The sequence below is a fragment of the Allobosea sp. OK403 genome (assembly GCF_900113835.1).
Lineage (GTDB): Bacteria > Pseudomonadota > Alphaproteobacteria > Rhizobiales > Beijerinckiaceae > Allobosea.
Map to the genome: position 1 here is coordinate 56,755 of NZ_FOQV01000001.1, position 461,373 is coordinate 518,127.

Annotated in this window: 380 protein-coding genes, 2 tRNA genes, 5 pseudogenes and 1 riboswitch (2 of these 388 cut by a window edge); of the genes and pseudogenes, 194 read left to right on the forward strand and 193 right to left on the reverse strand. The window is 65.8% G+C overall.

The annotated features are described in order from the left end of the window. The 3 genes from tssI to BMZ97_RS00270 form a co-directional block, all read left to right on the forward strand. Positions 1-1,278 carry the 3' portion of a type VI secretion system Vgr family protein gene (gene tssI / locus BMZ97_RS00260; RefSeq protein WP_092164287.1) on the forward strand. It extends 606 nt beyond the left edge of the window, so 1,278 of the gene's 1,884 nt are visible here — the last part of the coding sequence; its start codon lies off the left edge, out of view; the stop codon is at positions 1,276-1,278. Positions 1,279-1,282: 4 nt separating this feature from the next. Continuing rightward, positions 1,283-1,846 carry a DUF6931 family protein gene (locus BMZ97_RS00265; protein ID WP_092164288.1) on the forward strand — a complete coding sequence of 188 codons (564 nt, stop codon included), beginning with the start codon at positions 1,283-1,285 and terminating at the stop codon, positions 1,844-1,846. Between the two features lie 176 nt (positions 1,847-2,022). Continuing rightward, the gene (locus BMZ97_RS00270) at positions 2,023-2,364 is read left to right on the forward strand and encodes a hypothetical protein (protein ID WP_092164289.1); all 342 of its coding nucleotides are present in this window, start codon (positions 2,023-2,025) and stop codon (positions 2,362-2,364) included. A gap of 583 nt (positions 2,365-2,947) precedes the next feature. On the opposite strand, the gene BMZ97_RS00275 is transcribed toward BMZ97_RS00270, so the two are convergent. Further along, on the reverse strand, positions 2,948-4,507 hold the full coding sequence (locus BMZ97_RS00275; protein ID WP_092164290.1) for a winged helix-turn-helix domain-containing tetratricopeptide repeat protein: 1,560 nt from the start codon (positions 4,505-4,507) through the stop codon (positions 2,948-2,950). A gap of 137 nt (positions 4,508-4,644) precedes the next feature. On the opposite strand from BMZ97_RS00275, the gene BMZ97_RS00280 reads away from it, so the two are divergent. After that, positions 4,645-5,091: a cupin domain-containing protein gene (locus BMZ97_RS00280; protein WP_244546174.1), complete on the forward strand. Its 447-nt coding sequence runs from the start codon at positions 4,645-4,647 to the stop codon at positions 5,089-5,091. 520 nt (positions 5,092-5,611) lie between these two features. Here the strand turns inward: BMZ97_RS00280 and BMZ97_RS00285 are convergent. From BMZ97_RS00285 to BMZ97_RS00295, 3 genes are all read right to left on the reverse strand, one after another. Continuing rightward, entirely contained in the window at positions 5,612-6,421 is an 810-nt protein-coding gene (locus tag BMZ97_RS00285; RefSeq protein ID WP_092166426.1) for a class I SAM-dependent methyltransferase, read from the reverse strand. Between the two features lie 68 nt (positions 6,422-6,489). Next, positions 6,490-7,302 carry an ADYC domain-containing protein gene (locus tag BMZ97_RS00290; protein ID WP_092164291.1) on the reverse strand — a complete coding sequence of 271 codons (813 nt, stop codon included), beginning with the start codon at positions 7,300-7,302 and terminating at the stop codon, positions 6,490-6,492. An 80-nt stretch (positions 7,303-7,382) separates the two neighbouring features. Then, complete coding sequence (locus BMZ97_RS00295; RefSeq protein ID WP_092164292.1) at positions 7,383-7,724, reverse strand: hypothetical protein; 342 nt, start codon at positions 7,722-7,724, stop codon at positions 7,383-7,385. Positions 7,725-7,883: 159 nt separating this feature from the next. On the opposite strand from BMZ97_RS00295, the gene BMZ97_RS00300 reads away from it, so the two are divergent. Further along, positions 7,884-9,449 carry a winged helix-turn-helix domain-containing tetratricopeptide repeat protein gene (locus BMZ97_RS00300; RefSeq protein WP_092164293.1) on the forward strand — a complete coding sequence of 522 codons (1,566 nt, stop codon included), beginning with the start codon at positions 7,884-7,886 and terminating at the stop codon, positions 9,447-9,449. A gap of 254 nt (positions 9,450-9,703) precedes the next feature. On the opposite strand, the gene BMZ97_RS31800 is transcribed toward BMZ97_RS00300, so the two are convergent. From BMZ97_RS31800 to BMZ97_RS00335, 7 genes are all read right to left on the reverse strand, one after another. Then, positions 9,704-12,898 (reverse strand): serine/threonine protein kinase, encoded by a 3,195-nt coding sequence (locus BMZ97_RS31800; RefSeq protein ID WP_092164294.1) that lies wholly within the window; start codon positions 12,896-12,898, stop codon positions 9,704-9,706. Positions 12,899-13,000: 102 nt separating this feature from the next. Then, positions 13,001-13,864, reverse strand: coding sequence for a PP2C family protein-serine/threonine phosphatase (locus tag BMZ97_RS00310; RefSeq protein ID WP_244546175.1), 864 nt, complete (start codon positions 13,862-13,864; stop codon positions 13,001-13,003). Further along, positions 13,864-14,610, reverse strand: coding sequence for a type VI secretion system-associated protein TagF (tagF, locus tag BMZ97_RS00315; RefSeq protein WP_092164295.1), 747 nt, complete (start codon positions 14,608-14,610; stop codon positions 13,864-13,866). Before tagF ends, BMZ97_RS00310 begins: the two co-directional genes overlap by 1 nt. A 6-nt stretch (positions 14,611-14,616) precedes the next feature. Further along, positions 14,617-18,240 carry a type VI secretion system membrane subunit TssM gene (tssM, locus tag BMZ97_RS00320; protein ID WP_092164296.1) on the reverse strand — a complete coding sequence of 1,208 codons (3,624 nt, stop codon included), beginning with the start codon at positions 18,238-18,240 and terminating at the stop codon, positions 14,617-14,619. A gap of 18 nt (positions 18,241-18,258) precedes the next feature. Further along, positions 18,259-19,842: a type VI secretion system protein TssL, long form gene (gene tssL / locus BMZ97_RS00325; RefSeq protein WP_092164297.1), complete on the reverse strand. Its 1,584-nt coding sequence runs from the start codon at positions 19,840-19,842 to the stop codon at positions 18,259-18,261. Then, positions 19,839-21,176 carry a type VI secretion system baseplate subunit TssK gene (gene tssK / locus BMZ97_RS00330; RefSeq protein ID WP_092164298.1) on the reverse strand — a complete coding sequence of 446 codons (1,338 nt, stop codon included), beginning with the start codon at positions 21,174-21,176 and terminating at the stop codon, positions 19,839-19,841. The genes tssL and tssK overlap by 4 nt, the downstream gene beginning before the upstream one ends. A gap of 182 nt (positions 21,177-21,358) precedes the next feature. Beyond that, entirely contained in the window at positions 21,359-21,703 is a 345-nt protein-coding gene (locus BMZ97_RS00335; protein ID WP_092164299.1) for a hypothetical protein, read from the reverse strand. A 536-nt stretch (positions 21,704-22,239) separates the two neighbouring features. Between BMZ97_RS00335 and BMZ97_RS00340 the strand changes: the two genes are divergently transcribed. Next, entirely contained in the window at positions 22,240-23,631 is a 1,392-nt protein-coding gene (locus tag BMZ97_RS00340; protein WP_139221122.1) for a M23 family metallopeptidase, read from the forward strand. A gap of 116 nt (positions 23,632-23,747) precedes the next feature. On the opposite strand, the gene BMZ97_RS00345 is transcribed toward BMZ97_RS00340, so the two are convergent. Beyond that, positions 23,748-24,227 carry a hypothetical protein gene (locus BMZ97_RS00345; protein ID WP_092164301.1) on the reverse strand — a complete coding sequence of 160 codons (480 nt, stop codon included), beginning with the start codon at positions 24,225-24,227 and terminating at the stop codon, positions 23,748-23,750. 178 nt (positions 24,228-24,405) lie between these two features. Here BMZ97_RS00345 and BMZ97_RS00350 point away from each other — a divergent pair, with 178 nt between their 5' ends. After that, entirely contained in the window at positions 24,406-25,791 is a 1,386-nt protein-coding gene (locus BMZ97_RS00350) for an amidase (protein ID WP_092164302.1), read from the forward strand. A 153-nt stretch (positions 25,792-25,944) separates the two neighbouring features. Here BMZ97_RS00350 and BMZ97_RS00355 read toward each other — a convergent pair whose 3' ends face one another. The 7 genes and pseudogenes from BMZ97_RS00355 to BMZ97_RS00385 form a co-directional block, all read right to left on the reverse strand. Then, entirely contained in the window at positions 25,945-27,441 is a 1,497-nt protein-coding gene (locus tag BMZ97_RS00355; protein ID WP_092164303.1) for a carboxypeptidase M32, read from the reverse strand. 203 nt (positions 27,442-27,644) lie between these two features. Next, positions 27,645-28,736 carry an NADH:flavin oxidoreductase/NADH oxidase gene (locus BMZ97_RS00360; RefSeq protein ID WP_092164304.1) on the reverse strand — a complete coding sequence of 364 codons (1,092 nt, stop codon included), beginning with the start codon at positions 28,734-28,736 and terminating at the stop codon, positions 27,645-27,647. Between the two features lie 183 nt (positions 28,737-28,919). Next, positions 28,920-32,192, reverse strand: coding sequence for a hybrid sensor histidine kinase/response regulator (locus BMZ97_RS00365; protein WP_092164305.1), 3,273 nt, complete (start codon positions 32,190-32,192; stop codon positions 28,920-28,922). A gap of 247 nt (positions 32,193-32,439) precedes the next feature. Then, complete coding sequence (locus BMZ97_RS00370; RefSeq protein ID WP_092164306.1) at positions 32,440-33,708, reverse strand: beta-propeller fold lactonase family protein; 1,269 nt, start codon at positions 33,706-33,708, stop codon at positions 32,440-32,442. A 107-nt stretch (positions 33,709-33,815) separates the two neighbouring features. Next, positions 33,816-36,752, reverse strand: coding sequence for an FAD-binding and (Fe-S)-binding domain-containing protein (locus tag BMZ97_RS00375; RefSeq protein ID WP_092164307.1), 2,937 nt, complete (start codon positions 36,750-36,752; stop codon positions 33,816-33,818). A 7-nt stretch (positions 36,753-36,759) separates the two neighbouring features. Then, positions 36,760-36,972: pseudogene (locus BMZ97_RS00380) on the reverse strand (tripartite tricarboxylate transporter permease); the annotation flags it as partial. Positions 36,973-37,174: 202 nt separating this feature from the next. After that, a complete protein-coding gene (locus BMZ97_RS00385) occupies positions 37,175-37,888 on the reverse strand; it encodes a GntR family transcriptional regulator (RefSeq protein ID WP_244546176.1) in 714 nt (237 codons plus the stop codon). A gap of 191 nt (positions 37,889-38,079) precedes the next feature. Here BMZ97_RS00385 and BMZ97_RS00390 point away from each other — a divergent pair, with 191 nt between their 5' ends. The 6 genes from BMZ97_RS00390 (at position 38,080) to BMZ97_RS00415 (ending at position 45,765) form a co-directional block, all read left to right on the forward strand. After that, the gene (locus BMZ97_RS00390) at positions 38,080-39,282 is read left to right on the forward strand and encodes a pyridoxal-phosphate-dependent aminotransferase family protein (protein WP_092164308.1); all 1,203 of its coding nucleotides are present in this window, start codon (positions 38,080-38,082) and stop codon (positions 39,280-39,282) included. Between the two features lie 85 nt (positions 39,283-39,367). Next, positions 39,368-40,045, forward strand: coding sequence for a transglutaminase-like domain-containing protein (locus BMZ97_RS00395; protein WP_092164310.1), 678 nt, complete (start codon positions 39,368-39,370; stop codon positions 40,043-40,045). Between the two features lie 133 nt (positions 40,046-40,178). Next, the gene (locus BMZ97_RS00400; RefSeq protein WP_092164312.1) at positions 40,179-40,661 is read left to right on the forward strand and encodes a MarR family winged helix-turn-helix transcriptional regulator; all 483 of its coding nucleotides are present in this window, start codon (positions 40,179-40,181) and stop codon (positions 40,659-40,661) included. A 20-nt stretch (positions 40,662-40,681) separates the two neighbouring features. Next, entirely contained in the window at positions 40,682-41,899 is a 1,218-nt protein-coding gene (locus BMZ97_RS00405; protein ID WP_092164315.1) for an efflux RND transporter periplasmic adaptor subunit, read from the forward strand. Further along, the gene (locus BMZ97_RS00410) at positions 41,896-45,033 is read left to right on the forward strand and encodes an efflux RND transporter permease subunit (RefSeq protein ID WP_092164317.1); all 3,138 of its coding nucleotides are present in this window, start codon (positions 41,896-41,898) and stop codon (positions 45,031-45,033) included. The genes BMZ97_RS00405 and BMZ97_RS00410 overlap by 4 nt, the downstream gene beginning before the upstream one ends. A 261-nt stretch (positions 45,034-45,294) precedes the next feature. Next, positions 45,295-45,765 carry a tetratricopeptide repeat protein gene (locus BMZ97_RS00415; protein ID WP_092164318.1) on the forward strand — a complete coding sequence of 157 codons (471 nt, stop codon included), beginning with the start codon at positions 45,295-45,297 and terminating at the stop codon, positions 45,763-45,765. 118 nt (positions 45,766-45,883) lie between these two features. On the opposite strand, the gene BMZ97_RS00420 is transcribed toward BMZ97_RS00415, so the two are convergent. The 9 genes from BMZ97_RS00420 to BMZ97_RS00460 all read right to left on the reverse strand — a co-directional run bounded on the left by BMZ97_RS00420 (position 45,884) and on the right by BMZ97_RS00460 (position 56,245). Beyond that, positions 45,884-46,789 (reverse strand): amino acid ABC transporter substrate-binding protein, encoded by a 906-nt coding sequence (locus BMZ97_RS00420; RefSeq protein WP_092164319.1) that lies wholly within the window; start codon positions 46,787-46,789, stop codon positions 45,884-45,886. A 56-nt stretch (positions 46,790-46,845) separates the two neighbouring features. Next, positions 46,846-48,141 (reverse strand): dicarboxylate/amino acid:cation symporter, encoded by a 1,296-nt coding sequence (locus BMZ97_RS00425; RefSeq protein ID WP_092164320.1) that lies wholly within the window; start codon positions 48,139-48,141, stop codon positions 46,846-46,848. Positions 48,142-48,256: 115 nt separating this feature from the next. After that, a complete protein-coding gene (locus BMZ97_RS00430) occupies positions 48,257-49,975 on the reverse strand; it encodes an SDR family oxidoreductase (protein WP_092164321.1) in 1,719 nt (572 codons plus the stop codon). Continuing rightward, positions 49,972-50,400, reverse strand: coding sequence for a thiol-disulfide oxidoreductase DCC family protein (locus tag BMZ97_RS00435; RefSeq protein WP_092164322.1), 429 nt, complete (start codon positions 50,398-50,400; stop codon positions 49,972-49,974). The genes BMZ97_RS00430 and BMZ97_RS00435 overlap by 4 nt, the downstream gene beginning before the upstream one ends. Beyond that, the gene (locus BMZ97_RS00440) at positions 50,400-51,041 is read right to left on the reverse strand and encodes a DUF4166 domain-containing protein (protein ID WP_092164323.1); all 642 of its coding nucleotides are present in this window, start codon (positions 51,039-51,041) and stop codon (positions 50,400-50,402) included. The genes BMZ97_RS00435 and BMZ97_RS00440 overlap by 1 nt, the downstream gene beginning before the upstream one ends. 113 nt (positions 51,042-51,154) lie before the next feature. Beyond that, positions 51,155-51,712 carry a GbsR/MarR family transcriptional regulator gene (locus BMZ97_RS00445; RefSeq protein ID WP_092164324.1) on the reverse strand — a complete coding sequence of 186 codons (558 nt, stop codon included), beginning with the start codon at positions 51,710-51,712 and terminating at the stop codon, positions 51,155-51,157. Between the two features lie 216 nt (positions 51,713-51,928). After that, the gene (locus tag BMZ97_RS00450; RefSeq protein WP_092164325.1) at positions 51,929-53,203 is read right to left on the reverse strand and encodes an acyl-CoA dehydrogenase family protein; all 1,275 of its coding nucleotides are present in this window, start codon (positions 53,201-53,203) and stop codon (positions 51,929-51,931) included. A gap of 329 nt (positions 53,204-53,532) precedes the next feature. After that, complete coding sequence (locus BMZ97_RS00455) at positions 53,533-54,618, reverse strand: phosphotransferase family protein (RefSeq protein ID WP_175525379.1); 1,086 nt, start codon at positions 54,616-54,618, stop codon at positions 53,533-53,535. 61 nt (positions 54,619-54,679) lie between these two features. Further along, entirely contained in the window at positions 54,680-56,245 is a 1,566-nt protein-coding gene (locus BMZ97_RS00460) for a GMC family oxidoreductase (protein ID WP_092164327.1), read from the reverse strand. Between the two features lie 126 nt (positions 56,246-56,371). On the opposite strand from BMZ97_RS00460, the gene BMZ97_RS00465 reads away from it, so the two are divergent. Next, positions 56,372-56,791: a YkvA family protein gene (locus tag BMZ97_RS00465; protein ID WP_092164329.1), complete on the forward strand. Its 420-nt coding sequence runs from the start codon at positions 56,372-56,374 to the stop codon at positions 56,789-56,791. 20 nt (positions 56,792-56,811) lie between these two features. Here the strand turns inward: BMZ97_RS00465 and BMZ97_RS00470 are convergent, their stop codons facing one another. Together BMZ97_RS00470 and BMZ97_RS00475 are read right to left on the reverse strand one after the other, a co-directional pair. Next, positions 56,812-58,194 carry a methyl-accepting chemotaxis protein gene (locus BMZ97_RS00470; RefSeq protein ID WP_139221123.1) on the reverse strand — a complete coding sequence of 461 codons (1,383 nt, stop codon included), beginning with the start codon at positions 58,192-58,194 and terminating at the stop codon, positions 56,812-56,814. A gap of 132 nt (positions 58,195-58,326) precedes the next feature. Beyond that, entirely contained in the window at positions 58,327-59,253 is a 927-nt protein-coding gene (locus BMZ97_RS00475) for a LysR family transcriptional regulator (RefSeq protein ID WP_092164330.1), read from the reverse strand. 95 nt (positions 59,254-59,348) lie between these two features. Between BMZ97_RS00475 and BMZ97_RS00480 the strand changes: the two genes are divergently transcribed. Then, entirely contained in the window at positions 59,349-60,146 is a 798-nt protein-coding gene (locus BMZ97_RS00480; RefSeq protein WP_092164331.1) for an NAD(P)H-dependent oxidoreductase, read from the forward strand. A 37-nt stretch (positions 60,147-60,183) separates the two neighbouring features. Here BMZ97_RS00480 and BMZ97_RS00485 read toward each other — a convergent pair whose 3' ends face one another. Continuing rightward, the gene (locus BMZ97_RS00485) at positions 60,184-61,422 is read right to left on the reverse strand and encodes an aspartate kinase (protein WP_092164335.1); all 1,239 of its coding nucleotides are present in this window, start codon (positions 61,420-61,422) and stop codon (positions 60,184-60,186) included. 150 nt (positions 61,423-61,572) lie between these two features. Between BMZ97_RS00485 and ubiG the strand changes: the two genes are divergently transcribed. Next, the gene (ubiG, locus tag BMZ97_RS00490) at positions 61,573-62,328 is read left to right on the forward strand and encodes a bifunctional 2-polyprenyl-6-hydroxyphenol methylase/3-demethylubiquinol 3-O-methyltransferase UbiG (RefSeq protein ID WP_092164336.1); all 756 of its coding nucleotides are present in this window, start codon (positions 61,573-61,575) and stop codon (positions 62,326-62,328) included. Between the two features lie 18 nt (positions 62,329-62,346). On the opposite strand, the gene BMZ97_RS00495 is transcribed toward ubiG, so the two are convergent. Continuing rightward, entirely contained in the window at positions 62,347-62,655 is a 309-nt protein-coding gene (locus BMZ97_RS00495) for a hypothetical protein (protein WP_092164338.1), read from the reverse strand. Positions 62,656-62,943: 288 nt separating this feature from the next. Here BMZ97_RS00495 and ccrA point away from each other — a divergent pair, with 288 nt between their 5' ends. Next, positions 62,944-64,206, forward strand: a complete 1,263-nt coding sequence (gene ccrA / locus BMZ97_RS00500) for a crotonyl-CoA carboxylase/reductase (protein WP_092164345.1) — start codon at positions 62,944-62,946, stop codon at positions 64,204-64,206. A 2-nt stretch (positions 64,207-64,208) separates the two neighbouring features. Here the strand turns inward: ccrA and BMZ97_RS00505 are convergent, their stop codons facing one another. Both BMZ97_RS00505 and BMZ97_RS00510 read right to left on the reverse strand, forming a co-directional pair. Further along, positions 64,209-64,619 (reverse strand): GtrA family protein, encoded by a 411-nt coding sequence (locus BMZ97_RS00505; protein WP_092164347.1) that lies wholly within the window; start codon positions 64,617-64,619, stop codon positions 64,209-64,211. Between the two features lie 4 nt (positions 64,620-64,623). Continuing rightward, complete coding sequence (locus BMZ97_RS00510) at positions 64,624-65,589, reverse strand: glycosyltransferase family 2 protein (protein ID WP_092164349.1); 966 nt, start codon at positions 65,587-65,589, stop codon at positions 64,624-64,626. 378 nt (positions 65,590-65,967) lie between these two features. Here BMZ97_RS00510 and BMZ97_RS00515 point away from each other — a divergent pair, with 378 nt between their 5' ends. Then, entirely contained in the window at positions 65,968-67,473 is a 1,506-nt protein-coding gene (locus BMZ97_RS00515; protein WP_092164351.1) for a hypothetical protein, read from the forward strand. Between the two features lie 79 nt (positions 67,474-67,552). Here the strand turns inward: BMZ97_RS00515 and BMZ97_RS00520 are convergent, their stop codons facing one another. Continuing rightward, on the reverse strand, positions 67,553-68,842 hold the full coding sequence (locus BMZ97_RS00520) for an MFS transporter (protein WP_092164361.1): 1,290 nt from the start codon (positions 68,840-68,842) through the stop codon (positions 67,553-67,555). Between the two features lie 231 nt (positions 68,843-69,073). Between BMZ97_RS00520 and BMZ97_RS00525 the strand changes: the two genes are divergently transcribed. Both BMZ97_RS00525 and BMZ97_RS00530 read left to right on the forward strand, forming a co-directional pair. Beyond that, positions 69,074-69,958: a DMT family transporter gene (locus BMZ97_RS00525; protein ID WP_092164362.1), complete on the forward strand. Its 885-nt coding sequence runs from the start codon at positions 69,074-69,076 to the stop codon at positions 69,956-69,958. Between the two features lie 89 nt (positions 69,959-70,047). Then, complete coding sequence (locus tag BMZ97_RS00530; protein ID WP_092164363.1) at positions 70,048-71,736, forward strand: acyl-CoA dehydrogenase family protein; 1,689 nt, start codon at positions 70,048-70,050, stop codon at positions 71,734-71,736. 57 nt (positions 71,737-71,793) lie between these two features. Here the strand turns inward: BMZ97_RS00530 and BMZ97_RS00535 are convergent, their stop codons facing one another. After that, on the reverse strand, positions 71,794-72,804 hold the full coding sequence (locus tag BMZ97_RS00535; RefSeq protein ID WP_092164364.1) for a bile acid:sodium symporter family protein: 1,011 nt from the start codon (positions 72,802-72,804) through the stop codon (positions 71,794-71,796). A 107-nt stretch (positions 72,805-72,911) separates the two neighbouring features. On the opposite strand from BMZ97_RS00535, the gene BMZ97_RS00540 reads away from it, so the two are divergent. Next, positions 72,912-73,811: a LysR family transcriptional regulator gene (locus BMZ97_RS00540; protein ID WP_092166435.1), complete on the forward strand. Its 900-nt coding sequence runs from the start codon at positions 72,912-72,914 to the stop codon at positions 73,809-73,811. A gap of 39 nt (positions 73,812-73,850) precedes the next feature. On the opposite strand, the gene BMZ97_RS00545 is transcribed toward BMZ97_RS00540, so the two are convergent. From BMZ97_RS00545 to BMZ97_RS00560, 4 genes are all read right to left on the reverse strand, one after another. Further along, entirely contained in the window at positions 73,851-74,396 is a 546-nt protein-coding gene (locus tag BMZ97_RS00545) for a cytochrome b (protein ID WP_092164366.1), read from the reverse strand. A 114-nt stretch (positions 74,397-74,510) separates the two neighbouring features. Further along, positions 74,511-75,848: a GDSL-type esterase/lipase family protein gene (locus BMZ97_RS00550; RefSeq protein ID WP_092164369.1), complete on the reverse strand. Its 1,338-nt coding sequence runs from the start codon at positions 75,846-75,848 to the stop codon at positions 74,511-74,513. A gap of 120 nt (positions 75,849-75,968) precedes the next feature. After that, entirely contained in the window at positions 75,969-76,580 is a 612-nt protein-coding gene (locus BMZ97_RS00555) for a hypothetical protein (RefSeq protein ID WP_092164371.1), read from the reverse strand. 2 nt (positions 76,581-76,582) lie between these two features. Beyond that, positions 76,583-78,550, reverse strand: coding sequence for a bifunctional 2',3'-cyclic-nucleotide 2'-phosphodiesterase/3'-nucleotidase (locus BMZ97_RS00560; RefSeq protein ID WP_092164373.1), 1,968 nt, complete (start codon positions 78,548-78,550; stop codon positions 76,583-76,585). A 112-nt stretch (positions 78,551-78,662) separates the two neighbouring features. Here BMZ97_RS00560 and BMZ97_RS00565 point away from each other — a divergent pair, with 112 nt between their 5' ends. Continuing rightward, the gene (locus BMZ97_RS00565) at positions 78,663-79,289 is read left to right on the forward strand and encodes a glutathione S-transferase family protein (RefSeq protein ID WP_092166438.1); all 627 of its coding nucleotides are present in this window, start codon (positions 78,663-78,665) and stop codon (positions 79,287-79,289) included. Positions 79,290-79,527: 238 nt separating this feature from the next. On the opposite strand, the gene BMZ97_RS00570 is transcribed toward BMZ97_RS00565, so the two are convergent. From BMZ97_RS00570 to BMZ97_RS00580, 3 genes are all read right to left on the reverse strand, one after another. Continuing rightward, complete coding sequence (locus tag BMZ97_RS00570; protein WP_092164375.1) at positions 79,528-80,373, reverse strand: HTD2 family dehydratase; 846 nt, start codon at positions 80,371-80,373, stop codon at positions 79,528-79,530. Positions 80,374-80,567: 194 nt separating this feature from the next. Beyond that, positions 80,568-81,722 (reverse strand): acyl-CoA dehydrogenase family protein, encoded by a 1,155-nt coding sequence (locus BMZ97_RS00575; protein ID WP_092164377.1) that lies wholly within the window; start codon positions 81,720-81,722, stop codon positions 80,568-80,570. Positions 81,723-81,753: 31 nt separating this feature from the next. Further along, the gene (locus tag BMZ97_RS00580; protein ID WP_092166439.1) at positions 81,754-82,899 is read right to left on the reverse strand and encodes a CaiB/BaiF CoA transferase family protein; all 1,146 of its coding nucleotides are present in this window, start codon (positions 82,897-82,899) and stop codon (positions 81,754-81,756) included. Positions 82,900-83,219: 320 nt separating this feature from the next. Between BMZ97_RS00580 and BMZ97_RS00585 the strand changes: the two genes are divergently transcribed. Both BMZ97_RS00585 and BMZ97_RS00590 read left to right on the forward strand, forming a co-directional pair. Continuing rightward, positions 83,220-84,653, forward strand: a complete 1,434-nt coding sequence (locus BMZ97_RS00585; RefSeq protein ID WP_092164380.1) for an aldehyde dehydrogenase family protein — start codon at positions 83,220-83,222, stop codon at positions 84,651-84,653. Positions 84,654-85,048: 395 nt separating this feature from the next. After that, entirely contained in the window at positions 85,049-85,774 is a 726-nt protein-coding gene (locus BMZ97_RS00590; RefSeq protein ID WP_092164382.1) for a class I SAM-dependent methyltransferase, read from the forward strand. Here the strand turns inward: BMZ97_RS00590 and BMZ97_RS00595 are convergent. From BMZ97_RS00595 to BMZ97_RS00665, 15 genes are all read right to left on the reverse strand, one after another. Then, positions 85,761-86,885, reverse strand: coding sequence for a zinc-dependent alcohol dehydrogenase family protein (locus BMZ97_RS00595; RefSeq protein WP_175525380.1), 1,125 nt, complete (start codon positions 86,883-86,885; stop codon positions 85,761-85,763). The two genes, BMZ97_RS00590 and BMZ97_RS00595, sit on opposite strands and share 14 nt — an antisense overlap. A gap of 198 nt (positions 86,886-87,083) precedes the next feature. Continuing rightward, positions 87,084-88,046, reverse strand: coding sequence for a LysR family transcriptional regulator (locus BMZ97_RS00600; RefSeq protein WP_092164396.1), 963 nt, complete (start codon positions 88,044-88,046; stop codon positions 87,084-87,086). 275 nt (positions 88,047-88,321) lie between these two features. Beyond that, positions 88,322-90,199: a bifunctional sugar phosphate isomerase/epimerase/4-hydroxyphenylpyruvate dioxygenase family protein gene (locus BMZ97_RS00605; RefSeq protein ID WP_092164398.1), complete on the reverse strand. Its 1,878-nt coding sequence runs from the start codon at positions 90,197-90,199 to the stop codon at positions 88,322-88,324. Next, positions 90,196-91,257, reverse strand: coding sequence for a Gfo/Idh/MocA family protein (locus tag BMZ97_RS00610; RefSeq protein WP_092164401.1), 1,062 nt, complete (start codon positions 91,255-91,257; stop codon positions 90,196-90,198). The genes BMZ97_RS00605 and BMZ97_RS00610 overlap by 4 nt, the downstream gene beginning before the upstream one ends. A gap of 136 nt (positions 91,258-91,393) precedes the next feature. Continuing rightward, a complete protein-coding gene (locus BMZ97_RS00615) occupies positions 91,394-92,131 on the reverse strand; it encodes an ABC transporter ATP-binding protein (protein WP_092164403.1) in 738 nt (245 codons plus the stop codon). Positions 92,132-92,141: 10 nt separating this feature from the next. Next, on the reverse strand, positions 92,142-92,921 hold the full coding sequence (locus BMZ97_RS00620; protein WP_092164405.1) for an ABC transporter ATP-binding protein: 780 nt from the start codon (positions 92,919-92,921) through the stop codon (positions 92,142-92,144). Next, complete coding sequence (locus BMZ97_RS00625) at positions 92,921-93,931, reverse strand: branched-chain amino acid ABC transporter permease (RefSeq protein WP_210188192.1); 1,011 nt, start codon at positions 93,929-93,931, stop codon at positions 92,921-92,923. The genes BMZ97_RS00620 and BMZ97_RS00625 overlap by 1 nt, the downstream gene beginning before the upstream one ends. Continuing rightward, positions 93,928-94,806, reverse strand: coding sequence for a branched-chain amino acid ABC transporter permease (locus tag BMZ97_RS00630; RefSeq protein ID WP_092164407.1), 879 nt, complete (start codon positions 94,804-94,806; stop codon positions 93,928-93,930). Before BMZ97_RS00630 ends, BMZ97_RS00625 begins: the two co-directional genes overlap by 4 nt. 185 nt (positions 94,807-94,991) lie before the next feature. Beyond that, positions 94,992-96,128, reverse strand: coding sequence for an ABC transporter substrate-binding protein (locus tag BMZ97_RS00635; RefSeq protein WP_092164409.1), 1,137 nt, complete (start codon positions 96,126-96,128; stop codon positions 94,992-94,994). A 76-nt stretch (positions 96,129-96,204) separates the two neighbouring features. Beyond that, complete coding sequence (locus BMZ97_RS00640) at positions 96,205-97,089, reverse strand: shikimate dehydrogenase (RefSeq protein WP_092164411.1); 885 nt, start codon at positions 97,087-97,089, stop codon at positions 96,205-96,207. Between the two features lie 100 nt (positions 97,090-97,189). Then, positions 97,190-98,134, reverse strand: coding sequence for a LysR family transcriptional regulator (locus BMZ97_RS00645; RefSeq protein WP_092164413.1), 945 nt, complete (start codon positions 98,132-98,134; stop codon positions 97,190-97,192). A gap of 257 nt (positions 98,135-98,391) precedes the next feature. Further along, positions 98,392-99,369: a Csu type fimbrial protein gene (locus BMZ97_RS00650; RefSeq protein ID WP_092164415.1), complete on the reverse strand. Its 978-nt coding sequence runs from the start codon at positions 99,367-99,369 to the stop codon at positions 98,392-98,394. Continuing rightward, complete coding sequence (locus BMZ97_RS00655) at positions 99,360-101,789, reverse strand: fimbria/pilus outer membrane usher protein (RefSeq protein ID WP_244546248.1); 2,430 nt, start codon at positions 101,787-101,789, stop codon at positions 99,360-99,362. Before BMZ97_RS00655 ends, BMZ97_RS00650 begins: the two co-directional genes overlap by 10 nt. A gap of 10 nt (positions 101,790-101,799) precedes the next feature. Next, a complete protein-coding gene (locus BMZ97_RS00660; RefSeq protein WP_092164420.1) occupies positions 101,800-102,519 on the reverse strand; it encodes a fimbrial biogenesis chaperone in 720 nt (239 codons plus the stop codon). A gap of 132 nt (positions 102,520-102,651) precedes the next feature. Beyond that, positions 102,652-103,137 carry a Csu type fimbrial protein gene (locus BMZ97_RS00665; protein WP_092164423.1) on the reverse strand — a complete coding sequence of 162 codons (486 nt, stop codon included), beginning with the start codon at positions 103,135-103,137 and terminating at the stop codon, positions 102,652-102,654. A 635-nt stretch (positions 103,138-103,772) separates the two neighbouring features. Here BMZ97_RS00665 and BMZ97_RS00670 point away from each other — a divergent pair. The 14 genes from BMZ97_RS00670 (at position 103,773) to BMZ97_RS00735 (ending at position 116,574) form a co-directional block, all read left to right on the forward strand. After that, a complete protein-coding gene (locus BMZ97_RS00670; protein ID WP_244546177.1) occupies positions 103,773-104,927 on the forward strand; it encodes a hypothetical protein in 1,155 nt (384 codons plus the stop codon). Between the two features lie 591 nt (positions 104,928-105,518). Further along, a complete protein-coding gene (locus BMZ97_RS00675) occupies positions 105,519-106,847 on the forward strand; it encodes an ABC transporter substrate-binding protein (protein ID WP_092166441.1) in 1,329 nt (442 codons plus the stop codon). 132 nt (positions 106,848-106,979) lie between these two features. After that, positions 106,980-107,900: a carbohydrate ABC transporter permease gene (locus BMZ97_RS00680; RefSeq protein WP_092166442.1), complete on the forward strand. Its 921-nt coding sequence runs from the start codon at positions 106,980-106,982 to the stop codon at positions 107,898-107,900. Further along, the gene (locus BMZ97_RS00685) at positions 107,897-108,865 is read left to right on the forward strand and encodes a carbohydrate ABC transporter permease (RefSeq protein WP_092164425.1); all 969 of its coding nucleotides are present in this window, start codon (positions 107,897-107,899) and stop codon (positions 108,863-108,865) included. The genes BMZ97_RS00680 and BMZ97_RS00685 overlap by 4 nt, the downstream gene beginning before the upstream one ends. Further along, a complete protein-coding gene (locus BMZ97_RS00690) occupies positions 108,862-109,086 on the forward strand; it encodes a hypothetical protein (RefSeq protein WP_092164432.1) in 225 nt (74 codons plus the stop codon). Before BMZ97_RS00685 ends, BMZ97_RS00690 begins: the two co-directional genes overlap by 4 nt. Before the next feature lie 3 nt (positions 109,087-109,089). After that, the gene (locus BMZ97_RS00695; RefSeq protein ID WP_092164434.1) at positions 109,090-110,211 is read left to right on the forward strand and encodes an ABC transporter ATP-binding protein; all 1,122 of its coding nucleotides are present in this window, start codon (positions 109,090-109,092) and stop codon (positions 110,209-110,211) included. Continuing rightward, entirely contained in the window at positions 110,204-111,217 is a 1,014-nt protein-coding gene (locus BMZ97_RS00700) for an ABC transporter ATP-binding protein (RefSeq protein ID WP_092164436.1), read from the forward strand. The genes BMZ97_RS00695 and BMZ97_RS00700 overlap by 8 nt, the downstream gene beginning before the upstream one ends. Before the next feature lie 3 nt (positions 111,218-111,220). Beyond that, positions 111,221-111,823, forward strand: a complete 603-nt coding sequence (dhaL, locus tag BMZ97_RS00705) for a dihydroxyacetone kinase subunit DhaL (protein ID WP_092164438.1) — start codon at positions 111,221-111,223, stop codon at positions 111,821-111,823. A 4-nt stretch (positions 111,824-111,827) separates the two neighbouring features. Beyond that, complete coding sequence (dhaM, locus tag BMZ97_RS00710; protein ID WP_092164440.1) at positions 111,828-112,226, forward strand: dihydroxyacetone kinase phosphoryl donor subunit DhaM; 399 nt, start codon at positions 111,828-111,830, stop codon at positions 112,224-112,226. 37 nt (positions 112,227-112,263) lie between these two features. Continuing rightward, entirely contained in the window at positions 112,264-112,542 is a 279-nt protein-coding gene (locus BMZ97_RS00715) for an HPr family phosphocarrier protein (RefSeq protein WP_092164442.1), read from the forward strand. A 6-nt stretch (positions 112,543-112,548) separates the two neighbouring features. Continuing rightward, on the forward strand, positions 112,549-114,153 hold the full coding sequence (ptsP, locus tag BMZ97_RS00720; RefSeq protein WP_092164444.1) for a phosphoenolpyruvate--protein phosphotransferase: 1,605 nt from the start codon (positions 112,549-112,551) through the stop codon (positions 114,151-114,153). Next, positions 114,150-114,605: a hypothetical protein gene (locus BMZ97_RS00725; RefSeq protein WP_092164446.1), complete on the forward strand. Its 456-nt coding sequence runs from the start codon at positions 114,150-114,152 to the stop codon at positions 114,603-114,605. Before ptsP ends, BMZ97_RS00725 begins: the two co-directional genes overlap by 4 nt. After that, positions 114,602-115,588 (forward strand): dihydroxyacetone kinase subunit DhaK, encoded by a 987-nt coding sequence (gene dhaK / locus BMZ97_RS00730; RefSeq protein ID WP_092164448.1) that lies wholly within the window; start codon positions 114,602-114,604, stop codon positions 115,586-115,588. Before BMZ97_RS00725 ends, dhaK begins: the two co-directional genes overlap by 4 nt. Positions 115,589-115,716: 128 nt before the next feature. Next, positions 115,717-116,574 carry an amidohydrolase family protein gene (locus tag BMZ97_RS00735; protein ID WP_348272088.1) on the forward strand — a complete coding sequence of 286 codons (858 nt, stop codon included), beginning with the start codon at positions 115,717-115,719 and terminating at the stop codon, positions 116,572-116,574. A 131-nt stretch (positions 116,575-116,705) separates the two neighbouring features. Here the strand turns inward: BMZ97_RS00735 and BMZ97_RS00740 are convergent, their stop codons facing one another. From BMZ97_RS00740 to BMZ97_RS00760, 5 genes are all read right to left on the reverse strand, one after another. Next, a complete protein-coding gene (locus tag BMZ97_RS00740; RefSeq protein WP_348272089.1) occupies positions 116,706-117,782 on the reverse strand; it encodes a shikimate dehydrogenase in 1,077 nt (358 codons plus the stop codon). Positions 117,783-117,910: 128 nt separating this feature from the next. Further along, positions 117,911-119,392, reverse strand: a complete 1,482-nt coding sequence (locus BMZ97_RS00745) for a bifunctional serine/threonine-protein kinase/universal stress protein (RefSeq protein WP_244546178.1) — start codon at positions 119,390-119,392, stop codon at positions 117,911-117,913. Positions 119,393-119,406: 14 nt separating this feature from the next. Beyond that, complete coding sequence (locus BMZ97_RS00750; RefSeq protein ID WP_092164454.1) at positions 119,407-120,147, reverse strand: metallophosphoesterase family protein; 741 nt, start codon at positions 120,145-120,147, stop codon at positions 119,407-119,409. 119 nt (positions 120,148-120,266) lie between these two features. Next, a complete protein-coding gene (locus BMZ97_RS00755) occupies positions 120,267-120,932 on the reverse strand; it encodes a GntR family transcriptional regulator (RefSeq protein ID WP_092164456.1) in 666 nt (221 codons plus the stop codon). Further along, complete coding sequence (locus BMZ97_RS00760; RefSeq protein ID WP_244546179.1) at positions 120,929-122,413, reverse strand: flagellar biosynthesis protein FlgA; 1,485 nt, start codon at positions 122,411-122,413, stop codon at positions 120,929-120,931. Before BMZ97_RS00760 ends, BMZ97_RS00755 begins: the two co-directional genes overlap by 4 nt. A 323-nt stretch (positions 122,414-122,736) precedes the next feature. Between BMZ97_RS00760 and BMZ97_RS00765 the strand changes: the two genes are divergently transcribed. From BMZ97_RS00765 to BMZ97_RS00785, 5 genes are all read left to right on the forward strand, one after another. Continuing rightward, the gene (locus BMZ97_RS00765; protein ID WP_092164457.1) at positions 122,737-123,774 is read left to right on the forward strand and encodes a 4-hydroxythreonine-4-phosphate dehydrogenase PdxA; all 1,038 of its coding nucleotides are present in this window, start codon (positions 122,737-122,739) and stop codon (positions 123,772-123,774) included. 121 nt (positions 123,775-123,895) lie between these two features. Continuing rightward, entirely contained in the window at positions 123,896-124,891 is a 996-nt protein-coding gene (locus BMZ97_RS00770; RefSeq protein ID WP_092164458.1) for a Bug family tripartite tricarboxylate transporter substrate binding protein, read from the forward strand. 183 nt (positions 124,892-125,074) lie between these two features. Continuing rightward, positions 125,075-125,563 carry a tripartite tricarboxylate transporter TctB family protein gene (locus BMZ97_RS00775; RefSeq protein WP_092164459.1) on the forward strand — a complete coding sequence of 163 codons (489 nt, stop codon included), beginning with the start codon at positions 125,075-125,077 and terminating at the stop codon, positions 125,561-125,563. 32 nt (positions 125,564-125,595) lie between these two features. Continuing rightward, a complete protein-coding gene (locus tag BMZ97_RS00780; protein WP_092164460.1) occupies positions 125,596-127,107 on the forward strand; it encodes a tripartite tricarboxylate transporter permease in 1,512 nt (503 codons plus the stop codon). A 37-nt stretch (positions 127,108-127,144) separates the two neighbouring features. Next, positions 127,145-127,696, forward strand: coding sequence for an O-acetyl-ADP-ribose deacetylase (locus BMZ97_RS00785; protein WP_092166451.1), 552 nt, complete (start codon positions 127,145-127,147; stop codon positions 127,694-127,696). A 200-nt stretch (positions 127,697-127,896) separates the two neighbouring features. Here the strand turns inward: BMZ97_RS00785 and BMZ97_RS31695 are convergent, their stop codons facing one another. Both BMZ97_RS31695 and BMZ97_RS00790 read right to left on the reverse strand, forming a co-directional pair. Further along, positions 127,897-128,031, reverse strand: a complete 135-nt coding sequence (locus tag BMZ97_RS31695; RefSeq protein WP_280141698.1) for a hypothetical protein — start codon at positions 128,029-128,031, stop codon at positions 127,897-127,899. A 103-nt stretch (positions 128,032-128,134) separates the two neighbouring features. After that, a complete protein-coding gene (locus BMZ97_RS00790; protein ID WP_092164461.1) occupies positions 128,135-128,488 on the reverse strand; it encodes a VOC family protein in 354 nt (117 codons plus the stop codon). 193 nt (positions 128,489-128,681) lie between these two features. Between BMZ97_RS00790 and BMZ97_RS00795 the strand changes: the two genes are divergently transcribed. The 6 genes from BMZ97_RS00795 (at position 128,682) to BMZ97_RS31805 (ending at position 141,909) form a co-directional block, all read left to right on the forward strand. After that, positions 128,682-129,434 (forward strand): hypothetical protein, encoded by a 753-nt coding sequence (locus tag BMZ97_RS00795; protein WP_092164462.1) that lies wholly within the window; start codon positions 128,682-128,684, stop codon positions 129,432-129,434. Between the two features lie 152 nt (positions 129,435-129,586). Next, a complete protein-coding gene (locus BMZ97_RS00800) occupies positions 129,587-131,578 on the forward strand; it encodes an autotransporter assembly complex protein TamA (RefSeq protein WP_244546180.1) in 1,992 nt (663 codons plus the stop codon). Then, a complete protein-coding gene (locus BMZ97_RS00805; RefSeq protein ID WP_092164469.1) occupies positions 131,578-135,894 on the forward strand; it encodes a translocation/assembly module TamB domain-containing protein in 4,317 nt (1,438 codons plus the stop codon). The genes BMZ97_RS00800 and BMZ97_RS00805 overlap by 1 nt, the downstream gene beginning before the upstream one ends. A 693-nt stretch (positions 135,895-136,587) precedes the next feature. Next, a complete protein-coding gene (locus BMZ97_RS00810; RefSeq protein ID WP_092164471.1) occupies positions 136,588-137,964 on the forward strand; it encodes a porin in 1,377 nt (458 codons plus the stop codon). A gap of 293 nt (positions 137,965-138,257) precedes the next feature. Further along, positions 138,258-140,603: an OmpA family protein gene (locus tag BMZ97_RS00815; RefSeq protein ID WP_092164480.1), complete on the forward strand. Its 2,346-nt coding sequence runs from the start codon at positions 138,258-138,260 to the stop codon at positions 140,601-140,603. Between the two features lie 133 nt (positions 140,604-140,736). Further along, complete coding sequence (locus BMZ97_RS31805) at positions 140,737-141,909, forward strand: hypothetical protein (protein ID WP_092164482.1); 1,173 nt, start codon at positions 140,737-140,739, stop codon at positions 141,907-141,909. Between the two features lie 335 nt (positions 141,910-142,244). On the opposite strand, the gene BMZ97_RS00825 is transcribed toward BMZ97_RS31805, so the two are convergent. Continuing rightward, the gene (locus BMZ97_RS00825) at positions 142,245-143,138 is read right to left on the reverse strand and encodes an alpha/beta fold hydrolase (protein ID WP_092164484.1); all 894 of its coding nucleotides are present in this window, start codon (positions 143,136-143,138) and stop codon (positions 142,245-142,247) included. A gap of 360 nt (positions 143,139-143,498) precedes the next feature. Here BMZ97_RS00825 and BMZ97_RS00830 point away from each other — a divergent pair, with 360 nt between their 5' ends. Next, positions 143,499-144,215 carry a class I SAM-dependent methyltransferase gene (locus tag BMZ97_RS00830; RefSeq protein WP_092164486.1) on the forward strand — a complete coding sequence of 239 codons (717 nt, stop codon included), beginning with the start codon at positions 143,499-143,501 and terminating at the stop codon, positions 144,213-144,215. 9 nt (positions 144,216-144,224) lie between these two features. Here BMZ97_RS00830 and BMZ97_RS00835 read toward each other — a convergent pair whose 3' ends face one another. After that, a complete protein-coding gene (locus tag BMZ97_RS00835; protein ID WP_175525384.1) occupies positions 144,225-146,102 on the reverse strand; it encodes a lytic transglycosylase domain-containing protein in 1,878 nt (625 codons plus the stop codon). A gap of 503 nt (positions 146,103-146,605) precedes the next feature. Here BMZ97_RS00835 and dapA (BMZ97_RS00840) point away from each other — a divergent pair. Both dapA (BMZ97_RS00840) and smpB read left to right on the forward strand, forming a co-directional pair. After that, complete coding sequence (gene dapA / locus BMZ97_RS00840; protein ID WP_092164488.1) at positions 146,606-147,499, forward strand: 4-hydroxy-tetrahydrodipicolinate synthase; 894 nt, start codon at positions 146,606-146,608, stop codon at positions 147,497-147,499. Between the two features lie 153 nt (positions 147,500-147,652). Then, positions 147,653-148,126, forward strand: coding sequence for an SsrA-binding protein SmpB (smpB, locus tag BMZ97_RS00845; protein ID WP_092164489.1), 474 nt, complete (start codon positions 147,653-147,655; stop codon positions 148,124-148,126). A gap of 217 nt (positions 148,127-148,343) precedes the next feature. Here smpB and BMZ97_RS00850 read toward each other — a convergent pair whose 3' ends face one another. The 3 genes from BMZ97_RS00850 to BMZ97_RS00860 form a co-directional block, all read right to left on the reverse strand. Next, positions 148,344-148,970, reverse strand: a complete 627-nt coding sequence (locus BMZ97_RS00850) for a LabA-like NYN domain-containing protein (RefSeq protein WP_092164490.1) — start codon at positions 148,968-148,970, stop codon at positions 148,344-148,346. 141 nt (positions 148,971-149,111) lie between these two features. After that, a complete protein-coding gene (gene pyrE, locus BMZ97_RS00855; RefSeq protein ID WP_092166453.1) occupies positions 149,112-149,696 on the reverse strand; it encodes an orotate phosphoribosyltransferase in 585 nt (194 codons plus the stop codon). 195 nt (positions 149,697-149,891) lie between these two features. Continuing rightward, on the reverse strand, positions 149,892-150,272 hold the full coding sequence (locus BMZ97_RS00860) for a tautomerase family protein (protein ID WP_092164507.1): 381 nt from the start codon (positions 150,270-150,272) through the stop codon (positions 149,892-149,894). A gap of 113 nt (positions 150,273-150,385) precedes the next feature. Here BMZ97_RS00860 and BMZ97_RS00865 point away from each other — a divergent pair, with 113 nt between their 5' ends. Beyond that, on the forward strand, positions 150,386-151,231 hold the full coding sequence (locus BMZ97_RS00865) for a LysR family transcriptional regulator (protein ID WP_092164515.1): 846 nt from the start codon (positions 150,386-150,388) through the stop codon (positions 151,229-151,231). A 112-nt stretch (positions 151,232-151,343) separates the two neighbouring features. On the opposite strand, the gene era is transcribed toward BMZ97_RS00865, so the two are convergent. From era to BMZ97_RS00885, 4 genes are all read right to left on the reverse strand, one after another. Then, complete coding sequence (gene era / locus BMZ97_RS00870; protein ID WP_092164517.1) at positions 151,344-152,288, reverse strand: GTPase Era; 945 nt, start codon at positions 152,286-152,288, stop codon at positions 151,344-151,346. After that, on the reverse strand, positions 152,281-153,012 hold the full coding sequence (gene rnc, locus BMZ97_RS00875; RefSeq protein ID WP_244546181.1) for a ribonuclease III: 732 nt from the start codon (positions 153,010-153,012) through the stop codon (positions 152,281-152,283). The genes era and rnc overlap by 8 nt, the downstream gene beginning before the upstream one ends. Next, complete coding sequence (gene lepB, locus BMZ97_RS00880; RefSeq protein WP_244546249.1) at positions 153,009-153,773, reverse strand: signal peptidase I; 765 nt, start codon at positions 153,771-153,773, stop codon at positions 153,009-153,011. Before lepB ends, rnc begins: the two co-directional genes overlap by 4 nt. A 133-nt stretch (positions 153,774-153,906) precedes the next feature. Then, complete coding sequence (locus tag BMZ97_RS00885; protein ID WP_244546182.1) at positions 153,907-155,043, reverse strand: mechanosensitive ion channel family protein; 1,137 nt, start codon at positions 155,041-155,043, stop codon at positions 153,907-153,909. Between the two features lie 186 nt (positions 155,044-155,229). Between BMZ97_RS00885 and aqpZ the strand changes: the two genes are divergently transcribed. After that, positions 155,230-155,922 carry an aquaporin Z gene (gene aqpZ / locus BMZ97_RS00890; protein WP_092164523.1) on the forward strand — a complete coding sequence of 231 codons (693 nt, stop codon included), beginning with the start codon at positions 155,230-155,232 and terminating at the stop codon, positions 155,920-155,922. A 131-nt stretch (positions 155,923-156,053) separates the two neighbouring features. On the opposite strand, the pseudogene BMZ97_RS00895 reads toward aqpZ, so the two are convergent. The 6 genes and pseudogenes from BMZ97_RS00895 to BMZ97_RS00920 all read right to left on the reverse strand — a co-directional run. Then, a pseudogene (locus tag BMZ97_RS00895) lies at positions 156,054-156,323 on the reverse strand (DUF2332 family protein); the annotation flags it as partial. 246 nt (positions 156,324-156,569) lie between these two features. Next, positions 156,570-157,181, reverse strand: coding sequence for a DUF2332 family protein (locus tag BMZ97_RS00900; protein ID WP_092164527.1), 612 nt, complete (start codon positions 157,179-157,181; stop codon positions 156,570-156,572). 146 nt (positions 157,182-157,327) lie between these two features. Further along, a pseudogene (locus BMZ97_RS31500) lies at positions 157,328-157,447 on the reverse strand (DUF2332 domain-containing protein); the annotation flags it as partial. A gap of 79 nt (positions 157,448-157,526) precedes the next feature. Then, positions 157,527-157,940 (reverse strand): holo-ACP synthase, encoded by a 414-nt coding sequence (gene acpS / locus BMZ97_RS00910; RefSeq protein ID WP_092164531.1) that lies wholly within the window; start codon positions 157,938-157,940, stop codon positions 157,527-157,529. 113 nt (positions 157,941-158,053) lie between these two features. After that, entirely contained in the window at positions 158,054-159,325 is a 1,272-nt protein-coding gene (locus tag BMZ97_RS00915; protein WP_092164533.1) for a 3-phosphoshikimate 1-carboxyvinyltransferase, read from the reverse strand. 62 nt (positions 159,326-159,387) lie between these two features. Beyond that, complete coding sequence (locus BMZ97_RS00920) at positions 159,388-160,140, reverse strand: pyridoxine 5'-phosphate synthase (RefSeq protein ID WP_092164543.1); 753 nt, start codon at positions 160,138-160,140, stop codon at positions 159,388-159,390. A 235-nt stretch (positions 160,141-160,375) separates the two neighbouring features. On the opposite strand from BMZ97_RS00920, the gene BMZ97_RS00925 reads away from it, so the two are divergent. From BMZ97_RS00925 to BMZ97_RS00935, 3 genes are all read left to right on the forward strand, one after another. Beyond that, the gene (locus tag BMZ97_RS00925) at positions 160,376-162,085 is read left to right on the forward strand and encodes an ATP-binding protein (protein WP_244546184.1); all 1,710 of its coding nucleotides are present in this window, start codon (positions 160,376-160,378) and stop codon (positions 162,083-162,085) included. Between the two features lie 172 nt (positions 162,086-162,257). Continuing rightward, positions 162,258-162,650 (forward strand): DNA-directed RNA polymerase subunit omega, encoded by a 393-nt coding sequence (gene rpoZ, locus BMZ97_RS00930; RefSeq protein WP_092164545.1) that lies wholly within the window; start codon positions 162,258-162,260, stop codon positions 162,648-162,650. A 172-nt stretch (positions 162,651-162,822) separates the two neighbouring features. Continuing rightward, positions 162,823-165,048 (forward strand): RelA/SpoT family protein, encoded by a 2,226-nt coding sequence (locus BMZ97_RS00935; RefSeq protein ID WP_092164554.1) that lies wholly within the window; start codon positions 162,823-162,825, stop codon positions 165,046-165,048. A gap of 226 nt (positions 165,049-165,274) precedes the next feature. Here the strand turns inward: BMZ97_RS00935 and BMZ97_RS00940 are convergent, their stop codons facing one another. Further along, a complete protein-coding gene (locus tag BMZ97_RS00940) occupies positions 165,275-166,033 on the reverse strand; it encodes an SDR family NAD(P)-dependent oxidoreductase (RefSeq protein ID WP_092164557.1) in 759 nt (252 codons plus the stop codon). A 325-nt stretch (positions 166,034-166,358) separates the two neighbouring features. On the opposite strand from BMZ97_RS00940, the gene recO reads away from it, so the two are divergent. Together recO and parC are read left to right on the forward strand one after the other, a co-directional pair. Continuing rightward, entirely contained in the window at positions 166,359-167,087 is a 729-nt protein-coding gene (gene recO / locus BMZ97_RS00945) for a DNA repair protein RecO (protein ID WP_092164559.1), read from the forward strand. A 237-nt stretch (positions 167,088-167,324) separates the two neighbouring features. Next, entirely contained in the window at positions 167,325-169,571 is a 2,247-nt protein-coding gene (gene parC, locus BMZ97_RS00950; protein ID WP_092164561.1) for a DNA topoisomerase IV subunit A, read from the forward strand. A 322-nt stretch (positions 169,572-169,893) separates the two neighbouring features. On the opposite strand, the gene BMZ97_RS00955 is transcribed toward parC, so the two are convergent. The 11 genes from BMZ97_RS00955 to BMZ97_RS01005 form a co-directional block, all read right to left on the reverse strand. Continuing rightward, positions 169,894-170,499, reverse strand: a complete 606-nt coding sequence (locus BMZ97_RS00955; protein WP_139221124.1) for an outer membrane protein — start codon at positions 170,497-170,499, stop codon at positions 169,894-169,896. 92 nt (positions 170,500-170,591) lie between these two features. Beyond that, positions 170,592-171,617, reverse strand: coding sequence for a DUF2336 domain-containing protein (locus BMZ97_RS00960; protein WP_092164565.1), 1,026 nt, complete (start codon positions 171,615-171,617; stop codon positions 170,592-170,594). Between the two features lie 166 nt (positions 171,618-171,783). Then, complete coding sequence (locus BMZ97_RS00965) at positions 171,784-173,136, reverse strand: PepSY-associated TM helix domain-containing protein (protein WP_092164577.1); 1,353 nt, start codon at positions 173,134-173,136, stop codon at positions 171,784-171,786. A 35-nt stretch (positions 173,137-173,171) separates the two neighbouring features. Next, positions 173,172-173,555 carry a hypothetical protein gene (locus BMZ97_RS00970; RefSeq protein WP_092164579.1) on the reverse strand — a complete coding sequence of 128 codons (384 nt, stop codon included), beginning with the start codon at positions 173,553-173,555 and terminating at the stop codon, positions 173,172-173,174. Between the two features lie 236 nt (positions 173,556-173,791). After that, a complete protein-coding gene (locus tag BMZ97_RS00975; RefSeq protein WP_092164581.1) occupies positions 173,792-174,871 on the reverse strand; it encodes a DUF2336 domain-containing protein in 1,080 nt (359 codons plus the stop codon). A 245-nt stretch (positions 174,872-175,116) separates the two neighbouring features. Next, positions 175,117-176,316: a UxaA family hydrolase gene (locus BMZ97_RS00980; RefSeq protein ID WP_092164583.1), complete on the reverse strand. Its 1,200-nt coding sequence runs from the start codon at positions 176,314-176,316 to the stop codon at positions 175,117-175,119. Beyond that, positions 176,313-176,663, reverse strand: a complete 351-nt coding sequence (locus BMZ97_RS00985; RefSeq protein ID WP_092164585.1) for a UxaA family hydrolase — start codon at positions 176,661-176,663, stop codon at positions 176,313-176,315. Before BMZ97_RS00985 ends, BMZ97_RS00980 begins: the two co-directional genes overlap by 4 nt. Then, positions 176,663-177,310 (reverse strand): RraA family protein, encoded by a 648-nt coding sequence (locus BMZ97_RS00990; protein WP_092164593.1) that lies wholly within the window; start codon positions 177,308-177,310, stop codon positions 176,663-176,665. Before BMZ97_RS00990 ends, BMZ97_RS00985 begins: the two co-directional genes overlap by 1 nt. Before the next feature lie 136 nt (positions 177,311-177,446). Beyond that, positions 177,447-178,193, reverse strand: coding sequence for an arginyltransferase (locus BMZ97_RS00995; RefSeq protein ID WP_092164594.1), 747 nt, complete (start codon positions 178,191-178,193; stop codon positions 177,447-177,449). Between the two features lie 134 nt (positions 178,194-178,327). Further along, positions 178,328-179,782: a TRAP transporter large permease subunit gene (locus tag BMZ97_RS01000; protein ID WP_092164595.1), complete on the reverse strand. Its 1,455-nt coding sequence runs from the start codon at positions 179,780-179,782 to the stop codon at positions 178,328-178,330. Then, on the reverse strand, positions 179,779-180,279 hold the full coding sequence (locus tag BMZ97_RS01005; protein WP_092164596.1) for a TRAP transporter small permease subunit: 501 nt from the start codon (positions 180,277-180,279) through the stop codon (positions 179,779-179,781). The genes BMZ97_RS01000 and BMZ97_RS01005 overlap by 4 nt, the downstream gene beginning before the upstream one ends. Positions 180,280-180,493: 214 nt before the next feature. On the opposite strand from BMZ97_RS01005, the gene BMZ97_RS01010 reads away from it, so the two are divergent. Next, entirely contained in the window at positions 180,494-181,324 is an 831-nt protein-coding gene (locus tag BMZ97_RS01010; RefSeq protein ID WP_092166458.1) for a class I SAM-dependent methyltransferase, read from the forward strand. A gap of 124 nt (positions 181,325-181,448) precedes the next feature. Here BMZ97_RS01010 and BMZ97_RS01015 read toward each other — a convergent pair whose 3' ends face one another. The 4 genes from BMZ97_RS01015 to hemB all read right to left on the reverse strand — a co-directional run bounded on the left by BMZ97_RS01015 (position 181,449) and on the right by hemB (position 185,826). Next, positions 181,449-181,922, reverse strand: coding sequence for an RDD family protein (locus BMZ97_RS01015; RefSeq protein ID WP_092164597.1), 474 nt, complete (start codon positions 181,920-181,922; stop codon positions 181,449-181,451). A 70-nt stretch (positions 181,923-181,992) separates the two neighbouring features. Further along, positions 181,993-183,255: a threonine ammonia-lyase gene (locus BMZ97_RS01020; RefSeq protein WP_092164598.1), complete on the reverse strand. Its 1,263-nt coding sequence runs from the start codon at positions 183,253-183,255 to the stop codon at positions 181,993-181,995. 13 nt (positions 183,256-183,268) lie between these two features. Beyond that, a complete protein-coding gene (locus tag BMZ97_RS01025; RefSeq protein WP_092164599.1) occupies positions 183,269-184,618 on the reverse strand; it encodes a branched-chain amino acid ABC transporter permease in 1,350 nt (449 codons plus the stop codon). Between the two features lie 239 nt (positions 184,619-184,857). After that, entirely contained in the window at positions 184,858-185,826 is a 969-nt protein-coding gene (gene hemB / locus BMZ97_RS01030) for a porphobilinogen synthase (protein ID WP_244546250.1), read from the reverse strand. Between the two features lie 278 nt (positions 185,827-186,104). Between hemB and BMZ97_RS01035 the strand changes: the two genes are divergently transcribed. The 4 genes from BMZ97_RS01035 to BMZ97_RS01050 all read left to right on the forward strand — a co-directional run bounded on the left by BMZ97_RS01035 (position 186,105) and on the right by BMZ97_RS01050 (position 189,962). Further along, complete coding sequence (locus BMZ97_RS01035; RefSeq protein WP_092164601.1) at positions 186,105-187,160, forward strand: enoyl-CoA hydratase/isomerase family protein; 1,056 nt, start codon at positions 186,105-186,107, stop codon at positions 187,158-187,160. A gap of 2 nt (positions 187,161-187,162) precedes the next feature. Further along, positions 187,163-187,606 (forward strand): DUF6163 family protein, encoded by a 444-nt coding sequence (locus BMZ97_RS01040; protein ID WP_092164603.1) that lies wholly within the window; start codon positions 187,163-187,165, stop codon positions 187,604-187,606. A gap of 265 nt (positions 187,607-187,871) precedes the next feature. Continuing rightward, positions 187,872-188,384 (forward strand): transcriptional regulator LdtR, encoded by a 513-nt coding sequence (locus BMZ97_RS01045; RefSeq protein ID WP_092164605.1) that lies wholly within the window; start codon positions 187,872-187,874, stop codon positions 188,382-188,384. 336 nt (positions 188,385-188,720) lie between these two features. Continuing rightward, the gene (locus BMZ97_RS01050) at positions 188,721-189,962 is read left to right on the forward strand and encodes a L,D-transpeptidase family protein (RefSeq protein WP_092164607.1); all 1,242 of its coding nucleotides are present in this window, start codon (positions 188,721-188,723) and stop codon (positions 189,960-189,962) included. A 284-nt stretch (positions 189,963-190,246) separates the two neighbouring features. Here the strand turns inward: BMZ97_RS01050 and nhaA are convergent, their stop codons facing one another. Both nhaA and BMZ97_RS01060 read right to left on the reverse strand, forming a co-directional pair. After that, positions 190,247-191,446 (reverse strand): Na+/H+ antiporter NhaA, encoded by a 1,200-nt coding sequence (gene nhaA / locus BMZ97_RS01055; RefSeq protein ID WP_244546185.1) that lies wholly within the window; start codon positions 191,444-191,446, stop codon positions 190,247-190,249. Positions 191,447-191,643: 197 nt separating this feature from the next. Beyond that, the gene (locus tag BMZ97_RS01060) at positions 191,644-192,903 is read right to left on the reverse strand and encodes an MFS transporter (RefSeq protein ID WP_092164609.1); all 1,260 of its coding nucleotides are present in this window, start codon (positions 192,901-192,903) and stop codon (positions 191,644-191,646) included. 69 nt (positions 192,904-192,972) lie between these two features. Between BMZ97_RS01060 and BMZ97_RS01065 the strand changes: the two genes are divergently transcribed. From BMZ97_RS01065 to allE, 10 genes are all read left to right on the forward strand, one after another. After that, positions 192,973-193,428: a helix-turn-helix domain-containing protein gene (locus BMZ97_RS01065; RefSeq protein ID WP_092164611.1), complete on the forward strand. Its 456-nt coding sequence runs from the start codon at positions 192,973-192,975 to the stop codon at positions 193,426-193,428. Positions 193,429-193,561: 133 nt separating this feature from the next. Then, positions 193,562-194,860, forward strand: a complete 1,299-nt coding sequence (glyA, locus tag BMZ97_RS01070; protein WP_092164613.1) for a serine hydroxymethyltransferase — start codon at positions 193,562-193,564, stop codon at positions 194,858-194,860. 146 nt (positions 194,861-195,006) lie between these two features. After that, complete coding sequence (nrdR, locus tag BMZ97_RS01075; RefSeq protein WP_069691116.1) at positions 195,007-195,504, forward strand: transcriptional regulator NrdR; 498 nt, start codon at positions 195,007-195,009, stop codon at positions 195,502-195,504. After that, on the forward strand, positions 195,497-196,630 hold the full coding sequence (gene ribD, locus BMZ97_RS01080; protein ID WP_092166462.1) for a bifunctional diaminohydroxyphosphoribosylaminopyrimidine deaminase/5-amino-6-(5-phosphoribosylamino)uracil reductase RibD: 1,134 nt from the start codon (positions 195,497-195,499) through the stop codon (positions 196,628-196,630). The genes nrdR and ribD overlap by 8 nt, the downstream gene beginning before the upstream one ends. Continuing rightward, complete coding sequence (locus BMZ97_RS01085) at positions 196,630-197,277, forward strand: riboflavin synthase (protein WP_092164615.1); 648 nt, start codon at positions 196,630-196,632, stop codon at positions 197,275-197,277. The genes ribD and BMZ97_RS01085 overlap by 1 nt, the downstream gene beginning before the upstream one ends. 185 nt (positions 197,278-197,462) lie before the next feature. Continuing rightward, complete coding sequence (gene ribH, locus BMZ97_RS01090; protein WP_092164617.1) at positions 197,463-197,972, forward strand: 6,7-dimethyl-8-ribityllumazine synthase; 510 nt, start codon at positions 197,463-197,465, stop codon at positions 197,970-197,972. Continuing rightward, positions 197,969-198,436, forward strand: coding sequence for a transcription antitermination factor NusB (gene nusB, locus BMZ97_RS01095; protein ID WP_092164625.1), 468 nt, complete (start codon positions 197,969-197,971; stop codon positions 198,434-198,436). The genes ribH and nusB overlap by 4 nt, the downstream gene beginning before the upstream one ends. A 7-nt stretch (positions 198,437-198,443) precedes the next feature. Next, complete coding sequence (gene thiL, locus BMZ97_RS01100; protein WP_092164627.1) at positions 198,444-199,469, forward strand: thiamine-phosphate kinase; 1,026 nt, start codon at positions 198,444-198,446, stop codon at positions 199,467-199,469. A gap of 44 nt (positions 199,470-199,513) precedes the next feature. Beyond that, positions 199,514-200,719, forward strand: a complete 1,206-nt coding sequence (locus BMZ97_RS01105; RefSeq protein WP_092164629.1) for an MFS transporter — start codon at positions 199,514-199,516, stop codon at positions 200,717-200,719. A 71-nt stretch (positions 200,720-200,790) separates the two neighbouring features. Then, on the forward strand, positions 200,791-201,588 hold the full coding sequence (allE, locus tag BMZ97_RS01110) for a (S)-ureidoglycine aminohydrolase (protein ID WP_092166465.1): 798 nt from the start codon (positions 200,791-200,793) through the stop codon (positions 201,586-201,588). Positions 201,589-201,602: 14 nt separating this feature from the next. Here the strand turns inward: allE and BMZ97_RS01115 are convergent, their stop codons facing one another. Together BMZ97_RS01115 and BMZ97_RS01120 are read right to left on the reverse strand one after the other, a co-directional pair. Further along, positions 201,603-201,905 (reverse strand): type II toxin-antitoxin system RelE/ParE family toxin, encoded by a 303-nt coding sequence (locus BMZ97_RS01115; protein WP_092164631.1) that lies wholly within the window; start codon positions 201,903-201,905, stop codon positions 201,603-201,605. Beyond that, the gene (locus BMZ97_RS01120; protein WP_092164633.1) at positions 201,902-202,159 is read right to left on the reverse strand and encodes a CopG family ribbon-helix-helix protein; all 258 of its coding nucleotides are present in this window, start codon (positions 202,157-202,159) and stop codon (positions 201,902-201,904) included. The genes BMZ97_RS01115 and BMZ97_RS01120 overlap by 4 nt, the downstream gene beginning before the upstream one ends. Before the next feature lie 274 nt (positions 202,160-202,433). Here BMZ97_RS01120 and BMZ97_RS01125 point away from each other — a divergent pair, with 274 nt between their 5' ends. Next, positions 202,434-204,590 (forward strand): sodium-translocating pyrophosphatase, encoded by a 2,157-nt coding sequence (locus BMZ97_RS01125; RefSeq protein ID WP_092164635.1) that lies wholly within the window; start codon positions 202,434-202,436, stop codon positions 204,588-204,590. A gap of 202 nt (positions 204,591-204,792) precedes the next feature. Continuing rightward, positions 204,793-205,719, forward strand: coding sequence for a DMT family transporter (locus tag BMZ97_RS01130; protein ID WP_092164637.1), 927 nt, complete (start codon positions 204,793-204,795; stop codon positions 205,717-205,719). Positions 205,720-205,796: 77 nt separating this feature from the next. Here the strand turns inward: BMZ97_RS01130 and BMZ97_RS01135 are convergent, their stop codons facing one another. Beyond that, the gene (locus tag BMZ97_RS01135) at positions 205,797-206,291 is read right to left on the reverse strand and encodes an outer membrane protein assembly factor BamE (RefSeq protein ID WP_092164639.1); all 495 of its coding nucleotides are present in this window, start codon (positions 206,289-206,291) and stop codon (positions 205,797-205,799) included. 141 nt (positions 206,292-206,432) lie between these two features. Between BMZ97_RS01135 and BMZ97_RS01140 the strand changes: the two genes are divergently transcribed. The 6 genes from BMZ97_RS01140 to BMZ97_RS01165 all read left to right on the forward strand — a co-directional run bounded on the left by BMZ97_RS01140 (position 206,433) and on the right by BMZ97_RS01165 (position 210,779). Further along, the gene (locus BMZ97_RS01140; protein ID WP_092164641.1) at positions 206,433-206,975 is read left to right on the forward strand and encodes a ubiquinol-cytochrome C chaperone family protein; all 543 of its coding nucleotides are present in this window, start codon (positions 206,433-206,435) and stop codon (positions 206,973-206,975) included. Beyond that, positions 206,965-207,525 carry a YceD family protein gene (locus BMZ97_RS01145; RefSeq protein WP_092164643.1) on the forward strand — a complete coding sequence of 187 codons (561 nt, stop codon included), beginning with the start codon at positions 206,965-206,967 and terminating at the stop codon, positions 207,523-207,525. The genes BMZ97_RS01140 and BMZ97_RS01145 overlap by 11 nt, the downstream gene beginning before the upstream one ends. A 115-nt stretch (positions 207,526-207,640) precedes the next feature. After that, positions 207,641-208,699: a phosphate acyltransferase PlsX gene (gene plsX, locus BMZ97_RS01150; protein ID WP_092164645.1), complete on the forward strand. Its 1,059-nt coding sequence runs from the start codon at positions 207,641-207,643 to the stop codon at positions 208,697-208,699. A gap of 12 nt (positions 208,700-208,711) precedes the next feature. After that, positions 208,712-209,689, forward strand: coding sequence for a beta-ketoacyl-ACP synthase III (locus BMZ97_RS01155; protein ID WP_092164647.1), 978 nt, complete (start codon positions 208,712-208,714; stop codon positions 209,687-209,689). A 191-nt stretch (positions 209,690-209,880) separates the two neighbouring features. Next, positions 209,881-210,195 (forward strand): integration host factor subunit alpha, encoded by a 315-nt coding sequence (locus BMZ97_RS01160; RefSeq protein ID WP_069691132.1) that lies wholly within the window; start codon positions 209,881-209,883, stop codon positions 210,193-210,195. A gap of 32 nt (positions 210,196-210,227) precedes the next feature. Continuing rightward, positions 210,228-210,779 (forward strand): MerR family transcriptional regulator, encoded by a 552-nt coding sequence (locus BMZ97_RS01165; RefSeq protein ID WP_092166466.1) that lies wholly within the window; start codon positions 210,228-210,230, stop codon positions 210,777-210,779. Positions 210,780-210,908: 129 nt separating this feature from the next. Here BMZ97_RS01165 and BMZ97_RS01170 read toward each other — a convergent pair whose 3' ends face one another. After that, positions 210,909-211,394: a translation initiation factor 2 gene (locus BMZ97_RS01170; RefSeq protein WP_244546186.1), complete on the reverse strand. Its 486-nt coding sequence runs from the start codon at positions 211,392-211,394 to the stop codon at positions 210,909-210,911. Between the two features lie 225 nt (positions 211,395-211,619). On the opposite strand from BMZ97_RS01170, the gene sugE reads away from it, so the two are divergent. After that, a complete protein-coding gene (gene sugE / locus BMZ97_RS01175) occupies positions 211,620-211,934 on the forward strand; it encodes a quaternary ammonium compound efflux SMR transporter SugE (protein WP_092164649.1) in 315 nt (104 codons plus the stop codon). 64 nt (positions 211,935-211,998) lie between these two features. Here the strand turns inward: sugE and BMZ97_RS31100 are convergent, their stop codons facing one another. The 3 genes from BMZ97_RS31100 to BMZ97_RS01185 all read right to left on the reverse strand — a co-directional run bounded on the left by BMZ97_RS31100 (position 211,999) and on the right by BMZ97_RS01185 (position 213,817). Continuing rightward, entirely contained in the window at positions 211,999-212,169 is a 171-nt protein-coding gene (locus tag BMZ97_RS31100; protein WP_175525386.1) for a hypothetical protein, read from the reverse strand. 168 nt (positions 212,170-212,337) lie between these two features. Continuing rightward, positions 212,338-213,300 (reverse strand): LysR family transcriptional regulator, encoded by a 963-nt coding sequence (locus tag BMZ97_RS01180; protein WP_092164651.1) that lies wholly within the window; start codon positions 213,298-213,300, stop codon positions 212,338-212,340. A 91-nt stretch (positions 213,301-213,391) separates the two neighbouring features. Beyond that, positions 213,392-213,817 carry a DoxX family protein gene (locus BMZ97_RS01185; RefSeq protein WP_092164653.1) on the reverse strand — a complete coding sequence of 142 codons (426 nt, stop codon included), beginning with the start codon at positions 213,815-213,817 and terminating at the stop codon, positions 213,392-213,394. Between the two features lie 198 nt (positions 213,818-214,015). Between BMZ97_RS01185 and BMZ97_RS01190 the strand changes: the two genes are divergently transcribed. Together BMZ97_RS01190 and BMZ97_RS01195 are read left to right on the forward strand one after the other, a co-directional pair. Beyond that, positions 214,016-214,948, forward strand: coding sequence for a ring-cleaving dioxygenase (locus tag BMZ97_RS01190; RefSeq protein WP_092164655.1), 933 nt, complete (start codon positions 214,016-214,018; stop codon positions 214,946-214,948). A gap of 169 nt (positions 214,949-215,117) precedes the next feature. Further along, on the forward strand, positions 215,118-215,738 hold the full coding sequence (locus BMZ97_RS01195; protein ID WP_092164657.1) for an alpha/beta hydrolase: 621 nt from the start codon (positions 215,118-215,120) through the stop codon (positions 215,736-215,738). 291 nt (positions 215,739-216,029) lie between these two features. Here the strand turns inward: BMZ97_RS01195 and BMZ97_RS01200 are convergent, their stop codons facing one another. After that, complete coding sequence (locus BMZ97_RS01200; protein ID WP_092164659.1) at positions 216,030-216,260, reverse strand: hypothetical protein; 231 nt, start codon at positions 216,258-216,260, stop codon at positions 216,030-216,032. Positions 216,261-216,959: 699 nt separating this feature from the next. Between BMZ97_RS01200 and BMZ97_RS01205 the strand changes: the two genes are divergently transcribed. Further along, complete coding sequence (locus tag BMZ97_RS01205) at positions 216,960-217,457, forward strand: hypothetical protein (protein WP_139221126.1); 498 nt, start codon at positions 216,960-216,962, stop codon at positions 217,455-217,457. A 271-nt stretch (positions 217,458-217,728) separates the two neighbouring features. On the opposite strand, the gene BMZ97_RS01210 is transcribed toward BMZ97_RS01205, so the two are convergent. After that, a tRNA-Pro gene (locus BMZ97_RS01210) sits at positions 217,729-217,806 on the reverse strand. A 206-nt stretch (positions 217,807-218,012) separates the two neighbouring features. On the opposite strand from BMZ97_RS01210, the gene BMZ97_RS01215 reads away from it, so the two are divergent. Continuing rightward, positions 218,013-218,831, forward strand: coding sequence for a class I SAM-dependent methyltransferase (locus tag BMZ97_RS01215; protein ID WP_175525387.1), 819 nt, complete (start codon positions 218,013-218,015; stop codon positions 218,829-218,831). Here the strand turns inward: BMZ97_RS01215 and BMZ97_RS01220 are convergent. Beyond that, positions 218,801-220,078 (reverse strand): O-antigen ligase family protein, encoded by a 1,278-nt coding sequence (locus BMZ97_RS01220; protein WP_092164665.1) that lies wholly within the window; start codon positions 220,076-220,078, stop codon positions 218,801-218,803. The two genes, BMZ97_RS01215 and BMZ97_RS01220, sit on opposite strands and share 31 nt — an antisense overlap. Then, positions 220,075-221,628 carry an undecaprenyl-phosphate glucose phosphotransferase gene (locus BMZ97_RS01225; protein ID WP_092164673.1) on the reverse strand — a complete coding sequence of 518 codons (1,554 nt, stop codon included), beginning with the start codon at positions 221,626-221,628 and terminating at the stop codon, positions 220,075-220,077. Before BMZ97_RS01225 ends, BMZ97_RS01220 begins: the two co-directional genes overlap by 4 nt. Before the next feature lie 518 nt (positions 221,629-222,146). Between BMZ97_RS01225 and BMZ97_RS01230 the strand changes: the two genes are divergently transcribed. Together BMZ97_RS01230 and mdtI are read left to right on the forward strand one after the other, a co-directional pair. Then, positions 222,147-222,500: a DMT family transporter gene (locus tag BMZ97_RS01230; RefSeq protein WP_175525388.1), complete on the forward strand. Its 354-nt coding sequence runs from the start codon at positions 222,147-222,149 to the stop codon at positions 222,498-222,500. Beyond that, positions 222,497-222,835, forward strand: coding sequence for a multidrug/spermidine efflux SMR transporter subunit MdtI (mdtI, locus tag BMZ97_RS01235; protein ID WP_092164677.1), 339 nt, complete (start codon positions 222,497-222,499; stop codon positions 222,833-222,835). Before BMZ97_RS01230 ends, mdtI begins: the two co-directional genes overlap by 4 nt. On the opposite strand, the gene BMZ97_RS01240 is transcribed toward mdtI, so the two are convergent. Beyond that, positions 222,822-223,991, reverse strand: coding sequence for a glycosyltransferase (locus BMZ97_RS01240; protein WP_092164679.1), 1,170 nt, complete (start codon positions 223,989-223,991; stop codon positions 222,822-222,824). The genes mdtI and BMZ97_RS01240 overlap by 14 nt on opposite strands. A gap of 19 nt (positions 223,992-224,010) precedes the next feature. Continuing rightward, positions 224,011-224,532, reverse strand: coding sequence for a polysaccharide biosynthesis/export family protein (locus BMZ97_RS01245; RefSeq protein WP_244546187.1), 522 nt, complete (start codon positions 224,530-224,532; stop codon positions 224,011-224,013). 219 nt (positions 224,533-224,751) lie between these two features. Here BMZ97_RS01245 and BMZ97_RS01250 point away from each other — a divergent pair, with 219 nt between their 5' ends. Then, on the forward strand, positions 224,752-226,938 hold the full coding sequence (locus BMZ97_RS01250) for a GumC family protein (RefSeq protein WP_175525389.1): 2,187 nt from the start codon (positions 224,752-224,754) through the stop codon (positions 226,936-226,938). A 3-nt stretch (positions 226,939-226,941) separates the two neighbouring features. On the opposite strand, the gene BMZ97_RS01255 is transcribed toward BMZ97_RS01250, so the two are convergent. Further along, positions 226,942-228,171, reverse strand: a complete 1,230-nt coding sequence (locus tag BMZ97_RS01255; RefSeq protein ID WP_092164682.1) for a GNAT family N-acetyltransferase — start codon at positions 228,169-228,171, stop codon at positions 226,942-226,944. 357 nt (positions 228,172-228,528) lie between these two features. Between BMZ97_RS01255 and BMZ97_RS01260 the strand changes: the two genes are divergently transcribed. After that, positions 228,529-229,581 (forward strand): polysaccharide deacetylase family protein, encoded by a 1,053-nt coding sequence (locus BMZ97_RS01260; protein ID WP_092164683.1) that lies wholly within the window; start codon positions 228,529-228,531, stop codon positions 229,579-229,581. Between the two features lie 370 nt (positions 229,582-229,951). Continuing rightward, positions 229,952-230,065: pseudogene (locus BMZ97_RS31505) on the forward strand (polysaccharide deacetylase); the annotation flags it as partial. 243 nt (positions 230,066-230,308) lie between these two features. On the opposite strand, the gene BMZ97_RS01270 reads toward BMZ97_RS31505, so the two are convergent. Continuing rightward, entirely contained in the window at positions 230,309-230,518 is a 210-nt protein-coding gene (locus BMZ97_RS01270) for a DUF2842 domain-containing protein (protein ID WP_092164685.1), read from the reverse strand. 130 nt (positions 230,519-230,648) lie between these two features. Here BMZ97_RS01270 and BMZ97_RS01275 point away from each other — a divergent pair, with 130 nt between their 5' ends. Continuing rightward, on the forward strand, positions 230,649-231,734 hold the full coding sequence (locus tag BMZ97_RS01275; RefSeq protein ID WP_280141701.1) for a COX15/CtaA family protein: 1,086 nt from the start codon (positions 230,649-230,651) through the stop codon (positions 231,732-231,734). A gap of 73 nt (positions 231,735-231,807) precedes the next feature. On the opposite strand, the gene BMZ97_RS01280 is transcribed toward BMZ97_RS01275, so the two are convergent. The 3 genes from BMZ97_RS01280 to BMZ97_RS01290 form a co-directional block, all read right to left on the reverse strand. Beyond that, a complete protein-coding gene (locus BMZ97_RS01280) occupies positions 231,808-233,085 on the reverse strand; it encodes an O-acetylhomoserine aminocarboxypropyltransferase (protein ID WP_092164686.1) in 1,278 nt (425 codons plus the stop codon). 87 nt (positions 233,086-233,172) lie between these two features. Further along, the gene (locus BMZ97_RS01285; protein ID WP_092164687.1) at positions 233,173-234,405 is read right to left on the reverse strand and encodes an FAD-dependent oxidoreductase; all 1,233 of its coding nucleotides are present in this window, start codon (positions 234,403-234,405) and stop codon (positions 233,173-233,175) included. 187 nt (positions 234,406-234,592) lie between these two features. Then, positions 234,593-235,123 (reverse strand): CoA-binding protein, encoded by a 531-nt coding sequence (locus BMZ97_RS01290; RefSeq protein ID WP_092164688.1) that lies wholly within the window; start codon positions 235,121-235,123, stop codon positions 234,593-234,595. 194 nt (positions 235,124-235,317) lie between these two features. On the opposite strand from BMZ97_RS01290, the gene BMZ97_RS01295 reads away from it, so the two are divergent. The 4 genes from BMZ97_RS01295 to BMZ97_RS01310 all read left to right on the forward strand — a co-directional run bounded on the left by BMZ97_RS01295 (position 235,318) and on the right by BMZ97_RS01310 (position 239,114). Next, positions 235,318-235,599 carry a hypothetical protein gene (locus BMZ97_RS01295; RefSeq protein ID WP_092164689.1) on the forward strand — a complete coding sequence of 94 codons (282 nt, stop codon included), beginning with the start codon at positions 235,318-235,320 and terminating at the stop codon, positions 235,597-235,599. A 20-nt stretch (positions 235,600-235,619) separates the two neighbouring features. After that, entirely contained in the window at positions 235,620-236,576 is a 957-nt protein-coding gene (speB, locus tag BMZ97_RS01300; RefSeq protein ID WP_092164690.1) for an agmatinase, read from the forward strand. 380 nt (positions 236,577-236,956) lie between these two features. Then, positions 236,957-237,892, forward strand: coding sequence for an N-acetyl-gamma-glutamyl-phosphate reductase (gene argC, locus BMZ97_RS01305; protein ID WP_092164691.1), 936 nt, complete (start codon positions 236,957-236,959; stop codon positions 237,890-237,892). Between the two features lie 118 nt (positions 237,893-238,010). Continuing rightward, positions 238,011-239,114 (forward strand): helix-turn-helix transcriptional regulator, encoded by a 1,104-nt coding sequence (locus tag BMZ97_RS01310; RefSeq protein WP_244546188.1) that lies wholly within the window; start codon positions 238,011-238,013, stop codon positions 239,112-239,114. A gap of 228 nt (positions 239,115-239,342) precedes the next feature. On the opposite strand, the gene BMZ97_RS01315 is transcribed toward BMZ97_RS01310, so the two are convergent. Next, the gene (locus BMZ97_RS01315) at positions 239,343-240,194 is read right to left on the reverse strand and encodes a fumarylacetoacetate hydrolase family protein (RefSeq protein WP_092164693.1); all 852 of its coding nucleotides are present in this window, start codon (positions 240,192-240,194) and stop codon (positions 239,343-239,345) included. 431 nt (positions 240,195-240,625) lie between these two features. Between BMZ97_RS01315 and BMZ97_RS01320 the strand changes: the two genes are divergently transcribed. Further along, positions 240,626-241,945 (forward strand): OmpP1/FadL family transporter, encoded by a 1,320-nt coding sequence (locus BMZ97_RS01320; RefSeq protein WP_092164694.1) that lies wholly within the window; start codon positions 240,626-240,628, stop codon positions 241,943-241,945. Positions 241,946-242,114: 169 nt separating this feature from the next. Here BMZ97_RS01320 and BMZ97_RS01325 read toward each other — a convergent pair whose 3' ends face one another. Beyond that, positions 242,115-242,918, reverse strand: coding sequence for a transporter substrate-binding domain-containing protein (locus tag BMZ97_RS01325; protein ID WP_092164695.1), 804 nt, complete (start codon positions 242,916-242,918; stop codon positions 242,115-242,117). A 216-nt stretch (positions 242,919-243,134) separates the two neighbouring features. Continuing rightward, complete coding sequence (locus BMZ97_RS01330; protein ID WP_092166468.1) at positions 243,135-243,512, reverse strand: MerR family transcriptional regulator; 378 nt, start codon at positions 243,510-243,512, stop codon at positions 243,135-243,137. A gap of 71 nt (positions 243,513-243,583) precedes the next feature. Here BMZ97_RS01330 and BMZ97_RS01335 point away from each other — a divergent pair, with 71 nt between their 5' ends. Continuing rightward, the gene (locus BMZ97_RS01335) at positions 243,584-244,453 is read left to right on the forward strand and encodes an aldo/keto reductase (RefSeq protein ID WP_092164696.1); all 870 of its coding nucleotides are present in this window, start codon (positions 243,584-243,586) and stop codon (positions 244,451-244,453) included. A 6-nt stretch (positions 244,454-244,459) separates the two neighbouring features. Here the strand turns inward: BMZ97_RS01335 and phaC are convergent, their stop codons facing one another. Further along, positions 244,460-246,196 (reverse strand): PHA/PHB synthase family protein, encoded by a 1,737-nt coding sequence (gene phaC, locus BMZ97_RS01340; protein ID WP_244546251.1) that lies wholly within the window; start codon positions 246,194-246,196, stop codon positions 244,460-244,462. A gap of 219 nt (positions 246,197-246,415) precedes the next feature. Here phaC and BMZ97_RS01345 point away from each other — a divergent pair, with 219 nt between their 5' ends. The 8 genes from BMZ97_RS01345 (at position 246,416) to BMZ97_RS01385 (ending at position 254,277) form a co-directional block, all read left to right on the forward strand. After that, complete coding sequence (locus BMZ97_RS01345) at positions 246,416-246,877, forward strand: hypothetical protein (protein ID WP_092164698.1); 462 nt, start codon at positions 246,416-246,418, stop codon at positions 246,875-246,877. Positions 246,878-247,143: 266 nt separating this feature from the next. After that, on the forward strand, positions 247,144-248,364 hold the full coding sequence (locus BMZ97_RS01350; protein WP_092164699.1) for an LL-diaminopimelate aminotransferase: 1,221 nt from the start codon (positions 247,144-247,146) through the stop codon (positions 248,362-248,364). A gap of 327 nt (positions 248,365-248,691) precedes the next feature. Next, positions 248,692-249,123 (forward strand): hypothetical protein, encoded by a 432-nt coding sequence (locus BMZ97_RS31105; RefSeq protein ID WP_092164701.1) that lies wholly within the window; start codon positions 248,692-248,694, stop codon positions 249,121-249,123. Positions 249,124-249,147: 24 nt separating this feature from the next. Beyond that, positions 249,148-249,609 (forward strand): GNAT family N-acetyltransferase, encoded by a 462-nt coding sequence (locus BMZ97_RS01365; protein ID WP_092164702.1) that lies wholly within the window; start codon positions 249,148-249,150, stop codon positions 249,607-249,609. A 62-nt stretch (positions 249,610-249,671) separates the two neighbouring features. Further along, positions 249,672-251,018: a homoserine dehydrogenase gene (locus BMZ97_RS01370; protein ID WP_092164703.1), complete on the forward strand. Its 1,347-nt coding sequence runs from the start codon at positions 249,672-249,674 to the stop codon at positions 251,016-251,018. A gap of 72 nt (positions 251,019-251,090) precedes the next feature. Further along, positions 251,091-252,089 carry a class II fructose-bisphosphatase gene (gene glpX / locus BMZ97_RS01375; RefSeq protein WP_092164704.1) on the forward strand — a complete coding sequence of 333 codons (999 nt, stop codon included), beginning with the start codon at positions 251,091-251,093 and terminating at the stop codon, positions 252,087-252,089. A 140-nt stretch (positions 252,090-252,229) separates the two neighbouring features. Continuing rightward, positions 252,230-253,423 carry a CaiB/BaiF CoA transferase family protein gene (locus BMZ97_RS01380; RefSeq protein ID WP_092164705.1) on the forward strand — a complete coding sequence of 398 codons (1,194 nt, stop codon included), beginning with the start codon at positions 252,230-252,232 and terminating at the stop codon, positions 253,421-253,423. Positions 253,424-253,497: 74 nt separating this feature from the next. After that, positions 253,498-254,277 carry an enoyl-CoA hydratase/isomerase family protein gene (locus BMZ97_RS01385; protein ID WP_092164713.1) on the forward strand — a complete coding sequence of 260 codons (780 nt, stop codon included), beginning with the start codon at positions 253,498-253,500 and terminating at the stop codon, positions 254,275-254,277. 461 nt (positions 254,278-254,738) lie between these two features. Here the strand turns inward: BMZ97_RS01385 and BMZ97_RS01390 are convergent, their stop codons facing one another. Continuing rightward, positions 254,739-256,394 (reverse strand): FAD-binding dehydrogenase, encoded by a 1,656-nt coding sequence (locus BMZ97_RS01390; protein WP_092164715.1) that lies wholly within the window; start codon positions 256,392-256,394, stop codon positions 254,739-254,741. 109 nt (positions 256,395-256,503) lie between these two features. Here BMZ97_RS01390 and recJ point away from each other — a divergent pair, with 109 nt between their 5' ends. Then, positions 256,504-258,309, forward strand: coding sequence for a single-stranded-DNA-specific exonuclease RecJ (recJ, locus tag BMZ97_RS01395; RefSeq protein WP_092164717.1), 1,806 nt, complete (start codon positions 256,504-256,506; stop codon positions 258,307-258,309). A gap of 241 nt (positions 258,310-258,550) precedes the next feature. Then, positions 258,551-258,625, forward strand: a tRNA-Glu gene (locus tag BMZ97_RS01400). A 225-nt stretch (positions 258,626-258,850) separates the two neighbouring features. Here BMZ97_RS01400 and BMZ97_RS31110 read toward each other — a convergent pair. The 4 genes from BMZ97_RS31110 to BMZ97_RS01415 form a co-directional block, all read right to left on the reverse strand. Beyond that, positions 258,851-259,012 (reverse strand): hypothetical protein, encoded by a 162-nt coding sequence (locus BMZ97_RS31110; RefSeq protein WP_175525390.1) that lies wholly within the window; start codon positions 259,010-259,012, stop codon positions 258,851-258,853. Positions 259,013-259,263: 251 nt separating this feature from the next. After that, entirely contained in the window at positions 259,264-259,563 is a 300-nt protein-coding gene (locus BMZ97_RS01405; RefSeq protein WP_092166469.1) for a hypothetical protein, read from the reverse strand. Positions 259,564-259,977: 414 nt separating this feature from the next. Next, positions 259,978-260,661, reverse strand: coding sequence for a hypothetical protein (locus tag BMZ97_RS01410; RefSeq protein ID WP_092164719.1), 684 nt, complete (start codon positions 260,659-260,661; stop codon positions 259,978-259,980). Positions 260,662-260,834: 173 nt separating this feature from the next. Further along, a complete protein-coding gene (locus BMZ97_RS01415) occupies positions 260,835-262,712 on the reverse strand; it encodes an ABC transporter ATP-binding protein (RefSeq protein ID WP_092164721.1) in 1,878 nt (625 codons plus the stop codon). A gap of 269 nt (positions 262,713-262,981) precedes the next feature. On the opposite strand from BMZ97_RS01415, the gene BMZ97_RS01420 reads away from it, so the two are divergent. Together BMZ97_RS01420 and BMZ97_RS01425 are read left to right on the forward strand one after the other, a co-directional pair. Beyond that, a complete protein-coding gene (locus BMZ97_RS01420) occupies positions 262,982-263,989 on the forward strand; it encodes an ABC transporter permease (protein ID WP_092164723.1) in 1,008 nt (335 codons plus the stop codon). 13 nt (positions 263,990-264,002) lie between these two features. Further along, positions 264,003-264,911, forward strand: a complete 909-nt coding sequence (locus BMZ97_RS01425) for an ABC transporter permease (protein WP_210188194.1) — start codon at positions 264,003-264,005, stop codon at positions 264,909-264,911. 342 nt (positions 264,912-265,253) lie between these two features. Here the strand turns inward: BMZ97_RS01425 and BMZ97_RS01430 are convergent, their stop codons facing one another. The 3 genes from BMZ97_RS01430 to BMZ97_RS01440 are packed head-to-tail and all read right to left on the reverse strand — an operon-like array spanning position 265,254 to position 268,186. Then, complete coding sequence (locus BMZ97_RS01430; RefSeq protein ID WP_210188195.1) at positions 265,254-266,522, reverse strand: NAD(P)/FAD-dependent oxidoreductase; 1,269 nt, start codon at positions 266,520-266,522, stop codon at positions 265,254-265,256. Continuing rightward, positions 266,519-267,265, reverse strand: coding sequence for an N-formylglutamate amidohydrolase (locus tag BMZ97_RS01435; RefSeq protein WP_092164731.1), 747 nt, complete (start codon positions 267,263-267,265; stop codon positions 266,519-266,521). Before BMZ97_RS01435 ends, BMZ97_RS01430 begins: the two co-directional genes overlap by 4 nt. Positions 267,266-267,322: 57 nt before the next feature. After that, positions 267,323-268,186 carry a MurR/RpiR family transcriptional regulator gene (locus BMZ97_RS01440; RefSeq protein ID WP_092164732.1) on the reverse strand — a complete coding sequence of 288 codons (864 nt, stop codon included), beginning with the start codon at positions 268,184-268,186 and terminating at the stop codon, positions 267,323-267,325. Between the two features lie 133 nt (positions 268,187-268,319). Here BMZ97_RS01440 and BMZ97_RS01445 point away from each other — a divergent pair, with 133 nt between their 5' ends. Together BMZ97_RS01445 and BMZ97_RS01450 are read left to right on the forward strand one after the other, a co-directional pair. Beyond that, complete coding sequence (locus BMZ97_RS01445; RefSeq protein ID WP_244546189.1) at positions 268,320-270,035, forward strand: peptide ABC transporter substrate-binding protein; 1,716 nt, start codon at positions 268,320-268,322, stop codon at positions 270,033-270,035. Positions 270,036-270,448: 413 nt separating this feature from the next. Further along, the gene (locus BMZ97_RS01450; protein ID WP_092164733.1) at positions 270,449-270,664 is read left to right on the forward strand and encodes a DUF1059 domain-containing protein; all 216 of its coding nucleotides are present in this window, start codon (positions 270,449-270,451) and stop codon (positions 270,662-270,664) included. Between the two features lie 196 nt (positions 270,665-270,860). On the opposite strand, the gene BMZ97_RS01455 is transcribed toward BMZ97_RS01450, so the two are convergent. After that, positions 270,861-271,796 (reverse strand): LysR substrate-binding domain-containing protein, encoded by a 936-nt coding sequence (locus BMZ97_RS01455; protein WP_092164734.1) that lies wholly within the window; start codon positions 271,794-271,796, stop codon positions 270,861-270,863. A gap of 90 nt (positions 271,797-271,886) precedes the next feature. Beyond that, on the reverse strand, positions 271,887-272,579 hold the full coding sequence (locus BMZ97_RS01460) for an SDR family NAD(P)-dependent oxidoreductase (protein ID WP_092164735.1): 693 nt from the start codon (positions 272,577-272,579) through the stop codon (positions 271,887-271,889). Between the two features lie 220 nt (positions 272,580-272,799). Here BMZ97_RS01460 and nac point away from each other — a divergent pair, with 220 nt between their 5' ends. From nac to BMZ97_RS01485, 5 genes are all read left to right on the forward strand, one after another. Continuing rightward, positions 272,800-273,744, forward strand: a complete 945-nt coding sequence (gene nac, locus BMZ97_RS01465) for a nitrogen assimilation transcriptional regulator NAC (protein ID WP_092164736.1) — start codon at positions 272,800-272,802, stop codon at positions 273,742-273,744. Positions 273,745-273,882: 138 nt separating this feature from the next. Continuing rightward, positions 273,883-274,638, forward strand: coding sequence for an SDR family oxidoreductase (locus tag BMZ97_RS01470; protein WP_092164737.1), 756 nt, complete (start codon positions 273,883-273,885; stop codon positions 274,636-274,638). Positions 274,639-274,680: 42 nt separating this feature from the next. After that, entirely contained in the window at positions 274,681-275,133 is a 453-nt protein-coding gene (gene accB, locus BMZ97_RS01475) for an acetyl-CoA carboxylase biotin carboxyl carrier protein (protein ID WP_092164738.1), read from the forward strand. 51 nt (positions 275,134-275,184) lie between these two features. Then, on the forward strand, positions 275,185-276,546 hold the full coding sequence (gene accC / locus BMZ97_RS01480) for an acetyl-CoA carboxylase biotin carboxylase subunit (protein ID WP_092164739.1): 1,362 nt from the start codon (positions 275,185-275,187) through the stop codon (positions 276,544-276,546). After that, positions 276,543-276,965 carry an acetyl-CoA carboxylase biotin carboxyl carrier protein gene (locus BMZ97_RS01485; RefSeq protein ID WP_092164741.1) on the forward strand — a complete coding sequence of 141 codons (423 nt, stop codon included), beginning with the start codon at positions 276,543-276,545 and terminating at the stop codon, positions 276,963-276,965. Before accC ends, BMZ97_RS01485 begins: the two co-directional genes overlap by 4 nt. Positions 276,966-277,020: 55 nt before the next feature. Here the strand turns inward: BMZ97_RS01485 and BMZ97_RS01490 are convergent, their stop codons facing one another. Continuing rightward, positions 277,021-278,223, reverse strand: a complete 1,203-nt coding sequence (locus BMZ97_RS01490) for a pyridoxal phosphate-dependent aminotransferase (RefSeq protein WP_092164743.1) — start codon at positions 278,221-278,223, stop codon at positions 277,021-277,023. A gap of 566 nt (positions 278,224-278,789) precedes the next feature. Here BMZ97_RS01490 and BMZ97_RS01495 point away from each other — a divergent pair. The 7 genes from BMZ97_RS01495 to BMZ97_RS01525 all read left to right on the forward strand — a co-directional run bounded on the left by BMZ97_RS01495 (position 278,790) and on the right by BMZ97_RS01525 (position 285,449). Further along, complete coding sequence (locus tag BMZ97_RS01495; protein ID WP_092164745.1) at positions 278,790-279,713, forward strand: ABC transporter permease; 924 nt, start codon at positions 278,790-278,792, stop codon at positions 279,711-279,713. Then, positions 279,710-280,513 carry an ABC transporter permease gene (locus tag BMZ97_RS01500; RefSeq protein WP_092164747.1) on the forward strand — a complete coding sequence of 268 codons (804 nt, stop codon included), beginning with the start codon at positions 279,710-279,712 and terminating at the stop codon, positions 280,511-280,513. Before BMZ97_RS01495 ends, BMZ97_RS01500 begins: the two co-directional genes overlap by 4 nt. Positions 280,514-280,580: 67 nt before the next feature. After that, positions 280,581-281,645: an extracellular solute-binding protein gene (locus BMZ97_RS01505; RefSeq protein ID WP_092164749.1), complete on the forward strand. Its 1,065-nt coding sequence runs from the start codon at positions 280,581-280,583 to the stop codon at positions 281,643-281,645. A gap of 10 nt (positions 281,646-281,655) precedes the next feature. Next, positions 281,656-282,753, forward strand: a complete 1,098-nt coding sequence (locus tag BMZ97_RS01510) for a polyamine ABC transporter ATP-binding protein (protein WP_092166472.1) — start codon at positions 281,656-281,658, stop codon at positions 282,751-282,753. A 180-nt stretch (positions 282,754-282,933) separates the two neighbouring features. Beyond that, positions 282,934-283,638 carry a 5-oxoprolinase subunit PxpB gene (gene pxpB / locus BMZ97_RS01515; protein WP_244546252.1) on the forward strand — a complete coding sequence of 235 codons (705 nt, stop codon included), beginning with the start codon at positions 282,934-282,936 and terminating at the stop codon, positions 283,636-283,638. Then, positions 283,635-284,636 (forward strand): 5-oxoprolinase subunit C family protein, encoded by a 1,002-nt coding sequence (locus BMZ97_RS01520; protein ID WP_092164753.1) that lies wholly within the window; start codon positions 283,635-283,637, stop codon positions 284,634-284,636. Before pxpB (BMZ97_RS01515) ends, BMZ97_RS01520 begins: the two co-directional genes overlap by 4 nt. Positions 284,637-284,681: 45 nt before the next feature. Further along, on the forward strand, positions 284,682-285,449 hold the full coding sequence (locus tag BMZ97_RS01525) for a LamB/YcsF family protein (RefSeq protein WP_092164755.1): 768 nt from the start codon (positions 284,682-284,684) through the stop codon (positions 285,447-285,449). Between the two features lie 146 nt (positions 285,450-285,595). Here BMZ97_RS01525 and BMZ97_RS01530 read toward each other — a convergent pair whose 3' ends face one another. The 8 genes from BMZ97_RS01530 to BMZ97_RS01565 form a co-directional block, all read right to left on the reverse strand. Continuing rightward, positions 285,596-286,009, reverse strand: a complete 414-nt coding sequence (locus BMZ97_RS01530; RefSeq protein WP_092164757.1) for a RidA family protein — start codon at positions 286,007-286,009, stop codon at positions 285,596-285,598. Between the two features lie 284 nt (positions 286,010-286,293). Continuing rightward, positions 286,294-287,181 carry a YghX family hydrolase gene (gene yghX / locus BMZ97_RS01535; protein WP_092164759.1) on the reverse strand — a complete coding sequence of 296 codons (888 nt, stop codon included), beginning with the start codon at positions 287,179-287,181 and terminating at the stop codon, positions 286,294-286,296. Between the two features lie 126 nt (positions 287,182-287,307). Continuing rightward, entirely contained in the window at positions 287,308-288,009 is a 702-nt protein-coding gene (locus BMZ97_RS01540) for an amino acid ABC transporter ATP-binding protein (protein WP_244546253.1), read from the reverse strand. Between the two features lie 47 nt (positions 288,010-288,056). Next, positions 288,057-288,767, reverse strand: a complete 711-nt coding sequence (locus tag BMZ97_RS01545) for an amino acid ABC transporter permease (protein ID WP_092164763.1) — start codon at positions 288,765-288,767, stop codon at positions 288,057-288,059. Beyond that, positions 288,767-289,465 carry an amino acid ABC transporter permease gene (locus BMZ97_RS01550; RefSeq protein WP_092164765.1) on the reverse strand — a complete coding sequence of 233 codons (699 nt, stop codon included), beginning with the start codon at positions 289,463-289,465 and terminating at the stop codon, positions 288,767-288,769. The genes BMZ97_RS01545 and BMZ97_RS01550 overlap by 1 nt, the downstream gene beginning before the upstream one ends. Positions 289,466-289,593: 128 nt before the next feature. Next, positions 289,594-290,430 (reverse strand): ABC transporter substrate-binding protein, encoded by an 837-nt coding sequence (locus tag BMZ97_RS01555; RefSeq protein WP_092164784.1) that lies wholly within the window; start codon positions 290,428-290,430, stop codon positions 289,594-289,596. A 17-nt stretch (positions 290,431-290,447) separates the two neighbouring features. Beyond that, positions 290,448-291,668, reverse strand: coding sequence for an aspartate transaminase (locus BMZ97_RS01560; RefSeq protein ID WP_092164785.1), 1,221 nt, complete (start codon positions 291,666-291,668; stop codon positions 290,448-290,450). Continuing rightward, positions 291,665-292,327, reverse strand: coding sequence for an RraA family protein (locus BMZ97_RS01565; protein ID WP_092164786.1), 663 nt, complete (start codon positions 292,325-292,327; stop codon positions 291,665-291,667). Before BMZ97_RS01565 ends, BMZ97_RS01560 begins: the two co-directional genes overlap by 4 nt. A gap of 163 nt (positions 292,328-292,490) precedes the next feature. Between BMZ97_RS01565 and BMZ97_RS01570 the strand changes: the two genes are divergently transcribed. After that, positions 292,491-293,417 carry a LysR family transcriptional regulator gene (locus tag BMZ97_RS01570; protein ID WP_092164787.1) on the forward strand — a complete coding sequence of 309 codons (927 nt, stop codon included), beginning with the start codon at positions 292,491-292,493 and terminating at the stop codon, positions 293,415-293,417. A 37-nt stretch (positions 293,418-293,454) separates the two neighbouring features. Here BMZ97_RS01570 and BMZ97_RS01575 read toward each other — a convergent pair whose 3' ends face one another. The 3 genes from BMZ97_RS01575 to BMZ97_RS01585 form a co-directional block, all read right to left on the reverse strand. Continuing rightward, positions 293,455-295,464 carry a hydantoinase B/oxoprolinase family protein gene (locus BMZ97_RS01575; protein WP_092164788.1) on the reverse strand — a complete coding sequence of 670 codons (2,010 nt, stop codon included), beginning with the start codon at positions 295,462-295,464 and terminating at the stop codon, positions 293,455-293,457. Beyond that, positions 295,461-297,509 carry a hydantoinase/oxoprolinase family protein gene (locus BMZ97_RS01580; RefSeq protein ID WP_092164789.1) on the reverse strand — a complete coding sequence of 683 codons (2,049 nt, stop codon included), beginning with the start codon at positions 297,507-297,509 and terminating at the stop codon, positions 295,461-295,463. Before BMZ97_RS01580 ends, BMZ97_RS01575 begins: the two co-directional genes overlap by 4 nt. Before the next feature lie 174 nt (positions 297,510-297,683). Continuing rightward, positions 297,684-298,343, reverse strand: a complete 660-nt coding sequence (locus BMZ97_RS01585) for a helix-turn-helix domain-containing protein (protein ID WP_069691201.1) — start codon at positions 298,341-298,343, stop codon at positions 297,684-297,686. A gap of 257 nt (positions 298,344-298,600) precedes the next feature. On the opposite strand from BMZ97_RS01585, the gene dapA (BMZ97_RS01590) reads away from it, so the two are divergent. The 9 genes from dapA (BMZ97_RS01590) (at position 298,601) to BMZ97_RS01630 (ending at position 307,990) form a co-directional block, all read left to right on the forward strand. Then, the gene (gene dapA, locus BMZ97_RS01590; protein ID WP_092164790.1) at positions 298,601-299,500 is read left to right on the forward strand and encodes a 4-hydroxy-tetrahydrodipicolinate synthase; all 900 of its coding nucleotides are present in this window, start codon (positions 298,601-298,603) and stop codon (positions 299,498-299,500) included. Between the two features lie 17 nt (positions 299,501-299,517). Further along, positions 299,518-300,945 (forward strand): FAD-binding oxidoreductase, encoded by a 1,428-nt coding sequence (locus BMZ97_RS01595; RefSeq protein ID WP_092164791.1) that lies wholly within the window; start codon positions 299,518-299,520, stop codon positions 300,943-300,945. 124 nt (positions 300,946-301,069) lie between these two features. Beyond that, positions 301,070-301,918 (forward strand): transporter substrate-binding domain-containing protein, encoded by an 849-nt coding sequence (locus BMZ97_RS01600; protein ID WP_092164792.1) that lies wholly within the window; start codon positions 301,070-301,072, stop codon positions 301,916-301,918. Between the two features lie 103 nt (positions 301,919-302,021). After that, positions 302,022-302,684: an amino acid ABC transporter permease gene (locus BMZ97_RS01605; protein ID WP_092164793.1), complete on the forward strand. Its 663-nt coding sequence runs from the start codon at positions 302,022-302,024 to the stop codon at positions 302,682-302,684. Positions 302,685-302,694: 10 nt separating this feature from the next. Beyond that, positions 302,695-303,456: an amino acid ABC transporter ATP-binding protein gene (locus BMZ97_RS01610; protein WP_092164806.1), complete on the forward strand. Its 762-nt coding sequence runs from the start codon at positions 302,695-302,697 to the stop codon at positions 303,454-303,456. Positions 303,457-303,469: 13 nt separating this feature from the next. Continuing rightward, positions 303,470-304,744, forward strand: coding sequence for an NAD(P)/FAD-dependent oxidoreductase (locus BMZ97_RS01615; protein ID WP_092164808.1), 1,275 nt, complete (start codon positions 303,470-303,472; stop codon positions 304,742-304,744). Beyond that, a complete protein-coding gene (locus BMZ97_RS01620) occupies positions 304,744-305,712 on the forward strand; it encodes a hypothetical protein (RefSeq protein ID WP_092164810.1) in 969 nt (322 codons plus the stop codon). The genes BMZ97_RS01615 and BMZ97_RS01620 overlap by 1 nt, the downstream gene beginning before the upstream one ends. Beyond that, positions 305,709-306,857 (forward strand): alpha-hydroxy acid oxidase, encoded by a 1,149-nt coding sequence (locus BMZ97_RS01625; protein ID WP_092164813.1) that lies wholly within the window; start codon positions 305,709-305,711, stop codon positions 306,855-306,857. Before BMZ97_RS01620 ends, BMZ97_RS01625 begins: the two co-directional genes overlap by 4 nt. A 206-nt stretch (positions 306,858-307,063) precedes the next feature. Further along, a complete protein-coding gene (locus tag BMZ97_RS01630) occupies positions 307,064-307,990 on the forward strand; it encodes a 2-hydroxyacid dehydrogenase (protein WP_092164815.1) in 927 nt (308 codons plus the stop codon). A 432-nt stretch (positions 307,991-308,422) separates the two neighbouring features. On the opposite strand, the gene BMZ97_RS01635 is transcribed toward BMZ97_RS01630, so the two are convergent. Next, positions 308,423-308,980, reverse strand: a complete 558-nt coding sequence (locus BMZ97_RS01635) for a methylated-DNA--[protein]-cysteine S-methyltransferase (RefSeq protein ID WP_092164817.1) — start codon at positions 308,978-308,980, stop codon at positions 308,423-308,425. 199 nt (positions 308,981-309,179) lie between these two features. Here BMZ97_RS01635 and BMZ97_RS01645 point away from each other — a divergent pair, with 199 nt between their 5' ends. The 4 genes from BMZ97_RS01645 to BMZ97_RS01660 all read left to right on the forward strand — a co-directional run bounded on the left by BMZ97_RS01645 (position 309,180) and on the right by BMZ97_RS01660 (position 312,492). After that, positions 309,180-309,677, forward strand: a complete 498-nt coding sequence (locus BMZ97_RS01645; RefSeq protein WP_092166473.1) for a GAF domain-containing protein — start codon at positions 309,180-309,182, stop codon at positions 309,675-309,677. A 305-nt stretch (positions 309,678-309,982) separates the two neighbouring features. Further along, positions 309,983-311,413 (forward strand): aldehyde dehydrogenase family protein, encoded by a 1,431-nt coding sequence (locus tag BMZ97_RS01650; protein ID WP_092164821.1) that lies wholly within the window; start codon positions 309,983-309,985, stop codon positions 311,411-311,413. Positions 311,414-311,576: 163 nt separating this feature from the next. Further along, positions 311,577-312,002, forward strand: coding sequence for a hypothetical protein (locus tag BMZ97_RS01655; RefSeq protein WP_092164823.1), 426 nt, complete (start codon positions 311,577-311,579; stop codon positions 312,000-312,002). Positions 312,003-312,084: 82 nt separating this feature from the next. After that, positions 312,085-312,492 carry a GFA family protein gene (locus BMZ97_RS01660; RefSeq protein ID WP_092164824.1) on the forward strand — a complete coding sequence of 136 codons (408 nt, stop codon included), beginning with the start codon at positions 312,085-312,087 and terminating at the stop codon, positions 312,490-312,492. A 193-nt stretch (positions 312,493-312,685) separates the two neighbouring features. Here BMZ97_RS01660 and BMZ97_RS01665 read toward each other — a convergent pair whose 3' ends face one another. Continuing rightward, positions 312,686-313,840 (reverse strand): Gfo/Idh/MocA family protein, encoded by a 1,155-nt coding sequence (locus BMZ97_RS01665; RefSeq protein ID WP_244546191.1) that lies wholly within the window; start codon positions 313,838-313,840, stop codon positions 312,686-312,688. A gap of 113 nt (positions 313,841-313,953) precedes the next feature. Between BMZ97_RS01665 and BMZ97_RS01670 the strand changes: the two genes are divergently transcribed. Next, the gene (locus BMZ97_RS01670; protein ID WP_092164826.1) at positions 313,954-314,820 is read left to right on the forward strand and encodes a LysR family transcriptional regulator; all 867 of its coding nucleotides are present in this window, start codon (positions 313,954-313,956) and stop codon (positions 314,818-314,820) included. 78 nt (positions 314,821-314,898) lie between these two features. Here the strand turns inward: BMZ97_RS01670 and BMZ97_RS01675 are convergent, their stop codons facing one another. The 3 genes from BMZ97_RS01675 to BMZ97_RS01685 form a co-directional block, all read right to left on the reverse strand. Then, on the reverse strand, positions 314,899-316,458 hold the full coding sequence (locus tag BMZ97_RS01675) for an oleate hydratase (protein ID WP_092164827.1): 1,560 nt from the start codon (positions 316,456-316,458) through the stop codon (positions 314,899-314,901). A 291-nt stretch (positions 316,459-316,749) separates the two neighbouring features. Beyond that, entirely contained in the window at positions 316,750-317,526 is a 777-nt protein-coding gene (locus tag BMZ97_RS01680; RefSeq protein ID WP_092166480.1) for a C40 family peptidase, read from the reverse strand. 68 nt (positions 317,527-317,594) lie between these two features. After that, positions 317,595-318,212, reverse strand: coding sequence for a ParB-like protein (locus BMZ97_RS01685; protein WP_092164828.1), 618 nt, complete (start codon positions 318,210-318,212; stop codon positions 317,595-317,597). A gap of 368 nt (positions 318,213-318,580) precedes the next feature. Here BMZ97_RS01685 and BMZ97_RS01690 point away from each other — a divergent pair, with 368 nt between their 5' ends. The 5 genes from BMZ97_RS01690 (at position 318,581) to BMZ97_RS01710 (ending at position 328,400) form a co-directional block, all read left to right on the forward strand. Then, positions 318,581-319,852: an MdtA/MuxA family multidrug efflux RND transporter periplasmic adaptor subunit gene (locus BMZ97_RS01690; protein ID WP_092164829.1), complete on the forward strand. Its 1,272-nt coding sequence runs from the start codon at positions 318,581-318,583 to the stop codon at positions 319,850-319,852. Beyond that, positions 319,849-322,956: an MdtB/MuxB family multidrug efflux RND transporter permease subunit gene (locus tag BMZ97_RS01695; RefSeq protein WP_092164843.1), complete on the forward strand. Its 3,108-nt coding sequence runs from the start codon at positions 319,849-319,851 to the stop codon at positions 322,954-322,956. Before BMZ97_RS01690 ends, BMZ97_RS01695 begins: the two co-directional genes overlap by 4 nt. 3 nt (positions 322,957-322,959) lie before the next feature. Beyond that, complete coding sequence (locus BMZ97_RS01700) at positions 322,960-326,235, forward strand: efflux RND transporter permease subunit (RefSeq protein ID WP_092164848.1); 3,276 nt, start codon at positions 322,960-322,962, stop codon at positions 326,233-326,235. 228 nt (positions 326,236-326,463) lie between these two features. After that, a complete protein-coding gene (locus BMZ97_RS01705) occupies positions 326,464-327,891 on the forward strand; it encodes an efflux transporter outer membrane subunit (RefSeq protein WP_092166482.1) in 1,428 nt (475 codons plus the stop codon). A 245-nt stretch (positions 327,892-328,136) separates the two neighbouring features. Then, positions 328,137-328,400, forward strand: coding sequence for a hypothetical protein (locus BMZ97_RS01710; protein WP_092164854.1), 264 nt, complete (start codon positions 328,137-328,139; stop codon positions 328,398-328,400). A gap of 86 nt (positions 328,401-328,486) precedes the next feature. On the opposite strand, the gene BMZ97_RS01715 is transcribed toward BMZ97_RS01710, so the two are convergent. From BMZ97_RS01715 to hmgA, 3 genes are all read right to left on the reverse strand, one after another. Next, a complete protein-coding gene (locus tag BMZ97_RS01715) occupies positions 328,487-330,016 on the reverse strand; it encodes a Do family serine endopeptidase (RefSeq protein ID WP_092164856.1) in 1,530 nt (509 codons plus the stop codon). Positions 330,017-330,197: 181 nt separating this feature from the next. Then, entirely contained in the window at positions 330,198-330,917 is a 720-nt protein-coding gene (locus BMZ97_RS01720; protein ID WP_092166484.1) for a glycine-rich domain-containing protein, read from the reverse strand. Between the two features lie 91 nt (positions 330,918-331,008). Beyond that, positions 331,009-332,328, reverse strand: coding sequence for a homogentisate 1,2-dioxygenase (gene hmgA / locus BMZ97_RS01725; protein ID WP_092164858.1), 1,320 nt, complete (start codon positions 332,326-332,328; stop codon positions 331,009-331,011). A 233-nt stretch (positions 332,329-332,561) separates the two neighbouring features. Between hmgA and BMZ97_RS01730 the strand changes: the two genes are divergently transcribed. After that, positions 332,562-333,626: an LLM class flavin-dependent oxidoreductase gene (locus tag BMZ97_RS01730; protein ID WP_092164860.1), complete on the forward strand. Its 1,065-nt coding sequence runs from the start codon at positions 332,562-332,564 to the stop codon at positions 333,624-333,626. 229 nt (positions 333,627-333,855) lie between these two features. Here BMZ97_RS01730 and BMZ97_RS01735 read toward each other — a convergent pair whose 3' ends face one another. The 6 genes from BMZ97_RS01735 to BMZ97_RS01760 all read right to left on the reverse strand — a co-directional run bounded on the left by BMZ97_RS01735 (position 333,856) and on the right by BMZ97_RS01760 (position 339,971). Then, on the reverse strand, positions 333,856-335,094 hold the full coding sequence (locus BMZ97_RS01735; RefSeq protein WP_092164862.1) for a c-type cytochrome: 1,239 nt from the start codon (positions 335,092-335,094) through the stop codon (positions 333,856-333,858). A gap of 2 nt (positions 335,095-335,096) precedes the next feature. Further along, entirely contained in the window at positions 335,097-336,863 is a 1,767-nt protein-coding gene (locus tag BMZ97_RS01740) for a GMC family oxidoreductase (RefSeq protein ID WP_092164864.1), read from the reverse strand. Between the two features lie 3 nt (positions 336,864-336,866). Then, complete coding sequence (locus tag BMZ97_RS01745; protein ID WP_092164867.1) at positions 336,867-337,616, reverse strand: gluconate 2-dehydrogenase subunit 3 family protein; 750 nt, start codon at positions 337,614-337,616, stop codon at positions 336,867-336,869. A gap of 355 nt (positions 337,617-337,971) precedes the next feature. Then, the gene (locus BMZ97_RS01750) at positions 337,972-338,679 is read right to left on the reverse strand and encodes a LamG domain-containing protein (protein ID WP_210188197.1); all 708 of its coding nucleotides are present in this window, start codon (positions 338,677-338,679) and stop codon (positions 337,972-337,974) included. A 3-nt stretch (positions 338,680-338,682) separates the two neighbouring features. After that, positions 338,683-339,657: an alpha/beta fold hydrolase gene (locus tag BMZ97_RS01755; protein ID WP_244546192.1), complete on the reverse strand. Its 975-nt coding sequence runs from the start codon at positions 339,655-339,657 to the stop codon at positions 338,683-338,685. Positions 339,658-339,761: 104 nt separating this feature from the next. Next, positions 339,762-339,971 (reverse strand): tautomerase family protein, encoded by a 210-nt coding sequence (locus BMZ97_RS01760; protein WP_092164871.1) that lies wholly within the window; start codon positions 339,969-339,971, stop codon positions 339,762-339,764. Positions 339,972-340,100: 129 nt separating this feature from the next. On the opposite strand from BMZ97_RS01760, the gene BMZ97_RS01765 reads away from it, so the two are divergent. Further along, positions 340,101-341,009: a LysR family transcriptional regulator gene (locus BMZ97_RS01765; protein WP_092164873.1), complete on the forward strand. Its 909-nt coding sequence runs from the start codon at positions 340,101-340,103 to the stop codon at positions 341,007-341,009. Positions 341,010-341,201: 192 nt separating this feature from the next. On the opposite strand, the gene BMZ97_RS01770 is transcribed toward BMZ97_RS01765, so the two are convergent. Genes BMZ97_RS01770 through BMZ97_RS01795 form a run of 6 tightly spaced genes read right to left on the reverse strand, consistent with a single transcriptional unit; the run spans position 341,202 to position 348,606 of the window. Next, on the reverse strand, positions 341,202-342,401 hold the full coding sequence (locus tag BMZ97_RS01770; RefSeq protein ID WP_175525391.1) for a M24 family metallopeptidase: 1,200 nt from the start codon (positions 342,399-342,401) through the stop codon (positions 341,202-341,204). Positions 342,402-342,430: 29 nt separating this feature from the next. Continuing rightward, the gene (locus tag BMZ97_RS01775) at positions 342,431-344,080 is read right to left on the reverse strand and encodes a dipeptide ABC transporter ATP-binding protein (protein ID WP_092164877.1); all 1,650 of its coding nucleotides are present in this window, start codon (positions 344,078-344,080) and stop codon (positions 342,431-342,433) included. Between the two features lie 10 nt (positions 344,081-344,090). After that, on the reverse strand, positions 344,091-344,909 hold the full coding sequence (locus BMZ97_RS01780; RefSeq protein WP_092164879.1) for an ABC transporter permease: 819 nt from the start codon (positions 344,907-344,909) through the stop codon (positions 344,091-344,093). Next, complete coding sequence (locus BMZ97_RS01785) at positions 344,902-345,852, reverse strand: ABC transporter permease (protein ID WP_092164881.1); 951 nt, start codon at positions 345,850-345,852, stop codon at positions 344,902-344,904. The genes BMZ97_RS01780 and BMZ97_RS01785 overlap by 8 nt, the downstream gene beginning before the upstream one ends. A gap of 7 nt (positions 345,853-345,859) precedes the next feature. Then, positions 345,860-347,416 carry an ABC transporter substrate-binding protein gene (locus BMZ97_RS01790; RefSeq protein ID WP_092164883.1) on the reverse strand — a complete coding sequence of 519 codons (1,557 nt, stop codon included), beginning with the start codon at positions 347,414-347,416 and terminating at the stop codon, positions 345,860-345,862. A gap of 11 nt (positions 347,417-347,427) precedes the next feature. Beyond that, positions 347,428-348,606, reverse strand: coding sequence for a M24 family metallopeptidase (locus tag BMZ97_RS01795; protein ID WP_092164885.1), 1,179 nt, complete (start codon positions 348,604-348,606; stop codon positions 347,428-347,430). 116 nt (positions 348,607-348,722) lie between these two features. Here BMZ97_RS01795 and BMZ97_RS01800 point away from each other — a divergent pair, with 116 nt between their 5' ends. The 4 genes from BMZ97_RS01800 (at position 348,723) to BMZ97_RS01815 (ending at position 352,663) form a co-directional block, all read left to right on the forward strand. Further along, the gene (locus tag BMZ97_RS01800) at positions 348,723-349,457 is read left to right on the forward strand and encodes a GntR family transcriptional regulator (protein ID WP_092164887.1); all 735 of its coding nucleotides are present in this window, start codon (positions 348,723-348,725) and stop codon (positions 349,455-349,457) included. Continuing rightward, positions 349,454-350,752 (forward strand): hydantoinase/carbamoylase family amidase, encoded by a 1,299-nt coding sequence (locus BMZ97_RS01805; protein WP_092164889.1) that lies wholly within the window; start codon positions 349,454-349,456, stop codon positions 350,750-350,752. The genes BMZ97_RS01800 and BMZ97_RS01805 overlap by 4 nt, the downstream gene beginning before the upstream one ends. Positions 350,753-350,921: 169 nt before the next feature. Further along, on the forward strand, positions 350,922-351,656 hold the full coding sequence (gene pxpB, locus BMZ97_RS01810) for a 5-oxoprolinase subunit PxpB (RefSeq protein ID WP_092164891.1): 735 nt from the start codon (positions 350,922-350,924) through the stop codon (positions 351,654-351,656). Further along, positions 351,653-352,663 carry a 5-oxoprolinase subunit C family protein gene (locus BMZ97_RS01815; protein WP_175525392.1) on the forward strand — a complete coding sequence of 337 codons (1,011 nt, stop codon included), beginning with the start codon at positions 351,653-351,655 and terminating at the stop codon, positions 352,661-352,663. Before pxpB (BMZ97_RS01810) ends, BMZ97_RS01815 begins: the two co-directional genes overlap by 4 nt. Positions 352,664-352,666: 3 nt before the next feature. Here the strand turns inward: BMZ97_RS01815 and BMZ97_RS01820 are convergent, their stop codons facing one another. Beyond that, positions 352,667-353,431, reverse strand: coding sequence for a LamB/YcsF family protein (locus BMZ97_RS01820; RefSeq protein WP_092164895.1), 765 nt, complete (start codon positions 353,429-353,431; stop codon positions 352,667-352,669). Between the two features lie 509 nt (positions 353,432-353,940). Here BMZ97_RS01820 and BMZ97_RS01825 point away from each other — a divergent pair. The 9 genes from BMZ97_RS01825 to BMZ97_RS01865 all read left to right on the forward strand — a co-directional run bounded on the left by BMZ97_RS01825 (position 353,941) and on the right by BMZ97_RS01865 (position 363,937). Next, entirely contained in the window at positions 353,941-355,857 is a 1,917-nt protein-coding gene (locus tag BMZ97_RS01825; protein WP_175525393.1) for a putative bifunctional diguanylate cyclase/phosphodiesterase, read from the forward strand. A 38-nt stretch (positions 355,858-355,895) separates the two neighbouring features. Then, positions 355,896-356,903 (forward strand): aspartate/ornithine carbamoyltransferase family protein, encoded by a 1,008-nt coding sequence (locus tag BMZ97_RS01830; RefSeq protein WP_092164899.1) that lies wholly within the window; start codon positions 355,896-355,898, stop codon positions 356,901-356,903. Continuing rightward, positions 356,891-357,808: a DMT family transporter gene (locus tag BMZ97_RS01835; RefSeq protein ID WP_092164901.1), complete on the forward strand. Its 918-nt coding sequence runs from the start codon at positions 356,891-356,893 to the stop codon at positions 357,806-357,808. Before BMZ97_RS01830 ends, BMZ97_RS01835 begins: the two co-directional genes overlap by 13 nt. A 71-nt stretch (positions 357,809-357,879) precedes the next feature. After that, a riboswitch (TPP riboswitch) is annotated at positions 357,880-358,006 on the forward strand. A 96-nt stretch (positions 358,007-358,102) separates the two neighbouring features. After that, a complete protein-coding gene (locus tag BMZ97_RS01840; RefSeq protein WP_092164903.1) occupies positions 358,103-359,206 on the forward strand; it encodes a LuxE/PaaK family acyltransferase in 1,104 nt (367 codons plus the stop codon). Positions 359,207-359,210: 4 nt separating this feature from the next. Continuing rightward, entirely contained in the window at positions 359,211-360,659 is a 1,449-nt protein-coding gene (locus tag BMZ97_RS01845; RefSeq protein WP_092166489.1) for an acyl-CoA reductase, read from the forward strand. Then, the gene (locus BMZ97_RS01850; RefSeq protein WP_092166488.1) at positions 360,649-361,413 is read left to right on the forward strand and encodes an ABC transporter ATP-binding protein; all 765 of its coding nucleotides are present in this window, start codon (positions 360,649-360,651) and stop codon (positions 361,411-361,413) included. The genes BMZ97_RS01845 and BMZ97_RS01850 overlap by 11 nt, the downstream gene beginning before the upstream one ends. After that, positions 361,410-362,171 carry an ABC transporter permease gene (locus tag BMZ97_RS01855; protein WP_092164905.1) on the forward strand — a complete coding sequence of 254 codons (762 nt, stop codon included), beginning with the start codon at positions 361,410-361,412 and terminating at the stop codon, positions 362,169-362,171. The genes BMZ97_RS01850 and BMZ97_RS01855 overlap by 4 nt, the downstream gene beginning before the upstream one ends. Positions 362,172-362,174: 3 nt before the next feature. Continuing rightward, entirely contained in the window at positions 362,175-363,158 is a 984-nt protein-coding gene (locus BMZ97_RS01860; protein WP_092164907.1) for an ABC transporter substrate-binding protein, read from the forward strand. Between the two features lie 11 nt (positions 363,159-363,169). Continuing rightward, positions 363,170-363,937, forward strand: a complete 768-nt coding sequence (locus BMZ97_RS01865) for an SDR family oxidoreductase (RefSeq protein ID WP_092164909.1) — start codon at positions 363,170-363,172, stop codon at positions 363,935-363,937. Positions 363,938-364,137: 200 nt separating this feature from the next. On the opposite strand, the gene BMZ97_RS01870 is transcribed toward BMZ97_RS01865, so the two are convergent. The 5 genes from BMZ97_RS01870 to modA form a co-directional block, all read right to left on the reverse strand. After that, positions 364,138-366,492, reverse strand: coding sequence for a xanthine dehydrogenase family protein molybdopterin-binding subunit (locus BMZ97_RS01870; RefSeq protein WP_210188198.1), 2,355 nt, complete (start codon positions 366,490-366,492; stop codon positions 364,138-364,140). Positions 366,493-366,596: 104 nt separating this feature from the next. Then, positions 366,597-366,971 (reverse strand): winged helix-turn-helix domain-containing protein, encoded by a 375-nt coding sequence (locus BMZ97_RS01875; protein WP_092164910.1) that lies wholly within the window; start codon positions 366,969-366,971, stop codon positions 366,597-366,599. A 268-nt stretch (positions 366,972-367,239) separates the two neighbouring features. Continuing rightward, positions 367,240-368,328 carry a molybdenum ABC transporter ATP-binding protein gene (gene modC / locus BMZ97_RS01880; protein WP_092164911.1) on the reverse strand — a complete coding sequence of 363 codons (1,089 nt, stop codon included), beginning with the start codon at positions 368,326-368,328 and terminating at the stop codon, positions 367,240-367,242. Next, complete coding sequence (gene modB / locus BMZ97_RS01885; RefSeq protein ID WP_092164912.1) at positions 368,325-369,023, reverse strand: molybdate ABC transporter permease subunit; 699 nt, start codon at positions 369,021-369,023, stop codon at positions 368,325-368,327. Before modB ends, modC begins: the two co-directional genes overlap by 4 nt. Further along, a complete protein-coding gene (gene modA / locus BMZ97_RS01890; RefSeq protein WP_092164913.1) occupies positions 369,020-369,826 on the reverse strand; it encodes a molybdate ABC transporter substrate-binding protein in 807 nt (268 codons plus the stop codon). Before modA ends, modB begins: the two co-directional genes overlap by 4 nt. A 145-nt stretch (positions 369,827-369,971) precedes the next feature. Between modA and BMZ97_RS01895 the strand changes: the two genes are divergently transcribed. Beyond that, positions 369,972-370,178: a TOBE domain-containing protein gene (locus BMZ97_RS01895; protein ID WP_092164914.1), complete on the forward strand. Its 207-nt coding sequence runs from the start codon at positions 369,972-369,974 to the stop codon at positions 370,176-370,178. Positions 370,179-370,209: 31 nt separating this feature from the next. On the opposite strand, the gene BMZ97_RS01900 is transcribed toward BMZ97_RS01895, so the two are convergent. The 5 genes from BMZ97_RS01900 to BMZ97_RS01920 form a co-directional block, all read right to left on the reverse strand. Further along, a complete protein-coding gene (locus tag BMZ97_RS01900) occupies positions 370,210-371,514 on the reverse strand; it encodes a TRAP transporter large permease (protein WP_092164915.1) in 1,305 nt (434 codons plus the stop codon). A gap of 64 nt (positions 371,515-371,578) precedes the next feature. Continuing rightward, entirely contained in the window at positions 371,579-372,118 is a 540-nt protein-coding gene (locus BMZ97_RS01905; protein WP_244546254.1) for a TRAP transporter small permease subunit, read from the reverse strand. 101 nt (positions 372,119-372,219) lie between these two features. Then, positions 372,220-373,182: a TRAP transporter substrate-binding protein gene (locus tag BMZ97_RS01910; RefSeq protein WP_348272096.1), complete on the reverse strand. Its 963-nt coding sequence runs from the start codon at positions 373,180-373,182 to the stop codon at positions 372,220-372,222. Between the two features lie 125 nt (positions 373,183-373,307). Further along, positions 373,308-374,936 carry a hydantoinase B/oxoprolinase family protein gene (locus tag BMZ97_RS01915; protein WP_092164920.1) on the reverse strand — a complete coding sequence of 543 codons (1,629 nt, stop codon included), beginning with the start codon at positions 374,934-374,936 and terminating at the stop codon, positions 373,308-373,310. Between the two features lie 11 nt (positions 374,937-374,947). Continuing rightward, the gene (locus BMZ97_RS01920) at positions 374,948-377,062 is read right to left on the reverse strand and encodes a hydantoinase/oxoprolinase family protein (RefSeq protein ID WP_092164930.1); all 2,115 of its coding nucleotides are present in this window, start codon (positions 377,060-377,062) and stop codon (positions 374,948-374,950) included. A gap of 204 nt (positions 377,063-377,266) precedes the next feature. Here BMZ97_RS01920 and BMZ97_RS01925 point away from each other — a divergent pair, with 204 nt between their 5' ends. The 3 genes from BMZ97_RS01925 to BMZ97_RS01935 all read left to right on the forward strand — a co-directional run bounded on the left by BMZ97_RS01925 (position 377,267) and on the right by BMZ97_RS01935 (position 382,497). Then, complete coding sequence (locus BMZ97_RS01925; protein WP_092164932.1) at positions 377,267-378,760, forward strand: amidase; 1,494 nt, start codon at positions 377,267-377,269, stop codon at positions 378,758-378,760. Between the two features lie 100 nt (positions 378,761-378,860). Further along, entirely contained in the window at positions 378,861-380,441 is a 1,581-nt protein-coding gene (locus tag BMZ97_RS01930) for an ABC transporter substrate-binding protein (protein WP_092164934.1), read from the forward strand. Positions 380,442-380,910: 469 nt separating this feature from the next. Beyond that, a complete protein-coding gene (locus BMZ97_RS01935) occupies positions 380,911-382,497 on the forward strand; it encodes an ABC transporter substrate-binding protein (RefSeq protein WP_092164936.1) in 1,587 nt (528 codons plus the stop codon). 90 nt (positions 382,498-382,587) lie between these two features. On the opposite strand, the gene BMZ97_RS01940 is transcribed toward BMZ97_RS01935, so the two are convergent. Beyond that, positions 382,588-384,195: a gamma-glutamyltransferase gene (locus BMZ97_RS01940; RefSeq protein WP_092164938.1), complete on the reverse strand. Its 1,608-nt coding sequence runs from the start codon at positions 384,193-384,195 to the stop codon at positions 382,588-382,590. Positions 384,196-384,333: 138 nt separating this feature from the next. On the opposite strand from BMZ97_RS01940, the gene BMZ97_RS01945 reads away from it, so the two are divergent. After that, on the forward strand, positions 384,334-385,836 hold the full coding sequence (locus tag BMZ97_RS01945; RefSeq protein WP_092164939.1) for an aminotransferase-like domain-containing protein: 1,503 nt from the start codon (positions 384,334-384,336) through the stop codon (positions 385,834-385,836). Positions 385,837-385,861: 25 nt separating this feature from the next. Here BMZ97_RS01945 and BMZ97_RS01950 read toward each other — a convergent pair whose 3' ends face one another. Beyond that, on the reverse strand, positions 385,862-387,187 hold the full coding sequence (locus BMZ97_RS01950) for an omega-aminotransferase AptA (RefSeq protein ID WP_092164940.1): 1,326 nt from the start codon (positions 387,185-387,187) through the stop codon (positions 385,862-385,864). A 183-nt stretch (positions 387,188-387,370) separates the two neighbouring features. On the opposite strand from BMZ97_RS01950, the gene BMZ97_RS01955 reads away from it, so the two are divergent. The 8 genes from BMZ97_RS01955 (at position 387,371) to BMZ97_RS01990 (ending at position 396,363) form a co-directional block, all read left to right on the forward strand. Next, entirely contained in the window at positions 387,371-388,120 is a 750-nt protein-coding gene (locus tag BMZ97_RS01955; RefSeq protein WP_092166491.1) for an SDR family NAD(P)-dependent oxidoreductase, read from the forward strand. Beyond that, positions 388,120-389,253, forward strand: a complete 1,134-nt coding sequence (locus tag BMZ97_RS01960) for a TIGR03364 family FAD-dependent oxidoreductase (RefSeq protein ID WP_175525394.1) — start codon at positions 388,120-388,122, stop codon at positions 389,251-389,253. The genes BMZ97_RS01955 and BMZ97_RS01960 overlap by 1 nt, the downstream gene beginning before the upstream one ends. A gap of 7 nt (positions 389,254-389,260) precedes the next feature. Continuing rightward, positions 389,261-390,046, forward strand: coding sequence for a phosphonoacetaldehyde hydrolase (gene phnX / locus BMZ97_RS01965; protein ID WP_092164942.1), 786 nt, complete (start codon positions 389,261-389,263; stop codon positions 390,044-390,046). A 14-nt stretch (positions 390,047-390,060) separates the two neighbouring features. Further along, positions 390,061-391,581, forward strand: coding sequence for an alkaline phosphatase family protein (locus BMZ97_RS01970; RefSeq protein WP_092164943.1), 1,521 nt, complete (start codon positions 390,061-390,063; stop codon positions 391,579-391,581). 193 nt (positions 391,582-391,774) lie between these two features. Then, a complete protein-coding gene (locus BMZ97_RS01975; RefSeq protein ID WP_092164945.1) occupies positions 391,775-392,905 on the forward strand; it encodes an extracellular solute-binding protein in 1,131 nt (376 codons plus the stop codon). A 215-nt stretch (positions 392,906-393,120) separates the two neighbouring features. After that, entirely contained in the window at positions 393,121-394,218 is a 1,098-nt protein-coding gene (locus BMZ97_RS01980; protein ID WP_092164947.1) for an ABC transporter ATP-binding protein, read from the forward strand. Between the two features lie 4 nt (positions 394,219-394,222). After that, positions 394,223-395,143, forward strand: a complete 921-nt coding sequence (locus tag BMZ97_RS01985; RefSeq protein WP_092164949.1) for an ABC transporter permease — start codon at positions 394,223-394,225, stop codon at positions 395,141-395,143. Further along, positions 395,140-396,363, forward strand: a complete 1,224-nt coding sequence (locus BMZ97_RS01990; protein ID WP_092164951.1) for an ABC transporter permease — start codon at positions 395,140-395,142, stop codon at positions 396,361-396,363. Before BMZ97_RS01985 ends, BMZ97_RS01990 begins: the two co-directional genes overlap by 4 nt. Positions 396,364-396,433: 70 nt before the next feature. On the opposite strand, the gene BMZ97_RS01995 is transcribed toward BMZ97_RS01990, so the two are convergent. Next, positions 396,434-397,669, reverse strand: coding sequence for an amidohydrolase family protein (locus tag BMZ97_RS01995; protein WP_092166492.1), 1,236 nt, complete (start codon positions 397,667-397,669; stop codon positions 396,434-396,436). A 264-nt stretch (positions 397,670-397,933) separates the two neighbouring features. Between BMZ97_RS01995 and BMZ97_RS31440 the strand changes: the two genes are divergently transcribed. The 8 genes from BMZ97_RS31440 to BMZ97_RS02035 all read left to right on the forward strand — a co-directional run bounded on the left by BMZ97_RS31440 (position 397,934) and on the right by BMZ97_RS02035 (position 409,587). Further along, on the forward strand, positions 397,934-398,821 hold the full coding sequence (locus tag BMZ97_RS31440; RefSeq protein WP_139221128.1) for an ImuA family protein: 888 nt from the start codon (positions 397,934-397,936) through the stop codon (positions 398,819-398,821). After that, positions 398,727-400,271, forward strand: a complete 1,545-nt coding sequence (locus tag BMZ97_RS02005) for a Y-family DNA polymerase (RefSeq protein ID WP_092164955.1) — start codon at positions 398,727-398,729, stop codon at positions 400,269-400,271. Before BMZ97_RS31440 ends, BMZ97_RS02005 begins: the two co-directional genes overlap by 95 nt. Then, positions 400,268-403,708, forward strand: coding sequence for an error-prone DNA polymerase (locus BMZ97_RS02010; RefSeq protein ID WP_092164957.1), 3,441 nt, complete (start codon positions 400,268-400,270; stop codon positions 403,706-403,708). Before BMZ97_RS02005 ends, BMZ97_RS02010 begins: the two co-directional genes overlap by 4 nt. A gap of 173 nt (positions 403,709-403,881) precedes the next feature. After that, entirely contained in the window at positions 403,882-405,480 is a 1,599-nt protein-coding gene (locus BMZ97_RS02015; RefSeq protein ID WP_092164959.1) for an ABC transporter substrate-binding protein, read from the forward strand. A 229-nt stretch (positions 405,481-405,709) separates the two neighbouring features. Then, complete coding sequence (locus BMZ97_RS02020; protein WP_092164961.1) at positions 405,710-406,663, forward strand: ABC transporter permease; 954 nt, start codon at positions 405,710-405,712, stop codon at positions 406,661-406,663. A gap of 1 nt (position 406,664) precedes the next feature. After that, positions 406,665-407,555: an ABC transporter permease gene (locus BMZ97_RS02025; protein ID WP_092164963.1), complete on the forward strand. Its 891-nt coding sequence runs from the start codon at positions 406,665-406,667 to the stop codon at positions 407,553-407,555. Between the two features lie 2 nt (positions 407,556-407,557). Continuing rightward, positions 407,558-408,595, forward strand: coding sequence for an ABC transporter ATP-binding protein (locus BMZ97_RS02030; protein ID WP_210188199.1), 1,038 nt, complete (start codon positions 407,558-407,560; stop codon positions 408,593-408,595). Continuing rightward, the gene (locus BMZ97_RS02035) at positions 408,592-409,587 is read left to right on the forward strand and encodes an ABC transporter ATP-binding protein (protein WP_092164965.1); all 996 of its coding nucleotides are present in this window, start codon (positions 408,592-408,594) and stop codon (positions 409,585-409,587) included. The genes BMZ97_RS02030 and BMZ97_RS02035 overlap by 4 nt, the downstream gene beginning before the upstream one ends. A gap of 12 nt (positions 409,588-409,599) precedes the next feature. Here BMZ97_RS02035 and BMZ97_RS02040 read toward each other — a convergent pair whose 3' ends face one another. The 9 genes from BMZ97_RS02040 to BMZ97_RS02080 form a co-directional block, all read right to left on the reverse strand. Beyond that, a complete protein-coding gene (locus BMZ97_RS02040; protein WP_092164967.1) occupies positions 409,600-410,349 on the reverse strand; it encodes a SapC family protein in 750 nt (249 codons plus the stop codon). 126 nt (positions 410,350-410,475) lie between these two features. Next, the gene (locus tag BMZ97_RS02045) at positions 410,476-412,137 is read right to left on the reverse strand and encodes a ShlB/FhaC/HecB family hemolysin secretion/activation protein (protein WP_092164969.1); all 1,662 of its coding nucleotides are present in this window, start codon (positions 412,135-412,137) and stop codon (positions 410,476-410,478) included. Continuing rightward, a complete protein-coding gene (locus BMZ97_RS02050) occupies positions 412,134-431,291 on the reverse strand; it encodes a leukotoxin LktA family filamentous adhesin (RefSeq protein WP_175525396.1) in 19,158 nt (6,385 codons plus the stop codon). The genes BMZ97_RS02045 and BMZ97_RS02050 overlap by 4 nt, the downstream gene beginning before the upstream one ends. A gap of 374 nt (positions 431,292-431,665) precedes the next feature. Beyond that, a complete protein-coding gene (locus BMZ97_RS02055; RefSeq protein ID WP_092164973.1) occupies positions 431,666-432,775 on the reverse strand; it encodes a 5-methyltetrahydropteroyltriglutamate--homocysteine S-methyltransferase in 1,110 nt (369 codons plus the stop codon). Positions 432,776-432,829: 54 nt separating this feature from the next. After that, positions 432,830-433,573, reverse strand: a complete 744-nt coding sequence (locus tag BMZ97_RS02060; RefSeq protein WP_092166510.1) for an ABC transporter ATP-binding protein — start codon at positions 433,571-433,573, stop codon at positions 432,830-432,832. 55 nt (positions 433,574-433,628) lie between these two features. Next, complete coding sequence (locus tag BMZ97_RS02065; protein ID WP_092164975.1) at positions 433,629-434,396, reverse strand: ABC transporter ATP-binding protein; 768 nt, start codon at positions 434,394-434,396, stop codon at positions 433,629-433,631. After that, positions 434,393-435,424, reverse strand: a complete 1,032-nt coding sequence (locus BMZ97_RS02070; protein ID WP_092166512.1) for a branched-chain amino acid ABC transporter permease — start codon at positions 435,422-435,424, stop codon at positions 434,393-434,395. The genes BMZ97_RS02065 and BMZ97_RS02070 overlap by 4 nt, the downstream gene beginning before the upstream one ends. 1 nt (position 435,425) lies before the next feature. Beyond that, positions 435,426-436,280 carry a branched-chain amino acid ABC transporter permease gene (locus BMZ97_RS02075; RefSeq protein WP_092164977.1) on the reverse strand — a complete coding sequence of 285 codons (855 nt, stop codon included), beginning with the start codon at positions 436,278-436,280 and terminating at the stop codon, positions 435,426-435,428. Positions 436,281-436,480: 200 nt separating this feature from the next. Beyond that, a complete protein-coding gene (locus BMZ97_RS02080) occupies positions 436,481-437,614 on the reverse strand; it encodes an ABC transporter substrate-binding protein (protein WP_244546255.1) in 1,134 nt (377 codons plus the stop codon). A gap of 330 nt (positions 437,615-437,944) precedes the next feature. Between BMZ97_RS02080 and BMZ97_RS02085 the strand changes: the two genes are divergently transcribed. From BMZ97_RS02085 to cysN, 4 genes are all read left to right on the forward strand, one after another. Then, positions 437,945-438,730, forward strand: coding sequence for an SDR family oxidoreductase (locus BMZ97_RS02085; protein ID WP_092164981.1), 786 nt, complete (start codon positions 437,945-437,947; stop codon positions 438,728-438,730). 190 nt (positions 438,731-438,920) lie between these two features. Further along, positions 438,921-439,751 carry a phosphoadenylyl-sulfate reductase gene (locus tag BMZ97_RS02090; RefSeq protein ID WP_092164983.1) on the forward strand — a complete coding sequence of 277 codons (831 nt, stop codon included), beginning with the start codon at positions 438,921-438,923 and terminating at the stop codon, positions 439,749-439,751. Then, positions 439,748-440,650, forward strand: coding sequence for a sulfate adenylyltransferase subunit CysD (gene cysD, locus BMZ97_RS02095; RefSeq protein WP_092164985.1), 903 nt, complete (start codon positions 439,748-439,750; stop codon positions 440,648-440,650). Before BMZ97_RS02090 ends, cysD begins: the two co-directional genes overlap by 4 nt. Continuing rightward, positions 440,650-442,284, forward strand: a complete 1,635-nt coding sequence (gene cysN / locus BMZ97_RS02100; RefSeq protein ID WP_092164987.1) for a sulfate adenylyltransferase subunit CysN — start codon at positions 440,650-440,652, stop codon at positions 442,282-442,284. The genes cysD and cysN overlap by 1 nt, the downstream gene beginning before the upstream one ends. A 63-nt stretch (positions 442,285-442,347) precedes the next feature. On the opposite strand, the gene BMZ97_RS02105 is transcribed toward cysN, so the two are convergent. From BMZ97_RS02105 to BMZ97_RS02135, 7 genes are all read right to left on the reverse strand, one after another. Continuing rightward, positions 442,348-443,220, reverse strand: a complete 873-nt coding sequence (locus tag BMZ97_RS02105) for an EF-hand domain-containing protein (RefSeq protein WP_092164989.1) — start codon at positions 443,218-443,220, stop codon at positions 442,348-442,350. 187 nt (positions 443,221-443,407) lie between these two features. Continuing rightward, positions 443,408-443,815 carry a RidA family protein gene (locus BMZ97_RS02110; RefSeq protein ID WP_092164991.1) on the reverse strand — a complete coding sequence of 136 codons (408 nt, stop codon included), beginning with the start codon at positions 443,813-443,815 and terminating at the stop codon, positions 443,408-443,410. 46 nt (positions 443,816-443,861) lie between these two features. After that, on the reverse strand, positions 443,862-445,505 hold the full coding sequence (locus tag BMZ97_RS02115) for a benzoate-CoA ligase family protein (protein ID WP_244546193.1): 1,644 nt from the start codon (positions 445,503-445,505) through the stop codon (positions 443,862-443,864). Continuing rightward, positions 445,471-446,691 carry an acyl-CoA dehydrogenase family protein gene (locus tag BMZ97_RS02120; protein WP_092166513.1) on the reverse strand — a complete coding sequence of 407 codons (1,221 nt, stop codon included), beginning with the start codon at positions 446,689-446,691 and terminating at the stop codon, positions 445,471-445,473. Before BMZ97_RS02120 ends, BMZ97_RS02115 begins: the two co-directional genes overlap by 35 nt. Before the next feature lie 55 nt (positions 446,692-446,746). Then, positions 446,747-447,580, reverse strand: coding sequence for an enoyl-CoA hydratase family protein (locus BMZ97_RS02125; protein WP_092164993.1), 834 nt, complete (start codon positions 447,578-447,580; stop codon positions 446,747-446,749). After that, a complete protein-coding gene (locus BMZ97_RS02130) occupies positions 447,577-448,104 on the reverse strand; it encodes a MarR family winged helix-turn-helix transcriptional regulator (RefSeq protein WP_092164994.1) in 528 nt (175 codons plus the stop codon). The genes BMZ97_RS02125 and BMZ97_RS02130 overlap by 4 nt, the downstream gene beginning before the upstream one ends. Before the next feature lie 3 nt (positions 448,105-448,107). Next, on the reverse strand, positions 448,108-448,863 hold the full coding sequence (locus BMZ97_RS02135) for an SDR family NAD(P)-dependent oxidoreductase (protein ID WP_092164995.1): 756 nt from the start codon (positions 448,861-448,863) through the stop codon (positions 448,108-448,110). Positions 448,864-449,093: 230 nt separating this feature from the next. Between BMZ97_RS02135 and BMZ97_RS02140 the strand changes: the two genes are divergently transcribed. The 4 genes and pseudogenes from BMZ97_RS02140 to BMZ97_RS31810 form a co-directional block, all read left to right on the forward strand. Next, positions 449,094-451,418: a bifunctional salicylyl-CoA 5-hydroxylase/oxidoreductase gene (locus BMZ97_RS02140; RefSeq protein WP_092166514.1), complete on the forward strand. Its 2,325-nt coding sequence runs from the start codon at positions 449,094-449,096 to the stop codon at positions 451,416-451,418. A gap of 109 nt (positions 451,419-451,527) precedes the next feature. Continuing rightward, positions 451,528-451,863: a hypothetical protein gene (locus BMZ97_RS02145; RefSeq protein WP_092164996.1), complete on the forward strand. Its 336-nt coding sequence runs from the start codon at positions 451,528-451,530 to the stop codon at positions 451,861-451,863. A 172-nt stretch (positions 451,864-452,035) separates the two neighbouring features. After that, on the forward strand, positions 452,036-452,983 hold the full coding sequence (locus BMZ97_RS02150) for a ring-cleaving dioxygenase (protein WP_092164998.1): 948 nt from the start codon (positions 452,036-452,038) through the stop codon (positions 452,981-452,983). A 986-nt stretch (positions 452,984-453,969) separates the two neighbouring features. Next, positions 453,970-454,524: pseudogene (locus BMZ97_RS31810) on the forward strand (DUF2778 domain-containing protein); the annotation flags it as partial. A 183-nt stretch (positions 454,525-454,707) separates the two neighbouring features. Here the strand turns inward: BMZ97_RS31810 and topA are convergent. Further along, positions 454,708-457,389 carry a type I DNA topoisomerase gene (topA, locus tag BMZ97_RS02160; protein WP_092165000.1) on the reverse strand — a complete coding sequence of 894 codons (2,682 nt, stop codon included), beginning with the start codon at positions 457,387-457,389 and terminating at the stop codon, positions 454,708-454,710. A 230-nt stretch (positions 457,390-457,619) separates the two neighbouring features. Here topA and panB point away from each other — a divergent pair, with 230 nt between their 5' ends. From panB to plsY, 5 genes are all read left to right on the forward strand, one after another. Then, positions 457,620-458,441 carry a 3-methyl-2-oxobutanoate hydroxymethyltransferase gene (panB, locus tag BMZ97_RS02165; protein ID WP_092165002.1) on the forward strand — a complete coding sequence of 274 codons (822 nt, stop codon included), beginning with the start codon at positions 457,620-457,622 and terminating at the stop codon, positions 458,439-458,441. 81 nt (positions 458,442-458,522) lie between these two features. Continuing rightward, positions 458,523-459,467 (forward strand): aspartate carbamoyltransferase catalytic subunit, encoded by a 945-nt coding sequence (locus BMZ97_RS02170; RefSeq protein WP_092165004.1) that lies wholly within the window; start codon positions 458,523-458,525, stop codon positions 459,465-459,467. 5 nt (positions 459,468-459,472) lie between these two features. Further along, positions 459,473-459,715, forward strand: a complete 243-nt coding sequence (locus BMZ97_RS02175) for a hypothetical protein (RefSeq protein ID WP_092165006.1) — start codon at positions 459,473-459,475, stop codon at positions 459,713-459,715. Continuing rightward, positions 459,708-461,012, forward strand: coding sequence for a dihydroorotase (pyrC, locus tag BMZ97_RS02180; protein ID WP_092165008.1), 1,305 nt, complete (start codon positions 459,708-459,710; stop codon positions 461,010-461,012). Before BMZ97_RS02175 ends, pyrC begins: the two co-directional genes overlap by 8 nt. A gap of 33 nt (positions 461,013-461,045) precedes the next feature. Next, positions 461,046-461,373 carry the 5' portion of a glycerol-3-phosphate 1-O-acyltransferase PlsY gene (plsY, locus tag BMZ97_RS02185; protein ID WP_092165010.1) on the forward strand. It continues 296 nt past the right edge of the window, so only the first 328 of its 624 coding nucleotides appear in the window; its start codon is at positions 461,046-461,048; its stop codon lies beyond the right edge, outside the window.

Consider the following 461,373-nt stretch of genomic DNA (forward strand, 5'->3'; position numbering starts at 1 on the left):
GGCACCGAAACCATTCCCTTCCTGCCGCTGGACACCAACAACCGGCGCGAGGTCGAGCATCTCGAGCATTGGATGGTCGAGCGCCGTTTCCGCACCGGCAAGATCACTTTCCGCGACTATAATTACGAAAAGCCCGACGCGGACATGCAGGCGGAGGAGCAGACCTCGGAGGCCTACCAGCATTCCACGCTGGAGGTTTACGACTATCCCGGCCGCTACCTGGAGAATGGCGACGGCAAGACGCTTGCCAAGGTCAGGCTCGAATCGGAGCAGGCTTCGGACCGGCGCCGGATCGCCTCGGGCGACGCCGCGACGCTCTATCCCGGCGGCTTGACCACGCTGCAGCGCCACAGCGCCGACAGCGAGAACAAGCAGTTCCTCGTCGTCAGGGCGACGCATTCCTTCGTCTCGCTGCAGTCCTATCGCTCCGGCTCGGATGGCGGCGGACACGAGTATTCCGGGCAATACGAGTTCCAGCTCGCCGACCGGCCGTTCAAGCCGCCGCAGCTCACGGACAAACCGACGATCTTCGGCCCGCAGACGGCGCGCGTCGTCGGCGAGAAGGGCGAGGAGATCGACGTCGACGATCAGGGCCGCATCCTCGTCAAGTTCCATTGGGATCGCGACGACGAGCATCTCTACCGGGTCCGCGTCGCGCAGCTCTGGGCCGGGGATTCCTGGGGCGGTTCCTTCATCCCGCGCATCGACCAGGAGGTGATCGTCGAATTCCTGGAGGGCGACATCGACCGCCCGCTGGTCGTCGGCACCGTCTATAACGGCAAGCACAAGATGCCGTTCGGCACCAAGGCCAGCAAGAACATCAACGGCATCAAATCGGACACGACGACAGGCAGCAATGGCTATAACCAGCTGACCTTCGACGACACCAAGAAGGCCGAAAAGGTCGAGTTCCGCGCCGAGAAATTTCTCGACACGCTGATCCGGGACACCGAGACCCGTAATATCGGCGAGGATTTTTCAAGCGAGAAAGGCGACGCCTCGCGCAACATCACCCTGAAGAAGGGCGACGACAATCTCAAGGTCGAGACCGGCAACCAGGTCGTCGACGTCAGCCAGGAAATCCTGATCAAGGCGGGCCAGAAGATCACGCTCAAGGTGGGCGATTCGACGATCGTCATGGACGGCTCGAGCATCACGTTGACGTCGCTCAACATCAAGGTCGAGGCCAAGGCGGATCTCGACATGTCGGGCACGACGACGCAGCTCAAGGGCCATGCGAGCCTGACGATCACGGGCGGCCTGGTGAAGATCAACTGACGCCATGCGCCAAGACCGCTTTCTCACTGCGCGCGATGTCTTCGAGGCCTTTCCGACTGCCGGAGAGGATATCGAGGCTGCTCCCAGCGACGCCACCCCGCGCGATTTCCTCGTCGGGCTGATCGACAGCAAGACGCCGGAGGACGCGATCAGCTTCTGCGCCTATCTCCTGCCCAGGCGGGAGGCGGTCTGGTGGGGTTGCTCCTGCGTGCGCGGGCTCGCCGATGAACGCGAGCGCCAGCAGATCGAGCAGAACCGGGCTTTCCAGGCGGCTGAACTCTGGGTCAAGGATCCGCAGCAGTCGCGCCGGATCGAGGCGTTGCGCATCGGCTTTGCCAGCCTGCGCGCCGACGCCAGCACCTGGCTTGCGCTGGGAGCGGCCTGGTCCGGCGGCGATATGGCCGACAATCCCCACGCTCCAGTGATGGCCCCGCCGCATCTGACGGCCAAGGCGATCCGCGCGGCAGTCCTGATCGCCCTGGCCCGGAACGCGACTCAAGAGCGCCGCGCCAGGCTGACGACCTGCATCGACCATGGCTTGAAGCTGCTGCAGCGCCGCCCGGGCTGAGGCGGGACGCGGAGACGGCGGGGGCGGGGAGAACGCCAGAAATGACCTGAAACGGGCTTAGATCCGGTTGTTCCGATAGCATTCGGACATTCTTCACCCCTTTCGTGGAACCTTCCGGATGTTGGCGCATTGGCACAATCATGATATGGTGCCTTGATGCAGAATGGAGCTAGGTGATGACCTTCGGCCTTTCGACTGCGCGATCCATGGCTTTCGGAACGGCGCTCGCACTCAGCGGGCTGACGCCTGCATTGGCGCAGGACGTCATCGTTCCCGGCGCTTTTCTGGTCGCGGAAGTGCAAGAAGAGCCGCATCTGGTAGTAGCGCCGCTGCCGCCTGTGCGTAACGCGGCGACGCGTCCCCAGAGCGTGCGCGCGGCCTCGGCCAAACCGGCCCGCACCGCTCCGGTGCTCCAGCGCGTGGCTTATGCCGAGCCGGCCCGCCCGCCGCGTCGTGCCGAGGGCTATACTTCATTCTCCGCGCGGCCCAGCCTCATCTGGCTCGGCACGGTCTACTGAACGGCCCACGACGGACGCCATCGGCAAGCGAATGATGCGAGCGGCGCAAGACTTGCGTCGCTCGATTGCGTTTGAGCGCCCCATGTCATTCCGGGCTCAGACCCCGTTTGGAAATTCCGCGAGTCCTCATCCAGAGGAGCGCCGTAAGGCGCGTCTCGAAGGATGCTCCAGGAGGCTCCCTCGCAAGCCGGAGCAGAGCCCGCGTGACTGCCTTTCGTGGGCCAAGATCGAGCGTTCGAATCGTTCCGAGCGCGCCAATTTTCCATTTTCACCGCGCCAACACCGAAATTTGTCGCCGATGGGGGCCGGGACTACGCCCGAGAAAAATCGGAGAATTAGCGAGAAGGGGAAAAGCGCAGTAGCGGCGGCGCTAGGCGGCAAAAAGTTCGAATCGCTCAGGGTGGCATGGTGGGGTTTGGCCCGCCCCGGCGTCTACGATTTCCGCTGGTAGAGAGAGAGGAGTGGCGCCCAACACTCTCTCGGAGAACATCTCATCCAAGCGTTTTCTCACCGGTTCGCCTCCGAGCCATCGTGCTCCTTCACGACAAAGACGAGCCGGCCGGGGGCATGCACCCGCTGCAATCTATCCCTCCAGGCCAGCGTCTCGCAGATAAGCGAGCCTTTGTTCTTGCCAATGCGGATTGCTCGTCAACAGCGGCGCCAGCGCATCTCCTGCTGGCTTGTCAAGCTTACTCATTTCGGTGGCTGTTCTCCGGGCTTCCTCTCTGCGGCCGAGCGCAACATAGCAGACCGCAAGCGTCTCGAAAATCGGCCGCCATGCCGGGCTGACCTTCTGTGCTCTGAGCGCTGAATCGAGTGCCCGATTAGGATAACCCGAAAACAGGTGTGCGAACGCAAGGACATTGAGCCAGACGAAATTTTGCGGATCATACGGATTGAGCCTGAGACCGCGCTCAAGGGGCGGCACCGCCTCAGATGCACCGCCACTGAAGAGGCGCGCCATGCCGAGCACAAGATGCCCCAGCGCGAAGCTCGGAGTGAGCTCGATCGCGCGCTCGGCCGCGGCGATCGCACGATCGAGTGCATTCCCATAGACGCTCACGATCGCGAGAGCGTAGTGGGAATAGGGGTTTTTCTCGTCAAGCCGAATGGCGGCGAGCGCCGCCGCTGCTCCTTCGTCGATATCGTCGGTCGGTGCGTGGCTCCAGCCGTAGGCCACGATGCCTGCGTTGACGCGGCCGATCCAAAGATGCGCTTCCGGCAATTCGGGATCGAGGGTGCATGCTTGCCGAAACAGCTCTCGGGCCTTGAAGTGATTTTCGCACGTCACGTGATGAAAGTGCCAGGTTCCGCGGCGCACAAGATCCCACGCGGTCATATTGCCGGTGTGGCGCGCCGCAGCAAGGACAGACTCCGTCTTGAGCAGTTCGGGCTCGAGGGCGCCGGCGATGCGCTCCGCAATCTCGTCTTGAATGGCGAACAGCTCGGTCAGTTCGAGATCATATCGTTCAGCCCAGACATGAGACGCTGAGCCGACTTCGATAAGCTGGGCGGCAATGCGGGCTCGCTGATCGGACTTGCGCACGCTTCCTTCGACCACGTAGCGGATGCCAAGCTCCTCGCTCAGATTGGTCCGGAGCGTCGCAGGATCAACAGGCCTGCCCTTGAAGGCGAAGCTGGAATTGCGTGCGAGGACCGAGAACCACCGGAATCGCGTCAGCGCGACGATGATGTCCTCGGTGATCCCGTCAACGAGATAATCCTGCGTATGATCGCCACCGATGTTCTTGAATGGCAGGACGAGGATGGTCGGCTTGCGAGCGAACCCCTCCTGGCGTTCACCGGGCTTTTGCGCAACTTGATCGGCGTTGCTGAGCGGCCCTGTAAATCGATAGCCGACGCGCGGAACCGTCGCGATCCACTCCCCACCATCCGGCGCAGGACCCAGGAGCTTCCGCAGCGCGGCGATCTGAACGGAAAGGTTGCTCTCCTCGACAGCCATTTCAGGCCAAGCCGCATCCATCAACTCGGGCTTGGTGACGGTCTGGCCCGGCTTGCGCAGCAGCGCCGTCAGCAGCAGCAATCCCTTGTGTCCGACCGCGACCGGGCTCCCCTCGCGCAGCAGCGTTCCGCGGTTCAAGTCGAAGACGCAAGGTCCGAAGGCAATGCTTTTCCCATGCATGCGGTTGAATTTAGCAGATTTGGAAGATTTCGGGACTTTTCGGCGCCCCCTTCGGGACTTTGGTTACGCCCCTAATGATCCTGCGCGCCGAGCATGCCGAGATCAAGCGGTCATGCAGCAATCCGAGGGAGTTGCCCATGACTACGATGACCAAAGTCGATCCGTCGAAGAGCACGGCGAGCCGCCTGACCAAGGGCTGCGTTGTTAAGACCGGCAGCGGCTACCGCGCCGAACAGGGTTCTGATTATTTCCCCGCGGTGAGCGCCGAAACGATCGGCTCCCAGATGATCTGGTTCGGCAAAGTGACGCTTCCTCCAGAGGGGCGTACGAAGGCGCATGTCCACGAGTTCCATGAATCTGCGTTCCTGCTGCTCAGCGGCGATAATGTGGAGCTGTGGACCGGCGACAAACTCCAGCATTGCGATGTCGCGCACGCCGGCGATTACCTGTTCATTCCTGCGAATGTACCGCATGTCGCTGTGAACCGGGGCAGTGAACCCGCCGTTTTTATCGGCTGCCGGAACGAACCGACCGCGCAGGAAAGTGTGGTGATGTATCCCACGCTCGACGCCAGGGTGCCTTGAGCATCGACCGCAGCAAACCATCCCGCGCAGCGACCGATGCCAGGCGGGGGGCCCTCCACTGGACGACCGAGGGTGTACGACGTTCCACAATCTGATGCGAAGACTTGGAGATTGGCTTTCCTCCCAACCTCAAAATACGATTGGAAAGTTGAAAAGTCAGAAATTCTACTTGGGTCAAATATTTACGATAATCGTTCGAGTGTCGTTTTTAGAGGGCTATAGCGTAGACATATTTCTCATCATCACCTGAGAATCTTTGCGAAGCGTTTTGCAGCAATTTGCGGAGACGATGGCCGTGCGAGGCGAGAAAGGCGGATGCATTGGCCGCTCTGCCAAGTCCGTCGGTCGGATGGAAGGTAGTTCAGTGGGGATACCAGCGTGATTGTGTAAGGTTATGGGCTGGAGCTCTACGTCCTCGGCGCTGGTCCCCAGCCTTTACCGTTCAATGGGATTTATCGACTGCACCTAAAGTGCTGCCCGCTTTCGGCGGATCGAGCCCGTCCGAGGCGCAAATAGCGCCTTATTTCCGGACTCCCACCGTTACCCAATATTCGCGCGGCACGCAGATGCCGAGTTCAGTCGGGAAACTGTCGTGGAACGCTATGAAGTCCCGGCGCAGTTCCGCGCGGCGGCCCTCGTCCAGGCTGGCGGCTAGCGACTTGGTCGGGCCGTAGCCGGTCACGAAGGTGTTCCAGGCCGCTTCGCCGCTGGGCTCGCGATAATAGGAGACGCCCTTTTCGAATTTGAGGTCGAAGTCACGGCCGAGCAACTCGGATATCCGCTCGGTGCGGCCCCAGGCGAAGGGCGATGGCGGGGCCGGATCGGGCGGCGGCGGCATATAGGCCTTCATCACCTGGAACATCTTGAACAGATTGCTGTCGGCGAGCCAGGTCGTCAGGGCGATGCGGCCGCCCTTGCGGCAGACCCGCGCAAGTTCGGCGGCGGCGGCCTCCTGCCTGCTGGCGAACATCACCCCGCAGGTCGAGATTACCGCGTCGAAGGCGCCGTCGGCGAAAGGCAGGTGTTCGGCGTCGCCGAGTTGATAGTCGATATCAAGTTTCTCCGCCGCGGCTCGCGCCCTGGCCGCGGCCAGAAGGTCGGCGGCAATATCGGCGCCGGTGACGCGGGCCCCGCGCCGGGTCACGGCGCGGGAGGTCCAGCCCGTGCCGGTCGCCAGGTCGAGGATGTGCTCGCCCGGCTTCGGGTCGAGGCGCAGCACGCAATGCTCGATCGAATCCGCGATGCCGCGGCTGATCGCGTCGTAATCGACGCCGCCCGCGCTCCAGACCATGGCCGGCTTGTGGTTATGCGCTTGGATCGGCTGTTCCATCACGTCCTCCTCGATTTTCCGCAGCATAGGCGATGCGGGCGCAGAATGATGCTGTCACGATGCTCGAACTAGCGGCTTGCAGCAGAGCGGTTGAACAGCACCGCGCCGAGCGCGCGCGCCTTCTCCTCCGTGCAGGCCTCGGGACCGAGATGGCCGGCGAGGTGCGGATTGGCGCTGGCGATATCGGCGAGCGAACCATTCTCCGGCACGCGTGGGTGAGCGAGGCAGACCGCGCCCTGTTCCGACCAGCCCGCCTCGAACGGCATCGCTTCGCCGGCGTCCAGCTTCTGGACGTCGAGATCGTCATAGATGTCGATCGTCATGCCGTTGCGGGTATAGGGATGATCGTTGCCGCCGTAATCGGCGCGCACCATGCGCATGCAGGCGTTGTAGAGCGGCAGCATGGGGCTGCCATCGCGCGCGTTTTCCCAGGGGTGATAGCCGAAGCGCACGCATTTGCCGCGCGCGCCGCTGGTGCAGACCAGCTCCAGCTCGGTCGATGGCGCGGCGGCGACCGAGCCGTCGGCTCGCGCTCGTCCAGCCAGCGGAAAGCCCTGCTGGCGCTTATCGGGGCCGGGCATGCAGAGCGGTTGCCAGGCGCCGTCCTTGTCCTGCGCGCTGAAACTGTGCAGCCAGACCTTGCCGGTTTTGTCGTCCGGATCGGCTTCGAGCGCGTCGAGCCGCGCCCGCACCGCGCCGCCATCGGCGGTGGCGATCAGCAATGTCGCGCCGATCAGTTCCGGCGAATGCAGCACGCGGCCATCCGCCAGGGTGACGCGCAACTGTGTGCCCTCGGCCTCGACCAGCGGGGCGGGCTGCGCTGCGCTGGCGGAAGTGATGCCGAAGAGGAAGATGGCGGCGATCAGGGTTTTGACGGGCATGGCGAACTCCTCGGATCGGAAGAATGATAGCGGGGTCGGCGAACGTCCTCGCCGCCCCGCCCAACTGGCGTCCGTCCGGCTTAGCGCTGCGAGATCGTCGCCGGCAGTTCGATGCCGAGCACGCGGCCTTCGGAAGGCGCGCTGGCGGCAATGCCGTTGACCACGAAGCCGTTGAGGCGGACACCCTGGATGCTCCGGCCGTTGAGGGCGAGGGTGTTCGGCCAGATGCCGTTGGCGGCGAGGCTATTGGTGTAGAGGCCGTTCAGAACGAAGCCATTGAGGACGAAGCCGTTGCTGGCGAGGCTGTTCAGCTTGATGCCATTGGTGGCGAGGCTGTTCATCTTCACGCCAGCCTGTGCGGGGGCGGCAGCGGCGACCAGGGCGGTGAGGGCGGCGGCGGTGACGAGGGCTTTGGTGAACATGGTGGTCTCCTTGGGGTCTGGACCGGCGTGATTGCCGCGTCCGATGAAAGGACCATGCCGGAGAGGCTGGCGCCTCGCTTGAAGAGCCGCTTGCTTTTCCCTTAAGAATCCCTTGTTTGTTTCTTAAGACAGATCGGTCTGGCGGGCCGGGGAGCACCAATGCGGTTTGTCTTCGGCGAGCATGTCCTCGACGCCGGTCGGCGCGAGTTGAGCCGGGCCGGATCGCCGGTCGCGATCGAGCCGCAGGTTTTCGATCTCCTGCTCTATCTCCTGCGCAATCGGGACCGCATGGTGAGCAAGGACGAGGTGCTCGATAGCGTCTGGCATGGCCGCATCGTCGCGGAATCGTCCCTGACCACCCGCATGAATGCCGCCCGCAAGGCGGTCGGCGACAGCGGCGAGGCGCAAAGCGTCATCCGCACCGTGCCGCGCAAGGGCTTTCGTTTCGTGGCGGAGGTCCAGGAACATGCGCCGCCTGTCGCGCACGATGTCTTGCCCGCTTCTGCGGCGTCCGAGCCTGCCGTGAAGCCGGCCTTGGCCCTGCCCGAGAAGCCGTCCATCGCCCTGCTGCCCTTCGACAATATGGGCGGCGACCCCGAACAGGATTATTTCGCCGACGGGCTGGTCGAGGATATCACCACGGCGCTCTCACGCCTGCGCTGGCTCTTCGTCATCGCGCGCAATTCGAGCTTTGCCTATAAGGGCCGGGCCGTGGATATCCGCGATGTCGGCCGGGAGCTTGGCGTTCGCTACGTGCTGGAGGGCAGCGTCCGCACGTCGGGAACCCGGATGCGCCTCAATGTTCAGCTCATCGAGGCCGAGAGCGGCCGCCATATCTGGGCCGACCGCTACGACCGCCCGATGGACGATATTTTTGCGCTTCAGGATGAGATCACCGAGCGCGTCGTGGCGGCCATCGAGCCCAGCATTTATGCCGAGGAGGGCTACCGGGCTCAGATGCGCCACGACCGGCCCGAGGCCTGGGGCCTGGCGATGCGGGCCTGGACCCTGATCAACCGCTTGCGGCGAGCCGATGCCTACGAGGCCATGGAACTCCTGCGCCAGGCGCTGGAGATCGAGCCGGATTACGCGCGGGCCCACGCGTTCATCTCCTGGGCCATGATGATCGGCGTGCAATGCGGCTGGTATCGTGACGCCGATGTTGGGGCTGCCATCATCGAGCACGCCTTTACGGCGAAACGCCTCGATCCGGACGAGCCCTGGTCCTGCATGACTTATGCCTTCGTGCTTGGCGCCGAGGGGCGCCATGGCGAGGCCATCGCCGAAGCGCGGCGCACCATGGAAGTTGTGCCGAATTTTGCGCTCGGCCGCGCCATGTTCGCCTGGATGCTGATACGTGCCGGTCATTTCGACGAGGCGGTCAGCGAGGCCGAGCGCGCTCGCAGGCTTAACCCGGTTGGCACGTTTTCAGGCTTCTATAGCTTGATTTTCGGCTTCGCCCTGCTGGCCGCGCGGCGCTTCGAGGAGGCGCTTCAGCCGCTCTTGCAAGCCCTGACGGAATTCCCCGAATGGTCGAGCACCTATAACTGCGTGGCCAGCGTCTACGGCCATCTCGGCCGGATCGAACTCGCGCAGCCGGTGCTGGAACGCCAGCGCCAGGTTGCGCCGCATATGTGCCTCGGGCTGCTGCGCCAGCGTCTCGCCAAATTCGCGCATACGCCGACCTTGCTTGAAGGCCTCGCCAAGGCTGGAATGCGGGAGTGATAGCCCTTCTCCTGCTAGAGCATTTTCGAGCGAAGTGGACACCGGTTCGCGTGAAGAAAACGCGATAAAACAAGGAGCTAGAGCATTTCCGCGATTCGGAGAAACGCGGAAATGCTCTAGGAGCGAAGGAGGCATACGCAGAGGTTTCATCATATCGAATGGTCTAACCGCTGCGCGAGGTCGAGCGGTGGCACGGTGCCGAGAGTGGCTGGCGATTCCAAACAGATGGGGCCCTAGTCCAAACAGATGGGGCCCTAGAAGCCCAATCCGAGACCTGGCGTGACGCGCCTGGGTGCTGCTGCCGCGGGCGCCGCTGCGGCGGCCGGCGCGGCCCGAGCCGGCTTGCTTTCGGCGGCGCGCTCGCGCTGGGGTTGCTGGGCGCGCTGCACCGGCTCAGTGCGCTGCGGGCGACGCACGAGGGCAGGGGCCTGCTTGCCCGGCGCAGGGGCGACATTCGTCGGGGGGCAGGTCGGGGCAGGCCGCTCGCGCAGATCGAGCAGTTGCTCGGGCGTGATCGCAGCCGGTTCGGGGGCCGCGCCGATGCGCTGGCGGTAGATGCGCAGCGCTTCCCGCGTCGCAACATTGAGATTGCCGCTGATCCGGCCGGCATAGCAGCCGATCCGCGTCAATTCCTCCTGCGTTTCGCGCGTCAGCGCTGCAGGGTCGGTCGGGACCGGGCGCGGTGGCCGCGCATCGGCCAATGGCTTGGGGGCGAGCTGGCTGGGGTCTGCCAGGGCAACCTGCATGCCCTGGTCCTGGGCGGCGGCGTTGCGCTGCTCGACCTCTTCGATGGATTGGCGCGGCGCGGTCACCCCGGCGCGGCGCATGGCCTCGGCCTCCTCAGTCAGCCAGCGCGCCTGCGCCTGTTCAAGCGCGATGCGCTGGCGCTCGGTGATCTGCGCATCCTCCGCGGTGGCCCGCGTTTCCGCGGTGGCGCTGTCGATCTTGCGCTTTGCCTCCTCGTCGGCGCGTAAGGCGGCGACACGGTTGGCCTCCGCGTCGGCAGCCGCCCTGGCGCTTTGCTCCTCGGCGACGCGGTGCGCCTCTGCAGCCTGAAGCTCGGTCTGTTTGCGCGCTTCCTCCGAGGCCTTGGCCTCCGCGATTTTGCGCGCGTCTTCAGCCGTCTTGGCCTCTGCGGCGAGGCGCTTATCCTCGATCGCCTTCGCCTGGGCCTGCTTGCGGGCCTCTTCGGCGGCCTTGGCCTCGGCGATTTTGCGGGCTTCCTCGGCCGCCTTGGCTTCAGCCGCCTGCCGGCGCTCCTCGGCGAGCTTGGCGGCCTGGGCCTGCTTGCGCGCGTCTTCCTCTGCCTTGGCCTCGGCGAGCTTGCGGGCGTTCTCCGCCGCCTTCGCTTCCGCGGCGAGGCGGCGTTCCTCGGCAGCCTTGGCGAGAGCCTGCTTGCGGGTCTCCTCCTCAGCCTTGGCCTCGGCGAGCTTGCGGGCGTCTTCAGCCGCTTTCGCTTCAGCCGCGAGGCGCTTGTCTTCGGCCGCCTTGACGAGAGCCTGCTTGCGGGCCTCCTCCGCGGCCTTGCTCTCGGCGAGCTTGCGGGCATCCTCTGCCGCTTTCGCTTCCGCTGCGAGGCGCTTGTCCTCGGCTGCCTTGGCGAGGACCTGCTTGCGCGCCTCCTCTGCGGCCATGGCCTCGGCGAGCTTGCGGGCGTCCTCGGCCGCTTTCGCTTCCGCTGCGATACGACGGTCCTCGGCGGCCTTGGCGTCGGCCGCGCGGCGCGCTTCCTCGGTGGCCTTGGCTTCCGCGACCTTTGCCTCGGCTGCGAGCCTGCGATCCTCGGCGACCTTCGCCTCGGTCAGGCGGCGCACGTCGTCGGCGGTCTTGGCTTCAGCGAGCTTGCGTGCATCCTCAGCCGCTCTCACCTCGGCGGCGACCCGGCGTTCCTCCGCAGCTTTGGCCTCCGCCAGCTTGCGGGCTTCCTCGGCGGCTTTCGCCTCTGCGACGCGGCGCTCTTCTGCGGCCTTCGCTTCTGCCGCACGGCGCGCGTCCTCGACCGCCTTCGCCTCTGCGACTTTGCGTGCATCGTCTGCGGCCTTGGCCTCCGCCGCACGGCGCGCATCTTCTGCGGCCTTCGCCTCTGCGAGCTTGCGCGCATCCTCTGCGGCCTTGGCTTCGGCTGCGCGGCGGGCATCCTCAGTGGCTTTCGCCTCCGCGACACGGCGCTCTTCGGCGGCTTTGGCCTCAGCGACCCGGCGTGCCTCCTCGGCCGCCCTGGCTTCCGCCAGTCTGCGGGCGTCGTCGGCAGCCTTTGCCTCTGCCTGGCGACGCGTCTCTTCGAGCTCGCGCTCGCGCGCCAGCTTCTCGCTCGCGGCCTTCTCCTGCAGGGCGCGCTCCTGCTCGGCGCGCTCCTGGGTCTGCCGGGCTCGTGCATCTTCGGCGGTGCGGCGCGCAGCCTGGGCGGCAAGCGCCTCCTCATCGGCCAGGCGCGCCGGGCCGGTACTGGCGATCTGGGCAGGGCTACTGCCGCCCTTCAGCAGGTCGGTGCCGAAATAAAGCCCGCCGCCGAGCAGAGCGACGGCACTGAGCCCGGCTGCGATCGCCATGCCCGTCTTGCTGCTGCCGCCGCCCGTCGTCGCTTTGGCCGGCTTGCCCACGGCAGGCTGCCAGGCCGCGACCTCCGCCATCGTCGCCGGGCGGTTCTCCGGCAGGGGCTGCAGCATCTTTTCGAGCAGCGGCCGGAAGCGCGGATCGATCTTCGACAGGTCGGGCACGACACGGCGTTTGTCGATGACCTCGACCTGCGAGCCGTTCATGTCGATGGGGCGGCCCTGAAGGCACTCCGCCAGGACCAGGCCGAAGCTGTAGATGTCCGATTTCGGGGTGACGTCGCCGCCGAACAGGCCGAGCTGCTCCGGCGAGACATAGTTGTACTTGCCGGCGAAGCCGCTGCCGATGATCGTCTGCTCGCCGGCCCGCGTCGAGCGCGCGATGCCGAAATCGAGGATCTTGGCCAAGGCCACGTCGGCGCCGGGCAGGATGACGTTGTCGGGGGCGACGTCGCGATGGATGATGCCGAGCTTGTGCGCCGAATGCAGCCCCGAGGCGATCCGTTGCTGCAGGATGCAGGTATCCTCGAAGGACAATGGTCCGCGGACGAGATGGTCCTTCAGCGAGGTCCCGTCGACGAACTCCATCGCGAGATAGGCGCGGCCGAGCTGCGGGTCGATCGAGAACAGGTAATAGCGCACGATCGCCTCGTGCTGCAGGTTGTGCAGCGAGGAGGCTTCCTTGCGGAACAGGGCGAGGGCGCTCTCGTTCTCGGCGAGATCGGAGCGGATCATCTTGATCGCCACCGCATCGCCGGTCTGGATGGCGTAGCCCTTATAGATCTCGCCCATGCCGCCGGCGGCGATGGGGTGGTCGATCCGATAGATCCCGTTCAGCGTCGTACCGACGGCGACGCGGGCGCGGGGGATGATGACGGTGGCGCCGTTGTCGCTCATGGCGCACGGCCTTCGCCGGAGCTGGCGGCCGACAGGGCGCGGACAAGGCGGCGGCAACGCCGCCGTATCTCCGTCATCCCTGTTTCATTCCGCCGCATCGCTTCAGGCCTCGCGCCCGTCGGCGTCGCTTCTGGCCGGCGAGGGGGGGACTGGCGCTTCCGCGTCCTTCGGCTCGCAGGCCACGACGATCACCGTGACGTTGTCGCTCGCGCCGCGCGCAAGAGTGAGCTCGACCAGATGGTCGCAGGCCGCCTGCGGCGCGCGCCCGGCCACGCCGGCCAGGATCTCGGTATCCGAGACATGACCGGTCAGGCCGTCGCTGCATAGCACGAAAACGTCCCCCTCTTCCACCACGCCTTGAATGAGGTCGAGATCGGGAAGGTCGTTCACGCCGATGGCGCGCGTGATGATGTTGCGCCCCGGCCAGCGCTTGGCCTCCTCCGGGGTCAATTGCCCCTGGTCGACGAGATCCTGCACCTCAGTATGGTCGCGCGAGATCTGCGACAGCCGGCCTTGCCTGACGCAGTAGGTCCGGCTGTCGCCGGCCCAGCAGCAGGCGAAGAAGCGCTCATAGATCAGGAGCGCGACGACGGTGGTGCCGAAGGTGGCAAGACCACGTTCCTCGCCCGCCTTGCGCAGGCCGATATTGGCCTGCAGCACCCGGTCCTGGAACCGCGCGAGAAGATCCGCCGCGGAGGCCGCCTGGCCGATCGTGCGCAGCGCCTCGACGACGGTGGAGGAGGCGAGCTTGCCGGCCTCATAGCCGCCCATGCCGTCGGCGACGCACCAGAGGCCGGCGTCAGTGTGAACGATGTAGCTGTCCTCGTTCTCGCTGCGCACCTTGCCGACATGGGTGGTCGCTCCGGTTTCGAAGCGGAAGCTGGCCTGCTGGTTGAGCGCGCCGGCAAGCATGGCGAGCGGATCGTTGCTCGCGCGCATGGACGGGGGCGGAAGGGTGCTGTCCATCAGGGCTCGACTCCGATCCTGGCCGGTTGTGCGCTCTCGCCGCTCTCGTCATTGCCGCCGCTTTCCGGACTGGCGGCCGGGCCCGTCAGCAGCAGCGTGAAATGCTGTGCCTCCGGCAGCCGCTCGGCACAAAGCGCAAGCGCCGGAAACCTATCGCCTCCGATGCTCCACCACCAGGAGCCGGCCGCCTGGCGGGCGGCCTTGTCCGATCGTTCGAGCCGCGCCAGCAAGGCCGGGATCTCGGTCGCGGCGTCGTCGCTCACGCCGAGCAGCCCCCGATTGGCGGCGACGATCGCAGGCTGCGTGTCGCGCGCGACGCTCTCGGGCAAGGGCAGGCTTTCGAGCGCGGCCAGCGTCGCCTCATAGGCAGCGTCTGGCTCCAGCGTATCGAGCAGGAAGGCTTCCGCGCTCTCGAACCAGGCAGCCTGCGCGTTCTCGGTCGGCGCTGCGAAGGCCTGGCCTTCGGGCGCCATCGCCAGGACAGCGAGCGGGAAATAGCGGCCGACGCCGTCGAGCGAGGGCATGAAGGCGCCGAGCACCTCGCTGCCGAGATGCGAGCGGCCGAGCCAGAAGCGCCAGATCGGCGCGCTGAGATAGGCCTCCTTCCAGCCTGGCCCGAGGGCCTGGATGCTGGCCGCCATGCCGCCCTGCAGCCAGATCTCCCAGAAGCGCAGGAGTTCGCGCGGCATGTTCACCGCGATGAAATCGCGCTTGGCCGGTAGCTTGCCGAAAAGGGCGCAGTGCATCCTGCCTCAGCCTCCCGGACATTTGAATTCCCGCAGAGCCGGCAATGTCAGCGGGTTCTTCAGGGACGATACATTGATCTGGTAGGAAATCGACTGGCCGCCGACGGAGTAGCTGGCGACCAAGGCCTCGCCGCGCTTCGTCACCGAGCCGAGATCGAGGAAGCGGAAGAAGGCCCAGGGGCCGCGCTTCTCCGGTCCGAAGACGGGTGGGCTGCTGGTCACGCCGCCAAACAGCCCCGTGCTCGTGGTCTGGCTCGAAATCACCGTGCGGTCGAGCCCGGCGGGCCCCGGCCAGACCACCGGCGTCGGTCCGCCGCCAGCCTGCGCCACCACGGCGACGCCGCTGATGTCGAGCTTGATCGTCGGCGCGGAGCCTGAGCTCGCCGCCGGCTGCGGCGTGATCGCCATGGTGAAGGAGGGCATGTTGCCGCCGGTGCCGAAGAACGCGTCCTTGATGTCGGCGGCGCGCTGGAACTCCTTGAGCGCGGCGGGCGGCAGTGAGCGCGCCACGCTGATGTTCTGCTTGAAGGCCCATTCGGGCTTGGACGTGTCGACCAGCGGCGCGAGATTGGTGGTGTAGAATTTGTCCATGATGCCGCCCGTGCCGAAGAGCCGGCCGAAATCGGCCAGCGGCACGTCGCGGTCGCTGCCGCGCGCAAAGGGGTAGCGGTTGGTGACGATCAGGTTGCAGGTCGCGGTGACCTGCGAGCGCAGGTCCTGCAGGAGCTGCGAGACCGAACTGCCGGTCAGTTCATTCTCGAAGCTCGTGGCGGCGGTCTGGATCAGGCCGGAAAAGGGCTGCGGGATCAGGTTGGCGCTGTTGCGCAAGGTCTGGATCTGCCCGGGCAAGGTAGCGTTGACCTGCGGCGCCAGCGCCGGGTTGGTCGCGAGCAGACGCAGATTCTGGTTCACCTCGGAGAAGGCGAGCAGCACCTGGTCGATCGGCCGGCGGCCCTGCTCGCCTTCGAATAATTGGTGGAACGGCCTGAAGGCCGCCTCGATGGTCGCGCCCGGAGCCTGTTCGCCGCTGGCGGTGTTGGGCTTTTCCATCGCCTTGAGCGCGATATCCATGCGCGAGAGCGTTGTCGAGGCGCTGCCCGTATTGACGCCGAGCCGCTGCGCCAGGTTCTGCGCCTGCTGGGCCTGGCTCAAAGAGCCGCCTGCCGATTGCGTCGCGGTCTGCCCGGCCGGCGCCGGGCGCTCGCGGGTGAGCTTGGTCTCGTCGCGGATCGATTCCAGCACCTGCTTCAGCGGCGAGGTGACGGCCGACGCCGCGCTCAGCGCCGGATATTGCGGCTTGTTGGCGAGCAGTGGCCGGAAGCGCAGTGCTGCCATGGTGCTCTGCCAGGAGGCGATGAAATCCTTGGCGTAGAGCTCCAGCAAGGCGCGCGGCAGCGCCTCGTACTGATCCGAGACGGCGGTCTGGTCGCCGGCCGTGCCCAGCACCCAGCGCTCCTCCTCGATCTGCTTGGCGACGTCGCGCAGGCGGCCGATGAAGCCCTCATGGAAGCCGGCATAGGTATAGAAGAACGGGACGCGGACATTCTCGAGCTCGCCGCCGCGGGGCCCTTCGAAGACGAGCTTGGCGTCGGCGCCGCCCTTGGCGGCGGCCGTCCAGTCGGGCTTGCCCGGTGAGGCGCGCGCCTGGACGCGCAGCAATTGATAGGCGCGCTCGGCCAGGCTCAACCGCGCCAGCGTCTTCTGCGCCTCCTCGATCAATGGCTCGTTGAGCGTCAACGTGCCGGCACCGCCGGAATCGGGCAGGCGCAGCATCGCCGTCAGGTGTTGGCTGAGCTCCTCGCGCAGGCGCGCATTGGCGGCACCCTGATAGAGATTGTCGACCCAGTCGCGCCGCATCCACAGCAGGATCAGATCCTCGTCCATCTTCTGGCGGCCGCCGAGGATGAGATAGACCTTGAGCGCCTCGTAGATGAAATCGGGCCGCGAGCGATTGGCCTCGATCAGCTCTTCCATGCGGAAGATCAGGCGCGAGCGCAGCAGGCGCTCCAGCCCGGTCTTGTAGACAGCCTCCGAGGACGAGCCGATCCGGTCCCACTGGCTCAGGCCGAAAGTCGCCTGCACCGGCGGCGAGACGCCCTCCTGCGCATAGCCGGCGGGCAGGGCGCGCAGCGCATCGAGCAGCGGCACGATCTTCTCCAGATCGCGATCGGCGACGGTCGGCTCCTGGATGATCGGGGCCGCGGTCGCCACGAAGGTCTTGGTTTGGTCGTTGGTCTCGGCAATCAGATTGACGTTGCGATTGTAGCTCGTCCACCACGCCGCCGCCCCGCCCAGCGTCACCAAAGCGAGTAGGCTATAGGCGGCCGCCTTCAAGGCGAAGGCGCGGCGCACCGCCCTGCGGTCGGTCGAGACCCAGGCGGATTCGCCGATCACCACCTTGGTGATCAGATCGGTGAGGAAGAAGCTCTTGCCAGAGCCCGACATTGCGGCGGCGGCGACCTGGTTCGCGCCGAAATTGCGCGCCATCGCACCGATCAGCTGGTCGATCGGTGTGCCCTGCTGTGTGCCCGAGGTGAAATAGAAGCCGCGCAGGGTCGCGCGCGAATGATAGCGCGTCGGCTCGAAGATGCGGTTGAGGAACTCGATGATCGGGGTCTTCACCGCCGCCATCTGGGTCGGGAAGCCGAAGATCTGCACGCGCGCATTGGGCGTTGGCTCCTCCTGGAGCCGGTCAGGCAATTCGGAATTGAGGCGCTCCACCAGCGCGTCGAACTCGTCGGGCACCTCGCTGATCATGTTCAGCGTCTTGTCGTCGGTCTGGAAGGTATGACCCCAGACCACGCGCCGCGAGGCCTCGTTCAGATGCTGGAAATACTCCATGAACCCGGAGACGAGGTCCATCTTGGTGAACAGCGCATAGACCGGGAAATCGACCTTGAGATTGTCGTGCAACTCGGTCAATCGCGCCCGGATCGCATCGGAATGGGCGTTGAGTTCGGCGGGCGACGCGGTCAGCACATCCTCGATGCTGATCGCCAGCATGACGCCGTTGATCGGCTGGTTCGGCCGGTTTTTCTTGAGCAGGTCGAGGAACGAGAGCCAGCTCTTGCGGTCGGCCGAGGCGTCGGAATCCTGCGTGGTGTAGCGGCCGGCCGTGTCGATCAGCACGGCGTCGTCGGTGAACCACCAGTCGCAATAGCGCGTGCCGCCGACGCCGGCGACGGCAGAGGGCGCGCCGCCCTTGGCGAGCGGGAATTTCAGCCCCGAATTGACCAGAGCCGTGGTCTTGCCGGAGCCCGGCGGGCCGATCAGCACATACCAGGGCAGCTCGTAGAGATAGTTGGCGCTCGAGCCGGCGGATTTCTTCAGCGTCAGCAGCGCGTCCGCCATGCGCTCGCCGAGCACGTCGCCATCGCCTTCGTCGACGGCGGCATCGGCCAGGCCCTGCTCCAGCGCCGCCGCCTCGCGCCTGCGCCGGATGATACCCCAGACCAGCAGGCCGAGCACGATGAGCGACACCACCGCGATGATGGCGAAGCGCACCCATTCGGAATCGAACGGATAGATCCCGGCAATCGAGATCAACGGGCTGGCGAACCAGACCAGCGCGCCGAAGGCGGCAAGCCCGATCAGGCTGATGATGATGCGCAACCAGATGGCCAGGGTCATGAGCGCCTCCGCCTCAGCTCAGCGTTCATGCGGGATCTGCACGTCGACGCGCCGGTTGCGCGCGCGACCTTCGATCGTATCGTTCGAGGCGATGGGGGCGGTGTCGCCCTTGCCGTCGGCGAGGATGCGCTTCTTGTCGCTGAGATCCTCCGTGAGGAGGGCTCCGACGGCCTTGGCACGCTCGACCGACAATTCGTAGTTGTTGGCGAAGCGCACGGTCTTGATCGGCGTGTTGTCGGAATGGCCGGTGACCTTGATCTGGCCGGGCTCCTTCTCCAGCGTCTGCGCGATGCGCTTGGCGAGCGGCCGGAAGGCGTCGATCACCGTCGCCTTGCCGGGCTCGAAGGAGGCGAAGCTGTTGACGCGCACGATGATGCCGGTCGAGACGGAATCCACCGCCAGCTTCTGCTCGCCGATCTCGGTCGCCAGCGCCGCGCGGATGCGTTCGAGCTGCGTCGTCTTGATCGGCGGCGGAGGCGTGGGCTTCACCGGCTGCACGACGCGCCGCTCGATCGAGACGTCGGTCGTCGGGAAGATGCGCCCGACATCGTCGATCACCGCGTCGCTGCCGGAGCTCAGGAGCGAGCGCAGGGTCAGGTACATGGCAAGCAGCAGGACGCCCGCAAGCGACGCCATCGCCCAGAACGGGATGCGCACGGTCGTGCCGCGTGCCGCCATGTCCTGGCCCTGCCAGCGCGGCGAAAGCTCCTGATTGACGCGCTGCTTCACGCGCCGCAGCGTCTCGTAGAGATTGCGCTGGATCGTCTGCAAGGTCGCCTGGCCGCCGGCCGAGGTCCGGTGCACACCCTGGAAGCCCAGCGCCAGGCAGGCATGCTGCAGCTCCAGCACGTTGTAGTTCAGGATCGGGTCCTGCTTGGCCCGGTCTAGCTCCTCGAAGAAGCGGATGCCGCCGGTGCGCTCGCCGAAGAAGCGGCTCAGCATGCTGTACTGCGTCCAGAGCTGGCGATCCTGCGCGGGGATGTTCTGGACGATGTCGTCGGCGGTGGCGCAGAGCGTGTACTTCGCCTGCTTGGCCTGGTCCTGGCCGATGCCGGCGCCGGTGACGTCGGCCTCGAAGCGCTGGATCGCGCCCGCGACCTGGTCCATCAACTGGCTGAACGAGGCATAGGCCAGGGCCACGCGCAGGCGCCCGAGGATCGAGAGGATCGGCGCGGCCGCGCTCATGATCGGATTTGCATTGGGCGCCACCGGCATCTCGCGCGGCGCGACCTGTGGCACGGAGCCTGGTGGTTGCGGCTGCGGCGCGGATTGGGGCGGGGGAGCGTAGCTCTGCGCCGGCGGCGGCTGGTAGGGCGGCGGGGCTGGCTGCGGATAGCTCTGGCCCGGCGCATCGGCCCAGGCGTCCTGCGCGGCGGCGTTGGGGTCTGCCTGCGGGTAGCTCGGCGGCGGCTGGTAGCCCGAGGCCGGGTGGTAGGAGGCGGGCGGGGGCGGGTAGGCCGAAGGCGTGAACGGGCCCGGCTGCTCGGGCTGCGAGCTGGGCGGGCTCGGGGCGACCGGGCGCCTGCCACCGGGATTGGGCCGCACGACCGTGCGCTCATTGGGGTTGTAGGCAGGTTCGAACGGGTCTTTGGGCTCGGTCATCGCCTGTCTCCGAGGATCGCCCAGAGATCGAGCTGCAGTTCCGGCCAGTCGCCCGAGAAATGCAGGCCGATCGCGTTTGCCGTGCTGAATTCAGGCCAGAGTGGCGAGTTCTTGTCCAGCAGGAAGTAGACATGGTCGGCGACCGCGCGGATCTGCGGTGGCGGGGTCGGAATGTGATTGAGGCCGACGCCCGGCAGATGAGCGTTAACGATGTCGTTCATCTTCGTGTTCGGGCCGATCTTGAAGAGCTGCGGGAATTGCAGCTGGATCTCGATCAGGGGGCGGCGCGCCGCGACTTCCAGCACGAAATTGGCGTTGCGGAACAGGCTGCGGTCGCGGATCGTCGAGACGAAGGCGTTGGGCGCGCGCTCGATCAGTTCGAGCCGGATGGCGCGGCGGCCGAGCCTGGCGCTGAGGAAATCCTGCAGGTCGCGCAGGATCGGCTCGAAGACGAGTTCGAGATTGTCGTGGTCGTAGCGTGGATAGGTCCGCGCCCGGCGCTCCGGCGTGGCGAAGGTCGCGAGTTCGCCGACCATCCGCACGAACTCCTCATAGAGCCGCTCGGGATGGATATAGCGCGAATGCCGGAAATGCTGCAGCACCGGCAGGTGCCGGTTGAGCAATTGCAGCACGAAGAAATCGGCGCTCTGCAGGCCGCCGCCGGCGGTCGGATCCGCCGCATAGCGCGCCAACTCCTCTAGCTTGGCCTCGATCCAGCCGATGGCGCGGTCGATCCAGCCGTCGATCGCAGGATAGGCCGAAGCGATCAGCACCGGCGGGATGAATTTGTCGTCGAAGACGATGGTCTTGTCGCGCACCTCGACGATGCGGGCGACGGGCATGCTGACATAGCCGGGTTTGGCGGTCTTGCGCAGATCGAAGCCGAGCCGGGGATAGGCGACGTCGATCTCCTCCTCGACGCGCATGGCGGCAGTCGAGTCGATCAGTGTCTCACTGGCGGTGACATAGCGGCTGGCGGTGGCGCTCGTCGGCTCGTCGACCTCGCGCGTATTGGCCGCCGCGACCGGCATGGTCAGCCAGAGCAGCTGCTTGGCGGCGGCGTCCGGCACATCGATGGGAGCGGGCAGGGGGCTGTGGGCGGGAATATCGAAGGGCGTGCCGTCGGGCAGGATGCCGGCCGCGCGGCGCAGGCCGAAGCGGCTCTGCTGGGCGAGGTCGCGGTCGATCTCGAGAGTCGAGAAGCCCCAGGGATAAGGCGTGATGAAGCGCGTGCGCGCATCGACGAGGTTTTCGAGATAGCGATCCGCCTGCTGCAGATGATGCGGCCGCAGAAAAAGTCCTTCGCCCCAGACGACCTTACTGTTCCAAGACATCGCCGAGCCTTCGAGCCATCGTCATGATTCCAGATCAAGGCGTGAGCGGCGCATCCCGCTTCGTCACGCCGCCGGCAAACTGTGTTTCGGCCACGCTCACGCATCGTAACGTGGCGCAATGGGGCGGAACAAGCACGAAAGCACCGCGTGCCTAATCTTGACCACGGCCGGTCCCAGTGCGCTCATCCGGCCGGCGCCGTGGGGGGCGGCAGCGGTGCGGTGATCTTGACGCGCCAGGTGCCGGCCTCGTCGGCGAAGGCGGCATAGGTCAGGCGCTCCCAGCTGCGCTTTTCGCGGGCGAAGAAGGCCGCAAGCTTGGCGATGCAGACGCGGATCGCCTCTGTCGCCGGGATTTCCGCCCCGGCGATGTCCGGGTTGACGATGGTGACGATCTGCCCATCGCCGTCGAGTTTGCGCGGCTCGACCGAAAGCAGGAAAGCGTCCCACTCGTCTGGCACGATCTCGAACAATTCGTCGAGAATCTCGCGGTCGAGGGCGGATTGTTCGGGAGGCAGGGTCGCGGTCATGGCAGGGCTCCTTGCGGCGGAAGGCGATGAGAGGCCAAGGCTGTTCAGAGAATCAAGTCCATTCAGGGGGCATCTCCTGTAACGCTCTGAATTCATTCGTATATCTGACGCGCCTCTCGGTTTTGCGCGTGGCCCGGTCCTTATGCCTGGTGTCGGAGCGCCTGATCTCGCCGCTCCGGGATGCCTCGCATGCTGGGAAACACGGTGATGTCGCAAGGTGATGACACGGGCGGACCTAGAGAAACATTGCTGGCTTGGAGTGTTTCAACGGGACGCGTGTCATGTCAATTACGCAATCGATTGACAATTCGTGCTCCGAATCGACAATCGTCGGTATCTTGGCGAGGCTATTGCGGCAAAATGCCTTTGCGTTGTGTAAAGTCAAAGATTCTCCCGCGTAAGGAAATGGACTCCACCTCCCTTTCGGCAGGTGGTGGGGCTGCCGATCTGAAGTGTCGTTGCGGCGTTGACTTTCGTCAGGCTCGGCAGAGAATCGCGCGCGCCGTTTTCCAGGACATGCTTGGAGGAGCCCGGCCTTGAGTTCCGCCCCAGCCAAACCGCAGACAGCGGCCGAGCGCGTTGCTGCCCGGATGAAGGCGGCAAAGGCCGCGGAGGCAAGGGCTGCCGCCGAGGCAAAGGTTGCTGCCGCCGAGGCGAAGGCCCAGGCGCAGCTGCGCAAGGCCGAACCCGCGACCGAGGGCGACGGCAAATCGGACAAGGCCGGCAAGCGCGACAAGGCGGTAAAGCTTTCGCGGCCGGGCCGCCCGCGCTGGACCATGACAGTCGGGCCGGCGACGATCGCGCTTGTGCTCGTCGCCTTTGCGCTGCTGGCCGGCTGGGCCGCGATCGCGACCAGCGCCCTGATCTTCGGCGACAAGCTTTCGGCGCGCCTCGTCGCGCAGCAGAGCGACATGCAATTCGCCTATGAGCAGAAGCTCGTGGTCTTCCGTACCCAGCTCGACCGGTTCGCCCGGCAGACCCGATTGGAGCGTGACGGCGTCGAGGGGCGTATCGCCGATCTGATGCTGCGCCAGGCGGCGCTTGAGGCGCGCCAGGCGATGCTGACCGCGCTGGCCGACCAGACCCGCCTGCCCGACGGCGCGAGTCCGGTGAAGTTCGGCGAGGCTGGCGGGGCGCCGATCAAGGCGGCTTCGGTGCAGCGCGCGGCGCCTCAATCGACCTTCACCATCCTCGATCCGAGCTATCCCGCGCCCGAGCGCGTGACCTATCTCGAACATGCGATCGACCGTTTCGAGAAGGTGCAGCTGGGTTCGCTCAACGGCCTGACGCAGCGCTCGCAATCGACCCTGCTGCAATTGCGTTCGGCTTTCTCCGAGGTCGGGCTCGACGCCGAGAAATTCGTGCCCACCGCTGCGCTCGTGCGTGGCCAGGTCGCCGATCTGCTGCCGGAGACCAAGGATTTCGGCGGCGGCCCGTTCGAGAGCAATGTCGCGCAGATCAGGCGCACGCTTTCGGTCCTGGGCCGGCTCAGGACGGCGGCGAACGCCGTGCCGTTCTTCCGGCCGATCCCGGGCAGCGCCGGGTTGATGACGAGTTCCTACGGCACGCGCTCCGATCCGTTCACCGGCGAGGCACGCTTCCATGCCGGCACGGATTTCCGCTCGCCGATCGGCGTTCCCGTCCATGCCGGAGGATCAGGCGTGGTGCAGACGGCAGGTGTCGGCGGCGGCTACGGCAATCTCGTCATCATCGATCATGGCAACGGCATCACCACGCGCTACGGCCATTTGTCGGCGATCAACGTCACGGTGGGCCAGCCCGTCGCGCTCGGCACGGTGGTCGGGCTGGTCGGCAGCACCGGGCGCTCGACGGGCCCGCATCTGCATTACGAGACGCGCATCAATGGCGAGCCCAACGACCCCACCCATTTCATCCGGGTGGGCGAGCGGATCTACGCGACCCAATAGCCGCGTTTTTGCGTGTAGGCAGGTAGATTCCTGAGCGCGGGGCTCTCCGCGTGCCGCCGTAAAGCTTCAGCCCCGGATATGATCCGGGGCTGCGATGTTTCGTGCAGTGACTGAACTCAGCTCTTGAGCTTGGTGTTGCACTGGCTCCAGTAGCCGCCGCCCTTCTCGATCCATTTCAGCTCGCCATTGGCATTGGCGACCTTGTTGGCGTTGTACTGGTCGACGCAGGTCTTGAGCCGGGCCTTGCCGGGCGATTCCTCGGAGTATTTCGGCGCGACGACCTTGGGGAAGACCGCAGCCTTGGCGCGTGCGGGCGCTGCCGCCGGCTTTTGCCCGGGTGCCGTCGCGGCGGGCGTAGCCGCTGGCGCCGGTGCGGGGTCAGTGACTGCTGCTGCGGCATCGTTGTCGGAGGCGTCGTCGTCGCCGCATTGAGCCTTGCGGAAATCGTTCCACTTCTGGCCCTTCAGCGTATTGGCCTTCTTGGCATCCTGATACTTCGCGCTGCATTCCTTCATCGTCAGCGCCGAGGCCGGCGTGGCGAAGACGGATGCGACAGCGATGGCGGAAGCGGATGCGACGATCAAAGTCCTCAGCATTGCGTTCTCCCTGACATTGCCCTTAGCGGGTGCTTGATTAAAATCCTAATTGCTCTTCGTTTCAAGCCCGTTGTCGGATGAGCAGCCATGGCTTAGCGGTTGGAATATCGGCGTTTCCCAGCCGGGCACCATGCGGGCATGATGCAAGCGGACATGATAATTGCGGAGCGCGTTTCCAATGAGCGACCAGCCACTCTGGGCCCTGAGCGCCGGGCAACTCGCGCAGGCTTTCGCAGCGGATAGCGCCACGCCGGTCCAGGCGCTGGAAGCGGTTCTGGCGCGCCATGACGCCGTCAATCCGCGTCTCAACGCCGTCGTCACGCTCGACCGGGCGGGCGCGCAGGCGGCGGCGCGGGCCAGCGCCGGCCGCTGGGCCCGTGGCGAAGCGCTCGGGCTCCTCGACGGCGTCCCGCTGACGATCAAGGACAACATCCTGACCGCTGGCCTGCGCAGCACCTGGGGTAGCGCTTGCTACGCCGATTTCGTGCCGGAGCGCGACGAGACGCCGGTCGCCCGTCTGCGCGCGGCAGGGGCCGTCATCCTCGGCAAGACCAATGTGCCGGAATTCACCGTGCAGGGCGTCACCGACAACGCGCTCTTCGGCCCGACGCGCAATCCGTGGAACCCGGGCCTCACGCCTGGCGGGTCGAGCGGCGGGGCGGTTGCGGCCGTGGCATCGGGTATCGGGCCGCTAGCGCTGTGCACCGATGGCGGCGGCTCGATCCGCCGGCCGGCGGCGCATGCGGGGCTGGTCGGCCTCAAGCCCTCGCGCGGGCTGGTGCCGCGCCGGCATGGCTTTCCCGCGATCCTCGACGCTTTCGAGGTGGTAGGGCCGGTCGGGCGCTGTGTCGGCGACGTCCGCGCGATGCTGCGCATCATCGCCGGCACAGGGGAGGTGTCCACGCCACCCGTTGCTCAGCGGATCGCCTTCATCCCTCGCTTTGGCGAGGCACCGGTCGATCCGGCGATCGCTGCCAGCGTCGCCGGGGCGGCCGAGCGCTTCGCCGGGCTCGGCCATGCCGTCGAGCGCCTGGGTGATTTCACCCTGGCCGAGCCGGTCAACGCGATCTGGTCGATCGTCAGCGAAGCCGGTGTGGCCTGGCTGCTCGACGCGCATCTCAAGCTCGGGCGGGACGCACCCGTACAGCCCGGGATCGCCGCCATGGCCGAACGCGGCCGCAACCACTCGGCCAGCGACTATCTCGGCATGCTGCGGACGCTCGAGGCAGCCGGTGAGGCGTTCGAGGCGCTCTTCTCCCGCTTCGACCTGCTGCTGATGCCGGCGACGGCGGCGCAGCCCTGGCCGGTCGGGCAGACGCACCCCGATGTGATCGACGGCCAATCGGTCGGCCCGCGCGGCCACGCGGTCTTCACCGCCTTCGCCAATGCGCTGGGATTGCCGGGGCTGACCTTGCCGGCGAGGCCGGACCGGGACGGTATGCCGATCGGCTTCCAGCTGATCGGGCCGCAAGGCGCCGATGATCGCCTGCTGGCGCTGGGGGCGGCCTATGAGCAGGCGTTCGGCGGGTTTCCGATGCCGGTGCTTGCCGGAGATCTGGGCTGACTTAGCCTGTCTGTTCTCGGAACTACCGCGTCATCCTGGACAAGCGGCGAAGCCGCGCAGCTCCGGGATTCATCGGAGGGCTCCGGAGTCCTCCGATGGATCCCGGGACGAGCTTTGCTCGCCCAGGATGACGGGGCGTTGCTTGAGCGCGAGCTACGCAGCCGCCGTGCCATAGCGCCGGCGCAGATGCGCCTTGAACACGCCGGCGTCGAGCGGGCGGCCGGTGGCGCGCGTCAGCAGTTCGTCGGTCTCGTAGAGGCTGCCCTGGCTATGGATATGGCTGCGCAGCCAGCCGACCAGAGGCGAGAAGTCGCCGCGCCCGATCGAAGGCAGGATCTCGGGCTCGGCCTTGCAGGCGGCCTCGAAAATCTGCGCCGCCGTCATCGCGCCCAGCGTATAGGTCGGGAAATAGCCCCAGCCGCCGCTCGGCCAATGCACGTCCTGCAGGCAGCCACGGCGGTCGTCGGGCGGGGTTACGCCAAGCAGCGCCTTCATGCCGGCGTTCCAGGCGAAGGGCAGTTCCGAGAGCGGCATCTCGTCGGCGATCAGCGCCTTCTCCAGCCGGTAGCGCAGGATGACATGGGCCGGATAGGTCACCTCGTCGGCGTCGACGCGGATGAAGCCGGCCTCGACCTTGGTGTAGCGCGCCAGCAGGGCCTCCTGCTCCCAGGCCGGGCCCGAGCCGCCAAAAGCCTCGCGCATCAAGGGCGCGGCGAAGCGGATGAACGGGGCGGAGCGGCAGGCCTGCATCTCGACCAGGAGTGACTGGCTTTCATGCAGGCTCATGCCGCGCGCCTGACCGACAGGCTGGCTCATATAGGCTTGCGGCCGGCCCTGCTCGTAAAGCGCATGGCCGGTCTCGTGCAGCACGCCCATCAAGGCCTTGGCGAAATCGCTCTCGTCATAGCGCGTGGTGATGCGGACATCATTGTCGGCCCCGCCGCAGAACGGGTGCGTCGACACGTCAAGCCGGCCGCGCTCGAAATCATAGCCCAGCGCCGCCATCATCTTGAGGCCGAGCGCCCGCTGCTTCTCGATCGCGAACGGGCCCTGCGGCTCCGGCGTTTTGGGCCGGCGTGCCTGGAGCGCCAGGACCTCCTGCGTGAAGCCAGGCAGGAAGCTGGCGAGATCGTCGAACAAGGCGTCGATCTTCTCCGAGCGCCCGCCGGGCTCGTAGTCGTTCAAGAGCGCGTCATAGGGGGAAAGGCCGAGCTTTTCGCCCTTCGCCTGGCCGATCTGGCGCTGCAGGTTCAAGACCTCGCTCAGGAACGGCAGGAGCCCGGCGAAATCAGAGTCCGTGCGTGCCTGCCGCCAGCGCATCTCGCAGACCGAGATCGCCTTGCTCGACGCCTCCACCAGATCGGCCGGCAGCGCAGTCTGAACCGTCCAGAGCCGCCTGATCTCGCGCAGATTGGCGCGCTCCCAGGGACCGAGCCCGTCATCGGCCTCGGCCGCGCCCAGCCAGTCGCCGATGCGCGGCTCGACCACCATGCCATGGCGCAGCACGTCGAGCAGGGCCATGCTCTCGGCCCGCGTAGCGGCGGCGCCGGTCGGCATCATCGCGGCATTGTCCCAGCTCAGGATGCCGATGGCGTTGGACAGCGCGGCGATGCGGCCGAAATGATTGGCAAGCTCGGAATAGGCGGTCATGTGTGTCCGTTGTCTTTGAGCTGGGAGCGATCGGATGCTCTTGGGAACTGAATAACGATACGCCGTCATCCCGGACAAGCCGCGTAAGCGGCGCAGATCCGGGATCCATTCCTGAGCCTTCTTTGAGTAGGTTCAGGAATGGATCCCGGGTCTCCCTGCGGTCGCCCGGGATGACGGCGTGTTTGGTTTCAGGTCGTCGTGACTTACCCGAACAGGCTTTTGTATTGGCGCGGCTGGGAGCGCAGATATTGCGAGGGCGGCTTCACGGTTGCGCCGAGCTGGGCGGCGGCGTGCCAGGGCCAGCGTGGGTCATAGAGCATGCCACGCGCCAGCGCGACGAAGTCGGCGTCGCCCGTGCCGATGATCGCCTCGGCCTGGTCGGCTTCCGTGATCAGCCCGACCGCGATGGTCGGCAGGCCTGTCGCCTGCTTCACGGCACGCGCCAACGGAACCTGGTAGCTCGGGCCGAGCGGGATTTTCTGCGCGGCTGAAAGGCCGCCGCCCGAGACGTCGATGAAGCTGCAGCCGCGCGCCTGCAAGGCGGTGGCGAAGGTGATCGTCTGCTCGATATTCCAGCCGCCCTCGACCCAATCCGTGCCGGAGACGCGGATGCCGACGGGAAGGGAAGACGGCACCGCCGCCTTGACCGCCTCGAACACCGCGAGCGGGAAGCGCATGCGGTTCTCCAGCGAGCCGCCATAGGCGTCCTCGCGCCGGTTGGAGAGCGGCGAGAGGAACTGGTGCAGCAGATAGCCATGGGCCCCGTGGAGCTCGATCGCATCGAGGCCGAGCCTGACCGAGCGCTTGGCGGCAAGCGCGAAGCTCTCGACGAGCCGGGCGATCTCATCGGCCGTCAGGGCGTGGGGAGCCCGGGCGTGGCCTTCGAAGGCGACAGTCGACGGGGCGACCGTCTGCCAGCCGCCCTGGTCGAGGCCGAGTTGGCCGCCGCCCGCCCAGGGCTGTGCCACCGAGGCCTTGCGGCCGGCATGGCCGAGCTGGATGCCGATCGGCATCTGCGAATGCGCACGCACGGCGGCGAGCACCTTGGCCAGCGCGGCTTCGGTCTCATCCGACCAGAGGCCGAGATCGAACGGGCTGATCCGGCCTTCCGGCTCGACTGCCGTCGCTTCCAGAAAGAGCAGCCCGGCTCCCGACAAGGCGAGATGACCGAGATGGATGATGTGCCAGTCGGTCGCGCGGCCGTCCTCGGCCGAATACTGGCACATCGGGGCAATGACGATGCGATTGGCGAGGGTGAGTTCGCCGAGCGTGTAGGGGCTGAAGAGCTGGCTCATCGTGGTCGGTTCGCCTTGAATGGGCAGGGTTTGGAATGGGCAGGGTTTGGAATGGGCAAGTTCGTCTGTGTCTCCGCCAAGTCTAGCCGCAGCGCAGCATGCCTGGCCATGCGCAAGCCTGCACGCGGCGGGCGCTGCAAACGCAAGTGACAGCCCGGTCCGGAAGGCGGCGGGAGGCGCTTCTCAATCCAGGATCGAGCCGAGGATCTTCTCCAGCGCGTGCAGCCGATAGGGCTTTCTCAGCAGCGCGGTGCGGGCCGCGCCTTCGAAACCCTCGACCTGGTCGCGGCCCGTGGCGAAGATGATGGCGAGCTCGGGCTTCAATGCGCGTAAGCGGTGCGCCAGTTCGCTGCCCGAAATATCGGGCAGGCCGATATCCGTCAGCAGGATGTCGACATTGCGACCCGTCGCGATCTCGAGCGCTTTCAGCCCGTTCTCCGCCTCGAGGGCGACATGGCCGAGATCCTGGACCATGTCGGCGGTGTCCATGCGGATGATGGCGTCGTCCTCGCAGACGAGCACGGTCAGGTTGCTCCGGCGCGCCGGCTCCGGCACCGGGGCGGCCGCAGCCTGCAACGCCGCCTTCTGCGCTGCGCTTTTCGGCTGGGGCCGGACGGTCTCATAGGACGGCGTCTTGCCGTCCTGCACCAGAACCTGGCGGATCTTCCGCGCCAACGCCTCGCGCCCATAGGGCTTCGAGAGCAGGTTGACGCCCTCGTCGAGTCGCCCGCCATGGACGATCGAGTTCTCGGTATAGCCGGAGGTGAACAGCACGCTGAGCTGGGGCAGCCGCTCCTTGGCCTTGCGCGCCAGATCCGGGCTCTTCAGCGGGCCCGGCATGACGACATCGGTGAAGAGCAGGTCGATCGCGACCCCGCTCTCGACGACCGCGAGCGCGCTCTGGGCGTCGGGCGCCTTCAGCACGCGATAGCCGAGCTCGCCCAATAGCGCGATCACGGTCTCGCGCACCGCCTCGTCATCCTCGACGACGAGGATGGTCTCGCTGCCGCCGGTGACCGGGCCTGCGTCCTTCTCGACCAGCATGTCCTCAGTCTGGAGCGAGCGCGGCAGATAGAGCTTGATCGTCGTGCCCCGCCCGGGCTCGCTATAGACCTTCACATGGCCGCCGGACTGCTTGACGAAGCCATAGACCATGGACAAGCCGAGACCGGTGCCCTTGCCCTGCGGCTTGGTCGAGAAGAACGGCTCGAAGATCTGGTCCATCACCTCGCGGCTCATGCCCGAGCCGGTGTCGGTGACCGAGATCTGGACATATTGCCCCGCAGCGACGTCGCGATGGGCGCCGCTATAGGCGTCGTCGAGGAAGGCGTTGCCGGCCTCGATCGTCAATCGGCCCTGGCCATCCATGGCGTCGCGCGAGTTGATCGCGAGGTTGAGGATGGCATTCTCGACATTGGCCGGGTCGACCAGCGTGTGCCACAGCCCGCCGACGATGATGCTCTCGATCTCGATCGCGTCGCCCAAAGTGCGCCGCAGCAGGTCGTCCATATCGCGGATCAGGCGGCCGACATTGACGACCTTGGGCTCCAGCGGCTGGCGGCGGCCGAAGGCGAGCAGTTGGGCTGCGAGCTTGGAGCCGCGCGCGACGCCCGCCATGGCGTTGTCGACGCGCTTTTCGGCTTTCTCGTCGCCAGCGATTTCCCGCGACAGCAATTGCAGGTTGCCGCTGATCACCTGCAGCAGATTGTTGAAGTCATGGGCGATGCCGCCGGTCAGATTGCCGATGGCTTCCATCTTCTGGCTGTGGCGCAGCGCCTCCTCGGCCTTGGCGAGTTCGGCGGTGCGGGCGGCGACGCGCTCCTCCAGCGTATCGGCGAGGTCCGCGAGCGCGGCTTCCGCCGTCTTCTGCGCGTCGATGTCGGTGTTGGTGCCGACCCAGCGCGTGATCGCGCCGCGCTCGTCATGGGCGGGCACCGCACGGGCGATGTGCCAGCGAAACGTGCCGTCCTGGCGGCGAAGCCTGAATTCGGTCTCGTAGGGTATCCCGTCGCGCCGGGCATTCTCCCAGGAGGCGGCAGCGCTCGCCACATCCTCGGGATGGACCATCGCCATCCAGGCCTCGCCGTCGAGCGTGCCAGGGGCTGCTCCGGTGAAGGCGTAGATGCGCTCGTTGAACCAGTCGAGCTGGCCGTCGGGCCTGGCGGTCCAGACATGGTTCGGCATGGATTGCGAAAGCGTGCGGAAGCGCGCCTCGCTTTCCCTGAGCGCGGCTTCCGCCCGCTTGCGGCCGGTGATGTCGAGGAACAGCACCGAGAAGCGGTCCGGCCCGATGCGCCTTGCCCGCGCCTCGAACCAGCGATGCTTCATCGATGGGACATTGATCTCGTAGCGCGCCGGCTTGCCGGTCTCGAGCACGATGGCATAGGTCGTGATCAGCTCCGGCGGCAGGTTCGGGATGATCTCACTGACATTGCGGCCGATCGCATCGGCCATCCTGACATCGGTGCGCGCCTCAAAGGCGGGGTTCATCTCGACGAAGCGGAAATCGACCATCGTCCCGGCGGCGTCGCGCACCGCCTCGGCGATGAAGAACCCCTCCTGCATCTGCTCGAACAGATTGCGCCAGCGCGCCTCGCTGGCGCGCAGCGCGTCCTCGGCCGCCTTGCGCGGCGTGATGTCGAAGCAGACGCCGACGAAACGGCGCTGCCCGCTCTCGGGCGTCGAGACCGCCTCGCCCTGTCGCGCGATCCAGCGGATCTCTCCAGTGGCGGGGTCGAAGCGGCGATATTCCACATAGGCGAGGGGATTGGCCCCGGTCAGGCGCGGCGACCCCGAGAGGGCGCGGTCATCGGGATGCAGCAGGCTGACGAGCAGATCATCGGTGACCTGCACGTCCGGCGGCATGCCCCAAATGCGACGATATTCGTCGGAGACGTCGAGCAGGCCGCTTTCGGGATACCATTCGAAGACGCCGACGCCGCTGGCCTCCTGCGCGATCTTGAGCCGCTGTTCGGTGCGGACACGCTCGGTGGTCTCGATGACCAGGGCGAAGACGCCGGCCGGGCGACCGTCCTCGCCGAGGATCGGCATATAGTCGAGGTCGAGCCAGCAATCCTCCGGCACGCCGCGGCGGTTCAAAGCGAGGCGCTGTTCGCGCAGCGAGAGCGTGTTGCCGGCGAGCACGGTGTCGAGGACCCGGGCGTTGAGTTCGGCCGCTTCCGGCCAGCCCTCCAGCACCTTGGCGCCGAGCAGGGCAGGGTGGCGCTTGCCGGCAAAGGCGGCATAGCCGTCATTGTAGATCAGCGTGCCGTCGCGCCCCCACAGCAGCATCACCGGCAGCGGCGAGCTGAGCGCCAGCGCCGTCGTGGTGCGCAGGCTCTGCGGCCAGGTTTCGATCGGCCCCAATGGCGTCCGCGACCAGTCGAATTGCGCGATGAGCGCGCCGATTTCGCCGCCATTCTCCAGGAAACCATATGGGTCGTGCGGGGCCAGCATGAGGCGCTCTGGTGGAATTCTAGAGCCGGATGATTACAGCTGGGATCACAGAGTGATCCAGCTGTAATCTGAATCCGTCTCTCATCAAAAAGTGAGAGCAGGATGCGAAAAACCGGTTTCCACTTTTTCGCATCCTGCTCTTGGAAGCCTCTGACATGTGGCCGGGATCGCAGAATACGGCAAGCGCAAAGGCGCGATCGGCCGTGCGCCGCCTGTCCGGACGTCGAAAAGGACTACGGAGCCAGGATTACGGCGCCTGGAACGCGCCGATCATGTAGCTTTCATTGCCGATTTCGGTGACACGGCCCTTCACCTCATAGCTGGCGAGATCGACGATCCAGACGATGCTGGAGTTCGGCTTGCCCTTGGGTGCGCCGGTGATGGCGGCGTATTTGCCGTCGGGCGTGATCGCGATGCCGCGCGGGCGCGAGGGCTCGCCGCCCGGCGTCTTCAATTCGACCCGCCGGATCGTCGCGGGCCCACCCGCGATCGCCTTGGCGACATCGATGATGTCGATGTTGTTGGCGCGGAAATGCGTGGACAGGATGCGCTTGCAGTCCGGCAGGAAGGCGGCCACGAAAGGCCGGGTCGGCGTGGCCTTGTCGTCGGTGCCGACCAGGACGCGCGCGACCTCGGCCTTGGCGGGATCGGCCAAGGCCTTCTCGACATCGATGATCGAGACCGTGTTGCCGGGGATGTCGGTCTGTGCGCTTTCGCGGGAGGCATGCGCCACCAGCTTGCCGTCGGGGCTCACCGAGATGCCGAAGCCGCCGGCTTGCACCGGGATGCGCGCGAGCTCCGCGCCGGCCTCGCCGGCGATCGCCTTCTGCAGGCTCATCACCGTGATGTCGTCGGTGCCGCCATTGGCCCCGAAGATCGTGCCGCCGCCGAGCGGGCTGATCGTCACGCCATTGGTGTCGGGGAAGCAGCCGAATTTCGGGTCCGGCGCGCGATGCGGCACCGGATCGGGCGGGCAGGGGAAGCCCGGCTTGCCATAGGCCAGTTCGACCCTACGGATCACTCTGTTGGTGGCGAGATCGACGATGCTGAGATGCCGGCCGCCATCCTCGTCGCCTTCGCGCTCGGCATGGGCGAGCACCGCATGCTTGCCGTCCGCCGCTATGGCAAAGCCGGTCGGCCCAAAGCCTTCCGTCTCGATATAGCCCGCGACGGCGGCGAGCGTGTCGTTGCTTGCGGGATCGAGCGCCTTCACCAGGTCGATGACCGTGACGGTGCCGGCGTGGCCGTGCTGGAAGGCGGCCGCCAGCTCCGGCTTCGTCCGGCCGGAATGGTTGACGACATAGGCGCGCTTGTTGTCGGGAGCGATCGCGATACTGATCGGCTGACCGCTCGAAATTACCGTCTTGCCGTCGACCACGATATCGGGCGTGACGCGCAGGCGGTTCACCACCGCCTTCGGCGTGCCGTCATTGGCAGGGTCGAGCGCAGTGTCGAGATCGATCACCAGCACGACATTGTCCCAGCGGCCGCTCGCTAAAAAATAATCCTTCGCCATGCCCCTATCCGCATTTGCCGTGAAACCGCGCGCCATCGCGCTGCCCAGAAATATCGTCCCAGCATGGTCGTTCCTCCCGTTGGATCGCCCGTTTGCCGGGTCGTTGATCAGCCGGTCTTGTCGGCTTTGTCCTCCAGCGCCTCGGCCAGCACGCGCACGACATGCATCGCTTCGCGGCGCGCGCCATCATGAATCTGGTGGCGGCAGCTCGTGCCGTCGGCGACGATGAGATCGCCCGCGCCGGCCTTGCGCACGGCCGGCAGCAAGGCGAGCTCGCCCATGGCGAAGGAGACGTCGATCGTCGCCGCGCCATAGCCGAAGGCGCCCGACATGCCGCAGCAGCTCGATTCGATCGGGCGGACATCGAGGCCGGGAATGGCGCGCAAGGTCGCCTCGACCGCACCCATTGCCGCGAAAGCCTTCTGATGGCAGTGGCCGTGCAGATGCGCGATGCGGCCGGCCTGGTCCTTGAGGGGCAGGGTGGTTGTCCCCGCCTTGAGGTCGGCGGCGAGCAGCTCTTCGAGCAGGAAGGCGGCGCTCGCCACCGGCTCGACTTCGGCCCTGGGCAGAATTGCGCCGAATTCGTCGCGGAAAGTCAGCAGGCAGGAGGGTTCAAGCCCGACGATGCGCGCGCCCTTGGCGACGAAAGGCGCGAGCGCTTCGAGGGTGCGTTTCGCCTCGATGCGCGCCTCGTCGACGAGCCCGGCCGATAGGAAAGTGCGCCCGCAGCAGAGCGGCCTGCCGCCATCCCTGGGCTCGACCTTGTGCAGGCGATAGCCGCCGGCCGCCAGCACGCGCTCGGCGGCTTCGAGATTCTCGCGCTCGAAATAGCGGTTGAAGCTGTCGCCGAAGAGCACGATGTCGCGGCCGTCGCCTTTCACGTCGCCCGGCGTCGCAATTCGGCCGGTTTGCGCCCAGGGCCTGCGCCAGACCGGCAGCGAGCGCCGCGCGCTGAAGCCGAGCCAGCGCTCGCTCAGCCGCGCCAGCAGCGGAATGCGGTCGCGCAGGTTCATCAGCGGGGCGAGCTTTGCCGCATAGGGCGCATAGCGCGGCAGAAAGGCGATCAGGCGCTCCTTCAGCGGCAGGCCATGGTGCTGGTGATAATGGTGCAGGAACTCGATCTTCATCCGCGCCATGTCGACGCCTGTCGGGCAGTCGCGCTTGCAGCCCTTGCAGGAGACGCAGAGATCGAGCGTCTCCTTCATCTCCGGCGAGGTGAAGGCGTCCGGCCCGAGCTGGCCGGAGATGGCGAGCCTTAAGCTGTTCGCCCGCCCGCGCGTCAGATGCGTCTCGTCCTGCGTGGCGCGCCAGGAGGGGCACATCGTGCCACCCGTCATCTTCCGGCAGGTGCCGTTATTGTTGCACATCTCGACGGCGCCGCCGAGCCCGCCCCAGTCGGACCAGTCGAGCGCTGTCTCGGCCGGAATCGGCGTGGCGTAGCCGGGCGCGAAGCGCATCAGGCTGCGGTTGTCCATCCTGAGCGGGCGTACGATCTTGCCGGGGTTCAAGCGGTTATCGGGATCGAAGCCGTCCTTGACCTGCTCGAAGGCGCGGGTGAGGGGGCCGCCGAACATCGGCTCGACGAATTCCGAGCGCGAGATGCCGTCGCCATGTTCGCCGGAATAGGAGCCCTTGAACCGGCGCACCAATTCGCAGGCCTCCTCGGCGATGCCGCGCATCGCCTTGACCCCGGCCTCGTCCTTCATGTTCAGGATCGGGCGGACATGCAGGCAGCCGACCGAGGCATGGGCATACCAGGTGCCGCGCGTGCCGTGGCGCTCGAACAGCGCGGTGATGGCGTCGGTATAATCGGCGAGATGTTCGAGCGGGACGGCGCAATCCTCGATGAAGGAGACCGGCTTTCCGTCGCCCTTCATCGACATCATGATGTTGAGGCAGGCCTCGCGCACCTCCCAGACCGGCTTCTGTCTGGCGGGCTCGACCACCTCCACCACCGCATCGGGGAAGCCGAAATCGGCCATGCACTGGTCGAGCCGCTTCAGGTCGTGCTTTAGCGCGGCGAGATCGTCGCCGGCGAATTCGACCAGCAGCAGGCAGTTGGGCTGGCCCCTGGTGATGTCGGCGAGCGTGCGCACGAAAAGCGGAATGTCGGCGCCCAGCACGAGCACATTATTGTCGACGAGCTCGACCGCGACCGGGCCGAGCGCCACGATATGGCGCGTCGTCTCCATCGCCGAGCGGAAGCTCGGGAAATGGCAGACGCCCATGACGCGATGGGCTGGCAGCGGAGAGAGCTTCAGCGTCGCCTCGGTGGTGATGGCGAGCGTGCCCTCCGAGCCGACCAGCAGATGCGAGAGGTTCGGCCGGGCAGGCAGAAGCTCGTCGAGATTATAGCCACCGACCCGGCGCTGCACCTTGGGGAAGATCGCCTCGATCTCAGCCCGGTGCCCGTCGGCCAGCGCCAGCATCCGCGTCATCAGATCGCGCGCCCTGATCGACTGGTTGTCTCCGGCAAAACCGTCGCCCAGTGCGAAGGGTTCCCCGTCATGGAACAGCGCCTTCATGGCGATGACATTGTCGACCGTCTTGCCATAGCGCAGCGAGCGCGCACCCGAGGAGTTGTTGCCGGTCATCCCGCCGATGGTGCAGCGGCTGGCGGTCGAGGGCTCCACGGGGAAGAACAGCCCGTCCTTCCTGACATGCGCGTTGAGCGCCTCCAGCACGAGGCCGGGCGCGACCGAGATCGTGCGGGCGGCCGGATCATAATCGCGGATGGCGTTGAAATGCCGGCTCATGTCGAGGATCAGCGCATCGCCGATCGGCTGGCCGTTCTGCGAGGTGCCGCCACCACGCGCGATCACCGGCACGCCGTGCTCGGCGGCGATCGTCAGCGCTGCCGCGATATCGGCTTCCGATTTCGGGAAGACCACGCCCTGCGGAATGATCTGGTAGATCGAGGCGTCGGTGGCATAGCGGCCGCGCGTGAAGGCGTCGAAGCGCACCTCGCCTTCCAGCGTCTGCGTGAGACGGCGCTCGAGGCCGAGATTGCGGGAATGGGCTGCGGTCGTGGCGGTCTGGTTCATGGTCGCGTCATTCCGCCGCCTCGGCGGGTTTGGCTGGCTGGCCGCGTCGCCGCAGGGCGCCGATCCCGTCCATGACCGGCCCCCAGAGCAGCAGGAGCAGCGCCAGCCCGACCAGCGTCGTCACGAGCCCGTTGGCGGCGAAGACCTTGAGGCTGCCGCCCGAGCCGAGCAGCGCCTGGCGAAACGAGTCCTCGGCCCTGTCGCCGAGCACCAGCGCCAGCTGCTTCATGATCCTCAACCTCCCTTAGTCGCGCTCTGACGGCGTCGTAAGGGGAGCCTAGAACCAAAAAAATCTGCATTCAATATTAAATCGATATTGGAAGGTATGCGCGCGATACTGGGCGCCGTGGCCTTCGTTGTCATCCCGGACAAGCTGCAGGGCGGCGCCGCTTTGCGGTGTCCAGAACGCCGATGCGGTTGGCTCAGGCGTCCGCCGGATCGGGGGCGGTTTGCGATTGCGCCGCCTTGCGCTTGTTGCGCAGGTGCTGGAACAGGATGTCGCTGAGTTCGCCGCCGGCGCGCCGGCGCAGTGCGTCCAGAATCGCTTCATGCTCCCGCATCGCCTCGCCCCAGCGATCGCGCTCCTTGGCGAGATTGGCTGAATAGCGCACGCGGCGGATGCGTCCGGCGAAGCTGGCATAGGTCGCGCTCAGCGTCGCATTGCCGGCCGCCTCGACGATCATGCGATGGATCGCCTGGTTGCACTGGAAGTAGCCATGCATCTCGCGGCGCAGGTAGAAACGGTACATTTCATGGTGTGTTTGCTCGATTTCAGCCACGTCCGCATCCGAAATCCGCTCGCAGGCCAGGCGTCCGGCCAGTGCCTCCAGCCCGCCCATCACGTCGAAGAGCTCGCGCAGATCCTCAGCACTCAACGCGCGCACGCGCGCGCCACGGTTCGGCAGCAGGTCGATCAGCCCTTCGGCGGCGAGCACTTTCAGCGCCTCGCGCAAGGGCGTGCGCGAGATGCCGAAACGGTCGCAGAGCAGGCGCTCGGGAATGCGCGCGCCATCGGCGAGATTGCCCTCGACGATGTAGTCGCGCAGCGCCGCCACCAGCCCGTCATGCAGCGAGACCGCCGCCCGGGGTGCCTCGATGGCGGGCGTGTCGCGCAGCTTGGTTGCCGGAATCTCCATGATTTTCAGGTCCGGAATTGTACTCGCCATGGCCATTGGGTACGCCAAGCGTGGCTGGCTGTCGAGGTGATGAGCGTCTAGTTTGAGTTCCGATTGACGATTGCATTCTCAAAAAATGAATGCAAAAAATCGGCTACGGAGAACGCGCAGTCGAAATGCGCACCAAGAACACGCGCTAAGGAGGACACGCCATGGCAACGCAGCAGGGTCGACATTTCCTGCATATTCCGGGGCCGAGCCCGATCCCCGATCGCGTCTTGCGCGCCATGGACATGCCGATCATCGACCATCGCAGCGCCGAATTCGCCAGGCTCGGCAAGACGGTGCTGGAGGGCTGCAAGGCCGTCTTCAAGACTGGGCAGCCGGTGGTGATCTATCCATCCTCGGGCACCGGCGCCTGGGAGGCGGCGATCGTCAACACGCTTTCATCAGGCGATACGGTGCTGATGGCGGAGACCGGCCATTTCGCCACGCTTTGGCGCCAGATCGCGGCGCGCTTCGGCGTCAATGTCGATTTCATCCCGGGCGATTGGCGGCGCGGGGCCGATCCGGCGGCGATCGAGGCCAGGCTCGTCGCGGACAAGGCGCACACCATCAAGGCCGTGATGGTGGTCCATAACGAGACTTCGACCGGCTCGACGAGCCGCATTGCCGAGATACGCAAGGCGATCGACACTGCCGGCCATCCGGCCCTGTTCATGGTCGACACCATCTCCTCGCTCGCCTCGGTCGATTACCGCCATGACGAATGGCAGGTCGACGTCACCGTCTCCGGCTCGCAGAAGGGGCTGATGCTGCCGCCGGGCTTGAGCTTCAACGCGGTCTCCGAGAAGGCGATGGCGGCCTCGAAAACCAACACGCTGCCGCGCTCCTATTGGGACTGGCAGGAGATGGTGAAGATCAACGCCAACGGCTTCTTCCCCTACACCCCGGCGACGAACCTGCTCTATGGCCTGCGCGAGGCGCTCGCGATGCTGCAGGAGGAGGGGCTGGACACTGTCTTCGCCCGGCATCAGCGCCTCGCCGCCGCGACGCGCGCCGCCGTCAAGGCCTGGGGGCTGGAGGTGCTCTGCGAAAACCCGGCCGAGCAGTCGCCGGTGCTGACCGCCGTGATGATGCCGCCGAGCCACAGCGCCGACCGCTACCGCAAGATCACGCTGGAGAAATACAACATCTCGCTCGGCTCCGGGCTCGGCAAGGTCGCGGACAAGGTCTTCCGCATCGGCCATCTCGGCGAATGCAACGAGCTCATGCTGCTGGGCGCGCTGTCGGGCGTCGAGATGGGGTTGGCGGCGGCCGGCGTGCCGCATCGCAGCGGCGGCGTCATGGCGGCGATGGCCGCGCTCGAGGCGCGCGACGACGGCAATCAAGCGCCGGCCGCGGCGGTGGCCTGAAGGCTGTGTAGAGGTTCGCACCACGCTGCCGTCGCGGGGCGGCCACTGTAGTGCTAGGCTTCGCGCGTCACCTCGAGCGCGGGGCATGAAAGCGATGCAGGACAGCCACCGCGTGCTCTTCACGAGCCCGGCCGAATTCATCGACAGCGATCACCCAGATGTGATCGCGCAGGCGCAGCGGCTGACAGTGAGCGTTGCCGAGCCGGCAGCCCAGGCGCGGCTGCTCTATGCTGCGGTGCGGGACGAAATCCGCTACGATCCCTATCGCGACTATCTCGACCCCGACAGCTATCGTGCGAGCGCCGTGCTCGCGGCCGGCACGGGCTATTGCGTCGGCAAGGCGGCGCTCTACGCCGCGCTTTGCCGCGCGCTCGGCATCCCGGCGCGAATCGGCCTCGCCGACGTCATGAACCATCTCGCGACGCCGCGCCTGCTGGAGGCCGTCGGCACCAATATCTTCGCCTATCACGGCTATACCGAGGTTTTTCTCGGCGGCCGCTGGCTGAAAGTCTCGCCGACCTTCAATGCGAGCCTGTGTGCGAAGCTCGGCGTCGCGCCGCTGTTTTTCGACGGCCGACATGACGCGCTCCTCCAGAGTTTCGACGGGCAGGGCCGCGAATTCATGGCTTATATCGCCGATCACGGCGCCTTCTTCGACGTGCCGGTGAAATTCCTGATCATCGAAATGACCCGGCTCTACCCAAAACTCTGCGTTCCCGGCGGCCTGCGCGGCGCCTCGATGGAGCAGGAAGCGAAGGTCTGAGCGCGCAAAAGCGCGGTCCGGCGGCCAACGCCAGATTGCGCTCAGGAAATTGTGCAACTGCGAAGGCGATCCAGAAATTGCCGCAATCGCCGCCCATATCATAAGCAGGCTTATGATATCCGAGGCACGGCAGATGAAGCGCCCCCTGAAGCGTGAATTGACGTTCCAACTGGTCGAGACCGCGCGGCTGCTGCGGGCCTATGTCGATCAGCGCGCGCGTCTGCACGGCACGACCCGCGCGCAATGGGGCGTACTCGGGCGCCTGCGCCGGCAGGAAGGCCTCAACCAGGCCGCTTTGGCCGAGCAGCTCGACGTCCAGCCGATCTCGGTGGGGCGGCTGCTCGACCGGCTGGAGCAACAGAAATTGGTCGAACGCCGGCCAGATCCGAACGATCGACGCGCCTACCTCCTGCATCTGACGCCCGATGGACGCGCGCTGGTCGATGATCTCGACACGGTGCGCGGCGAAATCGCTGGCGAAGTGCTGGATGGCGTCGATGAGGCGGCGATCATGACGACGCTGGAGACGCTTGCCGCAGTGAGCGAACGCATCCGCCTGCAGAAACAAGAACGCCTGACACAGCTTGCGGCGGACCTCGCCGACAACGCCGCTTGATCCCCCGGAGCCACTCACCGATGCAGCGTAAGACCCTTCTCTCGATTGCTTTCCTGGCCGCGGTCGCGGTTTCGACCGGCGCCTGGTTCACGACGTCTCGCGGCGCCGTCGATCCTGGTGAGGGCGCGCGTGCGGCCCGTGCCGGGCGCAGCGGCGAGGGCGCTCCTGTCGCCGTGGTGACGGCGCAGGCCGAGCGGGCCAACATGCCCGTGCGCAAGCGCGCCATCGGCTTCGTCGAGACACCGGCCAGCGTCGTGGTGAAGTCGCGGCTCGACAGCCAGCTCATGGAACAGCACGTCGTCGACGGCCAGTTCGTCAAGGCCGGCGACCTGCTCTTCACCCTCGACGACCGCGACCTCAAAGCGCAGATCGAGAAGGACGAGGCGGCGATCGCCCGCGATCAGGCGGTCCACAAGCGCACCGAGGCCGATCTCGCACGCTATCAGCAACTGCTCCTCAAGAATGCCGGCACGCAGCAATCGGTCGATCAGGCGACGGCCGACGAGCGCTCAGCCGCCGCGACCATCCTCTCCGACAAGGCGACGCTCGACGCCGACAAGCTCAAGCTCGGCTACACCCGCATCCTGGCGCCGATCGACGGCCGCGCCGGCGCGGTCCAGGTCACCCCGGGTAATCTCGTCGGCGCCAACAGCACCGGTCTCGGCCTCGTCACCTTGACCCAGATGAAGCCGCTGCGGGTCACCTTCACCTTGCCCGAGCGCGACCTGTCGGTGCTGCAGCGGGCTCTCGGTTCCGGCCGCGCCATTCCCGTGACGGCCAGCGTGCCCGATTCCGGCAAGCCGCCGGCCCAGGGAATCCTGAACTTCGTCGATTCCACTGTCGACATGACTTCGGGCACGATCACGGCCAAGGCCTCCTTCAGCAATGACGACCTCGCGCTCTGGCCCGGCCAGTATGTCGATGTCGAGATCGCCGCCGACACCCTGATAGGTACGACGGTCGTTCCCACCGTCGCCGTCCAGACTGGCCAGAAGGGCGCCTATGTCTATGTCGCCAAGGCCGACCAGACGGCCGAGTTGCGCCAGATCAAGGTCGCACTGAGCGATGGCGACCGAACGGCGCTGAGCGAGGGCCTCGAGCCCGGCGAGCGCGTCGTCACAGACGGCCAGATGCGGCTCAAGACCGGTGTGCGCATTCGTGAGCGCGCCGCCAAGGACGGCGCGCCGGCCGATCCGGCTTCGCAGGGCACGCCGATCGCGCAGGGAGCCAAGTCGTGAACATCTCCGGCTTCTGCATCCGCCACCCGGTGGCGACGATCCTGATGTCGGTCTCGCTCGTGCTGGCGGGGCTGTTCGCCTATCGCTTCCTGCCGGTGGCGGCCCTGCCCCGGGCGGAATTCCCGGTCGTGAACGTCTCGGCGCAATTGCCCGGCGCCTCGCCCGACACCATGGCGACCTCGGTTGCGACACCACTCGTCAAGCAGTTCGCCACCATCGCCGGCATCGATTCGATTGCCACGACGAACGCCCAGGGGTCGACCTCGATCGCGATCCAGTTCGTGCTGAACCGCAATATCGACGCGGCCGCCGCCGACGTGCAGGCCGCCATCACGCGCGCCCAGAAGCAGCTCCCGCTCGAGATGACGACGCCGCCGAGCTATCGCAAGGTGAACCCGGCTGACGCGCCGATCATCCTGCTGGCGCTGAAGAGCGATGTCGTGCCGCTCTCGCAGCTCGACGCCTTTGCCCAGCAGGTCATCTCGCCGGCGCTCTCGACGGTCGACGGCGTCGCGCAGGTTCTGATCTTCGGCAGCCAGAAATACGCAGTCCGCATCCAGATCGACCCGATCGCGCTGGCTGCGCGCGGCATCGGCGTCGACGATCTGCAGGCGGCGATCACCGCGACCAACGCCAACACGCCGGTCGGTACGCTGCAGAACAGCAGCCAGCAGCTCACCATCCAGGCTCGCACGCAGCTCGCCGACGCTGCGCAGTTCGCCAACGTCATCATCGCCACGCGCAACGGCAAGCCGGTGCGCCTGGGCGATGTCGCCAAGGTCATCGACTCCGTCGAGAATTCGCTGACAGCGAGTGCCTATGACGGCGTGCCCGCGGTGGTTCTCGCCGTGCAGCGCCAGCCTGACGCCAACACCGTCGAGGTCGTCGACAAGGTCAAGGCGATGCTACCGGCCTTTTCGGAGCAACTGCCGGCTGCGGCTTCGCTGTCCCTGCTGAACGACCGCTCCGTCTCGATCCGCATGGCGGTGGACGATGTCCAGTTCACCTTGCTGCTGACGATCGGCCTCGTGGTGATGGTGATCTTCGCCTTCCTGCGCCGCGTCGCCGCGACCTTCATCCCCGCCGTGGCGGTGCCGATCTCGATCATCGCGACGCTTGCGGCGATGTATGCCTTCGGCTTCTCGATCGACAACATCTCGCTGCTCGGCCTGACGCTCTCCGTCGGCCTCGTCGTCGACGACGCTATCGTGATGCTGGAGAACATCGTCCGCCATATGGAGGAGGACGGGATCCCGGCCTATGAGGCGGCGCTCAAGGGTGCGGGCGAGATCGGCTTCACCATCATCTCGATCTCGCTCTCGCTGGTCGCGGTCTTCATCCCCGTGCTGCTGATGGGCGGCGTCATCGGGCGCATCTTCAACGAATTCGCCGTGGTCGTGACGGTCTCGATCCTGGCCTCGGCCTTCGTCTCGCTGACGCTGACGCCGATGCTGTGCTCGCGCCTGCTGAGCGGCTATTCGGAACACCATAAGGAGAATGCTTTCGGGCGTGTGCTCGAGGCCGGGTTCGACGGCATCCTGCGCGGCTACGACCGGGCGCTGACGGTGTGCCTGCGTTTCCAGCCGGTGATGCTGCTCGCCTTCTTCGGCACGCTTGCTCTCAGTGTCTGGCTGCTCCAGACCGCGCCCAAGGGCTTCTTCCCGCAGGAGGATATCGGCCAGCTCCAGGTCGCGACCGAGGCGCGCCAGGACGTCTCCTTCCCGGCCATGAGGGAGTTGCAGGCGCAGGTGGCGGATGTGTTCAGCCGCTCGCCTTTCGTCGCCCATGTCGCTTCTACGGTCGGCGGCAGCAACGGCAGCGCCGGCGCCCTCAATGCCGGCCGTCTCTTCGTCGAGCTCAAGCCGCAAAATGAGCGGCCTCCGCTGCAGACGGTGCTTGCCGGCCTGCGCCGCGATCTCGCGCCGATTGCCGGCATCACCGCCTATATGACGCCGGTCCAGAACCTCAACATCGGCGCGCGCGCCTCAAAGAGCCAGTACCAGCTCGTCGTGCAGGGGCTCGACCAGGGCCTGATGAACGAGTGGTCGGTGAAGCTCGCCGATGCGATGGGGCGTGATCCTTCGACTTTCATCGACGTCACCACCGATCTGCAGAACAGTGCCGCGGAAGCGACGCTGGTGATCGACCGCGACAAGGCCAACCAGCTCAAGATCGGCTCCGACATCCTGCGCTCAACGCTCTATTCAGGCTTCGGCGTGCGTCAGGTTTCGACCATCTACACCACCGGCGACAGCTATCAGGTCATCGTCGAGTTCGATCCCAAGGGCGGCTGGTCGGCCGACAAGCTCGACCAGATCCGCATCCGCGCCAGCAATGGCAATCTGGTGCCGCTCAGCGCCTTCGCGCGCGTCGAGCGCACGACGGGCCTGCTCACCGTCAACCAACTCGGCCAGCTTCCGGCCGTGACGATCTCCTACAACCTGCCGGCAGGCGTCGCGCTCGGCGACAGCGTCACCAAGATCGAGGCGCTGAAGACCGAGATCAACCTGCCGAAATCGCTCTCGACGACATTGGCCGGCACGGCCAAGACCTTCCAGGATTCGCTCGCCAATCAGGGCCTGCTGATCGCGGGCGCGATCCTGACGATCTATATCGTGCTCGGCATCCTCTATGAGAGCTTCATCCACCCGCTGACGATCCTGACCGGGCTACCCTCGGCCGCGATCGGCGCGCTGGGCGCGCTCCGGCTCTTCGGGCTCGATCTCTCGGTCATCGCCATCATCGGCCTTCTGATGCTGATCGGCATCGTCAAGAAGAACGCGATCATGATGATCGACGTCGCGCTCGTGCTGAAGCGCGAGGGCAAGACGCCGCAGGAATCGATCCACCAGGCCTGCGTGATGCGGTTCCGGCCGATCCTGATGACGACGCTCGCGGCACTGATGGGCACGCTGCCGATCGCGCTCGGCGCCGGCGCCAGCGCCGAATTGCGCCAGCCGCTCGGCATCGCCGTGGTCGGCGGGTTGATGATCTCGCAGGTGCTGACGCTGTTCATCACCCCGGTGCTGTTTCTCTACATGGAGCGGCTCTCGAACGGGCTCGACTGGCTGTTCTCGCGGAAGAAGAAGCTGGGAGAGGCCGCAGCGCACGCCCATCCGGCTCCGGCGGAGTGAGATCCGACGGGGAGGGGCGTAAGCCGGACGCTGGCCGAGGATCCGATGGGCCGGGATCCTGGCTGGCGGAATAAGGTGGTTTCGATATTGCCGTCGGCGAGAGCAGGATGCGGAAAAGTGGGTACCGGTTTTTCGCAATCGATCCTGCTCTCACTTTGAGATGAGAGACGGATTCAGATTTCAGCTGGGCTCATTTCGTGAGCCCAGCTGAAATCATCCGGCTCTTGTATCGAGACCGCCTGGAATGGCGCGGGAGCGGAGATGCGGCTGCCTGGTGTTGGTTTGGCGATTGGGCTGCTCATCTGCTCGGCGGCTGTGTCTCATGCCGATGACGCCTGGGATGCCTATCAGCGCGACGACTATGCGACCGCGCTGAGATTATGGCGCGCCCAGTCCGACAAGGGCGACAATGCCGCCCCGGCCCATATCGGCGATCTCTATCTGCAAGGATCTGGGGTTACGCCAAACCGAGCCGAGGCGTTCAAATGGTATCGCCTGTCCGCGGAGCGCGGATATGCCCGGGCCCAATCCTATATTGGCGATATGTATCGAAGCGGAAACGGTACCCGCCAGGACAAGGCCCAGGCGCTTCTCTGGTACCGCAAGGCGGCGGAGCAGGGCTTCCCGACCGCAATGAACGCGCTCGGCGACATGTACAATGTCGGAGAGGGCGTCGCCAAGGATGAGGCCGAGGCGCAGCGTTGGTACCAGAAGTTCAACGACGCGAATTGACGATGAGGTCACGGCCTTAGCCCGTGGAAACTGCAGCCCCATCCTGAACTCCTGGAGCATCCTTCGAGACGCCGCTTCGCGGATCCTCAGGATGCGCACGCGTCTTCGACGCGATCGATCACTCCGGCTTGAGCGCGAGAGACCGGAAAATCGTATTCAGCTGCGGGCTCATCGGTAGATCGATGCTGTCACCGCCTGGAAGCCGTTGCAGGAACCAACGTTTGTAGAGGCGGTCGAGATCGCCATCCTCCGCCAACTGGTGAAAGGCTTCGGCAACGACTTTGGCCAGCGGCGCATCGCCCTTGCGGAACATGATGCCATAAGGGTCGTAAGACAGGAAGTCGCCCAGCACAGTGAAAGCGTTCTTCGCCTTGTTCTGGGCAATCAGGCCATAAAGCAGCACATCATCGAGGGCGAACGCCTCTGCCTTGCCGCCGACGATCTCGGCGAATGATTGGCCGTGCTCCGGCGCGACGAGCAGTTTTATGTCGAGTTTGAACTTTTCGGACAGGTCGTGCATCGCCTTTTCGTTGGTGGTTCCAGCCGTCACCACCACGGTCTTGTCCTTCAGATCGCGGAACGAGCGCACCGGCGAATTGACCTTCACCATCAGCTTGGTGCCGGAGACGAACATGGTGGGCGAGAAGCTCACCACCTTTTGCCGCTCGATATTGCTTGTCGTCGATCCGCATTCGAGGTCGATTTTGCCTGTGACGACAGCCTCGATCCGGGTCTCGGACGTCACGGGCACAAATTTCAGGCTGAGATCGCGATCGACCTCACGACCGATCGCTTCCACCAGCGCCCGGCATATCTCGATGGAGTAGCCCACCGGCTCCTTGCCAGCCGACAGATAGGAAAACGGAATCGAGCTCTCGCGGTAGCCGATCGTCACAAAACCTGAATCGCGCGCCGATTTGAGAACACCCGTCAGGGCCGTCGCCGGATCACTCTGGGCCAGGACCTGGCCCGGTGCGAGCGCAAGCCAAACCAATGCGAGAGCCGCGAGAGATCTCGTGATCATGGCAATCGCAGCGGCCCAAATCTCGGCAGCCCATGCGGAAACGTGATCACGGGGTCTCACGCGGGCACCGCAGCGGGTAGCGCCGCGTCGAGCGAGTGGGCAAATGCCTCGGCCTCGTTCTCCGGCAGCAACTCTCCTTCCCATTTGGCGACGACCGCGGTCGCGATCGAATTTCCGACCGCGTTGGTCGCTGAACGACCCATATCGAGGAAGGTATCGACGCCAAGGATCAGCAACAATCCGGCTTCGGGGATGTTGAACTGATTGAGCGTCGCTGCGATCACCACGAGTGATGCGCGCGGCACCCCGGCCATGCCCTTCGAGGTCATCATCAAGATCAGCAACATCGTGATCTGCGTGCCCAATGTCAGCGGGATATTGTAGGCCTGCGCGATGAACAGGGTAGCAAAGGTGCAGTACATCATCGAGCCGTCGAGATTGAACGAGTATCCCATCGGCATGACAAAGCTCGAGATCTTCCGTTTCACGCCGAAACGGTCGAGGGCGTCGAGGATCTTGGGATAGGCAGCCTCGGAGCTGGCTGTCGCAAAGGACAGCATGAAGGCTTCCTTGATCAATACCAGCAGCTTGAGCACTCTTGGGCCAAGGAACATGTAACCAGCCAGGACCAATAGACCCCACAGGATAAACAGTCCCAGATAGAAATCACCCATGAACACCGCAAACTTCAGCAGGATCTCGAGGCCGTTGACGGCAACCGTCGCGGCCATGGCAGCGAATACAGCAAGCGGTGCCAGCTTCATCACGTAGCCCGTGATCTTGAGCATGACATGCGCAAGCTGGTCGATGCCCTCGACGATCAGCTTGCCCTTCTCACCCAGAGCGGCAAGCGCGACGCCAAAGAACATCGAGAACACAACGATTTGCAGGATCTCGTTGTTCGCCATCGCCTCCGCGAACGACTTCGGCACGAGGTGCGCCACGAAATCCTTCAAGGTAAACTTCGAAGTGGCGAGATTGGCCGATGCGCCAATGTCCGGCAGCGGCAGACCCAGGTTATGTCCGGGCTGCAGCAGATTGGCCAGAATAAGGCCCAGCACCAGGGAAACCAGCGATGCCGTGACGAACCAGCCCAGCGCCTTGCCGAACACCCGTCCGACAGATGCCGCGTCGCCCATATGCGCGATGCCGACGACCAAGGTCGAAAACACCAGTGGTGCGATCAGCATCTTGATCAGTCGCAGGAATATGTCCGACATGATCGAGATATAGCCAGCGATATCCGATGCGCTCTTCCTGTCGGGGAAATTAGAGAAGATCATATACCCAACAATAATGCCCAGCACCATCGCGATAATGATGTAAGCCGCAGGGGGTAATTTCTTTGTCATGTCGCGGCTCCTCGGCGGGAAGCTGAAGGTTTTAACAATTGGCGCGGGTGATTACTCTTAGAAACAAATCTTAATATCTGACGCTGGCTAAGCATGCGGGCTGTGTCCAGCTTCGTCAAGCGCCATCAAGACGCTCAATCCGTCCCTCGTCAGAGTCTAAATGGCCTCTGGCGGGCAGCAGCCAGCCCTTGTAGTGCGTCAGCAGGCCGATGAAGGGCAGCGTCAGCTTCACGTCGAAGTGGAAGCGCCCCTCAGCGTCGGCATATTCCCGCGCTTCCGATTTCGGCTGCAGGAATGAGGGCAGGGGCAGGCCCAGGCAACGCATCGTCGCGACCGGAAGCTCGATCCCGCCGCCGCGCGCGGCAAGGCCTAGCCTGAAGGAGAGAGGCCCGAACGTTTCCCAAAGTTCGCCCTTGGCATCCGTCGAGAGCCGCGATGAGAACCGCGCCCCGCCGAAGTTTCGCGTCCAGATCTCGGCAGGGCCGGAGGGGGAGGCGATGCGCTCGATGGAGAAGGTAAGCGGGATGTCGCGGCCGGCCGGTGGCTGGCCGACGACCTTGCGCAGCAGCCGGGCGATGAAGCCGCTGCCGGTCTCGATCTCGGAACGGCCACGCCAGACCGCCGGGCCGTTCCGGCCATGTAAGGCCTGGAGCGGCGCGGCCAGCGCCGCAAAGGTGGCCTTGCCGAGAGCGGCTTCGAAGACCGCCTCGTCATGGCTTGTCGTCTCGCTATGCGTGCTGATCGCGTAGGGCGTCATTTCGGCCTCGATGGCGGCGAGCGTCAATGCACCGGCTGCCGGCCGCGCTCCGGGCGCGATCTGCCCTGCGAGCAAGGCGCGCAATGCGGCTGCAGTCGGCAGCGTCGGGACTTGCGGCCCTTGGCCTTGTTCGGCCAGCAGGGACCAGCGCGCCGTCCGCAATTGGCCGTTCGCATCGAGCCCCGTCGCCTCGACCAGCATGCCGCCACGATCGGAGGTCGGTAGCCGCGTCAGCTTGCGCCCGGCCAGCAAGGCGGGGATCAATGGCTTCAGTTCTCCGAGCCAGCCGACCCGGCGCAATCGTGCCAGCATGCCGATGCCGAACTGCTCGATCGGCGATTCGAGGCCGGCCTGGAAGGCGATGCGCGAGCGCACATCGAGCCTCAGGCCCAGCCATTGCGCATCGACCGTCTCGACGGCTGCGACCCGGCGCGAACCGAGCCTAGGCATCGTCACCCGCCGCCCGTCGACCCAGCCATACGTCTCCTGAAGTTCGCCTTCGCGCCAGATCGGGATCGACCTGCCGGCATAGCTCAGGATCGCGGCGATGACCGCCTCGCCGACCTCGCTGCGCCCGCCGGGCGTGATCGTGATGTCGAGCGTGTCGATGCGCCGCCAGCCTTCGGTCAGCGCCGTCACGGCAGCGCAGGACAAGGCCGGCGTCGAGCTCGCGCCGGCGAGCGCGACGAGCCCGCGCTCGTGGGCGAGGCTGTCCAGCGCCGGGCCGAAACCGAGGATGTAGTCGCGCGCATCGGCGAGATCGACGACATGGGCGCCGGCGGTTAGCGCAGCGCGCGGAACATCATAACTCGCTCCCTGGAACGGCCCGGAAGCATCGATGACGAGCCAGGGCGAGAGTTTAGCCAAAGCGGCGTCGAGATCGCGCCGATGGTCGAGGCCGATGCCTTGGACCGTCGTTGTCGCGACAGTCGCGATGCTGTCGGCGAGCACACGCGCCTTGGCCTCGTTGCGCGAGGTGATGGTGAGGTCGAGCCCATCCATGCCGGCGAGATGCCGGGCGAGCCTTTGCCCGAAGACGCCGGTTCCGCCGATCAGGAGCACGCGCTTGGTCGTCATGATGCCTCGGGCAGGCTGAAGCGGTGGCGTTGGGCCGGATCGGGCATCTCACAGGAGGCTTTCCGGCCGAACAGGCGGTAGCGGTTGCGCGCGACGCGGTCATAAAGCCAGTCGCGCAGGGCGCGTGGCAGAATCCGCCCAGCAAGGAGCAGCCGCGCCGGCCCGTCGAGATGCCTGATCAAAGCGAGCACGCCGTCGGATTTCGGCAAGGCGATGCCGTTCTCGACGAACAGGAAGCTTTCGGGATCGTCCGCGTCGATGCCATGCGCGCGCGCCAGTTCACGCCCTTCCCGCGACTGGATCGCGACGAAGCGCATCGCGTCGTTGCGCTCGTGCTTCAGCGTATAGCGCACGCCGCCCGAGCAGAGCACGCAGACGCCGTCATAGAGCCAGATCGGCGGGGTGTTTCCGGGAGGCCTGCTCATCAATGCTGGTCCCGGTAATGGCCGGTCTGATCAAGCAATTCGCCAAAGAGCGGGTGGGCAAGATGCAGCGTGAAGGCGAAGGCGCCGGGGCCGGTCTCGGCATGGCTGACGGTCAGCGCGCCGGGCGAGAGCCAGGCAGGCAAGGGCAGTCGGAAGCGGCCAAGCTGGAGGTTGTAGCCGGCGCTGCGGAACAGCAGCGTCCCGCCTTCGACATGGAGAGTCAGCGCCATCGCGATGCCGAAGCCGATATACTCCTCCAGCCCGGTCGGGCCGGAGAAGCGCTTGGCGGAATGGATGACCTGCGGAAAGCCGGCCTGCTTGGCGTAGAGCCGGGTCCAGACCTGGCCGCCGGTCCTGGCATCCTCGGTTACGGTGACAACGCTGGCGACGTCCGTATCCAAGCAGATCGGCAAGGGCGCGCCGATCAGGCGCAGCACTTGGGACAGGATGCGCCCGGCCCGGTTCATGCGCAGCTCGGTGATGCGCCCGACATAGGTCGCAGCCGCATTGCCGCTCAAGCGCTTGGAGAAGCGGTGCTGGACGTCGGCTGGAAGTTCGCTCCATGACCGGGTGCCCAGCAGGGCGCGGAAGCGCAGATCGGTGAGGGCGGGCGTCGTGGCAGGCCCGGCGGGCTCTTCCATCTGCCTATGTGCTTGAGCCGACATCGTGGCTTGCTCCAGCTCCTTGTTGCAACGCGTTGTCTTCACGCGAACCGGTGACCGCTTCGCTCGAAAACGCTCCAGGGCTGCTCGTTTCAGCTCTTTCCCCCGGGGAGGAAGGAGGCGATCTTCGATCCCAGCCGGATCAGCATGTCGCGCTTGCCCTGCGGGATCGACAGCATCTGGCCGTACCAGCGGTCGAGCGCAGCGGTGAACTCCAGCATGTCGTGCAGGCGCTGGCGCGCGACCGGAGTGACCTTCGGGTCGTGTTCCGCCTTCTCGACGCAATTGCGTAGCGCCGTCAGCGCCGGGTCGATCTCGCGCTGCTTGCGGCCAGCCGCGATGCGCGCCGCGATCTCCCAGACATTGGTCTCGGCCTCGAAATGGTCGCGCCGGTCCTGCCGCATCGGCACGCGCCGGATCAGGTTCCAGCCGAGTAATTCCTTGATCGAGTTGGAGACGTTGGAACGGGCCATGTCGAGGCTCTCGGCGATGTCCTCGGCGGTGAGCGGCCGCTCGGCCAGATAGAGGAAGGCATGGATCTGGCTGATCGAGCGGTTGACGCCCCATTGTCCGCCGAGATCGCCCCATTGCAGGATGAAGGCCTCGAGCGGTTCAGGGAGTTCTTCTCTCGTGTCTGTAATTTCTGTCATAACAGAAATATAAAGCAAGGTGCTGGCCGGCGCAAGCCTCGTTCTAAGTGCTGTTTATTCTCGGAAACGCCGCGTCATCCCGGATCGGCGCCGCTACGCGGCTTGTCCGGGATGACGGCGTGGTTCAACGCCAAGACAGCATGCTTAGCTCTCTGTTCTGACGTATTTTCTTGATGCGAAGATCGGTGCCCACTTTTCCGCGCAGGGCTCCAGCGCCTATTCGGCGGCAGGCTTCTGATAGGGCGCCTTGACGCCCTGCTCGGCGAAGGTCGAGCGGTTGGCGCCCTGGCGCTTCCTAATCTCGGCGCGGGCGATGGTGCGCAGATGCACCTCGTCGGGGCCGTCGATGAAGCGCAGCGCCCGGCCCCAAGAATAGATGAAGGCGAGCGGCGTGTCGTTGGAGAGCCCGCCGGCGCCGAAGACCTGCATGGCGCGGTCGGCGATCCGAGTCTGGAGCCGGGTCGCGGCGACCTTGATGGCCGAAACCTCGACACGCGCGGCCTTGTTGCCATGGCTGTCCATCATCCAGGCTGCACGCAGGCAGAGCAGCCGGGCCTGGTCGATCTCCATGCGCCCTTCCGCGATCCAGTCCTGCACATTGGCATAGTCGGCGAGCTGGCGGCTGAAGGCTTTTCGCTGCAGCGCGCGCTCGATCATCAGCTCGAGCGCGACCTCGCACTGGCCGATCGAGCGCATGCAATGGTGGATGCGCCCCGGGCCTAGCCGCGCCTGCGCCAGCGCGAAGCCCGCGCCTTCCTCGCCCAGGATATTGGCGGCGGGCACGCGGACTTGGGTAAAATCGGTCTCGGTATGTCCTTCCGGAGAGAAATGGTTCAGCAGCGGCAGGTTGCGCATCACGGTGAGGCCGGGCGCATCCATCGGCACGATCACCATCGAGTGGCGCTTATGTGGATCGGCCTCGGGGCGCGTATCCGAGAGCCCCATCACGATGCAGAATTTGACGTTGGGATGCAGCGCCCCGGTCGTCCACCATTTCCGGCCGGTGATGACATAGTCGTCGCCGTCGCGGATGATCGTGGTCTGCAAATTGGTCGGGTCCGATGAGGCGACGCCGGGCTCGGTGATGCCGACGCAGGAGCGGATCTCGCCATTCATCAGTGGCACGAGCCAGCGCTGTCGCTGCTCCGCCGTTGCGAACATGTGCAGGATTTCCATGTTCCCGGTGTCGGGTGCGTTGCAGTTGAACACCTCCGAGGACCAGTAGATCCGCCCCATGATCTCGGCGAGCGGCGCATATTCGAGATTGCTCAGCCTTGTGCCGGGCTCATCCGGCTTTAAGGCGGGCAGGAACAGGTTCCACAGGCCGGCGGCCTTCGCCTTGGCCTTCAAGCCGTCGATCAGCGCGATGGGATAGCGCCCGGCCTCAACCTCATGCTTCCAGGCGGCATCGGCCGGCTGGACATGGGCATCCATGAAATCCTGGAGCTTTGCCCGCAGGGCCTCGACCTTGTCGGAATAGGCGAAATCCATGGTGCTTCCTCGTTTGCCTGTACTTGCTCGACCGAAAGAAGGCGAGGCGCGGGGACCCTCTTCAACCCAAGTCGGATGTTTCCGACTTGGGCCACTCTAGCTGCCAATTTCGGGCAAGCCCGAGATTGGTGGGAGAGGGCAGGGTGAGGCGTCGGCCATTGGACGCTTAGGCCGTGCCCTGACGGCTGCTCCCTCGTCATTGCGAGCGTAGCGAAGCAATCCAGAGGACGTAGAGCGAGCCCTCCTGGATTGCTTCGCTACGCTCGCAATGACGGCAAGGTCGTCATGCAACTGGTCGAACGGCCTACACCTCACCCCTGCCCCTCTCCTTACAGGAGAGGGGTTCCCCGCGCTTTCTCCTGTACTGTCTCACTGTTCTTGTCGTTGATCACGGCGTCGGCCCGCAGTGCGAAACTCTCCGCCATCGCGCCGACTGCGACCGCATTCTCCGCCGCCGCATTGCCCGATTTCGCGCGCGCCGCGATGCCGTCGAGAATGACGGCGAAACGGAACAGCGAGAAGGCGAGGTGGAAGCGCCCGGGCCCGCTGGCGCGCCCTGCGGCGGCGCAATAGCGCTCAAGATATTCGGCCTGCGTCGGGATGCCGAGCGCCGCGCGATCGAGCCCGACGATGCCGGCATACATCGCCGGCGTCGAATGCCAGGGCAGGCAAGAGAAAGCGACGTCCGAGAGCGGGTGCCCGAGCGTCGCGAGTTCCCAGTCCAGCACGGCGACGATGCTCGGCCGGTCGGGCGCGAACATCAGATTGCCGAGCCGGAAATCGCCATGGACGATCGTCGTCTCCGCACTCTCGTCGAGATGCTCGCTCAGCCATTCGATGGCGCGGTCGATCGCCGGGATGCTGCGCGTCTTGGTCTCGCGCCATTGTCCGCCCCAGCGCCTGAGCTGGCGGGCATAATAGTTCCCGGGCTTGCCGAAATCGGTGAGCCCGGCCGCCTGCCAATCGAAAGCATGCAGTGCGGCCAGCGTCTCGGCCATGGCGAAATACATGGCGCGGCGATCATCGGTGGAAACGCCGGGCAGCGCGGTGTCGTGGAAGACGCGGCCCTCCAGCCGCTCCATCAGATAGAAGGGCGTGCCGACGACATCATCCTGCTCATGCAGCAGCAGCACCGGCGGCACGGGCACGGCTGAGCCCGCCAGCGCCTTGAGGATGCGGTATTCGCGGTCGACCGCATGCGCCGAAGGCAGCAATGGCCCCGGCGGCTTCTTGCGCAGCACCAGCCGCGTGCCGGCCTCCGGATAGGACAGGAAGAATGTCGGGTTCGATTGGCCGCCGCTGATCCGCTCCAGGTTCATCTGCCCGCCGACGCGGCCGGGCAGGGCGGAGCGCAGGAAGGCGTCAAGCCGGGCGGGGTCGAATTCCAGGGTGGCGGAGGTTGGGCCGGTCGTCATGGCCGGCATCATCGTGAGGCCGGAGGGGGAGGTCAACGCGACGATCGGCGCAAGCCGGATTTCAGCGTCCGGCGCCGCCGATCTCTGCCGCCATCTTCTCGGCGATCATCACCGTGCTCAGATGCGTATTGGCGCGCACCACCTCCGGCATGATCGAGGCGTCGATCACCCGCAGGCCCGTGCAGCCGATCACGCGGCAATGCGGGTCGACGACACTGCGGGAATCGCCTGCCGCGCCCATCCGGCAGGTGCCGCTGGCGTGCTGCGCGTCCGAGCATTCCTCGAACAGCCAGGCGTCGAGCTCTGCCGCATCGAACGGCTCATCGATCGAGCGTCCAGACAGCCCGTATTCGACGCGTGAGGCGATGGCCTTCACCGCCTCCGTCGCGGCCAGCGCTTCGGCTCGGCGCATGCCGTCGCGCATGCGGATCAGGTCGCGTTCGTCGGACAGCATGCGCTCATCCACTTGCGGGTCGATGCCCGGATCCGCCGTGGTGATGCGGACGCGGCCCTGGCTGAAGGCCTGGTAGACGGAGACGGCGAGCCGCCCGAGCGTGAGGTCGCCGCCGCCGAAGGAGGCGAGGTTGCCGGCGATCACGATCATGTCGTTGTCGCCCGCGCCGCCGAGGCCAGAGCCGTAGCGCAGGCAGCAATTGGTGTGGCGGTGCATCGGCGTGTCGACCATCGCGGTCTCCCTGAGGCGCAGGAACAGCGGCATGATCGGGTGGTCGAGCAGGTTCTCGCCGACAGGCAGATCGGCGATGACGGGGATGCCGAGCGAAGCCGATAGCGTGGCCGGGCCGATGCCTGAGCGCTGCAGGATGGCGGGCGAATGGATCGCCCCCGCACAGAGAATGACCTCGCGGGTGGCGCGCGGCGAGAGGCTCTCGCCGTTGATGCGCACCTCGACACCGCCGATATGCGGCCGGTTGCCCTCGACCTTGAGCCGGGAGACCAGGGCATTGCCGATGATGGTCAGGTTGGCGCGCCCGCGCGCCGGCTCCAGATAGCCGTCATTGGTCGAGACGCGGATGCCATTGCTGCTGTTGATCGCGTAGGGCGAGGCGCCCGTGCCTTCCGGCGCGTTGTGGTCCTCGCACCAGCCATAGCCGAGAGCCAGCGAAGCGTCCTTCAGCGCGCGGTCGACCCGCCCCCATTGCGCCTCGGGCGCGCGATAGACCGGGATTGGCCCGCTATCGCCATGCCAGGGCGCAGCGCCGAAATTCACATCGGTTTCGAGCCGGTTGAAAGAGGGCAGGACATCGGCCCAGCCCCAACCGGTGCAGCCTTGCGCCGCCCAGCGCTCGAAATCATCCGGCACGCCGCGAATGGCGATCTGCCCGTTGATGGTCGATGAGCCGCCGACAGCCCGCCCGCGCCAGAGCAGCTTGGGCTCCTGCCGCTCGGTCCGCCGTGCCATCAGCTGTGGCCAGCGATAATCGTCGTCGGCGATTGCACGCATCGGATTGGGGATGCGGATATGCTGCGGCGTCTCCGCCGTGCGGAAATCGCGCCCCGCTTCGAGCAGCAGCACGCGGACCGCCGGATTCTCGCTCAACCGCGCGGCCAGCACCGCGCCGGCCGAGCCCGCACCGATGATGATGTAGTCGTAGTCGCTCTCGATCATGGGGGGCTTGAAACCTATGCTCAGGACGTCTTCGCCGTGCAGGGCGAGAATCGCCCTGGTCGATCCGACAGAGACCGCCCGCGATGCCAATGAAGCCTGGAGAGAACAGCACGTAAAGGTCTGGAGATGACGTCGGGATCCAATGAGAATGAGACATTGCTGGGCGGAGCCAAGCGCTGGGCGAGAAGCATCAAGCGGGACGTTGTCGCGCTCTGGATCGCGGCACGCGACCCTCGCGTCCCCTGGTATGCGAAGGCGCTCTGCGCAACCGTCGCCGCCTACGCGCTATCGCCCATCGACCTCGTCCCCGACTTCATTCCGGTTATCGGTTATCTGGACGATCTGATTCTGGTGCCACTCGGCATCCTGCTTGCCGTGCGCCTGGTTCCGGCCGACCTCATGGCCGAGTTTAGAGCTGCGGCGGACGCGCGTGCCGAGCGGCCCGCCAGTCGCATGGCGGCCGCTGTCATCGTCGCGCTTTGGGTAGGGTGTGCCGCCTTGGCGCTGTGGGCATTGTGGCCGGCCGGCCGAGCCGGAGCGTTTTAGTACAGCTTGGGAGGATAGCCTCAGGCTGCACGCAGGTTCGACAGGAAATGCGTGACGAGGTCGCTGATCATCCCGGCCGAGGCCTCGACCTGGACGGCGGCGCTGTCGAGCTCGATCGACATCTTGGTGACGTCGCCGATCGACATCCGCGCGGCCTGGGCCGAGAGCAGGCCTTCCTGCGTCCGGGTGGCGGCTTCCTGCGTGTTGACGGCCATCTCGTTCGTGGCGGCCGATTGCTGCTGGACCGTCTGGGCGATCGAGGCAGACGATTCCTCCAGCCGAGCGATGGTCAGGCTGATCGAGTTCACATGGGTGACGCAGGATTCGGTCGCCGACTGCACCTGCGCGATCTGCGTCGAAATCTCGGCGGTGGCGCTGGCGGTTTGGTGCGCCAGCGATTTGACCTCGCCGGCGACGACCGCGAAACCCTTGCCGGCCTCGCCGGCGCGCGCCGCCTCGATGGTGGCGTTCAAGGCAAGCAGATTGGTCTTGGTCGCGATCTGCTGGATCAGGGTCACGATCGAGCCGATGCGGCTGGCAGCCTCCGCCAGTACGGCGATCGACGAGGTGACCTCGCGCGTATCGGCGACGGCCTGGCCGGTGATCGAGAAGCTTTGCTGCGCCTCGCTGCTGACATGGTCGAGCGCCTGCACCAGATCATTCGTCGCCGTCACCGTGCTGGTGATGCGCTGGGTGCAGTCGCGCGCGGCATCCTCCGCAAGCGTGGCTTCCCGGTCCGCCTGGCCGCTGCGGTAATGGCTGGTCGCGGCGTAGTTTCTCAAGGTGGTCGCGGCCGTCTTCAGGCTCTCCGAGAGCTGGACGATGTTGTTCTGGAAGGACGAGGCGGCCAGATGGAGTTGGTTCTCGCGCTGCGTCAGGTTGATGCGGCTCGCCCGCTGATGGCAGGAGGTCGCGGCGATGGCGTCACAGAGGATCAGCCGGGTCAGGGCTGCGCATTCCTCGATCGCCTTGCGGCTGCCGAAGCGCCGGCGGCGGCCGATTTCCTTGAAAAGCGGATCGATCAGGCGCAGCGTCGTGCCGAGCCGCGTGCGGATGCCCAGGGCGTCGCCGAACTCGGTCAGGGCCGCCTTGTTCAGGGACGCGACGTAGTCCTCGCCGAACTCGCCGCCGAACAAGGTCTGGAGATGCTGTTCCTCGGCCTGGACGACCGCCTGCCGGTGCTGGGCGACATGGGGCTTCATGTCGGCGACAGAGCGTTCGAGATGGTCGCAATAGGCGTGGCAGGCAGCGCCGGCCTTGGCGGTGAGCGCCGGCAGCAGGGAGCGGGCGATGGCGCGGGCCTGGTCGTCGACGCCGGATGCAAGCAGGAGACGCTCGACAGCAGTGCCGGTGATGGCGACAGGCTTCACTCCCGATGAATCGGTCTTCGGATTGCGGTCCAAGGAATGCTGCAGCCTGAACGTTTGCCCCCTTAAGACAATCCCATCAAAATCTTAATGAATCTCGGAGCTTGCCTGCACGTATTTTAAGCTGCGTCGTGCCTATGAATGAACCTGGAGCCCCCAGCGGAAATCCTAGGGCCGCGGCGCTTCGATCCCCGGAATGCCGCTGATCTGCTGGGCGAGGAAATCGACCAGTAGCCGGACCCGGGCAATGCCTGAGCGCTCGGGCACGATCAGCAGGCTCAGCGGCACGAAAGGCAGCGCGTAGTCGGGCAGGATCGCCTCGAGCCGTCCGTCCGCCAGGAGATCGCCGACCAGCCATTGATGGGTCGGGCCGATGCCGCGCCCGGCTGCCAGAGCCTCGCGCGCGGCAAGCCCATGGTCGACCCGGAAGCGCCCATTGAGGGGCACGACATGGCGCGCGCCGTCCGGCCCTTGCAGGGTCAGCGTGTCGCTGCCCGCCACATTCGACATCCGGATGCCTTCATGGCCGGAGAGATCCTGCGGGATCGTCGGCCTCCCGCGCGCGGCCAAATAATCCGGCGCCGCCACCAGCAGGCGGCGGCACTGGCCGAGAGCCCTGAGCTTCATGGAGCTGTCGCTGAGCGGACCCAGGCGCAGCGCGATGTCGACGCCTTCCCGGACAAGGTCGACGCGTTCGTCGGTGAGGCTGAGATCGACCCCGATCTCGGGATAACGATCCTGAAAGGCGAAGATCAACCGGCTGGTGTGCAAGACCCCGAAAGCGGCGGTGCAGGAGATCCGGATCGTGCCGGCTGGTGCGCCGCGCGTGCCGCGTGCCTCGTCGCCGGCCTGCTCGACCAGGCGCAGGATCTGGACGCAGTCGGCATAGTAGCGGCCGCCTTCGTCGGTCATCGTGACGCGCCGGGTGGTCCTGCTGAGAAGCGGCACGCCGACGGCGTCCTCGAGCTCGCGCAGATGCCGGGTGATCGTCGACTGCCCGACCCCGAGCTCGCGCGCGACCGCCGACAGGCTGCCGCGCTCGGCGACGCGGACGAAGCTGCGCATGCGTTCGAGCGTGACGTCAGATCTATCCATTATATGGCACAATCTTATGCATTGCCGACATCTAACGGATCGTATGGGCTCTGGCTACTTGAATACCAATCAACCCATCACCGGATCGTCGACCCATGAAAATCCTGCTTGTCTCCGCTCATCCCGAGCCACGTTCGCTCAACGGCGTGCTGCGCGACGTCGCCATCAAGGAGCTCGAGGCCCAGGGCCATGAGGTGCGGGTGTCGGATCTCTATGCCGATGGCTGGAAATCCGAGATCGACCGCGCCGATTTCCCCGCCCTGGCGCCCGACGCGCGGCTCAAGCCGGCGGCCGCCTCCGGAGAGGCTTTCGCCGACGATTCTCTCACCGCCGACGTCAAGGCCGAGCAGGAGAAGCTGCTCTGGGCCGACACGCTGATCCTGCAGTTCCCGCTCTGGTGGTTCACCATGCCGGCGATCCTGAAGGGCTGGGTCGACCGGGTCTATGCCTATGGCTTCGCCTATGGCGTCGGCGAGCACAGCGACACGCGCTGGGGCGACCGCTATGGCGAGGGCACCCTCGCGGGAAAGCGCGCCATGCTGCTGGTGACCGCCGGCGGCTGGGAGGAGCATTATTCGGATCGCGGCATCAACGGCCCGATCGACGACCTGCTGTTCCCGATCAATCACGGCATCCTGTACTACCCGGGCTATGACGTGCTGCCGCCCTTCGTGGCCTACAGGGTCGATCGTCTCGACGAGGCTGGGGTCGCGGCAGTGGCCGAGCGCCTGCGCGAGCGGATGCGCACGCTTGGCTCCATCCCGCCGATCCCGTTTCGGCGGCAGAACGGCGGCGATTACCTGATCCCGAGCATGCGGCTGCGCCCTGAGCTGGGTGAGCCGGATGCAAACGGCTTCGCGCTGCATCAGAACGACGCAGACGCAGCCGGTTAGAACCAGCTCGCCCCGGCGCCGTAAAGGCCCTAGCGCCTTACGCGGCGTCGAGCCCGTAGAGCGAGTGCAGCGTGCGCACCGCAAGCTCGGTATAGGCGGCGTCGATCAGCACCGAGAACTTGATCTCGGATGTCGTGATCGCGCGGATGTTGATGCCCTTCTCGGCCAGCGCCCGGAAGGCGCGCGCGGCGACGCCGGCATGGCTGCGCATGCCCACGCCGATCGCCGAGATCTTCACCACATCGGTCGCGCCCTGCAGCGACTGATAGGCGATCTGGTCGTGCCGGCTCTCCAGCAGCGTGCGCGCCCGCTCGAAATCGGCGGTCGGCACGGTGAAGGTGATGTCGGTCGTCGCCTGGTCGTCGGAGACGACCTGGATGATCATGTCGACATTGATGTTGGCATCGGCGAGCGGGCCGAAGATCGCCGCCGCCACGCCGGGCTTGTCGGCGACGCGCCGGAGCGTGATCTGGGCTTCGTCGCGCGAAAACGCGATGCCGGTGACGATCTGCTGTTCCACGATGTCGTCCTCGTCGCAGATAAGAGTACCAGATTTCGGATTGTCGGGGTCGTCGAAGGAGGAGCGCACATAGGTCGGCACGCGCTGGACCATGGCGATCTCGACCGAGCGGACCTGCAGCACCTTGGAGCCGAGCGAGGCCATCTCCAGCATCTCCTCGAAGGAGACCTTGTCCATGCGCCGGGCCTTGGGCACGACGCGCGGGTCGGTAGTGTAGACGCCGTCGACATCGGTGTAGATGTCGCAGCGATCGGCCTTCAACCCGGCTGCGAGCGCGACCGCGCTGGTGTCCGAGCCGCCGCGCCCGAGCGTGACGATACGGTTGCTCTGGGCGTGCACGCCCTGGAAGCCGGAGCAGACGGCGATCTCGCGATTGCGGTCGAAGCCAGCGACGATGCCGGCGGGCTCGACTGCCTCGATGCGCGAGGAGCCATGCGCATCCGAGCCGTAGATCGGGATCTGCCAGCCCTGCCAGGAGCGCGCGGGCAGGCCGAGCTGCTGCAGCACGATCGCCATCAGGCCCGAGGTCACCTGCTCGCCCGAGGCGACGACGACATCGTATTCGGCCTGGTCATGGAGCGCCGAGGCTTCTTTGCACCAGCCGACCAATTCATTGGTCTTGCCGGACATCGCCGAGACCACGACCGCGACCTCATGGCCGGCGTCGAACTCGCGTTTCACATGGCGTGCGGCGTTCTTGATGCGCTCGACAGTGGCGACGGAGGTTCCGCCGAATTTCATCACCAGACGGGCCATGGCGGTCCAGAGGCTCTCAGATCAACAGTCCCGAACGAGCCGGGACGAAAGGTCACCCTCGCGCCCTACGCGAGGCCGGTGTAGATGACGGGCGGCGGCCGGACTGTCAATGCGATGCGGACCAGCTTTTGATCAGGAAGGAATAAGGCCATGGCGGCGACGGCTCAGCGCGACGGCTCGACGATCGATCCTGCCGAGGTCGCGCGTTTCGAGGCCATCGCCAAGACCTGGTGGGACCCGAAGGGGCCCATGGCGGTGCTGCACAAGTTCAATCCGGTGCGATTGGGCTTCGTTCGCGACCTGGCCTGTGCGCGGTTCTCGCGCGATTCCAGGACGCTGACGGCGCTGGACGGCCTGACCCTGGTCGACATAGGCTGCGGCGGCGGCGTGCTTTCCGAGCCCCTGGCGCGGCTGGGCGCGAAGGTGACCGGGCTCGATCCGGCGCCGACCAATGTCACCGTCGCCCGCGCCCATGCCGGGAAGAGCGGGCTTGCGATCGATTATCGCCAGGAGACGATCGAGGCGCTGGTAGCGGAGGGTAGGACCTTCGACATCGTGCTGGCGATGGAGGTCGTCGAGCATGTCGCCGATGTCGAGGCCTTCGTCACCGCTTGCTGCCAGGCGGTGAAGCCCGGTGGTCTTCTGGTGATGGCGACGCTGAACCGCACATTGAAATCCTATGCGCTCGCCATCGTCGGTGCGGAATATGTGCTGCGCTGGCTGCCGCGCGGCACGCATGACTGGAACAAATTCGTGACGCCCGACGAGCTTGGCGCGGCGATCGAGGCCGGCGGGCTCGATCTCGGCGAGAGCACCGGCGTGGTCTACAACCCGCTTGCCGACCGCTGGTCGGCCGCGCGCGACACCAATGTCAACTATATGCTGGCGGCTTACAAGCCGGCCTGAGCGGCGCGGGGCAGGATCTCAGATCCAGCGTCGCAGCACACCGCCTATCAGCAGCAACACCATGCCCGCGCCGGCGGAGACGATGGCGGCCGTCGCCTGCGGGCTGGTGCCGATCGCATAGCCCAGCCGCTTCCAGATCAGCGCGCCGATGGTCGCGCCGATGAGCAGGATCACGGCGTTGAAGAAAACGCCGAAACAACCATCGCCGAGAATGGCGTCAGCGATCCAGGCCAGCGCGAAGGCCGCGGCGACGATGACGGCGATCAGGACGGCCATTTGCGGCGTCGCCATATCGGGCAGGCCGAGCATCAGAAAATAAGCGCGCATCGCGGCGAATCCTGTTGGCGGACGGCCGATGCTAGAGCATCGGCCCGAAAAGTGGGAACCGGTTTTCGGGACAAGCCGATGCCAAATCAAAGATCTGCAGCATCGGTCCGATGCCAGCATGCGGCAAGCGGCGGACGCCGGTGAATATGCGGGCTGTTTTTGCGCTGCGGTATAATTCCTTAGGGGGATGGCGCAGCGCAGCATGACGCGGCATCATCGCCTGCCTAGCCAAGGGAGCAGTCGAGCGCGCGCGATAAGCCGCCGGCGAACAAGAACAGGGAGACGACGATGTCCAAGCCGCAGGCCGCGCTCAAGGATCTCTACGAACTGAACGAACTGCCGCCGCTCGGCCATGTGCCGGCCAGCATGTACGCCTGGACGATCCGGCGCGAGCGCCACGGCCCGCCGATCGAGAGTTTCCAGATCGAGGTGATCCCGACCTGGACGATCGGCGAGGAGGAGGTGCTGCTGCTCGTGATGGCCGGCGGCGTCAACTATAACGGCATCTGGGCCGGGCTAGGCCAGCCGATCTCCCCTTTCGACGTCCACAAGGGCTCGCTGCATGTCGCGGGTTCGGACTGCTCCGGCATCGTCTGGGCTGTCGGCACCAAGGTGAAGCGCTGGAAGGTCGGCGACGAGGTCATCGTCCATTGCAACCAGGATGACGGCGACGACGAGGAGTGCAATGGCGGCGACCCGATGTTCTCCTCATCCCAGCGCATCTGGGGTTACGAGACGCCGGACGGCTCCTTCGCCCAGTTCTGCCGGGTGCAGTCGCGCCAACTGATGCAGAAGCCGAAGCATTTGGCCTGGGAGGAGGCCGCCTGCTACACGCTGACGCTGGCGACGGCCTATCGCATGCTCTTCGGCCATGCGCCCCACACCATCAAGCCCGGCGACAATGTGCTGATCTGGGGCGCGTCGGGCGGCCTTGGCGTCTTCGGCGTTCAGCTTTGTGCGGCGTCCGGCGCCAACCCGATCGGCGTGATCTCCGACGAGAGCAAGCGCGACTACGTGCTTGGCCTTGGCGCCAAGGGCGTGATCAACCGCAAGGATTTCAATTGCTGGGGCCAGATGCCCAAGGTCAACAGCCCCGAATACAACGACTGGACCAAGGAGGCGCGCAAGTTCGGCAAGGCGATCTGGGACATCACGGGCAAGAAGGATGTCGACATCGTCTTCGAGCATCCCGGCGAGGCGACTTTCCCGGTCTCCTGTCTCGTCGCCAAGCGCGGCGGCATGATCGTGTTCTGCGCCGGCACCTCGGGCTTCAACATAACCTTCGACGCCCGCTATGTCTGGATGCGGCAGAAGCGCGTGCAGGGCTCGCATTTCGCCCATCTCAAACAGGCGAGCGCGGCGAACCAGTTCGTGCTCGACCGCCGCGTCGACCCTTGCATGTCCGAGGTCTTCCCCTGGGACAAGATTCCGCTCGCCCATCAGAAGATGTGGAAGAACGAGCATGCGCCGGGCAATATGGCGGTGCTGGTGACAGCGCCGCGCACGGGCCTGCGGACCTATGAGGATGTGGCCGAGGCGCTGGCGGGGTGAGGCTATCTCTCCGCGTTCTTGCGAAAGACGACGCGGTCATAGAGCACGAAATTGATCATCAGGCCGGCGCCAACGCCGGCTGCGAGCGCGAGATAGGGAATTGGCCTGGCTGAGCCGAGAGTCAGGACGATGGCCGTGTAGGCCGTCAGATTGACGGCGCCGGCTGCGAGGCTCGAGAGCGTGTAGCGGCCAAGCTCGGCGGCGGGCCGGCTGGAGGCGCGGTCGGCGAAGGTGAACCGGCGGTTCAGCGCCCAGGTGAACGCCGCGGCGGCTAGAAACGACAGAACCCGCGCCGTGACCGGGCCGAGCATCAGCCTCTCGATGGCGATGGCGAAGACCCCGCCATCGACGAGGAAGCCGAGGGCTCCGACGCCGAGGAAGCGCGGGAAGCGTCCGGGCAGCTTGGACGGCATCGCCTCAGCCGCCGGCTGCCGGATGGCCGAGATAGGCGATGAGCTTTTTCTCGCGCCGTCCCCGCGCGACGCTGTCGAGAATCAATCCGGTCACGAAGGCGAGCAGGCCCGCGATCATCAATCCGACGGAGAGAACGGCGGTCGGCAGGCGCATGACCCAGCCCGTCTCGATGAAGGCGAGGATCACGGGAACGCCGAGCCCGATCGAGGATAGTACGAAGAGCGTGCCGATGAGAGTGAAGAACTGGAGCGGCAGCAGATCGCGCACCAGATGCAGGATCAAGCCGAAGATCCGGAAACCGTCCTTGAAGGTCGAGAGCTTGCTCTCCGAGCCGGCGGGCCGTTCCTTGTAGAGCGTTTCGATCTCGGACATCGGCACGTCGAGATCGAGCGCATGGACCAGCAATTCGGTCTCGATTTCGAAGCCGTTGCTGGTGGCGGGGAAGGATTTCACGAAGCGGCGCGAGAGCACCTTGTAGCCTGACAGCATGTCGCGGCTATGGGCGCCGAATATCCGCGAGACGAGGCCGGTCAAAACCCTGTTGCCGAGCACATGGCCGCGGCGATAGGCGTCGTGCCGGTGATGGACCCGCGCGCCGTTGACCTTGTCGTAGGGGCCGGCGAGGAGTTCCGCCACGAGCCTTGGCGCGGCTTCCGCCTCATAGGTCGCATCGCCATCGACCAGCAGATAGATATCGGCCTCGACGTCGCTGAACATGCGCCGCACGACATAACCCTTGCCCTGCCGGCGTTCGCCGCGGACGATTGCTCCCGCTTGTCGCGCGGCTTCGGCCGTACCGTCGCTGGAATTGTTGTCGTAGACATAGATCGCGGCCCCCGGCAGGCTCTCCCGGAAGCTCCGCACCACGGCAGCGATCGTCAGCGCCTCGTTGTGGCAAGGGATCAGTACTGCGATCGCAAGCGACGCCGGACATCTCTGGATGGCATGGCCGGTCGCCGGCAGAAACATTTCGATTCCATTTTGGACGTCACGCGCAGGGCTGGCGTGTTGTATCGGGCTGCCATCGCTGCGAAGGGTCGGGGGAGTTGCAGTCCTGGTGAGCATGATGAGCGCTGGTTGGTGGGGGCGAGAGTTCGCCGACAGCATCGAGGCCGACGGACCAACTCCTCGTTTCCGCACGGGGCATGTTCCTGCGCCGGGTCACGAGAACCATGATGAGCTGATCGCGTTTTGCCCTTGCACATGGCGCTGAATGGCGTCGAAACGGCGCATTTTCGGGGCTGTCATGTTGCGTGTTGTTATCTGGTTTCAGGGTCCGGAAGCAGAACGGTCGGGAGTTGAGCGGCCGGGAGTTGAACGACATTGAGTGGCGACCTTGGAACCGGCTTGTCCGGGCGGCTTCCTGCCGTCTCGGCACAGGGGCGTAATGGCGCGCGATCGGAGCCGGGCAGGGCGATCGATCCGAAGCGAGCGCCTGCGCTGGCATTGGCCTTGCGCATCCTGCTCGTCGTCATCGCGACCCTGCTGACATTCTACGCAGCGAGCCTTGCAAGCGCGTTGGTTGATCAGCCGCATTATCGCGGCCGTGTCGCAGAGGCGGTCGCCTCCGGTGCATTGGCGCGCGACGTCGCCTTGCCATTCGCGCGGGCCAAGCCTGTCTCCATCCATAATTTCAACGATTGCCTGATCCTGTCGATGCTCGTGCTGCCGCAGGAGGGAGGCCTCTTTCGCCGGGCGCTGTCGCCGCGCGTGCCGAGCCTGGATGCACCCTGGTCCGGAGAAGCACCGCCGGGCTATCCGCCTTATGTGCAGTGCCGCGATCTCGCTTTGGCGATGGAGCCGGCCGCTGATGTGCCAATGGGCTATTATCATCGCTATCTGCATGGCGACTGGGTTCTGGCCAAGCTCCTCCTGGCGGTTCTGCCCTTCGCCGATGCGACGAATCTGCTGCTGATCCTGCTCGTGGCGGGCCTCGTCGCGCTGGTGCTTCTGGCGCTGCGCAATGCCATGCGCCGGCCGGGAGCGGCTGGACGGGACCGCGCCTATGCCGCCCTGGCGCTGACATTGCTGCTATTGTATGCGCTGCCGGTTTTCGGCTGGTCGCTCTCCTTCGCGCCCGCTGACATCGTCATGGTCGGCTTCCTGCTGTTCTTCTATCTGCGCCCGCCATCGGCATTGGCGGAACCCGGCTTCGCGACCGCTGCCGCCCTGTTCGGTGCATTGACCGCGATGTTTGAGTTCCTGACCGGCGGAAGTCCCAGCGGCCTCATCTTGATCTTTGCGGTAGTGATCTTCGACGATGCCGCCGATCTGCGCGTGATGTGGCGCAGGCTGTGTGTCGGAGCCGTCTCCTTCACGGCGGCGATCATCCTCTGCTTCGTCGTCAAGATGGCGGTCGTGGCGGCGATCTGGGGGCTGCCGGAGTTGGACCTCTTCAGCCGCCAGATCGGCGCCCATATGAGCAGCGGAGGCTGGGCGGTGGCGCCCGATAATGCCGCGAGGCTGGCTCGTTTCGGGATCGGCCCGGAGGCGATCAGGTCGAGCTTTCTGTTCAGCTACCTTTATGCCCTGTCGAAGGTCTTCTATTTCTCGCAGTTTCTGGCCTTTGGCTCGCTCGAGCTGGGGCTTCTGCTGGTGGCGATCATCCCCTTGCTGCTCGCCCTGCGTCAGGGGCTGCTGCTCCGGCGCTGTTCAGAAGCGGTGGAGCGCATGAGGGCAGGGGCGCTGCTGGCCGCCTGCGCGATCATGCCGGGCTGGTATCTGGCCTTCGTGCACCACACCATCGTCCACGCCCATTTCATGTTCCGCCCGATGGTCTGGCCGCTGGCTCTGCTGCTGGCGATGGAGGCCTGGAGACGAACCGGCCAAAAGCAGAGCGCGAAGACAGGCTGAGGCCAGGTTCTGCTTCTCCAAGCCCTGCAGCTGCGCTGTATGGGACGGTCCGGTGTGTGTCTCGGGCCGCCCCGCGGTCTTACCGCACGCCCAGGCGCCGGCAGCCCCAAAGGCTCACCAGGCTGATGAAGATGATCGCGGTCAGGTAGAGGCCGGCATCGGTCGGATTGCCGGTGCGGCCGACGATGAAGCCGACGACGAGCGGCGTGACCCCACCGAACAGGAGCTGGCCGAGCACATAGCTGATCGAGATGCCGGTGACGCGGCGACGGGTCTGGTAGAGTTCCGAGAGCAGCGCCGGAGCAGTGGCGTAGTAGCCGCAATAGAGCACCAGCGCGAGCATGGCCTGGATGGCGATGAGCGTGCCGACGCTGGGGCTGGCGACGAGCCACTGGAACATCGGATAGGTCATCACCAGGCCAAGCACGGCAAACGTACCCATCAGCGGGATGCGGCCGACGCGGTCCGAGAGATGGCCAAAGAAGAACGGCATGGTCGAGTTGATCAGGCCGGCGAAGATCGTGCCGATCAGCGCGACGGACGGATCGAGGCCGAGCTTGGTCGTGGCGAAGGTCGGCATATAGGTGTTCATGAAGCTGCCCGCCGCGCCGGCCGCGACGATGCCCGCGCCCGCCAGGACGCGCAGCTTGTCATGCGTCATGACTTCGGCCAGCGGCACGGGGCTTTGTTCGGCCTTCTCGAACTCGGCCGATTCATCGACGCGTTGGCGGATGTACCAGGCGACGGGGCCGATCAGCAGGCCAAACAGGAAGGGCACGCGCCAGCCCCAGGACATGACCTGCTCGGGCGTGAGGGAGGCGTTGATGAGGTAGGCGAACATCGAGGCGATGAACACGGCAAAGCCCGAGCTCGCCCATTGCGTCGCGCCATAGAAACCACGGCGGCTCGGGTCCTGCTCGATCAGCATGGCGGTGGCGCTGCCGAATTCCCCGCCGGCCGAGAAGCCCTGGATCATGCGGGCGAGCAGCAGCAGGATGGGGGCCGCAAGCCCGATCGTCGCGTAGCCGGGCAATATGGCCGTGATCAGGGTACCGAGCATCATCAGCCCGGCTGAGAGGATGAGCGCCGGCTTGCGTCCCGCGCGGTCGGCATAGGCGCCGATGACGATCGCGCCGAGTGGCCGCACCAGCCAGGCGCTGGCAAAGGTGCCCAGACTGAGCAGCACGCTGACGGCGGGGTCGCCGGTCGGGAAGAACAGCTTCGACAGCGTCACCACGAACATCGCGTAGAGCACGAGGTCGTACCACTCGAACACCGCGCCGATATTGGTGGCGATGATGGTGCGCAGAAGCGAGGAGCGGCGGGCGGGGACAGGCACGATGAGGGGCGCGGCTAGAGACTCTGTCATCGGGTCGTTTATCCCTCGCGCCTGGAGCAATCCACACTGTTCGGCTGGATTTTGGCGGAGTCAATCAAGTTAATGAATTGCAAAGGATTTGCCCCCGGTTGAGACCGTGCCGGCTTCATCGTCGGGTCCGATAGCGAGGTGCATCAGCCCGCACATGGCTTATGCGCGTCCGCATGGGGCGACAGGCCGGGCGGTCCGCTTTATCAGGCTGGCATCCGAAAGCCGGTTCCGATGCTCTCTTCCCCCCTGTTCCTGCGGTTTACGCCCGTCATCTTCACCTTCCTCTGGTCGTCAGGCTGGATCGTCGCCGGCTATTCGGCGCTCTATGCGGATCCGCTGACTTTCCTGGCCGTGCGCTTTGCCTGTGCCGGCGTGCTGCTTGCGGGGCTTTCCCTCCTGCTGCGCGCGCCCTGGCCCAAGGGGCGGCGCGCCATCATCGACTGCGTCGTCACCGGCGTCCTGCTGCATGCGGCCTATCTCGGCGGCGTCTGGTGGGCGGTTCGCCATGGCTTGCCGGCCGGCATTTCGGGCCTGATCGCGGGCCTCCAGCCGATCCTGACCGCGCTGTTTGCGCCCATGCTGGTCGGCGAGCGTATCTCGCCTGTGCGCTGGGCCGGCATCCTGTGCGGCTTTGTTGGCATCGCGCTGGTGCTGGAGCCCAAGATCGTCGGCGTCGATCCGGCCGTGCTCTGGGCCGTGCTGCTGCCGGTCGCGATCAATGTCCTGGGCATGTTCGCGGTGACCTTCGGCTCCTTCTATCAGAAGGCCCGCATCGTCTCCGGCGATCTGCGCACGGTCACGGCCGTGCAATATGCCACCGCCTTCGTCGTGACGCTGCCCTTCGCCTATGCGCTGGAGCCGATGCGCATCGCGTGGAACCTCACCATGATCCTGGTGCTGGCCTGGTCGGTGCTGGCGCTCTCGCTTGGCGGCATCGGGCTCTATCTGCTGATGATCCGGCGCGGCGCGGTCTCGCGCACCGCTACTTTCCTCTATCTCGTGCCGCCGACGGTTGCGGTCGAGGCTTGGATTCTCTTCGGCGAGTCGCTGTCGCCGGTGCAGATCGCCGGCATGGTGGTGACGGTCGCGGGCGTCGTGCTGGCGAGCCGCAAATAGCCGGGGCGGGCGCGGCCTTTCGCCCAAAGAGGCATTTCTGATTTTCGAAAACTCGCCCTATGCTGCGTCGCAACAAAGGGAGAGAAATCATGAGCGCGAACGCCGCCGCTGCATCCGAGGCGCGAGACAGCGCGATCAGCCTGATCGCCGCGGCCCTGCCTGGCTTCGAGACGCTGCTGGAGCAGGCGATCGCGGCCGTGCGCCAGAAGGTCACGAGCGACGGCAAGATTTCCTCAGCGAAGCTCGAAGCCGAACAGCACGCCGCTCACGGTCTCTCCTGGCTTGCGACCTATGTCATGGCGCTGCGCGAGATGAAGGCCTATGGCGAGCGCCTGGAGGCCGAGGGGCGCTACGGCGCGACCGAGGACTACGCCATCCGCATCGGCGCCGGCGAATATGCCGCCCAGATCTTCGGTGGCATCCCGATGAGCCAGGGTGAGATCGTGCGGCTCGGCGCGCTCGGGCTCCCGGCCAAGGCGATTACGGCTGCCCGCTCGGATGCCGCCGAGACGCTGATCGCGGCAGGCAATACGCCTGAGAACCGCGCCCGCCTCGTTTCGCTGTTCAGCCAGGATCATGGCCTGATCAGTGTCGGCGATCCCGGCCTCGACGAGACGCTGGAAGCGATCCGCAGCGAGATGCGCCGCTTCTGCGCCGCCGAGGTGACGCCCCATGCCCATGAATGGCACCTTGAGAACGACTACATCCCGATGCCGGTAGTCGAGAAAATGGCCGAGCTCGGCGTCTTCGGCCTGACCATCCCCGAGGAATTCGGCGGCATGGGCCTCTCCAAGGTCTCGATGTGCGTCGTCTCGGAGGAGTTGTCTCGCGGCTATATCGGCGTCGGTTCGCTCGGTACGCGTTCCGAGATCGCGGCCGAGCTCATCCTCTGCGGCGGCACGGACGCACAGAAGCAGAAATGGCTGCCCAAGCTCGCCGCCGGCGAGGTGCTGCCGACTGCTGTCTTCACCGAACCCAACACCGGCTCGGACCTTGCCAGCCTGCGCACCAAGGCTGTGAAGCATGGTGAGGGCGATGCGGCTGTCTGGAAGGTCTTCGGCAACAAGACCTGGATCACCCATCCCGTCCGCGCCGACATCATGACGCTGCTGGTGCGCACCGATCCGGATGCGGCCGGCTATCGCGGGCTTTCCATGCTGATTGCCGAGAAGCCGCGCGGGACCGACGAAGACCCGTTCCCGGTTGCAGGCCTGACCGGCGGCGAGATCGAGGTGCTCGGCTATCGCGGCATGAAGGAATACGAACTCGCCTTCGACGGTTTCGAGGTCAAGGCGGAAAACCTGCTCGGCGGCGTCGAAGGGCAGGGCTTCAAGCAGCTCATGCAGACTTTCGAGGCCGCCCGCATCCAGACGGCGGCGCGGGCCGTCGGCGTCGCCCAATCGGCCTTCGATCTCGGCCTGAAATACGCCCAGGATCGCATCCAGTTCGGCAAGCCCTTGATCGCCTTCCCGCGCGTCGCCGACAAGCTCGCCATGATGGCGGTCGAGATCCTGATCGCTCGCCAGCTGACCTATTTCGCCGCCCGCGAGAAGGACGCCGAGCGCCGCTGCGATCTCGAGGCCGGCATGGCCAAGCTGTTGGGCGCCCGCGTCGCCTGGGCCGCGGCCGACAACGCGCTGCAGATCCATGGCGGCAACGGTTTCGCGCTGGAATACCCGATCAGCCGCGTGCTCTGCGATGCGCGCATCCTCAACATCTTCGAGGGCGCGGCGGAAATCCAGGCGCAGGTCATCGCGCGCAGGCTGGTGGAGGGGTGAGGCGGCTGGAGCCGGTTTCTTTTCCGGCGCAGCCTCCGAAAGAGGCTCCTTGACGCCTCAGCTTCGCGCCGCCGCCTCGCTGCCTGTCAGGGCAGACGTCGGCGAGTTCGCCTTCGCATAGCGCTTCGCCAGCACGGCGCAGGCGATCAGCTGGATCTGGTGGAACAGCATCAGCGGTAGCACGATCAAGCCGACCGATTGGCCGGCGAAGAGGATGCTCGCCATCGGCAGGCCGCTCGCCAGGCTCTTCTTCGAGCCGCAGAAGACGATGGTGATCTCGTCGGGCCGGGAGAAGCCGAGCGCGCGTGAGAGCAGGCGGGTGCCGGTGAGCACGATCGCCAGCAGCAGCACATTGACCAGGACGAGCGCGCCGAGCTGCTCCAGATCGAGCTGATACCAGATGCCCTGGGTCACGCCCTCGCTGAAGGCGGTGTAGACGACGAGCAGGATCGAGCCGCGATCGACGAAGCCGAGCATGCGCTTATGGCTGGCGATCCAGCCGCCGATCCAGGGCCGCAGCAGCTGGCCGGCGGCGAAGGGCAGCAGCAGCTGGACCAGGATGTCGCCGACGGCGCCGGCCTGGAAACCGTGCCCCTGCGTGGTCAGGAGCAGCGCTGCCAGCAGCGGCGTGATCACGATGCCGATGAGGTTGGAGGCCGAGGCCGCGCACAGCGCCGCCGGCACATTGCCGCCGGCGATCGAAGTGAAGGCGATCGAGGACTGCACGGTGGACGGCAGTACCGAGAGGAAGATCAATCCCGTCCACAGGCCGGGCGTCAGCAGGGACGGCATCAGCAGGCGCAGGAGCAGGGCGATCGCCGGGAAGGCGAGGAAGGTCGCCGCCAGCACGACGCTGTGCAGCCGCCAATGGCGCAAACCCTCCAGCGCCGCGCTGGGCGCGAGCCGCGTTCCATAGAGGAAGAACAGCAGGCCGATGGCGAGATTGGTGACGAGGCCGACGACATGGGCGCCCTCGCCATGGGCCGGCAGGATGGAGGCGAAGGCGACCGTGCCGAGCAGCGCCATGATGTAGGGGTCTGGCGCGAAGCGGGCGAGCAGGGATCGCATCGGGAGCACTCCTTGATTGGGAGCCGCTATATCGCGCATTCCCGCCTATGACGGAACGCCGCGCTATATGCTAATTGTCATTGCGTTTCGCAATGAAGGCGATGGCCATGCCGCACCCTTTCGACCCTGTCCTGCTGCGCAGCTTCATCGCGGTGGTGGAGGAGGGCGGGTTCACCCGGGCCGCCACGCGCCTCAATCTCGGCCAGCCGACCGTCAGCCACCATGTCCGGCGCTTGGAGGCGGCGGCCGGCCACAGGCTCCTGAACCGCGACACGCATTCGCTGGAAACCACCGTGGACGGCGATGCGATGCTGGGCTTCGCCCGCCGCATCCTCGATGCCGATGCGCAGGCCAGGGGCTACTTCACCGGCGCCAAGACGCGCGAGAGGCTGCGTTTCGGCGCCTCGGAGGATTTCGTGCTCTCGGGCCTGCCCGATTTGCTGCGCGATTTCGTGCGTGGCCATCCCCTCGTCGATCTCGAACTGACCGTGGGGTTGAGCGAGACGCTCTATGAGACGCTGGATCACGGTGCGCTCGACCTGATCTTCTGCAAGCGCCGCGAGGGTGATGGCCGTGGCCGCTCGGTGCTGCGTGACGATCTCGCCTGGGTCGGGGCAGGGCAGGGGCTCGATCCGGAGCAGCCTGTGCCGCTCGTGCTTTATCCGCCGCCCAGCGTCACCCGCGAGATCGCCATCGCGACGCTTGATCGGGCCGGCCGTTCCTGGCGCATCGCCTGCACCTCGGGCAGCCTGAGCGGGCTCGGTGCCGCTGTCTTCGCCGGTCTTGGCGTGATGCCGCATTCGCGCCGGCTGATGCCGCAGGGCCTCACCGACATATCGGCCGCCAGCGGTCTGCCGGCGCTCGGCCAGGTCGAGTTCGTGGTGGTCGGCTCGGCGCGCGTCCTGCGCGGCCCGGCGGCCGCCCTCGCCGATGCCCTGGTCGAGAGCCGGGGCAGGCTGACCCGGATGCGCCTGATGGCTGCGGCCAATGTCGCGGGCGGTGTTTGACGCCCCCGTCGTCTCCGGGCGGGGACGTCTCGCCTTCGCTTACGGCAGCATCCGGCGCAGCACGCCATCCTTGCGGACGAGATGGTGCCAGAGCGCCGCCAGCGCATGCACGGCGGCTAATCCGATCAACGCATAGGCCGCCCATTCGTGGATTTCGCGGACGGGGCGGGATAGCGCGCGGTCGACGGGCAGTGCGAAAGGCGGGATTGCGAAGAGGCCGAAATTCAGCCCTTGTCCGCGCATGATCGCATAGCCTAGGCCGATCGCCGGCACAGCGAGCATCAGCGCGTAGAGGCCGAAATGGCCAAGCTCGGAGGCGCGTTCGACCAGCGGCGAAAGCTCGTTCGAGGGCGCTGGGCGATGGCCTTGCCGCCAAAAGATCCGCACCAGGACCAGGGCCAGGATGGCGATGCCGATCACCTTGTGGGTCTCGACGATGCCGCTCTCCCAGCTCTTGGGAAAGGCGTCGACGACAAGGCCGAGAATGAAGGTGACGACGATCAGCAGCGCCATCGACCAGTGCAGCCCGCGCGCGACGCGGTCATAGGCCGGTGATGTCTCGATCTTGGGTGAAGCTAACGTCATGAAGCAGGCCGCCTTGATAATTTGGAATTGTTCCAAACTAAGTTGGGCGGCCATGCTTTGAAAGTTAAACTTTGCTCATGTTGCCGCGCCCAGCCGCGGCCTTGACTGAGGGGGCTATGGCTGCCGCTTCAACCCCGGCACGACCACTGCGGGATCGATGGCGAAGCCCATAGCCTGGTAGCCCGTGCGATTGGGGTGGAGCTTGTCGCCCGGCCCGCCCGTCGTCGCTTCCGGCACGAAGGCGGGTTTGAGGCCGCCGCTCGCGGGATCGAGCGTCGCCGCGTCGAAATCGACCACGGCGTCGAAGCTGCCGGGGCTGCGGATGAAGGCGTTCAGGGCCTTGCGCTTCTCGTCCTGCTCGGGGTGGCCATGGGCCGCGCTCGTACTGCCGAGGGCGGATATGACCGTCGCTCCCACCATGCGGATGCCGCGTGCCCGCAGCCTGGCGATGCCGTCGCGCATGGCGTTCTGAACGGGTTCAGTCGCTGTGTTGCCGTTCTTGCTGAAATCATTGATGCCTTCCAGCCAGATCAGGCTGGTGACGCCCGAGAGCGAGAGCACGTCGCGCTCCAGCCGCTGGACGGCGGCCGGGCCGCCCGGAAAGGGCTTGGCCGGCGAATACTCGGCCGGTCCCGCGATCTGGTTGCCGCCGATGCCGGCATTCACCACGGCGACGCGGTTTACGCCGAAATGTCGGGAGAGGCTGCGCGCCAGCACGTCGGGCCAGCGATCGTCGCCGTTCATGGTCGAGGCCGTGCCGTCCGTGATCGAATCGCCGAAGGCGACCACCACCGGCGTGTCGGCCGGCGCCTGCATGTCGAGCGCATCGACGAAGAACCAGGAGGCGGTGGGATGGATGAAGGCGTCCTCGCCTTCGTCTGCGCCTTTGGCCCCAGTGCGCGGCGCGGTGACATAGGACGTCTGCAGCGCCTTGGCATGCCAGGTCATCGGGCCGCTTTCGCCCGCGACATGCACGGAGACCGCGAGCTTGCGGCCCTGCAGCAGCGGCGAGGCCGGATCGCTCGCGAAGGGCAGCTCGACCGGGTCGCTCCAGGCAAACGCGCCCGGCTCCAGCGTCAAGGAGGCTTTGCCGGCGAAGGTCGCGGGCCGGTTGCTGCCGGGAACAAGCGCGGCCGAGCCGAGCTGGAGCCCGATATGGACATCATCGAAGGTCACAGGCCGCGTGCCGAAGGCATTCGTCAGGCGGATCCTGGCCTGGCGCCCCCACAGGCTCGGGCGCAGGATCAGGCGAAAGCTCTGATCGTTCGCGCCGGCAGCCGGATCGGGAAAGGCGAAGCGCTGGTCGGGCTGGGCCGAAGGGTTCCCGATGGGGTAGGGGCCCTGCGCCGAGGCGACCCAGCTCGTCTTCCAGGCAAGAGCGCCCGATTGCGCCATGGCGTCGCCCGCCAGTCCCGATAGAAGCGTCATGATGGCCAAGATTATCCGCAGCATGTGGTCCTCCCGATTTTTTCGAGAGCATGCTGGCTCGCAGGAGATGCGGCAAGTGGTTGGGTGCAGAAGTCCTTGGGCGCAGAAGTCCTTGGGCTTACAAGTCCTTGACCTAACCCAGTCTCACGGCCAGTTCAGCCGGACCTCGACGACGACCGGCTTCACCGCCCGCATCCTTGCGTCGGCCGAACTGAACGGCCTGTCGCCCGAAATCGCCTCCATGGCCAGGAATCCGGGCTCGGGATCGAACCGGAGCGACAATTCGCAGCCGCCGTCGGGCTTGGCGAGGCGGCCGCCTTTCCAGTCGCCGGCATGGCCGCCCCGGTCCCAGCCGAAGCCCAGAATCTCGAAGGGGCGGCCATTCGCGGCTTCCACCTCGGCAAGCGTCATGCCCTGGCGGATCGGAGGCTGGGCGCCGGGCACATCGATGCGCCAGATGGCGCCCCGCGGGATATCGATCGAGGCAGGCCGGCTGCGCGCCTTGCTGTCGTGCCAGAGCACCTGGAGACGCCGTTTCGGGTCGCGCGGATAGACGATCGTTCCCGCTTCGGTCATGCCCTCGCCGACATCGATCTCGGCGCGCGCGACATTCTGCTGTCCGAACGCCTTGATCAGCGCCGCCTCGTTGGCGGTGCGGCCGAAAGGGCCAATGCAACCGAGCACCTCGGGCTGCTGGGCCGCACAGGTCGCTGCGAGAGGCAGGCAGAACGAAAGCGCGGCGGCAAAAGCCCGCACGCTCAGCCCCTCAACCGCCACTTCGCAAAGCCCTCGCTGCCATCGCCAACGGCCTCCGCCTTCAGCCCTGCCGGCAGCTTTCCGCCGGCCGCCGGCGAGGTGACGAAGGTGGCGTTGACGCTGGCCGGCAAGGGCGCGATCGCCCAGTTGCCATCGGCCTTGGGATCGATCGTCTTCTTCTCCAGGATGTAGCGCACGACCACGTCGCGGTTGAGGTCGGGCGCTTCCAGCACCACGGTCGTCTTGGTGCCGGGGAAATTGCCGCCGCCCGAGGCGCGGTAATTATTGGTGACGACGAGGAACTCGGCCGCTTCGTCGATCGGCTTGCCCTGGAAGGCGAGGTCGACGATGCGGTGGGCGTCGGGCGCTATGAGCTTGCCGTCGCCGTCATAGCGCGAGGCCTTGGTGACGTCGATGTGATAGGTCACGCCGTCGATCACGTCGAAATTGAAGGCCGGGAAGCCCTGGTTGATCAGCGGCTGCTCCTCGGTCCGGGTGGGATCGATGCGGTTGAAGATGCCGGCCGAGCGCTCCAGCCACTCGCGCACCTGCGCGCCGGTGATTTTCACGATCTGCACGGTGTTTGGGTAGAGATAGATGTCGGCGATGTTCTTCAGCGCCAACGGCCCGGCGGGAATGTCGGTGAAGAAGGCCGGCCCCGCCCGCCCGCCGGATTTGAACGGCGCGGCCGCCGAGAGGATCGGCAGCGCCTTCATCGGCGTCTGCGCCATCAGCCCCTTGGCATAGGCCGCCTGGGCGTCGGTGACGATCTGGATCGAGGGATCGTCGGTGACCAGCGCGAAGAAGCTGTTGATCGGGCTCAAGGTCGCGCCCACCGGCTCACGCATATAGCTCAGCGTCGCCTCGTGGTCGGTCTTGACGGCGGCGAGAATAGCGGCCTCGGCAGTGGCCTTGGGCACGATCTTGCGGACGGGCGTGCGCTCGTAGATCGGCCGCGGCTCGACCTTGAAATCGGCGATCTGCCAGCGCTCGCCGCGCTTTTCGAGATCGAGGTCGATGATGCCCAGATGCGAGCCCCAGAAGCCGGGTTGGCAGGCCGGCTTGCCATGTAGCGAGCCCTTGACGTTGTCGACGCCGGCAATGCCGTCGAAGGCCTTGCCGCCAGGGAAGACCAGATGCTGGTGGCCGGTCATGACGACGTCGATGCCGTCGAGCTTGGCCAGGTGCAGCGCCGCGTTCTCCTCCATGCCCTTGCGCTCGCCACCGGCGATGCCGGAATGGCAAAGCGCCACGACGATGTCGGGCGTGGCCTTCAGCAGCTCCGGCAGATGCTTCGTGGCTGCATTGACGATGTCGCCCGCGACCAGCTTGCCGTCGAGATTGGCCTTGTCCCATTGCATGATCTGCGGCGGCACGAAGCCGATCACGCCGATCTTGAGGACGTGCTGGTTGCCGGTTTCGTCTTCGAAGCTTTGCTCGAACAATCGCCAGGGGTCGACCAGCGGATAGCCGCTGGTCATCTCGATATTGGCGCAGACCAGCGGGAACTCGGCCTTGGCGATGCCGTTGTCGAGGAATTCGAGCCCGTAATTGAACTCGTGATTGCCGAAGGTGCCGCAAGTATAGGGCAGGGCGTTCATGGCGGCGAGCATGGGGTGGGTGTCGCCGGCCTTCAGCCCCTTCTTGTAGGCGATGTAGTCGCCGAGCGATGAACCCTGCAGGAAGTCGCCATTGTCGAACAGCATGCTGTTCTTGACCTCGCCCTGGGCCGCCTTGATCAGGTTCGCGGTCTTGGCGAGCCCGACCGTGTCGTCGGCAGCATCGCGGAAATAGTCGTAAGGCACGACATTGACGTGCAGATCGGTCGTCTCGAGCAGGCGCAGTTTCAGCCGCGCCGGGGCTTGGGCAGGGACTTGGGCCTGGGCGGTGGCGGGCAAGGCGGCGCTCGCGGCTATCGCCGCTCCGGCCTTCAGCGTGTCACGGCGGGTGAACTGGGTTTCGCGTGACATGGCTGGCTCCTGATCGCGTTGGGCGGACGAAAGGCTAGCATTGCGGCGCATGCGTGACACGTGGAAGATGACGCTGTTCCCATCGGAAGGCGGCAATTCGGCAAGGCGCGCGATGATCCTGATTGGCCAGTATGATTCCCCCTTCGTGAGGCGTGTCGCCATCGCGTTGAAGCTCTACGATCTGCCCTTCGAGCATCGGCCCTGGTCGGTCTTCGCAGACGCCGACAAGATCCGCAGCTATAACCCTCTGATGCGCGTGCCGACGCTGGTGCTGGATGATGGCGAGGTACTGGTCGACAGCCCGAGCGCGATCGATTTTCTCGACAGTCTCGTGCCGGCTGAGCAGGCGCTGTTTCCGCGGCAGGAGCCGGCCCGGCATCGCGCTGTGAGGGTCGCGGCGCTCGCCATGGGGCTCGCCGACAAGGCCGTCAGCCTGTTCTACGAGCAGCGGCTGCACCGGGAGATCTCGGATCTCTGGGCTGATAGATGTCGTGGCCAGATCCTCGCCGTTCTCGATGCCCTCGAAGCCGATCGCCAGGGCAGGCCGGGCGACTATTGGCTCAGTGGCGGGATCGGCCATGCCGATATCGCCGTTGCGGTCGCGCTGCGCTTTCTGGGTGAGGCGCATCCGGGACTGGTCTCCTGGGCGCAATATCCGGCGCTTGCCGCTCATGGCGCCCGGCACGAGGCTCTGCCGGTGTTCCAGGAGATCTCCCAGCCCTTCATTCCGCCATCCTGAGAGGCTGGCCTGACATGAATCGAGCGATATCAAGGGCCTCCGATCGCTTGCCATCACCCGCGCCGTCATTCCGGACAAGCCGCGTCAGCGGCGCAGCTCCGGAATCCATCGGAGGCCACTGAGCTCTACGATGGATTCCGGATCTCCGCTTCGCTGCGTCCGGAATGACGGCGGGGAGGTAATTAAGGCTGAGCCATTGAAATCAGTGGCCTCATTTCAGGGCAGATTCCGAAGCGCTTCAGCCCGCCCGGCTGACGCCTTCCATGCGCAGGCGCCCATCCGCGCCCTCCGTCCAGGCCTTGATCGCGCCATCGGGCAGCCGCCGGGCCTTCACCTTGAAGGGCTCGCCCGCGATCAATGGGCTGACGCCGCGATAATCGAGCATGATCGGTTCGCCGCCCGAGAGCGTCGCGATGATGTTGAGCATCAGCGTCGCCTGGATCGGACCATGCACGACGAGGCCGGCATAGCCTTCCTCCTTCGTCACATAGGGCAGGTCGTAATGGATGCGGTGGCCGTTGAAGGTGATCGCGGAGTAGCGGAACAGGAAGACCGGGCTCGACGCGACCTCCCAGACGAGATCGGCGGCTTCCGGCTCGACTGCGGCAGGCGCAGGCGCTGCCGGATCGCCCGCTCTGGCCGCCTCGCGATAGACGATGTTGTGGCGCTCGCGCAGCGCCACGCCGCGCTCCGTGACGATCTCATGATCGACCGCGACGAAGCAGAGCGGCCCGGTGCGGCCTTCCTTGAAGCTGATATCGCCGATCGTCGAGCGGCGCGTCACCCAATCGCCTTCGCGCAGGGGAGACAGCGTCTCGATCGTCCCGCCGGCCCACATCCGGCGAGGCAGCGGCACGGGCGGCAGGAATTCACCCTTGGCGGCATGGCCATCGTTGCCGATCGCGCTCATCGGCGAGATCGGCGGCGCGAGGCACCAATGCAGGGCGAGCGGCGCATTTCCCTGCGCATGGGGAGCCAGGTGAGGCGCGAAGGTTGCAGCAAAACTCTGCACGAGGCGCGGCGTGACGAGGTCGGTCGCCTCCTCCGACTTGCCGATCCAGGATTTGAGATGGGTGATGTTCATAGCGCGTCCTTAGATGTACGGGCGCGGGGAACCCTCTCCCGTAGGGAGAGGGCAGGGTGAGGGGTCGGCCCTTTGACCAGCCAAGCGACGGTCTCACCGCGGACGGTTCAAGCCAACGATATCTGGCCTACACCTCACCCCTGCCCCTCTCCTTACAGGAGAGGGGTTCCCCGCGCCTTTTCCTCAAATGGGTTTCAGTATGACCTGGGCATGCCCAGCACATGCTCGGAAAGATAGGACAGGATCAGATTGGTCGAGATTGGCGCGACCTGGTAGAGGCGGGTCTCGCGGAACTTGCGTTCGATGTCGTATTCCTCGGCGAAGCCGAAGCCGCCATGGGTCTGGATGCAGGCATTGGCCGCCTCAAAAGACGCGTCCGCCGCCAGCATCTTGGCCATATTGGCTTCCGCCCCGCAGTTTTCGCCGGCCTCATAGAGCCTGACCGCCTCGCGCACCATCAGCTCGGCGGCACGCATATTGGCGTAAGCCCTGGCGATCGGGAATTGGACGCCCTGGTTCTGGCCGATCGGCCGGCCGAAGACCTGGCGCTCCCTGGCGTAGCCGGAGGCCTTCTCGATGAACCATTTCGCATCGCCGACGCATTCGGCGGCGATCAGGATACGCTCGGCGTTCATACCCGACAGGATGTAGCGGAAACCCTTGCCCTCCTCGCCGATCAGATTTTCCGTGGGCACGCGGACATTGTCGAAGAACACCTCGGTGGTGGCATGGTTCATCATCGTACGGATCGGCGCGATGGTCAGGCCGGCCTTCAAGGCCTCGCGCATGTCGAGCACGAAGACGGAGAGACCTTCGGTGCGCTTGGTGACCTGCTCGCGCGGCGTGGTGCGGGCGAGCAGCAGCATCAGGTCCGATTGCGCCGCCCGGCTCGTCCAGATCTTCTGTCCGTTGACGATGTAATGGTCACCCTCGCGCCGCGCTGTCGTGCGCAGCGAGGTCGTGTCGGTGCCGCTCGTCGGTTCGGTGACGCCGAAGGCCTGCAAGCGCAATTCACCCGAGGCGATCCTGGGCAGGTAGCTCTGCTTCTGTTCAGATGAGCCGTGCCTGAGCAGCGTGCCCATGATGTACATCTGCGCATGGCAGGCCGCACCATTGCAGCCCTGGCGCTGGATCTCCTCCATGATCACGGTGGCGGCCGAGAGCGAGAGGCCCGCGCCACCATACTCCTCCGGGATCAGCGCCGAGAGGAAACCGCTTTGCGTCAGCGCAGCGACGAACTCCGTCGGATAGGCCATCTCGCGATCGAGCTTGCGCCAGTATTCGCCGGGAAAGCCGGCGCAGAGTTTCGCGACGGCGTCGCGGATATCGGTGTGATCTGCGTCTTGCATCGAAGCGCTTCTTGTTTCGTCGAGGGAGGGGTCAGGCCGGGGAAGCGATGGCTTTGGGAGTGAACTCGGCCCGCAACGCCTCGTCATGCTCGCCGAGCGCCGGCACGCGCCGCATCGCGATGCGCTCGCCATCGACGATCACCGGCGGCGCCAACACCTCGATGGGGCCGGCCGGCGTCTCCACCGTGAGCGTCGTCGCCGCGACATGCGTGATCAGGTCACCGACGCTGGAGACCGTGCCATAGGCGATGGCGTGGCGGTCGAGCGCGGCGGCGACCTCGGCGAAGGGCCGCGCGCTCAGGATCGCCCCGATCGCCGCATCGAGCGCCTTGCGCTCGCGCACGCGCAGCACATTGCTGGCGTAACGCGGCTCCGTCGCCAGCGCCTCGCTGCCCAGCACCTCGCGAGCCAGGATCTGCCATTCGCGTTCGCTCTGGATCGAGATCAGGATGTTGCCGTCGGCAGTAGTGAAGACGCCATAGGGAGCGATCGAGGGATGAGCAAGACCGACGCGCGGCGGCTCGATGCCGCCATAGCGGCGCGTCAGATAAGGCACGTTCATCAGGTCGCCGAGCGTGTCGAACAGCGAGAGCTGGATCGCCGAGCCCTGGCCGGTCCGCGCCCGCCGCAGCAGCGCTTCCAGGATCGCCGCATAGGCGGCTTGTCCCGTTGCAATGTCGGCGATCGAGACGCCGATGCGGGAGGGGCCGGAATCCTCGGTCCCGGTGATGGCCGAAAGACCCGATTCCGCCTGTATCAGGAGGTCATAGGCCTTGCGGCTGTGATGCGGCGTGCCGGGCGCGTAGCCGGAGACGTCGCAGGTGATCAGCCTGGGATAGCGCTGGCGCAATTCGGCGGCGCCCAGGCCCAGACGCGTCGTCGCGCCCGGCGCGAGATTCTGGATGAAGACGTCGGCTTCAGCCAGCATGGCCTCGACCATGGCGCGGTCGTCCTGCTGCTTCAGGTCGACCCGGCAGGATTCCTTGCCGCGATTGATCCAGACGAAATAGGAGGAGAGGCCCAAGGCGTAGTCGTCATAGCCGCGCGCGAAATCGCCCTCGGCGCGCTCCAGCTTGATGACACGCGCGCCCGCATCGGCGAGCTTGCAGGTCGCGGTCGGCACGGCGACCGCCTGCTCCAGCGCCACCACCAGAATTCCCTCGAGAGCGTCTGCCATCATCACGCCGTTCATCCTCGTCGTCGGGCGGAAACAGGCATCTCCGGCGTGCCGAGGTCAAATCGTGTTTTCCGATGGGGGGCATAGCGAAAACCAGACGCCTGTCGCTTCATCCATTATCGGCATGGCCCCGCCGCTTTATCGCTCTTGCAGGCCGCGTGTCGCTGGTGCACCGCTGCATTCACGATCGCACGCGGCCGGTCAGGCCTGCTTCAACACAAGGGACGGGGAAGGGATCGGATGGTCGCGACGAATTTGGCCGCGACATCCGGCGCTGCCCTGTCGGCCGCCGGGCGACCTCGATTCTCTGGAGGAACCGCATGAATCAGCACTTCATCAACGGCCGCTATGTCGCTGGCCAGACGGGTGAAACCATCGCCAAGCTGGCGCCGGCGACGGGCGAGGAATTCGCCCGCATCGCTTGCGGCAACGCGGCCGACATCGACGCCGCGGTCAAGGCTGCCCACGCCGCCTTCGAGGGCGCTTGGGGTAAATTGACGGCAGCCGAGCGCGGTCGATTGATCTCGAAGCTCGGGCTCAGGCTGCAGGACCATTTCGAGGAGCTGGCCAGGCTCGAGGCGCGCGACACCGGCAAGCCGATGGCGCAGGCTAGGGCCGATATCGACGCGACCGCGCGCTATTTCGAGTTCTATGGCGGCGCCGCCGACAAGGTGCATGGCCACGTCATTCCATTCCTGAACGGCTACAGCGTCAGCGTGGTGCATGAGCCGCATGGCGTCACCGGCCATATCCTGCCCTGGAACTATCCGGCGCAGATGTTCGGCCGCTCGCTCACCGCCTCGCTCGCCATGGGCAATGCGGTCGTGCTGAAGCCGGCCGAGGATGCCTGCGCCACGGCCTTCCGCCTTGCCGAACTCGCGAGCGAGGTCGGCTTTCCCGACGGCGCGATCAACATCGTCGCGGGGCGCGGCCATGAGGCCGGCGCGGCGCTCTCCTCGCATCCGGGCATCGCCTTCATGTCCTTCACCGGCTCGCCCGAAGTCGGCAAGATGGTGCAGCACGCCTGCGCCGACCACCTGATCCCCTGCACGCTCGAACTCGGCGGCAAATCGCCCCAGATCGTCTTTGACGACGCCGATTTCGATGCCGCGGTGCCGATCGTCTGCAAGGCCATCGTCCAGAACACCGGGCAGACCTGCTCGGCCGGCAGCCGCGTGCTGGTGCAGAAGAGCGTCTATGACGCGTTCGTCGGCGCGGTCGCCCAGCAGTTTTCGAAGCTGCGCGCCGGCACGCCGGAGATGGATCTCGATTGCGGCCCGGTGATCAACGCCAAGCAGCGCGGCCGCGTACAGAGCTTCATCGACCAGGCGCGCGAGCAGGGCATCCCGGTGCTGGCCGAGGGGCAGATCGCCCAGGGCGTGCCCAATGGCGGCTTCTTCGTCACGCCGACCCTGTTCGGCCAGGTGCCGCGCGGCAACCGGCTGGAGCAGGAGGAGGTCTTCGGGCCGGTGCTGTCCGCCTTCTCCTTCGAAGATGAAGAGGATGCCATCAAGCTGGCCAATTCAACCGATTACGGCCTCGTCGCCGCGGTCTGGACCAAGGATGGTGGCCGCCAGCAGCGTGTCTCGCGGCGCGTCCGGGCCGGCCAGGTCTTCATCAACGGCTATGGCGCCGGCGGTGGCATCGAACTGCCCTTCGGCGGCACCGGCAAGAGCGGCCATGGCCGCGAGAAGGGCTTCATCGCGCTGGAGGAGTTCGCGGTCACCAAGACGATCGTGCACAAGCACGGCTAGAGCATCGGCCCGAAAGGTGGAATCCGGTTTTCGGAAGAAGCCGATGCCGTAGAGCGTTTTCGAGCGAAGTGGAGATCGCTTCGCGCGAGGAAGACGCGTTAAAGCGATGATCTGGATCAATTGAGCGATCCAACTGGATCGGAAATTGCTCTAGAGCCGGATGATTTCAAACGGAGTCACAAAGTGACTCCGTTTGAAATCTGAATCCGTCTCTCATCTAAAAGTGAGAGCAGGACCAATGCGAAAAACCGGTTCCCACTTTTTCGCATCCTGCTCTAAGCCGGCGGAGAGGCTTGCGGATCGAAGGCGAGGACTACTAAACGGCGAGAGCGGCGGCGCAGGGTCGGAAAACGCGACCTTGCGCCGGCTCGCCGTCAGCGCAACCATCGCAGAACATGAATCGACCCGTAGGCGATACCCTCGATATCCTCGAAAGCCTCTTCGCACCGTTGCAGGGGCGGCGCATGCTCGACATCGGCTGCGGTGGCGGCCATCTCATGCAGGGCCTCGCCGAACGCGGCGCGCGTGTCGCCGGGGTCGACATCGATGAGACGGCGGTCGAGGCGGCACGCCGTGCGGTGCCAACAGCCTATGTGCAGAAGGCCGGCGCCGAGCACCTGCCCTTCAACGATGCGACCGTCCATGTCGCGATCTTCCTCAACAGCCTGCACCATCTGCCGGTGCCCAACATGCTGCTAGCTCTGGAAGAGGCGGCCCGCGTTGTCGGCAAGGGCGGCAGCGTCGTCGTCATCGAGCCCTTGTCCGAGGGCACGTTCTTCGATGCGCTGCGGCTGATCGAGGACGAGACGACGGTGCGCCAGGCCGCACAGGACGCGATCATCCGCGCTGGGCGGCGCGGCATCCTGGGTGAGTGCCGGCGCATGGAGTACGACCGCGTCGAGGCGTTTTCCGACGCCTCGGCCTTCATCGAGCGCGCCGTCGGGGTCGATGCGACGCGCCGGGGGCGCGCCAGGGAGGCGCTGGAGAAGATGCTGGCCCGGTTCGAGACGCTCTCGGAGCGGGGCGCGCACGGCTATCTGCTGCGCCAGCCCCTGCGCCTGCACCATCTTAAGGTGCCGGTCGGCCCGCCACCGGTCGTCAACCCGCTCACATACGGATGACGTGCCGGATGGTGCGCCCCTCGTTCAGCGCGTCAAAGCCTTCATTGATGCCATCGAGCCCGCTGGTGCTGGTCAAGAGCTTGTCGACCGGCAGCTTGCCGCGCAGGTAAAGCTCGATGAAGCGCGGGATGTCGCGCACGGGGATGCAGGAGCCCACATAAGAACCCTTCAGCGTGCGCTCCTCGCCGACGAGCCTGACCGGCGCGAGCGAGAGCGTATGCGCCGGGTTGGCGAGTCCGGCGGTGGTGGTCGTGCCGCCGCGCCTGGTGATCTGATAGGCAAGGTCGAGCGCCTTGACCGAGCCCGCCATCTCCAGCCCATGATCGACGCCGCCCTTGGTCGCTGCCCGGATTGCCTCGACCACGCCGGGATCGCCGGCATTGAACGTGTCCGTCGCGCCCAATTCGCGCGCGATTGCAAGCTTGTCCTCGGCAAGATCGACGGCGATGACGCGCGAGGCGCCGCAGGCTGCCGCCCCCATCAGCGCGCTCAGGCCCACCCCGCCGAGGCCGACGACGGCGACCGTCTCGCCGGCGCGGATCTTTGCTGTGTTCACCGCTGCGCCGACGCCGGTCAGCACGGCACAGCCGAATAAGGCCGCGATCTCATGGGGGATGTCGGCCTCGATCTTCACCAGCGAATGGCGCGAGATCACGGCATACTCGGCAAAGGCGGAGACGCCGACATGGTGATGTACAGGCCGGCCGTTGGCGGAGAGCCTTCGCCCGCCGCCAATCAGTTCACCGATGCCGTTGGCGGCGTTGCCGGGCTCGCACAGGGCAGGGCGGCCCTCGCTGCAAGGCGAGCAATGCCCGCAGGATGGCACGAAGACCATGATGACGCGGTCGCCCTGCTTGAGGTCCTGCACGCCCGGACCGGTCTCGACCACCTCGCCCGCCGCTTCATGGCCGAGCACCATGGGGACGGGGCGAGGGCGGTTGCCGTCGATCACCGAGAGGTCGGAGTGGCATAAGCCCGCCGCGCGCACCCTGACCAGCACCTCGCCGGTGCCGGGCGGCGCGAGCTCGACCTCCTCGATCGACATCGGCTTGCTCAGCGCATAGGGCGCCGCGACGGGGCTGGCATTCAGGACGGCGGCACGGATTTTCAAGGCGCGTTTCCTCGGATTTTGCAGTGTCTGGCCTGCGGTTCGACCCGCCGTCATTGCGAGGAGCGAAGCGACGAAGCAATCCAGGAGGACGTAATGTACTGCCGCTCCTGGATTGCTTCGCTGCGCTCGCAATGACGGCTTGGCTCTCGATTGCGAAATTCGGGCGGCCGCCGGCGCCTGTCAAAGACGAAAACGCGATCAGCCATATAAGGCGGGTGGATCGTCATCTTCGCCCAGCGTCGCCGTCCAGCTCTCGTCGCTGACGAGCCCGCGCAGGATCTCCCAGGACAATTGGCCGATGGCGCGCGCAGCCGCCGGTATCGGCCGTTCGGTCGAATAGGCGAGATAGACCTTGCGGTAGAGCGAGGGCTGCGCGATGCGCCAGGTCTGGAAGAGACCAGCCTTCTCCTGCGCGCGGACCGCCATGCGCGGCAGGATGCTGTAGCCCAGGCCGCGCTCGGCCAGCCGCTTGATCTGCGTATAGGATTCGATCTCGATCGCGGGCTGGATCGCGGCGCCGACGCTTAGCGCCGCCTCGTCGATCTGGTCGCGCAGGCCGTGGCCGATCCCGGGCAGGATGAGGTCGACAGCCGCTGCCTCGGAGAGCGTCACCGTGCCGCCGGGCGGCGTCTTCACCGCATCGAGCGTGGGCGGGCCGAACAGGCACAACTCCTCGGTCAGGATATGATGGATGCCGAGCCCCTTGGGGTCCGAGATCGTATAGATCACGGCGAGATCGACCTCGCCCCGGCGCAGCCAGTCGAGCACGAAGCCGCTCATCGCCTCGGCGATGCGGATGCGCACGGCAGGATAGCGCTCGCGCGCCGCCTGGATCAGGGGCACGCTGAACTGTTCGCTGACCGTGCCGGGCAGGCCGATGCGGACCTCGCCGCCGGGTGCGGCGGTCTCGCCGCGGACGCTGTCGCGCAATTCGGCGAACTCCGCCAGGATCGCCCGGGCGCGCAGCAGGAGCCGCTCGCCGGCCTCCGTCGGCAGCACGCCGCGGGTGCCGCGATGCAGCAGCGCGACGCCGAGCTCGTCTTCCATATGGCGCAGATGCTGGCTCAGCGCCGGCTGCGCCACGCGCAGCTTGGTGGCGGCCTTCGAGAACGAGCCCTGTTCGACGATCGCGGTGAAATAGCGAAGCTGGCGCAAATCCATCGCTGGGTTTCTCGGTTCCTGGCCGGTCGCTGAGGCCTTGCCGACGTTGGTAGCGCCGCCCACAAACGATGGCCAGCGCAGGCCTGGCGCAGCGGCATGCACCGGCCGGGGCGATTCCTGAAATTGGAACGATCACAGGCGCTTGGCGCGATCGCTTGAATCAGTTTGCACGCCCTGGGGGACGTCTCCTGCCCCAGCTTTCGCTTATGCCGGATAGAGCGAAGGGGTCTTGGGCACGCCCTTGGGCACTAGGTGCCGCACGTGCCGGACGACGCTCAGCCCTCCCTCAAGGGCCGCGGCACCGTCACAGGCCGCGCCTCTCTTGCCTGCGAGGCGAGGCGGACGGCTGCGTTCACCGCGCCGAAGCCGGCATAGCCCCCGCGCCGCTCGACGATCTCGAAGAAGAAGCGCTGCGCGAAGACATGGGTGTAGACCTGCAGGAACTCGGCCTCGCCGTCGCGGTCATAGAGGATGTGGTGCTCGCGCAAGGCGTCGATGAAGTCCGGATCGAGCCCGTGCCGGGCCTCCAGGTCCTCGTAGTAGTTCTCGGGGATGTCGAGGAAGGAGAGGCCCGCGGCCCGCATCGCCGTCACCGCCGCGAAGATGTCGGGCGCGCTGAAGGCGATATGCTGCACGCCTGAGCCGAAATGCTCGGAGACGAAGCGTGAGGACAGGGTCCGCGTCGCCTGCGAGCCGTTGAGCACGAAGCGCAATGAGCCGTCGGCGCTGACGATCGGCCGGCTCTCGACGAGGCCGGCGGGATCGGCGATCGCGGTTTGTGGGATACGCTCGAGATGGAAGAGCGAGGTGTAGAACAGCAGCCAGGACAGCATCTCCTCATAGTCCATCGACTGGGAGATGTGATCGACGCTTTGCAGGAGGGCGGGCGCAGGCGCGGCGGCATCGGGCCTGGCGACAAAATCCTTCTCCCAGATATGGGCGAGTTCGCCGGTGGCTTGAGTAAAATAGATCAATGAGCCGCCGACGCCGCGAATGGCTGGGATATGCATCTCGCCGGGGCCGACGGGCTGCTCGAAGGCCGTGATCTTCAGATCCCGCGCCCGGGCCATGGTCTGCTCGACATCGTCGACGCGCAGGCAGATCGCGCAGACGCCGGGGCCATGCATGATCGCATGCGACTGAGCGAAGCCGTCCTTCTCGGTGTTGAGCACGAGGTTGATGCCGCCCTGGCTCCAGCGCGTCACCATCTTGCTGCGATGCGTGCCGGTTTGCTGGAAGCCCAGAGCCTTGAATAAAGCTGCGAGATCGGCAGCCGTATCCTCGTCCAGCGCGAATTCGAGGAACTCTACGCCCTCGACATGCGCGCGCGGCGGCAGATGCGGCGCCGTCTGGTCGGCGAGCGCGATCAGCGAGCGCATGCCGTCGGTTGCGAGCCGGCGGGCCGAGCCGGCCCGGAACTGGTCGTTGAAGATCTCGTGCGAGAGCGGCCCGGAATAGCCCGTCGCTTCGACCGCTTTGACGAAGTCGGCGACGGCAAGGTCGCCCTGGCCGGGAAAGCAGCGGAAATGCCGGCTCCAGCTCAGCACGTCCATGTCGAGCCTCGGCGCATCGGCGAGCTGGACGAGGAAGATGCGATCGCCGGGGATCGAGGCGATCGGCTCCAGCGGCGATTTGCGCGCCAGCGTGTGAAAGGAATCGAGGATCAGCCCGATGCGCTCGTGATCGGCGCGGCGCACGATCTCCCAGGCGTCGCGATAGTCGTTGACATGGCGACCCCAGGCCAGGGCCTCGAAGCCGACGCGCACGCCGAATTTCGCCGCGAGCTCGCCGAGTTCGCGCAGATCGGTGGCCGCCCGGTCGATGCCGCCGAGCGATTGCGGCGAGACGTTCGAGCAGATCAGCATCAGCTCGGCTCCGAGCTCGTTCATGATCGCGAATTTGCGCTCGGCCCGGGCGAAGGTTCGCGCCCGCAGCGGCTCGGGCATGCCCTCGAAGTCGCGGAAGGGCTGGAAGGCAGAGATCGTCAGGCCGAGATCGGCGATCATCTTGCCGACATCGCGCGGGCTGCCGTCAAAGGTCAGGAAATCGTTCTCGAAGACCTCGACCGCGTCGAACCCGGCCGCGGCGATGGCCTGTAGCTTCTCCGTGAGATCGCCGCTGAGCGAGACGGTCGCGATTGAGGTCGGGTTCATGCCGCTTGCGCCCTTGCCTGGTGGTCGATGGTGACGAGACATCCACGCCGCGCAGCCTCACTGATGGCCTCGACGACCGCAAGCGTGCGGGCGGCATCAGCGGCGCTGGTGATGGGCTGCTCCGTGCCGCGGATCACGGCGCAGAAATGCCGGAGCTGCTCGGCCAGGGGCTCGACGGGAGCGACAGCGCGGCTTTCCCGCAGCAAAGGCTCCCACCAGCCCTGCTTGCCCTCATAGCGCCAGAGCTCGAGCTTCGGCAGCGATAGCGAGCCCTCGCTGCCGGCGATCAGGTAGCAATGCCCGTCGCGCTGGGGATAGGCTTTGTTCTCGCCCGATGAGAGCTCCCAGCTCCAGGGCGCGGGCGTGGCGTCGGAGACGGTCGCCGTGCCGAGCGCGCCATTGGTGAAGCGGAAGGTGAGGGCGGCGGTGTCCTCCACGGCAAAGCCGCGCGTGGCGTTCGAATGCATGGCCTGCACCGCGTCGATCTCGCCGCAGATGAAGCGCAGATTGTCGATGTCGTGGATCAGGTTGATCAGCACCGGGCCGCCCCCGGCTTCGCGCCGCCAGGCGACGTCGAAATAATCGTCGGGCTTGCGGATCAGGAACAGCGAGTTGATCGCCACCAGTCGGCCGATGCCGCCGTCCTGCACGATCTTGCGCGCCGCCTTGACGATCGGGTTATGGCGGCGGTGATGGCCGGCGAGGACCGGTATGCCGGTGCGCGCCTGTGCCTCGACCAGCTTCTGCGCTGAAGCCACGCTCTCGGCCAGCGGCTTCTCGACCAGCACCGGGACGCCGGCTTCCAGGCAGGCGAGCGCGCCCGGCACATGCAAGACGTTGGGCGTGGCGATGATCGCGCCATCGGGCGTCATCGCCGCCAGCATCGCCTCGGGCGAGGCAAACCAGGGCGTGCCGCGTTCCGCCGCGAGCGCCCTGGCTGCGTCCGTCGGATCGCAGATCGCAGCGCAGGCGCAGTCGGGGGACGCGTCGAGGCGCTGCAGATGGGCGCGCCCGATGAGGCCCGCGCCGATGAGGGCGATGTTCAGCTTGGCGCTCATGCGAGATATCTCGATCGGAGCGTTCTTCCCGTCATGCTCGGCCTTGTGCCGAGCATCCACGTCTTGGACACTGCCTTCGACGAGGGAAGACGTGGATGGCCGGGACAAGCCCGACCATGACGGAGAGGGCTCGCCATCATGCCGCCTCCGTCATGGCGCCGCCCAGGAACAACTGGCCGACGCGCGGATCGGCGAGGATCTCGGCCGCCGGTCCCTGCATCCGGGTCTGGCCGAGTTCGAGCACCAGCCCTTCATCGGAAATCTCCAGCGCCGAGCGGGCGTTCTGCTCGACCATCAGGATCGTCACGCCTTTCGACCGAAGCTCCATGAGAATCGCAAAAGTCTCCTGCACCATCATCGGGGAGAGGCCGATCGAGGGTTCGTCGATCAGCACCAGCTTGGGATCGAGCAGGAGGCCGCGCACGATCTCGAGCTGCTTCTGCTCGCCGCCCGAGAGTGTCGAGGCCTGGTTGTCCGCTTTGCGGCGCAAGGCCGGAAAGCGGTCGAGTGCGGCCTCCAGGCGCTTGGGCATGTCGGTGATATGGGAGCCGGCGGCGACGGCGCCCAGCTCGATATTGTGGCGCACCGAGAGCTCGGGGAAGATGTTGCGTCCCTGCGGCACATAGCAGATGCCGGCTTCCAGCAGCTTGCGCTGGTTCCAGTTGGTGATGTCGGCTCCCTCCAGCCGGATCTGGCCTTCGCGCACCTTGAGCAGGCCGAAGATCGCCTTGAACACGGTCGATTTGCCGGCGCCGTTGGGGCCGATCACGGTGGTGATCGCGGCGCGCGGGATCTTGAAGGTCGTGCCGTTCAGGATGGTCATGGCGCCGTAGCCGCCGACCACGCCGTCGAGTTCGAGGATGGGTGTGCTCATGACGCTCTCCTCAATGCCCCAGATAGGCTTCGATGACCGCCGGGTTGGCCCTGACCTCAGCCGGCGTGCCCTCGGCCAGCACCTTGCCTTCGGCCAGCACGATCACTCGCGAGCACAGCGACATGACGAAATCCATGTTGTGCTCGATCACCACGAAGGTTGCACCCTGTTCGGCGTTGATGGCGCGCAGTCGCTCCTTCAGGTCGCCCAGCATGGTCAGGTTGACGCCGCCAGCCGGCTCGTCGAGCAGCACGAGGCGCGGGCCGGCCATGAAGGCCATCGCTGCGTCGAGCAGCTTCTGCTGGCCGTAGGAGAGCCCGCCCGCCTTCTCGTCGATGAGATGGCCGAGCTTGAAGAAGCTGATCATCTGGTCGGCCTTCTTGGACAGCCCAGCGTCGCGCGCCCCGAAGAAGCGCGACAGCATCGAGCCCTCATGCTCCTGGCCGGCGAGGATCAGGTTCTCGCGCACCGAGAGCTCGGGGAAGACCTGCAGCAGCTGGAAGGTGCGGCTGACGCCGCGCCGGTTGAGCTCGGAGGGACGCAGATTGGTGACGTCCCGGCCGTCGAGCTTGACCGAGCCTTCGGTCGGCTCAAGCTGGCCGAGGATGCAGTTGAACAGGGTCGACTTGCCGCAGCCATTGGGGCCGATGATGCCGAGGATCTCGCCCTCATTCACCGAGAAGGAGACCCCGTTGACGGCCTTGATGCCGCCGAACGCCTTGTGCAGGTTGGTGACTTCCAGAACCTTGTTGGCTTCAATGACCTTGTTGGCTTCGAGAACCTGGGCCATCAGCGCGCTCCCGTCTTGCCGCTAACCTTCGCCCAGCCGCGCTCCAGCAGCCCGCTCACCCCTTGCGGGCAGGCGATCAGCAGCAGCATGACGATGGTGGCGAAGATGATGAGATAGAGCGAACCGGCAAAGCGCAGCCATTCCGGCAGAACGACGCCGAGCAGCGCGCCGATGAAGGGGCCAAGCAGATAGCCCGAGCCGCCCGCGACCACCATCAGCAGCAGGAAGAAGCTCTGCGACAGCGAGAAGGGCGAGGGGTCGATGAACTCGACCAGCGGGGCGTAGAGCGCACCGGCAAAGCCCGCATAGGCCGAGCCGATGGCGAAGGCGAGCAGGGTATAGGTGCGGGTATCGACGCCCAGGCTCGCGGCACGGATCGGATTTTCGCGCAAGGCGGTGAAGGCGCGACCCCAGGGGCTGCGGATCATCCACCACAGCACGACCGCGAGGATGAAGGTCACGACGACGACGAAGCGGTGGAATTCGAGCGCGCCGAACAGCTTGATGCCGAAGAACTCCGGCCGGTTGATGTTGGCGATGCCGAAGACGCCACCGGTGAGCCATTGCTCATTGCGCATGATCAGCCAGATCAGCGTCGAGAAGGCGAGCGTGACGAAGGCGAGGTAATGCGCCTTGACCCTCAGCGCCGGGAAGCCGAGCACGAGGCCGACCGCGAAGGTCAGCAGGCCCGACAGAGCGAAGGCGGCATACCAGGAGACGCCGTATTTCGTGGTCAGGATCGCCGTCGTGTAGGCCCCCAACCCCATGAAGGCGGCTTGGGCGAGCGACTTCAACCCGGCATAGCCCAGCGTCAGGTTCAGGCCCATCACCGCCACGCTCATCACCAGCCAGAGCGAGAGCACATAGGTGCCGTAGCGGCCCATGCCGACCGGGGCAAACCAGAGGATGACGGCGCCCGCCATCAGCGTGAGCAGCGAACCATCGACGAAAGCGGGCAGGGAGAGGCGGCTGCGCTGCGGCAGGCTCTCATGCGTTGCGGGCGCGGTCATACGCGGCGCTCCTCTTTGCGGCCCATCAGGCCTTCCGGCTTGAGCAGGATGACGACGACGAGCAGGACGAGCGGCACGGCAAGCCGGTACTGCGTCGAGATGTAGGCGGCGGCCATGCTGTCGACGATGCCGACGATCAGCCCGCCGACGAGCGCGCCGCGGACCTGGTTGAAGCCGCCGACGATCGCCGCGATGAAGGCGAACAGGCCGATGACCTCGCCATTGGAGAACTTCGCCAGATAGATCGGCGAGATCAGCACGGAGGCGACGACGGCGAGCGCGGCGTTGATGACGAAGGTCAGCAGCACCATGCGCTCGACCGGGATGCCGAGGATGCGCGCGACCGTCGGGTTCTGTGCGGTCGCCTGCATCTGGCGGCCGAGGCGGGTTCCGCCGACGAACCATTGCAGCGCGCCGATGACCGCGAAGGCCACCGCGATGATCGCCAGATGCTGCAGCGAGATCGAGGCGCCGAAGACCTGGATGGTTTGCGAGGGCACGAAGGAGGGGAAGTTCTGCGCCTCGGCCGAAAAGCCGTCCTTGGCGCCTTCCTTCATGATGATCGACAGCGCCATGGTCGCGATGGCCAGCGGCAGCACGCCATGCTTGATCATCGGATCGACCACGGTGAGCTTGAAGCCGACGCCGAAGATTAGGATGAAGGCGGCGATGCCGATCAGCGCGCCCAACCAGATCGGCGCGCCGAACAGCTTGATAGCGAGCAGGACGAGCACGGCCGGCAGCATGACGAACTCGCCCTGGGCGAAGTTGATCGTCTGCGAGGTCTGCCAGACCAGCGTGAAGCCGATGGCGGCGAGCGCATAGATCGCGCCCGTTGCGATGCCGGCGATGAGATAGGCGATGAATTCGGCCATGGCTTGGTGCCCTGCGATGGAGCGTCATGGTCGGGCCTGACCCGACCATCTCTGGATGAAGGCAGGCTCGTCGCCCTCACCGTCATTGCGAGGAGCGAAGCGACGAAGCAATCCAGGGGGAGGCGGAGCGCTGCCGCTCCTGGATTGCTTCGCTGCGCTCGCAATGACGGGAGCGCGCTCGCGCCTTACGGCTTGAGCTTCGGCAAGGTGGAGGTGATCACCTGCTTGCCGTTGATCACCTCGGCGAGGAAGCTTTCGCGGTCGAGGTCGCCGTTCTGCTCGATCGTGGTCTCCATCAGGATCCCGGGCTCCTCGGAGGGCTTGATCGTCGCGCCGCGCAGCGTGTCGGCGACGCCCTTCTTGTCGAACTTCTTCTGCTTCTCGGTCGCCCATTTGACCATGTAGACGGCCATATAACCCTTCAGGCCGTTATGGTCGGGGGTGTAGTTGAATTTGGCGATGAACTTCTTGCCGAACTCCTGGAAGGCCGGGATCGGCGCCTCGATCGAGAGCCCGACATGGCCCTTGACGCCGTTGGCGGCTTCGCCCGCGAGCTCGATCACCTTGGCGCCGAGCAGGGTGGTCTCGCCGATCATCGGCTTGGCGATGCCCTGCTGCTTGGCAGCGCGCAGGAAGCGGGCGCTCTCCTCCTCGTTCAAATAGACGAAGACGGCGTCGGCATTGGCGTTCTTGATCTTGATCGCGTCGGCGGCGAAATCGGCCTGGCCCTGTTCGGTGGCGACATCGACGGCGACCTTGATGCCGGCCTTTTCAAGCTCGGGAATGATGGCGTCGCGCCCGCCCTTGCCGAAATCGTTATTGACCCAGACGACGGCGACGGAACCTGCCTTCACGGTGTTCTTCAGGTAATTGGCGATCTTGGGCATCGCTGCAGTCTGGCTGAGCGAGGTCCGGAACAGATACTGATTGCCCTGCTTGGTCAGGCCGGCCGCCTCGCCACCGACGATCTGGGCAATTTCGGCGCGCTGGGCGATCTGCATGGAGGCGCCGATCGGGCCGGAGAAGACCGGGCCGAGCACCGCATAGGTGCCCTCATCAATGGCGCGCTGCACGGCGGCCCGGGTGTTCCCGGGATTGCTCTGGGTATCGTAATGCACGATCTCGATCTGCTTGCCGAGAATGCCGCCCTTGGCGTTGATCTCGGCGACGGCAAGATCGACGCCGCTCTTCCAGTTGGTGCCCGAGGTCGCGCCCGGGCCCGAGAGCTCGATCACGTCGACGAGCTTGACCTTGTCCTGTGCCAGCGCCGGCAGGCCAAGGCCCGCCGTCAGCACCGCTGCGATGATCCAATGCCTCTTCATGGTGTCGTCTCCTCCGATCGGTTTGGTCTTGTGTCTCGCCCGGTTCTTCGGGTCGTCTTCAGGATGCGGGTCGTCGTCAGGCTGCGCGGTGCGTGGCCTCCTGCGCCGCCAGGGTTTCGTCGAAGGCCTGGGCGATCGCGCTATGCGATGGCGCCTGGCCCGTAAACAGCGCGAAGGCGTCGATGGCCTGGTTGATGCTGAGCTCGCGCCCCGTCATCACCGTTGCGCCGGCGCTTTGAGCGGCTTTCAGCAGCGGTGTCCAGAGCGGATGATAGACCGCGTCCGCAACCCACTGGGATCTGTCGATGAGCCCGGCGGGGACGGGCGTGTCGCGGTTCGGCAGCATGCCGATCGGCGTGCCGTTGACGATGCCCGCCGCACCGCTGACGGCGGCCTCCACGCTCGCCGCTATCTCTACGGTTGCGTGCTGGCCAAGCTGCGCCGCCAGAGCCGCGGATTTGGCCGGGTCGAGATCGAACAGGCGCAGTGTCTTGACGCCGCAGGAGGCGAGCGCGAAGCCGATGGCCTTGCCGACACCGCCGGTTCCGATGATCGCGACGGGCGCGTCGCCATCCCTGCGCTTCAGCGCGCGATAGGCCGTGGCGAAGCCGCTGGCATCGGTGTTGTAGCCCGTGAGCAGGCCGTCCCGCACGACCACGGTGTTGACCGCGCCCATGGCTGCGGCCTCGGGCGCAAGCGCGTCGAGCAGCGGGATGACCGCTTCCTTGTAGGGGAAGGTGATGTTGAGGCCGGAAAAGCCGAGCCGGCGTACGCCGTCCAGGATCACCGCGAGATCGGCCTCTTTGGCGCCTGCGATGTCGATGAGGTGGTAATGCAGCTCGAAGCCGGCGGCACCAGCCGCAGCCTCGTGCATCGCGGGCGCGGCGGAATGCGAGATCGGCGAGCCGATCAGCCCGAGCAGCACGCGCTTCGTGCGGTTGGCTATGGGAAAAGCCGGCATATCCGTCCCTCGCGGCTCGCTCGTCATCTCAGCGAGCGTTGCCGAGCGTCACATAGCCCGATTTGACGGGATAACGCGATAACCAATCCATCGCCATTACCTAACCTGATGTTATTTTCGGCAGCGAGGATTGGGCGGCCAATTGTGCGCGCGGCGTCACCACCGCGTTCATCTCCTCGCGCAGCAGCGCCACAAAGGTTTCGGCATAGAGCGAGGGCGCCTTGTCGTTCTTCACGGCGACATAGGTCTGGAACCGCGTCGGCTCGGCGATCGGGATCGTGGTGATGCCTTGCATCGAGCCATGCGCCACGGTGAACTGGTCGATCACGGCGATGCCGAGCCCGGCACGCACCAGCGAGCACACCGTCGTGCCGAAGCGCGCCTTGATGACCATGTCATAGGCGAGGCCCTGCTGCTTGAAGATCTCGGCCATGACCCGGCCATAAGGGTCGTTGGGGTCGATGCCGATCAGGGGGTGCTGCACGATCTCAGCGGCGGAGATCGATTGACGCCCGGCGAGTTCGTGGCCGTCTGGTACGATGCAGAGCAATTCGCCCTGGCTCAATGGCACGAAATCGATGCCGGGATGGTCGAGCTTGTAGCTCATCGCCGCGATCTCGCCCTTGCCGAGCAGGAGATAGTCGAGCGCCTCCTCGATCTTCAGAATGTTGATGTCGAGCCTGAGGTCGGGATGCTTGCGCCGCAGCCGCTCGATTGCGCGCGGCACCATGACATGGCAGATGCTCGGCACCGAGCCGATCCGGAGCTCGATGCCGCCGCCGCGCTCGATGCGGGCGAGCGTGTAATGCAGGTCGTCGACCTTCTTATAGACGCCGTTGATCTGCTCGAAGATGTCGTTGGCCTCAGGGGTAGGCACATAGCGCCCATGCCGACGCTCGAACAGCTTGAGCCTGAGCGTGCGCTCGGTGTGCTTCATCAGGCGGCTGATGCCGGGCGCCGAGACGTTGAGGAGTTTTGCCGCGCCCGAGATCGTGCCGGTGATCATGATGGCGCGGATCACCTCGATCTGGCGCAAGGTCAGCATGAATGGCGTTTCCCTCGAAGGTTCTTGGCTTTTGCGCAAGCGGAGGGGAGGGCGAGGGTGGAGTCAAGCAGGACGATGTTCGAGTCTGAGCTTCTCGCCCCGACCTTAGCCGAGGTTGCTGATGGGGCGTCTGCCCCCCGGAATTGGCCCGTTGCCGACATCGGGAACGTCTGCTTCCGGGCCGGCGGTCGGAGATGTCGATGGCGCTTTTATCTTGGTGGATTTCGAAGTTTCGGCGCCATGAGGCGTCTTCGAGTTCAATAGGTCACCGACACGACAATCGTGTCGCTGTAGAGCCCGGGCGACGGGGTCGCTTGTACAGGCACGCGCCCATAGACCGTTGCAGTCTGGGCCACCCCGTTTCCTGTTGCCGAAAGCGTATCGCTACCCAGCGTCTGGCCAAAGGCCTGTGTTCGGGCCGCGTTCCGATAGAGACCGTATGTTACGATCTCGGCTCCCTTGGTCATGCGCCGCAAGGTCGGGTTGGTCGCCCCCGAGAGGCCGCCATCGAGGCCGATCTGGTACGACGTCCCATTGGTGCAAGTCGGAGCCAGCGTCGTGCTCGCATCATGCTGGGCGCTGAGGACGCCAAATGAGCCGAAGCTCAGATTGTTGGTGGTGACGCGGCAGGTCGCGGGCACATTGGCCGTGACCGCGAAGCTCGTCGTCTGCGAGTTCGTCAGCAGGTTGCACCCGAGCAGGAAGGATAGAAGCCCATAGCGGATCCGCGCATCGGTTCCGGTGAAGCTGCTGGAATAGGAGAGCGGGGCGACGGTCGCCTGGCCGCTGTAGACGCGGCCAAAGATCGTCTGGCTGCGGCTGCCGCTGCCGCCTGCCGACAGGACGATATTGAAGCCCACCGGCGAGGCGCTTCCCCCCGGCCAGGCACCGGAGCCCCATGGCGATCCGGCGGAAGCATCGCTGAAGAGCCCATAGCGAAGCTGGTCGGCACCATTCAGCATGAAGCGATTGGCGGCGCTGGTGCCGCCACCCGAACCCGGCCCGAGGTCGAGACAGACCCCGACCGTCGAGAACGCGAGCCCAGTACACGATACCGTCGCCGTCGCGCTGGCATCCACCTGCGCATTGGCGGTCACGTCGATATCGCCGAAGGCCAGCGGCGTGATGCTCAGCGAGCAGGACTGCGCCGCAGCCGGAGCCTCGATCGACAGCAGGGCCAGCACGGCGATTGCCGGCAGGGCCAGACAACGCCGGAAGAAGCGTCTTACCGACATGACACGGGCCCTAGCGTGACCTGCGTGGCTTGACGCGGTTCAAAGGAAAAATGGGCCCGGCATTCGCCCTTATCGAGCTGGACCACGATGTCGTTGCCGGGCCCTAGATTCTCGACGAAGGCGCGCCCGTCATAGCCAACGACGAATTCGGGTGCCGCCGCCGTCCCGCGCAGCCCGGGCTGAAGCGCGCCGCTCAGACCTGCCCGGAGCGGCTTGCCGTCGGCGCCATGCAGGATGACGATCGCCGCGTTCGAGGCTGATCTGACGCCGAAATCGACCACGACCCCGGCGCGATCTGTCGGGGCCAGGACCTCCAGCGTCGTCTCGGCGAGCGAGGTCACGGGGAGCCCGCGAGGGTCGATCGAAACCTTGTTGGACTGGTAGGATCGCAAGGTCGGAATCAGCGCGTTGCCGCTGGCGTTGGTGCGCGCGACGACGCGGTTCTCGTAAAGGACATCAACGTCGGGAGCTCCCGCCTTGGCAACCGCGAAGGCATCGTCGATGCGATTGCCCAGAAACAGATCGCTGCCGGCCAGCGCGATGGAACCGTCGAGCTGGGCCGTTCCCGAGAGCCGATCGCCGGCCTGCGTCACGCCGGCTTCGATCTGGCCATAATTGCCGCGATAGGCGAGCGATGCCGAGCGTCGCTGCTGGCCGCCCTGGCCCTCGACATCGCGCACGCGCCAGCCGACACTGCCAACCTCCTGCCGGAGCGGCTTGCTGACATCGGCGGCGAGCGCCCAATTTGCGCCGGAGCGGCTCGTGCCTGTCGACGCGGTGATGTCGGCGCCGAAGGGGAAGGACAAGCCGGCGAAAATGCCGGCCGAGCGGCGATCATCCAGATCGGTGAAAACCGTCGCGTAGAACGACCCGCTGCCCGGCAGCGCACGGGTATAGCTTGCATTGACGACGCGGTTCGAGCGTCCGACAGCCGGCTTCACATGCGCGAAGCCGAAGCTGATGCCGCCGCCCAGCATGGGCGCGGGAAAGCCGACCGAGAGCCGGTCGAGCGCGCGCGGCGGCAGCAGGAGGCGCCCCCATGTGACAGCGTCCGCTGCCAAGGTTCCAGCCATCGCGACATAGCCCGCCACGCCGTTCGCGCCGGAAAGGTCGGCGACCGGCGGCACCGTGACCGAGGCGAGGTCGCGATATGCGCCGAGGCTCCGCTGCGATGAGGCCAGGAATGAGACACCCCAGAGCTGCGTCTCAAAGGAAAGATACGCCTGGCCGCCCGTCGCGCCACCCTGCCAACTGCCCGCTCCGGCCGCGCTGATAAGGCCGAACTGGCCGAGACCGAGCACGCCCCCGAGGCTCGCCGTGCCCAGCCCGTGCGTCGCCTCGGCATGCGCCAGCACCGTGACATTGTCGCTGAGCCCGTAGCGGGCGCTACCGGAGCCGGCGATGTCGCCGCCATAAATGCTCGACCGCAGCCCGTATTGCAGCCGGGGCGCGCCGATCTCGGCGGAGAAGTCGAACAGGCCTGGGCGCAGCAGCTTGCTCGAGACGATGAAGGGCAGGTTCGCCTCGGTCTGCTGGCCCGACGCATCCCGCACGACGACATTCGCATTGCCGTTTCCCGACAGGATCGGGATGTTGGTGATGCGGAACGGACCGCTGCCGACATCCTGGGAGATCGTCTTGGTGCCGTTGACGAAGACATCGACGGTCGAGGGAACGGCTGCGCTGCCGGTGACGCTGGGCAGGGGCAAGGTGATCAGGTCCGGCCGCAACCCGAAATTGCGCTGGACCTGCAGTCCGCCCATGCGGATCGGCCGGGTCCAGGCCAGGCCGCCCGAGATCATGTCGCCGGCACGGTAAGTCAGCATGGTGCCCGGATCGGAATAGCTCCAGCTCGTTTCCAGCCGCAGCACCTCTGTGCGCCCGCCGCCCGGCGACTGGTCGCTGACGATGCCCGTCTGTGACAGCACGCCGAACGGGCTAAAGACACGCGCATCGAGGCTCGCCGAAAGACTGGGATAGCGCCAGAAACTGCTGAATTGCTTACCCTCGGAACTGCCGAACAGTGTGTAGTTCAGCACGGCGCCGGTCCCGGCAGAACCGGCCGTCGGCGAAGGGACGTCCCTGGCTGCCGCGTCATAGGTCTTGGGCAGCCGACCCGCCTGCGGCAGTTGGATATCGATCCTCTGGGCCGCCTCATCATAGCGATAGGTCAAAGCGGGGATCGCGGAGAGGGGCACATCCTCATCCCGCTTGAATGCCTGGGGCACCCTGATGCCAAGTTCCTCGAGTTCCTTGCGGCGGGCCGAGACCTCGCCGTTCCCGCCCTGGTGAAAGGCTCCGATCAGCCCGATCGCCTGCCCGTCGAGGAGGACGTCGAGATGCAAGTCGCGTTCGGGGCGGCCATCGCCGGCTCGCCCTTCCGCAGCCCAGCAGGCATGACCGAGCATCAGCAGAAGCACCGCCAACGCCCTACCGTGCCGTTTGCACGGGGAATGTTGCATTGAACGGACCAGTTTCGGTCATGCCGGAGATGGTGACGCTTGCACCGGATTTCGTCGGGCGCGCCGGCGCGGCGATATCCCACCGCATCGAAGACCTGCCGAGGGAATACCCGAGCAGCCCTTTGCTCGCCGACAGCACCTGTCCCGACGCATCGCGCAGGGTTACGGCGGCCAGGCGAACGCGGGTGTCGCCGCTGTTGACGGCAGCCAGCGTGATGCCCCGGCCGTGCTGACCGGCGCTCCAGCTTATGGCGGGAGGCGAGGCCGACTTTCCCGTGAAGAAGACGGGGACGAGATGGCGCGTGACCAGCGCAACGGTCCCCGAGGCGCGCTTGGGTTTGGGCAACTCGTCGATGACGAGCCGGTAGGCCTCCTCCTTGTCCGGCGGCCGGCTGGCAACACGGATCACGCGCACCGTGTAGTCCTGGCGTGAACGCAGATCGACCAAGGGCGGGCTGGCGACGACATCGTTGGTCGGTTCGAGCCGCTCTACACCATTATCCTGTATCCAACGGAAGATTCGGAGCTGCGCGGTGATCGGCTCGACATCGGTGTTTCGCAGCGTGATCGTGGCGGTGGTCGCTGGCGCGGGCAGATCGAGCAGCACCGGCGCGACCTGCAGCGAGGCGGCGCTCGCCTGCCCCGCGAGGCTGGCCGCCAGGACGACGAGGGCAGACATGGTCTTCATCGCGTGTTTCCTTTCGAACTGGGCGCAAGAATCTGCCGGGCGACCCGCTCGGCGGCCTCCATCATTGCGAAGCGATCGGTTGCGTTGAGTTCTGCTGCGATGCCGCGGCTCACGCGGCGGCGGGGTTGCCCTTCAATAGGTGACCGTCACCGTGATCGTGTCGGAATAGAGTGCGGGGCCCGGCGTGGTCTGGACAGGCACCCGGCCATAGACCGTGAAGCTCTGTCCGGAGCCGTTTCCGGTTCCCGCGACCGTATCAGTTCCGATCGTCGTGCCCCAGTTCAGTGTCCGGCTGGCGTCGCGAAACAACGAGTAGTTCACCAGTCCCCCGGTGCCGCTCATCTGACGTGTCGTGACGCTCGCGCCGTTCACGCCTTGGTTGAGGCCGATCGTATAGGGCGTCGTGTTCGTGCACTGGACGGAGATTGTGCTCGTCGTGTCGATATTGGCAGCGAGGACGCCGACATTGCCGAAATTAAGGTCCGTCGCGCTCGCAACGACGCATGCGGTCTGTATATTAATCTGTACTTGAAAGTTCCCGACTGCCGTTGCAGCCCTAGAAGGAGACGAACACACCGCGCAAAAAAACGCAGCGATGGCGATTTTTGGCAAGATCATGGTGAAATCTCTTTCGATACTTACGATAATAGATTCCTACCGATGAAGGTTAGAACGGGATGGTTAATGCATCGTAAAAATTCAATCGAAAGTTGATTATTACAACCTGTGGGGGGGGGTATAAATTGACTTTGCGCAGGTCGATGGCTTCGCATTAGAACCTCACCTGAAAGACCGGGTCGCCAAATCGCGGCACAGCCACTGGCGACGGCCGGGCGAGAAGTGGCAGGCCTCCCATATGGACTTGCCAAGTTGCGACCAGGCTTGACGAAGCGCCGGAATCAAGCCGGGTTCGGTCTCACCTCGTTCAGGATGAACGCATGGCCGAAACAGAGGGCTCGGGCATGGCGGATGTTCATGCCGGCTGGTAGGGCTGGTGCACGAGGTCGCAGGCGTCCTAAGCAGAGATTCTTCGCGCCCTTGGCCGGCAGGATCTCGACGAGCCCTCGAAGCGCTGGGTAAGCCGATAGCAGACGCTTCGAGCACAGGTCGGCCGACGATCGCGTTGCGCTTCAATTGTAGGCGTCGTGGTAACGAGGCGTCGTTGCTATCGATGACACCTGTCATTACGATGCGGCAGGCTGCTCGGGATGAGGCTATCCTATTGGTCAGCTCGCTCTGCGAAGGAGGCTTTCATGCCACTTCGAGGTCGCGTCGGACGGCATGTCAGCACTGGCGCCAACTGCCAGAACTGGAAGAGCGACCAGGAGGTCGTGATCGCCCTGCTGAACCATATCCCGATCGCCGATGGTGGAACCGGGGGAGCCTTGGGCGGACGTATCATCGGCGGGTTTGCTAGCGACGCGCTGTACCAAGCTATCCTGAGCTTCGAGAAACGATATCCCCAGCTCAGGCAGAGGGGCTTTGTCGAACCGAACGGGCCGGTGTTGACGCAATTGGAGGGGTTGGCATTGCGTCCGCCACCCGCACCGCCCAAAAAACCGGGGCAATGGGACGCGATCACGACCAGGACCGTGTCGAAATCGTTGAATGCCGGTTTGGACGGCGACATGACGCTCAGCCATTCCGATGTCGTCAACATCATTCGCCGCACGCTCAGCGACGGCGTTATCACGCCCGACGAGATCAACGACCTGGCGACGATCCTGGCCGTCGCGAAGAGCCTGCAGCAGCGTTCCAAGAGCATGCTGACGACGCTCGTCAATGCGATCCGCAAGACGGCGGCCGGCAAGGGACCCTACAGGCTGGAGACGGATCGGCAACTCTTTGCGGCCGGCATAGTCTGCGATTTTCTCGAACGCCCGGGATCGAGCCGCTTTCCCTCTCTGGATCGAAACGAGGTCGGCGTTGGGCTGCTGATGCGGATCGCCAATCCGGGCTTGATCAAGCAGGACCAGGCGAGCCTGTGCGGGCCGGCCGCGCTGCTGTTCAGCGAAGCGGCCGACAACCCCGCCGCTTATGCCCGTTTCGCCATCGACCTCTACGAGAAGGGGCGGGCGAAGCTGAACCGGCTGGAGATCGCACCGGACCAGGACGTGCGGACCTATCGACCGCCGCCGACGATGGATCATGTCGACTGGATGACCATGGCCAGCATCCGCGATTCCGAGAACTGGTTCTTGGACTATGACAACGCCGACAAGGAATTCGCCGGCATCACCTTGCCTGGCGAACTGGCGGACTGGTTCCGGCGCGCCGGCTATTCCAAAGTCGAGCAGGACGGCAACATCATCGCCAGCATGGGCCTCAGCGAAATCGACGATGCCAATCGGCTCTATGCGGACGGCTACCGCATTTGCCTCTTCATCGGCGCGAACATCCTGAGCTAGAAGGACTAGTCGAAAAGCTCGACCACCGCCGAGCATTGGGCCGTTCAGCGGTCGCTGATCGATCGGTCGAACGGCACGGTCAAGCTCAAGGTCTTCACCTGGGGCGATGGCGAGTATCAGATCCCGCACGGCGGCAAGACACTGCCGGTCGGCGATTTCCTTGGCAATTTCTACGGTTACGTCGCGGGAAAACCGTAGCGCGACATCTTCCGTTCGCTGTTTGCGAGCATCCGCCCCTCAAAACACCTCGGCGACGCGCAGCCTAGTCGATTCCCTATGCCGGCCGATGACGATCTCGGCTTGGTCACGCGGCTCTGGCCTGATCATATTCAAGCAGTCGCTAAACTTGTGCGATGCGGCATAAGTTGCTGCATTGCAGTGTTTTATCCGCAATCCGCGGCGCTTGACATGTTTAGTGAATTGATATTCGCTAAACAAATCGCTGAACTTGGACGGCTCGTTCCGAGGCGGCGTGAGGAAACGTCCCGCGTCGGCCGTGCCCCTTCATTTGGCTGTGCCCTTCGCGGTCGCGCAGGTTCACCCGTCACCCCAATGACGGCTGGTGACGGCATGCCAAGGGAGGCCAAGAACATGAACATGATCAGAACATGGATGCTTGCCGCGACCATAGCCGGGAGCACGGCGTTGGCTGCGACTGCAGCTCAGGCGCAAGGCAAATCATTGACGTTGTGCTGGGCGGCCTGGGATCCGGCGAATGCGCTGGTGGAACTCTCCAAGGACTTCACCGCCAAAACCAATATCGCCATGAAGTTCGAGTTCGTGCCCTGGCCGAACTTCGCCGACCGCATGCTCAACGAGCTCAACTCCAAGGGCAAGCTCTGCGACCTGATCATCGGCGACTCGCAATGGATCGGCGGCTCGGCCGAGAACAAGCATTATGTGAAGCTGAACGATTTCTTCGCCAAGGAAGGCATCAAGATCGATGACTTCATGCCGGCGACTGTCACCGGCTATGCCGAATGGCCGAAGAACACCCCGAATTACTGGGCGCTCCCGGCAATGGGCGACGCGCTCGGCTGGACCTACCGCAAGGACTGGTTCGCCAAGCCGGCGCTGCAGGCCGAGTTCAAGGCCAAGTATAACCGCGATCTTGCTGTGCCAAAGACCCAGACCGAGCTGAAGCAGGTCGCCGAGTTCTTCCAGGGTCGCGACGTCGACGGCAAGAAGGTCTATGGCGCCGCGATCTTCACCGAGCGCGGCTCGGAAGGCATCACCATGGGCGTCGCCAACGCGCTCTATCCCTTCGGTTTCAAATATGAGGATCCGAAGAAGCCTTACGCCATGGCCGGCTTCGTCAATTCCGAGGGCGCCGTGAAGGGGCTCGAATTCTATAAATCGCTGTTCAAGTGCTGCACGCCGCCGGGCTACTCGAACGCCTATATGCAGGAGGGCCTCGACGCCTTCAAATCCGGCCAGGTCGCGATGCAGATGAACTGGTTCGCCTTTTTCCCCGGCCTGTTCAAGGATCCCAATGTCGGCGGCGACAAGATCGGCTTTTTTGTCAATCCGGGCGAGGTCGTCAAAGGCTCGCAGCTCGGCGGACAGGGGCTCTCGGTGGTGTCGTACTCGGCCAACCAGGCCGAAGCGCTTGCCTATATCAAATGGTTCGCCTCGCTCGAGGTGCAGAAGAAGTGGTGGGAGCTCGGCGGCTACACCTGCCATAAGGGTGTGCTGAACGATGCGGCCTTCCCCAAATCGGCGCCATTTGCCGCCGATTTCCTCGTCGCCATGGGGGAAGTCGTCGATTTCTGGGCCGAGCCGTCCTACGCCCAGCTCCTCCAAGCGATGCAGGCGCGCATCCACGACTATGTCGTGGCGGATAAGGGCACGGCCAAGCAGGCGCTCGATCTGCTGATCCAGGATTGGACCAAGGTCTTCAAGGAAGACGGCAAGCTCTGAGCTGCCGGCTGCCTGTTCGCCCGAGCCAAAGGCTGCGCCTCGCATGAGCAGGCGCAGCCAGTCCCCGACTTTGCCTTGAAACGGTGCCGAGTCATGAATGCGAGCGACATCACCGGCCTCAGGAGCGCGAGGATGCACGCACCCGATGCCCCGATCGCCCACCGCGTCAGGGGCCTCTCCGACACGACGATCGCCTGGCTCTTCATCGCGCCGACGATGGTCCTGCTGCTCGCGATCAACCTCTTCCCGTTGATCTGGACGATCCAGCTCTCCTTCACGAATTACCGCGCCAACCGCCCCAATGCGCCGCTGCGCAATGTCGGGCTCGAGCACTACCAGGCCATCCTGTCGGACCCGGAGATCTGGCAGCGTATGCAGGCCACCGCGCATTTCGTCTTCTGGACGATCCTGCTGCAGACCGTGATCGGCTTTTCTCTGGCCTATCTGATTGACCGTAAGTTCCGTGGCCATGGCTTCTGGACCACGCTGATCCTGATCCCGATGATGCTGTCGCCTGCCGTCGTCGGCAATTTCTGGACCTTCCTCTACCAGCCGCAGATCGGCCTGTTCAATTACGTCGTCTCGTTCTTCTCCGGGCTTGCGCCGTCCTCCTTCCAGATGCTGGGCGACGTCACCCTGAGCCCCTGGGCGATCATCATCGTCGATACCTGGATGTGGACGCCTTATGTGATGCTGATCTGCCTGGCAGGGCTCCGCTCGATCCCGAACTACATCTACGAGGCAGCCGAGGTCGACCGCGCCAGCAACTGGCGCCAATTCATCTCGATCACGCTGCCGATGTGCCTGCCCTTCATCATGCTGGCGGTGCTGTTCCGCGGCATCGAGAACTTCAAGATGTTCGACATGGTCAACCTGCTGACCTCGGGCGGGCCGGGCTCGACCACCGAACTCGCCTCGATCACGCTCAAGCGCGCCGCCTTCGAGGCCTGGCGCACCGGCTATTCCTCCGCCTTCGCGATCATCCTGTTCGTCGCCGTGTTCGGGCTGGCGAACATCTATGTGAAGGCCTTGAACAAGGTGAAGGCACGATGAGCGGCGCGACCTCCACCGCCCATTCCGTCGTCGCGCCAAGCGGCCGGGTCAAGCTGCTCGCCGGCGCGATCGTGGTGCTCTACGCGCTGGTGGCCCTCGTGCCGCTGGTCTGGATCGGCCTGACCAGCATCAAGACGCCGCCGGACTCGATCTCTTACCCGCCCAAGGTCGTGCCGTTCGTGCATTTCGAGCCCTCGATCGAAGGCTATTGCAATCTCTTCAACACGCGCTCGCGCCAGACCGCGGATTATCTCGCCTCGCTCCCGCCGGCGAACTCGGCCTGCGAAGAGATCACACGCTCGCGCAGCATGGTCGTCGTCGGCCCGTCCAATTATGTGCCCCGCTTCCTCAACTCGCTGATCATCGCCTTCGGCTCGACCCTGCTCTCGGTGGGCCTGGGCACCTGCGCTGCCTATGCCTTCTCGCGCTTCAAGGTGCCTTTGAAGGACGATCTGCTCTTCTTCATCCTGTCGACGCGGATGATGCCGCCGATCGCCGTCGCGATCCCGATCTTCCTGATGTACCGCGAGCTTGGTCTCTCCGACACGCGGCTCGGCATGATCCTGCTCTACACCTCGGTCAATGTTTCGCTCGCCGTCTGGCTGCTCAAGGGCTTCATCGACGAGATCCCGCGCGAATACGAGGAAGCCGCCATGATCGACGGCTATACGCGGCTGCAGGCCTTCCGGAAGGTCGTGCTGCCGCAGGCCACGACCGGCATCGTCGCGACCGCGATCTTCTGCCTGATCTTCGCTTGGAACGAATATGCCTTCGCCGTGCTCCTGACCTCCGGCACTGCCCAGACTGCCCCGCCCTTCATCCCGATCATCATCGGCGAGGGCGGACAGGACTGGCCGGCGGTGGCGGCCGGGACGACGCTGTTCCTGATTCCGATCCTGGTTTTCACGGTGCTGCTGCGCAAACACCTGCTGCGCGGCATCACCTTTGGGGCGGTGCGCAAATGAATCTGCATGCCAGCCATTCCCGCCAATCGGACGGAGCGTCTCGATCGCGCTGGCCGAAGCTGCTTCGGCGCGGGCCGATGGAGACCTTGGCCACGGTGCTGATCGCGGCCGGCGTGCTGATGTTGCTGCAGCCCTTCTCGCTGACGCTCTACGGCTATTCCTTCGTCACCACGCTCATCGGCGTCGTCATGTTCACTTTCGTCACCAAGTTTCCGGAGTGAACCATGGCAGAGATCCGGGTCGACAATCTGGTGAAACGGTTCGGATCCTTCACCGCGGTGCGGGATACGAGCTTCACGGTCGAGGACGGTGATTTCTTCTGCCTGCTCGGTCCCTCGGGCTGCGGCAAGACCACGACCTTGCGGATGGTGGCAGGGCTCGAACTCCCCTCCGCGGGGTCGATCCGGCTCGACGGCGAGGACGTCACCTTCAAGCGCGCCCGCGAGCGCGACATCGCCATGGTGTTCCAGCTCTTCGCGCTCTACCCGCATATGAACGTGCGCAAGAACATCTCCTTTCCCCTGGTCTCGATGGGTGTGCCGAAGGCCGAAACCAGGCGGCGGGTCGAGGACGCTGCGAAGACCTTGCGGATCGAGCATCTCCTCGACAAACCGGTCTCGGGCCTCTCGGGCGGCGACCGGCAGCGGGTCGCGCTCGGGCGCGCCATCGTGCGCGAGCCCAAGGCCTTCATGATGGACGAGCCGCTGGGCGCGCTCGACGCCGAGTTCCGCCATCTGATGTGCGGCGAGCTGCGCGCGCTGCACGACCGGCTGAAGGCGACGACGGTCTATGTCACCCATGACCAGCTCGAGGCCATGTCGATGGCCGACAAGATCGCGGTGATGAATGAGGGCGTGATCGAGCAGCTTGGCCCGCCCCAGGACATCTATGACCACCCGACCTCAATGTTCGTCGGCGATTTCATCGGCTCGCCCGCGATGAACTTCATCCATTTCGAGGGAACGGCAACGGCAGGCTCGACTGCGGTCACCATCGATGCCGCCGTCATTCCGCTGCCCGAACTGCGCGAGACCCGCGCGCTTGGGCCGCTGGCGCTGGGGGTTCGACCGGAGCAGGTCGTCATCGGCGATCCCGGGCGGCAGGGCGGCGCCTTGCCCGGCGAGATCTTCGGCGCCGAATATCTCGGCACCAACCAGATCGTGACCGTCACCACCCCGCGCGGCATGCTCAAGGTCCGGCTGCCAGCCCATCTGAGGGCGGCGGCTGGCGACCGGGTCAGCCTCTCCTTCAAGCCGGAGCGGCTCTCGCTGTTCGATGCGGCGACCGGCAAGGTCATCCGCTCCGCGCTGCATGAGGCCAGCACTGCGAGGCGAGCCCATGGCTGAGATCGCGCTGACGCAGGTTTCGAAGCGCTTTGGCGCGGTGAAGGCGGTGGACGATGTCTCGCTCACCATCACTGACGGCGAATTCGTCGTGCTGCTGGGGCCGACCGGAGCGGGCAAGACGACGACCTTGCGCCTCGTCGCCGGGCTGGAGACGCCAGATGACGGCCGGGTCTTCATCGGCGGCGTCGATGTCACCGGCCTGCCGCCGGCGGCCCGCGACGTGACCTTCGTCTTCCAGCAATATTCGCTCTATCCGCATTTGAGCGTCTTCGACAATCTCGCCTTCCCGTTGCGCTCGCCGACGCGGCGCACGCCCGAGGACGAGATCAAGCGCACTGTGCGCGAGGTGGCGCGGCTGCTGCGGATCGAGGACAAGCTGGGCAACCGCGCGACGCAGCTTTCCGGCGGGCAGATGCAGCGCGTCGCAATCGGCCGTGCCCTGGTGCGCCGCCCGGCGATCTATCTGATGGACGAGCCGCTCTCCTCGCTCGACGCCAAGCTGCGCTCGGAACTGCGCATCGAACTGAAGCGTATCCAGCAGGATCTGGGCGCGACCATGCTCTACGTCACCCATGACCAGACCGAGGCGATGACGCTGGCCTCGCGCATCGGCGTGATCCATCAGGGCCGGCTCGTGCAGATCGGCTCGCCGCGCAGCATCTATGAAGATCCCGCCGACATCTATGTTGCGACCCGCCTTGGCAGTCCGGGCATCAATCTGGTGCCGCGGGCGCTCTTCCCCGAGATCGACGCGCCGGCGGCTGCGGCCACCATCGGCATGCGCACCGAACATCTCGCCATCGCCAGGGCCAGCAATGGCTCGGTGACGGGCAGGGTCAACTGGATCGAGCGGCTCGGCGACCAGAACCACCTGCATATCGATGTGAATCAGCAGCAGATCGTCAGCCTCGTGGATCCCGACGAGGGCCTGAGCGTCGGCGACGACGTGTCTGTGAGCCTGCATCGACCACTCTTCTTCGATGCGCACGGCCAGCGGGTGAGGTGAAGCATGGACCACGCGCTGAAGAAGCATCTGATCACGGCGATGGCCGACGCGATCCTGGCGCATGCCGAGGAGCTGACCGTGCTCGATCAGGCGATCGGCGACGGCGATCACGGCCTGAACATGAAGCGCGGTTTCGAGGCCGTGCTGGCGGAAGCCGACGCGATCGCAGCCAAGCCATTGCCCGACGCCCTGAAGACGATCGGCACGACGCTGGTCATGAAGGTCGGCGGCGCATCGGGGCCGCTCTACGGCACGCTGTTCATGGCGCTCGGCAAGGAGTTGCCGCCGGAGCCGACGATCGCGGATCTGGCGCGGGCGCTGGCTGCCGCAATCGAGGCGGTGAAGACGCGGGGCAAGTCCGAACTCGGCCAGAAGACGATGCTCGATGTGCTCGGCCCCCTGCAGGCCGCGCTTGCCGAGGGCGGGGCCGATCTCGCCTCGCGCCTGCCGGCGGTCGCAACCGGAGCGGCCGAGGCGACGGCGCCGCTCAAGGCGGTTCGCGGACGCGCCTCGTTCCTGGGCGATCGCTCGATCGGCCATATGGACCCCGGCGCGCGCTCGTCGGCGCTTCTCGCTACGGCAATCTGCAACGCCATCGGAGGCTGAAAGCATGCCAGCCAGCAAAAATGTCGGCATCGTCATCGTGTCGCACTCGGCCAAGGTGGCAGAAGGCGCGGCCGATATGGTTCGCCAGATGGTCGGCGACAATGTTCTGCTCGCCTCGGTGGGAGGCAATGCCGAGGGTGGGCTTGGCACGGATGTCGCCGCCATCATGGCGGCTATCGACAAGGCCTGGTCGGAAGCCGGCGTCGCCATCCTGGTCGATCTCGGCGGAGCCGAGACCAATAGCGAGATGGCGGTGGAAATGATGCCGGAAGAGCGGCGCGAACGCATCGTCATCTGTAATGCACCGATCGTCGAAGGTGCGGTGATGGCTGCCACTGAAGCCTCGGGCGGCTCGCCGCTGGCGGTGGTGCAGGCGACTGCCGAGGAGCTCATGTCGGCATGAACGCTGCGTCGGCCAAAGCAACGAAGGGAATGTCGGCATGCAGGAGGTGACGGCCAGTGTCCTGCTCACCAACAAGGTCGGGCTCCATGCCCGGCCCTCGGTGAAGCTGACCCAGACCGCCAAGCGCTTCGGCTCGCGCATCGAGGTGGCCACCAGTGCGGCTGGTCCATGGACCGACGCCAAGAGCCCGGTGAAAATCATGCGGGTCAAGGCGTCACAGGGCGAGATGCTGCATTTCAAGGCCAGCGGCGAAGACGCACCGGCCGCGCTGGCCGCGCTGGTCGAGATCGTCGCCCGCAAGTTCGACGAGGAGTGAGCGGTGATGGAACGGCGTCTACCTGGCCTTGCCGCCTCCAGCGGGCTCGCCTTCGGGCCGGCCGTGACGTTTCGGGCGGTCGGTGAGCTCAGGCGCGTGAAGGGGACCGTCGCGAGTGAAAAACAGGCGCTGGCGGACGCGGTCGCCGCCTCCCTGCAGGCTGTCACGGCTCTGGCCGGGAGCCTCAAAGGCGAGGCCGCCGACATCGTCGGCTTTCAGGTGGCGCTGCTCGAGGATGATGCCCTGACCGAGAGCGCCTATGCCGCGATCGACCGTGGCATGCCCGCGGATATGGCGTGGCGACAGGCCATGGCGGAGGAGATCGCCGGATATGAAATCTCCGACGATTTGTATTTCCGAGCCCGTTCGGCCGATCTCGCCGATATCTGCGACCGCGTGCTGCGCCATCTCTTCGGCTTGCCGGAATTGACGCAGGCGCCGGGCGGCGCCGTCATCGTGGGAGAGGACCTGCCGCCATCGGCCTTCCTCGGTATCGACTGGTCGCAGGGCGGCGGGATCGTGCTCGGCGCGGGGAGCCCGTCCAGCCATGTCGCCATGCTGGCGCGCGGGCGCGGCGTGCCGATGGTGGTCGGCATCGGCTCGGAATGGCAGGCCGTCTCCGGCACCGTGATCGTCGACGGGCTGGAAGGGCTCGTGCTGACCGGCCCGTCCAACGAGAGCATCGAGCGGGCAAGACGGCAGGCGGACGAGCTTGGACGCTCGCGGAGCGAGGCGGAAGCCCGCAGGGACGAGCCTGCGCTGACCCGCGACGGAACCCGCATCGCTGTGATGATCAATGTCGCCGGCCTGGCCGATCTCGCCGATTTGCCTGCCGAGGCCTGCGATGGCATCGGCCTGACGCGCACCGAATTCCTCGTCGAACACGCCCTGCGTGACGAGGCGCGTCAGTTCGAGAGTTATGCCGGGCTGCTGCGCTGGGCCGCCGGCCGACCGGTCACGATCCGCACCCTCGATGCCGGCGGCGACAAGCCGATTTCCGGCTACACTATTGCTGGCGAGACCAATCCCTTCCTGGGCCTGCGCGGCATCAGGTTGTCGCTGCGCCATCCCGAGATCTTCCGCGTGCAGCTGCGGGCGCTGGCTCGCGCGGCGGCTCTGGGGCCGCTCAAGATCATGCTGCCCATGGTGACGATGGCGCAGGAGCTGGAGCAGGCGCGGGCGCTGCTCGACGCCGTTCTGGCTGAACTCGCGGCCGAAGGCGTGGCTCATAGCCCCCCTGCGCTCGGCATCATGGTCGAGGTGCCAGCCGCGGCCATGGCGATTGCAGGCTTCGACGCCGCCTTCTTCTCGATCGGCTCCAACGACCTGACGCAATACGCCACAGCGGCCGCTCGCGATGGCTCGGAGGTCGCGACCTACGCCGATGTCCTGCATCCCGGCGTGCTCGCCATGATCGGCCATGTCGCCAGACATGGTACCGAAGTCGGTCGCGAGGTCAGTCTCTGCGGCGATGCCGGGGGCGATCCGCGCGCCATCGCATCGCTGCTGCGGGCAGGCGTCCGGGCCGTGTCGGTCTCTCCCGGTTTGCTGGCGCAGACAAAGGCAGCGATCCGCGACGTCGACCTATCCGAGCGGAAGCCGAGTGCATGACCAGCCCCGAAACGATCCCGACCGACACATCGCCGCTGGCCACCTACAAGGCGATCCTGCGCGCGGTCATCGAAAACCGCCCCTCCGGCACCAGACAGCGCCTCGCCGAAGCCATCGGCAAGAACCGCAGCTTCATTTCGCAGATCATCAACCCCGCCTATGCCACGCCCGTGCCGGTCCAGCATCTGGAGACGATCTTCCACGTCTGCCATTTTGCGCCGCCGGAACGGCAGGCCTTCCTGAACGCCTATCAGGCCGCGCATCCGGGGCGCCTGGAGGTGGTCGATACCGAACGTCCCATGCGCCGGCTGGTGATTGAATTGCCGGATTTCGGTAGCCCCGACCTGAATGCGCGCGCCGACCACATCGTGCTGGGGGTCGCGCGCGGCCTGGTGTCGCTCATTGCAACCAATGACGATGAAGAAGCCGAAACACCGAGGGGAAGCCCATGAAGAAGCTGATCAACGCGGTCGACAGCATCCTGTCGGAGAGCCTTCAGGGACTGGAAGTCATCCATGGTGATATCCTCGTCCTCGCTGAAGACGAGAAATTCGTCCGACGCAAGACACTGACGGACGGCAAGGTGGCGCTGATCTCGGGTGGCGGTTCCGGCCATGAGCCACTTCACGCCGGCTTTGTCGGCCTCGGCATGCTCGATGCGGCCTGCCCGGGGCAGGTCTTCACCTCGCCGACGCCTGACCAGATGCTGGCCGCGTTGACTGCCGTCGAGACCGGCGCCGGCTCGCTCTTCATCGTCAAGAACTACGAAGGCGATGTCATGAATTTCGAGATGGCGGCCGAGATGGCCGAGGGGAAAATCGCGACGGTCGTCACCGATGACGACGTGGCCGTCCCAAAATCGACCTGGTCAACCGGCCGACGTGGCGTCGCCGGCACGATGATCGTCGAGAAGATGGTGGGCGCGGCAGCCGAGCAGCGCCGCGACCTGAATGCGTTGAAGGCACTCGGCGACGAGGTCAATCGGCGCACCCGCTCAATGGGCGTGGCGCTGAGCTCCTGTACAGTGCCTGCGGCTGGCAAGCCGACCTTCACGCTGGGCGACGACGAGATGGAGATCGGCGTCGGTATCCATGGCGAGCCGGGCCGGCGGCGCGTGAAGCTCGCCTCCGCCGACGCCATAGCCGACGAGATGATGGGCGCGATCCTCGACGACCTGGCGCCGGCGCGTGGCACGCCCTGCCTGCTCCTGGTCAATGGCTTCGGTGGTACGCCGAGCATGGAGCTCTACCTGATGGCCAATGCCGCAAGGCGCATCATGACGGGGCGTGGTTTGCCCATCGCCCGCGGGCTGGTCGGCTCCTATGTCACCTCTCTGGACATGGCCGGCTGTTCCCTGACCGTGACTGCGCTGGACGACAGCCTGATCCAGCTCTGGGACGCGCCGGTCCACACGGCTGCGCTGCGCTGGGGGTAGAGCAGGATGCGAAAAAGTGGGAACCGGTTTTTCGCATTGATCCGGCTCTAGTGCATTTTCGAGCGAAGTGGACACCGGTTCGCGTGAAGACGATGCGATACTGGTTATGGGATGGCTTTTGCCGATAAGTGTTCCGCAAAACGGGTGTGATCGGCATGAGTGCATTTGCAGAACGCAAGATCGACTGCCACGTCCACGTCCTGGACCCTGCGCGGTTCCCTTACGCGCCGGATGTAAAATACCAGCCATCGGGTCAGGAGATCGGCACCGCAGAGCAATTGGCGGCTGTCCGCAATTTCTACGGCGTCGAACATTGCCTCATCGTCGGCCCGAACTCCGGCTACGGAAACGACAATCGCTGCCTGCTGGACGCGATCAGACGCGGCAATGGCAGCTATAAAGGCATCGCGGTCGTGCCAAACACGTGCGATCGAGAAACGCTCATGGCCCTGCAGGCGATGGGGATAGTCGGGATCGCCATCAACGCGACCTATCACAGCGTCGAATACTATGCCGACATCGGTCCGCTGATCGGCCATCTCGAAGCGCTCGGCATGTATCTGCAGATTCAGACGGAAGGCGATCAGTTTCTCGGCTTGCTGCCGCATATCGAGGATCGCGCCGTGAGAATCCTCATCGACCATTGCGGGAGGCCGATCATTGCCGATGGGCTGAAACAGCCGGGGTTTGCCGCGCTATGCCGCCTTGGCGCCGGCGGACGATGCTTCGTCAAACTCTCCGGCTTCGCCAAGTTCTCGCAGGAGCGCTTTCCGCACCGCGATGTCTGGCCTTTCATAGAGGCGCTGGTCGAAGCGTACAGCCTCGATGGCTGCATGTGGGCCTCCGACTGGCCACATCTTCGCGCGCCGGAGCGGCTGGATTACGGGCCGTTGCTGCAGATGGTCGATCTGCTGTTTCCGCGTGCCGCAGACCGAGCCAAGCTGCTGTGGGATACGCCGATGCGCCTGTTCCAATTCGGCGCGTGACAAGAGCCGGATGATTTCAGCTGGGATCACCAAGTGATCCCATCTGAAATCTGAATCCGTCTCTCAACTAAGAGTTAGAGCAGGATCAATGCGAAAAACCGGTTCCCACTTTTTCGCATCCTGCTCTTGCCTCAGAGCGTCGCCTCGATGGCGGCGCGCAGGCCCGGCGTGATCTCGGGCATGACGCCGAACCAATTCTTGAACGCCGGCCGCGCCTGATTGAGCAACATCCCAAGACCATTCACAGTGCGGTTGCCCCGCGCGCGCGCCGCGGCGAGCAGCGGCGTTTCCCGGGGCACGTAGATCAGGTCCGAGACGACGGTCGATGAAGGCAGCTTGGCGAGGTCAAGATCGAGCGCCTGCTCCTTGCCCATGCCCTGATTGGTCGTGTTGACGAGGAGGGCGGCCTCCGCGATGGCATCGTGCCGCCGATCCCAGGACAGAACCTTCACACCGAATTCCGCCGCAAGCTGCTCGGCCCGCGCCGAGGAGCGATTGCAGACGCGAATATCCGTGGCGCCACGATCAGCAAGGCCGGCGATGACAGCCCGTGCGCCGCCGCCTGCGCCGATGACGATCACCGGCCCCGCATCCGCCGTCCAGCCCGGCACTTCCTGTGCAAGCGACTCAGCGTATCCGAACGCTTCAAAATTGTGTCCTTCGAGACTTCCGTCCGGGGCGACGATGACGCAATTCATGGCGCCGATCTGGCGCGCGATGGGAGAGACACGATCGACGATGGACAGCGCCAGCTCCTTGAGGGGCATCGTCAGGTTGCAGCCGGAAAAGCCGAGGGCGGGTAGCGCCCGCAACGCCGCCGCCAGCCCCTCCGGTTTCACCGCAAGCGGGACATAAACGCCACTCAGGCCATGCTCCCGCAGCCAATAATTATGCAGCACGGGCGAGCGCGAATGCATGATGGGGTAGCCCATCACGCCGGCCATCAAATAGCGATCAGGCTGCTGCATGCTCGTCTCCCGAAGCAGTGGCGCGCTCACGCCTTCACTCTCGCTTCGATGCCAGGGACGTCGGATGGCGTCACCGGCATGACGATGATCAACGACACGAAAGCGTGCACATCCTTGTCGGTGCCGCTGCAAAACCGCAAGATTGGATTTGCCCGGCGCATCGAAACCAGGGCTGCATAGTTCCGGGCCGACGCTCTCGGCCACGCCGACCAGCAAGCCGCCGAGAATGGGGCCGGGCAAACGGCTGATTCAACGACGTCGGCGCCGGCCCATTTCTGTGGGCCTTCATTGCCGATGAAGCGCAACGCTTGATTCGGGCCCGCAGCGTCTCGCGCGTGTGCATCAGCGCTGGGGTGCCCGAGGCCGATTCAGGCGCGCTGGGTCGGCCGGGTCTCGTCTTGCTCGCCGGCCGCGCCCTTGATCCGCACGACCGAGACCGAGCAATGCGCCTCCGCGACGACCTTGGTCGAAACACTGCCGAGATGGCGGCGCAGCGCCGAAGAGGAGCGGGCGCCGATGACAATGTGGTCGATCTGGTTGTGCTCGGCATAGCGCAGCACCGCATCGGCGGCGCTCACCGCCTCGATGACGTGATAGCTGACACGCTCCTCGCTCAGATGCAGTGGCCGCGCCCAGTCTTTCAGCGCGACCAGCCGCTTCACGTAGATCGAGTTGCCCTTGGAGTCGGCGTATTGGGTTTCCTTGACCAGATCCGTCTTGATCACGGTCAGGCAGGCGAGCCAGGAATCCGGCCGCGCCGCGAGAAGCCGCTGCGTCTCGGCCAATATCGCCGCCGCCAACGGGGTGGCTCCATCCGACAAATCGACGGCGGTGAGCACGATCGAAGGTCCGGCCCGGCGGCTGCCTTCCGCCGCCGTTCCAACCAGTGCCGCCTCGCTGGGGCGGTCGAACAGCTGCTTCAGCCAGCCGAGAATTCCGCCTGGTCTGGCGCGGTTTGAGCGTGGCAGCACGACCTGGTCGGGGTTGCGCAGATCGAAGATGAGCTTGGCGGCGTCGGCGTAACGCCGGCTACGATCGACCTCGAGGCAGCGCGCCACGATCGCTTCGAGCCAGGCCGGAATGTCGGGCCTGATCGCGCGCATGGGGCGTGGCGCATGATAGAGGCGCCGCTTCATGCCGGCGGTGGTCGAGGGCCTTCCAAAGGGCTCCTCGCCCGTCGCAAGCTGATAAAGCATGCAGCCGAGCGCGAAGAGATCGCTGGCGGGGTCGGTCCGGTCGCCCAGCACCTGTTCGGGGGCGATATAGGCGGGCGTGCCCATCGGCACCGCGCTTTCCTCGCCGAGCAGGTCCGGCAGATCAGCGTGTCGCGCCAGGCCGAAATCCAGCAGCACCGCGCCGCGTTCTGCCAGGATCACGTTCTGCGGCTTGAGGTCGAGATGGACGACGCTCTGGCGATGGAGGTCCGTGAGCGCCGTGCCGATCGCGATGCCGATCCGCACCACCTCTTCGACGGGAAGCGGTGCGGCCTCAGTGCGTTTCGCCAGGCTCACGCCCGCGACGAATTCCATGGCGAGATAGGGCAGCTCGGCGAGATCGCCGGAGGCGATGAAGCGCGGCACATGCGAGCCGGAGAGCCGCTTCAGGATCATCTCCTCGACCTCGTAGCCGATGATCACCGAAACGTCCTGCCCGGGATCGAGGAACGGGATCTTGAGGATGAGGGGAAAATCGAAATCCGCGTGCCGCGCCCGCCACAGCGACGCCATGCCGCCGGAGGGGAGCTGCTCGATCAGTTCGAAGCCGTCGATCTCGGAGCCGGTCTTGATCTTGGAGCCGGTCTTGATTTCGGAGACAGTCTTGATTTCGGAGACAGTCTTGGGTCGTTCCACGGTGTCCTCCCTCCTCATCGGCCGATCAGCAGGCGCAGACCCAGCCAGCTGGAGAGGCCGAGCGTCTTGATCTTGGCCGCTGTCGCCTCGCTGTCATAGGGCACGCGCCGCATCGTCACGCTGGCCTCTTCCAGATCCAGCAGCGCAAAGCACGCCGCTGGGTTGCCGTCGCGCGGTTGGCCGACGGCCCCTGTGACGATGACATGCCGGTGCCGCGCCAACAGCGGCGCGGCGATTTCGTCGCGTGGGACGAACATCGTCGGTCGCCGGTTCGGATGGCTGTAGAACACGGTCGGTCGGTGCGTGTGCCCGCAGCAGATCAGGGGCTCCGTGCTCGCCGCCAGGCAGCGCATCGCCGCTTCGGGATCGGAGATATAGTCCCAGCTCTCGGGCCGGTAGGCGCTGGCATGGACCCATTGGCAGCCGAAGCGCGTGATCGACAGCGGCAGCGCCGCAAGGAAGGCGCGGTGGTCGTCGTTCAGCCGCGTGCGGGTCCAGCGTATCGCTTCGCGCGCATTCGGCGTCAGCCTGTCCCTGTCGGAGCGCGCGGCCTCGTCATGGTTGCCGAGCACGCAGAGCGCGCCGTCGGAGACGAGCCGCGCCACTGTCTCGATCGCAAATTCGGGATCGGGCCCGTAACCGACCAGATCGCCAAGGACGACGATCTGGTCCGGCGCCAGCTCCTCGACAACATCGAGCACCGCTTCCAGAGCTTCGCGATTGGCATGGATGTCGGAGAGCACCGCGATGCGCATGGTGGGTTGGTGTTAGCATCGATGCGGGCGGGGCGTCGAATGGGCTTAAGTCGGACTTGCTTCGGACGCGAAGACGGTCCGCGCTCCGCCACTGCCGGGGGAAGCTGGCTACTGCCCGATCAGAACACGTCGGCGACGCGCAGCCTGGTCGATTCCATATGCCGGCCGATGACGTCGAGCAGCGCGTCTGCATCGCGCTTCAGCAGCGCCGCCATCATCTCCTCATGCTCGGCGACGGCGCCGGCCCATTTCTGTGGCCCTTCATTGCCGATGAAGCGCAAGCGCTTGATCCGGGCCTGCAGCGTCTCATGCATCTCCATCAGCACGGGGTTTCCCGAGGCCGCAACGATGGCGCTGTGGATCGCCTGGTTGAGCTTGAAATATTCGAGCCGGTTGTTGGATTTGTAGAGCGCCAGCATCCGCTCGTGCAGCACGTTGATCGCTTGAATCGTCGCATCGCTGGCCAGCTCGCAGGCCATGCGGCCGCCGAGCTGTTCCAGCGTCTTCAGCACCTGCAGGATCTGCGCGAGATCCTTGGCGGTGAATTTGCGCACGATCGCGCCCTTGGCGGGCAGGATCTCGACGAGCCCTTCGCTGGCGAGCGTCTTGATCGCCTCGCGCAACGGCGTGCGCGAAACCCCGAGCTGCGCGCCGACCTGGCCCTCATTGATGCGCTGGCCGGGTTCGAGCCGGCCTTCGATGATCATGTCGCGAAGGCGCTCCAGCACCTCCTCATGCAAGGTGCGGCGCGTGATCCTCGGATACTCGGCCACCGCTTCGCTCATCGTGCTGCCATTGCTCCTGTGCTCGCGCCGTTTACGGCATGGCCTCCCTGCGCTGTCAAACCGGCATCTCCTGCCTTGTCCGCGAAATCTGCCTTGTCCGCGAACAGGGCATCCTGCCGCCGGCGCATCGCGAGCAAGCCTGAATCCGCGGCGATGTCGACGTCGCCCAGCGCGATCGCCTGGCCGGCCTTGACGGGGGCCACGAGCTTGCGGTCGGCGGCCAGATAGAACGGGGCAGGGCGGTCCGCGGCGAGGGCAGCGGCAGGACGGACCTCTGCGCCGACGCCCTCGATGCTGTGATGGTGCCCGCCCATGGTCAGCACCGTGCCGGCCGCGAGATCGCGCTGCGCCACGGCGACGAGGTCCTGTCGTGGGCGGTAATCGTCGCCATAGCCGGAGCGGCCGAGGCCGGCTGCGTCGAGGATGGAAGTGGCGACCTCCACCCCCAGCAGATGGCGCGGTAGATACAGCATCGCGGTCTTAGCCTTGCGGCTGACGACATGCCCCTTGCCGGCGAGCATCTCCCAGGTCTCGGCATTCTCGCAGGCGACGACGACGAAGACGCCACCGGCGAAGCTCGCCTCCTCGGCCAGGCGCAGATGATGGAAGACGTCGATTCGCCGCGTCCCCGAAAGCAGGCCGCCCTGTGTCTCCTGCGAAAACAGATCGGCTATCTCCGGGATACGCGCCGGCGGGGCATGGAAAGCGGCGGTGTCGGCGGCAAGATCGGTCGCGTTGGCGACGAGCGTCATCTCGCAGAGATCCGGCACGGCCCGGAGCGGAAAGGCCTGGCCGAGGATGCGCGCGCGTTCAGCAGAAGTGGCGACGATCGAGCGCTCGCCCGGCAGCCAGTGCTCGCGCAGTTCCGGCAGCAGCCTGGTCACGCCATTGCAGGCGACGGACCCGGTCGCCGCGTCGAAGACGAAGTCATATTCGCTCGATTTGCCCGCCGCGATCAGCTCCAGCCCCAGAATCTCGGCCCAGCTCACCAGCGCGATCAGCAGGCTGGGCTGGTCGCCGTCGACGGGGGTGACGACCACGCCCTTGTCGCGGGCGAGGCGGGCAAGACCGGGCCCGACGACGCTGTCGGCCTCCTTGGAGACGAGCGCGACATGTTTGCCGGCCTCGATCGCCATCAGGCTGTGGCGGGTCGCAGCCTCGGGGCCGCCCGTCGCCTCGACCAGCATGGCGAAGGGCAGGTCGATCACTGTCTCCAGCCGTCCCGCTGCGACATGGCGGCCCGCCGCCCAGGCCGCGCGCGCTTCAGCCGCCGTCTCGCAGAGCGCGATCTCGCTGGCCGCGATTCCGGCCGCAGCAAAGGCGCGCCCGGCCGCTTCCGCCGTCATGTCGACGGCGATGCGCGCATTGACCAAGCGGATGCGGCGCGCCTGGGCAAGGTAGCTGCGGCCAAAGCCGCCGCTACCAATCAGGCAGGTCTCGATCGGCTGCGTGATGGCGGCGTAATGCGCGTGGAAATTCATCGTCGTCTCTTCTCCCCGGAGCATTGCGCGAAAAAGTGGGTACCGGTTTTTCGCAGGAGCAACGCTCTCAACTTCCAGAACCGGCGCCGTCATCCGGCCGGGCCGGTTCGCGCCTTTCGATGTCTGTCTACAGCAAGGAGAATATGCTGCATACAGCATACTTGCTGCGAAAGAGGGAGCGTGCTAGAGCGTTTTCGAGCGAAGTGGATACCGGTTCGCGTCAAGAAAACACGTCTAAACAAAGGGCTAGAGCAATTTCCGACCCAATTGGATCGAAAATCGCTCTACCCCCGGCCCAACAAGACGAAGCTGGAGACTATCTCATGGAAAGCCGTGCGAATGGCGCGCTGCCGGTGATCGCGGTCGCGATGGGTGACCCCTCCGGCATCAGCCCTGAACTCACCGCCCGTATCCTGGTCGAGCCTGATCTGCGTCACGCCGCCCGCTATGTCGTGTTCGGCGACAAGCGCCTGCTCGATCTCGGGGCGCAGGATGGCAAGGTCGATCCGGCTGTCCAGTTGATCCGCGACGGCGACGCCATTCCCGTGGGCTCGGACGCTCCCATCTTCATCGATCTCGCCAATCACGATCCGGCCGATCTGGAGCGCGGCAAGGCGACGCTTGCCGGCGGCAAGGCCGCGACCGGGAATTTCCGCCGCGCGCTGCAATTCGCGGCCTCGGGGCAGGCCGATGCGGTCTTCTTCACGCCCTTCAACAAGGCCGCGATGCGCTTCGCCTATCCCGGCTATGACGACGAGATCCGCTTCGTGCGCGATGCGATCGGCTTCGAGGGCGCGGCGAGCGAGTTCAACATCCTGGATAAGCTCTGGAACGCCCGCGTCACCTCGCATATTCCATTGTCCGAGGTCGCGCAGAACATCACCCAGGAGCGCATCCTGCGGGCCTTGACGCTGGCCGATGCCAATCTGCGCGCCGCCGGCTTCAACCCGCCGCGCATCGCGGTCGCGGGCATCAATCCCCATGCCGGGGATGGCGGCAATTTCGGTCGCGACGAGATCGAGACGATCGAGCCGGCGGTCAAGGCGGCCAAGGCGCAAGGCTTCACCGTCGAAGGGCCGTTCCCCTCCGACACCGTGTTCCTGCGCGCGAAGAACGGCGATTTCGACGCTGTTTTGACGATGTATCACGACCAGGGTCAGATCGCGATGAAGCTGATCGGCTTCGACCGTGGCGTCACCCTGATCGGTGGCTTTCCCTTCCCGATCTGCACGCCCGCCCATGGCACGGCCTATGAGATCGCGGGCAAGGGCATCGCCAATCTCGGCGCCACCCGCGCCGCGCTCTCGCTCGCCATCAAGATGGCGCAGGACGGAAAGGCGAGGGCCAAAGCCGCAGCCTGACGAGACCGCAGCCTGAAGGAACCGCAGCCTGACGAGGCCACGGCTTTTAGACAACAGCATTCCATCGAGGGCGGCCGCCTCAAGAGCCGCCCCGAAAGAACCAGACATCAGGGAGAAGCATATGAAATCGTTCAGCATCACGGCCGCGCTCGCGGGCGCCCTCGCACTTGGCGGGATCAGCGCGGCGCAGGCATGGCAGCCGACCAAGCCCATCGAGTTCGTCGTGACCTCGGGCGCTGGCGGCGGCACCGATAATTTTGCCCGCGTCATCCAGTCTATCGTCACCAAGCACAAGCTGATCGACCAGCCGATTGTCGTGGTGAACAAGGGCGGCGGCTCCGGCGCTGAAGGCTATGTCTACGGCAAGGGCGGCAAGGGCGATCCCAACCGCGTCATCTTCGGCACCAACAACGCCTATCTTTTGCCTTACGTCGCCAAGCTCGGCTACAAATTCAGCGACCTGACGCCGGTTGCGGCGCTGGCGCTCGACGAGTTCCTGCTCTGGGTCAATGGCAGCGCGCCCTATGCCGACGCCAAGAGCTATCTCGATGCGGTCAAGGCCAAGCCCCTGGGCTTCAAGATGGGCGGCAGCCAGTCCAAGGACACCGACCAGACGCTGACCTCGATGATCCAGGAAGCGGCGGGCGTGAAATGGATTTATGTGCCGTTCCAGGGCGGCAGCGCCGCAGCGGTGCAGCTTGCCGGCGGCCATATCGATTCCAACGTCAACAATCCCAATGAGAATATCGGCCAGTGGAAGGCCGGCCAGGTGAAGCCGCTTTGCGTCTTCTCGCCGGTGCGGCTCGCCAAGAGCGACCCCGTCTTCGAGGGCAAGGGCTGGGGCGACATCCCGACCTGCAAGGAAGCCGGCCTGCCGCTGGAGACCTTCCAGATGCCGCGCACCGTCTGGCTGCCGGCCGAGGTTCCCGCTGACGCGGTCGCCTTCTATGCCGACCTCCTGGAAAAGGTCAGCAAGACGCCGGAATGGCAGGAATTCGTCACCCGCACGGCGCAGACCAGCCGCTTCATGAAGGGCAAGGAGCTCGCCGATTTCGTCGCCAAGGACGACACCGCCAGTCGCAAGGTCTTCGAGAGCGAAGGCTGGGTGGTGAAGTAGGGCGGCAGCGCCCGGCCGTCATTGAAACGTTACGCCGTCATCCCGGGCGACCGCAGGGAGACCCGGGATCCATGCCCGAGCCTCACCGAACAGCGCGCCGGAATGGATCCCGGGTCTTCGCTTCGCTGCGCCCGGGATGACGACAGTGGTTCCAGGGCCATACACAACAAGGAGCCCGCGCCAATGATCACCCGCTTCTGGGCCGAGACCGTCACCGCTGTGGCGACCATGGCGTTCGGTCTCGTCATCGTCAAAGGCGCACTCGAATTCGGCATCGGCTGGGATTCCTCGGGTCCGCAGCCGGGCGCGTTTCCCTTCTATGTCGGCGCGCTCGTCGCGCTGGCGAGCCTCGGCACGCTGGGGCTGACGGTCGGCAAGCAATTTGCCGGCGACCTGGCCTTGCGCAAGAGCGTCCTCGACCATGAGCAGGCCAGGCGCGTCGGTTCGTTCCTGCTGCCGATGGCGGGCTTCGTCATCCTCAGCGTCACGCTCGGCATGTATGCGGCGACAATCCTCTATCTCGTCTTCACCATGCGTTTCCAGGGCCGCTATGGCTGGCCTGCGACGCTGGTGACGGCGCTGGGAACCGCTGCCTTCTTCTATCTCGCGCTCGAGAAATTCTTCCAGATCGGGCTGCTCAAAGGCCCGCTCGAGCCCCTCATCGGCCTGTGATCGGCTCGCAACGGAAAACGGTGCCGTAAGCCATGGAAAACATCGCCAACCTGATGCACGGCTTTTCGGTCGCGCTCACGACCCACCACATCCTGCTGATGTTCGCCGGCGTGCTGCTGGGCGTGCTCGTCGGCGTCCTGCCGGGGCTGGGCGCGCCCAATGGCGTGTCGCTGCTCCTGCCGCTGACGTTCTCGATGGACCCGGTCTCGGCCATCATCCTTCTGACCTCGCTCTATTGGGGCGCGCTGTTTGGCGGCTCGACCACCTCGATCCTGTTCAACATTCCAGGCGAGCCGTCCTCCGTCGCGACGACCTTTGACGGCCACCCCATGGCCAAGCAGGGCAAGGCGACCGAGGCGCTTGCCTTCGCCTTCCTCTCGGCCGGCTTCGGGGCGCTTGCCGGCGTCATCCTGATCACGCTGCTTTCGGGCTGGGTCGCGAAATTCGCGTTGCGCTTCTCGTCGCCCGAATATTTCGCGGTCTATTTCATGACCTTCGCCAGCTTCATCGGGCTCGGCGGCGCCTCGCCGCTGAAGACCATCGTCTCGATGGGTATCGGCTTCACGCTTGCGGCCGTCGGCATGGACTCAGTCTCCGGCAATGTCCGGCTGACCTATGATTTCGACGTCCTGCTTGCTGGCGTCAGCTTCCTGATCGCGGTGATCGGCCTGTTCGGCATCGGCGAATTGCTGCTGACGATGGAGGAGGGCCTGAAATTCGATGGCGTTGCCGCCAAGGTGCGCATCGGCGATGTGCTGACGACCGCCGCCAAGCTGCCGCGCTACTGGGTGGCGCTGCTGCGTTCGAGCCTGATCGGCATCTGGATGGGCATCACGCCGGGTGGACCCACAGCCGCCTCCTTCATGAGCTATGCCATGGCCAAGCGCTCCTCGCGCCATCCCGAGACCTTCGGCAAGGGCGATCCCGAGGGCGTGATCGCGCCCGAAACGGCCGACCATGCGGCAGGCTCGGCGGCGATGCTGCCGATGCTGGCGCTCGGCATTCCAGGCTCCGCGACGGCCGCCGTGATGATGGGCGGCTTGATGATCTGGGGGCTCAACCCCGGCCCGACGCTGTTCACCGACCGGCCGGATTTCGTCTGGGGCCTGATCGCCTCGATGTATCTTGGCAATGTCGTCGCGGTCATCGTGGTGCTGGCGACCGTGCCGCTCTTCGCCTCGATCCTGCGCATCCCGTTCTCGATCATCGGGCCGGTGATCGTGGTGATCTGCTTCATCGGCGCCTACACCGCCGCGAGCAAGGAGTTCGACATCTGGCTGGCGCTGGTCTTCGGCCTTGTCGGTTATGTCTTCAAGAAGCTCGACTATCCGATCGCGCCGCTCGTGCTCGCCATGGTCATCGGCGACAAGGCCGAGGACGCCTTCCGGCAGTCGATGATCTTCAGCCAGGGCTCGCTCAGGATCTTCTGGTCGAACCCGCTGGTCGCGACGCTGATGACGATCGGTCTTGCGCTGTTGTTCATGCCGCTGATCGGCGGTCTCGTCCGCCGCTTGCGTGGCAGAGGTGCTCCGCGCACCGTATGAAGGGGGAGCTATCGTCGTCGGAGGGGCAATGGCCGTCATGCCTGAATCGGAAAGCTCCGAAAGTCCTGTCGTGCTCCGCGCCGTTCGCGCAGACATAACCACACTCGACGTCGACGCGATCGTGAATGCAGCCAACTCATCATTGCTTGGCGGTGGCGGCGTGGACGGAGCCATTCACAGGGCTGCCGGCCCCGACCTTGTCCACGAATGCCGGTTGCTCGGCGGCTGCAAGACCGGGGATGCCAAGCTGACCAGAGGCTACCGCCTGCCGGCAAAATTCATCATTCATACCGTTGGGCCCGTCTGGCGTGGCGGCGAGCATGGCGAACCGGATCTACTCGCGTCCTGCTATCGTCGTTCGCTTGCGATCGCGGCAATGAACGATATTCGGACGATCGCGTTCCCGAGTATCAGCACAGGCATCTACGGTTATCCGATCGAACTCGCCGCGCAGCTGGCAATCGAGGTCGTCGCCTCAGAGCTTCGCGGGAAAACCCAGCTACGGGAGGCCACCTTCTGCTGCTTCTCGCAGGAGGATTTGCAAGTCTACGAACGTCTTTTGGCCGCGCTGCGACCGCGCATCCAGTGACAACGCCGCCGCTCGTCCCGCAAGGGCCTGACCGAACTGGCGCGCGAGTTGAACCCGCTGGCGCTGCGCTGGGGGAAATGAGGCGGGCCACTCTTCCCGTCATTGCGAGCGTAGCGAAGCAATCCAGGAGCGGCCGAGCAAGACCTTCTGGATTGCTTCGCTACGCTCGCAATGACGACAAGGGCCTCGCCGAGGCTAATTCAAAACGCCCCGATACCGCCGGAGGGCGGGGGCAGGTTGCCTCGCCGGTCTTTCGTGATGAGATCCGGCGTCACCAGAAGCTCCTTGCTGAGCCAGGCGACATAGGCTGAAAGCAACTGCACGATAATGCGCATCGACCGCCTCCCAAATTCACGGGGGTGATACTATCAGAAGCAAGGGGCTATGCCCTTGAAATTTCGACAGGTCTGCATTGCCTGACGCAGGGGAACTGCAGCCTCAGGCCTTCGACCAGACCGCCAGCTCATACCCGTCGGGATCGACGAAATGGAAGCGCCGGCCGCCGGGGAAATCGAAGACCGGCTTGACGATGCGCCCGCCCGCCGCCTCGATGCCGGCCTGCGTCGCGGCAAGGTCGTCGGCATAGAGGATGACCAGCGGCCCGCCCGGATTCGGCGTCGCTTGCGTGGTGAAGCCGCCTTCGAGCTGGCCGTCAGTGAAGGCGCAGTATTCCGGCCCGTAATCGGTCATCCTCCAGCCGAAAGCCTTCTCGTAGAGGGCGCGCGCCCGCGCGAGGTCGGCGACGTTGAATTCGACATAGTCGATGCGTCGGTCGTTCCCAGAAGCTGTCATGGTCGTTTCCTCCCTTTTGGCAGAGCGGAGATCAGCACCGCCATGGCGGTCCGTCAGCACATGGCAGGAGGGTGATGCCGCCATGCGGGTTGTCCAGGGGGCTCCTGCTGCTGTAGCAGCTTGGCAAGCGCGCTGCCGCCCGTGCACCATGGGCGAGACATGATCGTCAAGACGCCGACAGGGAAGAGACGCAATGCCGACCACGACCGAAACCTTGCGCGATGCGCTGGTCGCCGCCCGCCGTGGCAAGAGCCTGATCGAGATGGCGAGCCAGCCCGTGCCGGCCTCGTTCAGCGAAGGGTTGGGCGTGCAGGCCGAGATCGCCAAGCTGCTGAAGCAGCCGGAAGCCGGCTGGAAGGTTGCCATCGCCGAGGACGGCCTGCCGGTCGCGGGCATTATGCCTGGCCCTTATCTCAAGCCCGGCGACGTCTATGAGGGCGCGATCGGCGCCGAATTGCGCGTCGAGATCGAGATCGCCCTGCGGCTCACCAGCGACGTGCCGTTCCGCCCGAACCAGCCCTATTCGCGCGCCGAACTGCTCGGCCATTGCGACAAGGCCTATCTCGGCATCGAGATCGTCGAGAGCCGCCTCGCCAACTGGACGGGTGTTCCCTTCGCACTCTGGCTGGCCGATGCGCTCGGCCATGGCGGTTATCTGATCGGCCCCGAGCTCGACATCAAGACGCTCGACGACCCGACCGCGCTCGGCTGCTTCATCTCGCTCAACGGCGTCACGATCTATGACAAGCCGGCGGTGCATGCGAATGGCGATCCGATGGCGCCCTTCCTCGCCTGGGCCAACCGCAAGCAGGATGTCCTGGGCGGTTTGCGCACCGGCCAGATCGTCACCACCGGTAGCCTCTGCGGCGGCGTGCTCTCGCCCGGAAAAGGCGAGATCGTGACGAAGTTGAGCCCGCTGGCGGCAGTATCTCTGACGCTGCGTTAGGATCTCTGAGCTGCGTTAGGCTTTAAACTCAGGACATTGCCGATGAGCACCAGATCATCGGCAATGTTTCCATCATGTTCGGAACACAGTTCGACCTTATTCGTTGCGTGTTGGTGGCGTCGTTCGGAGGGCGGATGCGGTTGTGGCGGAGAATGTCCCGCAATGTCGCGGGTGGAGGCGTCTGTGCTTTCGCCGCGATGCTTGGTGGACAGCCGACGCCGGCTGAAGCTTTCGATGTCTCGTCGCTGGACGTCTTCGGCCTGTTCGGTTCCAAGGAGCAGCCTCCAGCGGTCAGCACGAGCACGCTGCCCTATCAGCTCAGCTTCGATCTTGGGGATGCCGCTGACGCCAAGGCACTGACGCGCACCCTGCAGGACGCCTCGCTGCTTTATCGCTTGCGCCAGGACGCGCCGCCTGATGGTGAGACTTTGGCGCGGCGCATGGCCGCCGATCTCAACCCACTGGTCGATGCGCTCTGGTCGCAGGGCTATTTCAACGCCGAGCTCACGATCGCCGTCGACGGCGTCGCGCTGAAGCCGGGCGTGGAGCCCGGCGCGGCCCTGGTGCGCGCCGCCGAGGCGCATCGCAATCGCGAACCGGTCCCGATCTCGGTCCGTGTCCAGCCCGGCCCGGTCTTCGGCCTGCGCAATATCGCCGTCGTCGAGCGCGGGGAGGGCACGCCGGTCATCGCCGACCCGACCAAGGTCTCCAAGCTCAAGCCCGGCGATGCCGCGACCTCGGGCGCGCTGCGCGCGGCGCAGGCCGCGCTCGTCGACCATCTGCGCAACCAGTCGCGCCCGCTCGCCAAGGTGGTCGAGATGCGGCCCGTGGTCGACCATGCCGCGCGTATCATGGATGTGACCTATGTCGTCGAGCCCGGCCCGCTTGCTGGCTTCGGTGCCGTCACGATCGGCGAGACGGGGGATATCCCGCCCGCCGTGGTGCGCTCCTTCATCTATCTCGAACCCGGCGACCCCTATTCGCCCAAGGCGCTGGCGGATACGCGCAAATCAGTCGCGACAATTCCCGCCATCGGCTCGGTGCGCATCCGCGAGGCGGACAAGCTCGATGCCACCGGCAATCTGCCTGTTTTCGTCGATGTCACCGAGCGGCCCAAACGCTTGATCGGCTTCTCCGCTCGCTATTCCACCATCGATGGCCCGGCGGTGAAGACCTATTGGGAGCATCGCAACCTGTTCGGCGGGGCGGAGCGGCTGCGCCTCGAAGGCGATATCTTTCTGGCGCCGCGCATCGACGGCACCAAGATCAGCAGCTTCGGCGATTTCGAGCGCTCCGATCTCGGTGGGCGTTTCGCGGTCAGCTTCATGAAGCCGGCGCTGTGGGGCACGCGCTATGACTGGCTCGTCGACGGCACCGGCGCTCGCGAGCGCGTCGGCACCAACCGCTATGGCGGCTATACCGCCCGCTACGCCAATGTGACGACGGCGATCCGCCAGCGCTTCAGCGACACCTTCTCGGTCCAGGCCGGGCTGGAGGTCGAGCGCGGCCAGACCAGCGATGTGCTGGGGCAGGTCGACTACACGCTGGTCGGCCTTCCGCTCTCGGTGAAATACGATTCGACCGACAGCCTGCTCGATGCGACGCGCGGCATCCGCGCCACCGCCTCGGTCACGCCCTATCCGAGCTTCCTCGGCTCCACCGTCAATGTCGTGCAGTCGAAGGCGGCGGTCTCCGGCTATTACGCGCTCGACGAGGATGCACGCTATGTGCTCGCCGGCCGCGTCGGCCTGGGCTCGATCGCCGGCGAGAAGCTCGACGAGATTCCCGCGACGCGGCGCTTCTATGCCGGCGGCGGCGGCTCGGTGCGCGGCTATGCCTATCGCTCGCTCTCGCCGCTCGGGCCGCTCGGGCAATTGACCGGCGGGCGCAGCCTTTTCGAGGCCTCGGTCGAGGCCCGCATCAAGGTCACCGACACGATCGGCCTGGTACCCTTCTTCGACGCTGGCATGGCCTTCGAATCCAGCCTCCCGAACTTCAAGCAGGAGCTGCAATATTCGGCTGGCCTCGGCCTGCGTTATTACACGCCGATCGGCCCGATCAGGCTCGACGTCGCAGCCCCCCTCAACCCGCGCAAGGGCGACAAGCCGGTCGCGGTCTATATCAGCATCGGGCAGGCCTTCTGATGGCGCGCCTCCTGACCCTTCCGCGCCTGGCGCTCTCGGCCCTCGTCCTTGGCGTGGTCCTGCTCGCCTCGGCCCATTTCGCCGGCTTCGCCCAGAACGCCCAGAGCGATCGCGGCGTCGTCGCCGACCTGATCTCGCGAGCGCTGTCGAGCGACACCAGCCAGGTCTCGATCGGTGCGGTCGACGGCGCGCTGTCTTCCGACGTCACGATCCGCGACATCGTGCTGTCCGATCGTGACGGCCCCTGGCTCCGGCTCGACCGTGCCCGCTTGATCTGGACCCGCACGGCGCTGCTTCTGAGGCGGCTAGAGGTGAACCGGCTCGAGATCGGCAAGCTCGAGATCCTGCGCAAGCCCGTGCCGCAGCCGGGAGCGGCGCCCGCCAACGATCAGCCGATTCTGCCGGAACTGCCGCTCAAGGTGATCATTACCGCTTTTCAACTCGGCGAACTTTCGCTTGGCGAGCCGGTCCTCGGCACGGCGGCGCGCCTGGGCGCGACCGGCTCGGCGACGCTGGGCGCGCCGGCGGAGGGGCTCGATCTCAGGCTCGAGGCGCGCCGGCTCGACCGGGCTGGCGAGTTCACCGTGCGGCTCGGCTTCATCCCGCAATCGACCCGCCTCCAGCTCGCGGCGAAGATCGACGAGCCGGAGGGCGGGCTGATCGCCCATGTCGCGGGGCTGCCGGGCCAGCCGCCGGTCAAGCTCGACCTCAATGGCGATGGCCCGCTCGACGCCTTCCGCTCCAACCTAGTCTTCACCGCCGGCGAGACCATCGGTGCGCAAGGCTCGGCCAATCTTGCCCGCGTCGGCGCGGAGCGTGACCTCACCCTGGCGCTCGATGCGCGCATCGAGGGGCTGATGCCGGCTCCAGCCGCGCCGGTCTTCGCCGGCTCGACGCGGCTCGATGGTGCGGTCGGCTTCAGCGACGATGGCGGCGTCGATATCCGCAATCTGGCGCTGGTCTCGGCGCTCGCCCGGCTCGATGTGCTCGGGCGCTATGCTCCCGACCGGACGGTCGATCTGCGCCTCACCGCCACTGCCCGCCCCAATGCCGGTAGCCGCACGGTGTCCTCGGGCGCCGAGATCGGCAAGCTCGCTTTCGAGGCGACGGTTAACGGCCCGGTCGCGGGCCCGCGCATCGTCGCGACATTGGATGCGCAGGACGCCAAGCTCCCGACGGGGACGCTCGGCAAGCTCGCCGCCCGCTTCACCGCGACACCGACCGGCACGATCGGCGAGGCGGGAACGAGGATAGCGCTGGTCTCCGATGGCGAGGCGACGGGCGTCGCGCTGGCCGACCCCAAGCTTGCGCGCATCGTCGGCGAGCGCGTCGTTTTCAGCTTGCGCGGCGCCAGTAATGACGATGCGACCGCCGATTTCGAGACATTGCGCTTGGCCATGTCGGGCGTCGAGGTCGATTACAAGGGCAAGCTCGGCCAGGCCCGCATGCTCGGCCAAGCAAAGCTGCTCCTGCCCGATTTGTCGCGGCTGAGCGGCTTTGCCGGGCGGGCATTGGCGGGCCGCGCCGATGTCACGGCCGATCTCGACGCGACGCCGCGCACAAACGCCTATGGCGTGGTGCTGAACGGGCGTGCCGCTGAGCTCGCCACGGGCGAGGCCGTGCTCGACCGCCTGCTGGCCGGCAATCTGGCGTTGGCCGGCCAGATCAGGGCGCTCGCCTCCGATGTCACGGTTACGGGCCTGCGCGTCACCGGGCAGCATGCAGCCCTGACCGCCGATGGCGGGGTCGGGCGCGAGCGCTCGGATCTGCGCGTTGCCCTGGCGCTGCCCGATCTGAAGCGCGCCGATCCGCGTCTGTCCGGTCGCGGCGAGGCGACAGCGCAACTGACCGGCTCGCTCGACAAGCTCGACGCCACGGCCCGCATCGCCGTCACCAACGCCAGCGCGCTCGCCCGGCCGATCCCGCGCCTGGTGATCGACGCCACGATCCGCGATCTGCAAGGCGCGCTCGACACGACGCTCGCGCTCGATGGCGAAGTCGACGCCAAGCCCGCCACCGGCCGCGTCCGGCTGGCGCGTACGCCCGGCGATGGCTGGAACCTCTCGAGCCTCGATCTCGGCATCGGCTCGGTCAGGCTGAACGGCGCGCTGACGCTCGATCCCGCCAGCCGCGCCGCCGGCCGGTTGACGCTCGCTGCGCGCAATCTCGACGATCTCTCGGCGCTGGCCCTGACCAAGCTCGGCGGCCAGCTCGACGCCGATATCGCGCTGGCGGTGGTCGAGGGTCGGCAGAATCTCGATCTGACCGCGCGGGCAGCGAAGCTCGCCGGCCCTTCGCTCCTGATCGACAAGCTCGATGCGACGGCTGCGGCCCGTGACGTGTTCGGCAAACCGCAGCTCGATGCCGCGCTTGCGATCGACAGGGCTGTCCTGGCCGGCGAGCCGGTGAGCTCGATCCGCTTCGATTCGAAGGGCGCGCCCGAGGCCAGTGCCTTCACCTTGAGCGCCGCTGCACGCGGCTTTTCTCTGAACGGGGCGGGCCGGCTCGTCCCAGTCGAGCCGCTGCGATTGGAACTGGCCTCTTTTGAGGCGCGCCGCGACGGGCGGCGCATCGCGCTCAGCCAGCCGGCCACGCTCAGCTTCCCGGCCGGCGGCGTCGAGATCGCCGGCCTGGCGCTGGCGATCGATCGCGGCCGCCTGACGCTGGATGGGCGCGCCGGCGAGACGCTCGACCTGCGCCTCACCGCCCGCGACGTGCCGCTTTCGGCCGCCCGCATCGCTGCTCCCAATCTGGATCTGGCGGGAACGCTCAATGCGCAGGCACAGGTGAAGGGCCGGCCGGGTGCGCTGGCAGGCCCCTGGCAGCTGCGCATCGCGGGATTGGCGACGCCGGAAACCCGCAGTGCCGGCCTGCCGCCGATCGCGATCGACGGCAATGGCCAGCTCGATGGCAATCACACCAGCGTCAATGCGGCGCTGAACGCCGGAAAGCTCGCGAATCTGAGCCTGCGCGGCTCCGCGCCGCTAGGTAGCACTGGTGCGCTCGATCTCGCGGCGCAGGGCACGGTCGATGCCGCGCTCGCCAATCCGATGATTGCAGCGCAGGGCCAGAGGCTGACGGGGGCGATGATGCTCGACATGCGCGCCGCCGGGACGGCCGCGGCCCCGCGCCTCAGCGGCACGGCGACCTTTGCCAAGGGCAGCTTCACCGACGCCTTGCAGGGCATGCGCCTGACCGGGATCGAAGCGCGCATCGTGGCGGCCGGCGAGAACCTGACGATCGAGCGCGCCGTCGCCGGTACCGCCAATGGCGGCACGCTCTCGGCCAGCGGGCAGGTCAGGCTCGATCCGGCGGCCGGCTTTCCCGGCCAATTGCGCATCCAGGGCCAGCGCGCCCAGCTCGTCGCCAATGGTATCGTGACAGTCGTCGCCGATCTCGGTCTCGATATCGCGGGGCCGCTGGCGCAGCGCCCGCGCATCGGTGGGCGGGTCGATGTCGTCTCGCTCGATGTCGCGGTGCCGGATCGGTTGCCGGCCTCGCTGCGGCCGGTGGACGGCATCAAGCACATCAAGGCGACGGGCACGGCGGCCGCGCGCCTAACAGCTGCCCGCAAGGCACGGCCCTCCGCGAAGGGCAGGGGCCGGCCGGCGCCCGCTTTTGACGCTGCGCTGGCGCTCGTCGTCTCTGCGCCGAATCGCGTCTTCATCCGGGGGCGCGGCATCGACGCCGAACTCGGCGGAGAGATTCGCGTCGGTGGCTCGCTGGCCGCTCCCGCGCTCGATGGCGGCTTCGATCTCAGGCGCGGCCGCTTGAGCGTGCTGAGCCAGCGCCTTGATTTCAGCCGTGGCCGCTTGAGCTTCACCGGCGGCACGATTCCCGATCTCGATTTCGTCGCCGAGACGCGCGCATCGGACGTCACGGCCAAGATCCTGATCACGGGCCCGGCCGACCAGCCGGCCTTCGCCTTCACCTCGCAGCCCGAGCTGCCGCAGGACGAGGTTTTGTCGCGCATCCTGTTCGCCCGCGCCTCGGGCTCGCTCTCTGCCTTCCAGGCGCTGCAGCTTGCGCAGACGGCCGCCCAGTTCGCCGGAGGCGGCGGCGACGATTCCTTCGAGCGGCTGCGCAAATCGCTCGGCGTCGACAATCTCGACATCCAGGTCGGGGCAGGCGGGCCGACGGTGGGCGCCTCCCGCTATATCGGCAACAACGTCTCGATCGGCGTGAAGGCCGGCGCCAAGCCCGAGGATAGCGGCGTCTCGATCGGAATCGACGTCACCCGCCGCCTGAAGGTCCAGGCCGAGACCGGGGCGGACGGCTCTGCCTCGGTCGGTGTTGGGGCGGAATGGGAATATTGAGCGGCGGGCGGGTTTCGAGCTTCCTCTGAACGAGGCTGAGAGGGCGCGGGGAACCCCTCTCCTGTAAGGAGAGGGGCAGGGGTGAGGTGTAGGCCCCTGGACCAGTTGCCTGACGACATTGCCGTCATCAACTCACGGCAAGTGAGTTGATGACGATAGAGCAGCGGTGAGGCCTCAGCCGAAGCTTCAAACGGCCGACCCCTCACCCTGCCCTCTCCCTCCGGGAGAGGGTTCCCCGCGCCTGTCTCGGCCAACGAGACTCCAGCGGAGAAGGGAAGAGGGCGCTGGCCCTCACGACCGGGAATCACCGCCAGCCCTCCCCGAATGGCCTCGCCGCCACCGGGAATGCGATTCTGCCCGCGAAGACCCGCTGAAAGGCCGATCCGGGCGAGCGCGGTTAAGAGCTGGTAAATTTCGGCCCTCAAAGCGTGGCGCTCCTGCAACACCGGGTTCCAAAGCACCCCCCCGGACCTCTCGGCGGCGTGATCGAGGTTGATCGGCAATCCGGCATTCGTATGGTGAACCTGCGTCGGGACATTCCCGGTCGCTGTTTTTCGTCTTCGCCTCTGAATGGTTCAGGGACGCGGGCGAAAGGCCGGGAATAGGTAAGCTGGCGGTTGGGTCTCCTGGGGCCTGCTGCCGAAAAGGCGAACCGAAGCCCGAGGGTCTCGAAACTCATTTTGGAGGTTACCAATGAAGCTCGTTAAGAGCCTCCTCCTCGGTTCTGCCGCCGGTATCGCCGCGGTTGCCGGGGCTCAGGCCGCCGATCTTCCCTCGCGGAAGGCCGCTCCGGTCGAATACGTTCGTGTCTGCTCCACCTACGGCGCGGGCTTCTTCTACATCCCGGGCACGGAAACCTGCCTGCGCGTCGGTGGTCGTGTTCGCGCTGAATACGGCGTTGCCGAGCGTTGGACGCGTGCTCAGGACGGCTACGGCTTCCGCGCTCGCGGTCGTGTCAACATCGACGCCCGCACCGCGACTGCCTATGGCACGCTGCGCACCTTCGTCCGCTTCGAGATGACCAACTCGAACGGCGTCTACGGCCAGTCCTTCAACGGCAACGGCGTGTCCGCCGGTGCTGCTCGTGGCGGCGCTTCTGGTGTGCCCGGTACCGGCAACGGCCAGTTCACCTGGAACCTCGACAAGGCCTTTGTCCAGTTCGGCCCGATCACCGCTGGTCGCGCTCAGTCGTTCTTCGACTTCTACGCTGACGACCTGAACTTCGGCGTCATCCGCGGTTCGGACCAGGCTCTGAACCTGATCGCCTACACCGCGACCTTCGGTTCGGGCATCTCGGCGACGGTGTCGTTGGAAGATCGCTCGGAGCGTGAGCAGGTCGGTGGCATCACCACCAACATTGCCGGCGTTTCGACCGCGACCCTCGGCGGCCAGACCATCCCGGACGTTGTTGGTAACATCAACATCACCCAGGGCTGGGGCTCCGCTCAGCTGTCGGGCGCTCTTCTTCAGCGCGGCACGACTGGCCCGATCGGCACCACCGGCTTCGGTTCCGGCACCAACCTGTCGAACGACGACCAGTACGGCTTCGCCGTTCAGGGCGGCGTCAAGATCAACCTGCCGATGCTCGCCGCTGGCGACTATCTCTGGTTGCAGGCTGCTTACGCTGAAGGTGGCCTGTCCTACCTCGGCTACGGCGGCGTGGGCACCGGTTCGACCTGGGGCTCGACCAGCCGCGCTGGCCGCATCTCGATCTCCAACTCTGACGTCGCGCTCGACGCGATCGGCAAGGCTCACCTGACCAAGGGCTACGCCCTGACCGCAGGTCTGCTGCACTACTGGACCCCCACGATCCGCCAGGGTGTCTATGGTTCGTACTCCAAGCTGGACTACAGCGCGGCTGTTTCGGGTCTCGATCCGCGCGAAATCCGCGTCGGCACCAACCTGATCTGGTCGCCGGTTGCCGGCCTCGACATCGGTGTGGAAGTTCTCTACGCCCGTATCGATGCGAAGCAGCGCGTCACCGCCTACACTGCGGACCAGGCTCTGGCTCGCACGATCAAGTCCGACGACACCTTCCAGGGTCGTCTGCGCATCCAGCGCGACTTCTGATCGGCTCTCCGATCTTAGTCGAGAAGCCCCGGGGAAACCCGGGGCTTTTTTTGTTTGCCAGAGCTGGATCGAAAAAGTGGGCACCGGTTTTTCGCGTTGATCCTGCTCTCAACTCCAGGAGCGATCATGATCTTTCGCATTCAGACGGAAGCGTCCGAATGCGAAAGATCATGATCTACCGTGGGTTACGGCAAGATGCTTGACAGAACCCCGTGATCCAGCCTGACTTCACGGCAAGGTGACCGTGCGCAACTGAGGCGTGCTGGTCCAAGCTGGCTGCGGGGATTTCGAGGATGGGGCAACCGCTGCGTTGGCTTTGGGGTTTGGCGCCGCTCGCCTTGCTCTGGGGCATGGGCAACCTCGCTCTCGACGATGCCATTCAGCACGATGTCGGCAACCGCGCGATGCTGGCCGCAACTTCGGCGGCGGGGCAGGCGCCCGGCGCGCGGCCGATCGTGGCCCAGGTCGTCGGCCGCGACGTCTCGATCGGCGGCGAGGCGCTCTCCGCCGATGGCGCAGCCAAGGCCATGGCCCAGCTTCGTTCGGAATTCGGCGTGCGCCGAGCGCTCGGCGGCTTGTCGCAGGCTGTGGCGCAGCGACCTTATAGCTGGTCGGCGACGCGCCAGGGCGGCTTGGTCACGCTTAGCGGCTCCGTGCCCGATGAAGCTACGGCCACGGCCAATGTCGCGGCGGCCAGCGCTGCTCTGCCCGGCCTGCGGATCGAGGATCGCCAGAGCCTCGCCTTCGGCGCCCCGGTCGGCTTTGCCGACATGACCAGGACCATGCTTGCGGAATTGCCGAAGCTGTCTTCCGGCAAGGTCGCGCTGGATGATGGCCGCTTCTGCATCGAGGGCAGTGCCGATACGCCTGACGCCTTCCTGGCGCTGAAGAACGCCATACCAAATCTGGCGAAGGGTGGTTTCCAGCCCGTCGATTGCGCGCTCGAGCCGCCGGTGATCACGCCCTATCGCTGGAGCGCGGAACACGCGGCCGATGGTTCCGTGACGGTCACCGGTTCTTATCCGTCCGAGGATATCCGGCGTCAGCTCCAGGCGCTGCTGCGCCGCAACTTTCCCGAGCCGACGCCGCTCAACGATCTGACCTCGCCGGCGCTCGGCGCGCCTGCCGCGTTTCTCGCCAAGGCGACGCGCGCGATCGGCGATCTCGCCCGCCTGCGTAACGGAAAGGCCGAACTCATTGGAGATGCGTATGAATTGATCGGCGCGGGCCCCGACAATTTCGAGGCCTGCCAGGCCTTGCGATTACTCATCGCCCAGCTCGATGGGCCCGATTCCGTCGCCAGGGCGACGATCGCGTGCCCGCCTGCGCCACTTCCGGTCCCGGCGCTTCCCGCTCCGGCCGAGCCCACACTGGCGCCCGGGGCGACAAGCTCGCCGCCGGCAAACGCGCCGGCAGGCTCGGCCGCCGACGCCAACCAAAGGACGGCACAAGGGGCGGGACAAGGATCGAGCCAGCCTGCGACCGCTGCGCCTGCCGTGGTGGCTTCGGCTCCCGTCATATTGCGCTGGCAGGCTGAGAAGACCGAGCAAGGCCTGGTCGTCACCGGCCTGGTGCGCGATGAGGCCGCCCGCGCGGCCTTGCGCACGGCGTCCGGTCTGGCGAATGCGGGCTCGCTCGATGATCGCACGACAGTGGAGCCCAACCTCGTGGCGACGCCGGACTACGCGTCCGCGACGCGCTTCGCCTTCGAGCTTCTGGGCAATATGACGCGCGGCACGGTTTCGCTCGACCGTTCGGAACTCGCTTTGTCCGGCGAGGTCGCGGATGAGGCGGGCTTGCGCGCGCTGGAGGCGGCGCTGGCCCGGCAGTCGATGCCGGCCGGCCTCAGCCTCAAGGCAGGGACCGCTGCGGGCGCCTTTGCGGTCCGGCCCTATGGTTTGCGGCTCACCGTCGATAGGTCCGGCGTCTCAATCGCGGGATATCTGCCTGATGCGCACGCCCGCGAGGATCTGCTGGCGCTGGTCGAGGCGTCGTCGCTGCGCGGCAAGGTCAGCGATTCGGCGACGCTCCTGCCGGGCGCCCCCGCGGGCTTCAGCGCTGCGGCGCATGTCGCGCTGGTCAACCTGCTGCGGCTCGATCTCGGCTCGGCCAGCCTCAGCGAAGACGGCGCCGTGATCCAGGGTCTGACCTGCCGCGACCTGATAAAGAGCGAGGTTGAAACCAGCGCGGCCACAGCGGAGGGGCCTCTCAAGGTTTCCGCCTCCGTCGGCTTGCGCCAGACGGGCTGCGTCATCGACCCGCCCAACACCTGCCAGAACGATCTGGACGCCTTGACCAAGCGCAACACCGTGCTGTTCGCCCAGGGCACGGCGGTGGTCCTGCTCGATCCCACGACCGAGCGGGTCATCGCAGAGGCCTTCGCCATCCTGAAGCAGTGCCCGGCCTCGCGCGTCGTTATCGAGGGGCACGCCAATAGGGACGGCGAATGGCGAGGCTTCAACAATCTCGACCTGTCCGAGCGCCGAGCCTTGCGCGTGCGCGACGAACTTGTCCGGCGCGGCATCGACCCGGCTCAATTGACTGTTGCCGGCTTCGGCACGGAAAGACCGCTGGTGCCGCACGGCTCCGCGGATGCGCGGGTGATGAACCGGCGTGTTCAGTTCACGGTCGCGAAGTAGAGGCTGATAGAGCATTGCGCGAAAGAGTGGGTACCGGTTTTTCGCAAGAGCAATGCTCTAAACTCCAGGAATCGATCACGTTTTTCGCCTTCGGACGATTCCGTCCGAAGGCGACGTGATCTAGGGCACCGACATGCTGTATCTCGCCTCGCAATTCGTCTGGTTCCTGCTCGCGGCCTTCGCGCTCGGCCTCGTCATGGGCTGGATCAGCTATGACGGTGGCAAGCTCTGGAACCGCAAGCTGAGCTATCTCCTGGGTGTCTGGCTCGTGGTCGCCGCCTTGACCTGGTCGCAGACGCTGAACGGCGTGCTGGCGCTGTGGCTCGAAAGCGCGCTGCTCTTCATCGCGATCTATGTCGCGGGCTGCGTGCTTGCCAGTGTCCTGCGCTCGGCGCGGGAGCCGCGGGCTACCGTGGCGGCAACCCCGCGCGATCTTGGCGAGATGCCCAAGGTCGATATGCCCAAGCTCGGCGGTGCGAATGTCGCGCCCGTGCCGACGCCGGACGACGCGACGCTTGTCTTGCCCACGAAATCGGTTGTCGATGATGGCAAGACGGACGATGGCAAGACTGACGATGGCAAGACGGTCCTGACGGGCATCAAATCGACCCGCGAGGCCAATAAGGGTGTGCCGAAGGTCGAGGGCGAGGACGCCATTCCCGGAGAGCGCCCCGCCGGCATCGCCGCCGCGCGCAACGAAAGCCCCGACGACCTCAAACTGATCAAGGGCATCGGCCGGCAGAATGAGGGGCGGTTGCACGGCCTCGGCATCTGGCATTTCGACCAGATCGCCGCCTGGAGCGCGCGAAACATCGAATGGGTCGGCAGCTATCTCGCCTTTCCCGGCCGGATAGAGCGCGAGGATTGGGTCGCGCAGGCCAAGGCGTTGGCGCAGGGCGCCGAGACCGCGTTCGCCAAGCGGGTGAAGGCAGGCGAGGTCTCCTCCTCCCGCGACGACGGTTCGCATGGTCAGGGCAATGTCGCGCCGCTATCCGATGACAGCTTCGAGGGCGAGCGGCCGAAGAACCTCCTGACGCAAGCCCGCGACGGCAAGGCCGATGATCTCACGCTGATCAAGGGGATCGGCTCCGCCATTGCGGCTGATCTCAACCGTCTCGGCATCTGGCATTTCGACCAGATCGCGGCGCTGCGCGATCCGGAGATGCGCTATATCTCGGCCTTCGCCGGTGTCCCGGGCAAGGGGCTCGCGGAGAACTGGCGCGAGGATGCCGATATCCTCAGCCATGGCGGCGAGACCGCGCATTCGCGGGCGGTGAAGGCTGGGCGGACGCCGCCGGGAAGCTGACGCACTCAGGGGCTTCTCTGAAATCCATCGAGCGATATCAACGGCTTCCGTTCGCTCGCCGCCACCCGCATCCGCGAGGCTCCGTCGCCATTCAAAATGGGCGCGGGGAACCCTTCTCCTGCATCGAAGTCGGGTCTACCCGACTTCGACACTCTGAGTGCTGAACTCGGGCAAGCCCGAGTTCAGTGAGAAGGGCAGGGATGAGGTGTCGGCCCCTCGACCAGTAAAGCGCAAAGCCAATCGCGCGCGGCGGTGAGGGCTCGTCCCCTCCGGATAACGGCCGACACCTCACCCTGCCCTCTCCTTACAGGAGAGGGTTCTGCCGCGAGGTTCGCTCAAGCCGCCAGCCGCTCGGCCCGGTTGATCAGTTTCCCGATCCGCCGAACCATGTCCCTGGGGCCGAGCAGCGGGGCATGGCCCTGTCCCGGCGCGACGAATATCTCGCAGTCGGGATGGCGTTCGCCCATCTCCTTGAGGGTCTTCTCGGCCAGAAGATCCGAGTTTTCGCCGCGGATCGCCAGCAGTGGCACGCCGTTCAGCCCGGCGAAATAATTCCACAGCACCGGCAGCGGCGCTTCGAGATCGAGCTCCTCCAGGACCTTCATCAGATTGGGGTCGTAGTCGGGCACGAGCCGGCCATCACGCTCGGTCCAGGTTCGACGCGCCATCATCTCCCACTCCGCCTCGCCGAAGAGCGGAAACTGCTGGTCCGAGAGGCGCTTGAGGATTTCGGCTCCTTCGCTGAAGCTGCGCGGCAGCGGCAGCTTTCCGACATAGCCCCGGATCCTGAGCAGGCCGCGCGCGTCGATCACCGGGCCGACATCGTTGAGCACGGCGCCCTTGATCACAGTCGGCCGCGCCGCCGCCAGCGCCATGGTCAGGAGCCCGCCGCGCGAGGTCCCGACGAAGACGGCGTTCTCGATGCCGGCGGCCGTCAGCACCTGCATCAGATCGTCAAGCTCGACCCGGATGTCGTAGTTCTTCCAGTTCTTGTCGTAAGCCGACAGGCCACGCCCGCGATAATCGAGTGCCAGCACCCGTCGCGGCTTCTCCGCATCCTGCGAAAGAGCGAGCGCAAGCTCGTGGAAATCGGCGGCGGTGCGGGCAAAACCCGGCAGGCAGACCACAGGCAAAGCTCGCGAGGCGAGGGGGCCATAATCGCGCGCATGCAGCTTGAGCCCGTCGCGGGCGCTGATGAAGAGGGGGGTGAAGTCGGTGTCGGTGGGCATGCGGAGTCCACGATAGCTTACTGTCGACCAAAACCCGCGCGTCATCCCGGACGCAGCGAAGCGGAGATCCGGGATCCATGCCGGAACGCTGGTTCGGAGAGGTTCAGGCATGGATCCCGGGTCTCCCTGCGGTCGCCCGGGATGACCCGCACTGATGGTGGAAGCGAAAGCAGCGAACGACTTAATCCCGCCTGCCGCCGCGCTTCAAGTCATAGTCGATCAGTTAGGCGGGCCCGGTCATCGCCAGCTAATCACGGATTCCCTTTCGCTCAAACGCTCGGGAGACATGCGCCGGCCGGCCTTGCGCCGGTTCGGCAAGCGCGCGATGCCGGGTGCCGCTCCAACCCGCCGGACGAAACGATGACGACGCCACCGCCCGAATCGACGCAAAAATTCGATCCCAGCCGGGCCGCTGAATATCAGGTCCAGAGCCGCATCGCGCTGGCCGGCTACGACGCCTGCCATGAACTCTCCGCCTGCATGCTCGCGGCGACGCTGGGACCGGGCAGGGCGGCGCAAGTGCTGGTCGTGGGCGCAGGCGGCGGGGCGCAGGAGATCGTTTCCGCCGGCGTGCTGGAGCCGCAATGGCGCTTCACCGCCGTCGATCCGTCGCAGCCCATGCTGGACCTGGCGTTTGCGAGGCTGCGCGAGCACGACCTTCTGGAGCGAACCGAGATGCGTCTCGGCTATGTCGAGGATCTGCCTCTGGAGCCGCGCTTCGACGCCGCCACGCTGATCGGCGTGCTGCACCATTTGCCTGGCGATGCCAACAAGCGCGATATCCTCGATGCTGTCGCCGCGCGGCTGAAGCCGGGCGCGCCCTTGATCCTCGCGGGAAATCGCTATGCCTATGCGAGCGAGCCGCTCCTGCTGGCAGCCTGGGGCGAGCGCTGGCGCATGTTTGGCGCAGCCCCCCAAGAGATCCAGGCGAAGCTCGGCAAGATCCTGCAGGGCGCTGACCCGCCGCGCTCGGAGGCCGAAGTCGCTGGTCTGCTCGACGAGGCGGGGTTCGATGCGCCGAACTGGTTCTTCTCCAGCCTGTTCTGGGGCGCCTGCATCGCACGCAAGCGGGTATAGGCGGAGCTGCTACTCGTTTCGCCTGCCGCCGCGCTTCAGGTCGTAATCGATCAGATAGGCGGTGCGCTGGTCGAGCCGCTGGCGGTAGACCTGCAGGTTCTCCATCACCCGCTGCACATAGTTGCGCGTCTCCTGGAACGGGATGCGCTCGACCCAGTCGACGGCGTCGACCTCCGGATCGCGCGGATCACCATAGGCGGCGATCCATTTCTTCACATTGCCCGATCCGGCATTATAGGCCGCGAAGGTCAGGATATAGGAGCCGCGCCAGTCCTTGAGCAGGTCATTGAGATGGGCCGCGCCCATCTGGGCCGAATAGAGCGCGTCGCGCCCCAGGCGCGGCCAGTCGAAGGGCAGGTTGGCCCGCCTTGCCGTTTCGCGCGCGGTCGCGGGCATCATCTGCATCAATCCACGCGCGCCGGCCTGCGATTCCGCCGCGGGGTCGAAGGCGCTCTCCTGGCGGGCGATGGCGTGGACGATGGCGCGCTCCATCGGATCGCCCAGCACCGGAAAATCCGGCACGCCGAAGGTCGGAAACGCGGCTGCGTCGAGCGGAAAGCCGCGCTGCAGGGCCTGCTTGCCGATCGCGAGCAGCGACCGCGCATCGCCCTCGCGCCTGGCGAGCGCCGCCACGGCCTCCAGTGCGGGCGTGGTGTAGAGCCGTTGCGCGAGGTCGCCGAGCATGATCGTGGCGAGGTCGCGCGCGCCGATCCGATAGAGCAATTCTACGCCCTGATGCCCCGGCAGGAGGCCAAGCGCCGCTGAAGCCGAGCGACGCAATGGCAGATCGGGTAAGCCGAGTCGGGCGCGGGCGAGCTGGCCGTAATAGGCAATGGGGTGTTCGGCGGCGCGCTCATAGGCAATGCGCGATAGCTCCTCCTTGCCCAGCGTCTCGGCGGCGCGGCCCTCCCAATAGGCGGCGCGCGCAACCGAGATCGGCGTCTCCGCCAGCTTGCCAGCCTCGACGAAATGCTTCAGCGCAGTCGCGGCATCGTTGCGGAAGCGCAGGGCGATGAAGCCGGCATGCCATTCGGCGTCGATGCGCGCGACGGTGCTTTCCGCACCATGCCCGGCTACGACCTCGTAAGCCTTTGCGGCATCACCGGCGTCGAGCAGCTTGCGCGCGATCAGGCGGCGCTCCGTCCACCATTCATCGCCATCGCCGAGCAGATTGGGGTCGCGCGGAACATGGCTGAGCGCCTTGGCGGCCTCGACCGGCTTGTCCGCTCGTCTCGCCTGCTGCGCCTGCAGGAAGGCAAACGAGATGTCGCCCTTCAGCGAGGCAGGCACGGAGGCGATCAGGGATGCCGAAAGCGGGCGCCTTTCGCGGGCGCTGGCAAGCCTGACCCGGGCAAGCGTGACGTAGTCAGCCGATACGCGGGCGGCATTGCGCAGCGCCGCCATGGTGTTCTCGCGGAAGAGATAGCGCTCGGTGCGCAGCCTGTGGTCGTCGCGGGTGAGGATGTCGCCGAATTCGGCGAGCACCAGGGTCTCCAGCGGCTGGCCGAGATGGTCCTGCCGCCAGGCCTGGCGGATCAGTGCGGTCGCGTCATCCATCCGCCCTTCCGTCTTGAGCGCCAGCGCCAGCGCCACGCGCCCGGCCGGCCCGACCGGCCGCTGCGCATAGAAGAAGGCGCGGATCGTGGCCGCGTCCTTCTTCTCCGCGATCAGCGCCTCCTCGGCACGGCGACGGAACTGCGTCGTGGCGGGATAGTTGGGGTAGGCCCGCAGAAAGGCGTTGAGGCGCGAGAACGGGATCGCGTTGGCGCCTGAGCGGATCGCGACCCATTCGAGCAGGGCCCTTGCCGTGCTGTCGTCGATTGCGGCTGAGATCGCGTCGCCCTCGGCCAGTGCGCCGCGCCGATAGGCGGCGACAGCCGCCTTCACGGCATCCAGGCCGGCGCCGGCCTCTAGAGCATTGCACGAAAAAGGGGGTACCGGTTTTTCGTGGGAGCAATGTTCTAAACTAATAGAATCGATCACGTTTTTCGCATTCGGACGGAGACGTCCGAATGCGACGTGATCGAACCGCAATTGCGCATCTGGGTAGGGCGGTAGCGCGGCCGTGGTCTCGACATCGATTGCAAGCAGGCGCGGCTGTTGCGCGCGCTGCTCGCCATCGTCGCCGGCCAGCACCACCGTCGCGGGGAACAGGGCCGGAAGGATCAGCCAGGCCAGACGCTTGCGGACAGAGCGCTGGCAGGCGAGAGGCGAGGCCATCGCAGGCTCCTTGAAGGGGCGCTTGACCTGCGATGGTGGGCGCTGGTGGTTTATGAAGCCTTAACCATGAGGACCACGCTTTTTGATGGGTTGCCGGCTTTGCCTGCGGCGGCTGAGGGTTTATGTCTGGCGGCCCTTCGATTGGACTTCCGCGTCAGGACGCCGCGCTCATGACCAAGCACACTGCCTTCACCGGTTCGCTGCCCGCGCTGGTGACGCCGTTCAAAGCCGGCAAGATCGACGAGGAGGCGCTGCGCGCGCTGGTCGAATGGCAAATCGAGAGCGGCAGCTCGGGCCTCGTGCCCGTTGGCACCACCGGCGAGAGCCCGACGCTGTCCCATGACGAGCATAAGCGCGTCGTCGAGATCGTGGTCGCGCAAGCGAAGCGCCGTGTTCCGGTGATCGCGGGCGCGGGATCCAACAACACGCATGAGGCGATCGACCTCGCCATCCATGCCGAGAAGGCCGGCGCCGATGCCGTGCTGGTGGTGACGCCCTATTACAACAAGCCGACCCAGGAGGGCATGTATCAGCACTTCAAGGCGGTGAACGATGCGGTCGGCATCCCGATCATCATCTACAACATCCCGCCGCGCTCGGTGGTCGACATGTCGGTCGAGACCATGACGCGGCTCTACGAGCTGAAGAACATCGCCGGGGTCAAGGACGCTACCGCCAATCTCGCCCGCGTCTCGCAGCAGCGCCACGCCATGGGGGCCGACTTTATCCAGCTCTCGGGCGAGGACATGACGGCGCTGGCCTATATGGCGGCCGGCGGCCATGGCTGCATCTCGGTCGTCGCCAATGTCGCGCCCAAGCTTTGCGCCGATCTGATGGTGGCGGCGCTCAAGGGCGATTATGCCGGTGCGCTGAAGCTCCAGGACCGGCTCGTGCCGCTGCACGACGCCGTCTTCAAGGAACCGGGTCTGGCCGGCGCCAAGCACGGGCTGAAGCTGCTCGGCCGCATCGAGGAAGAGCTGCGCCTGCCGCTGCTGCCGGTGACGGCCCCGACGGGCAAGGTCATTCGCGACGCCATGGTGTTCGCCGGGCTCCTGAATGCTTAAGTAGGGCAGTCGGCAGTGGGCAATAGGCAGTCGTGGGCCTTCGCGAACCCTACTGCCGACTGCCGGAGTTTCCCAGATAGGGGCAATCGGCAGTAGGCAGTCGAGGGGCGCGGCCCTACTGCCCACTGCCGACTGCCCACTGCCGGAGTTCCCATGAACAAGCCCGATCCTGATCGCTACAAGCTCGCCGCCGACAACCGCAAGGCGCGCTATAATTACGAGATCATCGAGACGCTCGAGGCCGGCATCGCCCTGCAGGGCACCGAGATCAAATCGCTGCGCGGCGGCAGGGCGACGATCGGTGAGAGCTATGCCGGGCCGATGGGCACGGAGCTCTTCCTGTTCAACGCCCATATCCCGGAATATCTCGAAGCCAATCGCTTCAACCATAATGTCCGCCGGCCGCGGAAGCTCCTGCTGCACCGTCGCCAGATCAACAAGCTGATGGGCGCCATCCAGCGCGACGGCTACACGGTGATTCCGCTGAAGGTCTATTTCAACGAGAAGGGCCGGGCGAAGGTCGAGCTCGGCCTGGGGCGCGGCAAGAAGCTGCACGACAAGCGCGAGACCGAAAAGAACCGCGACTGGAACCGCGACAAGGCCCGGATCATGAAGACGGGCGGGTGAAGGCGCAGCCGAATTCTTGCTCGATCAAAACTGCCATCCGCGCCGTCATTCCGGGCGCAGCGAAGCGGAGACCCGGAATCCATCGTAGAGCACTGTCGAGCCCTATGATGGATCCCGGATCAGCGCCGCTTCGCGGCTTGTCCGGGATGACGGTGAGTTTCCCAGCGAGACCGGCAGGCGAGGGGAAGCCCACCGTCTGCCATCAGGCGGAAACAGCTCACCCCTCGACGGCCTCGTCGCCCTGGCGGATGCCGTAGCGCCGCTCCAGGCCCGGGTTTCCCGGTGTGCCAGGCGCGCTTGGCCCGCGCGCGGAGCGCTCCGACGGGTCGCGCCCAATCTTCTGCATCAATTGAGCGAGATCGAGGAAATCGTCGCATTGCCGGCGCAGTTCGTCGGAGACCATCGGTGGGTTGGTCGCGATCGTGGAGACGACGGAGACCTTTACGCCCTTGCGCTGCACCGCCTCGACCAGGGGGCGGAAATCGCCATCGCCCGAGAAGAGGTAGATCTGGTCGAGATGCGGCGCGAGCTCGAGCATCTCGATCGCCAGCTCGATGTCCATATTGCCCTTCACCCGGCGGCGGCCAGTGGCGTCGGTGAATTCCTTGGCCGCCTTGGTGATGACGCGGTAGCCATTGTAGTCGAGCCAGTCGACCAGCGGGCGGATCGAGGAATACTCTTCGCTCTCCACAAGCGTGGTGAAATAGAAGGCGCGGATCAGGTTGCCGCGCCCCTGGAACTCCTTGAGCAGGCGGCGATAATCCATGTCGAAGCCGAGCTGCTTGGAGGTCGCGTAGAGATTGGCGCCGTCGATGAAAAGCGCGATACGCGGGTCGGCTGCCATGGCAATCACTCCTGCCTGAAATGTCTTTGAATGCTCAGAATCGAAATAAATCGCGGTCTAACAATGTCGAATAAGGGCTAATTTGCCGGCAATTTATAATCTGTCATGTGGCGTCTCGCCGCAGTCCGGCGAGGCGCAATATCAGGCGCTCAAGCCGCGGCTTCCCGGCTTCACCGCGGGAATGGCGGCAAGCTCCGGCGGCAGCGCATCGGGCGCGTAGTCGGGAACATCGAGCTTCATCAGGCTGACCAGTTGGACGCCGAGATCGGCGCGGCCGGCCGAGCGATCGACCAGACAGGCCGCGCCCAGGATCGTGCCGGGTTCATTGGCGATCGAGGCCAGGCATTCGCGCGAGGAGAGGCCGGTCGTGACGATGTCCTCGACCATGACGACGCGCGCGCCCTTCGGGATCGAGAAGCTGCGCCGCAGCTTGAACTGGCCGTCCTCGCGCTCGACGAAGATCGCCTTGGCCTTCAGATGACGCGCTGTCTCGTAACCCGGCACGATGCCACCCACCGCCGGCGAGACGACGTAGTCGACCGTCCCGAAAGCGGCTTCGATCTTGGCGGCGAGCGCCTTGCACAGCCGCTCCGTCCGCACCGGATCCTGGAAGATGAACATCTTCTGCAGGTAGACCGCGCTACGCCGGCCCGAGGACAGGATGAAATGCCCGTCGAGCAGCGCACCGGCATCACGGAATTCGGCCAGAACGTCGTCGTCGGTCATCGCTCGCGCCTCGCTGAAAAAACCCCGCGCGTCTTTGCGTCGGATCGGGCGCGGTTGCAAGGCGCGTCCGCGCATAAGATCACGGCGCATTCGGACGGTTCCGTCCGAATGCGAAAAAACGTGATCGATTCCTGGAGTTTAGAGCATTGCTCATGCGAAAAACCGGTGCCCACTTTTTCGCGCAATGCTCTAGCTTCACACATATTGCGCGATGCCGGCTCCGAAAGACCAGTTCTCGCGCGCCGTTTCGACCAGGTTGATGAAGATGTCGTCGGGGCGCAGCCCCGGCTCGCGGCGCAGGTTTTCGGCTATCTTGGCGAACAGCGCTTTCTTCTGCGTGACGCCGCGCGAGTTGTTGACGGTGATCTGGATGATCACCAGCGCATCCGAGCGCGCAAAGCCGAAATAATTCGCATTATAGACGAATTCGTCGCCCTCATGCTGATTGATCAGGGCGAAGAGGTCGTTCTCGGGGACCTCGAAGGTCTCGCGCAGGGCACGGTAGACGCCATCGACAATGGCGGAGGGCTCGGAGGCCGGGCGGCCGCGTCTCATGGAAATACGGATCAGGGGCATGGCTCTGGTTCCTGTGCAGGCGACGCAGTTGCGCCGTGACAGGAAGCTAGGCTTGCCGTTAAATTCTGAAAACCGTATTGATATGTATATCAAAGATACGGATTCATGATGATATGAGTTCCACCCTCGATATCGACGCCGTCGCCGCCTTCCTCGGCGCCGCCGAATTCCGCAGCTTCACTCGTGCGGCGCAGGCGTTAGGCACGACGCAATCCCTCGTCAGCGTCCGGGTGAAGCGCCTGGAGGAGACGCTCGGTCGCCTTTTGCTGCAGCGGCATCCGCGCCTGGTGCGATTGACCGCCGAGGGTGAGCGCTTCCTGCCCGCCGCGCGCGATCTGATGGCGGCGCATGAGCGGGCGCGCGAGGCTTTTTCGGATGCGCGCGAGCGCATCGCAATCGGCATCAGTGAGCAGGCGGTCGGCCCCGATGTGCCGGTCCTGCTCGCCCGGCTTGCGGGCCATGATCCGCGCTGGCTGATCAGCCTGCGCATCGCGGCCTCGGCCGTAATGGAGGACGCTTTCGAGCGCGGCGAGCTCGATGTCGTGGTGCTGCGCCGCTTTGGCCCGGGCCGGACGGGGGAGGTGCTGCGGCGCGATACCTTTGGCTGGTTCGCTGCGCCCACATTGCTGCGCCAGCCGGGCGAGCCCTTACCAGTCGTCTCGCTGATGGCGGAATGCGGCTTGCGGCGGCACGGAACTGAGGTGCTCGACCGTGCCGGCATCGCCTGGCGCGAGGCTTTCATCGGCGGTGGGATGGCGGCGGTGTTCGCCGCCGTCATGGGCGGGCTCGGCGTATCGCCCCTGGCCGCGCGGATCGCGCCGCAAGGCGCGGTCGATGTCGGGCCGCAGTGGGGGCTGCCCGAACTCGGCAGTTCCGAGGTGATCCTGCGCAGCAACGTCGCGACGCCGAAGGGGCATGCCTTCGTCAGGGAGCTGGCGGCGGCCTTCCGCGGGCGGTGAGGCCTGGAGCGTTTTCGAGCGAAGTGGACACCGGTTCGCGTGAAGAAAACGCGTTAAAACAAAGAGCTAGAGCCGTTTCCGATCCAATTGGATCTGAACGGCTCTAGGAGCCTCAGCCCTTGGGGAACTCCAGCCCCATCTCGCGATAGCGCTCCGGGTCGTCGCTCCAGTTCTCCCGTACCTTCACGAACAGGAAGAGATGCACCTTGGCCTCGGCGGCTTCGGAAATCTCGACGCGCGCCTTCTGGCCAATCGCCTTGATGGTCTGGCCACCTTCGCCGAGCACGATCTTGCGCTGGCCCTCGCGCTCGACATAGATCGTCTGCTCGATGCGTACGGAGCCGTCGGGCCTCTGCTGCCAGCTCTCGGTCTCGACCGTGGAGCGATAGGGCAGCTCGTCATGCAGTCGCTCGAAGATCTTTTCGCGCGTGATCTCGGCGGCGAGGAAGCGCAAAGGCGCATCCGAGATCTGGTCTTCCGGGTAGAGCCAGGGGCCGAGCGGCAGCCGTGTTTCCAGCCAGGTCAGGACATCCTTGACGCCGTAGCCGGTCAGCGCCGCGATCATGAAGGTGGCCTCGAACCGGCCCAGCTCGTTCACCTGGGTGGTGATCTGGAGCAGCTTTTCCTTCGCCACCAGGTCGATCTTGTTGAGGATCAGGAACTTCGGCTGTTTCAGCTCGGCGAGCTTCTCCAGCAGGCGGGTGTTCTCCTCATTGTCGAAGCGCTCGACATCGATCAGCACGCCGATCAGGTCGGCATCGGTCGCGCCGCCCCAGGCGCTCGTCACCATGGCGCGGTCGAGCCGGCGCTTGGGCGCGAAGATACCGGGCGTGTCGACGAAGATCACCTGCGCCACGCCCGACAGCGCGATGCCGCGCACCTGCGTGCGCGTCGTCTGCACCTTGCGCGAGACGATCGAGACCTTTGCGCCGACGAGCTGGTTGAGCAGCGTCGACTTGCCGGCATTAGGCGCGCCGATCAGCGCCACAAACCCGCAGCGTGTGGGCCGGGTCTCTTGGAGAGATTTCTCCTGGGGGGATGGTCCCGCCTCAGCCATTGTCGCTCTCCATGGTTTCGCTCCAGAGGCCGTCGCGCCTCAGGAAGGCCTCCGCCGCCGCCTGCTCGGCCAGCCGCTTGGACGGGCCCTGTGCTTCGGCGTCGTCCAGGCCGGTGATGCGTACGGCGACGCGGAAGACCGGGGCGTGGTCCGGTCCCGTACGGCCGCGTTCGCTATAGGTCGGCGTCGGGTAGCCCTGGCCCTGCGCCCATTCCTGCAGCGCCGTCTTGGCGTCGCGCAAGGGGCGGACCGGCTTCAGCAGGCGCTCGCCGAAGGCGCGCTCGACGAGACCGCGCGCCGCCTCGTAGCCGCCATCGATGAACACCGCCCCGATGATCGCCTCGCAGGCATCGGCGAGGATCGCCTTGTTCTTGCGCGCCCCGCCGAGGATCTCGCCCTCGCCGAGCCGCATGAATTGGCCCAGATCCCAGGCCAGCGCCACCTCGGCGCAGGTCTCCTTGCGCACGAGATCGGCCAGCCGGCGCGACATGTCGCCTTCCTCGGCGAGAGGGTAACGCCGAAACAGCATGTCGGCGACGCTCAGGCCCAGGACGCGGTCGCCGAGGAACTCCAGGCGCTGATAGCTGCCCAGGCGCGGCCCGTCGGCGCTCATATGGGTCAGCGCCGTGGCCAGCAGGGCGCGATCGGCGAAGACATGGCCGAGCGCTGTCTCCAGCTTCGCCAGGTCCGGCGCCTTGCGCCCGCCTTCTCCCGGCTTGCTCACTTGATCGCGCTGAACAGGCGGTTCCAGCGAACCGTCCAGGGCCATTCCCAGACGCGCCAGGCCGAGGCGCCGTCCTCGATCGAGAAGAAGATGATCTCGGCGCGGCCGACGAAGTTCTCGAAAGGCACGAAGCCGACGCTGCGGTCGCGCGAGTCGAGCGAATTGTCGCGGTTGTCACCCATCATGAAGAAATGCCCCGGCGGCACCAGGAAGACGGGGGTGTTGTCGAAGGTGCCGGTGTCGCCCTCGCGCTCGATGATCTCGTGGCTGACACCGTTGGGCAAGGTCTCGCGATACTGAATGACCGGCGTGCTGCGGCCCCAGTTATCGGTGGTGACGTAGTCGGCGATGCGCTCGCGCTTCACCGGCACATTATTGATGTGCAGGATGCCGTCGATCATCTGGATGCGGTCGCCCGGCAGGCCGATCACGCGCTTGATGTAGTCGGTGGAATTGTCGCTCGGCAGCTTGAACACGGCGATGTCGCCGCGCTTGGGCTCGGCTGCCCAGACGCGTCCGTCGAACAGCGGCGGGCTGAACGGAACCGAATGCTTGGAGTAGCCATAGGTATATTTCGAGACGAACAGGTAGTCGCCGATCAGCAAGGTCGGGATCAACGAGCCCGACGGAATGTTGAAGGGCTGGAACAGCAGCGTGCGGATGACGAGCGCGATCAGCAGCGCCTGGACGACGACCTTGATCGTCTCGAGAACGCCGCCTTCCTCCTTGGCGCCCTTGTCTCGGGCCGCTTTGCTCTTGATGTCGGCGTCGTTGGCCACGCGGGCGCTCCTGGTTCGGCTTGCAATGCGCGGTCTAGCGGAATGTTGCGCTACGGACAACGGCGGCCACCGAGGCCCTGCAAGTCTGCCAGCGCGCATTGAGAGCCAATAACGGCTATTCGGCGGCGTGCCTCGCGATTACTGCATTGGCGGGAGCAGGAGGCTCGATCGATCTGGCCTCGGCGCGCAGCCGTGGCAGCGAGCGGGGATGCTCGCGCTGCAAGAAGGCGATCAGCTTCTCGCGCACCTCGCAGCGCAGATCGAAGGCGCGTGGCGAGGTGCCGGCGCTGACCAGGATGCGGACCTCCATCGTCGATTGCCGGAAGTCCGTCACCTGCACATTGACCACGCGCCGGTCCCACAGCTTCGAGCCGTTGGCGATCTCCTCGACCTTGGCGCGCAGCACGTCGATCGGCGTCTCGTAGTCGAGATAGAGCATCACCGTGCCGATCAGCGCGGCATTGTCGCGCGTCCAGTTCTGGAACGGCTTCTCGATGAAATAGCTCAGCGGCAGGATCATCCGGCGCCAGTCCCAGAGCCGCATGACGACATAGGTCGAGGTGATCTCCTCGACATTGCCCCATTCGCCCTCGACCAGCAGCGCATCGTCGATGCGGATCGGTTGCGTCACGGCGAGCTGGATGCCGGCGAAGATGTTCTTCAAGACGGGTTGGAGCGCCAGGCCGACGACGATGCCGGCAGCGCCCGCCGAAGCGAGCAGGCTGACCCCGTATTGCCTGACGCCGTCGAAGGTCATCAGCGCGGCCGAGAGCGCGACGATCACGATTGTGATGTCGCCGACACGCTGGAGGATGCGGGTCTGCGTCACATGCTTGCGCGCCAGGAGATTGTCGTCGGCATCGAGCTTGAAGCGGCGTAGATAGACCGTCGTCCAGACATGCAGCGCGGTCTTGGCGATCCAGCCCACCAGCGCCACGAAGCAGACCAGCAGGACCTGGCGGATCAGGACTGCCTGCCCCTCGCTCAGCGGGGAGACGCTCGCGGCAAAGCCGAGCGCGACCGTGATCACGGCGAAACGTGTCGGCCCGTGCGTGCGCGAGACGAGGGAGCGCCAGAACAGGTCCATCCCGCTGACGAGCCGCGTCAGGACGGCGAAGGCAGTCCTATGCGCCAGCAGGGCAAGCGCCACCGCAAGGGTGAAGGCCCCAAGGCTGATCAGCCAGGGCGGCAGAAGCGAAAGCGGCATGCTGAGCCAAGTCGCGGCCTGGCTCCACGTCGCGGCTTGGTTCATTGTCGCGGCTAGGTCCATTCACACCCCTGTGAAGCGACAAATTACGGGTCGGCTCCTGCTGCAACGCAGCACGGCTCGGGAAGTTCAAACTCCGCTTTTGACGCAGGGCTGGGGCGTAACTGCGTCGATTGACCGCACCAACCCTAGGATGCAGCATGCTGGGCATTGATTCTTGGGGGAAATGCTATGAACACGAAGAAGTATGTCGCTGAGGCGATAGGCACTTTCTGGCTGACATTTGCGGGCTGCGGCAGCGCCGTCATCGCCGCCGGATTTCCGCAGGTCGGAATCGGGCTGCTCGGTGTCTCGCTGGCCTTCGGCCTCACTGTCGTCACCATGGCCTATGCGGTCGGCCATATCTCCGGCGGCCATTTCAACCCCGCCGTCACGGTCGGGCTCGCGGCCGGTGGGCGTTTCCCGGCAAGCCAGATCCCGCCCTATGTCGTGGCCCAGGTGATCGGCGCGATCGCGGCGGCTGCACTTCTCTACGTGATCGCCAGCGGCGCGCCGGGCTTCGATGTCTCGAAGGGCTTCGCCTCCAACGGCTATGCCGACCACTCGCCCGGCAAGTACAGCCTGGTCGCGGCTCTGGTGGCGGAATTCGTCCTGACGGCGGTCTTTCTTTTCGTGATCTTTGGCGCGACCAGCAAGCAGGCTCCCGCCGGCTTCGCACCGCTCGCGATCGGCCTGGCCCTGACGCTGATCCATCTGGTCAGCATCCCGGTGACCAACACTTCGGTGAACCCGGCGCGCAGCACGGGCCCGGCCTTGTTCGTCGGCGGATGGGCTTTGTCCCAGCTCTGGCTGTTCTGGGTCGCGCCGATCCTCGGCGGCGCCTTCGGCGGTATCCTCTATCGCTGGTTGAACGACGAGAAGTGACGAGCGGCTGGCCCTGACGCCTCTACAGCATCAGACCGAGTATCGCATTCGGACTGATGCTGTAGGGCTTTGGTTCTGCATCAGCTTGCTCCGAAAACCGGTACCCACTTTTTCGCGCAATGCTCTGGGCCTCAGGACCACGCCACCCAGCGGCCGTGGAAATCGGCCCGAGCGATCTCGCGCTCCGTGCCGTTCGGCCAGGTGGTCAGCGTCACGGCGGCGCCCTCTTTCCCGCCATCGGCCTCCATGCGGAGCCAGGCGAGGGGACGTTCCAGGCTGGCGGCTTCGCCAGCCTTCTGCATTGCAACCGTGATGCGCTGTTTCGTCCTCTCCGGCAGGTATTGCCACATGATGCTGTGCATCAGCACGCGCGTCAGGCCCGCTTCGGTTGGTTCCGCGAGACGCGCCTCGACCTAGAGGTTGTTATGGACTCTGGGGCTGATTTGACGCTGGCGATTTTGCGCGAATGCCAGGAGTTCGAGGACGCAAACCTACCGGTTTGCTACGAAGAACGACGCCGCAGTCGCGCAAAAGCGCCGCGCCCTTCGGGTGAGGTGAAAACGCCGGAGCTGCAGCGTCGCATCGCTTGCCGATACCGATGGTATCGCCGGCGCAATGCTCCTCCCATCTCCGCCGTTTTGACCTCATCACATCGGCCCCAGAGTCCATAACAACCTCTCGGCTGCCGCATCCGCCTGCTCGACCCGCCACGGCATCCCGGCGGCGAAATCGAAGGCGGCTTCCGTCGTCTCCACCCGCGCGCTCTGGTCCGGCCAGATATAGGACAGCACCCGCTGCCGGTCGCGGTCCGAGGACGCGTCGAGCGGGTTGAGGTCGCAGGCGCGCCGCCTCGCGACCGCGAGCGGCGTCGCAAGCTTGGGCGGGCCGCCGCGCCATTCGCTGCGGATAACGACAGCGGAGTCTGCCTGGCCGTAAGCGGCTGTTCCCAGTTCGTAATGATACTGCTCGAAGCCGAGATTGAGCCCGGCGCTCGCGCCAATCTCGAGCAGGCTCAGCGGCAGGCCGAATTCGCGCGCGATGATCAGCCCGCCGCCGAGCAGGGCGGAGCTGCGCCGGACTTCGTTGGTCTGCGGAGCGCTGTCGAGATAATCGTGCAGGAAGGCGTCATGGCTGACGATCGTCCGCGCCAAGGCGAGCCAGAGCGCTTCGCGATCGCTCTGCTTCGGCGGATAGGCCTCCTGCAATGCCGGAACCCGTCCGCTCCGCGCCAACGCGTTGAAGGCGCCCGCTACCCGCAGCGCAAGAGCAGGATGCGAAAAAGTGGGAACCGGTTTTTCGCATTGATCCTGCTCTCACTTTTAGATGAGAGACGGATTCAGATTTCAGCTGAGATCACTTTGTGATCCCAGCTGAAATCATCCGGCTCTCGCGCATCGGCCCGGGCATTGCCTGGCCAGCCCAGCACGCGCCGGCCGAAACGGCTGGAATGGTCGAGGCGGCTGCCCAGCAAATCGCAGAGCTCGGCTGTGAAGGGCGAGCCGAGCTCGCGGCAATATCCGGCCTGATCGTGGAAATTGCGCCTGGCGCCCGCCTCCTTGGCGCCTAGCGCTTCCGTTTGTGAAGACGGCGGCATCGGCGTCCTTTCAGGCGGAGTTCACGGCCTTCGCACGGGCCTCGATCACCACGAACGCCTGGGCCATTGGCGGGTCGTCGGTCAGCGAGACATGGATGACCGCCTCATGGCCCGGCGGTGTCATCGCCAGGAGCCGCTCGGCCGCGCCGCCGGTCAGGCGCAATGTCGGCCGCCCGCCGGGGAGATTGATGACCTCCATGTCGCGCCAGAACACGCCGGCGCGTATCCCGGTTCCAAGCGCCTTGGAGCAGGCTTCCTTCGCGGCGAAGCGGCGCGCATAGGAGGCGGCCCGCGTCGCGCGCCGATCCGATTTCAGGCGCTCGCCCTCGGTGAAGACGCGGTGGGTGAAGCGCTCGCCGAACCGCGAAAGCGATTGCTCGATGCGGGTGATGTCGCAGAGGTCGGAGCCGATGCCGAGGATCATGTCCCGGATTTAGAGCAGGATGCGAGAAAGGGGAAACCGGTTTTTCACATGGATGCTGCTCTCACGCTTAGATGAGAGACGCCGGCAAGTGGAAAGCGGGGGCTTGGCTGTCGTCAGCGGGCCTGGCCGTCAAAGGCGACGCCGAGCGAACCGAGAGCCTGCCAATAATCGGGATAGGTCTTGGCGACGCAGCCCGCATCCAGGATGGTGATGCCGTGCAGCTTCAATCCGGCCAGAGCAAAGCTCATCGCGATGCGGTGATCGGCATAAGTGTCGATCGATGCCGGCAAAGTCCGCCCGGCCAGTGTCGGGTCGGACGCCACGAGCAGATCGTCGCCCTCTTCACGGCCGAGGCCGGGCAAGATCCGGGACAGGCCGGCGGCGAGCGCAGCCACCCGATCGCATTCCTTGACGCGGAGATTGCCGATGCCGGTGAAGCGCACCGGCGTCTCGTTGAAAGCGGCGAGCACTGCCAGTGTCGGCACGGCATCCTGCATCTGCGATCCGTCGATGATCGCGGGAAGGCGAGGGAAGCTGGCAATGATGTCGTAAGCCCGGGCATCGGGCTGCGTGAAGGCCTCGGCCGCGATTCCGAGATCGATCGCACCGCCGGTCAGCGCTTCGGCTGCCCAGAGATAGGTTGCCGCCGAGGCATCGGGTTCGATCGCGAAATCCACCGCGCGGTAGCCGGTCGGCGCGACCCGCCAACTGGAGGCGCTGGGGCGGTCGATATGCGCGCCGAAGGCCTTCATCGCCGCGAGCGTCAGCTCGATATAGCCGCGTGCGCCGATGTCGTCGCCGGCAAGCACGACATCGACAGGGCCGGAGCCGCAGGCGGCCATCATCAGGAGCGCAGACACATACTGGCTGGAAAGGCCGCCATCGATCTCGACGCGACCAGCCTCGAAACCGCCCGTGCCGCGAATCGTGACAGGCGGACAACCGGTCTCTGAGGTCGCGTCGATGCCTAGCGAGCGCAGCGCGATCAGGAGCGGCTTGATCGGCCGCTTGCGCATATGCTCGTCGCCATCGATCACGACCTGCCCGTCGACCAGGGCCGCGGCCGCTGCCAGAAAACGCGTCGCGGTGCCAGCATTGCCGAGGAAGAGCGGTGCGGCAGGCTCCCGCAACCGGCCGTCTCCAGTCACAGTGAAGCTCGTCTCGTCGGGCTCCGCGATCGTGACCCCCATGGCGCGCAGGGCTTCGGCCATGTAGCGCGTGTCATCGCTCTTGAGCGCGCCTGTGAGATGGCTGGTTCCCTTCGCCAGGGAAGCCAGCAGCAAGGCGCGATTCGTGATCGACTTCGACCCAGGCGGGGCGACGCGGCCGCGCAAGGGATGGCTCGGCGGGATGATCGTGAGGTTCTGCCGGTCCCGATCGGTCATCGTTTTTGCTTTCTCAATCCCCGAAGGATGTCAGGGCGCTCTGTGTCGCGGCGTCGTTTGGCTCAGATGCCGGCGCGACCCTGGTCCATCGCCTGCCGCATCCGCGCAATCGCCTGTTCGAAGCCGATGAAGATCGCTTCGCCGACGAGGAAATGGCCGATGTTGAATTCGACGAAGCCCGGCACGCCGGCAAGAATGCGGGCAGTCTCATAGTCGAGCCCATGCCCGGCATGGACTTCGAGCCCGAGCGTTGCGCCAAGGGCCGCTCCCTCGGCGAGACGCTGGAACTCGACTTCCGCCTTGGCCGTCTCGCCATCCTGGACGGCATGGCACCAGCTGCCGGTATGCAGCTCGACGACCGGCGCGCCGAGCTCGGCGGCCATCGCGATCGGCGCCTCGTCGGCCTCGATGAAGAGCGAGACGCGGCAGCCCGCCGCCTTGAGGCGAGCGATTTGTGGGGTCAGCGCGGCGCGCTGGCCGACAATGTCGAGCCCGCCTTCGGTGGTGCGCTCCTCGCGCTTCTCCGGCACGAGACAGGCCGCGTGCGGCTTCAGGCGTTCCGCCAGCGCCACCATCTCGTCGGTCGCCGCCATCTCGAAATTCAACGGTTTGGTCAGCTCGGCCATCAGCCGTTCGATGTCGGCATCGCGGATATGGCGGCGATCCTCGCGCAGATGCGCAGTGATTCCGTCGGCTCCAGCGGCAATGGCGAGATGCGCGGCGCGCACCGGATCGGGCAGGGCGCCGCCGCGGGCATTGCGCACCGTCGCGACGTGATCGATGTTCACGCCCAGCCGCAGTCGGTTCGTCGTCATCGCCGTCCCTCGCTCTTATCGCGCGTGCATAGACGCGAGGGGCCCGGGGCTCAAGGCAAGGAATGTGATCGGCGCGGCCAGTTTCGCTGATGAGTCCGATGCCGCTGCTCTTGTTGGCGATTTGGTAACCGCATCCGCAAGCGCAGCTCGCGCGCCATTGCCCGTTAAAGGCAATCGTAAAGAGCCGGGGTTACGGTCACAATCCAATCAGACCAGCGAAAAGGCAGCCGTGGGCGTGCAGCTTGCAGTAAAGACCGTACAGTTCGGAACCGATGTCGCGGCCGACCGGCGCGACGCCAACCAGCCGCCCGATCGCGCGTTGGGCCGCGTCGTGTCCTGCGACGGCTCGCGCGCGACGATCGCGAGCATGGTTTCCGGAGCGAGCGCAATCGGGCCCGATTCCTGGACGATCGGCAAGATGATCTCGATCGGCCTGGGACATACCCGCACCGTCGGGCTTGTCTACGAGATGTCTGCGGTCAAGACGGTCTGGGACGAGACCTCCGACAACGCCATTCATGTCCAGGTCGAACTCCTGGGCGAAGTCTCGGACATCGATGGCGAGGCGCCGCGCTTCCAGAGCGGCATCAGCAGCTATCCGCCGATCGGCGCCATCGCCCATCGCATCCGCGCGGGCGATCTCGCTCTGGTTCACGATCTGGGCGCGCGCTCGGGCGTATCCATCGGCCATCTGACGCAGGATTCGAGCATCCCCGCGACTGTCTGCATCGAGGACATGCTGTCGCGCCATTTCGCCGTTCTCGGCACGACCGGCGTCGGCAAGTCGAGCGCGGTCTCCCTGCTGCTGCGCAAGGCGGTGGCCGCCCGTCCGCGCCTGCGCGTGCTGATCCTCGATCCGCACAACGAATACGCCCATGCCTTTCCCGACAAGGCGCTGACGATCGACAGCGAGGGGCTCGATCTGCCGTTCTGGATGTTCAGGCTGGAAGAACTCGGCGATGTTGTTTTCCGCGGCCGCCCGCAGCTCGATGAGGAAGCCGACATCCTGCGCGAGGTCATCGCCGCGGCGCGCGAACGTTATCGTGCGCCCACCGCACTGGATATCGCGCGTGATCTCGGCACAACGCTGCTCAAGCGCCCGCTTGACATGGGCGGCCCGCGCGACCTGGGGGAGGCGACGGGCAACACCTTCGACTTGCCGACACCCTACAGGATGAAGGACGCCTTCGCGGTCATCGACGAACTGATCGGCCTGCATGAATTGCGCTGGCCGCGGGCCTCGCTACGCTCGCTGAGAGTGCGCCTCGAGGCGCTCCACAAGGATCCGCGCTACCGTTTCATGTTCGCCCGCGCCAACATGATCGAGACGATGGCGCCGATCGTCAGCCAGATCTTCCGCGTGCCGCATTACGGGCGGCCGATCACCGCCTTCCAGCTTGCCGGCCTGCCGTCCGAGGTCGTCAATGCCGTTGCCTCGGTGCTGTCGCGCCTGGCCTTCGACCTCGCGGTGGCGAGCCACGGTGCCTATGAAGTCCTCGTTCTGTGCGAGGAGGCGCATCGCTATGTGCCGTCCGACCCGACGCTCGGCTTCACGCCGACACGGCAGGCCATCGCCCGCATCGCCAAGGAAGGCCGCAAATATGGCTGCTATCTCGGCGTCGTGACGCAGCGGCCCGGCGAACTCGATCCGACGATCCTGTCGCAATGCTCGACGATCTTCGCGATGCGCCTGTCGAACGAGCGCGACCAGCAGATCATTCGCTCGGCGATCTCGGACGCGTCCGCGAGCACGATCAACTTCCTGTCCTCGATCGGCAATCGCGAGGCGATTGCCTTCGGCGAAGGCGTCGCCACGACGATGCGGCTGCGCTTCGCCCAGCTCGACAAGCATGAATTGCCGACGATGGCGGGCGGGCATGCGCTTGGCGCGGATGCGCGCGAGCCCAGCCTCGACGACATGGTCAGGCGGATGCGCGGCGGCTGAGGCGAAAGCCGGACGGGCGGGCTCTTATCTAAAAGTGAGAGCAGGGTGCGAAAAAACGGTTCCCGCTTTTTCGCACCCTGCTCTCGCAAAATCTTGCAATCGGCGCTCATTGGCTGTATGGCCGGGCCACATCATCTTCCCCTGCATCGCTAAGATCAGAAGGAGCCGCGCCATGGCTCGCGTAACCGTTGAAGACTGCATCGACAAGGTCGACAACCGCTTCGAGCTGGTGCTGCTCGCCAGCCACCGCGCGCGGATGATCCAGTCCGGATCGTCGATTCTGGTTCCCCGCGACAACGACAAGAACCCGGTCGTCGCGCTGCGCGAGATCGCCGACGAGAAGCTGAAGCCCGAGGATCTGAAGGAAGACCTGATCCACTCGCTGCAGAAGCATGTCGAGGTCGACGAGCCGGAGGCCGAGACCGTGCCGCTGCTCACGCACTCGGTGCCGAACGCCTCGACGCCCGATTCCGAGGTCCAGTTCGACCGCATGAGCGAGGACGACCTGCTCCGCGGCCTTGACGGACTCGTGCCGCCGACCGAGAGCGCCGACGACGAGGACTGATCGTCACGCAAAATCTTCATTGCGTTTGCTAAAGCCCGGCCTTGCCGGGCTTTTTCATGCCGGTCTCACAGGAATCCGCCTTGCCGCCTTCATCGCCCGCGCCGATATTGATTGATCGAATGAAAAGCAGGCAGGCAGTCTCGCTAAGCAGATACAGAGGGCCCGCATGGGCATGATGCGGCAATACGAGCTCGTTGACCGGGTCAGGAGCTACAACCCCAATACCGACGAAGACCTGCTCAACCGGGCCTATGTCTACGCCATGCGGGCGCACGGCACGCAGAAACGCGCCTCGGGCGATCCGTTCTTCGCCCACCCGCTGGAAGTCGCAGCGCTCCTGACCGATCTCAAGCTCGACGATGCGACCATCGTCGCAGCCGTCCTGCACGACACGGTCGAGGATACCGCCGCCACGCTCGAAGAGATCGAGAGCATATTCGGGCCCGATATCCGCCGGCTGGTGGACGGGCTGACCAAGATCAAGAAACTCGACCTCGTCTCCAAGAAGGCAGCGCAGGGCGAGAATTTCCGCAAGCTCCTGCTCGCCATCGTCGACGATGTCCGCGTGCTGCTGGTCAAGCTCGCCGACCGGCTCCACAACATGCGCACCTTGCATTTCGTCGCGCCCGAGAAGCGCCTGCGCATCGCCGAGGAAACCGCCGAGATCTACGCTCCGCTCGCCGGGCGCATGGGCATGCAGGAGCTGCGCGAGGAGCTCGAGGAGCTGGCTTTCCGCCACATCAAGCCCGAGGCGCATGCCACCGTCACCAAGCGGCTGGAGGAGGTGACCGAGCGCGAGGGCAAGGTCATCGGCATCATCGAGAAGGATCTGAAGGAGAAGCTCGCCGCGCGCGGCATCCAGGCGCAGGTCTCAGGGCGGCGCAAGCGGCCCTATTCGATCTGGAAGAAGATGGAGCGCAAATCCGTCTCCTTCGAGCAGCTCTCCGACATCTTCGGCTTTCGCGTGATCGTGGATTCGCCGGAGGATTGCTACCGCGTGCTCGGCATCGTGCACATGACCTGGCCGATGGTGCCGGGCCGCTACAAGGACTACATCTCGACACCCAAGCAGAACGACTACCGCTCGATCCACACCACCGTGGTCGGTCCGGGCCATAGCCGCGTCGAACTGCAGATCCGCACCGACACCATGGATCGCATCGCCGAATTCGGCATCGCTGCGCATGCGCATTACAAGGACGGTCGCACCACCGAATTGACCCAGTTCGCCGATGAGAGCCGGGCCTATCAATGGCTCCGGCGCACGGTCGATCTGCTGGCCGAGGGCGACAGCCCGGAGGAGTTCCTCGAGCACACCAAGCTCGAACTCTTCCACGACCAGGTCTTCTGCTTCACGCCCAAGGGCCGCTTGATCGCTTTGCCGCGCGGCGCGACGCCGATCGATTTCGCCTATGCCGTCCACACCGATGTCGGCAACAGCGCGGTCGGCGCCAAGATCAACGGCCGCATCGCCCCGCTCCTGACCGAGCTGCAAAATGGCGACGAGGTCGAGATCACCCGCGCCGAGGGGCAGGCGCCGCCAGCGGCCTGGGAATCGCTCGTTGTCACCGGCAAGGCCCGCGCCGCCATCCGCCGCGCCACGCGCGCGGCCGTGCGCCGGCAATATGCCGGGCTTGGCCGCCAGATTCTGGAGCGCGCCTTCACCCGCGCCGAGCGGCCGTTCTCCGACGACAAGCTGAAAGCCTCGCTGAAGCGGCTTGCCCGCACCGCGGTTGATGATGTGCTGGCGGCCGTCGGGCGCGGCGAGATGTATTCCGGCGACGTGGTCAAGGCGGTCTATCCCGATCTCGAGCTCGAAAAGCGCGGCGCGCCCGAGGCGAAATCGGCCGGCGCGAGCACCGGCAACGGCAAGGGCTGGTTCGAGCTGCGCAAGGGCGACAACCTCAAATTCAAGCTGCCGGGCGAGGCGCCCGATGCCGACAGCACCGCCATCCCGATCCGTGGGCTCGGCGGCGATCTGCCGGTGCGTTTCGCGCCCGATGGCGGTGCGGTGCCGGGAGACCGCATCGTCGGCATCCTGACGCCGGGCGAGGGGGTGACGATCTACCCGATCCAGTCGACGGCGCTCGCCGCCTTCGACAACGAGCCCGAGCGCTGGCTCGATGTGCGCTGGGATCTCGACGACAAGGCGCCGCAGCGCTTTCCGGCCCGCATCAAGCTGAACTCGATCAACGAGCCCGGCTCGCTCGCCCAGATCACCACGACGATCGCCGAGCATGACGGCAATATCGACGCGGTCTCGATGGTGCGTCCGAACCCGGACTTCACCGATGTGACGATCGATCTGACGGTCTGGGACCTGAAGCATCTCAGCGCCATCATCAGCGAACTGCGCGAGAAGCGGGTGATCAGCCGGGTTGAGCGTGTCGTCGGGTAGGTCGTTTTCCGGCGTCGGCAGCAGGAGATGCGCGAAGGCCTCCGCGATCAGATCATCCTTGGCTGCGAAGTGGTAGAAAGCGCCATGCGTCAGCTCGGAGGCCTTCACACCTCCGCGACGGTGTCAGCCTCGAAGCCGCGGCGCGCCGCGCCATGACCCGAACTTTTCAAACGCCCGTCCGGCGGAGCGCTATGCGGTCGCAGCGCGCTGACGGCGCGACTAGGCATCAATGGGCGGAATAGCGCATCCCGCCATCGACGGGGATCACCGCCCCAGTGATGTAGCGCGCCTGCGGGGAGGCCAGGAAGGCCACGAGATGCCCGATATCCTCGGGCTCGCCGAAATAGCCGATCGGGATGTTCCTGGCGATGAAGGCCTGCCGCGCCTCCTCGGTCGGGTGCAGCCGGTTGAGGATCTGCTCGCTGTTGATCCGGCCGGGCGGGATTGTGTTGACGGTAACGCCGTCAGCCGCGACGTCGCCGGCCAGGCCTTTCGCCCAGAGATGCAGCGCGGCCTTGGCCGCGCTCGCCGCATTCAGGCTGCGCGGCTCCATGGAGCCGCTGATATTGACGATCCGGCCCCAGCGCCGCGCCCGCATCGCCGGCAGCACGGCTTCGGTCAAGCGGCGGGCTGCAGTGAAATTCAGCGCAAAGGCCTCGTCCCAGGCCGCATCCGCTGCGTCCGTGGTGATCGGGCGCGAGCCGCCGGCCGCGTTGACGAGGATGTCGATCCGGCCGAGCGCTGCGGTCGCCTCGCTGACGATGCGGGCGACGTCGCCGGCATTGGTGACGTCGCCGAGCACGATCGCCGGAGGCCGCGCGCCGGCAGCCGTGATCTCCTGCACGAGCTTGTCCAGAAGCTCGCCGCGCCGTGCCGTGACAGTGACATGGGCGCCTTCTCCGGCGAGCACGCGGGCGATACCGGCGCCGATGCCCGAGCTTGCCCCGGTGACGAGAGCGGTTCGTGAAGCGAGATCGAGATCCATGATCGGTCCTCAAGCTATGACGGGGCAAGAGCCGGATGATTTCAGCCGGGATCACCAAGTGATCCCAGCTGAAATCTGAATCTGTCTCTCATCTAAAGAGTTAGAGCAGGATCAATGCGAAAAACCGGTCCCACTTTTTCGCATTGATCCTGCTCTAGCCCGATTGAGCATCCGCAATGCCTGAGGCGCCGATCACGGGCAATTGGCCGGGCATGCGTCGCGGCAATGGCGTCGAGCCCGCGGCGCAAGGCGCAGGCTCCTGTCATGGCCAGGGCTGCGCACGGAAATGCTGGAAACTCGCCCGCGCTTGGCTCTAACTGCCCCGATGGAATGGACCGACGAAGGCACGATCATCGGGCAGCGCCAGCATGGCGAAAGCTCCGTGATCCTGGAGGTGATGACGCTCGCGCACGGCCGCCATCTCGGCCTCGTGCGCGGCGGCCGCTCGTCCAAGGCGCAGGCCTCGCTCCAGCCCGGCAACGCCGTCTCGCTGACCTGGCGAGCGCGGCTCGACGAACATCTCGGCGAGTACAAGGTCGAACTGCTGAAATCGCATGCGGCGCGCCTGATCGAGGCGCCGGTCGCGCTCTATGGGCTGGCAACGGTCGCGGCGCTGCTGCGCCTATTGCCGGAGCGCGATCCCCACCCGGCGCTGCATGAGGGGCTCGCCGTCCTGATCCAGCATCTCGACGAACCGCGCCTGGCGCCGGCGCTGGTGGTGCGTTTCGAGGTGGCGATGTTGTCGGAGCTGGGATTTGGCCTCGATCTCACGCGCTGCGCGGTGACGGGGGCGATGGACGATCTCAGCCATGTCTCGCCGAAATCCGGCAAGGCGGTCAGCAGCCGGGCGGCCGAGCCCTATCGCGATCGCCTGCTCGCGCTTCCAGCCTTCCTCTGGGAGGGGCAGGGCGCTCGCGCGCCGACTGCGGCCGACATCGCGGCGGGCTTCGCGCTGACCGGCTTCTTCCTGCGCCGCCATCTCTACGAGCCGCGTGGCCTGACTGAGCCGGCCGAGCGGGCGCGACTGGTCGAGCTGGCGACGAAAATCCACTGATTTTTCCGCGTTTGCGGGCTTGTCCGCTTGGCGAAAGCTATACGCAGCCGGCATCGTCATGCGAAGTGATTCGCGCCGTTTCCCTCAGCCCTCATCCTGAGGAGCACTCCGCGGGAGTGCGTCTCGAAGGATGCTCCAGCCAGCGCCTTCTGGAACATCCTTCGAGACGCCGCTTGCGCGGCTCCCCAGGATGAGGGCTGTGGAGTGGATCGCACTGAGAGTTGGTAAGGTATTCCCATGGGCAAGCCTGTCGAGCCGCCGCCGGAGGACGAATCCGAGCGCATCGATCTGAAGACGGCGCTGGAAGAGCGCTATCTCGCCTATGCGCTCTCCACCATCACGCAGCGCGCCCTGCCGGATGTGCGCGACGGCCTGAAGCCGGTCCATCGCCGCATCCTGCACGCCATGCGGCTGCTCCGGCTCGACCCCGGCCAGGTCCACAAGAAATGCGCCCGCATCGTCGGCGACGTCATCGGTAAGTTCCACCCGCATGGCGACCAGTCGGTCTATGACGCGCTGGTGCGCCTCGCCCAGGATTTCGCCCAGCGCTACCCGCTCGTCGATGGGCAGGGCAATTTCGGCAATATCGACGGCGATAACGCTGCCGCCTATCGCTACACCGAAGCGCGCATGACCGAGGTCGCGCGCCTCCTGCTCGACGGTATCGAGGAGGACGCGGTCGATTTCCGCGAGACTTACAACGGGGAGGACGAGGAGCCCATCGTCCTCCCCGCCGCCTTCCCGAACCTGCTCGCCAATGGTTCGCAAGGCATCGCGGTCGGCATGGCGACCTCGATCCCGCCGCATAACGCCGCCGAACTCTGCGACGCGGCGCTCTATCTGATCCAGCACCCGCAGACGTCCTCCGAACAGTTGATGACCTTCGTGCAGGGGCCTGATTTTCCCACTGGCGGCATCATCGTCGAGACCCGGGCCTCAATGGCCGAAACCTATCGCACCGGGCGCGGCGCTTTCCGCACCCGGGCGCGCTGGGTCAAGGAGGATCTGGAGCGCGGCGCCTGGCAGGTCGTCGTCACCGAGATTCCCTACATGGTCCAGAAGGGCCGGCTGATCGAGAAGATCGCCGAGCTGCTCAACGACAAGAAGCTGCCATTGGTCGCGGATCTGCGCGACGAGTCGGCCGAAGACATCCGCGTCGTCATCGAGCCGCGTGCCCGCAATGTCGATCCCAATCTGATGATGGAATCGCTCTTCCGGCTCTCGGAGCTGGAGGCGCGCATCTCGATGAACATGAACGTGCTGACCGGCGGGCTGGTGCCGCGCGTGCTCGGCCTCAACGAAGCCCTGCGTGCCTGGCTCGACCATCGCCGCGAGGTGCTGTTGCGCCGCTCGCGCTTCCGGCTCGGCCAGATCGACAAGCGCCTGGAGATCCTGCGCGGCCTCTTGATCGTCTATCTCGACCTCGACCGCGTCATCAAGATCATCCGCGAGGAGGATGAGCCCAAGGTCGAGCTGATGCGTTTCTTCGAGCTCTCCGAGCTCCAGGCCAACGCGATTCTCGACACCCGGCTGCGTTCGCTGCGCAAGCTCGAGGAGATGCAGCTCAAGACCGAGCTCGACGAATTGACCAAGGAGAAGAGCCAGATCGAGGAGCTGTTGGGATCGGAGCCGATCCAGTGGAAGCTCATCCAGCACGACATCCGCGAGGTGAAGAAGCTCTTCGGCCCCGAGACCGCGATCGGAAAGCGCCGCACCTCCTTCGCCGATATGCCCGACACGACCGATGTTGACCTGACCCAGGCCATGGTCGAGCGCGAGCCGGTGACGGTGGTGATCTCGAAGAAGGGCTGGATCCGGGCGCTCAAGGGCCATGTCCAGGATCAGTCGACGTTGACCTTCAAGGGTGATGACGGGCTGAAGACGGCCTTCTTCACGGAGACGACGGCCAAGCTCCTGGTGCTGGCCTCGAACGGCAAGGTCTTCACGCTGGAGGCGTCCAAGCTTCCCGGCGGGCGCGGCTTCGGTGATCCGATCCGCCTGATGATCGAGCTGGAGGAGACCGCCGAGATCGTCTCGGCCTTCCCGTATCGGCCGGGGCTGAAGCTTCTGATGGTGACGACGGATGGGCGCGGCTTCGTCGCCTCGACCGATGATGTCGTGGCCAACACCCGCAAGGGCCGCCAGGTGCTCAATGTCGAGACGCCGGTTTCCGCCCTGCTTGCCGTGCCGGCGGAGGGCGACCATGTCGCGATCATCGGCGAGAACCGCAAGCTCAACTGCTTCCCGATTTCGGAAGTGGCCGAGATGTCGCGCGGCAAGGGCGTGCGCCTGCAGCGCTACAAGGACGGCGGCGTCTCCGACGCCAAGGTCTTCAAGCTGGCGGACGGCTTGACCTGGCGCGACACCTCGGGCCGGACCTGGACGGTGGCGCAGAGCGAGCTGATGGAATGGCTCGGCCACCGCGGCGAATCCGGCCGCTTGCCGCCAAAAGGCTTCGCCAAGAACAACAAGTTTGGGGGGTAGAAGACGACGCGAGGAACCGCGGGGAACCCTCTCCCGTAGGGAGAGGGCAGGGTGAGGGGTCGGCCGTTTGACGCTTTGGCTGTGACCTCACCGCTGCTTCGCTGTGAGGACATCACGCAACTGGTCCAGGGGCCGACACCTCACCCCTGCCCCTCTCACTGAACTCGGGCCCGCCCGAGTGCAGCACTCAAAGTGTCGAAGTCGGGTAAACCCGACTTCGATGCAGGAGAGGGGTTCCCCGCGTTTTTCCTCGAAATTCGAGGGGCTTCAATCGCTTGCGCCCGTCTGCGGAATCAGTTCCGCAACCGCTTGAATCACAATCTCAGCGGATCGCCTGCCCGACGACGCCGACTTCGAGCCCCAGCGTCAGATTGTTCGTCACCGCCCATTCGGCGCCGACATAGGCCTCGGGCCTGAGTGCGATATCCGAGCGCGAGAACGGGGCCGACCAGGGCGAGCCTCCGAAGCGCAGCGTCTCATTGGCCGCCGACATGCCGACCTTGGTGTAGAGCAGGACGTCGGGCGTCGCGAGCACGCCGGCCTTGATCTGGAAGGCGCCGGCGAAGTCGCGGGTATAGGCGACATTGCCGAAGCTCGGCGTGCCGTAGCCGCCGATCGCGGGCATATATTGCAGCGCGCCGACGATGCCATAGACGAAATTGCCGTCGCGCCGCATCGTCCCGGCTTCGAGCCCGAAGGTCGGGCCGGCCGAGGTGCCAAGCCGCTTCGAGCTCGTCACCTGGAAGCCGCTGGAGATGCGGGCATAGTTACCCTCCCACTTCACGCCGCCTGGCGCGAGCGTCGGTTCCGACCAGGCGAAGGAGGGCAGAGAGTCGAACGTGCTGTAAGGCAGGAAGACCTGCGCCTGGGCGCTCGCCGCGCTCAAGGTGACCGCGCATAACGCGCCGGAGAGAAGCGAACATCTCACGTCGAAGGCATCCTCGCGACCAACCGTGGAACACCTAGCAGAAAGGGTGGCGATTGTCGCGGTTTTGTGGCGGGTCGCCTGCCGGCCGCGGCTCAGGCCAGTTTCATCTTGAGCTTGAGGAAGCGCAGAGTGCGCTCCGCCGTTGCCGAATCGAGTTGCATATAGCTCTTCAGGTCGTCTTCGGCGGCCTTCCTGGCGAAGAGCAGGCGCTGCGCGCGCAGGGTCAGGATCGCCTCGAAAGCGAGCGCACCGAGATTCAGGGCGCGGCACAGCACGGCGATGCCGCTGACATCGCGCTGCATCAGGATTCGCAAGGCCTGCTCGATGCTGATCTCGCCGATCTGCGCGAAGACCTGCGCCAGGTGATAGGCGCGGTCCTCTTCGGCGAGCATGGTGACGACGTCGTCGAGCGCGCGCCTGTTCGCGACGAGATCGACCAGCAGCAGCTTCACTTCCAGCCGATGCTGGCGCGCCTGCCGCGCAAGCGTCACGGCCTCGTCGCTGGGCTTGGACCAGAGCCCGTTTTCGTCGCTGAGCTCCTCGACGATGCGCATCACGCGGTCGGCCCGGCCGGGGCTGAGATTGGAGCGCGTCGAGAGGGCAAGACCGATTCCCGCATCGCCGGCGCTACGTTCGATCAGGCGCTCGAAGCCCTGATCGGAGAGGTCGGCGCCCTCATTGCTGCTGACGGTCTCGAGTACGACCCGGTCGCCGCGTTCGACCAGGATGTCGGTCACGCTCTCCGACAGCCGGCTGCGTTCGGCGATGGCGGCGAGGTGGCGCTGCGACTGGCTGACGGCGATGGCGGCGAGGTCGGCGTCGGTCAGCACCGGCGAGAGCTTCAGCACAAGGCGCGCGACCTCGCTGTCGGGGTCGCCGGCCAGCGAGGTCGCGACCTCGCGCGGCAGGGTCTCCATCTCCGCGACCTGCTCGGCATAGTCCTTGCGGTGATCGTTTTCGAGGCGGGGCAACGCGTGCAATGCGATCTTGCCGTAATGCTCCTTGGCGAGCTCCGTCGGTTCGTCGTCGAGCAGGAAGAGGTCCGTGACGGCGTTCAGCAGTTGCCGGCGCGAATCCGACGACATGTCGGCTGGCATCTGGGTCAGGGAGCGCAGCATCGGAGCCTCGGGGCAATTGATGTTTCGGCACAATGCCGTGCAGCACTTGCTTTACTCTTAAAATGGATCACACTTTTCCCGAGTATTGCCGAGAATTCGATGAGTTCTCCGTGCGTTTGCCAAGCTCTTCTCGCGCAATGATCGCGAGAAGAGCTGTTTTGCAATCTTAAGTTGTTATTGCCCTCGAGGGCACGCGATCGAGGATCAGCATCACGATCAGCGATGCGCCGACGAGCGGGAAGAGCGCGCCGCCGATCGCCAGGATGGCGAAGACACCGTAGAGCGTTCCCGGCCGGGCCGGCAGCGGCGGCACGCCGAGGCGCCCTGCAGGGCGGCGCTTCCACCACATCACGCCCGCCGAGGCCGACAGCAGGATGATCGCGACGCAGGCGGCGAGCATCAGGAGCTGGTTGGCCAGCCCGAATTCCTGGCCCATATGGACGTTGATGCCCCATTCGAGTGCCTTGCCGAAGGGGCCGTAATCGGCGTAGCCCATATCGATCAGCGGCTCGCCGCTATACTGGTCGAGATGGACCACGCGTTGGCGCGAGAGGTCGTCGGGATAGACCGAGCCGGTATAGACGCCCTTCGGACCGGCCGGCAGGTTCACGGCATATCCCGATGCGAGGTGGAGCGCATCGAAGCGCGCAATGGCGGCGTCGAGGCCAATCGCCTGCCCGGGATTTGCGTTCGATTCCGGCAGCTTCGCCTGTTCGAGCGACCAGGCCGTCGGGCCATGCTGACGCAGGTGATCGTCCGACATCGGCACTGCGACACGCACGCCGGCCGGATAGCCGAAATTGTTGCCATTGGCCCATTCATTGACCTTGGCGCCCCAGAACACCGACCAGGGCATGCCTGAGATCGCGAGAAAGACGACGAAGACCCCGGCGAAAATGCCGGTCACCGCATGCAGATCGCGCCAGAACACGCGCTGGCGCGGCTGTCCCCGTACCGTGATCACGCCTCCGCCGCCCCTGCGCGGCCACCACAGATAGATGCCGGTCGCGACCAGCAGGATCGACCAGCCGCCGACGATCTCGATCACGCCATTCGCGACTGGCCCGAAATAGGCCAGGCTGTGCAGCTGCCGCACCACCCACATCACGGTCCCCCGGTCGCTGAGCGTGCCGAGCACGCGGGCATCGTATGGGTCGACATAGGCGACCTGTCGCGCACCCGTGGCATCACGGATCGTCACCTCGGCCGAGGCGCGGTCGGTTTCGGGCGCGGCGTATTTCACCGCTCGCCCCGGGATCGCTGCGAGCGCGCTGGCGAGGATCTCGCTCGGCTTTCGAGGCGCCTCCGCCCGCCGCTCGACCTGTTTCAGATCGCGATGGATCAGCCTGTCGAGATCATGGTGGAAGAGATAGAGCCCGCCCGTCACCGCGAGCAGGATGAGGAAGGGAAGCGTCATCAGCCCGGCATAGAAATGCCAGCGCCAGACGGCACGATAGAAGGATGCGGCGCGGTCGGCGGCGCGCATGGGCGCAGCCTCCGCCGTGGAAACGGTGGTCATGGCAAGGGTCCTGAGCTGGAGAAGAACGGGTGGGTTCAGCTCAGGACGGGTGGAGCACGTGCGCCCAGGGGGTAGAGGAGCGCTGCGCGCAACGGCGCGCTCTGGGGGCGCTCTGCCGTTTCCACCGCAGCAAAGCGCTTGATTCGTGCGGGCAGGGCGATGGCATCGGGTGCAGGCAGTGCGCCCGCGATCGAGGCGCAGCCCATGACGCAGCAATCGGGCGTCGGAGCCGGGGTGCCCGGAATCTCTTGCGTTACCGTGGAGCCCGGCGTGCAGAGAACATGCGTCAGCGTGTTGGCCGGCGAGGCGGCAAGACCCGCCCCGATCGCATAGAGCACGCCTTGCAGGATGAGCGCATAGGCCAGGACCAGCGCAACCGCGCCGCGTCCCAGCCTGATCCTGTCGATCAACCCATCCATATCCACCGGCTAAGGCGGGTTATCCGTTTGGTCAATCGCCGATCCAGGCGATCGCCTGCCATCATCCGCGCCGTCATTCCGGACAAGCCGCGTCAGCGGCGCAGATCCGGAATCCATCGGAGGGCTCCGGAACTCTACGATGGATTCCGGGTCTCCGCTTCGCTATGCCCGGAATGACGGTGCGTCGGTGATCAAGACAGAGCCATTGAAATTATTGGCTTTATTCCAGGGGGCATTTAAGCCAGCCGCCTTGTATCGGTTTGAATCTCGATCGTCTTGCCCGGCGCGTCGCCCGAGAGCTTGGCCTTCATGCGGATGAAACGCATGCCGCGCTCGGCCGCGGCCGAGTCGATCTGGGCGTAGTGACGCAGATCGTCCTCGACGCGCTTGTTGGCGAACATCAACCGTCTCGCTCGCAGGGCCAGGATCGCCGCAAAGGCGGGATAGCCGACATCCAGCGCACGGCAGGCCAAGGCGATGCCGTTGGCGTCCCGGCGCAACAGGGTTCGCAGCGCGTGCTCGACCGCGATCTCGGATTCCCGGGCGATGACCTGGGCGAGATGATAGGCGCGGTCTTCCTCCGCGAGCATGAGCAGCACGTCGTCCAGCAGGCGCGTCTTCGCCGCCAGATCCGTCAGAAGGCCGGTCACTTCGAGCCGTTGCTGGCGAGCCTGCTGCGCGACGGCGCCGGCCTCGCTATCTGCATTGGCGCCGCCCGCGTCTTCACCGCCGAGCTCGGCAAGGATGCGCATCACGCGCTCGGCCCGCTCCTGGGTAAGATCCGAACGGATCGCGACCGTCCGGTGGATCTCGGGCTCTTCGCGGCCGCGCTCCAGCAGGTGGTCGAAACCGTTGTCGGAGAATTGCGCGCCCTCATTGCCGCCGACCGTCTTCAGTACGCCGTTGTCGCCGCGCTCGACCAGGATATCGGTCACCCTTTCCGACAAGCGCGCCCGTTCGGCGATCGCGGTGAGATGCTCCTGCGATTGGTTCAGGGCAATGGAGGCGAGGTCGCGATCGGTCAGGACCGGCGAAAGCCGCAGAACAAGGCGCGCAACCTCGCTATCGGAGTCGCCGGCCAGGGCATTGGCGACGCTGCGCGGCAGGTTCGGTTCAGCCGCGACCTCATCAGCATAGGTCTGGCGTGCGCGCCGGTCGATGTGCCCCAGCGACGAGAGTGCGATCTCGCCATAGTGATACTTCGACGTCACCGTCGGGTCAGGATCGTAGAAAAACAGCTTCGTGACCACGTGGAGCAGGCGACGCCGCGACTCCGCCGAGGTCTCGCTAGCAAGTTTGTACACGGAGTCCAGCATGACGCCTCCAAGCCGTTACCAGAGCATGCCAAGCTTGCGCGAAGCTTGCCTCATTGTGGCTCAAGGCGCCCGCCACGCAACAATTGCCCGATATTGGCGTGAACAAAACCTGTCGCCGCGGCGGTTGGAGCGTTCTCGAGCGAAGTGGACGCCGGTTCGCGTGAAGAAAACGCGTTAAAATGAAAGGCCGGAGCCATTCCCGACCCAGCTGGAGCGGGAATGGCTCCGGCGAGGGGCAGGCGCTGTCAGCCGGTCGGCAGGCAGGACGGGCCCAGCGGCTCGAAGCTCTTATAGGTCAGGATGAATTCCTGATGCCCGAGTTCCTCGGACTTGGTCCGCGCGCCCTGGCCCAATGCGACCACGAGATCGCGGATTTCCGTGCCGACCTGATCGAGCCCGGCTCGCCCTTCGAGAATGCGCCCGGCATCGACATCCATGTCGTCCGCCATGCGCCGATAGGTCTCGGGATTGGCGCAGATCTTCACCACCGGCGAGATCGCCGAGCCGACGACCGAGCCGCGCCCCGTCACGAACAGCACGCAATGCGCGCCGCAGGCGATCAATTCCGCGATCTCGGCATTGTCGTTGATGTTGGGGAAGCCGAAGCGCACCTCGCCGTCGGGCACGACATCGAGCAGATAGAGTCCGCCACGCGGCGGGATGTCGCCGGGCTTGAGCAGGCCGGAAATGGCGGAAGCGCCTGATTTGGCATAGGCGCCCATCGATTTTTCTTCGATGGTCGAGAGCCCGCCCTCGGCATTGCCGGCGGCAAAGGAGCCATAGCCCAGCGTCGCGTAATAGCGCGCCGCCTTGGCGACGGACTGCTCCAGGATCTGGCCGAGCTCGGGCGTGATCGCGCGCGCCGCCATGATGTGTTCACAGCCGATGAGTTCGCCGGTCTCCTCGAAGATGCAGGCGGCCCCCTCGGTGATGAGCTGGTCGAAGGCCCGGCCCGCCGCCGGGTTGCCGGTAATGCCGGAGGTGCCGTCAGAGCCGCCGCAAACCGTGCCGACGATGAGCTCGGAGACCGCCATCGGCACCGTTTCCTGCCGGTCGAGCACGGCGCGCTGCGTCTCGACCCAGGCGCGCCCCTCCTTGATCGAGGCGCGGGTGCCGCCGGTGCCCTGGATGATGATCGTCTTCACCGGCCGGCCCGAGGCCGCGACGACGCGCTCCAGCGCATATTTGTTGAAGCTCTCGCAGCCGAGCGAGACCATCAGCACCGCTCCGACATTGGGGTGGGTGCAGAGCCGCTCCATCATCTTTTCGGCATAGGCGTTGGGATAGCAGCCGGGAAAGCCGATGACGTGGACATCGTTCTCGCGCCAGGGCAGGGCGATTTCGCGGGCGACATGGTGCGCGCATTCGACGAGATAGGCGACCGCGACGGTGTTGCGGATGCCCTTGCGCCCGTCGGAGCGCAGATAGCCGGCAAGCTCGGTCATGCGTTCATCCCCGTCTTGTGTTCGTCTTCCTTGCGTTCGTCTTCCAGATGATAGGTCGGCGTGTAGTCGCTCTTCATGTTCTGGACATGGACATGGCAACCCGCAGCGATCGCGACCGTGGCGACGCCGATCGGCGCGCCGTATTTCAGGATCTTCTCGCCGGGCGCGATCGCCCGCCGCGCGATCTTGTGGGCGAGCGGAATGTCGCGGTCGAGGGCTGCCTTGCCGGCGCCGGTCTCGATCGCCTCGCCAGCCGGCAGCCGCATCCGCGCGACGAAGACGTTGTCGCGCGGATCGAGCAGGATCAGGCGCGGATCATGCGTGCTTACTGGAACTGGCGCGCTCATCAGAATTTGCCGAACTGCAGATAGGCGGCTTGCGGGTCGGTACCGGCCAGGATCGCGGTACGGACCTTGTTCTCGGTCGAGATCGCGGCTTCGGACTTGTCCAGAACCTCTTCGATCACCTCGATGGGAATCCGCACCACGCCGTCGCGGTCGCCGAGGATGTAGTCGCCCGGCCGGATCCAGACTGTGCCGATCTTGATCGGTTCGTCGATCGTCTTGGGCAACCAGACACCGACGATGTCGCGCGGCGTATAGGCCTTGAAATAGGCCTGGAAGCCCATCTCGATCATGAATTCGGTGTCGCGTGAGAGGCCGTCGATGACGCAGCCGCGCACGCCCTTGTTCTTCAGCGTCTCGGCCGAGAGCTCGCCCATCAGCGCAACCTCCTCGGTGTTGGGCTGGCAGACCCAGACATGGCCGGGCCTGGCGGCCGAGAGCAGGCCGGTCCAGCCGAGCAGGGTCTCATGCGCGTCGAACTCGCCGGTCTTGCCTTCGACGGTGAAGGCGGGCCCCGCCAGCTTGGTTCCGGGCAGGAGCGGGCGCAGTTCCGGCGGCAAGGTGAAATCGGTCAGTCCCATGGCGCGCATCACGTCATGGATGATGCCGGTGTAGCAGCGCTCGAGCCGCAGGGTCAGATCTTCGCTCATGTTTCCTCCGCCTTGGTCTCTGCATGCGACGATGGCGTCGCCCGGACCGGTTGGCGTCAGAGTGCGGGCAGGGCAGGGCTGCCGCAAGCGCGTTTTTCGCGCGACGCGAATGCGTTTCAATCGGTTTAGCCGGGAATTAGCCGACGCGTTCCCAGCCCAATGGCGTCAGTCGCTCCTGCGGCAGGAAGCGCGCCTTGTAGGCCATCTTGGGCGAGCCCTCGACCCAGTATCCGAGATAGACATAAGGCAGGCCGAGCTTGCGGGCGCGCTCGATATGGTCGAGCACCATGAAGGTGCCGAGCGAGCGCGCCTCCAGATTGGGGTCGAACACCGAATAGACCATCGAGAGCCCGTCGCTCAGCGTGTCGGTCAGCGCCATCGCGAAGAGATCGCCCTGGCCGCGGCCGGTGAGGCCGCTATCGGGACCGCGTCGACGGTACTCGATCAGCGACGTCTCGACATGGCTGTCCTCGACCATCATCGCGAAGTCGAGCGCCGACATCGTCGCCATGCCGCCTTCGGGGTGGCGTTCGTCGAGATAGGAGCGGAACAGGGAATAGTGCTCGGAGCGCGGCTGCGGCGGCAGCACCTGGCCGATCAGGTCGCTGTTGCGCGAGGCCACCTTGCGGAAGCCGCGCGACGGATGGAAGTCGTCCACGCAGACCCGCACCGAGACACAGGCCCGGCAGGTCTCGCAAGCCGGGCGATAGGCGATGCTCTGCGAGCGCCGGAAGCCGCCCTGGCTCAGCACGTCGTTCAGGTCGCGTGCGCGTGCGCCCACGAGATGCGTGAACACCTTGCGCTCTTCGCGCCCCGGCAAATAGGGGCACGTGGTCGGCGACGTCAGGTAAAATTGCGGGGCATCCCGCAACGGGCGCGTCACGTCTCGAACCTTCGAACCTGCTGCTGATGACCGCGAATTCTAGATCATGGTCCGGCTCGGTGGAAATGGCAACGTTGCGCGTGGATGCCGATGGCCGGGCCAAGCCTTTCGGCCAGGTTGCGGGACGCTTCAGCTCAGAGTTTGGGCGGCCCCAGATCCGGCACCTCGAGCGGTGGCGGCATCATCTGCTGGAAGCGCTGCTGGATATCGGCCTCCGAGGCGGTCGGCTGCGTGGCGACAGCCTGGCTGGATCCGCCCGGATGCGTCAGCGCGGGCCAGGTGAGGACGGCCACGACGATCAGCATCTGTGCGATCAGGAAGGGCGCGAGGCTTTTCGCTATCGCGCCTAGCGGCGCGCGGGCGCTGGCGGCGCTGCGCGTCATCATCAGCGCATAGCCGAGCGGCGGCAGCAGAAAGCTCGTCTGCAGCACGAGCAGGGTCAGCACCGCGACCCAGACGGCGTCATCGGCCCGCATCAGCATCGGCGGCATGATGATCGGGATCAGCACGAAGATGATCTCGAAAGCGTCGAGCACGAAGGCGGCGAGCGCGATGATGCCAAGCCCAAGCAGCACGATTCCGAGCGTCCCACCCGGGGCGGCGCTCATCCAGGACGCGATCAGCTTGTCGCTGCCAAGAATGCGGAAAACAAGCGTGAAGGTCGTGGCGGCGATCAGCAGGGCCAGCAACGCGCCCGTCATTGCGATGGTGTCGTCGAGTGCGCCGCGCAGGCGCGCGCCGTCCAGCCCGCCGCCGAGCCAGCCGGCAAGGCAGAGCCCGACTGCGCCCATGGCCGCCGCCTCGACCGCGTAGAAGGCGCCGCTGGCGACGCCGGCGAGCAGCGTTGCGATGAAGCAGAGCGTCGCTCCGGCGGTGATCCAGTCGCGCAGGCTCAGGCGCTCGCGCAGCGTGCTGGTGCCGCGCGTCCGCAGGCTGCGAACCGTCGCGATGACGAGGCAGGCGCCCAGGAAGAGCGCGGCCGGCAGCATGGCACCGCGAAACACATCCTGCGTGTTGACGATCCGCGCGATACGGCCCGTGCTGTTCAGCGCGATGGTGTGAGCGGCCATCATCGCATCGCCGAGCAGGATGAGCACCAGCGAGGGCGGCACCAGCACGCCCAGCGTGCTTGCGACCGCAATCAGCGCGATCCGGTCCGCTGGTCTGACATGGCGCTGCGTCAGCCCCGGTTCGACCGAGCGGGTGAGCGCGATCGCATTTGCGCTGACCGAGCCGTTCATCGGCCCCAGCACGGCGCCGAGCATGAGAGCCGCCGCCGGAGCGCCGGTAGGGCGGCCGCCCGATACGCCCAGGCCCGCGCGAAACAGCGTGTCGGCCAGCGGCAGCCGGTTGAGCAACGCACCCATAGCGGCGAAGAGCGGCAATGCCTGGAGCAGGTCGGATTCGAGCAGGCCGACGACACGATTGGGCAGGGCAAAGAAGATGCCGGGCTCGATTGCGCCTGTCAGCATGGCCAGGGCCGCACCCAGATTGGCGACGCCGATCAGGATGCCCCAGACAGGCAGGCCGGTGGCGACGGCGCCAAGCGCGACGCCGAGCAGCATGAGCAGGCCGAGGATGGGCGTCACGGCTCCTGCGCCCCGGAGGCCGGGGTGTCGCGCAGAATGTCGGCGATGGCCTGAAGCAGCACCAGCAGGGCCAGGAGCGAGGCGGAGGCCTTGACCAGGAAATAGCCGGGGTTGCTGGTGTCGGGAAAAGCTTCGAGCTGCGCCAGCGTGCTGAGGAGAGCCGAGAAGCCGGTTACCAGGATGAAGACGGCCCAGGGCGCCAGGGCAAGCAGCCCCAGCGCGCGGCCAAGGCATGCGCGCGTTCTGGGCGCGAAGTGATGCGCCAGCGTATCGGCCGCGAGATGCCGGCCCGCGCGCGTCGCTGCGGTCACGGCGACCGCGACATAGAGCGCAAACAGGCACTGCCCGAGATCATTGGCCTCGCGCGACCAGGCCTTCACCAGATCGCGCAGCGGCCATTGCAGGAACAGGATCGCGACCAGGGGCAGCGCCAGCCAGCGGGCCGCATCGACGCTTGCCTGGATGAAGCGATCGATCGCCGCGACGAACTGCGCCATTCCGATATGAGCCCCATGCCGAACTGCAATACGAGAGCATGCCAGGGAACGACCGCGAAGCGATTTTGCCGTCCGGCACGGGCCATCCACAGCCTGGATGTGCAGCGCGCCGGTGGGAGGCCGCTCTGCTCGCCTCATGGTTGCGTCGTGCCTGGCAGGGGGCCATCCTTGTCCTCGGCCCCGTGCAGGCCGCCCTGACCGCGAGGTGATCGCGATGACAATCGAGAAAGTCACGCTGACCGAGGAGAAGGAAACCCTCCTCATCACGCTCTACAGCAAGGCCGGAGAGAGCCTTCTGCCGGATTCCCTGCTGCAGGACCGCTTCGCTGCAGAGGCCGTCAGCAAGATCGATTATGACTTCGCGAAGCTGAAGATCGACCGCGACCTGATGATCGGCGTGGCGATGCGCGCACATATCCTCGACGGCTGGACCCGCGATTTCATCGCGCACTATCCCAATGCGACCGTGCTGCATCTCGGCTGCGGGCTGGACAGCCGGATCTTCCGGATCGACCCGCCGCCGGGTATCGGCTGGTTCGATGTCGATTATCCCGAGGTCGTCGCATTGCGCCGGCGCCTCTATCCGGCTCGTGAAGGCTACAGCCTGATCGGCGCCTCGGTGACTGACCCGGCCTGGCTCGGTGCGGTGCCGACGGACCGCCCGGCGCTGATCCTCGCCGAAGGGCTTTTGCCCTATCTCGCCGAGGAGGAGGTGCCGCGCCTGCTCCGCCGATTGACGGAGCACGTCACGAGCGGCGAGCTGGCCTTCGACGGCTATAGCCGGCTCGGTCTCTGGTTCATCGCGCACCAGCCTTCGGTCCAGGCGACTGGCGCGACGTTGCATTGGGCGCTCGACGACCGGCGTGAATTCGAGGCGCAGATTCCGCGCCTGAAGCTGATGACCGAATTGATGGCCTATGATCCAGACGGCTACGATCCGCGGCAGATCGCCAGGATGTCATGGCCGGCACGCCTGGCGGTCGGCGTCTTCAGCGCGATTGCGCCCATGGCGAGACTGGGCCGGCTCCTGCGATACCGTTTCTGACGATACCGCTTCTAGAGCAATTTCCGATCGAGTTGGATCGTTCAATTGCTCTACATCATTGTTTTAACGCGTTTTCTTCACGCGAACCGGTGCCCACTTCGCTCGAAAACGCTGTGAAGCGCGCTCAGCCGCGCACGACGACCAGCCCCGTCAGCAGGTCATGCCCGAAGCGCCGGTCGGCGCGCACGAAGCCGCAGCCGATATCGAGCAGCCACAGCGCGACCGTTCCGGCCGCGACATAAAACAGCAGCGCATGCACCGCCGCGGCCACCCCATCGGGCCGCCCGCCATTGGCGGTCTCGACCTTGAGCCCCGCCATGCGCATGCCCCAGGTCGCCTGGCGTGGGCCGCCGATCGTCAGTGCGGCATAGCCGAGCGCGGTTGCGACGGTCGCGATCGGGATCAGGAGCCAGGTCGCGCCAAAGGTGACGATGCCCAGGATCCCGAGCAGCACGATGATGAGCCAGCCCAGGAAGAACAGGATGATGATATCGCCGATCCAGGCGAAGAGCCGCGAGCTCAGCACGCCGCTGACGTCCTGGAACGGGCGCGGATCGATCGGCGTGATCGGAGATTGGCTGTAGCGCGGGTCGCTCATCGAAAGGGTCGTCCTGTTCCGGGCGCGGGGGGAAACCGAAAAAGGCCGCGCCGTTCCCCACAATGTTTGATCAGCGTCCCGGTTCCGCAAGACCACGCGGCAAAACCCGATGCGGCGCGAAGCCGTTGGCGCGCAGCATCGCTTCGATCGCCTGCGAATGTGCGGCTCCGCGCGTCTCCACGGTGACGTCGAGCGTCACGCCCTTGGCGGGAACGTCGAGGAAGAGCCGGCCATGGCTGACCTCCAGGATATTGGCTCCCTGGTCGCCGAGCAGGCTCGCGACCTTGCCGAGCAGGCCCGGCCGGTCGCTGGTGGTGAGGCGGAAGGCGACGATGCGGTCCTCGCGCTCCAATTCGCGCACCATGATCGCCGCCAGCAGGCGGGTGTCGATATTGCCGCCGCAGAGCACGAGCCCGACCTTGCGGCCGGCATAGCGCTGCGGCTCCTTCAGCATGGCGGCGAGGCCGGCTGCGCCCGCGCCTTCGGCCAGCGTGTGCTGCAGGCAGGCATAGGCGTTGACGGCGCGCTCGATCAGATCCTCGCCGACCAGGACGATGTCGGACACCAGGCTGGAGACGATCGGCAGCGTCTGCACGCCCACCGTCTTGACCGCGATGCCCTCGGCCAATGTCGCGCCACCGATCGCCAGATCCTCGGCGTTCACGGCGTTGAAGAAGGAGGGGTAGAGCGCCGCTTCCACGCCGATCAGCTCGATCTCGGGCTTGAGTGCCTTGGCGGCCACCGCATTGCCCGCCATCAGCCCGCCGCCGCCGAGCGGGATGATCAGCACGTCGAGATCGGGGTCGTCGTCGAGCATCTCCTGGGCGATCGTGCCCTGGCCTGCCATCACCGCGGGGTCGTCATAGGGGTGGACGAAGACAAGGCCCTCGGCATTCGCCAGTTCGCGCGCCCTTTGCGCGGATTCGTAGAGCGTCTCGCCGAAGAGCACGACGCGTGCGCCATGCGAGCGCGTGTTCTCAACCTTCACCAAGGGCGTCGTCTCGGGCATCACGATCGTCGCCGGGATGCCGAAGCGGCGCGCATGATAGGCGACCGCCTGGGCGTGGTTGCCCGCCGACATGGCGATGACGCCGCGCGCGGTCTCGTCTTCGTCGAGGCTGAGCAGCTTGTTGACCGCGCCGCGCTCCTTGAAGGAGGCCGTCGCCTGCATGTTCTCGTGCTTGACCAGGATGGTTGCGCCGGTGAGTTCGGAGAGGCGCGGCGCCGGCACCAGCGGCGTGCGCAGGACATGGCCCTCGATGCGCCTTGCCGCCGCCTCTATATCTTCGGGCGTGATCGCGAAGGGCTCGTTCGGCTTTGCCTGCAGGGTCATGCGCGTGCTCCGTTCAGACATCTCGTGGCGCCAGCGCACCATCGCCGAAAAAGCCGCCGGGCCGCAGGATCAGCACCACGGCGAGCAGGGCGTAGACGGCGATGTCGCGTTGTTCGAGCGGCATGGTCGAGGACCAGACCACCTCGAAGATCGCGATGCAAATTCCGCCGAGCGCCGCGCCCGCGACGGAGCCGATCCCGCCGAGAATAGCCGCGACCAGCGCCTTCAGCCCCAGGGTGAAACCGCCGGCAAACCCCATGCCGCCATAGACAGCGGTCACGGTCACGCCGGCGATGCCGCAGGCGGCGCAGGCCAGGATCAACGCCTTGTCGTGCACGGCGCGCGCGTCGACCCCGAACAAGGCAGCCGTGCGGGCGTCGTCCGAGACCGCGCGCCAGGCCCGGCCATAGGCCGAGAGCCTGATCAGCAGCACGAGGCCAAGCGCGGCCGCCAGGCCGACGACGGCCAGGACGAGGCCCAGCGGCGTTACCGTGACGATGAAGCTGCCCGCCCTGGCCAGGGACCAGGGTTCGTTGAAGACCGGTGGCAGCCAGCGCAGTTCCGGCCCCTGCGCAAGCCGCAGATATTCCGACAGCGCGATGGCAAGCCCGATCGTGGCGATCAGCATCTGCTGGCCCGTGGCGCGTGCGAGCGGGCGCAGGATGAAGCGCCCCATGGCGAAGCCATGAAAGGCGCAGACGGCGATCGCGACTGCAAAGGCGATGGCGAGCCCCGAGGCCGGCGTCGACACCGACAATGACAGGATCAGCGCGACCCCGACCACGCTCGCCAATGCACCCAGCGCCGCGAACTCGCCGAAGCTCAGGATGATGCGCCCGGTCAGCCCGTAGATCAGCGCATAGGCCGAAGCGAGCAGCGTGTAGATCGCGGCCGAGGGCAGGGCGCTCAGGCCCTGCTGCAGGCCATAGGCCAAAGCGGGTGCGATCTGCGGCAGATCCTCTGCGCGCGGCGCTCCGGGGTCGATCGGCGGCTCGGCCCGGTCCTCGAGATAAAAGCGCCGCAGCAGATAGAAGCTGGCGTCGCTCATCGGCTGGCCGTCGGAGGCGATGCCGATCAGGGCGCCGCGCTGCAGGCCCGTGCCCTCGCCGGCGAAGAGGCAGTCGATGCTGCGGCGCCGGGCAGCGCCGCTCCCGGTCTGAGCCCGGTAGAGGATGCGCAGCGCGTTGGCGCGCGGGCCTGCGGCGGTACCGTCGATCGCGATCTCCGTGCCAGGCGGGTTCAGCGGCGGGATCGCCTCCCGGCAGAGGCGCTGCTGGTCCGTGTCAAAGCTCTCGCTGCAGCCGGCGAGGGCCAGGGCGAGCAGAATCGGGACGAGCAGAATCGGCAGGAGGAAAGGGCGCATGTCGCGCCACGCTAGAGCGTTTTCAAGCGAAGTGGAAACCGGTTCGCGTGAAGAAAACGCATCAAAACAAAGGCCTAGAGCAGGCCAGCTGCCGGTGCCATCCCGCACGCGCTGCGACACGCAGTGCTGCTGCGCAGATGCGGGACCGTGTGGCGAGAAGGTGGCCTGTTCTGGTGACGGTCCCGTGTCTGCATCGCGGCACTTCGCGCCGCAATGCGCACGGGATGACACTCCCAGCCTTACGCGCCGGCCTTCAGGATCTCCGCCACCCGCGGCGCGAAATAGGTCAGCACCCCGTCTGCCCCCGCGCGCTTGAAGGCCGTCAGGCTCTCCAGCATCGCCTTGTCGCCATCGAGCCAGCCATTCAGGGAGGCGGCCATGATCATCGCGTACTCGCCCGACACCTGATAGGCGAAGGTCGGCACGCGGAAATGGTCCTTCACCCTCGCGATGATGTCGAGATAGGGCAGGCCTGGCTTGATCATCACCATGTCGGCGCCTTCTTCGAGATCGAGCGCGACTTCGGCGATCGCCTCGTCGGAATTGGCCGGATCCATCTGATAGGTGCGCTTGTCGCCGATCAATGTGGCGTTGGTGCCGATCGCGTCGCGGAACGGGCCGTAAAAGGCCGAGGCGTATTTCGCCGCATAGGCCATGATCTGCACCTCCTCATGGCCGGAGGCGTCGAGTGCGGCGCGGATCGCGGCGACGCGTCCATCCATCATGTCGGAGGGAGCGATCACATCGGCGCCGGCATCAGCCAGCGCCAGCGCCTGCTGCGTCAGGATGTGGACGCTGGCGTCGTTCAGGATCCTCTCGCCCTCCATCACGCCGTCATGGCCGTGGGAGGTGTAGGGGTCGAGCGCCGCATCGCAGATGATGCCGATCTGCGGCACCTCCGCCTTGATCGCGCGCACGGCGCGGCACATCAGATTGCGCGTGTTCAGCGCCTCGGTCGCGGTCGCGTCGCGCAGGCTCTTCTCGACGAAGGGGAAGGGCGCGATCGCGGGAATGCCGAGGCTTGCCGCGTGAGCGGCCTGGCGCACCGCCTCCTCGATGTTGAGCCGGTCGACACCCGGCATCCAGGCGATAGCGCTGCGCGCCTGCGACGAATCGATCAGGAACAGCGGCCAGATCAGGTCATTGGTGGTCAGCACGGTCTCGCGCACCAACCGGCGCGACCAATCCGCCTTGCGGTTGCGCCGCATGCGCCGCGTCAGCCCAAGCGAGTCGGTCCTTTGCGCGGACGCCTCGTCCTGCCGCGCCTGCGGAGCGGGAAACGGCTGCACAACCCGGAATGCCATGGAAATTCTCTCCGCCCCGCAGATCGCGGGATGTTCTATTTCACCAGACTTTAGCACATCGGAACGGTTCCAAAACAGGGTGGTGGCCGCAAGGCCCAGATGCACCGGGCGCGGCTGCGCGTTGACAAGCCCGCCCGGCGCAGCCCAGAACCGCCGCGAAACGCGCAAGGGATGACTGCCGCATGTCGCAGGACGCCGAGATCATCTGCGAGGTGCGCGGCGCGGCCGGCGTCGTCGTCCTCAATCGCCCCAAGGCGCTGAACGCGCTGAGCCTCGGCATGGTGCGCAAGCTCGCTCATGCGCTCGATGCCTGGGAGCGCGATCCGCAGGTGACGCGCGTCGTAGTGACGAGCGTCAGCGAGAAGGCCTTCTCCGCCGGCGGCGATATCAGGCATCTGCACGACCTCGGTCGTGAAGGGCGCTATGCCGAGATGCTGACCTTCTGGCGCGAGGAATACATCCTCAACGCCCGCATCAAGAGCTATCCAAAGCCCTATGTCTCCCTGATCGACGGCATCGTCATGGGCGGCGGTGTCGGCATCTCGCTGCATGGCAGCCATCGCATCGCCGGCGAGCGCTATCTCTTTGCCATGCCGGAGGTCGGCATCGGCTTCTTCCCCGATGTCGGGGCGACCTACGCGCTGCCGCGACTGCCGGGTGCGAGCGGCATCTATCTGGCGCTGACGGGCGATCGCGTCGGCGCGGCCGATGCGCTGGCGTTCGACCTCGCCACCCACGCCGTGCCGAGCGCAGGGATGGCCGAACTGGCGGATGCGTTGACGAAGCCTGGCGCGCTCGATGAGATCCTCGCCGGCTTCGCCTCCGATCCGGGCCCGGCCAAGCTCGTGGCTGACCGGGCGCTCATCGCCGACTGCTTCGGCGCCCCGGACCTCGCCGCGATCGGCGCGAAGCTGGCTGCCGCCGCCGCGGGCGGCAGCGCATTCGCCGCCAAGGTCCAGCAGACGCTTGCCACCAAATCACCGACCAGCATCGCGCTCGCCTTCGAGCAGATGCGGCGCGGGGCTGCTCTCGACTTCGCCCAGGCGATGCAGACCGAGTTCCGCATCGTCTCGCGCATCGTGCGCGGCCATGACTTCTATGAAGGTGTGCGCGCGGTCGTGGTCGACAAGGACCATGCGCCGGTCTGGGAGCCGGCTTCGCTGGAGGCGGTCTCGCCATCTGCGATCGAGGCCTATTTCGCGCCGCTCGGCGCGGACGAACTTGTGCTGGAATCCTGAGGATGGGTTTGGGCGGCGATGGCGAGCCGATGCTCGGCGCGCAAGCGACGTCGGTGGCGGGCGTGCGCGCTCGGCCGACGCGCTGGCGCCTCGTGCTCGTCTGGCTCCTGCGCCTGCTCTCGGTGGCCTGGATGGCCAAGGGGTTGCTCGCCTGGGCCGTGATCTTCGGCGTGGGCATCGAGGAGATGCCGTTCGAAGCGAGGCTGCTCAGCTTCCAGGCGATCATCGTCTATTTCGCGGTGATCGACCTTGTCGCTGCCGTCGGCCTCTGGCTGACCAGCACATGGGGGGGCGTGCTCTGGCTGTTGGCGGCGATCAGCCAGCTCCTGCTCGGCTTCTTCTTCCCGCGGCTCCTGCCGATGACGACGCCGATGATCGGCACCTATGTCGCGCTGGTCCTGGCCTATTTCCTGGCGACCTGGCTCGCCGAGAGCGAGAACTCCTGACCCCGCTTTGATCCTGCCTCGGCTTGCCCCGAAAACCGGTTCCCACTTTTCGGGCTGATGCCTGGCCAACGCATCGACTCCGTCGAGTCATGGTAACAAACGCTTTAGCTTAAGCGTTTCTGGCTTCACTTTGGATTCACCGAAACGGCTAAATCTCTGATTCATCCTGATATTTAAACTCGTTTTCATTCGTGCCGCCTATGGTGTTCTTCAGAAGCGGACCGGGAGAAAAATCTCGGCCGATAGACAACAGGCGAGATATACCATGAAAGCGAGCGTAAAGACTGCGGTTGTTGCCGCGGCCGGCGATGTTGATCTCAAGGTGAAGCCTCTCTACCTTGAGTCCCTCACCCTAGTGGAGCGGCTGCATCGCCGCCTGCTCGACGTCATCAAGGATGAGTTCGAGCGCCGCAACCGTGATGACGTCAACAGCGTCCAGGCACTGCTGCTCTACAATATCGGTGATGCCGAGCTGAGCGCCAGCGAACTCAGGACGCGCGGCTACTATCTCGGCTCGAATGTCTCCTACAACGTCAAGAAGCTGGTCGAGCTGGGCTATCTGCACCATGCCCGCTCGCGGATCGACCGGCGCTCGGTCCGGATCAGCCTCACCGAGAAGGGCACGGAAGTGCACAATCTCGTGAAGGGCGTCTACGACAAGCATGTTCAGACGGTCGAGCAGATCGGCGGCATCGCCTCGGACGACTTCGAGCGCATGAACAACGCGCTACTCCGGCTGGAGCGTTTCTGGACCGACCAGATCCGCTACAAGCTCTGAAAAATGCGGCCAGGCGGCCCTTCCAGGGCCGTTTGCGCGCCTGATCGCCTCCATCGCTCCGGCCTCGACCGTGCCGGAGCCGCCCAGCGCAGCCCGATCTGTTGCGCCCGATCTGTTGCACGGGGGACACGGCGTTCGATCCTCTTCGCCGAATACTGGTCATGCATGGCGCGGAATGTGGCCATGCCCTAAAAATGCCTCGCTCATCACAAGACGTTAACCGTGGTAAGGGAGCGTAGTTCATAGAACCGGCGCTCGCCGATGGCGGGCGGCTTCTGTGATGCGCTTGCGCTGTGTCCAGGGTTGGTCCGGGCCGTGATGAGGATGAGGGATACGATGTCGAATTTGAGCCTGACCCGCCGCGAGACCGTGCTCGCGTTGCTTTCGGGCGCTGCGACGACCGCAGCCTTGCCAGCCTTCGCCCAGCAGGCGGAATGGCGTCAGAACTATGATTCCGGGGCGCGCAACGCGGTCGCCCGTTCCCATACCCCGATGCTCTCGCCGGAATCGCTGCAGGCGACCGAAGCTGCGATCGTCGCCTATCGCGATCTCGCATCCCGCGGCGGTTGGCCGATGCTCCAGCTCGGTGACAAGATGAGCGTCGGCTCGAGCGGTCCCGGCGTCGTCGCGCTGCGGCAGCGCCTGGTGATCACCGGCGATCTCGACTCCAATGCCGGCACCAGCAACGTCTATGACTCCTATGTCGAGGCTGGCGTGCGCAACTTCCAGTCGCGGGTCGGCCTTTCCACCACCGGCGCCATCAACCGCGCGACGGTGGCGGCGCTCAACGTGCCGATCGACCGGCGCATTCGCCAGCTCGAGACCAATGTGGTCCGGCTGCGCACCTGGTCGGGCAATCTCGGCAACCGCTATGTCGTGGCCAATATCCCGGCCGCGCTGGTCGAGACGGTCGAGAACGGCGTCGTTGCGACCCGCCATGCCGCCGGCGTCGGCAAGATCGACCGGCAGTCGCCGCTGCTCCAGACCAAGATCCCCGAGGTCAACTTCAACCCGACCTGGACCGTGCCGGCTTCGATCATCCGCAAGGACCTGATCCCGAAGATGCGCAAGGAGCCGGGCTATCTGGCTGAGAACAAGATCCGCATCATCGGCCCCAATGGCGAGATCCAGCCCTCGCAGGTCAACTGGAACTCCGACGAGGCGACGCGCTACACCTTCCGGCAGGATCCCGGCGGCGACTTCAATTCGCTCGGCGTCGTCCGCATCAATATTCCAAGCCCCTACGGCGTCTATATGCATGACACGCCGGCGAAGGGCATCTTCGGCGACGATTTCCGCTTCGTCTCATCCGGCTGCATGCGCGTCCAGAACGTGCGCGACTATGTCGCCTGGCTGCTCAAGGATACCCCCGGCTGGGATCGCGCCAAGATCGACGCCACGATCGCATCGGGCGAGCGCATCAATGCCCGCATTAGCACCCCGGTGCCGTGCTACTGGGTCTATGTCACCGCCTGGGCGACGCCCGATGGCGGCGTGCAGTTCCGCGACGACATCTACAACAAGGACGGTCTCGCACCGGCCCCGGTGGCGCAGCTTAGCGGCGACAAGGACATCTGAGGCCAAGATATCTGAGGCCAGGATATCTGAAGGTCATAGCGCCTGAGAGATCGCCTTTCCTGATCTGAAAGCCCCGGACCCAACAGTCCGGGGCCTTTTTGTTCGTAAGGCGCCGCCGGTTTGTGCGGGCCTATAGTCTTGGCACGGAATGACGGCGTGTTTCCGCGTCAATGAAGCATGATCTAGAGCGTTTTCGAGCGAAGTGGACACCGGTTCGCGTGAAGAAAACGCGTTAAAACAAGGGGATAGGGCATTTCTGCGATTCGGAGAAACGCGGAAATGCTCTAGATGGCTGCCTTACGCTGCCCCGCGAGCTTGAGCACGAAGGCTCCCGCCAGCGCCGAAATGACCGAGCCGAGCAGTACGCCGATCTTGGTGGCGTCGCCGAGTTCGGGGTTGCCGGGGAAGGCCAGCGCCCCGATGAACAGGCTCATGGTGAAGCCGATGCCGCAGAGCAGGGCGACGCCGTAGAGCTGCGCGAGATTTGCCTTGGCCGGCATCGCGCCGAGCCCGGCCTTCACGGCGGCCCAGGCGAAGCCGAAGACGCCGATCTGCTTGCCGAGGAAGAGGCCGAGCGCGATGCCCAGCGGCACTGGGGCCAGCGCGCTCGCTGGCGTCATCCCCGTGAAAGAGACGCCGGCATTGGCGAAGCCGAAGATCGGCACGATCAGATAGGACACCCAAGGGTGCAGGCCGTGCTCGAGCCTATGCAGCGGCGAATGCTCGGGCTCGTCGCTGTCGGAGCCGTCGCCGATCGGGATGGTGAGCGCCAGGGCGACGCCTGCCAGCGTGGCGTGGATGCCCGATTTCAGCACGAAGAACCAGAGCAGGGCGCCAATAGTGAGATAGACCGGCAGGCGCGTCACGTTCAGGCGGTTGAGCACAATGAGTCCGGCGATGCAGAGAGCCGCCAACCCCAGCATCGGCAGCGACAGGTCGCTGGTATAAAACAGCGCGATGATCGCGACCGCGCCGAGATCGTCGAGGATCGCCAGCGCCGTCAGGAAGATCTTGAGTGAGACGGGCACGCGCGGGCCGAGCAGGGCCAGGACGCCGAGCGCGAAGGCGATGTCGGTCGCGGCGGGAATGGCCCAGCCGCGCATCGCGATGGCATCGCCACGCGTCAAAGCGAGATAGATCAGAGCCGGGACGACCATGCCGCCCAGCGCCGCGATGCCGGGCAGGGCCCTGCGCGACCAGGAAGAGAGCTGCCCCTCCAGAAACTCGCGCTTGATCTCCAGTCCGACGAGCAGGAAGAACACGGCCATCAGCGCGTCGTTGACCCAGTGCAGCACGCTCAAGCCGCCGACATAGGCGGAGAGGACGCCGAAATAAGCCGGCGCAGCCGGGGAGTTGGCGATGACGAGGGCAAGCGCTGCTACCGCCATCAGCAGGACACCGCCTGCCGCTTCGCTCGCGAGAAAGGCGCTCAGCGGGGAGCGCCGGGCGGGCGCGGAAGAGCTGTGGGCTTTGTCCGGGGTCACGATCGTGCGGCTCTCATCTAGGAGTGAGAGCAGGATCAATGCGAAAAACCGGTTCCCACTTTTCGCATCCTGCTCGGGGCTCTGCGGTCTACCTTTCTGAAGGGTGCGCGCGCTCATGTCACCCCGCACCGCCGTTGGATCGCGCCGCCACCGCGGCACAGGCTCGCCGCATGCCGGCCGATCGTCGACCGCGCTCCTCATGGCAATGATGATCGCGGCGAAACCGGGATCCGCTGCGATGTGAGAGCCGACCGCAGGCGCAGCCAGCTTAGCACTCCTGCCGCTCCCGCCGCGATTGTCATGGCCAGGAGGAGCAAGGCGGCGCCGTGGAACAGCCCGTCAAAGCCGTAGCGCGCGATCAGCGGCGTGCTCAGGAGCGGCGAACAGAACTGGCCGATGAAGACGGAGGCGGTCAGCAGCCCGCCTGCCAGCCCTCTGCGCCGGAGCGGAGCGAGACCCAGCGCCAGCGCGATGAAGCCGGGCGAGACCAGAGCGTAGCCCGCACCGATCGCCGCGGTTGCCGCGAAGGAGTGGGAGGCCGTCATGGCCAAGGGCAGCAGCAGGAAGCCGAGCGCCATCGCGGCATAGCCCATGGCGAAAATGCCGATATGGCCGATCGCGTGCTGGATCCGCGAGTAGAGCAGCGCAAAACCGCCGCCCGACAGCATCAGGATGCCCAGCGCCGCGCCGGTCATGGCCGCGCTGTTGTAGCCTCGCTCGTCCAGGAAGAACGACAATTGGGTCGGCATGACGAAGAAGATCAAGTTGGTCAGCGCCTGCAAGAAAACCAGCAAGGCCAGGCGCACGCGCCAGGGCGCGTGCCCTTCGGCACCGTTCGCCGGCTTGGCGCTGAGGGACTGCGTTGGTCGGGGCGGATCGACGATTGCGATCCACATCAGCGGCAGGAAGGCGGCGGCGAGGCCATAGATGGCGAAAGGCAGGCGCGGCGAGAGCACTGCTGCCCAGCCCGCAAGCGAGATGAAGATAAGGCCGCCGAAATTGCGCGCCGAAATCTGCAGGCCCGTCAGTGCGTTGCGGTCCTTTCCCGTGAAATAGTCTCCGACCAGGGCGGTTTGCGCCGTCATGATCAGGGCGACCGCGATACCGAGCACGAGGCGGCTGGCGAAGATCGTCGGGAGATCGGGCAGGACGAGGCCGGCGCAGCCGGCGATCACGAACAGGATCGTGCCGGAGAGCAGCATCGCGCGCCGTCCGAACCGGTCGGCCACCAGGCCGGCGAGCGGCGCGCAGAGGGCGACGCTGAGGGATGGCGCCGGCACCAGCAGCCGCGTCAGGATCGCGGCGTTCGGATCGCCCGAGAACAGCCGCTCGAGCCCGGGCAGGGCCGGGCTGATCGTGGCATTGGCCATCGTGGTGAGCGATGCCGCCATCAGCAGCGCAACAGTGCGCGGATCCCGCCAAATCGGGTTCGACGGCGTGGCACGACAATCCTGCATGGCTTTTTCCTCTTGCTGAAATCCAGCGTTCGGGAGAGCCTACAAGTTCAAGTCAACTTGAGGTCAAGCATGCCGATTCTGGATATCGGGGAGGTGGCGCAACGCTCGGGCGTGCCGGCCTCGACGCTGCGCTATTACGAGGAGATCGGCCTGATCGGTTCGCTCGGGCGGCGCGGACTGCGCCGGCAATTCGATGCTGACGTGCTCCTGAGATTGTCGCTCATCGGCCTCAGCAAGGCGGCGGGCTTCTCGCTGGTCGAGATCGCCGGCATGTTCGGACAGAACGGGCAGCCCGATCTTCCCCGGGCCCAGTTTCATGCAAAGGCGGACGAATTGCAGCGCCAGATCGTCGATCTCAGCGCTCTGCGCGACATGCTGCGCCATATCGCCGATTGCCCCGCGCCGACGCATCTGGAATGCCCGACCTTCCGCGGGCTCCTGAAATCGGCCTCGCAGGGGACGCTCGTCACGCACCCTTCCCTTGGGGAGGCCGGGAGAGGGCTGAAGCCGGCGCGGCGGCGCTGACATTCCCGGGGCCGCGATGGGCCATCCTGTTAGCCGCACCATCTATCGCTTGGACAGATTTCCACCCCATGATACGGGACGCCGCAACGGGACCGGGCCGTGAGCGGCCACCTTATTACAGCAGGAGCCGGATATGACCGAAGCCGCGAGCGACAAGCATCTCTCGAACTCCTTCTTCGCTGCCTCGCTTGCCGATAGCGACCCCGAGATCGCCCGCGCCATCGAGCTCGAGCTCGGTCGCCAACGCGACGAGATCGAGCTCATCGCCTCGGAGAACATCGTCTCGCGCGCCGTGCTGGAAGCGCAGGGCTCGGTGATGACCAATAAATACGCCGAGGGCTATGTCGGCCGGCGCTATTATGGCGGCTGCCAGTTCGTCGACATCGCCGAGAAACTCGCGATCGAGCGCGCCTGCCGGCTGTTCGATTGCGGGTTCGCCAATGTCCAGCCCAACTCCGGCAGCCAGGCCAACCAGGCCGTGTTCATGGCGCTGCTGCAGCCCGGCGACACCTTCATGGGTCTCGACCTGGCCGCCGGCGGCCATCTCACTCATGGCGCCCCGGTCAACCAGTCCGGCAAGTGGTTCAAGGTCGTGCCCTATGGCGTCTGCGTCGTCGACCAGACCATCGATTACGATGCGATGGAGCGCCTGGCCGTCGAGAACAAGCCGAAGCTGATCATTGCCGGCGGCTCGGCTTATGCCCGGCACTGGGACTTCGCCCGCTTCCGTGAGATTGCCGATAAGGTCGGCGCCTATTTCATGGTCGATATCGCCCATTTCGCCGGGCTGGTGGCGGGTGGCGCGCATCCCTCGCCATTCCCGCACGCCCATGTCGTCACCACCACCACGCACAAGACCCTGCGCGGCCCGCGCGGCGGCATGGTGCTGACCAATGACGAGGCGATCGCCAAGAAGATCAACTCGGCCGTCTTCCCCGGCATCCAGGGCGGACCCTTGATGCATGTCATTGCGGCCAAGGCGGTCTCCTTCCAGGAGGCGCTGCAGCCAGAGTTCAAGATCTACGCCCGCGCCGTCGTCGCCAACGCCAAGGCGCTGGCCGAGACGCTGAAGAGCAAGGGTTTCGACCTCGTCACCGGCGGCACCGACAACCATCTGATGCTGGTCGATCTGCGCTCCAAGAAGATCACCGGCAAGGCGGCCGAGGCCGCTCTCGGCCGCGCCCACATCACCTGCAACAAGAACGGCATCCCCTTCGATCCGGAGAAGCCGATGGTGACCTCGGGCATCCGCCTGGGCACGCCGGCTGCGACCTCGCGCGGCTTCGGCGTCGCCGAATTCAAGCGCGTCGGCGAGCTGATCGCCGAGGTTCTGGACGGTCTGGCCGTCAATGGCGAAGCCGGCAACGGCGCGGTCGAAGAGACCGTCAAGGCCAAGGCGCACGAACTCACCGCGCGCTTCCCGATCTATTGAGGTCGCGCTAGAGCCGGATCCGATCAGGTCGGGTCGACCTGATCGGATCCGGCTCTCATTATTTGATAGAGAACGCATTATCCGATCAGGTTGCAGCGCAACCTGATCGGCGCGTGCTCTAGGGCTGACGAAAGAAAGAGGCCGCCATGCGCTGTCCCTATTGCGGCTCCCTCGACACGCAGGTGAAGGATTCCCGTCCAACCGACGACCACGCCTCGATTCGTCGTCGTCGCGTTTGCCCCGATTGCGGTGGGCGCTTCACCACCTTCGAGCGCGTGCAGCTGCGCGAGCTCGTCGTGGTCAAGCGCTCGGGCCGGCGCACCGCCTTCGATCGCGACAAATTGCAGACCTCGATCGAGGTCGCGCTGCGCAAGCGCCCGGTCGCGCCGGAGCGGATCGAGCGCATGGTCAACGGCATCGTGCGCCAGCTCGAAAGCTCAGGCGAGGGCGAAATCCCGAGCTCGACCGTCGGCGAACTGGTGATGGAAGGGCTGAAATCGCTCGACGATGTCGCCTATGTCCGTTTCGCCTCGGTCTACCGCAACTTCCGCGAAGCCCGCGATTTCGAGGAGATCCTGGGCCAGCTCAGCGCCGATGACGAGGACGGCGCGAGCGCGCCGCCGCCTGCCCGCAACGATGACTGACCAGGCTGCGATCGACCGCGCCTTCATGCGTCAGGCGCTGGATTTCGGCGCGCGCGGGCAAGGCACGACCGCGACCAATCCTTGCGTCGGCGCCATCGTCACCCAGGATACAGCGGATGGTCCCGTGATCGTGGCCCGCGGCCACACTCAGCCCGGCGGCCGGCCGCATGGCGAGGCGAACGCCTTCGACCGCGCCGGGCCGAACGCCGCGGCGGGCGGCACGCTCTATGTCACGCTCGAACCCTGTTCGCATCGCACCATCCGCGCCGCGACGCCTTGCGTCGAGCGTACGATCCTGGCCGGCGTGAAGCGCGTCGTGGCGGCCATGGCCGATCCCAATCCGCGTTTTCGCGGGCTCGGTTTCGCATTGCTGCGGACAGCGGGCATCAGCGTCACCACGGGCGTGCTGGAGGCCGAGGCTCAACGGACCCATCGCGGCTATGTGCTGCGGCTGACGCAGGGACGCCCCATGGTGACGTTCAAGGTCGCCCGCACCAGGGATGGCTATGCTGGCGGGGCGGAGGGCTCGCGCATAGCTGTGTCCTGCCCTGCGGCGTCGGCCTGGGTCCATCTCCAGCGGGCGCATTACGATGCGATCATGCTCGGCATCGGCTCGGTGCTCATCGACGATCCGCTGCTGACCGTGCGCCTGCCCGGCATGGCTGGACGCTCGCCAATCAGGGTCGTGCTGGATTCGCAGCTTCGGCTGCCGCTGTCGTCCCAGCTCGTCGCCACAGCGGGCGAAGTGCCGGTCTGGGTCGTGGCGACGGAGGCTGCTCCCATCGAGCGCGAGCGGGCGTTGGTTGCGGCCGGCGTCGAGGTCATGCGCGTCTCTGCCGGTGCGGATGGCCATCTCGATCTGGCTGAGATGCTCCAATTGCTGGGAGCGCGCGGCATCAACCGCGTCTTTTCCGAGGGTGGGCCGACCATTGGCGAGAAACTCGCCCTTGCCGGTTTTGCCGATGAGGTCATTGTCTCGACCTCTCCGAAATTGCTGGGCCACCCCGGCATCGTCGCCGTGCGTCCGGGCCTTGCGGCGATGCTGGCAAATCCCGATCTCTATCGCCTTGCCGATAGCGGCCTGATCGGCCACGACCATTTCGAGCATTTCACGAGGGTTTTCTGATGTTCACCGGCATCGTCACCGCCATCGGCACCGTCGTGGAAGCTGAGGCCAAGGGCCCCAGCCTGAAACGGCTTGCCATCGCCAGCCCCTATGACGCAGCCGGCATCGAGATCGGTGCTTCGATCGCCTGCGCCGGCGTCTGCCTGACGGTCACGGGCCTGCGGCCGCGCAGCGATGGCGAGCCCGGCTGCATCTTCCAGGTCGAGGCTGCGGCGGAGACGCTTTCCAAGACGCTGGTCGGCAACTGGGCGCCCGGCACGCGGATCAATCTCGAACGCTCGCTCAAGGTCGGCGACGAGCTCGGCGGCCACCTCGTCACCGGCCATGTCGATGGCGTCGCCACGATCCTGAAGATCGATCCGATTGAGGCCAATCCCGACGAACAATGGGGCGCAACCGCGCGTTTCCATATCCGCGCGCCGCAAGGGCTCGCCCCCTTCATCGCGACCAAGGGCTCGATCTGCCTCGACGGCACCTCACTCACCGTCAACAGCGTCGAGGACGATGTCTTCACCGTGCTGCTGATTCCGCACTCCTTCAGCGTCACCACCTGGGGGCAGCGCAAGGCGGGCGATCCCATCCATCTCGAGGTCGATCTGATGGCGCGCTATGCCGCGCGGCTTGCAGAGGCGCGCCCGCAGGGCTAAGAGCCGGTCTCAACACAGCCCTCATCCTGAGGAGCCGCGCAGCGGCGTCTCGAAGGATGCTCCAGAGCGTACTGGACCATCCTTCGAGACGCCATTTCTGACGAAACGGCTCCTCAGGTTGAGGGCTGTGAGTGCTTTGGGCTTTTCGCGCCAGGCGCTCTTCGCCTTCAAGAGGATCAAGAACCATGGCCGGACCCCGGCAAATCTCGGCCGACAAGGCCGCAACTCCTGCCGTCTCGCTGGACGGTGCGCGCGTGCTCGTGATCGAGGCGCGTTTCTACGACAAGCTTGCCGACGAATTGCTCGAAGGCGCTCTTGCCGTGCTCGACAAGGCCGATTGCCGCGTCGACGTCGTCACCGTGCCGGGCGCGCTCGAAATTCCCTCCGCCATCATCATCGGCCTGCGCGCTGCTGATGAGGCCGTCGACCCCTATGAGGCGGTTGTGGCGCTGGGCACCGTCATTCGCGGCGAGACCGGCCATTACGACATCGTCGCCGGCGAAAGCTCGCGCGCCTTGATGGACATCTCCGTGGCCTTCGCTCTGCCGCTCGGCAACGGCATCCTGACCGTCGAGAACGAGGCGCAGGCCTGGGCGCGCGCCAACCGCTCCGAGATGGACAAGGGCGGCGGCGCGGCTGAAGCCGCGCTTGCCGTGCTGCGCTACAAGCGCTCCCTGGCGGAGCAATCCAAATGAGCCGGGCCGAGATGCGACGAGGCGCGCGGCTTTCCGTCGTGCAGGCGCTCTACGAGATGGAAATCGGCGGGCGCGGCGTGATCGAGGCCATGGCCGAGTTCGAGGCCTTCTGGATCGGCAAGGAGGTCGAGGAGATCGAATTGCCCAAGGCCGAGCTCGCTTTCTTCCGCGATCTGCTCGGCGGCGTGGTCCGTGAGCAGCGGCTGGTCGATCGCTCGGTCGACGATGTGCTTGCCGCCGGCTGGCCGCTGAAGCGCGTCGAGGCGGTGGTGCGCGCCGTGCTGCGCGCCGGCGCCTATGAGCTCGCCTTCCGCAAGGATGTGCCGGCGCGCGCCGTGATCTCGGAATACGTCGCTGTCGCGCGCGCCTTCTATGAGGGCGAGGAGATCGGCATGATCAACGCCGTGCTCGACAAGATGGCCCGCGACTTCCGCGCCGACGAATTCGACGCGGCGACGGCCTGAGCCCGTCATGGCCGGCGCTCCCGAACGCCCCGGCGAATTCGAATTGATCGCCCGTTATTTCGCGCCTATCGCGGGAGCGGGCGGGCTCGGCCTCGTCGATGATGCCGGATTGCTCAGGCCGGCGCGCGGTTATGAGACGGTAGTGACGACCGACGCGCTGGTCGCCGGTGTGCATTTCTTCGCCGACGACCCCGCGGCCTCGATCGCGCGCAAGGCGCTCGCCGTGAACCTGTCGGACCTCGCAGCCAAGGGTGCCAGGCCCGAAGGCTTCGTGTTGAGCCTGGCTTTGCCGCATGGCTGGACCGAAGCCTGGCTCGCGGACTTCGCGCAGGGGCTCGCCCGGATCGCGGGAGAGGGGGCCTGCCCGCTTATCGGTGGCGACACGGTCTCGACGCCAGGTCCCTTGATCCTCTCGATCACCGCCTTCGGCAGCGTTCCAGCCGGCCGGATGGTGCCGCGCTCGGGCGCCAGGCCCGGCGACGTCATCCTGGTCTCCGGCACGATCGGTGACGGGGCGCTCGGACTCCAGGCACATGGATTCTCGGCGCATGGGCTCTCAGCGCATGGGTCGGGCAAGCCAGGCTGGGTTGCCCGCGTCAGCGAGGAGCATCGCCATTTCCTTGCCGACCGCTATCTGCATCCGCAACCGCGGCTGGCGCTGGCGGCTGCGCTGCAGCTCCATGCTTCGGCGGCGATGGATGTGTCCGATGGGCTCGTCGGCGACCTCGCCAAGCTGCTCAAAGCCTCGAAAGCAGGCGCCGAGATCGATCTCGACACGGTTCCGCTCTCGGCTGCGGCCCGCGCCGCGATCATGGCCGATCCCGCTCTGGCGGAACTGGCGTGGACGGGCGGGGACGATTACGAAATTCTCTGCACGGCATCTGAAAGAGAATATCTTTCCCTGATCGTTGCGGCGGAGGCTGCGGGCATCGCGCTCGTCGCGATCGGCCGGGTGACGGACCAAGGCGCGGTGAACTATCGCGAAAAGGGCAGGGCGCGAAGCTTCGCGCAGGGCTCCTTCGCTCATTTTTAAAGGTGGCCGTTGCAAGCGCCGCCTCGGTTAGGGCGGCGCCATCGATGAACCAGCACGTTCCCCTCAATGACGGCGACGCTCTCGCCAAGCGCAATACCCTGGTGCTGGCCTGTGCGCAGGCGCTCGGTGGCGCCAATCCGGCGATCGTGATCTCGCTGGGCGGCATCGTCGGGGCAAGCCTCGTCGCCGACAAGACCTTCGCCACCGTACCGGTCAGCCTGCTGCAGCTCGGCATCGCCACGGGCGTCATTCCAGCCGCCATGCTGATGCGCCGGCTCGGCCGGCGCGGCGGTTACCTCATCGGCACGCTGATCGGCGCGGCCGGCGGAAGCCTTGCGGCTGCAGGCGCGACCGAACGCCTGTTCTGGCTGTTCTGCCTCGGCACCTTCACCTGCGGCCTCTACGGCTCCTTCGTCCAGAGCTACCGCTTCGCTGCCGCCGACACGGCGAGCGAAAGCTTCAAGCCGCGCGCCATCTCCTGGGTGATGGTCGGCGGCATCGCGGCGGGCATCATCGGCCCGCAATCGGTCTATTGGACGCGCGATCTGACGCCATCAGCGCCTTTCGCCGCCAGTTTCCTGGCGCAAGGCTGTCTGGCGCTGATCGCCATGCTGGTGGTGATGCGGTTGCGCGCGCCGCCGGTCGCCGCTGCCGCTAGGACCGGTGGCCGCCCGCTCGGCGAGATCATGCGCCAGCCGCGCTTCATCGCCTCGGTCACGGCCGCGCTCGTCGCCTACGGCCTGATGAGCTTCGTCATGACGGCAGCCCCGCTCGCCATGGTCGCCTGCGGCCACTCGGTCGGCGATGCCGCACTCGGCATCCAGTGGCATGTGCTCTCGATGTTCGGGCCGAGCTTCTTTACCGGCAGGCTGATCGCCCGGTTCGGCAAGGAGAAGATCACCGCGATCGGGCTCATGCTGACGGCGCTGGCCGCGATCGTCGGGCTGACCGGCCTGAGCGTGGCGCATTTCTGGGGCGCACTGGTCCTGCTTGGCCTTGGCTGGAATTTCGGCTTCATCGGCGCGACTGCCCTGGTCACCGACTGCTACCGGCCGGAGGAACGGGTGAAGGTCCAGGCTGCCAACGATTTCCTGGTCTTCGGCTCGGTCGCCATCGCCTCCTTCTCGTCGGGAGGCCTGCTCAACGCGGGCGGCTGGAACAGCGTCAACTGGCTCGTCTTCCCGCCGGTCGCGATCGCGCTGGCGCTGGTCGCCTGGCAGGGGCTGTCGCGCCGGGCCGTGCCGGCCTGATCCATGCGGGTCTGATCCTTGCCGGTCAGATCTTTGCGGCTGCGTGACAGCTGTCGATTTGGAGAAGAATGATGCGTCCCCACCAGTTTCCCGTCGCCGCCGGTCATATTCCTCCCGGAGCGATCGGCCATAATCGCGGTGTGGTCCGTCCGAACTATGCCTTCATGCCGCCCGAGGGCGTGCTGGTCAGCCGCCTGCCGCAATTCGAGCGCACCATCGGCCGCATCCTGACCGCCCCGGTCATGGGCGCGCGCTTCGCGCAATATGTGCTGGAGATCGAGCCCGGCGGCGGTACGCGCCAGCCCTTCCGCGAGGACGGTATCCAGCATTTCTACTATGTCCTGTCCGGGCAGGTGGGTTTTGCGATCGCTGGCGGCCCCGCCCAGGCCTTGACGTCAGGTGGCTTCGCCTATGTCCCGGCCGGAGTTGCCTTCTCGTTGCGCAATGAGGGGCCGGAGCCGGCACGGGTGCTGGCCTTGCGCAAGCGCTTTGAAGCGATCGACCTGCCCGCGCCGGAACCGATCATCTCGCATCGCGACGCCGTGCCGGTCACCAACCATACCGGGCTCGAGGGGCGCGGCTTCCAGTTCCTGCTGCCCTATGGCGACATGCGCTTCGACTTTGAGATGAACCTGATGTGGTTCAAGCCGGGCACATGCTTCCCCGATGTCGAAACCCATGTGATGGAGCACGGGCTCTACATGCTGGAAGGGCAGGGGCTCTATTTCCTCGGCACGGAGTGGCACGAGATCTGGGCGCAGGATTTCATCTGGATGGGCGGTTACTGCCCGCAGCAATTCTACCCGGCCGGCTTCGGCGACGCCTGCTATCTGCTCTACAAGAACGTCAATCGCGACGTCGCGCTGTAGCGGCGCTCGCGCCTTTATTCCGCTGGCCAGCTCTCTTCCGGCCAATCGCGGGCATTGTGGATCACGCGCAGGATGACGAGGCGCGAGGTCTCGGGGATCGCATATGCGATCATATAGGGCAGGCGAGGGATCGTCCGTTCATAGGTGGCGCCAACGCGCCCGGGGCGCCCCGTCGGCATCTCTGCCAGCGTCCGCGCGGCGTCGTCGATGGCCGCCGCCACGCGGCGGGCCGCATGCGGATTGTCTCGTGCGATGAAGCTGATCGTCGCGTTGAAATCATCGAGGGCGCTGGCGGGCCACTCGACGCTTCGGCTCATGCCTTGATCCGTTCCGCCGCCGCTATCGTTTTCTCAAGGCGCGCGATGGCCTCGTCATGGGACACCACCCGGCCCGCCTGCATGTCGGCGAGGCCGTCACGCACGCCGTCGATGATCGCGCTCTCGCGGGCGACATAGGCTTCGATCGCCTCGGCCGCGAGATAGGAGTTCGTCCGGCGTGTCGCTGAGGCGATCCTTCCGAGGCCATCCTTCACCTCCTTGGAGAGGCGGATCGTCATGGTCGTGCTGCTCATCCGCGGCCGCCTGTGTTTGAATGTACACAATCTAGCACATCGGCATTCGGCAGGCCATCGCAGCGTCGATCCAAAACCACCCGTTTACACGGCGAAAGTCCTATCGCCGTGTTTGCGATTCTGTTCGAAACTTGGCACAAATTTGGCTGACACTGACGAGGCGCATGCGGGCGCGATTTTCTCGGGCCCGCATTTTCACGAGTCAGGCGTCCAAGAACGTTAAGGGGAGCGCAAAGCCTCTCCGCGGGTCGAAAGCTCAAGGTCAGGAAACCGAATGTCAGCTCTACTGATTATCATCGTTTTAAGTGCGCTTTCGATCGCATATGGCGTCTGGGCCTATGGCGACGTGATGAAGCGCGATGCCGGCAACCAGCGCATGCAGGAGATTTCCGCTGCGGTGGCCGAGGGCGCGCAGGCCTATCTCAAGCGCCAATACATGACCATCGCGCTCGTCGGCATCGTGCTCTTCGCGGTGCTCGCCTATCTGCTCGGGCAATGGGTCGCGATCGGCTTCCTGATCGGCGCGGTGCTTTCGGGCCTCGCCGGATTCATCGGCATGAACGTCTCCGTCCGGGCCAATGTCCGCACGGCGCAGGCGGCGATGCAGTCGCTGGGCGACGGCCTCGACGTCGCCTTCAAGGCGGGCGCCGTCACCGGCATGCTGGTGGCGGGGCTCGCGCTGCTCGGCGTCGCGGTCTATTACGGCGTCCTGACCTCGTTCCTCGGCTTCACCCCATCGAGCCGCACCGTCATCGACTCGCTCGTCGCGCTCGGTTTCGGCGCCTCGCTGATCTCGATCTTCGCCCGCCTCGGCGGCGGCATCTTCACCAAGGGCGCCGATGTCGGCGCCGACCTCGTCGGCAAGGTCGAGGCCGGAATCCCGGAGGATGATCCGCGCAACCCTGCCACCATTGCCGACAATGTCGGCGACAATGTCGGCGATTGCGCCGGCATGGCGGCAGACCTGTTCGAGACCTATGCGGTGACGCTGGTCGCCACCATGGTGCTGGCCGCGATCTTCTTCGCGGGACAGGCGACGCTGGGCACCATGATGCTCTACCCGATGGCGATCGGCGCATCCTGCATCGTCACCTCGATCATCGGCACCTTCTTCGTCAAGCTCGGCGCCAACCAGTCGATCATGGGCGCGCTCTACAAGGGCTTCATCGCGGCCGGCGTGCTCTCGATCGGCGCGATTGCGGCGGTCAACTACCTGATGTTCGGCGGCTTCTCGGCCTCGTTCACCACGGTGCAGGGCGTCACCTTCACCTCGGGCGGCCTCTTCGGCTGCGCGCTGGTCGGCCTGGCGGTAACGCTGCTCATCGTCGTCATCACCGAATACTACACCGGCACCGGCAAGCGCCCGGTCGTCTCGATCGCGCAGGCCTCGGTTACCGGCCACGGCACCAACGTCATCCAGGGCCTTGCGGTCTCCTTGGAATCGACCGCGCTGCCGACCATCGTGATCATCGCCGGCATCATCGTCGCCTATGGCCTGGCCGGCTTGTTCGGCATCGCCATCGCCACCACGGCCATGCTGGCGCTCGCGGGCGTGGTCGTGGCGCTCGACGCCTTCGGCCCGGTCACCGACAATGCCGGCGGCATCGCCGAAATGGCGGGCCTGCCCAAGGAGGTGCGCCACTCCACCGACGCGCTCGATGCGGTGGGCAACACCACCAAGGCGATCACCAAGGGTTATGCGATCGGCTCCGCCGGCCTCGGCGCCCTGGTGCTGTTTGCCGCCTACACCTCCGATCTCAACTTCTTCATCGGAGAAGCCAACAAGGCGGGCTCGACGACGTTCCAGTACTTCAAGGGCGTCACTGTCGATTTCTCGCTGTCGAACCCCTATGTCGTCGTCGGCCTGCTGCTCGGCGGCCTGATCCCCTTCCTCTTCGCCGGCATGGGCATGACCGCGGTCGGCCGCGCCGCCGGCTCGGTGGTGGAGGAGGTCAGGCGTCAGTTCAAGGAGAAGCCCGGCATCATGGACGGCACCGAGCGGCCTGATTACGGCCGCGCCGTCGATATGCTGACCAAGGCCGCGATCAAGGAAATGATCGTGCCTTCGCTGCTGCCGGTGCTCGCGCCGATCGTGACCTTCTTCGCGATCAACGCCATTGCCGGAAAGAACCAGGCCTTTGCCTCCGTCGGCGCCATGCTGATGGGCGTCATCGTCACCGGCATTTTTGTGGCCATCTCCATGACCTCGGGCGGCGGCGCCTGGGACAACGCCAAGAAGTCCTTCGAGGACGGCTTCGTCGACAAGGACGGCGTGCGCCACATGAAGGGCTCCGAGGCGCACAAGGCCTCGGTGACCGGCGACACCGTCGGCGACCCCTACAAGGACACGGCGGGCCCCGCCGTGAACCCGGCGATCAAGATCACCAACATCATCGCATTGCTGCTGCTGGCGATCCTGGCGCATTCCTGAGCGGCTGCGTGTCGCGCAATGAGATGGACCCCGCGGAGCGATCCGCGGGGTTTTCCATTGTTCGGCAAAGACTTGCGGCCATCAGTTGAATCAAGACGCGGATCCCTTGAAACAACCTGCGAAGCTACGGTCGCAACCGTAGCGTTCCTGCAAGTTCTGGGATGTCGGCTGTGACATGGTCCTTCCAACCAAGGAGAGCGCCATGACGACACAAGCCCTGACCACCCCTGCTGCGGAGGCGAATCGTGCCACCGAACTCGGCCTGCTGCTGGTTCTCGCCACGCTCTGGGGCGGCTCCTACAGCTTCATCAAGATCGGCGTGGAGACGATCCCGCCCCTGACCCTGATCGCGGCGCGCACGCTGATCGCCGGTGCGATCCTGCTCGCCATCATCCGCTGGCGGGGTGTGAAGCTGCCGCGCGATTCTGCAAGCTGGCGGCGTTTCCTGGTGCAGGCCTGCCTTAACAGCGTCGTGCCCTTCACGCTGATCGCCTGGGCCGAACGCAGCGTCGATGCTGGCCTCGCCTCGATCCTGAACGGAACCACGCCCGTCTTCGTTTTCCTGATCGGGCTGGCGCTGGCGCCGGGCAAGCGTCCGGACGCGCGCAAGGCGCTCGGCGTGCTGGCGGGCGTGGCCGGGATCAGCCTGATCGTCGGTGTTCAGGCCTTCGCCGGGCTGGGCAGCGCCGTCGTGCCGCAATTGGCGATCGTGCTGGCGACCGTATGTTACGCTTGCGCCGCTCTGTTTGGCCGGAATTTCGGCGGCATGGACCCGCTCCTGCCGGCGGCCGGCTCGATGCTGATGGGCGCTGCCGTGCTGCTGCCATTCGCGCTTGTCATCGACCGGCCCTGGACGCTGACGCCCTCCCGGGACTCGCTGATGGCGTTGCTTGCACTTGCGGTGTTCTCGACGGCGCTCGCTTTCGCGATCTATTTCCGCCTGATCCGCACGCTCGGCGCGGTCGGGACCACGGCCGTGTCCTATCTGCGCGTACCGATCGGGGTCGCCATCGGCATCCTGTTCCTGGGCGAGAGCTTGAGCCCGACAGCCTGGACGGGGCTCGCTTTGGTCGTGCTCGGCGTCGCGGCGATGACGTTTCCCGAGCGCAAGCTAGCGGTTCGCGCCTGAGCACAGCGAGCCCGCGCTCAAAGAAAAACCCGCGGCGTGAGCCGCGGGTTTTGTGTTTCGCCAAGCCGTTTGAACGGTCACGTGCCGAATGGCGTGAACCTGGTGACGCCCTTGAAGAGGTTGCGCAGGAAGCTCTGCTCCTCGCCGCCGGTCGGGGTGGTGCGGCTGATGAAGTCGAAGGGCACACCGTCCTGCAGGCCGTAATTGGCGATGCGCTCGACCTTGAAGGCCTTGTTGAAATAGATCACCAGCACCTTCTGGTCGACCACGCTCAGATCCTGGAACTGGAAGCGCCGGCGCACCGTCTGGCTGATGTAGTAGAAGGTCCGGTTGCCGACCGTGGAGGTGGTCGAGGGCGTGCCGAGCGCCGTCAGCACGGCCTGCACGTCCATGCCCGGCTTGACCTGGGCGATGAGCGCGTCATCCATGACGAAGCCGCGCGTGTATTCCTCATTGAGGCCCGCAGAGGTCGGGAGCATGAAACCGCCGGCGTCCGGGCCGCAGCCCGCCAATGCCAGGGACGATGTCGCAAGGATGCCGAGCAGGGCGGCGCGGCGATTGGTGAGGGTCATTGGGACTCAAATCCAGGCCGTGGCGTCAAGGGCGAAAGGCCCAAGCCGCTTGTCAAATGGGTAAGGCTTGGCGTAACGCCCGAGCATGGCTTTGGCAAGGCAAGGACCCGCTTGGGACCTTAGCAAGGAGATGGCTGCGTAATGTTCGGCCTATTCGGCAAGCGTGAAGCCCGGCTCGCACCGGTGAACGCCTTGTTCGCGCGCGTCGCCGAGGCGTCGCGGCGGCCGGCTTTCTATATCGAAGGCGGCATTCCCGACACATTCGAGGGGCGCTTCGAATCGCTGACGCTGCACACCTTCCTGGTGCTGCACCGCCTGCGCGAATTGCCGGCGCCGGCCGCCGATCTGGCGCAGGACTTCGTCGATGCCTGCTTTTCCTATCTCGAACTTGGTTTCCGCAATGGCGGCATCAGCGATATCGCGGTACCCAAGCGGATGAAGAAGATCGCCCAGAGCTTCTTCGGCCGGATCAAGGCCTATGAGGCCGCACTTGTCTCGGCGGAGCCGGAGGCGCTGACCGAGGCGCTGCGCCGCAATGCGAGCCAGGGCGAGGGGGCCGCAATCCTGGCGGACTATATGAGGCGGGCGCAGGCAGGGCTGGCGGCCCGCACGCTTGAAGCGATCCTGAACGAGCCCGAGCTGTTCCCGGCCCTGGCGCAGCTGGAACGTAGCCATGTCGCCTGATCCGGAGAAGATTTTGCCCCTGAGCCATCCCGTCCGTGTTGAGGGCATCAAGCTGCGCCCCGGCAACGTCACCGTCTCCGCACCGGCAGAGGCGCTGCCTCGCATCGCCGCCGAACTCGGCCTGGCTTCGCTGGAGGCGCTGGAGGCGCATTACACGCTTTCGCGCAATGGCGAGAAGGTCAAGCTCGAGGGCGCGATCCAGGCGAAGGCGCACCAGATCTGCGTGGTTACGCTCGAGTCCTTCCCGGTCGAGATCAAGGTTCCGATGAAGCTCGATTTCGCCCCCGAGGACGAGGCGCGGATCGCGGCGAGGCGCGGCGATGCCGGCGATGAAGGCGAGATCGACATCGAGGTCAGGCTGAACGAGGCCGACCCGCCGGAGCCCATCGTCGACGGCGTCATCGATCTGGGGGCGGTCACGCTGGAATTCTTGGCGCTGGCGCTCGATCCCTATCCGCGCAAGCCTGGCGTGAGTTTCGATGTGGCGCCGGCCGAGCCTGGCATCGAATCGCCTTTTGCGGTTCTGGCCAAGCTGAAACGCGAACAATGAGGCGGGCAGCAGCCTTCGCGGCGGCTTGCAGCGGCGGCTCAAGTCGCTATTGTCCGGCCCGCAACGCGCTGCCTCCACAAGAAGGGCGGCCGCTCCCAGGATCCACCATCACCTCATGACACGTCCGGTTACAATCGCGCTCGATGCGATGGGCGGAGACCACGGCCCATCCGTGGTCATTCCCGGCGCCGCCCTGACGCTGGAGCGGCGTCCCGATGCGCGCTTCGTGATCTTCGGCGACGAGACGCAGGTCATGCCGTTGCTCGACGCGCATCCCAGGCTCAAGGCGGTCACCACCTTCCACCACACGGATGTGTCGGTGAAAATGGACGACAAGCCGAGCCAGGCGCTGCGCTATGGCCGCTATAAATCCTCGATGTGGCGTGCCATCGATGCGACCAAGACCGGCGAGGCCGATGTCACGATCTCGGCCGGCAACACCGGCGCGTTGATGGCGATGTCGAAATTCTGCCTCAAGTCGATGCCGCAGGTCGACCGCCCGGCGATCGCATGCCTGTGGCCGACCGTGCGCGGCGAGAGCGTCGTGCTCGATGTCGGTGCGACGATCGGCGCGGATGCCCGCCACCTCGTCGATCTCGCGGTGATGGGCGCGGCCATGGCCCGCGTCGTCTTCGATATCGACCGCCCGACGGTCGGCCTGCTCAATGTCGGCGTCGAGGAGATCAAGGGCGTCGAGGCGGTGAAGGAAGCCGGCCGCATTCTGCGCGAGAGCAACCTGCCGCATCTGGCCTATCACGGCTTTGTCGAGGGCGACGACCTCGGCAAGGGCACGGTCGATGTCGTGGTCACCGAGGGCTTCACCGGCAATATCGCGCTGAAGACGGCAGAGGGCACCGCCCGCCAGATCGCCTCCTATCTGCGTGCGGCGATGAGCCATTCGCTGATGGCCAAGATCGGCTATCTCTTCGCGCGCAGCGCCTTTGCCGCGCTCAGGGACAAGATGGATCCGCGCAAGGTCAATGGCGGCGTCTTCCTGGGGCTCGAGGGCATCGTCATCAAGAGCCATGGCGGCACCGACGCCATTGGCTTCGCCAGCGCCGCCGAACTGGGCTATGAAATGGCTCGCGAGAACCTGATGGCGAAGGTCCGCGAGATGGTGGCCGCGACTGCGCGGCCGGAGGCGGCGGCGCAGCAGGCCGCCACCGCCGAATAGGGAACAGCTTTCTTGTCCATTCTGCGCTCCATTCTGTGCGGTTGCGGCTCCTATCTGCCGCAACGCATCGTCACCAACGCCGAGCTGGCACAGCGCGTCGACACGACCGATGAGTGGATCGTGCAGCGCACCGGCATCCGACAGCGCCATATCGCGGCCGATGACGAGGCGACCTCGGTGCTGGGCCTGAAGGCGGCGCAGGCTGCGCTCGCCGACGCCGGCATGGACGCCTCCGAGATCGATCTGATCATCGTCGCGACCGCGACGCCCGATCACACCTTTCCCGCGACCGCGACACAGATCCAGGCCGCGCTCGGCATCAATGGCGGCGCAGCCTTCGATCTCCAGGCGGTCTGCTCGGGCTTCGTCTTCGCGCTCGCGACGGCCGACAAGTTCCTGACCACGGGCGCCGCCAAGGCTGCGCTCGTCATCGGTGCGGAGACCTTCTCGCGCATCCTCGACTGGGAGGACCGCACCACTTGCGTCCTCTTCGGCGACGGCGCCGGCGCGGTCGTGCTGAAGGCAGGTCCCGGCGAGGGCACGCTCGCCGATCGCGGCGTGCTGGCGACCCATATCCGCTCGGATGGCCGCTACAAGGACAAGCTCTATGTGGATGGCGGCGCGGGTTCGACTAAGACCGTCGGCTTCCTGCGCATGGAGGGCAAGGAGGTTTTCCGCCACGCCGTCGTCAATCTGGCGGAGACGGTTCGGCACACCTTCGAGGAGACGGGGCTGACTGGCGCCGATATCGACTGGTTCGTGCCGCATCAGGCCAACCGTCGCATCATCGACGCCACCGCCCACAAGCTGGGCATCGGCCATGAGCGCGTCGTCGTCACCGTCGACCGGCATGGCAACACCTCGGCGGCCTCGATTCCGCTGGCGCTTGCCGAGGCGCATCACGACGGCCGCATCAAGCGCGGACAGCTCGTCCTGATCGAGGCCATGGGTGGCGGTTTCACCTGGGGGTCTGCCTTGATCCGGTGGTGAAGCACGGCGCAGGAAACCCGTCGAATTATGACGGATTTACTTGGTTTTTCTAACAAATTTCCAAAATTTGGGTGAGTTGGCGGGTGTTCGAGGATTGACCGGCGCAGCCGGGACGCCTAGCGTCCGCCATCCATATTGGCGAAGGGCAGGCGGCATGCCCGCTGGCCGACATAACGCCTTGGAGGATATGAATGGCGGGGCAAACGGTTACTCGCGCCGATCTGTGCGAGGCTGTCTATCAGAAGATCGGTCTGTCGCGGACGGAGTCGTCGAAGCTCGTCGAGGCGGTGCTGGACGAAATCTGTGACGCGGTCGCGCGCGGCGAGAACGTGAAGTTATCCTCTTTCGGATCCTTCGTCGTGCGAGACAAGGGCGAGCGAATCGGGCGTAATCCGAAGACGGGAGTCGAAGTCCCGATCGAGCCGCGTCGTGTTATGGTGTTCAAGCCTTCGAATGTGATGAAGGCGCGCATCAACGGACAGTTGGGTGAGGGCGAAGACGAGTGAGCCTGGAGTTCCACACCGGCGATGAGGCCGAAATGGACACCAAGAGCGCAGATGCCTTCCGGACGATCAGCGAGGTCGCAGAAGACCTCGATATTCCTCAACATGTGCTGCGTTTCTGGGAAACGCGCTTCACGCAGATCAAGCCGCTCAAGCGCGGCGGCGGGCGGCGCTATTATCGTCCCGACGACGTCGCGCTGCTGAAGGGCATTCGCCGTCTGCTCTACGGCGAGGGCTACACCATCAAGGGGCTGCAGCGCATCCTCAAGGAGCAGGGGCCGCGCCATGTCCAGGCCATCGGCCGAGGCGCGCCGGTCGGCCCGCCGGGGCCGGAGCGGGCATCCGCGCCAGCGACAGCGATGCAGGGCGATGCCGGGGCGGTCCATGCCACGGCCGCCTACCCGCAGGAGGGCGAGCCGCATCAGGCGTTCGCGCCCCAGAACTTCGCGCCCCAGCATTCGCGTCCGATCCCGCCCGAAGGCCTCGACGATCTGACGCTGCTCGCCGCGGTTCTGGCCGAGCTCGGCGAATGCAAGCGCATCCTGCGCAGCGCCCTGGCGCCTCAGCCTGTTCCCGACGGCGCCTGACGCGGCTGGAGCAGTTTCCGATCAGGTCGGATCGACCTGATCGGCTAACGCGCGCTCTACCTCATTATTTTATCGCATTTTCTTCACGCGAACCGGTGTCCACTTCGCTCGAAAATGCTCTAGCGTCGATCAGGTGACGGGCGGCTCTTCTTTCGGGTGCGGCCTGTCGACTTCGCGGCGGTGCGAGGAGGCGCCGCGTCGCCTGTCGGAGCGACCCGCAGCGCCGGATTTGTGCAACGGCACCAATGTGGCGAGGACCGGGCTGGGATAGTGTTCCAGCGTCGAGCCTGTGGCCGCATCGACACCCATTCCGACGAGTCCGCCGATCAGGACGTTGCCGGCAAAACCGGCTGCGCCGGCTCCTGCGACGCGTGTCGCAACCGGGATCTGCATGTCTTCATAGCCACGCTTGCTGAAACTGACGGTGAACTCGGCTTTGCGGCTGACCTCCCAGGTGCAGGGTGTCGCCGGACAGGCATGTCCGAGCGATGTCCGAGCCTCGGCTTCGGGCGGTATGCTGTTGACGGTGATTTGATCGGTCGTGCCGCGCGTTACGGTCGCGCAACCACCCAGGGCGCCCGCGATCGCGGCCACCACGAAAATTCGGAAATTCAATGTTTTAGCCCCCAGCCAGTAATGCGGGCTGGCCTAACGTCATCGCCGCCGGGCGACAACCTCTCCGTGTAAAGAAGCTGTGTTTATCGCGCATAAGGCCATGCCGTGGCGTCGGCTTGATATTCGGAGGCCGCGCTATAGATCGGTGCCGAGGACGACCTCGGCGAAAGCCTCTCCCATCATCAGGCGTGGACGACCTCGCCCTTTCTGCACAGGAGCGCCATTGTGGCTTGGCTCTATCTCTTCGTCGCGGGCCTGTTCGAAGTCGGCTGGGCGATTGGTCTCAAATACACGCAAGGCTTCACGCGGCTGGTTCCCAGCGTGCTGACGCTCGCCAGCATGGTGGTGAGCCTGGGCCTGCTCGGGCTTGCGCTGAAGAGCCTGCCGCTCGGCACGGCCTATGCGATCTGGACCGGTGTCGGCACGATCGGCACGGCCGTGCTCGGCATCGTCCTCCTGGGCGAGCCGGCGGGCGCGCTGCGTCTTGCCTGCATCGGCCTGATCGTCGCGGGCATCGTCGGCCTGAAGCTCATCTCCTGAACGGATGCGGCCCGGGCCGGCGAGCGCACAGGCGTTGATGGCCTCATCAGCGCCTGTGCAACGATCAGCGCCTGTGGAAGGCCTGGGGCCAATAGCCGCCACGCTCCAGCGCGACAATCAGCACAATGATGAGGAGCGTCACTGCCAAGGTCACGAGCTTGGCGTTCCAGGGCGTGCCGCGGCCGATCAGCCAGATCAAGGTCATGCCGATCAGGAGAGGGATGATCATGTCCATGGCGATACTCCAGAGCGTTTTCGAGCGAAGTGGATACCGGTTAGCGTGAAGAAAACGCGTTAAAACAAAGAGCTAGAGCAGTTTCCGATCTAATTGGGTCGGAAACTGCTCTAACCCAGCTGGCGATCGATGAAACCCTGGTGGAGGCGGCGGGCACGCCGCCCGGCCTCAACCTTGCCGGGGCGAGATCGCCTTGTCGCCCTCGATCAGCGGTTTCATCCGGCCGAGCTCGCCGGCGATGAAATCCATGAACAGCCTGACCCTGGGCGAATGCCGCAGGTCGGGATGGGTCAGGAGCCAGAGATCGGCGGCAAAGCCCGGGTCGGGCGCCGCCAGCCGCGTCAGCCCCGGTCTCGTATCGGCGATGAAGCAGGGCACAAAGCCGATGCCGATGCCCGCCTCGACCGCTTCCGCCAGGCCCAGCACGGTGTTGACCTTGTAGACGATACGCTCCGGCGCGACATGCTGGTTCAGATAGCGCACAGCCTTCAGCGCCGTGAACTGGTCGCCGAGCGAGATCCAGTTGCGGGCCCACAGGCTCTCGATCGAGATATCGGCAGCTTCCGGGAAATCGGCGATGCGGCCATAGAGTGCCCAGGCGATGCGGGCGGCACGGCGGCCGACGAGGGTCTCGGGCGGGTTGTCGGTCGCACGGATCGCGACATCCGCGTCGCGCTTGGACAGGTTCAGCGCCTGGTTGCCGAGCAGGATGTCGAGCCGGATATCGGGGCACTGCCCGAGGAAGGCGGCGAAGACCGGCGTCAGCAGGTCGACCAGCAGCGTGTCGTTGGTGGTGACGCGCAATTCGCCGGCGGGCTTGATCTCCTGCCCGGCGAGTCGGCGGGCAAAGGCGGTGATGTCCTCGTCGACACGCTCGGCGAGTGTTGCCATCTCGTCGCCGGCGGGCGTCGCGACATAGCCGCTGCGATGGCGCTCGAACAGCTTGAGGCCGAGTGCCTCCTCGATCTGCCCGAGTCGGCGGAACACCGTCGAATGGTTCAAGCCGAGCACCGTGGCGGCCGCCGGTAGCGCGCGCGTATCCGCGATCGCCTTGATCAATCGAAAGTCGTCCCAGGCCAGGGTCTTTGCGGCCGTATTCTTGGCAGTCGTATTCTTGGCGGTCGTGTTCATGCGCGCACTCTCGGACATGGCTTCGCCGCCATCAAGGCGCTGCGGCCAAGATGACGGCGAAGGAGCGTGGGGTAGACGTCTTGAACGTGGCTCAGGCCGTGGCGGTCGCGCCGTTCCAGCTCAGGCGGGCGGGCTTCAGGGCCAGCGCGCCATCGCCGATCAGGCCATGGGCCAGCGCGGCCAGCGCCAGGAAGGCGGGATATTCCCAGCCGCCATTGGGGGCGTTGAAGACCCAGCCATTGGGGGCATGGACCATCAGGGCACCGAGCAGGACCGGCAGCAGCAGGATCGAGACATAGCGGCCATAGAAGCCGGTCAGGATGGCGAGGCCGCCGAAAAGCTCGGCCAGCATGATCGGCCAGGCGAGGAAGGCGGGCAGGCCGACCTGGCCGAGGAAGCCGGCGAAGCCTGCCGGAGTGAAGATCACGAGCTTGAGATAGGCGTGAGCGATGAACATCAGGCCGAGCGCGATGCGCAGGCCGAGAGCACCATAGGGAGCGAGGCGGTTGTCGATCATGGGGGCAATCTCCGATGGGGCCGGGCTGGCCTCTGCCCAAAAGATTGACCCGGCCGGTTCGCAATGCAAATTGTGAGATACCAAGATCGACATTGCGACAGTGCAATCTATTCGCCCTGGCGCTTTGAGCTCGCCCGACCAATCTTTGGAGCCAACGGAGCACCCGCTCCTCGGCCCGTTTTGGGAGGAGTTGTCATCATGCAGATCAACGGCATCCACCACGTCACCGCGATTTCCGGCCCGGCGCGCCGCAATCTCGACTTCTATGGTCGGGTGCTCGGCCTGCGCCTGGTCAAGAAGACCGTCAATTTCGACGATCCCGGCACCTATCACCTCTATTACGGCGATGTAGCCGGTGCGCCCGGCACCATCCTGACCTTCTTCCCCTGGGAGCATGCCGCGCCCGGCAGGCTCGGTGTCGGCGAGACGCAGGAGACGGTGTTCCGGGTTCCCGAAGGCGCGATCGGCTATTGGGCGCATCGCTTCATTGAACACGGTGTGCCCCATGATGTGCCGGTGAAGCGCTTCGGTGAGAGCGTGCTGGCCTTCCGCGATCCCGACGGGATGCGGCTGGCGCTGGTCGGTCTGCCCGGTATCGAGCGTGAGGCGGCCTGGGACGGCGGCGATGTTCCAGCCGAACATGCGATCCGCGGTTTCCATAGCGTCAGCCTGCTGCTCGAAGACGCTGCGCCCACCGCCGCGATCCTGGGCGACGTGCTCGGATTCAAGGAGATCGGGCGTGAGGACACGCTGATCCGCTACCGGGCGGAGGGCGCGGCCCTTGGCACGATCGTGGATCTGCGGGTCGCCGGCGGCTTCCTGCCGGCCCGGCAGGGTGCAGGCTCGGTCCACCATGTCGCCTTCCGCGCCGCAGACGATGCAGCGCAGGAGGAAATGGTGCGCCGCCTCGCGGAGAACCATGGCATCCGCACGACCGAGCAGCGGGACCGGAACTATTTCCGCTCCGTCTACTTCCGCGAGCCCGGTCGCGTTCTCTTCGAGATCGCGACCGATGCGCCAGGCTTTGCCGTCGACGAACCGGCGGCGACGCTCGGCCAGGCGCTGAAGCTCCCCGCCGGGCTCGAGACGCAGCGGGCGCGCATCGAGGCGCTGCTGCCGGAACTCGGCTGAGATCGCACCGCCCTGCCGGGCCTTCGAGCCGGGCAGGCAACTCGGCTGGCATCATGCCGCCCTGCCTGGCTTTCGAGCCGGGCAGGCAACTCGGCTGACACCATGCCGCCCTGCCTGGCTTTCGAGCCGGGCAGGGCGGGCCACGCCGCTTACAAATAGGAGAACCATGATGGACGCTGTCGCGACCACGGATTTCATTCACGTCTTCGAGCCGGGCACTGAGGCATCGCGCCCGCCGCTGCTGCTGCTCCATGGCACAGGCGGCAATGAGCACGACCTGCTGCCGCTCGGGCGCATGGTCGCGCCCGGCGCGAGCCTGCTCTCGCCGCGCGGCAAGGTCTTGGAAGGGGCGATGCCGCGCTTCTTCCGGCGCTTGGCGGAGGGCGTCTTCGACGAGGCCGACCTCACCGCGCGCACGCATGAGCTGGCGGATTTCGTCGCGGAAGCCCGCAAGCGCTACGATCTGCCGGCGCCGGTTGCGCTCGGCTTCTCCAATGGCGCCAACATTGCGGCCAGCCTCTTGCTGCTGCGCCCGGAGGTTCTGGCCGGAGCTGCGCTGGTTCGCGCCATGTCGCCTTTCCGGAAGCCGCCCAAAGCCGATCTCGCCGGCAAGCGGGTTCTGATCCTGTCGGGTGCGCTCGATCCGATCATTCCAGCCGAGGATGCGGAGCGCCTGGCGCAAACCCTGTCTGCAGGCGGAGCGCTGGTCGACCACCGCATCTTGCCGACGGGCCATGGCCTGTCGCAAGGCGATGTCGGCCTGCTGCGGGGCTGGCTGGATCAGGCTTGAGATTCAGGAGGTTGTTAGGGCCTCTGGGGCGGATTTGATGAGGTCAAAACGGTGGAGATGGGAGGAGCATTGCGCGGGCGATACCATCGGTATCGGCAAGCGATGCGACGCTGCAGCTCCGCCGTTTTCACCTCACCCGCAGGGCGCGGCGCTTTTGCGCGACTGCGGCGTCGTTCTTCGTAGCAAACCGGAAGGTTTGCGTCCTCGAACTCCTGGCATTCGCGCAAAATCACCGGCGTCAAATCAACCCCAGAGTCCATAACAACCTCTAGCCTGATCCAGAGTGGGTGCTCACGCCTCTGCGGTAGCCTTGCGCTTGGCGGGCTTGGCCTTCACGACAGGAGGAGCCGGCGGCTCGGCCGCCTGCTTCGCCAGCCTGAGTGCCTTCAGCGCCTCGATCTTCTTGCGGGAGGCAGCCTCCTCGGCCGCGATCCGCCCGCTCGATTTCTGCTTTTCGCGCGGTGCTTCCTGAACGCTGTGCACGTCGTGCCAGGCGCGTGGTCCGCGATCTTCCCCTGCCATTGCTTCTTCCCCTATGTCACGTCGCGTCCGTCACAGGCAGCCTACGCGTGAAATGGGGCGGATACGAGCCGGGATTATCCGCATGCTCGGCAAGGCTCCGGGCGATAAGGCACCGGGCGATAAGCCGCCGGGCGATCAATCGAGCAATGGCAGGATGATGATCGTGGCGAAGACGATCACGACAAGCGCCCGCAGCAGGATGGCGCTCTGACTCGAGACCTGATTTTCCACCGAACGCGAGAAAGCATGCATGAGTACATCACCGGCCACGCGACAGCGCTGACGTTGGGGTAGAGCTGGGGCGAACGCAAGGAAGATTAGCCGGGCTTGTGGATAACTTGCCGGCCAGCGCCGCCAGGTAAGCAGATTTGCCGTTGGAGGCCGCTGAAAGGGAACCATAGTCGATTGGCGCGCCTTGGGCCGCGGGAGGCGGATTATGCATGGTCGCGCTGGAAGTCCGCGGTTGAAGGCTCGGCGTTTGTCTATTCTGAGAGCATTTGCTCAAGACGTACTGTGAAATATGCATTTAGTTTAACCAATCACGCCGAGACGGCTGGCGCTGGCTGACCAAGTTCGGTATGAGTGATTACCTCGCCTCAACAAGAAGGCGACAGGTGAAACATTTCAGATTCAAGCAACCTCGGTGTCCGTTCAATGCAGTTGCGTGCTCGGTCTCTGTTGATTGGCCTGGTCTCGGCCTTGTCTGCACTCACGGCGTCGCAGGCGCAGGCCGGCTTGCTCGAAATGCTGTTCGGCGCCCCTGTTCCGCAGCGGCAAGAGATTGCGCCGCTGGAGATGACGATCCGGCCGACGAAGAAGCCGACATCGAAACCGAAGATCCCGCGCGTCTCGATGGACGATGACGGCGATTCCAAGCGGTATCTGCAGGTCTCGATCGACCCCGTCAGCAATCCCGACTGGTATCTCACCGATCCGACCTTGCGCCGCGGTGACATCGTTGTCCTGCCGAACAAGGTGCTGGTCTACGCCGGCGGCAGGACCTCGCGGCGATTGGCGGATTTCGACGATCTGCAGGGAACGCGGCTGGTGTCGAGCCGGGATCGCGAACGCATCAAGCTCCTGACCGAATTCTCCGGCCGGGCGATGCCGAAATTCAAGATCGTGCCCGAGTTCGTCAGCACGCCGGCCTCCCTGAGCGCCCAGGCCGAGCGCAAGGTCAACGTCATTATGCCGTAGGCGCGATCCCGGCTGGGTGTTGCCGCCTGGGCTGGGGCATCGCGGCGCTCAGGCGATTCCCGGTGTCCTTGGAATCACCGCTTATGCGGTTTGTCCGGAATAAGGGTGCGTTTCAGAGACAAGATGAGCGAGCTGGGGGGAGCAGAAGCGCCCAGCGCCATCCTGCCGGTCTCTCTGTCGCGAAGCTTGGGGAGTGGCCGCCTGGCAGGCGATCTGGCCGATAGCGCGCAGGGCGGCGGTCGGCTGCGATTTCATCGACAGTAGAGAAAAATGGTCGGAGCGAGAGGATTCGAACCTCCGACCCCTTGTCCCCCAGACAAGTGCGCTAACCGGGCTGCGCTACGCTCCGACGGCTCGGCTTATAGTGTCGCGTTGCCGTGGATGCAATGCGCTTCGACACATTGTCGGTGACTCCGTGAAAGGAGCGTTTGATTGCCCCGAAGCGAGACGTGGCGGCGGGGTGGCTGTTAACCCTCGATTAAGGCTTTGGTTGCGGGCCGGGGCCTGTTTCCGCATCGTATCGCTGGGACGGGGGTCCTTCGGGCGGAGATGACCATGTCACTGGCGACAGCCACAGTGGAGCGGAGCAAGGTCTCCGTGCCGGCCCCTGCGAAGCCGCTGGGCTCGATCGAGAGCTTCTTCCGCGATCTCGCCCCGGACTGGCATTCGCAATGGGCCTGGGACCATTACGAATCGACGATTCTCGATCTTTCCCGTCAGTTCGGCCTGCGCCGTGTCTGCGAGATCGGCGGCGGGCGCGATCCGCTGTTCTCGACCGCCCAGGCGGCGCGCCACGGCATCGACCTCATCGTCAACGACATCGATGCGGGCGAGCTGGCGCTGACGCCGGCCGGCCTCAGGACGGCGCGATTCGACATTGCCGGCGATCTCTCCGAGCCGGATGTCACGCGCGGCGGCTATGACCTCATGGTCTCGCGCATGGTCTTCGAGCATGTCCATGACGTCGAGCGCGCCTGGACCAACATCCATGCCCTGCTGGCGCCGGGCGGCGTCGCGCTCGCCTTCTTCCCGACGCTGTGGGCGCCGGTTTTCGCGATCAACCACATCCTGCCCGAGAAGCTCTCGCGTGCGATCGTGCACGCGCTTTATCCGGCGCGGCGTGATGGCGGCGGCGATCCGAAATTCCCGGCCTTTTACGACTGGTGCCGGGGCAGCAAGCGTCAGCTCGGGCCGATGCTGAACCGCGCCGGCTTCCGCGACGTCCATATCCAGCACTTCTGGGGGCACGGCTATTTCGACCGCATGCCCGGGCTGAAGCAGGCCGACCATGTCTTCAACGCGCTGGCGGCGAAGACCGGCTGGGATTTCGTGACGACCTACGCCTATGTCGTGGTGCGCAAGGACAGGGTCTGAGCGGCGCGCGCTCGCGATGCATCGGGATTCGGCGTCGGCAGCGCCGCCAGCCCCCAGATTAGCCCGAGCATCAGATAGAGATGGCGCCAGTGGTCTGTGTCGATCTGCACGCCTTGCAGGATCGTGATGAACAGCACTGACCAGAGCGCGATGGCGTGGTTCTGCCAGGGGGTACGCCTGAACACGAGCGCCCAGCCGACATAGCAGGTCGCCACCATCAGGGCGAGCCAGGCGCAGCCGCCGAGCCAGCCATAGGAGGCGAAGGCGTTGATGTAGACGTTGTGCGGATCCTCAGGGAAGATCCAGCGAAACCGCAGCGGCCCGAAGCCGTTGGGCTCGCCGAGTAGCAGCGGGATCGAGCGCAATTGGCTGCCGAAGCGCCCGGTGACACCCTGGTCGTAGCTCTGGTCCAGGCTGGCGCGGACCTCGAAGACGCTACGGATGTCCTCGAAGGACAATGCGATGAGCAACGCCATCACCACGAGAACGAGTGCTGCGGCGGTCAGGAAGACAATGCGCATGCGCCGTGAAGCGCTGGGTGAGGTCAGGAAGGTCAACAGCACCATCAGCACGGCCGAGGCGGCGAGATTGCCCCAGGCGCCGCGCGAGAACGACAGGAACAAGGCGAGAAGCGGCACGCTCATGACCAGGAAGCCGCGCATCAGCCCGAGCCGGCCAATCAGGACATGTTGCAGGGCGAAGATGATTGGCAGCACCAGGAAGGGGCCGAGCACGTTCGGGTCCTTGAACGTGCCCGAGGCGCGGCCATAGAGCGTGAAGACGTCGCCAAGGCCCGCAATGTCGAAATAGCCGAGAGTGCCGGCAAGTCCGGCGCACCAGGCGGCGAAGAGATAGCCGCGCCGCAGCGTCTCCAGCCGCGCGATGGTATCGTCGGTCATGATGGCGGCCAGGAAGATCGCAGTGATCATCAGATAGACCGAGACTGCGGTGAAGCGCACCGAAGTCGGCTCGTCCATCCAGGGAATGAGCGAGAACGCGCCGCCGATATTGTAGAGCAGCAGCAGGCTCAGGAAGGGCACCAGCTTCTGCGAGAAGCGGATGCCCGTCAGCGTGAAGGCGAAGACGGCCAGCAGGAAAATCACTTCGTAGGGCGAGGGCTCGATCAATGCGAAGCCGCTCGACGCAGTCAGCAGCCAGAGCGCGCCGCGCTTGATCGCGGCATAGGAAATCCGCAGGCCGCCGCTACGGCCAGCAGCAGTCCCGGCGCGATCGGCGAGCGCGCTCAATAGGCGTTCTCGTTCTTGGTCAGCAGCGAGAGCGGCGTCTTCACCAGGATGTAGAGGTCGAGCAGCACCGACCAGTTCTCGATGTAATAGAGGTCGTGCTCGACGCGGCGCTGAATCTTGTCCTCGGTGTCGGTCTCGCCGCGCCAGCCGTTGACCTGGGCCCAGCCAGTGATGCCGGGCTTGACCTTGTGGCGGGCGAAGTAGCCGTCGACGACCTGCTCATAGGCGCGGTTCGAGGCGGTGGCGTGGATCGCATGCGGGCGCGGCCCCACCAGTGAGAGATCGCCCTTCAGGATGACGTTGATGAGCTGTGGCAACTCGTCGATCGAGGTCTTGCGGATGAAGCGGCCGACGCGGGTGACGCGCGGATCGTCCTTGGTGACCTGCTTGGCGGCGGCGAAATCGCTCATCTCATGGTAGAGCGAGCGGAATTTGAGGACTTCGATCAGCTCGTTGTTGAAGCCGTAGCGCTTCTGCCTGAACAGAACCGGCCCCTTCGAATCGAGTTTGATCGCGATTGCGGTCGCGAGCATCACCGGCGAGAGCGCGATCAGGGCGAGCGTGCCGACGATCTTGTCGAAGACGAATTTGACGACGATGTCCCAGTCGGCGATCGGCCGGTCGAACACGTCGAGCACGGGCACGGCGCCGATATAGGAATAGGAGCGCGGCCGGAACCGGAGCTTCGACATATGCGCGGAGAGGCGGATGTCGATCGGCAGCACCCAGAGCTTGCGCAGCATGGTGAGCAGCCGCGCCTCGGCCGAGATCGGCAGGGTGAAGATCACCAGGTCGAGCTTGGTGCGGCGCGCGAATTCGACGAGATCGTCGATCGTGCCGAGCTTGGGATAGCCGGCAACGAGATCGGGCGAACGGTCGTCATTGCGGTCGTCGAAGACGCCGCAGACGCGCAAGCCGGTGTCCCGCTGCGCTTCCAGCGCGTGGATCAGCGCCTCGCCCGCTTCGCCGCCGCCGACGATCGCCGTGCGCCGCTCCAGCCGGCCCGAACGCGTGAGCTGGCGCACGCTCAGCGTCACGACCAGCCGCTCGCCGAGCAGCGCGGCAAGGCCGCCAGCATAGAACCCGACCAGCCAGATGCGTGAGACCTGGTCGCCGATCTTGAGGAAGAAGAAGGCCGCCAGCGCGATCATGAACAAGGTTGTCCAGCCGGTCGCGAGCCTGACCGCCATGGCGACGAAATTTCTGAGCGCGCCGACATGGTAGAGCTGCAGCGCCTGAAAGGAGGCGAGCGCCCCGATCGCCAGCGCCGGAATCGTGATCTGGTAGGGCAGGGCGTTGTCGATATTGCCCGCCACATAGAGCCAGTAGACCAGCCCGCCCACGCCGAAGACGGCCAGCACGTCGAAGAGCCGGACGAAGCCCTCGATCATCACGGGCGAGAGCGTCGGCTTGACCGGCATCGCGGCGATGCGCTCGGCCAGCGGGTGGAAGGCGCGCGTCGCGCCGCTCTTGGAGGGGCCGAACATCTCGGAGGTCGCAGCCGTGGCCGCGTCGACCTTGATCAGATCGCGAACATCAAAAGCGCCCATGACAAGCCATCCCGGTCCGGCCGGCAAGCCGAGGCTTCCGGTCTTCTTACCTTGCGTCTAGCGGAAAATGTTCACGGAAGGCTTAATCGGACCCGTGGTTCTTGCGGAGGATTCGCAAGGAATTTGGCTGGAAACGCCGCGTCGGCAAGCTCCGTTCCGGCGGTTTTGAGCCCCACAAAAACGCGAAATCGAAAAGGGCGATTTTCGCTTGGCCCGTCAAGGTATTAATCCGGGACTTGGGCTGCTGTTTTCTATGGTTTTTGTCCTTGAAAAGTTATTTTAAGTTGACAAAAAGCAACGTTGCGGGCATATCTGACCGCGATGAGTGTCTGAGAAGCACATTTCTGAGCGGATTATGAGAACGGCTTTCGGCCGTTGTCGCGATGCCGCTGTGCTGCTTTCGCGGTGTTCCCGCTGAAGGCTTTCAATCCGGATACCGTCTTTCAAAACTCGAACTTTTGCCTAGCTGCCTTGCGTCGCCCCCGCGACGTCCAGCGCCGGCTTCGCCCGTGTGCAACATGTCTTTTCATTGGTTGGTTCTGCTCGCGGCCATCGCCGTCGAGATCGTCGCGACGGCCGCGTTGAAGTCGGTCGTCTCGGCGCCGTTCATGGTCACCCTCCTGCCGCTCATCCTGATCGGCCTGTCCTTCACTCTGCTGAGCGTGGCGCTGCGCGTCATTCCGCTGGCCGTCGCCTATGCGGTCTGGGAGGGGCTCGGCATCGTCGGCATCGCCGCCGCCGGGCATCTGCTCTTCGGCGAGCACCTCACGCCGACGCGGATCGTGGCGCTCTGCGCCATCATCACTGGCATCGTGCTGCTCGAGCGTGGCGTCGGCGGCGAGGCGGAGGAGTTTGAGGGGAGGCTGGCATGACCGCCCCTCTTCTGCCGCAAGGCCTCGCGATCGCCTGGCTGGCGCTGGCGGTCCTGCTCGAAGTCTCCGGCACCTATCTGCTCAAGCTCTCCGACGGCATGAAGCGCTGGCTCGCCGGCGGCGTCGGCATCCTGCTGGTGGTCGGCGCCTTCGCGGCCCTGGCTCAGGCGATCAAGGGCATGGACCTGTCCGTCGCCTATGCCGTCTGGGGTGGGGCCGGGTTGGTGATCACCGCGATCGTCGGCATGCTCGCCTTCGGCCAGCGCATCCGCCCCTCCGGTTGGGCCGGGATCGCGCTCGTCATTGCCGGCGTCGTGGCGCTCAAGCTGCTGTGACGCGGGCGGCCATCGCGTCGCGATAGGCGGCGATAACGCCGTCGACCATGGCGTCGAGAGAGAAATTTTCGCGCACATGCCCGGCGAGATCCGCAGCTTGCGCCTGTCGCTCGGTATCGGGGGTGGTGAGTATCGCCTTGATCGCATCGGCGAGGACGACTGGATCGTTGGCGGGGATCAAGCGGTGCCTGTGGCGTGGGCCGTAGATTTCGTTGATGCCGCCGACATCGGTCGAGATCAAGGGCTGGGCCGCGGCTGCCGCCTCCAGGATGACATAGGGCAGCGATTCCGCCCGCGACGGGATCACCATTACACGGGCTTTTGAGAGCGCCCTACGGATCGGTCCCGGCGGCTCGAAGACGCATTGCTCTGCGATGCCGCGATCGATCGTCATCTTGCGCAGCTCGGCCTCGTCCGGCCCCGAGCCGACGATCAGGATGCGCGGCGTCAGCGCGTGCTGGCTCTTCAGCAAAGCAAGCGCGTCGATCAGCGTGTCGACGCCTTTGGCCGAGCGCAATTCACCGAGATAGAGGAGGTCGAACGCCGCCTGGGAATGGTCGATCGGCTCGAACTCGGCCTCGGAGATGCCGTTCAGCACGATGCGGTGGTCGGTTCGCGGCATGTGCCCGACATAGGCTTCGAAGCGCCCGGCGATGAAGCGGCTCTCGAACAGGAACATATCGGTCGCGCCTTCGAGCAATCGCTCGACGGCCATATAGATCTTATGCTCGGTCCCGCCGGGCTTGTAGTTGAAGCTGCCGCCATGGGGCGTATAGGCCGTGGCATAGTTCCGGCCCGGGCTGAATAGGGCGGGAATGCGCCCATACACGCCGCCCTTCGAACCGTGGCAATGGACGATGTCGGGCCTCAGCGCCTTGCGGATCGAGATCTCGCTCATCTGCGCCTTCGCGTCGGCCAAGCTCGGATAGCGCGACATCGGCACGCGGGTCACGCCGAGCGAAAGCTGGGGCGAGAGCTCGCGGAAGACCTCGTCGGCGCGGGCGCCGCCCGTGGTGGCGTCGCAGAAGATGCCGACATGGTGCCCGCGCTCGACCTGGCCGCGCGCGAGATCGAGCACATGCCGAAACAGGCCGCCGAGCGGCGCGCGGAAGACGTGGAGAATACGCAGCGGCTGCGCCTGCGGGCTGTCCGTCATCGGAAGCGCTCCGGACGGATCAGAACCAGCGTTCCTTGATGACGATCGTATCGCCCGGCTGGACGGAATAGGTGATCGGCACCGTCGCGGTGATCAACTGGCCGTCGACCTGCCGCGTCACCTCGGCCGAGGTGCGTTGCCCGCGCGGCGTGAAGCCGCCGGCGATTGCGACCGCCGTCTGCACCGTCATGCCGTTGACGTAAGGAAACTGGCCGGAATTGGAGACTTCGCCCAGAACGAAGAACGGGCGGTAGGTGTCGACCTCGACCGAAACCTTGGGCTCGCGCAGATAGCCGCGCCGCAGCCGGCCCTCGATCGCCTTTTCGAGCTGCTGGGTGGTGTGCCCTTGCGCCTCGATCGTATCGATCAATGGCATCGAGATGCGGCCAGCGCCGTCGACCGCGTAGATGTTCGAGAGATTATCCTGCCCAAAGACGATGATGCGGAGGCGGTCGCCACTGGCGAGCCGATAAGGGCCGCTCGGCTGGGCGACGGCGTAATCGGCGTCGACATAGCGTGGTGTGCAAGCGGTCGCGGTCATGGCGACGGCCAGAACGAGAGGGACGAGATGGCGACTCATCGCGAGCGATACCCATGCGGAAACTGAGGTCAGGATTAGGCTGATATGGTTAAGAAAATCTGATGATGAACAAGGTCTGTCTGCCAGTTGCCGGCTTTAACTCGGCACTAACCTTACTGAGCTTTGATGGTGATCGCGTTCTCTCCAGAGCGCCGCGAAGTGTCCGTGAAGGGAAGCGTCATGACCGCTCAGACCGAGAGCCAAGCGCGAGCCGAAAGCCAGGCACGAACCGAAAACTATGGGCGTGATGCCGGCGAGGCGCGCGGCGACATGCTCGATCTGCCGGCGCTGTGGGCGGCGATCAAGCATCGCAAGCTCTGGATCATCGCCCCGACGGTGGCGGCGCTCGGCCTGTCCTTCGTCGCGGTCAACCTCGTCCCTGCCCGCTACACCGGCGAGGCACGCATCCTTCTGGAGAACCGCGACAGCTTCTATACGCGGCCGGGGCAGAGCACCGGCGAGAGCTCGGGCCAGCAATTCGACAGCGAAGGCGTGCAGAGCCAGGTCCAGGTCATCATGTCGCGTGACCTGGCGCGCGAGGCGATCAAGCGCATCGGCCTTGTCGGCAATTCCGAGTTCGATGCGGGCGCAGGCGCGCTGAGCGCGCTGAAGAAGATCGGCGTGATGATCGGAATCGGCGGCCATCCGGCCGATCGGTCGCCGGAAGAGCGCGTCCTCGAGAAATATTATGACCGCTTGCTGGTCTATCCCGTCGGTCGCTCGCGCATCGTCTCGGTCGAGTTCACTTCGCGCGATCCCGAGCTCGCGGCCAAGGGGGCCAATACGATCGCCAGCACCTATCTGGAGACGCAGGAGGCGGCGAAGCAGGACACGGCGCGCAGCGCCTCCTCCTGGCTCTCGACCACGATCGAGCCCTTGCGCAAACGCCTTGCCGAGGCCGAGGCCAAGGTCGAGGAATACCGCTCCCGCAATGGCCTGCTGGTTGGCGCCAACAACACCACGATCACCTCCCAGCAGCTCACCGACCTCTCGGCTCAGCTTTCTGCCGCCCGCAGCCAGCAGGCCGAGGCGCAAGCCAAGGCCGGCCTGATCCGCGACGCGATCAAGCAGGGGCGTACCTTCGAAATTCCCGATGTCGCAAATAACGAACTGGTGCGCCGCCTGATCGAGCAGCGCGTCAACCTGCGCGCCCAGATCGCGCTCGAATCGCGCAACCTTCTCTCCGAGCATCCGCGGATCAAGGAATTGAACGCCCAGCTTGCCGATCTCGAGGGTCAGCTCCGTGCTGCCTCCGAGCGTGCCGTACGCACCCTTGAGAACGAGGCCAAGATCGCCGGCCAGCGTGTCGAGAGCTTCACCGCCGCCCTCGATGGCCAGAAGAAGAACGTTTCCAGCGCCAATGACAGCGAGGTGCAGCTGCGCGCCCTGGAGCGCGAGGCCCGCACGCTGCGCGACCAGCTCGAGCAGTATATGCAGCGCTACCGCGAGGCGATGGCGCGCGACACCCAGAACGCTGCACCGGCCGATGCCCGCATCATCTCGCGCGCCGTGGAGCCGACCGAGCCGTCCTTCCCCAAGAAGATCCCGACCATGGTTGTGGCGACGCTGGCGACCTTCATGATCGCGCTGGCCGCGGTCGCCTCGCGCGAATTGCTCAGCGGGCAGGCCGGTGCGCCGTCCGGCAAGCCGCAGCGCGCTCCGGGTTGGGTCGGCGGCGGCACGACCGCTCGCACCGATCCGCGTCGCGAGCGCGTCGCGGGGCTGCTCACCCATGGCGGCCGGCTCGGCCAGATCACGCTCGACCTCGAGCGGCCGGAAGAGACGCTGGCCGATCTCGCCGAGCGGATCGACGAGCCGCCGCGCGGCATGGCCCCGATGGTCGTGGTGCTGGATGGCGGCGGTGACGGCGCGACGACGGCCCGCGACCTGGCCGAACTGTTGTCCCAGCGCTGCCGCTGCATCATCGTCGATCTCGTCGTCGACGAGGATCTCAGCCAGCCCGGCTTCTCGGAGCTGCTCGCCGGCGAGGCGCTGTTCTCCGATATCATCACGCGCGCCGAGGGCTCGCGGCTGCATCGCATCGGGCCCGGCCATGCCGGCCGCGACGCGGTGCTGGCGGCACCTCACCTTGTCGAGGTCGCGCTGGATGCGCTCTGCGAGACCTATGACTGGGTGCTGGTGGCGGCAGCCTCAAGCGATGACAGCGCCGTTCTGGCGCCGATCGCCGGGCGCGCCCAGGGCGGGCTGGTCATGGCCGGCCAGGTCGGCAACGGCCACGCGGTCGAGGCGGCCTATCGCCTCTCGGATCTGACGAAGGCGCCGGTTGCGCTCGTGCTCGACGCGCCGCCCGTCAACTTCGCCGGGGCGATGGCGATGATGCGCCAGCATGACGAGGAACCGGCCTGAGGCCTATTCCTCGCTGGCGCTGCGGCCCCGGTTCAGCCAGCCCGAGGCGCGCTGCGCCAGTTTCAGCAGCATCGGCGAGCTTTTGACCCGGCGCTTGAGCGCGCGCTTGGCCCGGGCCACGCTGGCGAAGGCGCGTCCCTTCATTGTGAGCGGCAGGAAGGTGTCGACCAGTTCGTCGCGATCGTCGCAGATCGTCGTCTTGTAGCGCGCTTCGCCGACGCCGAGATCGAAGACGCTGATGCCGGCATGGCCTTTCAGCTTGATCAGATCGACCAGCAGGATCTCGCCGGGGCTGGTCTTGGCGATCTCGCTGTCCATGTCGAAGGAGGTCGCCATCCCGGAGAAGCGCTGGCCCTGTACCGCGCCGACATAGGTCGCGACCGAATGGCCCTCGACATCGAGCGAATAGAGTTCGAGCGCAGGCGCGACCGCGCCGCCCGTCGCGGCGGCGCGCTGCAGGAAGGAGCGCATCGCCGGATCGGCGAAAGGATCGGGCACGCCCATGGCCCTGAAGCGCGCGGCCTTCTGGATCAGGAAGGCGTCGATCACGCTGGCGATCTCGCCCTGGCTCTCCGCCTTGACCAGTCGCGACGCGCCGAAGCTGGCGAAGCGGTTGCGCTTGTTCTTGAGCTTCTTATGCGCGTGGCTGCTCATGGCGCGCCGCAGCGCACCGTCGGAATCGCCTGGCGTGAGCGCGAGCTTATAGGCGCCGCTCGGGCTCGGCCCGGCTGCGAGCCGGGCCGTCGGGTTCGCCACGCCCTGCCACAGCGTCGGCTGGTTGACGAAGACGAAAGCGTCGAGCCCGCCGATCGCCGCCCCGATCTCGTCGAGCATCCGGCGCGTCGTTTCGGCATCGAGGGCTGCGGCAAAATCGGGCGCGTAGAGGCCCATATGATAATTGGCGTGCTTGCCGCCGATGAATTCGGCGAAGCGGATGCCGTTGCGGCGCATGATGACCAGCGGCAGGATCGCGATCGGCTGGGCCAGCGCGTCGCGCAGCACGGCATAGCGGAAATCCATGCCATGGGCCGCTCCGACCGTCTCGGTGAAGGGCTGCACCCAGCCATAGGCCTGATAGGGCGTCACCAGCGCATGCGCCTCCAGCGCGCGCCAATCGGCTTCGATCGCGGCGATATCGGAGGAGACCGCGAGCGAGCGCCAGGGCCGGGCGCCAAGCGCGCTGTGGTTCTCCGTGAGAGACAGGGCCGAAGGGCGTTCGGCGAGTGCGGACATGCTCAAGCGGCCTCTGCGGGCAAATGATGCGCCCTTTTAACCCGCTATTGTGAACAGTCCGGTCAAGCTCGCGTGAGCTGGCCGCGAGATCGGTGAACAGCGTTACCGAGCGGTTGCTAGAGCAGGATGCGAAAAAGTGGGAAGCGGTTTTTCGCAATCGATCCGGCTCTAACTCTTTGATGAGAGACGGATTCAGATTTCACACGGGATCACTTTGTGATCCCGTGTGAAATCATCCGGCTCTAGAGCATTTTCGAGCAAAGTGGACACCGGTTCGCGTGAAGACGATGCGATGAGACAAGGAAGTAGAGCATTCCCGCGATTCGGAGGAACGCGAGAATGCTCGAGGGATAAGCGATGAACCTGCGCCACAAAGCCTTCTCGGCCGTGTTCAAGGCGATCGCGCTGACGCGCGCGGATCGCTGGGGCAGGGGCTTTGCGCAAGGCGCGGGCGTGATCCTGACTTTGCACCATGTCCGGCCGGCTTCTCCCGCGGGATTCCAGCCCAACCGCCTGCTGGAGATCACGCCGGAGTTTCTCGACCTGACCCTGACGCTGATCAGGGGCGAGGGTTATGACGTCGTCTCGCTCGATGAGGCTGTGGCGCGCCTGACCAGCAACAGGCAGAGCCGTTTCTTCGTCGCGCTGACCTTCGACGACGGCTATCGCGACAATCTCGACCATGCCTGGCCGGTGCTGGCGAAGCATGAGGCGCCCTGGACGCTGTTCGTGACGCCCGGCTTCGCCGACCGCAGCGCACGGCTCTGGTGGCTGGAGCTGGAGGAGGCGATCCGCGTCCTGCCGTGCATCGCGGTGGAGCTGCCCGATGGCGGCTTTGCCGCTCGCACCGAAACCGACACTGAGAAGCTGCACGCCTTCACCGCGCTCTACTGGCGTCTGCGCAAACAGCCGGAAGCGATTCTGCTCTCTGCGATTTCCGCCCTGGCGCAACAGGCGGGCGTCGATGCCGCTGCGCTCACTGAGCGCGATTGCCTGCCCTGGGAGACGCTGCGCGCTGTCTCGGGCGCGCCCGGCGTGACGATCGGTGCCCATACGCTCAGTCACCCGATGCTGGCGAAACACGAGGCCGAGGTCGCCCGCAGCGAGATCGTCGAGAGCAAGGCGCGGCTCGAGGCGGAGCTCGGCATCCCCATCCGCCATTTCGCCTACCCGGTCGGCGATCCCGGTTCGGCGGGACCCCGCGAATTCAAGATGGCGGGGAAGGCGGGGTTCGCGAGCGCCGTGACGACGCGGCCGGGCCATCTCTTCGACGCGCATGCGCACCATCTCCACGCCTTGCCGCGCGTTTCGCTCAACGGTTTGCACCAGAGCGAGGAGGCGGTGCGGGCGCTGCTCTCCGGCCTGCCGCTTCTGCTGTGGAACCGGGGACGGCGGGTGAATGTGGGGTAGCTTGGCGGGGATGATGCTGTGAGTGGTTATTTTTTGGGACTCGTGATCATACCGGCTGTGTTGTTCGCTGGTGGATGGCTCTTATTCTATACGAGTGAGACGACGTATCAGGTCGTTCTCGCTAAGATATTTGGGCTTTTACTGGTCGCCCCATTCCTGTTCATCGCGTCCATGTCAGCAAACATGCCTCATGTTCACGACGATCCCGCGATAGCGCCGACTTACGGCATGTTTATATTGGCCGGAATTATATTTAAATTTAATAGAAAGATCGGGATTTATTTTACAGGGATCCCGTATGCGGTGATGCTGTATTTTTACTTAAGTAGATAGAGGCGTTCCAGCTCGCGCCGAAAATCTCGATCGGCTCTTGCCGCGCGTTTCGCTCAACGGTTTGCCTCAGATCTGTGAGGCGGTGCGAGGGCTACTCTCGGGTCAGCCGTTTCTGCTGTGGAACCGGGGGCGGCGGGTGAATGTGGGGTAGTGTGCCTCTGCTCGAAAACCAGCAGGCGCGGGAGCCCTCTCCTGTAAGGAGAGGGTTGGGTGAGGTGTAGGCCGTTTGACGCTTTGGCCGTGGCCTCACCGCTGCTTCGCTGTGAGGGCGTTACGCAACTGGTCCAGGGGCCGACACCTCACCCCTGCCCCTCTCCTTACAGGAGAGGGGTTCCCCGCGCCCTTTCCCTCAGTCTCGGGTGCTGCCCTCGGATCCGAGAATGACGACCGCCCTTCACCTCTCGTCCTTACGCTCCATCCAGCGGATCAGCGGCAGAAGCGGCAGGACCCAGGCGAGGCCGAGCGCGATATAGGCGATCGTCTGCACCAGCTTCGGCGCCTCGGTGATGCGGCCCTGCGCCAGCGCCATGGCGACGAGTGCGTAGACGCAGACGAAGACGAGGATCGCGACGGTGCCGATCAGCTTTCGGTGGCTCTGGGTCATGCTTCGTCTCCGGCCGCGCACACCGTCGGCTGCGGCAATGCGGGCGTTGTCGGGTCTATCTTGCGGGTCTATCTGTCACCCGCGCGCCTGATTGTGAAGCGCGGCATTGACGAGCGAAGGCGCAACTTCCGTGACGATCGCCCTGGACCAGCCTGTTTCCGAGACCCGCAGCGATACAAGCTTTGCTGGCATCCGCCGTTGGCTCTGGATCGTCGCCGCGCTCGTCTTTGTCATGGTCATCGTCGGCGGCGCGACGCGGTTGACGGGCTCGGGCCTCTCGATCACCGAATGGAAGCCGATCACCGGCGCATTGCCGCCGCTCTCGCAGGCCGCCTGGGCGGCCGAGTTCGAGAAATATCGCGCGAGCCCCCAATACCAGCTCCTCAATGCCGGCATGGCGATCGGTGAGTTCAAGTTCATCTATTGGTGGGAATGGGGCCACCGCCAGCTTGGCCGCTTCATCGGACTGGTCTATCTCGCCGGTTTCCTGGTCGTGGCGCTGCGCCGCCTGCTGCCCTGGCGGCGGACGTTCACCCTCTTCGGCATGGGCCTGCTGCTGGGCCTGCAAGGGGCAATCGGCTGGATCATGGTGGCTTCGGGGTTGGAGCCCGGCATGGTCGCCGTCGCGCCGGTGAAACTGACGCTGCATCTCACCTTCGCCGGGTTGTTCTTCGCCTCGGTCATCGCTTTTGCGACCTCATTGACACCGCTGCGGCGCGTCGAGCCGGCGCGGGCGCGCGCTGTGGCCTGGCTGCTCCTGGCGCTGCTCTTCCTGCAGATCGCGCTCGGCGGGCTTGTGGCTGGGGCGCGGGCGGGCTTCACCCTCAACACCTGGCCGTTGATGGACGGCGCGCTCGTGCCGCCGGCCTCGATGCTGTTCGCGCAGAACCCGTTCTGGGAGAATTTCGTCGACAATGTCGCCCTGGTGCAGTTCAACCACCGCCTCGGCGCCTATCTCCTGCTCGCGGTCGCGCTCTGGCACATGCTCTGGCTGCGCCGCGTCATGCCGGGCTCGGGCGCGGCCAAGCGCGCCACCGCAATCACGGGCCTCGTCCTGGCGCAATCGGCGCTCGGCATCGTGACCTTGCTGCTCGTCGTGCCGCTCTGGGCGGGGCTGGCGCATCAGGCGCTCGGCTTCACTGTGCTCGCCATGGGCGTGGTGCATCTGACGCGGACGGAGGGGGCTGCGCGCGCCGTGTCGTCATTGCGAGCGTAGCGAAGCAATCCAGGAGCGGCAGCGCTCGACGCCCTCCTGGATTGCTTCGTCGCTATGCTCCTCGCAATGACGGTTAGGCCAGCGCCTGATCGAGATCGTCGATCAGATCGGCGACATCCTCCAGCCCGATCGAGAGCCGCACCACCTCCGGTCCGGCGCCGGACGCCGTCTTCTGCGCGTCGGTGAGCTGGCGGTGGGTGGTCGAGGCCGGGTGGATCACCAGCGAGCGGGTGTCGCCGATATTGGCGAGATGCGAGAACAGCTTGAGGTCCGTGACCAGCTTGACGCCGGCCTCGTAGCCGCCCTTGAGGCCGATGGTCATGACCGCGCCGCCGCCCTTGGGCGAGTAGCGCTGGGCGAGCTCGTAATATTTATTGCCGGGCAGGCTGGCATAGCTGACCCATTCCACTGCCGGATGGCTCGACAGGTGTTTGGCGACCGCCAGCGCGTTCTCGCAATGGCGCTGCATGCGCAGCGGCAGGGTCTCGATGCCGGTCAGGATCAGGAAGGCGTTGAAGGGCGAGAGCGCCGGACCCATGTCGCGCAGGCCGAGCACACGGGTTGCGATGGCGAAGGCGAAATTACCGAAGGTCTCGCCCAGCACCATGCCGTTATACTCCGGCCGGGGCTTGGACAGCATCGGGTATCGGTCGTCGCCGACCCAGTTGAACGAGCCGCCATCGACGATGATGCCGCCGACGGAATTACCGTGCCCGCCGAGGAACTTGGTGGCGGAGTGCACGACGATGTCGGCGCCATGCTCGAAGGGGCGGATCAGATAGGGGCTCGCCATCGTGTTGTCGACGATCAGCGGGATGTTGTGCTTTTTGGCGATGGCCGCGATGCCGGCGATGTCGACCACGACGCCGCCGGGATTGGCGATCGATTCGATGAAGATCGCCTTGGTCTTGGGCGTCACCGCCGCGGCAAAGCTCTCAAGATCGTCGGAATCGGCCCAGATCACGCCCCAGCCGAAGTTCTTGTAGGAGTGGTTGAACTGGTTGATCGAGCCGCCATAGAGCTTCTTGGCGGCGACGAACTCGTCGCCGGGCTGCAGCAGCGCGTGGAAGGTCAGGAACTCGGCGGCATGGCCCGAGGCGACGGCGAGTGCCGCCGTGCCGCCTTCGAGCGCAGCCACGCGCTCCTCCAGCACTGCATTGGTCGGGTTGCCGATGCGGCTGTAGATATTGCCGAAGGCCTGCAGACCGAAGAGCGAGGCGGCGTGGTCGACATCGTCGAAGACGAAGCTGGTGGTCTGGTAGATTGGCGTGGCGCGCGCGCCGGTGGCTGCGTCAGGGGCCGCGCCCGCATGGATGGCAAGCGTGTGGAAACCCGGTGCGCGGTCGGTCATGGCGTGCTCCCTGAAAACTTCTGAATTCGAGACGATGCGTTCGTTTTAAAGAACGGTCGCGATGGCGTCAATTCAGGGGCCAGGTGCTCAGGGGCGGGCTGCGAGCTGCGGCCCGATATGCTCGGGCCGGATGCCGAGGCCGACGATGCGCGCCGGGATGCGGCGCAACATCGGGAACCAACCGAACAGCTTGACGAGGAAGGGCGGCCCGAGCGGCGCATCGCTGTCGGCGCGCGCCAGGAGCGGCGAGATGATGCGGTTTTGCGCCAGGACCTGGATGCGTTGCGTCGCCCTGGTCGGGAACTCCCGGCGCTCCTGCACGGCTGCGAGATCGGCATCGGTGAGCCGCTTCTCGCGCAAGGGCGCGGCGAGGCGATTGGCCGCCGCAACCGCGTCCTGCACCGCGAGATTGACCCCAACGCCGCCGATCGGCGACATCGCATGCGCTGCGTCGCCGATGCAGATGAGGCCGGGGCGCCACCATCTCTCGAGCCGGTCGACGGCGACCGTCAGCAGCTTGACGTCGTTCCAGTTCGTGATCGTCTCGATCCGGTCGGCGAACCAGGGCGCCAGCGCCACGATTGTCTCGCGGAAGGCCGGCAGCCCTGCTGCGCGCAGATCCTCGAGCTTGCCCTTGGGAATGACGAAGGCGCATTGCCAGTAATCGCCCCGGTCCAGCGTGACGAGCAGGCGGCCATTGGCGACCTGGCCGCCGGTCTGGCCGGGGTCGCTTGCCTCGCGCGGCAGCCTGAACCAGAGGACGTCCATCGGTGCGCCGATGTCGAGGCTTTTCAGGCCGGACGCCGCCCGGATATCGGAATGGCGCCCATCGGCCGCAACGACGAGATCGGCGCGGATGCTGAGCGGGCCGCCATCGGCCGTGCCGGTGAGGCCGGTGATCCGGCCGTCCTCCTCGATCAACCCCTCGGCCTTCGCAGTCATCAGCAAGGTGAAGCGCGCCTGCTCGCGGCCCCTGTCGGCCAGGAAGTCGAGGAAATCCCATTGCGGCATCATCGCGACATAAGGAGCCACGACCGGCAGATGCGTGAAATCGACGAACTGAATGGTCTCGTCGCCGAAGCGGATGGCGAGCTCGCGGGTCTTGGTGTGCGGCAGCTTGAGGAAATCCTCGAGCAGGCCGAGCTCGTGCATCACTTGCAGCGTCGAGGGGTGGATGGTGTCGCCGCGGAAATCGCGCAGGAAATCGGCATGCTTTTCCAGCACGACGACATCGACGCCGGCACGCGCCAGCAGGAAGCCGAGCATCATCCCGGCCGGGCCGCCGCCGGCGATGCAGCAGGTGGTGGAGAGCTCGCGCATCGCATCGCCTCCGCGGTCCAACCTTCGGCACTTAAACGCAAGGTCATCCCGGGCGAAGCGAAGCGCAGACCCGGGATCCATTCCTGAGCCTCAGCCAATGAATGCTCCGGAATGGATCCCGGATCGGCGCGGCTTTCAGCCGCTTGTCCGGGATGACCCGGTGGTTACAAGCAAAATCACCATGGCCTCACGTCCCCGGCCGATGGATCGTCAGCTTCTGAAAACCCTTGCCGGCGAGCACCGGCTTCTTCGAGGAGAGTATCCGCGAATTGACGCCCTGCCAGCCGATCTCGCCGGAGAGCCGGCCATATTCGATCTTGGGGCAGCGATTCATGATCACGGTGACGCCCTTTGCCTCGGCCCGCGCGGCGGCCTCGTCATTGCGCACCGAAAGCTGCATCCAGATCACCTTGGGCAGAGGATCGAGCGTCAGAGCCTCGTCGGTGATCGGTCCGGCTGCTTCCGAATTGCGGAAGATCTCGACCATGTCGATCGCTCCGGGGACGTCCTTGAGTGAGCCATAGACGGTCTTGCCCAGCAGCGTCTGTCCAGCGAGCCCCGGATTGACGGGGATCACGTCATAGCCGCGATCGAGCAGGTATTTCGTCACGATCCAGCTCGGACGCGCCTCATTGCTGGAGGCTCCCACCAGCGCGATGCGCTTCACGCTCTTGAGGATGTCGCGGATCAGGCTGTCGGGGTAGGCGTCGTGAGGCATGAAGCTGATCCGGCAAGAGGGCGAGGTGGTTCTACACCTGCGCTGGCGGAGCGTCGATCTCGAAGCACGAGCGGCGCTCCCAGCGGTAAACCTGCTGGAAACGACAGATTCGGCTGCGGAACCTTGCCGCAGCGGCTGGAGCCGCAAGCGGGTCGTGCTAAATCCTCAAACTCGAACCGCCGTTTCGGAACTCCATGCGCGTCCTGCTCGTCCTGATCGCCTTCGGCATGATTGCCGTGCCCGCTCTGCTTGCGCTGTCGCGCGAGGATGCATCGCGCGGCCGGCGCATCGGCAGCGCGCTGGTGATCTTTCTGGCGCCGGCCATCGCGCTCGGGATGATCCATGGCGTGCCGGAGCTCAATGGCCGAGCGCTGGACTATCCGATCGCCTGGACGACGCTGCGGCTGGTGCTTTCCGCGCTCGCGCTGATCCTGCCCTGGTGCCTCTATGTCTGGCTTGCCGGCCCGCGCCGCTGAGCCCTTTCGAGATCGCTGACATGACCGAACCCGCCGACACCCCGACGATCGACCACGCCTTCACCGGCGACAGGCGCGGGGCCGCGCATGACCCGACCTATGCCGGCGCGCTCTCCTTCATGCGCCGCCGCTACAGCAAGGATGTCACCGGCTGCGACCTGGTGATCTGGGGCGTGCCCTTCGACCTTGCCGTCTCGAACCGGCCGGGCACGCGCTTCGGCCCGCAAGCCCTGCGCCGCGTCAGCGCGATCTTCGACGGCGACGCGCAATATCCCTCGCGTATCGACCCGTTCGAGCATCTCTCGGCTGTCGATTACGGCGATTGCCTGCTGCCGCGCAGCGATCTCCAGGGCTGCGCCAAGGCGATCGAGGAGGGGGCGGCGAAGATCATCGCCAGCGGCGCCCATCTCGTCACGCTCGGCGGCGACCATTTCATCACCTTGCCGCTGCTGCGCGCCCATGTCGCCCGCCATGGCAAGCTCGCTCTGGTGCAGTTCGATGCGCATCAAGACACCTGGGATGACGGCGTCGGCGCGATCAGCCACGGCACCTTCGTGCTTGAGGCGGTGCGCGAGGGGCTGATCGATGTCGAGCGCTCGATCCAGATCGGCATCCGCACGGTCGCGCCGCGCGATTGCAGCATCGCGGTCATCGACGGTTACGAGGCGCAGACGCTGGGCGTGGACGGCGTGGTCGCGCGCATCAGGCAGCGGGTGGGGCAGGGCCCGGCCTATCTCACCTTCGACATTGACGGGCTCGACCCCGCCTTCGCGCCGGGCACCGGCACGCCGGTGGCGGGCGGGCTTTCCGCGGCGCAGGGGCTGGGCATGGTCTGGGGCATCCGCGATCTCGATTTCCGCGGCATGGACGTGGTCGAGGTCTCGCCGCCCTATGACCATGCCGATGCGACCGCAATCGCCGGCGCGGCCGTGGCGCAGCATTACATCCAGGCGCTGGCGCTGAAGAAGATGGGATGATGCGGTTGAATCGGTTTGGCAGCACTGCGGCGCAACCGATTCAAATCATTGAGATAGGCCCTCTCGTCATGCTCGGCCTTGTGCCGAGCATCCACGTCTTGAACACGACGCTTGCCGGACGAAGACGTGGATGGTCGGGACAAGCCCGACCATGGCGGTGGAGCGTTGGCCTGCGTCGAGATTGACAGCGCAGCCTCCCTCCATCATATCCCTCTCCATGATCACGAACCCGATCCGACGTCGCCCGACCATGGCCGCCCCTGCGCGACCGCGATGACGCTCGGCTGTTAGTCCGATTGTCCGCGACCGCGCCATGAGCGCGGTTTTTTTATGTCTGAAGCCGACGAAACAACCTGCTTTCGCACCCATCGGGGGTCCAGATGAGCCAGAACCTGAAATCCATCTTCATCGACGGCGAGGCCGGCACCACGGGGCTCGGCATCCGCGACAGGCTCGCGGCCGTGCCCGAGGTCGTGGTCAAGAGCATCGCTGCCGACAAGCGCAAGGATCCCGCCGCGCGCAAGGAGATGATGGCGGGCGTCGATCTCGTCGTGCTCTGCCTGCCCGATGATGCGGCCAGGGAATCGGTCGCGCTCGCCGACGAGCTGGGTGGGGATGCGCCCAAGATCGTCGATGCGGCGACGGCCCATCGCGTTGCGCCGGACTGGGTCTATGGCTTCGCCGAGATGGCGCCCGGCCATGCCGAGAAGATCGCCAACGCCAATCGCGTCTCCAATCCCGGCTGCTATCCGACCGGCGCGATCGCGCTGCTGCGGCCGCTGGTCGATGCCGGCCTGTTGGCGCAGGACCACCCCGTCACCGTCAATGCGGTGTCGGGCTATTCCGGCGGTGGCAAGAGCATGATCGAAGCCTATGAGGCCGGCGCTGCTCCGGCCTTCGAGCTCTACGGGCTTGGGCTCCATCACAAGCACCTGCCGGAATTGCAGCTCTATTCGCGCCTGACGCGGCGGCCGATCTTCGTGCCCTCGGTCGGGAATTTCCGGCAGGGCATGCTGGTCTCGATTCCGCTGCATCTCGACATGCTGCCGGGCAAGCCGACGACCGCCGCGCTCGAGGCTGCTCTGGCGGCGCACTATGCCGGCTCGACCTATGTCAGCGTCGTGCCGAGCGCCCAGGCCGGTGGCAAGCTGGAGCCGGAATCGCTCAACGACACCAACCGGCTGGAACTGCGCGTCTTCGGCGATGACGCGCTGGGGCAGGCGGTTCTGGTCGCCAAACTCGACAACCTCGGCAAGGGCGCGTCGGGTGCGGCGGTGCAGAACATCCGGCTGATGCTGGGGCTCGCTGAGGGCTGATATCGAGCCTTCACGGAAACGTGAAGAGAGGCCTGTCCTAACACAAGGCCGTTTCCGCGGGCGCGTCGTACCATAATGGCAGATGCGCGCCGCGAAGGCGCGGCGAAAGGAAGAGTTCTTGCCGACGGCCGTGTCCCCGGAAAACCAATTGATCGACCGCATCTATGAGGCGGCCATCGTCTCGGAGGGATGGCCGGAGGTCTTGCGGGCGACGGCCGAGGTTGCCGGCTGCCGTGAGGCGCTGTTCGGCACGATACTGGATGGAGAGGCGCGCCTGACGGCGTCGAGCGCGGCCTTCGAGAATACCTATAACGACATCATGCTGCGCCTGCCCGTGCCGGTGAACCAGCGCAGTTTGCGGCTTCTTGCCTGCCGGCATGCGGGCTTCATCACCGATACGGATGTGTTCACGGCTGACGAGATCGCCACCGAGCCGCTCTATCAGGAGATGCTGATCCCGTCAGGCTATGGCTCGGCCGCGGCGACGGCGATTACCTGCCCCTCGGGCGATGTGATCGTCGTCCATTGCGAGCGCGGTTTCGACGAAGGCACGGTGGAGCCCGAGGCGGTCGCCTCGCTCAACCGCTTGCGGCCGCATTTCGCCCGCGCCGGCCTGCTCGCGCGGCGTCTCGGCCTGGAGCGGGCGAGGGCTGCCGCCCAGGCGCTCGAAATGATGGGTTTGCCTGGCGCCGTGCTGGGGCCGGGCGGGCGCATTCTCAGCAGCAACAGCCTGCTGAGCGCGCTGATGCCGGCGGTCTTTCGCGACCGGCCGGCGCGGCTCGGGATCGTCGACGCCGCCGCCGACCGCATGCTGGAGACGGCCATGGCGGCGCTCGCCTATCAGGCTCATGACGCGGCGGTGCGGTCGATCGCGATCCCGGCAGGGCAGGGGCACCCGCCCATTGTCGTGCATCTCTCGCCCGTGACAGGCCGGGCGCGCGACGTGTTTACGCTGGCGAGCGCGATCCTGGTCGCGACGCCGGTGCTGCCCCATCGCGTTCTCGGCGCCGATCTCATCGAGGGCCTGTTCGACCTGACGCCGGCGGAGGCGAAGCTCGCGGCGATGATCGCCGCCGGGCATGCGCCCCGGCAGGCGGCGCAGCGACTGGGCGTGACGGAGGGGACCGCGCGCACGACGCTCAAGCGCGTCCTCGCCAAGACGGGGGTTCACCGCCAGTCGGACCTCGTCGGCATGCTTCAGGGCGCGGCCAAGCTCGGCTGACTGCCGAGGCGGCAGGATAAACCGCTATGCCCCCATTTGGGGGGTGCGCGGATCGCGACGGCGTGAAATCTCTGGAAACATATGCGGCCGGTCGGCTGCAGTTAGGGGCGTCGTCACTCCGGCGGACCGCTTCCGGTGGGCTCTCATGGCAGAGAGGGCCGTTCGCCGGTTGAAGCTTACGCCACCATGACCGGGTCAAGCGGCCATGGTGGCGTTTTTTTTAAGCTCTCAGGAAGCCTTGAACGGCACGAAGTTCTGCTTCTGCGTGCCCAGCCCGTCGATGCCGAGCGTGACGACCTCGCCGCCCTTCAGGAAGCGCGGCGGCTTGAAGCCGAGGCCGACGCCGGGGGGCGTGCCGGTGGTGATGACGTCGCCGGCATCCAGCCGCATGAACTGGCTGATGTAATGCACCAGATAGGCGGCGCCGAAGATCATCGTCTTGGTCGAGCCGTTCTGGACGCGCTCGCCATCGACCTCGAGCCACATGCCGAGATTCTGCACGTCGGCGATCTCGTCGGGGGTCACCAGCCAGGGGCCGAGCGGCCCGAAGGTCGGGCAGCCCTTGCCTTTTGCCCATTGCCCGCCGCGCTCGGCCTGGAACTCGCGCTCCGAGACGTCGTTGCAGACGCAGAAGCCGGCGATTGCGGCCATGGCGTCCTTTTCGTCGATATAGGAGCCGCCGTCGCCGATGACGATGGCGAGCTCGACCTCCCAGTCGGTCTTCACCGAGGCCTTCGGGATCATCACGTCGTCATAGGGGCCGACGATGCAGTTCGGCGCCTTGTTGAACAGGATCGGCTCCTTGGGGATCGCGGCGCCGGTCTCGGCGGCGTGATCGGCGAAGTTGAGGCCGACGGCGATGAAATTATGCACGTCGCCGACGCAGGCGCCGATTCGCGGCGAGCCCTGAACGAGCGGCAGCGATTCGGGATCGAGCGCCTTGAGCTTGGCGAGCGAGGCCGAGCCGAGCGTCTTGCCGGCGAGATCCGGAATCACGCTGGAGAGGTCGCGCAGGCCGCCCTTGGCGTCGAGAAGCGCCGGTTTTTCCTGGCCGAATGCGCCGTATCGCAGCAGTTTCATTGTGTTTCCCCCTGTTTCAATCGATCTAAGTCGGGTGGCGCGCACCTGAGCGGATGGGGCGCGCAATGACAAGTGAGTTCCCGCGCATGACGCGGCTGCGTCTGGATAGCCATGAGATTGTTGCGCCGATGCAACGTATCCCGCGAAAGCAACAAGCCCGGCAATCGGGCTGCCTTGCATGGATTTTAGCCGGGTGCGTCGAAATCGGCGATAGTTCGCATGTAAACGATCGTTTTGTCCGTGCTGCTTCGCGACGATGCGAGAAATCGGCGGGTTTTTGCCGGCTTTCCGGCATGCCGCATCGGAAACAAGCGAAGTTGCGGCGTTTTCAGGGCGCTTGCGGCGGGATTGCGGCGAAACCGGCCTCGCGTCATGGTGGTGTCAGCGAGGCGCTTCGACCTCGAAAGACGCAATCAAAGGGATGGAATAGGATGAAGAGCTCCGTTCGCCTCATCGCCGCGGCAACCGTTTCGGCAGCTGCTCTTCTCGCGGCCGGCTCGGCGTCTGCCAGCTCCTTCGCCATCCGCAGCGGCCAGAGCGCCGAAGGGCTCGGCATGGCCTATGCCGGCGCTGCCTCGGGTGGCATCGGCATGGGGTCGATGGCCTGGAACCCGGCCACGATCACCATGTTCCCCGGCCGCAACAGCAACTGGAACTTCACCTATCTCAACGCGAATGCCGATTATCAGCCGACTGCGCCGACACGCCTGGGTTCGCCCCTCGGGCCGCTGAGCCCGATCCAGAACGGTACCGGCAATCTCGGCGGCGACGGCGCCTTCATCCCGGCCTCCTACAGCGCCTGGCAGCTTACCGACCGCTTCTGGCTCGGCGTGACCACCGGCGCGCCCTATGGCCTGCGCTCCAAGCCCGACCAGCAGGTCAATGCCGGACAGGTCTATGGCCGCTCGGCCAAGGTGCAGACGATTAACGTCTCGCCGACCGTCGGCTATAAGGTGAACGACTGGCTCTCGGTCGGCGCCGCGCTGCAGGTCCAGTACTTCAATGCCGCGCTGAAGCAGGCCTCGGGCATCGGCCCGACGGCGGCACCGGTGATCCTCGAAGGCGATACGATCGATTTCGGCTACCGCTTCGGTTTTACCCTGACGCCGTTCCAGGGGACCTCGATCGGCCTTGCCTATCGCTCGGAGGTGCGCCAGACGCTCGAGGGCACGTTCCGCACGCCGCTTGCGGTCATTCCGGTCAAGGCCAACCTCAACCTGCCCGATTCGGTCGTGCTCGGCGTTTCGCAGGTGCTGAACGACCAGTGGCAGGTCCATGCCGGCGTGGAATGGACGAACTGGAGCCGCTTCCGCAACATTCCGATCGTCAGCAAGCTGGGCGGCGTGCCCGTCACGAGCCTGAACTTCCAATATGACGATGCTTGGTATTTCTCGCTGGGCGCGGAATACAAGTATAGCAGCGCGCTGACGCTGCGCGCCGGTGTCGGCTACGAGCTTTCGGCCGTGAACGACCGCAACCGCACGATCTTCATCGCCGACAATGACCGCCTCTGGCTCTCGGCCGGTCTGAGCTATCAGGTCACGGACAAGCTGAAGCTCGATCTCGGCTACACCTATATCGATGTGAAGAAGGCGAGCGTGAACTACACCGGCACGCATCCGCAGCAGGCCGCCGTGTTCTACACCGCCGAGGCCAAGCCCTTCATCCACGTCGCCTCGGTCGGCTTGACCTATCGCTGGGACGACCCCGCCGAGACGGTCCCGGTGCGCCCGGTCGTCCGCAAGAACTGAGCGGAGCTTCCGCACAATGGAAAAGCCGGCCTTGGGGCCGGCTTTTTTTGTTTGTGAAGCTTGGGGCGAGCGCGGGGCTGTGAAGGCATCTCTGCGGACGGGCAGCGCTCATAGCGGCGGCCCGGCTACACAAGAAATGTCGCGCCGCGCCCTCTGGAGATTGTTACGGTCACGGTTCCTGCGTATCGGCCGGAGCAACCGCAAGACCATCGATGCCGCTGCGCGCGACGGAGCACGCCAGAAAGCCGCTTGAGCGCATCTCGCCGAGGGCCGCGTTGATCAGCTGAAGCCGGTCCTGATGATCGAGTGGCACGGCCACGGCTTGCGGCACTCCGTAAAAATTGTCGTCGAGCATTCGCAGGCCGGGAACGCCGTGCGTCGCGCTGGCGAGCCGCTGTCGCCCGCCCGCGAAGGCAATCACGTCCCCGGTCCGAAGCCACTGGACGCCATCTCGCAAGGTATAGTCGGGCGTCTCTCGCAGCTTCGCTGCGGCGAGCCACCCTTTCAGCCAGACGCCGACACTGTCATCGGTGTTCACTCCAATCACCTGAGCGGGTCGGTCAAGCTCCTTCACGGAGCGGAGCGGGGAATCCGCACTCACAAGCGCGCTCTGCTGCACCAGCATGTACGTCCGGGAGTAGAGCACAATGCCGGTGCGCGCCGGGTTTGGAGCGACAAATCCAATGTCGACCTGACCGCTTCGGACTGCCTCGAGCACGGCGGCGGCCGTCGGGAGGGGCGTGATGTTGACCGGCACGTCCGCCCGGCGGCCGAGCTCGCGCGTGATGTCGGCGATCACACCCGAAATTGTGCCGGTTGCCGGGTCGAGGCGAGCCTGCGCGACGTTCGTACCGATATAGGCAACGCGCAGCGTGCCGCTTGGCGCCAGCACGGGGTCGGCAGCCTGCACCGAACAGGCGAACAAGACCGCAATGAGCGTGAGCAGGGCGCAGCGCATGGGAAACCTCGGCATGGGAAACCTCCGCCCATTGCTAGGCGCTAGGGTATCGTGGTCACAACTTATCCGCTCCGGCGAAAAGCGATATGCGCCGGCGAAAACACCTAGGGCGTCTTCGAGCGAAGTGGGGTACCGGTTCCCACGCGACAAACGCGAAGCGTTTGCGCGGGGAAAGCGCGTCAAAACAATGACTTGGAGCACTTAAATGATCCAGCTGGATCGGAGCCCGCGCTAGGTCGGCTCCGCGCCTTGTTCGCCGCTGACGAGCCATGTGCGCTTAGCTCTCAAATAGTCGGCCATCGCTTTCAAATCAGCTGCCTTGGCCTCGAGCTTGTCGATCTGCGCGCTGACGATTTCGATCCTCCGCTCGGACGTCATGCGTCCGGCGCGGCGCTCGGCACCCAGGGCCGCGATCTCCTTGAGGGACAGTCCGGCGGCCCGGGACAGGCGAATGAGTTCGACGGCGCTCACGTCGCTTTCGGCGAAGACCTGATACGCATGGCGACCGCCCTTTGTGCCCGCACCGGGGCGGAGAAGCCCGAGGCGGACATAGAAGCGCACCGTGTCGGTTGTCAGCCCGGTCGCCCGCGCAAATTCGGAGATCAGCACGATCCGTCTCTTGACCATGGAGTATGGTCCACACTTACAGCATCTGCCTCGGCAGGTGCAGAGGTGACGAGATGACGAACGAGATCTTTCGGATCGGCGGTGATCTGCCGGTGCATCGCATGGGATTTGGCGCAATGCGCCTGACTGGCCCCGGCGTCTGGGGACCGCCGGAGAAACCGGCTGAAGCGGCCGCCGTCTTGCGCCGCGCGGTCGAACTGGGAATCGATTTCATCGACACCGCCGACGTCTATGGCCCCGGCGACAATGAGAGGCTGATCAGGGACACGCTGGTTCCCTACGAGCCGGGGCTGGTGATCGGCACGAAAGGCGGGATGGTTCGCAGCGGCCCGGCGACGCCGGACAATCCTGGCATCTCTATGAATGGCCGCGCCGCGCATATCCGCCGGGCCGTCGAAGGCAGCCTGCGCGATCTGGGCCTTGAGTGCATCGACCTCTATCAACTCCACCGGATCGATCCGGCGATTCCGATCGAGGACACGATGGCGGTGTTCCTCACCTTGCGGAACGAAGGCAAGATTCGCCATATCGGCCTGTCCGAGGTCGGGATTGAGCAGATCGAGCGAGCGCGATCGGTCGTCGAGGTCGCTACCGTCCAGAACCGCTACAATCTGGCCGATCGCCGCCACCACGACGTTCTGGAATACTGCGAGCGGCACGGGATCGGCTTCATCGCCTTCTACCCGCTCGGGGCCGGCACATTGGCCAAGTCGGCGGCGGTGAAACAGATCTCGGTGCGCACCGGCGCAACGTCGGGGCAGGTCGCGCTGGCATGGCTGCTGCAGAGATCGCCTGCGACAATCCTGATCCCGGGTACGTCATCCCTGACGCATCTCGAACAGAACGTCGCTGCCCGCGACCTCGTTCTGACGGAGCAGGAGATGATGGCTCTCGAGCAGATGGATGTGATGTCGCTCGGGTGAGGGGCGCTACGCCTTCATCTTCACATAGCTGCCGGGCGCATCCTCCAACGCCGGCAGCTTGCCGTCGCCGGGCTGGCGCGCCGGGACGCGCTTTGGCGCCTGCGCCTCGATCCAGGCGAACCAGTGCGGCCACCAGGAGCCGGGATGCTCGGTGGCCGCTGCGATCCAATCCTCGTAGCGCCCCAGAGCCGGGCCGCCGGTCCAGTACTGATATTTGACCTTGGCGGGCGGGTTGACCACGCCGGCGATGTGACCCGAACCCGCCACGACGTAATCGACCGGGCCGCCGAAGCATTGCGAGCCGAGGAAGACCGACGGCGCCGGGGCGATATGGTCCTCGCGCGCGGCCAGGTTATAGACCGGGATCGTCACCTTCTTCAGGTCGAGCGCCTTGCCTCCGATGCGCATCTCGCCCTTTGAGAGCTTGTTCTCGAGATAGCAGCTGCGCAGGTAGAAGGAGTGGTTGGCGGCCGGCATCCGGGTCGAATCGGCGTTCCAGTAGAGCAGGTCGAAGGCGGTCGGGGCCTTGCCCTTGAGGTAGTTGTTGATCGCATAGGACCAGATCAGGTCGTTGGGCCGCAGCATGTTGAAGGCACCGGCCATGCGCGAGCCGTCGAGATAGCCGCTCTTGGCCATCTTCTCCTCGACCGCGCGAATCTGGTCCTCGTCGACGAAGACGGATAATTCGCCGGCCTTGGAGAAATCCACCTGCGTGGTGAAGAAGGTGGCGCTGTCGATGCGCTTGTCCCGGGTGGCCGCCATATAGGCCAGCGAGACGCCGAGCAGCGTGCCGCCGACGCAGTAGCCGATCGTGGTGACGCGCTTCTCGCCCGTCGCCTGCTCGATGGCGTCGAGCGCTGCAAAGACGCCCTCGCGCATATAGCTCTCGAAATCCTTGTTGGCGTGGCGCTCGTCGGGATTGACCCAGGAGATGCAGAAAACCGTCAGCCCCTGCGATACGCACCAGCGGATGAAGCTCTTCTCGGCGTTGAGGTCGAGGATGTAGAACTTGTTGATCCAGGGCGGCACGATCAGGAGCGGGCGCTTCAGCACCTGCTCGGTCGCGGGCGCGTACTGGATCAGCTCCATGATCTCGTTGCGGAAGATCACCTTGCCCGGCGTGGTGGCGATGTTGACGCCGACCTCGAAGGCATGCGCGTCCGACTGGCGGATCTTGAGTTCGCCCTTGCCGGCCTCGATGTCCTCGGCCAGCATCTTCATGCCGCGCACGAGATTGTCGCCGTTCTGCCGCAGGGTCTCGCGCAGCAATTCCGGATTGGTCGCGACGAAGTTCGAGGGTGAGAGCGCGCCGGCGATCTGCTTGACGTAGAAACGCGCCTTCTCGCGCGTATGCGGGTCGATGTCCTCGGTGCGCTCGACCACGTCCTCGGCCCAGCGCGAGCCGATGAGATAGGCCTGCTTGACGAAATCGAACATCGGATGCGCCGACCAGTCGGGGTCGTTGAAGCGCGCGTCGCGCTTGTCAGGCTGGGCCACGGGCTCGGTTGCCTCGCCGCTGACGCGCTTCAGCGTGGCGCTCCACAGGCTGAGGAAATCGGCGGTGATCGAGGCCTGCGCCTCGATGATCTTGCGGGGATCGCTGACCCAGCGCTCGGCGACGCGACTGAGCGTCTTGACCATCTCGCTGACCTCTTCGGTCGCAGCCGGCTTGGCCTCGCCACGCTCGATCGGCTTCAGATAGGCTGCGGTGACCTTGCCGTATTCCTCGACCAGGCGGCCCATATTCTGCGTGAATTGATCGAAGTCGGGCGCTAGGGTCTCCGGCGCGGCATCGGGCGATCCGGCGTCCAGTCTCGGCTTGTCGTCCTTTGGCCGATTCATGGCGCGTCTTCTCCCGTCGCTTTATTCTGCGGGGCAGCTTAACACTCCCCATTTTGGTCCCATTAAGGACGTAGCTGATATGATTGACAAACAAAAATCGACAATGCGCCGGAACTGCTCATGCTCTTCGACCCGCCCATGATGAAATCGATGATCATGCTGCTGGGGCCGGCCGTGATTGCCCTGTCGCTGGCAGGCTGCGCGGGCGAGGGGCCGGTCAAGACGGTGGCCGAAGTCGCCGGAATCGCCACGACCCCGCAAGAGCCCAAGAGCTTCGTGCAGCAGAGCCGCCCTGCCGATCCGGCCTATATCCCGATCAACAAGACGGTCGCCGTCAATCCCTTATGTCCCGGTCCGACCCCACCGCCAGCCTATACGCCGACGGGGCAGGCTGCCCGTTTCGCGGCTCCGGTGCCTGATCGGAAGCCGACCGACCCGTGCAAGCCGCGCGCCGAGTTCAAGCAGATCGAGAGCCAGCTCGAGGCCAGGCGAATGTCCAATGATGCGGCAGGTTCCCAGGCGGTCTCGCTCGGCAAGGCCTTGCCGGCGCCGGCTCCTGCTGCGGCGCTGCCGACGAACTGAGCCGGCATCGGCGCCGGGAAAACCGGCTTTTCCCGAGCGTTCGATCGATTCTTGCGTTTTTAGGGCTGCCAAGACCGAAGATGCGGTGCTAAGCACCCTTGGCGCAAGGATTATGACTTGCGCGCATCATTGGAGCATCGGCCCGAAAAGTGGAGTCCGGTTTTCGGAAGAAGCCGATGCAAAATCATAAGGACTACGGCATCGGACCGAATACGATATTCGGTCCGATGCCGTAGTCCGCCGTCCTGGCGAGGGATCTGTTCGATATGGCCGATTTTCACCGCATCAAGCGCTTGCCGCCCTACGTCTTCGAACAGGTCAACAAGATCAAGGCAGCCGAACGCGCCAAGGGCGTCGACATCGTCGATCTCGGCATGGGCAATCCTGACCTGCCGGCCCCCAGGCATGTCATCGAGAAGCTGGTCGAGACCGCCGGCAAGCCGCGCACCGACCGCTATTCGGCCTCCAAGGGCATCGGCGGCCTGCGCCGTGCCCAGGCGCATTATTATGAGCGGCGCTTCGGCGTGAAGCTGGACCCGGAGACGCAGGTCGTCGCGACGCTCGGCTCCAAGGAAGGCTTCGCTAATATGGCGCAGGCCATCACCGGCCCGGGCGATGTCGTGCTGGTGCCCAATCCGAGCTACCCGATCCACGCCTTCGGCTTCCTGATGGCGGGTGGCGTCATCCGCTCGGTGCCGGCCGAGCCGACGCCGGCGTTCTTCCCGGCGCTGGAGCGGGCGATCATCCATTCCGTGCCGAAGCCGATCGCGCTCGTCACCTGCTATCCCGCGAATCCGACGGCCTTCACCGCCTCGCTCGATTTTTACCGTGATCTCGTCGCCTTCGCGAAGAAGCACGAGCTGATCCTGCTTTCCGACCTTGCTTATGCCGAGGTCTATTTCGACGACAACAATCCGCCGCCCTCGATGCTGCAGGTGCCGGGTGCGATGGATGTGGCGGTCGAGTTCACTTCGATGTCGAAAACCTTCTCGATGGCAGGCTGGCGCATGGGCTTCGCCGTCGGTAATGAGCGGCTGCTGGCTGCGCTCGCACGCGTAAAATCCTATCTCGACTACGGCGCCTATACGCCGATCCAGGTCGCGGCGGCGGCGGCTCTGAACGGCCCCGACGATTGCATCCGCGAGATGCGCGAGATCTATCGCAAGCGCCGCGACGCGCTGGTCGAGAGTTTCGGCAAAGCCGGCTGGGAGGTGCCCGTGCCGCAGGCCTCGATGTTCGCCTGGGTGCCGATTCCGGAGAAGTTCCGCCATCTCGGCTCGCTGGAGTTCTCGAAGCTCTTGATCGAGAAAGCCGAGGTCGCGGTCGCGCCGGGCATCGGCTTTGGCGAGCATGGCGACGATTTCGTCCGCATCGCCATCGTCGAGAACGAACAGCGCATCCGCCAGGCGGCCCGCAATATCGGCCGCTTCCTCAAGACGGCGGACCAGACCCTGCACAACGTCATCCAGATGCCGAAGGCCGGGTGAGGGTGGAGCCGCCGCTTATCCCATCCGCATTGTCATCCCGGACGCAGCGAAGCGGAGATCCGGGATCCATTCCTGAGCTTTCCCGATTGGCGTTCCGGAATGGATCCCGGATCGGCGCGGCTGAAGCCGCTTGTCCGGGATGACGCGCGGGTGAGATATGGCGAAGCGGGACTGGACCGCGCAGCCCAAACATGGGAACCCCTTGGCGGCGGACATTCTCGTCCGGCTAGGGCAATGCTCTAAGCTTTTAGAATCGATCACGTTTCTCGCATTCGGACGATTCCGCCCGAATGCGAGAAACGTGATCTTGGGACTGAGGCACGCGAGATGTTCAGCAAAGGCCGTTTGATCGGCATCGGCTTCGGCCTGTTCGCGTTGATCAGCCTCGTCGCCACTTATGATTATTCGCGCGGGCGCCTGCCCGAGACGGATTCGCCGCTGGTCGCCGATGTGCTGGCCGCAACGGTTGCGCGCGATTGCGGCCGGGACGCCACCGAGATCGTCGCCCGCTATATCCCCCTGGGCACTGAACAGGCACAGGCCGAACAGGTTCTGGAGAGCGTGACCATCGTGCCGCCCAAGCCCTGGTTCTGGCGCCCCATGATCGAGAACTCGACCGCCTGGGACGGCGCCTCGGTGGAGGCGCTGCGGACGATCAAGGCCACGGCCTTCGGCAACAACCTGCTGCGGATCCATCTGAGCTTCACCGAGAAGAAGGTGAAGCGGATTGCAGCCGAGGTGGTCTGCCGCTTCGAGTGAGCGCCCGCGTATGGAGAACGTCCTGTGACGATCGTGGTTCAGCGAGAAAACCCGGATCAGCCGAGCGTCGTTGATTTCCTCAGGCAGGCTGATGAGCGCTCCTCGACGCTCTACCCATCGCAGAACCGGGTCGGATCGCCCCTGAGCGCGCTGCTGGCGGATAATATTCGGTTCTTCGTCGCAAGGGCGGACGGCAAGGCGCTGGGATGCGGCGGCTACGCCGTCTTCCCCGGCTCGGCTGAAATGAAGCGCCTGTTCGTCGATCCCGCTTCGAGAGGGCAGGGCGTCGGCTTCCGGCTCGTCCAGGCGATCGAGGCTGCCGCGGCTCAGGAGGGTGTCCGGCAGATCTTCCTGGAGACGGGCGTCAAGTCGGATGAGGCCTTGGGGCTCTACCGGCGCATCGGATTCAAGCAGTGCGGACCGTTCGGTTCCTATGCCAACGACCCGTTGAGCATCTTCATGGTCAAAGCGCTCGAGCCGGCGTGAATGGCCGGTCATCCCAAGCTGCGCCGTTGACTCGCGCCTCCCCTCATGCGACCCCGCGCCATATGACCCTCGCGCCTTCCTCGCCACAATCCTCGCCGCTTCGCATCGGCCTTGCCGGGCTTGGCACCGTTGGAGCCTCCGTGCTGCGCATCCTGCGCCGGCAGGAGAACGCGCTTGCCGCCCGCTGCGGCCGCGCCATTCGCGTCACCGCCGTCTCGGCGCGCGACAGGACGCGGGATCGCGGCGTCGATCTTGCCGGCCTGACCTGGTTCGACGATCCCGTCGCGCTGGCGAAATCCTCGGAGATCGACTGCCTGGTCGAGCTCATCGGCGGCTCGGACGGCCCGGCCAAGGCTGCGGTCGAGGCCGCGCTCGCCTCAGGCAAATCGGTCGTCACGGCCAACAAGGCGCTGCTCGCCCATCACGGCGTGGCGCTGGCGACGCTCGCCGAGGAGCAGGGCGTGGCGTTGGCCTTCGAGGCCTCGTCCGCAGGCGGCATCCCGGTGGTGAAGACACTGCGCGAGGCTTTGTCGGGCAACAATGTCACGCGGCTCTATGGCATCCTGAACGGCACCTGCAACTACATCCTCTCGCGCATGGAGATGGAGGGGCTGACCTTCGAGGCCTGCCTCGCTGACGCCCAGCGCCTGGGTTATGCCGAAGCCGACCCGACCTTCGATGTCGAGGGCTACGATACCGCCCATAAGCTCGCCATCCTGACCAGCCTCGCATTCGGGACAAGGATCGACGCCGAAGCGATTCATGTCGAAGGCATTTCCTCGATTGCCCCGCTCGATCTGAAGATGGCCGACGAACTCGGCTACCGGATCAAGCTGCTCGGCGTCGCCGAGCGCACCAAGACCGGCATCGAACAACGCGTGCACCCGACCATGGTGCCGAAATCCTCCGCCATCGCGCAGGTGATGGGCGTGACCAATGCCGTCACCATCGACGCCGACGCGGTCCGCGAGATCACCCTGGTCGGCCCCGGCGCGGGCGGCGACCCGACGGCCTCGGCCGTCGTCGCCGATATCGCCGATGTCGCGCGCGGCACGGCGGGCCTGCCCTTCGGCCTGCCTGTGGCGCGGTTGGAAACGCCGACCCGCGCACCGATGCAGCGGCATGAGGGCGGCTACTACGTCCGGCTTGCCGTGCTCGACCATCCCGGCGCCGCGGCCGCGATCGCGACCCGCATGGCTGAAGCCGACATCTCGCTCGAAAGCATCGTCCAGCGCCGTTCGGAGAGCGCTGCCGCGCGCGACCCCTCCGGGCGTTCCGGCGCGCCGGTCCCGGTCGTACTCATCACTTACGCCACCAGCGAATCCGCGATCCGGGCAGCGCTGGAGAAGGTTTCTGCCGACGGCCATATCGCGGAACCGCCGCAAGTCATCCGTATAGAGCGGGAGTAGGCGATCGGCGGTCGGCAATAGCCACGCCCGACCGCCCATTGCCGATTGCCGACTGCCCATAGGGAGCCATCCATGTCCGAAGATCTCCGTATTTCCCCGAACCAGATCATCGAGCGTTATCTCTCGATGGAGTTGGTCCGCGTCACCGAGCGCGCCGCCGTCTCGGCCGCGCGCCTGCGCGGGCACGGCAATGAGAAGGCGGCGGACCAGGCGGCGGTCGACGCCATGCGCCGCGAGCTCAACCGCCTGCCGATCGACGGTGAGATCGTCATCGGTGAGGGTGAGCGCGACGAGGCGCCGATGCTCTTCATCGGCGAGAAGGTCGGCACCAGGCAGGGCCCCAAGGTCCACATCGCCGTCGATCCGCTCGAGGGCACGACGCTCTGCGCCAAGGACATGCCCGATTCCATCGCCGTGATGGCGATGGCCGAGGCCGGCAAGCTGCTCAATGCGCCCGACGTCTACATGAACAAGATCGCGATCGGCCCGGGCTATGCCCGCGGCGTGGTCGATCTCGACGCGTCCGCGACCGACAACATCCATGCGCTGGCCAAGGCCAAGGGCGTCAAGCCGAGCGAGATCTCGACCCTGATCATGGACCGCCCGCGCCATGCCAAGTTGATCGAGGAGGTCCGCAAGACCGGCTGCTCGATCCGCCTGATCACCGATGGCGACGTCGCCGGCGTGATCTACTGCACCGAGCCGGATAAGACCGGTATCGACCTCTATCTCGGCATCGGCGGCGCGCCCGAGGGCGTGCTGGCGGCGGCCGCGCTGCGTTGCGTCGGCGGCCAGATGCAGGGCCGACTCATCCTCGACACCGAGGAGAAGCGCGCCCGTGCCCTCACCATGGGCATCACCGATCCGAACCGGAAATACAGCATGGAGGAGATGGCCTCGGGCGACACCATCGTCTGCGCCACAGGCGTCACCAATGGCGGCATGCTGAAGGGCGTCAGGTTCGGCAAGGACGTCATCGAGACCGAGACGATCGTCTATCGCTCGATCACCGGCACCGTGCGCCGGATCTATGGCGAGCACCGTCAGTTCGAGAAGTTCAAGCTGGATTGAGCCTGAGAGGCGAGAGCCTCATCCAACCTGGCGCGTTCGCGAGCGAAATGGACGCCGGTTCGCGTGAAGACAACGCGTTAAAACAAAGGGACACAGCAATTTGACGATCTGACCAGATCGTCAAATTGCTGTGGAGAGCCATGCCGCGCCCGACGCCGTCTTCAGCGCTCAACCGCCTCCGCGTGCTCGATCTCTCGCGCGTCCGGGCGGGGCCGACCTGCGTGCGCGTCTTCGCGGATTTCGGCGCCGATGTGATCAAGGTCGAGAGCCCGCCGGGCTTCGACCCCAACGAGAACATGAGCGGGCCGCGGCATGGCTATGACATGCAGAACCTGCATCGCAACAAGCGCTCGCTGACGCTCAATCTGAAGACGGAAGGCGGCGCGGCGGTCCTGCGCAAGCTGATCGAGAGCGCCGACCTCCTGGTCGAGAACTTCCGGCCCGATGTGAAGGAGCGGCTCGGCCTCGATTTCGAGACGCTGCACGCGCTCAATCCGCGCCTGATCCTGGTCTCGATCTCAGGCTTCGGCCAGAGCGGGCCTTACCGGACGCGCGCGGGCTTCGACCAGATCGCCCAGGGCATGGGCGGAATGATGTCGGTGACCGGTCTGCCCGGCCAGGGGCCGGTGCGCGCCGGCATCGCGGTCGCCGATTCCGCTGCCGGGCTTTATGGCGCGATCGGCGCATTGGTGGCGCTGCAGGAGCGCGCGGTCTCCGGCAAGGGCCAATGGGTCCAGACCTCGCTGCTCGAAGCCCAGATCGCGATGATGGATTTCCAGGCGGCGCGCTTCCTGGTCGAAGGCCTGGTGCCGCCGCAGGCCGGCAACGACCATCCCTATTCGACGCCGATGGGCGTCTATGCGACGCGCGACGGCCACATCAATATCGGCGTCGGCGCGGAAGGGCATTGGCGCTCCTTCTGCAGGGCGATCGACCGCCCCGACCTCGCGACCGATCCGCGCTACGACAATATGGAGAAGCGGCTCAAAGCGAGGCCCGAATTGCGCGTGCTGATCGAGGGGATCCTGGCCACGCAGGACAGCGCCCATTGGCTGGCAGCCTTCGAGGCGGCGGCCGTGCCGGCCGGGCCGATCTACGCAGTCGACGCAATGTTCGACGATCCCCAGGTCCAGCATCTGGGCATCGCGCAACCGGTTTCGCATCCGGTGATCGGCGATTTCCGTGTCATCGGCGAGCCGGTCGGCCTGTCGCGCACGCCAGCCTCTGTGCAGACGCCGACGCCCGAAGCCGGCGAGCACAATGCCGAGATCCTGGGCGAGCTCGGCTATGACGAGGCGGCGATCACGCGTTTGAGGGATAGTGGCGCGATCTAGAGCATTTTCGAGCGAAGTGGACGCCGGTTCGCGTGAAGACAATGCGATAAAACGGGGAGAAGGGGTTAGAGAGCATGGACGACGAGATTCTCTACACCGTCGCGGACGGCATCGGCACGATCACGCTCAACCGCCCCCAGGCCCGCAACGCGCTGACCTTCGCGATGTATGAGCGGCTCGCCGCGATCTGTGGCGATCTTCCCGGCCATGGCGACCCGAAAGTGCTCGTCTTCACCGGCGCGGGCGAGAAGGCTTTTGCCGCCGGCACCGACATCACGCAGTTTCGAGCCTTCAATACGCCTGACGATGCGCTGGCCTATGAGAGCCGGATCGACCGCATCATCACGGCGATCGAAAGCTGCCCGATCCCGACCATCGCTGCGATCTCGGGCGCGGTCACGGGCGGCGGTGCCAGCATTGCCTGCGCCTGCGACATCCGGATCGCGACACAATCGGCCCGCTTCGGCTTTCCGGTGGCGCGCACGCTCGGCAATTGCCTGTCGATGAGCAACTACGCCAGGCTTGCGACGCTGCTCGGCCCGGCCCGCGTCAAGGATATCGTCTTCACCGCGCGCTTGATCGAGGCTGAGGAGGGGCAGCGCATCGGGCTCTATAACGAGCTCGTCGCCGACCATGCCGCGCTCCTCGTGCGGATGCGCGAACTGGCGACGACGATCGCCGGCCATGCGCCCTTGACGATGCGCGCGACCAAGGAAGCGCTGCGCCGCATCGCCAAGGCCAATGGCCACCCGCAGGGCGATGACCTAGTCCTGATGTGCTATATGAGCGCCGATTTCCGCGAGGGCATGGAAGCCTTCCTCGGCAAGCGCGCGCCGCATTGGCAGGGCAAGTGAGGCGAGCGAAGCGGCAGCCGGGAAGCGATCCATCCTAGAGCGTCATTCTCGGGGCTCTGCGCCTCGCTCCGCCCGAGAATGACGCGCTTTTTTTCCCTTCTCCCCTGGCGGGAGAAGGTGGCGCGCAGCGCCGGATGAGGGGGCGCCGTGCCCTGTCCGGTTGGCGTCGTGTTCAGGCCAATTGGTGAGGTCACAGCGCCCCCTCATCCGTCTCGGCTTCGCCGAGCCACCTTCTCCCGCCAGGGGAGAAGGGTTCCCCGAGCCTTGCCGTCATTCTCGGGCTTGCCCCGAGAATCTCATGACCAGAGTGCTCTGGTTTATGAGATGGTCGGGTCAACCCCGACCATGACGCGCCTCAGATCCCGGGCTCTACGCGGAGTTTATCCTTGGGCCGACCAAAGGTCGGACCCGGGGGCGTAGCCCCGGAATGACGGCGTGGTTCCGAGCTAGAACAACATGCTCTATCCCACCGCCTGCGCCGCGGCGCGCCCGGCAATCCGGCCGGAGAACAGGCAGCCGCCGAGGAAGGTGCCTTCGAGCGCGCGATAGCCATGCAGGCCGCCGCCGCCGAAGCCGGCAGCTTCTCCGGCCGCGTAGAGCCCGGGCACCGGCTCGCCAGCCCCATCCAGCACACGCGCGGATAAATCCGTCATCAGCCCGCCCAATGATTTGCGGGTCAGGATATTGAGCCTGACGGCGATCAGCGGGCCATGCGCCGGGTCGAGGATGCGATGCGGTTTTGCGGTCCGGATCAGGCGGTCGCCGAGATAGGCGCGGGCGCCGCGCAGCGCCGTGACCTGCAGATCCTTGCCGAAGGGGTTGTCGAGCGTGCGGTCGCGCGCCTCGATCTCGGCCCGAAGCTGCGCCTCATCGATCAGCGTCTCGCCGGCAAGCGCATTCATGCGCGCGACCAGCCGGGAAAAATCGGTCTCGACGATGAAATCCTCGCCGTTGTCCATGAAGGCCTGGACGGGTCCCGGCACGCCGCCGCCGGCCCGTCCCAGCACCTGGCGCCAGCTCTTCCCGGTCAGGTCGGGATTCTGCTCGGAGCCCGAAAGCGCGAATTCCTTGGCGATGATGCTGCGGTTGAGCACGAACCAGGAATAGTCGTAGCCCGTTTTCATGATGTGCTCGAGCGTGCCGAGCGTGTCGAAGCCGGGAAACAATGGCACCGGCAGGCGGTTGCCGCGCGCATCGAACCAGAGCGAGGAGGGGCCGGGCAGGATGCGGATGCCGTGTCGCGGCCAGATCGGCGCCCAATTGGCGATGCCCTCGACATAGTGCCACATCCGGTCGCCATTGATCAGCCGGCCCCCGCTTGCCTCCGCGATGGCCAGCATCGCACCGTCGACATGGTCGGGCACGCCCGAGAGCAGGCGCTCAGGCGGAGTACCCAAGCGCTGCGGCCAGCTCGCCCGGACGAGATCGTGATTGCCGCCGATGCCGCCGGAGGTGACGATCACGGCCTGCGCCTTGAGCGCGAAAGCCCCGACCGCGCCGCGCGAGCTCTTCGTCCCGCGCTCGACCGGGCTCGCCTCCAGGATCTCGCCCGCGACGCCGTCGACCGCGCCGGCGCTGCGCGACAGCGCGGTGACGCGGTGGCGAAAGCGCAGCTCGACCAGGCCACGCGCCTGCGCCTCCTTCAAGCGGCGCAGGAACGGCTCCAGCACGCCCGGCCCAGTGCCCCAGGTGACATGGAAGCGCGGTACTGAATTGCCGTGGCCGCTGGCGAGGTAGCCGCCGCGCTCGGCCCAGCCGACGACGGGGAACCAGCGCATGCCCATCTCGTGCAGCCAGGCGCGTTTCTCGCCCGAAGCGAAATCGAGATAGGCCTGCGCCCATCTGCGCGGCCAGTCGTCCTCGGGGCGGTCGAACCCGGCTGAACCGAACCAGTCCTGCGCCGCGAGTTCGCGCGAATCGCGAATGCGCAGGCGGCGCTGCTCGGGCGTGTCGACCATGAACAATCCGCCGAGCGACCAGAAGGCCTGCCCGCCGAGCGATTGCTCGGGCTCCTGATCGAGCAGGATGACGTTGCGGCCGGCGTCGGTGAGCTCTGTCGCGGCCACGAGCCCGGCGAGGCCGGCTCCGATGATGATGACGTCCGCGTCCTGCCCCACGCCTGCTGCCCTTTCCTGGCTGCTTGCCGCGCAGTATGGCGATCGCCCAAGCGCCGGCAAGGCAGGTAGTGGTTGACGAATGCGCGCGCCTGCGCGACCCCCTCAGATCATGAGTCTCATTCCCCAGCGCCTTTTCCTCGGCGTGTCCCACTCCGTGCTCGGCCGGCCCTGGCGCGACAGGCTGGACGCCGCGGGGCTCGGCCGCGCCGAGGCCCTGGCGCAGCTCGAAGGCATTCCCGATACCTTGTCGCGCCTGCTCGCCGGGCGCGGCGTCGAGCCCAATGAGGCCTTGCGCTTCCTCGAGCCCCGCCTGCGCGACCTCCTGCCCGATCCCGCGACATTGACCGATATGGAAGCCGCCGCCGCCCGTCTCGCCGAGGCGGCGCAGCGGCGCGAGAAGGTCGCGATCTTCGGCGACTATGATGTCGACGGCGCCTGCTCGGCGGCCTTGCTCGCGGGCTTCCTGCGCCAGGCCGGGGCGCAGCCGCGCATCCATATCCCCGACCGCTTGATCGAGGGCTATGGCCCCAACAGCGATGCCATCCGCACATTGGCAGGCGAAGGCGCGACGTTGCTGGTCACGGTCGATTGCGGCACGACCAGCCATGAGCCATTGGCCGAGGCGCAAAGGCTCGGGCTCGATGTCGTCGTCCTCGATCACCATCAGGCGCCCGAATTGCTTCCGCCCGTCGCCGCGCTGGTCAATCCCAACCGGCAGGACGATCTCTCCGGGCTCGGCCATCTCTGCGCGGCCGGTGTCGTCTTCCTGACGCTCGTCGCCCTCAGCCGGACGCTGCGCCGGCAGGGCTTCTGGGCGGGGCGGGCGGAGGGTGAGCCCGATCTGCTGGCGGCGCTCGATCTCGTGGCGCTGGCGACTGTGGCCGATGTCGTGCCGCTCAAGGGCTTGAACCGCGCCTTCGTGCGCCAGGGCATCGCCATATTGCGGGGGCGGACGCGCCCCGGACTGGCTGCGCTGATGGATGTTGCGGGCCTCGATGGCCCGGTGCAACCTTGGCATCTCGGCTTCCTGCTCGGCCCGCGCATCAATGCCGGTGGCCGCATCGGCGATGCGGCGCTGGGCGCGAGGCTCCTGCTGACCGAGGACGAGATCGAGGCGCGCAGCATCGCGACCGAACTCAACCGGCTGAACCAGGAACGTCAGGAGATCGAGCGGCAGGCGGTGCTGGAAGCCACCGCGCAGGCCGATCATGCGCTGATGAGCCTGCCCGACCAGCCCGTGCTGATGGCGGCCTCCGCCGATTGGCACCCCGGCATCGTCGGCCTCGTCGCGGCAAGGCTGAAGGAGCGCTTCCGGCGCCCGGCCTTCGCGCTCGCTTTGAACGGGGAGGGCGGCGCGACGGGGTCGGGCCGTTCGGTCGCCGGCGTCGATCTCGGCCGCGCCGTGCGCGAGGCGGTCGAGGCCGGGCTTGCGGTCAAGGGCGGCGGCCATGCGATGGCGGCCGGCGTGACGCTGGCTGCCGGGCAGGCTTCCGCCTTCCAGGCGTTCCTGGCCGAGCGGCTGGCGATGCAGGTCGCGGCGGCGGGCGAAGCCGAGGCGCTGCTGATCGATGCGGCGCTGAGCGCGGGCGGCGCCAATCCGCGCCTGCTCGCCGAGATCGACAAGGCGGGGCCTTTCGGCGCGGGCAGTCCCGAGCCGGTTTTCGTCTTTCCCGCGCATCGCCTGGTCGAGGCTGTCGAGATCGGCAGCGGTGGCCATGTCCGCATCAAGCTCAAGAGCGGCGATGGCGCGACCGTGGGCGGCATTGCCTTCCGTGTGGCGCAGGAGCCGCTGGGGCGCGCCTTGCTGGCGGCGCGTGGCGAGAGCGTCCATCTCGCCGCGACGCTGACGCTGAACCGCTGGGGCGGCCGCGAGAGCGCCGAGCTGCGCGTCCTCGACATGGCGCGCCCGGGCTGATCGTCGTGGTTTAGAGCAGCGGCCCCAGTGGGAACCGGTTTTCGGGACAAGCCGATGCAAGATAAAAACCTAAAGCATCAGACCAATAGGATATTTGGTCTGATGCTTTAGGGGCAAGAACGGTGGCGGCAGGTCGCTCCAGACTTTCCCCGGATATCGTCAAACTGGTGCTTGCAGAGGGCGCGCCCTGCCACTATACCTCGCCCCGCTTCTCGACGGGCAGCCGTCGATTCAGAGGCCCGCGACCTTCGTCTATCGGTTAGGACACCAGCCTTTCACGCTGGGGAGACGGGTTCGACTCCCGTAGGTCGCGCCACACTCCGATAGGGGTGTTAAGGCATTGAAAAACAAAAGATATTGAGAGCGTTAAATCGAGGGTATCCCCCACGATATCCCCCAGCCATGTCCCCCCGAAGTCGGTTTGAGGGCGCACGTCGACTGTGCGCTTACCTGCGGGCCTGCTGGTAGTTCGCGATCATCGCCGGAGTGATGTCGAGGAAGTAAGAGAGAGTGCCCTAGCCTCGCGTGTAGGCTTTGGCCTTCAGGTCCGCGATACGATGAACGAAATCCTCAGCGCTTCGACGGGGAACTCTTCAACGAACATCCCCATGCCAAGCTCTTCATCACTCCAGTCCACGAAGGTACGGGGCTTCATGATGTCGCCGGCGGCCTTGAGGTCTGGAAAGGCGACACGCTTCGCCATTGCCACGCACCATCTGGAACGGTGGTCGTTTACGCTGCCGTAGAGCGCGGTGGCGGATACGTGATGCGCCCTACAGGAAACGCGAGGGGCCACGGGGGAATTGGGGCGGCACGTTCTTATGTAGGCTGCCGGATTTTGTGGCCCAAACATCCGACCCAAACTATCTGAGCGCGGCATGCCTTAAAGGGCCGCTTCGGACCCGGAGCAGAACAAGACGCCATGGGCCGTTTACCCGTCGCTGAACGAGAGGATCAGCGGCCCTTCATCGCCTTCTCAATGCCAGCCTCCATATCCGCCGCGTTCATCGCTGGCGTAAGTTCGATGGCGGCATTGAGGTTCAGAAAGAATGCTTCAGCCACGGATGGGATGTCGGTCGATTTAGCAAGATCAAAAAAGAAATATCCCGTACGCAATCCGGCATCTGCCACGAAATATGCGGCCTCAGGTTCGAATTCCAACATAAAAGCCTTCACGGTCTTCCGTAGAGTGCCATCGACAACGCTCCTGTTGCCGGCCTCTACCGGGATAGACACCTTTAGCATCATACGCATAGTGTCCTCCATTGTTCATCGAAATTCACAGGGGAGATATTCGCGCTGCACGAATTCGATCGGCATCAGTCAATTGGTAACATGGCCTGGTTTCCGTGACCATTGAGACCACGTACTGCCTCTCTCAGATCTTGCCGCTTTGACGTGGCCGGCCCATCCGCCGAGCGCCTGTACGACATCCCTAGGCACCTTCGCGCGTCTCAAGGCGTCCTTGTAGCAGTACCCTCAGATTTGGGCTTGAGGTCCGGCAGCTTCACCGCCTCAATACACGCCCTCATGGCTTCAAACGACGCCTGATGCTGATCTAGTCGGCGATCACGGTAGCGAAATTGTCTTCGGCTCGTTGACTGGTCCGTTTGCCGGCTTCAGCTGGAAAGGCGCCATTTCACAATCAAGGATTCGAGCTGTCTCCGCTCAGCCCACGTGACCACTCATCATGTGGTCAGCCAGGCTGTAGCAGTGGCTTGCCTGATAGGCGTTCCGGCCCCGGTTCATATGCGTCAGGTTGAACGCCCGGATAGCCTGCAACGAGCGGGGCGCCGCGAGGAATTTGTCGATCGAGGCGAGGCCGCGGACTTTGATGCCGAAAATGTCCTCGCCGCGGGGGAAGACATAGCTGACGTCTTCCGGCGTCATCACGCAGCGCTCGAGGAAAGCGTCATCCACCTGGCCCTGATCGAGCGAATGGTCCCTGGTGAAATCGGAAAGATGCACCAGAAATAGCGCGCGGATGCCCTCGCCATCCGCATAGAGAGAGAAAAGCTCCATCCAGCTCGCATTGACGCGAATGAGCGCCTTGCCCGGTGTCGACGGCAGACAGGAAACCGACCAGTAATGCCGCTCGGTCCGGCGCGGGATCGGGATGCAGTTGCGGCCATATTGCCGGAGAATGTCCAGGACCTCTTGTGCCTGAGGCCGGCGCAGCAATTTCTCGAACCGCGCGACGTATTTGAGACGCAGTTCGAGCGACTCCGAGCGCTCATCGGCGTCGCGCAGGATCGTCTTGCCCTGCATCCAATCGCGCTGCTGCTGGAGGTCCAGGAATCGGCGCAGACCGGTGGTGCTTGGGCGGCGGGTCGCGCTCACATCAGGTACCATGTCGGCCCAGTCGGTTCGGATGGGCTATCGGTTACGCGATCAATAGACGGCTCGAATATCACGATGCTCCGGAGCACAGGTCGTTCTCAGTTTCATCTGCATTGCGACGCCACCTTTTCATGGCAGGAGCAGCTGGCTGAAAACCAACGAAAATCAGAAAATGCTCCAAGCGCCTATTCAGCTGGGATGAGCACCAGATGACCGGGCGCGACTTCGGTGTATCGCGATGGCGCGGCAACGTGATCGGCGGGATGGATGGGCGAGCTTAGGACCGGGTGACCGGTCAGGCTGCGGGTCGTCCGTCGCGCAGGATCGGCGATCGGAACCGCAGACAGGAGAGCCCGGGTATAGGGGTGCTGCGGGGTCTCGAAGATTGCGGCGCGCGGGCCGATCTCGACGATCCGGCCGAGATACATCACCGCGACGCGATGGCTGACCCGCTCGACCACGGACATGTCGTGGCTGATGAACAGGCAGGAAATTCCCAGATCCGCCTGCAGCTCCATCAGCAGGTTCAGCACCTGCGCCTGCACCGAGACATCCAGCGCCGATACCGCCTCATCGGCGATGATCAGCTTCGGGTTGAGGGCAAGCGCGCGGGCGATGGCGATGCGCTGGCGCTGGCCGCCCGAAAGCTCATGCGGGTAAAGCTCGATGAAGCCGGCGGGCAGGCGCACGCGCTCGAACAGCTCCGCCACGCGTCGCTGCAGGGCCTGTCCCGACAGCCGCTCGTAATTAAGCAGGGGCTCCGCCACCTGGTCGAACAGCCGCATCCGCGGGTCGAGGCTCGCATAGGGATCCTGGAAGATCATCTGCATCTTCCGGCGCAGCGCGTGCATCCCCTGCCTCGACTGGGCCAGCACGTCCTGCCCGTCCAGCACCACCTCGCCCGACAAGGGTTGGATGAGACGCAGGATCGAGCGGCCGCAGGTCGACTTGCCGCAGCCTGACTCGCCGACGAGGCTGAGCGTCTGGCCGCGGTCGATGGTGAAGCTCACATCCTCGACCGCGTGGACATTGGCGATGGTCCGGCGCAGCAGCCCCTTCTGGACGGGGAAGCGGGTGCACAGATGGCGCACTTCGAGCAGCGGCGCAGCTTCCGTCCCCGCAGCTGTCGCGACGGGCGCGGCGGCCGCTGCGCGGGGGGCATCGCCGGTCGCGATGCCGCGCATTGGTGCCGGGCAGGTCGTGCCGCGCATCTCGCCTAGCCTGGGCACGGCGGCCAGCAGCGCGCGCGTATAAGGGTGTTGCGGGTCGGAGAAGATCGCCTCGACCGGGCCGTCCTCGACCTTGTCGCCGCGATACATCACCACGACCCGATCGGCCATCTGCGCGACCACGGCCATGTCGTGGGTGATGAACAGCACGGCCGTTCCCGTCTCGCGCTTCAATTTGTCGATCAGAGCGAGGATCTCGGCCTGGATCGTCACGTCGAGCGCCGTCGTCGGCTCATCGCAGATCAGCAGGCGCGGCTCGCAGGCCATCGCCATGGCGATCACGACGCGCTGGCGCATGCCGCCCGATAATTCATGCGGATATTGCTTCAGGCGGCGCTCGGGCTCGCTGATCTGCATCTGCGTCAGCAGGTCGAGCGCGCGGGCGCGCGCCGCAGCCGTCGGGATGCGCCGATGCGTCAGGATCACCTCGACAAGCTGGCGCCCGATCGTGAAGACGGGATTGAGCGCCGTCATTGGCTCCTGGAAGACCATGCCGATCTGGCCGCCCCGGATCGCGCGCATCGTGGCCTGGTCGGTTTGGGCGAGGTCGATCACGCGCCCGTCGGCCTGCCGAAAGCGCAATTCCCCTCCGGCGATCCGGCCGCCGCCGAATTCGACAAGCCGCATCAGCGACAGCGCCGAGACCGACTTGCCCGAACCGGATTCGCCGACCACGCAGACGCATTCCCCGGGCGCGATGTCGAAACTGACGTCGCGCACGCCGAGGACGGGCCCGGCATCGGTCTCGAACGCGACGCGCAGGCCCGCGATCGAAACGAGTGGACCGGGCGGCGTCGGGCCGGATGCTTGCGGGGCAAGGGACGTATCGAACATCAAACCTCCCGGGCATAGTCCTTAACAGCCTCTTGCCCGGCCATCCCAGGCTCGAAGGCGGCGCAGCAGCCGGGGCAGAGCATCCGGCGGGGTGCGGGCCCGTCTCGAATAAAAGTACTATTTGTTACATATTGACTGCGGCGTGGCATGCTTGCAATGTATTTTACATATTCCGGCGATCGCGACAGGTGCCTTCAGGATGGATCAGAACCTCACATGCGGCGCTGCCGGCGACTGCGCCCGCCGCATGCGCGGCTGAGGCTCTCCGGATGTTCCAATACACGCTGCGCCGGCTGCTGGTGGCGATTCCGACGCTTCTGCTGATCAGCCTGGCCATCTTCCTGCTTCTCGGCCTCGCGCCCGGCGATCCGATGGCGCAATTACCGCTGACGATTCCGCCCGAGGTGAAGGAGAAGATGCGCCAGTCGCTTGGCCTCGGCGATCCGCTGATGCTGCGCTACCTGCTGTGGCTCAAGCAGTTCTTCTGGATCGAGCCGCTGCATGTCTTCGACACCTTCTTCGGGCTGAATCTGGCTGGCGACAGCCAGCGTGTGGTGTCCTGGCAGTCGCGCGCGCCCGTTGCCGATATCATCGCGCTGCGCCTGCCGCAGACGCTGTGGGTCGTGGGCCTGGCTTATGTGGTGGGGATCGCGATTGCGCTGCCGATCGGCATCCTCTCGGCCTATCGGCAGCACAGCTGGTTCGACCAGCTTGGCACCTTCCTGGCGATGATCGGCTTCTCCGTGCCTACCTTCTTCACCGGGGTCGTGCTGATCGTGATCTTCTCGGTCGAGCTGCACTGGTTTCCCTCGCTCTACGACACGACGCTGAAGGTCACCGACTGGAACAGCTTCCTGATGCAATTGCGTCAGATGGTTCTGCCGGTGATGGTGCTGGCGCTCTACAATGCCAGCCAGATCAGCCGGTTCATGCGGGCCTCGATGCTCGACAATTTGCGGCAGGACTACGTCCGCACCGCTCGTGCCAACGGCCTGAGCGAAAGGGTCGTGGTGCTGGTCCATGTGCTCAGAAACTCGATGATCCCGGTCGTGACCGTCATCGCGATGGGTGTGCCGCAGATCTTCGGCGGCGCCATCATCACCGAGCAGGTCTTCAAGGTGAATGGGATCGGTGAGCTGCTGATCTCGTCGATCCAGGCGAATGACGTGCCGATGGTGCAGACCCTGACCTTCATCTTCGCGGTGCTGATCGTGCTGTTCAACCTGGTCGCCGATATCCTGTACGGCGTTCTGGATCCGAGGATCCGCTATGACTGAGCGGGGATCCTCTATGACTGAGGCTGCCGCGCCCGCTGCCCGCCGGCGCTCGAGCCAGGCGCGCGATGTCTGGCGCCGCTTCCGCAGCCATCGCGGTGCGGTGATTGGCGTAGTGATCCTGGGGGCGATCCTGCTGGCAGTCATCGCCGGCCCCTGGCTGTGGCAGCTCGACCCGACTGCGCTGGCGATGCGGCTGCGCAACAAGGGCCCGTCGCTGGAGCATCCGCTTGGCACCGACCAGCTTGGGCGCGACATGTTGGCGCGATTGATCGCGGGCGGGCGGGTCTCGCTGACGGTCGGGCTGACGGCGATGGGGCTAGCGCTGCTGCTGGGCACGCTGGTGGGGGTTTGCGCGGGGTTCCTGCGCGGGCTCGACGGGATCCTGATGCGATTGACCGATCTGTTCCTGGCGCTCCCGCTGCTGCCATTGCTCCTCGTCATGTCGATGCTCTTCCGCGAGCCGCTGTCGCAATGGCTTGGCGCCGAGACGGGGATATTCCTGCTGATCGTCACTTCCATTGGCGGAACCAGCTGGATGCACACGGCGCGCCTGGTGCGGGGCGAGGTTCTGACCTTGAAGGAACGCGAATTCATCCTTGCCGCCCGCTCGATCGGCACGCAGCGGGCTAAGATGATCCTGCGCCACATCCTGCCCAATGTGCTGTCGCCGATCCTGGTTTCGGCCACGCTCGGGATCGCGAGCGCAATCATGACCGAAAGCTCGCTGTCCTTCCTTGGGCTCGGCTTTCCACCGGATTTCCCGACCTGGGGGCGCCTGCTTTACGATGCGGTCGATCAGATCCAGCTCTATCCGATGCGGGCGATCCTGCCCGGCATCGCGATCTCGCTGACGGTGCTGTCGGTCAATTACATCGGCGATGGATTGCGCGACGCGATGGATCCGCGGATTCGCGGGCGCTGAAGGACCGTTTTGAAACTCCAGCCCTCATCCTGAGAGCCTGGCCTGAAATGAACCGAGCGATCTCAAAGGCTTCCGATCGCGCGCTATCACCCGCGCCGTCATCCTGGACAAGCCGCGCAGCGGCGCAGCTCCGGGATCCATCGGAGGGCTCCGGAACTTTACGATGGATCCCGGGACGAAGCTTCGCTTCGCCCAGGATGACGGCGCAGAGGTGATCAAGACAGAGCCCTTGAAATCAATGGCTTCATTTCAGGTCGGCCTCTGAGGAGCGCTCCGCAGGATGAGGGCTCGCGAGGTTTCCAAAAGGCCTCTGAGCCGGGCGGCGCGCCGTGGGGAGGGCCTTCAGCCCTCCATCCGGTCACGCAATTGGTTGAACGGGCCACGGCACAACTGCACCATCCGCCCGAGCAGCGCGCGGGCGACGACCCGCGGCGGTTGCCGCTGGGGCCACCAGGCAAGCCCCGCTGCGGGATCTTCAAGGGTACGGGCGAAGGCGCAGGCCAGAGCGGCCGAGGTCGGTACGCCCCGGCCGGACCAGCCGGAAAGCGCCCAGAGCCCGTCGTCGAGGCGCTGGATCGAGGGCGTCTGGTCGAGCGCCATGCTGACGGTGCCGGTCCACATGAAGTCCCAGTCCAGCCCCGCGAGCGCAGGCCAGATACGCGACAGGCGGCGGGTCATGAAGGCTGCGGTATAGTCGAAGCGGCTGCCGCGACCGGGTTCCTGCAAGCCGCCGGTGATGATCCGCCCGGAGGCGTCGATGCGGAAGAACATCGGGTCGTGATGGGTATCGCCGAAATTCATGCCCGACGGCATGACGCTCGCGCGTTCCTCGGGCGTCAGTGGGCGGCTTGCCACGGCGTAGCTCGTCAGCGGGAAGAAGCCCTGCGTCACCGCGCCGGGGATAGCGGCCGTGGAATAGGCGTCGGTCGTCAGGCCGACGGTCTTGGCGCGGATTTCGCCCTCGGGGGTGCGGATGCACCAGCGACCGTCGCGGCGCGAGAAACCTGTCATCGGGCTGTCGGTGAAGACCTCGACCCCAAGTGAGAGCGCAAGCCGCGCCAGTTCGCGCGCATAGCCGAGCGGATTGAGATGGCCGCCCTCGCGGTGGACCCACCCGCCCAGGAAGGCGCGGGTGCCGGTCAGCCCGGCGACCTCCTCGGCATCGAGATAGCGCTCGGTCTTGCCGTAGCCTGCGTATTTCGCCTGTGCCGCCCGGGTCGTCGCCAGCGTCCGGTCGTTATAGGCGGCGCTGAGCGTGCCCTTCTGGACCGCCTCGCAGCGCAGGCCGTGGCGCGCGATCCGCTCGAAGACCCGGGCCCCGGCCTCGGCGAGGAGCCCAACGCCCTTTTCGGGCAGCGTCGCGGGATCGAGATAGCCAAACACCGGGATGCATTGGCCGTGGTTGCGCCCGGATCCTCCGGCGCCGATATCGCGCGCCTCGATCACCGCGACGCGGGCCCCGGCCTCGGCCAGTTCGATCGCGGTCAGCAGGCCGCCATAACCGCCGCCGACCAGGAGCATATCGACATCGCGCGTGCCGGCGAGGCGCTCGGTCGCCGGGGCAGGGACGGCGGTCAGCGCATAGGGGGGCTCGGCGGAAAACCGGGTCACGCGGCAACTCCGCTATCGATGGCGGCTGTCAGCGCGCCGGCCAGACGGCCGGCCCAGCGCGCGCGGTCAGGCCCGGTTTCCAGAAGGTCGTTCGTCACCTCGAAACCGCAGGCCGGCAGGCCCGAGCCATAGCTGTGCCAGTCGACCGAGAAGACGCCGTTGCGGCCGGAATAGGGCTGGTTGTCGCCCAGGACGAGGCCGTCTTCCTTTCCGAGATGATCAAGCAGGTGGCGCGACAAGGTGTCGTCGTCATGCCAGATCGTGCCGCCATCCCAGGGGCGGTGCTGGCCCTGGAAAATGCGCGTGCAGCTGTGCAGTGCGAAGAGAAAGGGGCGCGGATGGCGCGCGGTCTGGCGCTCCCAGATCGCACCCAGCAGCTTGTGATAGGGCCAGAACACGGCCTCCTGCCGGGCCTCCCTTTCGGCCGGGGACAAGGCGGCATTGGCTGTGATCGGCGTGCCTTCGAGCGCCGAGGCGATCGAGCGGGGATCATCGACCCAGCGGTTCACGTCGATCACGAGGCGGCTGACGTCGCAGAGCACGATCGGCACGTCGATCCGTGCAGCAAGCTCACGGGCGAGTTCCGCCACGCCCAGATCGCAGAAATAGTGGCTGTCGCGCCAGGCCGGGGTGAGGCCGAGCTCGCCGAGCCCGGGCGGGACCGAGCGGCCGGCATGGTCGACTGCGATCACCCCGGGCAAGCGACCGTCCGGGTTCAGCAGGATCGGCGGATTGGCATTCATGGCAAGTCAGAATTCATGGCAGGTCAGCATTCACGGCAGGTCAGCATTCACGGGAGGTCAGCTCTCCTTGGACGGCTCGGTTGCGCCGAGGTTGCGCAGTTCCTCGATCCGGGCGAGCCGGTCGCGGCTTGAATCGCGACAGCGCAGGCTGATGGCGGCGACAATCGCCTCGATCTGGGCGGTGACAACGACGCGCGAGCCGAAGGGCGAGGTCGAGGCGTCGGGCGAGGTCAGCACCGCATCGGCATGTTCGGCGATGGGCGAACGCCAGGTGTCGGTGAACAGGCAAAGGCGCGCGCCGCTTTGCCGTACGCCGCGCGCGAAGGTCAGGAGCTCGCTCTGGTAGCGGCGGTAGTCGAAGATCACGAAGACGTCCTGCGGTCCGGCATCGACAAGCGTGTCATAGGCGAAGCCCAGGGTGAGGGGGGTGAAGACGACGCTGGGCCGCAGCTGGCCAAGCTGCGTCGCCAGCCGCTGCGCGAGGTTCTGGCTGTAGCGCCCGCCCAGCAGTTTGATCGTCGCCCGGGGGGACACCAGCAGGTCGACGATCGCATCGAATTCCGCCGGCATCGCCTGGGCGGCTGCGAGCTGCAGCGCCTCGGCCTGCATCAGCAGGGTGCGCTGGTAGATATGGTGGGGTGTCTCAGCCGGTGCTTCCGAGCGGATATTGTTCAGAGGCGAGCCGAGCTGGCGTTCGACATCGGCGATCGCCGCGGCCTGGAAATCGGCGAAGCGCGAGAAGCCGATCTTGGTGAGGAAGCGCAGCACCGTCGGTGCACTGACCGAGGCCTGTTTTGCCAACACCTCGACCGTCGTAAGCGCGCGCGTCGGGTAGCCTTCGAGCAAGACCGAGGCGACCTTCCGCTCGGCCGTCGACCGGGCTTCGCTGCGAATCCTGTCGAAAAGGGGCGGTGCGGCCATTCCTGTATTCTTTATTACATATTGACTTAAATCAAGCCTCTTGCACAGTATGTTACAACAAGCAATGCGCGTCGGAATGCCCCTCGCTTGGGAGCCCAGCAGGCGAATCGGGCCGGCAACAGGAGAGAACGGAATGAGCATGGCCAAGTTCTCGACCACAGCAAAGTTCCTGACCACGGCCGCGCTTGCGCTGCTGCCCTTTGCCGCGCAGGCGGAGCGGGGTTCGGACGGGGATCTGAAGATCTTCTACTGGCAGGCAGCGTCCACGCTGAACCCCTATCTCTCGGGGATCGGCAAGGAGGTCGATGCCGCGGCCCTGGTGGTCGAGCCGCTCGCGCGATTCGATCCGCAGGGCACGCTGGTGCCCCTGCTGGCGGCCGAGATCCCGACGAAGGAGAATGGCGGCATCCTGGCCGACATGACGATGATCACCTGGAAGCTGCGTGCCGGCGTCAAATGGTCTGATGGCAGCGCCTTCACCGCGAAGGACGTGGTCTTCACCTGGACATACTGCACTGCCCCGGGCGCAGGCTGCGCGGCCTCGAACGCCTTCGACGGGATCAAGGACGTGGTGGCCAAGGACGATCTGACCATCGAGATCCGGTTCGCGCAGCCGACGCCTTATCCCTATGTGCCCTTCGTCAGCTCGACCACGCCGATCCTGCAGGAAGCGCAGTTCAAGGAGTGCATGGGCGCCAAGATCGCCTCTTGCACCGCGCAGAATTTCGCGCCGATCGGCACCGGCCCCTACAAGGTCAAGGACTTCAAGCCGAACGACGTCGTCGTCTACGCGCTGAACCCGGCCTACCGCGAAGCCGACAAGCCGCATTTCTCGGGCGTGACGATCAAGGGCGGGGGCGACGCGATGTCCGCCGCACGGGCCGTCTTCGAGACGGGCGAAACCGACTACGCCTGGAACCTGCAGCTGGCGCCCGACGTCCTGGCGAAACTGACCTCGGCGGGCAAGGCGCGGCCGGTGACGGCCTTTGGCTCGATGGTCGAATACCTGTTCCTGAATCTGACCGATCCCGGATCGGATCTGGGTGACAAGCGCTCGACTGTGGCGGGCGGCCCGAACAAGATCCTGAGCGATATCCGCGTGCGCAAGGCGCTGTCCCTTGCCATCGACCGGGCCGAGATCGCGGAGGTTCTCTATGGTGATCAGGGCAAAGCGACCTGCAATGCCGTGCCGGCGCCCGCGCAATATGTCTCGACGGCCAATGATGGCTGCCTGACGCCCAATGCCGCAGCGGCCAAGGCTTTGCTGGACGAGGCGGGATGGAAGCCCGGCTCTGACGGCATCCGCGAAAAGGGCGGACAGAAGCTGAAGCTGTCCTTCCTGACCTCGACCAGCGGGGTGCGGCAGGACACCCAGGCCATGCTGAAGGAGTACTGGAAGGTCCTCGGCGTCAGCGTCGATCTCCGCAATGTCAGCGGCTCGGTCTTCTTCGGCGGCGATGCCGGCAACCCGGACACGCGGCAGAAGTTCTACGCCGACATCGAGATGTACACCGACAACTCGAAGGGCCTCGACCAGGAATCCTACCTGAACAAATGGACCTGCGCAGCGATCCCGTCTCCGGTCACACAATGGCAGGGCAGCAACATGCCGCGCTATTGCTCGCAGGATTACGATGCTGTGTCGCAGAGCTTGCGGAAGACGGATGGCATCACTGCGCGAGCCGAACTCGCGCGCAAGATGAACGACATGCTGGTGCAGTCCTATACGGTGATCCCGCTCGTCCATCGCGGCAATATCTCGGGCGCGGCCAAGTCGCTCAACGGGGTCTCAATGAACCCCTGGGACAGCGAGTTGTGGGACGTGGCCGGCTGGTCGCGAGCCAGGTGAGGGCGATTGCCGCCCGCCGCCCTAGGGTCTCTTGGGTCTTCTGGGGGATGTCCGATTGGATGTCCGGATCTCGCCAGACGAACTCCGCAACGGCTTGAGCGTTTTCGAGCGAAGTGGGCAACGGTTCGCGTGAAGAATGCGCGTTAAAACAATGAGATGGAGCTATCTGGCGATCCAATTTGATCGGAAACGGTTCTAGCGCCGCGTCTTCATGGCGCAATAACGCCTTGGCCGCATCGGAAGTGAATGCTTAAACAACCAGCAGCTGTGCTTGGTCCGGAGCAAATTGAGCAACGTCCGTTGTTGTCATAAATTGTCAATTCCCCTGCGTAAGTGTAGCGTGAATCAAGCCGCTTCCATTCGACCTGATGTAATGGAAGGGGGCTTGATATCTTCCAATTGAGGAGGATGCCGTGGGACGCAAATTCATCGACTGCCGCGAATTCCCGAGCGAGATGAAGTGCTCGGTCGCGATTACCGCCGATAGCGAGGGCGAACTCCTGGAGGTGGCCGTGCAGCATGCCATCGCCGTGCACGGGCATCAGGATACGCCTGAACTGCGGGACCAGATCAAAGGTGCCATCAAAGACGGCACGCCGCCTGAAGCGGCGCCCCGTCGCGCCGCCTGATCGAACAAGCGCCTTCGACAGCTGCAAGACATTCGGCTAACAGCCACTAGAGCGTTTTCGAGCGAAGTGGACACCGGTTCGCATGAAGAAAACGGGTTAAAATAAGGGGCTAGGGCATTTTTGCGATTCGGAGAAACGCGGAAATGCTCTAGGAGGAGCGGATTTGGGACCGCGCCAATAGATTATTGCGTGACCCTCATAGGGATTGGCGATGGTCCGCGGGCCAGCGCGCCTTCAACGCCTGGATCTGTTCGTTGAGGACGCCGTAAACCGCAAAGGCGGCATCCGACAGCGCGACATTGTCGGGAATGCCGAGCGACATCGGCAGCGAGGCGCTGGCCGATGCGATGCGGCGGATGACCGGCTTCATGCCGACCAGCAGCGTACTCGCGATCGGCCATGGCAGGACCGTTGCGGCCATGCCTTCGAGAACGGCGGTCGCCAGCGTCGGCAGCGCGTGGATCTCGGCCACGACGCGCGCCCGCACGCCCGCCTCGCTGCAGGCCCGTTCGACGGCCTGACGCAGATAGGATTCGCGCGCCGGGAGCACCAGGTCGATCTTCGCGAGCTCGGACACGGAGATCGCTGTTTCGCTCGCGCCGCCGAGATCGAAGGCAGGCGGCGCCACGAGATAGAACGGCTCGTCGAACAACGGCGTGTAGCTGAGCCCGCGCACGGGCGTGTCGCCATAGAGCACGGCCATGTCCATGCGGCCCTTCAGCGTCATTTCGCTCAGGGTCACGCCGAAACTGTCGAAGATGTTCAAAACGATGCCGGGAAAGCGGCTGCGCACCTCGCGCAGGAGCGCCGGCGCGATCAGGCTCGCGGTGCTCAGCGGCGCAAGGCCGACCGTGACATTGCCGGAGACCGCGGCGCCGGAGTCAAGGATGCTGCGCCGCGCCTCCTCGATCTGCCGTTGGACCATCTGCGCATAGCGGTAGAGGATCTGGCCGGCTTCGGTGGGCGTCACCCCGCGCGTGCTGCGGATCAGGAGCTGCTTCTTGAACTCCACCTCGAGGCTGGCGATCTGCTGGCTCAGGGCCGGCTGCGCGACATTGAGCACATTGGCCGCGCGCGTGACGCTGCCGAGATCGACGACCTTCAGGAAAGCTTCGAGACGTTTCGTGTCCAAGTGCGCTTCACCCCCGCAACGTATCCCCCGACGATGCGACAAGCGGGAGGGAAACGCGACAGGGAGGTTACGATCGCCGCAGACGCCGCGTCACAGCATCGGTTCGTACTGACAATGCACCAGCAATTCCGAAACCGCGGCATTGTTGGGCAGGCGCAGCAAGGTCTCGACGAGTTCGGCGAGATCGCCCGGCTGGGTCATCTCATGTCGCGGAATCTCGTCGTCCTTGAGCGTCATGTCGGTTGCGACATAGCCCGGGCAGATCACGGTGGCGCGGATGCCGGCATCGCGCCCCTCGCGTCGGACGCCATGCGTCAGCGCCGCGACCGCGAATTTGGTCATGGCATAGCCGACATTCGAGGCGACGCGCTTGCTGGAGAGCGAGCCGAGATTGACGACGCGGCCATGACCGCACACGGCCAGATGCGGCAAAGCCGCCCGAATGACGCGCAGCGGTCCCTTCACATTGATCCGCCACATCTCGTCGAGGAGGTCTTCGCCCTCGTCGGAAACCCTGACCTTCGGGTTGATACCGGCGGCGTTCACCAGGGCATCGATCTGCCCGAAGCGTTCCAGCGTGGCCGCGACCCAGGCTTCCGCGGAGCCGGCTTCCTCGGCGTCGTAGCGGTGGACCAGTTCGTTTTCGCCAGCGAGCGCCGGGTCGGGACTGCGCATGCCGGACGAAACCCTGAAGCCGCGGTTCAGCAGCCGCTCAGTGACGGCGCGCCCGATGCCGCGCGAGGCTCCCGACACCATGACCACACGGCCTGCAGGTTCCAGCATGGCTCGATCTCTCCATCTCGGGCGCAGCGTTGGATCCGTGCGCAGACCGCCGAAGTCTAGGTCCGGTCGAGCGGTGGCGGCCAAGATGATCTGCATCTGGCGCCATAAGCGCCGCCTATGGCGGGGCCGGCGAGGGCGGGTCGCTTGCGGCCTCCGCGCCCTTCCCCCTAGATGCTTCCGGCAAGGCAGATTTGACGGCGCTCCGGCGGGGTGAGGTTCAGTGGATACGCGACGCCTGAAATCGTTCCTGAAGATCGTCGACACCGGCAGCCTGACGAGGGCGGCTGCGGCGCTCAACATCGCCCAGCCCGCGCTGAGCCAGCAACTGGTCAGCCTGGAAAACCACTTCAAGCAGAAGCTCCTGATCCGCAGCCAGCAGGGCGTCACGCCGACGGAGGCCGGGCTCGTGCTCTATCGGCATGCGCGCACGATCCTGAAGCAGCTCGAGCACGCCGAGAACGACGTCAAGCGCGCCGCGACGACTCTGAGCGGCGCGGTCTCGGTCGGGCTTGCGCCCTATAGCGCCGGCTCGACCTTGTCCCTGAGCCTGCTGACGGCGGCGCGCGAAAAGCATCCCGACATCCTGCTGCACATCAATGAGGGGTTCGGCGGCCCCTTCAGCGAACTGATCATGACCGGGCGGTTGGATATGGCGGTCATGCATGGCGCCGGGCCGATGCGCGGGCTCAGTTTCCAGCCGCTTCTGGTCGAGGAATTCGTCCTTGTTGCGCCGCTGGCGGTGCCTCTGCCGGGAAACCCGGACGAGCCGATGTCCCTGGGCGAGCTCGTCGACATGCCGTTGATGCTCCCCAGCAGGGTGAATTTCGTCCGCAAGGCTGTCGATGCGGCCTTTGCAGGTATTCGTCACGATCCGCGCCTCGTCGCGGAGATTGAGTCGCTCGGCACGCTTCGCGATGCGGTCAGCGAAGGCGCCGGAGCCACGATCCTGCCCTGGTCGGTTGCGAACCAGGTTGTCGTGCCGGGACGCTCCGTGATCCGCCAGATCGCATCACCGAAGATCGAGGACACCGTCTCGCTATGCGTGTCCGATTTGATCCCGCTGTCGGAGGCGGCCGTCGCCATCCGCGGCATCCTGTTCGAGATCGCGACGCAGGCGGTCTTGTCGGGTCGGCTCTCGGCAGCAAAGAAAGACGCGGCGAAATAACTCCTGCCTTTCCTGGGATCGGGTCATCGCCCTGGCTTATGGCCTCAGAGCGAATTGGTTGTGTTCAAGGCCCCATGGCGATCCTAGCTTGATGTCGAGAGCCCGCATGGCGCGGGCCGAGCACGGGACCGTACGCAAGTGGCCTTTTCAGATTATCGGACCGCCCTGGTCACAGGGGCTTCGTCGGGCATCGGCGCGGCCACGGTCAGGCGCCTGCGCAAGGAGGGGCTCGAGGTGCATGCGCTGGCGCGCGATGCGCAGCGACTCAAGGCGCTGGCCGACGAGACCGGCTGCCTGCCGCATGCCCTGGATGTCAGCTCGGTCGACGACATCACCGCGCTTGCTTCCGAGCTCGCCATCGACGTCCTCATCAACAATGCCGGCCAATCGCGGCAGGGCGACATCCTGAACACCTCCGCGGCCGATGTGGATTCCCTCATCGACGTCAATCTGCGCGGCGTGCTGCATCTGACCCGCCTGTTCGTTCCCGGCATGCTGGAGCGCAATCGCGGCCATGTCGTCAACATCACCTCGATCGCCGCGCATTACGCCTTCCCCGGTGGCAACACCGTCTATCACGCGACCAAGGCCGGCGTTCACGCGCTGTCGAAGCAGCTGCGGACGCATCTCTACGGTTCGCGGGTGCGCGTGACCGAGATCTCCCCGGCCCGCGTCGAGACGGAGGTTTTCGCGCGTCTGCTCGGCGATCCCGTCGCGGCCCAGAAGCGCTTCTACGAGGGCTATGAGGCGCTGCAGCCCGAGGACATAGCGGATTCGATCGCCTTCGCGGTTGGATCGCCGGCGCGCATGAATGTCAGCTTCATGGAAGTGCTGCCGACCATGCAGGTGGTCGGTGGCCTGAATTTCGCCAAGAGCAACCCGGCGTCGGCCTAACTGCGGCCAGCTCTTACCTCATTGAAAGACCACGGTCCCGGGATGGAACTCGCCAGGCTGAAGGCGCTGATCGATCTGGTCTCACGCTCGCGGATTTCCGAATTGGAGATCACGGAAGCGGGTGAGCGCGTCCGCATCTGCAGATCGTCGCCTCCCTTCGCGGTGCCTGCAGCGGCTGGTCCCACCGAGCCACGACATGACCCGGCGGCAGAATTCCGGCGCCTGGGCGGCGCGGTGGACGTCCCGAGCGAGACGGACGGCCACATCGTCGTCGCGCCGATGTTCGGCATCTTCCATCGCGCGCCTTCGCCCGATTCAGCGCCATTCGTGGAGATCGGCCAAGTGGTCGCGCCGGGCCAGAAGCTCTGCATCATCGAGGCCATGAAGACGTTCAACACGATCGGTTCGGACGTAGCTGGAACGGTCGTCGAAATCCTCGTCGAGAGCGGGCAGGAGATCGAGGCCGGACGCCCCTTACTGCGGATCGCTCCGTGATGGGCGGGAGCAGCAGGCGACGCAGCTTGGCCGCCCGGTCGGGGCTGGCGCATGTTCGATAATGTCCTGATCGCCAATCGTGGCGAGATCGCGCTGCGCATCCAGCGCGCCTGCCGAGCGCTCGGGCTGAAGACGATCGTTGCCCATTCCGAGGCCGATCGCGACGCCCGCTATGTCGCTCTTGCCGATCAGGCCATCTGCATCGGCCCCGCCGCGGCACGCCTCAGCTATCTCAGCCCTGCAGCGCTCCTGCTTGCAGCCGAAGCGACCGGCGCGCAGGCGATCCACCCGGGTTACGGCTTTCTCTCGGAGAATGCGGGCTTCGCCGAGCAGGTCGAAGCCGCCGGCTTGAGCTTCATCGGTCCGACGGCCGCCTCCATCCGCATCATGGGCGACAAGGTCGCCGCCAAACGGGCCATGCGCGAGGCCGGTGTTCCTTGCGTCCCTGGACCCGACACCGCCTTGCCGGACGATGCCGGGGAGATCGCCGCCATTGCCGCGGAGATCGGCTACCCCGTCATCGTCAAGGCGGCCGGCGGCGGCGGCGGGCGCGGCATGCGCGTCGTGCGCGTGCCCGGTGAGCTTGCGGAAGCCATCGCCGTGACCCGCGAGGAGGCGCAGCGCGCCTTCGCCAACCCCGAGATCTATATCGAGAAATTCCTCCAGCACCCCCGTCATGTCGAGATCCAGGTGCTGTGCGATCAGCATGGCACGGCGCTGTGGCTGGGCGACCGCGACTGCTCCCTGCAGCGCCGCAATCAGAAGGTCGTCGAGGAGGCCCCGGCGCCGGGCATCGCGCGTGATCTGATCGCGCGGATCGGGGAGGCCTGCGTCGAGGCCTGCCGTCGGATCGGCTATCGCGGGGTCGGCACCTTCGAGTTCCTCTATGAGGACGAGGCCTTCTATTTCATCGAGATGAACACGCGGCTTCAGGTCGAACATCCTGTAACTGAGATGACGACCGGGCTCGATCTCGTCTGCGAGCAGATCCGCGTCGCGCGCGGCGAGCGCCTGGCCCTGACGCAGGCGGAGATCAAGCTGTCCGGGCATGCGATCGAATGCCGGATCAACGCCGAGGATCCGGAGAGTTTTTCAGCCTCTCCCGGCCGCGTCACGCGCTGGGATCTGCCCGGCGGGATCGGCGTGCGCCTCGATTCCCATGTCGTCGCGGACTATGTCGTGCCGCCCCATTACGATTCCCTGATCGCCAAACTGATCGTCCATGGCGCGACGCGGGAGGAGGCGTTGATCCGCGCCCGGATCGCCTTGTCCGAGATGAAGGTCGAAGGGATCAGCACCAATATCCCGCTCCATCGCGAGATCCTGGAGGACGCGGATTTCGTCGCCGGCGGGGTCGATATTCACTTTCTGGAAAAGCGACTGGCGCTGCGTCAGCGGGCGGGGCGGCCATGATGGAGATCGCCGAGATCGAACAATTGCTGCGCTGGCTGGAGGAGGCCGGCCTCGATTCCATCGAGATCGAAGGACCCGAGCATGGCCTGCGGTTGAGGCTGCAGCGCGATGCGGGCTCGGCTGAAGCCGGCGAGCCGTCCGCTGTCGAGCCGTCCGGCAGCTCGGAGCGGCGGCGGGACGACGCGACGGAGATCGTGGCGGCCCGGGGCCCCGGCCAGTTCCAGGATCGCCATCCCGCGCGCGAAAAGGCGTTCGTGCGCGTTGGAGACAGCGTCTGCTCCGGCGACATCCTCGCTTTGATCCGGACCGGGCCGGTCTATGCCCCGGTCACCGCGCCGCGCGACGGTCGTGTCGAGCAGATCCTGGCGGCAGCTGGCGATTTGGTCGGTTTCGGATCGCTGCTGTTCCGGATTCGATAGGCGTTCGCACCCGGGCGGCGCGCGCTAGCCGGGTCGCGGCGACTGCGGCCCGAAATCAGCGCAGCCCGCTGCAGAACTCCTGGATGCGGCGGCAGCCTTCGCGCAGACTCTCCATGTCGGTCGCATAGGACACACGGAAATAGGGGCTCATTCCATAGGCCGAGCCCTGCACGGTCGCGACATGCTGTTCCTGGAGGAGAGCGAAGACGAAATCGGTGTCGGTCTCGATCTTACGCCCGCCCTTGCTGGTCCGGCCGATGCAGCCCGCGATGTTGGGGAAGACATAGAAGGCCCCTTCCGGCTTGTGGCAGAGGACGCCGGCCGCCTGGTTGAGCTGCTCGACCACGAAATCGCGCCGCTCGCGATAGATCTCGGCGCGCTCGGCCAGCAGATCCTGCGGGCCGTCCAGGGCTGCGATCGCGGCAGCCTGGGCGAGCGTGCAGATGCCGTTGGTCGCCTGGCCCTGCATGTTGTTCATCAGGGCGATGAGGGATTTTGGGCCGCCGCAGAAGCCGACGCGCCAGCCCGTCATCGCATAGGCCTTTGAGGCGCCGTTGACCGTCAGCACCCGCTCCTTCAGGCGCGGCTCGACTTCGGCGAGGGTGCAGAATTCGAAGCCGTCATAGATCAGGTGCTCATACATATCGTCGGTCAGGACGGCGACATGGGGGTGGCGCAGCAGGACATCGGCGAGGGCCTGCATCTCGGCGCGCGAACAGGCCGCGCCTGTCGGGTTGTTCGGAAAGTTCAGGATCAGCCATTTCGTCCCGGGCGTGATCGCCGCTTCCAGATCCTCAGGCCGCAGCTTGAACTGGTTGTTCTCGGGGCAGGGTACCGCCACCGGCGTCGCCTGCGCGACCATGACCATGTCGGCATAGCTGATCCAGCCGGGGGCGGGGATCACCACCTCGTCGCCGGGATTGCAGGTCGCCATGATGGCGTCGAAGATGATCTGCTTGCCGCCATTGCCGATCAGGATCTCGTCCAGTTCGTAGTCGAGCCTGTTGTCGCGCTTGAACTTGCGCTGGACCGCGGCCTTCAGCGCCTTCGTGCCGTCCTGGGGCGGGTATTTGGTGTCGCCGGCCAGGGCCGCGTTGTAAGCCGCCTCGATCGCATGGGCGGGCGTGGCGAAATCCGGTTCGCCCGATGACAGGCTGATGATCTTCACGCCCTGGGCGCGCAACTCACGGGCCCGGTCCGTCATGGCCGCGGATGCGGAAATCTTGACAGTTTTGATGCGGTCGGCGGCTTCGAACATCGAGATTTCACCTCACTGGGACCCGAGCGCGCATGCGCCGACAGGCCGGCCTCGCGGCCCTTGGACCGCTGTGAGGATAGGGCGCGAGGCGACGCGCCGCTAAGACGGGTTCGTTCTGACGTCATAGCGCTTGCCTATGGCGCGGCCGCCGTCCGGGTATACAGCCGCCCGGCGGCAAGGCCGTGGCTTGCATGACCTGCTTTACCCAAGAGGTCGGTCACAAGTCGCCATACCGGGCTGGCTATGCCGCTTTCGTTGCCAACACGCTCAGATCCTCATCATCCCGGCATGGCACGGTCATAAGCAGGGCCGATGACCCTAAACGAAGTTTGTCTTATCCGGGTTCGAGGGACGCGGATAAAAACAAGATGCAGGGGCGAGCCGCTTATCGGCAGCCAGGGGACACAGCCATCGGCGGCGGAGGTTCGGCCAGATGCTGCCGATGATCTCCGCGGCAGGTTCGCCGGCTCAGTGAAGACCGTTGACGGGCCGCGAGGTGCCGGTTCGAGCGTTTGGAACGACTAGAGACACCACGACGATCCGTTGACTCAGGAGACTGCTCCGGAATGACAGATGTCGCGCAAACGACCGCGCAAGCGCCAGGCGACCTTGATGAGCGCTCGCCTTGGCGCCTCACTTTGTCCGTCGGCTTCCTGGCCCTGCCGATGCTGGCCTTCCTGTCGATCTTCTTCTTCTACCCGGCCGCCAATCTGCTGTTTTACAGCTTCCTCTCGCAGGACGCGAAAGGCATCATCGGGCGGCCTTTCACCCTGTCGCACTATGTGCATATCGCCGAGATCGATCTCTATCTGAGGGTGTTCTGGAATACGCTGCAGATCGCCTTCGTCACCTCGATCGTCGCCATCGTGATGGCCTATCCGGTCGCCATCGTGATGGTCAAAAGCAACGCGATCGTGAACCGCGTGATCAGCCTGATCGTGATCGCACCGCTAATCGTCAGCGTCGTCGTCCGCGCCTATGGCTGGCAGCTCATCCTGGTCAACACGCCGACCGGATTGCTCAACTGGCTGCTCCTGACGCTTCACATCATCAACGAGCCGCTGGAGCTGCTCTATACCAAGACGGCGGTCGTCATCGGCTCGCTGCACGTCTTCTTCCCGATGATGGTGCTGCCGCTGGCCTCGGCGCTCGGCAAGATCGATCCCAATCTGGAGGATGCGGCCAGGATGCTCGGCGCGCCCTGGTGGAAGGTTTTCGCGCGGGTGACACTGCCTCTGAGCATTCCGGGGCTCGTCGCGGGCTTCACGCTGGTCTTCTCGCTGACCGCGGGCTCCTTCGTCATCCCCGTCCTGCTCGGTGGCACCTCATCGACGATGCTCGGCAACCTGATCGAGCAGCAGATCTTCGTCGTCTATGACTGGCCCTTCGGCGCCACGATCGCGGTCGTGCTCGTCATCGTGGTCTTCGCGATCAACGCCTTGTCCATGCGCATCCTCGAAGGGCGCCGCTTCCGGAGGATCGCCTCATGAGCGGCCGTCTCGAAGGCGTCGGAGCCTGGGTGCTCTACTGCGTCACCGCCGCGATGATGATCTTCATCCTTGCCCCGCTCCTGGTCGTGATGTCGGTCTCGGTCTCGGACAGTTATTTCGTGACCTTTCCGCCGCAGGGCTTCACCCTGAGCTGGTACGCCAAGGTCCTGCAGGATCGCGATTTCCTGGATGCGCTCCAGCTCAGCGCCGTGCTCGCCTTCAGCACGACGATGGGTTCGCTTCTGCTGGGCGTCCCGGCCGCCTTCGCCCTCGTGCGCGGCAGCTTTCTCGGGCAGTCCTTCCTCAAGAGCCTGGTGCTCTCGCCGCTGGTCTTTCCAGCGCTCGTGACCGGACTCGCCCTGCTGCAGCTGCTCTCCAGCTTCGGTTCGGGCGATGCCCGGTTGAACCTGTTGATCGGCCACATCGTCGTCACCGCGCCTTATGTGGTCCGGACGGTGGTCAGCAGCCTCCAGCTCATGGACATCAATCTGGAGGAGGCGGCGCGCACGCTCGGAGCGAGCAGGATGAAGACCTTCTGGCGCGTCACCTTGCCCCAGATCGCGCCTGGAGTGGCGGCGGGCTCGCTCTTCGCCTTCATGGTCTCTTTCGACAACTATCCGATCTCGATGTGGCTGGCGAACTCCGAATACAGCCCGGTCCCGCTCGTCCTGATGCGTCAGCTGGTGAACGTCTTCGACCCGTCGGTGCCGGCGATGTCGACGATCATCATCCTGCTCGCGGTGGTCGGCGTGCTGATCCTGGAGCGCCTCGTGGGGCTGCGCCGCGCGGTCGCGATCTGACCGGACACTGGAGTTCACTGACGAGGCCGACCCGTTCATCACCAATAAAAAAGGGGAATGCAGAACCATGACAATCGATCGCAGAACGCTCATCGCATCCGCTGCCGCCAGCGCCATCGTCATGCCGACGATCGTCACCCGGGCCCATGCCCAGGAGAAGCAGCTCCATATCGGTGTCTACAACTCAGCCCTCGGCAAGCTCGTCCAGAAGGAGGTCATCCCGGCCTTCGAGAAGGAGCATAAGTGCCGCGTCTTCACGATCGAGGGCGCGACCCTGTCCAACATCGCCGCGCTGCGGGCGACGCGCGCCACGCCGAAATTCAGCGTCATGATGATGGACGATGTCGGCGTGCCGCAGGCTAAGCAGGAGGAGCTGATCGACAAGCTCGACCCGGCGAAGATTCCCAATCTCGCCAAGGTCTACAAGCGCTTCCTGTTCGAGGACAGCTACGGCGTCGGCTTCAATATCTCGAGCGCGGGCATGTTCATCAACCCGCAGAAGACGACCGGCCTGACGAGCTACGAGCAGATCTTCGATCCGAAATACCGCAAGCGCATCCTGCTCAACACGCCCAAGAACACGCAGAGCGTGCTCATGCTCATCGTCGCGACGGCGCTGGCGACCGGCAAGCCGCTCAAGGAAGCGCAGTATCTGATCGATCAGGGCTGGGACAAGCTCGCCCAGCTCAAGCCGAACGTGCTGACGATCTATGACAGCGAGGCGCTCGTCCTGATGGTGGCGCAGGGACAGGCCGATATCGGCGGTATCGACTACTCCAAATCGATCTATCCGCATGCGGCCAAGGGCGTGCCGCTCGACATGGCGCCGCTGAAGGAAGGCTCCTTCACCGGCATCAACAGCCTGACGCTGGTCAAGAATGCCCCCGAGCCCGAACTCGGCGCGGCTTTCATCAACCGCATGCTCGATCCTGCCGTGCTGGAGATGCTCTCCTCGCAGACTTTTGGCGCGCCCTCGGTGGCCGGGATCAACTTCAAGCCGGAGGTCGCCAAATACCTCGCCTATCCCGACACCAAGATGGACGAGATGGGCCTGTTCACGCCGGACTGGAACTTCATCATTCCCAAGCGTGCCGGCCTGCTGGAACGCTACAACCAGGTCTTCAGCAGCTGACATGGCCCAGATGAAATCCGCGAATGTCCGGCTGGAAAAGCTCAACAAGCACTATCATCGGGTGGTTGCGGTCGAGGACGTGTCGCTCGCCATCGAGCCGGGCAGCATGGTCGCGCTGCTTGGCCCCAGCGGCTGCGGCAAGACGACATGCCTGCGCATGATCGCCGGGCTGGTCCAGCCCAGCTCCGGCGAGATCTTCATCAATGAACAGCGCGTGACGCGCGTGCCGGTGCACAAGCGCAATATCGGCATGCTCTTCCAGAACTATGCGCTGTTCCCGCATATGACCGTGGCCGAGAACATCGCCTTCGGTCTCGACATGCGCGGCGTCGGCAAGGCCGATGCCGGCAAGCGCGTGACCGGGGCGCTCGACCTCGTCCAGCTCGGCAAGTTCAGCGACCGCTTCCCGAGCCAGCTCTCGGGTGGACAGCAGCAGCGCGTCGCGCTCGCTCGCGCTCTGGTCATCGAGCCCGCCATGCTCCTGCTCGACGAGCCGCTCGGCGCACTGGACAAGGGGCTGCGGGAGAGCATGCAGGTGGAGCTGCGCGCACTCCAGCGCCGTCTCGGGCTCACCACGGTCATGGTGACCCACGACCAGGACGAGGCGCTGACGATGGCTGACCGCATCGTCGTGATGCGTGATGGACGGCTGGAGCAGGTTGGCGGCGCCACAGAAATCTATCAGAAGCCGGCTTCACGCTTCGTCGCGACCTTCCTTGGCGCATCGAACCTGTTCAGCGGCAAGATCGAGACGCGCGACGGGGCAGGGGCGCTGGTCGCTGTCGCGGAGGGCTTCGGCCTGCTCGTGGACGGGCTGTCCAATGAGGCTCGGGAGGCGACCGTTTCCGTGCGTCCCGAGGCCATCGTCGTCGAGCCTCTGGGCAATGGAGCGCCCCGGACGGAGGTGCCCAACAGCGTCGTCGCGACCATCGATCAGGTCGTCTATCGCGGCTTCATCAATCACTATTACCTGAAGCTGCCGGGCGGCTCCGAGATCATCGCCTATCAGCAAAACCGGACCAGCGAAGGCGCCAGTTCCTTCGCTCCCGGTGACAAGGTCATCGCCCGGTGGGACGCATCGAGCAACCATGTCCTGCCTAATGGCTGATCGCATGATGCGCTTCCGCCATGCCGGCGCGCCCCAGAGCGCGCCGCGATGCCCGCATAAGCATTGGGTCTTGGCCGTTCCATCGCTCCGCAGCGCAAAGCAAGGCGATGCCCGACAAGCCCGGCCGGGGCAGCGCCGCCGCCTGGGCCGTTTCGTTCTGGAGATGCCGTTTCCGTGTCGCTGGACCTGACGATCGCCGCCGCAGCGGACGAGGCGCCGCCCGCGCCGACCGAGGAGCTGCCCAAGCTCAGCAATATCGGAACGCGCGCGCTCATCATCGAGGCGCCGGGCGCGTTCGACCTGCGGCAGCAGAGGCGCATCCTGGCGCTGGCGGATGAGGTGGCTACCTGGTCCGGCGTGGTGGAAGTGGTTCCCGGCGTCACCAATCTGATGCTGATCTTCGCCGAGCCGCCGCGCGATCTCCAGGCCTGCCGGCGCGCGCTTGCCGAGGCCTGGCGACGCCTGCCGCCAAAGCAGCTGGCCAGCCGTGTGATCGAAATCCCGGTCATCTATGGCGGCGAGCTCGGCTCGGACCTCGCCGCCGTCTGCGCCTATTCGGGCCTGCCACGGGAGGAGGTCATCCGCATCCACAGCAGTGGCACCTACACTGTCTGCTGCCTCGGCAGCTCGCCGGGTTTCGGCTATCTGCACGGTCTCGATCCCAAGATCTTCATGCCGCGCAAGACCGTGCCGTCCCTGCGCATGCTGGCGGGCACGGTGACGATCGGCGGCATGCAGGCCGGGGTCTCGGTCTCGACCGGGCCCAATGGCTGGAACGCGATCGGCTTCACCGCGGTGTCGATGTTCGATCTGGCGCGTGACACTCCCGCCCTGCTGGCGCCTGGCGACATTGTTCGCTTCACCATTGAGAGAGACGAGCCGTGATCGAGGTTCTCTCCACCTTCGCGCTCAACACGGTGCAGGATCTCGGGCGCTTCGGCTCCCGCCATCTCGGCGTCGGCACCTCCGGGGTGATGGACCCGCTCGCCCTGACGGTCGGCAATATCCTGCTCGGGAACCCCGATGATGCGGCCGGCATCGAAATCCAGACCTTTCCGTTCGAGCTGCGCTTCCAGGTCGACACCGCCTTCGCCGTGACCGGGGCGGACTGCACCGCGACATTGGACGGGCGCCTGCTGCCGCCCTGGTGGACCACCCCTGCGAAAGCCGGGCAGGTGCTGAAGCTGCATCCGCCCAAGAAAGGCGCGCGCAGCTATCTGACGCTTGCCGGCGGAGTCGACGTACCCGTCATACTCGGCTCCCGCAGCACGCATCTGCGCAGCGAATTCGGCGGCTTCATGGGACGAGCCTTGGCGAAGGGCGATGTCCTGAGAACGGCAGGTGGAGTCGGCGGGCCAGCGCGGCTGGGGCCTGACGAATTCGGGGCCGAGCCCGCCGACATGGCGCTGCCGCCGGGCGCTTCCGGCGAGACCGACTCTAGCGACGATACATTGCCGATCAGGGTGCTGCGCGCGGGCGAATACGAACTCTTCCCGCAGGAAGCCCGCCAGCGCTTCTGGCGGACGGCCTGGAAGATCACCCATCAGAGCGACCGCGCCGGCTACCGGCTGGGCGGCGAGCCCCTGAAGCTCGCATCCCGCGTCGAGATGCGCTCCTACGGCATCGTCGCCGGCGTGGTCCAGGTGCCGCCTTCCGGAGAGCCTATCATCCAGCTCAGCGATGCGAACACCGCGGGCGGCTACCCGAAGATCGCCGGCGTCGTCGAGGCCGATCTCTGGCGCCTGGCGCAGGCCCGGATCGGTAGCTCCATCCGCTTCGTCGACACGACCTATGACGATGCCGTCGCCGCGATGGCGCCCGTGGACACCTATCTCGCGCAGATCCGCCGGGTGGTCGAGCTCTACCGGCAACGGCCACGCTAGCCACCTAGCGATGGCGGCGGGGCCAGGAGAACGAGGACAACGAAGATGAAGATCGACCTCAATTCCGACATGGGCGAGGGCTTTGGGCCCTACAGGATCGGCGATGACGAAGCGCTGATGGAGATCGTCTCCTCGGCCAATGTCGCCTGCGGCTTCCATGCCGGCGACCCGGTCATCATGGATCGCACCGTGCGGGCGGCCAAGGCGCGCAAGGTCGGCATCGGCGCCCATCCGGGCCTGCCGGATCTGATGGGCTTCGGCCGCCGCATCATCCAGATGGACAGCGCCGAGCTGGAGAAGCACCTCGTCTATCAGATCGGCGCCTTGCAGGGCATCGCAGCGGCCGCGGGTCACAAGGTGACCCATGTCAGCTATCACGCCGCGCTCGGGAACATGGCGACCGCCGACAGGGACGTCGCGGATGTGCTCGCGCGCGCCATCGCCGCCATCGACCGCGACCTCATCGTCTTCTCGATGCCGGATACGGAGGTGGAGCGTGCGGCGGAGCGCGCAGGCCTGCGCGTCCTGACGCTGTTCCTCGCCGACAGGGCTTATGACGAGCGCGGCGAGCTGGTCTCGCGCAAGCTGCCGAATTCGGTGATCACCTCGCCGGATGCGGTCGCCGCACGGGTGCGGCAATTTCTCGACGGCGGCACGGTGACGACGATCGAGGGTAAGCGCCTCACAATACGCGCGAGATCCATCCTGGTGCACAGCGACACGCCGGGCTCTACGCAACTCGCGCGAACCGTCCGCGCGACAATCGAGGCAGGCGGGGGCACAGTCGCCCCCGCAACCGAGATACTGGCTTGATCGGCGGGCCCCTATATGGCTCTAGAGCAGGATGCGAAAAAGTGGGCACCGGTTTTTCGCATTGATCCTGCTCTAACTCCTTGATGAGAGACGGATTCAGATTTCAGGCGGGATCACGAAGTGACCCCGTCTGAAATCATCCGGCTCTAGCGGGCATCCCCGCCTGCCTGCTGCTCCGGAGTGGGCGGGAGCAGGGCGGCCGTGATGATGATCTCGATCAGGTCGCCTTCGGGCATCACCGACTGCACGAAGGAGCGCACGGGCCCGTAACCGGCCGGCATCCAGCTCGACCAGGCTTCGTCGAAAGCCGGCTTGTTGTCGTGATCGGTCACCACGATCTCCGCCTTGACGATGCGCGTGCGGTCGAGGCCCGCATCCCTGAGATAAACCTCGATGACGCCCAACGCGCCCAGCGTTTGCGCCTTGATGTCCTGCGTGCGGTCAGGCGAGGTCGCGACCGCCCAGAGGAAGCCGCCCCCGCCCGGCAGATGGTAGACCGCCACGGCCGATTTGGTGGGAAGCGTCTTGTTGGGGATGCGGGAGATATCTGTCGCGGTCATGTTTCGCTCTTGGGCAGTCGCTCTTGGGGCCGTCGATCACGGGCGTACCTGCATATCGGCGCAGGGGGGCAGGACGCTAGCAATTTGGGAGCCGTCAGAGCCGATGCTGGCCTCAAGACCGATCGCCACGAGCCGTCGGCCCGCCCATGATCGCCGTCACGCGCGCTCAAGCACAGCGCCGCGCTCCATGAACCAGATCTCGCCGTCTTCCCTCAGGCGCTCATGATGTCCATGTCGGGCAGCTGCTGTCGAAGGGCTCATGCGAGATGGAGCCGGCCTCCCGCTCAGGTAAGGTAGCGCTTGAACCAGCCTATCGTCCGGTCCCAGGCCAACTTGGCGTTCGTCTCGTCATAGCGCGGGGTCGAGTCGTTGTGGAAGCCGTGATTGGCGCCAGGATAGATGTAGGCTTCATAGGTCTTGCCGCCCGCCTTCAGTGCCGTTTCATAGGCTGGCCAGCCCGCATTGATGCCGGTGTCGAGCTCACCATAATGGATCAGGAGCGGTGCCTTGATGCGTGCCACATCCTCGGCGCGGGGCTGGCGACCATAGAACGGCACAGCGGCGCCAAGCTCCGGATAAGCGACGGCGGCCGCATTGGCCACGCCACCACCATAGCAGAAGCCCGTGATGCCGACCTTGCCGGTGGTTTGATCGCTCTTCATAAGGAATTCGATGGCTGCGAAGAAGTCGTTCATCAGCTTCTCCGGACTGACCTGCTGCTGCAGCTGGCGGCCCTTGTCGTCATTGCCGGGATAGCCGCCGACGGAGCTCAGCCCGTCTGGAGCTAGGGCAATGAAGCCGGCCTTTGCGATCCGGCGGGCGACATCCTCGATATAAGGGTTCAAGCCACGGTTCTCGTGCACGACCACCACCGCGGGGACGCGGCTGGTGGCTTTCGTCGGGGCTACCCAGTAGCCTCGCACATCGCCATGGCCCTTCGGAGAGGGGTAGGTGATATAGCTGGCGACGATATCGGGATCGGTGAACGAGATTTGTTGCGCAAGCGCATAGTCGGGGCTCATCGTGGCCAGAATTGAGGCGGCCGTCATGCTGCCCACGGCGAATTTGCCGGCGCGATCCAAGAATTCGCGCTTGGTAATTTTTCCGTGAGCATAAAAATCGTAGAGCTCAAGCAGCTCTTGCGGAAAATCCTTGGCGGTCAGGCGCTGCACGGCACTTCCCCCTTTTTTGTCTCTGGCATCAAGAGACTGATCCTACCCCCACGCCAATCTTGTCTTCAACATTCCGTTCGCCGCAGCTGAAGGACCGCCAGTCCATTCAGCCGCAATCGCTCGTCGTCACGCCGCGCTGCCGCCATGGCGGGTGGAGGCGAGGAAGGCTTGGAGGCGGGAATGCGCGGATGTGCTGGTGAGCTCGGCAGGCTTGCCGCGCTCGAGCACCGCGCCGCGCTCCATGAACCAGATCTCGTCGGCGACCTCGCGCGCAAAACCCATCTCATGGGTGACGCAGATCATGGTCATGCCGCTGGCGGCGAGCTGCTTCATCGCGGCGAGGACTTCGCCGACCATTTCCGGATCGAGCGCCGAGGTCGGCTCGTCGAACAGCATGACCTGCGGATCCATGGCGAGCGAGCGGGCGATGGCGACACGCTGGCGCTGGCCGCCAGACAGCCGGCCAGGCATCTCATCGGCCTTCTCGGCCAGTCCGACGCGGGCGAGTTCGGCCAGGCCCCGTTCGCGCGCTTCCGCCTTGCCCATCCCGCGCAGCTTGGTCAGGCCGAGCGTGATGTTGCCGATCGCGGAGAGATGCGGGAACAGGTTGTAGGCCTGGAAGACGAAGCCGACGCGCTGGCGCAAGCGATTGATGTCGACGCCGCGGGAGGCGATGTCGGTGCCGTCGACCAGGACGCGGCCGCCCTGGATCGTCTCCAGCCGTGTCACCGTGCGGATCAGGGTCGATTTGCCGGAGCCGGAGGGGCCGACCAGCACCTTGACCTCGCCGCGACCGACCTCGCCGGAGACACCAGTGAGCGCCTGCATCGGCCCGAACCATTTATCGACATTCTCGAACCGGATCATGGTTTGCCTCATGCCGCGACGATGACGCCAGGCGCGCCGCCGCGCCCCGACGAGGTGCGCCGCTCGATGAAGCGGGCGAGCGAGGTCAAGGCGAAGCACAGCACGAAATAGGTCAGGGCCAGGATGCCATAGACCTCGAAGGGTTGGGTCAGCAGCACGTTGTTCACCTGGCTCGCCGCGAAGGTCACCTCATGGGCGCTGATGACGTAGCCGAGCGAGGTTTCCTTGATGGTCGAGACGAACTGGCTGACCATGCTCGGCAGCATGTTGTGCAGCGCCTGCGGCAGCACGACCTTGAAGGTGGTCGGCCAATAGCGCAGCCCGAGCGACTTGGCGGCCTCGACCTGGCCTGCCGGCAGGCCCTCGATGCCGGCGCGGATGATCTCCGAGAGATAGGCCGCCTCATAGACCACCAGCGCGATGATGAGCGTCTCGACCCCGCCGATCGCGCGCCCGATCACCAGCGGCGAGACGAAATAGGTCCAGAAAATGAACATGATCAGCGGCAGGCCGCGCACCGTATGCACGATCGCGGTCGCCGGCAGGCGCAGCCAGCGATAGGGGCTGAGCCGGGCAAGCGCCAGCGCGATGGCGAAGGGAAAGCACAGGGCAAGAGCCGTCGCAGCCATGAACAGCGTCATGGTCAGGCCGCCGATCGGCCCGTGCGGGTATTGGCCGACGAGGAAGAGCAGCCAGTTGTTCTCGAGGATCTCCAGCATCAGCGTGTCTCGAGCTTGAGGCGGCGATCCGAATAGGAACCGAGCGCCATGATGCCGAAGGAGATCAGGAGATAGATCACGGTGGCGACCGCGAAGGCCTCAAAAGTCTTGAAGGTGTAGCTCTCGACCTCGCGCGTGCGGTAGGTCAGTTCACCCACGCCGATCGCCATGGCGAGGCTGGTGTTCTTGAACAGCAGCAGGGTCTGGTTGATCAAGGGCGGGATCGCGATCCGCATCGCCTGGGGCAGCACGACATAGCCCATGGCGCCGAGATAGCCGAAGCCGATCGAGCGCGCCGCCTCATATTGAGCCTTGGGGATCGAGCGGATGCCGCTGCGAATATCCTCGGCGATATAGGCCGCCGAGGCGAGCCCGAGTGCGATCGCTGCCAGCAGGAACTCGCCGTGATGGGCGTTGATCCATTGCCGGGCCGGGCGCGGCAGCAGCGAGGGGACGCCGAAATACCAGATGAGGATTTGCACCAGCAGCGGCACGTTGCGGTGATACTCGACATAGAGCGCAACGAACCAGCCGAGCGGCGGCAGCGGGATCATCCTGATCAGGGTCAGGATGATCCCCATCGCCATGGCAAGGCACCAGGCGACACAGGTCAAGGCGAGCGTGGTGGCGACGCCGATCACGAACCAGTCGAGATACTGGCCGCTGAGCACGCCACGCAGGTCGAAGACATATCCCATCGCGCACCGCCCCCTGGCAGCAAGGCCTTAGAGCCCATTTGGAAATTCGAGCCCTCATCCTTCGAGACGCCGCTGCGCGGCTCCTCAGGATGAGGGCTCAGGGAGTTTCCGAACAGCCTCTGAGGCCTTCAGCCCTTGATCTCTTCGATCGGGAAATCGCGCTTGATGTCGAAGGCCGTGCCGGCGCCCAGCCATTTCGAGAAGACCGTGTCGATCTCACCGGAGCTGGCGAGCTTCGTCAGGACGCCGTTGACGTGGTCCTTGAAGGCGGTTTCGCCTCGACGCAGGCCCAGGCCCCAGGGCTCGACGAAGAGCGACTTCTCGATCACCACCATCGGCGTCTTGGCCTGGCTCTGCTGGCGCAGCTTCACCAGGATCAATTCGGAGGCGCAGAAGGCGTCGACCTTGTCCTGGACCAAAGCGAGATAGGCCGAGGAGGTGTCCTGGAAGGTCACCGTCTCCGCCGTCGGGATCAGGCGACGCACGCCCTGCTCGGAGGAGGAGCCCTTGAGCGCCGTGACCTTCTTGCCGGCGAGCTTGTCGAGCGTGGTGATGCCCGATTCCTTGGTGACCATCAGCTTCTGCTGGCTGACGAAATAGGAATAGGAGAAGTCGATCTGCTGAGCGCGCTCGGGCGTGTAGCCGAGATTGGCGGCGAGAATATCGACGCGGCCCTGCGTCAGCTCGGGAATGCGGGCCTCTACCGCGATCGGCTTCAATTCGAGCGTCACGCCGAGCGAATCCGCGACCTTCTGGCAGATGTCGACGTCGTAGCCGACGATCTGGCGGGTCTGCGGGTGCTGGAAGGAGAAGGGCTCGGCCGTGCCGAGCGTGCCGCAGATCAGCTTTCCGCGCGCCTTGATGTCGGCGAGCTGGTCGGCCTTGGCCGCAGTCACGGCGGTGCCGGCGAGAAGGGCGGCAAGGGTGGCAAGGGCGGCAAGGCCCGGGATCGAAAGCAGCTTCATGGTCTAGTCCCCTGTTTTTATGATCGTTGCAGTGCGTCGCTGGCGCGCTTCATCCGCGCGCAGGCCTCCTCGATCGCGTCGAGAGATGTCGCGATCGACAGGCGCAGATAGGGCGATAGCCCATAGGCCGAACCATCGAGCATGGCGACGCCGGCCTCCTCCAGGAAATAGAGCGCGACATCGAGATCGCTCTTCAGTTCGTGGCCCTCAGCCGTCCTCCTGCCGATCAGCCCGGCGCAGGACGGGTAGACATAGAAGGCGCCGTCGGGCGTGAGGCAGGTAATGCCGTCGATCGCATTGAGCAATTCGACCGCCCGGTCACGGCGGGCGCGATAGGCGAGGCGGGCTTCACCGACGAAGCTCTGGTCGCCTTCGAGCGCGGCTGCAGCCGCGGCCATGCTCGGGGCCGCCGCCGCCGAGGTGGTCTGCGACTGGATGACGTTCATCGCCGTCACCAGCGCTTTCGGGCCGGCGCCATAGCCGATACGGAAGCCGGTCATGGCGTAGGTCTTGGAGACGCCGTTGACCAGGAGCGTGCGCTCACGCAGCCCGGGCGCGATCGCCACGGGGCAGACCGGCTCGCCGCCGTCGAAGCGGATATGCTCGTAGATGTCGTCGGTCATCAGCGCCACATGCGGATGGCGCAGCAGCACCTCGGTCAGCGTCGTCATCTCGGCTGCCGAATAGAAGGCGCCTGTCGGGTTCGAGGGCGTGTTCAGCAGCAGCCAGCGCGTCTTCGGCGTGATCGCGGCTTCAAGCGCCTCCGGCGTCAGCTTGAAGCCGGAGTTCTCACCGCAGGCCACGATGACCGGCGTGCCGTCGCAGGCCAGCACCATGTCGGGATAGGACACCCAATAGGGCGCGGGCACGATGACCTCGTCGCCTTCGCCCAGTGTCGCTGCGAGCGCGTTGAAGATGATCTGCTTGGCGCCGCTGCCGACGACGATCTGGTCGAGCGGGTAGCTGACGCCGTTTTCGCGCTCGAACTTCGCGGCGATCGCCTTGCGCAGTCGCAGCGTGCCGTTGACCGGGGAATAGCGGGTCTCTCCGGCCGCCATCGCGGCGGTCGCAGCCTGCTGGATGTGCAAGGGCGTGTCGAAATCGGGCTCGCCGGTGGTGAGGTCGATGATGTCGCGGCCCTGCGCCCGCAACTCCTGGGCGCGCATGCGCGCGACCATGCTCGGCGAAGGCTTGATGCGCTGGACGCGCGCCGAGAGCGGGATGGCGGAGACGGTCATGAGGCGGCCTTTTCGACGATCCCGGTATAGGGCTTGTCGAGGCGGCCCTCAGTGATGTCGGTGAGCGCCTGGGCTTCGCGTGCTTCCTGCGCGCGCACCAGCGCCAGCAATTCCTCGGCATCGGCGCGGTCGAAGGTCACGATGCCGTCCGCGTCGCCGACCACGACATCGCCCGGCATCACCACCATGCCGTCGATCGCGACCGGCACGTTGATCTCGCCGGGCCCCGTCTTGTAGGGGCCGCGGTGGGTGACGCTGCGCGCATAGCAGGGGAACCCGGCCTCGACGAAGGCCGCGACATCGCGGATCGCTCCGTCGATGACGAAGCCGGCGACGCCCATCGCCTTGGCGCGGCTCATCATGATCTCGCCGACGAGCGCCTGGATCTCGTCGCCGCCGCCATCGACGACCAGCACGTCGCCGGGGCGCAGGAATTCATAAGCCTTGTGCAGGGTCTGGTTGTCGCCGGGCCGCGTCTTCACCGTCACCGCAGTGCCGACCAGATGGCCGGAGCGATGATAGGGCTTGAGGCTCTTCGTGCCGTGCAGCCGGTTCATATTGTCGGAAATGACCGCGACGGCCGCGCCGCGAAAAGCGTCGAGAATGGCGGCCGGAACGGCAGGCGCGCTCGGGTTGGTGCGGTGGCCGATCAGCGGCATGGTTTTGAACCTGCGTCAGACAAATGGTTTCGACGACAACCAATATGTGACGTCGCAATAATGACAGAAAGCGAATATTATTCGCGACCACGATCGCTTTTCTTCATGATGAAGAAGGGCTGTCGCGCGCGATTTCGAGGTCCCTTTTTTCTAAGGTCCTGCCATGCCGGCCAGCCTGAAGCAGCTCGAGGCTTTCTATTGGACTGCGACGCTGGGCGGCTTCACCGAAGCGGCGCAGCGCCTCAACCTGGCTCAGTCCACGATCTCGAAACGGATCCTGGAGCTCGAAGCCGTCACCAATGGGCCGCTGTTCGACCGCGCGAGCCATGCCTTGCGCTTGACCCGGGCCGGCGAGGCGAGCCTGCCGATCGCGGCGCAGATGCTGGCGCTGGAATTGCGCTTCCGTGAAGAGGCCAGCGGCCCGGCGAGCTTTTCGGGTCCCTTCCGCTTCGGCGCCACCGAGCTCGTCGCGCTGACCTGGCTGCCGAAGCTCGTCGTCGCGATGAAGCGAGACTACCCGAACCTCGTCCCGGTGCCGGAGGTTGCGGCGAGCATCGACCTGTTCGGCAAATTGACCACGAACGAACTCGATCTCGTGATCGGGCTCGATCCGCCGCAGACGCCCGACCTGACGGCGGTGCCGCTGCAGGCGGTTCAGCTCGAATGGGTCTCGGCGCCGGGGTTCGGCCCGGCAGAGGACTGCATCCCGCTGGGCGAGATGGCGAAATATCCGATCCTGAGCCAGACGCAGGGCTCCGGCCTGCAGCGGCTGGTGCTCGACTGGGCGGTGGCGAACGGCCTGCAGATCAACCGTGTCGTCCAGTGCAACAGCCTGAACGTGCTCGCTGGGCTCGCGGCCTCGGGGCTGGGCGTCACCTTCCTGACCGCGAGCTATTTCGCGCCCGAGATCAGGAGCGGTCTTCTGCGCGTGATCAGGACGGAGCCCGCCATTCCCCCGATCCGCTATTTCGCGGTGCACCGCGCCCGGGACCTGTCGCCGCTCGCAGCCCGGGTGGCCGCCATCGCGCAGGACTGCTGCGATTTCTCGGCGCGCAGCCTGCCAGAGCGTGAAAGCGCTTCCGTGGCCTGAGCTTGGCCGGGGCGAGGGGCCCGCCCCGGCAAAGCCATCAGGCCATTGCGCGCGCAGCCTCGGGAGCCACGTGCGGCAGATCCGTGAAGCGCGCTACGACATCCTCATAGGCGCGGTAGACATCGGCCGCGCCTTGCCCGCCCTCCGCGGGCGGGTTCTTGATGACGTGGAAGATCTGGTGCTTGACGAAATAGCGCCAGGTCACCGGCACCTCCGCGAGGATGCGCGTGAGCGCCGCGTAGCGACCGCGCGTCCAGACCTTCTCGAAGGCGATGCGACCTGGCCCGTAGCCGAACTCCGCGCTGTCGGCCTCTCCCGCCATCTGCGCGCGGAGCGTGACGGTGGCGGCGTCATCGAGCGCGAAATCCGGGCCGATGACGACGCCGTAGTCGAGGCGCGCCCGCTCCGCCGAGACCAGGCCGCGCTTCACATCGGTCAGGACGTCAGCCACCGGGCGTTCCAGGGGCGAGCCGTAGCCGCCGGCGCCCGGTCCCTGGATCAGGATGATGTCGCCGGGATCGCAGGGGACGATGTCCTGCGAGCCGAGATCGACCGCCTTCGGCGTGCCGGGATTCTTGATGAAGCGCGAGACGGCGCCCGAACGCCCGCCGACCAGCCCCCAGGCCGAGAAGACCGAGCGGTCGCGGTTGCGCGCGGTCACCAGGGATTGCGGCGCGTCGAGCTGGAACTCCATCTCCAGCCCGGTACCGCCCCGGCGACGGCCAGGGCCGCCGGAGTCCGGCACCAGCCCGTAGCGGCGGATCTTGATCGGGATTTCCGCCTCGCTGATCTCGACGGGCGTGTTCTTCAGGAAGGAGAGGTTGGCGCCGCTGCCTTCGGCTCCGTCTCCGAAGGCGCTGCCACCGGCGCCGCCGCCGACCGGGCCGATCGAGGCCATGATCGGCTGGCCGGATCTGGTGCTGGTCTTGACGTTCATGATGCTGACGGCGCTGCCCGGCGAGGCCGGCAGCCGCTCCGGCACGGCGCGGCAGAAGGCGCCGATGGTGACCGTCTGCGCCAGGTTGCAGAGCAGGCTGCGCATGCCCACAGCCGCCGGCTTGACCGCGTTCACGACCGTGCCCTCGGGCAGGACGGCCCGCGTCGGGCGCATCAACCCGGCATTCAGCATCATCGTCGGGTCCAGGCAGTAGAGCGCATAGACCGTCCCGACCGTCACCAGCGAATGGCGCTCCTTGCCGCCAGTGGGCATGTTGAGCGAGGAGGCGAGCTGGGGATCGCTGCCGGTGAAATCGACCGTCAGCGTATCGCCATGGACCTTGAGCGTCACCGCGACGCGCACGGGATAGCCGCCCGTCTGGTCCTCGTCGGCATAGTCGGCGAAGAAATACTCGCCATCGGGAATCTGCGCGATCACGGCGCGCGCCTGGCTCTCGGCATAGTCGAGCAACTGGTCGAGCCCGGCGATGAAGTCATCCTTGCCGAAACGGTCGAGGATTTCGTGGATCTTGCGCTCGCCGACATTGATGCAGGCGATCTGGGCGTTGAGATCGCCCCAGTTCTGCTCGGGCAGCCGCACGTTATGGGCGATGATGGCGAGCAGATCCTGGTTCAGCACGCCGCCGCGCATCAACCGCATCGGCGGAATCCGCAGGCCCTCCTGCTGTATCTCGGTCAGGGTGCGCGAGAGTGTCGCCGGCACGGCGCCGCCGACATCGGTGTTGTGGATGTGGTTGCCGACAAAGGCGACGATCTCGCCGTCGCGGAAGACCGGCTTCCACATGTGTAGGTCGGGCGTATGCGTCGCGACATTGCCGGTATAGGGATCGCTGGTGACGTAGATATCGCCCTCCTCATAATCGAAGAGCGAGATCACGCCGCCATAGTCCAGGCCGGTGTACCAGGTCGCCCCAAACGTCTTGGGCGAGGCGACGGTCAGCCCGTCCCGGGTCAGGACCTGGCAGGAAAAATCCTCCGTCTCCTTCACGAAGGTCGAATAGGCGGTGCGCATCAGCGTCCAGCCCATGCTCTCGGCGGCAGCCGCGCAGTAATTGGCGAGAACCTGCAGCGTGGTGTTGTCGAGCTTCACGGTGCGATCTCCGAAACGATACGAAGGTTGGCGTATTCATCGACGCGCACAGTCAGGCCGGGCGGCACGATCGTGGTGCAGTCGTCCTGGGTTATGACGGCGGGACCGGCGAAGCGCTGGCCGGGCTTGAGGTCGTTGCGGTTGAACACCGCGATGGAGCGATAGGCCCCGTCGAGCCAGGCCTCGGCATGGCTGAGCGGCGTCGCAGGTTCGGAGACGGCCTCAACGCGGCGAAACTCCGGTTTGGTGGTCTTGCCTGAGATCACGAGGCGCAGCGAGATCACCTGAACGGCGGCGGTGGGATCGGCATGGCCATAGACGCGCTCATGCTCGGCATGGAAGGCGGCGGCGAGCGCTTTCGTGTCTCCCGCGGCGACGGCTGTGGCGTCGAGCGGCGTGTCGAGTTCGAAGGACTGGCCGCGATAGCGCATCTCGGCTGAATAGGTCAGCTGGTGTTCGCCAGAATAGCTCTGGTCGACATGCAGCCAGGAGAGCGCCTTCACCTTCAAGGCCTCGAACTCGTCGCGGATGATCGCGCCGGTAGCCGGGGCGAGATCGGCATAGAGCGTCTTGATGAAGTCGCTCTTGATGTCGGCGATCAGGCCGCCCAGCGCCGAGAGCACGCCCGGCGTCGGCGGCACCACCGTCTCGCGCATGTTGAGTTCGCGGGCGAGGAAACAGGCCATCATCGGGCCGGCTCCGCCGAAGGCGAGGCAGGAGAAATCGCGCGGGTCGATCCCGAAACGCGAGACCAGCGCGCTGACATCCGAATACATTCCGGAGACGGCGATGCGGATGATAGCCTCCGCCGTCTCCTCGATGCTGCGGCCGAGCTTTTCAGCGAGCGCGCCGACAACCGCGCGGGCCTTGTTGCGGTCGATCGTCACGGCGGAATAGCCGATCTCCGAAAGACCGACGAGGCCGAGCGCGGCAAAAGCGTCGGTGATCGTGGCGCGCGTGCCGCCGCGGCCATAGCAGGCCGGTCCGGGCCGCGAGCCGGCGCTTTCGGGCCCGACCTTGAGCACGCCTTGCGCATCGACCCAGGCGATCGAGCCGCCGCCTTCGCCGATCGAGCTCACCGAGACGGATGGGATGTGGATCTGGAACTCGCCGATCTGCTCGCCGACGCCATATTGCGGCTGGCCGTCGATGATGATCGCGACATCCGCCGAGGTGCCGCCGATGTCGAGGCTCATGCAGTGCTTGATGCCGCAGACCTCCGCGACATAAGCCGCGCCGATCACGCCCGAGGCCGTGCCGGACAGGATCATCTGCACGCACTCGCTCTTGCCCTGCTCGGCGGTCATCACGCCGCCATTCGACTTGGTCAGGCGCGGGTCGACCGTGACGCCGGCATTCTTCAACGCGACCTGCAGCGAGCCGAGATAATGCGCGACGCGCGGCTGCACATAGGCGCCGATCGCCGCCGTGATGGTGCGCTCATATTCGCGGATGATCGGCCAGGTTTCGCTGGAGAGAAAGACCGGGATCTCGGGCGCCAGGCGCTCGACGAGCGCCTTGACGGCGCGCTCATGGCCGGCATTGCGATAGGAGTGCAGCAGCGAGACGACGATGCCCTCCGCACCTGCCGCCTGGGCGCCGGCCACGGCGCGGGCGACGCTGGCCTCGTCGAGCGCGGTTTCCTCGCTCCCATCAGCCTTCATGCGGCCCACGATGCCGAAGACGCGGTCGCGCGGTATCAGCGGCTCCGGCCGCTTCGAGAGCAGATTGTACATGTTCGGGATCTTGAGGCGGGCGACCTCCAGCACGTCCCGGAAATGCTCGGTGGTGAACAAGGCGAGCTTCAGCCCCTTGCGCTGGATCACCGTGTTGATGCCCACGGTTGTGCCATGGGTGAAATAGGTGATGTCGCCGGGCTTGATGCCATAGCGTTCGCCGACGAGCCTGACGCCTTCGAGCACCTCCGCGCCCGGCTCATCTGGCCGTGAGAACACCTTCAGCGTCTTGAGGCTCTGCGTATTCTCGTCGAACAGCGCGAAATCCGTGAATGATCCGCCGATATCGACGCCGACCCGATAACCCATTGCAGCCTCCAGAGCCTATCCCCCAGCTTCCGCTGGCAGCGCGCAGGCGAATAGGATTTTTCGCGTGCGTGATGGGATGGCGGGCGTGCGCCAGCCGCATGCCGGCGCGAACGCGGCAGCGCGGTCGGGGCTGGCCGGGAGCGGGCGCGGAGGAAACCGCACCGCACGCTCACCTCAGAGGTCGACGAGAACCCAGAGCACCACGGCATTGGTGGGGCCCTTCGAGGTCCAGGTGTGCTCGGTCGTGGCGTCGTAATAGACCGAGTCGCCCTTGTTCAGTTCCAGCGGCTCGTAGAGGCGGCTGTGCACGACCAGCGTGCCTTCCTGCACCATCACGAAGATCTCCGCCTCCGACTTGGCCCAGGCCGGATATTCGTCGGGGGAGCGCGCCGTCACCGTGGTCAAGATCGGGGTGGCGCGCTTGTTCTTCAGGTCGGCGCAGAGCAGCACATTGTTGCAGGTGCCGGTCGTGTGCCGGCTGCCCGCGCCGGCACGGCTGATGCTGCGCCGGCCGCCGAAGGCGCCGACGCTGTTGTCCTGGTCGGTCAGCAGGGTGACGAGTTCGACGCCGAGCCCCTGCGCGATCCTCTGCATGGTCGAGATCGTCGGCGACAACTCGTTGCGTTCGATCTTCGAGAACGCCGATGCCGAGACACCGGTCAGCGTGCTGACCTCTTGCAGCGTCAACCCGCGGCTCTTGCGCAGCTTCAGCAGGTGGGCGCCGATATCGACCGCGGATCTGAGGTCATCCCCGGTCCGGGCGGAATCGCGCTCGCCATACTCGGTGGCTTCGCGAACGGCATCGCCCCGTTCAGCCAGCGAGATTTCCGGCATGCTGTTTCTCCCTCAGCGATCCAGTGCAACCAGTGAGAGCACCTCATAGTCGCCAGCATAGGCCAAGGGAAGCGTGCTGTCTGCCCGCTTCCGACATAAAATGTCGTATAAGACATTTTTCTATTTTCGTGTTGACAGGTGCCGGATCGTCGATGAGGCTGCGTTTCCGACAGCGCGCCGGCAAAACTTCTCCGGGCCCGGCACGGCGCCGGTTCCGGATGCGAAGGCGGCAGAGCTAGGCGCAAGGATCAAGTCGGATGACACTCACGCAAGATCATTTGAGCGGCCTCTACACCGCGATCGTCACCCCGCTGACGCAGGACGGAGCCGTCGATATCAAGGGGTTGCAGGCGCTCGTTCGCTTCCAGCTCGCGGCCGGAGCCCAGGGCATCGTGCCGATCGGCGGCACCGGCGAGTATCCCGCCTTTTCCCGCAGCGAGCGCCGCAACATCGTCGCGGCTTGCGTCGAGGCGGCTGACGGCAAGCCGGTGATCCCTGGCGTGCTCTCGACCGGCTTCGAGGACGCGCTGGAGGCCGGCCGGGACTTCGCCGCCGCCGGCGCCGCCGCGGTGATGACGGTGACGCCTTATTACGCTCCGGGCACGCAAGAAGGCATGCGCGCCTATTTCCGCCGCTATCGCGACGCACTCGACCTGCCGGTGATGCTCTATCAGATCCCGCGCCGCACCACGGTCGCGGCCTTCGCCGACACGGTCCAGGCCATGGCCGAGGACGGCTCGATCATCGGCATGAAGTACTCCTCCTATGACATGCCGGACTTCATCCGCACGGTGAAATATGCCGGCGACAAGATCGCGATCCTGAGCGGCGAGGAGCCGCTCTTCGCCACCCATATCGCGCTCGGCGCCAAAGGCGGTGTTCTCGCCTCCGCCACGATCTATCCGAAGATCTGGATCGAGATCTTCGAGCTGGCTCGCGAGGGCAAGCTCAAGGAGGCCCTCAAGCTTCAAGACAAGATCGATCCGGTCACCGACGCGATCTATATCGAGACCAATCCCGGCCCGCTGAAGACCTATATGGAGCTCGCCGGCATGCCTGTCGGCGGCGTGCGCCTGCCGCTGCTGGGCCCGAGCCCGGAGACGCTGGCGAAGCTGAAGGTCGCCGCGCAAGGCGCCAAAGCCGTCAACCTCGCCTGATCCAGAAGGGCCCTGTCGTGCTCGAGCAGTTGCGCGCCATCGTCGGAGACAAGGGCCTGATCACCGCTCCCGGTGAGATGGAGCCCTGGCTCACCGATTGGCGCCAGCGTCGGCGCGGGCAGGCACTCTGCGTGGTTTCCCCGGCGACCACGGCGGAGGTTTCCGCCGTGGTCGCGCTCTGCGCCTCTGAGGGCCAGCCGGTCTTCCCGGTCGGCGGCAATACCGGGCTGTGCTTCGGCGCTGTGCCGGAGAGCGACCGGCCCGGCAAGATTGGGGTCGTGCTCTCGCTGCGCCGGCTCAACCGCATCCGCGCGCTCGACCAGGCGACGGGGATCGCCACCGTCGATGCCGGCGTCGTCCTCGGGGATCTCCATGAGGCGGCCGTGAGGGCAGGGCGCCAGTTCCCGCTGCATCTCGGCAGCGAAGGCAGCGCCCAGATCGGCGGCCTGATCTCGACCAATGCCGGCGGGACCGGCGTCGTCCGCTACGGGCCGATGCGCGATCTCGTCGCCGGGCTCGAGATCGTGCTCGCCGACGGGCGCGTGCTCACCGATCTCGCGGGCCTGCGCAAAGACAATACTGGCTATATGCTGCGCCATCTTTTCATCGGCGCGGAAGGTACGCTCGGCATCATCACCGGGGCGGCGCTCCGGCTCCATCCCCAGACGCCGAACACGGCCCACGCCTGGGTTTCGGTCGCCGATCCGGCGGCGGCGGTTTCGCTGCTGACGGCGCTGCAGGGTCGCGCCGGATCCTATATCCAGGCCTTCGAATTGGTCTCGGCCTCGCAGTTCGAACTGGTGCGCCGGCATGAGGAGCGGGCGCGCATTCCCTTCGCCGAGATCCCGGCCTGGTCGCTGCTCATCGAGCTCGGCAGCGAGGACGCCACGACCGCGCTGAATGCGATCCTGGAAGAGGTGCTGGGCGCTGCCTTGGAGAGCGGCGGCATCATCGATGCGATCGTGGCGACGTCCGAACAGCAGGCCGCCGATTTCTGGCATGTCCGCCATTCCGTCTCGGAGGCGAACAAGAAGGAAGGCATCGGCATCGTCCATGACGTTGCGGTGCGGACCTCGGACGCTGCCGCCTTCATCGCGGCGGCCGACAAGGTCGCCGCCGAGCGCTTTCCGCAGGCGGTGACGCAGGTCGTCTGCCATCTCGGCGACGGCAATGTGCATTACATCCTGATGTTCCAGCGCGAATTCTGGAACAGCCTGGAGGATGAGGATGCCTTTGCGCTCGAGGTCGAGCGGGCGATCCATGATGCGGCTGCGGTTTTTCAGGGCACCTTTAGCGCCGAGCACGGTGTCGGCCGCAAGCTCACCGAGGAGTTGGAGCGTCTTGCCGACCCGCTCCGCTACGAATTGATGGGGCGGGTCAAGGCGTTGTTCGACCCGCAGAATCTGATGAACCCCGGCGTTCTCCTCACGGGCAAGCCCGTGTGAGGAAGCCGGGGGACGATCCGCTGTCGCCTTCGATGAGGGGGGCGCAGGACGGAGGCCCGCCAACGCAAGCGGGTGCCTGCCTCATCGGTTACGAGGCTTGTTTTCAACAATCGGGAGAATCGACATGATTGCACGCAGGGATCTCGCCGGCCTGATCGGCGCCGGCGCCGTGGCAGCCACCGCGCTGTCGCTGGCGTCCAGCAGCGCCAGCGCCCAGAGCGCGTCGCAGAACACCTTCGACCGCATCCTCGCCACCAAGAAGCTGCGTCTCGGCGCGGTTGCCGCTGGCGCGCCCTGGTTCATGAAGGACCAGGCGACGGGCAAATGGGCCGGCCAGTTCTACGATATCGGCTCGGCGCTCGCCGCAGATATGGACGTGCAGCTCGAACTGGTCGAGACGACCTGGGGCAATGCGATCCTCGACCTGCAGGCCGACAAGATCGACATCATGTTCGGCCTGAACCCGACGCCCAAGCGCGCCATGGCGATCGATTTCTCGGGCACGGTCTATGACAGCGCTCTCGTCGTGATCGCGCGCCCGGGTTTCGAGCCCAAGACCTGGGCCGAGCTCAACGACCCCAAGGTCAAGATCTCGGTCGATGTCGGCTCGGCCCATGACCAGGTCGCTGGCCGGCTCTGCCCCAAGGCGCAGATCGTGCGCTTCAAATCGATCGATGAAGCGACGCTTGCCCTGCGCAGCGGCCGCGTCGACGCCCAGTGCATCTTCTGGATGGGCGGCGTTCGGGCGGTGAAGCGCGATGCCGGGCTCGGCAAGGTCGTGGTCCCGCAGCCTCTGTTCGGCTCGACCTCCAATGCCGGCTTCCGCCGCGAATCCGACAAGACCTGGCGCGATTTCGTCTCGATCTGGATCACCTATTCGCGCGGCCTCGGCATCGTCCGTGAGGCAGTGGTCGCGAGCCTCGCCAAGGTCGATCTGTCGCTCGACGACATCCCTCCGGGCGTCACATTCTGAAGCCTTTCGACCACCGGCTCCGGGCTCAGGCCCGGAGCCTTCGCGTCGTAGCTTCCGCCTGGCAGAGGCCGCGGCGCCAATAACCTCCCGGAGGAGGGACAGAATGTATCAGTGGCATTTCGACATCGTCTGGGGCTATCGCTGGCTGTTCCTGGCCGGAACCGCGGTGACGATTGGCTTGACGATCGCGATCGTCATCCTCGGCATGGCCGTCGGGCTCGTCGCCGGCATCGCCCAGATCTCGCGCTCGCCGGTGCTGCGCTGGCTCTCCTGGGCCTATATCGAGATGTTCCGGCTGACGCCGCTGCTCGTGCTGCTGCTGTGGTTCTATTATGCCCTGCCGATCATGACCGGCATCAAGCTCGACGCGCTTCCCGCCGCGATCGTGACCCTCTCGCTCTATGGCGGATCGTTCTACGCCGAGGTGATCCGCGGCGGCATCGTCTCGATCGAGCCCGGGCAGTCGGAGGCCGGGCTCGCGCTGGGCATGACGCCAGCCCGCGTGATGCGCCGCATCGTGCTGCCTCAGGCGATCAAGCGCATGATCCCGCCGCTGATGAACCAGTCGATCATCCAGTTCAAGAACACCTCGCTGGTCTCGGTGCTGGCGGTGCCGGACCTGCTCTATCAGGGCCAGATCGTGGCGATGGACACCTATCGCGCGCTCGAGACCTACACCCTGATCGCAGTCATCTATGTCGTCGTGCTTCTGCCGCTGACGGCGATCGTCAAGCGCGCGGAAAAGCAACTCGCGCAGAGCAACTGAGGCCACGACGATGAACCCCAAGATCGAGGTCTCCGGCCTGCGCAAGAGCTTCGGCTCCCTGACCGTGCTGCGCGATATCAACCTCACCGTCGAGCCAGGCGCGGTGGTCGCGCTGATCGGCCCCTCCGGCTCGGGCAAGTCGACCCTGCTGCGCTGCCTGAACCTGCTGGTGATCCCCGAAGGTGGCAAGATCCGGATCGGTGAGAGCAGCTTCTCCTTCGGCGACAGCTCGAAGCTGCCGGGCGTGCGCGAGCAGGCCCGCTTCCGCTCCAACACCGGCATGGTGTTCCAGCACTTCAACCTGTTCCCGCATATGAGCGTCCTCCAGAACGTCATGGAGGGGCCGCTCTCGGTGAAGAACATGCCCAAAGCCGAGGCGCAGGCGCTGGCGCGCCGTTTGCTCGCCAAGGTCGGCCTGAGCGACAAGGTCGATGTCTTCCCCAACAAGCTCTCGGGCGGCCAGAAGCAGCGCGTCGCGATTGCCCGCGCGCTCGCCATGGAGCCGGAGGTGATGCTGTTCGACGAGGCGACCTCGGCGCTTGATCCCGAGCTCGTCGGCGAGGTCTTGGGCGTGATGCGCGATCTCGCCGCCGAGGGCATGACCATGATCATCGTCACCCACGAGATGGGCTTCGCGCGCGAGGTCGCCGACCGCGTCATCTTCATGCGCGACGGCGTGATCGTCGAGGAAGGGCCGGCGCGCGAGGTCATCGAGAACCCGGTGCAGGACGCGACCCGCGCCTTCCTGAGCCATTTCCACAATCGCGGCTGAGCGGACCAGGGCGATGGCGCGTGAGGCTTCCCAGACCGTCGCCGTCATCGGCGCCGGCATCATTGGCCTCTGCGCGGCGCTGGAGATCCAGCGCGGCGGGCACAGGGTCGTTCTGATCGAGCCCGAGGAGCCCGGCGGCCGGCAGGGGGCCTCCTATGGCAACGGCACCTGGCTTAGCCCGGCCTCGATCATGCCGATCTCCGTTCCCGGCCTCTGGCGCAAAATTCCAGGCTTCCTGCTCGACCCGACCGGCCCCTTCGTGATCCGCTGGCGCGACCTGCCCGGGCTCGCCGGCTGGCTCCTCCGCTTCGTCCTCGCCGGGCGCAGCTGGGCGCAGATCGAGGTCTGCGTCGCGGCGCGCTACCCGCTCTGCAAGGACACGGTCACCGACCACGCCGCCTTGGCGCAGGAGGCCGGCGTGCCGCAATTGATCCGCAGGGAGGGGCTGATCTTCGTCTATCGCGATCGCACCGAGTTCCTGGCGGAAGCCCGCGAATGGGAGATGCGTGCTGCCCTTGGCGTGCGCTCCTCGCAGATCGAAGAGGGTGAATTGCGCCGCCTGCTGCCGCAGCTCGGGGCAGCCTATCGCTTTGGCGCCAGACTCGACGATGGCGGCCAGGTCGCCGATCCCGGCGCCTATTGCCGGGCCCTGGCCGAACTGGCGCTGCATCGCGGGGCGACGCGCGTCGCGGCCCGCGCGACAGGCTTCAGCATCACCAATGGCCGCTTGCGCGCGGTGGAGACCGATCACGGTCCCGTTGCCTGCGATCGCGCCGTGATTGCCGCGGGTATCGGTTCGCGCGATCTCGCCCGCCGCGCCGGCGACGCCGTGCCATTGATCTCGGAGCGCGGCTATCACGTCGTGATCCCCGATCCGGGTGTGGAGCTTAGCGCCGGGCTGATGCCGTCCGACGGCAAGATGGGCGTGGTTTCGACGCCGCAGGGCCTCAGGCTCGCGGGGCAGGTCGAGCTTGCGGCTGTCTCGACGCCGCCGGATTGGCGCCGCGCCGATATCCTGCTCGGCTTCGCCCGCGCCATGTTTCCCGCGCTCGCCGAGCGGTTCGAGCGCGCCGAGATCGACCGCTGGATGGGCCATCGCCCCTCGACGCCGGACGGGCTGCCCTGTATCGGGGCGGCCTCGGCATGCCGCGATGTGGTCCACGCCTTTGGCCATGCCCATACCGGGCTGATCCAGGCTCCGGCCACGGCGAAGCTGGTCGCGGCGCTGATCGACGGGCGCATCCCGCCCTTCGATCCGTCTCCTTATTCGGCAAAGAGGTTCGGCTGATGAGCAACGATCTGCTCTATCTCTCGCGCGGCGACGTCCAGGCGCTTGCCATTGCGCCGTCGGAGGCGCGCGAGGCCGTATTGCAGGCCTTCCGCGACCATGCCGCCGGGCTGAACCAGAGCCTGCCGAAGAGCGCGCTGGGTCTCGGCCCCGGCCATGGCTTCCAGGCGATGACGGCCGCCTCCTCGGCGCAATCCATCGCCACGCTGAAATGGGTGTCGATGGCGCCCGTGCCGCCCAAAAGCCCGGTACCGGGCATCAATGCGCTGATCTGCGTCAGCGATTATGTGAGTGGCGCGCCGATCGCGGTGCTCGACGGCGACGAGATCACGTTGATCCGCACCGCTGCCTTGTCGGCTGCTGCTGCGTCCAGGCTCGCTCCGCCGGCGCCGCGCACGATCGGTTTCATCGGCTGCGGGCTGCAGGCGCAAGCCCATCTTGCGGCGTTCCTCGATCTCTATCCAGCTCTCACCTCTGCGTTGTTGTTCAGCCGTAGCCGCGCCTCGGCCGAAAGTCTCGCCGAAGCCGCCTCCGTCCGCGGCCTCACGGCGGAGGTCGTCGACGATGCGGATCTGCTGCTGGCGCAAAGCGACATCGTGATCTCGATGGTGCCCGGCGCGCCGGGGCTGCGGCCCTTCCTCGATGCCAACAGGATGAAGCCGGTCGCCTTCGCCTCGGCTGTCGATATCGGCCGCAGCTGGCGTCCTGAAACGCTGCCTGCCTTCGACGTGCTCGTGACCGACAGTCTCGCCCAGTCGAGCGCGCCCTATGATGTCGACGGACAGCCGGTGACGACCGTCCGCTTTCAGCACGATCTCGTCGAGCTTGCTGACGCGTCGCATCCGGTCGCGGCCGGGCGCCGTTCGTTCTTCTGCTTCCGTGGTTTTGCGCTCGCCGATCTCGCGCTTGTGCATCTGGTCGTCGCCAAGGCGCGCATTGCGGGCATCGGCGTCAAGCTGCCGCGATGACCAAGCCCGCCTTCGCCCACCTCCTGAATGTCGAGGACGTACGCCGGGCCGCCAAGCGGCGTCTGCCGCATGGCCTGTTCGAATATATCGACCGCGGCAGCGAGGACGAGCTCTCGATCTCCGGCAACCGGCAGCAGCTCGATGCGATCCGGCTCGCGCCTTCGGTTCTCGTCGACGTGTCGCAGCGTTCGCTCAAGGCGGAAATTCTTGGCCATTCGCAGCCGCTTCCGCTGGTGATTGCGCCCACTGCCATGGCGGGGCTGGTCTGGCATGATGGCGAGATCGCGCTCGCCAAGGCAGCGGCGCGCGCCGGCATCCCTTTCTGCGTCTCGACGCAGTCGATCACCTTGGTCGAGCGCATCGCGGCGGAATCCGGCGCAAAGCTCTGGTTCCAGCTCTATGTCTGGAAGAACCGGCAGCGCACGCTGGCGCTCATCGACCGCGCCTGGGCGGCCGGGGCGGAAACGCTGGTGCTGACGGTCGATACGGCCGTCGGGCCCAACCGCGAATATAATCTGCGCAACGGCTTCGGCATTCCGCTCAAGGCCTCGGCGCGCGCCGGCATCGATCTGATGCTGCATCCGCGCTGGACGGCGTCCGTGATGCTGCGTTCGCTGCTCGCCTCGGGCGTGCCGACCTACGCACATTATCCCGAGGAGTTCCGCACCAAACTCGGGCGGAGCTCGCTCTCCGACGAGCTGAACCTCGCCACCGACGTGACCTGGGACGATGTCCGCCTGCTGCGCCAGCGCTGGAAGGGCAAGCTCATCCTCAAGGGCATCTTGCGCGTCGACGATGCGTTGACCGCGCTCTCCCGTGGCGTCGATGCGATCGTGGTCTCGAACCATGGCGCGCGCAATCTCGACTGCGCGCCCGGCCCGATCGAGGTCCTGCCCGCCATCGTCGCGGCGATCGGGGGCCGCATGGAGATCCTGGCCGATAGCGGCGTGCGCCGCGGCGCCGATATCGCCCGCTTCCTGGCGCTGGGCGCAAGCGGCGTCCTGATCGGTCGTGCGACGCTCTATGGCGTCGCGATCGGCGGCGCGGATGGGGCAGGGCGCGTCCTCGATCTCCTGACCCATGAACTCAATGTGACGATGGGCATGCTCGGCGCGCGCAATCTGGCCGATCTGCGCCGCTGCTGAATCTGTTGGCAGCACCTGCCGGAGCGATGTCGACACGGACCATCATTGCATACAAGACAGAGCCTTCCCGGGACGCTAGAGCCGTCTCCGATCCAACTGGATCGGAGACGGCTCTAGCGTTTGTTTTGATGCGTTTTCTTCACGCGACCCGGTGCCCACTTCGCTCGAAAACGCTCTGAGGAACATACCGTAGCGCGAGGAAAACTATGATCTTTCTGTACAAATCCGAGGCTGTGCGCGGCAATCACTGGAAGGCCGTCTTCGAGGAGCGCGAGCCCGATCTGCCGTTTCGGATCTGGCCGGATGTCGGCGATCCCGCGCTGGTCAAATACATGGCGGTCTGGCTGCCGCCCGACGACATCGCGACCGGCTATCCCAATCTCGAGGTGCTGTTTTCGGTCGGCGCGGGCGTTGACCAGTTGAACCTCGATCTGGTGCCGCCAAACGTCAAGGTCGTCAGGATGCTCGACCCGAGCGTGCCGCAGATCATGGCCGAGTTCGTCACGACGGCGGTGCTGTCCCTGCATTGCGATGTCCTGACCCATATGGACCAGCAGCAGCGCGGGCTCTGGAATCCTTTGCTGCCCGAGATGGCGGGGAGCAGGCGGGTGGGCGTGCTCGGGCTTGGCCAGTTGGGCAGCCTGGCGTGCAAGAAGCTGGCTTATGCCGGCTTCAAGGTCGCCGGCTGGAGCCGGTCGCGGCATGAGATCGAAGGCATCGAGACCTTTTCCGGGGAGGGTGAGTTCGACGCCTTCCTCGGCCGCAGCGATATCCTGGTCTGCCTCCTGCCATTGACGGCGGAGACCCAGGGCATCCTGAACGGTGAGCTCTTCTCCAAGTTGCCGCATGGCGCCATGCTCGTGAATGTCGGGCGCGGCGGGCATCTCGATCAGGACGCCCTGCTGGCGGCGCTGGATAGCGGGCAGATTTCCGGCGCGGTGCTCGACGTGACCGATCCCGAGCCGCTACCGCCCTATCACCCGATGTGGACGCATCCGCGCATCCTGCTGACGCCGCACATTGCGAGCTCGGCGCAGCCGGGAACCTCCGTGGAGGTCATCCTCAGGAATCTCGACTTGCTGCGAGCGGGCCAGGAGCCGATCGGCCTGATCGATCGACAGCGCGGCTACTAGCGCGCGTCATCTGCGCTCGGAACCACGGCGTCATCCTGGGCGACCGAAGCGGAGGCCCGGAATCCGAAGCGCGTCATGGTCGGGCTTGACCCGACCATCTCGTAAACCAGAGCACTCTGGTCACGAGTTTCTCGGGGCCAGCCCGAGAAAGACGCCTTATGATGGTTCTGTGGCCAGCCGCCCAACCTAATGGCTCCGCGAGGCCAGCGTCGCGTTGAGGTCGCTCGTCGCCTGCAAGGCGCGCCGGCGCACCAGGAATTGGTCGAGGAGCCGTGACACGACCTTGGTGATTGCCGTCGTCCCCAGGCCATGACAGCCGGGATTTTTGCGTGCGGCTATGGCGGCGTCCTGCGCATGCAGGAATGCAGATGCGAGCTGACCGGGCTCGGGGCAGGGGGACGAGGGTGCGTATGCACCCTTGATCCGCACAACTCAGGCGGCTGGCGGAACGCCACGCTCCGCTTCCCGCCACGCCGTCGCATATCGCGCGACAGCCTCTTTCTCGCGCTGCAGCAGCGCCTTCTTGCGATAGACGCCCCAGCGATAGCCTGAGATCGAGCCGTCCTTCCTAAGGACGCGGTGGCAGGGCACCAGGATCGCGATCGGGTTGGCGGCGATCGCCTTGGTGACGTCGCGGGCATCGCGCGTGTCGAGCCGCGCAGCCAAGGCTCCGTAATGGGTGGTCTCACCCATCGGGATATCCCGGAGCATATGCCAGACGCCGATCTCGTAGGGCGTTCCGCGCAGATCGAGCGGGATGTCCGGCGCGAGGCCCGGCTGCTCGACCAATTGCGCCATCGCGCCAACGAGCTCGGCCAGACCATTTTCGTCGCTGACGATCTCTGCGCCCGGGAAGCGCCCATGCAGCGCTTCCTCCACGGCCGGGCGCTGGCTAGCGAATTCGAAGGCGACCAGGCCCTTGGTCGAGACCGCGACCAGAAAGTCGCCCAGGGTGCTTTTGCCCCATGCAAAGCGGATGATGTCGCGCATGGCTTTCTCCTGTCAGCTCCTATTGCTGGTCCTGGAGATAGGGGCCGAAGGCATCGTCCTCCACCCGATTCCTGCGCATTGGAGATGCCCCGGGGAGATGTCCAAGCGGCGAGCGGGACCGATGGTCGCGGCGGCGTACGACATGTTAGGAGGGGCCGGCAGGATGCCCACATCCAGGACATCTCGATGAGGAATGGCGATGTTCGAAGTGCTCGCGATCGCGACGGACGACAAGGCGGAATTCTATCGCGAATTGTCGCAGCAGCTCGAGGCTCTGCTGGCCGGGGAGGGCGATGCGATCGCCAACGCCGCCAACACCTCGGCGCTGCTGTTCCAGATGATGCCGGGCCTCAACTGGGCCGGCTTCTACATCATGCGCGACGGCGAGCTCGTGCTCGGGCCGTTCCAGGGCAAGCCGGCTTGTGTGCGCATTCCGGTCGGGCGCGGTGTTTGCGGTGCTGCGGTCGAGCGCCGGCAGTCGATGCTGGTCGAGGATGTCCACGCCTTTCCCGGCCATATCGCCTGCGATGCGGCTTCCCGCTCCGAACTGGTCGTGCCCTTGCTCCGCGACGGCAAGGTGATCGGGGTGATCGACCTCGACAGCCCGCATCCAGCCCGGTTCGACGTAGCCGATCAGGCCGGCATCGAAGCCATCGCCGCGATCTATCTCGCGGCGAGCGCCTCGATCGCGCCCTGACATGGCGGCATGGGGCCATGCCTGAATCCGGGCCGATCCGGCCGTGACAACCATCCGGCATCCGCCTATCGTTGTAACCGTCGGAACACAGCGCGAAGCGCGTGCGGACAAACCGTGGACCGATCCTCGTCGTTTCGACTGGCGGGATCGAACCGCGCGCCATCGTTTGGTCGTGAGGAACGCCAAGCTGTCGAGACCAGACCGACCGGTCGCCTGTCCCGCCCGCCTGCAATCATTGCCGGCGCGGGCGGTTCCGGGCGGTCGGGAATAGTCCCCTGCTGAGATCAGCCTTCGGAGAACGCATCATGTCGCACGCCTTGCAATTCTACATCGATGGTCAGTGGGTGGCGCCCTCGGGGAACAGGACGCTCGACGTGATCGATCCCTCGACGGAGGAAGCCTTCGCCACGATCGCGCTCGGCGAGCAAGCCGATGTCGACAAGGCGGTCGCTGCCGCCCGCGCGGCCTTCCCGGCCTTTGCCGCGACCTCGCGTGCCGAGCGCCTGGCGCTGATGCGCCGCCTGGCCGAGGCCTATAAGGCGCGCTATGCGGATATCGCCGACGCGCTCTCGCGCGAAATGGGCGCGCCGAAGGAACTGGCCCACCGGGCGCAGGCCGGCATGGGCACCGCTCATCTGGCGAAGATGATCGAGACGCTGGAGACCTTCGAATTCGAGGAGCTGCGCGGCACGACCCTGATCGCCAAGGAGCCGATCGGCGTCGTCGGCATGATCACGCCGTGGAACTGGCCGCTGAACCAGATCATGTGCAAGGTCGCGCCCGCGCTTGCCGCCGGCTGCACCATGGTGCTGAAGCCCAGCGAGATCGCTCCGATCAACGCCATCATCTTCGCGGAAGTGATGCATGAGGCCGGGGTGCCGAAGGGCGTGTTCAACCTCGTCAATGGCGACGGGCCGACGGTCGGCGAGGCGATCTCGCGCCATCCGGGCGTCGACATGGTCTCCTTCACCGGTTCGACCCGCGCCGGCATCCTCGTCGCCAAGGCCGCGGCCGATACGGTCAAGCGCGTGCATCAGGAGCTCGGCGGCAAGTCGGCCAACATCATCCTGGACGATGCCGACCTGCAGAAGTCGGTGAAGCTCGGCGTCGAAAGCGTCATGCGCAACTCCGGCCAGTCCTGCAATGCACCGACGCGGATGTTCGTACCCGCGGCGCTGCATGATCAGGCGGTGGCGATCGCCAAGGCGACGGCCGAGCCGCTCAAGGTCGGCGCACCCTCGGCTGACGGCGTCTTCCTCGGGCCGGTGGTCAGCGAGGTCCAGTACAACAAGATCCAGAAGCTCATCGAGGCCGGCATCAAGGAAGGCGCCGATCTCGTCACTGGCGGCTCCGGCCGGCCGGAGGGCCTCAATCGCGGCTACTATGTTCGCCCGACCGTTTTCGCCAATGTCACCGATGAGATGGCGATCGCGCGCGAGGAGATCTTTGGCCCCGTGCTCTCGATCCTGCCCTATGGCAGCGAGGATGAGGTGATCGAGCGGGCGAACGACACGCCTTACGGCCTCGCCTCCTATGTCCAGTCCGGCTCGCTCGATCGCGCCCGCAAGGTCGCGGCCAAGATGCGCAGCGGCAATGTCTACATCAACTACCCGGCCTGGGACGCAGGTGCGCCCTTCGGCGGCTACAAGCAGTCCGGCAATGGCCGCGAATATGCCGGCTTCGGTCTCGAGGAGTTCCTCGAGATCAAGGGCACTGTCGGCTACGAGGCGGCCTGAGAACGGTCATCCCGCGGCGGGGGCGTTTTCGCCCCCGCCGTAACGGGCCGGCGCGAAGGCTCATGCCTTCTAAGCACCATGCCCGAGCCGCAATCGGTTGAGACAAGCAAACCGCGCCGGGGGCGACGGCCGACGACATGCCTGTGACAGCCAGGATGTGCCCATGCTTGTATTTCCGATCGGTTCCGCCCTTTGCGCCCTGGCCTGCATGCTGGTGCATTACGAGTTGCTGCGGCTGCTCTCCTGCAGCGCGCCCAAACTCTCGATCGCGCCGCGACAGAGGATCATCTACGTCGTCGCCGGCGCGCTCGGCAGCCATGTCGTTCAGATCAGCTTGTTCGCGCTCATGCTGTGGGTGCTCTCCATCAGCGCCCGGACGCAGATATTCGGGGCCGGGATTCCCGGCTCGTTCAAGCAATCCCTCTATGTTTCGTTCGAATCCTATGCGGCGCTCGGGAGCAACGAGACGTTCCTCTACGGGCCGCTGCGCCTGTTCACGGGCGTCGAGGGGCTTTCGGGCCTCGTCTTCATCGGCTGGACCTCGGCCTTCACCTATTGGTGCATGACCCAGTTCTGGAACGACCATTGAGGCGTGGCGGCGGATACAGCGCTCGTTGTGGGATTCTTGGGCGCAAGATTCGTAACCTTCCAAAAAAACTGGAGGTTCTCCAATGGCGCGTGCGCAATGCAGTTGCGGTGCCCTGACACTGACGCTTCCGGAGGCGTCGAGACAGGTTGTTGTCTGCCACTGTCTCGATTGCCAACGCAGGAGCGGTGGCCCGTTCGGCGTTGGCGCCTTCTATCCCGCCGAACCTATAACCATTTCAGGAGACCAGCGGGAATTTACGCGCTCGGCCGCAAGCGGTGGGAAGGTTCACAATTTCTTTTGCCCGAATTGTGGATCGACGGTCTATTGGAAGGCCGACAATTTGCCGGGGTTCATCGGCGTTGCTGTCGGCGCGCTGGCAGACCCGCAATACCCGGCTCCTTCTCGATCCATCTTTGAGCAAGCGAAACATCATTGGGTTCAGATTGACGGTGTCGCGGAGCGCTTTCAACAAGGCAGCGCGAAAAAATGAAAAGTGAGATTAGCCTCAATCACTATCGTGCATCGATTTCGGTACTTTGGGCCGTCACCAGCCAGTTTCCGCCAGTTTATGGTTCCGGGCCCTAGAGCAATTTCCGATCCAGCTGGATCGTTCAATTGCTCTAGATCTTTGTTTTGACGCGTTTTCTTTACGCGCACCGGTGTCAACTTCGCTCGAAAACACTCTAAAGGGATACGCGCCTTCCGCTCTCGGCGGCGCGCTCGATGGCGTCAATGACACGATGCACAGCCACGGCATCATCAAAACGCGGTGTCGTGCGCGTGCCGTGTCGCAAATCATGAGCCATTCCGGCATAGACATGCGCGACATTGCCCGGCTCGACAGCTTCCGGCCAGCCGGCGCGATATGAGGCTGGCACCTCGATGGGCCGGAATGCCTTCTCCTCGCCCCTGATCCCTTTGAGGGCAAGCTGCACCATCTGTGTGTGACCGGACGGGCCTGAGACCCGGATGTCGCCCTTTGTTCCGTTGATCTCCCAGAACAGGCCATCGCCATCGCGCGGTTCGCCGCCGCGATAATGCAGCGAGACAGGCACGCCACGGGTCAGCATCCCGGAGATGAGGACCTGGTCGGGGGCGGATACGGGCATGATCTCGCCAGTGTCGACCACAAGCGCGGTTGGGCGCCGCGTCGCCAGCGCCGCCGAAACCTCCCTGACGGGCCCGAGCACGCTCGTAAGCGCTGCCAGCGTATGGCCCACCGGGATCGTCAGCATGGTGGCGCCATTGCTGCGATCCAGCAGATAGCCATAGGTTTTCTTGTCGGGAATGCTGCCTCCGCCCTGCAGGGCGCCGCCCCAAGCGACAAGCGTGGTCGACAGCACCTCGCCGACGAAGCCGTCCGCGATAAGCTGCTTCAGATATGCGATTTCCGGCGCAAACGGTGCCTGTGTGCCGACGACACCCAGAATGCCTTTTGCCTCCGCCAGCGCGGCCATCTCCTCTGCCTCGGCCAGGCCATTGCCGAGCGGCCATTCGCAATAAACGTGTTTGCCTGCTGCAATGGCCGCTTTCACGATCTCGAAGTGAGGGGGCACCTTTACGGCGACGGTCACGATATCGACCTCCGGCGCGGCGACCAGCTCCGCGACAGTGTCGAAGGCACGGGAAAGCCCGGTCTCGGCAATGGCGGCTTCGGCGCTCGCCCTGCTCGAATTGGCGACGCCTACGATCTCGAAGCTGTCTGAGAGCGCGCGCAACGCCGGCACATGGGATCTTGCAGCCCAGCTCCGGCCTGGCTGCAAGCCAACAATGCCGACCCCAAAACGTTGACCTGACATGATGCTTCGTTCTCCTGGATACCGTGTCGGCTCTGCCATTGGCGTCATCTGGCCATCGTGGCTAGCCGGCCGGTTTCGGTCCCCAAACTATGCCCGCGCGCTCTCCGCAAAAATTCGGTATATCTGCCAGCGATCCTTGAGAATTCGCACAGATGACCGATTGGGAAGACATCCGCCATTTTCTGGCTGTGGCCGAATGCGGCACGCTCTCAGGAGCGGCACGCAAGCTGAAGGTTGATCATGCGACAGTGAGCCGGCGGCTCGCAGCGCTCGAAATGGCGCTCGACACCCGTCTGGTCGACCGGCTGCCGCGATCCTGCCGTCTGACGGCTATCGGGGAAGCCGTGCGCGAGCGCGCCCTCACGATGGAGGCCAGCGCAGACGGCATCGCCCGGCTGGCAAAGGCCGCGCATGCGCCGCTCGTCGGCCGCGTCGCGGTCAGCGCGCCTCCTGTCCTTGTCGCGCCACTGCTGGCTCGCCATCTCGCACGCTTCCATGACGAGCATCCCGACATCCGGCTGTCGCTCGCGGCGCAAGGCGAGCAGGTTTCGCTGAGCCGTCGGGAAGCGGATGTCGCCGTTCGGCTGGTGCGACCCGACGAGGCTGGCAGTGTCACGCGGAAGATCGGTGCGATGCCTTTCGGCCTCTACGCCCACCGCTCGTATGGCGATCTCGCTGCGCCTGAGCGTTGGCAATTCATCGCCTTCGACCAGGCCTTCACCGACATGCCTCAGCAGCAATGGCTGCTCGGCATTGCGGGCGATCGCCCGATTGTTTGCGAATTGAACTATATCAGCGAGCACCTGATAGCAGTGCGGGCCGGGGTCGGCGTCGCCGGTCTGCCCTGCTTCCTGGGCGAGGCTGATTCCGATCTCGTCAGGATCGATAGAAACGCGCCGTCCTTCTCGCGCGATATCTGGCTCGTCGTCCACCGCGACCTGCGCAATTCGAGGCCGGTGCGCGCGGTCATGGATTTCGTCGCCCAGATTGTTGCCGAGGAACCGTTGCTGAAGGCGTAGACCGCAGATTGCTGCTGACACGCTTCTCTCGGCAAGTGGATACCGGTTCGCGTGAAGAAAATGCGATAAAACAAGGAGCTAGGCGAAGGCCTTTTCGATCGTCTCGACAATGACCTTGATCGATCTGTCGTGCCGGGTGATCGGCGGGATCTGCTGATCCAACCCCAGGAGCTGATAGACCGCCGTCTGCGCCACCCGGATCGAATATTCCACGGTGAAGACCACGTCGTCCGGAATTTCGACGAATTGGCTGATGAAGGCCAGGTTCTTCGAATTTTTCGGCACCGGAAGCGGCCGGTCGCCCTTGGCGCGGGGCATGAACATGCTGGTGATGTAGGGCAGGTTGCAGGGGATACAGGTCGCGCCATCGAAGACGCTGGGATCGAAATTGAGATGCCCGCATAATTCACGCAGGATTTCGGCGCCGCTGCATGCCGACATCGGCTTCGGCACGAAATCTCCGACCCGGTCCGGATGGAGCGCATAGCCCCAGAGTACCTGCAGATTGGCTGGCTGATCGATGAAATGTGGCTGGTGGTAGAGCACCACCGACATCAACCAGTTCGAATCCTTGAACGTCACGAGGCCGCCGGTGCCGGCTCGGTTACCTGAGAACCGCTCCATCTTGTCGAAGAAGGCAGGGGTGCTGCAGGTGACTGTGAAGGATTCCCAGTAGGATTCGGGAATCGAGCTGTTGAAGACGGCGGGATTGCCGAATTCCGGCCGGTCGGCTGCGATCTTTTCCCAAAGCTCCCAGCCATGGCTGTCGGCCTTGGTCAAACGCTTCGGCGGGCTGGTCATCGTACCCAGGCTGGTGGCGTCGGTCATCGAACCATTCTGGAAAAACACCAGATCGCCATCCTTCACCGTCAGCGATTCCAGCTTGCCGTCACGGCTCAGAGAGAGGCCGGCGACGCGCAGCTTGCCGGCCTCGTCGATCAGCTCCATGTCGGTGACGCGCACACCGTTCTCGAAGCGGACGCCCTTTTGCTGAAGCCACTCCAGCAATGGGCGCACGATTGCGTCGAACTGGTTGTAGACGGTCCGCTTGACGCCACCCAGCGTTTCGATGCGCGGGAACTCGTTTATGAAGCGATGCAGATAGCGCTTCAGTTCCACGGCGCTGTGCCAAGTCTGAAAAGCGAAAGTGGTCTGCCACATGCACCAGAAATTGGTCTGGAAGAATGGCGGCGAGAGCCAATCGGTGATGCGGCTTGCGCCCAGCTCCTCCTCCGATGTCTCGGCAAGCCTGACCAGTTCGATGCGGTCCTGCATGGTGAAGCCCATGGTCGAAACGTCGATCTTGAAGCAGTTGTGATCGATGAGGCGCGCCTGCGAATGCGCCTTTTGCTCCTCGTTGAAGGCGACGGTTTCCTCGTAGACGGTCTTGCTGGGATTATCGATTGACGGGATGCCCTTCAGCAGGTCCCAGGTGCACTCGTAGTGATCCGTGGTCAGCATGCGACCGCCGCGTAGGGAATAAGCGTGGTCCGCCAGCCTGGTGCCGTCGAGGCTGCCGCCGACCAGCGACAAACCTTCATAGATGGTGATATCGCTGCCGACGACACCGCCGTCACGGATCAGGAAGGCGGCGCCCGCAAGCGACCCAATGCCGCCACCGATGAAATGAGCTTTCATGACAACCTCCGCTTAGAGGGCTGGTGGTGATGAAAGTCCCGCCCCGGAACCGTCTGGGGTTCGCGTTCTCCGAAACTCACCAGCATTCGATTGCCGGCGTTACGGCAAATATCTTATCTCAAGATCACAGATGCGCTCTTGAATGACAAGTCTTGGCGCGAGGCGTGGCATGCCTGGATAGGAATAGGACAGACATGCCCCCTCCAGCGTTGACGCCCAGTACAGTGGTATTTACCTATTGTGCATGATCGTGCTCCGAAACGACCATTGAGGTGTGGCGGAAAACCGGCCTCAAGGCCCGTCCGCCCAGGTCAGGCCCTTGTAGTTGAAGCCCTCCACGATGGTTGGCTTGACGATCTCGAAATAGGGCGAGATGTCGAAATCGGCGGGCGCATAGAGGCTGTGGTGCCGGATATGCAAGAGTTCCTGACGGCGCCAGCTGCTGATGCCGCGCTTGACCGCTGCGCCCTGCTCGATGCGTGGCAGGATGGGGTAGCCGATGCGCCCGAACGCCTCAGCGAGCAGCGTCGAGCAGATCGCCCGGGTCGGCTCTCCCGATCCCAGCGCGATCATGCGTCGCCGCCAGCGTGAGGGGATGGGCGGTGTCGGCAGCAGATAGCGGGCAAGGTCGACGATGTTGCGCATGTCATAGCGGATGCCGAGGCGCGAGATCATGAAGTTGATCAGTTCGTCGCGATCGCTCTCGATCAACCCGACGGGCCGGCAGATGCGGGTGTGAAACCGCGCCAGGCTCGAGAGTGGAGCCGACCTGCAACCCGCATCGAGGACGACTTCGATCAAGTTGTGGCGCTCGCTGCCGTCATCGGGCGCCCCAAGCACGTCCCCGACATAAAGCGCGGCATGCGACCAGGTCGACTGCGTCAGGTATTTGACCGCCGTTGCGATCGTGCTGGAGCCGGCGACCAGCACGACATCGCCCGGCCGCAGCGTGCGCCGCAGCGCATCCGGATCCGACGGGATGAAGAGCTCCTGGCCGGGCGTCTCGCGCAGCAGCACGCGGGCCAGCCTGTGTCCGAGCCAATCGAGAGCCGTATTGGATTGCCTCATCGCAGTGCCGCCTCGCGCCATGCGCCCCGGGATAGCCTTCGTCCGGCAGCTCCGGATCGCGCCAATGGCTAGCCCTCTATGGGACCGCACCATCCCGGCAGGTAATTCGCCTCCTGGCTCCTTGCCAGATCGAGTGCCTTGACCACCGCTGCTTCGAATGCGCTCACGACGCGCTTGCGCGAGATGCGCCGCCGCAGGAAATCGGCCCAGAGGAACTCGGAGAACGGCGTCACATCCTTGGCGAAGCCGCCGGCGCGCCGGAGCTCTCCGGCGAGTGACCGGTAGGGGTCGTCCTTGAGGTCGGCGATCCGCTTGGGAATGTCGTCGACGCTGCGGCGCACGCCCTCGGTGTCGTAGGGATGGGTCCAGGCGCGGTGTTCGCAGAACGTCCAGAAGCTCTGCCTGGTCAGGCTCGACAGATTAGACACCACATTGACGAGCACCTCCTCGACGCCTTCCTCGTCAAGCGCGCGCGCCAGGTGATGATGGTCGAGGATGTAGAAGCGTTCCTTGGGGCCCTTGAGCACCGGGATCATGTGCCTGCCCAGGAATTCCTGCGCATGCACGCCGTGCTTCTCGCGCCAGAGCCGGCGTTTGGCTTCGACCTCGCGCAGGCCGACCGTCATCTGGGTCGGCCGGAGCTCGCTTATCCGCACGGGGTGAAGGATGGGCTCTCGCGTCGTCATCAGGGTCACCTCGCATCGGGGCAGAAAAACTCGGTGTGGAATTCCGGTGTGCATGGCTGATAGGGCACGATCGACCGGTCTTGACGGTATTCCATGGTGGCCCATGGATAGGACGGGAAAAAGCCACATCTGTGGCTAGGTTGGCGTGTGCGGATTCGGCCCAGATCATGTCGCATTCGAACGGAAGCGTCCGAATGCGAGAAGCATGATCGATTCTAAAAGTTTAGAGCATTGCTCATGCGAAAAACCGGTGCCTACTTTTTCGCGCAATGCTCTAAGGCCAGCGCCAGCAAAAGCGGGATGGACGCTCGGCGTTTGCCCGACTGGTGTATCGTCGCAGTGGAGATCGAAACAGTGACGGTGCGTCGATGAACCAGAAGCCTGTGTTCCCGAAGCTGCCCCCCGACAGCGAGGCGCCCGCAGTGCCCGTGCGGAGATCGCGCCTGCGCTCGCCCGTCATCTGGCTGCTCCTCCTGCTCGTTGCCGGCGGCGCGCTCTGGTGGAGCCGGCGACAAGCCGCCGAGGCGCCGCCGCCGGGGCGCGGCGGCCGCACGGCCGTGCCGATGTCGATCGTGCCGGAAATCGTTAGGAAGGGCGATATCGCGATCAATCTCGACGCGCTGGGAACCGTCTCCTCGCTCGCGACCGTCACGGTCCGCTCGCAGATCAGCGGGCAACTGGTCCGGATCGATTTCAAGGAAGGCCAGGACGTCAAGAAGGGCGATCTGCTCGCCGAGATCGACACGCGCCCCTATGAGGCGGTCCTGGCGCAGATGAAGGGGCAATTGGCGCGCGACGAAGCCCTGCTCAAGGGCGCGCAGGTCGATATGGCGCGCTATCAGGGCCTCTCCGCCCAGAACGCCGTTTCCCGCCAGACGCTCGATACCCAGACCGCGCTGGTCGCCCAGTATGAGGGAACGGTGGCCGCCGACCGCGCCCAGGTCAACGCGGCCGAGGTCAATCTGCAATATTGCCGGATCGTCGCGCCGGCGGATGGCCGCGTCGGCCTGCGCCAGGTCGATCAGGGCAATTACGTCACCCCCGGGGACACCAACGGCCTCGTGGTGATCACCCAACTGGCGCCGATCAGCGTCCTCTTCACGATGCCGGAGGATAATCTGCAGGCGATCTCGGCGCGGTTGAGGAGCGGTGCGACGCTGCCGGTCACGGCTTTCGACCGCGCCGGCGCCAAGAAGATCGCCGAGGGCGTCCTGCAGACCTTCGACAGCCAGATCGATTCCACCACAGGAACAATCAAGCTGCGCGCACAGTTCGGGAATGAGGGCAGGACGCTCTATCCGAACCAGTTCGTGAATATCCGCCTGCTGGTCGATACGCATAAGGACGTCACGCTGATGCCGACGGCCGGCGTGCAGCGCGGGGTGCCGGGAACCTTCGTCTATCTCGTCAATGCCGACGCCACCGTTTCCGTCCGCAAGGTCGAGCTCGGGATCAGCGATGGCGAGCATGTCGAGGTCCGTTCGGGGCTGAACCCGGGCGACGCCATCGTCATCGACGGCGCCGACAAGCTGCGCGACGGCGCGAAGATCAGCGTGCGCTCGGAAAGCGGTGCGGGCCCGGCGCAGCCAGAACAACCGGCAGGCGGCAGGCGGCGGCAGAACGGCGGCCGCCAGCCATGAGCCCGTCGCGGCCCTTCATCCTGCGGCCGGTCGCGACCACATTGCTGATGGTCGCGATCATGCTGTCGGGCATCCTGGCTTTCCGCTTCCTGCCGGTCGCGGCCCTGCCTGAAGTCGACTACCCGACCATCCAGGTTCAGACCTTCTATCCGGGCGCGAGCCCGGATGTGATGACCTCTTCGGTCACGGCGCCGCTCGAGGTCCAGTTCGGCCAGATGCCGAACCTCAACCAGATGAGCTCGGTCAGCTCCGGTGGCGCATCCGTCATCACCTTGCAGTTCGGGCTCAACATCACGCTCGACGTCGCGGAGCAGGAGGTCCAGGCCGCGATCAACGCCGCCGGGAACCTGTTGCCCTCGGACCTGCCGGCGCCGCCGATCTACGCCAAGGTCAACCCGGCCGATGCGCCGATCCTGACCCTGGGGCTGACCTCGGCGACCATGCCGCTGACGCAGGTGCAGGACTTCGCCGATACGCGGCTGGCACAGAAGATCTCCCAGCTCCCGGGCGTCGGGCTGGTCAGCATCAGCGGGGGGCAGCGGCCGGCAGTGCGCATCCGCGCCGATATCCGCAAGCTCGCCGCCTATGGCCTGAACATCGACGATTTGCGCAGCACGCTCGGCACCGCCAATGTCAACACGCCCAAGGGCAGCTTCGACGGCCCCTTGCGCGCCTCGACGATCAACGCCAACGACCAGATTCGCACCGCCAATGGCTACAGATCGCTGATCGTCGCCTACAAGAACGGGGCGGCCGTCCGGCTCAGCGACATCGGCGAGGTCGCCGACGGTTCGGAAAACGACAAGCTCGGCGCCTGGATGAATGCGGCGCCGGCCATCATCCTGAATATCCAGCGGCAGCCCGGCGCCAATGTCATCTCTGTCGTGGAGGGCATCAAGGCGCTCCTGCCGCAGCTCAAGGCGTCGCTGCCGGCCGCGATCGACATGGCCGTACTCACCGACCGCACCATCACCATCCGCGCCTCGGTGCGGGATGTGGAATACGAATTGACGCTGGCGGTGGTTCTCGTCGTGCTGGTGATCTTCGTCTTCCTGCGCAGCACGCGCGCGACGCTGATCCCGAGCCTGTCGGTTCCGCTGTCGCTCGTCGGCACGCTGGGTGTGATGTACCTGAGCGGCTTCAGCCTCAACAACCTGACCTTGATGGCACTGACCATCTCGACCGGTTTCGTCGTCGACGACGCCATCGTCGTGATCGAGAACATCTCGCGCTATATCGAGGAGGGCGACACGCCGCTTCACGCCGCCTTGCGCGGTTCGGAGCAGATCGGCTTCACCATCATCTCGCTGACGGTGTCGCTGATCGCGGTGCTGATCCCGCTGCTGTTCATGGGCGATGTCGTCGGCCGGTTGTTCCGGGAGTTTGCGATCACGCTTGCCGTGACGATCCTGATCTCCGCCGTGGTCTCGCTGACCCTGGTGCCGATGGCCTGCGCGAAGCTGCTGAAGGCAGCGACCGAGACCCATGAGAACGGCTTCCAGCGCTGGAGCCGCGAAGCCTTCGACGGCATCATCGCGGTCTATGCCCGCATGCTGAACTGGGTGCTCGATCGCCAGACCTTGGTGCTGCTGGTGGCCCTGGCGACCTTCGGGCTGACGGGCCTGCTCTACGTGACCATCCCGAAAGGCTTCTTCCCGCTGCAGGACACCGGCGTCATCCAGGCGATCTCGGAGGCGCCGCAATCGGTGTCCTACGCCGCGATGGCCAAGCGGCAGCAGGCGCTGGCGAGCGAGATCCTGAAGGATCCCGATGTCGAGAGCCTGTCCTCCTTCATCGGCGTGGACGGAACCAACAGCACGCTCAACAGCGGCCGCATCCTGATCAATCTCAAGTCGCATGAGGAGCGGACCTCCAACATCGCTGCGGTGATGCAGCGCCTGCAGGAGCGCACGGCCTCTCTTCCGGGTATCACGCTCTACATGCAGCCGGTGCAGGACCTGACCGTCGAAGGCACCGTCAGCCGGATGCAGTATCAATTCATTCTGCAGGATGCGAGCGCCGACCAGCTTGCCGAATGGACGCCCAAGCTGGTCGACAAGCTGAAGGAGCTTCCGCAACTGGCCGATGTCGCGAGCGACATCTCGGCCCGCGGGCTCGCCGTCTTCGTCGATATCGACCGCGACCAGGCGGCGCGCTTCGGCATCACGCCGGCGACGATCGACAACGCGCTCTACGACTCCTTCGGGCAGCGTATCGTCTCGACGATCTTCACCAACTCCAACCAGTACCGCGTCATCCTCGAGGCCGATCCGCAGCTCCAGAAGTCGCTACGCTCGCTCTCGGCGATCCATCTGCCGTCCTCGGTCGGCGGGGGACCGGTGCCGCTCGACGTGGTCGCGAGGATCCGCGAAGGCACGGCGCCGCTCCAGGTCTCGCATCTCGGCCAGTTCCCGTCCGCCACGGTCTCGTTCAACCTGGCGCCGGGCGCCTCGCTCGGCGAGGCCGTGACCGCGATCAAGCAGGCGCAGGCCGAGATCGGCCTGCCCGAAAGCGTGGTCAGCACCTTCCAGGGCGCGGCCCAGGCCTTCCAATCCTCGCTCTCGAACCAGATCTGGCTGATCCTGGCGGCGATCGTGACGGTCTATATCGTGCTGGGCGTCCTCTATGAGAGTTTCATCCATCCGCTGACGATCCTCTCGACCCTGCCATCGGCGGGCATCGGCGCGCTCCTGGCGCTGATGGCAGCCGGGCAGGAGCTCACGATCGTCGCGATCATCGGCATCATCCTGCTGATCGGCATCGTGAAGAAGAATGCGATCATGATGATCGACTTCGCGCTCGACGCCGAGCGGAACGAGGGCAAGACGCCGCGCGAGGCGATCTACCAGGCCTGCCTGCTGCGTTTCCGGCCGATCCTGATGACCACGATGGCGGCGGTGCTGGGCGCGCTGCCGCTGATGCTGGGAACCGGCGCCGGCTCGGAGCTCAGGCATCCGCTCGGCATCTCCATCGTCGGCGGCCTGCTGGTCAGCCAGGTCCTGACCCTGTTCACGACGCCGGTGATCTATCTCTGGTTCGACCGCCTCGCGGTGCGTTTTGCCGGGCGCGAGCCCGGCATCAGCCCGGCACGAGAGACGAGCTAGGCGATGAGCCTGTCCAGCGTCTTCATCCGCCGCCCCGTCGCCACGACGCTGCTGACCTTCTGGCTGGCAGCGGCGGGCGCAGTCGCCTTCTTCCAGCTTCCGGTCTCGCCGCTGCCGGAGGTCGATTTCCCGACGATCTCGGTGCAGGCGTCCTTGCCTGGCGGCAGCCCGCAGGATGTCGCGACGACGGTCGCGAGCCCGCTCGAACGCCATCTCGGGCAGATCGCCGACGTCTCGGAGATGACCTCGTCGAGCAGCGTCGGATCGGCGCGCATCACCCTGCAATTCGGGCTCAATCGCGACATCAACGGCGCGGCGCGCGACGTGCAGGCGGCGATCAATGCTGCCCGCGCCGACCTGCCGACGAGCCTGCGGGCCAATCCGACCTATCGCAAGGTCAATCCCGCCGACGCCCCGATCCTCATCCTCACCTTGACCTCGGACACGCTGACGCGCGGGGCGCTCTACGACGCGGCATCGACCGTGCTGGCGCAGAAATTGTCGCAGGTCGAAGGCATCGGCGAGGCCGTCGTCGGCGGCGGTTCGTTACCGGCCGTGCGTGTCGAGCTCATCCCCCAGGCGCTCTACAAATACGGCATCGGCCTGGAGGATGTCCGCGCCGCGATCGCCAGCGCCAATGCCCATAGCCCGAAGGGCGCGATCGATGTCGGCGACCGGCGCTATCAGATCTATGCCAGCGATCAGGCGGAGAAGGCGGCGCAGTACAGATCGCTGACGATCGCCTATCGCAACGGGGCCCCGGTGCGCCTCTCTGATGTCGGCGAGGTGGTGGATTCCGTCGAGAACCTGCGCAATTCGGGCCTCGCCAATGGCAAGCCCAGCGTTCTCGTCATCCTGTTCAGGCAGCCGAATGCGAACATCATCGGCGTGGTCGACCGTGTGAAGGCGCTGTTGCCGACCTTGCGCGCCTCCGTCTCGCCGGCAATCGACATCGAGCCGGCTGTCGATCGATCGACGACCATCCGCGCCTCCCTGCACGACGTCGAGCGAACCCTGGTGATCGCGATCCTGCTCGTCATCGCGGTGGTCTTCCTCTTCCTGCGGGACTGGCGCGCGACGCTGGTTCCGATCGTGGCCGTCTCGGTGTCGCTGATCGCGACATTCGCGGCCATGTGGCTGATGGGCTACAGCCTCAACAACCTGTCGCTGATGGCGCTCACCGTCGCGACCGGCTTCGTCGTCGACGACTGCATCGTGGTGCTGGAGAACATCACGCGCCATATCGAGGACGGCATGGAGCCGCGCGACGCTGCCCTCAAAGGCGCCCAGGAAGTCGGCTTCACCGTCCTGTCGATGAGCCTGTCGCTCGTCGCCGTCTTCATCCCCATCCTGCTGATGGGCGGCATCGTCGGACGCCTGTTCCGCGAATTCGCGATGACGACCTCGCTGGCGATCATGATCTCGCTGGCGGTCTCGCTGGCGACGACGCCGATGATGTGCGCGGTCCTGCTGCGCAAGGAGACCGGCGAGCGCCATGGGCGGCTCTATCGCGGCAGCGAGCGGGTCTTCGAATGGATGCTCGACGGCTACCGGAGCAGCCTCTCTTTGGCGCTGCGCCATCCCCGCGCGATCATGCTGATCTTCGCTTCGGTCCTGGGCCTGAACGTCTATCTCTACGACATCATCCCGAAAGGCTTCTTTCCGCAGCAGGACACCGGGCGGATCGTCGGCGCGATCCAGGCCGACCAGAGCATCTCCTTCCAGCTGATGCAGCAGAAGCTCGCGCAGTTCGTCGCCATCGTCCGGCAGGATCCGGCTGTTGACACCACCGTGGGCTTCACCGGCGGCGGGCAGACCAATTCCGGCAATGTCTTCATGTCGCTGAAGCCCATGGCCGAGCGCAAGATCTCGGCGGACCAGGTGATCGCCCGTCTGCGGCGGGAGCTCTCGGCGGTGCCCGGCGCAACCCTGTTCCTGCAGGCCGTGCAGGACATCCGCGTCGGCGGCCGCGCCGGCAACGCGCAATATCAATACACGCTGCAGGGCTCGACCCTCGAAGAACTCTATGAATGGGCCCCGAAGATCACGGCCGCGCTGCAGGGGCAGCCCAATCTCGCCGACGTCAACAGTGACCAGCAGAACAAGGGGCTCCAATCCAACCTCGTCGTCGATCGCGACACGGCTACCCGCCTGGGCATCTCGATGAGCCAGATCAACAACACGCTCTACGACGCCTTCGGCCAGCGCCAGGTCTCGACGATCTTCGTCGCGCGCAACCAATATCATGTGATCATGGAGGTCGCGCCGCGCTTCTGGCAGAATCCGGAGACGCTGAAAAACGTCTATATCAGCACCTCCGGCGGATCGGTCGGCGGCTCGCTTGCGACCAATGCGGTCTCGGGAACGGTGGCGGCGGGGAAGTCGGCCTCGGCGAGCTCGGCCAGCGCCAATGCCGCCCGCAACCTTGCGACCAATTCCATTGGCCAGACCGGGCGCGGCACCGCCTCGAGCGGGTCGGCGGTCAGCACTTCCAGCGAAACCATGGTGCCGCTATCGACGCTGGCGCGGTTCGAGCAGGCCTCGACCCCCTTATCGGTCAATCATCAGGGCCTGTTCGTCGCCAGCACCATCTCGTTCAACCTGCCGCCGGACGTCTCGTTGAGCGCGGCGGTCGAGACGATCGAGGCGACGATGAACCGCATCGGCGTGCCCGCCACGATCCGCGGCAGCTTCCAGGGCACGGCCCGGGCCTTCCAGGCCTCGCTGAGCAACCAGCCTTATCTCATCCTTGCCGCCCTGATCACGATCTATCTGGTGCTCGGCGTGCTCTATGAGAGCTATGTCCACCCGCTGACGATCCTTTCGACCTTGCCGTCTGCCGGTGTGGGGGCTCTGCTCGCATTGATGGCGTTCAACACGGAGTTCAGCATCATGGCGCTCATCGGCGTCATCCTGCTGATCGGCATCGTCAAGAAGAACGCGATCATGATGATCGACTTCGCGCTCGACGCCCAGCGTACGCGCGGCCTGTCCGCCTTTGACGCGATCCATGAGGCGTGCCTGCTGCGCTTCCGTCCAATCATGATGACGACCATGGCGGCGATGCTCGGCGCCTTGCCGCTCGCGATCGGCCTGGGGGAGGGCAGTGAGCTCAGGCAGCCGCTCGGCATCGCGATCGTCGGCGGTCTCATCCTGAGCCAGGTCCTGACGCTCTATACGACCCCGGTGATCTATCTCTACGCCGACAGGTTCCGCGCCTGGTGCGAGCGCTTGAAAAACACCGGCAAAACGCCGGCTTCACCGGGTGCGGCCTCATGAGCGGGGCATTCTTCCAGAGACGGCAAGATTTCCAAGGACAACAAGGCTTGCAAGGGCAGCAAGAGGGCTGCTTGCGGCCGGCCAGATGCTATACGAAGACGATGATCGAACCCGAACCTTGCAGCCGTGAACGGCATTCTGGTGCGGCGGACGCAAGTGCGGGCGAGGTGCGGAATGCGTGATGATGTTGCGTTCGGGCCGGCTGTTTCCGCTCCGAAGATCGGCGTCATGCCTCGCCTCGCGCCGCTCGCCGCGCTCATCGTGATCGGGATGGGACTGTCCGGCTGCATCCTCGGCACCGAGCGGCCCGACGCCAATCTCGAGGTGCCGGCGAGCTATCGTGCCGGGCCGCGCGCGCCCGACAGCGCCGTGCCGGCGCTCGATTGGTGGCGCGGCTTTCGCTCGAGCGAACTGACGCGCTTGATCGAGAATGCGCAGGCCGCCAATCTCGACATCGCCGTGGCCGTGGCCCAGATCCTCCAGGCCGACGCGCAGGCCGGTATCGCGGGCGCGCCCCTGCTGCCTTCACTGACTGGGACCGGAACCGCCGAGCGGCTGCGCTCGGCAAACTCGTCGAGCGGCAGCAGCGCAAGCTCGCGCTCGACCTCGCAGTTCAACGCCGGCCTCACGGCGAGCTACATGATCGATTTCTGGGGCAAGAACCGCGCGACGCTCTATGCGGCGGAGGAAAATGCGACCGCGGCGCGCTATAACCGCGACGTGGTGGCGCTGACCGCGACCGCGACCGTCGCCAACACCTATTTCGAGCTCCTGACGGCGCAGGACCGCCTGCGCATCGCGCGCCGCAACGCGGCCTCGGCCGAGCGCATCCTCACCCTGATCAAGCAGCAGTTCACAGCGGGAACCGCATCGCAGCTCGAAGTGTCGCAGCAGGAGACCTTGGTCGCGACCCAGCGGGCCTCGATCCCCCCGCTGGAAATCACCTTGCGCCAGAACAGCGCCACGCTCGCCTTGCTGGTCGCACGGGCGCCGGCGAAGTTCACGGTGGGCGGCGGAAGCCTCGCCAGCCTCGCGGTGCCGCGCGTCACGCCGGGCATTCCCTCGGAGCTCTTGCGGCAGCGGCCTGACGTCATGCAGGCGGAGGCGCAACTCGCCGCCTCCAATTTCAGCGTCGAGTCGGCGCGCGCCGCCTTCTTCCCGCAAATCCAATTGACGGCCAATACCGGCTTTCAGAGCAAGGCGCTGTCGTCCTTGTTCGGGCCCGGTGCGTGGTATTACACCCTCGCGGCCGGCCTGACCCAGCCGATCCTCGACGGCAATCTGCTGAAGAGCCAGCTGGAGCAGGCGCAAGGGGCCCAGCTCGAAAACCTGCAGGCCTATCGCAAGGCGGTCCTATCGGCCTTCACCGATGTCGAGAAGGCCCTCATTGCACTTCAGCAGACGAGCTTGCAGGAGCGTTTGCAGGGTGAGGTCGTGGCCAGCTCGCGCCGGGCCTTTGAGGTGGCTGAAGCGCAGCTACGCGGCGGCACCGTCAATCTGGTCAGCGTGCTTCAAGTTCAGCAGACCTTCTTCACGGCCGAGGACAATTTGGCGCAAGTCCGCCTGACGCGCTTCCAGGCGGCGACGAGCCTGTTCCAGGCCCTGGGCGGCGGCTGGACGCGGGCTCCAAAGCCTGCGGCGCCAAGGCAGTTCTGAGCACCACGATCTCAAATGCCGCCGTGAGCGGCCGCCTGGCCGGCATGTTATGATTCATATATGAACGAGTGGCGGAAGTGATTGTTCCGGCATGCGTTTTCGCGCGCTTAGGGAATTGAAACGCCTGCGGCGCAGCTTATCTCTCAGGGTGAGGAACGCAGAGGCGCTGCGGCTTCGGTCGGAAATTGCGATCGCGGCCGAGATTGCGCTCCCGTTCAGGCGTTCCCTCTTTTGGAGGTAACGTCATGCGTCATTTTATCATCGTCGCGGGTTTCGCCGCCTTATCCTTCATGACGCCGGCGCAAGCCAGCGCGCCCTGGGAAGCGGCCTGCGCCTACAAGATGCCCTCGGGCATTCCCGGACAGGGCTGGACCAATATCGCGGATGACTGCGCGCGTCTGCTGTTCTGTCAGAAGATGGCGAACCAGGGCGCGGCCAATCTCGAGCAGATGGGCTGTTTCGGCTTCACGCCCGAACAGACCAGCCCGAGCAGGCATGGCCACGGTTGAATTCCACAAACTTTCCAGGCGGATGGCCGACCGAGTTGAACATCCGCCTGGAGATTTTCAGTAGCCTCAGGCCTTTTTCAGTCGCCTCAAGCTTTGGGCAGCGGGAAGGCCATGAACAGCGCGCCTTGTGCTGTCTTGATCTTCAGCAGGACAGCCTTCTTGCCGTCCTGAGCGGCGCTCGCGATGCCGGCCTTGACCTCGGCCGGCTGAGTGACGCTCCTGCCGGCGACTTCGAGGATCACGTCGCCCTTGCTCAGCCCCTTGCTCGCAGCCGGGCCGTTGGGGTCGACGCGGGCGATCGTGACACCTTGTTCGGCGGCGCCATTGGATGACTTGGCGTGAGATGAGTTCGCATGCGATGGCTTGGCCGGAGCGAGCAGGACGCCGAGGACGGAGGCGCCGCCATGCGGCTCCGCGATGACTTCAGCGACCTTCTCTGTCTTCAGCGGGGCGAGCGCCACGTTCAGGGCCAGCTCCTTGCCTGAGCGCAGAACGGCGATCTCCGCCTTGTCGCCTGGTTTCAGCGCGCCGACACGGCGCGTCAGGTCGCGATCGTCCTTGACGGGCTGGCCGTTGAGCTTGGTGATCACGTCGCCCGACTTGACCCCCGCATCCGCCGCCGGCGTGCCGGGCAGGGCGCTGTCGACCAGCGCTCCCGAGGCGTCGTCGAGGCCGAGGCTGTCGGCGATGTCGCGCGTCACCGGCTGGATCTGCACGCCGAGATAGCCACGCTGAACGGCGCCGCCTTGTTGAAGGGCTGCGACGACCGTAGAGACCGTGTCGGCGGGAATGGCGAAAGCCAGGCCGACGCTGCCTCCCGACGGCGAATAGATCGCGGTGTTGACGCCGACGACCTCGCCTTTGAGGTTGAAGGTCGGCCCGCCGGAATTGCCCTTGTTGATCGGGGCATCGATCTGCAGGAAATCGTCATAGGGCCCATTGCCGATGTCGCGGCCGCGCGCGGAGACGATTCCGGAGGTGACGGTGCCGCCGAGCCCGAACGGATTGCCGATCGCCACGACCCAGTCGCCGACCTTCGGCGTGTCCCTGGCCAGCGAGACATAAGGGTAGTCACCCGGCGCGAGCACCTTCAGCAGTGCGAGATCGGTCTTCGGATCGGTGCCGATGACCTTGGCCTCGAGCACCTTGCCGTCTTCCGTCGTGACGGTGACGACCTTGCCGTGCTCGACGACATGGTTGTTGGTGACGACATAGCCATCCGCCGAGACGAAGAAGCCGGAGCCCTGCGCCATGCCTTGCCGGGGCGCCTGCCGGGGCTGCGCGCCGCCATTCTGTTCGAGCCGCTTGAACAGCTCCTTGAGCTGAGGCGGCAGCTTGTCGAGCTCGTGGGAGACCTCGCTGCCGTTGTCGGCCAGGTTATCGATCAGGACCCGCACCGAGACCACGGCGGGCTTCACGCGCTCCACAATGGGGGAAAAGGACGGCACGGCCTGCGCCTGCAGGTCCGAGGTCACGACCGCTGCGGCGCGCGCCGGATTCGTATAAGCGATCATCGCACCGCCGAGGGCGCCCGAGGCAACGAGCGCAAGGCCGGCAACCGAAGCGAGCAGGCGCCGGCGACGCCGATTGGGGAAAGGCTCAGCAAGATCCGACATCGGAACTCTCCGTTGGCCGGGCCGCCCATATGCGACCCATCCTCGAAAAAATAGGCCTTCCGAGGTGCCCGCGATCTCACCGGCGCATTACGGTTCTTTCACGTTGTGGCGGCAGCTGGATTTCGCGTTCCGTCCCGCATGGTTTGGCCGACCGTGGCAATGCCGGCGGCTGGAGGAACAACTAATCCCCGCCACCGCCGCCGCAACCTCCGCCATCGCCTCCGCCTCCGTCACTGCCGCTGTCGCTATCCGACCCGCTGCTGTCACTGCTGTCGCTGAGACCGTCTGTCCCGCCGTCATAAGAGCTGTCGGAAAAGTCGCCGCCGCATTGCGAGCCGGCATCGCCGTTGCGGCGCAGTTGCGCGCAATCGGGATAGTAGCGATAGCCGCCGGGAATGTTCAGCTTCACGTCCAGCGCGAAGAGCAGCGGCAGCCGCGACGGGTTCGCGGGATTGATGCCATCCTCGCGACAGCACAGGAGCCAGACACGGCGCAGGCCGGTATTGTCCTGCTTGCGGCCCTCAGCCAGAGCGACCGCCGGCGTATGGTGCAGAAACCCGCCGAAAGCCTGACGGCAAAAATCCTGATAGGCGCGGGTGTAGAGGATGAACTCGTGCCACAGATCGTCCGCCACCTGCGAGGGCATGGCGACATATCGCTGCCCGCTGTTGAGATAGGCGAGAAAGAACTGCCGCAGGCCCTGGGCGACGAGGGCCGTCTCCTTGCGGGTAAAGCTGGGATGATGATGGGCCGCAAGCTTGTCGAGCAGGCCCGGCGGCCAGCTGTAGTTGCGAATGTACTCGGCCCGCTGCAGGCGGCGATGGGCTGGCCAGATCACCAGCCCGACGACCAGAACGCCGCCCAGCGCCAGGCTCAGCGCGCCCGTCAACCAAACTGTCATCATCGCTCCCCCGCAGCGGCCCGCCACGGGGATCAGATCACGAGCGCGCCGCCGATGCATCCCCATAGGGCAGGCAGCAGCGTGCCGATCCTCACCAATCCGGCGTGATCTTCGTCGGGTCGAAGCGCTTCTTCAGCCCATCCCAGCACTCGATGTAGTTGCTCTGCAAGGTCGCGAGTTCGGAGGCGAACTTCGTCAGCTTCTGCGGGAAGCGGCTCTCGAACATGAAGGCCAGCGTATTGGTGAGCTTGACCGGCTTCTGCTCGCCGGTGCTGGCATGCTCGAAGGCGCTGGCGTCGGGCCCGTGCGGCAGCATCATGTTGTGCAGGCTGAAGCCGCCGGGCGTGAAGCCTTCAGGCTTGGCGTCATAGACGCCGTAGATCAGCCCCATGAACTCCGACATGATGTTGCGATGGTACCAGGGCGGGCGGAAGGTGTTCTCCGCCACCGCCCAGCGTTCGGGGAAGATGACGAAATCGATATTGGCGGTGCCCTCGCTTTCGCTGGGCGAGGTCATGACGGTGAAGATCGACGGGTCGGGATGGTCGAAGGAGATCGCGCCGACGGGCGAATAGCGGCGCAGGTCATATTTGTAAGGCGCGTAATTACCGTGCCAGGCGACGACGTCGAGCGGCGATTGGCCGATCTCTGTCCGATAGAGCTCGCCGCACCATTTCACGGTCAGGCGGCTTGGCGTTTCCCTGTCCTCATAGCTTGCGACGGGGGTGAGGAAGTCGCGCGCATTGGCGAGGCAATTGGCACCGATCGGGCCGCGATTGGGCAAGGTGAAGACACCGCCATAATTCTCGCAGACATAGGCGCGGGCGGTGGCGCCTGCGAGTTCGCAGCGGAAGATCACGCCGCGCGGGATGATGCAGACCTCGCCGGGCTCGATTGCGATGACGCCGAATTCGGTGTGGAAGCGCAGGCTGCCTTCCTGCGCGACGATCAGGAACTCGCCGTCGGCATTGAAGAAATAGCTGTCGCGCATCGAGCGGTTCACCAGCAGCAGATGGGCGGCCATGCCGCTTTGCGCCTCGACATCGCCGGCCGTCGTGATGGTGAAGAGCCCGCTGATGAAGTCGCGCTCGCCCGCGGGGATCGGCACCGGCCCCCAGCGTAACTGGCCGATCGGCAACTCCGACTCGCCCGCATTCGGCGCGGAGCGGATCGCACCCTTGTCTATCTTCTTGTAGCGGCCCGAATGCTTCACGCTCGGGCGGATGCGGTAGAGCCAGGAGCGCTCATTGTTGACGCGCGGGGCGGTGAAGGCCGAACCGCTGAGCTGTTCGGCATAGAGCCCGTAATTGGCGCGCTGCGGCGAGTTGCGGCCGACCGGCAGGGCATGGGGCAGGGCCTCGGTCTCGAAGCTGTTGCCGAAGCCGGACATGTATCCTTCGCTCATCGTCATCTCCTCAAGCCGGATGATTTCAGATGGGACCACACAATGGTCCCATCTGAAATCTGAATCGGCCTCTCATCAAGAGTGAGAGCAGGGTCGATGCGAAAAACTGGTTCCCGCTTTTTTGCATTCTGCTCCAGCGCCGAGCGCGGCTGGCGCGGCGCGGCACGCGTGACTAGCTAACGCAATGATCCACGCGCCAAGCCGCGGGACGACTGGACGCGCCGCGGAAGGATGATGCCATGACACCGGCCCTCGAATTTGGCCTCGACACCTTCGGCGATGTGACAACGGGGCCAGACGGCGTCCTGCTGTCCCATGCGGCGGTCATTCGCAATGTCGTGGCGGAAGGTGTCCTGGCCGACGAGGTGGGCGTCGATTTCTTCGGCATCGGCGAGCATCACCGCGAGGATTTTGCGGTCTCCACGCCCGAAATGGTTCTGGCGGCGATCGCGGCGCGAACCAGCCGGATCAAGCTCGGCTCCGCCGTGACCGTGCTCTCGTCCGATGACCCGGTCCGGGTCTTCCAGCGCTTCGCGACGCTCGACGCCGTGGCGAAAGGGCGTGCCGAAATCATCCTCGGGCGCGGCTCCTTCACCGAGTCCTTTCCGCTGTTCGGCTTCGAGCTCGACCAGTACCAGACGCTGTTCGAGGAGAAGCTCGACCTCTTCGCCGAGCTCATCGCCAAGAAGGCGGTGACGTGGAGCGGGACCACGCGCGCCTCGCTCACCGACCAGCGTGTCTTCCCGCCGATCGAGACGGGAACCCTCAAGACCTGGGTCGGCGTCGGCGGCAGCCCCGAATCCGTGGTGCGCGCGGCCAGATACGAATTGCCGATGATGCTGGCGATCATCGGCGGCGATCCCTTGCGCTTCAAACCCTATGTCGAGCTCTACAACCGCGCCTTCAGCCAGATGGGCCGGCCGGTCCAGCCCATCGGTGTGCACTCGCCCGGCTATGTCGCCGACAGCGACGCGCAGGCGCGGGAGGAGCTCTGGCCGGACTTCAAGCGCATGCGGGACCGGATCGGCGCCGAGCGCGGTTGGGGGCCGATGAATCGCGCCGAGTTCGATCAGGAGGCCGATCGCGGCTCGCTTTATGTTGGAAGCCCCGAAACCGTGGCGCGGAAGATCGCGAACACGGTGAAAGCGCTTGGCGTTTCGCGCTTCCAGTTGAAATACAGCGCCGGCTCCTTGCCCCATGACCGGCTGATGCGCAGCATCGAACTCTACGGCATGAAGGTCATGCCGCTGGTGCGGGAGCTCCTGGACGGAGAGCCTGGCTGGAAACTCCAGCCCTCATCCTGAGAGCCTGACCTGAAATGCCCCGCTGATATTAGTGGCTCTGTCTTGACCACCCACGCGCTGTCATTCCGGGCGCAGCCCTCGGGTCCGATCTTCGATCGGCCCAAGGACAGGCTCCGCGAGGACCCGGAATCCATCGTAGAGTTCGGTGGCCTCCGATGGATTCCGGATCTGCGCCGCTGACGCGGCTTGTCCGGAATGACGGCGCGGGTGATGGAAGCGAGCCGTCCCGTCAGGGCTGCAGGCTGGTCCGCAACGAAGCCACGTCCTTGGCCGAGACGGCCGGGGCGGCATTGCCCCAGCTGTTGCGGACATAGGTGAGGACGGCGGCGACGTCCTGGTCGCTGAGATTCCAGGCGAAGGAGGGCATGGCCGGTCCCGTTGAGGCCGCTCTCGTGGTGCCGGCCCGGCTTCCGGCGAGCACGACGCGGATCAAGGTTGTCGGGTCGTCCGAATTCACCAGCGGCGCTTGGGCCAGGCGCGGGAACAGTTTCGGCACGCCAGCTCCGGTCGCGACATGGCAGCCCATGCAGCGATCGGCGAAGACCGCTTGTCCGGCCGCCATCAGCTTGTCGCCGGCGGGCAAGGGCGCGGGCGCCTTGGCTTCGCCGTTGCGGCCCGCCTTGAGGTAGACCGCCACGGCCTTCAGATCGGCCTCGCTCCAATGCTGTGAGGATTTCTCGACCACCTCGGCCATCGGGCCCGAGGCGATGTCGAAGCGATTGGCGCCGGTCTTCAGATATTGGACGATCTCGTCCTCGCTCCAGGCGCCGATGCCCTTATGCGGGTCGGCGGTGATGTTGGGCGCGAACCAGCCCTGCAGCGTCGCGCCTTCGAGGAACTGGCTGTTTTTGTCGCCGCCGATCAGGTTCTTGGGCGTGTGGCAGGTGCCGCAATGGCCCAACCCCTCGACGATATAGGCGCCCCGATTCCAGTCGGGCGACTGCTTCGGGTCAGGCTTGAATTCGCCTTGCGTGAAGTTGAGCAGGTTCCAGCCGATCAGGCTGGCGCGGATGTTGAACGGGAAGGGCAGCTGGTTCGGCTCGATCTTGTTCTTCACCGGTTCCAGCGTCTGCAGATAGGCCCAGATCGCCGCATTATCCTGCGCCGACACCTTGGTATAGGCGGTGAAGGGCATGGCGCCGTAAAGGTGATAGCCGCCCTTGCCGATGCCCTTCGACATCACGCTCTGGAAGTCCTGGAGCGACAAACGGCCGACCCCGGTCTCGATATCGGGTGTGATGTTGGGGGCGACGAGATTGCCGAAGGGTGTCTGCAGCACGACGCCCCCGGCGAAAGGCGGCAAGCCGGGCGCCGTATGGCAGGCGGCGCAGTCGCCCAGAACGGCGAGGTCGCGCCCCTTCTCGACCTGCGAGAAGGCGGCGTCGCCGGTGACCTGTGCGCCGACCGGGATGGCGGCGACGACCAGCGCGGCAAACGCGGCCCCGCCGAGCCGTTTGGAAACGGGCATCCTCATGCGCTCACCAGGGGGCCGGGGTTCTTGAGATAGAGCCGGCGGATGGCGTCGGCCGCCTTGAAGGCGAGTGCGCCGACGGTTCCCGTCGGGTTGTAGCCGGGGTTCTGCGGGAAGGCCGAGGCGCCGACCACGAAGAGATTGGGCACATCCCAGCTCTGCAGATATTTGTTGACCGCGCTCGTCTTGGGATCCGCGCCCATGACGAAGCCGCCGACCACATGCGAGGACTGGTAGGGGCCGGTGTTCCAGTGCCCGGTCATGGGATGGGCAACCTGCTGGCGCGGGTTCATCGCCTTGGCGATGCCGGCGACCTTGTCGGTGCAGTATTGCGACATCTTCAGGTCGTTCTGCGAGAAGTCGAAGGTGATGCGCAGCAGCGGCCGCCCGAGCCGGTCGGTATAGGTCGGGTCGAGCGAGAGGTAGTTGGTGCGCGTCGTATAGCTCGAGGCCTCGCAGCCGATCGACATGGAGCTGAGGTAGTTCTTGACCGTCTGGCGCTTCCAGTTCGAGCCCCAGAGCGGCGTGCCGGGCGGCGTCGGCCGATAGCCGATCGGGGCCGCGCCGATCGGCGTGACGCGGATGCTGCCGCCGCCGAAGAAGCCTAGGCCGGAATGGTCGAAATTGTCGTTGTTGAAATCGTCGATCCCCATGCCGAGCGCACCCGCGCCGATGAAGGGGTTGAAGTTCTTGTCGTCGAAGAAGAGCTGGACGCTGTTGGCGGTCTGGTAGGCGTAGTTGCGCCCGGTCGTGCCCGTCTGGGTTTCTGGGTCATAGGGCGTGCCGACGCCCGAGAGCAGCATCAATCGCACATTCTCGAAGGTGAAGGCGGTGACGATGACGAGATCGGCCGGCTGCTCCCATTCCTTGCCGGAGGTGTCGACATAGACGACACCGGTGGCGCGCTTGCCGGTGGCGTCGAGCGTCACCCGCAGCACCTCGGAATTGGTCTGTGCCCGGAAATTGGATTTTCGCGTCAGCACCGGCAGGATGGTGGTGATCGCGCTCGCCTTGGAATAGTTGGCGCAGCCGTAATTGGTGCAGAAGCCGCAGAAGGTGCACGGCCCCATCGTGATGCCGAGCGAGTTCGTATAGGCCTCGGAGATTAGCGCCGAGGGTACCGGGAAGGGCTTGTAGCCTAGATCCTTCGCGGCCTGGGCGAACAGGGTCGGGCCATAGGGCTGGCGCATCGGGCCGGTCGGATACTCCTCTGAGCGCGGCCCCTCGAACGGGTTGCCGCCCTCGCGGATCTGCCCCTTGAGGTTGCCGGCCCGCCCGGAGAGCCCGGCAAGCTGGTCGAACGCCGTGTAGAACGGCTCCATCTCGCTCCAGTCCGTGCCCCAATCCTGCAGGGTGAGCTCAGCTGGAATGGCGCCGGCGCCGTATTTCTCGGTGAGATGGGATTTCAGTCGGAACTCCTCCGGCTGGAACCGGAAGGTGATGCCGGCCCAGTGGTTGCCGGCGCCGCCCGTGCCGTTGCCGGGGTGGAACGAGCCCCAGCTGCGCATCGGCAGCGCCGTCTGCGACGGGGTGTTGCGCGCCGTGACGGTGTTCTGGGCGGTCTGGAGCATCAGCTCCTGGCGCTGGCTGTAGCGCAGCTCGTCCGGAGCGGAGGCGATGTTGAAATCGCGCGCCGTCTCGCGCCAGGGGCCGCGCTCGAAGGCGACGACCTCGAGCCCCTGGTCGGTCAGTTCATTGGCGATGATCGATCCGGCCCAGCCGAGCCCGACCACGACCACATCCGTCGAGGGAAGTTTCGTGGCCATGGCTCAATCCTTCACGCGCCATTCGGACCGCCCGGCAATGCTGAGCGGGGGTAAATCGAGCTTCTGGTTATGCTTGTCGATGTAGTCGCGGTAATCGTAGCGCGCGCCGGGGAAGCCGAGCATCCTCCACGACACCATCTCCTTGTTGCCGCCATAGATCGGGTCGGCGAAGAAGCCTTCCATGGTGTTCTGCAGGACGAGCGCGAAGAAGGCCTTGGCGTCGACATCCTTCAGCGTGATCGCGCCGGTCTGAAGTTGGGTCAGGACCTGGTCGCGCTGCTCGGGCGGCAGATCGGCGAAGGCCTTCTGATAGGTCTCGCGGCAATGCGCCTGGAGGCTGGCGAGCCCCAGCCGATAGCGCTGGCGCGGGTCGAGCGGGAACTGGTCGCCCTGTTCGGGCGTGCCGGGCTGGAACGGCCCCTTCATATAGAGCCGCTCGGACGAGCCGTAGCTGCCGGCGAGCTGGCGGTCGATGAATTCGACGCAGCCGGCATCCTTGCCGCTGATGCTCAGCTCGTCCGCCGGGATCAGCCGCTCGGTGATCGCGCCCACCGTGCGAACTTCGTCGGGCGTCAGGAAATACCAAGTGCCCGAGCCCAGCGTCTGCGGCGGGCTGGCGTCAAAAGGCTTCCAGGGAGGGCTGCCTGCGATCGTCTCGCCAAGGCCTCGTCCCGTCGAACCAAGCAGCAGGGCAATCGCCGTCGAGGACAGGAACTGCCTGCGGTTCGGCTGTGCCACCTCAGATGAGCGCATGGTGAGCCTGCTTTTCGCTTGCGATCGAACGTTGCGGCGCCCGAAGATGCTGCAGTTTGCACTGAGACCAATTCGAATGAGAGAGCCAATTGCGAGCGCCGCTATGCTCTGAACGCATGGCTAGCCAGGTTTTTTCCGCGTACCTGCGCTTTTGTGCGCCGGCCAATGATCCGCGAGACGCTGGATTCATCCCTGGAGCAACGCGAGCGGGATCGTGCTGAAGACCTCGGGCGGGCCGCGCTCGCAGAACCGAGCAGCAGCGCACGGCTGTCGGCGAGAGGAACTGCCGGCCGCTTGGCCGCATGGATTGGGGTGAGCGCATGATTTGCCGATCGTACCGTTCTGCGAAAGTCGATCAGTTGGAGGAGCTGATACGCAAATTGCGGAAGTGAGCAATCGTGCCGGATTCGAGCCAAACCCCAACTCCGCCACGCTGGGTCGATCCGAGCTTCAGATCGTTGACGACGAACGCCGGCCGCGGATGGCCGTCGAGATAAAGCTGAGCCCGGGTTCCGGAGACGACGAGCTTCATATGAATCCAGCGGCCGGTCGCGATATCGGCATAGGTTTCATATGTCTCGGGAGCTTCCCGGCGCAGCCGGTCAAACCGGAAGGCCGGATAAGCGACGTACTGCACCGAGTGGTTCCGCCGCGCTTGATCGTCGGCAATGCTATTGGTCGGCCTCAAATAGACGCTTTCGAATCGACTGGCTTCATCGATCCGGAAGGTGAGGCCGACGAACCCCCTCGCATAATTCGGGGCGTCGGGCGCGAGCTCGCTGGCGACATCGACCTCGATCGTGCCATCGCTGAAATCGACCGGCAGCCAGGCCATGAAGTTTCTGTCGCTGAGCGATTCCTTGGTCGGATCCTGATAGGCCGATGACGGCATCGTCAGCTCGAAAGCCGGCGCTCCCCGGAAATCGCTCTGCCGAAGCGATACCCCCGACAGCCGGAAGTCGCTGGCGACGGCGGACGCATTCTTCGCGATGGAAGCGGAGATGGCGCCGAGCAGCAGCGTTGCGGCGAAGCCATATTTGGCAACGATGATCATGCTGTTCATGCGTCAGCGCTCCAAGAAGGACCGGAGGTCCTTGGCGAACTTCAGTGGGTTCTTGAACATCAGGAAGTGGTCGCCCTGCTCGGCGGCGGTGTAGACGTAGAGCTGGGCGTTCGGGATCACGGATTGAGCCCAGCGCTGGCTCGGCAGGTTGTTGCTCTCTTCGCCCGAGAAGATCGCTACCGGCACATCGACCTTGTGGCGGACGACGTCGCGCCAGTCATTCGTCGTATGATCGAACAGCACCCGGCCCATCGCCTCGGGATCGTTCTTGATGAACGCATTGGCGAAGCTCTCCGAATTCACGAAATGAGGCGAATCCTTCAACTGTGAGCGCAGCAGCGGCTTCATGTCGGTGACCAGATTGTTCAAAGGTCCGCGGCCGGTGAAACCTGCGACCATGCGTTCCGGCGATGTCGTCGTACCTCCCGCATCGAGGCGCTCCTGCTCGGTCCAATCCTGGTGCGAATAGATTGAGACGGGTTCGTCGACGAACACCGCCTTGCGGATCGCCTTCGTGCCGAAGAGATCAATGTAGCTCCACATGACTGATGCACCCATCGACCAGCCGACGTAATCTGCTGACGCAAGCCTGAGATGTTCGCCGAGCTCCCGGAGATCCATGGCGAACCGAGAGATTCGGGAGCCGAAGGGCACGCGCTGTGACAGGCCCTGGTTGCGAGGGTCGAGAACGATCACGCGGTGATGCTGGGAGAGCAGGTACATGACATTGATGTATTCGGCGCCGTTGGCTCCCCAACCAGGCACGAAAATCAGCGGACTGCCTCGTCCTGCCTCCCAATAGGAGAGCTTCGCTCCGTCGCTTGTCGCGAAGGAGTTGATCTGCAGACCGGCGAAGTCCGACAGTTTTTCCGGGAGTCCGTCGAGCTTGTTCGGGAAGATAAAATCCTTGCCCAGAACCTCGATCGCTGGCGCCGCACGCAGGCCGTGCGGCGCCAGCGCGAAAACCAGGCCGAACAAGGCTCCCGTGATTGGTTTGCGCATGTTGATCTCGTTGTCATGGACGAGGCTGCCCAGCGCTGTGCGAGGGGAAGCAGCCGGACAGTTGCGAAGCAGGTTGCAGGCTACGATGCCTCGGCAGCGTCGGCAGGGGGGTGGCCAAAGAGGGAGCCTGCACCGGCCCAGTCGCTGGCCTTCACATCCTCGAAGATCACATAGATGTATTGGGGATCGGTCTGCGTGTTGCGAACGATGCTCTCGGTAATCTCGGCGGCGACCTTTGCCTTCTGCGCATGGTCCTTGCCTTCGAACCAGCTGACGCGAACGACGGGCATGCGTTTCTCCTAATGAATGGCGTTCAGCTGCGCAGCGCCGGGGCGCGGCCGCCTGTCTGGACATTTAGTGTAGATCCTGAGCTGATAAAGGCGCTCAAAAGCGACTATGAGTAGACCAAGAGGATACCGTTGCCCGATCAGGATCCCCTTTCCGGTGTAAGCGTGTTTGTTGCCGCCGCGCGTTCGGGGAGCTTTACGCTCGCCGCGGAACGGCTCGGCCTGACCAAGTCAGCGGTGGGCAAGGCTGTCAGCCGTCTGGAGCAACGCCTTGGCGTCATGCTGTTCCATCGAACGACCCGATTGACCCGCCTGACGGCGGACGGGGAAGCCTATCTGGCGGCTTGCTCGGCGGCGATCGACGAGGTCGTTGCCGCGCAATCCGCATTGGCTTCAAACAATCAGATCTTGAGTGGACGGCTTCACGTTGACATGCCGGTAGTGTTCGGCCGACGCGTGATCTTGCCGATCCTCGTTGAGCTGATCAGGCCTCACCCCGATCTGACGTTGAGCCTGACCTTCACGGAGGCGACCAGCGACTTGTTGCAGGATGATGTCGATCTCGCGATCCGCTTCGGCGCACTAAGAGACAGCAGCCACCTGATCGCGCGTCACCTCGCTAAGCAGGAGCGGGTGATCTGCGCTTCGCCCGGTTATCTCGACGCCCATGGCGAACCGAAGACCCTCACCGATGTTCGCTCTCATCGCTGTATCGTAGGCTTGCCGAAAGGGCCGCCGACCGTCTGGTTCATGCGCGAGAATAGTATCGAAAGGCGGGTGGTGGTGCCGCCGACATATCAACTGAGCGATGGAGACGCGATGGTGAGTGCCGCGGTCAGCGGGCTTGGCCTCGTGCAATTGCCCATCTCGATGGTGCGAGATCAGCTCAAGGCAGGACTGCTGCGCGCAGTGCTGACAGACCATGCTTGCACGCCGGTCGAAATCCATGCGGTTTGGCCGCGGCAGGCGCAACTCCGCCCCAGGGTACGCTATGTCGTCGACCATCTCGTCGCTTGTGCGGCAAAAGGCCGTTTGAGCTGAGCAAAATGATACACTCAAAGCCCGCTGGGCAATGGGCATCATCTCCTGTCGATCCGTGCGGTCGCCAGCATTGCGCAAAGCTACGGGTTGGCTGCCTCCAAGAGACAGCCTTGAATCGCGCATCAGCGCCTGTGGAAATCCCAGGAGTCCAAGACGCCTAGTGCGCCGGCGATGATGCCCAAGACGCTGAATTCATCCCTGCAGCAGCGCGAGCGGGATCGTGCTGAAGACCTCGGGCGGGCCGTTCTCGCGCAGGGCGAATGTCTGGCCGACGCCGGCGGCGAGCCCCGTGCGCGTATCGGGGATCATGATGTGGACGAAGAAGACCATGTCGGCCTCCATCACCAGCGGGTTGCCGGAATAGATCATCGGCGGCACGTCCATCCAGGTCGGGCGATAGGTGCAGCCGAGCGCGTAGCCGCAGGCCGAGAAGCGCTCCAGGCCGAAGCCAGCCTCGTCGAGGACGCGACGATGGATGTCGTCGAGCGTTCCCAGTTCGCGCCCGGGACGCGCGGCGTCGAGCACCTGCCGCATCGCCTCGCAAGCGACCTCGTGCTGCGCCTGCTGGCGCGGGTCGAGCTGGCCCAGCACCAGAGTGTGCTCGATGCAGACATTGTAGCGGCAATAGGAGGCGCCGAGCTCGATCATGAGCTGGTCGGTCTCTTCCAGCATGCGCGGCCCGGCGACGCCGCGGCCATAGAGCGCGCGCGGGCCGGAATTCACCAGCGGGCCGCCGGCCGGCATGTCGCCGCCGCCCTCCAGCATCGCCGCAACGCCGGCTGCCGTCGGCACGCTGTCGAGCACGCCGGGCCTTGCCTTCCCGGCCATGGCGAGCACGGCTGCGTCCGCAAGCTCGCCCGCACGGCGGATATAGACGAGCTCGGCCGGGGATTTGACCAGCCGCTGCCGGCGCACGATGTCGGAGCCGTCGACGACCTCGGCGAAGCCGCTGAGCGCCGCCTCGACCTCGCGGCTATTGGCGCCGGTCAGGCCATAGGTCGCGAATTCGACGCCGATGCGCGAACCCTTCAGGCCGAGCTCCTCCAGGATCGCCTTCATCTCGAAGGCCGGGCGCGCGCCCTCGGCGTTGAGCCAGATCCTGACATCGTCATAGAGCGAGGCGACCTGGGCCTGGCGCAGATCGGGCCGGCGGGTCAGCAGCACCGTGGGGCGCTCGTCGGCGGTGATGATCCCGACCTGGAAGAAGACATAGCCGGCCGTGTCGAAGCCGGTGAGGTAGTAGTGGCTCTCCTGCGCGAAGACGAGCAGCGCCGAGAGATTCCGCCGCTTCAGCTCCGCGCGCGTGGCGGCGAGCCTGGCGTCGTGCTCGGCCTTCTCGAAGCGCAAGGTGATGGCCCGGCCGCTGCCGGTGGTGGCGGATACCTCTTGCATCGCCATCTCTTGCATCGCCATCTCCTGTCTCAAGGGTGGATCGGGGGAGGCATCGCCTCGAGCAGCGCGCGCGTATAGGGATGGCGCTTCTGCGCATCGAAATCGGCAGCCTCGAACAGATCGACGAGGTCGCCGCGATAGACCACGGCGATGCGGTGAGCGAGTTGGCGCACGAGGTTGAGATCATGCGTGATGAACAGGCATGAGGCCTTTGATTCCGCCTGGAGATCGACGAGCAGGCGCGCCACGGCGGCCTGCACCGAGACGTCGAGCGAGGAGGTGATCTCGTCGCAGATCACCAGTTTCGGCCTCGCCGCGAAGGCGCGCGCGATCGCGACGCGCTGCTTCTCGCCGCCGGACAATTGATGCGGATAGCGCCCGGCGAACTCGGCCGGCAGCCTGACCTGCGCCAGCAATTCCGCGACGCGCGCCTCGATAGCGCCGCCCTTGGCGAGGCCATAGAGCTTCAAGGGGCGTGCGATGATCTCACCGACGCGCTGACGCGGATTGAGGGAGGCATCCGGGTTCTGGAAGATGATCTGCGCCGCGCGGCGATAGCTGCGGCTGATCGCTCCGCGTTCCTGGACGACGTGGCCGTCGAAGCTGATCGTACCGCTGAAATCGACGATGCCGGCGATGGCCCGCGCGATGGTCGATTTGCCGGAACCGGATTCGCCGACGATGCCGAGAACCTCGCCCTCGCGGATATCGAGATCGATCTTGCGCGCGCCTTCGACGGCGGCCTCGCCGCGGCCCATAAGCTTTTGCAGCAGCGAGCGGCCGCCATAGCGCACGGTCAGGTCTTGCGTCGCAAGCACGGTCGGAGCTGCAGTGTCCGGTGCCGGGCCGGAGAGCCTGATGTCGGGGCGCGGCGCCGCGGCGATCAGCGCGCGGGTGTAGTCGTGCTGCGGATTGCGGAAGAGCGTCGCGGTCGCGCCGCGTTCGACGATCTCGCCGCGATGGATCACTGCCACGTCATGGGCGATGCGCGAGACCAGTGCGAGGTCATGCGAGATATAGAGCGCGGCGACCCCGGTATCCTGCTGAAGCCTTTGGAAGATGTCGAGGATCTGGCGCGAGGTGATGGTGTCGAGCGCCGTCGTCGGCTCGTCGAACAGGATGCATTCGGGGTCGCAGGCGAAGGCGGTCGCGATCACGACGCGCTGCTTCTCGCCGCCCGAGGCCTCATGCGGATAGCGCTTCATCATCGCAGCCGGACGGGTGATGCCGGTGCGCGCGAGCAAAGCTTCGCCCTCGCTGAAGGCCTGCGCCTTGCTCATCTTGCGGTGGCGGATCAGGGTCTCGGCAAGCTGTTCCCCGAGTGTCAGCGTCGGGTTCAGCGAGGTGCTCGGATCCTGGAACACCATGCCGATGCGCGCCCCGCGAATATCGGCGATTTGGCTTTTTGAGGTGGCGCGCAGGCTCTCGCCGGCCAGCAGCAGCTCGCCGCCGAGTTCGCGCGCATTGCGCGGCAGATAGCGCATGATCGCCCAGGCGAGCGAGGTCTTGCCAGAACCGGACTCGCCGACGAGGCCGAGCGTCTTGCCGCGCGGAATGCTGATATCGATGGATTTCAGCGCCTGGACCAGGCCGTCCGGCGTCTCATAGGCCAGCGAATAAGCGCGCGCCTCCAGGGCAGGGCGGGCGTCGGGGCGCGCGGAGGCAATGGCTGTATTCATTGTCACGCCGTCACCGCCGCCCGCGCGGGTCGGTGAGATCGCGCAAGGCGTCCCCGAGCAGGTTGAAGCCGAGTGCTGCGAGCGCGATGGCGACGCCGGGAGCCGCGACGCAGATCGGATTGCGGAACATGTATTGCCGCGCCTCGGCGATCATCAGGCCCCATTCGGTCGAGGGGGGCTGGGCGCCGAGCCCGAGGAAGCCCAGCGTCGCGCCGAGCATGATCGCGAAGGAGACCCGGATCGTCGCCTCGACGATGATCGGGGCGATGGTGTTGGGCATGATCTCGCAGGCGATGACATAGACGGGGGACTCGCCCCGCGCCTGCGCCGCCAGAACGAATTCGCGGGTACGCACCGAAAGCACCGTGCTGCGTGCGATGCGCGCCAGCCCCGGCATGAAGGCAATGGCGACAGCGAGCATGGCGTGGCCCGAGCCGCCGCCCAGCACCGTGACGATCAGCAAGGTGAAGAGCAGGTCCGGCACGGCGAGCAGCCCGTCGAGCAGGCGCATGATCAGGCTGTCGACAGCGCCTCCGATAGCTCCCGCGATCAGGCCGATCGCGCCGCCGGCTGCGACGCCGGCCATGGTCGCGCCGAGCCCGAACAGAATGGTCGAGCGGGCGCCGTTGAGAATGCGCGAGAGGATATCGCGGCCGAACTGGTCCGTGCCGAGCCAGTACGCGACTGAGGGCCCCTGGAGCCGCGACAGCGGGTGGAATTGCTGCGGGTCATAGGGCGCGATCAGCGGACCGAAGATCGTCATCACGGCGATGAGCGCCAGAAGCACGGCACCGGCGAGCCCGGTTGGATGTCGCAGCAGGTCACGCATAACGCACCCGCGGGTCGAGCCTGGCGATGACGATGTCGGAGACGAGGTTGGAGAGCGCATAGGTAAAGGCGAGCACGAGCGTCGCCGCCTGGATCACCGGCAGGTCGCGGTTCTGTAGCGCGTAGATGATGAGCCGCCCCAGCCCCGGCCAGGCGAAGACTTCCTCGACCACCAGGATGCCGCCGAGCAGATAGCCGATATCGAGCGAGATCACCGCGACTGCCGGCGCCATCGCGTTGCGCAGCGCATGGCGCAGCACGACCGAGCGCTCGGAGAGGCCTTTCAGGCGCGCGGCGCGGATATAGTCGCTCGACAGCACGTCGGACATCTCGCTGCGCACCTGCCGGGCGATATGCGCGGTCAGGATCAGGGAGAGCGTCGCGGCCGGCAGGACGACATGGGACAGGGCTGCGCCCAGGCCCTCCGAAAGCGGCGCGAAGCCGCCTGCCGGCAGAAAGCCGCGATCGGGGCCGGCCAGGAAAACCAGGAGCAGGGTCGCCGTGACGAATTCGGGTACCGCCGTCCCGATATAGGCGAAGAGGCCGATGACGAGGTCGACAATCGTGCCGCGCTTCAGCGCCGCCAGAATGCCGAGCGGGATGGCGATCAGGGTCACGGTCGCTAGCGAGGCCAGGGCAAGCGCCGCCGAGCGCCAGAACGCTTCGCCGATCAACGCCGCGACCGGCTGCGACAGGCGCATCGAGACGCCCCAGTCGCCGCTCAGCATGCCGGAGAACCAGCGCCAGTACTGGACATACCAGGGCTGATCGAGGCCGAGCTTTAGCTCCAGCGCCTGCAATTGCGCGGGCGTGGCGTATTCGCCCAGGATCATCACCGCCGCGTTGCCGGGCAGGATCTGCGTGATCGAGAACACGGTCAGCGAGACGATCAGCAGAACGATGAGGATCGCGGCGAGCCGTCTGAGAAGATACGCCGCGCTCATGGTCGCATCACGCCTTGTCGAGCCAGACGTTCTCGACGAAGAAATAGCGCGCGAGCGGGTGGCCGACCCAGTTCTTCACATACGAACGGTTGGCCGTCAGCACATCCTGGAAGAAGGGGATGACGCTGGGCACGTCGCGTACCATCAGCGCCTGGGCCTCCGCATAGATCTTGCGCCGCTCGGCGTCGTCGATCGTGGCGCGGCCCTTGGCGACGAGCGCGTCGAATTCCTTGCTGTTCCAGGCTGTGTCGGCGAAGGCGGCGTCAGTCGTGAACAGCAGGGTAAAGGCCTGGTCCTCGGTCGATTGCATGCCCCAATAGCCGATATAGAACTGCCCCTTCATCCAGACATTGGCGAGATAGGTGTCGTGCGGCATGGTCTGCACGTCGATGTCGAAGCCGGCGGGCTTGGCCATCTCCTTGATCGCGATGCCGACCTGCGAGCGGATGGCCGGGCGGTTCGAGCAGATCAGCGGGATCTTGAGCCCATTGGGATAGCCGGCTTCCGCGAGCAGCTTCTTTGCTGCGGCCGGGTCGTATTTCGGCGCCGTGGTCTCGAGCAGATAGCGATAGCCGGGCGAGATCACATTGTCGCCGGCAGGGCGGCCATAGCCTTCCAGGATGATGTCGACCAGCGTCGGCCGGTCGACCGCCATCGCCATCGCTCGGCGCACGCGGACATCGTCGAAGGGCTTCTGGTCCTGCCGCATCACGACATTGACGAAGCGCCCTGACGGCGTGCGCACGCCGACGCTGCCCGGCGCCGTCGAGATGCGCTTGAAGTCGGCCTGCTGAACCTCGAGCATCGCGTCGACGGCACCCGACAGGTAGTTCTGGGTCTCGGCGGCGAGATCGGGGAAGAGATGCATCTCGACCGCGTCGAGATAGGGTTTGCCGGGCTGATGATAGGCCGGGTTCTTGACCAGCTTCAGCAAGCGGGCGCTGTCGAAGCTCTCCTGCTTGAATGGGCCGGTGCCGTTGGCCTTGGTGTCGAGCGCGGTCAGCGGGCCTTTCAGCGTCTCGGCCGAGACAATGCGCGCATTGGCATGGGCGAGCGAGATCGGCAGGTCAGCATAAGACGAGGTGAGCGTGAACTTCACCGTCAGCGGATCGACCGCCGCGACATCGCCGATCATGCTCAGCACCGTGCGGGCAGGCGAGGCGCTCTTGGGGTCCTGGATCGTCTTGATCGTGGCGACGACGTCCTCGGCGGTGAAGGGCTTGCCGTCATGGAAGCTGACGTTGGGCCTGAGCTTGAAGACGAAGCTCTTGGCATCGGCGTCAGCGCTCCATTCGAGCGCGAGATCGGGCTGCGCTCGCATGTCGGGGCCCATCCGGGTCAGGCCGGAATAGAGCATGTCGACTGCGAGATACTCGGCCGGGCCGGAGATTTGCAGCACGTTCAGCGAGGCGACGCGGGTCGGATGGCTGATCTTCAGCGTGCCGCCGCTCTTGGGCGTACCGACGCTCTTGGGCGCGCCTTGCGCGAAGGAAAGATCGGGCAGAGCGGTCGTCGCGGCGAGGCCCGCGAGAGCGCTGCGGCGTGTGATCGGAAGCTGCGTCATGGGTCTTCCCCTCAGAGGACTTCGGTGAGAGCGTCGGGCAGGCCGGTCAGGATCTCAGGCGCGCCCTCGGTGACGAGCAGCGTATGGCCGACGCCCATGGCGTAGCCGGTGTCGCTGTCGCCGATCATGACGTGGTAGAACAGCGTCATGCCGGGCTGGCAGATGGTCGGGTTGCCGGAATAGATCATCGGCGGCACGTCCATGCTGGTCGGCGCCCAGGTGCAGCCGACCGAGTAGCCGGTCGCGCCGAAACGGTGCGCCGCGAAGCCGCCCTTGTCGAGGCCGTCGGCATGGACGTCGAAGATCTCGCCCAGGGTGGTGCCGGGCCGCGCGATCTCGGTCATCCGGTCCATCGTGGTCCGCGCCGTCTCGTACATGTGCTTCTGCTGGTCGCTGGCGCGGCCCATCAGGATCGTCCACTCGGTCTTGCAGCAATAGCGGCGATAGGCGACCGGGTATTCGACGATGATCTGGTCGACCGCCTCCAGCCGGCGCGGCATGGAGACGCCACGGCCATAGACCGCGCGCTGGCCCGAATTGAACAGGGGCGCATTGGGCGGCATGTCGCCGCCACCCTCCAGCACGACCTTGAGATAGGCCGCCGTCAGCGAGGAATCCATCACGCCGGGCCTGGCGGTTTCGATCACCACTTCGAGCGATTTATCGAGCAGCTTGCCGGCCTGGCGCATGTAGTCGATTTCGGCGGGCGACTTCACCAGGCGCAATTTGCGGATCAGGTGGTCGTCATTGTCGAGCCTGCAGAAGCCGTCGAGCGTCTTCTGCAGCCGCCAGAGATTCCAGCCGGTCAGGCCATGCGTGTTGAGCTCGACGGCGATGTTGGCGCCCTTGAGCCCGAGCTCTTCGAGGATGCCCTTGAGATCGCGCGCCGGATTGGCGTCCTCGGCGTCCCACCAGATCCGGATGTCCTCCATCGTCGAGGTCTGGCGCGCCTGGAGCAGGTCGGGGCGGCGCGTCAGCAAGACGATGGGGCGCTCATCGGCCGTCACCACCGAGCACTGGAAGAAGACCGAGCCGCCGGTGTCGTAGCCGGTCAGCCAGTAATGGCTCTCCTGGGCGAAGACGAGCATGGCGTCGAAGCCGCGCGCCTTCAGCGTCTGCCGCAGGCGGCCCTGGCGTTCGAGGTGTTCCTCACGCGAAAAAGGCAAGGTGGGGGCGCCGGTAAAAGCCATATCCGTCTCCGCCGCAAGATCGTCAGGGCAAGATAGTCAGAGGTCACCGACGAAGCTTGCTTGCAGTCACGCTACGAGGTGGTATACCAATCGTCAACCACTGGAATGCACAGAGCTTGGACACATCTGCACAGAAAGCGGCCTCGACCGCCAGCCGCTCCCGCAAAACCGCCAAGGCACAGGCATCCGCCGGCGCCTTCGCCGAGCCGGAGAAGAGTCTGGCCGCCCAGGCCTATGAGGCCGTGCTCGACATGATCATGTCGGGGGAGGCCAAGCCCGGCGCCTTCTTTACCGAGCGCAGGCTGGCCGAGCAGCTCGCCATGTCGCGCACGCCGCTGCGCGATGCGCTGCTGATCCTGGAGAGCGAGGGTCTGATCGTCCGCCTGGGCGCGCGTGGCGTGCAGGTCGCGACCATGCGCATCGAGGAGTTCGCCGAGAATCTCGGCGTGCGTCGCCTGCTCGAGCCGGAAGCCGCACGCATCGCCGCCGGCCGGGTCGCGCCGGAGCTGCTGGTGACGCTGCGAGCGCGTTTCGAGGCGCTGCTGGCCCATTCGCAGGCGGGCGAAACGCCCGATCGCACCGAAGTCCGGGGCGCTGACGACATGCTGCACAGCGCCATAGCCGATGCGGCCGGCAATTCCCGGCTCGCCGCGATCGTGCGCAATCTGCGCCGGCAGACATTGATGTTCGACCTGCGCAGCCTGCCTGAACGCTTCACCGATACCTGCCGCGAACATCTCGCGATCGTCCAAGCACTCGCCGAGAGCGACGGTGAGAAGGCGGCGCAAGCGATGCGCGACCATCTTGATGCCGTGCGCGCCAGCATCGTCGCGCGGCTGGCGCGCCTGTGACGGCGTTTCAATCGGAGTCGTCATCGCTGCCGGCTGAGCCCGATATCGCGTTGGCGGAGCGGCTGTTCGATGAGCTGAGCGCGAGGACTGGCGGCACTGAGGGGATCACGCGCGCCTCCTATGGTCCCGGCGAGGCGATCGCCCATGACATCATCGCGCGCGAGGCTGCGCGTCTTGGGCTGACGCTGCGGCGCGATCCGGCGCTCAACCTCTATGCGACCTTGCGGGGCCGGACCCGCGAGCCTGCGATCATGATCGGCTCGCACCTCGACTCCGTGCCGAATGGCGGCAATTTCGACGGCGCCGCCGGCGTCCTCGCCAGCCTTGCTGTCCTCGCCGGGATCGTCCGGGCAGGGACCGTGCCGCCGCGCGACATTGTTCTGACCGTAATCCGGGCTGAGGAAAGCGCCTGGTTCAATGCCTCCTATATAGGCAGCCGTGCCGCGTTCGGGGCGCTCGCGGCGGCTGAACTTGATCAGGTCAAGCGCAGCGACGACAACCGCAGCCTGGCGGACCACATGCTGGAGGCCGGTGCGGATCTCGACGCTTTGCGCGCGGGACAGGGCGTCCTCGCCCCTGCGGAGATAGGGGCCTTCATCGAGCCGCATATCGAGCAGGGACCTGTCCTGCTGGCGCAGGGCGCGCCGGCCGCGATCGTCACCGGCATCCGGGGCTCGGCGCGGTTTCGCCATGTCATCTGCCGGGGTGAATATGCCCATTCCGGCGCCACGCCGCGCGCGTTGCGGCGCGACGCCGCTTTGGCCGCGGCCGAACTCACGCTCCGGCTCGATGAGCTCTGGTGCGATCTGGAAGCCGAGGGCGAAGACCTCACGATCACCGTCGGACAGCTTGCAACCGACCCGGCGGAACACGCCTTCAGCAAGGTCGCCGGGCGCGTGGACCTTTCGATCGACCTGCGCAGCCGCTCGCCCGCCTTGCTGGCGCGCGCGCCCGATCTCATGCGCGACATCGCGGCGCAGATCGCCCGGCGCCGCGGCGTCTCGATCGATCTTGGGCCGCTTTCAGGCACCGAGCCCGCCTTGATGGATGAGCGCCTCGCCATGCGCCTGACAGGAATGGCCGAGGCGGAGGGGCTCGCCTTTCCGCAAATGGCCTGCGGAGCCGGCCATGACGCGGCGATCTTCGCCAATCACGGCGTGCCGACCGCGATGATCTTCATCCGCAACGCGCATGGCAGCCACAATCCGCGTGAATCAATGGCGATTCAGGATCTCGCGGTCGCTGCGCGCATCCTGATGCGGTTTTGCCTTGAACCGGGCAGCATCAGTGCATGACAATTGCCGAGGCTCTCAGCCGGGCGTCGCGTGGCGTGGTTTGGCCGCTAGAGCATTTTCGAGCGAAGTGGACGCCGGTTCGCGCGAAGAAAATGCGATAAAACAAGGAGGTAGAGCATTCCCGCGATTCGGAGAAACGCGGAAATGCTCTAGGCTTTGCGAGAGACGGATGACGATCGAGACCTTGCCCCATCCCCGCCTGTTGCGTTGCGGCGACGCCGCCATCTCGGTCGAATTCGGGGATGCGATCGATCCCGCCGTCAATGCGCGCGTGCTGGCGCTCGATGCGGCGCTCGCTGCCGAGCCGCAGGCCGGCCTGCTCGAGACCGTGCCGACCTACCGCTCTCTCCTGATCCATCTCGACCCTCTCCGCACTGATGTCCGGTCCTTGTCGGAGCGCATTCTCGCTCTCAGCGAGAAGCCGGTCGCGGCAGGCGGCAAGGTGCGGCGCTGGCGCGTGCCGGTTGTCTATGGCGGCGATTTCGGCATGGACCTCGACGATCTGGCGGCGCGCCACGGCATCAGCGGGGAGGCGCTGGTCACGCGCCATGCGGCCGCGACCTATGTCGTCGCGATGATCGGCTTCATGCCGGGCTTTGCCTATCTCAGCGGGCTCGACCCGGTGCTCGCCACTCCGCGCCGGCTCGAACCGCGCATGAAGACGCCGGCGCAGTCGGTCTCCATCGGTGGGGCGCAGGGCGCCATTTCCACCGTCGAGGGGCCGAGCGGCTGGCATATGATCGGCCGAACGCCGGCGCGCGGCTTCATGCCGGGGCGCGACCCGGTCTTCACCTATGCGCCGGGCGATGAGATTCGTTTCGAGCGCATTGCCCCGGATGAATGGGCCGGGCTCGATGCGCTGGCGGCCTCCGGGGCCCCCGTCGCCCGTTGCGAGGCGCCATGAGTGCGCTCATCGTCAAGGCCTGCGGACCCGCGACCTCGATCCAGGATCGCGGCCGCTTCGGCTATCAGCGTTTCGGTGTCTCGCCTGCGGGCGCGATGGATCGCTTCCATCTGGCGGCGGCGAACCTGCTCGTGGCAGCCGAGGCCGGCGCCGCGGCGCTGGAGCTCGGCCCGGGCGGTGTCCGTTTGACGGCCGAGGGCGACATCACGATCGCGCTTGCCGGTCCGGCTTGCACGCTTGAGGTCGATGGTCGCCAGGTCGCTCCCTTCACCGCGGTGCGCGTCACTGACGGCGGCACAGTCGTGGCGCGCCCCGCGCCAGGTGCGGCCTATGCCTATCTCGGCGTAGAGGGTGGCATCGCGACCGCGCCGGACATGGGCAGCCATTCGATGCATCGCCGCTCCGGTATCGGCGGCGAACCGCTCACGGTCGGCGCCCGTATTCCGGCCACGTCGGGCGGGCGCGACGCGGGGCTGCTCTGCCTGCCCGAGCGTCCCCGCGGCGAGACGGGGCCGATCCGCATCTTGCCCGGCCCGCAGGACGATCATTTCAGCGACGAGGCCTTGGCGATTCTGACCGGGGGCGGCTACCGCCTCAGCGGACAGGCCGACCGGATGGGCGTGCGCCTGGACGGGCCGACGCTGCCGCATCGCGGCGGCTACAACATCGTCTCGGACGGCATCGTCGATGGCTCGATCCAGGTGCCGGGCGACGGCCGGCCGATCGTGCTGCTGCGCGACCGCCAGACCACCGGCGGCTACCCCAAGATCGCGACCATCATCAGCGCCGATATCGGCGGCTTCGCGCAGATCCCGCCGGGAGAGCCTGTGTGTTTCGAGATTGTGACCTTCGAGCAGGCAATCGAGGCGGCGCGCGGGCTTCAGGCCATGATCGAGGGCCTTGCCTCCGCGCTCGTCCCGCTGGCCGCACCGCTGACGAGCGAAAGGCTGCTCGCGCTCAACCTGATCGGCGGGGTCACCAGCGCGACGGAAGCACGTGGCGTTTGAGGGTCAGGATGCGGTGTGGCGCGCCACCGTCACACCCGCCGCTTCGAGCTTGTCGCGCAGTGTGCGGGCGAGGGCGACGGCATGGGGATTATCGCCATGCACGCAGATCGAATCGATGCCGACCCTGAGCGTCTTGCCGGTCACCGACACGACCGCGCCGGCATCGAGCATGCGCATGACATGCCGGCACGCCTCTTCGGGATCATGGATCACCGCACCGGGCTTGGCGCGATCCGTCAGGTTGAAGCTGTCATCATAGGTCCGGTCGGCATAGATCTCCCGGAAATAGGCCAGGCCGAGCTTTTCGGCCGCCCGTTCCGTCGCCATCCCCGGCATCACCAGAAAGAGCGCGTCGGGGTCGGCCGCCTTGATGCCGCGTGCGACGGCGAGCGCCAGCGCATCGTCGTCGTTGCAGATGTTGCCGAGCGCGCCATGCGTCTTCACATGGGTCATCGGATAGTCGGTCAGCACTGCTACCGCTTTGAACGCGCCGACCTGATAGGCGACAAGGTTCTCGACCTCCCGCTCGGTCAGGCCCGGTAGGCGGCGTCGGCCGAAGCCGATCAGATCGGCAAAGCCGGGATGGGCGCCGATCGCGACATGCTTGTCGCGCGCGAGCTCGGCGGTCTTTCGCATGATCTCGGGGTCGCCGGCATGAAAACCGCATGCGACATTGGCCGTGGTGACGATGTCGAACATCGCCGCGTCGTCCCCCATGGTCCAGGGACCGAAGCTTTCGCCGACATCCGCGTTGAGATCGATGTTCATCCGAGATCCTGAAGCGCTGAGACCGAGCCTTAGAGCACGCGGCGATCATGTTGTGCTGCAACCTGATCGGATAACGCGCTCTCTATCACATAATCAGAGCCGGATCCGACCTGATCGGATCCGGCTCTTGGGACCGCAGGGCCAATGCGCGAGCCGCAGGGCGGCTGGCCTGGAGCGGCCGGACGCTGCGCGAGCATCTCGGATTCGCGCGCGCCGTCCATCCCGCCCAAGCGAAAGCATTGGCTCTGTTGGGGCGAGACCAAGAGGTCGTTCCGGCATCGGGCGCCTCCCGGACAGCGTAACCCCGCTCTAGCACCCACGCCCCGCGAATTAAGGCCGGGAATCTTAGGATTTATTCAACCTTGAAGGCAGATGCTCTCCAGGAGGCTTCGACAGGAGCCAAAATTATGTGAGCTGGGTCGAAACTGGCTCTGAGCCGAGTGTATCCTATGTCCAGAAGCACAAATAATGTTGCTGAGGCAGCACGGCTCCCCGAAGATCAGGATACGATGAATGCCCAGCTGGTCGCGGCGCTCTACGCCACGCCCGGGCCTATTCTTGTCGGTTCGATCACGGTTACCATCGTCATGCTGGGAGCGGGCCTGCTCGCTGGCCATGATCTCGTGTTCTATGGCCTGGCCATCCTGATGGCTTGCCTCGGATTGTTCCGGTTTGCGTCCCACAGGCTATATGAGCGGGCTCAAGCCGTAGCCGGCGCACCCTTCGATGCGGCCCGCTTCGAGCGGCTTGCGATGATCGGAGCCTGGGGAACGGCCACGCTCATCGCCGGATTCAGCTGCTACGCCCTGTGGCGCTATCCGAGCCAGCCGGTCGCCGTTCTGGCGATCGCGCAATCGATCGGCTATCTGGCGGGGATATCGGGGCGCAACACCTCGCGCCCCTTGATCACGAAGATCCAGGTCCTGATCTCCGGCGCCCCTTTCACCGTCGCATTGGCCGCGACCTTGGAGCCGGCCTATGTCATGATAGCGCTGACGGTCGCGCTGACGACGATTCTGACCTTCTCCAGCACGCAGATCATTCACGAGATGTTCGTGTCGCGCCATCGCACGATGGAGGAGCTCGAGATCCTGGCCAATCGCGACACGCTGACGAATCTGGACAACCGGCGCTCGATTCTGCTCAAGATCGAGAACCAGCTGGCACGCAAACAAGATACCGCGCTCTTGTCCGTCGATGTCGATGACTTCAAAAGCATCAACGACACCTATGGGCATGATGTCGGGGACGCATTGCTGCTCTCGATCAGCGAAACCCTGGCGTCTTGCCTTGGCTCTGGCGATATCGCGGCGCGGATGGGCGGCGACGAGTTCATGATCGTCACGTCGCGCGGGAGCACTGGGGCAGTCGAGCTTGCGCGCCGTATCCTGACGCGGATCGGCTCCCAGAGGCGGATCAAGGGACGCAGCATCGCCGCGACCGTCAGCGTCGGCATCGTCGTTGCCGAGGCTGGCCTGGCTGTCGAACAAGCCCTCAAGCGTGCCGACATCGCACTCTACAAGGCCAAATCGGATGGCCGGAACCATTTGGTCGTCTATACGCCGCAGCTGAGCGTCGAGCACGATGAGCACCTGGCCTTCGAGGTCGATCTACGGGACGCGATCCGCGCCGGGCAATTCCAGCTCGTCTACCAGCCGATCTACAACCCTCGCTCCGGCAGCGTCACGCTGGTCGAGGCGCTGCTGCGCTGGGATCATCCGCGGCGCGGGGTGGTCAGCCCCGCGGCCTTCGTTCCCGTGGCCGAGCGCACCGGCTTGATCAAGGTGCTGGGGACATGGGCGATCGAAACCGCAGTGCGCACCGCCCTGGCCTGGCCGCGCAATGTCGGCGTCAGCGTCAACGTCTCCGCGCGGCAGTTCGAGAGCGATCACGACCTCGTCGCGATCGTCGCCGCCATCCTGCGCAAGTCGGGCCTGCCGCCGCGCCGCCTGACGCTCGAGATCACCGAATCGACGCTCATCGAGGACGCGCCGCACATCATCGAGAGCTTGAAAAAGCTGCGAGCCATGGGCGTCAGGATCGCGCTCGACGATTTCGGGACCGGATACTCGTCCCTGAGCTATCTGGCCAAACTGCCGATCGACATCATCAAGATCGACAAGACCTTCAGCCACGAGATCGATTCGTCGGTCAAGGTGAACGCGCTGATGACCGCGATCACGGACCTGGCTCATAAGCTTGGGCTGTCGATCATCGTCGAGGGCATCGAAACGGCGGCGCAGCTTGCCGTGATGCGCCGTTTCAGCTTGCATGGGATACAGGGATTCATCCTCGCGAAACCGATGTCCGACGAGGCTTTGCTCGCCATCATCAAGGATCGCGTGGCCTCCGACAGGATGAGCCTTGTCGGAAACCTCACGGCGCCTGCTGCGGTTGCCGTGAGGAAGCGGCCAGAAGTTGCTTGAGCGTCCCCGCGGTAATAGAGCCGGAACGGGAGCGCGCCATGCAGAGGCCGAACTATCCGAGCGGCAAGGACCTGCTTGGCGCCGATTCCGTATCGCGCGACGATCTCGATGATATCCTCGCGCGCGCCGAGCGCCTCTTGGCGGAAGAGAATGAAGAGGATACGCCCGGCGACCAGCCGGGCCGGCTTCATCTCATAAGGCGGCGGCCAAAGGTGATCGCGACCCTGTTCGACCAGCGCAGCACACGGACGCGGCTGGGCTTTCAGGCCGCGGCCTTGCGCCTGGGTCACCAATCGCTCGACGTTTACGATACCGATCGCAGCCGGATGGGCAGCGCGACGGGCGAAACGCTCGACGATCATATCCGCACCGTCGAGGCCTATAGCGACCTGATCGTGGTGCGCTCGCATACCGAGAGCCTGCCATATCAGGTTGGGCGGTTGAGCTATCTGCCGGTCATTAATGCCGGCAACGGTGCTGACGAGCACCCGACCCAGGCTTTGATCGATCTCTTCGCCATCCACAAATTGCGCGGGGACGTCAAAGACCTGTCGATTGCCTTGTCGAGCGATACGCGTGCACGCTTTGCCCTGTCCTTCGTGAAAATGCTGCGCCTCTCGCCGCCCCGGCGCTTCACGCTTTGCTCCCTGCCGGGCGTGCCGATCAATCCGCCGATGCGCGAAGCCATTGCTCTGCTGGCGAGCCTGGGCTGCAAGGTCTCCTTCGTTCATGACGTCAGGGACACTCTGGACCATGACGTCCTGATCATTCAGATGCAGGATATGAGCCGCTTCGCGCACGCGTCTCTGGGGAGCGAAGCCGTCGACAAGGAAACCGAGACCGAACCCTTCACGCTGACCGCCAAGAAGATTCTCGATGCGAAATCCGACACCCTGATCCTGAACCCCCTCCCGCGTTTCTCCGAGCTGGACGTGTCATGCGACGCGTTGCCGAATGCGGGCTATTTTCGACAGGTCAAATTGTCCTTGCCGGTGAGGATGGCCATCCTGGAGCGAATGCTTCTGGGTATTCCATGGACTGGTTGAAGCGCCGTTTCCTGGCATTCTCGGTTTGGATGCTGGCCTATTTCCTGGCCTATATCGCCGTGGCGATAGCCATTCGCTATCTGTCGCATTCCTTCCGCATCGTCGAGATCGCGGCGATCCGCTCCGCCGGCTCGCTCATCCTCGCCGGATTCTTCGTTTTCAGAAGCAAGCCGGCCCTGCACCAACTGGCTGGCATGCAGTTCGGCTATCATATCCAGCGCAGCCTGATTCATCTGATCGGGTCCTTGGCGCTGATCTGGAGCCTGGCCAATCTTCCCCTGGGATTCATCGCGACGATCGAGTTCTCGGGACCGCTCTTCGCGGCGCTGCTGGGCCTCGTCGTCGCGGGCTTGATCCCGGGGCCCGTCGCCTGCCTGGGATTGTCGCTCATCGCCGTTGGAAGCGCCTATCTGCTGTTCTCGCAGGGCGTGTGGCATGATCCGCGCCTGCTGATCCCGGTCGGTGCAGTCGCTCTGCTGACGGTCACAAATTTGATGCTGGTCCGGCTGGCCGAGAGCAAGAGCGTTGTCCTGATCGTGTTCGTCATGCATGCCGTGCAGCTTCCGGTCTATCTGTGCGCCCTCTTCATCGGCCTCGATGCGGGGGGGGCCGCCCAGTCCCGCGACCTCCATATCGAGGACGTGCTCGGCGTTTCGCTGGCGGTTGCTGTGCTGATGCTTGCCGGTTTCGTCACGCAGACGGCGCTCGCGAATGCGTCGCGTCATGGCTCCGCGCTGCAGCTCTGCGCCGCCGACACGCTGCGCGTGCCGTTCCTGACGCTCATCGGCTATGTCGTCTTCAAGGAGATGCTGAGCGAGAGCATCGTCCTGCCCGGATTGCTCGTCGTGGCGGGAGCGATCATCACCAGCCTGCCGCAGCCGCGCGTTCAAAGCCAGACGAGCTAAGGTCAGGCCGCGATAGTGAGCTGCCGCCATGTCACATTCTTGACATGGCCGCGCTGCCGCCGTCATGGTGCGGCCGTTCCCAGGGGGGCCTCGCTAGGAGGCTGAGATTCCGCCGGCTCGAACCCGTTTCGAGCAACGCGGTGACCCTCCGAACCTGATCCGGCTCATACCGGCGTAGGGATGCGGGACATTGGGTGGCAAGCCGCCCCTTTTCCATGCTCGCGCCATTGGCCGGACAGCGGGTCGCGGACCGGAAACGTGCCGGATTGCGCCTTGATGTCTCGGAAGGTGTGCATGGACGTGACGGAAGCGCAGATCATTGCGGCCCTGCTGGAGTTCTTCGACAGGGAAGAAGTGACGGACGAGGATTTCGACCGGCTGGCGCAGCGCATCTTCGCCTATCAGTTCGAGAACAATCAGCCCTATCGCCGCTTCGCCGCGGCGAGAGGCAGGACGCCGCTTTCCGTCCGGAGCTGGCGCGACATTCCCGCCGTTCCGATCGACGCATTCAAGGATCTGACGCTGAGCTGCCGCCCCACGGAGGGGATCGAGCACGTCTTCATGACGAGCGGCACGACCCGCGGCGGGCAGCGGGGACGCAGCTATCACCCGACGCTGGCCGTCTATGACCGCTCGATGATCCTGAACTTCCGGCAGCGCTTCATGCAGGGGCGGAACAGGATGCAGGGGCTGGACCGGATTCGCATGGGTATTCTGTTCCCCGACGAGCAGGCGATGCCGAATTCCTCGCTGGCGCATTACCTCGCTCTGGCGCGGCGCGAATGCGGGACGCCCGACAGCGAAGGCTTCATCGACGGGGCGGGCCTCGCCACCGCGCGCCTGCTCGCGACGCTGGAGCGCGCCGAGGCTGGCGAGGAGCCTTATGCGCTGCTGGGCGCCAGCTACAGCTTCGTGCATCTGCTCGACGAACTGCAGCGGCAGGGCCGGCGCTTTGCGCTGCCGCCGGGCAGCCGCATCCTCGACACTGGAGGCTTCAAGGGGCAGTCGCGCGAATTGGCGGCGGACGAGTTCTACGACGCTCTGTCGGCTGCGCTCGGCGTGCCCCGGGATCGCTGCATCAACATGTACGGCATGACCGAGCTCAGCACCCAGTTCTACGATTGGGGCAATGAGACCTGCCCGCCGGTGAAGTCGGGCCCGCACTGGATCCGCAGCAGGGTGGTGAACCCGCTGACGGGGCAGGATCTGCCCGCAGGCGAGACAGGCGTCCTGGTCCATCACGATCTCGCCCATTTCAATTCGGTCTCGGCGATCCTGACCGAGGATGCCGGCGTCGTCGTCCCCGGCGGCTTCCGCCTGTTGGGCCGCGTCGATGGCGCCGATTCCAAGGGCTGCTCCGTGGCGGTCGAGGAATTCCTGAAAGCGGCTCGTGGCTGAGGTGATGACCGAGTTCGCGGGGCATCTGCCCGGCCTGTCGGCCGGCGAGGTGGAGTGGAAGACGCTTCACTTCAGCGCTTGGGGCGAGGCGGCGGAGGTCCGCGTGCCCGTGCTGAGCGAAGCGCAAGCCACAGCGCTGGCGCGGCGCGTGCGCGACAATGCCCGCGCCTATCTCAAGACCCTGCGCATCGCCGAGATCACCGCGATCATCGACCAGGCGATCGCGCGCTTGCTCGATCGCAACGATCCCTGGCGGCAAAAGGCCGAAAGACTGCTGCCGATCGTGACGGGCTATGATCCCGAGATGATCCGGCTCGGCCTGACCGGTTATCTGAAGACCTTCCGGCAGCCGCAGCTCAAACGCTTCCTGGCCGAGGATTTCGCTGATCCGCAGATCCTCGACGATTTCCAGCCCAGGCCGAAGGGCGGCTTCGCCAAGGCGTTCGGGCCGGACCTCGTGCTGCATGTCTGGGCCGGCAATGTTCCGGGCCTGCCGCTCTGGAGCCTGATATCGGGCCTGCTGGTCAAGGCCGGGAGCATCGGCAAGGTCGCCACCGCCGAGCCTCTGCTGGCAGGCTGGTTCGCCCGCATCCTCGCCGAGATCGACCCGCGCCTGGGCGAATGCCTCGCCGTGGTGTGGTGGAAGGGCGGCGACGAGGCCGGCGAGCGCGTCTGGCTGGCGCGGGCCGATGCCATTGTCGCCTATGGCGGCAATGATGCGCTGAAGGCGATCCGGGATCGCGCGCCCGTCACCGCCCGCTATCTGCCGCATGGCCACAAGATCGGCTTCGGCATGGTCGCGCGCACAGCGCTGGATACGCGCAAGGCGGGTGGGCTCGCCCGTCAGGCCGCCTATGACGTGATGCGCTACGATCAGCAGGGCTGCTATTCCCCGCAGATGCTTTTCGTCGAGCGCGGCGGGCGCGTCTCGCCGCGCGAATTCTCCGCCTATGTCGCCCATGAACTGGCGAGCTTCGCCCGCAAGCATCCGCGCCGCGCGCTCTCGATCGAGGAGGCTGCCGGCGTCGCCTCCTGGCGCAGCGCGCAGGAGCTTCGCGCCTTTAACGGCAATCGCGACCTCCTGGGCGACGCTTCCGACAACTGGAGCATCGTCCATGTCGAGGACGCGCAGGCGCTGGCTCCCAGTGGCCTGAATCGGACGCTCTCCATCGTCGCCGTCGACAAGCTCGACGATGTCGTCGGCCTGATCGCCCCCTTCCGGTCCTTTCTCCAAAGCGCCGGGATCGCGGCGGAGCCCGAGGAGCTGTTCCGGCTCGCCGGTCTGCTCGGGCAGGTCGGCGTGACGCGCATTTGCGCGCTCGGCGCGATGACTGCACCCGAGGCCGGCTGGCATAATGACGGGCGCTTCAATCTGCTCGACCTCGTCACCATGACCGAAATCGAGCATGCGGCGGAAGCTGCCGCGGACGGGTTCGCGCCTTATGTCGATTGAGCCGCACAGCGAAGGCTTCGTCGCCATCGACCGGGCGAGCTACGGCTATGGCGTCTGGCCCGCGATCGTCGATCATGTCGACTGGACGATCCCGCGCGGCGCGATCCATTGCCTGGTTGGGCGCAGCGGCTGCGGCAAGACGACCCTGCTGAAGCTCGCCGCCGGTCTGCTCCTGCCCGATGAGGGGATCGTCAGGATCGATGGCGCCGCCTTGCGCGAGCCGGGGTCGCAGATCGGCTTCGTCTTCCAGGCCCCGACCTTGCTGGACTGGGCGAGCGTGCTCGACAACGTGCTCTTGCCGATCTCGCTGAAGCGTCGCCCCCGTGCGGCGGACCGCGAGGCTGCGCTCGATCTGCTGAAACTGGTTTCGCTGGACGGTTATGCGCAGCGCCATCCCAGCGAATTGTCGGGCGGGCAGCAGAGCCGCGTCGCGGTCGCGCGCGCGCTCGTCACCCAGCCAGCCGTGCTGCTGCTCGACGAGCCGTTCGCCGCGCTCGACGCGCTGACCCGCGAGGAATTGCAGGACGACCTCCTGAGGCTCTGCGCCCTGCACGAAACGACAGTGCTGTTCGTGACCCATGACATCACCGAGGCCGTCTATCTGGCCGATCGCGTCGCGGTGATGGCGGCGGGGCGTTTGCACCATCAGATTGCCGTGGACCTGCCCCGGCCGCGCCAACGCGAATTGCGCTACGGCCAGGCCTTCAACGCGCTCTGCCGCGAGTTGCGACAGGCGATGGATCTGGCGCCATGACCGCCACCATGATCGCGCGCCTCTCTTCGGCTTTGCTGCTGCTGGTCCTGCTCGGCGGGTGGGAGCTCTATTGCCGCCTGGCCGGCGTGCCGGCGCTGATCGTGCCGCCGCCCTCAGTCGTGCTGGCGACGCTGTGGAGCGAGATCGCCAGCGGGCGCCTGCTGCCGCATCTGCGGATCACGGCGACCGAGATGGCGCTTGGCCTCACTTTGGGCTGCGCGGTCGGGCTCGCGGCCGGGATCGTGCTGGCGGAGGTCGGGTTCCTGCGCCGCCTGCTGCATCCCTATATCGTTGCCAGCCAGGTTGTGCCCAAGCTCGCGCTCGGCCCGCTCTTCATCATCTGGTTCGGCTTCGGCATGACCTCGACGGTCGTGATCACCGCCCTGATCTGCTTCTTCCCGCTGATGGAGAACACCGTGACCGGCCTGGCCCAGGTCGATCCGGCGCGCCGCGAACTGTTCCGCATGCTGGGCGCCACGCGTCTCCAGACCTTGCTGCGCCTGAAACTGCCGAGCGCCTTGCCGGTGATCATGGCGGGCGTCCGCGTCGCGGTCGTGCTGGCGCTGGTTGGCGCTGTCGTCGGTGAGTTCATCGGGGGCAGGGCAGGGCTCGGCGCTTCCATCATCGCCGCCCAGAGCGTGATGGATTCAGGCCTGATGTTCGCGCTCTTCATCGTGATCACGCTCATGGGCATGTTGTTCTACCAGGCTGCGACCTGGCTCGAGAGCCTGCTGCTTCGCCATCATCTGAAAGGATAGTCCATGTTCAGCCCCTCACGTCGCTGCATAGCCCTGGCGCTGGCCTTCTCGGCCATGTTGGGCAGTGCCAGCCGGGCGCAAACCCTGGACACGGTCACCGTCGCCGGCTGGAGCCAGCCGATCAGCGAGATCACCAACCTGCTCGCCGAACCCGACAAGGGTTTCTTCAAGGCGAAGGGGATCGCGCTGGATTACGTGCCGGGTACGGGCGGCGGCTCCGCCATCCAGACCATGCTGACCGGCAAGGCCGACATCGCCTTCACCGATCCGGCCTCGCTCTATCTCGCCCTCGACAAGGGCGAGAAGCTGGTGGCGATCTACAACATCTATCCGCAGAACGTCTTCAACGTGGTCGCGCCCAAGAGCGCCGGCATCAAGGGACCGGCGGACCTCAAGGGCAAGCGCATCGGCGTCTACAGCCTGTCGAGCGGCACGCGCCAGAACCTGCAGGTGCTGCTGCAGCAGGTCGGCCTGACCGAGAACGACGTCACCATCGAGGTCACGGGGCTGCTGAACTTCGCGCCGCTGATCCAGGGGCAGGTCGACGCCACCGCCGCGACCGATACGGGCCTGCTGGTCGGCCGGATGAAGGGCCTGCCCGAGGTCGACGTCATCGAGGTCAAGGACCATCTCAACCTGCCCAGTGACATCTTCGTGGTGACGCAGGCGACCTATGAGGCGAAGAAGCCGCTGCTGAAGCGCTTTCTCGCCGCTTATCGCGACAGCGCCGCCTGGATGATCGCCAAGCCCGAGGAGGCTGCGAAGATCGCCGTCACCCGCGCCATCAACGGCCGCGACGAGGCGCTCAACCTGGAGATCATCAAGCTGCGCAACCTCTCCACCGTCTCCCCGACCACCGACAGCAAGGGGCTGGGCCATTTCGACCCCGAGCCGATGCAGAAGGGAGCCGATACCTTCAGGCAGCTCGGCCTGATCGCCAGGCCGATCGATATCGGGCAGGTCGTCAAATCCGACCTGATCCCATAGGACGGCACGCCATGAATTTCCGCGACAGGAGCATCATCGTCACGGGCGCGAGCCGGGGCATCGGGGCGGCGCTGGCAAAAGCCTTCGCCGCCGAGGGCGGGCTAGTCATCGTCAACTATCTCAGCAATGAGGCGGCGGCGCTGCAGGTCGTCGAAGCCTGCCGGGCGCTGGGCGGGCAGGCCCTGGCGATCGCAGCCGATGTGACTTCGGAAGCGCAGGTCGAGGCGATGATGGCCCGTATCGCCGATGAGGTCGGCAAGGTCGACGCAGTCGTCAACAACGCTTTTGCGCCCTATGTCTTCGATCCCGACGACCGGACGCGCTTCTGGGACACGCCGTGGTCGGCCTATCAGACGCAATTCGATGGCGCGCTGAAAGCGACCTACAACATCTGCCACGCCGTGCTGCCCTTGATGAAGCAGCGGCTGAGGGGCAGCATCGTCAACATGACGAGCGATCTCGTCGCGCGTCCAAGCATTCCCTATCACGACTACACCACGGCGAAATCGGCCCTGATCGGCTTCAGCCGGACCCTTGCCGCCGAGCTCGGTCCCCTGGGGATCCGGGTCAATTGCGTCGCGCCGGGGCTGGTCTATCCGACCGATGCCAGCCGCGCGACCAAGGAGGAGGTGAGGGACGCTCTCATCACCCAGACGCCGCTGCGCCGGATCGCGACGCCCGAGGACATCACCGGCCCCGTGCTCTTCCTCGCCTCGGACTGGAGCGGCTTCGTCACCGGGCAGACGCTCCATGTCGATGGCGGGCTGGTGATGGCTTAGCGTATATCGTCTTGGCTCTGTAACACGCCGTCATTCCGGGGCGCCGCGAAGCGGCGAGCCTGGAACCCAGAACCGATGCGGGTTCCAAAGAAGCCTCTGATATCAAAGCCTGGCGAAGAGCCGTATCGGTTCTGGGTTCCGGGCTCAAGCCTGCGGCCTGCCCCGGAATGACGGCGTGGTTCTATCGCAGGGGGCCGTTTCTAAGGCTTTCGGGCCGCCTGCGCATCCTTGATCGCCCGCCAGACGCGGGCAGGGGTTGCGGGCATGTCGAGATGCGTCACGCCAAGCGGGCGCAGCGCGTCGAGGACAGCGTTCATCACCGTTTGCGGCGCGCCGATGCAGCCGGCCTGGCCCGAGCCTTTCGCGCCCAGAGGATTGGCTTTCGTCGGCACCTCGACCATTTCCAAATCGAAGAACGGAATGTCGTCGGCGCGCGGCATCGCGTAGTCCATGAAGGTCGCGCTGAGCAGCTGGCCGGAATCGGGATCGTAGACCGCTTCCTCGAGCAGCGCCTGCCCGATGCCTTGCGCCAGCCCGCCATGGACTTGGGCTTCCGTCAGCAGCGGATTGACCAGCTGGCCGTAGTCGTCGACGGCGACATAGCGCTCCAGCGATACGGCTCCCGTTTGCGGATCGATCTCGACCTCGGCGACCTGCGCGCCGTTGGGAAAGGTGATGACGTCGCAGATATTGTCGCCATGGCTGCTTAGGGCCGTGCCGGTGTTCTCCGCGACATGCCGGGCAACCGTGAAGAGATCGACCTCCTTCGCCAGGCCGTCGGCCCCTGCAACGGTGCGAAAGCGGCCATCGCCGAAGGCCAGCTCGCCCGCCCCGACCTGCAGCAATTGCGCCGCGACGGGGAGCGCCCTGGCGATCAGATCGTCTGCCGCCATGAGCAATGCCGTCCCGCCCATATGCAGGGAGCGCGCCCCGCCATGGCCGCCGCCGCGCGGCACCAGGGCGGTGTCGCCCTGCACCAGCCGGAAGGTCTCGACGGGCAATCCCAGCCGCTGCGCTGCGACCTGCGCGAAGCTGGTCTCATGGCCCTGGCCGTTGGATTGCGTGCCGACCGCCATGTCGATCGCACCGTCGCGCCGCACGCTCAGCCAGGCCTCTTCATTGGGCTGGCCGCGCGACGTCTCCAGAAAGCAGCCGATGCCGAAGCCGCGCAGCTTGCCGCGCTTCTTCGCCTCGCGCTTGCGCTTGGCGAAGCCGGCCCGGTCGGCTGCCGCCAGAACCCGGTCGAGATTTTCTGCGAACGTGCCGCAATCGATCACGCTGCCGAAGGCGCTGCGATGGGGAAAGCGTCGGATGAAGTTGCGCCGGCGCAGTTCCGCCGGATCGATCGCGAGCTGATGTGCCGCCGTATCGATCAGGCGCTCCAGCAGATAGTTGGCCTCCGGCTTGCCGGCCCCGCGATAGGCGTCGATCGGCGCCGTGTTGGTGAAGACGCCGCGTACATCCATCGTCATGGCCGGGATGTCGTAGAGCCCGCCCATCGCGGTCGATGGTGAATTCGTCGAACTTCCCGGGCCGAGCGAGGAGACATAGGCGCCGAGATTGCCGAGGGTCTCGACCGCCAGCGCCAGGAAACGGCCCTTGGCGTCGAGCGCGAGCCGCGCCTTGGTGAGGTTGTCGCGGCCATGCACGCCGCTGGTGAATTCGTCGAGGCGGTCGGCCGTCCAGTGCACCGGCCGCGCAAGCCTGCGCGCCGCCCACAGCACCAGGGCATATTCGGGATAGGTGACGTTCTTCATGCCGAAGCCGCCGCCGACATCGGGGCAGGAGACTTCGATCCTGTCGAGGGGCAGGCCGAAGACGCCCTCAGCCAGCTCGCGGCGGATGGCGTGCACGGAGGCGCCGCTGATCGCCAGGCTGTAGACCTCGCTCGCCGGATCGAAGCGGCCGAGCGCGATGCGCGGCTCCATGGCAGCGGCCACGATGCGATTATTGACGAGGTCGCAGGAGGCGACATGGGCGGCGCGCGCAAAGGCCTTCGCGACGGCCTCCCGGTCGCCGCGTTCGAAGCGGAAGGCGAGGTTGCCCGGGGCTTCCGGCCAGATCTGCGCGGCCTCCGGGGCCAGCGCACCGCGCAGTTCCGTCACTGATGGCAGGATGTCGTAATCGACGATGACCTGCTCGCAGGCGTCGCGCGCCGCCTCGCGGCTCTCGGCGACGACGAAGGCGACGAGGTCGCCGACATGGCGCACCCGCTCGCGCGCCAGCGGAAAGCGTGGCGGCACGATCAGCGGATCGACGGTCTTGACCACGATGTAGCAGGGCAGGGGATGAAGCCCGTCGAGATCGTCGGCGGTGTAGATGCCACGCACGCCCGGCATCTCGGCGGCTGCCGCTGTATCGATCGAGAGGATGCGGGCATGGGCATGCGGCGAGCGCACCATGGCGGCGAAGAGTTCGCCCGGGACGGGTTGGTCGTCGAGATAACGGCCCGCGCCGGTGAGAAAGCGCTGATCCTCGCGCCGCCGCAACGAACGCAGGTCATCGGGCGCGGAGATCGTGCGCATGGCGTCCGAGGCAATCAGGCCGTCATTCATATCGCTTCGCTCTCGCCTCTATGCTCGCGCGGGCTAGTCGCCACCATCGCAGCACCTCTGATGCAACCGCTTTGCCATCCGGGTGGCTGACACCCAACGGGAAACTAGGAGGTCGGCTCGGCTGCCGCATCCCGGAGGGCGTCGATATGCAGGGCGGCCGCCTTCATGGCCTTGCTCTCGATGGCCCGGTAATGCGCCACGATCTCGCGACCCATCGGCGTCAGATGCGCGCCGCCGCCCTTGGCGCCGCCAGGCGCAGCCTCGACGAGCGGCTGGCGAAACATCCGGTTGAGATTGTCGACCAGGAGCCAAGCCCGGCGATAGGACATCGCCATGGCGCGTCCGGCGCCCGAGATCGAACCCGATGCCTCGATCGCCTCCAAGAGCTCGACCTTGCCCGGCCCGAGCCTGCCGATCGGCACGAGGTCGATCCTGATGCTGATCAGAGCGGAGGGCTTTTGCCGGGCGGTTTCGGGCATGTCGGCGTCCTGTTGCTTCCACCCGTTCTAGAGCATTTTCAAGCGAAGTGGACACCGGTTCGCGTGAAGAAAATGCGATAAAACAAGGAGCTAGAGCATGTCCGCGTTTCGGAGAAACGCGGACATGCTCTAAACAGGTTTTTGCCGGACCGCACCGACAGCTTCCGATCAAGCTGCGCCGACACTGCCTTTCAGCAAGTGGGGCGAGCCCTGTATCGCTAGGAATATAGCCCGGACTGAGCCACATGCCTCGCGGCGGGGCAGAGCCTCAACTCGTCTCGACAGAAACGCTCTTGATCACAGCATAGACTTGGCTGCCGTGCCTCAGCGCCAGGGCCGCCACGGATTTCGCGGTCAGGCGCGCCAGCAGGCTCGCGCCATTGCAGTCGATGACGAGCTCGATTGCGGCGCCCCCGCGCGTCCTGCCGATTTCGGCGATCGTGCCCGGCAGGATGTTGAGCGCGCTCACGCCGGTCGGCAGCGTCAGGCTGATCAGGACGTCGCTGGCGAGAATGCGGACCCGGACATGCCCGCCGATCGGCAAGGCGCTGCGCGAAACCTGCAACAGGCCGGCCTGGGTTCTCAGACTGGTCAGATGGTACTCGGTATCGTGGTTGACGATCTCCGCTTCCAGGATGGAGCCGGCCTCGGCCGCACCCGACAAGCCGGCGACGTCCAACCGTGACATTACCTCTGCCGTCGGGCCGCAGGCCTTGATGGCGCCCTGATCGACCACGACCAGCGTCGTCGCCAGCCGCGCCACTTCCGCGACCGAATGCGAGACATAGACGATGGGGATACCGATCTCGTCGCGCAGCCGCTCGATATAGGGCAGGATTTCCGCCTTGCGCGCCTCGTCGAGCGAGGCCAGCGGCTCGTCCATCAGCAGCAGCCGGGGATTGGCCAGCAAGGCACGGCCGATCGCGATGCGCTGCTTCTCGCCGCCCGACAGGCCGGCCGGCCTGCGCTCGAGCAGATGGCCGATCCCGAGCAGGTCCAGCACGGTCTCAAAGGCGATGCTGTCGCGCCCTTCGCGCGGCGCGAACCAGCGCCCGAACAGCAGGTTCTGGCGCACCGTCAGATGGGGGAAGAGCCGCGCCTCCTGGAAGACATAGCCGATCCGCCGTCGGTGCTTGGGCACGAAAACGCCGTGCCTGGTGTCGACCAGCACCTCGCCGTCGACGAGGACGCGCCCGCGCGCCGGACGGATGAGGCCGCCGATGACGTTGACGAGCGAGGTCTTGCCGGAGCCCGAGCGGCCAAACAGCGCCGTCAGACGCCCGTTGGAGGTGAAGTTGGCGTCGAGCTTGAACTGGCCGAGATGGTGCTCGACCGCGATCTCGATGAGCGGGCTCATTCGACTGCGATCCTGCGCCCGACGAAGCGCGCCATCCATTCCGAGGCGAAGAGCGCCGCGACCGAGATCGCGATCGAGATCAGCGTCAGGCGCGTCGCCCCGGCCTCGCCGCCGGGCACTTGGGTGAAGGTGTAGATCGCCGAGGGCAAGGTCTGCGTCTCCCCGGGGATGTTGGAGACGAAGGTGATGGTCGCGCCGAATTCGCCCATCGCCTTGGCGAAGCACAAGATCATGCCGACGACGATACCCGGCAGGCAAAGCGGCAGCGTGACGACGAGAAAGACCCAGGCGGGACTGGCGCCAAGCGTGCCGGCTGCGTCCTCCAGCTTGCGGTCGACGGCCTCGATCGAGAGGCGGATGGCGCGCACCATCAGGGGAAAGCCCATGACCGCGGCGGCCAGCACCGCGCCCGTCCAGCGAAAGGAGAGCACGATGCCGAAATAGTCATAGAGGAACTGCCCGATCGGCCCGCGCCGGCCAAAGCCAATCAGCAGCAGATAGCCGGTCACGACGGGCGGCATGATCAACGGCAGATGGACGGCCGCATCGAGCAACGACTTGCCCCAGAAGCGACCGCGCGCGAGCAGGAAGGCGACGCCGAGCCCGAGCGGCAAGCTTGCGAACATGGCGGTCGTCGCAACGATCAGGCTCAGGCGGACCGCCGTCCATTCCTCGGGAGATAACCAGTCGCTCACGAGGCGTTGGCTGGCCTGTTCAGCACGGTGAAGCCTTGGTGCTCAAAGGCAGCCTTCGGCCCGGCCCCGCGCAGATAGGTCAGGAAACCTTGCGCGTCAGGATTGGTCGCGTCCTTCGTCACCGCGACGGGATAGATGATCGGCGGGTGCGAATCCTCCGGGAAGATCGCCGCGACCCTGACCTTGGGGTCGGCGGCGGCATCGGTGGCGTAGACGATGCCGAGCGGCGCCTCGCCCCGCGACACCAGGAGCAGGGCAGCGCGGACATTGTCCGCCTGCGCGATCTTGTCCTTGACCTTGTCCCAGCCGCCGAGCTTCTCTAGCGCCGCCTTGCCGTATTTGCCGGCCGGCACCGACTCGACATTGCCCATGGCGAGGCGGCCGGAGCCGAGCGCCGCGCTCAGGTCGACGCCGGAAGTCAGCGCAACTGTTGCCGTCGAATCCGAGGGCGCGACCAGCACGATCCGGTTGGCCAGCAGGCTGACCCGCGTCTCCGGCTTGATCAGGTTCTTGCTCGCCGCATAATCCATCCAGTCGAGATCAGCCGAGAGGAAGAGATCGGCCGGGGCGCCCTGTTCGAGCTGCTTGGCGAGCGCATTGCTGGCCGCATAGGAAATTTTTGGAGCCGGCTTACCGGTTTCCTTCACCCAGGCTGCGGCGGCCTCGTCGAGCGCGTTCTTCAGGCTCGCGGCAGCGAAGATGACGAGTTCCTTGGTCTGGGCCTGCGCGGTGGCGATGTTCGCGGAGAAACCGAGCAGGAGCGCGGCAGCGACGCCCATCACAAAACGGCGGTTCGTCGTCATTTGCGTTCACCCTCGTCGCGTTTGCTTTCGTTCTGTTTGATTGAATATAACGGCTGCTGCAACAGGTCGAGCCCAACATTCCCGTGAGCTTGATCTGCCACCCTATGCCAGGGCCGAGCGGCCCGTTCGTTTCAGGAGAAAACCCGTGAAGATCAGCGCCCGCAACCAGCTCAAAGGCACGATCGTCGAGATCACCAAGGGCGCGACGACCGCCCATGTCCGCCTCGATGTCGGCGGCGCCATCGTGACCTCGGCGATCACCAATGCAGCGGTGGAGGAGCTCAAGCTCACTGTCGGGCAGCAGGCCTATGCCGTGGTCAAGGCGTCCGACGTGATGATCGCGATCGATTGAAGCCAGTGGCCGCCCGGCCGGGCGAGGGCGCTTACCTGGCCAGCACTTTCGGCAGCCACAGCACGATCTCGGGATAGACCGTCAAGAGCAGGGTGAACAGGATCAGGATGACCAGATAGGGGAAGGTCACCTTGGCGATGTAGCCGAGGCCGTCCCCGGTCAGACCCTGGATCACGAACAGGTTGAAGCCGACAGGCGGCGTGATCTGCGCCATCTCCACCACCAGCACCATGAAGACGCCGAACCAGATCGGATCGAACCCAGCCTGCTTCACGATCGGCAGCACGATCGGCAATGTCATCACGATCATCGAGAAGCCGTCGAGGAAGCAGCCGAGCACGATGTAGAAAGCGATCAGCGCGACGATCAGCATGAAGGGCGTGAGGTTGAGCCCCTTGACGAAGGCGGCGACCGCCTGGGGAATGCCAAGGAAGGCGGCGGCATTGCCCAGGATCGAGGCGCCCAGCACGATCAGCGCGATCATCGAGCAGGTGATCACCGAGCCGATCAGGATGCCCTTGATCGCCTCGAAATTCAGCGAGCCCTGAAAGGCGGTGACGAGTGCCGCGCCGAGCACGCCGACGGCGGCAGCCTCGGACGGCGTTGCGATGCCGCCATACATCGAGCCGAGCACGCACAGGATCAGGAACAGCGCCGGCGCCAGATCGCGCAGGGCGGAAAAGCGCTCGCGCCAGCTCAGATTGCGCAGATCGTTCTCGGCCTGGGGCACGAGGTCGCCGCGCAGCGTGGTGTGGATCATCACCCAGGCCATGAAGGTGCCGGCGAGCAGGAAGCCCGGCAGGAAGCCGGCGGTGAACAGCTTGAGGATCGAGACGTCGCCGAGCACGCCATAGATGATCATGATGTTGGAGGGCGGGATCAGGAAGCCGAGCGTGCCGGCGCCCGCCAGCGAGCCGATGGCGATGTCCTTCGAGTAGCCGCGCTTGAGCAATTCGGTGAGCGCGATGCGCCCGACGACCTGGGTGGTCGCCGCCGACGAGCCGGAGATCGCCGCGAAGATCGTGCAACCGAAGATGTTCACATGCAGCAGGCGCCCGGGCAGCAAGCCGGCCCAGGGCGCGAGCCCCTTGAACAACGAGCGCGACAGATGGGTGCGGAACAGCAATTCGCCCATCAGGATGAAGAGCGGCAGCGCCAGCAATTCCTGCGTCGTCAGGATGTTCCAGGCATATTGCGGCAAGAGCCGGTCGAGCGGCATCGAGCGAAACAGGAAGAGCAGCACCGTGCCGGTCAGCGCGAGCGTCAGACCGATCCACAACCCGCAGGCCAGCAGGCCGAACAGGATCGCGAACATGACGATGACTTCGATGGACATGGGTGTGATCCCGACCGGCGCACCGGTCCTTGAGTAGGGGAAGGGCGCTGTGGTGAGGCGCTGCTCAGTCCGCGGGCGACGCGGCCTTCATCGAATGGTCTTCCAGCGGCAGGCCCAGGGCGGCCTGGATGACGCGCGCGAGGTACTGCAGGGTCAAAAGCAGCATGCCGAAGGTCACCACGGCCTGGGGAAACCAGACCGGCGTGTCGCTCGAGACCGAGGTCTGGCCCCGGCTGAACGAGCCCCAGGCGAAGCGCACCATCGCGTAGGTCAGGAAGCTCATGAAGGCGAAGCCGAGCAGCGCCGCCAGGACCTCCAGCGGCCGCCGCAAAGCCGGCGGCGCCTTGCCGATCAGCAGGGTGACGCGGACATGGCCTCCCGCGCGTAGCGTCATGGCCGCTCCGAAGGTGAAGGAGGCCGCCATCAGATAAGAGGAATACTCCCACGCCACCGGGATGGAGGCGGGGAAGAAGGGCAGGAAATTCGACAGGAAGCGGGTGCCGATCTCGCACAGCATGAGCAATGTCAGCGCCAGCAGGCAGCCGCCGCCGATCCAGCCGTCGAGGCGGCTGAGCCGGTCGATCCCGTCGAGCAGGGCGCGCAGGGCGGCGGGAACGGCGACCGCTTGCGGTTCGGCAAACCTTGGCGGTTCGGCAAACCTTGGCGGTTCGGCAAACCTTGGCGGTTCGGAGGGAGAGGCGTTGGTCACGAGCCGCGCTTCATCTCGGTGAGATAGGCCTTCACCGGCTTGTCGGCGGAGGGAACGCGCTTGAGGAAGGCGTCGAGCAGGGGGGCGGTCTTGGCGCGCAGATCAGCCATCATCGGTGCCGGCACCGGCACGACTTCCATGCCGCCCTCGGTCAGGCGCTTCAGGCTGTCGGTATCGGCTTTGACCGAGGCCGCCCAGAAATCGGGCTCGAGCTTGGTGGCGATCTCCTCCATCGCCTTGCGCTCCTCGGGCTTCAGCTTCTTCCAGCTGTCGAGATTGATGGTGACCATCTCGGACGACCAGACATGGTTGGTCGGCAGCACGTATTTCAGGAACTCCCAGAATTTGCCGTCGACGCCCGACACCGCCGAGGTCGAGACGCCCGAGACGACGCCAGAGGCCAGCGCCGGCACGGTCTCGCCCCAGGGGATCAGGACCGGCGACATGCCGACTGCGTTGAGCATGTCGACGGCGTTCTTGTCGGGCACGCGGATCTTGATGTTCTTCAGCATCTCGACCGTGGTCGCCTTGGCCTTGAGCTGCAGATATTGCGTCGGCCAGGGTACGATGAAGAGGATCTTCTGGTTGTTGCGCTCGGCGATCTTGTCGTATTCGGGCCGCACATATTTGTGCAGGACCTTGAGTTCCTCGGGCGTGCCGACGAGGAAGGGCACGCTTTCCACGCCCATGAAGGGCTCGTCGCCGACCTGCTGGATGTTGAGGATATCGGCCATCGGCACGATGCCGTCGCGCACGGCGCGCAGATGCTCAGGTCCCTTGAAGCCGAGCTGGCCGCCGGCCTTGACCAGGATGTCGACGCTGCCATTCGTCGCCTTCTTGACCTCTTCGGCGTAACGCATGGCATTCTGCGTGTGGAAATTGCTTTCGGGCCAGACGGTCGAGAGGTCGAGCTGGGTTTGCGCGGCCGCAGGCTGAGCCAGCATGCCGAGCAACCCCATTCCCAGCAGAAACGCGCGCCGCGCGATGCGATGGTCCGCCATGATCCGTAAGCCCTTCCAGTGAAGTCGTGTGTCGGTGGGACAGAAAGCAAATCCCCGGCCAACCAGGGGCCGGGGTGGCGGGGTCAGTTGGCGCTGACCAGCTCTTCTTCAATGTCGCGGCGCAGCAGGGCCGGGTCGCGTTCTGCCGGGTTGCCTATGCCGGCGCCGCCCGGCGTCAGGACGACCAGCCGGTCTCCCGCCGGAATCTCCTGAAAGCCCTTGCCTTTGAGCTTCTTGCCGGATTTGAGCCCGACATAGCCGGCGGCTCCGTTGCCGCCGCCATCGCGTCCGCGCGGCGGATGGTCGATCCGGTCGAAGGCCGCCAGGATCTCGAAGGAGGCGTCGACCCCGCTCTCGATCTCGATGATTTGGCCGTGGCCGCCGCGGGTGCGGCCATTGCCGCCGCTGTCGGGGCGCAGCTCCTTCTTCCAGAAGATCAGGGGCGTCTGCGTCTCCGCGATCTCGACCGGCGTACCGCGCACGCCGCTGGGATAGGCCGTGGCCGAGAGCCCGTCCTTGTCGAAGCGTGCGCCGGTACCGCCATTGCTGGTTACGGCCATGGCGAAACCGTAATTGCCCTGCGCGCCGGCATGCGTCCGGCCGCGCACGTTCAAATTCCAAAGGCAGGAGGTGCCCTCGGCCGGCACGCGCTCCGGGATGACCTGGCGCAGGCAGCCGAAGACGACGTCGGGCAGCATCTGGCCGATGACATGGCGCGAGGAGACGGCCGCCGGCTTGGGCGCGTTCAGGATCGAGCCTGATGGCGCGGAAACGGTCAGCGGGCCCAATGAGCCGGCATTGTTGGGGATTTGGGCGGCGACGACGCAGCCCAGCCCGAAGACGGTATAGGCGGTGGTGTAGGAATGCGGCACGTTGATACCGCGCTGCGCCTGCGGCGAGGTGCCGGTGAAATCGACATGGATGCCGTCATCCGAGATGGTCAGTTCGGCGGCGAGCGTGACCGGTGCGTCATAACCGTCGACCACCATCTCGTTGCGCCAGCTGCCTTTCGGGAGCTTGGCGATCTCGGCCAGCACGGCTTCGCGTGAGCGCTCGCAGATATGGTCGGCGAGCTCGTCAAGCGTCTCGATGTCGAACTCATCCATCATCTCGACCAGGCGTTTCGCGCCCATGTCGTTGCAGGCGGCGAGCGAATAGGTGTCGCCTTCGGTATCGACGGGCTGGCGCGTATTGGCGCGGATGATCGCCATGACGTTCTGGTCGACCTTGCCGGCGTCGATCAGCTTCAGCATCGGCAGATACAAGCCCTCCATGAAGACGTCGGTAGCGTCGGGCCCGAAGCCGATGCCGCCGATATCCATCAGATGGCTGGTGCAGGAGAACAGCGCGACCGGCTTGCCGTTCCTGAAGGCAGGCGTCGTCACGACGAAGTCGTTGAGGTGGCCGGTGCCCATCCAGGGGTCGTTGGTGATGTAGGCGTCGCCTTCTTTCATCGTCTCGATCGGGAAATGGCGAATGAAGTGCTTCACCGATTCCGCCATGGAGTTGACATGGCCCGGTGTGCCGGTGACGCCCTGGGCCAGCATGCGGCCCTGCAGGTCGAAGACGCCGGCGGAGATGTCGCCGCATTCGCGCACGATCGGCGAAAACGCGGTGCGCATCAGGATCTGGCCCTGTTCCTCCACCACCGCGATCAGGCGGTTCCACATGATCTGGAGATCGATCAGGCTGATCTTGTCGGTCTGGCTCATCTGATCTCTCCTCACGCGGCTTTGCGGTCGAGAATCTGGCGGTCGAGAATTTTGCGGTCCATCACGATGCAGCCGATGGCGTCGATATGCGCGTCGAAGCTCATCGACACGAAGGTCGAGGTCTCGTCCTCGGCGATGATGGCGGGGCCGGCGATCGAGGCGCCGGGTATCATCGTCTCGCGCCGGTAGAGCGGGATCATGATGCTGGCGCCGGCCTTGCCGTCATGGAAGGCGCGGCTACCGGAAGCCTCCGGTGCAGCCGAGCTCGCGACGCGCGGCGCCACTGCCGGCTTCGGCGGCTGTGTCGTGACCAGAACCGACCAGCTCAGGATTTCGATTGCGGCTCCGGGAATGGGCCGTGCGAACAGGGCGGCGTAATCGGCCTCGAAAGCGCTCCGCAGCGCCGGGATGTCCTGCTCGCCCAGCACGCCGGAGGGCAATGTCACCGTGATCTCATGGCCCTGGCCGACATAGCGCATGAAGGCGACGCGGCGCGCGATCACGGGTTCGCCGCGTGCGCCGGGCTCGACCAAAGCGCGTGCTTCCTGCTCCATTTCCGCCAGAAGATCCGAGACCAACGCCCCGTCGAAGGCATCGAGCCTGACATGGCGGCTCCTGACCAGTTCGTAGGAGACCGGCGCGGCGAGGAAGCCGACGGCCGAGCCGACGCCGGCGTTGGGCGGCACGATGACGCGCTTGACGCCGATCTTCTCGGCCACGCGCGCGGCATGCAGGGGAGCTGCCCCGCCGAAGGCGATCAGCGTGTGATCGCCGACGACCGCGCCGCGCTCGACCGCATGCACGCGGGCCGCGCTCGCCATGTTCTCGCAGACCATTTCATGCACGGCATAGGCGGCGGTTTCGGCATCGAGCCCGAGCGGCTCCCCGATATCGGCTAGCAGCGCCTTGCGCGACAGGTCCGGATCGAGCGGGATGGTGCCGCCGGCGAAGGAGGCTGGGTCGATCATGCCGAGCACGACATCGGCGTCGGTGACGGCGGGATGCACGCCGCCGCGTCCATAGCAGGCGGGGCCGGGCTCGGAGGAGGCGCTCTCGGGGCCGACCGTGACGCGCTTCAACGCATCGATCCTGGCGATCGAGCCGCCGCCGGCGCCGATCTCGACCATCTCGATCACCGGAATGCGCACCGGGAGCCCTGAACCCTTCAGGAAGCGGGCGGCGCGGTCGACCTCGAAGATGCGCGAGGATTGCGGTTCGAATTTCTCGATCAGGCAGATCTTGGCGGTGGTGCCGCCCATGTCGAAGGAGAGCACCTTGCTCTCGCCGAGCTGGGCTGCGGTCAGTGCGGCGAAGATCGCCCCGCCCGCGGGCCCGGATTCAACCAGGCGCACCGGGAAGCGCTGCGCGGTCTCGATCGAGGTCAGGCCGCCGCCCGAGGTCACCAGGTAGATCGCGCCACGGAACTGCTCCTGCGCCAGCCCCTCGGCCATGCGGGCGAGATAGCCCGCCATCAGCGGCTGGACATAGGCATTGGCGATGGCCGTCGAGGTGCGTTCATATTCGCGCACCTCTGGGCAGACTTCGCTGGAGAGCGTGATGCCGAGCTCGGGCATCGCAGCTTTCAGCAGCGCGCCGGTGCGGCGCTCATGCTCGGCATTGGCATAGGAATGCAGGAAGGCGATGGCGACGCTCTCGACACCGGCCGCCTTCAGTTTCGGCACGAGCGCGGCAACCGCCGCCTCATCTAGCGGCAGGCGGACCTTGCCGTGCACATCGACACGCTCGGGCAGCGTGAAGCGCAGCGCGCGCTGCACCAGCGGGCGCGGCTTCTCGATGGAGAGATCATACTGGTCGTAGCGGCTTTCCGTGCCGATCTCGATGATGTCGCGAAACCCCTCGGTCGCGATCAGGGCGGTTCTTGCGCCGCGGCGCTCGATGATCGCGTTGGTCGCCAGGGTGGTGCCATGGACGAAGACGTCGATGTCGGACATGTGCATCCGCGCATCCGAAAGGATCAATCGCATGCCGCCGAGCACGCCTTCCTCCGGTCGCGACGGCGTTGTCAGCACCTTGCGCGTCATCCGCCCGGCCTCGGTCTCCAGCACCACATCGGTGAAGGTGCCGCCGATATCGACCGCGAGTCTGACGTGCTGCTTCGGTGCCATGTCGATCTGTCTCCGTAGGATCGGCCGCGACCCAGTGTCTGATCCGCTGCAGGCCCGATGCAAGAAACGGAGGCAAGAGCATGCGCGGCATGCATGGGGCATCTCACGTCAGGGGGCGACATGCCGGAGATTCGCAGGTCATAGTTGCGGACCCCAGGCATGGCTCTTGCCTGCGCGGCCCGTCTTTGACGAGAGGTCCTTCCCTTGACTGAACCCTGTGAACTCAGCGCCGTAGAGGCTCGCGCCTTGATCGGAACCAAGAAGCTGTCGGCGAGCGAACTGCTCGAAAGCTGCATCGCCCGCATCGATGCGGTGGATCCGGCCGTCAACGCCATGGTGGCGCGTGACGATGATCGCGCCCGCAAGGCGGCGAAGCTCGCCGACGAGGCGACGATGCGCGGCGACCGGCTCGGCGCGCTGCACGGGCTGCCGCTCGGCGTGAAGGATCTCGAGAACGTTGCCGGCCTGCGCACCACCTATGGCAGCCAACTCTTCGCGAACCATGTGCCGACCGAAGACCAATTGATCGTCGCCAACACCCGCAAGGCCGGCGCGATCGTTCTGGGCAAGACCAACACACCGGAATGGGGTGCCGGCGCCAACACCCGCAACGCCGTCTATGGCGCGACCGGCAACCCCTTCGACCCCTCCAAATGCGCCGCCGGTTCATCGGGCGGCTCGGGCGTCGCGCTGGCGACGAACATGGTGCCGATCGCGACCGGCTCCGACACTGGCGGCTCGCTGCGCAACCCGGCGGCTTATAACGGCATCGTCGGCTTCAGGCCGTCGCCGGGGCTGGTGCCGAGCGAGAAGCGGCCGCTGGGCTGGAATCCGCTGAGCGTGCTCGGGCCGATGGCGCGCACCGTGCCCGATCTGTGCCTGCTGCTCTCGACCATGGTCTCGGATGACGCGGCCGATCCACTGGCCACGACGATCCATGGCAGGACGGTGCGCCGCCCTGAGGATTTCGCCAGGCCGGGAACGATCGATCTCTCCTCGCTCAAGGTCGCGCTGACGCCGGATTTCGGATTCGCACCGACCGAGCGTCATATCCGCGAGGTCTTCGCCGAGAAGACCGGCGCTTTCAGCCATCTCTTCGCACAAGTCGAGGCGGCGACGCCCGATTGCACCGGCGCCGACGAGACCTTCGAGGTGCTGCGCTCGGTTGCCTTCCTCGCCGGCATGTATGAGCGTGTCCGCGACACGCCCGAACTCGTCGGCCCCAATGTTCGCGCCAATGTCGAGGAGGGGCTGCGTTACAGCGCGCTCGACGTCACCCGCGCCTTGAAGCAGCAGACCGTGCTCTACAAGAACTGGCAGAGCTTCTTCGAGGATTACGACGTCATTCTCTCGCCGGCCGTCACCTTGAGCCCGCGCCCCTGGTCGGAGCTCTACCCGGCCGAGATCGACGGCACGCCGACCCGGACCTATTTCCACTGGCTCGCCATGGCCTATGCCGTCACCAATGTCGGCCATCCCGCGATTTCGCTGCCGGTCGGGCTCGACCGCAACGGCATGCCGTTCGGCCTGCAGATCGTCGGCCCGCGCGGCGGCGACGCCAAGGTGCTGGCGGTGGCGGCCGCGCTCGAGGCAGCCTTGGCTGGCGATACGCTGACGGCGCGCCCGGTGCCCGACATCGCCAAACTGGCGGCCGCGCCGAAGCTGAGCGACAGCCCTGGATTCCTGGGCTTCGATTGAGATTTGGTTTTCGATTGAGGTTATTGGGCTTCGATTAAGCAAAGCCGGTCTATGCCGGCCCAAATCCACAAGGCTGCAAGTCATAATGAGGGTAACAGCAATGAAGCGTCGCACATTCCTGAAGGGGGCGACCGCCCTGACATTGGCCGGACCGGCCATGACGGGGCGTGCCTCCGCGCAGGCGGCGACAACCTTGAAATTCGCGCCGCAGGCCAATCTGACGGCGCTCGACCCGATCTGGACGACGGCGACCGTGACCAATAATCACGGCTACTACGTTTACGACACGCTTTACGGCCACGACCTCGACATGAAGCCCCAGCCGCAAATGGCTGAAGGGCATGAGATTTCGGCCGACGGCAAGGTCTGGAAGATCAAGCTGCGCGAAGGCCTCGTCTTCCATGACGGCACGCCGGTGAAGCCGGCCGACTGCATCCAGAGCCTGAAGCGCTGGGCACAACGCGATTCGTACGCCCAGCTCCTGGCCAAGGTGGTCGAGAGCATGACGGCGCTGGACGAGCGCAGCTTCGAGATCAAGCTGACGCGGCCTTTCCCGATGATGCTCGACCTGCTCGCCAAGGCGGACTCGCCCCTCTTCATCATGCCCGAGCGCCTGGCCGTGACCGATGCGAACAAGCAGGTCACCGAAATGATCGGCTCTGGGCCTTATCGCTTCGTGCCGGGCGAATTCGTCTCGGGCAGCAAGGTCGTCTACGAGAAGTTCGAGGCCTATAAGCCCCGTGCCGAACCGCCGAGCCGCGGCGCTGGCGGCAAGGTCGCGAATTTCAAGCGGATCGAATGGCAGATCCTGCCCGATCCCGCGACGGCGGCGAATGCGCTGATCAAGGGCGAGATCGATTGGTGGGAGCGCCCGCTTTCCGATCTCCAGCCGATGCTGGCGAAGGTCCCGGAGGTCGTCCGCGAGGTCACGGACGAGGCCGGGCGCGGCGCGATCATGCGCATGAACCACCTTCAGCCGCCCTTCAACAATCCCAAGGTGCGCGCCGCCGTGCGCATGGCGGTGAACCAGGAAGACTATATGCGCGCCGCCCAGGGCGATGACACGTCGCTCTGGCAGACCTCGCGCAATCTCTGGTGGCGCGGCACGCCCTATTACGACGGCGAGCATGAGGATCTGATGCCGCAGAGCCTGGAGAAGGCCAAGGCGGCGCTGAAGGAGTCCGGCTACAACGGCGAGAAGGTCGTCATCATCAACCCGACCGACTTCCCCGATATAGGTCCGCTCGGCGACGTCACCGCCGAACTGCTCAAGCAGCTCGGCATGAATGTCGAGTTCGTGGCAAGCGACTGGGGCACGGTGATCCAGCGCCGCAACAGCCGCGAGCCGGTCGAGAAGGGCGGCTGGAGCATCTTCCACACCACGGGCTCGACCATGGCCTGGGCCAGCCCGGCGCAGTCCTTCCTGGTGCGCGGGCAGGGGGCGAAGGGCTGGTTCGGCTGGTATGACAGCGCCAAGGCCGAGGCGCTGGCGGAGGAGTGGCTCTACGCGCCCGACGAGGCCGCGCAGAAGAAGGCCGCCGCCCAGCTCGGCCGCCTCGCGCTCGAGGAGACCGCGACGGTCCCGCTCGGCAGGTTCATGATCCAGACGGCTTATCGCAAGAACCTGACCGGCATGCTAAAAGGCTCGGCGCCTTACCCCTGGGGCCTGAAGCGCGCCTGATCGGCGCGGAAGAGCTAACGTCGTCCCAGACGGTCGCTAGCTAGCCATCCGAGGCGATCGAGATTTTGGGCTCGGGGCTCCAAGCTCCGGGCCCTTACTGTTTCACCGCTACCGTCGCTGACCAAAGCGAGGTCGCGTCGCGCAGCCTGCCGCGCCGTCCTTGTCGACGCGGCTGATGTGGGGGCTCGTGCGGCGCCATGGTGCTTGCTATCGCCGCGACGCTCTAGTCACTTTTGGCCGACGATCCGCTGGCCGCGCCCCACACCGGACGTCGCCAGATTGAAAGCGGTGCCGAAGCTCAAGGACACCCCGAACATCCTCGGCTTCGACTGGAGCGTTTTCGAGCGAACCGGCGCCCACTACGCTCGAAAATGCTGTAGTTTCTGGATTTTGGGCTCAAGCCTGCGGCAAGCCCCGGAATGACGTAGTGTTTTCATCGAAGGCCGACCATAAAATGGGGAGAGACCATATGAAGCGCCGTCAGTTCCTGCAGGGCACGGCAGCCGCCGCCCTGTTTGCTCCAACGCTGGCCCGCAAGGCCATGGCTCAATCGTCGAGCCCGGCGGTGCTCAAGATGGCGCCGCAGGCGAACCTGACCTCGCTCGATCCGATCTGGACGACCGCGACCGTCACCAATAATCACGCCTACTACGTCTACGACACGCTTTATGGCGGCGATCTCGACCTGAAGCCGCAGCCGCAAATGGCTGAGGGGCATGAGGTTTCGGCCGACGGCAAGGTCTGGAAGATCAAGCTGCGCGAAGGCCTTGCCTTCCATGACGGCCAGCCGGTTCGGCCCGCCGACTGCATCGAGAGCCTGAAGCGCTGGGGCCAGCGCGATCCTTACGGCCAGTTGCTGCTCAAGGCGGTCGAGGCCTGGGGCGCGCCCGATGAGCGCACCCTGGAGATCAAGCTGACCCGGCCCTTCCCGATGATGCTCGATTGCCTGGCCAAGGCCGACAACGCGCCCTTCATCATGCCCGAACGCCTGGCCAAGACCGACGCGACCAAGCAGGTCACCGAGATGGTCGGCTCGGGCCCCTACAAGTTCGTCGCCGGCGAATATGTCTCCGGCAGCCGCGTCGTCTATGAGAAGAACGAGGCCTACAAGCCGCGAGCTGAGCCACCAAGCCGCAATGCCGGCGGCAAGATCGCGTATTTCAAGCGGATCGAGTGGCCGATCTTGCCGGATCCGGCGACCGCTGCCTCGGCGCTGGCCAAGGGCGAGATCGACTGGTGGGAACGTCCGCTCGCCGATCTTCAGCCCCTGCTTGCGAAAAGCCCCGACATCACCCGCGAGGTCATCGACAAGAACGGCCGCGGTTCGATCATGCGGCTGAACCATCTCCAGCCACCCTTCAACAATCCCAAGGTGCGCGCCGCCGTGCGCATGGCGGTGAACCAGGAAGACTATATGCGCGCCAGCCAGGGCGACGACACCTCTGTCTGGCAGGTCTGCCGGAACCTGTGGTGGCGCGGCACACCCTATTACACCGGCGAGCTCGAGGACCTGATGCCGCAGAGCCTCGACAAGGCCAAGGTGGCGCTGAAGGAGTCCGGCTATAACGGCGAGAAGGTCGTCATCATCAACCCGACCGACTTCCCCGATATCGGTCCGCTCGGCGATGTCACCTACGAGTTGCTCAAGCAACTCGGCATGAATGTCGAGTTCGCGGCGAGCGACTGGGGCACGGTGATCCAGCGCCGCAACAGCCGCGAGCCGGTCGAGAAGGGCGGCTGGAGCATCTTCCACACCACCGGCGCGGCGGTCGGCTGGGGGAATCCGGCCCTGTCGAATCTCGTTCGCGGTCCCGGCGAGAAGGGCTGGTTCGGCTGGTGGACCAATGCCAAGGCCGAGGAACTGGCCGAGGAATGGCTCTACGCTCCTGACGAAGCCAGGCAGAAGCAGGTCGCGGTCACGCTCGGCCGGCTGGCGCTGGAGGAATGCGCCACGATCCCGCTTGGCCAGTTCGTCATCAAGACGGCCTACCGCAAGAACCTGACCGGCATGCTGCCGGGCTCGGCGCCTTACCCCTGGGGGCTGAAGCGCGTGTGATCGGCGCGGAAGCGCCAGCATAACCCCGGGCGGCTGCAAATCGCCCGGGGTGATTGGGATTTTGGGTCTCGGAGCTGCGAGACCCAGTTCTCAGTGTTTAGCAGCCACGGCCGCCGACCAGGGCGAGATCACGTCGCTGCAGCCTTCCGCGCCGTCCTTGCCGACGCGGATTATGTTGGGACAGGCGAAGTTGATCGGCAGCACGCCGTGCTCCACCACCGCCAGCGGACCGGCTGCCTCCAGCGCCGCCAACGTCTCGTCGGGCAGGCGGCAATCGGCGCTGGTCGAGTCGGGGCCGGAGACGTCGATGCGCGGGGTATGGGCGGCCTCTTCGATCTCCATGCCGCAATCCAGCGTCCAGGCCAGCATCTGGTAGACGCTGGCGAGAATCCGCCGACCGCCCGAGGAGCCCGCCGCCAGGCGCGGCCAGCTGCCATCCTTCGGCGTCACGATGACCGGGCACATGTTGCAAAGCGGCCTGGCTCCGGGCGCGATCGCATTGGCGCTGCCGGGGCGCGGATCGAACCACATCATGCCGTTGTTCATCAGCGCGCCGGTGCCGGGCAGCACGACGCGACTTCCCATCGAGGAGAGCAGCGTCGTCGTCACCGAAACGAGATTGCCCTCGCCGTCGACGACGGTGAGATGCGTCGTGCAGGTGTCGCCGGGTTCGGTTGCGGCCTTCGCCGCGCCCAGCCCTTCGAGCCGGCTCGCATAGGCCTGGCGCATCACCCGCGACAGCGTCGCGAACCAGTTGGCATCGGGGCCTTCCGAGGAGGGGGCGCTGTCCGCCATGCCCTCGACCACGGCCGCGAGCGTCGGCGCGGCGGTCAGCCCGCCGGCGGTGTGCAGGAGATGCGTGCCGCGCCAGTCGATCACCGGGGCCTCGCGCAGGACCGCCTTGCAGTTGGCAAGGTCCTCCGCATCGACCACGCCGCCCAGCGCCTTGATGTCGGCGGCGAGCCGGGTTGCCAGTTCGCCATGGTAGAAATCATCCAGCCCTGCCTCGGCCAGACGCTCCAGCGTCGACGCAAGATTGCCGAGCCGGAAGAAGCCCGGCATGCCTTGATAGGGCGGCACCGGCGGCAGGCCGCCGGGCAGATAGATGCGGGCGCTCTCCTCATAGAGCCGCAGCACCGCGGCCGAGGATGAGACCTTGAGCGTGGTGTACCAGTCCTGCGCGAGGCCGCGCTTGGCGAGCGCGATCGCCGGCGCCAGCAGATCCGCGACCGGCAGCGCAGTGCCGAAAGCCTCCTTCAGCTTGGCGTAGCCCGCGACCGAGGAGGGGATGCAGAAGGAGAGTGGGCCGTGAATGTTCACGTCGCCCACCACCTCCGGCCAGGTGAAGAGGTCCTTCTTCATCTCGCCGGTCAGGGGGTAGTCGGCCGGGTCGGCGCGGCGCGGTGCGACGGGGCCGAAATCGACGACCTGCGCTCGTGTTTCGTTCGCCTTCAACACCAGCGCGAAGCCGATGCCGCCGAGCCCGCTGTTCCAGGGCTCCACCGCGGCGAGCGCGAAGCAGGCCGCGACCGCCGCATCGGCTGCATTGCCGCCGGCCTCCAGGATCGCGACGCCGGCCTCGGCCGCCTCGCGGTTCTGCGACACGACGATGCCGTGGCCGCCTTTCGCCGTCGGCTTGGTCAGGGTCCAGTTCTGGGTGCGGTAAGGTGGCGTGCGTGTCGATACAGGCGTGGACATCAGCGTCTCTCTGGTTGGGCGTTCCGGCATAGTGGCACGCCGGCAAAGCCAGCGTCGAATGCGTCCTGCGCAGATGGGCGGCATGTTTCGTGCTTGGCGGCAGGATCTTAGCGACGGGACCGTTTTTGCCAGTAAGTCATGCTGCAATTTGTCCTGACGAGCCCGCTTGATCCGCAGAAGGGGCTGCAGAGCCAGATCCAGGAGCGGCTCGTCGCTGCGATCCTGGCGGGCGGCCTGCCATTGCACGAGCCTTTGCCCGCCTCCCGTATCCTCGCCGGGAAGCTCAACGTCTCCCGCAACACGATCACGCTGGTCTATGAGCGGCTGGCCGAGGACGGTTACCTCAAGGCGGTCAATCGGCGCGGCTATTTCGTCAACGACCGTTATCTGCGCGAGCAGCTCAACGTGCCCGTCGACGAGCATGCGGGCAGGGCGCTGCTCCGCTCGGACGAGCCGGTGGATTTCGCCCGCCGCCTGCGCCGCCCGCTCGTTGAGCAGGCCAATATCGTCAAGCCGGCGAACTGGCGCGAGTTTCCCTACCCCTTCGTCTACGGCCAGCTCAGTCCCGACAAGATCTCGCTCAGCCGCTGGCGCGACTGTGTCAGGCTTGCAGGCACGGTTCGCCACAGCCATGACTGGATGGGCGACCTGATCGACAATGACGACCCGATCCTGATCGAGCAGATTACGCGCCGCATGCTGCCGCAGCGCGGCTTCCGGGCGGATCCAGGCAGCATCCTCGTCACGGTCGGGGCGCAGAACGCGCTCTTCCTCATCGCCATGCTGCTCTGCGGGACAGGCACGCGCGTCGCCATCGAGGAGCCGGGTTATGTCGATGCCCGCAACATGTTCCTGGCGCTGGGTGCCACGCTTGAGCCGCATCCGGTCGACGCCAACGGCATGCGCATCAGTGAGGCGCTGGCCGGCGCCGATCTCGTCTATGTCACGCCTGGCCATCAGTCGCCGACCAATGTGACGATGAGCGTGGAGCGCCGTCTGTCGCTGGTCGCGGCGGCCGAGCGGCACGATTTCCTGATCGTCGAGGACGACTACGAGCACGAGCTCAACTTCGTCGGAGCGCAGCGCGCCTCGCTGAAGAGCTTCGACCGGTCAGGCCGTGTACTGCATGTCGGCAGCCTGTCGAAACCGCTCTTCCCGGGCCTACGGCTTGGCTTCATCGTTGCCGCGCCGGCTTTAATCCGCGAGTTGCGGGCGCTGCGGCGCTTGATGTACCGCCACCCCTCTGCGCTCGACCAGCGCGCCATGGCGTTGTTCCTGGCCGAGGGCCATTACGACGCGCATATCCGCCGCCAGCGCAAGGAGCTCGCCGCCAGATGGGGGCTGATGCTGCGCGAGATCGACCGGCAATTGCCCGGCTGCGACGTTACCATGACGACAGGCGGCTCGGGCCTCTGGCTGACGCTGCCGCGCGGCGTCAGGGCGCAGGATCTCCAGCAGCGCGCTGCGCAGTTCGGCGTGCTGATCGAGGCCGGCGACGTGCATTATCTGAGCGAGAACCGGCCGGGAAACCGCATCCGCATGGGTTATGGCGCAATCGCCCAGGACAGGATTGCGCCGGGCATCGCGCAATTGGCGAAAGCGCTGGACGGGCTGATGAGGGATGTCGGGAGGCCGCTCTGAGGCCGCCGTGCCAAGCCGCTGTCCCTCAAGCCGCCATCAGCTCGCTGCGCCCCAGCACCTTGCGCAGGATGTCGGTCATCGCGCCGATCTCGTCTTCCGTCGTGACCAGCGCCGGCGCGAAGATCAGCGCGTCGCCGGTCGCCTTGATGTGCAGCCCCTCCTTGAAGAGCAGGCGCTGCACGAGCGAGCCCTTTTCGCCGGGCGCCTTGCCGGGCGTGAGCTGAATGCCCGAGATCATGCCATAGCCGCGCAGATCATGGACCTGGGCCAGGTTGCGCAAGCTGAAGACGGCGTCGAGGAAGGCATCGGACATTGCCTGGCCGCGCGCGAACAGGCCGTCATCGCGGTAGATGTTCAGCGAGGCGAGGGCTGCCGCGCAGGCCACCGGATGGGCGGAATAGGTGTAGCCATGCATCAGTTCGGGCCGGTCGGCCTTGATCGAGCCGATCACGGCCTGCTGGATCTCGGTCTTGACTGCGACCGCGCTCATCGGGATCGCGCCATTGGTCAGCGCCTTGGCCATGGTCAGCACGTCGGGCGTCACGCCGAACTCCTGCGAGGCGAAGGCCGCGCCGGTCCGGCCGAAGCCGGTGATGACCTCGTCGAAAACCAGCAGGATGCCATGTTTGTCGGCAATACTGCGCAGGCGCTGGAGATAGCCTTTCGGCGGCACGATGGTGCCGATCGAGCCGGCGATCGGCTCGACGAAGACGGCCGCGATCGTCTCTCCGCCATAGGTCTTGCAGAGCTCTTCGAGATCGTCGGCGAGCCAGGCGCCGTCATCGGGCTGGCCGCGGGTGAAGCGCTGCTCGTCGCTCCAGGTATGGCGCATATGCACGACGTCGCAGGTCACGCTGGAGAATTCGCGGCGGTTGCCGACCATGCCGGCAAGCGAGGTGCCGCCGAGATTGACGCCGTGATAGCCCCAGGCGCGCGAGACGAAGCGCGTGCGCTGGGCCTCGCCCTTGGCGCGGTGATAGGCAAGGCAGATCTTCATCGCGGTGTCGACGGCTTCCGAGCCCGAGGAGCCGAAGAAGACCCGGTCGAGGCCGTTCGGCAGGATGCCGGAGAGCCGCTCGGCCAGCTCGAAGGAGATCGGCGCGGCCCGCTGGAAATGCGGGGAATAGTCGAGCTCCAGCAATTGCGCGTGCACCGCCTCGGCGATTTCGCGCCGGCCATGGCCGGCGGCGCAGCAGAACAGCCCCGACGCGCCGTCGAGGATCTCGCGGCCCTCCGGCGTCCAGTAGCGCACGCCCGAGGCCTTGGCGAAGAGCTGCGGCTCGGCATGGAACAGCTTGTTGTTGGTGAAGGGGAGCCAGTGGTGGTCCATGTTGAGGGGCTGCTGGTCCATCGCGCTCTCCTGAATGCGTTCGCCTCTGGGTCGTGCTGCTTTAGTCGCGCGGGCCGGGCTGATCGTAGAGCCAGGCGTGACATTCGTTAGGTCCAGCGCCGAAGGCGCGAGGTCATCGCCTTGTCACGGGGGGCGTTCCTCCTGCAAAGCTGCGCAGGTTCTGAAAGGCGCATGAGGACGGCGATGGCCAAGACGATTCTGATTTCGGGTGCGACGGCGGGCTTCGGGGCGGCGACCGCGCGCCGCTTCGTTCAGGCCGGCTGGCAGGTCATCGGCACGGGCCGGCGCGCTGAACGGCTGGACGCGCTGAAAGCCGAACTCGGCGAGGCCTTCCACGGCGCCGCCTTCGACATCACCGACGAGGCGGCGATGCTGGTGGCGCTCGCGGCCCTGCCCGAAGGTTTCAAGGGCATCGACGTGCTGGTCAACAATGCCGGCCTCGCGCTCGGCACCAAGCCGGCTCCGCAATCCGCGCTCTCCGACTGGAAGACGATGATCGGAACCAATGTCACCGGTCTCGTGACGCTGACGCATCACCTGCTGCCGGTGCTGATCGAGCGCAAGGGCGCGATCGTCAACATCGCCTCGGTCGCGGCGAACTGGCCCTATTCCGGCGGCAACGTTTATGGCGCTACGAAAGCCTTCGTGCAGCAGCTCTCACTGGGGCTGCGCTCCGATCTGCACGGCAAGGGCGTGCGCGTGACCTCGATCGAGCCCGGTCTGTGCGAGAGCGAATTCACCCTGGTGCGCAATGGCGGGGACCAGAAGGCCTATGACGCGCTCTATGGCGGCGCCAATGCGCTGCAGCCGCACGACATCGCCGAGACGATCTTCTGGGTCGCGACGCAGCCCGCGCATGTCAACGTCAATAGCCTCGAGATCATGCCGGTGAGCCAATCCTTCGCCGGCTTCCAGGTTCATCGGGAGGCGTGATGGCGACCTTCGATCTCGCCATCGTCGGCGCCGGTATCGTCGGACTCGGCCATGCGCTCGCAGCCGCCAAGCGCGGCAAGCGGGTCGTCGTGATCGATCGCGATGCGCAGGCCAATGGCGCTTCGGTGCGCAATTTCGGCTTCGTCACGGTGACGGGGCAGGGCGCCGGCGATTGCTGGAGCCTTGCCCGGCGTGCCCGCGACGTCTGGGTCGAGATCGCGGCTGCCGCAGGCATCGACATCCTCCAGCGCGGGCTTGTCCTGGCTGCGCGCCTGCCGGAGTCGGAGGCCGTGATCGAGGCCTTCCTGGCGAGCGAGATGGGTGAGGGCTGCGAACGCCTCAGCGCCGGGCAGGCGCTTTCGCATGTGCCCTGCCTGAGGCCCGAGGCGGCGCGCTTTGCCTTGTACAGCCCCCATGAGGTGCGCGTGGAATCGCGCCAGGCGGTGCCACTGGTCGCGCGCTTCCTTGCCGAGCGTCATGGCGTTGAATTCCGCTGGAGCACGAGCGTCGTCGCGGTCGAGGCGCCGCGCCTGATCACTGCCGATGGCGGCGTCATCGAGGCCGAAGCCGTGATCATCTGCCCCGGCGACGAATTCACGGCGCTGTTCCCGGAGCGGATCGCGGCCTATGGCGTGACCCGCTGCAAGCTGCAGATGATGCGCGTCAGGCCTGCCACGCCGGTGGCCCTCGGGACCGCGGTGATGTCCGATCTCGGGCTCGGCCGCTATCTCGGCTATGCCGAATTGCCTGAGGCCGAGCCGTTGAAACGGCGCTTGGACGCCGAGTTAGCGGCCCATCGCGAAAACGGCATCCATCTGATCGTGACCCAGTCGGCCGATGGCTCGCTGGTCGTCGGCGACAGCCATCATTATGCCGCGACGCCCGACCCGTTCGGGTCCGAAGGGGTCGACCAGCTTATCCTCGACGAATTCGATGCGGTGCTCGATCTGCCAGGCCGAACCGTGACCGAGCGCTGGATCGGCACCTATGCTTCGGCTTCCGGCCGCTGGCGCTTCACCGACAAGCCATCGGACGCGGTCCGCATCGTCGTCGTTACCAGCGGCTGCGGCGCCTCGACGGCCTTCGGGATCGGCGAGGAAACCATCGACGAACTTTACGGACGGCAAGGGTGATCTCGGCATGAGCAAATTCAAGGCGGTGGTGTTCGATTGGGCCGGCACCATGATCGACTTCGGTTCCTTTGCGCCGATGGGGGCGTTCGTCGACACCTTCGCCAAATTCGGCGTCGCGGTGACGATCCCCGATGCTCGCAAGCCGATGGGCCTGCCCAAGCGCGCGCATATCGCCGCGATGCTGGCGGAGCCGCATATCGCCGAAGGCTGGCGGGTCGCGCAGGGTGCGCTACCTGATGAGGCCGCGATCGACGCCGTCTACAAGCTCTTCGTTCCCCTCAATGAGGAGGTGGTGAGCAATTACTGCACGCTGGTGCCCGGAGCGCTCGAAACCGCCAATCATATCCGCGCCAAGGGCATGAAGATCGGCTCGACCACGGGCTATACCCGCTCGATCATGCAGCGCGTGCTGCCACTGGCCGCCGCGCAGGGCTATGCGCCCGACAATCTCGTCTGCGCCGACGACCTGCCGCTGGGTCGGCCGACCGCGATCGGCATGTATAAATGCTTCCTCGATCTGATGGTCCATCCCGCTTCCGCTGTGATCAAGGTCGACGATACCGAGCCCGGTATCGCCGAGGGTGTCGAGGCCGGCTGCATCACGGTCGGTTTGACCCTGTCGGGCAATGAGGCTGGCCTGACGCCGGACGAACTCGCCGCGCTCTCGCCTGCGCAGCGTCAAGCGCTGCATGAACGTGTTGCCGCCAAGCTGATCGCAGCCGGAGCGGATTATGTCATCGGCACCGTCGCCGAATTGCCGGCCCTGATCGACCGGCTGGAGGACGACCGCTGAGTGATGGCGACGGCATGAAGCCCAACCTCCTCCTGATCACCGCCGACCAATGGCGCGGCGACTGTCTCTCGGCCGTTGGCCACCCTTGCGTGCGGACGCCGAATATCGACGCGCTGGCAGCCGAGGGCGTGCTGTTCGCGCGGCACTATGCCGGGGCCGCGCCCTGCTCGCCGGCACGGGCGGCGCTCTATACCGGTCTTTACCAGATGAACCATCGCGTCTGCCGCAATGGTTCGCCCTTGGACGATCGCTTCGACAACCTCGCCCGGCTGGGGCGGAGGGCGGGCTATGACCCGACGCTGTTTGGTTACACCGACGTTTCGCTCGATCCCCGGACGCTGCCGCCGGGCGATCCGCATCTGACGACCTATGAGGGCGTGCTGCCGGGTTTTTCCGTGCGTGAATTGCTGCCCGAGCATGAAAAGCCCTGGCTGTCCTGGCTCCGCTCGCGTGGGCACGAGAAGGCGACCGACCGGAACGTGCATGCGCCGGCGGGGCAGGGAGGCGCGGTCGGCACAGCGCCTCCGGCCTATGGCCGGGACGAAACCCAGACTGCCTATCTGACCGATGCCTTCCTGCGCTGGCGCTCTGAGCAGGATGCGCCCTGGTTCGCGCATCTCTCCTTCCTGAGGCCGCATCCGCCCTTCGTCGTGCCGGCGCCCTACAATACGATGTTCACGGCGCGGGACGGGCCAGATTTCGTCCGCGCGCCCGACCGCGCAGCCGAGGCGGCGCTCCACCCTTATCTTGCCTTCCAGATCGCCCAGAACACGCAATCCGGCTTCGTTCGGGGTGCGAGCGGGCGCGTCGAGGACTGGAGCGCCGGGGAACTCGCCACGCTGCGCGCCGTCTATTTCGGCATGATCGCCGAGGTTGACGCCCAGCTCGGCCGGATCTTCACCGCGCTTCGCGGCAATGGCGAATGGCAGAACACCATCATCATCTTCTGCTCCGACCATGGTGAGATGGCCGGCGACCACTGGCTGCTCGGCAAGGGCGGCTTCTTTGAAGGCAGCTACCATATCCCGCTGGTGATCCGCGATCCCGCCCAAGCTGCGCATGCCGGCCGCAGGATCGAGCAGTTCACCTCGGCCGCCGACATCATGCCGACATTGGCCGAGCGGCTCGATCAAGCGCCCTTGAACCATCAGGACGGGCGCTCGCTGCTGCCGTTCCTGGCGGGGCGGGCGCCTGCTTCCTGGCGCGAGGCGGCCTTCTGGGAGTTCGATTTCCGCGACATCGAGAATGGTGTGGCGGAGCGCCATTTCGGCCTCGGCTCCAATGCCTGCAACCTCTCTGTTATTCGCGACGAGGCCTATAAATACGTCCATTTCGCCGGCTTGCCGGCGCTGCTCTTCGACCTGACGAACGACCCGGCCGAAACGCGCGATCTTGCATCCGATCCGGCCCATCTCGCGGTCAGGCTGCATTATGCGGAGAGGCTGCTCGCGCTGAGGGCGCGGCATCTCGACCAGACGCTGGCCTATACGCATCTCTCCAGTCGCGGTCCGGTCTCCAAGTCTTTCGACGCCTGAAGTTCCGGCGCAGTGTCGCCGGCCTGTCGCAATCGCGCGGCATGCCCATGGTCGGAGAAGCTGGACCCATAGAATTCGACCTGTGGCTCTAATCTTGCTTGCCTCTCCCCCATAACAATTCAGGGGTGCGCCGGTTTGGAGCCGGCTTCCGATCAGAAGCAGACGCAGCGCAACGCAATCACAGGGGATCACGATGTCCAAGAAGCCTGGAACCGCCTTCGCCCGCCGTGACGTCCTCAAACTCGCCGCCATGGCAGGCGTCGCCATGCCGGCGCTGATCAGTCGCGGCGCTCTCGCCTCCTCGGGCGAGATCAACATCATGATGTGGTCGGACTATCTGCCCGAGAGCTTCGTCAAGGGCTTCACCGAGAAGACCGGCATCAAGGTCAATTTCACCGGCATCGGCTCGAATGACGACATCCTCAACAAGATGAAGGCGTCGAACGGGCAGGGCTTCGACATCGTCACCCCGACCGTCAATCGCAGCCCGCTCTGGAAGGATCTCGGCCTGTTGATGCCCTTCGACATGAAGAAGGTCGCGATCGATAAGGTGAACCCGGCCATGGCGCTGGGCGAGACGCATTGGAACTTCGCCGGAAAGGGCAGCCATTGGCTGCCGCATATCTGGGGCACCGAGGGCGTCTCCTGGCGCACCGACAAGTTCACGCCCGCCGGCACTGCGCCGAGCTATTACGACGTCTGGGACGACGCCAATGCCGGCAAGACGATGGGGCGCGGCCATTCGATGATCCTCGGCCTGGGTCTGGGCATGGAGCGTCGCGGAGAACTGGCGCCAGGCTCGGTCTGGGAGGCGTACAAGACACCCGAGAAGATGACGGAGGTCTGGACCAAGCTGACCGAGGTCGCGATCAAGAAGAAGAAGAACATCAAGCTGGTCTGGAACGATGCCGACGCGCAGAAGAACGGCCTGCTCAATGAGGGCGTCATCGTCGGCCAGACCTGGGACGGGCCGCCGATCGCGCTCAAGACCGCCGGCGAGCCGGTGATGTATCGCGCGCCGGTCGAGGGTGCGATGGCCTGGGTCGACGGGCTCTCCCTGCCGATCGGCGCCAAGAACATCGATCAGATCTACGCCTTCATCGACGCCTGCTACGACGCCAAGCTCGCTGGCGAGGCGATCAAGACCCACGGTTACAACTCGCCGGTCGTCGGCGCCGACAAGTTCGGCGGCGAGGTCTACGCCAAGAACTTTGCCGACGCTTATCCCGGCGACTCGCTGGCCAAGCTGAACCCCTGGCCGGCCGAGGCGCCCTGGTATGCCTCCAAGCGTTCGGAATTCACCAACAAGTTCATGAGCGCCTGAGGACTCTCACGCTGGCACTTCCTTTGCCATCACCGCGCCGTCATCCCAGCCGGAGCGAAGCGGAGAGCCGGGATCCATTCCGGAACAGTTCAGGAATGGATCCCGGATCGGCGCGGCTTCGCCGCTTGTCCGGGATGACGGCGCGGTGAAACACCGATGATTTCGCCAGGCGAATAGGCCGCTCCGTCCGAAGCCTCCTCCGATCCAGGACCAGCATGAACACCAGGGACGTCGTCCTCGAGCACGTATCGATCCGCTTCGGAAACTACAGGGCCGTCGAGAACGCTCATCTCTCGATCAAGGGCGGCGAATTCTTCTCGTTCCTCGGGCCGTCGGGCTGCGGCAAGACCACCTTGCTGCGCTGCATCTCGGGCTTCGTCCAGCCGAGCGAGGGCCGCGTGCTGATCGGCGGCAAGGATATGAGGAATGTCGGCCCCAATAAGCGGCCGACCGCGCTGATCTTCCAGAATCTCGCGCTCTTTCCGCTGCTCTCGGTCGCGGAGAACATCGCCTTTCCGCTCGAGGTGCGTGGCGTCGGGCGTAAGGAGCGCCGCAAGCGCGCCGATGAACTGCTCGAGATGATCGCGCTGCCCGGTACCGGCGACAAGAAGGTGCATGAGCTCTCGGGCGGACAGCGCCAGCGTGTCGCAATCGCCCGCGCACTCGCTGCCGAGCCCGACATCCTGCTGCTCGATGAGCCGCTCTCGGCGCTCGACCTCAAGCTGCGCCAGCATATGCGCACCGAATTGCGCGCCATCCAGCAGCGCGTCGGCCTGACCTTCATCTACATCACCCATGATCAGGGCGAGGCCCTGACCATGTCGGACCAGGTCGCGGTGATGAATGCCGGCGTGGTCGAGCAGGTCGGCGATCCGCAGACGATCTACAACCGGCCCAAAACCCCCTTCGTCGCCTCATTCGTCGGCGAGACCAATGCGATTCCCGGCGCCGTCATCAGCCAGCAAGGCGCATTGGTGACGCTCGACACCGCGCTCGGCCCGCTCACCGGGCAGTCGGCGGGCGGACGCGACTATCAGGCCGGCGAGCGTTGCACCTTGTTCGTCAGGCCCGAGCAGCTCGCCCTTGCCGATGCGGCTCCTGCGACGAATGCGATCGCCGCCAGGCGCGTCAACGAGGAGTTCGAGGGCTCGATCCGCACGCTCTACCTCAGCGCCAACGGGCTCGATCTCAGGCTTTACCGCATGAATGCCGATACCTCCGGGCCGGTGCTCGCAGCTGACGGCGTGGCCAGCGTCTGGTTTCGCCCCGAGCATGCGACCGTTCTTCCCGCCGATCCGTCGCGGAGCGGTTGAGGCCATGGCAGCGCTTCGTCAACTCTGGAGCACCATTGCCGATCGACACGGCCTGGGCGTCGCGGTCTTCATCGGCGGGGCGGTGCTGTTCTGGGTTCTGGTCCTGATCGTGCTGCCGCAACTGGCGATGTTCGACGTCTCGCTGCGCCACAACCTGCCGCGCCCCGAGATCGGCGGCCCGGCCGATGTCTACACCTTGAAGAACTACAGCTATTTCCTGTTCGGCAATGGCACGCTGAACACGCTCGACATCGGCGTGCTGGTCAAAACCTTGATCGCCGCCGTCATCGTCACCCTGCTCGACATCGTCATCTGCTACCCGATCGCCTTCATCCTCGCCCATTCCGCCACCGGCGTCGCGGCGCGGATGATGGTCATCGGCCTGATCGTGCCCTTCTGGATCAACGATATCCTGCGTGCCTTCGCTTTCCGCATCCTGTTCGGCGCGACAGGCGTCATCAACGGCATCGGCCAGGCGCTGGGCCTGTGGTCGAGCCCGATCGACTTCATCCGCGCCGATGTCGCGCTCTATGCCGGGCTTGCCTACACCTACACCCTGCTGATGGTGTTCTCGATCTACAATGCGGTCGAGACGCTCGATCGCAACCAGATCGAGGCGGCGCGCGACATGGGCGCGAGCTGGTGGCGGGTGCATTGGCGCGTGGTGCTGCCGGTCGCCAAGCCCGGCATCGCGTCGGGCGCGACCATGGTCTTCATGCTGACGGCAGGGGCGCTGGCGGCTCCGCAGATCCTCGGCGGCCCGTCGAACCTCTGGTTCACCCAGATCATCTATCAATGGTTCAACGATGCCGGCGACTGGCAGCGCGGTTCCGCCTACGCCACCATCCTGCTCGTTATTTGCCTCGCCTTCGTCTTCCTGATGATGCGCGTCTTCAAGGTCTCGATCGGAGCGATCGGGCGATGACGCGGGGTTCAGGCGGCGGCCTCTTCGCGTTCAGCTACGCGCTGTTGTTCTTCCTCTTCCTGTTCGGCCCGCTGATCATCATGGTGATCACGGCCTTCAACTCCTCGGCCTTCCCCCGGGTGGTGCCGTGGGAGTGCTTCACCACCGACTGGTTCGGCGTGCTGGTGCGCAATGAGCGATTGATGACCGGGCTGTGGACCAGCCTCGCGATCGGCCTCGCTGTGGTCGCGATCGCAGTGCCGTTCGGGCTGGCGGGCGCGCTTGCACTCGCCGATATCGGCCCGCGCCTGCGGGCCGGGCTCTACGCCGTGCTGATCACGCCGATCCTGATCCCCGGCGTCGTGCTCGGCATCTCGACCATCGTCTTCTGGAGTTTCGTCGGGCGTGGGGTGGGAGCCAGCTACGATACGGTCTTCTACAACGGCTTCTTCCTGACGCTGCTCGGGCAGGTCGCCTTCATCGCCTCCTATGCCATGCTGGTCCTCAACGCCCGGCTTCAGCGCTTCGATCCGACGCTGACGGAAGCCGCGCTCGATCTTGGCGCGACGCCGGGCCAGGCCTTCCGTAGGATCCTGCTGCCCTTCATGAAGCCGGCGCTCGGCTCGGCCGCCTTCATCACCTTCCTGGCCTCGTTCGAGAACTACAACACCACCGTCTTCACCATCCTGTCCGGCAACACCTTCACAACGGCGCTGGCCTCGAAGGTCAGGCTCGGCACCGACCCTTCGCTCTCGGCACTTGCCGTCATCATCATCGCGGTGACGCTGATCGGCGCGATGGTCAGCGAGGCCCATACCCGCCGCCAGGAGCTTCTGCGCAGCGGCAAGGCCGGCCAATCCCGGCTCTACGCCAACCCGCTCTCGCGCCTGCTGACGCATCCGGGCGCGGTCCTCGTTTTGCTCCTCGGCGTGACGGGCTTCATCACCTGGTCGGCAAGCCGCGTCGATGCCAATCTCTGCCGCGCCGCGATCCTGCAGGAGAAGCAGCAAGTACAGGAAAGGCTGATGCAGGAGCAGCGCAACCGCATCCAGCAGCAGGCCCCGGCGCAGGCGCCCGCCCAGGCGCCATCGAACAACCCGTCGCCCTTCGGTGGTGCGTTCAATCCGAATTCGCTGGCGCCGCCGGCCCAGCCTGCGCCACCGACCGCGCCGCCGCCGTCTAACAATCCCTCGCCTTTCGGCGGGGCCTTCAACCCCAATTCACTTGCGCCCAAGCAATGACCGACCCAAGCGATGACGGGGAGTAGAAGCGCTTGGAGCTTATCGGTTTTCCCGGGAAAGGCGCTCGGGTCTAAGGCTTGTTCAAGCTCGCCGCCGGGCGCGAAAAGCTTTGCCTGCCGTTCTTGAAACCCAGCACCGGCTCGGCGATCTCGGCGAGCGCGTCGGTGACTGTTCCCGAATCCAGTACGATCAGATCGGCCGGGTTACCGACCGCGATGCCGTAATCATCGAGCCGCATCAATCGCGCCGGCAGCGTGGTGACGAGATCGATGCAAGCGCTGAACCCGTCCGGCCCGACCTGGGCGGTATTGGCGTAGAGGTTTGCCATTCGCAGCAGCGAACAGTCGCCGAAGGGCGTGAACGGGTTCAGCACATTGTTGGTGGCGATCGAGCAGGTGACGCCATGGGCGAGCAGGCGATGCGCCGGGGTCAGCCCGCGCGGCACGTTATGTGTCGCGTCCCGGCCCATCAGATAGAGGTCGGTCGCCGGCAGAACGGTCACCGCGATGCCGGCCTCGGCCAGGCGTTCGGCCGTCCTTGCGAAGGCATCGGGCGGCAGCGTCGAGAGTTTCGTGACATGGCCGATGGCGACGCGGTTCCGGTAGCCGCGCCGCAGCGCCTGGCGACAGACCTCGTCGAGATGCATCCAGGACGGGTCGAGATCGAAATCGAGGTGGAAATCGAGATCGAGGTCGAAACGTTCGGCCAGGCAGAACAGCCGCTCGATCTGCAGATGCGGGTCGCTGTCGGTATAGGGGCAGCCGCCCAGCACATCCGCGCCGCCGCGCAGGGCCACGACCAATAGCTCCTCCGTGCCGGGATCATTGATCAGCCCTTCCTGGGGGAAGACGCAGATGGAGAGGTCGAGCCCCCAGGCATAATCGCGCTTCAGCGTCTTGATTGCCTCGAAGCTGCGCAGGCCCGCGCGTGGATCGACCTCGAGATGAGTGCGCATTCGCGTCGTGCCCTTAGTGATCGCCTTTTCCAGCACCTGTGCGCCGCGCGCATGGACGTCCTCGACGGTGAAATCGCGCTTCATCGCGGAGACCGCGCTGATCGCCTCCTTCAGGCCGCCACGAATATGTCCGCAGCGGCCGAGCAGGCAGGCTTTGTCGAGATGGACATGGCTGTCGACGAAGCCCGGCAGCACCGCGCGACCGTCGATGACGATCTCGGGAGCATCCGCGACGATCCGCGGCGCGATGGCGGCGATGCGGCCTGAGCTGACGCCGATATCGACGAGGCCATCATGGCCGCCGAGATGGGCCTGGCGGAAGATCAGATCGAAGGCGCTGTTAGTGGGCATCGGTATCGGCCTATCGGGAAAGACGGTCACGCGATCGGCCGGTCCGGCCATCATGCCGGTAAACAGCATGATGGCTCCGATTGCAGTTTATGTGCCGCAGCGCGCCGGGGGACCTGCGGGGGCCTGCGCCGAGGCAAAGCCGAAAGCACGGCCGGCGAAAAACATGACCGGGACAAGCGCCTTCCATCGCGGTCCCTGATTCAAGCGACTCGCCTTCGCGTGGAGCACGTTCTATATAAGAACAAAGAGAGAACAATTGCTCCAATGAACCCGAAACCCGCCCCTCTCGCCTTGGCCGATCTGCGGCGCAGCCTTGCCGAAGCGGCGCTGCGCACCGCGCCGGCTGCGGTCGGGAGGGTGAGCTTCGGTGCGCCTGCTCTTGATGAGCCGCTGGGCGGAGGCATCGCGCGCGCGGCGCTGCATGAGGTTTACGCACCGGGAACGGCGGATCTCGCTGCGGCGACGGGTTTCGCCGTGGGGCTGACGATCCGGGCGGCGCAGATGCGCCAGGTCCTCTGGGTCAGGCAGGATGTTCTCGATGCCGAGACCGGGCGTTTGCACCCGCCGGGGCTGGCCGAGCTTGGCCTCGACCCTGCGCGCATCCTTCTGGTGCGGGCGCGCGATGCGCAGGATGTGCTGCGGGCCGGCGCGGAGGCCGCGCGCTGTTCGGCGCTGGGGGCGGTGCTGATCGAGCCCTGGGGCGAGCCGCGCCTGTTCGATCTGACTGCGAGCCGGCGATTGGCGCTGGCGGCGGAGGCGTCCGGCGTCACGACGGTGCTGCTGCGTGCGAGCGCCCGGCAGGATGCCAGCGCCGCCCGGACCCGTTGGCTGGTGCGTGCTTTGCCGTCGCGGGCCCTGGAGGCCAATGCGCCGGGCGATCCGGCATTCAGTCTCAGGCTGCTGCGCGATCGCGGCGGCCTGGGCGAGCGTGAGTGGCGTGTGGAGTGGGACCGTGACCGACAATCCTTTCATGAGAGATCTGCCTTCCAAGAGAGACCCGCCTTCCAGGCAAACCCTGCCTTCCATGAGAGAGCCGGCAACCAGGGGAGAGCACAGGATGCCGCGCCGCTATCTCGCCCTCTGGTTTCCTTTCCTGCCGACGGACCGGCTGCGGAGGGAGCGCGGGGTCCCGGCTTCCGGCGGGCGGGGTGAGCCGCCGCTGGTGGTGGTCGAGACGGTGCGTAACGCGCTCCGGCTGGTCGATTGCGACCAGAATGCCGTCAGGCTCGGGCTCACGCGTGGGCTGACGCTCGCCGATGCGCGCGCCCGGATTCCGGATCTCGTGGTGGTCGAGGCCGAGCCGCAGGCCGATCAGCGCCTGATCGAGCGGCTGGCCGCCTTCTGCGACCGTTTCACCCCGCTGGTCGCGCTCGACCCGCCTCATGGCCTGTTGCTCGACATCACCGGCTGCGCCCATCTCTTCGGCGGCGAGGCGGCGCTTCGGGCCATGATCGCCGAGCGGTTGCGGGCAGGCGGGCTCAATCAGCGCAGCGCGATCGCCGGGACACCGGAGGCGGCGCATGCGCTCTCCCGCTTCGGCGCGGGCGGTATCGTGCCGCCGGGCGAGGACGAGGCTATGATCCGCCCCTTGCCGGTCGCGGCATTGGAGATCGGCGCCGAGACCGTCATCGCCTTGTCCCGGGCCGGGCTGAAATCGGTGGGTGACTTGGCTGAGCGGCCCTCCATGGCCCTGTCCGCCCGCTTCGGTGAGGATCTGGCGATCCGGCTCAGGCGTACGCTGGGCCGGGAGGATGTCCGGATCACGCCGCTGCGCCCGGCGCCCGCTTGCATGGTCGAGCGGCATTTCGCCGAGCCTCTGCTGGACATGCAGGGGCTGGAGGCGGTGGTGACGCGCTTGATCGCGGAGGCTGCCCGCCTGTTGGAACAGCGTGGCGAGGGCGGGCGCGCCTTCGAGATCAGCCTCTTCCGCACGGATGGCGCGGTTAGGCGGTTGGGTATCGAGACCGGCCGTCCCTCGCGCGACGCCGATGCCATCCTCAGGCTCTACCGCGAACGCATCGACACGCTGGCGGACCCGCTTGACCCGGGCTTCGGCTTCGACGCGGTCCGCCTCGCCATCCCGGTCTGCGAGCCGCTGAACACGCATCAGCCCAGCCTGGACGGGCGCGCCGTCGAGGACGAGGCGGTGGCCGAGCTCCTCGACCGCCTGGTCACTCGTTTCGGCCGCGACCGTGTGTTGCGTTTTGCCGCGCGGGACACGCATGACCCGCGCCGCGAGGCGAGGGCGGTTCCGGTCGCCGCGCCCGCGTCAGCGATCGCATGGCCCGCGCCCGAGCCTGATGAACCGCCGACGCGCCCGCTCCAGCTCTTCGAGCCGCCTCAGCCGATCGAGACCTTGGCCGAGGTGCCGGACGGGCCGCCCTTGCGTTTCCGCTGGCGGCGCGTGCTGCACGAGATCGCCCGCGCCGAGGGGCCCGAGCGCATCGCGCCGGAATGGTGGCGCGATGGGCCAGCCGAGCCGGCGCGCGACTATTACCGTGTCGAGGACGCGCAAGGGCGCCGCTTCTGGCTCTTCCGCGCCGGGCTCTATGAGCGCGAAAACGAGATGCCGCGCTGGTTCTTGCACGGACTTTTCGCATGAATCAGTCTCTGAGCGCTTACTCCGAACTCGTTGTTGCAACGAATTTTTCCTTCCTGCGCGGCGCCTCGCCCGGTCCCAATCTGGTGCTGAGCGCCCTGCTGCTTGGCCATGCCGGCATCGGCATCGCCGACCGCAATACGGTCGCAGGCGTGGTGCGCGCCTTCAGCGCCCTTGCCTATCTGCGCGAGCATGGTTTGCCAGAGCCCGAGAAGATCCGCGAAGGCGGCAGTCCGGGCGAATTTATCTGGGTCGAGAACCCGACCTTCGCCGATCTGCCCTTCACCGGAGAGCAGCTCCAGAGCATGGCCCGGGCCTTCAAGCTCGCGGTCGGCAGCCGGCTCGTCTTCACTGATGGCACGCCCGACATCGTCGTCTACCCCGCCAATCGCGCCGGCTGGGGAAGGCTCTGCCGCCTGCTCAGCCAGGGCAATCTGAAGGCGCGAAAGGGCAATTGCATCCTGCATCTCGACGATCTGCTCTCGGATGCGCGCGACCTGCTGCTCGTCGTCATGCCGGGCAAGCGCCATGATGATCTGCCCGCGCTCCTCGCTCGGCTGGACGAGGCCGCGCCCGGCGCGGTCTGGCTGGCGGCCAGCATGCATCGCAAGGGCGACGATCGCCGCCGCCTCGCCCGGTTGAAGTCGATTGCGGCTGCGACCCGCACGCCGCTGCTGGCCACCAATGACGTGCTCTACGATGCCCCCGAGCAGCGCGACCTGCAGGATCTGCTGACCTGCATCCGCGAGGGCGTCGCCATCGACCAGGCGGGCCGCATGCTCGAGGCCAATGCCGAGCGCCACCTCAAGGCCGGGCAGGAGATGGCGCGGCTTTTCCGCGACGCGCCCGATGCTATCGCGGAGACCGGCCATCTGCTTGGGCGCATCGAGTTCGACCTGGGCGAACTCACCTATGAATATCCCGACGAGCCGGTGCCGCCGGGCTGGACTGCGCAGGGCTGGCTTACGGAGCTGGTCCGCAAGCGCTCGCAGATGCGCTATCCCGATGGCGTGCCCGAAAAAGTGCAGGCGCTGCTCGACCAGGAACTCGTCTTGATCGGGAAGCTCGAATACGCCCGCTATTTCCTCACCATCCGCCAGATCGTCGAATTCGCCGACAGTGAGGGCATCCTCTGCCAGGGCCGGGGCTCGGCCGCCAATTCCGCCGTCTGCTATGTGCTCGGCATCACGGCGGTCGATCCGGCCGAGAACGACGTGCTCTTCGCCCGTTTCATCTCCGAGGAACGGCGCGAGCCGCCCGATATCGACGTCGATTTCGAGCATGAGCGGCGCGAAGAGGTGATCCAGTGGATCTATGAGAAATACGGCCGCCACCGAGCCGGCATCGCCGCGACCGTGATCCATTACCGGCCGCGCAGCGCCATCCGCGATGTCGGCAAGGCGCTGGGCCTGACCGAGGATGTCACCGCCCGGCTCGCCGACACGCAATGGGGCAGCTGGGGCACCGAGATCGGCGCCAATCATGTCCGCCAGGCTGGGCTCGATCCGACGAACCCGACGATCCTGCGCGCAGTCGGCTTTGCGCTCAGACTGCTCGGCTTCCCGCGCCATCTCTCGCAGCATGTCGGCGGCTTCGTATTGGCGCGCGGCCGCCTCGACGAGATGGTGCCGATCGGCAATGCCGCGATGGACGACCGCACCTTCATCGAATGGGACAAGGACGACATCGACGCGCTGCGCCTGATGAAGGTCGATGTGCTGGCGCTCGGCATGCTGACCTGCATTCGCAAAGCCTTCGACCTGCTGCGCGAGCATGAGGGCAAGGATTTGGGGCTGGCCGATGTCCCCAAGGATGACGAAGCGACCTACGACATGCTCTGCGAGGGGAAATCGCTCGGCGTCTTCCAGGTTGAGAGCCGGGCGCAGATGAATATGCTGCCGCGTCTGAAGCCGCGGGTCTTCTACGATCTCGTCATCCAGGTCGCGATCGTCAGGCCCGGCCCGATCCAGGGCAACATGGTCCACCCCTATCTCAAGCGGCGCGCGGGGCTGGAAGAGGTGGTCTATCCTTCACCGTCGCCCGAGCATGGCCCGCCCGACGAACTCGTCGAAGTGCTCGATAAGACCTGCGGCGTGCCGCTCTTTCAGGAGCAGGCGATGAAGCTCGCCATGGTGGCGGCGAAATTCAGCGATCCTGAAGCCAATCGCCTGCGCCGCGCCATGGCGACCTTCCGCAATCTCGGCACGATCGGCCAGTTCGAGGAGATGATGGTCGGGCGCATGGTCGGGCGCGGCTATGAGCGTGATTTCGCCCAGCGCTGCTTCGACCAGATCAAGGGCTTCGGCAGTTACGGCTTTCCCGAGAGCCACGCTGCCTCCTTCGCCAAGCTGGTCTACATTTCCTCCTGGCTGAAATGCCACCATCCGGCGATCTTCGCCTGCGCATTGCTGAATTCGCAGCCGATGGGGTTTTACGCGCCGGCGCAGATCGTCCGCGAGGCGCAGGAGAATGGCGGCGTGGAGGCGCGCGCCATCGACGTGAATTTCAGTGGCTGGGACAATGCGGTGGAGCGGCAATCGGTAATAGGCAGTCGGCAGTCGAAAGAAACGAAATCGATGTCGTTCCCGACTGCCGACTGCCTATTACCGACTGCCCCTCACACCTTCGCGCTCCGCCTCGGCCTGCGCCAGATCGACGGCTTCCAGGAGGAATGGGGACTGCGCATCGCCAAGGCACGCGGCGAAGGCTATGCCGACGTCGAAAACCTCGCCCGCCGCGCCAGATTGCCGGCCCGCGCCATGCGCTTGCTCGCCGATGCCGATGCCTTCCGCTCGCTCGGGCTCGACCGGCGCGAGGCGCTCTGGGCCGTGCGCCGCCTGCCCGATGACGAGGCGCTTCCTCTGTTTGCGGCGGCGCAGGCGCATGAGCTGGGCGAAGAACCCGCCATGGCGCTACCCGTCATGCCGTTGCCCGAGCACATCGTCGCCGACTACCAGACGGCGCGTCTCTCGCTGAAGGGCCATCCGATGGGCATGCTGCGGCCGCTCTTCAGGCGGGAGGGGGTGTTGAGCTGTGCGCAGACCGAGGCGAAGCCGGACGCCGCCTGGGCGCGCACCGCCGGCGTCGTGCTGGTGCGCCAGCGCCCGGGCAATGGCAACGCGGTCTTCATCACGCTGGAGGATGAGACCGGCATCACCAATGTCGTGCTCTGGGCGAGGTTGTTCGAACGCTTTCGCCGCGAGGTCATGGGCGCGCGGCTGCTGCTGGTCGAGGGCCGGGTGCAGAAGAGCCCGGAAGGCGTGACGCATCTGATGGCGCAGCGCGTGATCGACCGTAGTGCCGACCTTCTGAAGCTCTCGGATACGCATCGCGCTGAGCGCGCCTCGATGCTGACCGACGAACTCCTGCCTCCGCAGATCCCACGCGGCCGCCATCCGCGCAATGTCCGTATCCTGCCGAAATCGCGGGATTTCCATTAAGTCCGAAATTTGCCTATTTTAAAGGCAATTACGCCTGCATACTTTTTAGGCAAATCTTTGCATGGCTGTTGCGTCGGCAAAGATCGGGGCGGCGCATGGCGTTGCTCCGCTACGCCTTACTGGCACAGCCTTTGCTCAGGCTCCTTCGAAATCATCCATTTCGGAGTTAGCCGATGATCCGTTCCGCTCTCGCCTTGTCTTTTGCCGCAGGGCTCCTGCTCGCGGCGCAATCGGCTTCCGCCCAGGGCACGCTGCGGATCGGCATGACGGCCTCCGACATCCCGCTGACCACCGGCCAGACCGACCAGGGCGGCGAAGGCATGCGCTTCATGGGCTATACGGTCTATGACGGGCTGATCAACTGGGACCTCAGCAAGGCCGACAAGGCCTCCGACCTGGTGCCCGGCCTCGCCACGAGCTGGACCGTCGATGCCGCCGACAAGACGAAATGGACCTTTGTGCTGCGCGAGGGCGTGAAGTTCCATGACGGCTCGGAATTCACTGCGGACGCCGTCATCTGGAACCTCGACAAGCTCCTGAAGAATGATGCCCCGCAATTCGACCAGCGCCAGGCCGCACAGGGCCGCTCGCGCATCCCGGCTGTCGGGACTTACAAGGCGATCGACAAATACAAGGTCGAGATCGTCACCAAGACGCCGGACGCGACGCTGCCCTATCAGATCGCCTGGATCATGATGTCCTCGCCGGCGCAGTGGGAGAAGCTCGGCAAGAGCTGGGACGCTTTCGCCAAGACGCCTTCGGGCACCGGCCCCTGGCAGCTCACCGCCTTCCAGCCGCGCGAGCGCGCCGAGCTCTCGCCGTTCCCCGGCTATTGGGACAAGGCGCGCGTGCCCAAGCTCGACAAGCTCGTGCTGCTGCCGCTGCCGGAGCCCAATGCCCGCGCCGCCGCCTTGAGGGCAGGGCAGGTCGACTGGATCGAGGCGCCGTCGCCCGATCTCGTGCCCTCGCTCAAGAGCGCCGGTTTCCAGATCGTCACCAATGCCTATCCGCATAACTGGACCTGGCATCTCTCCCGTGCCGAAGGTTCGCCCTGGAACGACATCCGCATCCGCAAGGCGGCCAATCTGGCGGTCGACCGCGAGGGGCTGAAGGAATTGCTCGGCGGCATGATGATCCCGGCCGAGGGCTTCTATCCGCCCGGCCATCAATGGTTCGGCAATCCCACCTTCAAGCTGAAATACGATCCCGAGGCCGCCAAGAAGCTGCTCGCCGAGGCCGGCTATTCGCCTGCCAAGCCGGTGCAGACCAAGATCCTGATCGCGCCCTCCGGCTCCGGCCAGATGCAGCCTCTGCCGATGAACGAGTTCGTCCAGCAGAACCTCGCCGAGGTCGGAATCAAGATCGATTTCGAGGTTGTCGAATGGAACACGCTGATCAACATCTGGCGCGCCGGCGCCAAGCATGAATCGTCGCGCCAGGCGACGGGCATGAACTACACATATTTCATCCAGGATCCCTTCACCGGCCTGATTCGGCATCTGCAGTGCAATCTGCAGCCGCCGGCGGGCACCAATTGGGGTTATTACTGCGACCCCGAGATGGACAAGCTCTTCGAGCAGGTCCGCAACACCTTCGATCCGGCCGAGCAGACCAAGGTGCTGCAGAAAATCCATGAGAAATATGTCGACGAGGCGCTGTTCCTGATGGTGACGCATGACGTCAACCCGCGCGCCTTGAGCCCCAAGGTGAAGGGCTTCATTCAGGCCCAGAACTGGTTCCAGGACTTCTCGCCGATCACGATGACGAAGTGAGGCGGAGAATGGCTCGCATCGCCGCGGAGACAGCACGACAGAAGCCGTCATGGTCGGGCAAGTCTCGACGGAGACCGACATATGTCGGTCATCCGTCATGGTCGGGCTTGTCCCGACCATCCACGTCTTCGCTGGTCGAGACCTGTGTTCAAGACGTGGATGCTCGCTACAAGGGCGAGCATGACGGCCGCGGAGTCGGATTGTTGTCAGGTTGGGCTGTGGCAACCCCATGCTGAGCTATCTCGCCAAGCGTATCCTCTATGTCCTTCCGGTCGCGTTCGGCGTCAGCGTGTTCTGCTTCCTGCTCGTCCATATCGCGCCCGGCGATCCGCTGACTGCGGTGCTGCCACCGGACGCTTCGCAGGCGATGCAGGACGAGTTGCGCAAGATCTACGGTTTCGACCGGCCGCTGCCGATCCAGTTCGGCCTCTGGCTGTTGAAGGCGCTGCAAGGCGATCTCGGCACCTCGATCGCCACCGGCCGCCCGGTTGCGGCGGAGGTCTGGCGCGCGGTCGGCAACACGCTGCTGATCGCCGTGCTGGCGACGGTGATCGGCTTCCTGCTCGGCTCGTTCTTCGGCTTCGTCGCGGGCTATTTCCGCGGCTCCCTCCTCGACAAATTCGCCTCGATGCTGGCGGTGCTCGGCGTCTCCGTGCCGCATTACTGGCTCGGCATGGTGATGGTGATCGTGTTCTCGGTGCAGCTCGGCTGGCTGCCGCCGGGCGGGGCGGGGCCGGGCGGTTCGGCCGCCTGGATCTGGGATTGGGAGCATGTCAGCTACATGATCCTGCCCGCCATCACGATGTCGGTGATCCCGATGGGCATCATCGCGCGCACCGTGCGCGCGTTGGTCGCCGACATCCTGAACCAGGAATTCGTCCCGGCCCTTCGCGCCAAGGGGTTGATGGATTTCGGCGTGTTCAAGCATGTCGTGAAGAATGCGGCCCCTACAGCGCTTGCCGTGATGGGGCTCCAGCTTGGCTATCTGCTCGGCGGCTCTATCCTGATCGAGACCGTGTTCTCCTGGCCCGGCACCGGCTTCCTGCTCGGCAATGCCATCTTCCAGCGCGATCTGCCGCTGCTGCAGGGCACGATCCTGGTGCTTGCGATGTTCTTCGTGGGCCTGAACCTGCTCGTCGACATCCTGCAAGGGCTGCTCGATCCGCGCGTGCGGAGGCGCTGAGATGACCACGCTCACCGAGGCCGCCACGCCCGTCGTCACTCCGCTTGCCAAATCGCCGGGCTATTGGGCCGGTGTGTTCAGGCGCTTCAAGACCGACAAGGTCGCGGTCGGCGCCGGCATCGTCGTCCTGCTGATCATCCTGATGGCGGTCTTCGCCGACTATATCGCGCCGGCCGACCCGACGCGCTCCTCGATGCTCCGGCGGCTGCGCCCGATCGGCACGCCGGGCTATCCGCTCGGCGCCGACGAGCTTGGCCGCGACATGCTCTCGCGATTGATCTTCGGCGCCAGGCTCTCGCTCTTCATGGGCGTGGTGCCGGTCTTCATCGCCTTTATCTTCGGCTCGCTGATCGGCGTCGCCGCCGGCTTCTTCGGCGGCAAGTTCAACACCATCACCATGCGCACGGTCGATGTGTTCTACGCCTTCCCCTCCGTGCTGCTGGCGATCGCGCTTTCCGGCGCCATGGGGGCCGGCATCGCCAATTCGCTGCTGTCGCTGACCATCGTCTTCATCCCGCCGATCGCGCGCATCGCCGAGAGCGTGACGACGCAGGTGCGCGGCATGGACTATGTCGAGGCCGCGCGCGCCAGCGGAGCCGGGGCCTTCACGATCATCCGCGTGCATGTGCTCGGCAATGTGCTGGGGCCGATCTTCGTCTATGCGACCAGCCTGATCTCGGTCTCGATGATCCTGGCCTCGGGCCTGTCGTTCCTGGGGCTCGGCACCAAGCCGCCGACGCCGGAATGGGGGCTTATGCTGAACACGCTGCGCACCGCGATCTATGTCCAGCCCTGGGTGGCGGCCCTGCCGGGCGCGGCGATCTTCATCACCTCGATCTCGTTCAACCTGCTCTCGGACGGCTTGCGCTCGGCGATGGATGTGAAGGGCTGATCATGGCTGAGAACCCGACCCTGGACGAACGCGACCGCGGCGGCGCCGGAACACCGCTGCTCGAGGCGCGGACCCTGACCAAGCATTTCCCGCTCGGCCGCGGCGCGGTGGTGCGCGCCGTCGATGGCGTCGATTTTGCCGTGCTCAAGGGCGAGACGCTCGGCGTCGTCGGCGAATCCGGCTGCGGCAAATCGACGACGGCACGCGTGGTGATGCAGCTCATCGCCCAGGACAAGGGCGAGATGCTGTTCGACGGCGAGATCGTCGGCGGGCTCTCGCTCAGCCTGAAGGAATATCGTCGCCAGGCCCAGATGGTCTTCCAGGACAGCTACGCCTCGCTCAATCCACGGCTGACCATCGAGGATTCGATCGCCTTCGGGCCGACGGTGCATGGCGTCTCGAAACAGGCCGCGATCCTGCGCGCCCGCGATCTCCTGGTTCGCGTTGGGCTCGATCCCGCACGCTTCGCCGCGCGCTACCCCCATGAGCTGTCCGGCGGGCAGCGCCAGCGCGTCAACATTGCGCGCGCGCTCGCACTGGGCCCGCGACTCGTCATCCTCGACGAGGCGGTCTCGGCGCTCGACAAATCGGTCGAGGCGCAGGTGCTGAACCTGCTCGCCGATCTGCGCGAGGAGTTCGGCCTGACCTACATCTTCATCAGCCACGACCTCAACGTCGTGCGCTTCATCAGCGACCGCGTCATGGTGATGTATCTCGGCGAGGTGGTCGAGATCGGCCCGGTCGACGAGCTCTATGACGATCCGCGCCATCCCTATACCCGCGCGCTGCTCTCGGCGATGCCTTCCATGGACCCGGACAACCGCACGATGGAGGCGCCGCTCGCCGGCGATCCGCCCAACCCGATCAATCCGCCCGATGGTTGCCGTTTCCATCCGCGCTGCCCGCAGGCCCAGACCGTCTGTGCCAAGGTCAAGCCCGTGCTCGCGACGGCGGGCGAGGGCACGCGGCAGGTTGCCTGCCATATGGAGGTCGCCGGCTCCGGCCATAGCCGTGCGCCCAAGCTGGAGGAGGCTGCGTGACCGCCCCGCTCGTCGCCCAGCCTCTCGTCGCTATCGAGAACCTCACCGTCCGCTTCCGTGGCACGCAGAACGTCCATGCCGTCAACGGCGTCTCCTTGACGCTGGAGCCTGGCAAGGTGCTGGGTATCCTCGGCGAATCCGGCTCGGGCAAGAGCGTCACGCTGAAGACGCTGCTGCGGCTCCTGCCCGAGAGCCGCACCGATATCGGCGGCACGGTCCAGGTCGATGGCCGTGACGTGCTGGCGCTGAACCCGCAGGACCTCTCCGATTATCGCGGCCGCGTCACCTCGATGATCTTCCAGGACCCGATGCTGGCGCTGGACCCGGTCTATACGATCGGCGAGCAGATCGCCGAGGCGATCGTCCGGCATGAGAAGATCGGCAGGAAGGCCGCGATGGCGCGCGCGCTCGAACTGCTCGAGCTTGTCCGCATTCCCTCGCCGGAGCGAAGGCTCAAGGCCTATCCGCATGAGATGTCGGGCGGCATGCGCCAGCGCGCCATGATCGCGCTCGCACTCGCCGCCCGTCCCAAGCTGCTGCTCGCCGACGAGCCGACGACGGCGCTCGACGCCACCGTGCAGATCCAGATCCTGCTGCTGTTGCGCCAGCTCCAGCGCGACCTCGGCATGGGCGTGATCTTCGTCACCCACGATATCGGTGTCGCGGTCGAGGTCTCGGACCGGCTCGCGGTGATGTATGCCGGTCAGATCGTCGAGACCGGCACGGTGCGCGAACTGATCCGCAATCCGCAGCACCCCTATACCAAGGGTTTGCTTGCGGCGAATTTGCACGGCGCCAGGAAAGGTGAGCGGCTGGAGGCTATCCCCGGCGCGCCGCCGGCCTTGAACGAACCGCCGGCCTCCTGCTCCTTCGCGCCGCGTTGCAAGCACGCCCAGGAGCGCTGCCGCGCCGCCTTGCCGCCGGTCGTGACGTTGGGCGAGGGGCGCGTGGTGCGCTGTGTCCTGGCCGAGGACGCGCTGGCTCCGGCCTGACGCGCGCGGCGGTCAGGCGGCTTCCGCGGCCGCCGCAGCTGTGGCGCGGGCTCCTGCGCGGTCACCGAGCGCGCCGAAATTCCCCAGGCTGATCAGGTGGGCATAGATCGGTGCGAGATAGCCCTTGCGGCGCAGATTGGCCAGAACGTCGTCGGGCAAGGCGTTGAAGCGCTCCTCGCTGACGGCGAGGAAGCCGCTGAAGCTCGAACTCACGCCTGTGGGCGAGCGGATATCGACATTGACCGTCTGGAACAGGTCGAGCGCTTTCAGCTCGGCGGTGAAGACGCCTGTCGCCTTGGCCGCATCGGCATATTCCCCCACAAAGGTGATGGCGCGTTGCAGCATTTCGCCTGGCTCGCCGGCCTCGCTGAAAAGGCGCTCGCCAGACTGGTCCTGCAGGCCGGTATAGCCGCCATCAAGGCAGATCACCTGCTGCTCCTGCGAAACCTCGCCGCCGATGAACGGGTAGCGGCGCAGATAGGCCGGCGCATGTACGCCGTTCCAGCGTCCGCTGGCGTCGATGAAATCGTTCTCGCCGCTGCGCATGCCGACCATGAACAAGGGGGAGACGCTGCCGGCCTCTTCCAGGAACAGGATCGGCATGTCGCGGCAGCCGAGCACGAATTCCGCCATCAGCGCCGGCACGACATGGCTGCCGGCCGCGAAGGCGTAACCCCGCTCCGCCGGAGCGATCCGCGCATCGCGGTGGATATTGCGATCGAGTACGACGATGCTCGTATAGAAGAGGGGCAATGGCGCCATGGTGCGGCTCTTATCCTGGAGAGACGGGACGGGTTCTCGTGATGGCCTTGGAGCGTGACGCCGGCCTGAAGCTTCGCATTAGCGAACAGCCGGCGGCGTTTCGTCGTCACGATCTGAGTTACTGATCTAGATGTTTTTTCGCAAGGTTAGTCGGAAATAGAGCTCGTGGTCGCGCTGCGCCGCCGAGACCCGCTCCAGCGGGCGCGCGATGCCGCCTTCCAGCGTCGCCCAATCGGTCGGCCGCCAGGCGAGGCCGGCGCCGACGGAGGTCGCGCGCATGCTCGCAGGCACTGTGCCGTAGGTGATGCCGTGATCGAGAAACACGAAGGCGTCCAGCGTCTTCAACGGCTCGGGCAGCGCGTAATGCAGCTCGGCCTGGCCGTAAAACCCTGAATCGCCGAAGGCGGCGCCGATCGGGTAGCCGCGCACCGTAGTCGGGCCGCCGATCTGGAAGATCTGGTCGCCAGGAAGCTGCTTGTCGTTCGTATACTGCCACGCGCCAATGAGTGAGGCGTAGATATCGTCGTTTATGCGCAGGACCGTCGAGGTGTTCCCGGTCCAGAGCGTCAGATTGCGCTTGGCCTGGCCGATCTTGTCTTCAAAATCGACCCGGGAGAGCGTCGGGGAGGTCGTGTGCATGAAGCCCGGCAGCGTCACGGTGAGCGAAAGCCCGCCGGACGCCTTGGTGTTGCTGCTATGCGCCGTCGTGATGTCGATCTGCTTGCTGCTGCTGATTCCGCTGCCGATGCTCGCTACGGCCTGCAACAGTACTGCATCGGTTGCGAAAATGGGCTGTGAGAGGTTGAGCGCGCGGCTTTCCGAGATGCCCTCCGGCCGCAGCTCCTTGATCGCTCCGGTCACGATATGGAAGGCCGAGCGCGTGTAGCTGATGCTCAGCCGCGTGCCGAAGGGCGAGACCGGGATGCTGTAGCTGCCGCTTCCGAGGATGCTGCCGCGCGACCGCGAACCATAGAAGATCAGCCTGTCGTCGAGGCCGAGCAGGCCGTGATGCTTCAGGAACAACACGCCTTGATAGCGGCCGGTCGATTTCACCGCCTGGTTGTCATAGGAGATCTGGGCGAGGTTGCGCGGCGGCTCGGTCGCCGCCAATTCTATGTCGGTCAGGCCGAACTCGCCGCCGGCCCGCAGCTGAGCCCGCAACTGGACCTCGTTGAGGCGGTTGAAGATCGAGACCTGGCGATTCAAGGTCGGCGTATCGACCACGCTCTGCGGAACGGTGGATATCTGCGACTGGAGATACCACGGCCAGGTCTGAATCGCGCCGGTGACGCTGACCTTGCCGACGCGGCCCTCGATCAGCCCGACCTTGAGCACGCCGCCATCGAGCTTCTGCGGCGGCAGGATGGCGCTGGCGGTGACTTGCCCCTTCTCGGCGTAGAGATCGTTGACCTCCTGGACGAGCTTGCCGATCTCGGCCAGATCGACCTTGCGGCCGAGATAGCGGGCGCGCAGCGCATCGAGCTCCGCCGCGCTCAGGAAGGCGGATCTGTCGAAGTCGATGCGCTTCAGGACGATCGTCGTCCCGCCCGAGGGAAAGCTCAGTTTCGGCAGGGGCGGCGGCGCCACGACGCCGGGACCGCTCTGGCGCGGCGGGGCCGTCTGACGTTCGATCTCCAGGCGCTGGCGCTCGGCTTCCGTCTCGATCGTGCGGGGCACGATCTGCGCCAGGGCGAGGCTCGGAAGACCCAGTCCAAGCAAGGCGACCAGGAGCGGAGCGAAAGCGCGGCCGGCCTCGCGCCGGCGCTGCCCGCAAGGATATCGCGTCAAGGCTGAGCCTCGCCGCTTCCGAACTGGCCGAGATTCACTCGCGGACCACTGCCTTCACCGAGGCTGGCGGTCGTCTCGGGATCGGGGCTGCGCCAGCGGCCGTCAGCGCCCAAGGCGAAGCCGCGCGCGATCTCGCCGAAGCTCGGCCCCATCGGCGCGACGACGCTGAGCCGCGCCATATCGCGCACCAGCGAGACGCCATCCGCGGTATCGACATTCGCAATATTGCTGTCGAACTGCACGACATAGGCGTTCGACGACAATTGGCTGCCGTTGACGGAGATGAAGAAGGTCCGGTCCTTCTGGTAGAGCTGCACATCGAAACCGCGAACCGGAGCGATGCTGCGGTTATTGGCCAGGACGGTCATTCCGGGGGTGGTCAAGCGCAGAGCTCCCGGAACGAAATTGGCTGCTAGATCGAAGCGGCTGGCGCTCGTCGTTATGACAGCATCCGTAACGTCTATCCGGTTGGCGCGGAAGCGCAATGCGTCGATCGTAAGGGCGGCGGACCTCGCAGTCCGTTCCCGCAGACCTGCAATATCGAGCACGAGCGGAGCGCCTGAGCCGCCAGGCAACTGCACGATGCTGGAGGCGATATCCGTGCCCAGGATAGTGATGCTGTCGCCCGCGCCGAAGCGGCCGAGGCGGACATCGTCGGGCGCGGAGAACGCCGCGTTGCGCGCCGCGCCAATGCCGAGCCGGATCGAGCCGCTGCCGCCGAGGCCTGCCCGCGCGAGGAGGGCGTCGGTGGCGACGATGGTATCTCCGTCGATATCGCCGGCGCTGGCGAGGCTGGCGGAGCGGCCGGCGTCGAGTGCGCCGAACCTGATCGCCTGCCCGGAGATGGCGATGTTCTCACCGGCTTGCGCGGTCGTGATGATGACGCCGGCACGGGTCGAGTTCAGCAGGAGCGACCCGCCTGCCGTCAGGCTTTCAAAACGCAAGGCCTCTGCGGCCGTGAGCGTTACGTCGTCGTGAGCGACAAGCGTCTGGATATCGATGCCCGCGCCCGAGGACGTGGCTGTGACGGAGCCGGCGCTGCGTGCGATGCCGACGGTAAGGGCGCCGGGCGCCTGCAGCAGGAGCGCGCCCGAGGCATCGAGCGTTCCGGCGCGGATCGTGCCGAATTCGGATACGACGGAGAGGTCGCCCGACTGCGTCAGCACGCTGCCGAGCGTGACCGCGCCGCGACCATTCAGATTCGTGCTTTCGCCTGCGGTGAGCGAGGTGAGGGCAATGACATCGCCGGAGATGGCAGTTCCGCCGCCGCTGCGCAGGTCGTTGATCGTCACGGTCCTGGCCGCTACGAGATCGGCGCGGCCGTTGGCGCGCAGGGTCTGCGCGGTGATGCCGTCTGCCGTCGAACGCAGCGATAGGTTGCCCGAGCTCGTCACACTGGTGAGGGTCAGCATGTTCGCTGCGGTGAGCGTGGCATCGCCGCCGGTTGCAAGCGTGCCGATCGTCAACCCGGCGTGCGACGAAGCAGTCGTCCCGCTCCCGCTGCTCGCCGTCTCCACGATGATCGCGCCTGCCGCATCGAGCATGATTGCGCCTGCCGCCTCCAGCGAGGTCGCCGTGATGCCGGCAGTGAGCGATGTCGCGACGATATCGCCGGCCCGTGTCGTGAACGTGCCCAGGCTGATCGCGCCAGCAGCCGAGAGCTCGGCGGTGTCGCCTGTCGTCGCGGTCGCCAGGTCTATCGTCGCATTCCGCGAAGAGAGCGTGGCTGCGCTGCCGGCATTCAAGCTCGAAACGGCGAGCGCGCCAGCTGCATCCAGATGTGTGACGCCGCCGCTGGTGAGCGAGCCGATTTCCAGGGAGCCGATCTGGGTGGTCGCTGTGGCGTCGCTGCCGCTCGTGGTCGTGTCGACGTGCAGCGTGGCCGCGCTCAGGACTGTCGAACCGAAGGCCTGGAGGGTCGTGGCGGTCAGGCGGCCGCCCGTCGATGTCGCGAGGAGGTCTCCCGCCGTCGTGGTTGCCGTGCCCAGCGCAATGGCGCCGGCGGCCTGCAGAGTTGCGGTTGCGCCTGCGTTCAGTGTCGCGATTGTCAGCCTGCCCGTTGCCGAATGGATGCTGGCGTGGTCGCCGCTTGTCAGCGTCGTCCCGGAAATGTCGCCGAAGGCGGCCAGATCCAGCCCGGCTGCCGAAACCAGGGTCGCGGCCGAGATGCCGGCATTGGTCGAGGACACGGCAAGATCGCCGGCGGTCGTCTGCACCGTTCCCAGCGTGACGGCAGTCGCGCCGCTGAGCGTGGCTGCGCCTCCCGATGTCACGGCCGCGAGGTCGAGCGATCCGGTCGAAGAGGTGACGGACACCGTGCCGCCGGTGGTGAGCGATGTCGTGATCGAGATCGCCCCGGCAGCGGTCAGGGTAGCGTTTCGAGCCACGTTGAGCGTGGCTGCCGTGATCCCGGCGGCGGTCGAGGAGACGGAAAGATCGCCACTGGTGGTCTGAGCGGAGCCGAGGGTGACAGTGCGGGAGGCAGCGAGCGTCGTTGTCCCTCCGGCCGTGAGCGTGGTGATGTCGAGCGTGCTGCCCGAAGAGGTCGCGCTCGTACCATTGCTGCTGGTCAGCGTCGTGACGCTGATCGCACCCGCGGCGGCGAGTGTTGCCGTACCGGCCGCATCGAGCGTGGTCGCGGCGATGCTGCCGCTGGTCGAGGAGACGGACAGATCGCCGGCTGTCGTCCGGGCGGTTCCCAAGGTGACGGTTGTCGCCCCGCTGAGCGTGGCTGTACCGCCCGACGTCAGCGCCGCGAGATCGAGCGCCCCGCCGGACGAGGTGACGGACGCCGTGCCTCCGGTGGTGAACGATGTCGTGACCGTGATCGCCCCAGTGGCAGTCAATGTCGCATTTCGGGCAACATTGAGCGTGGCGGCGGCAATCCCGGCATTCGTCGAGGAGATGAAGAGGTCCCCGACGGTCGTCTGAGCCGAGCCGAGCGTGACAGTACCGAAGGCCGCGAGCGTCGTCGTTCCTCCAGCCGTGAGCGTTGTAATTCCGAGCGCTCCGCCCGAGGAGGTGGCGGTCGTGCCACTGCCGCTCGTCAGTGTCGCGACAGTGACCGCGCCTGGAGCGGTGAGCGCGGCAGCTCCGGCCGCATCGAGCGTGGTCGCGGTGATCCCGGCGGTTGCCGAGGAGACGGTCAGATCGCCGGTCGTCGTCCGCACCGTCCCTAGCGTGACGGTTGTGGCGCCGCTGAGTGTGGCCGTGCCGCCGGATGTCAGCGCCACAAGGTCGAGAGATCCGCCCGACGAGGTGATGGACGCGGTGCCACCGGTCGTCAGTGAGGTCGTGATCGAGATCGCCCCGGCAGCAGTCAGGGCCGCTTTTCCAGCTGCATTGAGCGCGGCGGCCGTGATCCCAGCATTTGTCGAGGAAGCCAGGATATCTCCGGCGGCGGTCTGCGCGGAACCGAGCGTGACAGCGCCGAAGGCCGAAAGCGTCGCGGTTTCGCCAGCCGTAAGCGCGGTGATATCGAGCGTCCCGCCTGATGAGGTCGCGGTTGCATCGCTGCCGCTGGTCAGCGTCGCAACGATGATGGCGCCGGGGGCGGTGAGGGTGACAGCCCCATCGGTGTCGAGCGTGGTGGCGGTGATGCCGGCGGTGGTGGAGGAGACCGAAAGATCTCCCGTCGTCGTCCGCGCAGAACCGAGCGTGACCGTGCTGGAGGCTGCGAGTGTCGTGGTTCCGCCGGCCGTGAGCGTTGTGACGCCAAGCGTGCTGCTCGACGAGGTCGCGCTCGTGCCGCCGCCGCTGGTCAGCGCCGTGACGCTGATCGCACCTGGAGCGGTGAGGGTTGCAGCGTTGGCGGCGTCGAGCGTGGTCGCGGTGATGCCGGCAGTTGTGGAGGCTACCGAGAGGTCGCCCGTGACGGTCCGCACCGTTCCCAGCGTGACAGCCGTTGCGCCGCCGAGTGTCGTTGCTGCTCCCGATGTCACAGCCGCAAGGTTCAGCGCGCCGCCGGATGAGGTGACGGAGGCCGTGCCGCCCGTCGTGAGCGAGGTCGTGATCGCGATGGCGCCGGCAGCGGTCAGCGTCGCATTTCGCGCCGCATCGAGCGTGGCGGCCGTGATCCCGGCGATTGTCGAGGAGACAGAGAGATCCCCGGCGGTGGTCCGCGCCGACCCAAGCCTAACAGTGCCGGAGGCGGCGAGCGTGCTCGATCCTCCCGCGGTAAGCGTGGTGACGTCGAGTGTCCCGGCCGACGATGTCGCATTCGTGCCGCCGCCGCTGGTCAGCGTCGCGACGCTGATCGCGCCGGGAGCGGTGAGCGTGGCCGCGCCAGCCGCATGCAAGGTGGTGGCGTTGATGCCGCCCGACGTCGATACCAGGGTGAGATCGCCTGCGGTCGTCGTCGCCGATGTCACGCCGAGCGCATTCGCGGCGCTCAGGGTTGTGGCGCCGCCCGAGGCCAGGGTGCCGATCGCCAGCATCCCGGCTGTCGAGATCACGCTTGCCGCGCCGCCGCTCGCCAGCGCATCGACCGTGAGATTGCCTGTCGCGAGCAGGCTGGCGGGGCCGGTATCGGCCGTCAGCGCCGTGACACGCGTCGTCGTGGCGGTCTTGAGATAGACGCCGCCCTGCAGGCTGCGGGCCGACAGGCTCGGTGCGTCGAAGCTCACCGGCGCCAGGCTGCTGCCGATGCCGCTGCCGGCATTGAGCGCGATGACGCCGCCGGCCTGGCCAGCGCCGAGATTGACGACGCTGTCGCCATTGCCGGCGATGGCTCCTGCGGCCGAAACGGCGATGGAGGCGGTGCCGGCGGGGGCGATAAGCATGCTCGTGACCCGTCCGAGCGTCACATCGCTGAGCGAGGCGAGCGTGATCTGCCCGCCCGATTGCACGGTCGCGCCAGCCGCCATGCTGATCGCGCCGGCCGTGATGGCGAGCGGCCCGGTGGTCGCCGACAGATTGCGCAGGATCCGCACCTCGGCGTCGGCGGCGAGCGAGAGCCCGCCAGCGGCTGTCAGAGCGCCGATCCGCAGCGCGACGGCGGATTGGCTGGCGAGCGTCGGTGTCGAGAGCGTGGCCGAGCCGCCGATCTGGCCGGAGACCTCGCCATCGCCGGCGGCCTGGACCGCGAATGCCGTGACGGCGCTGCCGACATTGCCGGTCGCGTTGAGCACGATGTTGGAAGCCGAGATCGCGACGCCCGGCAGATAACTCTGGATCGAGCCGCTGGCTGCGGTGAGCGAGGCCGTGCCGGAGGCGAAGATGCGGCCGATCTGGGCGTTGCCGGCTGCGGCGACGAGATAGGCGTCGCCCGCGCCGGCCGAGGCCGAGACCAGCCGGCCGCCGATCTGATAGGTCAGCGGCGTCGCTGCCGAGCCGATGCCGCCGCCGGCTCCGGTTAGCACCAAGTCGGTCCCGGCCTGAATCTGGACCGCGTTGAGCGGCGTCGTGCTGTTCGGCGCAGTCGCGACGGTGATCCCCTGCGGCGCCTGCAGGTTGATCGCGCCGGTGGCGGTGACGCGTCCGAGGTTGAGCGAACCGCCGCCCGACTGCGCGCCGGTCGTCGCCTGGACATAGATGTCGCCCTGGGCCGAGCCGGAGAATGTGCCGGTCGCGCTGATGAAGAGCGGCGCGGTCTGGCTGATGTCGACCGAGGTCAGTGTCACGCCGATGGGCACGGCGTTGATATCGGAGACCGCGACGCGCTGGCCGCTTCCGTTCGTGCCGAAGAGCTTGACCGAGCCTGGTGTGGTCGCGACCGCAAGCGTCTGGAGCTGGCTCGTCGTCAGCGTGCCGTCGCGGATGGTGTCGAGGCCGATGGTGACGTCGGGCGCCAGCGAGCCGATGCTGCCGCCGATGTTCAGGCTCACATCGCGGCCGACGATGATCGCCGTGCCGTTGCCGACGACACCCGAGGCCGGCTGCAGCGCCGCCTGGTCGATCGCGGCGACGAGCTGGCCGGTTTGCCAGACGGCGTTGGCGGTGATGGAGGAGGCGAGCCCGCTCACGGCGCCCGGCGAGACGGTGGTGAAGTTGAAATTGCTTTCGAGCGTGTTCTCCTGGAAGCGCGCCAGCGTGTTCCAGTTCGCGCCATAGGCCTTCTCGAATACGCTCGCGTAGTTCGCATAGCGGTCTGCCACATAGGCCGGGACGGTCATCCCGGCAGCGTCGGCGAGCGGCTGGTAGAGCGCGGTGGCGGCGGCGTCGAGCGTGAAGACGCCGTTGGTGACGCTGCCGTTGCGGATCAGGCTGGAATAGAGCGTGTAGGTCTGGGTGACGTTGCGCTCGAACGCAGCGACGCTGGCAAGCGCAGCGGCATCGGCGCCGTCGGCCTGGGTTAGCTTGAGCTTGCTCTTGATCGTCGAGAGCTGCTCGGTCGAGAGCGACTGCGCTGCGGTCTGGGCGTTGGCTGCCTTGAGCGTGCCGTCGACCACGTCGACGCGGACATTGCCGCCGGTGCTGGCGATCTGGCCGACGCGGAGATTGCCCGAGAGCTGCTTGATGCCGATATCGCCCTGCGCCGAGATGTTGACCACGCCGCCGCTCTGGCTGCCATTGGCCAGCGTCGTTGCCATGGCCTGCATGCGCAGCGGAGTATTGATGCCGCCGACCGCGCCGTTGAGGCTGGTGATGTTGATGTTGTTGCCGAGCACATGGGTGAAGTCGGCCGGCGCGAATTGCGAAACCTCGAGCCCGCCGGTGGCGCGGATGTTGATGTCGCCATAGCGGCCGGAGGCCGCGTCGAGATCGGCGTTGAAGCGCCAGACCTTGGCGGCGGAATCGATGTTCAGGTTGATGCCGCCGGCGCCGGAATAGGCGGCGATGATACCGCCCTCGGTCAGCGAGACATCGATCGGCGCGGCGGTGGAGCCGAGCGCGTCGCGCCCGCTGATCGTCAGGTTCTGCGACAGAATATTGGTCTGCGGCGCTTGCGTGATGCTGCCGGCGGTCGCGGTAATAAAGGCGGCGCCGCTCGGATTGACGATGTTGCCCTGCAGGCGGATCGACTGGTTCGAGGTGATGTTGAGCTGGCCGCTGGCATTGCCGGCGAAGCTGATCCCGAAATCGTAGTCCGCCTTGACTGAGGCGGTGACCTGGAGCCAGGCGTCCCTGACGTGGTTGTAGTTCCAGAAGGTGTTGGCGGTCGAGCCGTCGACCTGGCGGAAGTCGCGGCTGCAGAAGCTAGGAGTGCCGCCATTGCAGCCCTCGTAGGTTTGCTGCGCGTTCGAGACCTCGATGACGCCGCCCTGCAGCGTCTGGTAGAAGACGGGGCTGCTGCTGGCGTAGTTCTGGTTATAGACGACGCGGCCCTGCGCCCCGGTCGTCGCGTTCCAATAGTCCGGCCCCGATGAGGTGCCGTCGCCCCAGACGCCGGTCGCCGGCGCCGGGACATACACCCAGGGATTGTTGGCCGAGCCCGAATTATAGCGCCACACGCCCTGTTGGTTCGGATCGCCGCTGACGAGACCGTCCTTGTGGACGAACAGCTGCTGCGTCCACTCGTAGCGCATGCCGTCCTTGGTGTCGTAATTTGTGCGGTCGCCGGCGATGAACTGCACGGGCTGAGTGGCGTTCGCGCCGCTCAGGATCGGCTGGCGCCCATTGTCGGTGATGTATTTCGCGATGCCGGAGCCCGGCGTGTAGACGTAGACCGTGGTGTTCTCGGCGGCCGGCTTCAGCCGATCGATGATCGTGATCTTGCTCGTGCTGGCATTGGCGCCGGCGGCCGTGCCGGTGTTGATCCGGTTGGTGACGAGCTCCAGGCCGCTGTTGTTGACGATGTCGACATGGCCGAAGCCGCCATTGATCTTGATCTGGCCGAGTACGTTGGTGCTGATGATCTGGCCGTCGAGCAGCACAGAGCCGCCGCCCGAGGAGGCGTTGACGTCGCTGATATTGAGCTGGCCGGTGCGGATGTCGTAGGTGACGGGGATCCGCTTGTCGCCGCTGTTGAGGACGCTGTAGGAGCCGGCCGCGCTGCCGTAATTGAGCAGGCGCGTATCGTTGGTGAGATCGACCAGGGGCGAGCCGGCGCCATAGTAGTTGTAGTTGAAGATCGCGAAGCCGAGCGCCTGGATCAGGTTCTCGCCCAGAACGACCGACTGGTTGGTGACCCGACCGGCCTCGATCGAGGCGTTGACGTTGATCACGGTCGCCTTGATCGCGACCTGCGCGCCGTAGATCTGTGCGCCGCTGCCTTGCGCCTGGACCGTGTCGCTTTGGTAGTATTTCGGTACGATCGGGATCTGGGCGAAGTAGATGCCGTTGCCGAAATCATAGCCGCCCTGGCAGTTATAGCCGGTCGAGCCATAGCCGATGCAGTTGCCGTACATGATGGTGCTGTAGCGCAGTCCCGGATTCCCGCCATCCTCGATACGGTGGTAGAGGTTGTAGTTCAGGCTGGCGCCGTTGCCGAAATACAGCGTGTTGGCAATCGCGTTGACGGTGTCGTTGATGACGTAGCTCTGCGACGGCGCACCGGGCGTGGCGCCGGGATAGGTGATCGCCGCGCCCCATTCCGCCTGCGGCGACGCGCCGGCATTGTACATGCCGTTGGGACCGTTCGACGCAACCGCGACCGCGCCGTTGGGCACCGTGACGTTGAACTGCAGCGAGTCGATGCGCTGGCCCGAGAAGCCGAACGAGCCCTGCGTGTTGTTGATCGAGACCAGGCCGCCGAGATTGCTGATGTCGTCGGCGATCAGCAGCGCCGGCCCGTAGCCGCCGATATCGTCGCGGGTATAGGCGTTGCTGATGATGACGCTCGCCGTGCCGTTGGCGTTGAAGCGGGTCTGCGTCAGCCCGGCCTGGCCTTGCGCCGCGCCGGTGAACAGGATCTGCCCGGTCGAGAGGTCGGGGATATAGGCGCCGCCGTCGAGGATCAGATAGGCGGCGCTGTTGTTGACGACCTTGATCGTCGGCCCGCCATTAGCGGTCAGCGTGCCATTGCCCTGGATGGTGTCGCCATTGACGAAGACATTGCCGCCGGCCGCATAGAGCTGGCTGATCCGGTAGGCCCGCACCAGCCCCGAGGAGATGCCGCCGACCAGCGTGTCGGCGACGGCGGTGTCGTCGATCGTGCCGTTGGTCGTGGTGTAGTTGGCGCGGACATAGGCCACGGCGTCGAACGCGTCGTCGCGGGTGACGACGACCGGCGCGCCGCCGGCCTTCACATAGACGTCCGGCGTCGCGTTGAGGTCGCAGATCGACAGGCCGCCCGTGCCGCAGCCGATGGTGATCTCCTGCTCGTGGAAGACGCCGCCGACGGCGCGGCCGTTCATCACCACCGTCGATGTCGCCGATGCGCCCGGAGTCTCGTTGCGCTGCGTCACCGGGATGAAATAGAGCTGGAAGCCGTGGCCGGCGCCGTCGGCATTGGGCGTCACCATGCCGTTATAGGCGCCGAGCGTGACGTTCTGGGCGCTGAGCAGCGCCGCGCCGGTATTGACGTTCAGCCGCGCCCGGTTCTGCAGGTCGGTCGAGGCATCGGCGTTGGGCACCGCGATCACACCGCGCACATAGCCGATCGCCGTGGCGTCGCCGGAGATCGAGGTCATGAACAGGCCCGAGGCGTCGCGCCCGGCGGTGACGTTGACGTTGTCGAGTCCGGTCAGCGTGCTGTTGGCGCCGATCGTGACGGTCTGGTTGGTGATGATGTCGGTATCGGCCTCGGCGACGCCGACGGCGGCGAGACCATAGGTCGTGACGAGCGCGTTCGTCTTGACCGTCGCGGTGGTGTAGGTGCCGATATTGATCGTGCCGGCCGAGGTCAGCGTGACCCCTGTTCCGAGCGTGACCTCGTTGTCGACATCGCGGGCGCGGTATTGCGAGGTGACGCCGGCGCCCTGCAGCGCGCCGCCGGTGGTCAGCGTCACCGTGTCGTTGGCGGTCAGTTCAGTGATCGCCTGGATCGAGATCGGGCCGGGTGAATTGACCGCGTTGAAGCCGCTGGAGAAGTTGGCGTTGTCGCCGATCAAGACTTTCGACCAGCCGTCCACGTCAATCGTCGATTTCGCGCCGACGCCGTTGATGCCGCCACCCGCACCGGCGCTGATCGTGTCGCCGAGCGCGAGCTGGGTGAAGATGTTGCGGCTTTCGAGCTCTATGCCCTGGACGCAGGTGGTGACGTAGCAGCCTTTCGTACCGTTGCCGAGCGCGGCGAAGATGGTGGCCGCGCCGATGTCGACCACCACGTGGGAGGTCGCGTCGTGACTGGCGAGCGACGCGCTGGCGCCCAGCGCAGCGGCTTGCGTCGCATCGACCCGGTTGGCGTATTGGTCGGTGTGGCTCGCATTGACCAGGATGGTGTTGGCGCCGATCTGCGTACGCGCGCCGATGCCGGCCGTGACCGTGGCGGTATTGGCGGTGTCGGCCGAGGCGCCGGCACCGGCGATCAGTCCGCCATTGCCCGATGTGGCGCTGGCGATCTGCGTGTCGCTGCCGGCTGCGATCAGGCTGAAGCTCGTGGCGCTGTTGCCCAGCAGGCGGGCGTCGTCGCCGAGCGTCGCGCTCGTCGTGGCCGTCGAGCTCGCATTGGCCAGCACGGCGCCGATCGCGTATTTGCCGGCGATCGAGAAGCCGGTCGCCGAGGCGATCTGGCGCGTTGTATTGGTCGCGTTGATCGCGACTGTACCGGCCGGCAGCCGGACATTGTTGCCCGCCGAGGCGCTGACCGTCGAGGTGTTGACGGCCTTCGCGTCCGAGCCGACCGCGCTGGCATAATAGGATCCAGAGCCGGAGAAGGACCAGGCGGCAGCTCCGGTGCCGCCGCGGCTGAACTCGCTGGTCGCGCCGGGCGAGCCGCCGATCGAGGTCACGGGCGTGCCGAAGATCGTGCTGGTCGCCAGGATCGAGAGGCTGCCGGCGGTGAGCGCACGCTGGGCGGCGGCTCCGCCATCCATCGCCGCGATCACGGTTTGGTTGGTGGTGGCGCGCGAGATCGCCGCGCCTACGGCGAGCCCGCCGGTCACCGAGACGCCATAGGCGGCTGCCTTGGCGTCGGGCGTCGCGGTCGCGGTCACGCGGATCGCCCCGGTCCCGACATTGACGCTGGCGTTGTCGCCGAGATGGGCCTCGACGCGCGAGGAATCGCTGGCGCGCGCGTCGGCACCCGTGCCGGCCACCAGCAAACCGCCCGCGCCGGCGGTCGCCGAGGCATAGGAGATGCCGGCGCTGCTGGCATCGACGGTGAGCGATGTTCCGCCCGAGAGCGTGGTGTTGGCCGCGACATTCGACGTCGCCGTGCCGTCGAGGCTGCTATTGGCGATCGAGATGCCGAGCGCGCCGCCGCCGGCCGCCGCCGCGCCGAGCGCGTCGGCGCGCGAGCCTTGCGTCGCCGTCGTGACGACCGTCGTCGCGCCGGTGACCGTGAGCGTGCCGCCGAGCCGGGCCGTAATGGTGTTCGAAACCGCGCCCTGCGCCACTGCCGCGCCGGCGGAAGCCGTGCCTGAGCCCGCGCCGGCCTTGACGTCGATCCTGGAGGCCACGCCCCCGGCGCCATCGATGGCCGAGGCATTGACCGTGATCGAACCCGTCGTCACCGTCGCCTGGTCGAGTTGGGCGCTGACATTGTCGGCGACCGTGGTGTAGCCGAGTGCGGCGCCGACGCCGACGCCGCCGATGCCGATGCCGAGCGCGGTGTTCTCGGTCGAGGTCTTCGAGGTCGAGGTGACCGAGACCGAGCTGGCCGTGATCGACCCGCCGAGCGCGGTCGCGCCGGTCTGGGCCCCGGTCGAATCGAGCAGGGCCGTGGCGCTGATCGCACTCGGCGTCGCCGTGCGGGCGCGGTTGCTGGTGAACCAGGCATATTGCGAGGCGGCGTAGCTGCTCACTTCGCTGAAGGTCGCCGTCCGGCCGAGCTCGGCATCGGCAGCGGCCTGGTAGACGGCCTGGCCCGACCCGCGCAGCGAATAGAGCCCGTTCACCGGGACGCCGTTGGCCAGCAGCGTGGCATAGGCTGTGTCGGCGGCGATCTTGACCTGCGCGTCGGTGAGGTTCGGCGTCGAAACCTCGAGAACCTGCCGATAGGAGTTCAGGCCGGCGTCGCCGATGACATATTGCAGATTGGCGGCCTTCAGCGCGGTGTAGCGCGCCGCCGCATAGTCGCGGACTTGGCTGTCGGTCGCGGTCGGCAGGAAGAGCGCGATGGCGGCGTTGGAGCGCAGGGCCTGCACGCCGCTGGTGGTCAGAGTCAGCACGCCGTTGACGACGGTGCCGTTCTGGATCAGCGCCAGATATTCGGCATCGGCCGTGGAGCGCAGCTGGTCGTCGGTCGCGCCCGAGGCATAGGCACCGCGCAGGGTGCGATAGGTTGCAAGCCCGCTGGTGCTCAGCATGAAGCCAGGATCGACGGCGGTGAGCTGGTTGACGCGCGAGAGCGTGCCGTCGCCGTTGATATTGAGATCCGCGCCGGCCGGCGCACCCGTGCCGACCGAGATGACATTGACGGCCGCGCCGAGTCCGATCGAGCCGCCCTGGCCGATGGTGAAGGCGTTGGCGTCGACGCTGCGGTCGCTCACGGCCTGGACCACGACCGCACCGGTCGTCGAGATCGTGCTGCCGGAGAGGTCTGCGAGCACGCTCGAGTCGAGGCTCGCGACATTGGTCGCGGAACCGAGGCCGATGCCGGCGCCGCCGATGGCGGCCACGCCGGTCTCCGGTGTGATCGTCGTGGTCTCGCGCGCGATCACGTTGAGCGAACCGTCGATGCTCTGGCCGGCCAGATTCTGGATCGGCGTGGGCGCCTGCCTCGATGCGACGCCGTAGAGCCCGGCTCGAGTCGTATTGGCGACGTCGATCAGGTTGACCATGCCGGCGATGCCGACCAGACCCGCGGCCGAGCCGCCGGCCGCCAGCGCGGTGAAGGTGTTTGTGCTGGTCGCCAGCACGTCGAGCCGGCCGTTCAGGTTGAGCGTCGTGACGTTGGCGCCGCCGCCGATGGTCGCCAGCGTCGTGCTCATGCTGCGCGCCACGACGAAGGCGCTGCCGAGCGCGACGCCGCCGCCGGAGCCGACGCCGGCGACACCGTAGAAGCCGTTCGTGCTGTCGGCGGTGACGCGCAGCGAGGCCGCGTTGAGGATGCCCTGGTCGACATTCGCGGTCGTGACCGCCTCGAAACTGTTGACGAGACCGGTCGCTGCCGCGCCGGCAATACCAGCCGAAAAGCCGATCGTCTTGCCGGTCGAGGCTTGCGAGGACACCGCCGCGACCTCGACCGCGCCGACGCCGCCGAGCCCGGCCTGGCTGGTCGCGATCGTGCCCGTCGTCGAGTTCGTCAGCGCCGCGCTCGTCTGCCGCTTCAGCGTGGTCTGCGCGTCGGCGCCCGCTCCGGCCGCGCCGCCGATCGCGCCGACGACGATGTAGCTGCCGGCATAGGAATGGCTGGCGGCGTCGACCACGATCGCGGTCGGGTTCTGGCCGCCGTTCAGCCGCGTGTCGATCGTGCTGCCGTCGATGGTGGCCGAGGTGGTTCCGCCGAGCGAGGTGCGGATGGTGACATAGCCGACCGCGCCGCTGATCGGGTAGACCGCGATGCCTGCCGTCACGGCATTGGCCATCACCGCCTGTTGCGAGGTCGCGATCACGGCCAGGCCGCGCAGGCTGCGCTGGGCCATAGCCAGGTCGGGCAGGCTGGTCGAGGGGCCGGTCGGGCTGGACAGGCTCGGCGGGCTGACGACCGCGCCGCTGGCGAAGCTCAGCGACCCCGTGCCGTTGACGCGCGCATCGACGGAGCTGCTCTCGCTGATCGCGGCAATGGTGCTGCCGCCGATCGTGTTGTTCACGATCGAGAGGCCGCCGGCGACGCTGGGCGAGCCGCCGGCCGCGCCGAGCGCGCCGGCCGAGACCGCGATGCCGTCATGGTTGGTCGCGATCACGCCGACATTGTTCTCGGCGATGATGTCGGCGCGCTTCACGGTCGCGGCAACGTCGGTCGCGACGCTGCTGGTGGCGACCGAGCCGGCGAGGCCGACCTGGCGCGAGATCGCGATGCCGATCGACAAGGTCGAGATCGTGCCGGCCGACTGGCTCTGGACCAAGAGGTCGCGCGAGGCGCGCAGCCGCGCATCCTCGATCGTCGAACTGACGCTGTTTTCAATGCTGTTCTCAACGACGGAGAGGCCGAGCGCGGCCGAGCCGAAGCCGAGGCCGAGCGAGCCTGCCGTGCCGCGGATCGTCGCGGTCGTGCTGCCGTTCAGCTTCACGTCTCGGGCCGTGACGATCGTGCCCGTGCCGGTGATGCCGGCGCGCACGACGTTGTCGACAGACTGCAAGGCGACCGAGGCGACGCCGGCGAACTGGCCGGTTGCCCCGCCGAGCCCGACCGCGACGCCGGTGATGCTGGCGCCATCCTGCGCCCGCACCGAGACATCGCCGGTCGCGGTCAGGATGACGTTGTCGATCGTGGCGATATGCGACTGCGCCACCTCGTTGCTGAGGAAGGAGATGCCGACATTGTTGCGCCCGACCTGCACGGAGCCGGTGATGGCCACGATCGCGGCACCGTTCGGGTTCGGATCGCCGCCATTGGCGACGGAGCCGTCGAATTCGACCTGTGCCGCATCGGCCTGGGAGAAGGTCTGGCGGCCGGTGATGATGGCGTCGAAGGTCGCGTCACGGCTGCTGTCGGCGGTGACGACGACGTCGCCGCCGACCGTGATCGTCGCCGGCGCTCCGGCCGTGCCCGAGATCTCGGCCCGCGTCGTCGGCGTCACCTTGTTGAAGACGAAGGCGCCCGACAGGCCGTTGCCGCCGAGGCCGACGGTGGCCGCGCCGGAGACGATCCGGCTCGAATTCGAGGCGACGACGTTCAGGCCGCTGAGATTGACGAAACTGGAGTTGCGGATGGTCGCGCTGACAGCGTCCTGCCCGCTAGGGTCGCCGATCTCGGCATAGCTCAGCGACAGCCCGATTCCGGACTGCGCGCCGAGATAGGCCGAGCCGCCGCCGATGCCGATATCGGTGGTCTGGTAGGCGTTGACGCTGGCGAGCCGGGAGACCGTCAGGCCAGAGATCGCGCTGAGGGCGGAATCGGTGATCGAGGCCGAAACGCGGTTGGTCACGAGCCCGACCGCGGCCGAGATCGCGGCTGCACCGTTGCCGCCGGCCGAGACCGCGAGGCTGACGCCGACGATCGTGGCGCGGCCTCCGGCGATCGCCTGCACCGAGGTGTCGTAGACGCCGGTCAGGCTCGAGCTACTGATCCGAGCATCGGTGCTGTTGTCGAGGATGCCGATGGCGACGGCGCCGGCGATGGCGGCGCTTGCGCCCGAGGTGTTGGCGAGATTGGCAGCGGCCGCGCCGGCACCGACCTCGATGATCGTCGAATTCAACGCCCTGACCGAGGTGGTCAGTCCGGCGCTGTCCTTCTGCTGCAGCCTGGCGCCGTCGATCCAGGCCGAAGTGCCCATCGTCGTCAGCGCGACGGCGGCCGCGCCGGCGGCCGAGAGGCTGGGGCCGCTGCCGGTCTGCTTGTTGGTGGCGTCGGAAATTTTCCGGATCGCCTCGCTCGTGCCGGGCGGCAAGGTGGTGGCGACCGCACCGTCGGCGGCAGCCGCGGCGACGGAGGCTGCCGTGATGCGGCCGGTCGTCGCCGCCTCGACAGCGATCGAGTTCGTCGTGATCAGCCCCTGCGGCGCGACGCCGGCGAGCCGCCCATCCGTGAGATCGTCGGAATTGTCGCCGACATAGGCGCGCGTGACCGAGCCCGCGTCCAGCACCGCCACCGACACGCCGATACCATTGCCGCCGCCGAGCACGATGCCGCCGCTGAGCGCGAAGACGGAGACGGACTGCTCGGCTTTGATCGCGATCGAATTGGCGGTGACGATCGCCGCGTTGCTGATCGAGGCCAGCGTCTGGTTCTGGATGCCCGAGACCGAGACGATGCCGTTGAGCGCGATCGTGCCGGCCGAGCGCCCGGACGTCGTCGCAATCGCGAACAGGATGTCGGAGGTGTTGGCGGTCACCGCGAGGTCGGTCGCCGTGATCGTCGCGCCCGCCGCGACGGCGGCGACGGTCTTGCTGCTGCGGCCGATGTCGATCAGCGAACCGCCGACCGCCGAGCCGGAGCCGCCATTGACGCCGCCTTTAAAGCCGAAATTGCCGCCGACATCGACCGAGTGCTGGTCCGTGTCGGCGGTGATGGTGACGGCGCTCGCCCAGTTCTGCAGGTAATTGCCAGCCAGCGTCGTCGACCAGGCCCCCGTCGCCGAGGTCTGGTTCAGCGTCGCGCCGCTGGCGATATAGGCCGAGGTGTCATTGCTGACGCGGAAATAATCGACCGCGCCGGCAAGCCCGAGATCGTTCGAAGAGGAGGCGGCGTTTGCATAGCTGGTCAGGATATTGTTGACGATGCCGAGATTGCCGTTGATGTGCGAGAAGACCTCGCCGAGTCCGGACCAGTTCGTCCAGGTGTTGGAAATCGGGTTCTCGCTGAGCGCGGCGACGCCGATATGATTGGCGTTGATCGTCACGCCCGAACCCACCGAGGCGGTCGAGTTGTGGCTGTAGTTGCCGACGGCGATGCCGAAGGAGAGCGAGACCATCGCCTCGGGATTGCTCGCCGTCGGGTCCGTCGAGTTGGAATTGGTTGAGCTGTCGGCGATCAGACGCACACCGAAATCGCGCTGGCGGCTCGCCAGCACGACGTCGCCCGAGGCCTGGATCGACGGTCCGGTTCCGCCCGAATCCGCTGCAATCGCGGCGCTGGCGCTCAGGTCGCTGCTGGCGATGGTGACGGCGCTGCCGACCTTGATGGGAACGCTCGAGGATCCCTCGGACAGCTTGCCCAGAAGCTTGCTCAGCAGGGTGGAAACGGTCGAGCCGGCCGGTCCGGCATTGAACAGCACATTGTCGCCCGTCGTCGCCGATGAACTCGTGGCGTTCTTCGTCGTATCGGAAAGCGCCTCGACCGTAACGTTCTGGACCTTGTTGGCGCTCGTTCCAAGCGAGGCGCCGAGCAACGCGTCGGCCTCCGCCTTATAGTCGGAATAGGCGACGGCGATGCCGGCGACGCCACCCGAGGCAGCCACGGCCGCCGACGAGGTCGAAAGGGAATTGGTGTTCTTGGCCGTGATGCTGACCGCGCCGGTCCCGGCACCCGCGCCGGCAGTGACCGTCGCGCCGGAGTGGACCTTCGCCGCGGTGGTGACATCGACGAAGCCATAGGCGACGGTCGCGGCGACCAGGCCTGTGCCGACCGAAATCGAGACGGCCGAGACGGCGAGCTTGACGTCGTTCTCGGCGCTAACGGTGAGATTGCGGCCGACCTTGATCGTCGCGCCCGACGCAACGTCGGCCGTGACCGTTCCCATGATCTCACCGATCGACACCGCAGCCGCGAACGGATTTCCGCCGGTGAGCGTGATCGCGGGCAGCGAGGCCTCCTGTCGGGCCTTGGCGGAGATGGTGACGTCGCGTGTCGCCTCGATCGTCGCGCCGTCGACGACACGGATGCGGCTCAGCACCTGGCTGCCGACATAGCCGCCGTTCAGGCCAAAAAGGATGCCGCCCACGCTCTGCGCCGCGAGCGCCAGCAGTGGCCCGGCCGAAGCGTCGGCATAGGAGGCGACAGCGGTCGCATCCGCCTTCAGCAGAATGTCTCGTCCCGTGATCGTGCCGTGGATGTCGATCGTCGAGGTCGCGCTGGCCATGCCGGCGATCCGGATATCCGATGTCGTCGCGTCGAGCGTGACGTCGCCGGCGGTAAAGGCGCTGCCCGTGCTGACGCCGGCGAGCAGCGAGCCGAACACGCTGATGTTGGGCGAAGTCAGCAGGATCGCGCCGGAATTGCCGGTTGAGGGGTTCGCGGCCGAGAGCTCGCCGCCATTGGCGGATCGGTTGAACTGGCGCGTGTCGATGGTGCCGTCGGCAGCGATCGTGATGCTGTTGGTCGCCTGCAACGACACATCCGTGCCGTTGGTGATCATGCTGGCGCTGCCGCCGGTCCCGATGATCAGGTCCGTCGGATCGATATAGAGCAGGCCGGCCTTGCCCGAGCGGGAGGAGAGGTCGACATCGACTGCGCCCAGCGTGACCGTCTTCGTCGCGCTGAGTTCGGTGAAGCCGCCATCGCCGGTCAGGCCGCCCTTGCCCCTGAAGATCGCGCCACTCTCGACATCGAGATTGGTCCCGGCGAAGACCTTGATCTCGCCGCCCTTGCCGGCGACGCCTTGCGCCGCGTTGGCCTCAAAGCGCGCGCCGCTGGCGATCGAGATCGCGGCGTCGGAGGTGATCGAGATCTTGCCGCCGTCGCCGGTGTTGACGGCGGCTTGGCTCGAGGCGGCGCTGTTCTGCGAAAGCCTGGCCGAGGGCGCGGCCCCCTGTGCGCTCAACCGCGCCGTTTGGGTGATCGTCGTGCCTCGGCCGGAGCGCACCACGATCGAGCCGGCGGAGCGCCGCGCCGTCGCATTGGCGCTGAGGGAACCTGAAATGCTCGCCGTGCCCGCCGCGACGATCTCGATGCCGCCGCCGCGCCGCGCCACCATCGCGCCGCCATGGCGGATGCCGGAGGTGTTGACGCTGGCCGCGAAGGCACTCTGGTGACGCAGCCTGCGTTCGCCGATATCGACGGGAGCGGCATTGGCCGTGATCTGCCCGGCGACGCTGACGGAATTGCCGTGCAGCGTCACGCCGCGTCTGGCGTTGATGCGGCCCTCGATCGAGATCGCGCCGTCGGGCGAGATCGGAATGTCGTTGGCTCTCAGCCTCGCCGCCATCGTCTCGTTGACGACGCCGTTGGGGCTGATCACCTGATCGAGGAAGTCGCGCGTCGGCGTGTTGACCGTCAATTGTCCGGTGTTGATCACTCCGGACGGCCCGACCGTGAAGCCGGCGGAGTCCGAGAAGTAGACGTGCCCGCCGATCTGGCCGTTCTTGTAGGAATTCAGGATGCCGTTGACGACGACGGGGCCGTTGCGGACGATATTGACCAGCGCGCCGGTATTCTGCGGCAGGTGCATGTTGACGGTCGTGCCGCCCGCTTGCTCGAAGCGCGAGAACGAGTTGTAGCCGGCATTGCCGGACACCGTCTGGGTGGTGATCGTCGTGGTCGCGCCGCTGACGGAGACATTGGTCTGCGTCCGCCCATCGGGCGTGATCATGTTCTGCGCGAAGGCCGGAGCGTTCCACAGCACCAGCGCCATGGCCTGGCCGACCAGGCAACGCTGGCGCAAATTCGCCAGCACGGACTTAGTAGGCACGGACCTGGGCCGGACCGCGGGCGACGACGTCGGGAGCATGACGTGCGGCAGCCGCGGCGAAGCGGTGCGACGGCGTGTGGTCTTGGAGCGTAGTGAGCGCAACGCGGAAGCCTCGGCCCGTCCGGCAAGACGGTGTTGTTTCGCCGGTTTCCGAGGCGAGACGCGGGCGCCCGAAAGCCGGCGCGGATCGCGCCGGTCTCCGAATACCCGTCTCCTCCCTGGATCAGGCTTAATGACTCACTACCAGAGGCAACGTGTCCTTGCGTCAGCGGGGGGTGAATGTATTGCGAACCGCAGTTCACATGATGCGTTCACCAGGCGGATACTGGCGGAAACCCGCCATAATGGTTAGCGCGAGGCCGGTCGAATGGGGCTCAGCCCCAAATCTCGCCTGCCGTCTCCACGATCAGTTCGAGTTTCCGCCACTGCTCGTCCTCGGCCAGCGTATTGCCTTCCTCTGTCGAGGCGAAGCCGCATTGCGGGGACAGGCAGAGCTGGTCGAGCGCGACGAATTTCGAGGCCTCGTCGATGCGGCGCTTGAGATCGTCCTTGCTCTCCAGCACGCCGGTTTTCGAGGTCACCAGGCCGAGCACGACATGCTTGCCCTTGGGCAGGAAGCGCAAGGGCTCGAAGCCGCCGGAGCGGTCATTGTCCCATTCCATGAAATAGCCGTCGACCGGCATGGTGTTGAACAGGAGTTCCGCGATCGGCTCGTAGCCGCCGGACGCGATGAAGGTCGAACGGAAATTGCCGCGGCACAGATGCATGGTGATGGCGAGGTCGGCCGGCTTGTCCTTGAGCGCGGCCCGCACCATGCCGGCATAGATCTCGGGCTGGTGCTCGGGGTCGTCGCCGCGGGCCCGCAGCATCTCGCGCTGGTCGGGGTCGCAGAGATAGGCAAACGAGATGTCGTCGAGCTGCAGGTAGCGGCAGCCGGCATCATAGAAGGCGTGGACGGCCTTGTTATAGGCCGTGCCGACATCGCCGTAGAACGCCTCCATCTGCGGGTAGACGCCCATATTGATCATCTTCCGGCCGCCCCGGTAGTGCAGCATGCTCGGGCCGGGGATGGTCATCTTCGGCGTCGAGCCGGGAGAGACATTGTCCCGCAGGAACTTGAAATGCTCGATCATCGGGTGGCCGCTGAAGCCGACTTTCCCGACGATGCGCAGCGATTTGGCGATGCCGACGCCGCCCTTGAAGTTCATGCCTGAATCGGCGGTGATCGCCTCGATGCCGTCGAGCTCCTCCATGAAGTCGAAATGCCAATAGGCGCGGCGGAACTCGCCATCGGTCACGCCCTTCAGGCCGATCGCCTCCTGCCTGGCGATCAGCTTGCGGATCTCCGCGTCCTCGATCGCCTTGAAGGCGGCATCGTCAAGCGTCCCGGCGGCGTGCTTCTCGCGGGCCTGCTTGAGCGGGGCAGTGCGCAGCAGGCTGCCGACCATGTCGGCGCGGAAGGGCGGCTTGGTCCTGGTCGTCATGGTCTTGGTCCTCGGATCAGGCGGGGTTGCGGGCAGGTCTAGTTGTGGGCAGGTCTAGTTGTGGGATGGTGGCGACCGTCGCGAGCGGGCCGGTCGTTCGGCGACGGCGAGATGGGCGGACATGGCCGTCTCGTCAGCGAGAAGCGCTTGGGAGCGCGCGGCGTAGACGATGGCGCCCCGGTCCAGGATGATCGCCTCGTCGGTGAAGGGCAGGATCTTGCGCGCCTTCTGCTCGACCAGGATCGTGGTCAGCCCGTCCTCGCGGTTGAGCCGGGCGATCGCAGCCAGCAATTCATCGACGATGATCGGGGCGAGGCCCTCCAGCGGCTCGTCGAGCAGCAGCAGGGCGGGGTCGAGCATCAAGGCGCGCGCGACTGCCAGCATCTGTTGTTCGCCGCCGGAGAGCTGGTTGCCGAGATTGCGGCGGCGCTCGCCGAGACGCGGGAACAATGCATAGGCGCGCGCGACCGTCCAGGCCGTGCCGCGTTGAACAACGGTCAGGTTCTCCTCGACCGTGAGCGAGCGGAAGATGTTGCGCTCCTGGGGAACCCAGCCGATGCCGATCGCCGCGCGCTTCTCGGGCGGCAGATGGGTGATGTCCTCGCCTTTGAAGCGGATGCGGCCCGAGATATGGCGGGTCAGCCCTATGATCGTGTCGATCAGCGTGGTCTTGCCGGTGCCGTTGCGCCCCAGCAGCGCCAGCGCCTTGCCGTCCGCGAGCCGCAGTGACAGCCCGTTGATGACGATCGCCTCGCGATAGCCGGCGACGAGGTCGTCGATTTCGAGCAGGTCGGAGATGGCTCGGGAGAGGCTTGTTTGGGAGAGGCTTACCTGGTGGGAGAGGTCTGGGGGCTCAGACATGCGCGTCCTCCCCGAGATAGACGGCCTTTACGCGCGGGTCGGTCGAAATCTCCTCGACGCCGCCTTCCGCGAAGAGCTGGCCCTGGACCAGGACGGAGATCCGGTCGGCGAAGGAGAAGACCAGCTCCATGTCGTGTTCGATCAGCAGGACGGTAACGTCTTCGGGCAACGCCTCGACACTGTCGAGCACGTCGTGGCGTTCATCCTCGGGCACGCCGGCCGCCGGCTCGTCGAGCAGGAGCAGCTTCGGCTTGCAGGCCATGGCGAGCGCGATTTCGAGCAGCCGCTGCTTGCCATAGGGCAGTGTCGCGGTGCGCCACATCATCACCTCACCGAGCTTCATGCGCGTGAGCAGCGCCTCGGCCTCGTCGACGACGGCGCTGTTCTGGCCGACGCGGCTCCACCAGCGCGCACCGGCTCCCTCGCGCTCGGCGATGGCGAGGCCGACGGTCTCGATCGGCGTGAGATCGGCAAAAAGCTGGTTGATCTGGTAGGTCCGCGCCATGCCGCGCTTGACGCGGCCTTGCTGGCTGACGCGCGTCACATCCTCGTCCAGCAGCCGGACTGCGCCGGAGGTTGCCGGCAACACGCCCGTGAGCAGGTTGATGAAGGTGGTCTTACCGGCGCCGTTGGGGCCGATCAGCGCATGACGCGCGCCCTTGGCGACGCAGAGCGAGATCTCGGAATTGGCCTTGAAGCCGCCGAAGGATTTGCTGAGGGCGAGAGTCTGGAGGGCAAGTGTCTGGAGAGCTGGCGTCATGGCCGGCGCACTCCCAGCAGCCGCAGCAGCGGGGCAAAAGGTCTGGCCAGCGCGCCCATCAAGCGCTCGCGGCCGATCAGCACAAGGATCACCAGGATGAAGCCCATCCAGAAGATCCAATAGGCCGGCGTCATCGCCGAGAGCGTGTCCTTCATCAGCTTGAAGGCGATCGCGCCGATCAACCCGCCATAGAGATAGCCGGAGCCGCCGATGACGAGCACCAGCAGCGCATCGGCCGAGCGCGCGAAATCGAGCACCTCCAGCGAGACGAACTGCGTCGTCTGGGTCAGCAGGGCGCCTGCCATGCCGGCATAGACGGCGGCCAATGTGTAGATCGCGATGATGCGCCGGTTCGGCGCGATGCCGATCGTTGCCGCGCGCAGGCGGTTGTCCTTGAGCGCCTTCAGCGACAGGCCGAAAGGCGAATGCACGATCCGCCTTGCCAGCAGGAAGAGCAGGAATGTCGCGGTCAGGCTGTAGGTATAGGCCGTGGTGCCGGCGAAATCGAAATCGAAGCGGCCCAGGATCGGGCCAACCGCGATGCCGAGCAGGCCGTCCGCGCCGCCGGTGATCCAGTCGAGCCGGTTGGCGAGTTCGTGGAAGATCAAGGCGACGCCAAGCGTCACCATCAGCCGGGTCAGATCGGTGCCGCGCAGGATCATGAAACTGGCGAGGAAGCCGACGAGGCCAGCCGCTGCCCCGGACAGCAGGAGCCCGGTCACCGGTTCGGAAACGCCGTGCTTGGCGAGCAGCCCCGCCGAATAGGCCCCGACGCCGAAGAAGGCGGCATGTCCGAGCGAGACGATGCCGGCATAGCCCAGGATCAGGTCCAGCGAGAGCGCGAACAGCCCCAGGATCGCGATTTCGTTGAGCAGGAGATGGCGATTCGGAATCAGAAGAATCAATCCGAAGGCGCTGATCCAGAACAGGATTTCCGGCCAGCGCCAGGCTGCCTTCGCTTGCAGGAACGCGGCGGGCGAGGGCGCTTGCGTTCCTTGTGGCTGGGTGCTGGGAGGTTTGCTGAGCATCTCAGCGCCCACGCGCGAACAGGCCCTGCGGCCTGAGCATCAGGACCGCGAGCATGATCGCATAGATGATGAAGGCTCCCAGCTGCGGCACGAGATATTTGCCCATCACGTCGGCGACGCCGAGCAGGAGCGCTGCCAGCAGCGGCCCGGTCAGGCTCGACGTGCCGCCAACCGTGACCACGATCAGAAAGTAGAGCATGAACTTGAGCGGGAAGGTCGGATCGAGCCCGACGATCTCGGCGCCGAGCGCGCCGCCCAGCCCCGCCAGCCCGGAACCGAAGGCAAAGGTAATGGCGAAGACCTTGACCACCGGGATGCCGAGCCCGCGCGCCGCGCGCCGATCGTCGACGGCGGCGCGCAACTGGCTGCCGAAGCGCGTCTTCGCCAGCATCCATTGCAAGCCAAGCGCCATCAGGCCGCAGAGCACCACGATGAAGAGCCGGTAGATGCCGATGCCGACCCCGCCGATGAAGACGCGGCCCTGCAGATAGGCCGGCAGATGGATGTTCTGCTGCTGCGAGCCCATCAGATAGTCGGTCGCGGCGATCGACATGAAAACCAGACCGATCGAGAACAGCACCTGGTCGAGATGGCTGCGCTCATACATGTGCCGGTAGAGCAAGCGCTCGAAGATGAAGCCCAACGCCGCGCTGAACAGGAAGGCGAGCGGCAGGCAAAGCAGGAACGGCACACCGAAGCGGTTCATCAGGATGACGGTGGCGTAGCCGCCGGCCATGGCGAAGGCGCCATGCGCCAGGTTGACGAAGTTCATCAATCCCAGCGTCACGGCCAGCCCCGCCGCCAGCACGAAGAGCAGCATGCCATAGGCGATCCCGTCGAACAGGATGGTCAGCAAGGAGGGCTCCGTATCGTGACGATTTCACTCGGGGCTGTCACCCCGGGCGCAGCCCTCGGGTCCGATCTTCGATCGGCCCAAGGATAAACTCCGCGTTGATCCGGGATCCATTCCAGAACGGTTCGGGAATCGATCCCGGATCAGCGCGGCTGTGCCGCTTGTCCGGGATGACAGCGTCTTGGGGAAACGCTGTCAGGCTGTCACTTGGCGGCCTTCACCGGGTCTGGCACGGCCTCGAAGGTCGAGAACTCAACATTGTAGAGTTCGCCGTTCACCTTCTCGACCTTGCGGACATAGACGTTCTGGATGATGTCGCGCGTCTTGGGGTCGATCGAGATCGGCCCACGCGGACTGATCCAGCTCATGCCCTTCATCGCCTCGACCAGCTTGGTGCCATCGGTGTCGCCATTGGTCTTCTTCAGCGCCTCATAGATCAGGTGCATGCCGTCCCAGCCGCCCACCGCCATGAAGTTGGGCCGCACATTGGCGGCCTTGCGGAAGGCCTCGACGAAGGCCTTGTTCTCGGGCGAGGGATGGGCCGCCGAATAGTGATGCGTGGTGACGAGGCCGAGCGTGACGTCGCCCATGCTGTCGAGCGACTCGTCATCGGTGACGTCGCCGGTCGCGATCAGCCGAATGCCGGACTTGTCCAGGCCACGCTCGACGAATTGCTTCATGAACTGCACGCCGAGGCCCGATGGCACGAAGACGAACAGCGCATCGGGTTTGGCGTCCGTGACGCGCTGCAGGAAGGGCGAGAAATCGGGATTGCGCAGCGGGATTCGGATCTCGCCGGTGATCTCGCCGCCGGCTGCCGTCAGCCGCTCCTTGAAGGACTTCTCGGCGTCGAGGCCCGGGCCGTAATCGGCGACCAGCGTCATCGCCTTCTTGATGCCGTTCTTGGAGGCCCAGTCGGCGATGCCGATCGTCACCTGCGGCAAGGTGAAGGAGGTTCGCACGATGAAGGGGGATTGTTCGGTGATCGAGGAGGTGCCTGCCGCCATGACGATTTGCGGCGTCTTCGACTGCGTCGCCAGCGGCGCGACCGCGAAGGCGAGCGGGGTCAGTCCGAAACCGGCCAGGAAGGAGACCTTGTCGTTGACCAGCAGCTCCTGCGCGATGCGGCGGGTAACGTCGGGGGTGCCGGTATCGTCCTTGACGATCAGCTCAATCGTCTTGCCCGCGACGCTGGCTCCATTCTGGGCGATGTAGAGCTTCGCTGCGGCCTCGATCTGGCGGCCGATCGCACCGGCGAAGGGGCCGGTCATCGGCAGAATCAGACCGATCTTGACGGTCTGTTGTGCCTGCGCCTGTGCTGGTGCCGAGCCGAGCATGAGGGCCGTGCCGCCCAGGGCCAGCAAGGCGCGGCGCGATAAGGTGGCTGTCGATTTCGGCATGATACCCCTCCCAAAATGTGCGATTACCGCACTGTTATTTTGATTTCGCACAATTTTCCGCTGGCCGATGCCGTCTGTCAATCTGGCCGAAAGGCGATGCCGGCCGCAACCTAGCACGCGCCAGCGCAACCTAGCACGCACCCGCGCAACGCGTCCTCGTCTTGTCTGCCCCGGCGAAGGCGGCCATTCCCTTGGCGCGGCCGAGCCGCTATCAGCGAGCCGACCGCACGCGAACTCGTGCGCCCAGGAAACCCGACGGAGCACATCATGGATCTCGGCCTTCACGACAAGCGCGCGCTGGTGCTGGGCGCGAGCCGCGGCCTCGGCGCCGCCATCGCCCGGACGCTCGCGGCAGAGGGTGCGACGGTGATCGCGGCCGCGCGCAACGTCGCGGCGACCAACGCCTGGATCGCCGACTGTCCCGCAGAGGTGCGAGGGCGCATCTCCGCCGCGAGCCTCGATCTGTCGGATATCGCCGCCGTCGACGCGTTTCTCGGTGAGCTCAATGGCACTGGGGGCGTCGACATCCTGATCGGCAATTCGGGCGGCCCGCCGCCGGCCGAAGCGCGCGAGGCCAAGCGCGACGACTGGCTGAAGCATTTCGAGGGGATGGCGGCCAACCTCTTCCACCTCGCGCAAGGCCTGCTGCCCGGCATGACGGGGCGCGGTTTTGGCCGCATCATCACCATCGCCTCGTCCGGCGTGGAACAGCCGATCCCGCGCCTGGCGCTGTCGAACGGCATCCGCTCTGCGGTGATCGGCTGGTCGAAGACGCTCTCGGCGGAAGTTGCCGCGCAAGGCGTCACGGTGAATGTCGTCCTGCCCGGGCGCATCCATACCGAGCGCGTCGACCAGCTCGACAAGGCCGCCGCCGACCGCTCCGGCATCACGCCCGACGAGGCGGCAAAGGCCTCGCGCGCGACGATTCCGGTCGGGCGCTACGGCACGGCGCAGGAATTCGCCGATGTCGTCGCCTTCCTGGCCAGCACGCGGGCGAGCTATGTCACCGGCGCCAAGATCCGCATCGACGGCGGGGCCACGCGCGGCATCTGAGCCTGCACACGGGCGTGAGCCGCCCGCTGTTCCCCCGCGGAAACGGGCCGCTCTGCCTCGCTGCGGAAAGGTTTTTCTCCTTTTGAAGTGAAATAAGAAAAACCACGCTACTGCCTGTGAATTGATCATTCAGGGTTTCGGGACTAGGTGAAGCGTTCGATTTACCGAACGTTTCACCTGGCGAAAACCGATGTCCGCCGATCTCTTGAATGCGCCGGGTCTGCCCGGTCAGATCACCGCTTCGGACGCCCCAGCCGCTGGTGCGACGCTGGAGCGACGGGCCCAGACCTTGAACGAGGCGTTCGGCGCGGCGGATGTCGCCGCCCGGCTCACTGGCGCCGTGGCCGAGGCTCGCGGTCGTCTCGTGTTCACGACCAGCTTCGGCCTGGAGGACCAGGTCCTTACCCATTTCATCATCGATGCCGGGCTTCCGGTCGAGATCGTGACGCTCGACACCGACCGGCTGTTTCCAGAGGTTCATGCGCTCTGGAAAGAGACCGAGGCGCATTTCGGCGTCAGGATCCTGCCCTTCTACCCGCGCCATGATGCGGTCGAGGGGTTTGTCAGCGCGCATGGCCTCGACGGCTTCTACACCTCGCGCGAGGCGCGCAAGGCCTGCTGCGACATTCGCAAGGTGGAGCCGCTCGGACGGGCGCTGGCCGGTGCCGACATCTGGATCACCGGCCTGCGCGCCGACCAGTCGGCCGCGCGCGGCGGCGTCCGCTTCGCCGAGGCCGAGGCGGCGAGGGGGCTTATCAAGCTCAGCCCCTTGCTCGACTGGTCGCGCGACAGGACGCTCGCCTTCGCTAAGGCGAATGGCGTTCCGCTCAACCCGCTGCACGAGAAGGGTTTCGTCTCGATCGGTTGCCAGCCCTGCACGCGCGCCATCCGCCCCGGCGAGCCCGAGCGGGCCGGGCGCTGGTGGTGGGAGGACGATGCCGCCAAGGAATGCGGGCTCCATGTCGGGCCGGACGGGAAGTTGACACGGGCGAAGCCCGCCTCGCTGGGAGCCGGCGCATGATCCAGCTCAGCCATCTCCAGAAGCTCGAAGCCGAGGCGATCTTCATCATCCGCGAGGTCGTGGCGACCTGCGACAAGCCGGTGCTGCTCTATTCGATCGGCAAGGATTCAGCTGTCCTGCTGCATCTCGCCATGAAGGCATTCTACCCGGCCAAGCCGCCTTTTCCGCTGCTCCATGTCGATACGACTTGGAAGTTCCGCGAGATGATCGCCTTCCGCGACGAGACCGCCGCTCGGCTCGGGCTCGATCTCATCGTGCATGTCAACCAGGAGGGCGTGAAGGCCGGCATCGGTCCCTTCGCCTCGGGCTCGCGCATCCATACCGATGTGATGAAGACGCAAGGCCTGAAACAGGCGCTCGACCTGCACAGATTCGACGCGGCCTTCGGCGGCGCCCGGCGCGACGAAGAGAAGAGCCGCGCCAAGGAGCGCGTCTTCTCCCTGCGCTCACCTGAGCATCGCTGGGATCCGAAGAACCAACGACCCGAGCCCTGGCAATTGTTCAACACCCGCAAGCACAAGGATGAGAGTTTTCGCGTGTTTCCGCTCTCCAATTGGACCGAGCGCGACGTCTGGGACTACATCGCGCTCGAGAATATCCCGGTCGTGCCGCTTTATTTCGCCGCTCCGCGCCCGGTGGTGAAGCGCGACGGCACCTGGATCATGCGCGATGACGAGCGCATGGAGCTCCTGCCCGGCGAGGTCGTCGAGAGCCGCATGGTCCGCTTCCGCACGCTCGGTTGCTACCCGCTGACGGGAGCGGTCGAGAGCGAAGCGGCAAGCCTGACCGAGATCATCGCCGAGATGCGCTCATCGCGCTCGTCGGAGCGGCAGGGCCGCGTCATCGACCATGACGGGGCGGGCTCGATGGAGCAGAAGAAGCAGGAAGGCTATTTCTGATGACCGCGCTGGCCAAGGAGAAGCGGTCGTCAGGCCCGGCTGCCGGGCAGGTTCCTGCAAATGACTCGACCGGGCTCGAGGCTTCGGGCCAGCATTCCCTGCTGCGCTTCATCACCTGCGGTTCGGTCGATGACGGCAAGTCGACGCTGATCGGCCGGATGCTCTATGAGGCCGGTGCGGTGCTCGATGATCAGCTCGACACGCTCGACGCCGATTCCCGCAGATTCGGCACGCAAGGAACCCAGCCCGATTTCGCCTTGCTCGTCGACGGCCTGTCGGCCGAGCGCGAGCAGGGCATCACCATCGATGTCGCCTATCGCTATTTCGCCACGGAGAAGCGCAGCTTCATCGTCGCCGACACGCCGGGCCACGAGCAATATACCCGCAACATGGCGACTGGCGCCTCGACCGCCGATCTCGCCATCATCCTGATCGACGCGCGCAAAGGGTTGCTGCCGCAGACGCGGCGACACTCCTTCATCGTCTCGCTGGTCGGGGTCCGGCATGTCGTCGTCGCGGTGAACAAGATGGACCTCGTCGGCTATGACGAGACCGTCTTCCGCCGCATTGCCGAGGATTATCGCGAGGCGACGAAGTCGCTGGGCTTCGCCTCGGTCCGCTTCATCCCGGTCTCGGCGCGCGACGGCGAGAATGTGATGCGCCGCTCGCCCGCCATGCCCTGGCATGACGGCCCGGCGCTGTTGCCCTTGCTCGAAACCATCGCGGTCGCACCGGAGCAGCACGGCGAAGCGGGCTTCGTGCTGCCGGTGCAATGGGTCAACCGGCCCAATCTCGATTTCCGCGGCTATGCCGGCCTGGCCGTCCGCGGACGTGCGCGCGTCGGCGATGCCGTGACCGTCCTGCCCTCAGGCCGCGCGAGCCGGATCGCCCGGTTGATCGGCGCGGCAGGCGAGGCCAGCAACGCTGCCGTCGGCCAAGCCGTGACCGTGACGCTGGAAGACGATGTCGATGTCTCGCGCGGCGATGTCATCGTCGCCGCGCCCTCGTCTGTGCCGGTCAGCCGCGAAGTGAAGGCGTGCCTGCTTTGGACCGGCGAACGGGCCTTGCTGCAAGGCGGCCAATTCCTGCTCAAGCTCGCGACCCAAAGCGCCAATGCGACGCTCGAGGCGCTACATCACAGCATCGATATCGAAGGCTTCCGTCCGGTGCCGGCCCAGAGCCTGCGCATGAACGGCATCGGCTTCGTGACCTTGAAGCTCGACAAGCCCGTCATCGCCCTGCCTTACCAGGAGAACCGTGAGCTTGGCGGCTTCATCCTGATCGATCGGATCAGCAACGAGACGGTTGCTTTCGGTTTCGTCGAGGCGGCTGCGGGCGAAGGTTCGGCCGGTGGCGCGGCGACCGGTGCGCTGGAGCGCCTGCGGCAGGCGCTCATCAGGACTGTCGGCCGTTCCGGCACGCCTGATCGTCGTTCATGGCTGGCTGCGGTGAGCTGGCGGCTGTTGAGTACGGCCGGGCTGTTCCTGGCGGCCTGGGCGGTAACCGAGCGGGTCGGCATATCAGCTGTGCTGGCGCTCGGGGATATCGCCCTGCGGCCGCTGCTGCGCAGGCTGCATGCGCTGCTCTGGCGCGAGCGCGCAGGCTCGGCGTTGCAGGACGGCGCAGGTATCTGAGAGACGCTGGATAGGAGACGCCGACCGGCGTTCTGCCGGCCGGAGTTGATCAGGCGATAGGAATCACGCCGCCTGCGAATAGCTGCTGGTGGCGGAGCTCGAGGTTCCCAGCTGATAGACGTTGCCATAGCTCTGCGAGGCGTTGACGAACGCGGCCGGAGGCTGGGGCGGTGGGCCGCGCTTGTCCGATGCTTGCTGGAAGGCGGTCTGCTCGTCCTTGGAAATCGACCCGTTCTTGTCGGAATCGATCGCATCGAACAGCTTGCTCAGAAGGTCGCTCGAAGCCGTCTTGTCGGAGGACAGGGCGCTCAGGAATTCGTCCTTGGCGACGCTGCCATCGGAATTCGCATCGAGTTGCGAGAAGATGTCCTGATTGTCGGAACTCCCGCTGGAGGCCTCCTGCGGAGGTGGCGGCGGCGGTCCGGCGGCCTTGAGCGTGTCCTGGAAGGCCTTGGTCTCGTCCTTCGAGATCGAACCGTCGGAGTTGGAGTCGATCGCGTCGAAGAGCTTGCCCAGGGCGCTGGTCGAGTCACTCGTGCCCATGGAGAAGGCTTTGGTGAATTCGTCCTTGGTGACGTTGCCGTCTGAATTCGCATCGACTTGTGAGAAGATATCGGTCTTGTCGCTCGTCGTGCTGTCGCTGGCGGCGCCGGTCTGGCCGGATTGAAGCCCGAACAGGAAGGATTGCAGTTGCTGGCCAGCCTTTTCGGCCTTGGCCTTGAACGCATCCGATTCGGCCTTTGTAACCGAGCCGTCGCTGTCGCTGTCCATCGCCTTGAACAGCGCTTCGCTCTTGGCGCTGTCAGTGCCCTTGGGAGCTCCGCTCTGGAACTCGTCGAGGCTGAGCGAGCCGCTGCTGTTGCTGTCTAGCGTGTCGAAGCTGGGTGGTTTCTGCGGAGGCGGACGAAAGCTGCCAACGCTGCCTATGCTGGACATGGAATGTCTCCGTCACTGATTGCCGCCGGTCGACGGCGCAAACAGAGTCAAGGAGCAACTCATGCCGGATTGCTAAGCCTGTGCCATTGCGGGAAGGATCTTGGTTTCGATTGTTTTCGAAATGCAGGTGTCGAAACATATGGAAACATAATCGCCGCGCCGGGCCAGGCCGTCATGGGTCAGGTCTTCAGCGGCCGACGACCGCGGTCGCCTCGATCTCGATCAGGGCCTGCGGCTCGACCAGCGCCACCACCTGCACCACGGCCATGGCGGGGAAATGCCGGCCGAGCACGTCGCGATAGACCGGTCCCATCTCCTTCAGGCTGGCGCGATAGGCAGCGATGTCGGTGACGTACCAGGTCAGCCGGACGATATCCTCGACTTGCCCGCCGCCGGCCTCGACCACGGCCTTGATGTTGATCAGCGTCTGTCGAAGCTGCGGCAGGAAACCCTGTGCGAAGACGCCGGTCTCATCCCAGCCGACGAGCCCGCCGGTGACCAGGACGCGCCCTTCCGCGACCATGCCGTTCGCATAGCCGCGCGGCGTGGGCCAGCCCTCCGGCAGAATGGCACGTTGTATTGCAGCACTCGACATGGTGTCGCCTCGGTTGGGCCGTTCCGGCTCGTGTTTCGAAGAAGGGTCAGGCCTCGCCGCGCGCGATCTCGCGCAATGCGAAGCGCTGCAGCTTGCCGGTCGCGGTTTTGGGCAGCGCCGCCACAAAGGCGACGGCGCGCGGGTATTTATAGGGCGCGATATGCGCTTTCACGTGGTCCTGCAACTCCTTGAGGAGGCGGGCATCGCCGAGGAAGCCCTCGCGCAGCACGACATAGGCTTTGACGATCTGCCCCCGATCCGGACAGGGCGCGCCGACGACGCCGCATTCGGCGACTGCAGGGTGCGTCAGCAGGCAGATTTCGACCTCGGGGCCGGCGATGTTGTAGCCGGCCGAGATGATCATGTCGTCGGAGCGCGCTTGATACCAGAAATAGCCGTCCGCATCGCGCAGATAGGTGTCGCCGGTGATGTTCCAGCCGTCCAGCACATATCTGGCCTGGCGCGCATCGGCGAGATAGCGGCAACCCGTCGGGCCGCGCACGGCGAGCCGGCCGGGCGTGCCGTCGGGGCACTCGATACCGGCCTCGTCGACGATCTTGGCCTCATAGCCGGGAACGGGAAGACCGGTCGCGCCGGGCCTGATCTTTTCGCGCGGTGCGCCGATGAAGATGTGCAGCATCTCGGTCGCGCCGATGCCGTCCATCAGCGGCAGGCCGGTCTTGGCGGCCCAAGCCTCGAAAGTGGGCTTGGGCAGGGCCTCGCCGGCCGAGACGCAGATGCGCAAGCTGGAGATGTCGCGCCCGTCGAGCCGGTCGAGCATGGCGCGATAGGCCGTCGGCGCGGTGAAGACGACCGAGGCCTTGTGACGCTCGATCGCGTCGATCAGGTCGGGCGGGCCGGCCTTCTCCGGCAGGATCATCGCCGCGCCGATCCGCATCGGGAAGAGCACGAGTCCGCCGAGCCCGAAGGTGAAGGCGAGCGGCGGCGAGCCGATGAAGCGGTCCTCCGGAGAAGCCTTGAGCACGCGGGCGCCATAGCAGTCGCAGATTGCCAGGATGTCGCGCTGGAAATGCATCGTGCCCTTGGGCTCGCCGGTCGTGCCGGAGGTGAAGCCGATCAGGCAGACATCGTCGCTCGCCGTGTCGGCGGCGGCGAAGTTCTCATAGCCGGGCTGGCGCATCAGCGCGTCGAGGCTGCCCGCCGCGTCGTCGCCCCAGCTCACGATCCGTGTCAGCTCCGGCGCCTGGGCCTGCGCCGCCTCCAGCTCGGCGAGCAGGCGATGGTCGCACAGCGCCAGCGAAATCTTCGCTTTGCGGATCGGATAAACCAGCTCACCCGCGCGCAGCATCGGCATGGTCGCGACCACGACGCCGCCGGCCTTCAGCACGGCGAGATAGCTCGCCACCATCATCGGCGTGTTGGCGGCGCGCAGCAGCACGCGATTGCCCGTAATCATGCCGAGGTCGCGTGTCAGCACGTTGGCGATGCGGTTCACCTGCTCGGCGAGATCGGCATAGCTCCGGTGCAGATCGCTCGCGATGATCGCGGCCCGCCCGCCGCGCCCTTCGAAGACATGGCGGTCGAGCAGCTCCGTGACGACGTTGAGCCGTTCCGGATAGGTCAGCCCCGCTTCTGTCAGCCTGAGATCGGGCCAGTTGTCGCGCGGCGGCAGGTTGTCCCGCGCGAAACCGTCCTCATGCCCCGATCTCGCGAATCCGGTTGCTGTCATCTCGTTCCCCTGCCTTCTCGGCATGTGTCTTCAGCAGGTCGCGTGCGATCACGACCTTCTGGACCTCGCTGGCGCCCTCATAAATGCGCAAGGCCCTGATTTCCCGGTACAATTCCTCCACCTTGACGCCCTTGGTCACACCGAACCCGCCATGGATCTGGACGGCACGGTCGATGACGCGCTGGGCGTTCTCTGTTGCGACGAGCTTGGCGAGTGCCGCCTCGCGGGTGACGCGGGGCGCGCCGCGATCCTTGGTCCAGGCGGCGCGATAGACCAGCAGCGCCGCGGCATCGACCTCGGCTGCGCTGTCGGCGATCGCGGCCTGCGACAATTGCAGGTCGCCGAGCGTGCCGCCGAACAGCTTTCGGCCATTGGCGTGCGAGACCGTCTCGTGCAGCGCCCGCCGTGCGAAACCGAGTGCAGCCGCGCCGACTGTCGAGCGGAAGATGTCGAGCGTCGCCATCGCGACCTTGAAGCCGTCGCCGGGGCCGCCGATGCGGTTCTCGACCGGGATGCGGCAAGCGTCGAAGCGCAAGGTGGCGAGCGGGTGCGGCGCGATCACGTCGATGCGCTCGGCAATGCTCAGACCTGGCGTGTCGGCCTCGACCAGGAAGGCGGAAAGCCCGCGCGCGCCGGGCGCCTCAGCCGTTCGGGCGAAGACGACGTAGTGATCGGCGATCCCGCCATTCGAGATCCAGGTCTTTTCGCCGTCGATCCGGATATGCGTGTTGCCGTCCGGCGTCGCGGTCGTCGCCATTGCGGCGACGTCGGAGCCGGCCTCCTTTTCCGATAATGCAAAGGCGGCGATGCGGTTGCCGTCGCGGATTCCGGGCAGGATGCGCTGCTTCATCGCCTCCGAGCCCGCGAGCGTGATCGAGCCCGTGCCGAGCCCCTGCATGGCGAAGGCAAAATCGGCGAGCCCGTCGCGTGCCGCCAAAATCTCGCGAGCGAGGCAAAGCGTACGGACATCGAGCGCCTCGCTCAGGCCGCCGAAAGCCGCCGGCACGACCGCCTTGAGGAAGCCCGCCTCGCCAAGCGCCTTGACGCGGGCTCGGCAGCCGGCGTCGACATCGTCATGTGGCAGGCCGGGCAGGGTGGTGTCGGCCCAGGCCGAAAGCACCTCGGCGAAGTGGCGATGGCGATCCTCGAAGAAGGGCCAGTCGAGCGTGTCGCCCAAGATAGCCATGCCCAAAGTCGTATTACCCGAGGTCGCCTGGCCGAGAATGCCGCTGCCCGCCATCTCAATTCCCCTCGAAGACCGGCTTCTGCTTGTTGGCGAAGGCGTGGTAGGCGCGGGCGAAATCCTCGGTCTGCATGCACAAGGCCTGCGCCACGGCCTCGGCCTCGATCGCGCTTTCGACCGACATTGCCCATTCCATTTCGAGCATGCGCTTGGTCATGGCGTTGGCGAAGGTCGGCCCGTCGGCGAGCTCGGCTGCCAGGGCCTGGGCTTCACCGAGCAGGCTCTCCTTGGCCACGAGCCGGTTGAGGAAGCCCCAGCGTTCGGCCTCCTCGCCCTTCAGCGCGCGGCCGGTGTAGAGCAATTCGGCTGCGCGTCCCTGACCGACAATGCGCGGCAGCATTGCGCAGGCGCCCATGTCGCAGCCGGCGAGGCCAACGCGGTTGAACAGGAAGGCGATCTTGGTTTCGGCCGTGCCCAGCCGCAGATCGGACGCCATAGCCATGATCGCACCCGCGCCGGCGCAGACGCCGTCGATCGCGGCGATGACCGGCTGCGGGCAGGCGCGCATCGCCTTGACCAGCTCCCCGGTCATGCGGGTGAACTTCAAAAGCTCCTTGGTCTCCATCGCGACCAGCGGCCCGATGATCTCGAAGACATCGCCGCCTGAAGAGAAGTTGCCGCCGGCGCCGGTGACGACGATCGCCTTGACGGCCTCTTCCTTCTGTGCGGCCAGGAAGAAATCGGTGAGCTCGCGGTAGCTTGCGAAGGTCAGCGGATTCTTCTTCTCAGGTCGGTTCAGCGTCACCGTTGCGACCTTGCCGGCGACGTTCAGCTCGAAATGCGCCGGTGTGAAACCCGCCAGCGGCAAGGTCGTGGCGTTGGCGAGGCTCATGCCTTGTCTCCGTTGGCGCGCTGCGCGATGGCCGCATGCAGGGAGGTTTTGGTGCGGCCGAGCAGCCGGAATAGTTGAGTGGTCTCGGCGTGATCGAGCCCGGCAAAAAGCTCCGCGATCCAGCCCTCATGCCGCTCGGCCATCGCCTTGAAGGCCTTGCGTCCCTGCGCCGTCAGCGTCAGCACCTGCACGCGCCGGTCCTGTGCGGCGGCGCGCTTGTCGACGAGACCATCGGCCAGGAGCCCGGCGACGACGGCGGTGACATTGCCGTTCGAGACCATCAATCGCTGTGAGACCTCGCCGACGGTCATCCCGGTGGTCGATTTCTCGAGCTGCGCCATCAGGTCGAAGCGTGGCAGCGTCGTCTTGAACTCTTCACGCAGGCGGTTGCGGATCTCGGTCTCGATCAGGGTCGAGCAGGTCAGCAGTCTGAGCCAGAGCCTGAGTTCGTCCTTGTGATCGCCGGGGCGTTCGCTGGCCTTGGTCTCGCGGTCGAGCACGAGGCTGGGAGAGGGCGTTTCCATGGCCTAGAACTCCCCGCCATTGATCAGGATCGATTGGCCGGTGATGGATTGGCTGGCCGGCCCGCAGAGATAGAGCACGGCTGCCGCGACTTCTTGCGGCGCGATCAAACGCCCCTGCGGATTATCCTTCACCAGCTGTGCCAGCGCCTGCTCGTCCGAGAGGCCGGTCTTGGCGGTGATCGCGCTGATGCCGCCTGCGACCATGTCGGTGTCTGTATAGCCGGGGCAGATCGCGTTGACCGTGACGCCGGCGCGTGCCGTTTCCAGCGCGAGCGAGCGCACTAGGCCGATCACGGCATGTTTGGCGGCGGCATAGGCCGAGACATAAGCGTAGCCGCGATGCCCCGCGGTCGAGGCGATCGCGATCAAGCGGCCGCTGCGACGCTCCATCATGCCGGGCAGCGCCGCGTGGAAGGCGTTGACCGTTCCGATCAGGTTGATCTCGCTCATGCGCCGGAAGCGCTCGGCATCGCTGCGCGTGAACGGCCCGGTCTCGACCGCGCCGGCATTGGCGATGACGATGTCGAAGGGCTGGGTTTGCGCCAAGGCTGCGGCGGCGGTGGCAGTGGCTGCCTCGTCGCGGATATCGCAGGGCATGAACGCGTCGGCATCACCGGCTTCGACCGCCTCTTGCAGAACCTTCGCGTCGCGCCCGATGATGCTGACGCGGGCGCCCTCGCGCTTCAGAGCGGCTGCGACGGCGCGGCCGATGCCGCGCCCACCGCCTGTCACCAGTGCATGCTGTCCTGCCAGAGCCATCCTGAGCGACCTCCTGATGGAGTAATATATTTTAGGTCTAAAGGAATTTGCAAGCGCTCTGATCGGGTTGAAGGCAGGCGGCAAAATCGTGCGAAAACCACCATATGTCGGCGGTACATGATTAAGTTCGCCTCCCGCCGCTTCGGTTTTTCGGCGAACGAAATGAGCCTCTTGAGATAAAATTATTTTAGACCTAAAATAATTTTACAGCCCATGTTTCGGAGGTCATGATGCGCATTGCGGTCGTTGGCGGCGGACCCGCCGGGCTCTATTTCGCGCTCTTGATGAAGCGCGACTGGCCGCAGCTCGAGGTCACGGTCTTCGAGCGCAACCAGCCCGACGACACTTTCGGCTTCGGCGTCGTCTTCTCCGACCAGACGCTCGACACCTTCAAGGCGGCCGATGCGACAAGCTATGCCGCGATCCGCGACAATTTCGCATACTGGGACGATGTCGAGATCCATTTCAAGGAGAGCGTGCACCGCGTCTCCGGCAACGGCTTCTGCGGCTGCTCGCGCCGCTCGCTGCTCATGCTGGTGCAGGCTCGCGCCCGCGAGCTCGGCGTCGATCTTCGTTTCGGTGAGGAGGCCAGTGATATCGAGGCGCTGAAGCGCGATTACGACCTCGTCGTCGCCGCCGACGGCATCAACAGCCGAATCCGCGAGGGTTGGCGCGAGCGCTTCCAGCCCGAGACCGACCTGCGGCCCAACATCTTCACCTGGATGGGATCGACCCGCCCCTTCGACGCCTTCAACTTCTTCTTCAAGGAAACCGAATTCGGGCTCTTCATCGCCCATTGCTACCAATATGAGGTCGGCCGCTCGACCTGGGTGCTGGAGACCGATCCCGAGACCTTCGCCAAGGCGGGGCTCGACAAGCTGGACGAAGCGGAATCGGCAGCCTTTCTCGAAGGCGTCTTCGCCGAGGAGCTGCAGGGCCATAAGCTGGTCACCAATCGCTCGCTCTGGCGGAATTTTCCGATGATCCGCTGTCGCAACTGGGTCTCGGAGAACGTCGTCCTGATCGGCGACGCCAAGGCGACGGCGCATTTCTCGATCGGCTCTGGCACCAAGCTCGCGATGGAAGACGCGATCGCGCTGCACAAGGCCTTCGGCAAGGCGCAATTGAACGTCACCGAGGCGCTCGCATTGTTCGAGCGCACGCGCCGCGAGGAGGTCGAGAAGACCCAGCACGCGGCCGACGTCTCGCTGGTCTGGTTCGAGCAGCTGCGCCGCTTCTGGGATTTCGACCCGCTGCGCTTCGCCTTCGGCCTGATGACGCGCTCCAAGGCGATCACCTATGACAATCTGGCTCTGCGCGCGCCGGGTTTCGTCGCGGCGATCGACAAGCTGGTCGCGCAGGAGCTCGGCCCGCTCGCCCGCACCCGCAAGGACGGCGCCCCCGTGCCGCCGGCCTTCCAGCCGCTCAAGCTGCGCGAGATGCAGGTCGAGAACCGCATGGTGCTCTCGCCGATGTGCCAATATTCGGCGCAGGATGGCCTGCCCAATGACTGGCACCTGATGCATTACGGCTCGCGCGCCATTGGCGGCCCCGGGCTCATCTTCACCGAAATGACCTGCGTGGCGGCCGATGCGCGCATCACGCCGGGCTGCGCCGGGCTCTATACCGACGCGCAGGAAGCCGCCTGGGCCCGGATCGTCGACTTCGTCCATGCCAATTCGGCGGCGAAGTTCTGCCTCCAGCTCGGCCATGCCGGGCGCAAGGGCGCGACCAAATTGATGTGGGACGGCATGGACAAGCCGCTGGAGGAGGGCGCCTGGCCGATCATCTCGGCCTCGCCCTTGCCCTATTATCCGGAGAGCCAGATCCCGGGCGAGATGAGCCGCTCCGACATGGACCGGGTGAAGGCCGAGTTCGTCGCGGCAGCGCAGCGCGGCGAGCGCGCCGGCTTCGACATGCTGGAGCTGCACTGCGCCCATGGCTATCTGCTGGCGAGCTTCCTCTCGCCGCTGACCAATCACCGGACGGATGACTATGGCGGCTCGGTCGAGAACCGCCTGCGCTATCCCCTGGAGGTCTTCCGCGCCCTGCGCGAGACCTGGCCGCGCGAGAAGCCGATGTCTGTGCGCATCTCCGCGACCGACTGGAAGGCGGGCGGCGTGACCCCGCAGGACATGATCGCGATCTCCACGGCCTTCGCGGAGGAGGGCTGCGACCTCGTCGACGTCTCAACCGGGCAGACCGTCAACGACAGCCGCCCGATCTATGGCCGCATGTTCCAGATGCCGTTCTCCGACCAGATCCGCAATGAGGCTCGCGTCGCGACCATGTGCGTCGGCAACATCACCTCGGCCGACCAGGTCAACACCATCATCGCCTCAGGCCGGGCCGACCTCGTCGCGCTCGGCCGGCCGCATCTGGCCGATCCTTCCTTCGTGCTGCGCGCCGCTGCCTGGTATGGCGTCGATATAGCCCAACCGCTGCAATATCAGCCCGGCAAGGACCAGCTCATGCGCAACACCCCACGCGAGCGCGAGGAAAGCGAGGCGCTGAAGCTCAAAGCCAAGCCGAGCCGCCACGCGGTCTCGGTCTAGTCAAGAGAGCCGAGCCGCCACGCGGTCTCGGCTTGAAGCCAGGCGCGGGGGAACATCCCGTATGTCCGCCTGTTTCTTGAGCATCACAGTCCCAGCCAGAAGGACCGACATGCTCGCCACTGCCCGTTCGCTCGTCGCCGCGATAGCCGTCGCGACCGGTTCTTTCGCCGCGCTCGCCCAGGGGACGGTCACGCCGCCGCAGTCGCCCGGGGCCGTCGCGCCGCAATCCAATGGCGGGCTCGGCCCGGTGACGACGCACCCCTCGCAGGTCGACAGAGGCCAGAACATGATCCTGCCATCGGCCGGGAGTTCCGGGCAGTCCTCCGCGCCGACCATGATCTATGATTGCAAGGCCAAGCCACAGGACTGCACGACGCCCGCGACGCCTGCCGACAAGGCTACGGCTCCGCAAATCTCCGCCCCACCGGCTACGACGACTCCGTAGCGCGGCAAAGTTCGCTTGCGCAGGCGCGTGCTGGAGAGGGCGTTGCTCTCTGTTGATTGCGTCGGCGCAAGGTTAGGATTGGGCGATGGGGGCTTCCGCTTGCGGCGCGGGGCGCTATCTCAAGCGCAGACAGCGGGCCGATCCGGCCTTGCGCCCAATCATGAGGTTCCAGATGAAGCTCACCGGCATTCACCACGTCACCGCCATCTCGGCCGATGCGCCGGGCAATCGCCGCTTCTATGCCGAGACGCTGGGCATGCGGCTGGTCAAGAAGACGGTGAACCAGGACGACACCTCGGCCTATCACCTGTTCTATGCCGATGGTGCCGGCTCGCCTGGATCGGATCTGACCTTTTTCGACTGGCCTGCCTCGCCGGCCCGGCGTGGCACGCATTCGATCAATCGCACCTCCCTGCGTGTCGCCGATGAGGCGTCGCTGGAATGGTGGCGCGAGCGTCTGACCAAGGCCGGCGTCAAGGTTTCAGCCATCCGCGCGATCAATGGCCGCGAGGCCTTCGATTTCGAGGATCCGGAGGGCCAGCGCCTGACATTGCTCGCGGATGGCGGCGAGATCCCCTTCGTTGTCTGGGGGAAGAGCCCGGTTCCCGCCGCGCATCAGATTCGCGGGCTCGGGCCCGTCACCATCTCGGTGCCGAAGCTCGAGCGCACCGAGGTCGTGCTGACCCAGCTTCTCGGACTGGAACGCATCGCGTCCTATCGCGACGCGGCTCATGCCAGCGGCGAGATCCATGTCTTCAAGATCGGGGAGGGTGGTCCGGCAGCCGAACTGCATGTCGCGGTCGAGCCCGATGCGCCGCAGGCGCGCGAAGGGGCCGGCGGCGTGCATCATCTCGCGCTGCGCACGCCGACCTTTGCCGATTACGACGCCTGGGCGGAACGGCTCAAGGCGGCCGGCTATCCCAATAGCGGCAAGGTCGACCGCTTCTATTTCCGCTCGCTTTATCTGCGCGAGCCGAACGGCATCCTGATCGAGATCGCCACTGACGAGCCCGGCTTCTCTGCCGATGAGCCGGCCGAGACGATGGGTGAGAAGCTCGCTCTGCCGCCCTTCCTGGAGCCGAAGCGGGCGCAGATCGAGGCCGGGCTGAAGCCGCTCTAGAGCCGGATGATTGCAGCTGGAATCACGGAGTGATCCCAGCTGCAATCTGAATCCGTCTCCCGTCTGAAAGTGAGAGCAGGATTGATGTGAAAAGCCGGTTTCCACTTTTTCGCATCCTGCTCCGAGCGGCTGGGAGCGTTTCAACGCGGCAATCTATGGGGCGCGGCGGGCCGGATCGGTCCGCCGCGTTTTTTTGTCGCAAATTGCCGCGTTGGATTCACCGGCAATTAACCACGCAGGATTTTACTGAGCTCTGTTGAGTTGCTGGCTTCCCTGCATGGACGATCAGCGCCTTTCTCGGCCGATGCTCCTGTTCGAGCGCGGCGGAGAGCCGGCCGCTTTGGGTTTCGTTCGCTAGGGCAGGCGGCGTGTTGCGTTGTTGAGTTGAGAGCGCCGCCCCGATGTCGGACCAAGGCTACAAGCCGCGTGCAGTCAGGTTGCGCTCTCGCGCCCGGCTGCGCCGCAAGGTGTTGCTCCAGCTTGCCTTCGTCGCGGCGACGACCGCACTTGGTTTCCTGGCGATGGATGGATCGCAGGATAGGCCGGCGACCCATGAGGCGAGGTCTGTGCAGACAGCGGCTGCATCGCCGCAAAAGAGCGATACAGCAAGAGTTTACAGAGATCTTCTGAATTCCGAGTTCAAGCTCGGCCCTGCGCCCACCACTCTCGGGGGGAGCGCGCCGCTGGATGCGAGTTTCCACGCCAACACGCCGCTGCAGACGGCTTCGCTCGCACCGGCCACCCTGTCGCAACCAGCTGTTCCGGCCTCGGCTCCCGTCACCCCGCGTGACGTGGACACGACCGGAAGCATCGCGCCTGGCGCCCTTCCTTCGGCCGGGTCGGTGTCGGACATTCTCAAGACCCCTGCAGCGCCCAGGCTCGTGCCCGGCGCGCCGCGGCCGATCGCACGGCCCTCGGAGCTCAAGCCTCCCCAGACCCGCGAGCCGCCGGCCATCGTGCTGCGCCAGCCGGCGCACCGGCCCAAGGTCGCGGCGGCGCCTGCGCAGGCGCCGGACAACCGTTCATTCTTCGAAAAATTCTTCGGCGTGCCACCGCAGCCGGCCGGGCCTGCTCTCGCCTACGCAGCGCCCGAAGATGATGTCGTCGACCGTTCACGCGGACGCCGGCTCAGCCCCGGCACGGCGCCGATGATCGGTTCGGCGCAGGCGACCGCGATCTACGACATCAGCGCGCGCACGGTCTACATGCCCAATGGCGATCGTCTGGAGGCGCATTCAGGCCTCGGCGACAAGCTGGACGACCCCCGTTTCGCCCATGTCCGGATGCAGGGCGTCACGCCGCCGCATACCTATGATCTGACCGAGCGCGAGGCACTGTTCCACGGCGTGCGGGCGCTGCGCCTGAACCCCGTCGGCGGCAGCGGCGCGATCCATGGCCGCGCCGGCCTCCTGACCCACACTTATCTGCTGGGCCCCAACGGCGATTCGAATGGCTGCGTGTCGTTCAAAGACTACGACAAGTTCCTGCACGCCTATCTGCGCGGTGAAGTGAAGCGCCTGGTCGTGGTGGCGAGCCGGTAGCTAGCGTTCAGCAAGGAAGCCAGGCCGTCATTCCGGGGCTTCGCGCAGCGAAGAGCCCGGAACCCAGAACCGATGCCGTTACAGTAGAAGGGCGGTCCTTCCGGCGCCTTTCTGATCATCGTCATTGGTTCTGGGTTCCGGGCTCAGGCCTGCGGCCTGCCCCGGAATGACGGCTCGGGCTGGTCAGGCCTTAGCGGCGGTTTTGGGTTTAGCCGCTGCCTTGGCCGGCGCCTTGGCCTTTGCTGCCGTCTTGGGCTTGGCCGAGGATTTCGCGGCAGCCTTGGCCGGAGCCTTCGTCTTCGCCGCAGCTTTAGGCTTCCCGCCACCCTTGACGCCACTGGCCTCGGCCTTGGCATTGACGAGTTCGACCGCCTGTTCGAGCGTGATCGCCTCCTGCGTCATCGTCTTGGGCAGGGTCGCATTGACCTTGCCCCAGTTGACGTAAGGGCCGTATTTGCCGGCACGGACGACGAGCTTGCCGCCGCCTGGGTGCTCACCGAGATCTCGCCCCGGCACGGCTGCGCCACGCCCGAAGCGGCTGCCGCCGCCGCCACTCTCCTTGGCGACGATCAGGTCGATGGCGCGGTTGCCGCCGAGTTCGAGGATATCGTCATCCTTGTCGATATTGGCGTAGGTCTTGCCGTGCTGGACGTAAGGCCCGTAGCGGCCGATGCCGACGAGGATCGGCTCGCCGCTCTCGGGATGCTTCGCGACCTCCTTCGGCAGGGCCAGCAGCGCCAGGGCTTTCTCCAGCGTCACGCTGGCCGCGCTCATGCCCTTGGGCAGGCTGGAGCGCTTGGGCTTCTCACCCTCGCCGAGCTGGATATAGGGCCCGAAGCGGCCATCACGCAGCGTGACGTCGACCTCCGTGACCGGATCCTTGCCGAGGATGCGCACGCCCGGCGCACCCTGGCCGCCCTCGGCCGTCGCTTCGCCGTCAGCAGCGGAGACGGTCAGCGGCCGGGTGTAGCGGCATTCCGGATAGTTCGAGCAGCCGACGAAGGCGCCGAACTTGCCGAGCTTGAGCGAGAGCGTGCCGGTGCCGCAGACCTGGCAAGAGCGCGGATCGCTGCCATCCTCGCGCGCCGGGAAGACATGGGCGCCGAGCACGCCGTTTAGCGCCTCCAGTACCTCGGTGACGCGCAGATCCTTGGTCTCGCCGATCGATTTGGTGAACTCTTCCCAGAATTCGCGCAGTAGCACTTTCCAGTCGATCTCGGCATTGGAGACCCGGTCGAGCTGCTCCTCGAGATTGGCCGTGAAATCGAACTCGACATAGCGCTTGAAGAAGCTCTCCAGGAACGCCGTAACCAGCATGCCCTTGTCCTCGGGGACGAGGCGCTTCTTGTCGATGCGGACATATTCGCGGTCGCGCAGGGTCGACAGCGTCGCGGCATAGGTCGAGGGCCGGCCGATGCCGAGCTCTTCCATGCGCTTGACGAGGCTGGCTTCCGAATAGCGCGGCGGCGGCTCCGTGAAGTGCTGGTCGGCCGCGATGGCGCGCTTCTCAAGCGGCTCGCCATTCTTCATCGCCGGCAGCTTTTTCGAGTCCTCGTCCTCTTCATCGTCGCGGCTCTCCTGATAGAGCGTCAGGAAGCCGTCGAAGAGCACGACCTGGCCGGTGGCGCGCAGTTCCAGATTGCGCGCGCCGACCTTGGCGGCAATGTCGACCGTGGTGCGTTCGAGCGAGGCCGATTCCATCTGGCTGGCGATGGTGCGCTTCCAGATCAGTTCGTAGAGTTTGGCCTGCTCGGGCTCGAGATGGCGCGCGACCATGGCCGGGAGACGCCCGAGATCGGTCGGCCGGATCGCCTCATGGGCCTCCTGCGCGTTCTTGGCCTTGACCGTGTATTTGCGCGGCACCTCGGGAACATAGGCGTCGCCGAACTCCTTGCCGATGACGCTCCGGGCGGCGGTGATGGCCGAGCCGTCCATGTCGACGCCGTCGGTTCGCATATAGGTGATGAGGCCGACCGTCTCGCCGCCGATGTCGACGCCCTCATAGAGCCGCTGCGCCAGTTGCATCGTCCGCGCCGGGGCGAGGCCCAGTTTGCGCGAGGCCTCTTGCTGCAAGGTCGAGGTCTGGAAGGGCGGATAGGGGTGGCGCTTGACGGGCTTGGCCTCGACATTCGCCACGCTGAAGGCGGCGGTCTCCAGCGCCGCCTTGAAGGCGAGCGCCTCGTCCCCCGTGCCGATGTCGAGCCGGGTGATCTTCTTGCCGTCGGCTCCGACGAGCCGTGCGTCGAAGACGCCGCCTGCGCTGGTGGCGAGCGTGGCCACCAGCGACCAGTATTCGCGGGCCCGGAAGGCCTCGATCTCGCGCTCGCGGTCGCAGACGATGCGCAGCGCCACCGACTGGACGCGGCCGGCCGAGCGTGCGCCGGGCAATTTGCGCCAGAGCACGGGGGAGAGGGTGAAGCCGACGAGATAGTCGAGCGCCCGGCGCGCCAGATAAGCGTCGACCAGCGCCTGGTCGACCTGGCGCGGATTGGCGAGCGCCTTCTGCACGGCGTCCTTGGTCACGGCGTTGAAGGTGACGCGCTCGACGGGGATGCCCTTGAGCGCCCGCTTGGCGTTCAGCGCTTCCAGCACGTGCCAGGAGATGGCCTCGCCCTCGCGGTCCGGGTCGGTTGCGAGGATCAGCTTGTCGGCGCCTTTCAGCGCCTTGACGATCTCGGCGACCTGCTTGGCGCCGCGCCCCTCGATCTCCCACTTCATCGCGAAGTCCTGCTCGGGCTCGACGGAGCCGTCCTTGGCGGGCAGGTCGCGGATATGCCCGAACGAGGCGATGACCTCGTAATCCGAGCCGAGATATTTGTTGATCGTCTTGGCCTTGGCCGGCGACTCGACGACGAGGAGCTTCATGGTGCGTTTCAGTCTCAAAGGGCAAAGGACGGGGCCGGGCAAAGCACAGGGAAAGCACGTTATGTGCCTGCCTGGCGAAGCTTGGCGCAGGGCGCGTTGATAGCGGTTCGGAATGGCGCGCGAAAGTGGTTCACGCCGTTGTCTCTGTCAAACGCCGATTATGCTTTGCCCGGACGGGTGGAGGCCTTACCGGGGGCGCTGGCGTTCGACGACGATGAGCGGAGGATATCGTGTCTGTACACAGCTTGATCAAGCGCCGGACCGCGCAGGACATCCAGGCGCGCAAATCCGGCGAGCCGATCGTCTCCCTGACTGCCTATACCGCTGCGATGGCGGGCATCGTCGACGAGGTCGCCGATTTCATCCTGGTCGGCGATTCGCTCGGTATGGTGGTCTACGGGCTCGACAGCACCGTTCCGGTGACGCTGGAGATGATGATCCGGCATGGCCAGGCCGTGATGCGCGCGACGCGCCAAGCCCTCATCGTGGTCGACATGCCCTTCGGCAGCTATGAGGAAAGTCGCGAACAGGCCTTGCGCAACGCCGCCCGCATCCTCAAGGAGACCGGCTGCGGCGCGGTCAAGCTCGAGGGCGGCGCGCGCATGGCACAGACGATCCGCTTCCTGGTCGAGCGCGGCGTGCCCGTGATGGGCCATGTCGGTCTGACGCCGCAGGCGGTCAACACGCTCGGCGGCTTCAAGGCGCAGGGCCGCAGCAAAGCCGAGTGGCCGGCCATTCTCGCAGATGCCGAGGCGGTCGCGCAGGCGGGTGCCTTTGCGATGGTGGTCGAGGCCGTCGCCGAACCGTTGGCTGTGCAGATCACCGAAGGGGTCGGCATCCCCACCATCGGCATCGGCGCGTCCGCGGCTTGTGACGGCCAGATCCTCGTCCTCGACGACATGCTCGGCCTGACCGGGCGCGTGCCTAAATTCGTGAAAGCCTATGGCAATCTCGCCGCTGAGGTGAGGCAGGCGGTCTCGACCTATGCCGAGGAGGTCAAGGCGCGCCGGTTCCCGGGGCAGGAGCATGTCTACGCGTTGAAGGCCGAGTGAGATGCTGCTTGGGAAAAAGGCGGCGCGGTGGCAGCCGTGCCTTGCGCAGGTCACGACTCGCGCCTAAACACCCTGCTTCAAATGACATCGCCAGCACCGCTTTATCCGCACCGCCACCTCCTCGGCATCGAGGGGTTGTCCCATCTGGACATCGAGGCGCTGTTGGACAGGGCCGACACCTATGTCGCGCTCTCCCGGCAGGTCGAAAAGAAGACGGCGACCCTGCGCGGCCGCACCCAGATCAACCTGTTCTTCGAGCCCTCGACCCGGACGCAGGCCTCCTTCGAGCTCGCCGGCAAACGCCTTGGCGCTGATGTCATGAACATGTCGGTCGCCTCCTCTTCGGTGAAGAAGGGCGAGACGCTGATCGACACCGCAGCGACGCTGAACGCGATGCGGCCCGATATCCTGGTGGTGCGCCATCATGCGGCCGGTGCGGTCAATCTCTTGGCCCGCAAAGTCGATTGCTCGGTGGTCAATGCCGGTGATGGCGCCCATGAGCACCCGACGCAGGCGCTTCTCGACGCGCTCACCATCCGCCGCAACAAGGGCCGCATCGCCGGGCTGACGGTGGCGATCTGCGGCGACATCCTGCATTCGCGCGTCGCCCGCTCCAACATCATCCTCTTGAACGCGCTCGGCGCGAAAGTCCGTCTGATCGCACCCTCGACCCTGCTGCCGGCCGGCATCGAGCGCATGGGCGTCACGGTCTTCACCGACATGAAGAAGGGGTTGGAAGGCGCTGACATCGTAATGATGTTGCGCCTGCAGCTCGAACGCATGCATGGCGCGTTCGTGCCGTCTCCAAAGGAGTACTTCCGCTATTTTGGCCTCGACCGCGAGAAGCTCGACGCGGCCCAGCCGAACGCGCTCGTAATGCATCCAGGCCCGATGAATCGCGGTGTCGAGATCTCCTCGGAGGTCGCCGACGGCGCACAGTCCTTGATCCGCGAACAGGTCGAGATGGGCGTCGCCGTCCGCATGGCCGTACTTGATGCGCTCGCCCAGCACCTGCCGAATGGCTGAGCGCAGTGGACCTCGCCCTTGCCCTGCTGCTGAAGCTGATGCGCCGGGTCCGATACATCTTCGTGGCGCTCTATCTCGTCGTCTCGACCGGGTTCCTCTACGTCGAGCCGCGCTCGGGCTGGACCTGGTTCATCGTCGTCGCGGGCGCCGCTTTATGTCTGGCGTTCTGGGGGCTGGTAGGCTTCTGGACTTATGCCTTCGCGCGCAGGCAGAGCCGTGACGGCAGGAATGGAACCGACCATGGCTGAACTTCAGGACATCGCGATCGTCAACGCCCGGCTCATCGATCCGGCGACAGGGCGCGACGAGCGCGGTTCGCTCCTCATCCGGTCGGGCCTGATCGCGGATGTCGTCTGGGGCGGCGCGCACCCGGCCGTCGCGGAAGGCACGCATCTGATCGATGCGGGCGGTCTGGTTCTGACGCCGGGGCTGGTCGATCTGCGCGCCTTTCTCGGCGAGCCGGGGGCCGAATTCCGCGAAACGCTCGGCACCGGCTCGCAAGCCGCCGCTGCGGGCGGCGTTACCACGGTCGTCTGCCGGCCCGATACCGATCCGCCGATCGACGATCCCGCAATCATCGACTTCATCAAGCGCCGCGCCCGCGACAAGGCCATCGTCAACGTGCTGCCGTCGGCCGCCCTGACCAAGGGGATGCTGGGCAGGGAGATCACCGAGTTCGGCCTGTTGCTGGAAGCCGGTGCCGTGGCGTTCGGCGATGGCGCCAAGGCGGTCCGCAATCCACAATTGCTGCGCCGGGCGATGATTTACGCCCGCGATTTCGACGCGCTGTTGATGAACCATGTCGAAGATCCCGATCTGCGCGGTTCTGGCGTCATGAACGAGGGCGAATTCGCCAGCCGCAAGGGGCTGCCGGGCATCCCCCACGAGGCCGAGACCGTGATGCTGGAGCGCGACATCCGGCTCGCGCGGGCGACCGGCTCGCGCTACCACGCGGCGATGATTTCCTGCGCGGAATCGGTCGAACTGGTGCGCCGGGCCAAGGGGTCGGGCCTGCGCGTCACCTGCGGCGTCTCGATCAACAACCTGACGCTGAACGAGAACGATGTCGGGGACTATCGCACCTTCTGCAAGGTCTCCCCGCCGCTGCGCCATGAGCAGGACCGCCTGGCCATGGTCGCGGCGCTGGCCGAGGGCGTCATCGACGTCGTGGTGTCCGATCATGATCCCCAGGACGTCGAGACCAAGCGCCAGCCCTTTGCGGAAGCCGCCGACGGAGCGCTCGGGATCGAGACCTTGCTGCCGGCCGCCCTGCGCATGGTCCATGCCGGGCAGATCGGCCTCGCCACGCTGCTGGCTTCGCTCTCGGTGCGGCCGGCCGATCTGCTGGGCCTGCCCGGCGGCCGGCTTGCGGTGGGCGCGCCCGCTGATCTCGCCTTGTTCGATCCCGATGCCCCGCATGTCGTCGACAAGCGCAAGCTCAAATCGCGCGCCAAGAACTCGCCTTTCGACGAGGCCAAGCTCGAAGGGCTGGTGCGCACGACGCTGGTCGCGGGCAGGGTGGTCTATCACGACGACGCGGTCTAAGCTCCTATTGTGGGCTGAGACGAGAGGGGCGGCATGCCGGACTGGATGAATTTGGGCCTGTCATGGCCCTCTGTCTGTGCGGCCCTCGCCATAGGCTATCTGCTCGGCTCGATTCCCTTCGGGATCATCCTGACGCGCCTGTCGGGCGGGCCGGATCTGCGCAGCATCGGCTCGGGCAATATCGGCGCGACCAATGTGCTGCGCACCGGCAACAAGAAGCTCGCAGCCTTGACGTTGGCCGGCGACATGCTCAAGGGCACGGCGGCGGTGCTGCTCGGCGCCTATCTGGTCGGCGGCAAGAGCGCCGCCCTGCTGGCAGGGTTCGGCGCGTTTCTCGGCCATCTCTTCCCGGTCTGGCTGC

Coding starts and splice junctions, on each gene's coding strand:
- BMZ97_RS00265 (WP_092164288.1), top strand. CDS start 1,283: ATGCGCCAAGACCGCTTTCTCACTGCGCGCGATGTCTTCGAGGCCTTT.
- BMZ97_RS00270 (WP_092164289.1), top strand. CDS start 2,023: ATGACCTTCGGCCTTTCGACTGCGCGATCCATGGCTTTCGGAACGGCG.
- BMZ97_RS00275 (WP_092164290.1), bottom strand. CDS start 4,507: ATGCATGGGAAAAGCATTGCCTTCGGACCTTGCGTCTTCGACTTGAAC.
- BMZ97_RS00280 (WP_244546174.1), top strand. CDS start 4,645: ATGACTACGATGACCAAAGTCGATCCGTCGAAGAGCACGGCGAGCCGC.
- BMZ97_RS00285 (WP_092166426.1), bottom strand. CDS start 6,421: ATGGAACAGCCGATCCAAGCGCATAACCACAAGCCGGCCATGGTCTGG.
- BMZ97_RS00290 (WP_092164291.1), bottom strand. CDS start 7,302: ATGCCCGTCAAAACCCTGATCGCCGCCATCTTCCTCTTCGGCATCACT.
- BMZ97_RS00295 (WP_092164292.1), bottom strand. CDS start 7,724: ATGTTCACCAAAGCCCTCGTCACCGCCGCCGCCCTCACCGCCCTGGTC.
- BMZ97_RS00300 (WP_092164293.1), top strand. CDS start 7,884: ATGCGGTTTGTCTTCGGCGAGCATGTCCTCGACGCCGGTCGGCGCGAG.
- BMZ97_RS31800 (WP_092164294.1), bottom strand. CDS start 12,898: ATGAGCGACAACGGCGCCACCGTCATCATCCCCCGCGCCCGCGTCGCC.
- BMZ97_RS00310 (WP_244546175.1), bottom strand. CDS start 13,864: ATGGACAGCACCCTTCCGCCCCCGTCCATGCGCGCGAGCAACGATCCG.
- tagF (WP_092164295.1), bottom strand. CDS start 14,610: ATGCACTGCGCCCTTTTCGGCAAGCTACCGGCCAAGCGCGATTTCATC.
- tssM (WP_092164296.1), bottom strand. CDS start 18,240: ATGACCCTGGCCATCTGGTTGCGCATCATCATCAGCCTGATCGGGCTT.
- tssL (WP_092164297.1), bottom strand. CDS start 19,842: ATGACCGAGCCCAAAGACCCGTTCGAACCTGCCTACAACCCCAATGAG.
- tssK (WP_092164298.1), bottom strand. CDS start 21,176: ATGTCTTGGAACAGTAAGGTCGTCTGGGGCGAAGGACTTTTTCTGCGG.
- BMZ97_RS00335 (WP_092164299.1), bottom strand. CDS start 21,703: ATGACCGCGACCCTGCCTCCCGAACAATCCGCCCTCGACCGCGAGATT.
- BMZ97_RS00345 (WP_092164301.1), bottom strand. CDS start 24,227: ATGCTGAGGACTTTGATCGTCGCATCCGCTTCCGCCATCGCTGTCGCA.
- BMZ97_RS00350 (WP_092164302.1), top strand. CDS start 24,406: ATGAGCGACCAGCCACTCTGGGCCCTGAGCGCCGGGCAACTCGCGCAG.
- BMZ97_RS00355 (WP_092164303.1), bottom strand. CDS start 27,441: ATGACCGCCTATTCCGAGCTTGCCAATCATTTCGGCCGCATCGCCGCG.
- BMZ97_RS00360 (WP_092164304.1), bottom strand. CDS start 28,736: ATGAGCCAGCTCTTCAGCCCCTACACGCTCGGCGAACTCACCCTCGCC.
- BMZ97_RS00365 (WP_092164305.1), bottom strand. CDS start 32,192: ATGCTGGCCCCGCACGACCCATATGGTTTCCTGGAGAATGGCGGCGAA.
- BMZ97_RS00370 (WP_092164306.1), bottom strand. CDS start 33,708: ATGGCGAAGGATTATTTTTTAGCGAGCGGCCGCTGGGACAATGTCGTG.
- BMZ97_RS00375 (WP_092164307.1), bottom strand. CDS start 36,752: ATGAACCAGACCGCCACGACCGCAGCCCATTCCCGCAATCTCGGCCTC.
- BMZ97_RS00385 (WP_244546176.1), bottom strand. CDS start 37,888: ATGGAGATTCCGGCAACCAAGCTGCGCGACACGCCCGCCATCGAGGCA.
- BMZ97_RS00390 (WP_092164308.1), top strand. CDS start 38,080: ATGGCAACGCAGCAGGGTCGACATTTCCTGCATATTCCGGGGCCGAGC.
- BMZ97_RS00395 (WP_092164310.1), top strand. CDS start 39,368: ATGAAAGCGATGCAGGACAGCCACCGCGTGCTCTTCACGAGCCCGGCC.
- BMZ97_RS00400 (WP_092164312.1), top strand. CDS start 40,179: ATGAAGCGCCCCCTGAAGCGTGAATTGACGTTCCAACTGGTCGAGACC.
- BMZ97_RS00405 (WP_092164315.1), top strand. CDS start 40,682: ATGCAGCGTAAGACCCTTCTCTCGATTGCTTTCCTGGCCGCGGTCGCG.
- BMZ97_RS00415 (WP_092164318.1), top strand. CDS start 45,295: ATGCGGCTGCCTGGTGTTGGTTTGGCGATTGGGCTGCTCATCTGCTCG.
- BMZ97_RS00420 (WP_092164319.1), bottom strand. CDS start 46,789: ATGATCACGAGATCTCTCGCGGCTCTCGCATTGGTTTGGCTTGCGCTC.
- BMZ97_RS00425 (WP_092164320.1), bottom strand. CDS start 48,141: ATGACAAAGAAATTACCCCCTGCGGCTTACATCATTATCGCGATGGTG.
- BMZ97_RS00430 (WP_092164321.1), bottom strand. CDS start 49,975: ATGACGACCAAGCGCGTGCTCCTGATCGGCGGAACCGGCGTCTTCGGG.
- BMZ97_RS00435 (WP_092164322.1), bottom strand. CDS start 50,400: ATGAGCAGGCCTCCCGGAAACACCCCGCCGATCTGGCTCTATGACGGC.
- BMZ97_RS00440 (WP_092164323.1), bottom strand. CDS start 51,041: ATGGAAGAGCCCGCCGGGCCTGCCACGACGCCCGCCCTCACCGATCTG.
- BMZ97_RS00445 (WP_092164324.1), bottom strand. CDS start 51,712: ATGACAGAAATTACAGACACGAGAGAAGAACTCCCTGAACCGCTCGAG.
- BMZ97_RS00450 (WP_092164325.1), bottom strand. CDS start 53,203: ATGGATTTCGCCTATTCCGACAAGGTCGAGGCCCTGCGGGCAAAGCTC.
- BMZ97_RS00455 (WP_175525379.1), bottom strand. CDS start 54,618: ATGACGACCGGCCCAACCTCCGCCACCCTGGAATTCGACCCCGCCCGG.
- BMZ97_RS00460 (WP_092164327.1), bottom strand. CDS start 56,245: ATGATCGAGAGCGACTACGACTACATCATCATCGGTGCGGGCTCGGCC.
- BMZ97_RS00465 (WP_092164329.1), top strand. CDS start 56,372: ATGACGTCGGGATCCAATGAGAATGAGACATTGCTGGGCGGAGCCAAG.
- BMZ97_RS00475 (WP_092164330.1), bottom strand. CDS start 59,253: ATGGATAGATCTGACGTCACGCTCGAACGCATGCGCAGCTTCGTCCGC.
- BMZ97_RS00480 (WP_092164331.1), top strand. CDS start 59,349: ATGAAAATCCTGCTTGTCTCCGCTCATCCCGAGCCACGTTCGCTCAAC.
- BMZ97_RS00485 (WP_092164335.1), bottom strand. CDS start 61,422: ATGGCCCGTCTGGTGATGAAATTCGGCGGAACCTCCGTCGCCACTGTC.
- ubiG (WP_092164336.1), top strand. CDS start 61,573: ATGGCGGCGACGGCTCAGCGCGACGGCTCGACGATCGATCCTGCCGAG.
- BMZ97_RS00495 (WP_092164338.1), bottom strand. CDS start 62,655: ATGCGCGCTTATTTTCTGATGCTCGGCCTGCCCGATATGGCGACGCCG.
- ccrA (WP_092164345.1), top strand. CDS start 62,944: ATGTCCAAGCCGCAGGCCGCGCTCAAGGATCTCTACGAACTGAACGAA.
- BMZ97_RS00505 (WP_092164347.1), bottom strand. CDS start 64,619: ATGCCGTCCAAGCTGCCCGGACGCTTCCCGCGCTTCCTCGGCGTCGGA.
- BMZ97_RS00510 (WP_092164349.1), bottom strand. CDS start 65,589: ATGTTTCTGCCGGCGACCGGCCATGCCATCCAGAGATGTCCGGCGTCG.
- BMZ97_RS00520 (WP_092164361.1), bottom strand. CDS start 68,842: ATGACAGAGTCTCTAGCCGCGCCCCTCATCGTGCCTGTCCCCGCCCGC.
- BMZ97_RS00525 (WP_092164362.1), top strand. CDS start 69,074: ATGCTCTCTTCCCCCCTGTTCCTGCGGTTTACGCCCGTCATCTTCACC.
- BMZ97_RS00530 (WP_092164363.1), top strand. CDS start 70,048: ATGAGCGCGAACGCCGCCGCTGCATCCGAGGCGCGAGACAGCGCGATC.
- BMZ97_RS00535 (WP_092164364.1), bottom strand. CDS start 72,804: ATGCGATCCCTGCTCGCCCGCTTCGCGCCAGACCCCTACATCATGGCG.
- BMZ97_RS00540 (WP_092166435.1), top strand. CDS start 72,912: ATGCCGCACCCTTTCGACCCTGTCCTGCTGCGCAGCTTCATCGCGGTG.
- BMZ97_RS00545 (WP_092164366.1), bottom strand. CDS start 74,396: ATGACGTTAGCTTCACCCAAGATCGAGACATCACCGGCCTATGACCGC.
- BMZ97_RS00550 (WP_092164369.1), bottom strand. CDS start 75,848: ATGCTGCGGATAATCTTGGCCATCATGACGCTTCTATCGGGACTGGCG.
- BMZ97_RS00560 (WP_092164373.1), bottom strand. CDS start 78,550: ATGTCACGCGAAACCCAGTTCACCCGCCGTGACACGCTGAAGGCCGGA.
- BMZ97_RS00565 (WP_092166438.1), top strand. CDS start 78,663: ATGATCCTGATTGGCCAGTATGATTCCCCCTTCGTGAGGCGTGTCGCC.
- BMZ97_RS00570 (WP_092164375.1), bottom strand. CDS start 80,373: ATGAACATCACCCATCTCAAATCCTGGATCGGCAAGTCGGAGGAGGCG.
- BMZ97_RS00575 (WP_092164377.1), bottom strand. CDS start 81,722: ATGCAAGACGCAGATCACACCGATATCCGCGACGCCGTCGCGAAACTC.
- BMZ97_RS00580 (WP_092166439.1), bottom strand. CDS start 82,899: ATGGCAGACGCTCTCGAGGGAATTCTGGTGGTGGCGCTGGAGCAGGCG.
- BMZ97_RS00585 (WP_092164380.1), top strand. CDS start 83,220: ATGAATCAGCACTTCATCAACGGCCGCTATGTCGCTGGCCAGACGGGT.
- BMZ97_RS00590 (WP_092164382.1), top strand. CDS start 85,049: ATGAATCGACCCGTAGGCGATACCCTCGATATCCTCGAAAGCCTCTTC.
- BMZ97_RS00600 (WP_092164396.1), bottom strand. CDS start 88,046: ATGGATTTGCGCCAGCTTCGCTATTTCACCGCGATCGTCGAACAGGGC.
- BMZ97_RS00605 (WP_092164398.1), bottom strand. CDS start 90,199: ATGAACCCGACCTCAATCGCGACCGTCTCGCTCAGCGGCGATCTCACG.
- BMZ97_RS00610 (WP_092164401.1), bottom strand. CDS start 91,257: ATGAGCGCCAAGCTGAACATCGCCCTCATCGGCGCGGGCCTCATCGGG.
- BMZ97_RS00615 (WP_092164403.1), bottom strand. CDS start 92,131: ATGAGCACACCCATCCTCGAACTCGACGGCGTGGTCGGCGGCTACGGC.
- BMZ97_RS00620 (WP_092164405.1), bottom strand. CDS start 92,921: ATGGCCCAGGTTCTCGAAGCCAACAAGGTCATTGAAGCCAACAAGGTT.
- BMZ97_RS00625 (WP_210188192.1), bottom strand. CDS start 93,931: ATGACCGCGCCCGCAACGCATGAGAGCCTGCCGCAGCGCAGCCGCCTC.
- BMZ97_RS00630 (WP_092164407.1), bottom strand. CDS start 94,806: ATGGCCGAATTCATCGCCTATCTCATCGCCGGCATCGCAACGGGCGCG.
- BMZ97_RS00635 (WP_092164409.1), bottom strand. CDS start 96,128: ATGAAGAGGCATTGGATCATCGCAGCGGTGCTGACGGCGGGCCTTGGC.
- BMZ97_RS00640 (WP_092164411.1), bottom strand. CDS start 97,089: ATGCCGGCTTTTCCCATAGCCAACCGCACGAAGCGCGTGCTGCTCGGG.
- BMZ97_RS00645 (WP_092164413.1), bottom strand. CDS start 98,134: ATGCTGACCTTGCGCCAGATCGAGGTGATCCGCGCCATCATGATCACC.
- BMZ97_RS00650 (WP_092164415.1), bottom strand. CDS start 99,369: ATGTCGGTAAGACGCTTCTTCCGGCGTTGTCTGGCCCTGCCGGCAATC.
- BMZ97_RS00660 (WP_092164420.1), bottom strand. CDS start 102,519: ATGAAGACCATGTCTGCCCTCGTCGTCCTGGCGGCCAGCCTCGCGGGG.
- BMZ97_RS00665 (WP_092164423.1), bottom strand. CDS start 103,137: ATGATCTTGCCAAAAATCGCCATCGCTGCGTTTTTTTGCGCGGTGTGT.
- BMZ97_RS00670 (WP_244546177.1), top strand. CDS start 103,773: ATGCCACTTCGAGGTCGCGTCGGACGGCATGTCAGCACTGGCGCCAAC.
- BMZ97_RS00675 (WP_092166441.1), top strand. CDS start 105,519: ATGAACATGATCAGAACATGGATGCTTGCCGCGACCATAGCCGGGAGC.
- BMZ97_RS00680 (WP_092166442.1), top strand. CDS start 106,980: ATGCACGCACCCGATGCCCCGATCGCCCACCGCGTCAGGGGCCTCTCC.
- BMZ97_RS00685 (WP_092164425.1), top strand. CDS start 107,897: ATGAGCGGCGCGACCTCCACCGCCCATTCCGTCGTCGCGCCAAGCGGC.
- BMZ97_RS00690 (WP_092164432.1), top strand. CDS start 108,862: ATGAATCTGCATGCCAGCCATTCCCGCCAATCGGACGGAGCGTCTCGA.
- BMZ97_RS00695 (WP_092164434.1), top strand. CDS start 109,090: ATGGCAGAGATCCGGGTCGACAATCTGGTGAAACGGTTCGGATCCTTC.
- BMZ97_RS00700 (WP_092164436.1), top strand. CDS start 110,204: ATGGCTGAGATCGCGCTGACGCAGGTTTCGAAGCGCTTTGGCGCGGTG.
- dhaL (WP_092164438.1), top strand. CDS start 111,221: ATGGACCACGCGCTGAAGAAGCATCTGATCACGGCGATGGCCGACGCG.
- dhaM (WP_092164440.1), top strand. CDS start 111,828: ATGCCAGCCAGCAAAAATGTCGGCATCGTCATCGTGTCGCACTCGGCC.
- BMZ97_RS00715 (WP_092164442.1), top strand. CDS start 112,264: ATGCAGGAGGTGACGGCCAGTGTCCTGCTCACCAACAAGGTCGGGCTC.
- ptsP (WP_092164444.1), top strand. CDS start 112,549: ATGGAACGGCGTCTACCTGGCCTTGCCGCCTCCAGCGGGCTCGCCTTC.
- BMZ97_RS00725 (WP_092164446.1), top strand. CDS start 114,150: ATGACCAGCCCCGAAACGATCCCGACCGACACATCGCCGCTGGCCACC.
- dhaK (WP_092164448.1), top strand. CDS start 114,602: ATGAAGAAGCTGATCAACGCGGTCGACAGCATCCTGTCGGAGAGCCTT.
- BMZ97_RS00750 (WP_092164454.1), bottom strand. CDS start 120,147: ATGCGCATCGCGGTGCTCTCCGACATCCATGCCAATCGCGAAGCTCTG.
- BMZ97_RS00755 (WP_092164456.1), bottom strand. CDS start 120,932: ATGAGCGAAGCGGTGGCCGAGTATCCGAGGATCACGCGCCGCACCTTG.
- BMZ97_RS00760 (WP_244546179.1), bottom strand. CDS start 122,413: ATGAATTTCCACGCGCATTACGCCGCCATCACGCAGCCGATCGAGACC.
- BMZ97_RS00765 (WP_092164457.1), top strand. CDS start 122,737: ATGGAAAGCCGTGCGAATGGCGCGCTGCCGGTGATCGCGGTCGCGATG.
- BMZ97_RS00770 (WP_092164458.1), top strand. CDS start 123,896: ATGAAATCGTTCAGCATCACGGCCGCGCTCGCGGGCGCCCTCGCACTT.
- BMZ97_RS00775 (WP_092164459.1), top strand. CDS start 125,075: ATGATCACCCGCTTCTGGGCCGAGACCGTCACCGCTGTGGCGACCATG.
- BMZ97_RS00780 (WP_092164460.1), top strand. CDS start 125,596: ATGGAAAACATCGCCAACCTGATGCACGGCTTTTCGGTCGCGCTCACG.
- BMZ97_RS00785 (WP_092166451.1), top strand. CDS start 127,145: ATGCCTGAATCGGAAAGCTCCGAAAGTCCTGTCGTGCTCCGCGCCGTT.
- BMZ97_RS31695 (WP_280141698.1), bottom strand. CDS start 128,031: ATGCGCATTATCGTGCAGTTGCTTTCAGCCTATGTCGCCTGGCTCAGC.
- BMZ97_RS00790 (WP_092164461.1), bottom strand. CDS start 128,488: ATGACAGCTTCTGGGAACGACCGACGCATCGACTATGTCGAATTCAAC.
- BMZ97_RS00795 (WP_092164462.1), top strand. CDS start 128,682: ATGCCGACCACGACCGAAACCTTGCGCGATGCGCTGGTCGCCGCCCGC.
- BMZ97_RS00800 (WP_244546180.1), top strand. CDS start 129,587: ATGTCCCGCAATGTCGCGGGTGGAGGCGTCTGTGCTTTCGCCGCGATG.
- BMZ97_RS00805 (WP_092164469.1), top strand. CDS start 131,578: ATGGCGCGCCTCCTGACCCTTCCGCGCCTGGCGCTCTCGGCCCTCGTC.
- BMZ97_RS00810 (WP_092164471.1), top strand. CDS start 136,588: ATGAAGCTCGTTAAGAGCCTCCTCCTCGGTTCTGCCGCCGGTATCGCC.
- BMZ97_RS00815 (WP_092164480.1), top strand. CDS start 138,258: ATGGGGCAACCGCTGCGTTGGCTTTGGGGTTTGGCGCCGCTCGCCTTG.
- BMZ97_RS31805 (WP_092164482.1), top strand. CDS start 140,737: ATGCTGTATCTCGCCTCGCAATTCGTCTGGTTCCTGCTCGCGGCCTTC.
- BMZ97_RS00825 (WP_092164484.1), bottom strand. CDS start 143,138: ATGCCCACCGACACCGACTTCACCCCCCTCTTCATCAGCGCCCGCGAC.
- BMZ97_RS00830 (WP_092164486.1), top strand. CDS start 143,499: ATGACGACGCCACCGCCCGAATCGACGCAAAAATTCGATCCCAGCCGG.
- dapA (WP_092164488.1), top strand. CDS start 146,606: ATGACCAAGCACACTGCCTTCACCGGTTCGCTGCCCGCGCTGGTGACG.
- smpB (WP_092164489.1), top strand. CDS start 147,653: ATGAACAAGCCCGATCCTGATCGCTACAAGCTCGCCGCCGACAACCGC.
- BMZ97_RS00850 (WP_092164490.1), bottom strand. CDS start 148,970: ATGGCAGCCGACCCGCGTATCGCGCTTTTCATCGACGGCGCCAATCTC.
- pyrE (WP_092166453.1), bottom strand. CDS start 149,696: ATGACCGACGACGACGTTCTGGCCGAATTCCGTGATGCCGGTGCGCTG.
- BMZ97_RS00860 (WP_092164507.1), bottom strand. CDS start 150,272: ATGCCCCTGATCCGTATTTCCATGAGACGCGGCCGCCCGGCCTCCGAG.
- BMZ97_RS00865 (WP_092164515.1), top strand. CDS start 150,386: ATGAGTTCCACCCTCGATATCGACGCCGTCGCCGCCTTCCTCGGCGCC.
- era (WP_092164517.1), bottom strand. CDS start 152,288: ATGGCTGAGGCGGGACCATCCCCCCAGGAGAAATCTCTCCAAGAGACC.
- BMZ97_RS00885 (WP_244546182.1), bottom strand. CDS start 155,043: ATGAACCAAGCCGCGACGTGGAGCCAGGCCGCGACTTGGCTCAGCATG.
- aqpZ (WP_092164523.1), top strand. CDS start 155,230: ATGAACACGAAGAAGTATGTCGCTGAGGCGATAGGCACTTTCTGGCTG.
- acpS (WP_092164531.1), bottom strand. CDS start 157,940: ATGATCCTCGGCATCGGCTCCGACCTCTGCGACATCACCCGCATCGAG.
- BMZ97_RS00915 (WP_092164533.1), bottom strand. CDS start 159,325: ATGACCGATCGGGACCGGCAGAACCTCACGATCATCCCGCCGAGCCAT.
- BMZ97_RS00920 (WP_092164543.1), bottom strand. CDS start 160,140: ATGACGACGAACCGACTGCGGCTGGGCGTGAACATCGATCACGTCGCG.
- rpoZ (WP_092164545.1), top strand. CDS start 162,258: ATGGCTCGCGTAACCGTTGAAGACTGCATCGACAAGGTCGACAACCGC.
- BMZ97_RS00935 (WP_092164554.1), top strand. CDS start 162,823: ATGATGCGGCAATACGAGCTCGTTGACCGGGTCAGGAGCTACAACCCC.
- BMZ97_RS00940 (WP_092164557.1), bottom strand. CDS start 166,033: ATGGATCTCGATCTCGCTTCACGAACCGCTCTCGTCACCGGGGCAAGC.
- recO (WP_092164559.1), top strand. CDS start 166,359: ATGGAATGGACCGACGAAGGCACGATCATCGGGCAGCGCCAGCATGGC.
- parC (WP_092164561.1), top strand. CDS start 167,325: ATGGGCAAGCCTGTCGAGCCGCCGCCGGAGGACGAATCCGAGCGCATC.
- BMZ97_RS00960 (WP_092164565.1), bottom strand. CDS start 171,617: ATGCTGCGCTCCCTGACCCAGATGCCAGCCGACATGTCGTCGGATTCG.
- BMZ97_RS00965 (WP_092164577.1), bottom strand. CDS start 173,136: ATGACCACCGTTTCCACGGCGGAGGCTGCGCCCATGCGCGCCGCCGAC.
- BMZ97_RS00970 (WP_092164579.1), bottom strand. CDS start 173,555: ATGGATGGGTTGATCGACAGGATCAGGCTGGGACGCGGCGCGGTTGCG.
- BMZ97_RS00975 (WP_092164581.1), bottom strand. CDS start 174,871: ATGCTGGACTCCGTGTACAAACTTGCTAGCGAGACCTCGGCGGAGTCG.
- BMZ97_RS00980 (WP_092164583.1), bottom strand. CDS start 176,316: ATGACCGAGCTTGCCGGCTATCTGCGCTCCGACGGGCGCAAGGGCATC.
- BMZ97_RS00985 (WP_092164585.1), bottom strand. CDS start 176,663: ATGAGCGCGCCAGTTCCAGTAAGCACGCATGATCCGCGCCTGATCCTG.
- BMZ97_RS00990 (WP_092164593.1), bottom strand. CDS start 177,310: ATGAGCGAAGATCTGACCCTGCGGCTCGAGCGCTGCTACACCGGCATC.
- BMZ97_RS01005 (WP_092164596.1), bottom strand. CDS start 180,279: ATGGCGCAGTTCGTCGCGGCGATCGATCGCTTCATCCAGGCAAGCGTC.
- BMZ97_RS01010 (WP_092166458.1), top strand. CDS start 180,494: ATGACAATCGAGAAAGTCACGCTGACCGAGGAGAAGGAAACCCTCCTC.
- BMZ97_RS01015 (WP_092164597.1), bottom strand. CDS start 181,922: ATGAGCGACCCGCGCTACAGCCAATCTCCGATCACGCCGATCGATCCG.
- BMZ97_RS01020 (WP_092164598.1), bottom strand. CDS start 183,255: ATGACCCTGCAGGCAAAGCCGAACGAGCCCTTCGCGATCACGCCCGAA.
- BMZ97_RS01025 (WP_092164599.1), bottom strand. CDS start 184,618: ATGCGCCCTTTCCTCCTGCCGATTCTGCTCGTCCCGATTCTGCTCGCC.
- hemB (WP_244546250.1), bottom strand. CDS start 185,826: ATGCGGCGCAACCGCAAGGCGGATTGGTCGCGCCGGTTGGTGCGCGAG.
- BMZ97_RS01035 (WP_092164601.1), top strand. CDS start 186,105: ATGTCGCAGGACGCCGAGATCATCTGCGAGGTGCGCGGCGCGGCCGGC.
- BMZ97_RS01040 (WP_092164603.1), top strand. CDS start 187,163: ATGGGTTTGGGCGGCGATGGCGAGCCGATGCTCGGCGCGCAAGCGACG.
- BMZ97_RS01045 (WP_092164605.1), top strand. CDS start 187,872: ATGAAAGCGAGCGTAAAGACTGCGGTTGTTGCCGCGGCCGGCGATGTT.
- BMZ97_RS01050 (WP_092164607.1), top strand. CDS start 188,721: ATGTCGAATTTGAGCCTGACCCGCCGCGAGACCGTGCTCGCGTTGCTT.
- BMZ97_RS01060 (WP_092164609.1), bottom strand. CDS start 192,903: ATGCAGGATTGTCGTGCCACGCCGTCGAACCCGATTTGGCGGGATCCG.
- BMZ97_RS01065 (WP_092164611.1), top strand. CDS start 192,973: ATGCCGATTCTGGATATCGGGGAGGTGGCGCAACGCTCGGGCGTGCCG.
- glyA (WP_092164613.1), top strand. CDS start 193,562: ATGACCGAAGCCGCGAGCGACAAGCATCTCTCGAACTCCTTCTTCGCT.
- nrdR (WP_069691116.1), top strand. CDS start 195,007: ATGCGCTGTCCCTATTGCGGCTCCCTCGACACGCAGGTGAAGGATTCC.
- ribD (WP_092166462.1), top strand. CDS start 195,497: ATGACTGACCAGGCTGCGATCGACCGCGCCTTCATGCGTCAGGCGCTG.
- BMZ97_RS01085 (WP_092164615.1), top strand. CDS start 196,630: ATGTTCACCGGCATCGTCACCGCCATCGGCACCGTCGTGGAAGCTGAG.
- ribH (WP_092164617.1), top strand. CDS start 197,463: ATGGCCGGACCCCGGCAAATCTCGGCCGACAAGGCCGCAACTCCTGCC.
- nusB (WP_092164625.1), top strand. CDS start 197,969: ATGAGCCGGGCCGAGATGCGACGAGGCGCGCGGCTTTCCGTCGTGCAG.
- thiL (WP_092164627.1), top strand. CDS start 198,444: ATGGCCGGCGCTCCCGAACGCCCCGGCGAATTCGAATTGATCGCCCGT.
- BMZ97_RS01105 (WP_092164629.1), top strand. CDS start 199,514: ATGAACCAGCACGTTCCCCTCAATGACGGCGACGCTCTCGCCAAGCGC.
- allE (WP_092166465.1), top strand. CDS start 200,791: ATGCGTCCCCACCAGTTTCCCGTCGCCGCCGGTCATATTCCTCCCGGA.
- BMZ97_RS01115 (WP_092164631.1), bottom strand. CDS start 201,905: ATGAGCCGAAGCGTCGAGTGGCCCGCCAGCGCCCTCGATGATTTCAAC.
- BMZ97_RS01120 (WP_092164633.1), bottom strand. CDS start 202,159: ATGAGCAGCACGACCATGACGATCCGCCTCTCCAAGGAGGTGAAGGAT.
- BMZ97_RS01125 (WP_092164635.1), top strand. CDS start 202,434: ATGTCAGCTCTACTGATTATCATCGTTTTAAGTGCGCTTTCGATCGCA.
- BMZ97_RS01130 (WP_092164637.1), top strand. CDS start 204,793: ATGACGACACAAGCCCTGACCACCCCTGCTGCGGAGGCGAATCGTGCC.
- BMZ97_RS01135 (WP_092164639.1), bottom strand. CDS start 206,291: ATGACCCTCACCAATCGCCGCGCCGCCCTGCTCGGCATCCTTGCGACA.
- BMZ97_RS01140 (WP_092164641.1), top strand. CDS start 206,433: ATGTTCGGCCTATTCGGCAAGCGTGAAGCCCGGCTCGCACCGGTGAAC.
- BMZ97_RS01145 (WP_092164643.1), top strand. CDS start 206,965: ATGTCGCCTGATCCGGAGAAGATTTTGCCCCTGAGCCATCCCGTCCGT.
- plsX (WP_092164645.1), top strand. CDS start 207,641: ATGACACGTCCGGTTACAATCGCGCTCGATGCGATGGGCGGAGACCAC.
- BMZ97_RS01160 (WP_069691132.1), top strand. CDS start 209,881: ATGGCGGGGCAAACGGTTACTCGCGCCGATCTGTGCGAGGCTGTCTAT.
- BMZ97_RS01165 (WP_092166466.1), top strand. CDS start 210,228: ATGGACACCAAGAGCGCAGATGCCTTCCGGACGATCAGCGAGGTCGCA.
- BMZ97_RS31100 (WP_175525386.1), bottom strand. CDS start 212,169: ATGGACATGATCATCCCTCTCCTGATCGGCATGACCTTGATCTGGCTG.
- BMZ97_RS01180 (WP_092164651.1), bottom strand. CDS start 213,300: ATGAACACGACCGCCAAGAATACGACTGCCAAGAATACGGCCGCAAAG.
- BMZ97_RS01185 (WP_092164653.1), bottom strand. CDS start 213,817: ATGATCGACAACCGCCTCGCTCCCTATGGTGCTCTCGGCCTGCGCATC.
- BMZ97_RS01190 (WP_092164655.1), top strand. CDS start 214,016: ATGCAGATCAACGGCATCCACCACGTCACCGCGATTTCCGGCCCGGCG.
- BMZ97_RS01195 (WP_092164657.1), top strand. CDS start 215,118: ATGGACGCTGTCGCGACCACGGATTTCATTCACGTCTTCGAGCCGGGC.
- BMZ97_RS01200 (WP_092164659.1), bottom strand. CDS start 216,260: ATGGCAGGGGAAGATCGCGGACCACGCGCCTGGCACGACGTGCACAGC.
- BMZ97_RS01215 (WP_175525387.1), top strand. CDS start 218,013: ATGTCACTGGCGACAGCCACAGTGGAGCGGAGCAAGGTCTCCGTGCCG.
- BMZ97_RS01225 (WP_092164673.1), bottom strand. CDS start 221,628: ATGGGCGCTTTTGATGTTCGCGATCTGATCAAGGTCGACGCGGCCACG.
- BMZ97_RS01230 (WP_175525388.1), top strand. CDS start 222,147: ATGTCTTTTCATTGGTTGGTTCTGCTCGCGGCCATCGCCGTCGAGATC.
- mdtI (WP_092164677.1), top strand. CDS start 222,497: ATGACCGCCCCTCTTCTGCCGCAAGGCCTCGCGATCGCCTGGCTGGCG.
- BMZ97_RS01240 (WP_092164679.1), bottom strand. CDS start 223,991: ATGACGGACAGCCCGCAGGCGCAGCCGCTGCGTATTCTCCACGTCTTC.
- BMZ97_RS01245 (WP_244546187.1), bottom strand. CDS start 224,532: ATGACCGCGACCGCTTGCACACCACGCTATGTCGACGCCGATTACGCC.
- BMZ97_RS01250 (WP_175525389.1), top strand. CDS start 224,752: ATGACCGCTCAGACCGAGAGCCAAGCGCGAGCCGAAAGCCAGGCACGA.
- BMZ97_RS01255 (WP_092164682.1), bottom strand. CDS start 228,171: ATGTCCGCACTCGCCGAACGCCCTTCGGCCCTGTCTCTCACGGAGAAC.
- BMZ97_RS01260 (WP_092164683.1), top strand. CDS start 228,529: ATGAACCTGCGCCACAAAGCCTTCTCGGCCGTGTTCAAGGCGATCGCG.
- BMZ97_RS01270 (WP_092164685.1), bottom strand. CDS start 230,518: ATGACCCAGAGCCACCGAAAGCTGATCGGCACCGTCGCGATCCTCGTC.
- BMZ97_RS01280 (WP_092164686.1), bottom strand. CDS start 233,085: ATGACCGACCGCGCACCGGGTTTCCACACGCTTGCCATCCATGCGGGC.
- BMZ97_RS01285 (WP_092164687.1), bottom strand. CDS start 234,405: ATGCGCGAGCTCTCCACCACCTGCTGCATCGCCGGCGGCGGCCCGGCC.
- BMZ97_RS01290 (WP_092164688.1), bottom strand. CDS start 235,123: ATGCCTCACGACGCCTACCCCGACAGCCTGATCCGCGACATCCTCAAG.
- BMZ97_RS01295 (WP_092164689.1), top strand. CDS start 235,318: ATGCGCGTCCTGCTCGTCCTGATCGCCTTCGGCATGATTGCCGTGCCC.
- speB (WP_092164690.1), top strand. CDS start 235,620: ATGACCGAACCCGCCGACACCCCGACGATCGACCACGCCTTCACCGGC.
- argC (WP_092164691.1), top strand. CDS start 236,957: ATGAGCCAGAACCTGAAATCCATCTTCATCGACGGCGAGGCCGGCACC.
- BMZ97_RS01315 (WP_092164693.1), bottom strand. CDS start 240,194: ATGAAACTGCTGCGATACGGCGCATTCGGCCAGGAAAAACCGGCGCTT.
- BMZ97_RS01320 (WP_092164694.1), top strand. CDS start 240,626: ATGAAGAGCTCCGTTCGCCTCATCGCCGCGGCAACCGTTTCGGCAGCT.
- BMZ97_RS01325 (WP_092164695.1), bottom strand. CDS start 242,918: ATGCCGAGGTTTCCCATGCGCTGCGCCCTGCTCACGCTCATTGCGGTC.
- BMZ97_RS01335 (WP_092164696.1), top strand. CDS start 243,584: ATGACGAACGAGATCTTTCGGATCGGCGGTGATCTGCCGGTGCATCGC.
- phaC (WP_244546251.1), bottom strand. CDS start 246,196: ATGGGCCGCCTGGTCGAGGAATACGGCAAGGTCACCGCAGCCTATCTG.
- BMZ97_RS01345 (WP_092164698.1), top strand. CDS start 246,416: ATGCTCTTCGACCCGCCCATGATGAAATCGATGATCATGCTGCTGGGG.
- BMZ97_RS01350 (WP_092164699.1), top strand. CDS start 247,144: ATGGCCGATTTTCACCGCATCAAGCGCTTGCCGCCCTACGTCTTCGAA.
- BMZ97_RS31105 (WP_092164701.1), top strand. CDS start 248,692: ATGTTCAGCAAAGGCCGTTTGATCGGCATCGGCTTCGGCCTGTTCGCG.
- BMZ97_RS01370 (WP_092164703.1), top strand. CDS start 249,672: ATGACCCTCGCGCCTTCCTCGCCACAATCCTCGCCGCTTCGCATCGGC.
- glpX (WP_092164704.1), top strand. CDS start 251,091: ATGTCCGAAGATCTCCGTATTTCCCCGAACCAGATCATCGAGCGTTAT.
- BMZ97_RS01380 (WP_092164705.1), top strand. CDS start 252,230: ATGCCGCGCCCGACGCCGTCTTCAGCGCTCAACCGCCTCCGCGTGCTC.
- BMZ97_RS01385 (WP_092164713.1), top strand. CDS start 253,498: ATGGACGACGAGATTCTCTACACCGTCGCGGACGGCATCGGCACGATC.
- recJ (WP_092164717.1), top strand. CDS start 256,504: ATGAGTCTCATTCCCCAGCGCCTTTTCCTCGGCGTGTCCCACTCCGTG.
- BMZ97_RS31110 (WP_175525390.1), bottom strand. CDS start 259,012: ATGGCGAAGCGTGTCGCCTTTCCAGACCTCAAGGCCGCCGGCGACATC.
- BMZ97_RS01405 (WP_092166469.1), bottom strand. CDS start 259,563: ATGCGTATGATGCTAAAGGTGTCTATCCCGGTAGAGGCCGGCAACAGG.
- BMZ97_RS01410 (WP_092164719.1), bottom strand. CDS start 260,661: ATGGTACCTGATGTGAGCGCGACCCGCCGCCCAAGCACCACCGGTCTG.
- BMZ97_RS01415 (WP_092164721.1), bottom strand. CDS start 262,712: ATGTTCGATACGTCCCTTGCCCCGCAAGCATCCGGCCCGACGCCGCCC.
- BMZ97_RS01420 (WP_092164723.1), top strand. CDS start 262,982: ATGTTCCAATACACGCTGCGCCGGCTGCTGGTGGCGATTCCGACGCTT.
- BMZ97_RS01425 (WP_210188194.1), top strand. CDS start 264,003: ATGACTGAGGCTGCCGCGCCCGCTGCCCGCCGGCGCTCGAGCCAGGCG.
- BMZ97_RS01435 (WP_092164731.1), bottom strand. CDS start 267,265: ATGAATGCCAATCCGCCGATCCTGCTGAACCCGGACGGTCGCTTGCCC.
- BMZ97_RS01440 (WP_092164732.1), bottom strand. CDS start 268,186: ATGGCCGCACCGCCCCTTTTCGACAGGATTCGCAGCGAAGCCCGGTCG.
- BMZ97_RS01445 (WP_244546189.1), top strand. CDS start 268,320: ATGAGCATGGCCAAGTTCTCGACCACAGCAAAGTTCCTGACCACGGCC.
- BMZ97_RS01460 (WP_092164735.1), bottom strand. CDS start 272,579: ATGCTGGAACCTGCAGGCCGTGTGGTCATGGTGTCGGGAGCCTCGCGC.
- accB (WP_092164738.1), top strand. CDS start 274,681: ATGGAACTCGCCAGGCTGAAGGCGCTGATCGATCTGGTCTCACGCTCG.
- accC (WP_092164739.1), top strand. CDS start 275,185: ATGTTCGATAATGTCCTGATCGCCAATCGTGGCGAGATCGCGCTGCGC.
- BMZ97_RS01485 (WP_092164741.1), top strand. CDS start 276,543: ATGATGGAGATCGCCGAGATCGAACAATTGCTGCGCTGGCTGGAGGAG.
- BMZ97_RS01490 (WP_092164743.1), bottom strand. CDS start 278,223: ATGTTCGAAGCCGCCGACCGCATCAAAACTGTCAAGATTTCCGCATCC.
- BMZ97_RS01495 (WP_092164745.1), top strand. CDS start 278,790: ATGACAGATGTCGCGCAAACGACCGCGCAAGCGCCAGGCGACCTTGAT.
- BMZ97_RS01500 (WP_092164747.1), top strand. CDS start 279,710: ATGAGCGGCCGTCTCGAAGGCGTCGGAGCCTGGGTGCTCTACTGCGTC.
- BMZ97_RS01505 (WP_092164749.1), top strand. CDS start 280,581: ATGACAATCGATCGCAGAACGCTCATCGCATCCGCTGCCGCCAGCGCC.
- BMZ97_RS01510 (WP_092166472.1), top strand. CDS start 281,656: ATGAAATCCGCGAATGTCCGGCTGGAAAAGCTCAACAAGCACTATCAT.
- BMZ97_RS01525 (WP_092164755.1), top strand. CDS start 284,682: ATGAAGATCGACCTCAATTCCGACATGGGCGAGGGCTTTGGGCCCTAC.
- BMZ97_RS01530 (WP_092164757.1), bottom strand. CDS start 286,009: ATGACCGCGACAGATATCTCCCGCATCCCCAACAAGACGCTTCCCACC.
- BMZ97_RS01540 (WP_244546253.1), bottom strand. CDS start 288,009: ATGCAGGCGCTCACTGGTGTCTCCGGCGAGGTCGGTCGCGGCGAGGTC.
- BMZ97_RS01545 (WP_092164763.1), bottom strand. CDS start 288,767: ATGCTGGAGATCCTCGAGAACAACTGGCTGCTCTTCCTCGTCGGCCAA.
- BMZ97_RS01550 (WP_092164765.1), bottom strand. CDS start 289,465: ATGGGATATGTCTTCGACCTGCGTGGCGTGCTCAGCGGCCAGTATCTC.
- BMZ97_RS01555 (WP_092164784.1), bottom strand. CDS start 290,430: ATGAAGCTGCTTTCGATCCCGGGCCTTGCCGCCCTTGCCACCCTTGCC.
- BMZ97_RS01560 (WP_092164785.1), bottom strand. CDS start 291,668: ATGACCGTCTCCGCCATCCCGCTCTCGGCGCGCGTCCAGCGCATCAAG.
- BMZ97_RS01565 (WP_092164786.1), bottom strand. CDS start 292,327: ATGCCGCTGATCGGCCACCGCACCAACCCGAGCGCGCCTGCCGTTCCG.
- BMZ97_RS01570 (WP_092164787.1), top strand. CDS start 292,491: ATGCCGGCCAGCCTGAAGCAGCTCGAGGCTTTCTATTGGACTGCGACG.
- BMZ97_RS01580 (WP_092164789.1), bottom strand. CDS start 297,509: ATGGGTTATCGGGTCGGCGTCGATATCGGCGGATCATTCACGGATTTC.
- BMZ97_RS01585 (WP_069691201.1), bottom strand. CDS start 298,343: ATGCCGGAAATCTCGCTGGCTGAACGGGGCGATGCCGTTCGCGAAGCC.
- dapA (WP_092164790.1), top strand. CDS start 298,601: ATGACACTCACGCAAGATCATTTGAGCGGCCTCTACACCGCGATCGTC.
- BMZ97_RS01600 (WP_092164792.1), top strand. CDS start 301,070: ATGATTGCACGCAGGGATCTCGCCGGCCTGATCGGCGCCGGCGCCGTG.
- BMZ97_RS01605 (WP_092164793.1), top strand. CDS start 302,022: ATGTATCAGTGGCATTTCGACATCGTCTGGGGCTATCGCTGGCTGTTC.
- BMZ97_RS01610 (WP_092164806.1), top strand. CDS start 302,695: ATGAACCCCAAGATCGAGGTCTCCGGCCTGCGCAAGAGCTTCGGCTCC.
- BMZ97_RS01615 (WP_092164808.1), top strand. CDS start 303,470: ATGGCGCGTGAGGCTTCCCAGACCGTCGCCGTCATCGGCGCCGGCATC.
- BMZ97_RS01620 (WP_092164810.1), top strand. CDS start 304,744: ATGAGCAACGATCTGCTCTATCTCTCGCGCGGCGACGTCCAGGCGCTT.
- BMZ97_RS01625 (WP_092164813.1), top strand. CDS start 305,709: ATGACCAAGCCCGCCTTCGCCCACCTCCTGAATGTCGAGGACGTACGC.
- BMZ97_RS01630 (WP_092164815.1), top strand. CDS start 307,064: ATGATCTTTCTGTACAAATCCGAGGCTGTGCGCGGCAATCACTGGAAG.
- BMZ97_RS01635 (WP_092164817.1), bottom strand. CDS start 308,980: ATGCGCGACATCATCCGCTTTGCATGGGGCAAAAGCACCCTGGGCGAC.
- BMZ97_RS01645 (WP_092166473.1), top strand. CDS start 309,180: ATGTTCGAAGTGCTCGCGATCGCGACGGACGACAAGGCGGAATTCTAT.
- BMZ97_RS01650 (WP_092164821.1), top strand. CDS start 309,983: ATGTCGCACGCCTTGCAATTCTACATCGATGGTCAGTGGGTGGCGCCC.
- BMZ97_RS01655 (WP_092164823.1), top strand. CDS start 311,577: ATGCTTGTATTTCCGATCGGTTCCGCCCTTTGCGCCCTGGCCTGCATG.
- BMZ97_RS01660 (WP_092164824.1), top strand. CDS start 312,085: ATGGCGCGTGCGCAATGCAGTTGCGGTGCCCTGACACTGACGCTTCCG.
- BMZ97_RS01665 (WP_244546191.1), bottom strand. CDS start 313,840: ATGGCAGAGCCGACACGGTATCCAGGAGAACGAAGCATCATGTCAGGT.
- BMZ97_RS01670 (WP_092164826.1), top strand. CDS start 313,954: ATGACCGATTGGGAAGACATCCGCCATTTTCTGGCTGTGGCCGAATGC.
- BMZ97_RS01675 (WP_092164827.1), bottom strand. CDS start 316,458: ATGAAAGCTCATTTCATCGGTGGCGGCATTGGGTCGCTTGCGGGCGCC.
- BMZ97_RS01680 (WP_092166480.1), bottom strand. CDS start 317,526: ATGAGGCAATCCAATACGGCTCTCGATTGGCTCGGACACAGGCTGGCC.
- BMZ97_RS01685 (WP_092164828.1), bottom strand. CDS start 318,212: ATGACGACGCGAGAGCCCATCCTTCACCCCGTGCGGATAAGCGAGCTC.
- BMZ97_RS01690 (WP_092164829.1), top strand. CDS start 318,581: ATGAACCAGAAGCCTGTGTTCCCGAAGCTGCCCCCCGACAGCGAGGCG.
- BMZ97_RS01695 (WP_092164843.1), top strand. CDS start 319,849: ATGAGCCCGTCGCGGCCCTTCATCCTGCGGCCGGTCGCGACCACATTG.
- BMZ97_RS01700 (WP_092164848.1), top strand. CDS start 322,960: ATGAGCCTGTCCAGCGTCTTCATCCGCCGCCCCGTCGCCACGACGCTG.
- BMZ97_RS01705 (WP_092166482.1), top strand. CDS start 326,464: ATGCCTCGCCTCGCGCCGCTCGCCGCGCTCATCGTGATCGGGATGGGA.
- BMZ97_RS01710 (WP_092164854.1), top strand. CDS start 328,137: ATGCGTCATTTTATCATCGTCGCGGGTTTCGCCGCCTTATCCTTCATG.
- BMZ97_RS01715 (WP_092164856.1), bottom strand. CDS start 330,016: ATGTCGGATCTTGCTGAGCCTTTCCCCAATCGGCGTCGCCGGCGCCTG.
- BMZ97_RS01720 (WP_092166484.1), bottom strand. CDS start 330,917: ATGACAGTTTGGTTGACGGGCGCGCTGAGCCTGGCGCTGGGCGGCGTT.
- hmgA (WP_092164858.1), bottom strand. CDS start 332,328: ATGACGATGAGCGAAGGATACATGTCCGGCTTCGGCAACAGCTTCGAG.
- BMZ97_RS01730 (WP_092164860.1), top strand. CDS start 332,562: ATGACACCGGCCCTCGAATTTGGCCTCGACACCTTCGGCGATGTGACA.
- BMZ97_RS01735 (WP_092164862.1), bottom strand. CDS start 335,094: ATGCCCGTTTCCAAACGGCTCGGCGGGGCCGCGTTTGCCGCGCTGGTC.
- BMZ97_RS01740 (WP_092164864.1), bottom strand. CDS start 336,863: ATGGCCACGAAACTTCCCTCGACGGATGTGGTCGTGGTCGGGCTCGGC.
- BMZ97_RS01745 (WP_092164867.1), bottom strand. CDS start 337,616: ATGCGCTCATCTGAGGTGGCACAGCCGAACCGCAGGCAGTTCCTGTCC.
- BMZ97_RS01750 (WP_210188197.1), bottom strand. CDS start 338,679: ATGAACAGCATGATCATCGTTGCCAAATATGGCTTCGCCGCAACGCTG.
- BMZ97_RS01760 (WP_092164871.1), bottom strand. CDS start 339,971: ATGCCCGTCGTTCGCGTCAGCTGGTTCGAAGGCAAGGACCATGCGCAG.
- BMZ97_RS01770 (WP_175525391.1), bottom strand. CDS start 342,401: ATGCAAGAGGTATCCGCCACCACCGGCAGCGGCCGGGCCATCACCTTG.
- BMZ97_RS01775 (WP_092164877.1), bottom strand. CDS start 344,080: ATGAATACAGCCATTGCCTCCGCGCGCCCCGACGCCCGCCCTGCCCTG.
- BMZ97_RS01780 (WP_092164879.1), bottom strand. CDS start 344,909: ATGCGTGACCTGCTGCGACATCCAACCGGGCTCGCCGGTGCCGTGCTT.
- BMZ97_RS01785 (WP_092164881.1), bottom strand. CDS start 345,852: ATGAGCGCGGCGTATCTTCTCAGACGGCTCGCCGCGATCCTCATCGTT.
- BMZ97_RS01790 (WP_092164883.1), bottom strand. CDS start 347,416: ATGACGCAGCTTCCGATCACACGCCGCAGCGCTCTCGCGGGCCTCGCC.
- BMZ97_RS01795 (WP_092164885.1), bottom strand. CDS start 348,606: ATGGCTTTTACCGGCGCCCCCACCTTGCCTTTTTCGCGTGAGGAACAC.
- pxpB (WP_092164891.1), top strand. CDS start 350,922: ATGACGATCGAGACCTTGCCCCATCCCCGCCTGTTGCGTTGCGGCGAC.
- BMZ97_RS01815 (WP_175525392.1), top strand. CDS start 351,653: ATGAGTGCGCTCATCGTCAAGGCCTGCGGACCCGCGACCTCGATCCAG.
- BMZ97_RS01820 (WP_092164895.1), bottom strand. CDS start 353,431: ATGAACATCGATCTCAACGCGGATGTCGGCGAAAGCTTCGGTCCCTGG.
- BMZ97_RS01825 (WP_175525393.1), top strand. CDS start 353,941: ATGAATGCCCAGCTGGTCGCGGCGCTCTACGCCACGCCCGGGCCTATT.
- BMZ97_RS01830 (WP_092164899.1), top strand. CDS start 355,896: ATGCAGAGGCCGAACTATCCGAGCGGCAAGGACCTGCTTGGCGCCGAT.
- BMZ97_RS01835 (WP_092164901.1), top strand. CDS start 356,891: ATGGACTGGTTGAAGCGCCGTTTCCTGGCATTCTCGGTTTGGATGCTG.
- BMZ97_RS01840 (WP_092164903.1), top strand. CDS start 358,103: ATGGACGTGACGGAAGCGCAGATCATTGCGGCCCTGCTGGAGTTCTTC.
- BMZ97_RS01845 (WP_092166489.1), top strand. CDS start 359,211: ATGACCGAGTTCGCGGGGCATCTGCCCGGCCTGTCGGCCGGCGAGGTG.
- BMZ97_RS01850 (WP_092166488.1), top strand. CDS start 360,649: ATGTCGATTGAGCCGCACAGCGAAGGCTTCGTCGCCATCGACCGGGCG.
- BMZ97_RS01855 (WP_092164905.1), top strand. CDS start 361,410: ATGACCGCCACCATGATCGCGCGCCTCTCTTCGGCTTTGCTGCTGCTG.
- BMZ97_RS01860 (WP_092164907.1), top strand. CDS start 362,175: ATGTTCAGCCCCTCACGTCGCTGCATAGCCCTGGCGCTGGCCTTCTCG.
- BMZ97_RS01865 (WP_092164909.1), top strand. CDS start 363,170: ATGAATTTCCGCGACAGGAGCATCATCGTCACGGGCGCGAGCCGGGGC.
- BMZ97_RS01870 (WP_210188198.1), bottom strand. CDS start 366,492: ATGAATGACGGCCTGATTGCCTCGGACGCCATGCGCACGATCTCCGCG.
- BMZ97_RS01875 (WP_092164910.1), bottom strand. CDS start 366,971: ATGCCCGAAACCGCCCGGCAAAAGCCCTCCGCTCTGATCAGCATCAGG.
- modC (WP_092164911.1), bottom strand. CDS start 368,328: ATGAGCCCGCTCATCGAGATCGCGGTCGAGCACCATCTCGGCCAGTTC.
- modA (WP_092164913.1), bottom strand. CDS start 369,826: ATGACGACGAACCGCCGTTTTGTGATGGGCGTCGCTGCCGCGCTCCTG.
- BMZ97_RS01900 (WP_092164915.1), bottom strand. CDS start 371,514: ATGTCCATCGAAGTCATCGTCATGTTCGCGATCCTGTTCGGCCTGCTG.
- BMZ97_RS01910 (WP_348272096.1), bottom strand. CDS start 373,182: ATGGGGTTGCTCGGCATGCTGGCTCAGCCTGCGGCCGCGCAAACCCAG.
- BMZ97_RS01915 (WP_092164920.1), bottom strand. CDS start 374,936: ATGAGCCAGACCGACAAGATCAGCCTGATCGATCTCCAGATCATGTGG.
- BMZ97_RS01920 (WP_092164930.1), bottom strand. CDS start 377,062: ATGGCACCGAAGCAGCACGTCAGACTCGCGGTCGATATCGGCGGCACC.
- BMZ97_RS01930 (WP_092164934.1), top strand. CDS start 378,861: ATGAAGCGTCGCACATTCCTGAAGGGGGCGACCGCCCTGACATTGGCC.
- BMZ97_RS01935 (WP_092164936.1), top strand. CDS start 380,911: ATGAAGCGCCGTCAGTTCCTGCAGGGCACGGCAGCCGCCGCCCTGTTT.
- BMZ97_RS01940 (WP_092164938.1), bottom strand. CDS start 384,195: ATGTCCACGCCTGTATCGACACGCACGCCACCTTACCGCACCCAGAAC.
- BMZ97_RS01945 (WP_092164939.1), top strand. CDS start 384,334: ATGCTGCAATTTGTCCTGACGAGCCCGCTTGATCCGCAGAAGGGGCTG.
- BMZ97_RS01950 (WP_092164940.1), bottom strand. CDS start 387,187: ATGGACCAGCAGCCCCTCAACATGGACCACCACTGGCTCCCCTTCACC.
- BMZ97_RS01955 (WP_092166491.1), top strand. CDS start 387,371: ATGGCCAAGACGATTCTGATTTCGGGTGCGACGGCGGGCTTCGGGGCG.
- BMZ97_RS01960 (WP_175525394.1), top strand. CDS start 388,120: ATGGCGACCTTCGATCTCGCCATCGTCGGCGCCGGTATCGTCGGACTC.
- phnX (WP_092164942.1), top strand. CDS start 389,261: ATGAGCAAATTCAAGGCGGTGGTGTTCGATTGGGCCGGCACCATGATC.
- BMZ97_RS01970 (WP_092164943.1), top strand. CDS start 390,061: ATGAAGCCCAACCTCCTCCTGATCACCGCCGACCAATGGCGCGGCGAC.
- BMZ97_RS01975 (WP_092164945.1), top strand. CDS start 391,775: ATGTCCAAGAAGCCTGGAACCGCCTTCGCCCGCCGTGACGTCCTCAAA.
- BMZ97_RS01980 (WP_092164947.1), top strand. CDS start 393,121: ATGAACACCAGGGACGTCGTCCTCGAGCACGTATCGATCCGCTTCGGA.
- BMZ97_RS01985 (WP_092164949.1), top strand. CDS start 394,223: ATGGCAGCGCTTCGTCAACTCTGGAGCACCATTGCCGATCGACACGGC.
- BMZ97_RS01990 (WP_092164951.1), top strand. CDS start 395,140: ATGACGCGGGGTTCAGGCGGCGGCCTCTTCGCGTTCAGCTACGCGCTG.
- BMZ97_RS01995 (WP_092166492.1), bottom strand. CDS start 397,669: ATGCCCACTAACAGCGCCTTCGATCTGATCTTCCGCCAGGCCCATCTC.
- BMZ97_RS31440 (WP_139221128.1), top strand. CDS start 397,934: ATGAACCCGAAACCCGCCCCTCTCGCCTTGGCCGATCTGCGGCGCAGC.
- BMZ97_RS02005 (WP_092164955.1), top strand. CDS start 398,727: ATGCCGCGCCGCTATCTCGCCCTCTGGTTTCCTTTCCTGCCGACGGAC.
- BMZ97_RS02010 (WP_092164957.1), top strand. CDS start 400,268: ATGAATCAGTCTCTGAGCGCTTACTCCGAACTCGTTGTTGCAACGAAT.
- BMZ97_RS02015 (WP_092164959.1), top strand. CDS start 403,882: ATGATCCGTTCCGCTCTCGCCTTGTCTTTTGCCGCAGGGCTCCTGCTC.
- BMZ97_RS02020 (WP_092164961.1), top strand. CDS start 405,710: ATGCTGAGCTATCTCGCCAAGCGTATCCTCTATGTCCTTCCGGTCGCG.
- BMZ97_RS02025 (WP_092164963.1), top strand. CDS start 406,665: ATGACCACGCTCACCGAGGCCGCCACGCCCGTCGTCACTCCGCTTGCC.
- BMZ97_RS02030 (WP_210188199.1), top strand. CDS start 407,558: ATGGCTGAGAACCCGACCCTGGACGAACGCGACCGCGGCGGCGCCGGA.
- BMZ97_RS02040 (WP_092164967.1), bottom strand. CDS start 410,349: ATGGCGCCATTGCCCCTCTTCTATACGAGCATCGTCGTACTCGATCGC.
- BMZ97_RS02055 (WP_092164973.1), bottom strand. CDS start 432,775: ATGACGACCAGGACCAAGCCGCCCTTCCGCGCCGACATGGTCGGCAGC.
- BMZ97_RS02065 (WP_092164975.1), bottom strand. CDS start 434,396: ATGACGCCAGCTCTCCAGACACTTGCCCTCCAGACTCTCGCCCTCAGC.
- BMZ97_RS02070 (WP_092166512.1), bottom strand. CDS start 435,424: ATGCTCAGCAAACCTCCCAGCACCCAGCCACAAGGAACGCAAGCGCCC.
- BMZ97_RS02080 (WP_244546255.1), bottom strand. CDS start 437,614: ATGCTCGGCTCGGCACCAGCACAGGCGCAGGCACAACAGACCGTCAAG.
- BMZ97_RS02085 (WP_092164981.1), top strand. CDS start 437,945: ATGGATCTCGGCCTTCACGACAAGCGCGCGCTGGTGCTGGGCGCGAGC.
- BMZ97_RS02090 (WP_092164983.1), top strand. CDS start 438,921: ATGTCCGCCGATCTCTTGAATGCGCCGGGTCTGCCCGGTCAGATCACC.
- cysD (WP_092164985.1), top strand. CDS start 439,748: ATGATCCAGCTCAGCCATCTCCAGAAGCTCGAAGCCGAGGCGATCTTC.
- cysN (WP_092164987.1), top strand. CDS start 440,650: ATGACCGCGCTGGCCAAGGAGAAGCGGTCGTCAGGCCCGGCTGCCGGG.
- BMZ97_RS02105 (WP_092164989.1), bottom strand. CDS start 443,220: ATGTCCAGCATAGGCAGCGTTGGCAGCTTTCGTCCGCCTCCGCAGAAA.
- BMZ97_RS02110 (WP_092164991.1), bottom strand. CDS start 443,815: ATGTCGAGTGCTGCAATACAACGTGCCATTCTGCCGGAGGGCTGGCCC.
- BMZ97_RS02115 (WP_244546193.1), bottom strand. CDS start 445,505: ATGACAGCAACCGGATTCGCGAGATCGGGGCATGAGGACGGTTTCGCG.
- BMZ97_RS02120 (WP_092166513.1), bottom strand. CDS start 446,691: ATGGCTATCTTGGGCGACACGCTCGACTGGCCCTTCTTCGAGGATCGC.
- BMZ97_RS02125 (WP_092164993.1), bottom strand. CDS start 447,580: ATGAGCCTCGCCAACGCCACGACCTTGCCGCTGGCGGGTTTCACACCG.
- BMZ97_RS02130 (WP_092164994.1), bottom strand. CDS start 448,104: ATGGAAACGCCCTCTCCCAGCCTCGTGCTCGACCGCGAGACCAAGGCC.
- BMZ97_RS02135 (WP_092164995.1), bottom strand. CDS start 448,863: ATGGCTCTGGCAGGACAGCATGCACTGGTGACAGGCGGTGGGCGCGGC.
- BMZ97_RS02140 (WP_092166514.1), top strand. CDS start 449,094: ATGCGCATTGCGGTCGTTGGCGGCGGACCCGCCGGGCTCTATTTCGCG.
- BMZ97_RS02145 (WP_092164996.1), top strand. CDS start 451,528: ATGCTCGCCACTGCCCGTTCGCTCGTCGCCGCGATAGCCGTCGCGACC.
- BMZ97_RS02150 (WP_092164998.1), top strand. CDS start 452,036: ATGAAGCTCACCGGCATTCACCACGTCACCGCCATCTCGGCCGATGCG.
- topA (WP_092165000.1), bottom strand. CDS start 457,389: ATGAAGCTCCTCGTCGTCGAGTCGCCGGCCAAGGCCAAGACGATCAAC.
- BMZ97_RS02170 (WP_092165004.1), top strand. CDS start 458,523: ATGACATCGCCAGCACCGCTTTATCCGCACCGCCACCTCCTCGGCATC.
- pyrC (WP_092165008.1), top strand. CDS start 459,708: ATGGCTGAACTTCAGGACATCGCGATCGTCAACGCCCGGCTCATCGAT.